This is a genomic window from Bradyrhizobium sp. 1200_D9_N1_1, assembly GCF_052075915.1.
Taxonomy (GTDB): Bacteria; Pseudomonadota; Alphaproteobacteria; order Rhizobiales; family Xanthobacteraceae; genus Bradyrhizobium; species Bradyrhizobium diazoefficiens.
Genome location: NZ_CP197226.1, coordinates 4,014,590 through 4,462,128, shown reverse-complemented (window position 1 = coordinate 4,462,128; position 447,539 = coordinate 4,014,590). Strand labels below are relative to the sequence as shown.

Sequence of the window (447,539 nt, the reverse complement as noted above, 5' to 3'; positions counted from 1 at the left end):
CACCTCGGACGCCTCGATCGGCTTGCCGCTCTGAAGCATCTCCTTGATCAGCCGCGCCTTGGATTCCGCATCTGCCCTCATCGAGCGCGCGTTGTTGAGCTGGGTATTGACCTCGCCCATCTGCTGGTTCGACAGCGTCGTGTTGTTGGTGCCGACGAACAGCGACGACTTGGAGCGGAAGTCCTCGACCTTGGCTTCGGCGTCGGAAACCTTCTTGCGCAGATTCTCGATCTCGCCCGCGAGCCATTGGCTGGCATTGCGCGCCTGGTCCTGGCGCGCATTCTGCTGAAGCACGAGATAGCCGTCGGCGATCGAATTGGCGACGCGCACGGCGAGATCCGGGTCAGCCGACTGGAATTCGATCACGATCACGCGCGACTTGTCGACGGCATAGGCCTGGAGGCGATCGTAATAGGCGTCGAGCACCCGCTCTTCCGGCGTCATCGAGAACGGATCGCGGCCGATGCCGACCAGCGCCGCAAGCGACTTCAGCGGCGAAATGCCTTGCAGCACCGGATCGAATTCGGGCCGCTCCGCAAGCTTGTTCTTCTTGATGATCTCGCGCGCGAGATCGCGCGACAGCACGAGCTGTACCTGGCTGGTGACAGCCTCGGGGTCGAGCGCCTGCCGCTCCTCGGTGCTGCGGTCGCTGCTCGGACGCAGGAATACGTTCTCGCGACCATCGATCAGGATGCGCGACTCGGACTTGTAGCGCGGCGTCACGAGATTGACGGCGGCGACGGACGCGACCAGCGCCAGCACCGTCGGCACGATGATCCAGCCGCGCTTGCGGGCGAGCGCGCCACCGAGCGCGTGCAGATCGATGTCGCCGGATTCACCGGACGCCTGCCTGGTGACAGCAGGCGCAGGCCTTGCTTCGACCTTGGGCGTGGCTTCGGGCTTGGCTTCGGGCTTGGCTTCGGCTTTGGACTTCGAAACAGCCCGCTCGACCACCGCCTTGTCCTTGCCGGCACGCCAGAACGCTAAACGCATCGAACACTCCCGCAGGGCAACGCCACCAAGCTACCTCAACCGGGGCGATTACACTCCATTAAGGTTGCCGCTGGGTTAATCGCGTTAATCCCGCGATGGGCACACGCGCGCCCGTCACCGTTTGTTAACCACGAGGCCTCTTAATCCGTCTCGATATTTCGGAAATTGTTCGGCATTCGCCGTCGAGCGCTGGTTCAGATCATGCCCCCCTCTCCCGACCGGCCGCTTCGCATCCTGCACGCCGTGCGCGCCCCCGTGGGCGGCATCTTCCGCCACATCCTCGACGTCGCCAACGGCCAGGTCGATCGCGGCCACCATGTCGGGATTCTCGCCGACCGCCTCACCGGCGGCGAGCGCGCCGACAAGGCGCTGGCCGAGCTCGCGCCGCGACTGAAGCTCGGCGTGCACCGCATGGCGATCCGCCGCGAGCCGTCGCCAGACGATTTCCTGGTGTGGCTTCGGATGCGGCGCCTGATCGCGGAGCTCAAGCCCGATGTCATGCACGGCCACGGCGCCAAGGCCGGCGCGTTCATTCGCATGCGGCGGCGCTCCGATGACACCATCCGCATCTACACGCCCCATGGCGGCTCGCTGCACTATCCGCTTAACACGTTGAAGGGCGAGTTCTATGCGCGGCTCGAACGCTCGCTGATGGACTCGACGGACCTGTTCCTGTTCGAGAGCGCGTTTGCCCGCGACACCTATCAGCGCATCGTCGGCACACCCAAGGGCGTGGTGCATTGCGTCTTCAATGGCGTGACGCCGGAGGAATTCGAGCCTGTTGTCACCACCGAGGATGCCACCGACCTCTGCTATGTCGGCGAGTTCAGGCACATCAAGGGCGCGGATCTGCTGGTCGATGCCGTGGCGCGCCTGCACGAAGGCGGCAAGAAGGTCACCCTCACGCTCGGCGGCGACGGCGAGGAGACGGCAGCGCTGAAGGCGCAGGTCGAGAGGCTCGGCCTCTCCGGCGCGATCCGCTTCATCGGCCACGTCAAAGCACGCTACGGCTTCTCCAAAGGGCGGCTGCTGGTCGTTCCCTCGCGCGGCGATTCCATGCCCTATGTGGTGATCGAGGCGGGCGCGGCCGGCATTCCCATGATCGCCGCGCGCGTCGGCGGCATTCCGGAAATCTTCGGCACGGAGAGCCCGGCCCTGTTCGCGGCAAGCAACGCCGAGGCGATGGCGGAAGCGATTGCGGCCGCACTCGACGATCCGCAGGCGACAGCGCAGCGCGCATCCTCCTTACGCGAGCGCATCTCCGCGCATTTTTCCCAGCAGGCGATGGTTGACGGCGTGATCGCGGGTTATCGCGACGCATTTGCCAATCATTAACCACCCTTAAGGTCGCTTTAGAGATTCTTCCGATTTGTCCGATAATCGAGGTGCCGGGGGATGCTCGCCCGGGGTGCAAGGCTGCGCCACGGGTTTTTGGAATGGACGTGGACGCCCGTGGAACCGCTCAACGCACGCTCGATGCTCGATGCCGCGACCAGTGCCGCGGCCAAGCCGGCTGACCAGCCCTTTGTGGAGCGCCGCCGCCGGCTCTCGCCCGCTGCACTCGACGTCGTCAACCAGAAGGTCGCCCGCGCCTATTCGCCGATCGTGATCACCGGCATCGTACGCCTTGCGGACTTCGCGCTGCTGAGCCTCGTCGGCATCGCGGTCTATGTCGGCTACGTCATGCCGCTTTCCGGCTTCAGCTGGGTATATCCGGCGGAGATCCTCGCCGTCGCGGTCGCCGCCGTGGTCTGCTTCCAGGCCGCCGACATCTATCAGGTGCAGCTGTTCCGCGGTCAACTCCGGCAGATGACGCGGATGATCTCGTCCTGGTCATTCGTTTTCCTGCTCTTCATCGGCATCTCCTTCTTCGCCAAGTTCGGCAGCGAAATATCGCGGCTGTGGCTTGCCGCCTTCTACTTCATCGGGCTCGCAGCGCTCATCGCCGAGCGCCTGGTGCTGCGCTCGCTGGTGCGCGCCTGGGGGCGCGAGGGCCGGCTCGACCGCCGGACCATCATCGTCGGCTCCGACAGTAACGGCGAGCAACTGGTGGAGGCACTGAAGGCGCAGGACGATTCCGACATCCACGTGCTCGGCGTGTTCGACGACCGCAACGACAGCCGGGCGCTGGACACCTGCGCCGGCGCGCGCAAGCTCGGCAAGGTCGACGATATCGTCGAGTTCGCCCGCCGCACCCGCGTCGATCTCGTGCTGTTCGCGCTGCCGATCTCGGCGGAAACGCGCATCCTGGAGATGCTGAAGAAGCTCTGGGTGCTGCCGGTCGACATCCGCCTGTCCGCCCACACCAACAAGCTGCGCTTCCGTCCCCGCTCCTATTCCTATCTCGGCGAAGTGCCGACGCTCGACGTGTTCGAGGCGCCGATCACCGACTGGGACCTCGTGATGAAATGGCTGTTCGACCGTGTCGTCGGCGGCCTCGCGCTGCTCGCAGCCCTGCCGGTGATGGGACTGGTGGCGCTGGCGGTGAAGCTCGACAGCCCCGGCCCGGTGCTGTTCCGCCAGAAGCGCTTCGGCTTCAACAACGAGCGCATCGACGTCTACAAGTTCCGCTCGATGTACCATCACCAGGCGGATCCGACGGCCTCGAAGGTCGTGACCAAGAACGATCCACGCGTAACCCGCGTCGGCCGCTTCATCCGCAAGACCAGCCTCGACGAGCTGCCGCAGCTCTTCAACGTGGTCTTCTCCGGCAACCTCTCCCTGGTCGGCCCGCGCCCGCATGCGGTGCAGGGCAAGCTCCAGAGCCGCCTGTTCGACGAGGCCGTCGACGGCTATTTCGCCCGCCACCGCGTCAAGCCCGGCATTTCCGGCTGGGCCCAGATCAACGGCTGGCGCGGCGAGATCGACAATGAAGAGAAGATCCAGAAGCGCGTCGAGTTCGACCTCTACTACATCGAGAACTGGTCGGTGCTGTTCGACCTCGTCATTCTCCTGAAAACGCCGATCTCGCTGCTGACCAAGAACGAGAACGCGTATTGAGTTGTTTGCGTCAAGAACGCGCTGTCATCGCCCGGCTTGACCGGGCGATCCAGTAAACGCCGACGGCGAACGTCGCCACTGACGGCGCGGAGTACTGGATGCCCCGCCCCCGTGCGCAAGCGCGCACTAGGCGGGGCATGACGGCGGAAGTTGTGTGTACGAGTAGCGTGAGCGTGTGATGGCGTATGCGGCGACAGCCGGGGAGATGAATGCAGCGGTTCGCGCTGCGCCCGGCGTGCTGGCCCTCCAGCGCGCGCTGGTGTGGCTGGTCGGCGCCTCCGGCGCCATCGTCTTCATCGAACCCAGCCCCTACGAGATCGTGACGCTGCTCGCCACCGTCACCTTCTTCGCCACCGGCCTGCGCCTGCGACTCGCGCTGATGCCGCTGCTGCTGATGCTGGTCCTGCTCAATGTCGGCTACACCATCAGCGCGATCCCGCTGTTCGATCAGCCCGAGGTGGTGAGCTGGATCGCAACCTCCTGGTACATGGCGGTGACCGTGGTGTTCTTCGCCACGATCACGTCCGAGGACACCGCGGCCCGGCTCGATATGCTCCGCCGCGGCCTCGTGGTCGGCGCGATGATTGCCTCGCTGTCGGCGGTCGCCGGCTACTTCCACCTGATTCCCGGCGGAGACGACCTCCTCACGCTCTACGGGCGCGCGCGCGGCACGTTCAAGGACCCGAACGTGCTCGGCGCCTTCCTGATCCTGCCGGCGCTGTTCGCGCTCCAGAGCGTGGTCTCGGACAAGCTGGCTAAGGCCTTCCGCAACGTCATCGCCTTCGGCATCATGTCGCTGGCGATCCTGCTCGCCTTCTCCCGCGCCGCCTGGGGCGGACTGGTGCTGACCTCAGCCTTCATGCTGGCGCTGATGGTGCTGACCAGCCGCACCAACGCGCAGCGCTCGCGCATCGTCGTCATGGCGATCGTCGCCGCGGTGCTGGGCGTTGCGCTGATCGCGGTGCTGCTGTCGTTCGATTCCACCGCCGAGATGTTCAAGCAGCGCGCCAGCTTCGACCAGAGCTATGACGAGGGCCGCTTCGGCCGGTTCGGCCGGCACATCCTGGGTGCGGAGATGGCGCTCGATCTGCCATTCGGGATCGGCCCCCTGCAATTCCACCGTTTCTTCCCCGAGGACACCCACAACTCCTATCTCAACGCCTTCATGTCGGGCGGCTGGCTGTCCGGCGTGTGCTATCCCGCGCTGGTCTTCACCACGGTGATCACGGGCTTCCGGCACATCTTCGTCCGCGTGCCCTGGCAGCGCGCCTATCTCGCCGTGTTTTCAGCCTTCGTCGGCACCGTCGGCGAAAGCTTCGTGATCGACACCGACCACTGGCGGCACTTCTGGATGATGCTGGGCGCGATGTGGGGCATGATCGCGGCTGCCCAAGTCTATAAGACTAGGGCTGGCGACGAAGCTTCTTCAGCTTGAGATCGGGACGCTTCTCCGGCGGCGTGTCGAGAAGGCTCTTCAGCGCTTCAGTGGCGGCAAGCACGCCCTTGTAGCCCTCCGTCGCGAAGCGCAGCAAAAGACGCAGCTCCTCGTCGGAATAGGCGCCGAAGACCTTCTCCATCGCCTGCTGCATCGGCACGTAGAACTGGCCGATCTTCATCGCCGCCTCCGGCACGACCGCGATGAAGACCTTGCGGCGGTCTTTCTCGTCCCGTTCGCGGCGCACGAGGCCAGCCTTCTCGAGCCGGTCGATCACGCCGGTGATGGCGCCCGTCGTGAGGCCTGTCACCTCGGCGAGCCGGCCCGCGGTGACGCGTCCCTCGAGATAGAGGATGTCCATGCATTCGAGGTCGGAATTGGCAATTCCGGCAACGTTCGCAACGGTCTGGCCATAAAGCACGCCCTGCGCGGACGACCGGCGCATCGCTTCCTCGAGCTCCTGCAACAGCGCCGCGCGCGCCTTCGTCCTTGACAAGGCCGACCTCATATCTTAGTCGATATATATCTTAGTCACTAAGAGATTTAGCGACCGTAATTTCTCCTAGCACCACGGAAACGTCGGGAGCAAGCCATGTCCAACCGTCCCCGCAAGGCCCTGATCATCGGCGCCGGCATCGCCGGGCCCGTCGCCGCCATCCTGCTCCGCCGCGCCGGCATCGAGTCCGCGATCTACGAGGCCTGGCCCTATTCGAAGGGCATCGGCGGCGGCCTTCAGATCGCGCCGAACGGCATGCATGTGATGGACGAGATCGGGCTTTCGAACGAGCTGATCAGCCGCGGATCGGTCGCGGAGGCCTTCGACTTCTATTCGCAGGAAGGCCGAAAGCTCGGCTCGATCAACCGCGACATGCAGCGCCGCTTCGGCCAGCCCGCGGTGAACGTCTGCCGCGCCACGCTGAACGAAATGCTGATCGACAAGGCCTGGTGCGCCTGCGTCTCGCTCTATTTCGAGAAGCGCCTGATCAAGATCGAGGACCGCGGCGACCAGCCGATCATCGCCTACTTTGCCGACGGCACCACCGCCGAAGGCGACTTCCTGATCGGCGCAGACGGCGTGCATTCAATCACGCGACGCCAGGTGGTGCCGGACGGACCCCGGCCCTTCGACACCGGCCTGATCGGCTTCGGCGGCTTCGTGCCGCACGCCGTGCTCGACGGCAGGCCGATCGGCCGGCACGTCGAGACCACGTTCGGCCAGAGCGGCTTCTTCGGCTACGGCTATTGCAGCCCGGATCCGAACGACGGCGTGATGTGGTGGAGCACGCAGCCCGCGCACGGCATGGACGCGGCGATGTTCCGCGCGCTCGATGCGGCGACACTGAAGCAGCATCTGCGCGGCTTCCATCGCGGCTGGCACGATCCGATCCCCGACATCATCGAGGCGGCCGAGAACATCGTGGTCACCGACACGCTCGATGTCGCGACCTTGCCGACCTGGTCGCGCAAGCGCTCGCTGCTGATCGGCGACGCCGCGCATGCGACCAGCCCCCATGCCGGCCAGGGCGCCTCGCTCGCGCTGGAGGACGCGATGCGGCTCGCGCGCCTGATGCAGGACGGACAGGAGCTCGGCACCACCTTCCAGGCCTTCGAAGCCGAGCGCCGCCCGCGCACGGAAAAGACCGTCGCCATGGCCCGCCGCAACGGCAACAGCAAGCGCGAGTTCAGCGCCACCGGCGCGTGGATGCGCAATCAGATGCTGAAATGGCTGTTGCCGCTGGGCTCGAAGAGCATGGAGTTCATGTACGCGTATGATGCGCGGGCGGTGTAGCGCCGAACACGGTGTCATCGCCCGCGAAGGCGGGCGATCCAGTATTCCAGAGACAGCGATAAGATACGGAGAAGCCGCGGCGTACTGGATGCCCCGCCTTCGCGGGGCATGACAGCGTCTGTGATGCGGCCCTATCCCTCCACCTCGAACGTCAGCCCAGCGTGGTCCTGCAGCCGCTTGATCAGCCTGTGCTGCATCGCCGCGCCCGGGGTCCAGAAGCCGGCAGCGACGTCCGGCGTGTCGCGCAGCATGCAGATCGCACATTCCGAGATCATCTTGGACGTCGAGCCGTAGCCGGGATCGCGGTCGCCGGTGACGCCGGCGCGGACCATGCGGCCGTCAGGCGCGATCGCGACATAGAGCAGATTGAACAGACCGTTCTCCCGCTCTTCCTTCGACGGCCCCTCACCCGGTTTCGGCGCCTTCGGACCGGTCTTTTCGGCGTTGACGGCCATCACGCGCTTCGCATTGGCCTCGCCCTTCTCGCCGGGACCGGTCAACACCATCTCGTCGTAGACGAACTCCTGGCCGTAAGGGAATCCCATCAGCATGTTGGAGCGATGGACGTTGCGCGTGTTGATCAGCGCCATCATGAACGGCGCGGCCCAGGATTGCAGATCCTCCTCGAACGCCGCCTTGTTGCCTTTCGGCTGCTTTGGTCCGGCAAACCCGGGCGTCAGCGCGAAGTGGTCGTTGAGAATGGCGACAAGGCTGAGATCTTTTGCGACAGCATCGAAGGTCGCTTTCGCACTCGCCGCGGTGCCACCCGACAGCGTCCCGCGCATGTCGCGCACGCGGCCCTTCACGCGCGCAGCCGCTGCGCCGAACACGCGCTTGGCTTCCTCCTGGACGAAGAACGTACCGAGCTCGAACGGCACGGAATCATAGCCGCAGGAGAACACGATGCGCGCGCCGCTCGCCTTGGCCGCCGCCTCGTACTTGTCGATCATCTGCCGCATCCAGACGGGCTCGCCGCAGAGGTCGAAGTAATCCGTGCCGCCAGCGACGCAGGCCGCGAGCAGCTCTTCGCCATAGATTTGATACGGACCGACCGTCGTGATCACCGACTTGGTCTGCGCGACCATTGCCTTCAGCGAGGCGGCATCGGACGCATCTGCCACGATCAGCGGCGTATCCGCGGGCGCGCCGATCGCCTCGCGCACCGATTTCAGCTTGTCGAGGCTGCGGCCCGCCATCGCCCATTTCAGCGCCTTGTCGTCTTTGTAGTGCGCCGCCAGATATTCGGCGACGAGCTGGCCGGTGAAACCGGTCGCACCGTAGACGACGATGTCGAATTTCGCAGAGCTCATGACTGGCCTTTACTTTTTCGCGTAACTCACGCCCATGCCGGCACGGACGTCGCTTTGAATGCCATAGGGCGGAATCGGATAGCGAAGGCCGTTCTTCGCCAGCGCCTTCATGCCCAGGATCGCCTTGGCGAGATGCGAGGGCTTCAGGGCCATCAGCATCTCCTCGTCCGGCACGCCGCCATAGCGCCGTTCGGCATAGCATGGCAAGGACAGGCTGGGCTCCCCGGTCTTGAGCGCCCGCCCCCACGAATCCGCGCAAGCGGTCTCCCCGACCACGCCCCATTCGAACTTCTTGTAGCCGGTATATTGCAGCCCGTTGATCAGGATGATCATCTGCCCGGGCGTCGCATAGACGAGGCAGATGTCGGGCGGATCGAGCCGGCCGCTGGCGAGCGGGCTGACCGCGAGCGCCTGATAGTGCCCGAACGGCACCACGTCCAGCGCCTCCTGGCGCTTGCGCGCGTCCTCCGCCGTGCCGTGCCAGACCCCGACGTAATTTTCGCCGGCGAGCCATTTGTCGTCCTGGGGGCTAAGGCCAATCACCGCGCGGCACTGGCTACCTACGAGATCGTCGGCGGTGATGCCGACGGTCCACCCCAGACGCGCGGCCATGCTGACGACCTGGTCGGTGGTGTGGATCGCGTTCGGCCGCCGGATTTTCGGGATCGCTTCCATGTCCGCGGCGCGTGCGAACAGCTTCATGCCGATCACCGTGGTCTTCAGCCGCAACAGGCTGTTGAGATCGGCGACGAGGCCGGCAAAATCGATGTTTTCAGCGCTCTGCTGCTGCATGGCGTCCTCCGGGCCGGCGATCGTGCGCCGGTGCTGTGTTCTTGTTTTGCGCCTCTCGTTCTAGTCCTTGCCCGGCCCCGGAAGCAACTCGCCGGTCCGGCCCATGACACGGTAAGTCAACAGGCCGATCCATTCGCGCATGGCGACGTCGGTCCTGCCGAGCCCCTCCTTGCCGATATGGGTGAACGCGAAGAGATCGTCACGCCCGCCCATTCGCCAGTCCACCGGATAGGCCTCGACGTCAAATCCGGCCTTGTGAAAGATCCCCATCGCGCGCGGCATGTGGAAAGCCGACGTCACCAGGAGCCAGCGCTCGCCCGGCTTCGGCGACACCAATTGCTTGGTGAAGACCGCATTCTCCCAGGTGTTGCGCGAGTCCCGCTCGACGATCAGGCGCTCCTTCGGGATCCCGAGGCTTTCCAGGATCGGCGCGGAGTAGTCGGCCTCCTTCGCATCGGTGGAGACGAGGTTCGCCGAGCCGCCGGTGAAGACGATGCGCGCATTCGGAAAGCGGCGCGCGAGCTCGGCCGGTGCCAGCATGCGATCGGCTGCGGACGCGACCACCGGCGTGCGATGCGCGGCCGACAGATCGGTGTCGACGGAGCCGCCGAGCACGATGATTCCGTCGGGCGCGCCCCGCGACGGGTCCCACTTCGGAAAGCGCGACTCCAGCGGATAAAGCAGGAGGTTGCCCAGCGGCGAGAACGCGGCGAGCGCCAGCAGGACCAGCGTGGTCACCGCAAGCTTGCGGCCGAGCGCCGCAAAGCGCGTCAGCATCAGCACCAGCGACAGGATTCCGAGCTCGACCAGAAGATTGATCGGCAGCAGCGCCGTGCCGAGGGTCTTGGAAAGAACGAAATACAGGGGGAGCCTCGCTGGAATGATCGGGTCATGCGCGGGCTTGACCGGCCCGTCCATCTTAAATCTTCTTGAAAGAGGATCGATCGCCCGGTCAAGCCCGGGCACAGCAGTTCAAACCGAACGGACGGCCGCAAATGACCCATCATCACCTGCATTCAAGCCCCGAAACCTGCCATTGGGGCTTCTTCGAAGCCGCGCTCGAGCCCGTCCTCACGGTCAAGAGCGGCGACGAGGTGACGGTCGACACCATCAGCGGCAGCCCGGACGTGCTGCCCGACCGCGACAAATTTCACATTCCGCCGGAGATGCACGAGGTCCACGCGAAGAGTGAGCGCATGCTGCCCGGCCACATCCTCACCGGACCGATCGCGGTCGAGGGGGCCGAACCCGGCGACGTGCTCGCGGTCGAGATCCTCGACGTCCAGCTCCGGCAGGACTGGGGCTGGAATCTGATCAGGCCGCTGTCCGGCACCCTGCCCGACGATTTCCACGAGACGCGCATCCTCAACATCCCGCTGGATCGGACGCGAATGGTCGGCCGCATGCCCTGGGGCCTCGACCTGCCGCTGAAGCCGTTCTTCGGCGTGATGGGCGTTTCGCCGCCGCCGGCCTGGGGCCGTATCTCCTCGCTGGTCCCGCGCGCCATGGGCGGCAATCTCGACAACAAGGAGCTCGGCGCCGGTGCGACACTGTACCTGCCGGTGTTCGTCCCGGGGGCGCTGTTCTCCTGCGGCGACGGCCATGGCGTGCAGGGCGACGGCGAGGTATGCGTCACCGCGATCGAGACCGCGCTCCAGGGCCGCTTCCGCCTGACGCTGCGCAAGGACCTCAGGCTCGACTATCCCCGTGCCGAGACGCCGACGCACTACATGACCATGGCGATGGACCCCGATCTCGACCAGTGCGTGGTGCGCGCGCTGCGCGACATGATCGCGCTGCTCGGCGAGACGCGTAACCTGTCGCGCGAGGACGCCTACACGCTGTGCAGCCTGGCGGCCGATCTACGGGTGACCCAGACCGTCAACGGCTCCAAGGGCATCCATTGCATGATCGAAAAGGCGATCGTGCACGGCTGAGCCGCCGGCGCCTTCCCTGACCCGTTGACGCCACGCCGCCGCCCGGTCTGCCGCGCGGCGCGCCGCGCCGTGCCCAATTTCTCAAGCGATTCCAATGAGCTGAAACGCCGATTCAGTCCGGATTTGACTTCCGGCCCCGAACCTAAATAGAGTCTTAATCGTTACTTTTATGTACCCGAGTAAGAGGCTAGCGTTCGGGCCATGGCCACCGAAAAAGCCGAGACTGACCGCATTCCCGTAACCTTGGCGCTCTCGACCATCACCTATCTGGAAAAACTGGTGAGACAGGGCACCCACGGCACCAGCGTTCCCGGCGTCGCACGGACATTGATCGAGGAAGGCATCCGTCTCGCCATCAAGGACGGGCTTTTGTCGATTCGCGACAATGGCAGGACGTGAGCGCGCGCCGGGCGTGAGGCGGACGGATCTCGAGAGGCGGATGGCCGACATCTGCAACCTGGGACCGTTACAAATGCCTGTTCTCTCACCAACCTGGACTGACGAACGAATTGAACTTCTGAAGCAACATTTCGAGGCCGGCCTCTCCTGCCGCGAGATCGCCGCCGACATCGGCGTCAGCCGCAACGCGGTGATCGGCAAGCTGTCCCGGCTCAATCTGACGCGCAGCCGCGCGGTCGAAGACCGCAGGCTCGAGCGGAGCCTTGCGCCGCCGCGTACGAGGAGAGCCGTGCCGCGGCTGCAATACGAGATGCTCGCCACCATCTACGGCGAGACCGACGCGCCCGTGGTCGCCGGTCCAATCGACGACGCCAATCGCTGCTCGCTGCTGGAGCTGTCCGAGAACCGCTGCCGCTGGCCGATCTCGACGCCGGGTGAAGACGATTTCTGCTTCTGCGGCAATACTGCGCCCGACGGCCAGTCGTATTGCGCCGGCCACAGCCGCCTCGCCTACCGGCCGAACTCGCGCGCCCGCATGATGCGCGGCTGAGGCCGCACGTCCCAAAAACGAAAAACCTCCGGCGGGGCATCACCGGAGGTTTCTGGAGGCTTAGCGTGAAGCTAAGAGCCGCAACTTTCGTATTTGGCTGAAAGCTATATAGCTTAGTAACTCAGGTAAGTAAATAAGTTTGAGGCGATCGAATCGCATGGCTCGTCTTCGTCGCCTGCACAGGCTGCCGGATTTTCCGAAGGCCCAGCAGAAAGCCCCGGCGGTGTCCCGCCGGGGCTGCGTCAGATCCGAAAGCCCTGAAGCTTACCAGTTGCGCTGGGCGCGCAGCAGCAGGCTGTAGGTGTCCTGATCCTTCAGCTCATAGGTTGCCGCAGGCTTGGCAACGCCCGTGAGCGCCGGGGTCGTGATCACGCCCGAGTACTTCTGGTCGAGATGGCTGTAGGTGAAGTCAGCCGAGAAGGTCAGGTTCTTCACCGGCGTCCAGCGGGTGATGACGCCGACCTGGCCGATGTTGAAGTCCGGATTGCAGGTGCCGGTCAGGGTGGCGAACGCGGCGCTGCCGCAGATCAGGCCCTTGGCCGTGCCGCTGTAGTTGACCGCAGCCCACGCGCCGTAGAGCGCCGTGTTCCAGTACGGGCTCCAGTTGTGGGTGTAGGCACCACGGAAGCCGTAGGTCTTGGTCAGCTCGAGGCCGCCGCCCGGACCGAACACCGCGTCAGACACGCCGGCAAAGCCGATGCTCTGATACGCCGCGTTGGAGCTGCCGAACATCGAGTAGCTGGTCGCGGCCAGCTCCTGGAAGTTGTAGCGGCTCGCACCGTCGGTATAGACGCCCGAGAGGTTGATCACGTCGCCGGCGCCGGTCGGGATGTTCTTGATCTGGAGAGCGAGCTGAACGGCCCAGCCCCACTTGTCTTCCGGATGGCCGGTGACTTCGCTCGCGCCGTAGTAGCCGACATGGTTGTCGTGCGCGGCGACCGACGCCTGGAACAGGCCCCAAGCCTGATCGACGCGGACCATGCCCACGAGGTCGGGAGCCCGGGTGCCGCCGAGATCGTTCGAGCCGTAGGCTCCGCCGAGGACGCCGGTCGTGGACATGCCGGCGGTGTTCCAGATGTTGGTCTGGAAGACCTGGGTCTGGTCCTGCGCCGAGAACGCGGCTGTCACACCCTGGCCGAAATCGGCCGTGTAGGTGAACTGGGTAACACCGTTGGTGGTGCCGCTACCGCCGACCAATTGGTCGAAGTTGTTGCCGGGATAGTTGATCCAGGGCGCGTCGAACTGCGACACCGCCTTACCCATCGTGAAGCCGGCGAACTGGATGAACGCGTAGTAGACGCCGAGGGCGCCGCCCGAGAGGTTGCCGTCGGTGCCGTTGACGTTGCCGCCGCCCGAGCCCGTGAGACCGGTCCCCGCGGCATTGAGGCCGATCGTGCCGCTGTACTGGGTCGCGCCCGTGCCCGAACCGGTGCCGCCATAGTTGCCGGTCGTCCAGGTGAAGACCGCATCGAAATAGGTGCGGACGACGCCGTATTCCGTTGCGGTGCGCGTGTCGATGTTGAGATCTTCACGAGCGCGCATCGAGTAGTAGTTGGTCAGCCGGTTGTTGGCCGCGAACACGCCGTTGTACTGGGCACTGTAGTTGCCGCCGGCATTGAGCGCCACTTCGGCACGCAGATAGCCGCCGAGCTTGATGCAGGTGTCGCTGCCCGGGATGTAGTAGAAGCCCGCGCCATAGAGCGTGCAGATCTTGACGTACTCGACCGCCTTGGCCTTGACCGGAAGATCGGCCGCCTGGGCTCCACCGACGGCGATCAGACCCGCCGCAGTGCCGAGCAAAAGGCTCTTCACCACTTTCATATAAAACCTCCAAGTTGCTCATTTTACGGAGACCGGACCGTGAGGCCCCCCAGATCCCCGTCTTTTCAAATCCGCTCGGCCGCTTTGCGCTTTCGGACACACCCGCATTCGACGCGAGGGACGTGAGCGAACCACCTGCAACGGGACGATCGAGTACCCCCCACCGTCGCGCACCACTATGCCTGCGCCATTACACTAATTAAAATAGTTTATTTGGTAAGCTTTGTAGTTTCACTAAACCTGTGCCCCGGGCGCCACACCCGGGCGGACCAAATATGCTGACCTGCTCATCTTTGTAATTTTAGTGACAAAATTACCCTGCTCTGCACTTGCGTCAGAGCAGGCTTGCGTGGACTATGGCCTTCCACGAACACTGGCCTGAAGAATCAGTTCACGGGAGTGACGCTGTGTCCGCGACGAGGAAAGAAGGAGCGCGCCTGCGCCCCATCGGCAACCTGGATCTCATCAGGCGCTTCACCTGGGAGATATCGTCGATCAACATGTATCTAGAGGAGCTGCGTCAGTTCTGGGCGAGGACGCTCGGCATCAGCGGCCCGCAATGGCTGATCCTGATGGCGATCTCCGACCTCGACAAGGACGACGGCGTACCGGTCAACGTGGTCTCCAAGTTGCTCCACGTCGATCCCTCGTTCGTCACCACCCAGTCCAAGCTGCTCGAGAAGAAGGGCCTGCTCCGCCGGCGGCCCTCGCCGATCGACGCCCGGGTCGTGCGGCTGTCACTGGTCGACAAGACCCAGAAGCACATCGCGAGCCTCAACGAGCAGTACAAGACGATTCGCGAGTTCGTCTTCCAGGAGTTCGACGAGAACGAGCTGACGGAATTCACCACCAAGCTCGCGACGCTCAAGAACCGGCTCGAAAAGGCCTGCGTCAGGATATCGCTCGACTTCTGAGACGCGAGGCCGCGCTCAGCTCCGCCGACCGGCGGCGCCGAGCCGCGATTCCAGCCAGTCGAAGATGTATTCGTTGGCGAGACTCGGATTGTCCGCATGGGCCTGCGCCGCGCCGGTCTCCGCCGCGGTGAACACCTTCAACACGATATCGGAGCTGCCGAGCCGGGATTTCTGGACGATCTGACGCGCCCGGTCGGCCTTGAGCCAGCCATCCTCGCCGAGCGTGATCAGCACCGGACAGTCGGCACTGGAGGCCATCAGCGGCGCATGCGGCACCGGGACGATGCTGAGGTCGCTCATCGCGAAGCGGCTGGCGAAGAACGATCGTTCGTGCAGATCCCACAGGCCGCCATCGCAGACGGCGGCGGCGAGCCGCGGCTCCTGCAACACCGCGCGCGCCACGAATGAGGATCCCCACCCGTCCGCCACGATGGCGACGCGATCGAAATCGACGTCGCCGCGCGTTTCCAGATAATCCATGACGCTCGCGATCGAGCTCTCGAGATCGCGGCGCTGCAGGAGTGTATCGGTATAATCGTCGCGCTGGTCGCCGAGCAGGTCCAGCGCGAGCATCGACAGTCCGCGCTCGCGCGCATGCGGTGCGAGCTTGAACAGGAATTCCTCCTTGCGGTGTCCCGGCTCGCCGATGCAGATCACGGTCGGCGCCCGTCCGCCCGCCGACGCCGCAGGCAGGAAGTAGCCCTGCAACGCATGATCGTCGACCCAGGGAATTGTCACGACCTCGCCGGCCGGTGCGCGCGCCGTGAGGTAGCGGCGGGCGCATTCCTGCATCGCCAGCACCGCAACCCAGCGCCGCTCGTCGGCCTGATCGAGCGGCATTGCCGCTGCACCGTAGTAGTTCAACGCCCGCAGCCAGTTGCGCTGCGCGGTCGCCATGTGGCCCTCCGCGAACGCGGCCCCGGCGCGGTGCCGGTTGGCCTGCGCAAGCCGCTTCCACTCGCGGTGCCAGGATTGCTCGTCGCCCCGCTTGAGCTGCCGCGCGATCATCAGGCATTCCGCGATCGTGGCGCCGCCCTCCTGGGCTGCGGTCAGGAGCCGCGTGAATTCAGCGGAGATGTCCTCTCTCTCCGGGCAAAGGGACCAGTCGTCGGAGAGGCATGCGGGTATCATCGGAGCTACGCTCTATCATCGCGTTACCCCTGATTCACTAAACTATTTTGGTTCGCCAACCAAGCCGCCGTGCGCGCCATTACAGGTGTTTGAGATCACCATCGCTTGAACGATTATTGAACGATGCGCCGCGCCGCATGCGTGACATTCCAATTCGTCATGAGGCCGCGAATATTGGCAAGAGCTGGCACGTCAAATGACCTGCGCACCTCTTGCCATGATGATCATCATACCCATATCCGCGCCTCGCTGGTCACAACAGCGAAGTAGACTCAGCCGAGCCGCCAGCCGACCTCCTGCGTAAAGCTCTCGTAGAAGGCGCGGTCATAGGCCTGCTCGGGCGTCGCGCGCACGCGCTCGTCGAGGCGTTTGGCGTCCTCGCCCACGAGGATGCGCCAGCGCTCCGCCTTGACCCCGTCGAGGATGATCTTCGCGGCCCGCGCAGCCGTCGTCGGAGCATCCTCCAGGAAGCTGCGGGCCCGCTCGGCGAACGCCGCCTGGATGTCCTCGTCCGACATCTTGTCGGCATCCGGCACGCCGGCCGCGACCATGCGCTTGCGGGTCAGCGCGACCTCGTCGGCGTTGAGCCGCTCCGACCCGTCCGCGCTCTGCACCTTGCGCGAATTGGAGACGATCGAGGTGCCGATATGGCCGGGCATCACCACCGAGCATTTGACGTGCGGGGCATGCAGGCGGAGGTCGTTGATCAGCGCTTCGGTAAATCCCTTCACCGCAAACTTGGCCGAGCTGTAGGCGGTGTGCGCCTGTCCCATGCCGATCGAGGCCCAGAAGCCGTTGACGCTCGCGGTGTTGACGATGTGGGCCTCGTCCGCCGCCACCAGCATCGGCAGGAAGGTGCGCACGCCGAGATAGACCCCGCCCCAGCAGATGTTGAAGGTGCGCTCCCACTGCTCGCGCGTGTTGGTGAACAGGCTGCCGCCGCCACCGATGCCGGCATTGTTGAACAGCAGATGAATCTTGTCGGTCTTCTGCTGCTCGGCGAGCTCGTCGCGAAAGCGCTTCAGGTGATCCTCGATCGCGACATCGGCAACATGCGTCGTGACGCGCAGGCCCTGCGGCAGCTTCTCGACCTCGCAGAGCCGCTTGGTCTCGGCCATTGCGGCCTCCGAGACGTCGCACATTGCGACATTGCAGCCTTCGGCCACGAGCTGTCGCGCGAGCTCGCGTCCCATTCCCGTGCCGCCGCCGGTGATGACCGCGATCTTTCCTGCAAAATCCTTCATGGGACTTTCGGCCCCTCCCTTGTCGGTATGTTTCTTCAGAGCATGATCCGGACCCGGAGGGCCGCGTTAGCGCAAAGTGTGAAGCGGTTTTCCGAAGAGATCATGCTCAAACAATAACCTAAAGCGCGATGACGATTCATCCCAATCTCATCGCGCTTTAGCGCCGCTCATCGCAGCGCGCGCAAAATGTAGCAGCGCCGCATCCGCAGGTAAAAGCGGATCGGCGCTGCCACCTTCGCCATCGTTATTTCGGCGGACGGACTATTCGGCCGCTTCGACGCACGGCCCGTTCAACGCACCGAGCGCCTCCTCGTTCGGCTCGAACAAATAGTGCACCGGCGTGACCTGGAGCGCGGCGACATTCATGTCGCGAACCAGCTTGCCGCGGCGGATCGCATCGCGCGTGGAGTCCACGAGGATGCCGGCGATCACGGGAATGCGCCCCTTCCCGCCTCGACCGTCGCGGCCATCAGGTCGCGATATTCCTCGTGATCGAGCGTGCGCCCCTCGCCGGTCGAACCGCCGGCGGCGACGCCGTGTGCGCCGGCGCCGATCATCCAGTCGACCTGGGGCGCCACGAGCCCAAAGTCGATCTCGCCGTCTTTCCGGAACGGCGTCGTCATCGGCGGGATCACGCCGGTCGGACGTACCTTCATGTTCTGCCCTCGCGTTTCCATAACCCTTGTGGCGGTCCCGCTCTTTTGACGAGTATCCGCCCGCTTCGAAGCCTATTGGCTGTGCAAGCCCTGTGAAGGGCCGCCCGCGCGGCGCAGCCCCGCAGAATCCAACATTCCTGTGATCACCCCCTCCGGTTCCCGTATTTGTCCGGCTTCGGGTTAGGGGCATTTTTTTTACAATCCGAATCATCAAATGGGGGTGGACGCTGGGTCGAGTCGGCCAGGTCAGCGTGTTGTTTGTGTCACAGGCTCTGGCACTCCGCTTGCATCCTCTTCGTGGTCAGAAACTACCGATGAGGTGACAGGAATGTTCGTGACCGTCGTTGCCGTGCTCTGCCGGCTTGGTGCATCTGCCTCGGGCGCTTGCGTCGAGGAAATCGTGACCGACAGCAACATGACGCCCGAAATGTCGATGATGCAGTGTGCAATCGGCGCACAGGCACCCTTGGCGAAGTGGATGGGCGAGCATCCGATCTATCACGCCAACTGGCGCCTCGAGCGCTACAAATGCGTGCCGGGTCACTACGAGATCAAGGGCCACGCCTAAGGCCCCGCAAAACTACTGATATCAAGACGACTGAGGAAACGCCCCGGGGGCCACCTTTCTCCTCTGCGCGGGCACCGCTGGCGCCAGACCCATCGCGGCGGCGCGCTTTGTGACTATCGTCACGCTCTTCCCTCAAGCAATCGCACGCAAGATGATCGCGCGCGCCTTTCGCCCCTCCGGCGTCGGCATCAGCGCATAATTGTGCGGCTGGTTGCGGAGCAGATGCAGCTCGACCGGCACACCAACCGCCCTCGCCCGCTCCGCAAGATCGACGCTGTCGGGGTAGAGCAGATCGCGAGTCCCTGCGAAGATCGTCATTGGCGGCAGCGAACGGAACGCGCCGTTGAGCGGGCTGACGAAGGGATGGCCGACATCGAGCTCGCCGGCATAGAGGCGCCCCGCCTCGAGTATCCCCGGAATGTCCTGCATCGGATCGCGCGCCGCGATCTCGACCTGCTCCGGACGGCTGACCGACGCATCCGCGGCGGGCGAGATCAGCACCATCAGGTTCGGCTGCCGATGTCCGCGATCACGCAGCCACTGGCAGGCGGCGAGCGCCAGGCCCGCGCCGGCCGAATTGCCGACCACCGTGACCTTTGCAGGCCCGGCATCTTCCAGCAGCATCCGCAACAGCTCGGCCGTCGCCGGCACGACGTCCTTCGCGGTGACGCGCGGCGCGAGCGGATAGATCGGCACGACGCAAACGACGCGCGCCTCGCGCGTCATCTGACCAATGAGCCGCCAATGCGCCGGCACGATCTCGTTGATGAAGCCACCGCCATGCAGGAACATGACGTAGTTGCAGCCCTCATGGCCGGAAGACGGCGCGGTGTAATAGACCGGCCATCCGCCCATCCTGGTCAGCGTCACCTCGACACCGCGGCCGAGCCCCGTCGGCTCATGCGAGGCCGGCTGCAAGGCGCGCTTGTGCACATGCGCCTGCACCGCCTCGGCGGATGCGAGCTGCTTCTTGAACGGAAGCAGCCTGAGCAGCACGTTGAAGCAACGGCTCTGCAAGCTCGGCGCGGGATCACGCTGCGGCGGCGCATCTAGCGCGCGGCCGCCAGGGCAAATCTGCAACGCCGACACGATCTTCGCAACGCTCATTGGCCACCTCCCCTCCGGGCTCTCCCGACGCGGCGGCAAAGACGCTTGCCGACCCGTCGCCACTTGCGGATATAATGCGAGCATTCACTCGCTTTTCCTACTCGCATTCGGACCGCTGGCCCATGGCGCGCAAACCACCGACAAAACCCCGGAAAAACGCCTCCCAGAAGAGGTCCCGCGCCACCGTCGACGCACTGGTCGAGGCAACCGCTCGCATTCTGGTCCGCGAAGGTTTTGAGAAGGCGAGCACCAACCGGATCGCCGAAGTCGCCGGCGTCAGCGTCGGCTCGCTCTACCAATATTTTCCGGGCAAGGAGGCCCTCGTCGCCGCCGTGATCGACCGCCACAACGAGGAGATCATGGGCATCGTCCGCTCAGCGCTGACCGAGGTCGCCGACATGCCGATCGAGAAGGCGGTGCGAAAACTCGTGAGCGTCGCGATCGAGGCCCACCGCATCGATCCGAAACTCCATCGGGTGCTCGCCGAGCAGATCCCGCGCACCGGCCAGCTCAAGGACGTCGAGGCCTTCAACCGCGAGGTCCACACCCTCGTCCGCGCCTATCTCGAAAGCCGCCGCAACGAGATGCGCAAGATCGACCCGGCCCTTGCCACCTTCATCTGCGTCAGCGCCATCGAGGCCGTCGCGCACAACACGGTGCTGAACCACGCCGAGATGCTGTCGGAGAAGACGGTGCGGACGCTGGTGGACGAGACGACGAGGATGGTGGTGGGGTATTTGAGGTAGGTGGAACGACGTCTGGAGAGTGGACGCCTACAAGAACGTTGGAAAGCTAGGACTGAGCATAGGAGAGAACTCCGCTCCAACCTTTCGCTCCGCGAAGCTTGGGGAATTAAAAAAGGACGCGAAGACCGCCCTGTACCACTCTACCGCATCAGCCGGCGGCAATGCGTCATCAGCCACTACCGGTTGCGCGCCTCAGTCGTCCCAGACGCGCTTGCCGCAGCCGCATTCGAACATGCGAGTAATGGCTCCGCTCTCAGAGTCCACCACCGCTCGGACAAGCTTCATTTTCTTGCCGCAGATGCGGCACGTTCTGGTTGAGTTGTCCTCGACAACGCAAATCTTCTCAGCACGGAATATTTCCATGAGTCGCGCCCCCCGTCTGAGGTGACCTGGTGGAGATTGCAAACTGACTGAAGCAGGGAAAGTAGAAGAACTGCGTAACGAGCCCCTGCGGGCAGTTTGCGACTGTCCAGGAAGCGAATCAAGACGCGCCGGCTATTCTGACGACCCCTTTTGGGTACCTCATCAGGATGGCCCGAGTGCCGGAACGGAGCGATCCGTTAATCCTCATCAGAGCTGGGTCTGATGTAATCCCTATGCAAAACGGTTGGTCGTTGGGCACCATCGAACAGAACGGTGATGCCGGTTGTACGTTGGCCTAGGGCGACAACGACGCCAACCTTGTCAGCCAGGTCTGGGCAACGAATTTTTCCGATTTCGCTGAGCTTAAAACGCGCGCCGACTTCAATCCTATTTGTTCTCAAATCCATGGTTGCGCCTCGCAAAGAGACCGATCGAAATGAAACAGAGTGGTGGCAAAGTTCCTCAAAAATACCGGTGACTATGGCGACTCATTGTTTCAAGAGTATTTCGTAATTCGAGAATTAGACAGCGTCGCAGACAGGTGCTTGGAGCAACAACTGGTAACCCCGTAAGGCCGCCTCGGTTGGCGGGAAGATTGAAAGCAACCTCGGCAAGCTCCCCGCCCCTGTCTGGTGGTCTAGGCCGTCGAGCGGGGAGCTGCCGCGCCAGCCCCGCACCAAAACAAGCTAAAAACGTGCCAGACGCAGAGCGCGCGTTTGCCGCTAGGAAGGTGGGCGTTGGCGCATTGGGCGCATTGCGATTGCTGTTCCGGGTCAGATCTGACGCGATGGGCCAAGAAGAGAGGTGCGATCTAACCGCTCGTCGCAGCGCGATAGAAGGCTTCTACCTTCCTCAGGTCTTTTGAGTGAGTGCCCTCTCGATCCGTTCTTGTTTTCGAATCAACGCCGGCCGGTCGCACCGACCGAATAGCTTCCTTGACATTGTCCGGTCCGAGGCCACCAGCAAGTATGACCGGGGTGCGAACACTCTCCACTATCGTTCGACTGATGCTCCAGTCGTGCGTCACCCCTTGCGCGCCGATTTGCACATCACCTGTCCGATGACTGTCGAGCAGGATCCAATCGACAACCCCATCATAAGCTTGCGCCACGCCTACTGCCTCAGGTCCCGTGACAGGTACGCTGCGCATGAATTTGGTCTTCGGCAGGGACTTTCGCAGCGCCACGACAAGATCAGGCGTAAGCAATTCGCTGGATGCGCCAAGATGAACAATGGGCGGATCAAGCTCTCTCGCCATCCGTTCGATAAGAGCGACATCCGCCGAAAGGAACAGCGCGGAAACTACGGACGGCGCCCGCACCATCTTCATAACCGCTAACGCCTTCTGAACCGGAAGCTCCCGGGGGAAGGCTCCATCGCCGACGAGCACGCCGACATGATCCACGCCGATTACCGATATCGCCTCGGCTTCCGCAGGTGTCGCGACTTCGTAAATTTGCGTCAGCATTGTCTTACACGCTGCCACCACTCAGTTGAGTAGACAGGATGGGCTGGTCCTGGGTCAACGGCCGTTTTGGGTCAATCGCGTCGGTCGGGCGCTCGGCTAACCGCTTCCGATCGCGATCGTCCTTGCTGGCGACGCGCTCCCTGGCGCGAAAAGAATAGGCCGGGCGGCGGGCGTGGTGTCAGCGAGTGCCGGCGGGATCCCTGCAAGCAACGATGTCGCGGGGAGATTTTCGACCCGCGACCTCCGGCGGAGAGAATACTGCGAGGTACCCTCCGTCCCCTTCGAGCTTATATGTGGCGACCTCGCGATAGCCGACGGCGGTCAATTCGCAGCGCAGGAGCTCAATTGGCGTGCCATGCTTCGACGTCGGAAGCTCAAGGTCGACAATTCCGACCCGTGCACCCTGCTTCAAGGCGGGCGCGAGATTGTAGAGGAAGGCATAGGGTTGGGCTATCTCGTGATACATGTGCACGAGGATTGCGGCATCCAGCGAGGAAGCGGGCAGACGCGGGTCGTGTGGTTCGCCGAGCGCGAATTGCACGTTCGTCAACTTCAGGAGTTTTGTTCGCCTGGCGAGTTCTATGAGGTAATCCCGCGTGACGTCCTGTGCAACGACAGAGCCGGCGGGTGCGACGAGGTACGAGAGTCTAACCGTGTGGTAGCCACTGCCCGCACCAATGTCGCCGACTGTCATGCCAGGTTTCAGTTCAAGAACACGTGCGATCTGGCCGGCCTCATTGAGAGCGTCGCGGTGCTCTTCGGAGGCGCGGCGTGGGCTGACAATCCGTGCGACAGGGCGCTGCGGTGAGGGAAACTCGTTTGCAGCGACTCCGGGGGGAGCCAGATAACCTATGTCAGCGGCATATGCGCGAGTTGCAGCAAACGCCACAAGTAGCGTCGCTGCCGCTGTCGCGATGTTCCACACCCTACAGCACCTGGCTCACCAACCAGAGCGCGATCGAGCAGCAGAGCGCAATTCCAAGGTACGGCAATGCAATTGTCATCGGTTCCTCACTGACGAATTCCGATGCTGAAACGCTAGCGAGATTCGCATATTCGCAGCCGCGTGACTATCCCGTTCGCATGCACCGCGCGTTCGAGTTCTGCCTGGCCACCGCCGCCAAGGCGGTGCCTGATGGCCCCGACTGAAATCAAAGATGACGCCTACCGCTTGCGCGTCGAGCGCAACGGCAAGACCGCCCGGCTATTCACCCGCAACGGCCACGACCGGACCACGCGCTTCTTCTGGATCGTCCAAGCCGCGTTGAAGAACCGCGAGCAGCAATTCGTCATCGACGGCGGGGCTGTGGTGCACGGCGTCGACGGCGTGTCCGACTTCAACGCGCAGCATTCGCGCTGGCACGACAACGAGGTGCAGCTCTACGCATTCGACGTTCTCGCGCTCGGCGGCGAAGATTTGCGCCAGCTGCCGCCGAGTCTGCGCAAGGCAATGTGGTCTCACATATTCCACGGGCCCGGATACTCTTGGCACTCTCGACATCATACGCACGCTAACGTGCGTTTAGTTCCACTCAACCATCTGTAAACGTTGAGAATTTCGGCCAACCTTTGGCAACGAGTGTGGCACGCGGGCTACAGCAATTATCAACCATCGACTTACTCTTTGTCAGGCAGGTGGGCGAACGCGCCAATTCATTGAACTCGTTACTCTGGGGAGATACTCGCATGAAGAAGGTTCTTGCGGCTGCGGCCGGAACATTGGCTCTCGCTCTGGCGGCTCCCGCCAGTGCGGCGGATCTGGCCGCCCGGCCGTACACCAAGGCCCCGGCGCCGATGGTCGCCGCCATCTACGACTGGAGCGGCTTCTACATTGGTATCAACGGTGGCGGCGGCTCCGCGCACAGCTGCTGGGACTTTGTCACGCCAGTTACCGGCACCCTCGTCGGTGAAGGCTGTCACAACGCGACTGGCGGCACGATCGGTGGTCAGGTCGGCTATCGCTGGCAGTCAGCAAGTTGGGTGTTCGGTCTTGAAGGCCAGGGCAACTGGGCCGACTTCTCCGGCGACAACATCAGCCTCCTGTTCCCGGGTAGCGCTCTGGTCACGGGCGACCGCAATCGGTCACGGATCGATTCCTTCGGTCTCATCACGGGTCAGGTGGGCTACGCCTGGAACAGCGTTCTGCTCTACGTGAAGGGTGGCGCGGCTGTGGTCGGCGATAAGTTTGACATCTACGCTGCTCCCGGCACTCCCGGTGCTGGCACATTGCTAGCCTCAGGTCGCGACACGCGCTGGGGGGCCACAGTTGGCGCCGGCCTTGAGTTTGGCTTTGCGCCGAACTGGTCGGTCGGTGTTGAGTACGATCACATCTTCCTCGGCCATCAGACGAGAGACCTCACGGTCCCTGGGACCGGGTTGTTATTTCAGACTAATCGCATCAGCCAAGATGTCGATATGGGTCTCGTGCGCCTGAACTATCGGTTCGGCGGCCCTCTCGTCGCGAGGTACTGATTAGCATTATGCAAACGAACAAGGCCGGCTCTTTGAGCCGGCCTTGTGCGTTGGGAGGCTCGAGTGACGAAGACCTACCGACCAGTCACACCTTCGCAGCTCGCCGATGAGCTGAACCAAGCATTCGCCTCGGCCGAACCTCACACAATCTCCAGGGCGATCGGACAGGCCCTCAAAGATTTCAACATTTCAGAAATCTCGAAAAAGGCCGAGCTGCAGCGTACGAGCATTTATCGTGCTTTCGGCAACGAACAGCTTCCGAATTTTTCTACCGTCCTGGGGGTACTCACGGCTATGGGCTTGCAGCTGAAGGTAGCCCCCAAACGCGGCGGGCATGCGAGCTTCTGATCCGCCAGATACGCCTCTGAGCTTTTTTTGTGCCTATACGTGGCGATGCAGTCCCCAAAACGCGATCAGCAGGAGAGCTGCGGCCCCAATTCCCAGCAATAGGAGAATGGCTTCCAGCATGACGAATCAAGCTCCGCCCGCCCCTTTGGAAGGATACACCTTGCCGGGTTTAGTCACCAAGGCCCGCCAGCGTGAACCGGCGGGCCTCCTGTTGAATTCGGCGACCTCCGAGATCATCGGGAACATGATGCGCAGCGCGCGGTCATTGCGCGACGATGGAGAGGCCGGCGTTCCTGGGGCAGCGCCTTGTCGCCGCCGAGGATCAGAACGACAAGCTTTGCCGCAGCGGGTACGGCTTGCAGTTATCGTCCCGGCAGAGCCGTGAGCTCTCGGGGCGGCTTGATGCGCCAGAACGGATATGCCGCCAGTTCTTTCGAATGCTGCGCGAACATATCGACCCGTCTGCTTGTAAATTCCGTAATGACGCCGAAAAATTCAGTTGGTGACCTGATCGTCGCAAGTCTAAGGCCGAATTCAAAAGCAAATTGCGCGTTGGCCCCGGCTATCTCAAGAAGCTTCGCTTGATACGCCTGTATGTTTGCCGTCGCTAAAGCAAAGCCTTTCGTTGGATCGCTATCCGTCATTCTCTGACTGAGGTCACCTGGTAAGGTATCCACCCGAGGCTCAATGATAGAAACCTCGTGTTTAGGATCATCATGAAGCTCAGGAGGCGGTTCGACCGAGACTGCCGCAGCAGAGTGAAGTAAATTCTCTTTCGGGCTTCTAACAATGGCCTGCTTGTTCCGTTGGGCCCGCGCGGCCATTTTCGGATTGCGGGCGCGCTTTGGCGCTGTCGCCGGTTTGCGTTTGCTCATCTGACGCTCCACGAAAATGGGGGTGCGACCAAAACGGTCATTTCTGAAAGGACAACAGGCTTTGTGACGTAGCGTTCCAAACCCGTGCATCGTTGGAGTCCCGCATCAATCGCACGTTCTACGAGGTCGACGATGATTTTGGGTAGCAACTCCAACCAACAAACGTCTAACTGGCGATCTTCCTGACCCATGCTCAACGGCGTCAGTCTGAGAACAAGCCAGACTATCCACCGAGCGAATGCTCGAGGAAGAAGCGCAGCATTTCCCTCGTCGCATCCGGTCCTTGCGGATCAGTGTAGGACCCGGCGGGGCTGCCGCCTGACCACGCGTGTCCGGCGCCGTCGATGTTCCAGTGTTCGGATATCGCCCGACCGGCCCCGTCAATCAGGACGGTGCGAGTATAGGCATGGCCGTGGGGTACGCGTCCGCGAAGTACCTTCGTCGTCGGTCTCGTTGCCCCGGCGGACTGCTCGATAATCTGATCGCCATTCTTTGGATGCACCGTAGTGTCACGATCGCCATGGAAAACGATGGTCGGCACAGAAGTTATGCCGTCCGCAATTGCCCTGGAGCCGCCTCCCTGCCGCATGGCCACGAACGCGGAGGGGAGATCGCTCGCGGCTCCACACGCGAGGCCTGAATGAATACCGACGGCCGCGTACAGGTCGCTATACGTTGCGCCCATGATGGCGGCGGCGGCCCCGCCGGCCGACAGACCCGCGACGTATACGCGCTTCGGATCGATCACATGGTCGCGCATGATCTGGCGGGTAATGCCGGCGATCATCGAGGGCTCGCCCCCGCCGCGGCGCTGGTCGCCCGTGCGAAACCAGTTCCAGCACTTCGCCTGGTTGGCTCCGCTCGGCTGCTCAGGATAGACCACGAAGCAATTCTGCTCTTCCGCCAGGAAATTCATCCGGGTACCGGCCGCGAAATCGTCCGGCGACTGGGTGCAGCCGTGAAGCATGACGATCAGGGGAAGCCGTTGTCCCTGACAGCGGCTTGGGATGAACAGCTTGTAGGTCCGGCTTCCCGCGGCGTTACTGAAGGTACCGGCGATAAACCGTGTGCCCTCGGGCACGATGTCCGATGGGGACAGAGGGGCGCGCTTGATCGGACTGCGCAGGCCGAGTCCGGAAAAATCCCGCATGCCGTCGAGCGGTAAGGAGTGTCTGCGTCCCTGAGCAGAGCGGGCCGGCGCAATCTGCGGAGCTTTCCGCTCCTCGACGACGTCGGCCGTGGCGTCGATGGTAAGCGGATCGAGCCGCGGGAGCCGAGCCTGAGAGGCGCTGCGAGACTCCGGTCTTAGAGCGCGACCGCCCTGGAGCATGCGCTGCAGCAGCGCGGTGGCCTTGACCAGTTGGCCGGCACGCGTGAGGCGGGTTGCTTCGCGGACTATGTCTTGATTCAGCATCGTTCACCTCGTTCTGTCGGCGAGTGCGGCCTTGACCGCGGGAGTGGCGTGAAGGGCCCCCAGCACCGAGACCGACGCGATTGTGGCGCGAGCCAACTCGGGAGTGACGTCCTGGGCGATGGTGGCTAAGCCCAAAACATTGATCTGCAGCATCTCGCCGGCGCGCCGCGCCGCTTCGAGATCCTCGCGAGTGTAGTTGCGCAGCCCGAGGTCCAACTTCTTCCGGGCCGTGGACTGTCTGACGACCTCTACGTGTCGCTCGAGCTGGTTCCGGATTGCTGTCCGGATGAAATCGGTCCGGTTCGAATAAAATCCTTCCTGCACCATAAGATCGACGTGACCGAGGTCGACATAGCCAAGGTTGATCGTGATCTTCTCAGTGTCGGGGGCCTTGGGTCGCAGCTCGTGCACATTAGCGGGCATAGCGAAACATCCATCTACCATCCCCTTGGATGGCTTATGGATGTTATCTAGATGCTCCCGGGCGCCTTTCAAGGGATGGAGCCATCCAATGACCTGCATGAGCCGCTCGCGCAGGCGGGCCGTCTCACGTCGAGGGCGGTCGCCGCATCGCGGAGGGCCAGACAAATTCCTGGCGAAACGCGCCTCTCCGATCATCGCAAGCCCAATGGCCAGCTCGTTCAAAGGCTTCAAACGGAAACAGGCTCGTCGTGCTCCCACGCCGGGGGCAAACCAAAATCGAGAGCACCGTCCGGTACCTGGGAATTGAAGTCGACGATGCACTCGCAATTGCAGAGCAGGTCGACGTCTAAACTAACTGGGCAGAGCGGACATGCTCTGCCCCTCATTTGCAGCCGGCTTCGGGCCAACTGCGGCCATTCCTAACGAGGCTGCAATGTCTGCGTGGACGCGGCAGGTGACGTAAACAAGGAGACAAAAGAACAAGCGTACAACGACGCGAACGTGGTCGCGATTATGCGGATCGCGGACCTGAAGGCTTAAGGCTTCGTTTCATCAGCAGGAAAGATCCATTGTAGGAGCAGATGGCACACGGGACGACGCGCCATCCGCGGGCAGCCGATCACCTGGTTCCGTGGATGAACGTTTGCATCTCCTCTAACGTAAGCTTGCCATCTTTATTGCTGTCCATTGCCTTGAAAATTCGTTCGTGAGCTGCCTGAAACTCCTGCAGTGAGATGGTCCCATCGCCGTCGGCGTCCATCAGAGCGAACATCATACGCATCATAAAAGGTGGTCCCATCGCGCCTCCACCCATCATGCTGCGCCCCATCATATGTCCCATCATGCCGCCGCCCGGCATGCTTCCGTGTCCCGTCGTACCCACGCCTTCCTGGCCCATGGGATGCGATTGCGATTGCATTTGTTGCTGATCTGGTTGCGGTGTCATTTGGCTCTGTGCAAAGGCACCGAACGTGCCATACGATAGAATGAGAGCGGATATCGTGAGTTGTAGAACGCGCGTATACATTTCGAACCTCCTCCGAAAAGCTGCGGTCACCCCAAAGAGCCAAATCGAAGGCGCTTCGCGCCGTCAATTGCTACTCGGCCGGACTGTGTCGCTTACACTCTCACGCCCATGTGACTAGATAACGTGACGGCGATCCCACGCGGTGCAACCAGAAGAAAGCCGCTCTCGACCACTGCCGAGTATTTTATCTTTATCTCAATAGGAATGCGGCACGACCGTTTGTGGCCCGCCGCTATAAAAATGCTGACGCTTGGGCTTTGGTGCGACTGCGGAAGGTGCCATTGCGAATGCGCTGCTCGCGGTTGTCATACGTGTGGCATGAGGAATGTTTGTTTTTGGGCCGCCCTGATAGGTGTGCCGATCCACGGTTTGCGCAATGCTGGACACCATCAGGAGTGGCATGACGAGCGCTACTGCGAGAACGTATTTGATTGTCATGATCTTCTCCCAGCTTAGCTGACAGCAGAGGAAGCGGACCACTAAAGCCGTAAAGCGCCATGATGCAGATCAATAGGTCAGCGGCGCTGTTTGAGATGCGCCAATCGGTCCTATGTCGTTCCAAGTGCGCAAGAGAAGACCGCATCGACAGATCATCCTGCTTGATCGCGTGCCAATCTCATTTGTGTTACAGCCGCCGCGCGATAGCTTCCGCAGAATTTGGTTGAAAGTCCGCTCGTCGTTCGACGTTCTCGCGCTCGGCGGCGAAGATCTGCGCCGGGGAGAAGACAACTCCGCTCCCGAAGTCGCGCGCCCAGCCCCCTGCGACGCAACGCATGAAGCAGCTGTCGTAGATACTCCTCCATCCGACGGGCTGCCACGATGACATCATGCCCTTGTTTTGCCCGACGGGTCAAACCGATTCGGAAAAACATGATTCGCCAACAGCTTCGCTACTGTGCATGGGGTTGTTTTCGGCATTTTAGTTTGCCGCCCCCCGACGCGGCCACCCGCCATCGATCGCACATGCGTCACCGGCGGGAGCCGGCTCCACGCCGCCCCTCAATCCACCCGACAGATGAGTTGGAAAAAATGGTCGGAGCGAGAGGATTTGAACCTCCGACCCCTAGTCTCCCAGACATGCGAGCTTGGAGGTAATTTTCTTTGACTTATCATTTACTTATGCCCGCTTTCTGCTGCGGCTCCGGTGCTTTTTCAGGTGGTGCAGCGCTCCTGGCGCGAGCGGCCATTCGCTCCCGAAGTAGCTCCTGCGCGCAGGCCTCGACGGTGTCGGCGACATCAGCGTCGAGCACCGCCGCGTAGGTGTTGGCTGTGGTTTCGTAGTCGGCATGGTCGAGCGCCGTCTGGAGCGCCTTCATGCCATGGGCGGTCGGGTTCCGTTTGATGAAACCAATGGCGAAGTCATGCCTAATGTCGTGCCACCGGAAGCGATCCTCGCCGGCCACCGGGATGCCAGCCTCTTTGCGAATGTTAGTCCAAATCCGCCGTAGGCCGTCTCTGGTGAACGGATAGCGCTGGCCTTTGATGATCCTCTCCTCGCCGTCCTTGCGTCTGACTGTGGTTGTGCGCTGCGCCACGTAGGTGAACACGAACTTCGAGTGGTGCCCCTCCAGCGACTTCAGGATCGCCCGGATGGCCGGCGTGATTCTGATCGTGACCAGCGCGCCGCCCTTTCCGTAACGCAGGATAATGTCGCGGTCCCATTTTACGTGAGACCATTGTAGTGTCAGGCACTCAGCCTTGCGTTTACCGGTCATACGGCTGAACAGGATTAACGGCTCGGCGTCGATCCGGCTCCCGACCGCCTCATTAAGGCCCGTGCGTTCCTTGTCCGACAGCGCCCGCGGGCGGGGCTTTTGCTCGACGAGCCAGAACTGCTCGTTCTTGAAGTTCGGCGGCGTCTCCAGCTTGACGCCGGAGTTTTTAAGGTATGTGAACAACTTCTTCAGTTGCTCCGTGGTGTCGTTGACGGTGAACGGCGAGATCAGCTTGGTGTTCGGACCGGGCTCGCGATGGATCCACTTGCCGTCCTTGTTACGACGCCATTCGCCGACGTGGTGATTACGGCGCCAATTGACCAGCTTGAATACGTCAGCGTCGCTGATCGTATCCATCGAGCGGTTTGCCCCGAAGAAGAAAATCAGGAGGGAAATCTTGATCGCCGTGATCGAAGCCCCTTCCCCGGCATGGTGGTTACCCACATCGCGCATGTAACGCCCGGCGACGTGGTCGAGCGCGAGAGACTCTTCCGACGCCTTCGCCTTACTTAGCTGGTCACGGAGCTCCTTCTCTATCTCGACCGCTCGGCGCCGTGCTTCGATCTTCGATGCTGCTCCTGTTGATCGAGAAAACTTACGACCTGAGATCCAGATATCGCACTGGTAAAATGGGCTTTTCGGGTCTTTGTAGACGGTGGACATTGCACTTTTGCCCCTGCCTGCAGGCGGCGTGTGTTGAAGGCTCGGATTTCATCGGGATCGAACCGCAGCCTTGGACGCACCGAGCCTAGGCCAACATTGATAGCACCCAGCAGACCGGCGGCCACCAGCTTGAGCACATGCCTAGAAGTGACCTTAAGGTGGGCAGCAGTTTCGGCAGTGGTCCAGAGATGCAACATCAGGCCCCTTGGCCCGCGTCGTCTGGCGCTGATCGCTGCTCGGCAACCATGGCAGCGCGTATGATCATGACAATCGTCGAGTTCATCGTAGCCATGTTGCGCTCGGCCTGCGTCTGGACGAACGCGCGGACCTCGATGGGCAGCCGTACCGGCATTTGAACGATTTCTGGCCTTGGCATAGGCTCACAGGAGGTCCGTTGCGATACCTCTCTGATATACGCAAATCAGATCCAATTAAAAGATATAAGTATCTGATATCACTTGTCTTTTTGCACCAAATTGGTGCAGTCAGCTGTGGTTGCAAATCGACAATTATCGCAACGAAATCAGCGTCTTGCATGAGCAGCGGACCTGCAACAGCATGCCAGCCTTGGCAAGGGGGGGCACCTCACGTACAAAACACACACAATATCAAATAGATAAGCCCACCTTCGTGACGAGAAAAAATTTACTCGCCCCTAGATTGCATCGGATCAAAATAGAAAGTTGAGCGCATAAGGCCATCGGGCAGCGGGCCCCACCCGTGGACTGACTACCCAATTTCTTGAGCATCGTAGAATCAGGATTGAGGTCCAAGATCGCTGGCAAGAGGAGCCTTAGTCCAGTGTTCCTCAGCCAACCATCTCAGTGAATGCAAAGGCTGTTGTCTGCAGAGGGCCTACAACTCACACAATAGCCCCGTAACGCATTGGTTCGAATTTGAGCCCGTTAGGGTTTGTCCGCGAGAGCACCGCGGAACGCGGATTCGCTTTCTCTGCCCGTGGAGAGCGGGGCGTTTTTATTGAGAGCCGTTTGGCGTTGCCCTCGGCCGGAGTGTTGCTCGCCCGCAGGCCCGCTCGGCGCCGCCGCAGGTACACTTGCGCGGTATTATAGCGCAAACGCCACAAGCCTAACGGCCTGTCCGTTCGCACCTAATGCCGTTCATTCTTGAAAGGAATGAATGATGCGTGGGGTCCGATATTTTGCTCTATGTGGCGTCGTTGCCATAGCGGTGGAGACGGGCGTATTCGACCAATATTTGATGACCGCTCACAATGCTGACTGCCCCCATTTTAGTGAAGAGGACGTCAATGTTGACGCCATTATACCGATGGCAGAAGCGAGAGTGTCTGATCTCACCGAAACCATCGTCGTAGATGATGATGCCCCAGATGTAGATGAAGAGTCGGTTGTACTTTCCAAATTCGCTCCGGTCGAATTTGATTGTCTTGCCGCCTTGCGTCATCGCGATCCCGGGCGACAGAGAAATGTCACCCTCAGCGGCACTTTCATCGATGGGGAAATCATTGAATCGGTCGCTCTCATTCAAGGCATGGGTGATAACCCATCTGACTTTTTTTGCTGGCAGATTGCCGACGTTGCGAATGGTTATGTTGGGGTGGCACGAATATGCGCCGCCGGACGCAACTATCCCGGCGGGTTCAGCAGTGAGATAGGCGCGTTGCAGAATGCGAGTATCGCGAGCTTGGGTATTAGTGCCCTTCGCGGTCACAACCCAGAGTCCAATTGTGGAGACAGCGAGAACGCCCGTAAAAACGACAAGCCAAAGAGTGAAATAGGCCGTGGGGTCCTCTTGGGCCTTTTCCCAAAACCTGTTCTTGCTTTCCTTCTCGGAGGTATGATCGTCGGGCTGATGATTGTTGGGGGAGTTTTGCTGTTGGGGTGAGTACAAAAAGCCCCAGACAACGCTACCGCCCAGCGCGAAACCCATCACGGCCGCGAATAGCGACCAGATTAGCCATTGGTGACGCACTCAACCTCCAGCTCCTTAGATTTCCTCCAATGCTACCCCTTCGAGTTCTAGGGCTGCAACACACGCAAGAAAGAATGTTGCGGGGAAAGTCCCTCGCGCCAACTTATTGGTGATTGAGGCCTCTGTTTCCTTTAGCCCATGCTTCCTGAGCCGCTTGGCTAGCTCGGCATAGGTAACTTCGCCGTCCCTCAGCTTGTGCTTCAAGAATGCTGCCTTCCCATGGGGAGGCCCCGACGCGCCCATGGTGTCGTTACTCGAATGTGGGTGAACCATGCGCGCACGAATACAGAGATTTCAGGCGATTTACGCCCTAGCCAAGCAGGCGGGCCAACCGCCGCAAATTTGCTTCTGGGATGCTTTCCGAAGCCTATTTCGGCCGCTCTAGGTCGTCCCGCGCAGCCAGTTGCCACCTCGCTGGATTGGCCTCGCCAGATCGCTCGATGCCTCTCCCCTCGTTGTTCTTGAGGCTGTGCTGAATGCCCAGCGCGATGCTCTGCACATCGTCGCCGGTGGCGTCCTGAACGCCATGGGCGGCAAGAACCGCCTTCGCCAGTTCCGTGGTGGTCATCGGCTCCGTGGCCGCCCTAAGCACGTCCACGGCCCTTTTATATAGAGTGCCCCTTTTGAACCACTTGTTCGGCTTCCGCCGCTTCACGGCGATACCAGCCAGGTTGTAGTTCGGGTCCAGCATTTTGATGACGGCTTCCACTTGCCGCATCTGCTCACTCATCTCATCGCACTTCTGCCGGTTCTCAAGGATGGCCCCGCCTAGCTCGGCATGAAGCCGTTCAAGGGTGAAGATGGCCGGGCGCGTGTACGGGTTCTGCGTCGGTCTACGTCGCGCCATGCTGATCTCCTTTGCGGTGGAGATGGGCGCGACCGTTCAAAGTTCTTGTGGCGTTTGCGCCATAATACCGCACTTGCGCGACACCTAGCCGCAGCATAGCAAGCTGCGCGTCGAAGCGTCTGGTGGCATTGGCGGCGATGAAGTCCTGCAGCAAGGACGGGTGACCTTGGCGTCGGTGTCAGTTGCGCGCTGCGCCAGCCCGTCTACGACCTCGGACGTGGCGTCCCGCGAACGGGCCTGTTGGGAAGGGGGAAGAATAGGCGAGTGGATCAGTGCAGCCCCAAGATCACCGCGAGCGCTGCGACTCCGGCAACGACGATGCTGCCGAGCCTGATCGTCAGGCTACTCTTGAGGTTTTCGAGGGCGCGGCTGATATCGGCCTTGGTCACCAGTTCGTGCATGACTAAGTCCCTTCTGCGTAGGGGTTGGCGACCTTAAGTGGAACACCCGCGTCCTGCAAATGCTTCGAGAATGTACGTTATCCGGATGTACTCCCCGCCTCGCGAGCTACGCCACTGGGGTTTCTCGGCACGATTGCCGCCGCCATGGGGCGGAGGAGGATATCCGAAGCTAAGCTCGTCATGACGGAAGATCACTTCCGGGAATGTCATGGGACTGCGCTCAAGGCGCCACGACAGCCAGACCGCGCCCCGGCGCTCAGAAGGCGCGCCGGAGCTGGTCCCCCAGAAGAGCCGCAGGCAAGGCTGCGGACTCTGCAACCACTTCTTGGGGAAAAAAGCGCGATTGTCCCCAACCGATTATCGAAGTTTGAGCTCTCCTTTAGTTTTGCCCCAAATGAGCTACGACCGCCAAAAGGCGCCGCATCCGACAACATCCTTGCCCAACGCGATCCATTGAGCCGACGCAATCCCGATTTACCAATCGGTTCCGCTTCGGCCCATGCCCAAAGATGACCAGGCACGACAGCGGTGGGTTTCGAATTAGGTGCGACTCTTCTTTTGAGGGAGCAGCAACTGGTCAGGGGTGGTCTTTAACGCACGCGCCAAGCGAGCCAGGACCACAACCGTGCAGTTGCGGGTGCCCCGCTCTACTTGGCTGATATAGGTCCGGTCGAGGCCCGCCTCCATAGCTAGATCCTCTTGCGACCACCCCAAGCCCTTGCGGGCCTTACGCACAGCCACTGCCACTACGTCCACGATGCCCGTTTCATCTTCCATTCCGGAAGCAGGCCGACGTGTCGATTATCGGTCTACGGACTATGAGTCTCATTTTTCGCTTGGAATATGTTGACTATCGTCTACAATTGCAGCGACTGATTCAGAGAAATGCAGAAATCCTTAACACCGATTGTATCGTGACCGAGTCGCCAAAGAACGAGATCATCGAGGCCACTTGCCGCATCTACTCCCCCACACACCCAGTCGCGTCCGAAGCGCGCCTGCGCGCTGGGAGGAACAGTATTCGTACGCGCGACAGTCGCCTCAACACCGCTCCACCTTCAAATTCGATCAGGTATTATCGTCGGCGCGCCGGCATGACCCTTGAGGACGTCGCTAAGAACGTGGGCGTCTCGCGCGAAACGATCCGCAAGCTTGAGGAGCGCGATACCTGGCTCGATACCGATCGCACCGCGCAGATCGCGCGCGCCCTCAATGTTCCTAAGGAAGTTCTCGGTTTTAGTTACGCGGCGGATGCCTACGGCTGGGCCGCGAAGCCCTTGCTCGTCGTAGGATCGATCACACCCAACGATGAGATTTCGTTCGGGCAAACCGGCCGCCGCGTTGCCGGCGGCCCCCACCTGCCACCCGGCTCGGTCGCGCTCAACATCAGGCACGGAAAAATGCGCGGATGGCTACTCGTTTATCGCGAAGACAGGTTGGAGCCCATGAGCAGTGACGTTCTGATCCGCCAAGGCTCGAACGAGAATTTCATCTCTCATCTGACCGACGGAACCACTTGGTGGAGGCACATCACGCCTGCGGCCAAGCATAACCTTTTTCACCTCAACTCGCGGCATGTAGATCCACTCAATGACGTTGAAATTGAATGGGTCGCCCAAATCGTAGGTATTGAAGCAGAGCCGTTCGAACTGCCGACTCCGGAGCAGCTCGACGTCGACCTGCGCCTGGCCACCGTTCCCCGCGGCTAGGTGTACCTGCAAATCACTATGGCTGGAGGTCGAGGTCATGCTTACGAAAGGCTCTCGACGCACCAAATCAATCCCGAGCAGACAATGGGCCGAAACCGCAAGAGTGCTCTCGATCCCGACCGTTACCTGAGAGCTGGCCCCGCAAATTCGGACAGTAGCTTGAGTGGATTTTCTGCCTGACAGCGGCGAGGATTCTTGCTGCGAATCAGGAGCGAAGATGACGAAGAAGAGCCGCCGGACGCATTCTCCGGCATTCAAGGCGAAGGTTGCTTTGGCTGCGGTCAAAGGAGACAAGACACTGGCGGAGCTGGCGCAACTGTTTGATGTTCATCCGAACCAGATCACGATCTGGAAAAACCAGCTCCTGGAAGGCGCCGCCGGCGTGTTTGGGCATGACAAGACATCGGCCGAGACGCCGGTCGATTTGAAGGCGTTACATGCCAAGATCGGCGAGCTGGCGTTGGAAAACGATTTTTTGTCCGGCGCGCTCACCAAGGCGGGCCTGCTGAGCGCAAAGCGATGATCGACCGCGGTCATGATCTTTCTATCGTGCGCCAGGCGAAGGTCCTGAAGCTGGCTCGCAGCACGGTCTACTATGAACCTCGGCCAGTTTCGGCCGAGGACCTTGCCTTGATGCGTCGGCTCGATGAGCTGCATCTCGATTATCCCTTCGCGGGAGCGCGTATGCTGCGATCGTTGCTGCGGCGGGAGGGGGTATACGCCGGTCGCCGCCACATCGCGACGCTGATGAAGCGCATGGGGATCGAGGCGGTCTATCGTCGCCCGAACACGAGCAAGCCGGCTCCGGGTCACAAGATCTACCCGTACCTGTTGCGCGGATTGAAGATCGAGCGGCCCGACCATGCGTGGGCAATGGACATCACCTACATTCCGATGCGGCGTGGCTTCGTCTATCTCGCGGCGGTCGTCGATGTGTTCAGCCGACGGGTCCTGGCCCATCGCGTCTCGATCACAATGGAGGCGGCCTTCTGCGTCCAAGCGGTCCAGGAGGCGTTGGCGAAGCACGGCAGGCCCGAGATTTTCAACACGGATCAGGGCAGCCAGTTCACCAGCCTCGAGTTCACCGATGTGCTGCTGGACGCGAAGATCGCCATCAGCATGGACGGCAAGGGCGCCTGGCGCGACAACGTGTTTGTCGAGCGGCTCTGGCGCACGGTCAAATACGAAGAAGTTTATCTCCGCGCCTACGACAGCGTGTCCGAGGCGCGAGCGTCAATTGCCAAGTATCTGGCCTTCTACAATCAGGGACGCCCTCACTCGAGCCTTGACGGGCGCACGCCCGACGAGGCTTACTTCGGCACGCAAGCTATGGTGATGGCCGCATGACCGTCGCCGACGATTTTGTCGTCGCTCTGGTCGGGCTACGCCCTCCCGACGCAACGACAAAATCGTAAAGCCCCGCGTTCAGCATAACCCGGCAGGAATCCACTTAAATCCAGCGGGGCGCTGTCCAAACAACCGGGGCCAGCTCTCCTGCTCTGCCTGAAAGGCAACTATTTTTATCGTCGCCGGATACCAACAGAGGTTCAGAAGGTCGACGAACGAGGGCACACGATCAAACTTTCCCTCAAAACTAACAACGGTGCACTGGCTCGAGTCCTTCGCGACATGTACGAGACGGCCGACAACGAGCTGTGGGGATTCATGATAGCCGGGGGTGACGCCCAGTTCGCTCGCGAGCGATATCAATCGGCCGTGCGACGAGCCAAGGCCATTGGCGTTCTCTGCCAACCGATCATGAAAGGCCTTGCAAATAGGCGGTCACCGCTATCAGCCCGCCGACGTCCGGAGAGAAAAACCTAACCATTTGGGCGCAGAAGACCAACACCAAAGGAAATAGAGGCATATTGCGTGACGAGCCGAGAACGAGAAGGCGAACCGTTCGTGCCCAGATTGATTAGCCAAAATGCGGACCGCGACATCGATATCGCTCGGACTAAACAACAGGTAGCGCGACAACTTGCCAATGTAGCCGCAGCATTCCTGCGCACTATGGCGGGAAGCCCGTCAGCCGCACCGATAATGCAGAGTGTTCTAGACCTGGTCGATGCTCAAAGGCGGCTCGCATCTCTTACCGGTTGCTTCCTCGACCATGAGGAAGAAAAACAAGCACTCCGCCTTATGGAAGCCCAGCGTCCTTCCAGGGATTGCGATAGCCCACCATTCTGGACGATCTTCTTATACGAGCCCCAAAAACCTAGTATTACCTTAGTGCATCGACCTTTACGTTCGGACGTACCGCGCCAACTGCTTCATCAAGCTGATTGCTCTGCGCTCGTATCCGGCGGTCGCGACGGCTGTCTCAGTAAATTCTGGGGCATATAAGCTGCGATAAATTTCGAAGATCTGAACAGGATCCGTTATGTGATGACCATCGGTCGTCGAGTCCCCATAATTCGCCCAGTTTATGTTGCGCGGCCTCTGTACCCCACTGAATTTCGGAAGGAGGTAATTTACAGTAAGCGTTACACCATCCTCCGTCTTAAACGACCCTGAACTAATATTGCTCGCAGGCTCCATGACGTCGTGTACGAAGTCCAATCGCACCACCTTCTCATCTCGAAGGTACTTACGAGGCACTCGTAACAAACCCTCACGCATTCCCGCAGCCAATTCCACGTACGCCCTCGGTTCACCGGCGGTGTAGGCAATCAGGGCCGGTCGTCGCATCTTGACGAGCGAACCATAAGCATCTTCGATTTCGCAGACGATTGTGACGGTGTCCGAATAATCCTCTTTGGCGGCATTGAGGAGCCTCTCGATTTCGACCAACATGCCTTCAGGATCGACGCGAGTAACCGCAGGGCGTCCACGCAGCTTCGCAGCGCGAACTAATTCCTTCGCATTGTTAATGGCTCTTTGCCATCCCTTCGTTTGCCTCGAAAAATCCGAGAAAACGTTCAATTGCTCGGTGACGGGATAGATAACAACCGGAGAGAGATTAAGTCCAACATCGTGTTGGATAGCAAAGTCAATGTTATCTGCGAGCTCTGACATGTTCGACTTGCAGACAATCATTCCCACTGAATAGATCCGGCTGGGAGCGTCATAAGTATCAAGCAGTCGTTTGAAATTGCTCCAAACCCTGTCGAACTTCGCACCTGCCCGAATCTGTTCGAAGGTCGCCGGGTTGAAGCTGTCGATCGAAACAGACGCGTTTATCCGGGGAAATTTGGCGAGCTTCAGAGCTTCCTCAGGCGTGATCATGGTGCCATTCGATGTGAAGCCAAATGCGAGGTTGGGGTTGTCAGCAGTCTCGAAGCCGTCAATGAAGGAGCGGAACTTCTTGATCAGATAGGGCTCTCCACCATGCCAAATGAACTGCGTCAAATACGGCACCTTGGCTAACACGGAGGGAACCGTTTCAGGCCGGTGTTGCACCTTGGTGACTCGAACGACGTTTTGACTACAGCTCGGGCAATCAATATTGCAGTCCGCCGTAGAAATCAGCGAGATCATACTGGGTTCGGCAAAGATTTCGGCATTGCCAGCTTCATACTCGCTATAGGCAGCCTTCAAATTGCGCCCTGACGTCGATTCAGCGACCAGCCCGCTGATCGCAACGCGCGACTGATCATGAACGAGTTCATAGGTCCGCCCGGACGCAATGGGATCAGCGTTGTCGGAGGATGAGAAGTAGAGCCACCCCTTCCAAACCGAGTATCGGCCTCTACCGATCTTGCGAATGTCCTCGTGCAGCGCATTCCCACCAGAAAGCGGCTTGCCGTCCTCCAAAAGCTTGACCGCGTCGTCGGCACCCCCGATTTTCGCGAGGAAGGCTTCCGGAATTTTGGTAAGGTAGCAAAAGCCGGATTCGTGGGCATACTCGACAGGCCAGCTGAAACCTGGAAACGTCCCAGTTGATCGGTAGGCGAGGCAATTGCCGCATGGGTGCCCCTCTAGCTGCCCCGAGGCAACCTTCTTTCGCAAATCGTTATACGCTTCCCCATGCCAAATCTCATCCAGTGAGTTGGCATTGGAGTTGCCAAGCGGTTTCCCGAAATTCCCGTAGCCAGACCAATAGCAACACGGCACGACCTCGCCAGTGAGATCGATGATCATTTGTTGCCATGGGTAAGCACAGCGCGTCATCAGAATCCTCTAGGCTATGGACTGAAGCGCTCGACTGAGCGGCCGGTCTACCTGCCAGCGTCTACTTTTGCTTGAACCCTCTTTACGTTCTCCCGTCAAGGATGAACGCAACCGGAACAACAACGAGGCCCCCTGGCAATGCAATCAAGCGGTTGGCTCCTCGTAAAGAGCCAAAGTTTCTTCAACCATTCGTTCAAGGCCGAATCGCGCCCTAACGAAATCAGGGCCTACGGTGGCTTGACCTCGACTAATCCTTCCGGCCAGCACGCTCACGATAGCGTCGGCTAACGCAGCTGCCATCCCGTGCTTCCCAACCTTATCCTCCCTCACAAGTAGACCCATCTCCCCATCGATCATCGTCTCTGGAACGCCACCAGCGTCTGTCGCGACGACCGGTACACCAAGACTGCCTGCCTCGAGCAGAACATTTGGAGTTCCCTCGATCGAGGAGGTCAGCAGTAGGACGTCGAGCGCCGCGATCGCGACTCGCGCTTCACTCGTGTTTCCAGGCATAAGGAGGCGGTCCTTAAACCCCGCGCGTGTGGAGGCCTTCAGAATTTGGTTCCGCATAGTGCCCTCGCCAAATACTACGAACCGCGTGTTGGGAATTTTTCGGTGTACATTAACTGCGGCCTCCAGCCAAAGCAGAGGCCGCTTTTCCTCCTGGAGGCGAAACATCCCTCCCACGAGGAACTCCCCCGGAAGCAGCCCAATTTTTTTCCGGAATGCCGCGATTTCCTCGGCTGACGGGACGACGAAAGCTTGGGTCGAGATTCCATTCCGTACAACACGGATTGCACTGGTCTGGATGGAGAGCCATTCTGCGTAGCTCCGGGCTCCCGCCGCGCTGTTGTTGGTTAGCAGTACGGATCCGTGCTCTACAAGAACTCGATAGGCTGCTCTCATGTAGGGCCGCGCGTGGCTAAAGTGCTCCGGATGAAGATTTCGGCCGCTTGCGATGATCCGCGGTGTGCCGACGGCGAGCGCCGCGAACGCCGCGCCGATACCGGGCGCATCCTGGAACCCATGCACGACGTCCGGGCGGGCTGCATGCAGTTCAGCAGCAAGACGAATGATGTCGCCCCTGACATCAAGGGGCGCCCACTTCAAACTTTCTCGGAATGCGTCAAAATGGCTTTGTCCGCTTACTTCGATCAGACGGCGCGCTGCATTCGCCAGAGGCATTGCATTTCGGACCACCAGCCGCTCTAGGCCAGCCACCTCATCGAGAAAGAACCGCAATTCGCGCCGCTCTTCACTCCGCAGTGTCAAGACCAACACCGCCCGGTTCCGGGCGGCTAGTTCACGCGCGAGGTTGACAATCTGACGCTCAGCCCCACCCGCTAACAGGGACTCACCAACAATAGCGATCGAAAGCGGCGTCGCGTATCGACTGTTCGTGCACGACGGCGCGGACAGCAAAGTCGGGAGTGCAACCGGCGCATCCAACATACGCGCCTCGATACGGCGTACCAGCCAACGACCAGCATGACCGGCCAAGTGGTGCAGGCGCGCAGGCAACACCCGTCGAAGATGCGGCCGCACGATTTGCAAATGACCTGCTAATTGCCTGACACGCAACGGACGACTCCTGGGCGGCTCAACCTGGCAGTCCTATCACCTGCGCGGCGGTGCCGTACAGGCACTCAGGACGAAAGGGAGCTTCCAGAAAGGCACCGGACATGGACAGCATGGTCAGGTCGCGGTCCATCCGAAGCCACTGATCAGTCTCCCGACCAACTTTAGGCACCGCTATCAAGTTAGCCGAGCTTCGACTTTTTGACCATTTGGCCCCCCAGCGGACCGGTCTAGCCTTGTACTGGATGGTCAAGCGAGATATCGGCTGTGGAGAGCGAGACCGGCTCTATTCCCTCATGGATTGCAATGTTATCTCGCTTTTCTGGGGTTGAAGGATGATGACGGAGAGAACTTCATGATCGCGGCGCGCATCTTCAGTCCCATCGGGACCCTGCTGGCGCTGCGCGACGGCCTATTAACCATTCGCCACAACGGAGGACTTGTCCTCCACATGACGATTCGTGAACTCCATGACCGGTACGCGGGACAGATCCTCGGAATTGCTTGGACTATCGGCACGCCATTGCTGGCCATGGCGACCTACGTCTTTGCCTTTACCTTCATCTTTCAACAAAGGCTTGGAGTAGACGATTCGGGAAATGGCTATACCGCCTATGTGCTCGGAGGCTTGGTGCCTTGGTTGGCCATGACCGATGTGCTCTCCCGAGCGCCGGGTGCCGTATCGGGAAACGCGAGCCTCGTTAAGCAAATCGTTTTCCCATCAGAGGTGCTCCCGCTGCGGGTGGCACTCGCAAGTATTCCCCAGCTCCTAGTCGGCCTCGCAGTCGTTCTTGTGATCTCTGCACTTGCGGGGCGGTTGCACCCTCATGCCATCGTTTTGCTTCCAGCCGCCCTTGTCATCTATGTGCTCACAATGGCTGGGCTCGCCTATATCCTCGCGGCGATCGGAGTATTCGTCAAGGACGTCCGCGAGATCGTGACGTTCGCAACCTCGATTGGACTTTTCCTCCATCCGGTCCTCTATTCGCCGGCCTCGACTCCGAAATGGCTCTTGCCGATTTTCTATGCCAGTCCGGCAAGCCATCTCGTTTGGTGCTTTCGCGACGTGTTGATCGAGGACCGCATCACGCATCCCTGGTCATGGCTTGTTGCCAGCGTCTTTTCGGTCTTCGTTTTTGCAACGGGTTGGCGCTTCTTCCGCATGCTTCAGCCCAGCTTCGGAAATGCAATCTGACCATGGATAAGACCGCAATCGGGACGCCCGCAGCCGTTCGCGTTTCGGGACTCGGCAAGACTTACCGCGTGTGGCGCCGTCCATCGGACATGCTGCTAGAGGCACTGGCCTTTAGGCGCCGTCACACGGAATTTCAGGCTCTCAGTGATATTTCCTTCGAGCTGCCGCCAGGCTCGGTTACTGGCATCATGGGTCGCAATGGCGCGGGCAAGAGCACGCTGCTGCGGATCGTGGCAGGTACGCTCGATGCCACGGCAGGGACCGTAGATGTTAGGGGACGAATCGCAGCGATCCTAGAGCTCGGGACAGGCTTCTCACCGGAATACACCGCAAGGGAGAATATCTACCTGGGTGGAATGTGCCTCGGCCTGAAGCACCGCGACATCGAGAAGCGGTTCGATGAAATCGTGGCCTTCGCGGAAGTCGGCGATTTCATCGACCAGCCGTTTCGGACATTCTCCAGCGGAATGCAGGCTCGCCTCACCTTCGCCGTAGCGACCTGCGTCGATCCAAGCATTCTTATCATCGACGAGGCACTCGCCGTCGGCGACGCGCGCTTTCAGGTAAAATCGTTCGACCGTGTGCGCGACTTCAAGCGTCGCGGCAAGGCTATCCTGCTGGTCAGCCATGACACAAACCAGATCGCCTCGATCTGCGATAGGGCCATCCTGCTGGAGAAAGGGCGTATTATCGCCGACGGTCCACCGCAGAAGGTATGCAACATCTACCACGAGATGCTGTTTGCCCCGAAGCAGACGGTCTCGCTGCCTGAGGGTCCCGCGGCATCGATCGATGAACGCCGCGAACACGAGAGGCACGGAACCGGAGACGACGCTTCCCGTGCGTCCCTGCCCCCGCCTGCGGAAACGGTGGAGACAGTCCTTCTCGAAGCTGGGTCCGACGGTTGGTTCACTCCGCCGGCAGGTGAGGCCGGTCCTGCCGAACACCGTTATGGCGACCACTTGGCACAGATCGAGGCCATTGCGATAACGGACCTTGATGGACGACCGATCAGTCGCGTCAAGAGCCTCGGAACATATCACCTCGCTTGCCGGATCAAGGCCAACGCCGACGTAGGTCCCCTCGTATTTGGATGGCTCGTCCGGGACAAGCGCGGTCTCGACCTGTTCGGCTGGGACATGCAGACCGGCAATTGCGAGCCGATTCCACCGATGAGGGCCGGCGAAATGCTGAAGGTCGTTATCCGCTTTCAAGCCAATCTGGGAGCCGGCAGCTTTTTTGTCACTGCAGCAGTCGCCGATACCAACCAGCACAAACATGACGTTCGTTTCGAGGCACTTGAAATGCTAGTTGAAGGCTCCTCCGACATCTACGCGACCTCCGTCGCCAATCTCGGGCCGAGACTCGTTGAAGCGTCTCTCCAGGCCCAAATCGCCGATGAAAAATCGCGTTGAGTTAATTGATCGCAGATCGCGGCGTCTCCGTCACACACCCGGAACAGTTCGCACCTGATGACCTCTGTTCAGAACCGGAAGTAGATGAAGGTCTGCGGCTGGTCGCTGTTGATGATCGCGATCGCGATGATCAACAGCGAATAGACAAGAGCCCTCGCATGCAGCGGCGCCGAGAGGAAAACCTCGCGCAGCGGAACGGCCTGGGCAACGAACTGCCAGATCCAGGCCGCCGCCATGCCTACGAAAACCAGCGCCTCGCCAAAGGTCAGAACGCCCGCAGGACCGAAAAACATGGTAACGACGAGCTGCTCCGCGGCCGCAACGCTATCGGCCCGGAAGGGTATCCAGGTCATCACGATGAGCTGGAATACGAAGAAATTCATTAGGATCCGCCGACTCAACGACGTCTTCGTTTTAAGCGGAATACCCCCAGTCACGGCGCGCTCGACCGATAGCAGCACTCCGTGCAACCCGCCCCAGACTGTCATTCGGCCTGCAATATTGACCCCCTGAGCCGGGGGATCGGCGTCCAAAATTGACCCCCTACAGATTGGTCTGTTGCGCTGCCTGCTTTGGAACGAAGCAGGTGGTGGGGGATGCTGATCGTGGAGACGATTGCCCGGATCCGGCGCGAGCATTTCATCAAGGGCAAGACGATCAAGGAGATTGCCCGTGACCTGAAGGTGTCGCGGAACACGGTCCGGAAGGTGCTGAGGTCGGGGGAGACCTCCTTCGAGTACGAGCGGCAAGTGCAGCCGCGGCCAAAGCTGGGACGATGGGCAGTAGAGCTTGAGGGGCTGCTGGCGGCGAACGCGGCTAAATCGGCTCGTGAACAGCTGACGTTGATCCGGATCTTCGAAGAGCTGCGCGGCCGCGGCTATGGCGGCGGTTACGATGCGGTGCGGCGCTACGCCAGACGGTGGAGCGAGGAACGCGGGCAATCGACCGCGGCCGCTTATGTCCCGCTGAGCTTTGCCCCAGGCGAAGCCTACCAGTTCGACTGGAGCCACGAGGTGGTCTTGCTGAGCGGCACCACGGTGATGGTGAAGGCCGCCCATGTCCGGCTCTGTCACAGCCGCATGCTGTTCGTGCGGGCCTATCCGCGCGAGACCCAGGAGATGGTGTTCGACGCCCACGACCGGGCGTTCGCGCTGTTCAAGGGCACCTGCAGCCGCGGCATCTACGACAACATGAAGACCGCGGTCGAGACCATCTTCGTCGGCAAGGACCGTCGCTACAATCGCCGCTTCCTGCAGATGTGCAGCCACTATCTGGTCGACCCGGTGGCTTGTACGCCGGCCTCGGGCTGGGAGAAGGGGCAGGTCGAGAACCAGGTTGGGCTGGTCCGGGAACGCTTCTTCACGCCGCGGCTGCGGTTCAAGACGTTGGACGAGTTAAGCTCGTCGTTTCGCAAGACGGCTTCGGCAATGTCGAGATGTCGGGCCTTCTCGGAGGCGTGGCGCGTCGAGATCGAACGCCGTATGCAGAGCAAGGATCGAGACCTGATGCCGCCGAAGTGCTTGCTGTGCCCGATCGCGTATCCCGACACGGGTGTGGACGCGACAGAGGGAAAAATGACGGGCGATCACGTCATAATAGGGCTCGCGAGCCTTTCCTATTCGTTTCTACGCCAAGCGCTGCGAGACCGCTCCACGAGTACGACGTGCCTTCGGCGTCAGGCCGCGCGCGAAGCGCGCCAAACGGGGCGAGCGCGCGATCCGCCCTCTCCCGCGCCGCTACCGTCCGGGAAAGATGACCAGCCCCTGGCCGGTCGGAAGATGGATAATTTCCTCGTCCTTGTCAGCGAAGAACTGGTCCATGGCGGTACGTGCTCCCGGGCAGCTCGCGAATCCGTAGTCGTCGCACAGAATGATGCCGCCGGGGAGCATCCGTTGGTAAAAGAACGAGAGGCTCTCGCGCGTCGGCTGAAAGAGATCGACGTCGATGTGAACGAAGGCGAACCGGTCTGCCGCGACGTCGAGGAAGCGCTCGGGTATCCAGCCGGGATGCATGACGACGCGATCCGACCACTCGGCCAGGTTTGCACGAACCTCTTCGAGGCCCGACGCCATGTCGCCGGCCCGCCAATAAGAGCCGTCGACCGAAGAGGGGGCGGACAATCCGGAGAAAGAATCGAAAAGGTGCAGCTTGAGGTGCGGCGCTCCATGCAAGTGGAGCGCTTTTGCCGTGAGGTATGCCGTCGCGCCGCGATAGACACCGCATTCGGCAAACGCGCCTCCGAGCGATATGGCATGTCGCGCAAGCTGTGCCACGGTCCACCGGCGATCATAGGCCCGATAGTTTCCTTCGCTGAACCGTTCATAAATTGCGGCGAACTCCGGGTCCTCGAAATATGTGCGGCCGAACTCGCTGATTCTCGTGCTGGGCACCAGCAGATTGAACAGCCGCTCCGCCAGCTCGAAACGTTGATAATCGGTCTGGAGCGACGAAACGGCGTTGGACGCCTCGCGCAGCATGCGAGCTGCACCCTCGCCTTCGGGCTCGACCAAGAGTTCGTAGCGACGGCCGTTTTCGCTCGCCGAAGTGCCGTCTGACGACGAAAGATATAGCTGACGCCCCCAGTGCGAGAAGCGTCCCCCTCCGAGCGTCTCGATCTCGGAATGCAGGGCGTGTGCCGGTCCGAGCTCGAGTCCATCTTCAAACAGCCTCGCGGTCGACACGTTCGGCGTCATGACGCTGTCGCCCGCCGGAACGCCGTCAGGCAATTCCACAACCTGCCTGAATCCCACGGTCCGTTGAGGCGACGGAAGTCGCCAGAGGCGCGCGCGGCTGGTCATGCGATCGATCGAACCTCCGTCGGGGTCGCGTTAAAGCGCCGCAATCTCAATTCAGCGCAAGTCGTGCCGCCGTCGCCTGCGCGCCGTCCATCCACCGGCGCTTCCAGGCCTGGAACATGAGCACGCACCAAAGACGATATTGCCAATTGATCTGACCGGACAAATGCTGCTGCCAAGTTTCGCGGATAGGGACGGGATTCAGGATGCCGTCGGCCTCCATTCTCTTCGGATCAAGCAGATCCTCCGCCCATTCCCGCAACGGACCCCGCAGCCATTGGTCGATTGGCATCATGAAGCCGGTCTTGGGCCGGTCTATGAGGTTTCTCGGAACACGATCGTAGAGCACCTGGCGCAACAGCCATTTCGCCTCGCCGCCGCGCACAAGCATATGCTCCGGCAGACCCAGCGTGAACTCGACGACCCCCTGATCGAGGAGCGGCACGCGGGCCTCGAGGGCAACAGCCATGCTGGCCCGGTCTACCTTCACGAGGATGTCGTCGGGCAGATAGGTCAGCGTGTCGAGCATCTGGAAACGACGTATCGGCTTGGGGAGGTCGTCGCGGAGAGCACCGAACCAGATCGGATCGTCCTCGTGCAGCACGTCTCGTACAATCATCCCTGGATCCGGCCATTGTCCGACGATCCCCTGGAAGATGCGCTCCTCTGCACCTCGTGCCAGAAGATCGGCCAACCTCTTGGCTCTGCCGGCGAGCGGCGACTGTCCGTATCGTTTCGGCGTGAGTGGCTCGAGCGCTCGCCATACGGCGTTGGGCATATTTCGCAACGCGGCCATCGCTGCCGGCCGCAACGCGTGCGGTACCACCTTGGTCGCACCGAGGACTTCGTTCGCGATCCGGTAACGCGTGTATCCGGCCAGCAGCTCGTCGCCACCGTCTCCGGATAGAGCGACGGTGACGTGGCGCCGGGTCAGCTTGCACAAGAGGTAAGTCGGCACTTGCGACGCGTCCCCGAAGGGTTCGTCATAATAGTCCGGAATGAGCGGAATCGTTTCCACTGCATCGGATGGCGACACGATCAGTTGGTGATGGTCCGTCCCCAGATGACGCGCGATGGCCGCAGCGTGCTGCGATTCATCGTATTCGGCTTCCTGGAATCCAATCGAGAAGGTCCTCACGGGCCTGCTCGAGGCCTTCTGCATCGAGGCGACGATCGTGGAGCTGTCGATGCCGCCCGACAGGAAGGCTCCGAGCGGAACGTCCGACACCATGCGCCTGGCAACCGCTTCGTCGATCAACTCCTGAAGCCTGGTCTTGGCCTCATGATCCCCAAGCGACACCGGGGCGCGCTGCGCGGCAGCGGCCAGCTCGCGGATGTTCCAGTAGAGGCTTCTATCCGTAATTCGACCCTCGACAAAGTCGATGCGCTCGGCCGGCCTCAGGCACTCGACACCGGAATAGATCGAGCGTGGGGCAGGCACGTAGCCGAAGCGCATGAAGGCGGCAAGGCTCGTTCGATCGACCTCGGGTGACCACCCCGGCAGCGCGAAGAACGATTTCGGTTGCGAGCCAAAGAACAAGGCGCCATTCGATCTTCCAAAGTAGAGCGGTTTCTTGCCCATGCGGTCACGAATCAACGTGAGGCGCCGATGCACGCGGTCATAGTAGGCGATGGCAAACATGCCGTTCAGCCTCGGCAGCGTGGCGTCGATTCCCCACGCCTCGAACGCCTCCAGCATGACCTCAGTATCCGAGTGTCCCCGGAAGCGATGTCCTTTTGCTTCCAGCTCCCTGGCAATCTCGGCTGCGTTGTAAATCTCGCCGTTATACGCAATGACGGAGCGGCCGGAACTCGACACCATAGGTTGATGCCCGGCTTCACTCAGGTCGATGATCGCGAGCCGCCGGAAAGACAGGACGAGACCTGCGTCAGGCTCGTCGAGCACGCCCCAGTCATCCGGCCCGCGATGCTCTATCGCAAGTCCCATGGCACGAGCGATGCGCTTGCGCACGACCGGCGCAAAGCGACGATCCAGATCGATAAACCCAGCTAGTCCACACACGTCTGCGCTCTCTGCCGTTGTTGCCAGGGCACGGCTGTGCCCTCCGAATGGTTCGAAGACATCCCGGTCTAGTGGCCCGTTGCGGCTGGCTTCCCGGCGACGCGCGATTCCCGGCTCTTGATCTCGAATAGATGGCATGCGCTGCCGAGCACGCGCGAAAGCCTTTCGCGGCGTTCCAGGGTCCAGCGCGTGTTGAAGGTCATGTTTCCGGTATAGAACAGCCCCATGGGCTCATCCCTGATGATCTCAAACCCGTTGGCGTAGAAGTTCCGGCGCCACCAGCTCGGGTGGAAGATCCAGGTTTCGGAGATGATGTTGCCGCGCTCGCCGTGTCGGCGCTGGCCGAAGGGAGCCGCAAGGTGCCGGCCAGCCGGATGCCACGCGCCCGCCAGGCGTTTGATTTCCGCAAGAGAGAGAGGCCAGCGCGGCTTGAGCTGATCGCCGATGGTGCCAGCGTACTGGACCGCCGTCGGGAACGCGGAGAGTGTCGTCCAGAACCGCCAGGCATGCGTAGGCAGAACGTGCAGGGCATATCCGGTCGGCTTAAGGACGCGCTTGATCTCACTGTGCATCTGGACGAGATCAGGCACATGTTCGAGCACGTTGGACGAAAACACGACATCGAAGCTCGCATCCGGGAATGGAATGCGCCGGCCGTCGAAATCGACGATCGGAAACATCCGATCCTGTGCGTAGTTCGAGCTTGGAATCTCGATGGCCTCGACCTGAAACCCGCGACGCTTGAGCTCCACCGCCTGCTGCCCGGTGCCCGCTCCGACTTCAAGAACCCGAGCGCCAGCCGGCCGCAGATGCCCGGCGATCTTCTCAATCTCGGCGGACCGAAGAACGTTAAGGTGATCAACTGAGAACATAATTATCGTGACCCGAACTAGCCCTTGTTGATACTATAAACGTCGAGCGTTTCAGCGAGCATTCGCTCCATTCCGAACCGCTCGAGGACAAACCTCGGGCCAGCGTCGCGGACCCGGCAGCACCAAGCCCGATCCGCCAGCGCCCGCACCGCTTTGGCTGCAAGATCATCAGGGTCGGCGGAACTGGCTACAAACCCAGTGACGCCCTCGTCGATCGTCTCGCGCGTGCCTCCCGCATCGGCGGCAACCACTGGCACGCCGACAAGGCTGGCTTCAAGCACTACGTTCGGCGTGCCCTCGAACTCGGACGTCAGCAGGAACAAGTCCATGACTGCAAGCCCGAGCGCTGCATTCGCGACAGTGCCAGGCAAGTGCAGCCTGTCAGCGAAGCCCTTCTCCCGAGCGTAAGCAAAGACTTCGTCCTTCATGGGACCAGTGCCAAACACCACAAATTGGTAATCGGGCCGCTGGGCCGCGATGCGGCCGGCCGTCTCGATCCATAGAAGCGGCCTCTTCTCGGGATAGAAGCGAAAAATCGATCCGATGACAGGGCGACCTTCCGCCAGGCCGACGCTCGACTTAAACTCGCGCACCGTCTCTTCTGGCGGTAAACATATCTCCGTCGCGTCAATGCCGTTCCGAATGATCCGGTATCGATGGACCGGCAGGCCGAGCCACTGGGCATAATCGCGAGCGCCCGCCTCGCTGTTGTTGAGCATGACGATCTCTGCACACCGGGCAAGCTCCCGGTAGCCATCAGCCATGTATGGACGATGGTAGGCAAAGCGCTTCGCCGCCATATTGCGACTGGACACGATTATTCGCGGCACGCCGACCATACGAGCCGCGAACCCCGCGGAAATCGAAAGCGCATCCTGCCAAACGTGCACAACCGATGGCTTGAGTTGGGCAAAGTCACCAGCGAACATGAGGATCTCCTCCTGCACGTCGACGGGAAGCCATGCGATCGTTTCTCGGATCCGGCGCTCAAGCCCGGGGCACATCCGTGTAAGATGGCTACGCGACTGCTTCAGATCGATGACATTCCGGATCTCACCCGGGAAATCCGCAAGTGACGACTTGTAGAAATCATAGTCGGAGCTGTAGCCGAGGCGTACGCATAGCAAATGGGGGGCGCGGCCCTGCCGCTCGGCCAGACCACGCAGCGTATTTACGACCTGTCGTTCGACGCCGCCCCACGCGAGCGCATTGTTGCAGAGGACAATTGGACCGTTCTTGAATGCCGATTGAAGGAATGCGGGCTGAAAGCTCGATAGCAAGCAATGCCGGCTGTCGAACAAGGGCTTGTCGCTGCGCGCAAGAGCGCTTTCCATCGCTAGAGCGTGCCTTGACAAGCGAGCTTTCATCGAGCGAGGCAAAATGGTCCGCGCTGTTGGCAGGACAGCGCTCGCAGTCGAAAAGACTGCCACCCGGGCAAAGCGTCCCAACCTCGAACCTTTCGAGGGAAGTGCTGCGATCGCCACATAGCGTCGGCCGTTGTGGCGCGGGTCCTGGCCGTCCGAGCTTGAGAACAGCAAGTCACGCCCCCAATGCGAGAACCGGCCCTCACCCAGCGTAGCGATCTCCTCGTGCAATGCGTGGGCGGGGCCAAGCGATACGCCGTCTTCGAATAGCTCCAGCGTCGAGCGGGACGGTTGATGCTCGTCATCTCCCGCGGCAAAGGTCCGCGGCAGCGCGATCCGGCAACGCTGGCCTTCCACGATCTGGATCGCATCGGGCCGCAGTTCCCAGACCAGCATCGAGGCGTCCCCCGCCCCTAAACGCTCGTCCAAATTCGCCGTCCGCACCGGCACGGCTTCTGCGATCGCCACATAGCGTCGGCCGTTGTGGCGCGGGTCCTGGCCGTCCGAGCTTGAGAACAGCAAGTCACGCCCCCAATGCGAGAACCGGCCCTCACCCAGCGTAGCGATCTCCTCGTGCAATGCGTGGGCGGGGCCAAGCGATACGCCGTCTTCGAATAGCTCCAGCGTCGAGCGGGACGGTTGATGCTCGTCATCTCCCGCGGCAAAGGTCCGCGGCAGCGCGATCCGGCAACGCTGGCCTTCCACGATCTGGATCGCATCGGGCCGCAGTTCCCAGACCAGCATCGAGGCGTCCCCCGCCCCTAAACGCTCGTCCAAATTCGCCGTCCGCACCGGCACGGCTTCTGCGATCGCCACATAGCGTCGGCCGTTGTGGCGCGGGTCCTGGCCGTCCGAGCTCGAGAACAGCAAGTCACGCCCCCAATGCGAGAACCGGCCTTCACCCAGCGTAGCGATCTCCTCGTGCAATGCGTGGGCGGGGCCAAGCGATACGCCGTCTTCGAATAGCTCCAGCGTCGAGCGGGACGGTTGATGCTCGTCATCTCCCGCGGCAAAGGTCCGCGGCAGCGCGATCCGGCAACGCTGGCCTTCCACGATCTGGATCGCATCGGGCCGCAGTTCCCAGACCAGCATCGAGGCGTCCCCCGCCCCTAAACGCTCGTCCAAATTCGCCGTCCGCACCGGCACGGCTGCTGCGATCGCCACATAGCGTCGGCCGTTGTGGCGCGGGTCCTGGCCGTCCGAGCTTGAGAACAGCAAGTCACGCCCCCAATGCGAGAACCGGCCTTCACCCAGCGTAGCGATCTCCTCGTGCAATGCGTGGGCGGGGCCAAGCGATACGCCGTCTTCGAATAGCTCCAGCGTCGAGCGGGACGGTTGATGCTCGTCATCTCCCGCGGCAAAGGTCCGCGGCAGCGCGATCCGGCAACGCTGGCCTTCCACGATCTGGATCGCATCGGGCCGCAGTTCCCAGACCAGCATCGAGGCGTCCCCCGCCCCTAAACGCTCGTCCAAATTCGCCGTCCGCACCGGCACGGCTGCTGCGATCGCCACATAGCGTCGGCCGTTGTGGCGCGGGTCCTGGCCGTCCGAGCTTGAGAACAGCAAGTCACGCCCCCAATGCGAGAACCGGCCCTCACCCAGCGTAGCGATCTCCTTGTGCAATGCGTGGGCGGGGCCAAGCGATACGCCGTCTTCGAATAGCTCCAGCGTCGAGCGGGACGGTTGATGCTCGTCATCTCCCGCGGCAAAGGTCCGCGGCAGCGCGATCCGGCAACGCTGGCCTTCCACGATCTGGATCGCATCGGGCCGCAGTTCCCAGACCAGCATCGAGGCGTCCCCCGCCCCTAAACGCTCGTCCAAATTCGCCGTCCGCACCGGCACGGCTTCTGCGATCGCCACATAGCGTCGGCCGTTGTGGCGCGGGTCCTGGCCGTCCGAGCTCGAGAACAGCAAGTCACGCCCCCAATGCGAGAACCGGCCCTCACCCAGTCGGGCCACGTCGACATGAGCAGAATGTGCTGGCCCCAGTTCTCTGCCATCCTCGAACAGTCTCAGCATTGATCTATCGGAGCACTCCTGGTCATCTCCCAGCGCAAAACGGGGAGATAACTGTAGATGGAAGGAGTTCATTTCAACGTGCCTCGCATCATCCGCGGCGAGTTCAAGCGTCTCGTAAAAGCGCTTTCCGGACACGCGCATCGCGGAAGTAAATGATCGGGCAGCCTGAGGCGGTGTCGCGATCCGACGTTCAAAATCCGACAGAACACGCGGCGAAACAATCGCGTCGCCAGCCCTGTGAGCAACCGCAATTAGATTGCGTGCATTGGACCCCGCATAATGTCGCGAGGAACCGAGTATCTCCTCCAGCTCAGGAGAGCGCCCGTGCTCCGCTCCGGCAAGATCCACCTCATAAAGGACATCCACCTCAAATCCATGCTTTCGTAGGAACGAATCAAGTTCCGACGAGGAGAAGCGGCGCATATGTTGCCATCGATGAAAGAGCAGATCCCCGAAAGGAGAGTAGACTATCGCTCGATCAAGATCCTCCGAATTGGGGACCGAGAAAATAACGCGCCCTCCTGGTTTTAGGGCTGCGGCAAGAGAGGCAAAAAACCTTGGCAGGCTTTCCTCAAGCACATGCTCGATCACCTCACAGGCAACTATCGCATCAAAGCTACTATTGTGGTTTTGATCCAACCGATCGATATGGCCGAGATAGGCAGGGAAATGAGCGAGCCTAGCCTTGAGTTGTCGAGCGCGCTCCTGCGCGGGCTCGAGTGTCGCAACTGCATAATTTGATTCAGCCAGGATTTCGGCCATGTGGCCTGCCCCAGCCCCTATATCGAGGTGACGTCCGCCCGGTACGAGCCACGGCTCAATCCCGCGCAGGAGCACCCGCCCCAACACCTTACCAAAGCTCAAATCGTCAAGGGCTGTACCGGCAATCCGCGACCAGAAGTTCGCGACGCTCGTATCACTCCACTTCCAACTCTCCATTGCCGGTTCGGGTACGGCCGCCAAATTGCGACGCCTTTCGAGCCACTCATTTACCCTTCTGAGGGCGACAGCATCCCGATGAGGAATCAACGCGAGCTGCGCGATTGCGAAAAGGGTTGTCCCAGCGCCGATATGGGCATAAGCGGCCTTGGCAAACTCGGGATCAACTTTAGTATGATGCACGAGCGCGCATTCTTCGAGCTCCACCTCAAGAGTCGCAACCGTCTTAAGACCTGCCCAGGCAAGGAAATCACAGAGCGATACCCGATCGAAGGATCGAACTCGTTGGCCACAATGAAAGATTATGCCCGTCTTCGGACACGCGACTTCGTTCTGCTCGAGCCGCTCATCATTCTGCACTGCCACCACAACGTGACCACCGGGGACTACGGCTAGGCGCAGCATCTCCAGGAACGGCTCAACTTCTTCCTCAAGAAGACATTCGGCGAGTCCAACGGACACAACGACATCAAAAAGAGGCTCGGCGACGCTTGGAATCGACCCTAACCACTTATCAGGCAACTTGGCTCCGGCAGCCGATCTGACCCAACCGCCAATGTCAGCTCGCGCTACGGAATATCCAACTTTCAACAACGCTTCCGCGAGCGCAGAATCGCGGTCGCCAACCAGGAGCACGCGCGCGCTCACCGGGAATCGACGGACCAGCAGGTCAGCGATCAACTTAGCCGCGCGAGATGGCCAGCGAGACGCCTCCAAGTCACGAGCGTAACAAGCCGTCCAGAAGGTCTCGACACTTTCAGCGGTCCAAACCGATTTGTCCGCCCCCTTTGAAATCAAACGATCCATAGTTGCAATTTACCCCAGGACCGGTTATTCCATTCTACACGCAGGGGCAAGAGCAACTCCAATCTTCAACTAGGAACTGTCAGAGTTCTGATCGCTAAGTCTTGGGGGGCTTAGTGCGCATTGTGCACGTCATTACTGGCCTTGGATTCGGTGGTGCTGAGGCGAGCCTTTGTTCACTGATCGAAGAGAGCCACAATAAGAATAACAAGCTTAAGCATATTGTCGTATCAGTCTTGTCCGGCGGACCGCTTCGACCGAGGTTAGAACAAGTTGGAGCGCAAGTTATCGAACTTTCCGGTGAGAGAGGGGCGGCCGGCCTTCTTGCACTACGCCGACTTGCGTCCGCCATCGCTCAGGCCAAACCTGATGTTGTTCATGCTTGGATGTATCACGCAAACGTCGCCACCGCGGTCTTGCGGCGCCTCAATTATTTCAAATGCCCGCTAGTTTGGTCAATTCGACAATCTATCGACGATCCAACTCTTGATCGTCGATTGACGCGAGCGATCATTAGTTTCGGCGCGTGGATTTCAAGCTCCTCCGATCTGATCGTCTATAATTCATTTGATTCTGCGCTCACCCACATGGCGCGAGGCTACTCCCCTGACCAATACGCGGTAATTCATAACGGGGTAAACTGCGATCGCTTTAGGCCTCGATCAGACGCTGGAGCCACACTTCGCGCGCAACTCGCTCTAGCGCCGGACGCCTTCCTTGTTGGCCGCATCGCCCGCTATGCGCGAATGAAGGACTTTGAAACTCTCATCGTCGCCTTCGGGAAAGTCAGGAGGTCGATCCCGCAGGCATGCCTTCTATTAGTCGGAGACGAAATCGAAGGAAACATTGAGCTTCAGTCGCTTTGCCGAAACAGCGGGGCTTCAGATCACATTCATTTCATGGGCCCTCGGCTCGATATCGAGATGGTCTATCCAGCGCTGGACGTAATGGTGTCATCGTCTCGCTCCAACGAAGGCTTCCCCAACGTTGTCGGCGAGGCTTTAGCAAGCGGTACCCTTGTTGCAGCTAGTACATCAGGCGACGGCGCGCTGATACAGGGTGCTCATGAAGTCGTTCCGCCCCAAGACAGCACGGCGCTGAGTGAGGCCATCATAAAGCTAGGACGTCTCGACGCGCGTGAAAAGTCGTTGTGCGCGCGCAATGGACGCAAGTTCATTATGGAGAACTTCTCACTTGAACAATGCTACGAAAGTTATCGCGAACTCTACTACCGATTGGCTGTGAAGCGCCCTATCGATGATGACCGTAACCCTGACTTCAATCGTACGTAGAAATGAGTGGAATTTGCGCCGTGACTCCGAGAGTACAACTTGAGAAGCCGGCCTCAAGCCGGACAAGACGAATAGCATTTCTCGCCAACGACACGTCCTTCTTCTTCCGGCACTTTATCCCAGCTATAGAGGCCGCTGCGGCCGACCAAGCCAGAATATTTGCGCTGCTCCCAACGACGCCTGACAATCGGGTGCGTAGCCGCTACAAGGGATCAATGGACGTTCTTGAGACGCCCCAGATGCAAAGGAAAAACCCTTCCTGGGCCTTCGCGAGAAAGGTCTTGGCGATTGTTGCGATCTTGCGCCACGTTAAACCCGATATCGTCGTGGGCTACTCGATCCGTTCGATCATCGCACTTACCATTGCATTCCCACTGCTAAGCGCGAAACGGTACGTCTTCGTTGTAACTGGGCTCGGAACAACGGATATCGCGAGGGATCAAAAGTCTCGACTGTTCCGAGCCATCTTCTACCTGCTCATGAGGTGCGCCAACCGCTCTTCTAAAGTTTGGTTCATTTTCGAGAATCAATCAGACGCCACCCGAATCGGCATTCTTCCTACAGCGAGACTTCGCCATCTCAACCTGATGGGAGCCGGGGTTGATCCAGATGAGTTTCGTCCGGAATCAAAGCCACAAACTCCACCACTGCGGCTTGCGACCGTCGGGCGCTTGGTTTGGTCGAAAGGAACAGACCTTGCCGCCGATGCCGTCTCGTCCCTAGTCGAGGAAGGCTATGAGATATCGTTGGATATTTATGGCAGCCCCGATCCAGCGAACCCGCTCCCCGTCAAGGAATCCACTATTGACGAATGGATCAACAACCATCCTGGCGTGCGCTATCGCGGATATGTGGACGATGTACCCCGGATCTGGCGCGAGCACCACGTCGGGATCTTTCCCACCCGTGGGGGGGAAGGACTTCCTCGCGCGCTGCTTGAGGCAGCGGCGAGCGGCGTGCCGACAGTTGTCACGTGTGTTCCCGGTTGCGAAGATTTCGTGCGCGATGGGATAGAGGGCTTTATCGTCCAGCCCGACTCGGTTGAAGAACTCAAGGCAGCTATCAAGAAGTTCGTTCACGACCCTCTATTGATCACGAAGTTGGGGCAGGCAAGCCGGGACCGTGTGTTGCAAACCGCGACAAACGAGATTGTTAAGCGACAATACACATCAATTTTCAGCTTAGAACATAGTGATAACTAAGTTGCCTAGCGACGGCGTAAGACTAGATGACCAGCAAGCCCTTTTCGCAATCAGGCCCTTCCGAAGGACCACGATGGCTGGACCGATTGCAGTCCGACCGGGCCTCCAGAATATTCTCAGCGCTTGCCGATTTCTTCGCCGCGTTGATCGCGGCGTCTCTTCCATGGTCGACGACTACAACTGCAATCTTGGTCGGCCTGTGGTTGCTCGTTGTTACGCCGACAATCAGCTGGCCTGACTACTTCCGCTGCCTGACTAAGCCAGCTTTTGCATTACCGTTTGCGTTCCTTCTCCTCAGTCTGCTTGGTGTCTTCTGGGCCGACGCAGAATGGGCAGACCGGCTACACGCCATTAAGCCAATTGCAAAACTAATTATCATTCCACCACTTCTCTATCATTTCTCACGATCGGAACGGGCCTCTTGGGTAGCTGTGGCCTTCCTAATTTCTTGCGCGCTCCTTGCGGCGCTCTCTTGGGCAACGTTGTTTGACCCAAGTTGGAAGCTTGCTGCCACAGCGTCAGAAGGCGTCCCAGTCAAAAACTACATTGACCAAAGCCAAGAATTTACCTTGTGCGCATTTGCGCTCGCGCTTCCTGCGCTGAACTTCTGGCGCGCTCACCGTTTGGCTGCCGCCGCCGCTTGCATTGCGTTGATTTTGTTCTTCGTCACGAACATGATTTACGTTGCCACCGCCCGCACTGCACTTATCTGCACGCCCGTTTTGTTGGGCCTATTTGCATGGCGCTATCTGAGCCGGAACGCCTCCCTGCTTCTGCTTGCAGCCGCACTTGTAATGGGCGCGATCGCATGGACAACGTCGCCCTATCTGCGCCAGCGGATCATCAACGTCTCCGTCGAATACAAAAACGAACAACAAGATTTGAATCAAGCTTCTACCGCCCGCCGCTTGACCTACTGGCGAAAATCCATCGCGTCCTTCATTGAATCGCCTTTGTTCGGCCATGGCACGGGCTCGATCAAGCGTCAGTTCGAACATGCGGCATCTGAACAAAGCAGCCTGGATGCTGAAGTCGTCAGCAATCCGCACAATCAGACGCTTTACGTCGCCATTCAGTGGGGAGTCCTAGGGATTGTCCTGCTCTACAGTATGTGGCTTACACATATGAAGCTTTTTATGAGAAGAGATACTGCTGCTTGGATTGGTCTTGTCGTCGTCGTGCAGAACATGACAAGTTCACTCTTCAACTCTCACTTGACGGACTTCCACGAAGGTTGGATCTACGTGCTCGGGGTTGGCGCCGTTGGCGGGCTCGCATTGCGTGGAATCACCGACGCTTCATGTGCAAATCGCGGCGGCACGGGAAAGTGCCATGGGCCGTCGGCTTTACCAAGACCATCTTAAACCTCCCCTATGGCTCTTCATGGGCGTGCTCGCTGTCGGCATGGTCATGAGAATCTTGAAGTTTGCGCCGCATTTCGAGAGGATCTTCGAATGGTTCTTGCGTTGTCTAGCTTGCGAACTGGATAGCTGTGGATTCGCCTTCGAACGATTGGCCAACAAGGAGCCACGCCTCACCCGATGATCCTTTCGTCGCCGCACGACCACACGCGCAAGGGAGAGCGGAGCCGGTGATCCGGGTCTTGCGCGTCGTCGGTATTTTGGCGCAAACGCCTCAAGAACTTTGAAAGGAGATTACATGGCGCGATATAAACCCGTACACCCGACCGGCCATCTTCCCCCTTGAGCGCTTCATGCCGAGCTAGGTGGGGCCATCCTTGAAAGCCGGCACAAGTACTATGAGCTGAGCGAGCAGATGCGGCAGGTGAGTCGAGCAACTACCCTTGCCAAGGATGCAAACGAACACATCGCCTCTGTCAGTTACCAAGAATCGTGTTCAGTTCGACAAATTTGAATTGAGCGATCACGGACAGTGACGCCCGATTGAAGCATGCCATCCGCAGGTCCGCTTGGTAAGATCCTAGCCTCCTTCTCGGCGCCATGATTATGTTTTCTCGAAACGGCATTCGTCCACGACTCCCGCCTATAGATTTGGATTGATCACGCACTACTGAGCAGGTGTCGCGACGCGGTCCCTTACGAACGGTTCAGACATGCTCATACTCACTGTCGAAAGGAAATGGTGACGACTGTGGAAGACCTTGTTGGCTATTTGCGAGCATCCCTAGACGCGTTCCGGGAATGGCCGCCCGACTCGTCTTTCCTTCGCGGATACAAGTATGCGCATCAACTTTGGTTAAAGATGATCGAACAAGCCCGTTGCGCAAATGTACTGATCGAGGGGCACCTTGCTGAAGTCAGTAAGAAGTACGATCCGGATTTCTGTAGCGGCTTCGAGAGCGTGATCTAGGACGTGCACGAGAATCTTCAGCCAAACTGACCTCGGCCTCTGCGCCGATCAACCGCCTGAAAAAGGATGCACCCAAGCTGGCCGGGGCCGCGCGACACACACCTCGTGGGTTTTGCAGAGAACCCTTCCCGGTGGGGTAGCTATGCGCAGCCGACCGAATCGGATGTCATTGCCGACGATGCGCTTCTCGGTTATTCGGCCAACTTGTCCTCCCCTTAGGTTTTGACTCTTTACGCCACTGCCGGAACTATAGCCGATATGCCGCTTGGCTGCCGCACAGGTGAAACCGAGGCACAGCTATCAAAGAGGGCTGCCGGCGCTTGTTTCGTGGGGCTGGCCAAGGGCGGCGTACCCGCGATTGAGCTTGTTCAGATCGCCAGCGACGAGCCCGAGGCACGCGCAGCGATCGTCGCAGGAAGGGTTTTGCCAAGACCCTCGATGGTGACGTCGAGGATCAACCCCCATCCCGGTTCCCGCCTACTGGCGACTATCGCCAGGCCGTCGCGGGCGCGCCGGCCGCCTGGAAGGCTCTGATCGTGGGCCCGGTGTCGGAGGCACGTTGAGCAGCTCGCTCCTGGACGGCCGGTGCCGCGGCGGAAATCTCAATTTTATGTGGGGTCTTGCCTAGAGGTCGCGGGCACAAGCAGGGGGACGCAGTTTGGGGGACATTCGCCAAGGGACATCGAGGGGACATTGGGACAAAAGGGACAAAGGGCACACCACGGCCCGCCAAGGTCGGATTTCGATTTAAAAAAATTTGCGGCCTCGCATGACAGGCTCGCCATTTCATCAACCGAGCCAGTTGGCTCATCGCGTGCGGCTGCCCTTCATCCGCACCCCGTTGGTGCGGGACATCATCAAGATCGAGGCGGGTCGTTCAAAGCAGAATTGCGGTCAGCGTGACAATGGCGAGGACAATCCCGTCCTTCCGAAGGAGGTCACCGATAGCCGATGCCCGCGCCATGGCCCGGTGACCTGTGACGCCGGTGCCAGCAGGTGCATATGCTGCCGCACGTAACCGTGTGACGGTTCACGTTCGCGCCGTGTCATCGGCGCGCGGCGTGCGCGCCTGATCAGCGAGGCGAATGCCCCGGCAAGTTCTTTGAGCCCATCTGGCGGCGTGTTGCTTATTAGCGATCTCTTTTCATGCCGGCGGCGGGCTCGATGCGTGCCAAGGCGGCGTAGCTCCAGCGTAGTCGCCTCCGGAACGATGATGTCGCTTTCGCCGAGGTCGATCACATGCTGGGCGCCGTCGCGCTTGAGCTCTCGGCGATCGACGATCGGAGTCGAGCACATACCAGTGGGGACAGCTGCGCTATGTAAAACAGGTGTGTCCGCCCTATAGGTGCACCCAAATTGAACCAAGTTTAGGGACAGTCGACCGGGGACATCGCAGGGACATTCGGGACAAGACGGCCGCGGGAAATGTCTCCGAGCGAGCGTTTGACGCCCGCCATGACGACCAGATCGGCGCGCGTCGAGCCCGCCGAACGAAGTCGGCAAAAGCCTCAGCAAACTTCTTGAGGCCATCTGGAGGCACTTTGTTCGCGGCAGGATCCCCTTCACCCCGGCGGTAGGCTCGATGCCCACCTAGGCGGCGGCACCAAGCCGACGCCATCCAGGACGATGACATCGCCCTCCCCAATGTCTTCGACTAGGTACTCGGCGCCATCGCGCTTGATGCGCTCGGCGGTCTGATAGATTCCACCCATCGATGCCCCCTTGTCGCAAGTCCGTCGCTCATCTATCCGAAGAAGGTGGAACGACGCACTTGCGACACTCGCGAGAGCTTGCTCTGCGGCCGCCTTCTTACGCCTCCGCTCCCACGTACGCCGGCAGATGCCGTCGGCCAGCCAGGGCTGCGTTTGAGAGAGGCTATTGGCCTCATACTGGGCTCGAGGAACGGCGCCGTTTGACCGACGCTTCTCCCGCTTCTCCAGGCGCTGCTTTTGCTGCTTGCGCAGCTTTGCGAGCTCCTTTCGTCCGGCCCGGTCAACATCATAGCTGCCGATCGTCGTCGCTTTCTGACGGAGACGTTCCTCGTAGGAGAAGCGAAAGGTCTCACCGACGATGTCGTCCGGTATCAGCTTGGCAGGTCTTGCTAAGGCCTCCTCGACCAAAGCGTAGATTTCCTGTTCGCCTGCGCTGGGTGCGAACCGATCGCACCACAAACTGAAGACATCGACGATGTGAGCGAGCGTAGATTTGCCGCGTTCGGCTGCGATCACGCGAAAACAGTTCGCGACCGGCCAAAGGTACAGATCGGCATCATCCGTTGCTGGCACGCAGCCGTGGCGCTCGGAGATTGCGCGCTCCAGCTCGCGAAGACGTTTGCGCGCGCGGCTAAATTGTCTGTGATTCTTGCGCGGATTCGCGCGTCGTTGTATGTTTACTTTGCTTTTCACTGGCTTGACCACGATGAATGGCGTGGAGATGCGGGGGTGGTGCCTCGCTCTCGGAATTTCAGAAGCCCCGTCGGTTGCTCCCGGCGGGGTTTTCGTTTGTCAGGGTGGTCTTGGTGCGCGCGAGCGCGCAGGCCCCTTGGGGGTAGGTTGCTTGTGGGCGGAGCGGGTCGTGAGCGTCGCGGGAGAACGGTCACCGAACAGGACAGTGACGCTCCGGTGGAGTCTCCGGTGGTCTATGTGACGATTTCCGGGGTTTTGCCGCTTTTCGTTCGCTAAATCGTCCTCCCGGACCAGCGCGGGGCAACACAAAAACGATAGCAAGATCAACGGGGTAAAATGGTCGGAGCGAGAGGATTTGAACCTCCGACCCCTAGTCTCCCAGACGAAGGTGATACCGTAACAGAGCATAACGATACTGAACGTCCTACCCGCATCAAACGGCTGTTTTTCATTGATTTTTGACGTTTTAGAGCGCATGTTATCAACGCAGGGTAACAGCCGCTAACGGCATCGAGACGTTACCCCACAGCACCTTGGGGTAACGGCATGGCTAAGACTAGGGCGCTATCCAGCCTCGCAATCGAGCAGCTTAAGCCGCGCGCGGTGCGCTACGAGAAATCCGACGGCGGCGCCGCCGGCCTGTTTCTGGTGGTGCACCCCTCTGGCATCAAATCCTGGGTCTTTCGCTTCCGCTCGCCGGTCGAGCGCGACGATGTCGGCCAGCGCGCGCCCAAGAAGCTCACCCTCGGGCCGCTGGCGCTCACACCCTCCCCGGCTCAACCGCAAGTCGGTCACCCCCTGACGCCCGGCCAAGCCCGTATGTTGGCCACGGCCGCCGCGGAGGACGTCCGGCGCGGGATCGACCCGACGCATGTGCGCCGCCAGGAAAAGGCGGAGGCCAAGCGGGAGGCGGTCCGCGACGACACGATCGACGCTGCCATGATCGAGTTCCTGAAGCGGTATAAAGGCCGCAAGCGCCAAGGGCTCCGGGAATCGACTCGCCTGCTCACGGCCCACTATTTCGGCCTGAAGCCAGATCCCGAGAATCCGGGCGAATGGGAAAAGACCGGGAACGGCGTGCTCGGCAAATGGTCAGGCCGCACGCTCGCCTCTATCGCCAAGCACGACGCGATCACGCTGCTCGACGCTCTTGTCGACTCCGGCCGCGGCGTGACAGCCAACCGCACACTGACCAATCTCAAGACGTTCTTCGATTGGTGCGTCGATCGCGACATGCGCGAGTCCTCGCCAGTCGCCTCCCTTGACGCTTTTGCCCATGAAACCGAGCGCGAGCGCAAGCTGACGGCCGCCGAACTGGTTGCTGCCTGGAAAGTCGCCGACCGGGAGGGCTACCCTTTCGGACGCCTCGTCCAATCCTTGATCCTGCTCGGGCAACGACGCGACGAGCTGCGCGAGCTGCCGCGGTCAGAACTGGACCTTCGCGGCGCTCCGATCGTGCTCGACGATGGCGGTCGATGGTGTGAGCCGTTATGGACAATCCCGAAAGAGCGAACGAAAAACGGGCGCGAACACCTCGTCCCGCTGAGCCCGCAGGCCGCCGATCTGCTGAAATCCCTTCCCACCATCAAAGGAAAGGGCCTTCTCTTTACGACGACCGGCGAAACGCCGATCAGCGGGTTATCGAAGGCCAAGAAGCGCTTTGACGAAGCGATGCTTGCGGAACTGCGCAAGACCGATCCGGACGCCACCATAGAGCCTTGGACACTGCACGATCTCCGCCGGACGTTCTATTCCGGCCTACAGGCGCTTGGGTTCTCAATCGAGATCGCAGAGGCCTGCGTCAACCATTCGTCAGGCAGCATCCGCGGTGTGGCCAGGGTCTACGCGAGACACAAGTACCTGCGCGAAAAGACGCAGGCGTTCACCGCTTGGGCGCGATATGTGGACGATCTGGTGAACAACCGACCGGCGAGCAACGTGATCGCTTTTCAGAGGGAGCCGGCATGAGCAAGCGACGCGCAGGACGCCCCCCGCAAAACATCATCGTGCCGCACCCTCTAAAGGGCGACGAGTGGTTACAGGTCGGGAAGTACGACAAGCACTGGCCGGCAGCGAACAGGTATTGGATCCTCGTGCGCGAAGGCGCGTCTCGCGCTGCCGCACTGGAGAAGGCTGCAGCCGAATTCGAAGTTAAAGAGAATAGCTTAGCCGAGTGGTTGCGACGGGCGCGCAAGCGCGGACCAATTGGTCACTACGAAGGCGGCCCTGACGATAATTAACTGCTGCTAAATCGAGAAATAGCTGTCGGCGCATTCCATCACGGATCGTGCGATTTTGTGACCAACAAATGAGGTCACGATGTCCGCTGACGATCCCAACGCCCTGATCCCCACGTCGCAGCTCCGCGCCCGTTACGGCAACGTGAGCCATATGTGGGTTGAGCGTCGTCTGAAAGACGATCCCGACTTCCCTCGCCCGCTCTATATCGCAAAGCGTCGCTTTTGGCGTCTCGGTGAACTCGCCGCTTGGGAGCGCAGCATCGTCGCGCGTCGTCAGCCCATCGCCGCTTGATGTTGACAATCAACATAAACGCAAATCCGCAACATAGGTCATCACCCAAATGAACGAACCTTATTTTTCCATACTCAAAGATCAGGCCGCAGGCATCCCGAACGTCACTGTGCGCACCGCGTTCGACCGCCTCATCGAACTGCATCGGGACCTCATGGCGACCACCGCCAAAGTCCGCGGCAACACGGATCTCAGCGCGCAGGGCAGAACCAAGAAAGCCCGCGATGAGGCAAAAACGATCTCTTGGAAAGTGATCCGCGCCAAGGCGTTCGCGTCGCGGCTCAATGAGCGGATCGACGAGAAGCGCGCCAAGCTCGAACTGCCCGCGATCGACAAGACCGACGCAGCCGGCGCGGTGCTCCGCAGCCAGGTTCGTGACCGCCTGCCGAAGTCCGCGAAGGAACTCAAGGCGTTGGTTCCGACTATGTCGCTGCTCTATTTGCAGACGCTTCTCGAAGCGCCTGAACTCGTCGGCGCGGATCGCGAGATCGCCGAAGCGGCGCGCACCCGGGCAATCAACATTGTCCACCCCGGCAAGCTCGACGAGTTGGAGCGCGAACGCGCCGCCGTGCAGCTCCTGACCAACGCAACGGCCGCGGCTGCCGACGCTATGCGCGATCTCGCCGAGCTGCCGAATGTGCACGCGCTCAACGACTTCCTGAACCAGAGCGTTCCAGATCAACGCCACATCCAAGCTGACGTCGAGCGGGAAACCGAACTCGCCGCGGCGTAACCAGTCAACCTGACAAAGAGGACATTCCAAATGATCAAGAAACTCGACGCGGACTCCGCGGCAAAGCAGGTGACCGAAGCATTGCAGCCGGTTAGCGATTTCCGCGTTGTCCAGCCCACCGATCCCCGCCAAGCACCGCCGGTTAAGCAGCCTCTGCCGGGGCCGCTTGAGCAAGCGCTCGGCATCAACCAGCCTTGGAAAAAGCCGGGCAATCCGTGAAGGCCGAAACATGCAGTATTTTGAAAGCAGCTTAACTCGCCGCCGGCAGGACGTTCCGCAGACCGTCAATGCCGGTGACTCAGTTTCCATCGAACTGCTCCAAGGAGAGCGTGTCGTAGTCTATTCGAGGTCAAGCAACGACACCGGCGAACTCGCTGTTGATTCGATGGGTCAAAGCTTCGCCGCACAGCAGATCCCCGTCCCCGCGAACGGCCAAGCGTCCTTAGGACCCGTCCCCGACAAAGGCCGGGTCGTCGTGAGAGTCACCGCCAAGACTGGCTATATGCAGGTGTCGGTATCATGACAAAAATCGGCGAAGTAAAGAACTGGAACGACGACCGCGGGTTCGGATTCCTGCGCGTCGACGGGCACGACATTTTTTGCCACGCTTCGGCGCTTCCGCGCGGCACGACCAGGCTCGAAGTTGGCACGCATGTGGGATTTGACATCGGAATCAACGAGCGAACCGGCAAGCCTATGGCTACCAAGGTCAGGCTGGTTTGATGACCGACGCACTCAAAGAGATCATTCGCGACTTCGAAACCGAGCTGCTACGCGGTGTCCGCAGCGTGACGGCTGAACGAGCAACCGAGCTGCACCTTCCTCTGGACAAGATCGAAGTCCATTAAGGGCGCGCGCCGCAATTTCATAACGGTCATGGGGCGCGTTTATTTCGCCTTAGGCAGATCGCCGGCGGTCCGCACCAGGCGGTCCGCCTTTACCAGCACGCGATCATCAGCCGGCTGCGGTCGCAGTGAAAAGCTGATCGCGACAAAAGCGACGCAGAGCACTATGCCCGCCGCCATAGCGCGCATGTAGGCCGGCCTATCGGCATTGTAAAACGAGGGCGGGCCGCTCCTCATCGCCTGCCGCGCGAATTCAGCCGGGGAGCGCTTTTGCAGCTGTTCAGCTTCGAGATGCTCGATGGAAAGTACACGGTAGTGAGCCGCCATCTCACGATAGTGTTGTCGTGAGGAACGATCGATCGCCCTCTCAGCGCGCTTTTCAAACGCGCGGGCGCGGTCGGCAAGTTCTGTTGCCTTTGACATCGGGCACCTCATTATAAGGCGATCCGCTGGACACCAATCGATTGGTCGGCCGACGCGTCTATTCGGTTCAACGCAATTGGCGACCCGCCGGTTCGCGCTGGCGGGCCTATGTGTTAGCGTCTTGGAGTGCCGCGCCGATCGTGCGGAACGTCGCGGCACCGGCCGCAGGAGCTGTCATAGGCGGCGCCTGCGGCCTTTGTTCTCGTCGGAATGCTCTCGTGCGGACTTGATGTCCGTCTTTGGGCGGCGACCCCTTGATCCAGAACTTCAGCCGGCTACCGCGGTAGGGTTGATCGCTGTGCGCGTGATCAAAAACTGAACGATCAGGAAAGTCTGGCCGCCGATTCCGGGGCTATCAGTAACCTCAACGCGCCAGTTAAGGTCCTGCCAAAACGGTCCATCTGGTTCCTCGTTGAGAATTTGGCGGATCAATTCGATCGCCGCTTTTTGCGCTGCGTCGATATCTGGAAGGTCTAGCCCGACGTCATCGAACACGGAAATGCCGCCGTGAGCGTGGAAGAAGAAGCGGGTCATCCGCACGACTCCCCTGCAATGGACCGCAGCGAGAGCGCCCGATCTCACTCCGCCAATGTGGATGCCCAGATCAATAGGCCGACGGTGGAACCCGGACGGCGGCTCTTTTGAGGGAGATGAATACCCTTAATGGGTAGGATTCTGGTCAGAACCCGAGCCGGCGGACTTCGCCTGGTCGAAGCGCATCTGATTTCACGCGCAGGCGGTGCTGCAAGAGCCTCGTGTTGTGCCCGTCGCCGACGACCCGCGCGACCGCTTCGGCCGCCTTCTCAGGCTCGACCGCTGCAACCCAGTATGACCTTTCCCCGGCGGGCGAGATGACCACGATTATGGGTAAGCGGACCATCATCAAAAAATTCCGCACTATGCTCGTCGGCGGTTGTGCCGCTAGTCCCTAAAAGATACGCCGCCGGAGCTCCGAAATACGCCGTCTCGGCGGCGCCCTGTTTCAATCTGGGCCTGTGAAATCCCCAGCAGCTAAGCATCAGCAAGGGCAGTGCCAGAGACGCTTGCAAAGGTGTATCTTTCAGCAACGGCGGAGCTTGATTCGTCATGCTGGAAGCCATTCTCCTTTTACTGGGAATTGGGGCGGCGGCTCTTGTGCTGATCGCCTTTTGGGGACTGCATCGCCACGTATAACGGGCTACGCCCCTTAAATGCCTGGCGGGGTCAGGGCGAGCTGGGGCTAGCGAGTGCCCTTGGGGAAGGGCACCGGGAAAACTTGGCAATACACAACCAACGTTCCTATCCCCAGGGAAAGGTTTTTCGAACCCGCCGGATCACACTGGCGGGCCTTTGTGCTAGCACCCCGGCGCGCCGCGTCGATCGTGCGTAACGTCGCGGTGCCGGCCGCGGGAGCTGTCTAGAGACGGCGCCTGCGGCCGATATTCCGGGAGCCGCGCTCAGTCAGCCGCCGTTCATCATCCCGGCTGCAAGCTTTTCCCATGGAGACGCGCGAGGAGATTTTGACCCGGCTCGCAGCAGGGTTGGATGGCCTGGGGATGGAGCAAGGGTTAAGAGTCGGAGAGCGATACGTCGAACGCGCATTCGGCGGGACAGGTGCTATCGCCATTGCGGAGGCCGAAGCTTTCGCTCGCGCCCATGGCTGCGCATTCCAGTACAATCGGATCACGCGAGAGGGGATGTTCTCTCGATCCTATCCGCCCGGCGGTCGCGCGTAACCTCTGCGATGGCGATGAAGGGTCACTGCTGGCGGGCCTAGCACTCCCGGCGCTCTAGTCCGCAATTGGATCGGCAGCCGGGAGCATCGGGGCTGGAATGCAAGCCCGTGCCATGTTCGCGCTCTAACTGCAATCTCGAGCTTGGCGAGCCGGTATTTTCACGGAATCCATTTTCGGAACGGGGTGCTTTATTGAAAGAACACCGGCGATTTAAGTACCGATTTCTACTTTGTCCGGGATGGCCGCAGTGGGGCTGGAACCACGCTGCGGCTTTTCCCATTGGACCGCGTCACAAATCACGCGGTTCAGGCTGGCGGGTTAGTCCACTGGAGCGATCGTGCGGCCGCAGGCGCTGCTCTGCGGCCGGCGCCTTTTCGCGGAAAGATGGCCTGCTTTATTCTTGAGCAACCATGAGGTGTATTTACGGGCGGAACACGCCACTATATATTACCGAAATTTCCCGGTCTTGGCACGATTTGCATAGACGCCAATTCCAACCGGACGCATGCTTACCCGTCTAGATTGTGGAGGGTGCATCGTGATCGAGCGACTTATTCAGACGGGCATTGTCGCGGTAGGCGCCATCAACACCGGCCTAATCGTCTGGCTGATCCTGACGTTGTAAGGCCGCCAACTGAGGCGGCCTCTTATTGATCCCTCTTCAGCTTACGCCCGCCCCAATGCGGCTCTTTTCCCTTGGGGTTGAACCCCGGGACGTAGTGTCGGTTCAGCGCCCGCATGATGCCGATCCGGGCGAAAATCGTCGGGCCGCCACGCTCGAGCACCAGGAGCAAAGCCTCCATCGCTGCCAGCCATTCCGGCGCATCGTGCTCCTTCTTCGGTAGCCCGGCGATGTACTCGCCAGCATCGCGGAGCGTGGCCAAAGTGCGATCGCCTATCCTGATCGGATCCTCGAAAGGCCGCCGCCAGCCTGTCTTCATCCGGTGTGCTTCACACTGTCCGCGATTGCGCGTTCAACTTCTGACGCGAGAACCGTCAGGTGATCGGCCAGCCTCGTGAAAAGCTCTCGTTTCTTCGGGTCAGTCGCCAGATCGCGGATGAGAGCGCACTCGGCCGCCTCTGTGCGGAGCTTTTCCAACTGAGCCTGCATGTCTTTCATTGCAGCTACTCCGTTCCCAGACGGGAACCGTATAGCCAAGGTGCGGAAGCGAACAGAGCTGATTGCCGAATTTTCCTAGGATGAGTGGGCCGGACCTGCGCAAGGTCCGAGCACCTCCAGCGGCCCCGGCCCATGCCCCCCAAAAGCCTCCGCGGCCGGGGCCGTCTTTAAACGTCGGCGCAGTGGGGCCCGCCGGTTCACCCGCGCTGGCCTAACTCATCCGATGCTGTGGTTCTTGGCGTGCAGCCTGGTCGGGTCCCCGGTGATCTGCTCGACATAGTCGCCGATCGCGTCGATCAGTCGACGCGTGTAGCCAGCCGTCCGTTCCCTGATCAGGTAGCTGCGAAGCCGATCCAATTCGACCAACTCAGCCTCGACCGCTTTAACCCGCGCTTCCGCGTCGCGCTGGCGCCGCCTTTCCTCGTGCCAGGCGTTCGCGGCCGCTCGGTTCTCTGCTTGGGTCATGGATCAGAGAATAAGCAAATCCGGTCGTATGACCATTCGCTGGATATTGTCGGCGAGCGGACGCCCCGACACAGCCGATTGGTCAAGATCACTAGTAAAAGCAGCAGCCTTCGTTGACGGTCAACATGCAGTGTTGACAAATTCCATTAATCCGAAATATCTGTTGCCGCCGCCTCTCGTTTGTGGTTCCATGCTTGCGGGGAATCACACAGGGGCTTGCATCACCATGATTCAGACGATCCGCGCGAGCTATCCTGGCGCCGTTGCGCTGCGCACTATTGCCGACTTGGATATTTACGAGACCGCCGTCGAGAAATTCGCTGGCGGCGGAAGCCGTGTCGAACTCATGATTGCGCTTGTGGGGCTTGGCGTTCCGGCCAACCAGATCCGCGCGATCGCGGCCTATCCTGGTAAATGGCTGCCGGCGATCTGTTGTGAATGATCATAGCGCCAACACGCGCAAGGAGGATCATGTGACGTATACCATCGGATGCCGATACACCGACTACGACAAAAAGGCCTTCATCATCGAGAAGGAAACCGCCGCCGAGGCTCTCGCTACGGCCGAAAACCTCGAAAGGAGCGATGTCCGGATCGAGTACGTCGACACTCCCGAGCACGGACGCCTCGATATGTGGGGCTTTCGAAAGCTGTACAAAACTGCGACGACCTGAGACGTTAAGCGACGATTAAGGGAATCGAGCGCATCATTGAACTGTCGACGAACCTGCCAAAGGCTTGATTGCCTGCGGCGGGATTTTTTGCGTTCAACACGGAGTAATTCCCATGCTGACAGTCGAGGAGTTCTGCCGGCGGTATCGTATCCACCGGGCCACGTTTTACCGGCGGTGCGCGGAAGGCAAAGGGCCGCGCGTCGTGAAGATCGGGAAATGCACCCGCATCAGTGAGGCTGCCGCGGCCGACTGGCTGGCGGCACACGAGTCAACCGTGACCGGTGCGTTATGACCGAGCTAAACCAAGCCTGTGAGCATGCCTATACCCTGCTCCGAGAGCACATCGAACGCTATCGTCAGGAAATCGTTGTCGAGCCGATGGCGTGGCGGACGCGCTGCAAGGAGCTGGTCGAAAATCTCGACTGGCTTGAGTTCTGCCGGAGCCATCCGCTCCCTTGGTCACCCAAGCAGCTTCCGCCGCCGACCGGTTGGCCGACATAACGAAACGGCCCCGGATCAAGATTGATCGCAGGGCCGCGGAACGTCTCGGTAAATTGCTTGGCGGCCTTTACCTAGCACGTTTCGCGTTTTTTGCAATCAGATTTTGGTTTCGGAGCTCCAAAGCAAGGAGTCCCCGACGATGTTAACGAACGAGATTGAAATTGTTCTATCGCCCGCTGGTGAAGCCGCGCTCACGCGGATGATGGCGGCCAAGCGCGAAAACGGATCGCCATCGGCACGGCACTTTGCCAAGCGCAAGCGCGCACATCGGCCGACACCCACCGAACGGCCGCACCGCCCCGATTGGTGGGACGCACCGTCCAAGCCAATCAAATTCACCAAATCGTTGAAGCACGTCCGGGCAGAGATCGATGCCGCCGTGGTCACACAGCGCGCGCTCGCCGACACCGCGAAGGCGCAGTGGCTGGCGTTCAACGGACAGGCGACACAAGAGCAGGTCGACGCCTGGAATTCCAAATATGGAAAAATCTACATCCCCAACTTCGCGGAGTTGCAGCCTGTGACGATCGTCCCTTTCCCGAAACAGCCCGCACCCACCAACTTGATTCAGTCGTCGGGCCAATTCGTCCGCGATTTTGTGCCGCCTGATTATGTCGTCGACCGGATCTTTCAGCGGCGGTTTTGCTACTCGATGACCGCCAAGACAGGGGGCGGCAAGACCGCAGCGGCCATGCGTCTCGCCGCACACGTAGCGACGGGACGTTCGATCGGGAACATCGAAGTGGAAAGGGGCACGGTGATTTACGCGGCCGGCGAGAACCCGACGGACGTGCAGGCGCGGTGGCTCGGCGTGACCCAAGAGATGGGAATCGACCCGGAGACCGTGGACGTGCATTTCATCAACGGTGTGGTGAAGATTTCGGAGAACGTCGCGAACATCGAAGCCGAGGTGGCAGCGAAGAAACTGCAACCCACCCTGGTCATCGTCGACACGGTCGCCGCGTATTTCGAGGGCGACGACGATAACGATAACGTTCAGATGGGCAACTATGCGCGATTGCTGCGCTCCATGACGAACCTGCCCGGCGGGCCGTGCGTGCTCGCTCTGGCGCATCCGACCAAGCGCGCGGCCGATGACGACCTGATCCCAAAGGGCGGCGGGGCGTTTCTAAATGAGGTTGACGGCAACGTGGCGCTGCGGCGGAACGGCCAAGTGATCGCCTTCGAAGCCCTCGGCAAGTTCCGCGGCCCTTCGTTCGAGCCGGTCCATTTCGAGTTGGTGACCGTGCAGCACCCTAAGCTACGGGACACCAAGGGGCGTGCCATTCCGACCGTCGTTGCGCGACCGGTCTCGGATATCGGCATCGTGGAGCGTGAGCGGGCGAACGAGCGGGACGAGGATGCGTTACTGAAGGCCATCGATCAGCATCCGCGCAAAAGCCGCCGCGATGTCGGCAAGCTGCTCGGGATGAGCGACAGCCGCGTGTACCGGCTCGCGCAAAAGCTGGAGCAACAAAAGCTAATTCGCACAGAGCGCAGCGGTTGGACGTTGACCGGGGCCGGCGAGCGGGAGCTTAACGCCATGGATTCGCGTGGTTCAGCCCTGAACCAGCCACCGCTTCCGCCAGCACGATTTCCAGGTGCAAATTGAGCGAACCAAGGGGCGAACCAAAACCGAACCAAGAGAGGCAAAAACCTCTTGGATATCAAGCTGGTTCACCTGAACCACTCCATGAACCACGGACGATACGATGGGGGGCATTTATGCCCCATCATCGTCTGGTTCGGTTCACCCATATCCCTATAGGTGAACCAGTGAACCAACGAACGCTAGTCAACGTGGAAGTGAACTGGAAAATGATCAGTCCATTCCGTTTAGTGGACTTTTATCTCCGCTTGCGTGAGGTCGCGATTGGGAGTGGAGACGGATATTGATCTAACGGCGTCACGCAAGATGCCGAATCCGGATATGGAACCGTGTAAGCTATTTGAGTGATAGTCGGAGAACCGGCGTGAGGACCGTACGCCACTTCGCTGTCATGAGGTCGAACAGTGATACTCTCTAAGTTACCCTTTAGACCATAATAGAAGACTTGAACTGATTTAAAGTGGTGATGGTTGCGAAGCAGATAAGGACCGCCGCCAGTGTTAACGATCTCGATCGCGCTGGCAGCGTCGGTAATATTGATCGGAGGGTTACAAACGGACCCTTCCCAATGAACAGAGAATCTTTGGGTATAGCCGTTCTCGACCTTGCACCCGAGTTGGACGGTCGCGTCTGGGCCCACCGAGACGTTCTTGAAGTCTCTACTGGCGTAGCCGGGAGCGCGCTGTTCTACGCAATACTTAACGTTCGTCGCAGATGCAGTACTATTTTTTATACCCAGCATGGGATTTCCGTTACTGCACGAGCCTACGACTCTTATTTCTTGAGTCGCTATCGAATTGCCACATACCTGCGCATTGGCACACTCAAAACAGATCATAGAAAACAAAAGCACACCCACAATCTTCCCGAGCATAATTCAGCCTCTCCCTGCCGACTGTGGCCAGCATGCTGTAATTTGCGGATGCAATCTAGTGCCATAAATGTACCCGGCCGCTTTCGAGCCCGTTCTTAAATCCGCGCGCTCTTTCTCACCGTTTCGCGCTACTTCACCCGCTCAAGTTGACGCGCTTTAGTTCTACTGACTAGTGCTCCGTTACGCAGTGTTACGCTAATTGCAGCACTTTAGGTGATTCACGGATTCTTTGGTATGCTGGGGTAAACATCAGGGTATCGAAACGCGAATCCGCGTGGCCAAATCGCAGGTGAGTTGAGTAATGGGCAAGACCGGCCCGAAGTGTAGCGTCTGCAATTCCAAGCACCGCCACCAGATCGAAATTGGACTTGCGCACGGCATCGCGCACAATGCCCTCGCCCGCCGCTTCAACTTGAGCGCTGATGCGGTCGGCCGGCACGCTGCCAACCATGTCAGCCCGGCAATGCGTGCGGCGATCCTGACCGCACAGAAGCCCACCGAGCTCGATCTAGACGCGTTGCAGGCAAGTGAGCAGGAAGGCTTGCTGTCCCAGCTCGTGCACCAGCGCGCCCGCTTGCAACAGCATGTGTCCACGGCGATCGACTTCGGCGACATCAAAGCGGCCATCAGCGCCGAAGGGGCGATCACCGCCAACCTGGCCCTCGTCGGCAAGCTCTTGGGCATGATCGTGCAGCGCCATGACGTGCGCTCAACATCGCTCCTGATCAGCGCCGATTACCTGGCTATGCGCCAGGCGATCGTCACCGCCCTGCGTCCCTTCCCTGAGGCTGCCCGCGCCGTCGGTGCGGCCCTCCACCGTATGGAGAAGGACGCGGCCGCTGCGATCACGGAGCGCGCCGGCAAGCCGCACTTGCTCATCGAGGCTACCCCGAACACTCTGCCGCCCTGCCCGGTGCCGGCCCCATGCTGATGGCCGCTGACATGGCCCGCGCGCTGGATCCGGCCCTGCTCGCCCGCGATGCGGATATCGAGCTTGACGACTGGCAGGCCGACTTCGTGCGCTCTACCGCCTCGCAGATCGCTATGCTGATCCCTCGGCAGCACGGCAAGACCGAATCCGCGGTCATGAAGGCTCTTTCGGTCGCCACCACCGAGCCAGAAAGCCTGATCCTGATTGTCTCGCCAGCGCAGCGCCTGTCCGACGAGTTCGTGCGCCGCGCCCGCCTGGCGTATGGCCGCATCCCGAACGCGCCGGCCTTGGTCGGTGACGCCGCGCGGCGCATCGAGCTTGAGAACAAGGCTCGCATTCTCGCCCTACCCGGCGACAACGATGGCGACACGCTCCGCGGCCTGGCCAACGTCCGCATGGCGATCATCGACGAGACCTCCCGGTGCTCCGACGCGCTGATCACGGCCGTTCGCCCGATGCTGGCCACCAACGCCAACGGCCAATTGATCTATCTCTCGACCCCCGCCGGCAAGCGCGGCGTCTTCTATGAGACGTGGCGGTCGGGCGATCCCGACTGGCACCGCATCCACGTCAAGCTGGGGTCGTGCCCCCGCATCACGCCAGAATTCCTCGCACGCGAGCGCAAGAACTTGGGCGAGACCAAATTCCGCGAGGAGTACCTTTGCCAATTCCTCGACACCGAAGACGCCGCGTTCTCGACATCGATCATTGACGCAATGTTCACCAATGAGGTTCGGCCGCTATGGATGTGATCACGACCGCTGATGGCTGGCGTAGCATCTACGCCCGTCCGGTCGACCGCTGGTTCGTCGGCGTCGACCTTGGTCAGAGCACTGACCCTACCGCAATCAGCGTCATGAACCATCGAGTGTTACCGCTCGACGGATGGGACATGATCGAAAAGACGCAGACGCGCCGACAGAAAAAGGTTGTGCATTTCGACGTGCGCCATCTGGAGCGCCTGCCGCTCGGCATGTCGTACCCGCAACAGATTCAGCGCGTGGTCAACCTGTTGGCTCGCCCGCCGTTGAACGCGCTGCGGCCCAAGCTGGTAATCGACGAAACCGGTGTCGGTCGACCCGTCGGCGATATGTTCGATGCTGCCGGCCTTTGGCCAAGTCGGATCACAATCACGGCCGGTCTTGAGGCGACACAGCATGGCGGCAAGTCCTGGCACGTGCCCAAGGGCTTGCTGATCTCGAACCTTGAAGCGCATTCGCACAGTGGAGAACTGCGCATCGCGGCGGCCGCCAACGATGCCGCGGCGCTCAAGGAAGAACTGAAGGACTTCAAACGGAAGATTTCTGAGGCTGGCCGCACGACCTACGCGGCGCGCGTCGGCGCTCATGACGACTTGGTGTTGTCAGTCGCCATAACGCTATGGATGGCGACGCAGGGACCGGAGATGAGCGTCAACGAGTTGTTGGTCTAGCGTTTACCCCATGTGGCTGGTCCGGATCGCTGATTCCGCTGTGCCAGATCATGGCGAATTTCTCGCGTTTTTCCGCAGGCAGCATCCGTGCATTTCCAAACTTCACGCTGCCCATGCATGTCCACGTGATCGAGACGCCACGACCGTGCGCCGCAAAATGGGCAGACATCTCCCGGTCGCTTACCGTTCAGTTGAGATTCCAGCTCGGCGACCTTGGCTTCGAGTGCTTTCGTTCGATCCGGTATCGTTCCAAGCTCCTTCCAAAGAGGAACGTCGTTAAGCCACTTTCGAACGTCATCTAAAACACCCATCGCAAAGTCCTCTCAACTCGTCAGGTCTTCAAATATCTTTTTCCAGCTCTCGACTGCGCTCCCATCGAACCTTGTGGGACTAGCCAAAGCTCTTTTTTTAACCTCCCGCGAAAGCGATACCTTCCAGCCGTCGTTGAGGCCAACAGATTGAGATTTAGCCCAAGCTTGTATCTGGGGTACGATTGGTGCGCCCGGTTTAGCTACGTCGGCGAACGGTACGTCGGCCTTGCGTTCCCATCTGTCCACAACTTCGACCATAAAAGGGAATGGAATCAAATCTTCGATCTCCGATTCCGCAAACGAGACGTATTTTTCAGTCTGAAGGATCCGCCCCTTCTCGGCTTGATACAGCCCGTTTTTTAGATCTTGCGCCATCTTCTTGCCTGCCGAGTCACTGTCTAACAAGACAAGCGGCAGCTTTTCATCAGTACTTGCCAGGATGCTAGCGATGGCCTTCGCGTTGCCGGCGCCGTGACAGGGCGGAAAGACAATTTCGCGCTTCGGCGCAATCGATCCATTTGCGACCAGAATTGTCTTCATCATTGTGAGGTAATGCTGATCAGACGGCCCTTCCACGATGACGGGCTGACAACCATACAGAATGCTCTCCGCGACGTTCATATTCAGCGAAGAGTAGATCGCATAGGTAGCTCCTAAACTTCGTGGATCCTCGCTCCCTCGACGGAGGTCTGATGAGGCCTTTGTAGACCCGTCGTCCGCGACGAAAACCTTCCGGACGCGGTCTAGCATGTCCGCCTCAACCAGGAATGGGGAATGCGTGGTGTAGATTAATTGATTTGTGCCTGCCAAGTTATCGAAGAATGCTGACAGGTCTCGTTGTGCAAGGGGATGCAATGAAAGGCCCGGTTCGTCCAGAAGCAGAATAGCGTTCCGGTGATCGGCAGCGCTTTCTACTAAGAAAATCAGGTAAAAACTTAAAAACCACTGCAGCCCGCTGCTGCGGTCTTCAAGCTCGATGCGCTCGGGGCGTTTGGAATCGCTAACCCAAATACGGAAGTGATCTCCGTCAGCCTGGAAATCAAACGTGTAATCGCCCTGCTTCCACCAGGCGCGGAATTCTCGGGTCAACTCGGTGCCCGCAGAATTCAGAAGAATGGTGCGCTCTCTTTTCTTTGTTGCGATCTCAGCGATCTCGTCTTCGGACGGCTTCCGATTTGCCTCTTTGAAATCCCGCCCGAGTTCAAGAATCTCTTCCGGCTGTAGTCTTACGAACTTGAAGAGGACGCGAAGTGTCCGCGCCTTGGCCGCCTCTTTCACTCCCAGGTCAGTTCGCTTGAGATTTTCCACGACGTGAGGCAGGTAGATTTCGGAGTCTAAATTTCCGTAATTTGAATAGTAGACGAACCTAGGAACATTTTTCCAGACGAGGTCGTGCACGCCTTCGACTAGATGCGGAGACGGCTTCTGCAGATCATCTTGGATGTGCTGCAGATCCTCAATGAGCCGCTTCATTCTCGGGACGATCGTACTTGTTGGTGCGACCGACTCAGGAACGGAGGCTGTCAGTGATGAAACCAGACTGCCAATATCTTTGCCTGATTGCTTTTCCTTGGATTCAATCGCTTGTTCAGCCTCTTGAATTGCACTCAACAAGGTGGAGTGCAGGCTTGTTTCCTTCTGTCGAGGCGTTGCAACTGACAAATCTTGCCTTGCGGCCGCTATCAGCGAAGACACTCCGCTGGTATCGATCTCTCGAACCGGATCATGCTTGGGAAATCTCACGTCCGTTGTGTTCGCAAAACTTCGCCCAACTTGGACAACGTCGAGCTTCTCCGGGGAAACGCCAGTCATCTCGGCAAGCCTTGTGACGAGATTCGGCGGAAGCTCGAATTCAGCGACAATAAAGCGGTAGTATTCAGGGTCATCACGAACCGCGCCGAAGTACCCCTTAGGATAATCCGAAGTTGGAACGATTTCTCCTTCTCGGGCGGGATTTAACTTCCAAAGGGGAAGCAACAAGTTGGTTTTACCCGACTCGTTCACCCCTATGAGAGCCGTGACCCGCTCTACATCAATCCATCCGCTGTCCCTGACGGATCGATAATCCGAGACCTTAAATCGAATGAGCTTCACGGCAATTCTCCACCATCAGGCAAAAAGCTGGAATCATTGGCTTATGGTGCCATGGTGAGCTTTTAGTCGGGCAATTTGCAGCGAGGCTCTCCCGCTATCCACAGTTGCAATGCGGTGGACGGCGCGGGACGATCGCGTTACCCTATCCGTTACCCTTGGGAAAATCCGGATGCCCTGGAATCCGGCTAAGTGTTGGTCGGAGCGAGAGGATTTGAACCTCCGACCCCTAGTCTCCCAGACTAGTGCGCTAACCGGGCTGCGCCACGCTCCGAACGTCGTTCCATTAGCTAGGATCGCCGCTTTGCGCAAGGCGAGGTCGCAGCATTTTGGTATCGCGATCTGATTGGCTCCGAGCCCAGAGCCCCCCGGAACTGCCCGCAAAGCTGGCCGATGCCGCCCTAGCCGTCCTTCAGCGCCTGATCCAGCATCTCCCGGCAGGCGACGAGGTCGGCGAGTGCCCGTCCTAGCCGCTCCCGGTCCAGCGCGCTGGGACCGGCGGGCGCGGCGGGGGTGCCGCCCTTGCGGAAGGTGGTGAGGATTTCCTCGTCGTCGACCTCCGTGAAGCGGAAGTCGATGCCGTCCTCTTCGTCGCTCTGGTAGTCGTCATCGTCGGCGTCGGCGACGCCCTTGATCGGTGCCTCGTCGTCCGGCTCCATCAGGCTTGCGCCGATGGCGTCCTCGATGGCTCCGAACGAGACCGCGGCCGCGCCGTCGGCGAGGCCCTGTACCGATTTGACGCCGTGCTCCTTCAGGATCCGCTGCACCCCGCGGATGGTGTAGCCCTCCCCGTAGAGGAGCCGGCGGATGCCCTTGAGCAGGTCGACGTCGTCGGGGCGGTAGTAGCGGCGGCCGCCGCTGCGCTTCATCGGCTTGATCTGGGAGAACCGGGTCTCCCAGAACCGCAGCACGTGCTGCGGAATGTCGAGTTCCTGCGCTACTTCGCTGATGGTTCGGAACGCATCCGGCGCCTTGTCCAAATGCCAAATCCTTATCCGAAAGGCGATTATGCCTCGGGTTGAACCTTGCTGCCGTCGCCGTTGGTACGGTGCTGGGCGTTGATCCGCTGCTTCAGGATCGCCGACGGCTTGAACACCATGACCCGGCGCGGCGAGATCGGCACCTCGGTGCCGGTCTTCGGGTTGCGGCCGATGCGCTGACCCTTCTTGCGGACCATGAAGGAACCGAACGACGACAGCTTCACCGTCTCGCCCTTCTCAAGGCAGTCGGTGATCTCCTTCAGCACGAGTTCCACGAAGGCGGACGATTCCGTGCGCGACAGGCCGACCTTCTGGTAGACGGCTTCGCACAGATCAACACGCGTTACGGTTTTACTTGTATCGGTCATCGCCCTGCCCCACATCACGGCGAACAATTGTTGTCTGAAATTATGAGGTTACGATACGCCGGTCAACAGCGCTCATCAATGCAGAAGCATCGATAATCGCCGCTGATTCCGGCAAAATTTTATCGACTGTGGCTCTACCAGCGCACCAGCGCCGAGCCCCAGGTGAAGCCGCCGCCCATGGCCTCGAGCAGAATCAGGTCGCCGCGCTTGATGCGGCCGTCCTTGCGCGCCACCGCCAGCGCCAGCGGGATCGAGGCCGCCGACGTGTTGCCGTGACGGTCCACCGTCAGCACCACCTTCTCCGGCGCGATGTGCAGCTTGTGCGCGGAGGCGTCGATGATTCGCTTGTTGGCCTGGTGCGGCACGAACCAGTCGATGCTGTCGGCATTGAGCCCGGTCGCCTCGAAGGCATCGACGATCACGTCGGTGATCATGCCGACCGCGTGCTTGAAAACCTCGCGGCCCTCCATGCGCAGATGGCCGACGGTCTGGGTCGAGGACGGGCCGCCGTCGACGAACAGCTTTGCCTTGTGGCGGCCGTCGGAGCGCAGATGCGTGGTGACGACACCGCGGTCGGTCGCGGCACTGCCCGGCTGCTCCTGGGCCTCCAGCACGACCGCGCCGGCGCCGTCGCCGAACAGCACGCAGGTGCCGCGGTCGTTCCAGTCGAGGATGCGCGAGAAGGTCTCGGCGCCGATCACCAGCGCGCGCTTGAAGGCGCCGGTGCGCAGGAAATTGTCGGCAGTGGCGAGCGCGAACACGAAGCCCGAGCACACCGCCTGCAGATCGAAGGCCGCGCCGTGGTTGATGCCGAGCCCGTGCTGCACGGCGACCGCCGTCGCGGGGAAGGTGTTGTCAGGCGTCGAGGTCGCCAGCACGATCAGGTCGATCGACTGCGCGTCCACGCCGGCATCGGTGAGCGCGGCCTGCGCGGCCTTGATCGCCAAGTGCGAGGTGAACTCGCCCTCGGCCGCAATGTGCCGCTCGCGAATGCCGGTACGCTGGACGATCCACTCGTCGGACGTGTCGATACGCGCCGCCAATTGGGCGTTGGTCACCACCTGCTCCGGCAGGTAAGAGCCGCAGCCCAGCACGACCGAACGAATTTTGGTCACGAAACAGCCTCCTGCGCGGCCTGCACGGAATTGAGTGCACCACCCTCGCGGTTGAGCATCTGATTGATCTTGTTCAGGAGATCGTAGTGAGCCATCTCATAGCCAACATCGATCGCATAGGCAAAGCCTTCGGCGCTGGTTCCGCCGTGGCTTTTAACCACCAGTCCGTTGAGCCCCAGGAACACGCCGCCATTGGACTTGTTGGGGTCCATCTTGTCCCGCAGGGCCTGGAAGGCGCTGCGCGCAAAGAGATAGCCGAGCTTGGACAGCCAGCTCCGCTGCATCTCGTTGCGGAGTAATTCCGCCATCTGCCGTGCGGTTCCCTCGGCAGCCTTGAGCGCGATGTTGCCGCTGAAACCTTCGGCGACGATGACGTCGGCCAGCCCCTTGCCGATGCCGTCGCCCTCGACGAAGCCGATATAGTCGAGTTCCGGCAGGTTCCTCGCCCGCAGGATTTCACTGGCTTCGCGGATCTCCTCGTGCCCCTTGATCTCCTCGGCCCCGATGTTGAGCAGGCCGACCGTGGGGCGCGGCTTGTTGAACAGGACGCTTGCCATCGCCGCGCCCATGACGGCCAGCGACACCAGATGGTGCGCGTCGCCGCCGATGGTGGCGCCGAGGTCGAGCACGACGGACTCGCCGCGCTTGGTCGGCCATATCCCCGTGATCGCCGGGCGGTCGATGCCCGGCAGCGTGCGCAGGTGGAAGCGCGACATTGCCATCAGCGCGCCGGTATTGCCGGCGGAGACCGCGACATCCGCCTCGCCCTTCTTCACCGCATCGATGGCAAGCCACATCGAGGAGGTCCTGCGGCCACGGCGCAGCGCCTGGCTCGGCTTGTCCGAGCCACTGACGGCGACGTCGGTATGGACGATCCTGGAAGCAGCCTTGAGCGCGGGGTGCTTCTCGAGCTCGGGCTCGATCCTGGCGCGGTCGCCAACCAGCAGGAATTCGGTCGCGCTATGCCTCTGAAGCGAGATGGCGGCGCCTGGAATGACCACGGCGGGGCCGACATCGCCTCCCATGGCGTCAAGCGCGATGCGAACCTTGCTTAGCATAAAAGTCCTGGAAACCTGGTCTGGTGCGGTCTTCAACGAGCGGGGGCCGCGAAATGGGTTCGCCACGGACGTGGCGGCGGCCAAGCGCCACGCCGCGCCCGGACCGGGGCGCGACAATAGCGTTTTGTTATCCCGAAACAACCTCTTGCCCCCAGCCTTTTGCATTCGGGGCGATCCGGCGGCAAACCAGAAGATTCGCAAGAAATATATGGAAATCAGATAGATAAATCAGGTTTTCAAACCACTCCCGCAAAGGCCTCGCGCTGCCTGGCAAGCGGTCTTACGGGGAATCGGCAGCTATTGGCCTTTCTTCTTGTCCTGAAGCGCCTTCAGCGCTGCGAAAGGATGGTCCGACGGGTCGAGGGCGACGACCTCCGCCTCGAACACGACCCCCGGCTTGCGCGGATAGGGGTCGATCGCCAGGAACAGGGCATCGGTGGCGAGCCGGCCGAGGTCGATGATGCCATTGATGATGGTCTCCGGCGGGTCGATGACCTCCGGTGGCTCCTCGTCGTCCTGGCCCTCCTCGATCAGGTCGGACAGGCGGCGTGCCTCGGCCTCGGGGGCAAACGTCAGGTCCACCTCCTCCTCGATCTCGTTCTCGATCGGATCGAGCGAGACCACGCAGGTCTGGCCGACCCGGGCGCGGACGTGGCCCGTGACCTGGACCCGGCCGCCGCTTTTCGGCACGACGTCGAAGCTGGCGTTAGCGGACAGGATCTCCCGCACGCCCGCGACCTCGGCCATGACCTGCCGTTCGGCGGCCGACGCCTCGATCTCGCGGTGCAGGCCGGTGTCGGGAATCTGCGCAACGATGACGGGGGACCGCCAGGGATCGGGTCCAGTATTCGGTCGGCTCATGGCGTGACATCCTCGGGAAGCGCCGGGGGAAAGTTGAAGGCCGCGCGCAGCAGCGCGGCCTCGCCGGTCCGGCCGAGATCGGCGTCCGTGGCCCGCGCGTAGGCCGCGAGCCGCTCCGCCTGGTCCATGCCGGACCCATTCAAGATATTCTTGCAGATCGCCGCCGCCAGCGCCTCACCGCCGCCTTCGACCGCCTGATCGTAGGCCTGCACCCGGCCGTAAAAGGCCTCGCCGAAGGCCCGCATCCGCTTTGGCACGGTCTGGTCGCCCACCCCCATCTCGCGCAGATTGTCGTCCATGTCCTCGCAGAAGCGGTCGAACAGCGCCTGCGACAGCTCCGTGGCGCCCTGGACCGTGCGCAGGCGCCGCAGCAGCAGCCAGAAATGGAGCAGCAACAGGTCGAAACGCCCGTTAACCGTATCGGGCACGCCCAAGTCGCGGTAAAATATGGGTTCTCGCGCCTGCGTCACGATCATGCCATAGATGGCTTCAATGGTGCCCGGCGGGGCTAGCCGGGGTTTCCTGAAGTGATTGAACGGCCAAAGCATTGTGGTTTCCGCAAGCGGGCGCGCGCGTGTTGCATTCAGAGCCTCAGCCCGGTACTTCAGCGCCTCGCGCGACGCAAGGGGACGGAATCAGTTCCGCTATGACGATAACGAACCAGACGAGCCCGCGCGCAGACACGCGGCGCGGCCTTCATGCACGCTGGCGCGGCCTGCGCATGGCTGCCGCTGCGGCCTTGGTCGGCGTGGCGCTCGCGGGCTGCACCGGCGAGCAGTTCCAGAAGGGCTACATCCTGCCGCCCGGCGCGCTGGAGCAGATTCCGATCGGCGCGAGCCAGGACCAGGTGCTGATCGTGATGGGCACGCCCTCCACGGTCGCGACCCTCGACGGCGAGGTCTTCTACTACATCTCGCAGCGCTCGGAGCGGATGGTCGCCTTCATGAACCAGAGGGTGGTCGATCAACGCGTGATCGCGATCTATTTCGACAAGAATCGGCGCGTGCGCCGGCTGGCGAATTACGGCCTCCAGGACGGCAAGATCTTCGACTTCATCAGCCGCACCACGCCGACATCGGGCCAGGAGATGAGCTACCTCACGCCGCTGTTCAAGCTGCTCAGCTTTAACTGAGCCTTCAGCCTGCGGCGTCGTGCCGCCCTCCGCGCGGCACTTACCGGCGCGTGCGACTTGCCGTCGCGCGCCGGGTTCCATACGCTCCCTGCAAAACAAGAAGCTGGGAGTGGATTCGTGCCGAAAACCTTGTTGTCCCGCCGCCGCGTGCTCACCGGCGCTGCCGGCCTGTCGGCTGCAGCGATCCTGCCGCGGTCGAGCCTGGCGGACTGGAAACCCACCGAAAACGTCCGCCTCGTCGTGCCGGCTGCGGCCGGCGGTTCGACTGATGTCATGGGCCGGCTCCTGGCCGCCCATCTGCAAACCGCCTGGGGCCAGTCGGCCGTCGTGGAAAACCGCTCCGGCGGCGGCGGCACGATCGGCACCGCCGAGGTGGTTCGCGCCAAGCCGGACGGCCACACCATCCTGATTGGCAACCCCGGGCCGAACGCGATCGCCTACAGCATCTTCAAGAACCTCACCTACAAGCCGGACCAGCTCCAGCCGGTCTCCAACATGATCCGGATCCCGAACATCGTGTCGGCGCATCCGAAGACCGGCATCAAGTCGGTCGCCGAGCTGATCGCCTATCTCAAGGCCAATCCGGACAAGCTCAGCTATGCCTCCTCCGGCGTCGGCCAGAGCCCTCACCTCACCGGCGCCTGGTTCTTGCAGCTCACCGGGCTGAAGATGACGCACATCCCGTTCCGCGGCGCCGGGCCCGCGCTCCAGGCCGCGCTCGCCGGCGACATCCAGATCCTGTTCGACAACCTCTATCCGAGCCTGCCGCAGGTCCAGAACGGCACGCTCACCGGCCTCTGCGTGACGACCGCCGAGCGCAGCGACCTCGCGCCGAACCTGCCGACCATGCGCGAGAGCGCACCGGAGCTGGCCAATTTCGACGTCTCGTCGTGGTTCTCGGTGTTCCTGCCGAAAGGCGTCCCCGCCGGGGTGCTCGAAGCGCTCAATCTCCAGGTGAAGGCGATGCTGGAGCGCGACGACATCAAGAAGAACATCGCCGCCATGGGCGCCCGCGCCGACTACGGCACGCCGCAGCAGTTCGCCGACTTCGTGGACGCCGAGACGAAGAAGTTCGCCGGCATCATCCAGAAGGAAGGTTTGCAGATGGATGTGCAGTAGGCGGGCTCGCTTGCGGCGCAGGAGATTTGAACCAGTTGAAGGCGATGAGGACGGCCGCCGCCAGCGCGACCGCCAGCATTGTACGCGCACCGGATTGCCGGCCACCGGCTTGCACCCTGCCGCAAGTCGGACAGACCGTGTCGGCCATCAGCATGTCGCAGCCGCACCGGATACACTTGGTCGTCTCGACCTTCATGGCGACGGTCCCCCGTAAAGCGGACAACAAAAAACCCGCGGTTTGCACCGCGGGTTTGTCGTTTGTAGCGCGCGACAGGTTCAGTGCGCCAGGATCGCCAGCAGCAGCAAAGCCACGATGTTCGTGATCTTGATCATCGGGTTCACCGCGGGTCCCGCCGTGTCCTTGTAGGGATCGCCGACGGTGTCGCCGGTCACCGCTGACTTGTGGGCATCACTGCCCTTGCCGCCGTAGTGACCGTCCTCGATGTACTTCTTGGCGTTGTCCCAGGCGCCGCCGCCGGAGGTCATGGAGATCGCGACGAACAGGCCCGTCACGATCACGCCGAGCAGCATCGCGCCGACCGCCGAGAACGCCGCCGACTTGCCGGTCGCACCGCCTCCGGCGATCGCGTAGATCAGGAAGTAGACGACGATCGGCGACAACACCGGCAGCAGCGAGGGGATGATCATCTCCTTGATCGCCGCCTTGGTCAGCAGGTCGACCGCCTTGCCGTAGTCCGGCTTGTCGGTGCCCTGCATGATACCCGGCTTCTCGCGGAACTGACGCCGCACCTCCTCGACGATCGCGCTCGCCGCACGGCCCACGGCCGTCATGCCCATCGCGCCGAACAGATACGGCAGCAGACCACCGAACAGGAGGCCCACCACCACATAGGGATTGTTCAGCGAGAAGTCGGGATTGACGCCGGCGAAGTAGGTGTGATGCGCGGAATCCGCAACGAAGAACTTGAGGTCCTGGTTGTAGGCCGCGAACAGCACGAGCGCGCCGAGACCGGCCGAACCGATCGCGTAACCCTTGGTGACCGCCTTGGTGGTGTTGCCGACGGCGTCGAGCGCATCGGTCGACTTGCGCACCTCCTTCGGCAGGCCCGCCATCTCGGCGATGCCGCCGGCGTTGTCCGTCACCGGACCGAAGGCGTCGAGCGCGACGATCATGCCGGCCAGCGCCAGCATGGTGGCCGTCGCGATCGCGATGCCGAACAGGCCGGCAAGGCTGTAAGTGACGAGGATGCCGGCGATGATGACGATCGCAGGCAGCGCGGTCGCCTCCATCGAGATCGCAAGGCCCTGGATCACGTTGGTGCCGTGGCCGGTCACCGACGCAGCCGCAATCGACTTCACCGGACGATAGTCGGTGCCGGTGTAGTATTCGGTGATCCAGATGATCAGCGCGGTGACGATCAGGCCGACGACGCCGCATTCGAACAGCGACATGCCGGTATAATCGACGCCGTCGAGCTTGCCGAAGCCGATCAGCGTGTAGATCACCACGGCAATGCCGATCAGCGACAGCACGCCGGTTGCGATCAGGCCCTTGTAGAGCGCGCCCATGATCGACTGGCTCGGCCCGAGCTTGACGAAGAAGGTGCCGATGATCGAGGTGATGATGCAGATGCCGCCAATGGCGAGCGGCAGCGTCATCATGCTCATGAGGATCGGCGTCTTGGCGAAGAAGATCGCCGCGAGCACCATGGTGGCGACCGCGGTCACCGCATAGGTCTCGAACAGGTCGGCGGCCATGCCGGCGCAGTCGCCCACGTTGTCGCCGACGTTGTCGGCAATGGTCGCCGGGTTGCGCGGATCGTCCTCGGGAATGCCGGCCTCGACCTTGCCGACGAGGTCGCCGCCGACGTCCGCACCCTTGGTGAAGATGCCGCCGCCGAGACGGGCGAAGATCGAGATCAGCGAGGCGCCGAAGCCGAGCGCCACCATGGCGTCGACGACGACGCGGCTGTCAGGCGCGAGCTTCAGCGAATAGACCAGGAAGCCGAAATAGAGGGTCACGCCGAGCAGCGCGAGACCCGCCACCAGCATGCCGGTGATCGCGCCCGCCTTGAAGGCGAGCTCGAGGCCGCCGGCGAGCGACGTGGTCGCCGCCTGGGCGGTGCGCACATTGGCGCGAACCGAGACGTTCATGCCGATGAAGCCGGCCGCCCCCGACAGGATGGCGCCGATGGCAAAACCGATCGCGACATAGAACCCGAGGAAATAGACAAGCAGCACGAAGATGACGATGCCGACGATACCGATCGTGGTGTACTGGCGCCGCAGATAGGCCTGTGCGCCTTCGCGCACCGCAGCTGCGATCTCCTGCATGCGCGGCGACCCCGCATCCGCGCTCAACACCGAAGACGTCGCCCAAATCGCGTAGACGACGGAAAGCACTCCGCAGAGCACTATCAACCATAATGCTGTCATGTGATTTTTTGCCTCAGATCCTTGATGTGTCCCCGGCGCCTTTTATTGTCCGTCGTGCGGTGCGGCGCCTTGATTTCGAACAAGGCCGCCCCCTTTCCCGAAGGGGCGGCCTCAGTCGGTCGCGAGCTTGCCAAAATCAACTTGATGGTGCAACGCCGGAAGCGGCCGAAAAAGCCGATCTCGGCAAGTATTTAGGCCAAGTCCTGAGCAAGTCCTGAGCTCCAAGTCCTCAGCCCATCGCCCGAACGCCGCGATTTGGAGCAATTCCTAGAAGTGGCTGTAGGACAGCCGCTTCAAAGCCAATTCCTGGCCCTGGCCGTCCAGGAAGCGCGGCCGCGCGCTCCCTGCGACGATCATGCCGATCGCCGTGACCGCAACGCCAGCGGCCCGCCCCGCGGCAATCAGCGCATCGCTTTGCGCCGGCGGCACCGTGCACAGCACCTCGTAATCGTCGCCCCCGGCAAGCAGCGTCTCGACGCAAACGGCGTTGCGCACGATCAGGCCCGCCGCGGCGGCCGAGAGCGGCACGTTCGCCACGTCCACAGAGGCCGAGACGCCCGACGCCGCGCAGAGTTTTGTCAGGTCGCCGGCGAGCCCGTCGGAGACGTCCATCGCAGCCGACGCATGATCCCTCACCGCGCGCGCCAGCACGTTGCGTGGCTGCGGGATGCGATAGCGCGAGACCAGAGCTTCCCTTGCGGCAGGATCGGACGCCAGCGCCGCAGCCGCAGCGCCGCCCGTGAGCACGTCAAGTCCGAGCGCGGCATCGCCGATCGTGCCTGTCACCAGGATACGGTCGCCTGGCCGCGCCCCGGTGCGGCCGACCATCCGACCCCGCGGCACACGGCCGAAGGCGGTGATCGAGATCATTTGCGGCCCCGGCGTCGACACCGTGTCGCCGCCGAGCAGCGGGCACGCGAAGGTTTTCGCATCCTCGCCCAGCGCATCCGCGAACGGCCCGAGCCAGGCGTCCTCCTTGCTCCGCAGCGCCAGCGTCAGCACGAAGCCGGCCGGCACGGCGCCCTTGGCGGCGAGATCGGACAGGTTCACCCGCAGCGCCTTGCGCGCGATGGTGTCGGGTGGGTCGGTGGCAAGATAGTGCACACCCTCGATCACGGCATCGGTGGTGACGACGATGTCGTCGCCGGACGAGGACAGGACCGCGGCATCGTCGACCAGCCCGAACGCACCGGGATCGGTCGCCAGCGGCTTGAAATAGCGCGCGATGAGGGAGTCTTCGGCGGAGTTTTCCGGTGCGTTGGTCATCGGCGCTAGCCCCAAACTCCACTGTCATCGCCCGGCTTGACCGGGCGATCCAGTACGCCGAGACGCCCGATTTCAATAACCGCTGCCGCGGCGTACTGGATCACCCGCCCCAGTGCGCAACTGCGCACAAGGCGGGGGATGACAGCGGAATATGTGTTTACCCTCGCCCGAACTCGTCACCGCGAAACTGACGGCCGATCTGGTCGAGCACCGCATTCACCATGCCGGTCTCCTCGCGATCGACGAAGGCATTGGCAACGTCGACATATTCGGAGACCACGACGCGGCCCGGCACGTCCTTGCGATGCTGGAGCTCATAGGCCCCGGCCCGCAGCACCGCGCGCAGGATCGCCTCGATCCGCTTCAATGGCCAGCCCTTCGACAGCGCCTCGTCGATCAGGGGGTCGAGCTTCTTCTGGTCGCGCACGACGCCGGAGACGACGTCGCGGAAGAACGCGGCTTCGGCCGGCAGGTAGGTGTCGCCCTCGACCTCGTTGCCGAGCCAGTGGCTCTCGAACTCGGCGAAGATGTCGTTGATGCCGGCGCCGGCGATATCCATCTGGTACAGCGCCTGGACGGCCGCGAGCCGCGCCGCACCGCGCCGGTTCGCCTTCTTCTCCGTAAGCCCCGCCGGCTTCTTGTTGTTGTCGGCCATGGCTCAGGCCCGCGCCAGGCGGCGCTTGATGCGCAGCATCGCAAGCGCAGCGCGCGCGGCATCGCCGCCCTTGTTGAGCTCGCTGGCGCGCGCCCGCGCCCAGGCCTGCGCCTCGGTGTTGACGGTGAGAATGCCGTTGCCGAGCGGGAGCTTTCGCGAAACCGCAAGGTCCATCAGCGCTCGGGAGGATTCCTGCGAGACGATCTCGAAATGGATGGTGTCGCCGCGGATCACGCAGCCGAGCGCGATCACCGCATCGTAGGGCTTGCCGTTGGCCGCCGCGGCATCGACCGCAATGGCCACCGCCGCCGGGATCTCCAGCGCGCCGGGAACCGTGATGACGTCATGCGTCAGGCCGGCGGCCTTCAGCTCGGCCACTGCGCCGTCCAGTAGCGCATCCTGGAGATCGTCATAGAACCGCGCCTCGACAATCAGCGCACGCGCGCCGGAAATGTCGGTCTGGTCCTTCAAGGGTGCGCGCCGCGCGTCTGCCATCGTTCAATCCGTTTCACAGGGGTCGGCGCTATGTAGTCGCCGAACGCATGTAAGCCAAGTTTTAAACTGTCATTCCGGGGCGCGGAGCGAACCCGGAATCTCGAGATTCCGGGTTCGGTCCTACGGACCGCCCCGGAATGACCGGCTGCGCCGGTCACTTCATTTCCGTCAGCCGCGCCGCGTAGCGGGCCATCAGGTCGACCTCGATATTGACCTCGGCCCCCGCCTTCCAGCCGCCGATCGTCGTGACGGTCAGCGTGTGCGGGATAATCAGCACCGAAAAGGTCACGTCCGCAACCGTATTGACCGTCAGCGAGACGCCGTCGAGCGTAATCGAGCCCTTGGTGGCGATGAACCGCGCCAGCTCGCGCGTCGTGGAGAGCACGAACCGCGCCATGTCGGGCAGGTCCTCGCGGCTGACGATGGTCGCGATCCCGTCGGCGTGACCGGCGACGATATGGCCGCCGAGCTCATCGCCGATCTTGAGCGCGCGTTCGAGATTGAGCCTGGTGCCCACCCTCCAGTGCTTCGCCGTCGTGAGCGCCAGCGTCTCGGCGGCCGCATCGACGTCGAACCAGGCCTTGCCGCCCGCGACACCTGAAGCGACGACCGTCAGGCAGACGCCGTTGCAGGCGATCGAGGCGCCATCGGCAATGGTGGTCTGATCGTAGCTGCAGGCGATGCGCAGCCGGTGCAACTGGCCCTGCGCCGTTGGCGTGAAGCTGACGATCTCGCCGAGATCGGTGACAATGCCGGTGAACATGTTAGGCGCGCTCGTAGATGGTGAGAGTATCCTTGTCGAATGTCTCGCTAGCATGAACCTTGTAGGCCTGCGACTGCGTGATTTTCGACAGGGGCAATGCATCGAGCGCATCGACGCCGCTGCTGCCGACCTCTTCCGCGCCGCGGAACAGCCAGATCTCGTCGACGAGATCGGCCGCCACGAACGAAGCCGCAACGCGGCTGCCGCCCTCGACCATCAGCCGCGAAATGCCCTTCTCGGCCAGCACATGCAGCACTGCCGGCAGATCGAGCCCGGAGGCGTTTCCCGGCGGTACGCGGATGATCTGCGCGCCGGCTGCTCCAAGCCGCGTGGCGGCCGCAGCCTCGGCAAGTTCAGAGCCCACCACCCACAGCGGCGTCTCGCGCGCGGAGCGCACGAGCTGGCTCGCCGCGGACATGCGCAGGCTCTGGTCGAGGACAACGCGCACCGGCGAACGCGCAGCCATGCCGGGCAGGCGGCAGGTGAGAAGCGGATCATCCGCCAGCACCGTGCCGATGCCGACCAGGATGGCATCGCTCTGCGCGCGGAGCAGATGGACGCGATTGCGCACAGCTTCGCCCGTGATCGCGACCGGCTTGCCGCCGGCGGCGCCGATCTTGCCGTCGGGCGAGACTGCGAGCTTCAGGATCACATGTGGGCGCCTGTCGCGGATGCGGCGGAAATGCCCGGCGTGGTCGAACGCAGCCTCCGCCGCGCAGAGACCCACGTCCACCGTGATGCCGGCCGCACGCAGACGGGCATGGCCCTGGCCTGCGACTTCAGGATTGGGATCCTCGATCGCCGCCACCACGCGCTTGATGCCGGCCGCAATCACCGCATCGGCACAAGGCGGCGATTTGCCGAAATGCGAGCACGGCTCCAGCGTGACGTAGAGCGTGGCCCCGCGCGCCGCCTCACCGGCACGCCGCAAGGCCTCGGGCTCGCCATGCGGACGTCCGCCGGGCTGCGTCCAGCCGCGGCCGACGATGACGCCGTCTTTCACGATGACGGCGCCGACGGCCGGATTGGGCCAGGTCCGCCCCTGCCCGCGCCGGCCGAGCGCCAGCGCAAGCTGCATGAAGCGGCGATCGGCGTCCTTGGATTCGCGGATCTTCTGCGCGAACTGATCCTCCAGGATGCGGAAGATCATTTGCGGATCGCGGCGAGCCGCGCTTCCTCCTCACCGGAGAGCTCGCCGAGCACGTCGGCGAAATCCTTGGCCTCACGGAAATTGCGGTAGACCGAGGCGAAGCGCACATAGGCGACGTCGTCGAGCGTGCGCAGATGCTCCATCACGGTCTCGCCGATCACCTCGGAGGAGATCTCGGCTTCGCCCCCGGTCTCGAGCTCGCGCACGATGGTGGAGACCATCTTCTCCACCCGCTCCGGCTCGACCTGCCGCTTGCGAAGTGAGATCTGCACCGAGCGCATCAGCTTGTCGCGGTCGAACGGCACACGGCGGCCGTTGCGCTTGATCACCGTGAGCTCGCGCAGCTGCACGCGCTCGAAGGTGGTGAAGCGGAAATTGCAGGCGACGCACACGCGCCGCCTGCGGATCACGGACGAGTCCTCGGTCGGACGCGAGTCCTTTACCTGCGTATCGAGACTGTTGCAGTTCGGGCAGCGCATCCGCTTGGCCTAGCCTTACTGATAGATCGGGAACCGGTCGGTGAGCGCCTTGACCCGTTCCTTGATCGCGGCTTCCACCAGCGGCGCCTTGCCGTCGTCGGACTGCGCGATCGCGTTGAGAACCTCGGCGATCATGCCGCCGACCTGCTGGAATTCAGCGACGCCGAAACCGCGGGTCGTAGCCGCCGGGGTGCCGAGACGCAGACCCGAGGTCACGAAGGGCTTTTCGGGGTCGAAGGGAATGCCGTTCTTGTTGCAGGTGATGGCTGCGCGGACCAGCGCCTTCTCCGAGACGTTGCCCTTCAGGCCCTTCGGCCTGAGGTCGACCAGCATCAGATGGTTGTCGGTACCGCCGGACACAATATCGAACCCGTGGCTCTTCATCGCCTCGGCCAGCGCTTTGGCGTTCTCGACGACGTTCTTCGCATAGACCTTGAAGTCCGGACGCAGCGCCTCGCCGAAGGCGACCGCCTTCGCCGCGATCACATGCATCAGGGGGCCGCCCTGCAGGCCCGGGAAGATCGCCGAGTTGAGCTTCTTGGCGAGTGTCTCGTCGTTAGAGAGGATCAGGCCGCCGCGCGGACCGCGCAGCGACTTGTGCGTCGTCGTTGTGGTGACGTGCGCATACGGCACCGGCGAGGCATGCACGCCGCCGGCGACGAGGCCGGCGAAGTGGGCCATGTCGACCAGGAGGTAAGCGCCGACACTGTCCGCGATCTCGCGGAAACGCTTGAAGTCCCAGGCGCGCGAATAGGCCGAGCCGCCGGCGACGATCAGCTTCGGCTTGATCTCCTCGGCCTGCTTCTGGACCGCGTCCATGTCGATGATCTGGTCCTCGCGGCGCACGGTATAGTGCGCGGCCTTGAACCACTTGCCGCTCATGTTGACGGGCGAGCCATGGGTGAGATGGCCGCCGGCCGCGAGGTCGAGGCCCATGAAGGTGTCGCCGGGCTGGAGCAGCGCCAGGAACACCGCCTGGTTCATCTGGCTGCCGGAGTTCGGCTGGACGTTGGCGAAGCCAGCGCCAAACAGCTTCTTGGCGCGGTCGATCGCGAGGTTCTCGGCGACGTCGACCCACTCACAACCGCCATAGTAACGCGCGCCCGGATAACCTTCCGCATATTTGTTGGTCATCACCGAACCCTGCGCTTCCAGCACGGCACGGCTGACGATGTTCTCGGAGGCGATCAGCTCGACCTCATGGCGCTGCCGGCCGAGCTCGCCCTTGATGGCGGCTGCGATTTCCGGGTCGGCCTGGTCGAGCGAGGCGGTGAAAAACGAATCGGGCGCGGAGGCGGTTTTGGCTGAGGTCATCTTGCGAATATCTCCACCGCCGCAGCCTTTTGGCGGGCTACGGGCGGGTCTGGTGTGGCGATCGGAAGCGGCGAGCGCGATCTACCACATCGCCCGCCCCCGGCCAAGTAGTTGCGGGTCGGGCCTGATATTTATGCAAGATATGGTGGGGATTGAAGGATCCGGACGCTGGAGCGGTTCGCTGGAACCGCCCCGTTCCGATGATGCCTGAAGGGGCCGTTTTGGACCTTAAGGTCCTGCCGGCCGATGAGAGCCGCCCCTCCCCCCTAGAGCCCAGTATACCCGGCCTTCACGGGGTCCACGCTGCCGTCGAGCTGGCGCAGATAGGTCAGGCCGCAGACCGTCAACCTGTGCGGGTCCTTCTCACCCGCTTCAATCAGCGTGTTGAGGTAGTTCGTCACCTTGGCGCGTGCCTCCTCGCTGGCCGCCGCCGTGCGATTGGCGAGCAGGTCATAAGTCTGCATGATGCGGTCGATGGCAGCGTCCATGGCACCCTCTGGTTCTCTGGAATGTCGGGAGTTTTGATCAGGCAACCGCGCGGGCCTCGGACTGCGTCTCGAACCTGGCGATCGCCTTGTTGGCGAGCCTGATCTTGTTGAATTCGCCGTGCTGGAGCAGCTTGATGATGATCTCGAGCAGGTGTTCGTTGGTGACGAGCGTGTCGGGAATCGCACCGGATCGGCGGAGGTAATTCGCGGCGATGGCATAGGCATCACTCACGAGTTGGACGTTCATGACCTGCAGCCCGCGCCCGACCAGCATCGCATCCTCCGAATCCAGAGAACTAACGGCGATACCGGGCTCCGGTTCCACCCGATCGGCGAATTTTCTCGCAACTGCAAAATGACAAAACGCACCGGTCCGGGAGAAACCGGGCCGGTGCGCTTGGGGAAGTCAGGCACGTTCGGGAGGCTTGCCGGTCTTGTTGCGGGTCGGCTTGGCCATGATCCCTTGGAAACTCAGAGCCGATACAGGATCTGGTCGGTCCAGAACCGCTCGAGACGGTGCAGCGACTTGTTGAGGGTCGAGAATTCCTCGCCCGAGATGCCGCCGACCTGCTCGACCGTCTTGACGTGCTTCTGGTAGAGCGAGTCGACGATACGGCGGACTTCCTGGCCCTGCGGCGTCAGGCGGATGCGCACCGAGCGGCGATCGACGCGCGAGCGCTGGTGATCGAGGAAGCCGAGCTCGACGAGCTTCTTCAGATTGTAGGAGACGTTGGAGCCGAGATAGTAGCCGCGCGTGCGCAGCTCGCCCGCGGTCAGCTCCTTGTCGCCGATGTTGTAGAGCAGGAGCGCCTGCACCGAGTTGATGTCGGCGCGACCGCGGCGATCGAACTCGTCCTTGATGACGTCGAGGAGCCGGCGATGCAGCCGCTCCACCAGAGTCAAAGCTTCCAGATAGAGCGACTGCACCGAACCCTGCTGGCCGGAGACGCGCTCTGCGGTATCTGCCGCAGTTGCGACGGCTTTCATCATGACACTTCCCCTGTTGTCGTTTTTATCGACACTTATTCGACGAAACTTGTGTCCCGTCTGATAGGTGCAACTTAAGGGGCTCGTTTGAAGATCGGCTTAAATAAGAGAATAAAGAGATCATGAATTTAAGACAGTGAATTGCGGATTAAGCCTGTGCCACAAGGGCTTTTCGCAACCCTCTGTTGACCCTCGCAAGGTCCTGTTCACCCTCCGTCCGCCCCGGTTGTCGCATTCCAGAACAGCCCCGCCCCGTTTCGAAACGCGCGCGTAAGAGCTGTGGCGGACCAGGCTAGGTTAGCGAAAACTTACTTCGAATTTTAGGCAACCAGCGGTCAACCAAGCGCCGAACTCTGCTCTCGTGTCCCGGAGCTGAACAGATCGTTGGATGGGTAGAGCGAAGCGAAACCCATCGATGCGGGCGCACGTCGGTGATGGCTTTCGCTGCGCTCTACCCATCCTACAAGAGTCCTGCATCCGCCCTACGGCGGCCGTTCGCGCGCGGCCATCCAGGCGAGCGCCAGATAAGCGGCGAGCATGAAGACCTCGACGCCGACCACGACCAGGCTGCCGCCGTAGATTCCCGGGAACATCAGCTCGATCACCGCCATCGACACCACGGTCGTCAGCCACACCACCGCGCCCCAGGGCGTTGCGAGCCACAGCCCGACGGCGGCGACGAGCTCGATCACGGCGAAGTAGACGGTCGCGGCCTGCCAGGCCATCGACTGGTTCTCGAACGCCTCGTCCTCGCCGCCGACGAAGCCGGTCACCTGCGCCCAATGATAGAGGCCCTTGAGGATCGAGAGCACCGCCATCACCCGCAGGAACAGCACGAGCCGGCGCGTCCAGACATTGTCGTCGGACTCCGAGCGCTCCGACGAGATCGCCGCCACCGACATTGCATTGTCTCTGGCATTGTCTCTGGCGGCGTCCCTGGCGTTGGCGCTGTCGCGGGCCGCATCGCGGGTGGAGATCTCGGACATGGCTCCCTTCTGGCTGTTTCGCCCCGCAAAATCAATCGGCTGCCATCCCTTGCGGCAGGTCAAGCCGCGGTGACGGGAACCATGCGAGCTGGTATAAGAATAATTCCAGCCGGAGGAAGAGTGATGGCGATCAAATACGGGCGTCCGATCGAATTGCGCGAGGTTTCGCGCCGGGATGGCGCGGCAGCCTCCCCTGCCCTCGATCTGGCCATCCGTCCGCGCCGCAACCGCAAGGCCGAGTGGGCCCGGCGGATGGTGCGCGAGAACGTGCTCACCACCGACGATCTGATCTGGCCGCTGTTCCTGATCGACGGCAACAACAAGCGCGAGCAGATCGCCTCGATGCCGGGCGTCGAGCGCCTCAGCGTCGACCAGGCCGTGCGCGAGGCCGAGCGCGCGATGAAGCTCACGATCCCCTGCATCGCGCTGTTTCCCTACACCGACCCGTCCCTGCGCGACGAGGAAGGCTCGGAGGCCTGCAACCCGAACAATCTGGTCTGCCAGGCGGTACGCGCGATCAAGAAGGAATTTCCGGAGATCGGCGTCCTCTGCGACGTCGCGCTCGATCCCTTCACCAGCCACGGCCATGACGGCCTGATCGCGGACGGCGCGATCCTGAACGACGAGACGGTCGCCGTGCTGGTGCGCCAGGCCCTGGTGCAGGCCGAAGCCGGCTGCGACATCATCGCGCCCTCCGACATGATGGACGGCCGCGTCGCCGCGATCCGCGAGGGACTGGACCAGGCAGGGCTCATCGACGTGCAGATCATGGCCTATGCGGCCAAATACGCCTCCGCCTTCTACGGCCCGTTCCGGGACGCCATCGGCTCGGCCAAGACGCTGACCGGCGACAAGCGCACCTACCAGATGGACAGCGCCAACACCGACGAGGCGCTGCGCGAGGTCGAGCTCGACATCTCCGAGGGCGCCGACATGGTGATGGTGAAGCCGGGCATGCCCTATCTCGACGTGGTCCGCCGCGTGAAGGACACCTTTGCGATGCCGACCTTCGCCTACCAGGTGTCCGGTGAATACGCGATGATCGCGGCGGCCGCGGGCAACGGCTGGCTCGACGGCGACCGCGCGATGATGGAGAGCCTGCTCGCCTTCAAGCGCGCCGGCGCGGATGGCGTGCTGAGCTACTTTGCCCCGAAGGCGGCGGAGAAGCTGCGGACGCAGGGGTAAGGTCATTGTCGTCCTGGCGATGGCCGGGACCCATACCGCGTGATCCATCGATGGCGGGCGGTATTCGTACCAGCGAAGGAATCAAACTTCTGGTCTTCGCCAAACTCTTCCTGGGGTAATGGGTCCTGGCTTTCGCCAGGACGACGCTTGGGTTCGCGGTTGCAGCTCGTCCCTCCCGCCCCCTCGCCCCCGAATCGCCGGAATATTTCGGCTTGTTAATCCCGACGCCCTTGGCACGCGGACGGCCTGTTCCCATGTCCTGCCACGGAAGTTTCCCATCTGGAGGATGGACCATGTCGTATTCGGACTCGGGCAATTCAGGACCCCAGGCAGGCGCCTGGCGCAATGACGGCGGGGTGCAACCGCACGCTTACGATCCATATCTGCACCCGGAACTGTTCCGCGGCGTCGCGACGCGGCGGGTGTTCGCCTTCCTGATCGACATGGTCGTGATCGCGGTGCCGGTCATCCTCGGCTACCTCTTCATCGCCTTGTTCGGCGTGGTCACGCTCGGTATCGGCTGGGCGCTGTTCTGGCTGGCCTGGCCGGCGTCCGTGATCTGGGCCATCGTCTATTACGGCGCCTGCATCGGCGGTCCGTCGTCGGCGACGATCGGCATGCGGGTGATGGACCTGGAGTTGCGCACCTGGTACGGCGCTCCTGGCTATTTCGTGCTCGGCGCCACCCATGCCGTATTGTTCTGGGTGACAGTTTCGTTCCTGTCGCCGTTCGTGGTCCTGGTCGGCCTGTTCAACGGCCGCCGGCGCCTTTTGCATGACTTCGTGCTCGGAACGGTCGTGATCAACAACTCGGTCCGCGCACCCCTGCCCCAGGGCGCCAGAACCTACTGATCAAGAACCTATCAACCAGGACCGGCTAAGCTGAGTGATCTGACCTGCCGAGCAGACCAATTGACCGAGGGCTTCCGTAGCGCGATGCTGACACCCGTTTTGGAGGCCCACGACGTCCCTTGACCCAGCACTCGCGCGACACCCCCCAATTTTACCTTACGGCGCCTTCTCCCTGCCCGTATCTGCCGGGCCGGCATGAGCGCAAGGTGTTCACGCACCTCGTGGGTGACCGCGCGGGCGACCTCAACGACCTCCTGACCCATGGCGGCTTCCGCCGCAGCCAGTCGATCGCCTATCGGCCCGCCTGCGACCAGTGCCGCGCCTGCGTGTCGGTCCGGGTCATCGCCAACGAGTTCCGCCCGTCCCGCAACTTCCGCAAGGTGATAGCGCGTAACGCCGACATCATCGGCGAGCAGCGCAGTGCGGTCCCGACTTCCGAGCAATATTCGGTATTCCGTGCCTATCTCGACGCTCGCCACCGCCACGGCGGCATGGCCGACATGACCGTGCTCGACTACGCCATGATGGTCGAGGACAGCCATGTCGAGACCCGCATCATCGAGTACCGCAAGCGCGGCCCCGACAGCGGTATCACCGGCCGCGGCGAGGAGCTGATCGCGGTTGCGCTCACCGACGTGCTCAGCGACGGCCTGTCGATGGTCTATTCCTTCTTCGAGCCGAGCCAGGTCAGCCGCTCGATGGGCACCTTCATGATCCTCGACCACATCGCCCGCGCCCGTCGGCAAGGGTTGCCCTATGTCTATCTCGGCTACTGGATCGAGGGCTCGAAGAAGATGGACTACAAGGCCCGCTTCCTGCCGCAGCAGCGCCTCGCTCCGTCGGGCTGGCTGCGCATCGACGCGCAAGGGGATGCGGCGTCAGAGCCGCAGGACTAAGCCCTCCGCCGTCTTCCCTCTCAGGAGGCCGCTTCAACCTGACGCGACGGGGCAGGCTTTGCACCGGCGCGACCTCCGGCGATGAACTGAAGCGCCGCGATCCCCGGCAAGAAGTAGTAACCGCCTCCGAGCGCCTGCGTGAACGAGGCCAGCGTCACTTCGCTGCCGCTCGGCAATCCCGGAATGGTGAACGTCTTCGGGACAGGCGACGAACCCACGACAGGATCGTCCTGGCCTTCAAGAGTCCCGAACCGGGGGTTTTGCACCCAGCGCTGGTGGATGAACTCGAACTGGCGCTCGATATCGGCATTGCACGCGATAAAGAACAAGCCATCGCACGACGTGCCGCTTTCGGTCGTCTCACGATAGGGCCGTCCACGGCGGAGCAACCTGTGCAGCTTGGATGATTTGATGCTCGATGGCACATCGATGCCAAGGGAATCGCGCGGATTGGACCGGCGGACATGAGCTCCCTGGGGGCAAACGAAGCCGTTTGCGTCCTGGACTCGATAGCGGAAGGCGTCCGCCGCCGAATCCGACCCCAGAGGTCCCTGCCATCCGAGCGGCATGCCGTCCATCCGACGCCCCATCATTTTTTCGCAGATCGCCCGGCCATTCGCTGCCTTGAACCGCTCGAACGCATCGACATCCTGCGCGATCTGCCGCACGGCCAGGTAGCTTCCGTTCAGCGTGAAGCGGGCACTGGACTGCGGCCACTCCTTCACGTTGGGACAGTAGGTGAGTTCGTCATATTCGTTGCGATAGCCAAGAATGAATTCTCCGGGCTCGACGACACGATCCTCATAGAGGTCGCCGGCATCGCGCTTGGCCTGCTTCAGCGCGGCCCCCCCCTCTTCCCTGAGGCCGCGGATCACGGGTTGAGCGAGGCCGTCGCGGAACCCGAACGGCTCGCGCAGTTTGCCATCTTCCTCTTTCTTGAACGAGCAAGGATTGTTTTCAACGGTCCTGACGATGAATGCATCCGGATCGGGATCCTCCATTCGCGATTTTTCGTCGAGCACCCACCATTGCGCAACGAGGATGTGAACGGTTTGGCGGCCGTCGGGGTCTTCAACATCCGACCAGCGCCATTGATCACGCCCAGCGTCCCTCAACAGCTCTTTGCGCAATGCGCTTCCCATGCCACTGCTGAAAGCAGTCGGAAACGGATGCGTTTCCGCCTCGGTACAGCCAAGCTTCTTCAGCCCTGAAAAACTGAAGGCGACCGCCACGGCCTCGCTGATCGACTCTTCCGGTTTCTTCCTGCCCGTCCCGACACGCTTGGCGCTGACGACCAAACCGCTGTCGACGAGTTTCGCGAGCCAGGCCCGGGCCTGATCCACGCGGCCTTCGCGGATCGTGAGCAACCAGAAGCGGCTGCTCTTGAGCCAGCCGAAGCCGCTCTTCAGCATGCCCTGGATGTCGTCGCTTTGCTCGGAGAGAAGCGGTGCGTGCTTCATGTCTCGATCGCCCTCATGATCAGGTCGTCGTTCTTCTCGTTGCGCTCGCCGAACAGGGCGTCGCGCAGTCCGGTCGCAAGATTGATCTGCTCGATCGTCCTGTTGCACGCGTCGAAATGGTAGATGTGCGGGAGCATGCTGTCGCGCGCGTAGGACTTGAATTTCAGCTCGCACTTCACACCACGGAAGATGACAAAGCGCGTCGGCGGGAAGCTGCGCGGCGCGGCAATGCCAGGCTGACCGTCCACCGCCGGCGCGCGTGGACTGAGCTCCGTCCACCGCCAGGCCAGCGTGGTTCCGGTAGAAGCACCGTTGATGAAATCGTCGAGATAGCCGCCGAAATTGCCGTCATAGTTCGAGCAGAACAGAAAGCGGCGACCGTTGTCGATGATGTGCCAGTGACCGAAATGGATGCCCGGCGCATTTCCGAGCCACCCTTGCGTGAAAAACACCCGTCCGGCGAATGTCACGATACGCAGGGCCGTCCGGATGCACCACGCGCTCCACCCGTTCGGACGACGCACATCCGTAAGGCTGAACATGTGCTGGGTCTTACGGACCAGCTCCGCCTCGCATCTCTCGACCGACGGATGGATCTGCTGGGCACGCGGAACGTCGTCTTCGAGCGGATGGAAGAACTGCTCGCTCAGCTTCGTGAAGCGGCGATTGAGCCAATAGAACAGCGCACCGATGCAAAGCACCACGGCGATCACAGCGACGGCGATCCCGATGATCTCCAATCCGGTCAGCTTTGGTATCTTTGGTTCGACGATACGCGCCATATAGTCCGGAGCGAGCGCATAGGCCAGCGGCGCGAAAGTGTAGGCTATGGCGCACGCGGCTATGGCCAGCAGCAGCGGCACGCCGATGACCCAGCCACCGACATAGGTCGACAGCGATGAGAACGTCTCAGTCGGCCGGTCGAGCTCTTGCTGAACGCTGTTCAACCAGCGCCTCCATGACACGAATTGCGCAGGCAGCGGGACCAGGAACAGCCACACGAGAAATGCAATCACCGCGAACGCCAGAAAACCGTGTCCACTTATCGCCAGCAGACATTTGCTCGTCTTGCTGACAGCGTCCTCCACGGCCTGCACGATGGGACCCGGTTCGCCGAAGAACCAATTGTAGGCGCGCGGAAGTGCCGAGACGAGCCAGAGCGCGACAAACCACAGGACGATCGCCGCTACCGGATAGGCGAGCTTCGCGCCGATGCCGGCCCCCTTCCCGCGCCAGTAGGAACGCGGTGCAGGCGTGGCCGCCCACTCGAAGCGTGGGTCTGCGTATGCCCATCGCGCCAGTGCCAGCGCGAACGCGGTGCGATCATTGCCGTATTTGGATTTCAGCGTCCGCGCCTCGGCTCGCGTGCGCTCGAGCAGGTCCTGCTCCATCTTGATCTGCCGGACCGACCGGTCGCGGGCGCCGACGAAGGCGCCATCGGCGATGCTGTGCCACTGCATCAGCTTGTCCAGCAATTGCTGCTCGTGCTGCGCCGTGGGGACCGCAACGCCGGGAGCGACCATGGCACCGAACAGCGACCACATCGCGCCGCCGGGATGGTGGATGAGGCGATACAGCAGGTCGTACGGGCGCAGGCCCTCCTCGACCGCAAGCTCGAGCATCAGCGAGGGCCTTTGCTCCGCGGCATCGGCCACCGCCGGCAGGAGCCCGATCGAAGCGAAGTGAACCACCGCGACATCGCGCAAGAGGCTGTCCAGCGCATCCTGGAGTGATTGCGGGAGACCGCCTCCGCCGGGCCAGCCGGGCGCAACGATGCAGATCATCTGCTGCCGGACAATCTCGAGCATGGCTGTCTTCTCCGCGTGCTCAGGTGATACGCATGCGCATGCACAACATCAGCGGTCCGTCATACGCAATGGCCTTGCCTTCACCGCGCGCCAGTTGCAGCCGGGGCAAGGTGAGCAAGCCGATCAGCGCGCTTGTCAGGATATCCACCGCGTAGTCCCGGGCGGGACATTGGCGGTAGCCATAGCCGAACATGAGATACCGCAAGGCATCTTCGCTGCCCCAATCGCGGTTCGGGCAGAAGCGACCGCTTTGGGGCACCGCGCTGGGATCGAACAGGGCAGCGATCGACAACAGCGAGACCTTGCCGCCGCCCGGACATCCAGCGTTGCTTCGCGCGCCCGTCTCCATTTCCGTATCCCGCGGCACGTCGCGCGCCAGCAGCGGAAAAATCGGCCGGAAGCGCATGAGCTCGAGTACATGGTTGCGCACGGCCTTGCGAAAATCGGGGTCGGTCCAGACGCGGGACTCGCCGAGAGCCCTGGCCCGCGATCGCAGCTGTTCATAGACCTTCTGTCGTCCCAGCAGCTCTTGCATGACAAGGGCTCCCGACTGGACGGTGACCGGATGCGAGATCCAGGCAAGGCCTACCGCGTTTCGTTCAATGTCCTCGGAGGAGCTTTTGACGCCCCACGCAGCGCCGATGGGGCCGGTGACGCGATCGATGCGCGCCTGTAGCGCATCCCCACACGATTCCGCCCGCCGCCGGAGGTCGAGTGTCGCCAGGTTGCCGGCCAGCAGCTGCCCCGCGACGTATCGGATCTCAAGCATGTACTGTCGTTGCAAGCCTTCATCGACATCGCCTTGCGCAGCGTTGGTCGCCGACCCCGCAACCACGGCGCCTATCGCATCTCCAAACAGGGGTCTCATGGCGTGGAATACGACCCACATCAGGTAATCATCGATCAGATCGAATTCGGCCGCTCCGGGCTTGCTCAGGTCCTTGATCCGGCGCTGTGCCTCGGCATCGGAATCGGCTGGAACGTCCAGAGCCGCCAACCGCGCATGGACGAGATCCCGATCGGCCGAATAGGTCGGGCCGGGATCCATCCCGATGAGATAGTCTCCGGAGACCATGTTGGCCGCATGCGCCGTGTTGGAAAAGCTGCGCGTGCGCGTCAGCACGTCCTTGACGGCACTGGCGCGTGCCACCATGCCGAACAAGCCCCCCACCGAGGGCCAGCGCCGCAGCAGTGCGCCGAGCGCACGCAAGACGGTGATGTGGCGGTTGAGCCAGCAAAAGACACCATAGGAGAGACTGCGTGCTCCCGGCTGCAAGGCGTCGGGTTCATAAGTGGAGAGTTTCATGCTGCATGCCCATCCTTCCGCCAATCCGCGAGGGCCGCTGCGGCCCGCCTTTGATAGTGGGGCATGCCCAGGCGTTCCGCCGCCAGGGCGACTCGCTTGAAATGCGCTTCGGCCCCGGCCTGATCGCCGGCGTGCCGCAACGTTTCAGCGAGCTCGTACAGAGCTTCGGTCTGGTGCCCGTATTCTTCAGCGGCCTGCTCGACCGCCTTGCGTCCGACCGCGATCGCATCGTCCAGCCGTCGGAGCTTGCGATAGGCGACACCGAGGCTCACACGCATGAACGTCCGGCCGTAGGGGCCGGCCGCCTCGTAGATGCGATCGGCGAACCCTCTCTCCAGCATGGGCACCGCTTCGGCAGCCTTGCCGTTGCGTGCAAGCGCGCTGCCGAGAACGCCCATGCAAACGGAAAGCATGGTCGGCACGTTGTGCGTCAGGCACTGCTGCAGGTCCACGCGCATCATGCGTTCCGCCCGGTCGAGCTCGTCGTTCTCGATCCACATCTGCGATTGGACGGTATCGACCAGCAGACGGGAGTATGGGTGGTCGATGTTCGACAAGATCTCGTAGGCCTTGGCGCAGAAGGCGCTACCGGCTTCGCTGTCCCCGAGGCGCCAGAGCGTGCTGGCGTGAAACGCATACAGGTTGATGATGGGAATGGCGGCCCATCCGGGCTGAACGTAGTGCGCCGACAGTTCCGGGCCGTATTCGGACAGCAGGACGTTGCCTTCGACGGCCGCTTCCGCGTATCGCCCGAGGGCATGCAGATGCATCAGGCGCGTCTGATGCGCCGCCATCGTCATGTGGCGACGCTGTGCAAGGCGGGCCGCTTCCAGGCCCTGCGAGGCGTAGCGCAAGCCTTGCTCGAAACGACCGCGCATCCACAGAAACACCGCTGTCTCGGTCGAAACCGCCGCCCGTGCGCGCTGATCGTTCAGTTGCACGGCAATGGCTTCAGCCCTTTCCATGTTGCTGAAGATGTCGTCGATCTGCCCAAGGGCCATCATTGCCCCGATGGCTTCCAGACGAAGCGCAAGCTCCAGGGCTTGCGCAGTCGGGGCGCCGTCGACACGCCGTGCAGCCTGGATCCCCTTCTCGAACAATTGGAGGGCCTCCTGATTGGCCGAATGCGAGATGGCTCGTGCCATCGACTTGATGGCGAACTTCGCCGCCTGCTCCCATTCCTCGCCTTTGAAGGAATGATGCGCCAACACCGGCGCGGCATCGGCATCCGCGGCTCCCGGCTGCGCGTGGAGCGCCAGGAAGGCCTGTCGATGCAGCGCCTTGAGCCTGCTGCGCGTAAGCACCCCGAGCACGACGTCGCGCACCAGCGCGTGGCGGAACGCGAACGCCTGCGGCTCGAGCGACAGGCTCGTCTGCTCCGGACACGACAGGAGGCCGGACGCGACGCAAAGGGCGAGCAATTCTTCGGCGCGCGCGATGTCCACCGCCTGCATCGTGGCGATCAGGTCGCGCGTGATGGGATCGCCAAGAACGGCCGCAGCCTCGAGCGCAGACTTGGCGGCCTCGGGCAGCCTGTCGGTCCGCGCGCCGATGACCGCGGCGATCGAGCCCGGCACGCGCAGCTCTCCGAGAGGCCTCTGGAGGCGGTACGCTCCCGGCGTTCCCTCGAGCGATCCGTCATCGATGAGGGTGATGACCAGTTGCTCGAGGAAGAAGGGATTACCGTCGGCGCGGGCGACCAGCTCGTTCATGACGCCGAGCACGGATGGATCGTCCCCCAGCAGGGCACGCGCGAGCCTGAGCATCTGGCCGTCGTGCAGAGGCTCGATCATGCGCTCTACGAACCACGGCGCCTGCCGCCACTGGTGCTCGAAATCGGGCCGATAGCTGACGCAGACCAGAACCGGCAACTCCTGAAGCTTCGGAAGCAAGGCCTCGAACAACCTCCGGCTCTCGCGATCGGCCAGGAAAACGTCCTCGAGCACCAGCACGAACGGGCCAGACCGCGCGCGCCTGCGCACCAGCCACAGCAGTGCTTCGCCAATGCGGCGCCGTCGTTGTACCGGGTTCAGCGCCAGCCAGGCCTGATCGGGCGCCGCCAGCCCCAACAGGTCGCTGGCCGCCGCGAGATGTTCGGCGCCCTCGGCTGGCCATCCCTCGATCAAGGCCTGCCTGGCGGACTGCCGTACGTCCGTCACGTTCATTTGCACCAGCCCAACCAGGCTCGCGATCAGGTCCGCGGCGGCGCTGTAGGCGCGCGTGCTCGCATAGCCTCTCGCCTGCGAAACGCAGACGTCCATGCCCTCGCTTGCGAGGGCGGCCGTCCAGTCGGCAACCAAGCGGGACTTTCCGATCCCGGCATCGCCGCACAGCCCGATCGTTCGCATTCCACCCTTTCGAACGACCTCAAGGTCCCCTGCCAGGATCCGTAAGGAATCTTCGCGTCCGACCAGAGGCGCCCAGCGTTGCTTGCGCGTCAGCGGCGCCGCTGCCGAACTTTCGGTCTCGACCACGACCTCGTGGAGTTCGATCGGCTCGTCCAATCCCCGTATTTGCCGGGTCCCTACCGACCGCGTCTCGATCTGCTGGGCGACAAGCCGCTGCGTCGCGGCACTGACCAGAATGCCGCCGGGCGGTGCCATCTTTTCGAGCCGGGACGCAAGGTGAATCGTCTTGCCATCTGCTCCGTAGTGCGACCAATCGTATTGTCCGACAACCCCGACCAGCACCTCTCCCGAATTGATGCCGATGCGCAGCGTCGGACTTGCAACGCCTTGCACGTCATGGCCGGGAACGGTTGCTCTCTGCATCTTGAGGGCGGCAAGGCACGCACGTAAGGCGTGATCCTCCTGCGCCAGGGGCGCACCGAACAAGGCGACGAGCCCATCGCCGAGCAACTGGCTGACCGTGCCGCCATAGGTCTCGACCGCCTCGGCCAGTTGGTTCAGCGCCTTGCCGAGGTAGTTACGGGCTTCTTCGGGGTCGGAATGCTGCAGCAATGCGGTCGAGTCGCAGACATCGGCGAAAAGCACGCTGACGTGCTTATTCTCGGTCAGCATCTTTGATCGTAACGGCGGATGATCACGCAGCTGGACGACCTGTGCGCCCCGATCCTGGGTACCGGGCTCCACCACGCGACGCTTGAGATCCGCGCCGCATTGCGAGCAGAACCGATCTTCGCGGGCAACACGCGTTGAACACGTGGGACACCTGGTCACGGCAGCCCCCATTCATCAATGAATTTACCGAAACAACCGATGCTTCCTGGCCTGATCATCGTCCCCTCCCGGACGTGAACCCGCGCAGCGAAAAAACAAGCCGTCAATCAAAGCAATGAATCTAACCAACCATTCGCGTGCCGACCGGGCTCGCGCAGAACCGATAGATGTATCCGGAGAAAATGCGGTCGGCGCACTTTATCCGGCGCGGGCCGCCGATCATCCCGCGGGGAGTAAAATCAATCCTGAAACAAACAACATGACACTACGCCCTACAACACTCGTCCTAGTAGCAATTGGTGGGCAGTATACGCGCCCCGCATAAATTGAAAAGTGAGGCAGTTCACAAAATCGAGGTTCAGGCGTGTGCCCATCCGCCCTTTCGTGCTCTTGGGAAAATCAGGCCGCTAGCCCAAAATGCCACCGGGCGCGGCTGTTGTGGCCAGGCGGAGCAAGCGGCCGCCTCGGCTCACCCCAACAGCGTATCCGCCAGCAGCTTCAGATTCAAAACCACGATGACGCCCGCGACGATCCACGCGATCGCAGCGACGTACGGGGAAATCGCGAACTTGCCCATCTTGCGGCGATCGGAGACGAAGCGGACCAGCGGGATGACGGCGAAGGGCAGCTGCATCGACAGCACGACCTGACTGAACACCAAGAGATCGGCCGTGCCGCGCTCGCCGTAGATCGCCGTGACGATGATCACCGGAATGATCGCGATGCCGCGCGTGAGCAGGCGGCGCGCCCAGCTTGGCAGGCGCAGATCGAGAAAACCCTCCATCACGATCTGGCCTGCAAGCGTCGCGGTCACCGTCGAGTTGAGGCCCGAGGCCAGCAGCGCGATGGCAAACAGCGTCGAGGCGATACCGAGGCCGAGCAGCGGTGACAAGAGCTCGAAAGCCTGGCCGATCTCGGCGACGTCGGAATGGCCGCTCTTGTGGAAGGTTGCCGCGGCGACCACGAGGATCGCGGCGTTGATGAACAGCGCCAGCATCAGGGCGATGGTCGAGTCCGTCGTCGCCCATTTGATCGCCTCGCGCCGGCCTGTCTCGTTGCGCTCATAGGCGCGCGTCTGCACGATCGAGGAGTGCAGATAGAGATTATGCGGCATCACGGTGGCACCGATGATACCGATCGCGATGTAGAGCATCTCCGGATTGGTGAAGATCTCGCTCTTCGGCATGAAGCCATGCAGGACCTCCGCGACCGGCGGCGCCGCGGCCACGATCTGGACCGCGAAGCAAACCGCGATCACCGCGAGCAGCGCGATGACGAAGGCTTCCAGGAAACGGAAGCCGCGGTTCATCAATAGCAGCAGCAGGAAGGCATCGAGCGCGGCGATCAGCGCGCCGCCGATCAGGGGGATGCCGAACAGGAGCTTGAGCGCGATCGCCGTGCCGATGACCTCGGCGAGATCGCAGGCGATGATCGCCGCCTCGCAGGCGAGCCAGAGCAGGAAGTTCACCGCCGGCGAATAGGTCGCGCGGCAGGCCTGCGCGAGGTCGCGGTCCGTGACGATGCCGAGCCGCGCCGCCAGCGACTGGAGCAGGATCGCCATCAGGTTGGAGAGCAGGATGACCGAGAGCAGCGTGTAGCCGAACTTCGATCCGCCGGCGAGGTCGGTCGCCCAGTTGCCGGGATCCATGTAGCCGACCGAGACGAGATAGCCCGGACCGACGAAGGCGAGCAGCCGCCGCCACCACACCCCCGCCGTGGGGAGGGCGACGGAGGCATTCACCTCGGCCAGGCTTTTTGTGGTCGGCACGTCGGTGCGCCAGCCGGCGGCGTCGGTGGTTAAATCGGGCGATCGGGCATCCATGTGGTCAGAATACCGAAGTCGAAGCTTATTGCAACTCATTTGCAACTGCATCTGGCCGCATCGGTTCCCGGCACGGACCTGTTTTGCCCCGGGCCTGTCGGGAAGCGGGTGGGTTTGGCCGGTCTCGGGGGCGGATACTGGCGCCAATCCGACTCTGCAGGAAATGAGCCATGTCAAATCCGCCTCGCCTCCCCGACACCTTCAACCGCCTCGCCTGGTCCAATCTCGCGGCGCAATCGGCCGAGCAGATCGCGCTGGCCGCAGCCCCCATCGTCGCCGTGCTGACGCTCGGGGTCGCTGAAGGCCAGACCGGCCTATTGCAGACGGCGCTGACACTTCCGTTCGTGCTCTTCGCCATCCCGGCCGGCCTGCTCGCCGACCGCATCTCCCGCCGCGCTCTGATGGCGGGCGCCGAGGCGCTGCGGGCCGCAGCCCTCGCGGCGATCGTGCTGCTGCTTGCGCTCGGCGCCCTCAATCTGCCGCTGCTGGCCCTGCTCGGCTTCGCTGCCGTGTGCGGCACCGTCGTCTACAGCGTGGCCGCACCGGCCCTGGTGCCCTCGCTGGTGAGTTCGGACCTGTTGCCAGCCGCCAATGCCCGGATCGAGCTCGCGCGCACCATCGCCTTTGCCAGCGGGCCTGCGCTTGGTGGCGCGCTGGTCGGCTGGTGGGGCGCGAGCCTGGCTTTCGGCTTTGCCGCGGCGCTCTCGGCCATTGCCGTGGTGCTGCTCTCCGGCATCTACGAGCCCGCCCGCACGCCGGCGCCGCGGCGCCATCCGTTCCAGGACATCCGCGAAGGCGCAGCCTTCGTGTTTCACCATCCGCTGCTACGGCCGGTCTTCATCACCCAGTTCATCTTCAACACCGGCTGGTTCTTGCAGATCGCCGTGTTCGTGCCTTATGCCGTGCGCCATCTCGGGCTGACCGCCGCCGGCGTCGGCACGGTGCTGACGATGTACGGCGTCGGCATGGTGATCGGCGCGCTGCTCGCGACGCGCGTGATGCAGCGCGTCGCCTTCGGCACGGTTGTCGGCCTCGGCCCGGTCACCGGCTTCGCCGCCTCCTTGGTGATGGCGCTGACGGTGCTGGTCCCCTCGCCCTGGCTTGCGGCCTTGAGTTTCTTCCTGCTCGGCGTCGGGCCGATCCTGTGGGTGATCTCGACCACCACTCTGCGCCAGTCCGTGACGCCGCCGCGCCTGCTCGGCCGCGTCTCCGCCATCAACATCATGAGCTACGGCGCCCGCCCGCTCGGCTCGGCGTTGGGGGCAATCGTCGGCGGGCTCTGGAGCGCGGAGGCGTGCCTTTATCTCGCGGCGGCGGTGTTCGGCATGCAGGCGCTCGTGATCCTGCTGTCACCGGCCGCGTCACTCGACCGGCAGCCGGACATGGTGGGGGACGAAGTGGCGGTGAGGTGTTAGCTGCGTCGCGATTGCGGAAAGTGGCGCAGCATCCTCCTCGTCGTCCTGGCTTTCGCCAGGACGACGTAGGCGAGGGAGTGATGCCTAACTCGCCAGATACCGCTCATAGCTCCCCGTCACCGGCTCGCTGGCGTCAACCTCCGGATCGAGCGTGTAGAGGTCCTGCGCGCGGCCGATGCCGCGCAGCGCGTAGCGGCCGGTGGAGACGAGATAGCGGCGGCCGGCGGCATCGAGCCCCTTGTAGAACTCCGCCGACGCCAACAGCTCGCGATCGACCGAGCGGCTCATCGAGGCGATGCGGCTGACCTCGTTCACCGTCGGACCCACCACCGTGAAATCGAGCCGATCCTCGCTGCCGATATTGCCGTAGAAGACCTCTCCGACATGCAGCCCGATATAAGCCGACGTGGTGGGACGGCCGTCCGCCTCCCGCCGCTTGTTCAGCGCTGCGACGTTCTGGCGGAACAGATGCTCGGCGCGGAGCGCAGCACGTCGCGCATGCGCCATGTCCTCGCCGGTGAACATCGCGAGCACACCGTCACCGATCAGCTTCAGCACGTCGCCGCCGGCATCGTGGATCGCATCGATCACGGCCTGCGCATAGTCGTTGAGAAACGGGATGATCTCGTCGGGACCGATGCTCTCGCTGATCCCGGTCGAGCCGCGCAAATCCGAGTACCACAGCACTGCCTTGATGCGCTCGGTGACGCCGCGCGAGATGCGGCCGCCCAGCACCTGCTCGGAGGCGCCGCGGCCGAGATAGACGCGCCCGAGCGTGCGCGCGATATCGACCTGCTGCGCCGACTTGATCGCGAGCCCCAGCACCGGCACGAGATCGCGCAGGGACTCCAACTCGGCTTCGCTGAAGCCGCTGTCGCGGCGCGTGGTCCAGCAGGAATAGAGGCAATCCATCAGGCCGAGCGCGCCGTTCTCGCCGAAGCGGTGCACGAAAGCGAGATAATGCTTATGGCCCTTCTCGGCGAGTTCGCCGATCTGCGAGAAATCCAGCGACGGCGCGTCGGCGAGATCGATCACCATCTCGTCGTGGCCGTGCTCGAGCATGTGGAAGAACACCGAGCGGCGCCAGTGCTGGGCCGCATCGCCTTCGGCGGTCGAACCGTATTCGAACGCGTCGCTCTCGTTGCTCGCCCGGTCGCTCCAGCGGAAACCGCGGCCCTCATAGATCGGATGCAGCGTGTCGATGACGACGAGGGCGCGCGAGAGTTCCAGGCCCTCGGCGCGGCAGCGCTCGCAGAACCCGCGGAGCAGTTCGTTTTCGGGCAGGCCCGTGAGCCCCTGGCCGGTCAGCCAGTTCATCAGCGCGAGGCGCGAGGTCAATTGCATGCGCCATTATGCCGTGCATTCGTGACGAGCGAAAGGCGCAAGCCTCGCGCGAGCCATGCGCAAGGCTCCCGTCCCTTGCAGGTCGAATATGCCGCGATCACGGTTGACGCACTCGCTGCGCCGGCGGCAAATGCCGGCGATGATGACTTTGTCGGCCAGAATCGGAAGCACGCGCGGATGAGCCAGCGCCAGCTCCCGATCATCCTGGCGCTCGGCACCACGCAGACCCTGGCCTGGGCTTCCAGCTACTATCTGCCGGCCCTGCTCGCCGATCCCATGGCGCATGACCTTGGCGTCTCCTCCAACTGGATCTTTGGCGCGTTCTCGGCCTCGCTGGTGATCTCCGCGATGCTCGGCCCGCGGATCGGGCGGCAGATCGATCTCGTCGGCGGACGGCAGGTGCTGTCCGCCTCGAACCTGACCATGGCCGCCGGCCTCGTGCTCCTTGGGTTGTCGCAATCCGTTCTGGTGATGGCGGTCGCCTGGCTCGTACTCGGCATCGGCATGGCGATGGGGCTCTATGACGCCGCCTTCGCCGCGCTCGGCCGCATCTACGGCACCGAGGCGCGCAGGCCCATCACCGGCATCACGCTGATGGCGGGCTTCGCCTCCACCGTCGGCTGGCCGCTCACCGCCTGGGGCCTCGCCCATATCGGCTGGCGCGAGACCTGCTTTGCCTGGGCCGCCGCCAACATCCTGATCGGCCTGCCCCTCAACTTCTTCATGCTGCCGGCGATCAAGGGCGCCAAGCAGGCGGCGGCGACGGCCGCGAAGCCGCATGTGCCGCTCGACCGCACCATGATCCTGCTCGCCTTCGTCTTCGCCGCGGCCTGGACCGTCACCGGCGCGATGGCGGTGCATTTCCCGCGCATCGTGGAGGCAACCGGCGCGACCCATGTCGAGGCGATCGCGGCCGGCGCACTGATCGGTCCGGCGCAAGTGCTCGCGCGCATCCTCGAAGCGAGCGTTCTGAGCCGCTTTCATCCGCTGTGGTCGACGCGGCTGGCCTGCGTGACCCATCCGATTGGAGCTGCCGTCGTCGCCATCTTCGGCGGCGCCGCGGCGAGCGCGTTTGCGTTGCTGCACGGCTCGGGCAACGGCATCCTGACGATCGCCCGCGGCACGCTGCCGCTGTCGATCTTCGGGCCGAAGGATTTCGGCTACCGCCTCGGCATCATCGGCGCGCCGGCGCGGATGGCACAGGCGGTGGCGCCACTGGCGTTCGGCCTCCTCATCGACGTCATGGGCGCCAAGGTGCTGATGGTCTCCTCCGCGCTGAGCCTCTCGGCGCTGGCGGCGCTGTTCCTGATCCGCGCCGAGCGCCGGCCCGATTGACCGCACCGCCGCTTTCGCGCACAAGCGGGCCATGACCGAAGACAACAGCCCGCCCCGCACATTCAAGGGCCTCCTGCGCTGGGCGACCACGCCGCCGCAGGCCTGGGTCGTCTATCTCCTTGCCGTCATGCTGGTGTGGCTGCTGTCGTTCTATGCCGGCACGCTGAAGCCGAAGAAGACGCCGGAGGCGAGCCCTCCCGCAGCGACCGCGCCGCGCAGCTAGGCGGGCTTCGCCTCGCTGGTCGCAATCCAGATTCCGGCGAAGACGGCGAGCAGCCCGACCAGGAGATTTGCCGTGATCGGCTCGCCGATCAGCAGCGCTGCCAGCAAGGTCGCGGCGATCGGATTGACCGTCATGGTATTGGCGACCCGGGTCGGCGTCGCCCGCGCCATGACCCAGAGGATGAAGGCGAACGCACCGCCGCCGGCACCGAGATAGATGCCGGCGATCCACTGCGCCGTCGTGAAGTGATCGAGCGCCGCAAAGCTGCCTTTCACGAGCCCCGCCAGCACCAGCACGACGGCGCCCGCGCCCATGCCGACCGTGAGAAAGCCGAGCGCGCTCGATCGCTGCATCAGCGGGCGCGACAACACGTTGTAGTGTGGCAGCAAGCGGGTAGGAGAAGCTAGTCGTAGAACTCCGGAGCCATCTTCTGGCTGTCGCGCTGGGCCTTGTCGTGATTGATCCAGAGCTGCGCCTTCTCCCTGGAGAGCGTATCGGCGATCTTCTGCATCGAGGCCGCGCTCTGGTCCTTGTTGACGTTCATGCTGGGCACGCGGCGGTTATCCCAATTATCCCTGAAGTGCACGGCATCGCCGGACAGGATCACCGCACCGGTCTTCGGCAACTTCACCAGCAGCGACTGGTGTCCCGGCGTATGGCCGGGCGTCGACAGGATGGTCACGCTGCCATCGCCGAACACGTCCTTGTCACCCGCGAGCTGCTCGACGGGATGCGAAGGCTTGAAGCGCGGCTCGTTGTTGGCGCCGGGCCAGTCATATTCGGCCTTCTGCACGTAGAGCACGGCCTGCGGGAACAGCTCGACATTGCCGGAGTGGTCGGGATGGGTGTGGGAAACGGCCATCGCCTTGACGTCGTCGGGCTTGACGCCGAGCTGTTCGAGCTGGGCGGCAAGCGTCTTCGGCCGCCGCCAGGTCACGGCCTTGGGATCGGCGGGCACCAGCCCATTGGGCATGGCGGCGACGGAATCGGCGATGCCGGTGTCCCACAGGAACCAGCCCTTGGCATGCTTGACGAGATAGCAGCTGTCGACGAAGTCCATCGACTTGCCCTCGTTCAAACCGGGCGTCCAGCGCGAGATGTCGCCGGCGGTTCCCTCACCGCAATTGAGGACGTAGAGCCTTTCGACGCCGGGCTTTTCCGATTGGGCCATCGCTGCATGACTGAACAAGGCGAGAGCGGCGGCGGCAAAAGCAAGCTTGATCCTGGACGTCATCCTTGGTCCTCCTTGGCAAGCGTTTGGGAAGCTACAACCGAGGATCAACCCCGGCCGCGCCGCAGAATTCCGCTCCCGCCGATCACGTCAGTGCGGGCAGGTCTCGACCTCGACCGTGACGTGGCTGAGGCCCTTCAGCCCGGCGAGCCGCTTCTTGTAGACGGCCGGCTGCTTCGGCTTGTCCGACACCACGGACACCAGCACGGCACAATGGCCGGGGCCGACCTGCCAGAGATGCAGGTCGGTGACGCGATCCTCGCCGACCTCCATGCGTGCCCGGATCACCCGCTCCAGCTTCTCGTCGGCGCGCACGTCGAGCAGCACCGCGCCAGAGCTCTTGATCAGGCCGAACGCCCAGCTCGCGATCACGACGCTGCCGATCAGGCCGACGGCCGGATCGGCCCAGACCCATCCCGAATACATCGCCACCGCGAGCGCGCCGATCGCGAGTAACGAGGTCGCGGCATCCGCCATGACGTGGACATAGGCGGCGCGGAGATTGTTGTCGTGATGACGATGGTGGTGATGGTCATGATCGTCGTGTTCATCATGCGCATGGCCGTGGTCATGGCCGTGATGGTGATGATCGTGGCTGCCGCGCAGCAGCCACGCGCTGGCGAGGTTAACGCAAAGGCCGAGCGCAGCGACCGCGATCGCCTCGCCATAGACGATCGGCACCGGCGTGAAGAGCCGCAGCACGCTCTCATAGGCGATCTCGACCGCGATCAGGCCGAGGATGATCGCGCTGGAGAAGGCGGCGAGATCGCCGAACTTGCCGGTGCCGAAGGTGAAATGCGCATTGCCCAGGTGCCGGCGCGCGAAGCGGTAGGCGAACGCGGCAATGCCGAGCGCGGCTGCGTGCGTGCCCATGTGCCAGCCGTCGGCGAGCAGCGCCATCGAGCCGAACAGCGAGCCGGCGACGATCTCGCCGACCATCATGACCAGCGTCAGGACCACCACGAGCCAGGTGCGCCGCTCGTTCTCGTCGTGCTTCTCGCCCAGGAAAGCGTGGTCATGGGTCCATTGCTCGATGGAATGGGAATGCATCGGCTCAACTCTCCGGAAAACAGAATCCGCAAGGGGCCAATATAGGCCCCGGCAGCACATCTTTCTAACGCTCATTAGCGGCAAAACCGGCGGTTGACAGCTTGGCGCGGTTTCGTTGTAATGCGGCTCATGGGGATTTGAGCGATCTCCCCACGAGGCGACATGCCCAAGTATCGCGTCCCGTTTGGTTTATGCGAGGACGCATCATGTCTACATTCACGACCATATCATCCGATAAATTGGCGCGCCTGATCGGCACGGCCAACGCTCCTGTCCTGATCGACGTGCGGACCGAGGAGGACTTTGCCGCCGACCGGCGGCTGATCCCCGGCTCCATCAGGCTCAGCCACGAGAACGTTCCCGACTGGGGCGCCGCCTTCGCGGGCCGCTCCGTCATCGTCTCCTGCCTGCGCGGCGCCAAGCTTGCGCAGGGCACCGCGGCCTGGCTCCGCCAGCTTGGCGTTCAGGCCGAGACGCTCGACGGCGGTTTCGAGGGCTGGAAGGAGGCCAAGCTGCCGCTCCTCGACACCCGCAAGCTGCCGCCCCGCGACGCCAAGGGACGCACCGTCTGGGTGACCCGGGCGCGGCCGAAGGTCGACCGTATCGCCTGCCCCTGGCTGATCCGCCGCTTCGTCGATCCCAACGCGGTGTTCCTGTATGTGGCGCCGTCCGAAGTGGTCGCGGTCGGCGAGCGGTTCAATGCAGCCCCGTTCGACATCGAGAACGTGTTCTGGAGCCACCGCGGCGAGCTCTGCACCTTCGACGTCATGATCGAGGAGTTCGGGATCGCCACCCCGGCCCTGCTCCGGCTCGCAACGCTGGTGCGCGGCGCCGACACCGCGCGGCCTGATCTGGCGCCGGAGGCCCCCGGACTGCTCGCGGCGTCGCTCGGGCTGTCGCGGATGTATGACGACGACCTCGAACAGCTCGAGGCCGGCTTGCTGCTCTACGACGCCTTTTACCGCTGGTGCCGCGACGCCACGGCTGAGACCCACAACTGGCCGACCAACAAAGTGAAGGCGTAATGGATACCCGTAACGTTCAATCAGGAGCTGATGCCGGTCACGGCATCAGCTTCAATGAAGCTTTCCGCGTCTGGCTGCGCGTCGCCTGCCTGAGCTTTGGCGGGCCCGCGGGCCAGATCGCGGTGATGCACCGCATCCTGGTCGAAGAAAAGAAGTGGATCTCCGAAGGCCGCTTCCTGCATGCGCTGAACTACTGCATGCTGCTGCCGGGGCCGGAGGCGCAGCAGCTTGCGACCTATGTCGGCTGGCTGATGCATCGCACCGCCGGCGGGCTGATGGCGGGCGGGCTCTTCATCCTGCCCGGCATCATCGCCATCATGGCCCTCAGCTACATCTACGCGGCTTTCGGGAATGTCAGCTTCGTCGAGGCGCTGTTCTTCGGCCTGAAGGCCGCCGTGCTCGCCGTCGTCGTCGAGGCCGTGGTGCGCGTCGGCAAGCGCGCGCTGAAGAACCGCATCATGATCGCGCTCGCGGCTATCGCCTTCGTCGCGATCTTCTTCTTCGCAGTCCCCTTCCCGATCATCATCATCGCCGCCGGCCTGATCGGATATATCGGCGCCAGACAGGGCCGTCCGGAATTTGCTCCGGCCGGTCACGGTCATGGCGGCAGCAGCGCCGTGATCGACAGCATGCTCGGCGACGCCGTGCCCGATCACATCAAACCCGACACCGGCCGCGCGATCCGCGTGGGCGCGCTGTGGCTTGCGCTGTGGCTGGTGCCGGTAGTTGCCCTGCTCGCCGCGCTCGGCCAGGCCAACGTGTTCAGCCAGATCGCCCTGTTCTTCTCGAAGATGGCGCTCGTCACCTTCGGCGGCGCCTACGCGGTGCTGGCCTATGTCGCCCAGCAGGCGGTCGAGCATTATCACTGGCTGAAGCCGCACGAGATGCTCGACGGCCTCGGCATGGCCGAGACCACGCCGGGTCCGCTGATCATGGTGCTCCAGTTCGTGGGCTTCATGGCGGCCTATCGCGATCCAAGCGGCCTGTCGCCGATGCTGGCGGCAACGCTTGGCGGCCTGCTCGCGACCTGGGTCACGTTCACGCCCTGCTTCCTCTGGATCTTCGTCGGCGCCCCCTATATCGAGCGCCTGCGCGGCAACACCGGCCTTGCCGGCGCGCTCGGCGCGATCACTGCCGCCGTCGTCGGCGTGATCCTCAACCTCTCGATCTGGTTCGCGCTGCACACGCTGTTCCGCGAGACCGTACCGGTGCACGCCTTCCCGCTGAACTTCGACATGCCGGTGCTGACCAGCGTCGACATTCCAGCGCTCGTGCTGTCGGTCGCAGCCGCAACCGCGATCTTCCGCTTCAAGCTCGGCATGCTCACAGTGCTGGCGGGGAGCTGCGCCGCAGGCGTGGCGCTGCGGCTGGTGGGGGTGATCTAGGGCGTGTACGAGCAGCCTGGAAACGTCAAGGCATGAGCGACGCCGTGTAGGCGACCAGCGCGATCATGTCGTCGATGCCGAGGTTTTCAACAGCCGGTTTCATGACGTCGCTATTGGCGCCCTTCCGCGCGCCCGACTTGAAGTCGTAAAGCTGACGGAACATGTACGTGGGCGAACGGGCCGCAATCCCTGGCGCCACGGCAGTCCCTTTGAGGTCGGCACCATGACAGGCGGCGCACTGGACGCGGAGGTCGCTGCTCGCCGCCAACGCCCGCCCTTTCTTAATGCTGCCAACCGGGACATAGGCGATGAAACGAGCGCGCGAGTCCCGGCTGAGAAAGTGTTCCACGTTTTCCGGAATCTCGATGATGCGCTGGCCGATGGGCTCTTTCTCGCCGCCGTCCATCGGCGCCAGGAACAAGTCCCTGACATGTGTCTTCGGGACGGTGTCGGTCTCTACGACCGCAATGTTCGATCTCGGCTTGATTGACGCAAAATAGTTCGCAGCCTCCTTGAGTTCCTGATCGGTGATGGCCTTGGACGTCTTGATCATCAGGTCGGTGGCGACGCGGGGCACCGAATTCATGCGCAGGCCCGTCTTGAACTCCACCGTTTGCTGGATGATGTATTCCGCGGAGAAGCCAGACAGGCTGGCATTCTCAGGGCCGCCCGGTCCGTCTGCCCTGTGGCAGACGCCGCACGCGAACACGTCAGGCGTTCTCCCCTTTGCGACGATCTCAGGCATCGCCGGATGGTCTTCCGGGTGCCAGTCGGGAGCGGCGAACAGATCGCGCAGTTGCGTGAGCGTAAAACCGGCGGCGCTGTCGGGGACTCGCCGGATCGTACCGTCGTCGGGGGCGCGTTGGAAATTCGGCGGGTTTACCGGATAGGCCCATGCTGGCGGGCCGTCTTGGCCTTGTGCAGGCGCACCCGCTGAAGCAAGCGACGTCAGCGAAAGGGCGAAAAGCGCTGAAGAAATCCTCATGGCTAAGACCTCCATGCGCATCGGCGGACCTCGACCTTCGAAGCCGACAGCGTGAAGATCGGCCGCTCGCGAAGCAGTGCCGCAGAAATCTGCGGGCAGGCGTTCCTCCATTAGGCCCTCCCGGAAGCATTCAAGGACCGGGATAAGCTGGCGTCAATTAGGGATTTGGGTGCCTGGTCCGGTCTGGATCAACAGCAGACTTCGACACGGGGCGCCTCGAAGGGTCGCTAAGGGCCAGAAGGCGACATGTTCGCCGTCAATTGAAGGAGGCTTCGAACCGAGGCGGCCTTACTCCATGGAAAAAGCGCCGCCCGCTTAATCTGTGTCGCGGGCAGCGGCTTCCCAGCCCCGGGTGGGTTTGCAAAACCCCAGTGTGGCACGAATTGCATATCCGCATCGTCGCGTCTGAGCAAAATTGCTCACTCCCCGCGAGCCCTACCACTTCGGTTTTTTCTTATGCCAATTGGCAAGCTTGGCCTCTTCTTCCACCAGCAGGTTGCGAAGCGTCGGCTTGGCGCTCGGCCGCAGCCTTTTACGAGCCGACATGCAGCTTCATCGCGTCGACGGAAGCGACGGGCCAACAGGCGACATCCGAGAAGTCGGCCAACTCCGCCGATCTTATTTTGAATAGCGTTTCTCTTTGAGAGCTTGCTTGATCGCCCATTCGGCGGCAAAAACTGCCCCTGCACGATCACATGAAGTGCCAGTTTTCGGCGGGCGGCCTTCTCGCTCAAACGACCATTTCCAGCCAAAAGGATTGGCGGCTTGAACTATCGTGTATTCTATTTTTTGATATTGCATCGGTCGGCCAAATCATGTCGTTTTCGGCGGGTGCAATTCGCTTTTGGTCCATGCTTGAACTTCTGGGATCTGCATTGGGTCGATGTCATCGCACTTAATACACCGAAACTTGCGACCGCCTGTTTTGACGATCACGAAGTGCATCGGCTTGCCGCATTTCGGGCAGATCGGGCGCGGAGAGTTTTTGGGCATAGGGGCTCACGCTGAGTCGAGGGCGCGAGTCTTCTGCTCACAGTCATCGGTAGCCGGGCAGGCCGACGATAAAGCCACGCTACCTAACTATTGTGACGGCCGCATCAAGAAAGAATGGGACTACGTATTGTTACATAGGTTCTGGGGCAATCGGATCTGACGCGACTGTGCAACTCAAGCTTAAGCGTCCCTTTCATGTCTCAGTTGGGTCAAAAGCTGCCGTAGAGCACTGTATCGCGAAGGCTCCGCTAAGGGCCAGGAGCGGAATAACGCGCGGAAAAACAGCGGTGGCCTTACTCATCTGAATGAGATTGCAAACGGTCCTATTGCAAAAATCCAAAGACCGTATGCCATTTCATCGCCCTCTGGCCGAAAGCTCGTCACCTACGCCCCCGCCGACGATTGCCTGTCGGGCAATACAGCCGCGCCGCGTGATCTCACGACGTGTCAAGCTCCGGCCCCGAAAATATTCCACTTTACCGAAATTCGGATTTGTCGTACATGCGAAACACCCTGGCCTGAGACAAGGGGCGGATCGCGATCGTCACGAACCGCAGGCCGGGCAGCGATGGACGCGACGGCGTCGGGCGCGATCGGCATTGCAGGGCGGGACACCGTGAGCAATGGCTCTTGCGCATACGACCTGGCGCTGACAGCGTCTTCGCATGGCTTCGGGAGCGAGCACACGCCACCTCTCGGATTCCCAGCGAAGACGTGCGCGGACGGAGAAGTCGTGTGGTCCTGACGCCCGGGGTCTGTGCGTCAAGTCTTGCGGTGATGTTGCGGTCCGACCGGACGCGCGCATCAGCCATCCGTGAGGCGACGGGGGCAATAGTGCATCGCTCCCCGGGGAGAGCACGAAGGACACCGTTAAAACCATTCGCGCAGGGAAGGCCGGGCGATCCGGCGAGACCTGTAGTCCACCCCGTGTGCATTTTTTGTGGCGCACGGACTTGCGGGTGCCAGCCGGCGCCCGGCCTTCCCTGCGCCCTTGTCTCTGCGAGGACGCGCGAGAAGCAAAACTCGGGTGATATCCGCCGCGAGAATGCGAACGCTCGCCCGCTGTTTGAAACGTGTATTGGCACGACGGCAAGTCTAGCCCCACTCTCACTGTCATCGCCCGCGAAGGCGGGCGATCCAGTACTGCGCGGCGGACATTGTGCGAACCCACTGGTGCCTCGGAGTACTGGATGCCCCGCCTTCGCGGGGCATGACACCTGTATTGTGACAACTACCGCATCATCATCCGCGCGATCGCTTCCCCGATCACCACCGTCGTGAAGTGGGTGTTGGCCCGGCAGTCCGACGGCATGATCGATGCATCGGCGACGCGCAAGCCCGCGATGCCCTTCACCGTGCCATCAGGGTTGACGACGCCATCGGCGTCGTTGACGCCGCTCATGCGGCAGCTGCCGGCGGCGTGCTGGATGTCGCCGGTCTCACGGCGCAGCAGGGCGTCGAGTTCGTGATCCGGCAAGGCCGCGGCTTGCGGCAAGGTCAGATCCGTGTCGGTCAACCGGATCCAGTCGGCGATGCCGGAAAGCGCCGGCTGGGACGTAATCACCGCGAGCCGCTTCACCGCATCCATCATGCGCAGCATGTCCCGGGGATCGGCCAGCATGTTCTCCTCGACAACGGGATCGATACTGGGGTCGGTCGAGGCGAGCTTGAGCGTTCCGCGAGAATAGGCGTTGAACAGCCCGGCGCCGATCGCCCCGGGCACGCCGATGCCGCGATGGTTGAACGCAATCAGGATCATGTCGCGCTTGCCGCCATTGGCGAGGCCCGAGGAATAGGTCACGCAGCAATTGGTGTGGCGAGTGTCCGGATCGGTCGGCCGCAGGTTTTCGCGGAGCTGGATCGTGGCGCGAAACAGCGGGTGGTCGAAGAAGTGGCGGCCGACCGGCAGATCGCGCGCGACGGCGATCCCCATCGCCTTCAGTTCCTCGGCCGGGCCGATGCCCGAGCGCAGCAGGATCGCCGGACTGTGGATCGCGCCGGCGCACAGCACGATCTGGCGCGCACCGATGTCGCTCGTGCCCTGCCCCTCGATGAGGACGCGGACGCCGGTCGCGCGGCCGTCGCTGATCAGCACACGATCGACCAGCGCATGACCGCGGATCTCCAGATTGGCTCGGCCGCGCGCGGGCTCGAGATACCCCTCATTGGTCGTGATGCGGCGGCTGTCGCGGCTGTTGATGGGATAACAGGCGACACCCTCGCCGTCAGGGCCGTTGACGTCGGCGCACCAGGGATAGCCGCTGGCCAGCGCCGCATCGCGCAAGCCGCGATCGATCGGGCCCCATTTCTCAGGTGGCGCGCGATAGACCGGCAGCGGGCCGCCGCGTCCATGTCCCTCGGTGTGGCCGAATTCCATGTCGTCCTCGATCACCGAGAACAGCGGCATCACCTCTTTCGCCGACCAGCCGGTGCAACCATTGGCCGCCCATTCGTCGAAGGCGTCAGCAACGCCGCGGATCGCGATCTGGCCGTTCATCATCGACGAGCCGCCCAGCCCCTTGCCGCGCCAATAGAAGCGCGGCTCCTGCCCCGCCACGCGGCGCGTCAGCAGATCAGGCCACTGCCATTTTTCCTGGTACTCGCGCTTGTGGATGATCGGGATCGGATTGGGCGTCTTCACTTCCCACGGCGCTTCATCAGCGCGCCAGTCGAGACCCGCTTCGAGCAGCAGCACGCGCCTTGCGGGATCCTCGGAGAGCCGCGCCGCAACAGCGGCGCCGGCGGAGCCGCCGCCGACAACAATGACATCGTACATCGCGCTATTTCTCAACGTTCCAGAACACCGGGATGGCGGACGGTATCAGATTGCGCAGCGTCGCGCGATAAAGCGCCGGCTGGGCGAACTGGCCCCAGGGAATCCCGGGCGCCTGATCGTACATCACCGTCTGAATCTCGGCCGCGATTGTCTTGCGATCCTCCTCGGCAGGCGCCTTGGCGAAGGCTTCCATGAGTGGCGTGATGCGCGCATCGCATTGCCAGCCGGTGAAGTCGGCACAGTTGAACGCCACCATGACGTTGGTCAGCGGCGAGCCGAGATCGAAGCCGCCGGCGTGAACGCCATAGACGCTCCAGCCCTCCTTCTTGGCACGGCGCGCCAGCACGCTCGCCCAGTCCATCACCTGGAGATCGACGTTGAAGCCGGCCTGCTTCAGCCGCTCGGCCAGCACCTGCGCCGAGACGCGCGGGGCTTCGAGGTCGTTCGCCTCCATGACGATCACGGGCTCGCCGGCATATTTCGTCGCCTTCAGCGCGGCGCGCGCCGCTTCGATCGACGGCTTTGCGGCGGCTTCCGTGCCGGCCTTGCTGTCATAGGTGGTGCCGCAGGTGAAGAAGGTCGCGCAGGGCGTGGCGTATTTGGCATCGAGGCCGAGCGCATCCAGCACTTCGCGCTGGTCGACCAGCTTCCACAGCACGCGCCGGATCGCCGGATCGTCGAACGGTTTCGACGCCGCGTTGAGGCGGTAGGCGCCGGCGAACATGTTGCCGCCGGTGAAATTGAGCAGTTTCACGCGGGAGTTCTTCTCCAGCGTCGGCAGCAGATCGAACGGCGCGTACTGCATGAAATCGACTTCGCCGGCCTGGAGCGCGGAAGCCGCGGTCGCTCCGTCCGGAATGACGCGGATCTCGAGCGAGTCGACATTGACGCGCTTGCCGCCGGCGAGGAAGTCGGCGGGCTCGGGGCGCGGCACATAGTCGGCGAACTTCTTCAGGATCATGCGGTCGCCGGTGCGGTGATCGGCCTTGCTGTAGACGAACGGGCCGGAGCCGACGATCTCGGTGATGCGCTGGTCGCCGGGCGTCTTGGCAATGCGCTCGGGCATCATGAAGGCGACCGGGCTGACGGGGTTGCCGAGCGCGTCGATGACGAGGCCGGACGGCTCCTTCAGCGTCAGCACGAACGTCTTGGCGTCCGTCGGCTCAAGCGAGGCCGTGATCGCGAAGATGCGGCGGCCGAGCGCACTGCGGGTACCCCAGCGGCGCAGCGATGCGACGCAGTCGGCCGCCGTGACCGGCTGGCCGTCATGCCACTTCAAGCCGTCGCGCAGCGTGAAGCTGTAGGTCAAGCCATCGGGCGAGACCTTCCAGTCCTGCACCATCTGCGGTTTGATCTCGCCTTTGGAATCCTTCGCAAACAGCGTGTCGAACACCATGTAGCCGAACGTGCGCGAAATATAGGCCGTGGAGAAATGCGGATCGAGCGTGACGATCTCCGCCTCAAGCACCGCGACGAGATTGCCCGCTGCATGCGCGGGCCCGGCAACCAGCGCGAGGGCGAACAGCGCCGGAATGAATGACTTTGGCTTGAACATTGTTGCTTATTTGCCTTTTGACTTGTCGTTTGCAGTCGCCAGGAAAAAGCAATGTTCGTGCCCGATCAACGGAGGCACGTATGCGCTCACGGCTATCTGCCAAGCGTTTGCGGGCTACACCGTCGGTGTCATCGCCCGCGAAGGCGGGCGATCCAGTATTCCAGAGACGATTGTGGTTCGGCCGAGAGGCTGCGGCGTACTGGATGCCCCGCCTTCGCGGGGCATGACACGGCGTTGTAGCAGGCAGTCGCAGCCCCTACTCGATCCCCCGGCCGAACTTGTTCGATTTCGGGAAACCCTTCGGCGGCAGGCGGCCGGCGTCGGCGCGGGTGCCCTGCCACTCCGCGAGCTCCTTCATGGTCGCGGAGAATTCGCGGCCCGCGGAGTCCTTCCAGGTCAGGCCGGCCTTGGCGTCGAACACGACGACGTCGGAGAGACCGCCGTCCTTGTACTTCTGCAAGCGGACGCCGCGGCCGCGGGCCATCTCCGGGATCTGGTCGAGCGGGAACACCAGCATCTTGCGGTTCTCGCCGATGACCGCGACGGTGTCGCCGACCACCTCGGTGACCGTGCGTGCCTCGTTCGGCATGTCGACGTTGAGGACCTGCTTGCCCTTCTTGGTAGTGCCGACGCAATCGTCCTCGTTGACGACAAAGCCCTGACCCTCGTGGCTCGCGACCAGGAATTTGCGTCCACCCTTGTTGACGAACAGCGCGACGGGCGCCGCCTCCTGCTCGAGGTCGATGAACAGGCGGATCGGCTCGCCGTGACCGCGGCCGCCCGGAAGTTTCGCGACATCGAGCGAGTAGAACTTGCCGTTGGTGGCGAACAGCAGCAGCTTCGAGGTCGTCTCCGCGAAGAACGCGAAGCCGAGCCTGTCGTCCTGCTTGAAGGCAAGGCCCGAGAGATCCTCGACATGCCCCTTCATGGTGCGGATCCAGCCCTTGTCGGACACGACGACCGTCACCGGCTCGCGCTCGACGAAGGCCTCCTCGATCGCGGCGAGATCGTGCTCGGGCGCATCGGCAAAGGTGGTGCGGCGCTTGCCGAGCGGCGTCTTCGGCCCGAACATGTCGCGGACCTTGCCGACCTGCTCGCCGACCTTCTTCCACTGCTCGGCTTCCGAGGCGAGCACCGCATTGATGCCCTTGAGCTCGTTGCGGAGGTTCTTATCCTCGGTGCGGATCTCCATTTCCTCGAGCTTGCGCAACGAGCGGAGCCGCATGTTGAGGATGGCCTCAGCCTGCACCTCGGTGAGCTTGAACGCCTTCATCAGCGCCGGCTTCGGCTCATCCTCGGTGCGGATGATCTTGATCACCTTGTCGATGTTCAGATAGGCGATCAGGAAGCCGCCGAGAACTTCCAGTCGATGCTCGATCTGCGCCTTGCGGTAGTTGCTGCGCCGGATCAGGACGTCGCGCAGATGGTCGAGCCATTCGCGCAGGCACTCCGCGAGCCCCACGACCTTGGGGATGCGGCCCTTGATCAGCACGTTGAGGTTCAGCGGAATCTTGTTTTCCAGCTCGGTCAGCCGGAACAGCGATTCCATCATCAGCGCCGGATCGACGTTCTTCGACTTCGGCTCGATCACGATGCGGACGTCTTCGGCCGACTCGTCCCTGACATCGCCGACCAGCGGCAGCTTCTTCTGATCCTGAAGCTCGGCGATCTTCTCGATCAGGCGCGACTTCTGCACCAGAAAGGGGATCTCGGTGACGACGACGACCCAGGTGCCGCGTGCGCCCTCTTCCTGCTCCCACCTGGCGCGGACGCGGAACGAGCCGCGGCCGGTCGTGTAGGCCTCCGCGATCGCCTGCTTGGAATCGACGCAGATGCCGCCGGTCGGAAAGTCCGGGCCCTTCACCCACTTCAGCAGCGCCTTGGATTTCGCGTCGGGCTTCTCGATCAGATGCAGCGCCGCGTCGCAGAGCTCGGCGGCATTGTGCGGCGGGATCGAGGTCGCCATGCCGACCGCGATGCCCTGCGCGCCGTTGGCGAGCAGGTTCGGGAAGCCGCCGGGCAGGACGATCGGCTCCTTCGACTGGCCGTCGTAATTGGGACGGAATTCAACGCCGTCCTCGTCGATGCCCTCGAGCAGAAGCCGCGCGACATCGGTCATGCGCGCTTCGGTGTAGCGGTAGGCGGCGGGGTTATCGCCGTCGATATTGCCGAAATTGCCTTGGCCGTCGACCAGCGGGTAGCGCGAGGAGAAATCCTGCGCGAGCCGCACCATGGCGTCGTAGATCGCCTGGTCGCCATGCGGATGGAACGAGCCCATCACGTCGCCGACGATCTTGGCGGATTTCTTGAAGGCCGTGCCGGGGTCGAGCCTGAGCAGGCGCATGCCGTAGAGGATGCGCCGGTGCACCGGCTTCAGGCCATCGCGTGCGTCCGGCAGCGCGCGGTGCATGATGGTGGAGAGCGCATAGGCGAGATAGCGCTCTTCCAGCGCCTCACGCAGCGGCACCTCATGGATTTCGGCCGGTTCCGGCGGAATCAATCGTTTTCCCATGCCGCCCGGTTAAACCGTGGAAGCGAATCGGGCAAGGATGGATTGGTTCCCTGTGGGCGGCTTACTGCCCCGCCCAGCCGGCGGTCACGGTCTGGGTGGCCTGGCGATTTTGGGCCTGTGTGGTGGTCGGCGCGTTGGTCAGGCAGCGCCGGGCAGTCTCGATCTCTGCTTCCGTCGCGCCCTTGGACCGGGCCCATGCCTCTGCGGCTGCTGCCGAATATTTGGCTACATAGAACCTGACGACCGTGCAGGAGGCACGGCGAACCAGTCCTGTTTGCTCGCCTGCGAGGGCGTCCGGCGCCAGCGCAATCAGCGCTGCCGACACAATAAGTCCCTTAATCAGCATCAGGTTTATCCCCGGGTTGGAACCCCACGGGCCAATCCAGGAAACCCGATTTGGTTCCGGGACATGCCATCTGATCAGACAATACAGAGGCGCGCTGACGTCATGGCGCCGGGATCGCCGCCCTCGCCTGCTGCCGCGTCAAGGCATTGATGAAGCCGGCCCGCGCGTCGGAATGGACCTGCCCGCGCGGCTCCAGCACGTGGCGCAGCAGGAACAATCCGGTCAGCCGAAAACCGTCCTGAAGATCCTGGTCGGTGAGCTCGGTCGCGGTTTCGCCGTGGCGCAGGAACGGCGGCAGGCGCAGCAGCCGGTCGCGCCATGGCTCGCCCGCGCCGCGCGACACCGCGCCGCCGGATTTCGGCGAAACGTAGATAAGGTCCGTGGTCTCCCCGGTCACCGCGCAGTTGTCCAGCGCGAGCCCGAAGCCGAGCTCGGCGAGCATCGCCAGCTCGAAATGGATCACGTGTACGGCCGCGCTGCCGATGTCGTCGAAATCGTCGAGCGAATGTTCGAGCAGCCCGAATATCTCCTCGTGCGGATCGCGCTCGGGAAGGAGCCGCGCGATCGAGGCGAGATGGGTGACGCCGTAGACGCCGTGGGACGAGGCCAGCAGCGTGGCCGCACGCAGCTTCAGGCCCTCGACCGCGTAGGTGCCGAGATGCTCGTCGAGCCGCGCCCGCCACACCGCGCTAACGCTGTTGCCCGGTTGCAGCAAGGGCCGCATCCGCGAGCCGGCACCGCCGCGCACGAGACCGAGATGGCGGCCGTGCGCGCGCGTCAGCAGTTCGACGATGGCGCTGCTCTCGCCATGCCGCCGCACCCCCAGCACGATGCCTTCGTCGGTCCATTCCATTGAAGGGACTCTAGCATTTTGAGCGACCGTCGGGTGGCCAAAGCGAAGCGCGCCCACCAATTTTGATCCACCGCGATCGTGGTGGGCACGGCGCGCAAGGGCGCACCTTTACCCACCCTACGGCACCGCGCAAAACCTCACGCGTTGAACCAGCCCTGCGCGTCGCCGCTGAAGGAGAAATACAGGCCCATCGTGGTCAGCACGCAGGAGACGATCTCGATGGCGCTGTCGAGCTCCATGCCCTTCTCGCCGATGATCTGGCCGAGCGAGATCACCGACAGCACCAGGGCTGCGGCCAGCACCCAGCGCGGCCAGTTCTTGCGCCAATGCGCAGCCAGCCAGACGAAATAGACCAGCAGCAGGATCATGCCGCCGGCGAGCAGGGTCGCCGTCATGATCATCTGCTCGGTCATCTCGGCATTGGGCGTGCGGTCCTGCACCGCAACCGACAGCGCATCCAGCATCAACGACGCATAGAGCAGCGCTTCGAAGCGCCGGACGTTCGTGGGCACGCTCATCGGATACCGATCTGTTCTTGCTTATTCTTTGGGAAATTCCAGGCCCATCTCGCGATAGCGATCGGGATCGTCGCCCCAGTTCTCGCGCACCTTGACGAACAGGAACAGGTGCACCGGCACGCCGAGGATCTCGCTAATCTCCTTGCGCGAGTCCGCGCCGATCGACTTGATGGTGGCGCCGCCCTTGCCGAGCACGATCTTGCGCTGGCTTTCGCGCTCGACGAAGATCGTCTGCTCGATGCGCACCGACTTGTCCTTGCGCTCCTCCCACTTGTCGGTCTCGACCGTGGACTGGTAGGGCAATTCCTGGTGCAGCTTGCGATAGATCTTTTCGCGCGTGATCTCGGCCGCCAAGTGCCGCATCGGCGCGTCCGACATCTGGTCCTCGGGATAGAGGAACGGCCCCGGCGGCACCATCTCGGCAAGCGTCGAGCGGAGGTCGTCGACGCCGTCGCCGGAGATTGCCGCGATCATGAAGGTCTTGGCGAACGGCATGCGCTCGTTGGCCGCCTGCGCCAGCGCCAGCAGCTTCTCGCGCTGGACCAGGTCGACCTTGTTGATCACCAGGATCTTGTCGTGATTGACGCTTGCCGCCTTGGCGAGGATCGCCTCGGCCTCCTCGTCGATGCCGGTCTTGGCGTCGAGCAGCACGCAGACGAGATCAGCGTCGTGCGCCCCGCTCCAGGCGGTCGAGACCATGGCGCGGTCGAGCCTGCGCTTCGGCGAGAAGATGCCGGGCGTGTCGACCAGGATGATCTGCGCGTTGTTCTCGATGACGATGCCGCGGATCAGCGCGCGCGTGGTCTGCACCTTGCGCGAGACGATCGTGACCTTGGCGCCGACCAGCGCGTTGACCAGCGTGGACTTGCCGACATTCGGTGCGCCGATCAGCGCAACGAAGCCGCAGCGCGTCGCGGCGGGCGCCTCGCCGCTTGCTTCAACCGTCATTGCCGCCGCCAACACCTTCACGTTCGATCATCACCGAGGCCGCCACCTTCTCTGCCGCGCGCTTGCTGCCGCCGATACCTTCCGCCGGCGCCAGTCCCGGCAGGTCCACCGCGACGCGGAACTGCGGATCGTGATGCGGGCCGGTGCGCTCGACCTCGCGGTAAACAGGCGTCGGCAGGCCCTTCCCCTGCGCCCATTCCTGGAGCACGGTCTTGGGATCGCGCAACGGACGCCGCGGCTTGTGCATGCGCTCGGTCCAGTTGCGCTTGACGAATTCGGCCGCCGCCGCATGGCCGCCGTCGAGGAAGATGGCGCCGATCACGGCTTCGCAGATGTCGCCGAGCACGCTCTTGCGCAGGCGGGCGTCGGCGCTGGGGCCGACCGAACCGAGCTTGATGTCGTCGAGCAGCCCGAGCGACTTGGCGACGTCGGCACAGCTCTCCTTGCGCACGAGTTCGGCAAGGCGCTTGGACAGCTCGCCTTCGTCGGCGTTCGGGAAGGCGTGGTAGAGCATGTCGGACACGACGAGCCCGAGCACGTGGTCGCCGAGGAATTCCAGCCGCTGATAGCTGTCGCCGCGCTTGCGCCCGGATTTCAGCGCCGAGACATGCGTGATCCCCTGCATCAGCAGGTTCGGGTCGGCGAAGCTGTGGCCGATGCGCGCCTCAAGCGCCGCGTTCGCATCCGTGCCCTTGGCCTTGCTGCTCCGCGCCCGCTTCTTCTTGGCAGGCGTCTTGGTCACAGCTTCGCCGTCAGGAGCGGCTTGCGCTTCGGTCGGCTGGGTCGTGATGTCCTTGGCTTCGTCTTTCATCGGACGATTTTGAAGAAGCGATTCCAGCGCACCGCCCACGGCCAGCGCCAGAACATCCAGGCATGCTCGCCTTCGGCGATGGAGAAGAAGATCATCTGGGCTCGGCCGATCAAATTCTCCTGCGGCACGTAGCCGACCTGGCCGAGGAAGCGGCTGTCGGTGGAATTGTCGCGATTGTCGCCCATCATGAAGAAATGGCCGGCCGGCACGGTGTAGACGTTGGTGGTGTCCATGTAGCCGTTGTCGGCGCAGTCCAGCGTCTCATAGGACACGCCGTTCGGCAGCGTTTCCTTCCAGCGCTTCACCCGGGAGATGCCGCCGCCTTCGGAGCCGCACGGATCCTCGCCGACATATTCGCTCATGCGCTGCCGCTCGACCGGGGTGTCGTTGATGTAGAGCAGCCCGTCCTTCATCTGGACGCGGTCGCCGGGAAGCCCGATCACGCGCTTGATGTAGTCGGTGGAATCGTCCTTCGGCAAGCGAAACACGACGATGTCGCCGCGGTTCGGGTCCGAGCCCCAGAGCCGCCCCGAGAACAGCGGCGGCGAGAACGGGATCGAGTAGTGGCTATAGCCGTAGGAATATTTCGAGACGAACAGATAGTCGCCGACCAGCAGCGTCGCCTTCATCGAGCCGGACGGGATGTTGAAGGGCTGGAACAGAAAGGTGCGGATCACGAGCGCGATCAGGAGAGCGTGGATCACGACCCGGATCGTTTCGCCGACGCCGCTTTCAGTTTTCGTTCCCGAAGTCACGCTCATTGCTCTCTCAATTCCGGCCGGCGGTCACAGAGCGCCCTCCTCCCGCGAACAGCCCATCGCTTCGCGGCCCAAGGAGATTGTCCTGATTCTGATAATGAGGGCCAATTCCGGCGTAAAGCCGAATTCGCCCAGCCTGATTTGCGTCCGCGGACTTTTAGACGGTTGTCGGAGGCCACGCAATCAAGGATCGCATCAAAACTGCATAAGATATTGATTCTTAACAAGAATTATAAAATGACCTGGGAACGGTCAGGACTTGGCCAGCGGAACGGCCGAAATGATGACGAAGGCCTGTGCGAGCGGCCAGTCATCGGTAATCGACACGTCGATCCGCGCCTCGAAGCCATCCGGCGTCAGGGCCTGGAGCCGGGCCAGAGCGCCGCCGGTCAGCTGCATGGTCGGCCGTCCACCCGGCAGGTTGACCACCCCCATGTCGCGCCACCAGACGCCGCGCCTGATCCCGGTGCCGAGCGCCTTCGAGCAGGCCTCCTTGGCGGCAAAGCGCTTGGCGTAGGTCGCCACCACCATCTTCTCGTTCTTGGCGCGCCGCTCCGCCTTGGCCCGCTCGGCCGCGGTGAAGATGCGGTCGAGAAAGCGTTCGCCATGGCGCTCGATCACCTTGCCGACGCGGGTGATGTCGATCAGGTCGGAGCCGATGCCGATGATCATGCCCGGCTCCGGCCGCGGTCCATCGCAGCGCGCATGCTGCGCACCGTCTCGGCGAGACCGACGAACAGCGCCTCGCCGATCATGTAGTAGCCGATATTGAGCTCCATGATGTCGGGCAGAGCTGCGATCGTCTCCGCCGTCGCATAGTCGAGCCCGTGGCCGGCGTGAACCTCCAGCCCCGCGTCCTTCGCCAGCTTCGCACCCGCCACGATCCGCTTCCACTCTGCGTCGGCCTTCTCGGTGTGGCCGTCGACGACGGCATCGCACCAGGCGCCGGTGTGGATCTCGATCACGGGCGCGCGCAGCCGCGCCGCCATCTCGATCTGCGCGGGGTCCGCGGCGATGAACAGCGAGACGCGGATTCCGGCATCGTTCAGCCGGGCGATGTAGGGCGCGAGCGCATTGTGCTGGCCGACGACATCCAGTCCGCCCTCGGTCGTCACCTCCTGCCGGCGCTCCGGCACGAGGCACACCGCGTGCGGCCTGGTGGCGAGCGAGATGCGCATCATGTCGTCGGTCGCCGCCATCTCGAAATTGAGCGGCTTGGAGATCTCGGCCTTCAGCCGCGCCATGTCCTCGTCGCGGATATGGCGGCGATCCTCGCGCAGATGCGCGGTGATGCCGTCGGCGCCGGCCTCGATCGCCAGCAGGGCGGCGCGCACCGGATCGGGATTGCGGCCGCCGCGCGCGTTACGCAGGGTCGCGACATGGTCGACATTGACGCCGAGGCGGAGCGGAGAAGCGGGCATTGCAAGGCTCACAAATTCGAAGGACAGGCGAATACGAAAGACGCCTATCCATTAACACGTTCGACGCGGGCGACGACCGCCTTCGCGCGCAACTGGGCCAGGATCGCGCTCAGGTGCTTCAGGTCGTAGACTTCGAGATCGATCGTCGTCTCCGTGAAGTCCGGAGAGCGGCGCTGCATGCTGATGTTGTCGATGTTGCCGTCGTGCTCGGCGATCACGGTCGCGATCTGCGCGAGCGCGCCGGGCTCGTTGACGTTCTCGACCCTGATGCGGGCCGGGAAGCGCTGCGGCGCGGTGTCCTCGATGTCCCAGCGCACGTCGAGCCAGCGCTCGGGCTCCTCCTCGAAATCCTTCAGCGCCGGCGCCTGGATCGGGTAGATGGTGATGCCCTCGCCCGGCGTGACGATGCCGACGATGCGGTCGCCGGGTACCGCGCCGCCGTTCGGCGCGAACTTCACCGGCAGGTCGGAATTGATGCCGCGGATCGGGATCGCGACCGGGGTTCGCGGCGGCTCGGAGACCACCTTCTCCTTGAGCTTGGCGGCGAGCCCCTTCTTGATGCCGTAGCGGGCGACGCGCTCCTCCTTGTAGTCGGGATACATCGCTCGCGCGACGTGGGAGGCCTTGATCTCGCCGCGCCCCACAGCCGCCATGACGTCCTCGATCGAGGTGCGCGCAAGCCGCGGCAGCGCACCCTTGAGCTTGTCGTCGGCGTATTCGATCTTGGCGCGCTCGAACAGGCGCTCGACGATGCGCCGGCCGAGACCGACATATTGGTCGCGCACGGCGGTGCGCGTGGCGCGGCGGATCGCGGCGCGCGCCTTGCCGGTGACCGCGAGCGTCTCCCAGGCGGACGGCGGCGCCGATTGCGCCTCCGAGGTCAGCACCTCGACCTCGTCGCCGTTCTGGAGCTCCGAGGACAGCGGCGAAAACTTGCCGTTGATCTTGCAGCCCACCGCGCTGTTGCCGACGTCGGTATGCACCGCATAGGCAAAGTCGATGACGTTGGCGTGGCGCGGCAGCGCGATCAGCTTGCCCTTCGGGGTGAAGCAGAACACCTGGTCGTGGAACAGCTCGAGCTTGGTGTGCTCGAGGAATTCCTCGGGGTTGGCACTCTCCGAGAGGATTCCGACGGTGTGCCGCAGCCAGGCGAACGCGTTGGATTCGCGCTTGAGGAATTCGGTCGGCGAGCCCGCGCCTTCCTTGTAGAACACGTGCGCGGCGATACCGCGCTCGGCGATCTGGTCCATCGCCTCGGTACGGATCTGGAGCTCGGCGCGCTGGTTGCCCGGACCGATCACGGTGGTGTGGATCGAGCGGTAGTCGTTCTGCTTCGGCGTCGAGATGTAGTCCTTGAAACGCCCCGGCACGACCGGCCAGGTGGTGTGGACGATGCCGAGCGCGCGGTAGCAGGCCTCGATGTCGTTCACGACGACGCGGAAGCCGAAGATGTCGGACAATTGCTCGAAGCCGACCGATTTGCGCTCCATCTTGGTCCAGATCGAGAACGGCTTCTTGCGGCGGCCATAAACCCGCGCGCCAAGGCCGCGGTGGCGCAGATTGTTGGAGAGCTGGGCCTCGATCTCGCCGATCAGATTGCGGTTGCGCTCGGCGAGCGCGTCGAGCCGCTGCATCACCACCGAATAGGCCTCGGGGTCGAGCGTGCGGAAGGACAGGTCCTCAAGCTCCTCGCGCATTTCCTGCATGCCCATGCGGCCCGCGAGCGGCGCGTAGATGTCGAGGGTCTCCTCGGCAATGCGCCTGCGCGATTCCGGCGGCACGAATTCCAGCGTGCGCATGTTGTGCAGGCGGTCGGCGAGCTTCACCAGGAGAACGCGAACATCGTCGGCAATCGCCAGCAACAATTTGCGCAGGTTCTCGGCCTGCTTGGCCTCGCGCGACACCAGCTCCAGCCGCTTCAGCTTGGTCAGGCCCTCGACCAGCGCGCCGATCTCGGGTCCGAAGATCTGGTCGATCTCGGCCCGCGTCGCTTCGGTGTCCTCGATCGTGTCGTGCAGCAGCGCGGCCACGATGGTGGCGTCGTCGAGCTTCAGGTCGGTGAGAATCGCCGCCACTTCGAGCGGATGCGAGAAATACGGATCGCCCGAGGCCCGCGTCTGCGAGCCGTGCGCCTTCATGGCGTAGACATAGGCGCGGTTCAGCAGATCTTCGTTGGTGTTGGGATTGTAGGACCTGACGCGCTCGACGAGGTCATATTGACGCATCATGCGCGCACGCGGCTTGGCCGGGCGCGCCACCGGCGCAGTCGGGGCCACGGCAACCGATTCGGTTGCGGCCTGCATCTGCGTTGATCTGCGGCGTCGATACACCATGCCGTCCTGCCTTCAAACGGACCTCAAGGCGGCCCGTTGTATACATCTTAGCTCCGATCCGACGCGCGTCCGATCAATTCGGTGACAGGTGCGCGGCGCGAACCGGCAACACTATGGTAACCACGAAAACGCCAACAAAAGCAAAGGCCCGAACGCAGGTTCGGGCCTCTGATAAGATCACAAGAATTCGGCGATTGCGACGGGACGATCTACTCGTCTTCCTCGGGCTGCTCTTCCGGCGGCGCGAGGCCTTCGAGGCCCTTCAGGAGCTCCTCTTCGGTCATGCGCTCAACGGCAACTTCGGTATCGTCCGCATCGACGCTGGCGCCGGCGGAACCGATCAGCGGCACCGTATCCGGCTCGGGCTCGTCGACCTCGACGAACTTCTGGAGCGAGTGCACCAGCTCCTCGCGGAGGTCCTCCGGCGAGATGGTCGTGTCGGCAATTTCACGCAAAGACACAACAGGGTTCTTGTCGTTATCGCGGTCAACCGTTAGTTGTGAACCCGACGAAATCATGCGGGCACGGTGGGCGGCCAGCAGGACCAGGTCAAACCGGTTATCGACCTTGTCGATGCAATCTTCTACGGTGACGCGAGCCATGGACTGTCGCTCCGTTGTGGGTGGGACGAAATATGTGGATGATTGGGGCTAGTTATAGGGGCCAAGACAATTTCGCAAGGCCAATTTGTGATTTGGCCTCGCCAAATGGCTCTGCTACCCCCACATTGGGGCTGGGATGGGCGATTTCCAGGGCTGCCACCGAGGGCGGCCCCGGGTGTTTGAGAGTTCGCCATAACTATACCTTGATTGCCCCGACTTCTCCGGATTTGCGGTTTCGACGGGTTTCGGCGGCACTCTAGAACTGCGCGGCGTGCTGCCGCGCCAACAATAAACGATCAATCACGAGCACTTCGCGAGCAAACTGAATGTCACCTTCTCCTACCAACAAGATCGCGCTCTTCATCGACGGGGCCAATCTCTACGCGACGGCGAAAACACTGGGCTTCGACATCGACTACAAGCGCCTGCTGAAGGAGTTTCAGAGCCGCGGGACGCTGTTGCGGGCTTTCTACTACACCGCCATCATCGAGGATCAGGAGTACTCCTCGATCCGCCCGCTGATCGACTGGCTGGACTACAACGGCTACACCGTCGTCACCAAGGCGACCAAGGAGTTCATCGACGCCTCCGGCCGCCGCAAGGTCAAGGGCAACATGGACATCGAGCTCGCCGTGGACGCGATGGAGCTCGCCGAGCACATCGACCAGATGGTGCTGTTCTCCGGTGACGGCGACTTCCGCTCCCTGGTCGAGGCCGTCCAGCGCCGCGGCGTGCGGGTCACGGTGGTCTCGACCATCGCCAGCCAGCCGCCGATGATCGCCGACGAGCTGCGCCGCCAGGCCGACGTCTTCACCGACCTCGTCGAGCTGCAATCCAAGCTCGGCCGCGACCCGTCCGAACGCCCCGCGCCGCGCGATCGTGGCGAGCGCGAGGCCCGCCACCACGCCCCGCAATTCCTCCAGCGCGCGACCACGATGGCCCCGAGGGGCGATGACGACTTTGAGGAGTGAGGCGGCCCGGTCAGGCCGCCAGCCCCCCACCCTCGTCCCCGACCGTGACTGTCCGCTCTGTCCGCGCCTGGTCGCCTTTCGCGAGGCGAATCGCGCGCGCGAGCCGTCGTGGCATAACGCCCCGGTCGCCCCCTTCGGGGACGTCAAGGCGCGTCTCCTGATCGTCGGCCTCGCGCCGGGCATGCAGGGCGCCAACCGCACCGGCCGTCCCTTCACCGGCGACTATGCCGGCGACCTGCTCTACGCCACGCTGCTCGAATACGGCTTTGCCAAGGGCGCCTATCAGGCGCGGCCCGATGACGGGCTGAAGCTGGTCGACTGCCGCATCGCCAATGCGGTGCATTGCGTTCCGCCGCAGAACAAGCCGCTGCCCGCCGAGATCAACACCTGCCGCCAGTTTCTCGCGGCGAATCTGGCGACGATGCCGAACCTGCGCGCGATCGTCGCGCTCGGGCGGATTGCGCACGACACCGTGCTCAAGCCGCTGAATCTGAAGGGCTCGCAAGCCCCTTTCGGCCACGGCGCGGTGCACCAGGCCGGCGCGTTCAGGCTCTACGACAGCTATCACTGCTCGCGTTACAACACGAACACCGGCGTGCTGACGCCGGACATGTTCCGGTCCGTGTTCTCGAAGGTGAAGGCCGACCTCGACTAGCCCTTGGACTAGTCTTTGACGGGATTGGCCTTCAGCCAGTCCAGGACATCGCCGGCGTTCCGGTCGGGCGGAAACACCGGATAGAACACCTTCGTGATCTTGGCGTCGTCGATGATCAGCGCGAGGCGCTTGATCAGCATCAGACCTGCGACCTCCATGGTCGGCAGTTTGAGGGCGCGCGCTAGCGCCAGCTTCTCGTCCGACAGCACCGGAAACGGCAGATGCAGGCGCGAGGCCATCTCGGTCTGGTATTCGTTGCTCTGGGTCGAGAGGCCGAACACGTGGGCGGCGCCGGCGGCCTTCAGCTCGGCAAACAGATCGCGAAACGCGCAGGTCTGCGGCGTGCAGCCGCGCGCGCCCGGGATCATGTCCCAATCGTCGACCAGCGAGATCTTGCCAGGCTCGCCGGTGCGGGGATAGGCGAACACCACGGTTCGGCCGGGGAGCGCCGACAGCATCACTGATGTGTCGTCGGTCGCGAGCAGGCCGATCGCGGGCAGCGTCATGCCCGGCAGATGCGCGGCGCCGCCATCATCGGCCGGCGCCGGAATCTGGCTCCAGTCGACCTCGAGCAGGTTCTTCTGATTCATCCCGCTATCCCCTCGCCCGCAGCAGGCGCCCCTTCTCCCGGCTCCAGTCGCGCTTCTTCTCGGTCTCGCGCTTGTCGTGCAGCTTCTTGCCCTTTGCAACCGCCAGCTGCAGCTTGGCGCGGCCGCGCTCGTTGAAGTAGAGCTTGAGCGGGATCAGCGTCATGCCCTCGCGGTCCACCGCGCCGATCAGCTTGTTGATCTGCCGGCGATGGAGCAGCAGCTTTCGCGGCCGTTTGGGCTCGTGGTTGAAGCGGTTGCCCTGGAGGTATTCGGGAATGGTGGCGTTGATCAGCCAGATCTCGCCGTTCTTCGAATCGGCGTAGGATTCCGCGATCGTGCTCTTGCCGTTGCGGATCGACTTGACCTCGGTGCCGGTCAGCGCAATGCCCGCCTCGATCGTATCCTCGATCGCATAGTTGAAGCGGGCCTTGCGATTTTCCGCCATGACCTTGATCGGTCGTTCGTTCTTATCGGCCATGGCAGACAAACCTGAGTGAGATACGCGCGAACGCTAACAGTTTGGACGAAGCGTACGCGTCAAGACTTCTTGAGGAGATCGCGGATCTCGGTCAGCAGCTCGACCTCGGCCGACGGCTTCGGCGGAGCGGCCGGTGCCGCCTCTTCCTTGCGCTTCAGGGTGTTGATGGCGCGGATCACCAGGAACAGCACGAAGGCAATGATGATGAAGTTGATCGTCAGCGTGAGGAAGCTGCCCCAAGCCAAGACCGCGCCTTGCTTTTTAGCATCCGCTAAGTTGGTGGCGGTGACCGCCTTCGACAAGGGGGTGAAGTAGTTCGAGAAGTCGAGGCCGCCGGTGACTGCGCCGATCAACGGCATGATCACGTCGCCGACCAGCGAAGTGACGATGGCGCCGAAGGCCGCGCCGATGATGACGCCGACCGCGAGATCGACGACGTTGCCCTTCATGGCGAATTCGCGGAACTCCTTGAGCATCCGCCTGCCCTTTTCATCGACCCCGCTCATGAAAGGCTCCCCGGAAAGGTTACCGCGTCAGTTGATCAGGCCAGCGTGAACCATGGCGCTGCGCACGGCAACGCGCGTCGGCTCGGTCACCGGCACCATCGGCAGCCGCAGCGTCTCGTCAAGCTTGCCGAGCAGCGACATCGCGTACTTGATCGGCGCCGGATTGCTCTCGATGAAGAGGTTGTTGTGCAGCGGCATCAGCTTGTCGTGCAGCTTCAGCGCGGTGGCGTGATCGCCCTTCTGCCAGGCGGTGTGGAACTCCGAGCACAGGCGCGGTGCGACGTTCGAGGTCACCGAGATGCAGCCGTGGCCGCCATGGGCCATGTAGCCGAGGATGGTCGCATCCTCGCCCGAGAGCTGGTTGAAGTCCTCGCCCATCGCGGCACGCTGCTGCGACACGCGGACCATGCTGGCGGTGGCGTCCTTGACGCCGGCGATGTTCTTCAGCTCCCACAGCCGCTTCATGGTGTCGACCGACATGTCGATCACCGAGCGCGGCGGGATGTTGTAAATGATGATTGGAATCCCGATCGCATCGTTGATCGCCTTGAAGTGCTGGTACATCCCTTCCTGGGTCGGCTTGTTGTAGTAAGGCGTCACCACCAGCACGGCGTCCGCGCCCGCCTTCTCGGCGTGCTGGGCCAGCTCGATCGCCTCCTTGGTCGAGTTGGAGCCGGCACCGGCAACCACGGGCACGCGGCCCTTGGCCTCCTCGATGCACCACTCGACGACCTTCTTGTGCTCGTCATGGCTGAGCGTCGGGCTCTCGCCTGTCGTGCCGACCGGGACCAGTCCGTTGGTGCCCTCGGAAATCTGCCAGTTGACCAGGGAGCGGAACGCTGCCTCGTCGAGCGAGCCGTTCTTGAACGGCGTGACCAAGGCGGTGAACGACCCCCGGAATTTCGTCTTGGCTGCCATGGACTTCCTCCGTACGCGGCGAGTTTTGAGAGCAAGCCCCATTCATATCGGGTCTATCCCGCCGGTAAAAGGGCCGCTCCCGTGCGACGCACCGTTTAGGCCGCGATTTTGCCGCGGTGATGGTGCAAACCCGCCCGAGGTAAGCGGCTGTTGGTATTTTGTCCGCATATTCAATCAAATTCAGCTAGATCTTGAGCCACTTGACTGATTCGGGGCGACGAAACGCCGTGACCTCATTTCCTCGTGCCACATGGCGATCCACCGGTCTGGTCGTGTGCCTGATGGCAGGGCTGTCTGTCGGCTGCGCCGCCTGGGCCAAGTCCAATGAGACACCTGCGGAAGGGGCCAAGGACACTGCGAAGCCAGCCGCCAAGGACGCCGCGAAGGGATCCGGCAAAGGATCGGCCAAGGAAACAGCTAAGGAAACCACCAAGGGAACCGGCAAGGACACAGCGAAGGGCGCAAGCAAGGGGGCGGCTGGCGCCCCGGCCAAGGATGCCGCGAAGAAACCAGCCCAGAATGCCGGCAAGGACGCTGGCAAGGAACCCGCCAAGGACCCCGCCAAGAACAAGCCCAAGCCTGCGGCAGCGGCGCCGGCGCCAAAATCGCAGCCGACCGCCACCGGCTCTCCCCCCAAAGCGGCACCCGCGCCGGCCGCAACGGCCACCGTCAGACCCGCTGCCCCTCCGGCCGCCAAACCGATCGCAGCTCCTGTGCTGGCGCCCGCGACCCGCCAGCACGCGGCACCTCGCAGGCCGGTGACGCCGGCCGCGATCGCTGCGACCTCGTCGACGTCGCAAGCCGACAAGGACACGCTGGAGAGCGTCATCGAACTCGTGCGCAAGCGCAAGGCGGGCGACGCCACCAACGCCGCCGCCACGATCTCGGATCCCGTCGCGCGAAAGCTCGCGGAATGGATCATCCTGCGCAGCGAGGACAATGGCGCGACCGTCGAGCGCTATCGCGCCTTCCTCTCCGCCAATCCGAGCTGGCCGTCGCAGACCTTCCTGCGCCGCCGCCTCGAGGCTGCGATGTGGGACGACAGGCGCGACGATTCAGTTGCGTGGTCGTGGTTCGAGAACGAATCCCCGGTGTCCGCGAAGGGCCGCTTCACGCTCGCCAAGGCGATGCTGGCGCGCGGCGACCGCGCCAATGCCGAGCGGCTGGTGCGCGAGGCCTGGCGCAGCGATCCGATGTCGGAGGACACCGAGAACAACGCGCTCGACCAGTTCGGCGCCCTGCTGACGCCGGGCGATCAGAAGGCGCGGATGGACACCCTGCTCTACGGCAGCGAAAACGAGGCCGCGCTGCGCGCCGCAAAACGCCTCGGCGCCGGCTATGTCGCGCTGGCCAAGGCCCGCATCGCCTCGGTCAAGAAGGCGCCGAACACGCGTGCCCTGCTCGAGGCCGTGCCGCGCGAGCTGCACAATGACCCCGGTTTCCTCTTCAGCAAGATCCAGCTGCTGCGCCGCGAGGAGAAGTTTGCCGAGGCCGCCCAGCTCATGCTGTCGGCGCCGAAGGATCCGAACCGGCTCTACAATCTCGACGAATGGTGGATCGAGCGGCGCCTGCTCGCGCGCAAGATGATCGACACCGAGGAGTTCCGCAGCGCCTATCTGATCGCGCGCGACGCGGCGCTGCCCTCGCGCGACATCTACAAGACCGAGCAGGAGTTCACGGCAGGCTGGATCGCGCTGCGCTTTCTCAACGATCCGGCGACCGCCACCCAGCATTTTGCCCGCATCGGCGTCGGCAGCGTCAATCCGACCACGCTGGCGCGCGCCGGCTATTGGCAGGGCCGCGCGGCGGAAGCGGCGGGCCGCCAGCAGGAGGCGCGCAACGCCTATGCGCGGGCTGCCGAACAATCCACGAGCTATTACGGCCAGCTCGCACGCGCAAAACTCGGCCTGCCGCAGATCGAGCTCAACAGCCAGCCGCGCGGGCGCGGCGCTGAACGGCTGGAGATCGTGCGCGCGGCGCAACTGCTCTACGAGCTCGACGAGCGCGAGATGGCCGTGCCCATGCTCGCCGACATGGGCGAGAACGGCGATCCCGAGGCGCTGACCGGCCTCGGCGAGCTGACCCAGCGCTACAGCGATGCGCGCGGCATGCTGCTGGTCGGCAAGGCCGCGCTCAACCGCGGCCTTCCGTTCGATTTTTACGCCTATCCCGTCAACGGCATTCCGCAATTCACGCCGATCGGCCCCGAGGTCGAGCGCAGCATCGTCTACGCCATCGCCCGGCAGGAGAGCGCGTTCAATCCCTCGGTGGTCTCGCCGGCGCAGGCCTACGGGCTGATGCAGGTGACGCCGGATGCCGCACGCTATGTCTGCAAGCGGCATGGCGCGACCTACGATCTGGGGCGGCTGAAGAACGATTCGGCCTACAACGCCACGCTCGGCTCGGCCGAGCTCGGTGGGCTGCTCGAGGATTATCGCGGCTCCTACATCATGACGTTTGCCGCCTACAATGCCGGCCGCGGCAGCGTGAAGAAGTGGGTCGACCGCTACGGCGATCCGCGCGATCCCAAGGTCGATGCGGTCGACTGGGTCGAGCTCATTCCGTTCTCCGAGACGCGCAATTACGTGCAGCGGATCATGGAGAACCTTCAGGTCTACCGCGCCCGCTTCGGCGGCGGCACGCGGTTGCAGATCGAGGCCGACCTGCGCCGCGGCGCCGGCAGCGTGGAATAGAGACGGCCCTCCTCTCGATTCGCTGGCGGGAGCATCGGTGGCGAGCGCCGGACATGCGTCGTCGTCCGGCTTGAGCCTTCGAGGACTATTCTCAAGGTCTGACCCGATCGTCAGGCGAGCCATCCCAATCCCGGAGGGCGCCGCGAGCTGCCGATGCCGCGCGTCAGACCGGCAGCTCGCGCCACTCCCGGGCTTGGGGTGCCCGTCGCCGCATATCCTACTTGCCAGCGTGCGACTGCATGGCCTTCTCTATCTGCTCCTTGACGGCTTCCAGGTTGAAGCTTGCACCCTTCTGCATCGGTGGGAACTCGATCGCCGTCTGGGCAAGCTTGGCGACCTCCTGCTGCACGAACTGGAACCGCCAGAACTCGTAAGCAAACCAGTTATAGAATGCCAGCGACCCCTGCGCGCCGTTAGGCAAGTTCGTACGCTCGAAGGGATCAAGGCGGATATTGGTGAGGATCGGCCAATCAACCTTGACCGTGCCGCCCAACCAGCCGCTCGGCTGATCGGTGAAGCGGTATTTGAAGTCGTCGATGCGCACCGCGCTCAGTGTGCCCTCCGTGAAATAGAAGATCGAGTGGCGAGCGGACGGGCCTTTTCCGGTAATCAGGTCCATCTGGTTGTACCCGTCGAGGTAGACCTTGTAGGTCTTGTCGCCGAGCTGCTTTCCTTTCTGCAACTCGCCGGCGATATTCGGATTGCCCGCTGCGGCGACGAAGGTCGGGAACCAGTCGAGTCCGGACATGATGCCGTTCTCGACCTTTCCCGCCGGCACCTTGCCCGGCCAACGGATCATGCAGGGCACGCGAAATCCACCTTCCATGGCCGTTCCCTTGCCGCCTGCAAATGGCGTCTGTCCGCCATCAGGCCAGGTGAAGTTCTCCGCGCCATTGTCGGTTGTGAACGCGACGATCGTGTTGTCGTCGAAGCCCTCGTCCTTGAGCTTCTTCATGACGGCGCCGACGATATCGTCGAGCTGGGCAAACCCGCCCTCGGAGACCGACCAGCCGTTTTCGGAGTTGCGCATGTTCTCGTATTTTTCCGAGAGGTGGGTGACGACGTGCATGCGCGTCGGGTTGAGCCAGACGAAGAACGGCTTGTTGTCCCGCTTGGCCTTGTCGATGAAGTCGAACGTGATCTTCAGGATTTCGTCATCCACCGTCTCCATCCGCTTTGGATAAAGCGGTCCGGAGTCCTCGATCTTTTGCTTGCCGATCTTGCCCCAGCGCGTCTGCACCGTCGGATCGTCGACGTTGGTCGCCCAGGAATGAACCATGTTGCGCGGACCGACGGTGGCCAGCAGCGATTGCGGGTAATTGCGGTGGGCCGGGTCCTCCATGGCGTCGAGGTGATAGAGGTAGCCAAAGAACTCGTCGAAGCCATGCATGGTCGGCAGGAATTCGTTGAGGTCGCCGAGGTGGTTCTTGCCGAACTGTCCCGTGGTGTACCCCATGGATTTCAGCGCGGTCGCAATGGTCGGCGCTTGCGCCGGCATGCCGATCGGGGAGCCTGCCTGGCCGACCGTGGTAAGCCCGGTACGGATCGGCAGCTCTCCGGTGATGAAGTTGGCGCGGCCCGCCGTGCAGCTGGCCTCGGCATAGTAGTCGGTGAAGCGCATGCCTTCCGCGGCGAGCTTGTCGAGGTTCGGTGTCCGGCTTGCCATGATGCCCTGGTGGTAGGCACCGATATTGAACCAGCCGATGTCGTCACCCATGATGAAGACGATGTTTGGCCGCTGGCCAGCCGCTGCTGGCGCCGGCGCCGGCTGCTGCGCTTGCGCAGGGCTCGTCAATCCGACGGCCGAGAGCGCCGAAGCGGCGACGAGAGAACTACCACTCAACAAGAGATCGCGGCGTTTCAATCCTCCGCCGATTGGTCCCGTGCTCATCTCAGGCTTTTCCGGAATCCGATCGTTACTCATGACGTGATCCTCTTCCTGGCGATGCACCTGAAGCCGACATGGCTTGCTGAGGTGTCGATCGGCTCGGCATGACGCGCGGCCGGACGATAGCGGCGGCAGTAGCTGGGAGCGCAAAGATGCGAGCCGCCTTTAAGCACCTTGCGTGGAATCCTGAGGTTCGGCTGACAAGAATCGTAGCTCGCGCCCTCGGGCCCGCCGCTAGGATTTTGCGGGATGCAGCAGACTTTCAGGGCGTCGGCTTCGTGCTTCTGCGAATACCAATCGGCCGTCCATTCCCAGACATTACCGATCATATCGTGCAGGCCGTAACCGTTGGCCGGGAATGCGGTGACGGGCGAAGTGCGTTCGAAGCCATCAGCCGCAAGATTCTGGTGCGGGAAATTGCCCTGCCAGGTGTTTGCCATATGCCTTCCGCGGGGGAATAGCTCGTCACCCCAGGCGAATTCCGCGCCGTCCAGTCCGCCGCGTGCGGCGAATTCCCATTCGGCCTCGGTCGGCAATTCCTTGCCGGCCCATTTGGCATAGGCTTCGACGTCGCGGTAGGCGACGTGGACGACCGGGTGGTCGTCGAGCCCGCTGATGTTGCTGCGCGGACCATAGGGACGGCGCCAGTTGGCGCCGAACTTGAACGTCCACCATTGCCCCCAGTTGTGCAAGTCTACAGCTCGCTTAGGCGGCGTGAAGACCAGTGACCCGGCCTTGAGCATGTGCGGCAGAGCGCCCGGATAGTCCTTCGCATCAGGTGTAATTTCGGCGAAAGTGACGTAGCCGGTCGCGTTCACGAATTTGCGGAATTGGCGGTTGGTGACCGGCGTGCGATCCATCCAGAATCCGTCAACGGTAACGAGATGGGCCGGCGCTTCCTCCGGATAATGCCGATCCGAACCCATGCGAAACGTGCCCCCCGGCACATAAAACATCCCCTCACCTGCTGGATCTTCGAACGATTGTCCGGAGCCAGACAACGATTTCGTATCAGCCAGATACATGACGACCCCCGGGGGCCATCGCATCAGCGGCCTGGTGGCACTCCTCCGGGTTGATCCAGATCAAAGGCCCGTTTCAGGGCCATAAGCAGACAGCGCAGGGAGTCGCTGCCGAGAGCATCGGTGGCAAGCGCCGGACATGCGCCGTCGTCCGGCTTGAGCAGCGGCCGCGACCTGAGGCGTGCACGCGACCGGTCACGGAAGCGACGCGCCGGCTCGGCCGACATTGCTGGGGCGCAAAGCCATGCACCAAAAGAAAAGCCCCGGCGGTTTCCCGCCGGGGCTCTCTGTCAGGTCGTTAGACCGAGATCACCAGTTGCGCTGAGCGCGGAGGAGCAGAACGAGCGAGTTCTGGTCCTTGACCTCGTAGGTCGCAGCCGGCTTGGCGGGAACAGCGGCCAGCCCCGCCGCAATTGTACCTGCGTACTTCTGGTCGACGTTGGTCCAGGCCAAGTCGGCCGAGAACGTCAGGTTCTTGACCGGCGTCCAGCGGGTGATGATACCCACCTGGCCGATATTGAAGTCGGGGTTACAACCCGTAAGACCAGGTTGCCCGACGGTGAGCAGGCCACCAGCGCCGCAGAGGAAGGTCTTGGCCCCCGAGCCGAACTGCGCCTGAGCGTAGGCACCGTAGATCGCGGTGTTCCAGTAGGGATCCCAGTTGTGCGTGTAAGCACCGCGGAAGCCCCAGGTCTTGATCGTCTCCTGCTGGCCACCCGTGACGAACACGGTGTCCGGAGCGGTGACAGCGGCGACGCTGCCGTAGGCGCCGGCGAGGCCCGAGCTGCCGTACATCACATACGTGCTGCCCGCGAGGTTCTGGAAGTTGTAGCGGGTCGCACCGTCGGTGTAGACGGCCGACACGTTGATCACGTCACCCGCACCGGTCGGGATGTTCTTGATCGACAGAGCGAGCTGAACCGCCCAGCCCCACTTGTCGTCGGGGTGACCAGTGACTTCGGACGGGCCGTAGTAACCGACGTGGTTGTCATGCGCAGCGACCGACGCCTGGAACAGACCCCAAGCCTGGTCGACACGAACCATACCGACGAGGTTCGGCGACCTGCTGCCGCCGATGGCATTGGCGCCGACAGCACCGCCGAAAATGCCAGCCGCAGTTGCGCCAGTCAGGTTGACGTTACCAGCCTGATAGTACGAGGTGGCGTCTTCAGCCGAGAACGCCGCCGTGATGCCCTGACCGAAGTCAGCGGTGTAGCTGAACTGGTTGACACCGGTGACCGTGCCCGAACCGCCGACGAGACCGTCGAAGTTGTTGCCCGGATAGTTGGTCCAGGGCGCGTCGAACTGCGACACCGCCTTACCCATGGTGAAGCCGGCGAACTGGATGAAGGCGTAGTACACACCGAGCGAACCGGCCGAGGTGTTACCGTCCGTGCCGTTCACCGAACCGCCGCCGGAGCCGAAGAGAGCCGGAGCAGCTGCACCGACGGGAGTGTTGATGGCGAGCGCACCGCTGTAGGCGGTGCCACCGGTGGCGCTGCCGGTGCCGACATAGTTGCCGGTCGTCCAGGAGAAGACGCCATCGAAGAAGGTGCGGACCACGCCGTACTCGGTCGCGGTGCGCGTGTCGATGTTGAGGTCTTCACGAGCGCGCATCGTGTAGTAGTTCGTCAGACGGTTGCGTGCACCGTTGGCGCCCTGGGTCGAGACGTTCTGGTTCAGGGTGAAGTCCGAGTTGGTGCCCAGCGCGACTTCAGCGCGCAGGTAACCACCCAGCTTGATGCAGGTGTCAGTGCCCGGGATGTAGTAGAATCCGGCACCGTACAGGGAGCAGATCTTCACGTATTCGACCGCTTTGGCCTTTACGGGGAGATCGGCTGCCTGTGCTCCGCCAACGGCGATCAGACCCGCCGCTGAACCGAGCAAAAGGCTCTTAACCAACTTCATGTTAAACCTCCAAGTTTGCTCTATAGGGAAGGTTCCGGATCCGCTGGGTGAAGACACCCTAAGGTTGGTTCCCTTGTCCCTTAACTCACCGCTTAGTCGCTTCGCGCCTTCGGACACACCCGCTGACCGCGAGGGACTTAAGCGAACCACCTAAAACGGGACGACCTCGGGATGCCCCCCTCCGTCGCTCAGTCACAATTACCGAACGTCCTTGCACACACAACAACAGAACGCTCCGGAACGGGCCTATGAAGCGCGTTTTCCGACGGGTGTTGCACAAATAACACGCAGATGTGATCGGATCGCCCCTGTAACATATTGTTTACATTGATGTTTTTTAAACGGTTCCATTTGCCTTCAAAGTTCCCCACATGAGGCACCGCTACAGGGAGTTCGTCTCCAACGAGGTTTCGGCGCCCTCGAATCGCGGAATCAGAAGAAGACTCAACGGGAAGACACAGCCTCCCCTCCGCGAGCGCATTCGGAAGGCGTCGGCACCAAGAGGGCATGGCATTTTCTTCGATAGAGATGAGTTGCGCCCCAAGTCGCATCACTAAGCGTTTTCGATGACTTGCGATTTTCGGGCTCGGGCGGGAGGGTACTCAGCCTCCTTGACGATGCAAAACCGGTGCGACGAGCCCGGCAGCGATCGCGCCCGTCATCAAAGCTCCGCCTAAATCGTTCCGCATCGGGGCAATGCGAGCCTGTCCAGTGGCACCACGCCTGATCCGGGTTGGGAAGAAGGTGATTGCCCTAGTGCTTCGACACCGACGGTTCCGGCCTGAAAAGCACCGTGTAATCGGCGATCAAGCGGAATTCTTGCTGCGTCGGGCGCACGTTCCCCTGTTGCCAAACGTTTGAGTATTGGGTCTTCAGTCGCAGGCCTTTCAGCGGCCCCTCGGTCGGCCGATACTGCAGCCATACATCCAGTTCTCGACGGTCGGGAATCGCGACATTGGTCACCGGATTCAGGGCTCCCCAACCCTGGCTGTACCAGGCACCGGTGCTCAGTCCGGGGAGCCCAAAGGCCGCGAAGTCGTAAGCGGCGCTGCCGCCGATCGCCTTCTCGCCGGCGTTGTCAAAGGACACTTGCTGCATGTCCGTATAGTTCGGTTTGGTCCCGAAAGGCGAATAGATCTTGGATTGGTTCCCTGTCGCAGACCCCGCGATGAAGAGCGTCCAGCCGGCATACGCCATCTGTGCCTTCGCAGAAGCCTGGTAGGTCTCGAAGGGACTGCCCGCCAGCAGGTTGTCGCCTACGCTCGTCTGCGCGATGACATTGCCGCCCAAGATGAAGTTGGGCATCCCCTTTGGCTGCCTGAAGTCATACTCCGCCTGACCGAAGCCGGAATTGATGAAGTTCTGGACGTTGTAATCCATAGCCGTCAACACGAGGCCAGGAATCGGGCGGAGCCTGAACATCCCAAATGGCGTGCCCTCCGTGCCGGTTCCGGCCAGCGCATTCGACATCGGAATGAAATCGTTTGAATCGCGCGGCTTGATATTCCAGATGTAACCGAGGGCGTAGTCGTAGAAGCGATCCTTGTCTGGCAACGATACAAGCGTCGCGGCCTCGAACGTGTTCGGTACCATCCGATTGTCTTGAGGATTGATCAATGGCGTATCGACCAACTGCCGTCCGCCACGGATTTCCTGGTCGCCGAGTTGGATGCGTCCATAGATCTGACCCAAAGTATTGATGTTGTTCTGGCCCGGCGCCAACAGCTTCGTACCGTCTTGATCGAGAGGACCAAAAAGCCTCTCCGATCCGTAGAAGGCGGCGTGAATGCCGAACAGGTCGCCAATCAGGCCGGTTCGGACCGCAAGCCAGCCGCCTGCGGCATAAGCTTGCGACTTGGTTCCGTCGAAATTGTCGCGGTTCATGTAATAGGTTCGCGCGACGTATTGTACGAGTGAATCGCGGAAGAACGCCGGCAACTCCTGAGCTCGGCGGTCCCAGTAGATTTCCTTCATGAACGGCTGAGCGGGAAACTTGTCCAATGTCCACGAGGACAGACGCTCGCGGTCGGCGATTTCATCTCGCGACGCAGGCAGCAGAAGCTCCTGGGCTGTTGCCGGCTGCGCAAGGCAGAACCAAATCGCGACGAGGCCGGCTGAAGCAACGAGGCGATTGCAGATCGCCCGAAACACGCGGTGCATACTTCCTTCTCCTGTCCCCGGGAGCGGATTCAACACACGCTGAGCGCGTACGACACCAGCACTTTGATTTGGATCAACACTCGGATTAATCTCTGCGCATCAACAAAACGGCGCCGGCTGTGGTAGCGCAATACTCCCGCGCCAAGCGGACCGACACGCACAGCAAACCGTCGCGCGGCATCGTCTGTCGAGCACAGCAATGGCGCTGGATCAGATATCGAACACACTTCGGTGCGAGCCCTGAGATCGCATCGCACCTCTCTTGTCGGCGCGACCCAAAGACATCTTCGCAGCTATCTCGTCTTGAGAAATGACCTTTGGTGCAATGTCCCCGACAACCTTGCGCAACGTGCCCTCGCCACTTCTATGCTCAAGCTCTGCAGTAAGACGCGAGCAACAAGGGGATTGCCACCGGCAAACGATCAGCCGGTTCGCATGAACCTGGCGCGATCTACATTGCACACCTGGTAAATTTAACGCTCATGTCGGAAATGTCGGGAAAGGAGCGGCTGATATTGTTGTCGTCAATAACTTTCAGGACGAATTTCATGTCCTGATTCATGATCGAGGTTGCGCATGCAGCCGAAATCTCGACGCTGCCTGCGTTTTCCTTTTTGGACTTGATCGTGCAGTTGGCCGACTTTCCTCGTATGCTGTTGCCCTCGATGATGAAGCCCGAGCCGTACAACTCCGACATCTCGGTGAAGGCGACGTGACTGCCTCGCTTGCTGAATACCTGACTGCACATGTCGGCTTCGCTCGCCCATGCTCCGGTGAGTTCTATGGCCGATGCCGGGCTGGAGGCCATCACGATCGCGACAGTAAGGACCTGAATGTTGCGAATATTGATCATGAAAAGAGCTCCATCGTGGAAGCGACCTCATTCGGCCGCGACATTGTCCGTTGAAATCTCGTTGGCTGGCAAAGCTTCGGGCTTCTTCTTTGCGCCCGGCCGCAATCGCTCTCGGATGGCCTGGAACATGACGTAAAGCGGAGGGATCGCGAAGATGCCCACGAACGAGGCCAGAATCATACCGCCGAAAACCGGGGTGCCTACGCCGCGTCGTGCAAGCTCCGAGGCGCCTGATGCGACCACGAGCGGATAGAGACCGAGGATGAAGGCAAACGACGTCATCATCACCGGGCGGAAGCGCAAGCGTGCTCCTTCCGCGGCTGCCTCGAGCAGCGGTATGCCATGCTCGCGCTTCTCCTTCGCGAACTCGACGATCAAAATGCCGTTCTTGGCGGCCAGTCCGATCAGCACGACCATCCCGATCTGCCCGTAGAGATCGAGTGTCAGGCCGCTGAGCAGGATTGCGCTGAACGAACCCAAAACCGCTATCGTAACCGACAACAAGACCGGGACCGGGATGGTCCAGCTTTCATAGAGTGCGACCAGGAAGAGATAGGCGAACAACACAGCGAAGCCGAGGATGATGCCGGTCTTTCCTTCGGCGCGCTTTTCCTGGAACGCTGTGTCCGTCCACTCGCCGGCGTAACCTTGTGGCAGTGTCCTGGCAGCAACGTCCTCAAACACCTTCAACGCTTGGCCGGACGACACGCCAGACGCCGGCGTGCCCTGAATTGTCACTGCGCGAAGATTGTTGTAGCGAATGATTGCAGGCGGCCCAAGCGCAACGCGCGTTTCGACGAGGCTGCGCAGCGGGATCATCTGTCCTTCCGCATTACGGACATTGATGCGGTAAATGTCCGTGATGGTCGAACGGTCGGCGGCGTCTGCCTGAACCTGGACCTGCCAAGTGCGGCCGTAAAGGTTCATGTTGTTGATGAAATAGCCGCCAAGCGACGCCTGCAAGGCCTGAAACACGTCCTTGAGCTGCACGCCGAGAATCTGGACCTTGTCGCGATCGATCTCCAGAAAGATCGAAGGATTGTCAGCGGAGAATGTGCTGAACACTCCCCTCAAGCGCGGCTCCGCGTTGGCCGCCACGACGAGGCCGCGAAGAGCCTGCGCGAGGGCTGCCGGATCGCCACCTCGCAGGTCTTCGAGGACATAGGTGAAGCCGCCTCCGGTGCCGAGGCCTACGATCGGCGGCGGGGCCAACGGCACGACGACGCCTCCTTCGATGGCACGAAGCTTCCCTCGCAACCGCGCGATGGTCTCGCGCGCGCCAAGCTCGCCTTTCTTGCGCTCCTCGAAAGGCTTGAAGGTGACCACCATGAAACCGGCGTTCGCTTGCGAGTAGCTGTCGATGAAATTCAGGCCGATGATGCTGGTATAGTCTTCAACGGCCGGATCCTGTTTGATGATGTCTTCGGCCCGACGCAGAACTTCTGAGGTGCGCCCGACCGAGGCGCCGCCGGGCAACTGGGCAATGATAAAAATGGCGCCCTGATCATCTTCGGGGACAAATCCCGTCGGAGTTTGCCTGGCAATGCCAAAGGTAGCGGCGCCGGCGACGGCGACCATGGCAATTCCGACTATCGAAAAATGGACGAGACGCGCGACGATGGCTCCGTATCCGTCCCGGACGCGGTCGATCGTTCGCATCGTCCATCCGATGAGCCCGCGTCTGGGACCATGATGAGGTCGCAGAAATACGGCGCAAAGCGCTGGCGACAGCGTGAGCGCATTGATCGCGGACAGCAGCATGGATACCGCAACCGTCACCGCGAACTGGCGAAACAGCTCGCCGGAAATCCCCGGTATGAACGCGATGGGAACAAACACCGATAGAAGGACGAGAGTGATCGCAATGATCGGCGCCGTAATCTCCCGCATCGCCTGCTTGGTCGCATCCGCGGGCGACAGTTCAGGCCGCTCCTCCATGACGCGTTCGACGTTTTCGACGACGACGATCGCATCGTCGACCACAATTCCGATGGCAAGCACGATGGCGAGCAGCGAGACGGTGTTTGCCGAGTATCCCACGGCGTTCAGCGCAATGAACGCGCCGATGAGGCTGACCGGAACCGCCAATGTCGGAATCAGCGTCGCTCGAACGCTGCCCAGAAACAGGAACACCACGATGACGACGAGAATGAACGCCTCGACCAGGGTCTTTTTGACCTCGTGCAGGGTATCGGTGACGAAGATCGTTGGATCGTAGGTCACCTTCCACGACAGGTCTTCGGGAAAGCGCTTCTCGAGCTCTGCAAGCTTCTTTCGAACTGCCGCGACCGTGTCGATCGCGTTGCCGCCCGGCGTTTGATAAACGACAATTGCCGCCGCGTTCTGTCCGTTGAACCTGGTATCGCGGTCGAGGTTGGCGGCGCCGAGTTCGACCTGGGCCACGTCGCGAAGCCTCAGGACCGATCCATCCGGATTGGTGCGGACGACGATATTCTCGAAGTCGGAGACGGAAGCGAGGCGGCCCTTCGTTTGAAGGTTCAGCTGCAATTGCTGATCATTGAAGATCGGACGCGCCCCGATCCGGCCTACGGCTGCCTGCACGTTTTGCGACTGGACGGCGTTGATGATATCGGCGGTCGTCAGGTCGAGGCCGGTCAGTCGATCGGTCTTGACCCATGCACGCATGGCGTAGTCCTGGGGCGCAAAAAGATAGGCATCCCCGACGCCGTTCGTGCTCTTGATCTGATCGAGAAGGTTGATGGTGGCATAATTCGATAGAAACAGCGGATCGTGCGTATGCTTGGGCGAGTACAGGGTCACGACCGCGAGAATGGCCGTCGATTTCTTCTTGACGCTGATACCCTGCTTCTGGACCTCCGACGGCAGCGACGACAGCGCGGTCTGCACGCGATTGTTGATGTTGACGGTATTGATGTCAGGATTGCTGCCGAGCTCGAAGGAGGCGGTCAGCGTGTAGCTTCCGTCGTCGCCGCTGGTGCTTTTCATGTAGATCATTTTGTCGACGCCAACCACCTGCGCCTCGATCGGCTGCGCGACGGTGGCGTCTACAATGGCGCCGCTGGCCCCGGGATATTGGGTGGTCACCGAGACCTGAGGCGGCACGATGTCCGGATATTGTGCCACCGGCATGGCGACAAACGAGATTGCGCCGGCGATGGTCGTCACGATTGCAATGACGATTGCAAGCCGCGGGCGGTCGACGAAAATCGCAGACAGCATGGCTCAGCTCCGGCTGGTGGAGGCTGGCTGAGCGTGTACGGGACTGCCGCCGCGAATCCCCTGAATTCCCTCCACGATGACCTGCTCGCCGCCCGTCAGGCCCTCCTCCACGATCACACCCGTGCCGCTGGTCCCGCCGAGTTTGACACGTCGGACCGCTGCTTTCCCGTCCTCCACGATCAAGACATAGATGCCCTCCTGATCCGAAATCAGCGCCGCTTGCGGGATGAGGAGCCTTTCCTGGGCGGAGCCGCTTTCCAGCCCAACTCTGACGAGCTGACCATCCACGAGCACGCCGTCGGGATTGGGAAATGATGCGCGTGCAAGAATCGTATCCGTGCCGCGGTCGACGATCACATTGACGAAATTGATCTTACCCGGCTGGCTGTAGGCAGTGCCGTCGGAGAAGAACACATAGGCCTTGATGCCGACGACATCGACGTCGCGGCCTTCCTTTTGCGCTGCAAGAAATTCCCTGACGCTGACCGGGAAGGAAACATAGATCGGATCTTGGCTTACGATGGTCGTCAAGATGCCGGTCTGTGGGCTTACCACGTTGCCTTTGGTGATATTCGTCTTGCCGATCTTGCCGGCGATCGGCGACGTAATTTCCGTATAATCCAGATTGATTTGCGCAGTTTTCAGATTGGCCTCGTCCACGAGCAGCGCACCTGCGGCCGCCTGGTCCGCAGCCAGCGCCTGGTCACGGGCCACCTGCGTGCCCGCCTGCTTTGCCAGCAATTCCTCGGCACGCTGCAGCTGCACCTCGCTCAGGGTCTTCGCTGCCTTGTCTTTATTCAGCACGCCTTGGGCCTGATCTACTGCGGCCTCGAACAGCCCTTTTTCGATTGAGTAAAGCGGCGCTCCTGCCTTGACCAGAGCGCCTTCCTGGAACGAGACCTTTTCAAGATATCCCGTGATCCGCGCCCGCACTTCCACTCGCTCGATCGCTTCGATGCGACCGACCAGATCGATCGTTCGTTTTACCGGCTTGCGCTCGGCGACGATTACGCCGACGGAGGCGGCGGCTGGCTGTTGAGCTTGCTGGGCACTGGCGGGCAGCAATTCGAATGATGGTGCAAATACCGCCAACAGGCAGAAAGCGGTCCGAAGCGTCGGCAGCTTCATCGGCGCCCAGGGCTGGGTGGCCGGGATTGCTCCGGTGGCGAGACGACGATTATCGCTACACATGTCCAGCTCCCGTCTAAACGGAACCGAAGTCTTGGGGGTCCTTGCGATGGAGAGGTTGATCTAGCGCAAGAGGACGGGCGCGCGTGGGCCGGCAGGCGCATCATGCTGGAGATTGATGGGCTGGGGCGGACCGCGTGCTGGCCCGGGCCGAACAGCTGCACGCAGAAAATCACGTATTTACATAGGCTTATCGAAGGCTGCGAACGCACGTCATTTATGTTCTGGCGGAAACGGCGAGACCCCAGTCGGGCTGCCGGCACGCATAAAGAATAAATTCACAAGTTATTTCAGTCACTTGAGCCAGAATGGCTCCAATCATCCGAGAATGGACTTCCCTGCTACAGGGCACCAGACGATTCGGATGCCGTGTCGGTTCGCCCCCCGAGCCCCCAAGCTGCTTCGTTTCGAAGATCGCTGGGAATATTCGAGCGCAAACACGCGCTTACAAATTGACCGGCCCAAGTAATTAGAGGCATAAGGCTCGCACCGGAGAGGTGGCCGAGTGGCTGAAGGCAACGCTTTGCTAAAGCGTCATACGGTCTCAAGCTGTATCGAGGGTTCGAATCCCTCCCTCTCCGCCACCCAGCAGCAGAATCAAGGCCTGCCGTTCTCTCACCTGAAAGCGATCGCCGCGCCGGAGAGAGCTTGGTGCAGGGATCCGCGCGGCTGAGCTCAGCCCGATTCTCGCTCTCCCTATATTATGTGTGTCCGCACCTAGCGGCCGGACCGCCAGATTCGCCAATGCGAGGGCGAAATCAGCACCGGCTCGTCGGCCCAGACGTTGAACCAGACGCCGGACCTGCGCCGGCATGGAAAGGTCCAGGGCACGATGCCCGTCTTGTGCGGCCGTCCGAGTTCCAGATCGCAATCGTCGGGCGCGATCTGAATCGGCAGCCATTGTCCATTCGTGTCGGCAGCGCTCATGCCGCGCGGGTCTAGGCGGCGTCACGACGAAGGAACTTGATTCAGCGCAACCAGGCACGCCCGTGGAAACACGGGGCCGGCTGCGATCCTCAGCTCGAAGCGTTTTCAAGCGAAGCGGATACCGGTTCGCGTCGGGAAAACATCTCAGAACAAGACACCAGAGCCCTGTTCCGATGCCATCGGAACAGAAATGGCTCTAGTAGGTGGAAACCCACGCCCTCGCGTCGCGCTGTGCGGCCGAGATCTCGGCGTCCGACATCTGTCCGGCAACTTCCTGGCGCAGCGCCACGGCGTCCTTGCGGCCCTTCAGGGCGGCGAGGTTGAACCATTTGTGCGCGGCGACGAGATCGACGAGGCCGGCGCGGCCGCTCGCCCAATAGATCCCGCGCTCGAACAGCACGTCCGACAGCGCGCTCGCGTCGATCGGCGTTGCGGTCTCCAGATCGAAAGTACCCTGAAACATAACGCATCCCCTGTTTTCTTATGCCGCCTCGTTCCCCCGAGCGCGGCTCCCGTCCAACTCTGATTTGCGTGATCCCTTCTGGGATCATGCGCTGCTCAACTCTTCCCCAAGTCTTCTTGCCCAGGCCGTTTGCCGGCTTGTTGGAAGCGATGATGGCGGGCAAATTTGAATGGCAGTTTAAGTATCGCGATGAAGCAGACGTAAACGCGCCTTGGCCGCGGCCGCGCACGGAATGCCAAAAGTCCCCATTTGACGGGCACTTCTGCGATTCGTCAGATTCGGTTTACCCTGCGATTTTCGGACAACGATAACCATCGCGCGCGGTGGCGGGGCGCTGTGGCGTACACTCCGCCACTTCCAGTCGTCACCCATGACCCGGCTACGCCAAGGCACTGCCGGGGCTTGCGGTCCTGGAACGCCGAAGCTTCAGCGAAGGCGGCAGGCGGGCGCCCCATCCATCGAGAAGCCGCGACGCACCGGGTCGCCGCCGGGCGATGGCACTGCAAATAGGGAAAACGGCGCCCGGACGTCGCGCAACGACAAAGCCGTAGCCCTCGCCTGCCCCGAGGCAGCGCTCAGCGGCAGCGCGGTCACGCCACGACCAGATCAGCAATGTATGGAAAGGGAATGCCGGCAATACCCCGGCCTCAGAGAACGAGGGCGTCGGCGAACACGTCAGGACCAGATTTCACGTTGACCCGAAGGCCGCTTGTGAAATTGCAGAACCGGAGAACCGGCACCGCACCGAACGAAGAAAACTCGTTTCTTCTGCCGGACCGCGAAAAGAGCGATCCGACCGTTGACCTGATGTCTCGCCGACACCCTCTATCGTCGACCAGAACCTCTGGGAGGCGCTGATGACGTGCCGGCTCTCTGGGAGCCGGCAACTTCAGAAGTCGAAGTTACTTCTTCTTCTTCGCGACCTTGCGGGTCTTCTTCGCAGTCTTCTTCACTGCGCTCTTCGCCTTCTTCGCCTTCTTCGCTTTCTTGGCCATGTTGCCCTCCGATGTGTGAGATGGCTTTAATCGCTGCATGCAGTCGGGGATCGAATGCACACTCATCCCGAATACACCAACACGACGAAAAAAACAGCTTCTCGCTTAAAGAAGTGTTGACGCAGCAAGGCGCGTGCGCTTGGCGAGCGCGATGCAAGCACACTGCATGACGTGTTCGTCCGATCGCGGAGAGTGGGCGCATCATCGATGTTTGCGAGAGTAATGATTGCAAGAAAACACTATGCAGAAAGTATTTTCCTGCACTCACGCATTGCGCGTGATCGACGCGATGACGCGCGTCGCGACGCGCAGGATGGCCCCGCGAAGGCGTTTCGCGGACTCTGAGTCGCAGTTTTTGGCAACGAAAATATTTTCATGCTTAACGGCGCGAGCGCTCGTCGGAGCCCGTGCAAGCCGCCGTTTTGCGCGAATCGCGTGACGGCGATTCGGTCGCCGCATCGCAGTCGTCGGGATGAAGATTGCCGCCGAGGACGCGCGCGAGCGTCGCATCGCGAACCCATAGCGAGGTGACGAAACATGTCCGTCACCTCGTCCGAACGCGTGAGGCTAGATGCCGAGCTTGGACTTGAGCAGCTCGTTGACGCTTTGCGGGTTGGCCTTGCCGCCTGACGCCTTCATCACCTGGCCGACGAACCAGCCGAGCGACTGCGGCTTGTCCTTGACCTGCGCGGCCTTGTCGGGATTGGCCGCGATGATGTCGTCGACCACCTTCTCGATCGCCGAGAGGTCGGTGACCTGCTTCATGCCGCGGCTTTCGACCAGTGCGCGGGGATCGCCGCCCTCCTGCCAGACGATCTCGAACAGATCCTTGGCGATCTTGCCGGAGATCGTGCCCTCGCCGATCAGATCGATGATCGCAGCCAGCTGCTCGGCGGTGACGGGAGAGCCCGTAATATCCCGGCCTTCCTTGTTGAGACGGCCGAACAGCTCGTTGATTACCCAGTTCGCCGCCATCTTGCCGTCGCGCGCGCGGTCGCCGAGCTTGTCGAGCACGGTCTCGTAGAACACCGCGCTCTCGCGCTCGGCGACCAGCACGCTCGCGTCGTAAGCTGACAGGCCGAAATCGGCGACGAAGCGCGTCTTCTTCTGGTCCGGCAGCTCGGGCAGCTTCGCCTTCAGCTCGTCGACGAACTCCTGGCTGAACTCCAGCGGCAGCAGGTCGGGATCGGGGAAGTAGCGGTAGTCGTGCGCCTCTTCCTTCGACCGCATCGACCGCGTCTCGCCCTTGTCGGGGTCGAACCGGCGCGTCTCTTGCTCGATCTGCCCACCGTCCTCGAGGATCTCGATCTGGCGCCGCGCTTCATACTCGATCGCCTGGCCGATGAAGTTGATCGAGTTCATGTTCTTGATTTCGCAGCGGGTGCCGAGCGGCCCGCCGGGCTTGCGCACGGAGACGTTGACGTCGGCGCGCAGATTTCCCTTCTCCATGTCGCCGTCACAGGTGCCGAGGTAGCGCATGATCGAGCGCAGCTTGGTGACATAGGCCTTGGCCTGCTCGGCGTCGCGGATGTCCGGTTTTGAGACAATCTCCATCAGCGCCACGCCACAGCGGTTGAAGTCGATGAGGGACAGCGACGGCGACTGGTCGTGCAGCATTTTGCCGGGATCCTGCTCGATATGCAGGCGCTCGATGCCGACGGTGACACTGCGGCCGCCGTCGAGCTCGACCAGCACCTCGCCTTCGCCCACCACCGGCGACTTGTACTGGCTGATCTGGTAGCCCTGCGGCAGGTCCGGATAGAAATAGTTTTTGCGATCGAACACCGAACGCAGATTGATCTTTGCGTTGAGACCAAGCCCGGTCCGGACAGCCTGCCTGACGCATTCCTCGTTGATGACGGGCAGCATGCCCGGCATCGCAACATCGACCAGCGACACGTGGCTGTTCGGCTCGCCGCCGAACGCGGTGGACGCGCCCGAGAACAGCTTTGAGTTCGACGTCACCTGGGCGTGGATCTCCATGCCGATGACCATCTCCCAATCGCCGGTGGCGCCTTTGAGAAGCTTGTGCGTGGCCGTGCTCATGTCTTGCTCCCGAGCAGCGTGACAGCGATCCGCTGCCACTCCGCTTCCAATGAATCCTTTGCCGCGACCTGTCCGGCCTGGCGATACCAGTAGCCGGCATTGCCGAGATCGCCTTCGACGCGGTGCAGATAGGCGTGCACCCAGGCCGCCTCGCGGCTGCTCTCGTCCTGAACGATCTTGTGCGCCCGGTCCCAGTCGCCCTTGGCGGCCCACCAGAGACCTGTGAGCGGCGCGTTCAGGTCCGGCGCCGGCGCCGCGCCGTCGAGGCTCGCGATGAACGCTGCGACATTCACCACCACCTCGCGGGCGTGAAGCGGCCGGCGGCCTGCTCGATCACTTCGCCGAGCGAGAACAGCGTCTCCTCGTCGAAGGGACGGCCGATCAGTTGCAGGCCGAGCGGCAGGCCCTGTGCGTCCTTGCCGGCGGGCACGGCGATGCCGGGCAGCCCCGCCATGTTCACCGTCACCGTGAAGATGTCGTTGAGATACATCTCGACCGGGTCGGCGCCGCCCTTCTCGCCGATGCCGAAGGCCGCCGACGGCGTCGCAGGCGTCAGGATCGCGTTGACGCCCTTGGCGAAGCAATCCTCGAAATCCTTCTTGATCAGCGTGCGGACCTTCTGGGCGCGCAGATAATAGGCATCGTAATAGCCGGCCGAGAGCACATAGGTGCCGATCATGACGCGGCGGCGCACCTCCGCGCCAAAACCTTCGGCGCGGGTGTTCTCGTACAGCTCGATGATGTTCTTGCCCTGCTCGCGCAGGCCGTAGCGCACGCCGTCATAGCGCGCGAGGTTGGAGGACGCCTCCGCCGGCGCCACGATGTAATAGGCCGGCAGCGCGTACTTCGTGTGCGGCAGCGACACCTCGACGAGCTCGGCGCCGGCGGCCTTGAGCCACGCCGCGCCCTCGCTCCACAGCTTCTCGATCTCGGCCGGCATGCCGTCGAGACGGTACTCCTTGGGGATGCCGATCCTGATGCCCTTCACGGACTTGCCGATCGCGGCCTCATAGTCCGGCACGGGAATATCGACGGACGTCGTGTCCTTCGGATCGTGGCCGGCCATCGAGCGCAGCAGCATCGCGCTGTCGCGCACGCTGCGCGCGATCGGACCTGCCTGGTCGAGCGAGGAGGCAAAGGCGACGATGCCCCAGCGCGAGCAGCGGCCATAGGTCGGCTTGATGCCGACGGTCGCGGTGAACGCCGCCGGCTGGCGGATCGAGCCGCCGGTGTCGGTCGCGGTCGCGCCCATGCACAGCAGCGCCGCCACGGCCGAGGCCGAGCCGCCGGACGAGCCGCCCGGCACCAGCGTGGTGTTGGAGCCTTCACGCCGCCAGGGATTGCCGACGGGACCGAAGCACGAGGTCTCGTTCGCCGAGCCCATCGCGAACTCGTCATTGTTGAGCTTGCCGAGCATCACCGCGCCGTCGCGCCAGAGCTGCGAGGTCACGGTGGACTCGTAGGTTGGCACGAAATTGCCGAGGATCTTCGAGCAGGCCGTGGTGCGCACGCCCTTGGTCGCGAACAGGTCCTTGATGCCGAGCGGGATGCCGGCGAGCGGGCCGGCATCGCCCTTGGCGATCTTGCCATCCGCCTCGCGCGCCATATCGCGCGCGCGGTCCGGCGTCTCCATCACGAAGGCATTGAGCACGCGCGCGGCTTCGATCGCGGACAGATGCGCGTCGGTCAGCTCGAGTGACGTGAAAGTCTTGGCCGCGAGACCCTTACGGGCCTCGGCGAGCGTCAGCGATGTCAAATCGGTCATTTATTGATCGGGCTGCAGAAGAATGGAGACAGGGTCTTGTCGTTGGCCGGGTCGTCTTTCTTGGCGGCCGCTTTCGCAGCCGCCTCGATCTCGTCGAGCACGGCATTGACGGCGACATTGGGGTCGGCAGCCTTGCCCTGCCGCTCCATCTTGTCGAGATAGTTCATATAGGCCTGGTAGGCCTTCTCATCGTCGCAAAGCAGGCACATCGGACCACGTCCTAAAAATTACTCGACGACCTTCGGCACCAGGAAGAAGTGGCCTTCGGTCGCGGGCGCGTTGGCAACGATATCGTCCGCGATCTCGCCGTCATTGACCACGTCCTGCCGCTTCTTCATCTGCATCGGGGTGACCGAGGTCATGGCCTCCACGCCCTCGACATTGACCTCCGAGAGCTGCTCGACGAAGGCGAGCATGGCGTTGAGCTCGCCCTGCAGATGCGGAACCTCGCCCTCGGAAACCGCGATGCGCGCCAGATGCGCGATGCGGCGGACGGTAGCGGCGTCGACGGACATTATATAAGGCCTCTCACGGCAAAACCTATGTGCCGTATAGCAGAGGCCGGTTTTGCGCCGCAACCGGGGCTTCCCGCCTATCCAGCGAGCGCCTTCATGCGGGCCAGGGCCGATTTGGCCAGATCCCGGGTCAATTCGGCGGCAGGGAGCTCACGGCCGAGGGCGATGGCCTGGCCGGCCCAGAGATTGGTGAAATCCACCCTGCCCTGCTTTTCGGCGGCGGCCTTGAGCGGCCCCAGCGCGGTCGCCGCATGGGGAAACGGCGGTGCATCCGGCGAGATCGGCCCGGCCTCGCGCATCAGGCGGTTCTGCACCCCGCGCGCCGGCCGGCCGGTCATGACATTGGTGATGACGGTGGAATCGTCCCGCCCCTCGGCCAGCGCAGCGCGGCCCGCCGCACTCACCTTGGATTCCGGGCAACGCAGATAGGCGCTGCCGATCTGCACGCCGGAGGCGCCGAGCGCGAAGGCGGCGGCGATGCCGCGCCCGTCGGCGATGCCACCAGCCGCGATGACCGGCACCTTCACGGCATCGGCGACCTGCGGCACCAGCGCGAAGGTGCCGGGCTGCTCGGCGATCTTGTCGGTCAGGAACATGCCGCGATGGCCGCCGGCCTCGGCGCCTTGCGCGATCACGGCGTCGGCGCCGTGCCGCTCGAGCCAGACGGCTTCCTTCACCGTCGTGGCGGACGAGATGACGAGAGAGCCGGCCGCCTTGACGCGCTTGAGCAGCTCCTGCTCCGGCAGGCCGAAATGGAAGCTGACGACGTCCGGCTTCAGCTCCTCGACGACTTCGCAAAAGGCCGCATCGAACGGAGCCCGGTTCGCGGCGCTAATGGGCGCCGCCGGATCGAGGCCATGCTCCCGGTAGTAACCGGCGAGCCGCTGCTTCCAGCGCGCTTCGGCCTCCGGCGTGAGATCGACCGGCGTGTGACAGAAGAAGTTCATGTTGACCGGCGCCTTCACGCGCTGGCGGATGAGACCAACCTGTTCGCGCGCCTTCTCCGCCGATAGCATCGCGCAGGGCAGCGACCCCAGCGCCCCGCCTTGCGCGGCGGCGATCACCAGCTCCGCATCCATCACGCCGGCCATCGGCGCCAGCACGATCGGGAATTCGGTCTTGAAGAGGTCGATCAGTCGACGGTCAGGCCACATGGTGTGTCTCTCTCAGTTCAGGCGACGGACGCGACGGAGTTACGCCGTCCGGCAAGCGACTGCTCCGCCTCGGTCGCAATCCGCTCGACGATCTCGGCCGCCGGCGGAATATCATGGATCAGTCCGACCGCCTCGCCCGCGATCACGGCGGCGACATCGAAATTGTCGGCCGCTTTCGCCACCGCATAGTCCGCCGCGACTGCGGCGACATTCTGCATCATCTCGACCTCGCGGCCGATCCAGCGCCTGGCGTGGTCGTTGAGCAGACACCTTCCCGTGAAGGGCGCCGGCCAGACATTGTTGCGCGACAGGTCGAAGATGATGCCGCGCACGGTCGAGCCGCTGCTCGCCGCGCAAATGCGCCGCTTGGCCTCCTCGGCGCCGTCGGCTTCCTGGCTCGCATAGAAGCGCGTGCCGAGCAGCACGCCGCTCGCGCCCAGCATCATCATGGCGGCGAGACCGCGCCCATCTGCGATGCCGCCGGCCGCGACGACGGGCACGCGGCCCGCGGCGAGATCGACCACGGCGGGCACGAGATCGACGGTCGTCCGTGACGCGCCGTGACCGCCCGCCTCCGTGCCCTGCGCGATCAGGATATCGGCGCCGGCATCGAGCGCCTGCCGCGCCATCGCCTCGTCCTGCACCTGGCAGATCAGGCGCGCGCCCGCGGATCTGATCTTCGGTACGAACGGCGCAGGATCGCCGAAGGACAGCATGATCGCCGACGGCTTTGCGGCGACCGCGATGTCGAGCAGCTCGGGCCGCTTGGCGAGGCTCCAGGTGATGAAGCCGATCCCGAACGGCGCACGCAGACCGGAGAGCTTCGCGGTCTCCCGCTCCAGCCACGCCCGCTCGCCATAGCCGCCGCCCAGAATGCCGAAGCCTCCCGCGCGGCTAACAGCCGCCACCAGACGGCTGCCCGCGACGACATCCATCGGCGCCAGCAGGATGGGATGCCTGATCTCCAGCAAGCTCGTCAGCGGCGTCGCAATGGGCATGGCTTCTCCCCGATCTGGACAGTGAGACTAAGCGCGACTAGCATTCTCGAAAAATGAATTGTTGCGAACGCTGCCATCACAAAAGCGAAACGACGCCATGGAACTCAGCGATATCCAGACCTTCGCCGCCGTCGCGCGTACCGGCGGTATCACTCGCGCCGCCGAGGAGCTCAACACGGTGCAATCAAACGTCACCCAGCGCGTGAAGGCGCTGGAGGCGGAGATCGGCACGCCGCTGTTCGAGCGCCACAGCCGCGGCATGACGCTGACCGGCGCCGGCAAACGCCTCCTGCCCTACGCGCAACGGATGGCCGCGCTATCGCGCGAGGCCGTGCTCGCCGCACGCGACGATGGCGAGCCGAAAGGGCCGCTGGCGATCGGTTCGATGGAAACGACAGCCGCCGTGCGTCTGCCGCCGCTGCTGGCCGATTTCCACCGCCGCTTCCCGGCCGTGCGCCTCTCCTTGCGCACGGCAACAACGGCCGACCTCGTTGCTGGCGTGCTCGAAGGCACGCTCGACGGCGCCTTCGTCGCAGGTCCCATCGCGCATGCCGACCTCACGGCGACGAGCGCCTTCCGCGAAGAGCTGGTGCTGGTCAGCGCGCGGCGCTGGAGCTCGCTAGCCGAGCTGCGTGCCGGCACGCCGGAATCCGGTCCAACGGCGCTGGTGTTCCGCACCGGCTGCACCTATCGCCAGCGGCTCGAGCAGATCTTCGTCGAGTTCGGCTGGCCGTCGGCCGCACGGTTTGAGCTCGGCACGCTCGACGGCATGATCGGCTGCGTCGCCGCCGACATGGGCGTGACGCTGCTCCCGCGCGCCGTGGTCGAGCGCAGCGCGATGAACGGCAGCGTGTCGATCCACCCGCTGAGCGCCTCGCACGCGCGCGTCGAGACACTCTTCATCCAGCGCAGTGCCGGACATCAGTACAGCGCGCTGCAAGGCTTTGCCGCCTGCCTGAAGAAGGACGACGACGTCATCGCGGCCTGAGATACCAGCGCCGGAGCGCCACCACGGCCCAGATCGCCTCGACCAGCCCGAACGGCCAGGCGCCCTGCAGGAAGCCGTAGGCCGAGCCGAGCGCGCAGGACATCGCGAACAGCAGCACGAACCAGTGGCTGCGGTCCTCCATCGCATAGCAGACCAGCATCGCGGTGACGGCAAACAGGCCGAATAGTGTCAGCGCATCCATGTTCCGGGTTCACTCCACGGCGTGACGCGTGATATGCGCTGATGCCATGCCGGCTCTTATCCTGCCCCTGGTCGATGCTGCAACCCACTGGCCCGAACGCGGCGGGCTGGTTGGCCTTGATCTGGGCACCAAGACGATCGGCGTCGCCGTGTCGAACCCGGACCGGCGGTTGGCGACCGGCGTCGAGACCATTCAGCGCAAGGCGTTCAAGCAGGACGCCGCCCGGCTGCTCGCGATCGCCGCTGAGCGCAAGGTCGTCGGCTTCGTGCTTGGCCTGCCCATCAACATGGACGGCAGCGAGGGCCCGCGCGCGCAATCGACCCGCGCCTTCGCCCGCAACCTCGCCAATCTCACCACGCTCCCCATCGGCCTCTGGGACGAGCGCCTCTCGACCGCAGCGGTCGAACGCGAGCTGATCGGCATGGATGTCAGCCGCGCCAAACGCGCCGAGGTGATCGACGAGCACGCCGCGATCTTCATCCTGCAAGGGGCGCTCGACCGCCTCGCGAACTTGCGCACCGGAAACGGCTGACCCCCATGGCCGTCGTGATCGCGGCGCTGCTGCCGGTCTTCATCCTCATCGTGCTCGGCGTCGTGCTGAAGCGCAGCCTGATGCGGCTGGACACGCAATGGCACGGGCTGGAGCGGCTGACCTATTTCGTGCTGTTTCCGATGCTGCTGATCCAGACGCTGGTGAAGGCCGACCTTTCCAAGGTGCCGGTCGCCGGCGTCGGCGGCGCGCTCTTGCTGTCGGCGCTGGCGATGTCGCTGCTGTGCCTCGCGCTGCGCCCGGCCCTGTCGCGGCTCGAGATTGACGGGCCGGCCTTCACCTCGATCTTCCAGGGCGCGACGCGCTGGCAGACCTATGTGGCGCTCTCCGTCTCCGCCAACATGTTCGGCGATGTCGGGCTGGCGCTGGCTTCGGTCGCGATGGTCGCGATCATCCCGCTGGTCAACGTGTTCAGCGTCGCCGTGCTCGCGCACTATGCATCGCCGGAGAAACAGTCCGCCCGCGCGATCGTCATGACGGTGATCCGAAATCCCCTGATCTGGGCCTGCGCAATCGGGCTCTTCATCAACGTCGTCCACCTGCCGCTGCCGAAGATCTGGCATGAGGTTGCGGACGCGCTGAGCCGGTCATCCCTGGCGATCGGCCTGCTCGTGACCGGTGCGGGCCTGCATCTCGAAGGCCTCCTGCGTCCCAGCCTGAGCGCGACGATCGGCGTCGCCTTCAAGCTGGTCCTGATGCCCGTGCTCGCGCTGGGGCTTGCGGCCTGGTTCGGGCTATCGGGCAACAGTCTGGCAATCGTCGCGATCTGCGCGGCGGTGCCGACCTCACCCAGCGCCTATGTGCTGGCCCGGCAGATGGGTGGCGATGCGCCGCTGCTGGCGCAGATCATCACGCTGCAGACCATCCTGGCGGCCATCACGATGCCGGTTGCGATCGCGCTGGTGGCCTGAAACTCGTCGTTGTGGGCGCCTCCCTCTCCCCATCATTGCGAGGAGCTCGCGACAAGATTGCGAAGCAATTTTGCGCTGATGCGACGAAGCAATCCAGAATCCCTCCGCGGAAAGATTCCGGATTGCTTCGCTTGCGCTCGCAATGACGGAATGTGGGGCAACCGCCGTCAGCCCCCCAGCCACATCGTCAGCACCACCGCCGTCATGTTGTTCAGCGCGTGCAGCACGATCGTGAGCCAAAGCGAATTGGCGCGATAGCGCATGTAGCCGAACCACAGGCCGATGGTGAAGACCTCGGCGAGGAAGTACAGGTCGTATTGCAGATGCACGACCGTCCACACCAGCGACGACAGGATGATCGCGCCGGGCACGCGCAGGAAGCTCGCCGACCAGCCGCGAAAGAGGAAGCCGCGCGCCAGCACCTCTTCCGACATCGGCGCCGCCACGCTGAAGGCGATCAGCAGCAACAGGGCCGCGCCCTTGTCACGGCCCGATTTCAACAGATCGGTCATGAAGCCCGGCGTCGCCTCGCGGCCGAGGCTCCGCGACACCGTCTCCCAGGCCAGCACCAGCAGGATGAGACCGACCGCGCCGAACAGGAGCTGCATCCAGGACGGCCAGCGCAGCGCGAGATAGTCGACGAAGGAGGCCTTCTTGATACGGATGGCGAGCCACACCGCGAGGAGTGTCGCCGGCAGGCCCATGATGACCGACAGCGCGAGCGCCGCCGGCTCGCGGCCGACCGACTGGATCGAGGCCATGTCGATCGGAAGGCCGCGCAGCGCGGCCAGCAGCAGGATCGCCCCGACCTGGCCGACGAACATCGCGACGAAGATGAGAAGGCCCCACAGCGCCGTACCGAGGAACCTCCAGACGCGCGGCGCGTGATCCGCGGGCGTCATGGTCAGTGGCGGATGCTCGGGATTGAGGGAATCCATCAGGAGGCTTTCGTTGAGATTGCCGTCATTCCGGGGCGCCCGAAGGGCGAACCCGGAATCTCGAGATTCTCAGGTGCGCAAGGGCGCACCGTAGTTCGATGCTTCGCATCGCCCCGGAATGACGGCAAAAAAGAAGCAAAAAGCTCACGGCAGCGCCCTCTCCAGCAGCGCGCGCACGTCGCCGCTCTCCAGCTCGACCGCGCCGTACATGCTGGCGTGGGTTGTGGCGAGGCGCGTGGCCGCGAACAGTTCAGCATGACGCGGCGACACGCCGTTCAGCGCGGCGGCCGCGGCAAGCAGCGCCAGCTTCTCGACCGCGAGCCGCGCGACGCGCTCGCCGTCGGCGCGGCGGAAGGTCTTGCCGATGAACGCGACCGCCTCGCCTGCGCCCGGCAAACCCTTGGTCTCGGCGGCAAGCGATTGCAGCACCGCCATCGCCGCCTCCGGCTCGCGCGACAGTGCGCGCAGCACGTCGAGGCACATCACGTTGCCCGAGCCTTCCCAGATCGCGTTGACCGGCGACTCCCGATAGTGGCGTGCCAGGATGCCGTCCTCGACATAGCCGTTGCCGCCGAGGCACTCCATCGCCTCGTAGAGGAAGCTAGGCGCGCTCTTGCAGGTCCAGTATTTGATCGCGGGCGTCAGCAGCCGCATATAGGCGGCCTCCGCCGCATCGTGCGGGGTGCGGTCGAAGGCGCGGCAGAGCCGCATCACCAGGGCGACGCTCGCCTCCACATGCAGCGCCATGTCCGACAGCACCGCCTGCATCAAGGGCTGATCGGCGAGATGCTTCTGGAACACGCTGCGGTGACGCGCATGATGCAGCGCATGCGCGAGCCCCGAGCGCATCAGGCCGGTGGAGGCGATCGCGCAATCCTGCCGCGTCAGCTGCACCATCTGGATGATGGTGCGGATGCCCTTGCCCGCCTCGCCGACCGCTTGCGCATATGCGCCGGCGAACTCGACCTCGGACGACGCATTGGAGCGGTTGCCGAGCTTGTCCTTCAAGCGCTGGAACTGGATCGCGTTGACGGACCCGTCGGGCGCAAAGCGCGGCATGAAGAAGCAGGTCAGCCCCTCGTCGGCCTGCGCCAGCACCAGGAACGCGTCGCACATCGGCGCCGACATGAACCATTTGTGGCCGGTGATGCGATAGGCGTCGCCGTCACGCACCGCGCGCGTCATGTTGGCGCGCACATCGGTGCCACCCTGCTTCTCGGTCATGCCGATGCCGAGCGTCATGCCGCGCTTGCCCCACCACGGCGCAAACGTCGGGTCGTAGCTCTTCGTCGCCAGCACCGGCATCACGCGCGCCAGCAGATCCGGCTGCGTCGCCAGCGCGGCGACGGAGGCGCGCGTCATCGTGATTGGACAGAGATGGCCGGTCTCGACCTGCGAGGCGATGTAGAATTTTGCGGCGCGGATGACCTCGGCGGCATCGCCCGCCGGCTTCCCGTCCGCCGTCCAGGTCGAATTGTGCACGCCGGCATGCGCGCTGTGCGCCATCAGCTCGTGATAGGCGGGATGAAACTCGACCTGGTCGCGGCGATTGCCCTTGGCGTCGAAGGTGCGCAGCTTGGGCGTGTTCTCATTCGCCACGCGCCCGCGATCGGCCATCGCGGCAGAGCCCCAGTGCTTGCCGAATTCGGACAGCTCCCGCTCCGCCTTAGCGCCGCCATTGGCCTTGACCGCCTCGACCAGCGGCCGGTCCACGGCGAACAGATCGACATCCCAAAACAGCGGCGACTGGTTGAAGACCTCGTGGGTTGCGAAGCTGGGCTGAGTCATCTTGTTTCCCCGGCGCGGAATCAGTTCCGCCGCGGCTGGATCGGGAAATCATAGGCCGCCCCGCCTGCCCCCGGCAGCGAAAAATGCCACCACTCCTTCGAATAGTTCACAAAGCCTTGCTTGGCCATCGCAGCCATCAGCCGCTTGCGCCAGGCGCGCTGGTCCGGCGTAATCGACGGTGCTGCGGTATGGCCCTTCGTATCCGTGCAGTCGTAGCCGGTGCCCATGTCCACGCTGCCCTCCGGCGGCCGCGCCTCGACCGACGCCGTGCAGTCGGCATAGGTTTTCGACGGGTCGTATTTGCCGGAATTGTCGGCCTTGAGATCGACCAAGGTGAGATCGAGCGCCGCCCCCGTCGAATGCTGCGAGCGGCTCGCGATGTAGCCGAGGCGAAACAGCTCGGTCTTGGCAATCCTGGGATTGTAGCGCCGCTCGGCGGCGGTCTCGCGGCCGTTCTGCGACCACGCGACCATATCGAGCGAGGCCCGCGCCGGCCGGTAGCAGTCGAACATCTTGAGCGACAGGTTCTGTGCGGCGAGGTCCTGCTGGACCGCCTTCAACCGCAGCCCCACCTCCCGCTTCACCACGCACTCGCCGGCGCCGTAGCCGGCGAGCGGACGGCCGACGAAATTGTTCGATGTGGCGTAGCGGATGTCCTGGATGATGCCGGGATCGATGTCGCGCAAATAGACGAAGCCGCCGGGGAGCGATTGGGCGTGGGCGGACGAGATTGAAGCGATCGCTAAAAGTGCGATCAAAATTGATTTGGCTGAGCGCATCCAAACTTCCCTGTCATTCCGGGGCGATGCGACAGGACCGCGAAGCGCGGCCTGGAGCATCGAACCCGGAATCTCGAGATTCCGGGTCTGGCGCTTGCGCGCCATCCCGGAATGACGGTGTACCAGACTCCTCAGGGGATAACTCCCCGCCCCGGCATTGGCCCTTGCCCCCCCAGCCATCCCCGCCTATAGCTCTCGTTTTAATGACATCGAAATCGACCTTCGTCCTCGGCCACCGGCATTTGCTGGGCATCGAGGGCCTTTCCGCGGCCGACATCACCGGCCTCCTCGACCTGTCCGAAGAATATGTCGAGCTCAACCGCCAGGTTGACAAGAAGCGCACCGTCCTGCGTGGACGGACGCAGGTGAACCTCTTCTTCGAGGCCTCCACCCGGACCCAATCCTCGTTCGAGCTCGCCGGCAAACGGCTTGGCGCCGACGTCATGAACATGTCGGTGTCTTCCTCGTCCATCAAGAAGGGCGAGACGCTGGTCGACACCGCGATGACGCTCAATGCCATGCACCCGGACATCCTGGTGGTCCGGCATCACGCGTCAGGCGCGGTGGAACTGCTGGCCCGCAAGGTTGACGGTTCCGTGATCAATGCCGGCGACGGCGCGCACGAGCATCCGACGCAGGCGCTGCTCGACGCCCTGACCATCCGCCGCAACAAGGGCCGGATCGAGGGCCTCGTCGTCGCGATCTGCGGCGACGTGCTGCATTCGCGTGTGGCCCGTTCCAACATCATCCTGCTCAACACCATGGGTGCCCGCGTCCGCGTCGTCGGCCCCTCCACGCTGCTGCCGCCCGGCATCGAGCGGATGGGCGTCGAGGTTGCGCGCGACATGCGCGAGGGGCTCAACGGCGCCGACATCGTCATGATGCTGCGGCTCCAGCGCGAGCGCATGAACGGCTCCTTCGTGCCGTCGACCTCCGAATATTTCAACTATTTCGGGCTGGACCAGAAAAAGCTTGGCTATGCCAAGCCAGACGCTCTCGTCATGCATCCCGGCCCGATGAACCGCGGCGTCGAGATCGACACCGCGGTCGCCGACGGCGCGCAATCGCTGATCCGCGAACAGGTCGAGATGGGCGTGGCGGTGCGCATGGCCGTGCTCGAAGCGCTCGCCCGCAACTTGCCGAACGCGTGATGCTCATGCTGACTGACCGCCGTCCCATCCTGCTCGCCAACGCCCGCGTCGTCGATCCCTCCAGGGATTTCGACGGCCCCGGCGATGTCCTGATTGCCGACGGCATCATCCGCGAGACCCGCCGCGGCATCGGCGCTGCCGGCGTCCCCGAGGGCACCGACGTCGTCAACTGCGCCGGCAAAATCGTGGCCCCGGGCCTGATCGACATGAAAGCTTTCGTCGGCGAACCCGGCTTCAGCCATCGCGAGACCTTCGCGTCCGCGAGCCAGGCGGCCGCGACCGGCGGCATCACCACCATCATCTGCCAGCCCGATACGGAGCCCGTCATCGACAATTCGGCGACGGTGGACTTCGTGATGCGCCGCGCCCGCGACACCGCGATCGTCAACATCCAGCCGATGGCGGCGCTGACCAAGGGGATGCGCGGCGAGGAGATGACCGAGTTCGGCCTGTTGAAGGCCGCGGGCGCCATCGCCTTCAGCGACGGCGACAGGAGCGTCACCAACGCCCAAGTGATGCGCCGGGCCCTGACTTACGCGCGCGATTTCGACGCGCTGATCGTGCATCACACCGAAGATCCCGATCTCGTCGGCGAAGGCGTGATGAACGAGGGCGAGTTCGCCTCGCGGCTCGGCCTGATGGGCATTCCGAACGCAGCGGAAGCCGTGATGCTGGAACGCGACATGCGCCTCGTCGCGCTGACCGGTGGCCGCTATCACGCCGCCTCGCTGTCCTGCATCGACTCGCTCGACATCCTCAAGCGCGCCCGCGACGCCGGGCTCGCCGTCAGCGCCTCGGTCTCGATCAACCATCTTGCGCTGAACGAGAACGATATCGGGCCCTACCGGTCGTTCCTGAAGCTGTCGCCGCCGCTGCGCACCGAGGACGACCGCCGCGCGCTGGTCGCAGCCGTCGCCTCCGGCCTCATCGACGTCATCATGTCCGACCACAATCCGCAGGACGTCGAGGTCAAGCGCCTGCCGTTCGCGGAAGCAGCTCCCGGCGCCGTGGGGCTCGAGACCATGCTGCCCGCCGGCCTGCGGCTGATGCACAATGGCGAGCTGGACCTGAAGACGCTGATCCAGGCGATGTCGACCCGGCCGGCCGAGATTCTGGGCCTGCCCGGTGGAACCCTGCGCGCAGGCAGCCCGGCGGATGTGATCGTGATCGACCCCGACGTCCCCTGGGTGGTCGATCCCGCCGAGCTCAAATCGCCCTGCAAGAACACCCCGTTCGACGAAGCCCGCTTTACAGGCCGCGTGGTGCGCACCATTGTCGGTGGACGGACGGTCTTCGAGCATGTCTAGGGTGACGGTTTTGGGTGTCGCCCTGCACCGCGACAGCGGATCGGGACAGGATCATGCGTGGCGTCGCAGTTCAGCATGGCGATGCGGTCAAGGGATTTGCAGCCATGGGTCTTGAAGCATTTTTGCCGGTGGCGCTCGTCATCGGCTACCTCCTCGGCTCGATTCCGTTCGGGCTGGTCCTGACCAGGCTCGCCGGCACGCAAGATATCCGCTCGATCGGCTCCGGCAGCATCGGCGCCACCAACGTGCTGCGCACCGGACGCAAGAGCCTTGCTGCGGGCACCCTCTTGCTCGATGCGCTGAAGGGCACCGTGGCGGTCGTGATCGCCGGCTACATCGCCGGCCCCAATGCTGCGATGGCGGCAGGCCTCGGCGCCTTCCTCGGCCATCTCTTCCCGGTCTGGCTCAAATTCAAGGGCGGCAAGGGTGTTGCGGTCTATATCGGCATCCTGCTCGGCCTGTTCTGGCCGGCCGCGGTGGTGTTCTGCCTGCTCTGGTTGGCGACCGCCTTCACCACGCGCTATTCCTCGCTCTCGGCGCTGGTGGCCTCCTTCATCACGCCGATGTTCCTGTGGTGGTTCGGCCACCTCGCTTTGTCTGCGCTGTTCGCCGTGCTGACGCTGCTGCTGTTCTACGCGCATCGCGAGAACATCAAGCGGCTGCAATCGGGCAAGGAAAGCCGGATCGGCGAGAAGGCCTAGAGCGTTTTCGAGCGAAGTGGATACCGGTTCGCGTCAAGAAAGCGCGTCAAAACAAAATCCAACGCCGGGAAAAAGTACGGATACCGCCGCGCTCCTTCCGCATTATACGCCAAATCCTGTTCGCAACTCGAAAGCCAATCGTGGCCAGAGTGGCGAACGAGTTCCATGCCTGTCATCCTGACAGCGCAAAAGGCGTTACGCGGTTGCTCAGAATGAGCGAGAAGATTGTCGGCGCGCATATCGACGGTGGTTCGCAGGGTGCGGCGCGCACTGCGGCGAGCCGACTGCTGTCCATGACGGACATCTGGTCCGATGCGCCCTCGCCGCCTCCTGTCCCCGAGCCGGCTCCCGTTGCACCGCCACCTGCGCCCGCCCCCGTGGCACAAATTGCCGCGCCCATCGAGGCCGTGACCGCGGCTGCACCTGTCGTGCGCGATCAGGTCCGCCCCGATCAATGGCCACCGCGAAGACTCTCGCTGGCGCTTCAGGGCGGCGGCACCTTTGCCGCCTTCACCTGGGGCGTGCTGGAGCGGCTCCTGGAAGAGCCCGATATCGAGATCGACACCATCAGCGGCGCCAGCGCCGGCGCCGTCAATGCGCTGCTGCTCGCTTGCGGCCTCGCTGAGGGCGGCCGTGAGGCTGCGCGCGCGCGGCTGAACCGGTTCTGGGTCCGCCTGATGCACGAGGCCTCGTTCCGCTCGCTGATGCTGGTCGGCGGCTTTTCGCCGGCGGGAAGCTCGGTCGCGTTCGGGCCGACGCTGCGCTCCGGCCAGTTCGATCCGTTCGATCTCGATCCGCTGCGGCAAGCGCTGTCGCGCGACATCAATTTCGCGGCGCTGCGCGCGGCGAAGTCGCCAAAGCTCCTGATCGCGGCGACGCGGATCCGCGACGGGCAGCAGCAGATCTTTCGCAACGACGCCATCACGACCGACGTCGCGCTGGCCTCCACCTGCCCGCCTTTGGTCCACTGCGCCGTCGAGATCGAGGGCGAAGCCTATTGGGACGGCGGCTTCGGCGGCAATCCGCCATTGCTGAAGCTGGCGCAGGAGACGGCGGCGACCGATATGCTGCTGGTCCAGCTCACCCCGTCCCGCGACAGCTACGTGCCGATCACGCTCGCCGCCATCGACCGCCGGCTCGACCAGATCACCGCAAACGCCGCGCTCAATGCCGAGGTTGCGGCGATCGCATGGGCGCAATCGCACGCCGCATGTTCGCTGCGGCTGTCCAGGATCGCGGCGGAAGACTCCGTTGAAGGCCTGGCGCAGCGTAGCTCGGCCGATCTCGGCCGCGGCTTCATCCGCCTGTTGCACCGGAGCGGCCGCGAGGCGGCCGAGCGATGGCTCGGGCAAGGTGCGATGATCAGTGCAGCTCCGCCTGCATCCGACCAGCGCACCGCTTCCGCAGAACCCGCGCTAGCCTGATTTCGCCAGCGCATCCTCCAGGAACCACGCCGTCGCAAGCGCATGTGCGTCGTTGCCGAAGCGCGCGATCACCTGCACGCCGATCGGCAGGCCACCGACCTTCAGCACCGGCACGTTGACGCAAGGATTGCCCATCAGCGTCCAGAGCCGGTTGTAGCGAGGGTCGCCGGTGCTCGCGAGAGCCTTGGCCGGCGCGGTGCCCGGCGCCGAATAGGTCAAGAGCACGTCGACGCCCTCGAACACTTCGCCAAGCTCGCGGCGGCCACGGCGGCCGATCCGGCGCGCCTCGTCATATTCCTTCGGCGTGAGCCCGACCGTCGCATCGAGACTGGCGCGCAGCATCGGCGCGATCTCGTCGTGATGCTCGGAAAACTCCCAGGCGAGCGCGCGATGCGCCTCGAAATCCTGGATGATGGGATGGATGCGCCAGGCCTCATGCACCGCCTCGGGCAGATCGATGGCCTGAACACTGGCCCCGGCCCGCTCGGCCGCCTTGATCGCGGCTTGCAGGCCCTGCTCGGCCGCCGGCTCGACAGCGCCGGCGAACTCCTGCCTGACCACGCCGATGCGCGGTGCCTTGGCCGGGACGATGCCGGAGAATTCGCTGCGGCCGGTCATCGCCAGCAGTCCGCGCGCGAGATCCTCCGCGCGCGCGCCGAACAGGCCGACCGTGTCGAGCGCCCACGAATAGCACTTCACGCCGACCGTCGGCAGCATGCGGAACGACGGCTTGATCGCGGCCGTCCCGCAATAGGCGGCGGGCCGGATCACCGAGCCGCCGGTCTGGGTGCCCAGCGCCAGCGGGATCATGCCGGCGCCGACCGCCGCCGCCGAGCCCGAGGACGAGCCGCCCGGGGAATGGCCGGTATTGTGCGGATTGAGCGTCGCCGTCGGATCGCGCGAGGCGAACGCCGTGGTGGTGGTCTTGCCGATGATGGTGGCCCCCGCCCGCTTCAGCATCATCACGACAGGCGCGTCGCTGCGCGGCTGCCAGCCGCGATAGATCTCCGAGCCCATCTCGGTCGGCATATTGGCCGTGTCGATGATGTCCTTGATGCCGACGGCGATACCGCGCAGCGGGCCGGAGGCTTGCGCTCTTGCCGACTTGTCGTGGCGGACGAAGGCATGGACCTCCTTCTCCCGCGCCTCGATCGCCGCGTGCGACTGGGCGATGGCTGCGTTAGGCGACAGCTCGCCCGTTTCGATGCGGCGCTGGAGGTCGGCGAGTGAGATCATGGCAATACCCTTCTTATTGGGATCGCTTTTAGCATTGCGCCGAGGTCGCGCAAGCGCACACCCCTGTTGCCCACGCCCTCAGGTTGTTCCATGTTACGCCTGCAAGGAGACGCCGTGGACGCCATCAACCCCAGCGTGGAGCTGACCGAGACCGAGCGGATCGACCGCCTGCGGCTGATCCGCTCCGACAATGTCGGGCCGCGCACCTTCCGCTCGCTGGTCGATCATTTCGGCAGCGCGCGTGCTGCGCTGGAGCGGTTGCCGGATCTGGCACGCCGCGGCGGCGCGGCGCGGTCGGGGCGCATCTGTAGCGCGGACGAGGCCAAGGCCGAGCTCGCCGCCAGCCGCAAATTCGGCATCGCCTGGCTCGCGCCCGGCGAGGACGGCTATCCGGCGCGGCTCTCGACGCTCGACGACGCCCCGCCGCTGCTCGCGGTACGCGGCGACACGACAACCTTGATGCGGCCGATGATCGCGATCGTCGGCTCGCGCAATGCCTCCGGCGCTGGGCTGAAATTTGCTGGTCAGCTCGCGCGTGAGCTTGGCGAAGCCGGCTTCATCATCATCTCAGGGCTCGCCCGCGGCGTCGACCAGGCCGCGCATCGCACCAGCGTCGAGAGCGGCACGATCGCCGTTCTCGCCGGCGGCCATGACTGCATCTATCCGCCCGAGCACGGCGATTTGCTCACGTCGATCCTCGATCACGCGGGCGCGGCGATCTCCGAGATGCCGCTCGGCCACGAGCCGCGCGCCCGCGACTTCCCCCGCCGCAACCGGCTGATCTCGGGCGCCTCGCTCGGCGTGGTCGTGGTGGAGGCCGCCCACCGCTCGGGCTCGCTGATCACCGCGCGCATGGCGGCCGAACAGGGCCGCGAGGTGTTCGCGGTGCCGGGCTCGCCGCTCGATCCGCGCGCCGCCGGCACCAATGATCTGATCAAGCAGGGCGCAACGCTCGTCACCGAAGCTGCCGACGTCATCAACGCTGTCGCACCGATCATGGAGCGGCCGCTGGTGATTCCTGCGCGCGAGCCCGACAGCGGGCCGTTCGAGAGCGATCCGCAGACGCACGACCGCGATCAGATCACCGGCCTGCTCGGCCCCGTGCCGATCGGCCTCGACGACCTCGTGCGGATGTCCGGTGCCTCGCCGGCGATCGTGCGCACCGTGCTGCTGGAGCTCGAGCTCGCCGGCCGGCTCGAACGCCACGGCGGCGGATTGGTGTCGCTGCTTTAGTTCTCGCCGCGCTTGTCGAACCGCGTACGTGCGGCCTCGATCTGCGCCAGATGCTCCATCGCCCACTTGCCGAGCGCCTCCACGGGCCGCGACAGGCCGCGGCCGAGATCGGTCAGCTCATAGTCCACGCGCGGCGGAATGGTCGGGAAGATCGTGCGCGTGACGAGGCCGTCGCGCTCCAGCCCGCGCAACGTCAAGGTCAGCATCCGCTGCGAGATGCCGTTGATCATGCGCTTCAGCTCGTTGAAGCGCTTCGGTCCGTCGCCGAGCATCATGATGACGAACACGCTCCATTTGTCGCCGACGCGGGACAGCACGGAGGCGACCCCGCGGCAGTCCGCATGGTTGGGATCGGGCCTTTGATCCGGCCTTGGCGAAGCAGGCAGATCGATGTGCGCAGGTTTCAAAGATGTGTCCATGGCTCAAAAAAGTGCGTTCTTGCGGGGATTTCGATGGTCACTCATGTAGTGCGGGTTACAAATCTATACCATGGGTGACCTCAATGAAACTCCTCCATATCGACTCCAGCGTGCTCGGCCCCCACTCCGTCAGCCGGCAGGTTTCCGCCGCCATCGTCGACCGTCTCCGCCAGGCGACGCCCTCACTCGAGGTCGTCTATCGCGATCTGACCCAGACCCCGCTCGCCCACCTCTCCGGCTCGCATCTGGCGGCCGCGCAAGGCGCGCCTGCGCCGGCGGAACTCGGACCCGACCTTGCCGCGAGCGCGGCCGTGCTGAACGAGTTCCTCGCTGCCGACGTGGTCGTGATCGGCGCGCCCATGTACAATTTCACCATCCCGAGCCAGCTCAAGGCCTGGATCGACCGCATCCTGGTGGCGGGGAAGACATTTCAATACGGCGCCAATGGACCTCAGGGCCTTGCCGGCGCAAAGCGCGTGATCGTGGCGATCTCGCGCGGCGGCTATTACGGCGCGGACATGCCGACTGCCGCTGGCGAGCATCTCGAAACCTATCTGCGCTGGGTGTTCGGCTTCATCGGCATCACCGATCCCGAGTTCATCTCCGCCGACGGCATCCAGGTCGGGCCGGATCATCGTGAGAAAGCGCTGGCCGGCGCACTTCAGGCGGCCACCAGCCTTCAGGCGGCGTGAGGCTCACGCCGACCGCAACAGCCGCTGCCGGATTCCGGCGGCGGCTGACAGATCGCACCGGCTAAAACCAGGCGCCCTGCATGCCCAGGATGACGGCCACGAGCGAAACGAACAGGCCGATGCCGGAGAAAACAGCCACCCCGATGAGCTCCGATTTGTCGGAGCGTCTGGCGGGAATGGCGGAGCGTTCGGTGAAAATGCGCGGTGTTGAAATCGACGAAAAAATACGAGCTGCCTTTGGCATGACGGGCTCCCTGAAAATGAGTCTTATGACCCCCTGCCCGTAAAAGGGTCTTGGCAGCTTGCGGCAAGGTTCAACCTGATCACGCAAGGTTCAGAAAATACATCCCGCGGGACGAGGGAACCGGCCGGCGCAACCGATGTGGCCGCGCCGACCGATTCAATTTGCACTTGATTTGATCAGCCACGATAGATCGGTGCGCCGCTCGGAGCGGCGACCGCGCCGCCATCGACGAAGATCTCCTGGCCTTGAATATGCGCGGAATCATCGGAGGCGAGGAACAGCACCGTCTTCGAGATGTGATCGGGTTCACCAATGCGGCCGAGCGGCGTCGACAGCGCGATGCGCTTCTCGAACGCCTTCTCGGCTTCAGGCGTTGCGATCGCAGCGCCCCAGATCGGCGTGCGGATCGCGCCCGGCGCGACGACGTTGACGCGGATGCCGCGCGGCGACAGCTCCGAGGCCATGATCCGCGCCATCGCCCGCACGCCGGCCTTCGCCGCGCCGTAAGCCGAATAGCCGGGAATGCCGAGCACCGAGATCACCGAGCCGTTGAGGATGATCGAGGCATTGTCGTTCAGATGGGGCAGCGCCGACTGAACCGTGAAGAACACGCCGGTGAGGTTCGTGCTGATCACCTTCTCAAAGACCTCCAGCGTCGCCGCACCGAGCGGCGTGCTGCCGGGAATACCGGCATTGGCGAACACGATGTCGAACTTGCCGAACTTCTCGGCGCCCTGCCTGATTGCAGCTTCGGTGGCCGCGATGTCGGTGGCATCGGCGACGACGGCAAGCGCGTTCGGGCCGAGCTCTTTCGCGGCAGCCGCCAGCGTTTCCTTGTTGCGCCCGGTGATCACCACCTTGGCACCCTCGGCCACGAACAGCTTTGCAGTCGCAAGGCCGATGCCGCCGTTGCCGCCCGTAATCAATGCCGTCTTGTTCTTCAGTCTCACGTTCGCCTCCAGTGGTTTCATAATGAAACTACGTTGCCATCTAGGGCATTTGGTTTTATGATGCAACCACACAAGCGCGTGATCGCCTCCGGAATCGGGCGAACGCGAAAGGACCAGGACGATGGTGAAACGAACCAGCTTCGAGGGCGATACCTGCCCGATCGCACGCTCGCTGGAGGCGATCGGCGACTGGTGGTCGCTCTTGATTATCCGCGAGGCGCTGTTCGGCCTGCGCCGCTTCGGCGAGTTTCAGAGCAAGCTCGGCATGGCGAAGAACATTCTGGCCGCGCGGCTGCGCGCGCTGGTCGATCACGACATTCTGGAGACCGCCCCCGCCTCCGACGGCAGCGCCTATTCTGAATATTTGCTGACGCTGAAGGGCCGCGGCACCTTCCCGATCCTGGTCGCGCTGCGGCAATGGAGCGAGGAATTCGACGACCACCCCGAGCAGATCGCGACCATCCTGGTCGATCGCGAGAAAGGCCGCCCGGTGCGCAAGCTGGAGCTGCGCGCGGAGGACGGGCGCCTGCTCAGCCAGGCGGACACGACAGTGAAGCCGCGACCGGCGCTGCGGCGGCGCGCAACAGGATGACATCGCGTACGATCTCTCCTCATGGTCGTCCCGGCGAAGGCCGGGACCCATAACCACAGGGAGCGGTTAGGCGAAGACTCGTGGTTCGGAATTGGCCCCCCGCTCAGATCGATAGACCTCGCGGTATGGGTCCCGGCCTTCGCCGGGACGACATGAGAACCTCACGACAGCTTGCGCTTGGTGCGCAGCCGCAGATGCTCGTCGGCCTCCAGCTGCGTCATGCCTAAGAGATAATGCAGCACGTCGAGCCTGTGGCGCTCGGCGAGCTTGCGCAACACCGCCACCTGCTCGGCGATGAAGGCAACCGCCTCATCGGCCCCGCCTTCCCCCGGTTCCTCGTGGCGCGAGCCTTCCCGCGCGCCTGATGCGGCGCGCGCCCGTTTCTTTCCTGGCCTAGTCACCAGACCCCACCCCGAATCCATGCCCCACGGGAACATTACGCCCACATCGACCGCAACTCCAAGGTGGTATTTTGCAACTTTCTCGATATGAAACTTTTCCCATCGCGGCGGCTTTCTACACCCCTCGATTTGACAGCGACGGCCTCACCACCCATGTTCGGTTCGAAACGGCCGACCCGAATCTCGTCGAATTCGGCCTAGAATTTCCCCATAAGTTACTGGAACTACATGAATATCGTCATTGTGGAGTCGCCGGCGAAAGCCAAGACGATCAACAAGTATTTGGGCTCGTCCTATGAGGTTCTGGCCTCGTTCGGCCATGTCCGCGACCTCCCGGCGAAGAACGGTTCCGTCGATCCGGACGCCAATTTCAAGATGATCTGGGAGGTCGACCCCAAGGCGGCCGGCCGGCTCAACGATATCGCCAAGTCTCTGAAGAACGCCGACCGCCTGATTCTCGCCACCGACCCTGATCGCGAGGGCGAGGCCATCTCCTGGCACGTGCTGGAGGTGTTGAAGGAAAAGCGCGCTCTCAAGGATCAGAAGATCGAGCGCGTGGTGTTCAACGCCATCACCAAGCAGGCCGTCACCGACGCGATGAAGCATCCGCGCCAGATCGACGGCGCGCTGGTCGACGCCTATATGGCGCGCCGCGCGCTGGACTATCTGGTCGGCTTCACCCTCTCCCCCGTGCTGTGGCGCAAGCTGCCGGGCGCCCGCTCGGCCGGCCGCGTGCAGTCGGTGGCGCTGCGCCTCGTCTGCGACCGCGAGCTCGAGATCGAGAAGTTCGTCGCCCGCGAATACTGGTCGCTGGTCGCGACCCTGCTCACCCCGCGCGGCGATGCGTTCGAGGCGCGTCTCGTCGGCGCCGACGGCAAGAAGATCCAGCGCCTCGACATCGGCACCGGCGCGGAAGCCGAAAACTTCAAGAAGGCGCTGGAAGCCGCCGCCTACGCGGTCACCGCGGTCGATGCAAAACCCGCCCGACGCAATCCGCAGGCCCCCTTCACCACCTCCACGCTGCAGCAGGAAGCCAGCCGCAAATACGGCTTTGCGCCCGCGCACACGATGCGCATCGCCCAGCGCCTCTATGAAGGCATCGACATCGGCGGCGAGACCACCGGACTCATTACTTATATGCGTACCGACGGCGTGCAGATCGATCCGTCCGCGATCACCCAGGCGCGCAAGGTGATCGGCGAGGATTACGGCAACGCCTACGTGCCGGAGGCCCCGCGCCAGTACCAGGCCAAGGCCAAGAACGCCCAGGAAGCGCACGAAGCGATCCGCCCGACCGACATGTCCCGCCGCCCGGACAGCATGAGCCGCAAGCTCGATTCCGATCAGGCGCGGCTCTACGAGCTGATCTGGAAGCGCACCATCGCGAGCCAGATGGAAGCGGCCGAGCTCGAGCGCACCACCGTCGACATCACGGCGAAGGCCGGCGGCCGTACGCTGGAGCTGCGCGCCACCGGCCAGGTCGTCAAGTTCGACGGCTTCCTCGCGCTCTACCAGGAAGGCCGCGACGACGAGGAAGACGAGGATTCCCGCCGCCTGCCCGCGATGAGCGCCGGCGACGGCCTGAAGCGGCAGTCGCTCGCCGTCACCCAGCACTTCACCGAGCCGCCGCCGCGCTTCTCCGAGGCCTCGCTGGTCAAGCGCATGGAGGAGCTCGGCATCGGCCGGCCCTCGACCTATGCCTCGATCCTCCAGGTCCTGAAGGACCGCGGCTACGTCAAGCTGGAGAAGAAGCGCCTGCACGGCGAGGACAAGGGCCGCGTCGTGGTCGCGTTCCTCGAAAGCTTCTTCAGCCGCTACGTCGAATACGACTTCACCGCCAACCTGGAAGAGCAGCTCGATCGCATCTCCAACAACGAGATCTCCTGGCAGCAGGTGCTGAAGGATTTCTGGAACGGCTTCATCGGCGCCGTCGACGAGATCAAGGATTTGCGCGTGGCGCAGGTGCTGGACGTGCTCGACGACATGCTCGGACAACACATCTATCCGCCCCGCGCCGACGGCGGCGACATCAGGCAGTGCCCGAGCTGCGGCAACGGCCGGCTCAATCTCAAGGCCGGCAAGTTCGGCGCCTTCGTCGGCTGCTCGAACTATCCGGAGTGCCGCTACACCCGTCAGCTCGCCGCCGACAGCGAGGCGACGGCCGACCGTTCGCTCGGCCAGGATCCCGACACCGGTCGCGACGTCTGGGTCAAGGCTGGCCGCTTCGGCCCGTACATCCAGCTCGGCGAGCAGAAGGATTATGAGGAAGGCGAGAAGCCGAAGCGCGCGGGCATCCCGAAGGGCACCTCGCCCGGCGACGTCGAGCTCGAGCTTGCGCTGAAGCTGTTGTCGCTGCCGCGCGAGATCGGCAAGCATCCGGAGACCGGTCAGCCGATCACCGCCGGCCTCGGCCGCTTCGGGCCGTTCGTGAAGCACGAGAAGACCTATGCCAGCCTCGAGGCCGGCGACGAGGTCTTCGACATCGGCCTCAACCGCGCCGTGACGCTGATCGCGGAAAAGGTCGCCAAGGGCCCGAGCCGCCGCTTCGGCGCCGACCCCGGCAAGGCGATCGGCGATCATCCGACGCTCGGCACCGTCACCGTGAAGAGCGGCCGTTACGGCGCCTATGTCACCGCCGGCGGCGTCAACGCGACGATCCCGGCCGAGTTCGAAAAGGACACCGTCACGCTGCCGCAGGCGATCGCACTGATTGACGAGCGCGCGGCCAAGGGTGGCGGCAAGACCAAGGCGAAGAAGGCGGCGAAGCCGGCCAAGGCCAAGAAGGCTGCGGCGAAGGCCGCCGGCGGCGATGACGCCGCGCCCAAACCCAAGAAACCGGCCGCGAAGAAAGCCGCAACCAAATCCGAATCCACCAGCAAGGCGCGCGCCGCCGTGTCGTCGACTGCAAAGACGTCGCCGACCAAGGCCGCCGCCACCAAGAATCCTGCAAACACTCCGGCCAAGAAGAGTGCCGGCAAGAATTAGAGGTTAAGTGAAACGCAAGAATGACCGTGGCTTTCCCGACAGGCAAGCCATCGTCGCCTTCATCAAGGCAAATCAGGGAAACGTCGGCACCCGCGAAATTGCGCGCGAGTTCGGCCTGAAGAACGCCGATCGCGTCGAGCTCAAGCGCATGCTGCGCGAGCTCGCCGACGACGGGACCATCAAGAAGAAGCGCCACAAGGTCTCGGAACCGGACACCCTGCCGTCGACGCTGGTCGCCGACATCACCGGCCGCGACTCCGATGGCGAGCTGATCGCCTCCCCCACCGAATGGGACGAGGTCGAAAGCGGCGAACCGCCAAAAATCCTCATCGTCATGCCGCGCCGGCCGAAGCCCGGCACCGCCGCCGGCGTCGGCGACCGCGCCCTGCTGCGCGTCGAGCGCATCGACGAGACCGAAGGCCCGGCCTATCGCGGCCACATCATCAAGGTCTTCGACAAGGCCAAGAGCCGCATCCTCGGCGTGTTCCGCAGTCTGCCCGAAGGCGGCGGACGGCTCGTTCCCGTCGACAAGAAATCTGCCGACCGCGAGCTGAACATTGCCGCGGCCGACACGCAGGGCGCCCAGGACGGCGACCTCGTCAGCGTCGACATCGTCCGCTCACGCGCCTTTGGCCTCGCCTCAGGCCGCGTGAAGGAGAAGCTCGGCTCGGTCAAGTCGGAGAAGGCGATCAGCCTGATCGCGATCTACGCGCACGACATTCCCCTGCAATTCCGCCCCGCGGCAGAGCGTGAAGCCGAAGCGGCGGAGCCGGCGAACCTGAAGGGGCGCGAGGACTGGCGCGACGTCCCGCTCGTCACCATCGATCCGCCCGATGCGAAAGATCATGACGACGCGGTCCATGCGCAGGCCGACGACGATCCCAACAACAAGGGCGGCTTCATCGTCAACGTCGCCATTGCCGACGTGAGCTTCTACGTGCGGCCGGGCACCGCGCTCGACCGCGATGCGCTCGACCGCGGCAACTCGGTCTATTTCCCCGACCGCGTCGTGCCGATGCTGCCGGAGCGCATCTCCAACAATCTCTGCTCGCTGGTGCCGGGCGAGCCGCGCGGCGCGCTGGCGGTGCGCATGGTGATCGGCCCGGACGGCCGCAAGCGCTCGCATACGTTCCACCGCATCCTGATGCGCTCGGCGGCGAAGCTGAACTACGCACAGGCGCAGGCCGCGATCGACGGCCGGCCTGACGACACCACCGGCCCCCTGCTCGATCCGATCCTGAGGCCGCTCTACACCGCCTATGCCTGCGTCAAGCGCGCAAGAGACGAGCGCGATCCGCTCAATCTCGATCTGCCCGAGCGCAAGATCCTCTTGAAGAGCGATGGCACGGTCGATCGCGTCATCGTTCCCGAGCGTCTCGATGCGCACAAGCTGATCGAGGAGTTCATGATCCTCGCCAACGTCGCTGCCGCGGAAATGCTCGAGAAGAAGTCGCTGCCGCTGATCTACCGCGTGCACGACGAGCCGACGCTGGAGAAGGTCCACGCGCTCGCGGAGTTTCTGGAGACGCTCGACGTTCCCTTCGCCAAATCAGGCGCGCTGCGCCCGGCCCTGTTCAACCGCGTGCTGGCCCAGCTCGAGGGCCACGACCACTTCCCGCTGGTGAGCGAAGTCGTGCTCCGCGCCCAGGCGCAGGCCGAATATTCCGCTGAGAATTACGGTCATTTCGGCCTGAACCTGCGCCGCTACGCGCATTTCACCTCGCCGATCCGCCGCTATGCCGACCTCGTCGTGCACCGCGCGCTGGTCCGCGCGCTCGGCCTTGGCGAAGGTGCGCTGCCCGACACCGAGACACCGGAAACGCTCGGCGAGGTCGCAGCCCACATCTCGGTGACCGAGCGGCGCGCGATGAAGGCGGAGCGCGAGACCGTGGACCGGCTGATCGCGCACCATCTCGCCGACCGCATCGGCTCCAGCTTCCAGGGCCGCGTTTCCGGCGTCACGCGCGCCGGCCTGTTCGTCAAGCTGAGCGAGACCGGCGCCGACGGCCTGATCCCGATCCGATCCCTTGGCACGGAATATTTCAACTATGACGAGAGCCGCCATGCCCTCGTCGGCACGCGCAGCGGCGCCATGCATCAGCTGGGTGACGTGGTCGACGTCCGTCTGATAGAAGCAGCTCCGATCGCGGGCGCGCTGCGCTTCGAGCTGCTGTCGTCAAGCGGCGAGACCGCGCCGCAGGGCCGCAGGGCATCCGGTCGGCAACGCCGCCCCTCGTTCAAGGCGCATCCCGGACGCAGTCCGGCGAAGAAGCACAAGCCGGCGAAGCCGAAGAAGCCCGGCAAGGGCAAGAAGAACAAGGGCAAAGGCCAGAAGGGCAAGGCATGGTGACGATGAGCACGGCCCCGAAAATCTGGACGCGCGAGACCGGCCTCGTCGAGAAGCGCGATGTCTGGACGGCAATGAAGCGCGGCTTTCGCGGCCGCTGCCCGCGTTGCGGCGAAGGAAAACTGTTCCGCGCCTTCCTGAAGACCGCTGATCATTGCTCGGCGTGCGGCCTCGACTTCACGCCGCATCGCGCCGACGATTTGCCCGCCTATCTCGTCATCGTCATCGTCGGCCACATCGTGGTGCCCGGCATCCTCTGGATCGAGACCAACTACACGACGCCGGTCTGGCTCAGCTTCGCGGCCTACCTGCCCTTCACGTTCTTCGCCTCGCTCGCGCTGCTCCAGCCGGTCAAGGGCGCCGTGGTCGGATTGCAATGGGCTCTGCGCATGCACGGCTTTGACGACAACCCTCCGGATGGTATTCCGCCGGTGTAAGCAATAAGCAAGAAGCGGTTTGGGTGAGGACATGACGGACACGTTGCAGGCAGCCGAGAAGGCAAAGATCCACGAGGGCAAGGAAGCCGACCATCATCCCTATTTCCGCCCGAAGGATGCGGCGACACTGATCCTGGTCGATCGCAGCGGCGCCGTTCCGAAAGTCCTGGTCGGCAAGCGCCACGACAAGGTGGTGTTCATGCCCGGCAAGTTCGTCTTCCCCGGCGGCCGCGTCGACAAGGCCGACTACCGTGTGCCGTGTGCGGCCCCCATCACCTCCGAGCTGGAAGCCAACCTCGCCAAGGGCAGCCCGAAGACGCCGGCCTCACGCGCAAAATCGCTGGCGATCGCCGCGATCCGCGAGGCCTGCGAGGAGACCGGCCTCTGCCTCGGGCGCAAGGCCGAGGGGAAAGCGCCCAAGCTCGACAGCGCCTGGAAGCCGTTTGCGGATGCGGGCCTGCTGCCCGACCCCTCAGGCCTGTTCCTGATCGCGCGCGCCATCACCCCGCCCGGTCGCGTCAAGCGGTTCGACACGCGCTTCTTCACCGCGGATGCCTCCGCGATCACCCATCGCGTCGAGGGCGTGATCCATGCGGATGCGGAGCTGGTCGAGCTGGTCTGGGTCGAACTCGGCTCGAAGCCGCTCGCCGATCTGCATCCGATGACGCGCAACGTGCTCAACGAGCTCGACACGCGCCTTGCCACCGGCCCGCTCCGCCACGACGCGCCGGTGCCGTTCTTCCATTTCTACGGCGGCAAGATGCAGAAGGATATTTTGAGCTGACTGCTCACCTCTCCCGTAGGGAGAAATGAACCGGGCTAAGCCGATCGAGTATTCTTATCATGCGTCGTCGCTATCCGGCTCGGTGCCGACATAGTCGCGCGCCGGCAGCTTGAGGACGCGGCCGATCTCGCCCGCGAGCTTGTCCGCCTCCTCGCGCCTGGTGAAGCTCATCAGGTTGATCGGCTCGGTGCCCTTGTTGCCGCAGAGATTGACGTCATAGGTCGTCAGATCCGCATCGTAGTCGTCGGTGATGCTGATGAAATGATAGTCGGCGAGATTGCGATGCCTGCGAATGTTCAGCGGGCCGAACTGGCTGGTGATGACGATCTGGCGCAGCGTCTCGTTGAGCACGACGAAATAGCGGAAGGTGAGCAGGATCAGGCCGGGGATGCCGACGAGCAGCCCGAGGCCGGTGAACACCAGCACCGGCACGAGATCATCGGCGAGCCGGCCGAAGCCGGAGAAATCCTGGCGCAGGCCGAGCGCGACATTCCACAGCAGATAACCGCTGGCCGCCAGTAGCGGCAACGACAGCAGCCGGCCAACCCAGGGCATCGCCCGGTCGATACGGACCATGCCGCCATCCACTGTCATCGCGCCTGCCATTGATGGTCTCCTCACGAGGTCATGGCTTTGGTCGGAGCGAGCAGCGGATTGGTTCGATGGGCGGCCCACTCCCTCACCGCCATTCCGGGGCTGGCCGCTGACGCGGCGCCCCGGAATGACGGGATTGTGCTGAGTGGATCGCGAAATACGAAAAATTCTTCCCGCCTCCCCCAATGGCGGAGTTGCCACTCATGCCTATGTCTTTCCCCAACGACACCCAGAACGGATACGGGGCGATGGCACAACGGCAACTCAAGCTTGGCGCGTTCATGCGCCCGATCAGCATCCACACCGGCGCCTGGCGCTATCCGGGGGCCTGGCCGGACGCCAATTTCAATTTCGGCCACATCAAGACGCTGATCAGGAAGCTCGAGGCCGGCAAGTTCGACGCCTTCTTCATGGCCGATCACCTCGCCGTGCTGAACATGCCGATCAACGCGCTCAAGCGCAGCCACACCGTGACGTCGTTCGAGCCGTTCACGCTGCTGTCGGCGCTCTCGGCCGTCACCGAGCGGATCGGCCTGATCGCGACCGGCTCGACCACCTTTGACGAGCCCTATCACGTCGCGCGCCGCTTCGCCTCGCTCGACCATCTCAGCGGCGGCCGCGCGGGCTGGAACATCGTCACCACCTCGAACCCGGACGCCGCGCTGAATTTCGGGCTCGAAGATCACATGGAGCACGCCGAGCGCTACAAGCGCGCCCGCGAGTTCTACGACGTCGTCACCGGCCTGTGGGATTCCTTCGCCGACGATGCCTTCGTGCGCGATGTCGAGAGCGGGCTGTTCTTCGAGCCCTCGAAGATGCACACGCTCGACCACAACGGCAAATACCTGAAGGTGCGCGGCCCCCTCAACATCGCCCGCCCGGTGCAGGGCTGGCCGGTGATCGTGCAGGCCGGTGCCTCCGAAGACGGCAGGCAGCTTGCGGCCGAGACGGCGGAGGCCGTGTTCACCGGCGGCGGCAGCCTCGCCGACGGGCAAAAGCTCTACGCCGATATCAAGGGCCGCATGGCGAAGGTCGGCCGCGACCCTGAACATCTCAAGATCCTGCCCGGCGCCTTCGTCGTGGTCGGCGACAGCGTCGATGAAGCCAAGGAGAAGCGCGCGCTGCTCGACAGCCGCGTGCATTACGACAGCGCCATCGCCTCGCTCTCCGTCATCCTCGGCACCGATGCGTCGGGCTTCGACCCGGACGGGCCTCTGCCGGAGATCCCCGAGACCAACGCCAGCAAGAGCGGCAGGCAGCGCATGGTGGACCTCGCCGCCCGCGAAAAGCTCACCGTCCGCCAGCTCGCCCAGCGCGTCGGCGGCTATGGCGGGCTGGCCTTTGTCGGAACGCCTAAGACCATCGCCGACCAGATGGAGGAATGGCTGGTCGGGCGCGGCTCCGACGGCTTCAACATCATGTTCCCGTTCCTGCCCGCCGGCCTCGACGATTTCGTCGACAAGGTGGTCCCGGAGCTCCAGCGGCGCGGGATTTTCCGCAAAGAGTATGAAGGGGCCACTTTGAGGGAGAATCTGGGCCTGCCGCGGCCGAAAAACCGTTTCTTCGAGGCGTAATGGGCCCGATTTGGGTGGTTTTCAGGGTGTAAAACCTTGACATCAGGCGGTTTCTGGCTAGGTTGCCGGCCAACGCGGGCCGTTTGGCCGGCTCCAGATTCCCTTCATTTCTGAGGTTCTGAACATGGCCAAAGCGGTCACCATCAAGGTCAAGCTCGTGTCCTCGGCCGACACCGGCTTCTACTACGTCGCCAAGAAGAATTCGCGCACCATGACCGACAAGCTGGTCAAGAAGAAGTACGACCCGGTCGCGCGCAAGCACGTCGAATTCCGCGAAGCCAAGATCAAGTAAGAAGATCAAGTAAGATCGCGGGATACGCTACGGACTTTTGACGGGGCCTCATGGCCCCGTTTTTATTTTGTCTGTCGTGTCCCGGGCGCGCGGCAACGCGCGGGCGCTGTGGCGCTGGGTCCGGAGCGCGAGACTGAAGCTGACGCGCTACTCCTTCTCCACGCCGTCATTGCGAGGAGCTCGCGACAAAATTGCGGAGCAATCCAGTCGTTCTGCAGAGGCACCCTGGATTGCCTCGCGGAGCCTGTCATCGCGCCGCGCTTTGCGCGGCCGGTGGCTCGCAATGACGGCGCGAGCATTCCGCGTTCTGCATGGCTGCCATCTCGGCCGCGGGCCACCGGCAGACATCCGCTCAACCCTCGGTTGCCCGATCCGGAATGTATGTTACCGTGCACTTACCGGAACGGCATTTCCGTCCCGGATTTGGGAAGGACATGGTCATGAGATTGTCATCAAGCCTTGTCGTGCCTTCAACTGTCGCTGTCTTGTCAACCGTCCTGGTGTGCGGTCCCGCCGCGTCGCAGATCCCGACCGGCTCCGCCGCCACACTTCCCCCCGTCACGGTCGATGCACCGAAGCAATTGACGAAGCCACCGGCGCCGCAGCGGGCGGCAAACACCGGGGCATCATCGCGCCGGACTGCGTCAACCGTTCAAACGTCATCGTCAACCGCACGGACGCCTTCGTATGCACCGGGTTCAGTGATGGGGAGGCCAGCCTGGAGAAAGTCGCCAGCAGCTGCAACGGGGGCTGTGCATCAAGTTTCCCACACGGCAAGGAGCCCTGGATTGGCTGTAGCGAGTCGGGCGGCAACATAGATTATGGACCTTTCTCGCCAACGTGCCGAGACACCATCACCCATACGTCCTACGAGAATTGCGTCGAGACGAAGGTGTTCCTGGGCGAGAATCGAAACAGAGCCCACTGGTTCTGCAGCAGCCTGGCCGCCGGCAACAGGTTTAAGGTCGCAGAACTCAAGCGGTCGGGGCGTCCGCGCTAGTCCCGTCCGCTTGAACTCAGCCCCGGATGTCGGCCCGCGCTTGCCGCGGGTCGCCACGTTGAAGCCGTCCGATTCCAACGTTGGCGCCAGCAGTCGGCGCCAACGGCCGTCTCCATCACGAGTTCGTCCTGCCGACCAGGGACGCCAACAGGCGGCCGGCAGCTGCCAGATCTGCCGTCTCCAGGCCTTCCGTGAATTGCTCGAACACGGGCCTTAACAGCCCGCAGGCATCGTCAGGTTGCCCTCGACCCGCCAACAGCGCAGCCAGATCGATTGCGGTGCGTAACTCCCAGGCGGGCGCGCCTTGGCGACGGCTCAATTCGAGCGACTGCTTGAACCAGCGTTCCGCATCGTCAACCCGGGTCGGCATAGCCAGGACGGCGCATCCCCTGACACGCAACGCTTCTGGCATGAAGAAGAGATCTCCATTCTCCTCGGCCCGGCTGATCGTGTCGTCGACCAATCTTATGGCTTCGCCGACCTGTTCGATTGCGAGGAGCCCTTGCGCCAGGAGAATGTTGAACTCCGTGTTGCGCACCTCGTAGTGCATCGCGTGGCAGTGCTTCAGGCAACCGCGAAGTGTGTCGACGCCGCCCCTTGCATCGCCACGACGGATCGCGAGGATGCCTTTGTACCCGTAGCCAACATGAAGATAGGGGCCCAGGGAATGGGACCGGGCATGCGCCACCAGGCGGTCAGCATGTGCTTCGGCGCTTGCGAGATCGCCGTTCCAGACGAATACGTCCGGAGCCCAGGCAAGAGCGACAGCAAGCGATGCGGGATTGGTGCTGGATTCCGCGTCTTTGATTGTCTCGCGCGCGCGGACCGCGGCCTTGGTGGGATGCCCCTGCACCCATAGGCCCCGCGCAAGGCCGAGGCCAACCAGGATACGGTCATCGAACCCAAGATAGGCCCGCTGGGCGTGCGACCAATGCTGGAGCGCAGCCTCGAGCTCCGACCGGGCGCTGCCGTGCTCACCGATGAAGTGGAGCGCCCTGCCCACGGCCGATTGGGCCAGGGCCATCGCGTGAGGGTCCTCGGCGGCCCCGGCAACCGTCCGCGCGCGCCTTGCATGATCCAGCGCAGTCTTGAATTCGCCGTCGCGCGTGCAGAACATCGACAGCGTGCCGAGAATTCCAACTTGGCTGAGCACGTTGCCGCCTGCCTCCGCAATCGCGAGGCTTCGGTCCAACGCCGCACGCGCTGCGTCGCTCGGCCCGTTCATGTGCATTGACGCAACCCCGAGGTTTGCCTGGAGCTGCATCTCCTCCGGTTCGCCGCGGGTCCTGCCTTCCAGCGCGACGATTGCGTGCTGCGACCAGCGATAGCATTCGGACAACAGCGACATCGCCAAAAGGACAGGCGCTGCGGCTGCCGCCAGCTTGATCCCGATTTCGGGATCGCCGCCCTCGCCAAAACACCATTCCAACGCCGCCCGGACATTGTTGAGGTCGGCAAGGTGCGCCTCCCTTTCAGCGCCGCTCGACAACGCTGCCCATTCCCTTCCCGCCTGCTCCGACCAGCGCCGAAAGTAGTTTGCGTGGCGCACGGCCAGATCGGCAACCTCCGGATCGGTGATTTCCGTCCCGAGAATGTAAGTGCGCGTCGTATCAAGCAGCCGATAGCGCATCATGGCTCCGATCGGGCGGGTCGTAACCATCGACTTGGCAATGAGGCTGTCGATCGCGCCAAGGACGGCGGTCTGGTCGACGTTGACGCTTGTGACCACCGCGAGCATTGCGTCCAGCGTGAAATGTCCGACGAACACGGCCAGCCGGCGAAGTACCAGCCGCTCGACGCTGGAAAGCAACCGGTAGCTCCAGTCCAGCGTTGCCTGCAAAGTCTTATGACGCGGCGGCGCGGTGCGCGAACCCAGCCACAACAAGGTCAAGCGCTGGTCGAGCAGAGCCGCCGTATCGCGCAATCCATAGGCCTCGACGCGCCTTGCTGCCAGCTCTATGGCCAATGCCACGCCGTCCAGCTTCCGGCAGATACCGACCACGATTGGCGCGTCTGCATCGTCGAGATCCAACCGGGCGCCGCTCGCCGCTGCGCGTTCGACGAACAGCTGCGTAGCTGGGAACGATCGCGCAATTGCCGCCGTTGGCATCGCGTCGTCTGGCGGGCATGCCAACGGCTCCAGTCGATAGATCTGCTCCCCATCAACCTGTAGCGCTTCTCTGCTGGTCGCGAGTATGTGGACTTGCGGGGTCTCTCTGAAGACGCACGACGCGAAGGTCGCTACCGACTCGATCAGATGTTCGCAGGTGTCGAGGATCAACAGGACCCGCTTGTCCCGAAGATAGGCGATCAGGTTCGGCGTAGCGTCGTCCGATCGCACCGATAGTCCCAGCATGGATGCGACGGTACTCGTCACCAGCCGTGAATCGCTCAACATGCTCAGATCGACAAACAGCACCGCGCCCCCGAATGCCTCAATCAGGTGGTGCCCGAGCGCGGTCGCGAGCGTGGTCTTGCCGACGCCTCCGAGGCCGACCACCGTGACGAAGCGCGCCACTTCCAGTTGGGCGGCGACCCTTTGCAGATCATCTTCCCGGTCGATCAATCCTGCGGGACGGACAGGCAGGTTGGCGTTTCGAAAGCTCTCAGCGGCAGCTGATGCCGCCTCGGGCTCCCCGAGCGACCGTGAGACTGGCGCTACGAAGCAGTAGCCTCGACCGGCCACGGTCGTTATGTATCGCGCGCCGTCTTTTCCGTCGCCGAGCATCTTGCGCAGGCTGGCCATTTGACCGCGCAGGCTGCCCTCTTCGACCGTGACGTTGGGCCAGACCAGCGACAGAAGGTCTTTCTTGCTGATGACTTCATTCGGCGTGGAGACAAGAGCGGTCAAAATTTCGTAGGCGCGTGCGCCCAAGTCGACGGGAACTCCGTCTTTGGTGAGCAACCGTTCGCTTGCAGTCAGGCGAAACGGCCCGAACGACAGGACTTCCTTGCCGTGCGTCGTCATTGGAACCGTCGCATTGTGCCCATGCTCCGGACCACATTTTAGGCCAAGGTCCCGCGTCAGGCCAACGGTCGGGAAATTGCCGTGCAGTCCTCACACTACCAAGGGGAAGGACTGACGCCCCCTAACAACATTTCACAACGCATGACGGGCCATTCGCGACGGTTGGGCTTAGCTTGTTCGCCATCGGATAGGACGGCGCACGACAATGTCGAGCACAAGCCCATGAACAAAACCATCTTGCACGATCCCTTGGCGGCTCTGTTCTCGCCGGCGGCGCACCCGAGGGACGTTCCGGTTCCCGAGCTCCGCCCGGCCGATGTGGAGATGGCGCGGGTCCTCAAGACCGCGCCAATTCGTATGGCCTCCGATCCGTTGGGCGGCGCCATCGCCCATTGGAAACATGGCGCCCTGCATGACGTCGTTGAACCCATGGCCAATCATGTCGTCATGACTTACCCGTGCGGCGTGCAGCGACTTGAGCGGCGCGCCGGCAAGTCGGTCGCGATCGGAACGGCCCGTTCCGGCGTGGTGACGATCATTCCGGCGGGCTCAAGCGCCCGATGGGACATTGCCGGGGACATCAATGTCGTTCAGCTCTACCTCCCCCACACGACGCTCGATCGTGTTGCCCGGGAAGCCCGCGCGGCTGCACCTGGCGACCTCATGGAGCGAACGGGGCATCCCGATCCCATCACATCCCGCCTGCTGCTGAGTGCAGCGGATGCACTGGACGGCAATGCGGCCCTGGATGCCTTGTTCAGACATCAACTGACAGATCTCCTGGCCACCCGCATCTTGGCCGCGCACGTCGGTTCGCCTACCGCGATCCAGGCACTGATCGGCGGGCTGTCGCCAACAGCCCTCCGCCGCGCGATCGATCGCCTGCGCTCGGAGAGCGATTCCGATGTCTCTCTCGCGATGCTTGCTTCGGATGCCGGCCTGTCACGCTTCCATTTCTGTCGTGCCTTCAAGGAAAGCACAGGGCTCTCGCCGCATGCCTGGCTCCGCCAGTACCGACTCGAGCAAGCCATGAACATGCTGCGCGATACTGACGATTCGGTCGTCTCGATCGCAGCGGCGCTCGGGTACGCCTCCCAAACCGCCTTTGCCGCGGCGTTCAGAAAACTCGCCGGCGTGACACCGAGCGACTGGCGGCGACGTCTCCGTTAAGCAGCAATCGCCCTGCAGGCGCTGCAATCGGCTGCGCAGCTACAGCTCATTTCCGTGAGATCCTCAGAGGCGCCGAACCGACAGCCCCTCGGCTTGCGCCGTTGTGTCGGCTTCGGGTTGCGAGCGGCGACATCCGCATCCCCCCAAACCGTCGCTCACGAGTCCCCGCCCCGGCTACGCCGTCCGCAGCACCGGCGGCTGCGACGGCCGGATCAGCGCGAACGCCACCTGCACGATGCCGCCGGCAAGACCGAGCGCGACGCCGATGCGCCAGGCCATGGTGTAGGAGCCGAGCGCGTCGTAGAGCACCCCTCCGCCGTAGGCGCCGAGGAAGCTGCCGATCTGGTGGCTCATGAAGGCGAGGCCCTGGATCATCGCCTGCCAGCGCAGGCCGAACATCTCGGCGACCGCGCCTGCCACCAGCGGCCCTACTCCCATCCACAGGAAGCCCATGATGGCGCCGAACAGCAGCGTCGAGAACGACGTCGCCGGCAGCATGAAGTACCAGGCGAGCGCCAGCGAGCGCAGGATGTAGATGCCCCCTAACAGCGCGAGCTTATTCCAGCGCTGGCCGGCCCAGCCGAAGAACAGCGAGCCCAGCACGTTGAAGCCGCCGATCATGCCGAGCGTCTGCGCGCTCAGCATCGGATCGAGGCCGCAGATCGCGAGGTAGGACGGCAGGTGCGTCGTGAGAAACACGAGCTGCATGCCGCAGACGAGATAGGCGCAGGTCATCACCGCGAAGGAGGCGTTGCCGAACGCGGCCGTCGCCACCGATGCGGCCGTGGCGTCGCCGATGTCGTCGGCGGCCGGCTTCGGCAGCGGGACCTTGTCGACACGCCCCGCATACCAGGCCGCAGGGATCATCAGCACCGACATGATGACGAAGCCGGCGAGCCCGATGCGCCAGCCAAAGCCTTCGTTGAGCAACTGCCCGATCGGCGCGGACAGCAGCGCGCCGAGCGAGCCCGCGCCGGAGACGATGCCGAGCACGGTGGACCGGACGGTCTCGGGCACAGCGCGCGCGGCCACCGACATCGCGATCGCCGCCGCGGTGCAGGCGAGCGAGGTGCCGATCAGCACGCCGGCGCCGATCATGATGCTGACGAGCCCGCCCGCGGTCGCCATCAGAATGAGGCCTGCGATGTACATCAGCGAGCCGACGATCATGATCGGGCGGAAGCCGTAGCGCACCGTCATCGCGCCGGCGAGCGGCTGGAGAAAGCCCCAGGCGAGGTTCTGCACGGCGAGCGCCAGCGTGAAATCCGAGATCGAAATGTGGATGCCGTGAGTCAGCGGCTGCATGAAGATGCCGAGGCTCTGCCGCAACCCCATGCTTAGCGTCAGCATGATCGAGGCGCCGATCAGGATGGGCAATGTCGGCCGCAGGACCTGCAACAGGGGCATGTTTCTTCTCCCTCGTGGGCGCGGCGCGAGCGCCGACGTCTGCAATATCAGTTGATTTTAGTTACACAGACCTGTGTACTTAGGCTATGAAAAGGTGCACGCTGTCAAGCGAACAGGACGCGCGCTGCTGCATGGCTCCCCCGACGACCCCACAGACGATGAAGGAGCGGATCCTCGAGACCGCCGACAAGCTGTTCTATCTGCAAGGCATTCGCGCCATCGGCGTCGACACCATCGCGGCCGAGATCGGCATCTCCAAGCGCACGCTGTACAACCACTTCCCCTCCAAGGACGCGCTGATCGCGGCTTACCTCGAGCGCCGTTTCGTAGCTCCGCGCCCCTCCGACAAGCCGCCGGCCGAGCAGATCCTCGCCACCTTCGATTCGCTGGAGCGCCGTTTTGCGGCGAAGGATTTTCGCGGCTGCCCGTTCGTGAATGCGGTGGCCGAGCTCGGCCCAAAGGACCGCGCGGTGAGGAAGATCGCGGTCGCCTTCAAGGAAAGCCGCCGCGTCTGGTTTCGCGAGCGGCTCAACGAGCTCGGTGTTGCCGATGCGGACGCGCTGGCAACTCAGCTCGTGTTGCTCGTCGACGGCTCCATCGCCCAGGACCTCGTGCGCGACGACCCCGCGATGGCGCGTGCCGCGAAGGAAGCGGCGAAGGTGCTGCTGCGGAATGCCGGGGTGGATGTGGGGGATGGTGCGAAGCCGACAAAGGGACGCAAGCCCGCGCCACAATAAACACTGTCGTCCCGGCGAAGGCCGGGACCCATAACCACAGGCAAATGTTTGGCGAAGACTCGGAGTTACCTGCTCGCACCACAACCCCTCCCTGGGGTTATGGGTCCCGGCCTCCGCCGGGACGACACTGAGTATGTGGCCGCAGTATTTGTCCCACTACCCGACGATACCAATATGCCCCTGTTTTGCCCGACGGGTCAAATGGCGCCGCTGCAGGCGCAAGCCTGTTTGCTACCCGCATAAGCCCTTGATCCGGCTAGCGCCGGCTACTGTGCATAGGGTTGTTTTCGCGACTTTTGTGCGAGCCGCCCTCACGCCGCCTGCGAGACCACGCGATTGCGGCCGTCGTGCTTGGCGCGATACAGCGCGGTATCGGCGCGCTTGAGGACGTCGGCGACCGCCTCACCCTTCTGCTCCAGCGTTGTGAGGCCGATCGAGATCGTGACCTCGATGCGCTTGGTGCCCTTGTGGATCGCGAACGGCTCGCCCGCGATCGAGCGGCGCAGGCGCTCGGCGACCATGCCGGCAACGTGGAGATCGGTCTCCGGCATCACGATGACGAACTCCTCGCCGCCATAGCGGCAGGCGAGATCAATGCCGCGGATCGACTTGCGCACGCGCACCGCGAATTCGCGCAGCACGTCGTCGCCGGCATCGTGGCCGTAATTGTCGTTGATCGACTTGAAATAGTCGATGTCCAGGATCATCAGCGCGAGCGGCTTGCCGCGGGTTGCGGCCTGCTCGGCGAGCGTCGCCAGATGGCTCTCCATGTAGCGGCGATTGTGCAGGCCGGTGAGCGCGTCGGTGATCGCCATCTCGATCGAATTCTGCACGTTGTCGCGCAGATGATCGGTGTAGCGGCGGCGGCGGATCTGGGTGCGGGCGCGCGCCAGCAGCTCGGTCTTGTCGATCGGTCGCAGCAGGTAGTCGTTGACGCCGATCTCGAGGCCGCGGAGCAGCCGCGTCGAATTCTCGGGGTCCGCGATCGCCAGGATCGGCACGTGGCGCGTGCGCTCCAGCGAGCGCGCCTGGCTGCACAGCCTGAGGCCATCGAAATTGTTGAGGTCGAGCGAGACGATCAGCAGGTCGTAATTGCCCTCGGCGGCGTGGAACAGCGCTTCGGTCGGGTTCGGCTCGACATCGACGGTGTGCTCGGCGGCGAGCAGGCTCGCCAGCCGCTCATAGGAGGACTGGCGGTCGTCGACCAGCAGGATGCGGCCGCCCTTGCCGGTGTCGGCGACCGCAGTGCGCTCCGGCGCCTGCATGCCGATCTCGAGCGAGGTGATGGCGCGCATGCGCAGCTCGTCGGTCATCATCTTCAGCCGCGTCAGCGAGCGCACGCGTGCGATCAGCACGACGTCGGAGACGGGTTTGGTCAGGAAATCGTCGGCGCCCGCTTCCAGCCCGCGGTTGCGGTCGGACGGGCTGTCGAGCGCCGTCACCATCACGACGGGGATGTGGTGCGTCGCCGGATCGGTCTTCAGACGGCGGCAGACCTCGAAGCCGTCCATGTCGGGCATCATCACGTCGAGCAGGATGATGTCGCATTCGGCGCGGCGGGAGATCGCCAGCGCCTCGGTGCCGTTCGAGGCGGTCATCACGTCGAAATATTCGGCGGAAAGCCGGGCCTCGAGGAGTTTGACGTTGGCAGGAACGTCATCGACAACCAGGATACGCGCGGACACTTTGAACTCACTTCCTATCCGATAAAACGCCGGACCGTCTCAATGAACTTGCCGACCGAAATCGGCTTGGACAAATAGGCTTCGCAGCCGCCCTCGCGGATGCGCTCTTCGTCGCCCTTCATCGCGAAGGCCGTGACCGCGACGACGGGAATGGAGCGCAACTCCGGATCGTCCTTGATCCAGCGCGTCACCTCCAGGCCCGAGACCTGCGGCAATTGGATATCCATCAGCACGAGGTCGGGCCGCATTTTCCGAACGAGATCCAGCGCCTCGTAGCCGTTGCTGGTGCCCGTGGTCTGGTAACCGTGCGCCTCCAACAGGTCGCGGAAGAGCTTCATGTTGAGCTCGTTGTCTTCCACGATCAGGACGGTCTTAGCCATCCCGTCCTCCTGATTGGCACGAAGCCCGATACATGTGACGCCTCAGGCGCCGCTCCCCGGCGCTTCGAAAACTGGATTCAAACTAGCCTCAGATTCGCTCTAGTTTCGTTAAACCCGAGGGGCCACTTTCTGCGATGTGGTTTCCAGTTGCTTGTCGGGCGTCGCAAGACTCAGGCGCGAGACTCGGGCATATTCCAAAGTAGACACTGAAAGTTAACGGAAAGGCAAACTGGGCCCTTGAAAAAGCCTGTTCACAACCCCCGCGAAGTCGCTGAAATCGTTGCGATTCAGGCATTGTCCTTTGTCGCGGGCGAGCCCGAGCGGCTGGGCCTGTTCCTGGCCGAGACAGGTGTCGGCCCGGAGACCCTTCGGAACGCCGCCTCGGACCCCAATTTCCTCCTCAGCGTACTCGATTTCGTGCTGCGCGATGACGCGACCGTGAAGGCCTTTGCCACGGCCTCGGAGCTGCATCCGACCAACGTTGCCGCGGCGCGGCAGGTGCTGGGCGACGCGCTCGGCGACCGGACCTGGGAGCGCGACGTGCCGTGACCGTCTCCGACCCGGCCGGGCCCCGCTGCTTCTGCCGGGATTGCCTGGTCGATCTGGATATGGGCGTGCGGCGCTGCTCGGCTTGCGGTTCCCCTCGCCTCGTCCGCCACCGCGCGCTCTCGAGCCTGACCATCGCCCATATCGACTGCGACGCCTTCTATGCGACAGTCGAGAAGCGCGACAATCCTGACATCGCCGACAAGCCCGTCATCATCGGCGGGGGCAAGCGCGGCGTCGTGTCGGCCGCCTGCTACATCGCACGCACCTATGGCGTGCGCTCGGCGATGCCGATGTTCAAGGCGCTCGATGCCTGCCCGCACGCGATCGTGATCCGTCCCGACATGGCGAAATACGTCCGCGTCGGCCGCGAGGTACGCCAGGCCATGCAGGCGCTGACGCCGCTGGTCGAGCCGCTCTCGATCGACGAGGCCTTCCTCGATCTCTCCGGCACCGAGCGGGTCCACGGCATGATCCCGGCCAAGGTGCTGGCGCGGTTTGCGCGCAACATCGAGCGCGACATCGGCATCAGCGTCTCGGTCGGCCTCTCCTGCAACAAGTTCCTGGCCAAGATCGCCTCCGACCTCGACAAGCCGCGCGGCTTTGCCGCACTCGATCAGGAGGAAGCGCGTTTGATGCTGGCTTCGAGGCCGGTCGGCTTCATCTTCGGCGTCGGTCCTGCGACGCAGGAACGCCTGGTGCAGCGCGGCTTCCGCATCATCGCCGATCTTCAGAAGGCCGACGAGATCGAGATGATGCGGCAATTTCCGAGCGACGGCCGCCGGCTGTGGCGGCTTGCCCGCGGCATCGACGACCGCCGCGTCGAGCCCGATCGGGGCGCCAAGACGATTTCCAGCGAAACCACCTTCGAGACCGACATCCGCGATTTCGCGACGCTGGAGAAGATTCTCTGGCGGCTCTGCGAGAAGACGTCGTCGCGGCTGAAGAGCAGCGAGCTTGCCGGCTCGACCGTCACGCTGAAGCTGAAGACCGCCGACTTCCGCCAGCGCACGCGCTCGCAGTCGATCGCAGCGCCAACGCAGCTCGCCGCAAAGATCTTTTCGATCTGCCGCGAGATGCTGGCCAAGGAGATCGACGGTACCGCCTTCCGCCTGATGGGCGCCGGCGTCAGCGCACTGCGCGAAGGCTCGCCCGCCGACGACACCGACATGCTCGACCGCCGCGCCGCCCACGCCGAGCGCGCGGTGGACAGTCTGCGCAAGAAGTTCGGCAACTCCGCCGTCATTCGTGGCATCGCGTATGATGGTCCCGAAACAGGACAGCAGGAGTGATCGAGTCCTGCTCAATTCAGTCGCGTTCGAAGATCCGCGCACCCGGATAGACGCGCCGGGCATACTGAACGACCAACTGCCGATCCTGAGTCTCCAGGAACGGAGTTCGGATCTGACAAGACCCGACGACGAGGTGCCACAGGCCGTTGAGCTTTCGAATGATGACGTTCATTTGAGCTTCCTCGCAGTGACCCGAGTGGACTCAAATTGTAAGAATCTCCCGCCGTCGCTCAATTGTACCAGCGTAAGGTCAGCGTATGAGAAGGATTGCAAGAGATATACAAAGGTATGTTGACCGTGACTCCAACGGCTTCCGGCGCCGATAGCTTCGCAAGGGCTCAAACGATCCCGCCCGCCCAGGAGCTGGCACCGTGACAGGCGAACGCGACCTCAGCGTGCTGTTGAAAAACATGAAGCCGGAGATGCAGCCCGGCGCCTTCGTGTTTTGCACGATCCCGCCCAACGAGCCCATTCCCGCAGCGGTCAACCCACTGCTGACGTTCCGCGAGCAGGAAGGAACGACGCTGGTGATCCCACGCGAAGAAGCCGAGGCATCAGGCTTACGCTACGCGTTTGCATCGCGCCCGATCACCCTGACGGTTCACTCCGCACTCGATGCGGTGGGCTTTCTGGCGGCTATCACGGCGCGACTGGCCGAAGCCGGCATCAGCGTGAATGCCGTTTCGGCCTTCCACCACGACCATCTCTTTGTGGCTGTCGACCAGGCCGATGAGGCGATGGCCGTTCTGCGGGAGATGTCCAAAGCGAAGCACTCGTAGCCCGGGTGGAGCGAAGCGCAATCCGGGCTACGGGATTCACGAACACAGCGGAAGTAGGTTGTCCCGCGTCAAAGGCGCGAGTTTGACAGCTCCGGGCGTGGACGGATCGAGCCAGAGAATCTCCTCGATCTCGGCTCCCGGAGCGACCGGATGCGCAATGACGATGCGGAATACTTCCGCATCGACCTGCCGGCCCGGCTCATTCGCGGCAGGCGCAGTGTATCGCCCGACATAGGTCATCTCGCTCGGATCGATATCGATCCCGAGCTCCTCCGACAATTCGCGCCTCAGCGCGTCCTGCGGATGCTCGCCGATCTCGATCTTTCCTCCGGGCTGCATGAAGCTTTCGGTAGCCTTCTTCCTGACCAGCAGGACGCGCCCATCGCTCCTGCTCATCAAGGCAGCAGCGATCCGAATGGAATTCTGCAAAGTCATTCCGTCCGCACCTCAATCCGCGACCGCCACCGCCTCGATCTCGATCAGCCATTCCGGCGCGGCGAGCGCGGAGACACCGACGAGGGTGGAGGCCGGCGGCTCCATGCCTTCGAAGAAGGCGGAGCGGGCCTTGCCGATGATCGGGCGCAGTTCCGGCTTGTAGTTCACCACGAAGGTCGTGATCTTGACGATGTTGGCGTAGCTCGCGCCGGCAGCTTTCAGCGCCAGGCCGAGATTCTGCATCACCTGCGTCGTCTGCGCGGCGATATCGCCCTCGCCGACGATCCGCCCCTCCTCGTCGGTCGAGACCTGGCCCGAGATGTAGATCGTCCGCGCGCCCGTGGCGGTGACGACGTGGGAATAGGCCGGATTGTGGTGCAGGCCGCTGGGGCGGAGATGGTCGAGCTTGGGCATGGAGCTGGCTCCCGGAGGTTTGTGGTTGGGAGAGAGCGTAGCGGGAGAGGGAGCTGAGGGCCAGCCCGTCATTGCGAGGAGCTCTTGCGACGAAGCAATCCAGAATCGTTCCTCTAAGAGATTCTGGATTGCTTCGCTGCGCTCGCAATGACGACACGGAGTGAGAGCCGACAAACAACTCTCGCCGTCCTTCCGGGGCGGTCCGCAGGACCGAACCCGGAATCTCGAGATTCTCAGGTGCGCAATTGCGCACCATAGTTCTCGCTTCGCGAGCCCCGGAATGACGATCGACGTTCAATTACAGGGCTTGCTGTCCTTGACGTCGAACTTGCCCATCGCGCCCGAGATGACGAAATCATTGTAATCGAGCACGAGCTGGCGCGAGACGCCGTTCTCATAGAGCTCGAATGCCATTGCATAGATCGGCGTCTGCTCGCCTTCCTTCTGCTGGGCGTCGCGGTCGAAATAGCTGACGGTGACGGGCCAGCGCTTGAGCGATTTCATGTGCTCGTCCGTGGTGGACGGATCGGTCGAGGAGGCACGGTCGGCGGGGATCGGCTGGCCGATCACGGTCAGCGTGTTGTAGACCTTCTGGCCGTCGTCGGAGCCGTCATAGACGGACAGCTCGAGCAGCGACTTGCCGTCCTTGGCGGCGGCGATGATGCGCTGGATCTGCTCGGTCGGGAACACGATCTTGCCGTCGAGCGTAAAGCTCTTCGGCGCCGGCAGCTTGAGCTTGACGTTGATGTGGTCGCCGTCGCGCTCGGCCGAGCCGTCGACCCGGCCGGCGTCGGCCTCGTTCATCCGCGTCTCGATCTTGAAACGGTAGCTTTTTCCCGCGGCGTCCTCCCAGGAGTTGGAGCGGAGGTCGCTGAGCGTGATCTTGCCCTCGCCGCTGTCGAGCTCGGAGACCTGGCGGAATTCGGAGGTGTAGCCCTCGCAGGAGCTTCCGGTGAAATTGTAGAGGATGCGGCCGCGCGCGCTGTTGACCGAATTGGAGCGCGACTTGACGAGGCTGAGGTCATAGAGCGCCTGATGCGCGAGGAACGGACCGTTGGCGGCCAGCGCCCCGCCGCCGGGGCCACAAGCGGCCGCCGCGAGCGCCATCACACCGAGCGAAGTCCGGAAAAGGTGCATCATGTCTGTTCCTTGAAGATGCGTCCTTGGGAAGCGCAGATTCGACATTTTAATGACCGTTCCATTGCGTCGCAACTGAGGCCGTTTCACGTAAAGTTGCGGCCCTCGCCCTGAACCTCCTGCCCTGCCTCAACAAAACGCAGCCCGCCGGGGTTGCTTGCATGTGGCGGCACGATGGGCGAAACAGGGCGCGCCCGGGCCGCCGATGGGACGCGCCCGGGGTGGATGATTTTTGGACAACGAGGTCGAAGATGGCGGGCACGGTCGAGCAGAAACTGGCGGAACAGGGCATCAAGCTGCACGAGGCGCCCACCCCCGTGGCCAACTACGTGCCGTTCGTGCGCACCGGCAATCTGCTGTTCGTCTCCGGCCAAGTCTGCTTCGATCCCGCGGGCAAGCTGATCGCCAAGGGGAAGCTGGGTGCCGGCGTCTCGATCGAAGAAGGTGCCGCGGCCGCGCGCGGCTGCGCCGTCAACCTGCTGGCCCAGGTCAAGGCGGCCCTCGGCGACCTCGACAAGGTCGTGCGCGTGGTACGCCTCGGCGGCTTCATCAACTCGGCGCCGGACTTCCTGGACGGGCCGAAGGTGCTCAACGGAGCCTCCGACCTGATGGTTGCCACCTTCGGTGACAAGGGCCGCCATGCCCGCACCACCGTCGGCGTCGCCTCACTCCCCGCGGATGCGGCTGTGGAGGTCGAGGGTGTGTTCGAGGTCACCTGACCCGAATGCGCGCCCCTGATTGGCTGACAGCCCGGCCGGTCGCCCATCGCGGCCTGCACGACATTTCCCGCGGAATCGTCGAGAACATGCCGGGCGCGGTCCAGGCTGCGATCGCAGGCAATTTCTCGATCGAGGTCGACATCCAGCTCTCGGCCGACGGCGAGGCCATGGTCCATCACGACCATGCGCTCGGCCGCCTCACCGAGGCCACCGGCGAGGTGATCGAGAGGACCGCGGCGGAGCTGAGGGCGATCAGGTTCAAGGACACGGACGAGCGGATGATGTCGCTGTCCGACCTCTGCGCCATGGTTGGCGGCCGGGTGCCGCTGGTGATTGAGGTGAAGAGCCATTTTGACGGCGACCGCAAGCTGGTGAAGCGGATGGCCGAGGTGCTGGCGTCCTATCAGGGCCCCGCGGTCGGCATGTCCTTCGATCCCGACCAGGTGCTGGCGCTGCGCGAGCTGCTGCCCTCCCGCCCGCGCGGCATCGTCGCGCAGCGGAGCTATGAAGACGAGTACTGGGCCAAGCTGACCGAGGCGCAGCGCGACAGCATGCTGTACCTGCGCCACGGCTTCCAGACCCAGCCGCATTTCGTCGCCTTCAAGGTCGACCACCTCCCGGCACCCGCCCCCTGGATCGCCCGCAATGTGTTCGGCTGCGCCCTGCTCGGCTGGACCGTCCGCACGCCCGAGCAGCGGACGCGGGTCGGGCAGTATGCGGACCAGATGATCTTTGAGGGGTTCGTGCCGTAGCCCTAGGGTCGTCCTGGCGAAAGCCAGGACCCATTACCCCAGGGAGGAGTCGTGGCCCGAAGCTGCAACTCCGAGTCATCGCCAAACCAAATTCCGTGGGTATGGGTCCTGGCTATCGCCAGGACGACTCGGGATAGATCTTTGCACAATCGCTGATACCGCGTTTGCATCTACACCTCAGTTCCCGCCCTCTTGAAGTCGCTGCTGCAATGCACGATCTTGGGCACGATGGCATCAACCGAAATCACGCTCGAGGCCGTACCGTCCATTGGCGAAGTGTCGCCCGAAGATTGGGACGCCTGCGCAAATCCCGGCAAGGCTCTTATCGAAAAGGCTTGCAACGGGCATGGCAAGGGATCCTCATCCGGGCTTCCAGGCGATTCGGCCGGTCTCTTAAAGCCTGCCTATAACCCGTTCGTCTCGCACGCGTTTCTCTCCGCCGTCGAGAAATCGGGTTCGGCCACGATCCGCACCGGATGGGGACCCCGGCATCTGATCGCCAAGATCGACGGCCGCGTTGCCGGCGTCGTGCCCTGCTATCTGAAATCGCATTCGCAGGGCGAATACGTCTTCGACCGCGGCTGGGCTGACGCCTACGAGCGGGCCGGCGGGCGCTACTATCCCAAACTCCAGGTCTCGGTTCCCTTCACCCCGGCGACCGGGCCGCGGCTGCTGGTCCGCGACGGTGTCGACCGCGAGCGCATCATGGAGGCATTGGCGAGCGGGCTGGTGGCGCTGTGCGGGGTCAGCAAGGCTTCCTCGGTGCACGTCACCTTCGCGCGGGAGGCGGAGTGGAAGCTGCTCGCCGGGCACGGCTTCCTCCAGCGCACCGACCAGCAGTTCCACTGGCACAACGAGGGTTTTGCGAGCTTCGACGACTTCCTCGCCACCCTGAACTCGCGCCACCGCAAATCGATCAAGCGCGAACGCCGCGACGCGCTCGCGTCCGGCATCACGATCCACTGGCTCACCGGAAAAGACATCACCGAGGAGGCCTGGGACGCCTTCTTCGAATTCTACATGGAGACCGGCTCGCGCAAATGGGGCCGTCCGTATCTGACGCGCGAGTTCTTCTCGCTGATCGGCGAGACCATGAGCGAGGACGTGCTGCTGGTGATGGCGCGCCGCAATGGCCGCTGGATCGCGGGCGCGATCAACTTCATCGGCTCGGACACGCTGTTCGGCCGCAACTGGGGCGCGGTCGAGCATCATCCGTTCCTGCATTTCGAGGTCTGCTACTATCAGGCGATCGATTTCGCGATCACCCGCGGCCTCACACACGTCGAGGCCGGCGCGCAAGGCGAGCACAAGATCGCGCGCGGCTACCTGCCGAAGACGACCCATTCCGCCCACTTCATTGCCGATCCGGGCCTGCGCCGCGCCATCGACGATTACCTCAAGCGCGAGCGCGCCTATGTCGCCGAGGCCGGACGGGAGTTGGCCGAGCTCGGCCCGTTCCGGAAAGGCGCCGACGAGGCGCCTTGACGGTTCGATGCGGCTGGTGACAGTAAGCGCAAAATTCCGAGGAGCCGCCGAGGAGCTGCCATGACCGCCTACGACACCAACAACATCTTCGCAAAGATCCTGCGCGGCGAGTTTCCCTGCCACAAGGTCTATGAGGACGAGCATGTCTTCGCCTTCCTCGACATCATGCCGCGGGTGCCGGGCCATACGCTGGTGATCCCGAAGGCCCCTGCCCGCAACATCCTCGACATCAAGCCCGACGACTACGCCCATGTCGCTCGCGGCGCGCACAGGATCTCCGCCGCGGCGATGAAGGCGTTCAAGGCCGACGGCATCACCGTGCAACAGTTCAACGAGCCAGCCGGCGGACAGGTGGTGTTTCACCTGCACATGCACGTCTTGCCGCGCCACGACGGGGTGGCGATGCTGCCGCCCGCGAGCCGTAAGGAAGACGTCAAGGTGCTGGAAGAGAACGCGACCAAGCTGATCGCGGCGCTGAAGGCGGGCTGACTTTCTCCACATCGTCATTCCGGGGCGCGCCTCTTGGCGCGAGCCCGGAATCCATTTCACGACGATCTCTGCGGCCCGATGGATTCCGGGCTCGACGCTTCGCATCGCCCCGGAATGACGACTACTCCGTCTGGAAATCCCCGGCTTGCGGCGCGGCCAGCGGCGTGAACTCGCAGCGGTCAGGCTTGATGTCGATCAGCGGCGTGTTGTCGAGACAATCGAGCCCGCGCACCAGAATGGCATTGCCCTCGATGCCGACCAGCTTGACGATCGAGGTGCCGATCGGGTTGGGCCTGACCGGCGAGCGCAGCGAGAACGTGCCGCGGGTCTTCTCGTTGTTCTTCGGGCTTTGCAGGATGATGTCGCGGCGCGACTTGTCGAGCCAGTAGAGCACTTCGAGATTGCTGTAGAAGTCGACGCCCTTGATGGCCGGCACGAACGGCTCGAAGATCTCGAGGCGGCAGATCGGGCCGTCGTGCCGCCCCTGCCGCGGCGTCTCCAGCCGCGACGTCCAGGGCGTGCGGATGCGGCCGATGAAGACGAGGCCGGCATCCTCTGCGGGCGGCAGCTCGATGGCGACCTCGCCCTCGCGGAGCTCGTTTTCGCGAACCATATTTCCAGTTCCTTGCTGTTCGCGAAGGTTTTAGCCCAACCACCACGTGCCGGCCAGCATGAAGACTTCGCCCGTGACAACGCCCGCGAAGATCGAACGGCGGGTCAGCAGGAAGACAACGAGGCCGGCGCCGACCGCGCCGTAGCGCAGGACATCGGGCACGCTTGCCAATGCGCCCGGCGGCTCGACCACAATCTGGGCGATAACGCCGGCCAGGATCGCGGTGGCGACCGCCCTCACCCAGACCAGCAGTTCGGAACCCTCGTCGATGCCGCCGCCGAACCACAGGCCCAGCATGCGCCAGATCTGGTTGGGCACGACGCCGGCGACGAACAGGACTGCGAGCGCATGCCAGTCGCCGACGAGCTGTGCGAAACTCATGCGCGCACCTCCCGCCACCAATGCACGCCGTAGGCGATCGATCCGGCCACCACGCCGCTGACGAGGATGTCGAGGCCGGAGTTCATCTTCGCCGCCAGCGGGTAGAGCAGAATCCCGAGCGCCAGCGCGACCACGTCGGCGACCTCGCGGCTGTTGCGCGCGGTCGAGAACAGGAAGGACAGCGGCGTCAGCAGCAGGATCGCGGCGCCAAGCGTCTGCGTCAGGTTGGCGGCGAGGAAATAGCCGACCGTGTTGGCGGTGAGGCACACCGAGACCAGGCCACAGCCGAGCCCGTGGACAAAGGCGATGCGCCGCTCGCGCGGCACCTGCGGCAGGAAGCGGTGGCATTCGACCCAGAGCGTCACGGCGGTGAGATGCGCGGCGAAGACCAGCTCGCGCCGTTTCGTCTTCGGCGTGCGCATCAGCGGTAGCACCGAGACCACCATCGGAAACAGGCGGATCGCGCTGACCGTCACCGCGATCGCCGATTGGATGACGGTCGCGCCCGAGCCGAGCGTCGTGATCAGAATGATCTGCGCGGGGCCTGCCCAGACGAACAGCGTCGAGCAGAGCGCCCAGAGCAGGCTGAAATGAGTGTCGTGGGCGAGCGCGCCGATGCCGAGATAGGTCACGAACAGCACGATGGTGAGGATCGTCTGCGTGATCGAGCGCAGCCCCCACGCAAAGGCGCGCCAGGGACTTTGCCATTGAGGTGAATCGAGCGGAGGAAGCGCCACGGGACGGCCGGCTGGGGTTGCGGAATCGTGCCTGCATAACGGGCAATGCGGCGGTCCGCGTCAAGGAACCGCGCGGCGGAGCTGGCATGCGCACGGCCAACACCCGCCGCCGTCATTCCGGGGCGCGACGAAGTCGCGAGCTATGATGCGCAATTGCGCATCTGAGAATCCATCAGGCCGCGGAGATTGTTGAACAATGGATTCCGGGTTCGCGCCAAGGGGCGCGCCCCGGAATGACGAGTGGGGTCCTACCCGCTCACACCGCGGTTCTTCAGCACGAAGCAGGCGCCGCCAGCCTTGCGGATGCGGTTGCAGAGATCATCCGCCTCGCTGCGCGTATCCGCGCCGATGCGCACCTGGTAGAACGCGCGCGTACCGCGGCTGCGCATCACCGAACTCAGCAGGCTCGGATCGCGCTCGCCGATCACCGCGCTCAGCCGCGTGACGGCACGGGAATACATCGCCAATGCCCTGTTGCGGTCGAAGCCGGCGGCGAGCTGCACGCCCCAGATCTTCGCGGCGGCCAGCTCTACATGCTGCTCGAGCTCGGCGACGAACGGATTCGGCGCGCGCTTCAACAGGGCCATGAGATCGCGGCAGCTCGTCGGCGGCGCGCTCGGCGGGCCCTTGCCGGTACCGCCGGCCTTCGCCCAGGCATCCACCGTCGCACCGGTGATGGCATAGACGTAATTGCGGGTCTGCTCCGGCATCGGGCCGGTACCGGCCAGCCATTCCTGGACGCGGCGCGGGCCGGCATTGTAGGCGGCGGCCGCCAGGCCGAGATTGCCGAACTGATTGCGCAACTCGTTCAAGAATTCGGCCGACTTCGGCAAGGCCTGAACCGGATTGAACGGGTCAAGCAGCCCACGCTCGCTCGCGGTGCCCGGCATGAACTGCGCGATCCCCTGCGCATGCTCGCCGCTACGGGTCATCGGACCCACCGCATCGGCCTGGAAGCGGCTCTCCTGCCAGATCACGCGGGCGAAGAATTCCAGCGGCAGGTTGGCGTCCCGCGCGGCCGCCTCGACGATCAGGCAGATGGACTCCCGCGTGTCGCTCTCGCGCGCATCCGCTGGCTTCTGCGGCGGCGTCGCCGGCTCCTCGACGCTCGGCACCGCGACGTCGGTCCCCGCGGGCGAGTTGTCCCCTGCCGCGACCTCTGTCGCAGAGGTCAGCAGCACGGCAACGGCGAGTGATGCAATTCTCGCCAACGCTGCCCAAGCATCGCTGTGGCGCACGCCGGCGCGGCATGCGAGAAGCTGATCCGCCATCTTGTGGCATCGTGCCATGGTTCGACGAGTTGCCAGTATATGCTGCCTGCCCTGCTTCTCCCAATGCGTTCCCCCGCCAAACGGATCCGCGCGATCCTTGCCCTCGCCGCCCTGGTCCTGTCCGCCGCGCCGGCCATAGCGCAGGTCAACTGGCGGATGACCACGGAATATCCGCAAAACAACATTTCCGGGATTGGCCTCACCACTTTCGCCGACCGCGTCGCGGTGCGCACTAACGGTTTCGTGACCGTGGCCAACGCCTTCGACAACGAGCTCAAGATCAATTCGGGCGAGATGCCGCGCGCGGCGCTGGACGGCCGGATCGCCGGCGGCGATGCCTTTGCGGGCGCACTGTCCGGCCTCGACCCGGTGCTCGCCCTTTCTACCCTGCCCTTCCTGGTGCAATCGGTCGACGTCGCTCGCGCCACCAATGCGCGGGCACGCCCACTCTACGAAAAGGCGTTCGCCGCCCGCGGTCTCAAGCTGCTCTATCTGACGATCTGGCCGGCGACGGGCCTCTGGTCGGATCATGCGCTCGCAGGCGCCGACGATCTGCCAAAGCTGAACCTGCGGGCCTATGACGCCAGTTCCAGCGCGGTGATGCGCGCGGCCGGGGCCAATGCGCAGTTCCTGCCGATGGACAAAGCGCTCGCCGGATTGAAGGAGCACGAGCTGAACGCGTTCCTCACCTCCGGCGACGGCGGCGCGGGACGCAAGCTCTGGGACTTCCTGCCGCATTTCACGGCCATCAACTATGCGATGCCGATCTCGATCGCCTTCGTCCGCAGCGAGGCGTTCGCGGAGCTGTCCGAGCCGATGCAGCGCGAGGTGATGGCGGCTGCGGCCGAGACCGAGCAGAGCCAGTTCGCGCTGCTGGCCCATCGCACGACCGAGAATTATGCGCGCATGCGCGACAACGGCGTCAACATCGCCGAGCCCGCACCGCCGTCCCTCGTCACCGCACTCCGCAACGCCGCGACGGACGCGATCGCCACCTGGGAGACCCAGGCCGGCGCGGATGCGGCGGCGATCGTCGAATGGGCGAGACAGCAATAAGGGGTCGCAGCCATCGGCATGCGACCGCTCCCCTGCGACGAGATGTCGGCTGATTTCCCGTTGCGCTGCCTCAGTTCTTGACGGGCACCAGGCTTTCGCCGCTGATGGCGCGGTCGAGGGCGTCGATCAGCGCCTGAATCTCGACGAACTTGTTGCGCGCCCGCTCGGCCGTGTCGCGCACAAAGGGAGCGGCCAGCACTTTCGCATGTGCGTCTCTGTCCTCGATCATGCGATCGCGGGCCTTCTTCAGGGTTTCAAGTCGCTCGCTCATGTAGGCTCCTCTGAAAAATATCTTCTCGATCGCAACCAGGGACTTTAGTCGAAGCCGGCCGGAAGCTCGCCTTTCCGGAAAAACACCGTCGGCTCATCGTCATAGTCACCCATTTCGGCATCGCCGCTGGACGAGAACGCAACGACGCCGAGCTTGCTCAAGGCCAGTCTCTCCGCCGTTCGCAGCGCGCCGCTCTCCGATTTGCAGACGATCGGAGAGTCGGCCTTGAGATTCCCGCCCTTGCCGGCATTGAACGCCTGCACGACGTAGGTTGTTTGGCGAACCATGACGGCTCCTCTGACCCTGTTGGCAAACGGAAGTGACGTCAACGACTGCGAACGCTCAGCGTCGCATCGCATCCATGAGCGCGGAAATCCTGATCGTTGCGAAACTGGAGAAGGTGTCCGACACGGCATATGGCAGGATGATCTGGTCATTGTGCCTCATCGCGCCGCAGGTATAGACGACGTTGGGGACATACCCTTCGCGCTCGGACGGTTCAGGCCGCAACAGCGGCTCGCTCGAACGCGCCAGCACCCTGGATGGATCGTGCTTGTCGAGCAGCGCCGCTCCGATCGAGTATTTCCGGATAGGGCCGACACCATGCGTCAGCAGCAGCCAGCCTTCGTCGAGTTCGATCGGCGACCCACAATTGCCGATCTGGACGAACTCCCAGGGAAACTGCGGTTTCAGAAGGGCCCGGCCGCCTTCCCATGTGGAGAGGTCGTCCGAATAGACCAGATACAGGTTCTCATTGTCCTGTCGCGCGATCATGGCATAGCTGCCGCCGATCTTGCGCGGGAACAGCGCCATGCCCTTGTTGTGGGCCGCAGCGCCCCGCAAAGGCGTCAGTCGAAACGACATGAAATCGCTGGTCTCGATCAATTCGGACCGGATCGCCCGCCCGCTGTAGGCCGTGTAGGTCGCGTAATAGGTCTTCCGATCGCCGTCGCTGAATTGGACAAAGCGCGCATCCTCGATGCCGTTCGATTGGGATTCGGTCACGGGAAAGATGACACGCTCGCTGAGATCTTCCTCGGGCCTGAACGTCAGCTCGACCCGGTCGCCGTCCGGGCCGGATGCGCGATGGCTGATCCGCGGGACCGAGGCAAGGCGAGCCGTCGGATCGACGGTCAGGCTCCCGTCAGCCGCGATCGTTCCGGTTCGAAACGTCAGCGACGACACATGCCCTTCGCCGATCGCCCGGAGACTGAGGATGAAGCGTTTGCCGCCCTCCGGGCTACCGGATTGATCGGGGTGCGGTACGATGCTCGGATTGAACAAGGCTGAGGCCTCGAACGAATACTCGCTGAGAAAATAGGCGCCGATCAGCTGGCGCTGGGCTTTCGAGAAGATACCATGCGTTGCGAAAGCATCCTCCATATCGTCGGCGCGGGCCTCGAACCTCTCCAGGAGGTTCCGATGTCGGCCCTCGAAATTATCGAGGACGTCCGCGAGCTGGGCCGCAACGGCTTCCGAATTAAGTGCGAGAACCCGCTCGACGATATGATTTGCGCGCATCTTGTCGGTCGGATTGAGATCGCGCGGTTCGGTCGCCGGCTTGAACGGCCGCACGATGACCCGCGCTGGATCGGGGCGCAGATGAAGTCCCTGCCGGTTCAGGAAGGAAGGTTGTGACACGGTATCCTCGGCTCGCTGGATAAGAGGGTGAAGTTCAGGCGCCAACGGCGCGCAACGCGATCGGCCTTGTCAGGCTCGCGTTGACGCGCGCAAGCTGACGCATCTCGGCAAGGCCGAGGAGATAGCAAACGACCGACTCGCCCCCGCGGTTTTCGTTGGCGCGATCGGGGTGCAAGCCATCGCGGCAACTGCCGGTGAGCGGATCGACCAGCGCCACCGAGAGATCATTGCTGCCGAGAAACCAGGCGAAGGCTCGCGTTGCCATGGCCTTCCATTCGGCATCGCCATCCGCACGCCACGCCGTGAGGCAGGCCGCAATCGTCGCCGTTGCTTCCACCGGCTGCTGGTCGAAGGCACGGGGATGCTGCCGCTGCTCGCCGAAGCCAGAGGTGCCGACCGGCCGGAATTGACCTGCCGCGGTCGTCTGTTGCGTCATGAGCCAGCGCAACGACCGCAATCCCGCATCGATATATTGAGGCGTTTGCGTCGCCATGCCCGCGAGCATCAGGGCCTGCGGCAATCGCGCGTTGTCATAGGCCAGCCCCTCCTCGAACCACACCCAGTCCGGCGTCTCCACCGACGCCAGACAGGACATCAACCTGTCGGCAAGGGAATGCCGGACTTCCCTGGCATGGAGATCGTCCGGCGCCACGGAGCAGTAGGCGTCCAAACCCAGCAGCATGAAGGCCCACGCGCGGGGCGAACGAAAGCTCTCCGCGATCGACAATGCCTGCGCGAACAAGGCCGCAGCCCACCGGCGCCGCGCCGGGCTCGCGTCCGTGCGCGCCGCCTCACCCAAGGCCCAGAGGGTTCGCCCGTGACTGTCCTCGGAGCCCCTGTCTTCAAGCCAGGTGCGATTGAAGCCCATGAAGTTGCGAAACTGCCCGGTGTCGGGGTTCCACGCGTGCTGCACAAAGGCGGCAAAGCGGGCCGTCAGGACCTCCGACAGCGGTTGCTCGCCCGGATTGTTGAGGGCGCAGGCCAGCAGCAACGCCCTGGCGTTGTCGTCGACGCAATAGCCGTGTGCGCGATCGGGCACCGAGTGCACCGCATGCTGGAGCAGGCCGACATCGTCGCACATCGACAGGAAGTGGCCGATCTGCATATCCGGCGGCGCGGGGCCACGCAGTCCCGGCAAGCCCATGTCGGAGCGCGCAAACACCCTGGGCCGGTGACCGTGCCGTGCCGTCTCGAAGACCGACATGTAACGCTCGGCCGTGCATTCCCACGTCATCATTCGGCTCGCGGCATAGGCGCGCCGAGACATCGCCTGCCGTCGCACGTCGTCGGTGAGCAAGTTTGCGATTTCGCCGCCGATCGCGGCGGCATCGCCGAACGGCACCAGGACTCCGCATCCCTCAGTGAGCAACTCGCGGGCGTGCCAGTAAGGCGTCGAGACCACCGGCTTCCCCAGTCCAAAGCTGTAGGCCAGGGTTCCCGACGTCATCTGGGCCTCGTTGAGATAGGGCGTGACATAGACGTCGCACATCGAAATGAATTCGAGCAACGTGGCCAGATCGACGAACCGATCGAGGAACACCACGTGATCCTGGATGCCAAGTTCACGCACCCGCTCCATCAGGCCCTCGCGATAGGCCTCGCCCTGGTCTCGAACCAGATTCGGGTGCGTTGCGCCGAGCACGACGTAGACTGCGTCCGTGCAGCGCTTCATGATCGACGGCATGGCGTCGATCATGACCTCGATGCCCTTGTTGGGCGATAGCAGGCCGAAGGTCAGAATGACCGACTTTCCCGCAAATCCGAGCCTGGCTTTCGCTGCGTCGGACCCGACGAATGCGACATCGGGAATGCCGTGCGCAATTACCTCGATCTTGTCGTCCGGCACCAGGTAGACGTCACGCAACAGCTCCCGGCCCTTGTTGGCCATCACCACGACCTTCGACGACGCGTCGACGATACGCTCCACGACGGCGCGTTGCTTGGCCGTCGGACGCGCCAGCACGGTATGGAACGTCGTCACGACCGGCATGGTGAGGCGCGACAACAGCACCAGGATATGGGCGCCGGCCTCACCGCCGAAAATCCCGAATTCGTGCTGGAGGCACACGATGTCGAACCGGCCGGCATTGAGGAAATCAGCGGCGCGCATGTAGTCGTCGATATGGCCGTCCTTGATCTGAAAAGCGACCGCCGGAGGATAGTCGTAGGCCTGACCGGGATCGGTCATCGCCACGATGCTGGTCTCCAGATCCGCACGCGACATCGAGATCGCCTTGTGCAAGTCGGTCGTGAAGGTTGCAATTCCGCATCGGCGAGGCAGCGAGTTGCCGATGACGGCGATACGGTGGAGCGGCGTCATGTCGGTACCTCGATGATTTCACTTGATGTCGGCGCCTGGGCGGCGGCGGAATTTTTCGTCAGTCCCGTACAATCCTGCAGCAAGGATGCGATGGGATCCGGTCCCGGATAGGCGAGCAGGATGCTCATCCCGCTCGGGCCAATGTCGATGCCGGCGCTGTCGGCCTCAATGAAGATGGCCTCTCCGACGGTCACGTTCGCCCGTCCGATGCGCCCCTTCCCGTCGATGACGAGGAGCCAGGCTTCCAGATCGGTATCGAGCTCCCAATGCGAATTGGCTTGAAGATCGATCCGCTCGAGAACGAAAGGCGAGCTCGCGACGAGAACCGTACGACCGTCGGTGAGACGCCGCGGAGGCAATTGCGTTGGCGACGGCCGGGCATCGGAGGCGGCCACGGCACTGTCCTCATGCAGCTCGCGCTGCCGGCCAAAATCGAACAGACGGAACGTCGTATCGCTCTGCTGCTGAATCTCGGCGAGCACGATATTGGCGCCGATGGCGTGGATCGTGCCGCCGGGAACGAAGATGACGTCGCCTGGCGCGGCAGGACGCCATTGCACTTGGCCCGCAATCGAGCCGTCCCTGATTGCCGCGCGCAATGCCTGCGGCGTGAGTTTCCGCTTCAACCCCAGCGCAACCCGCGCGCCCGGCGGCGCCGACAGGATGTACCACGCCTCGGTCTTCCCGTTCGGCAAGCCGATGGCGTGTGCGAATTCGTCATTCGGGTGAACCTGGATCGACAAGGGCTGGCTGGTGAACAGCAGCTTGAGCAGGAGCGCCGGGCTGGGCGCACGCTTGTCGATACGCCCAAGCCGCAACTCACCGACCGGATCAGCCGAAGCGTCGATGCTGCTCCAGGGACGCAGATCGACGCGGCCCCAGGGTTTGCGGGCGATCTCGACGGCGGCATGCTCGATGGTCATCCTGACCGGCTCAAGCCAGCCGATGGAATGCCGGCGGCAACGGCTCGCGCACGAGCTCGCTCAGATCAAGGGCCTCACCACTTTCCTCAATGTCCGAGACCAGAACCTCGACAAACGGGTGTTGGCGGTTGAGCGTGACTCCAAGCTGGTACTTTGCACTGACGATGCGCTCGATCGACGCAAGATTCAGTTTGCCGAGCGCATTGTACTGACCACGGAACAGGCTTTGTTTGCCGACACGATGCGCGACCGAGGCGACCCAGATATCCATCACCTTGCGGCCAATGAACGCCTCGACCGGCTCAGCGCCATCCCGCGCGCTCAGTCGCAGCCCGTCCATGGTATGTGGCCCGTCATCGACGCCAAATTGTGTAAGTGACATGACAGATCCTCCCGTTAATGGCGCTTGTTCACGCCGTCAGCCCGCTGCCACGCCCGCGCTGCCTGGTTACAAGCCTCAACAACCGCGACAGATATTCTTCAGCTTCGCCGCGGTTCGAGCCTCTTCCGCAACGAATGGATCCTTGTATGGGGCCCGAGATATGTCGATTTCCACGGCAATGGACTTCTTCACCTTCGGAGGAAACGCGGCGTCGTAACAGGCGAGCCGTCCGCTCGTGCTTTCGATCTCGCGGCAGTCAGATTCACCGGCGATAGCGCCTTGCGCGAATGCGCCGAGCGTCAATACGACAAGGAGCGTTTTCATCCAGATACCTTTCCGGGGCGGCGTTCACACGAGGCATTCTCTTGCGATGGACCCGGGCGCGCCATGTGACGAACCGCAGGCGTCACCTCATGCCTCGAACTGGTCGAACTCATCGGAGAGCAGAATCCGGCCTTGCGGTGTGCATATCCGCACGTCGAGATAGCCTTCCTGCAACAGCTCCCTCGCCTTCTTCAAAGCGGCAGCCGTTGTGGTGCGACCCAAGCTGACGTAGCCGCTTTGATCGCGCGCGCTCACCAGATATTGCAGTGGCGTCCTATCCACGCAGAAAAGCCGCCGCAGCCACCAGAAGCAGTAGAAACATCGGGACGATCACTGGCGGCACGATCCAGTCGGCCAGACGAAATCGAGGCATGCACGCTCTTCCTCGTTCGGCGGGAGCGCTCGTGACCCTCAGTCACCGATGGAAGCCGTGGGAAGGGCGGTGATGACGCGACTCTACGCTTACGTCCCGCCAATAGCGAGCTTTATAACGGGGCGCGACTTCAGCGAACGCGATTTCGACGGACCAACCATTTCGAATTGTCTGAAATGCCGCGACAACAAGACGGCTGGCGGCGCCGGATCCGAGATTGCTCCTGATTCCTCGCCAAATCTGTCCGCGAGCGCCGCCTTCCTGAACCTCTCCGCAGCCTGTGCCGACCGACGCATACCGGGGGATTGCATTGTCCGGAACAAGCTCAGCGCCGCCAGGCATTATTCAGCTTGGTCGCGCTGCATTCTGATCGTCGAATGCGCACGACGGCATGATGCAGGGTCTTGACTTGAGGCCTGATCCAATTAGCAACGGGCGGCAGTCTCCACGCCGGTTCCGCATTGATGATGACAATCTATTTCGATCTCGACGGCACCCTGACTAACCCGAAGCCTGGGATCACCCGCTCGATCCAATATGCGCTTGAGCGCTTGAACCTTGCGGTGCCGAGCGAGGACAAGCTGACCTGGTGCATCGGGCCTCCGCTGCATGCCAGCCTGAAAAAGCTGACGGGCACCGACGAGCTCGCCGACCGGGCGCTGCTGCTCTATCGTGAGCGCTTTGCCGATATCGGCCTGTTCGAAAACGAGGCCTATGCCGGCATCACGGACACCTTGGCGACGCTGGCCGCGACAACACCGCGCATGTTCGTCGCCACCAGCAAGCCCGCGGTCTACGCCACGCGCATCGTCGATCATTTCGGCCTGAAGCCCTATTTCGAACGCGTGTTCGGCTCCGAGCTCGACGGCACACGCGTCGACAAGCGCGACCTGCTCCGCTACGCCCTCGACGAAGCCAGGGTCGATCCCACCAGTGCGATCATGATCGGCGACCGCAGCCATGACGTGGTCGGCGCCCGGACCAACGGCATGACCGCGATCGGCGTGCTCTATGGCTATGGCAGCGAGGCCGAGCTGCGGGACGCCGGCGCGCATCACATCTGTGCCGCGCATCCGGACTTGCTCGGCCATTGCCTGGCGTAGGACGCCCATCCCGGTCCGCCATCACCGCAAGCCTTCGTCCTGAGCGAAGGCAGCGCTCGGCAATTCCAGATTGTCTTGGTTGGCAGCCTGCATCAGGCTGGCACGCATGAGGACTCACGCCACGACAAGCGGATCCGAGCTGTTGCTGGGCATGATCGCGATCCGGCTCGCGGCGCTGGTCGTGGTGGGCTGGAGCCTTGCGTTCCTGCCGCGGCAGGCGCGCACCGTTGAGCTCGCCTGCACGCCCTCTGTCGCAGCAGCAATCAAGACGCAGGCTTCAGTGGAAACCGTCGGCCCGCGCGTCGTCGATGCCGCGTTCGACGACATGCTTCGGCACGACTAGAGCGTTCCCGAGCAAGGCCGGTATGTGACTGCGCGATAGGACAAGGCGCTCGCTTGCGCTAACTTCGGCGCCAAGGCCGCATCGATCAACCAGCGGCCAGCCGAGGAGCATATCGATGGAATACCGACGCTTGGGCCGGTCAGGCCTCATGGTGCCCGCTCTGAGTCTTGGAACCGGCACCTTCGGCGGCGTCGGCCGCCTCGCTGCGTGGGGCACCACGGACGCGAGCGAAGCCCGCCGCCTTCTCGATATCTGTCTCGAGGCCGGCGTGTCGATGTTCGACACCGCCGACGTCTATTCGCTCGGCGAGTCCGAGCGTGTTCTCGGCGAAGCCATCAAGGGCCGCCGCGACAAGGTTTTGGTCTCGACCAAGGCGACGTTCCGCTTCGGCGACGGGCCCAACGATATCGGCTCGTCACGGCAGCATCTGCTCGCGGCCATCGACGGCTCGCTCGCCCGGCTCGGCACCGACTACATCGACCTGTTCCAGCTCCATGGCTTCGACGCCTTCACCCCGCCTGAAGAGGTGCTCGCCACCCTCGACGTGCTCGTGCGCGCCGGCAAGATCCGCTATGTCGGCGTTTCGAACTTTTCAGGCTGGCACCTGATGAAGTCGCTCTCCGTCGCCGACAAGCACGGCTTCCCGCGCTACGTCGCCAATCAGACCTACTATTCATTGATCGGCCGCGACTATGAGTGGGAGCTGATGCCGCTCGGCCTCGACCAGGGGATCGGCGCCGTGGTCTGGTCGCCGCTCGGATGGGGACGCCTCACTGGAAAGATCCGCCGGGGGCAGCCGAAGCCCGAGGTCAGCCGCCTGCCCAAGACTGCCGATTTCGGCCCGCCCGTGCCGGACGAGCACGTCTATCGTGTGGTCGACGCGATCGACGAGGTCGCCAGGGAGACGGGAAAGAGCGTCTCGCAGATTGCGCTGAACTGGCTGCTCCAGCGTCCGACGGTCTCGACGCTGATCATCGGCGCGCGCAACGAGACGCAGCTGCGCGAAAATCTCGGCGCGGTCGGCTGGTCGTTGACCAAGGACCAGATCGCAAAGCTCGATGCCGCGAGCAAGGTGACGCTGCCCTATCCCTACTGGCACCAGCGCACGACCTTCACCGACCGCAATCCGCCGGCGGTGTAGCGCGCCCGGGCTTGAGCTGCATCAAGCCCGCTCGCGTCGGCCGTGGCATCGTACGGTCCTCGCGAGGCTTCCGATGCGCCGATTTGCCATGAAGGCCCTGTTTACGGCCCTCACTTTCAGAAAGGGTGAGAGAGAGAGGATCGATTGGGATCGCCGCATTCTGATCTTCTCGACAGTGGTAACGATCGTTTTGATCGCACTCTACGTCTGGGGCAAGGCAAACTCGCGCTGAGAATGACGGGGAATGCTCGATGAAGAGGTTCGTGCCGGCCCTGCTGGCCGTTGCCGTGCTATGGAGCACCGGCAGTCAAGCCATGGACTTCGAGCAGCGGCACGCTGAAGCACTGTTGCAGCGGATGTGCTCGCGGTGTCACGCGGTCGGGAAGACCGGCACGAGCCCGAACAAGGTGGCGCCGCCGTTTCGCCGCCTCGGCGAGAACAAGCTCTACGATCCCGATTTCATGCAGCGCCTTCAGGACGGCTACAGCAGCATTCACCGCTTCATGCCGACGTTTCGATTCGGCCGCGACGACGCCGAGGCCGTGGTAAACTACCTCAGAGCGATTCAGGAGCCGCAGAAGCCGAAATAGCCATCGGCTTTGGCTGGAACCATCCCGGGTCGGCTCAAGTTGCGAACGAGCAACTGCGCCTCAACCGAACACGATTACCATGTCGTCCGCCCCAACAGTGCATGCCGACGGCCTGCCGCAGCCCCAGCGCAACCAGGCGATCCTGACCATTGCGCTCGGCATCATCATGGCGGTGGTCGACAGCGCCATCGCCAACGTCGCGCTGCCGACGATCGCGACCGACCTCGACGCGAGCCCGGCCTTCTCGATCTGGATCGTCAACGGCTACCAGCTCGCGATCACCATCTCGCTGCTGCCTCTGGCTTCGCTCGGCGAGATCGTCGGTTATCGCCGCGTCTATCTGGTCGGGCTCGTGCTGTTCACGCTCGCATCCGCCTTCTGCGCGCTGGCGCATACGCTGCCGCTGCTGACGGTCGCACGCATCGTCCAGGGCTTTGGCGCGGCCGGCATCATGAGCGTCAACGCGGCGCTGGTGCGCTTCACCTATCCGCGCAGTCTGCTCGGCCGCGGCATCGGGCTCAATGCGCTTGTCGTCGCTTGCTCGGCCGCGGTCGGCCCGACGCTCGCGGCCGGAATCCTCGCGGTCGGAAGCTGGCCCTGGCTGTTCGCCATCAACGTCCCGCTCGGCGCGGTGACGCTGGTGCTCGGCCTGCGCAGCCTGCCGCACACCAAGCCCGCGAGCCATTCCTTCGACTGGCAGAGCGCTGGTCTCTCCGCGATCACCTTTGGCGTCGGCATTGCCGCGATCGACAGTGTCGGCCATGGCGAGGCCGCGCTCACCTGCCTCGTCCAGTTCGCCATCGCTCTCGTCGCCGGTGCGCTGCTGATCTACCGCGAGACACACATGGCCTCGCCGCTGCTGCCGGTCGACCTCTTGCGCATCCCGGTGTTCGCACTGTCGATCGCGACCTCGATCGCATCGTTCTGCGGGCAGATGCTGGCCTTCGTCGCGATCCCGTTCTATCTCCAGAGCCGCTTCGGCTATTCCGCCGTGCATATGGGCCTCTTGATCACGCCGTGGCCGATCGCCATCGCCTTCGCGGCCCCCCTCGCCGGCCGCCTGGTCGAGCATTATCCGGCGGGCCTGCTCGGCGGCATCGGGCTCACGCTGTTCGCCTGCGGGCTCGGCGCGCTCGCCCTCCTGCCCGCCGCGCCAACGCCGCTCGACGTGATCTGGCGGATGGCGCTGGCCGGCGCCGGCTTCGGCCTGTTCCAGACCCCCAACAACCGCACCATGATCGCAGCCGCCCCGCGCGAGCGCGCCGGCGGCGCCAGCGGCATGCTGGGCACGGCGCGGCTGCTCGGCCAGACCACGGGCGCGGCGCTGGTGGCGCTGTTCCTCGGCCTCTATCCACTTGACGGAACCCGAGTCGCGCTCCTCGCTGGCGTCGGATTTGCGCTCTGCGGCGCGGTCCTGAGCATGCTGCGGCTCTCGCCCGCAGGCGCGCGCGGCGCCGAGCATGTCCGCGTGCAGGACGACCAGCGCCTGCGCGGCGAATAGGACCGGCCCACGCCCAGGTCCGCGCTCCTTCTCCACACAACCGGTGCGTGGCTTAACTATCTGGACCAATGACGTATTGCCCTCCCGCTCCGGTTGCGGTTCACTGCGGCCGGGACAAGGGGCATTTCATGCGATCATTTGGAATTGTGGCGCTCAGCGTCATGCTGGGCGGCTGCGCGTCCGTCACGCGCGGCACGACCGAGAATATCAGCATTTCATCGACACCTTCAGGCGTTGAAGCCGTCGTCAGCGGAATGGAGGTTCCGACCACCTGTACGACGCCCTGCTCCGTGGTCGTCAAGCGGAACGCCGACATCTCCATCACCTTCCAGAAGGACGGCTACGAGCCGCAGATCGTGCCGCTCAGCCGCGACATACAGACCGGCGGCGCCGCCGGCTTTGCCGGCAATCTCTTGCTGGGCGGTGTCGTCGGCATGGGGGTCGATGCCGCGACGGGCGCGGCAACCGATCACAAGCCGAATCCGGTCATCGTCACGATGCAGCCGTCCGCTCCCGCCCGCGCACGGCCACCCGCGCCGAAGAAACCGCGGCCGCCTGCGGCACCTGCGCCTGACACCGGCACTTAAAGCCCCGCACTGCGGCACAAACAAAAAGGCCGGCTGAACAGCCGGCCTTTTCGATTTCATCACGCGCCGATCAAGCCTTGACCAGCGGCCCCTTGGAGGTCGGCCCCTTCGAGCCGCCGGGGCCGCCCGGCTTGGGCTTGCCCGGCGGGCGCTTGCGGGCGCCGGGCAGCTTTTCCTGCTTCGGCGTGACCGGGCCTTCGACGAACTCGAAGCCGATCTTCTCCTTGGTCTCGTCGGCCTCGTCCTTGACCAGGACGACGCGGACGTGGCCACCGCTCTTGAGCTTGCCGAACAGCACCTCGTCGGCCAGCGGCTTCTTGATGTGCTCCTGGATCACGCGGGCCATCGGCCGCGCGCCCATCTGCTCGTCATAGCCGTGCTGAACCAGCCAGGCCTTGGCGGGCTCGGACAGCTCGATGGTGACGTCGCGGTCGCCGAGCTGAGCCTCGAGCTGGAGCACGAACTTCTCGACCACCGTGCCGATCACCTCGACGCTAAGATGGCTGAACGAGACGATGGCATCGAGGCGGTTGCGGAATTCCGGCGCGAACTGCCGGTTGATCGCCTCGTGGTCGTCGCCTTCCCGCTTCGAGCGGGTGAAGCCAAACGCCTGCTTGGCCAGATCCGAAGCACCCGCATTCGTGGTCATGATCAGGATCACGTTGCGGAAATTGACCTGCTTGCCGTTGTGGTCGGTGAGCCGGCCGTGATCCATGATCTGGAGCAGCACGTTGTAGAGGTCGGGATGTGCCTTCTCGATCTCGTCGAGCAGCACCACGCAATGCGGATGCTGGTCGACGCCGTCGGTGAGCAGGCCGCCCTGGTCGAAGCCGACATAGCCCGGAGGCGCGCCGATCAGGCGCGACACGGTATGCCGCTCCATGTATTCGGACATGTCGAAGCGCAGCAGCTCGACGCCGAGCGACGCCGCGAGCTGCTTTGCGACCTCGGTCTTGCCGACGCCGGTGGGCCCGGAGAACAGGTAGCAGCCGATTGGCTTCTCCGGCTCGCGCAGGCCGGCACGCGCCAGCTTGATCGAAGCGGCGAGCGACTCGATCGCCTTGTCCTGGCCGAACACGGTGCGCTTCAGCGTCTGCTCGAGATGCTTGAGCACCTCGGCATCGTCCTTCGACACGCTCTTGGGCGGGATCCGCGCCATCGAGGCGATCGTGGTTTCGATCTCCTTGATGCCGATGGTCTTCTTGCGCTTGTTCTCGGCGACCAGCATCTGCGCCGCACCGGATTCGTCGATCACGTCGATCGCCTTGTCGGGCAGCTTGCGGTCGTGGATGTAGCGCGAGGAGAGCTGGACCGCAGCCTCGATCGCCTCATTGGTGTACTTCAGCCGGTGGTAGTCCTCGAAATACGGCTTGAGGCCCTTGAGGATCGCGATCGCGTCCTCCACCGTCGGCTCGTTGATGTCGATCTTCTGGAAGCGCCGCACCAGCGCGCGGTCCTTCTCGAAGTGCTGGCGGTATTCCTTGTAGGTGGTCGAGCCCATGCAACGGATCGTGCCCGAGGCAAGCGCCGGCTTGAGCAGGTTCGAGGCATCCATCGCCCCGCCCGACGTCGCGCCCGCACCGATCACGGTGTGGATCTCGTCGATGAACAGGATGGCGTTGGGATGCGCCTCGAGCTCCTTCAGCACCTGCTTCAGGCGCTCCTCGAAGTCGCCGCGATAGCGCGTGCCCGCAAGCAGCGTACCCATGTCCAGCGAGAACACGGTGGCAGCCGCCAGCACCTCGGGCACCTCGCTGTCGACGATGCGCTTGGCGAGGCCCTCCGCGATCGCGGTCTTGCCGACGCCGGCTTCGCCCACGAACAGCGGGTTGTTCTTCTGCCGGCGGCACAGCACCTGGATCGCGCGGTTGATCTCGGAATTGCGTCCGATCACCGGATCGATCTTGCCGTCGCGCGCCTTCTTGTTGAGGTTGACGCAATAGGTCTCGAGCGCTTCGCCCTTCTTCTTGGCGTCGTCGCTGCCCTTGGTCTCGGTCTCCTCGTCGACGCCGCGCACGGGGCGGGCCTCGGAGACGCCCGGCCGCTTGGCGATGCCGTGGCTGATGTAGTTGACGGCGTCGTAGCGCGTCATGTCCTGCTCTTGCAGGAAGTACGCGGCGTGGCTCTCGCGCTCGGCGAAGATCGCGATCAGCACGTTGGCACCGGTCACCTCTTCGCGACCGGAGGATTGCACGTGGATCACCGCGCGCTGGATCACGCGCTGGAAACCGGCGGTCGGCTTGGCATCGTCGGCGCCATCCGTCACCAGGTTCTCGAATTCGGTCTCAAGATAGTTGACGAGGCTCGTGCGGAGCTTGTCGAGATCGACGCTACAGGCGCGCATGACGGCGGCTGCATCGGAGTCGTCGATCAGGGAGAGCAAGAGATGCTCGAGCGTCGCGTATTGGTGATGACGCTCGTTTGCGATCGCCAGCGCACGATGCAGGGATTGTTCAAGGCTTTGAGAAAAAGTCGGCATTCGCGTCCTCTATGGCCCCCACCATCATGATCGTCCTCGCCCGGTCAGGCAACAACAACCTTTGTCACATATAGTTATACAAGACCGCGGCGAAAGACCGGTTCCGCGACTCGGCAGCTAGCCGCCTGCGGTATTTTTCGATGCAAAACCCGTTCCGATTTTGGCGGGATCGGCGCCGGTGCAGAATTCCGTAGTTTTGCCGGCTGCGATGGAGATCGCGCGCAGGCATCACGCGGCGATCACACTGCGACATACACAAGAGCCGGCTACGAACGCGCCGTGGGGTGACTTATTTCTTTTCCATCACGCATTGCAGCGGATGCTGGTGCTTGCGGGCGAAGTCCATCACCTGCGTCACCTTGGTTTCGGCGATCTCGTAGGTGAACACGCCACACTCGCCGATACCGTGATGATGGACGTGCAGCATGATCTTGGTCGCCGCCTCGACGTCCTTCTGGAAGAACTTCTCCAGCACGTGGACCACGAACTCCATCGGCGTGTAGTCGTCGTTCAGGATCAGAACGCGATACAGGTTCGGCCGCTTGGTCTTCGGCTTGACCTTGGTGATGACGGAGGTGTTCGGACCCGTCGGGCTGCCGGAACGGTTCTCGTCGTTGCTCATCCGGGGAGCGCGGGCGGCGGCGGCCGCAGACAGGTCAAGGCTGGAAGTCAATTGCGACATGGCTCAGGCGTTCAAATTCCCCACGGAAGCGTATGACGGCCCGCCGCGCGGCCCCGCCTTTCGGAGCTTCGCACTGGCGCACCGCGTTATTGGATCGCCGCTTCCAACCGGTCCGGTCCAAACCAGATCGATTGCAGGAATATGGGCTTGCCCCCGCCTCGCCGCAAGCGCGCAAAAGTCCGGCTATGGCGGGCCCGATTCCCGATCCGGGCGATCCTGACCAAGGTTAATCAATCCGGACCGGTTTGACAAAAATTTCCGCCGCGCCGGTCCAGAACAGGTTGACCAGGAACCTAGCCGTTAACGCGACCACGACGGTTTCGCGCGGGATCGTCTCCGGTCTTCTACGGTACCTGCTGTTCAATCGCTTGGCGCGAAATCGGGCAAAATCGCAAATTTCTAGGACGGCCGTGCTTCGTCCGCCCTGCCCTGTGTCAGCCGCATCGCTCGACGCGTCCGGCACCATCATCACCTCGCAGATCAGCAGCAAGGCGCGGACCCAATTCAACGCGCTGTTCATTCGTGCTGTGCGCATCGAGCGGGTGAGCATCCGATCCACACCATGCAGGCGAACACCGGCAGCGCCCTGCCCCCAAGCGTGCTGCAATATCGCGCGAGCAGCACCGGCAAATTCTGCTTGGTCACGCCGGCGACCCGACCGCGCGCTGGGACGGATCCGTCGCGACAACAAAAAAGCCCGGCTGGTTCAGCCGGGCTTCTTGCTTCCAGGATGTCCGGGAAAAGTTAGTTGGCGGCCGGGGTGAACTTCGACACGATGGTCTCGACCGGCTTGAACGCCTGCTTGGCGAGGTCGCTGTAGAGGCCGGCAATCTTCTGCGATTCCGCGACGAAGGTCTCGTAGGCGGAACGGGCGAAGTCGGTCTGCGCTTCCATCGCCTTGTCCAGCGACTTCACGCCGGAAAGCTTCTCGACGAAGGACTTGGTGTCTTCGAAAGATTTCTTGGTGTAGTCGCCGTAGGCGCTGGCGATTGCCTGGAGGCCGTGCTGCACCGAGGTCGCGGAGGCGACGCACTGCTCGAACTGCTCTTTCCCGTAGCTCTGAAAGTCTTCAACCTTGAACATTTCGGAATCCTTTTTCCCTGGCTCGCGTCGGGAAGCCCCGGCTCCCTGACTCTGCCCACAATTAGTGCAACGCACAAAAAAGTCAAGAATCTTGTGCGTCGCACAAAAACTAGATCCAAACCGAAGAGATTCCCGGGGTTTCCCGCAAGGGTTCCTTAAGCTTTTGGAAACCGCGGACCCCTACCTTGATTCCCTGGACGTGTTCAGCTTCCGCAAGCGGTCAAAAGCCGTTTGAGAACATCACCTTAGCCAGAATAGCGGCTCAGGTCCAACGTCCCCCGCGGCGAACACCAGCGGAGGGGCAGCCTGGGCAGGTAATGATCCCGGGTCCATTGGGCACAATTTCGCCTCACGGGCCGGTGATCAAGTCAGAAACGGGGACGGGGTTTCATGCTTCGTAAAAACTTGTCTTCCTCGCGCTTGGCGCGGGTCGGGGTTTTCGGGCTTCTTACGGTCACCACCGCGGTCATCTTCACCACCGATGCCGCCGAGGCGCGGCGTCACCGCCGCCACTACGCGCACCACCGGGTGCAGCGCGACGTGTCCGAGAGCTCCAGCCCGAAATTCGCGTCGATCATCGTCGACGGCAATTCCGGCTCCGTGCTCCAGGCAACGAGCCCCGACGGGATTCGCCATCCGGCGTCGCTGACCAAGATCATGACGCTCTATCTGCTGTTCGAGCGTCTCGAGTCCGGCAAGATGAAGCTCGACACCGAGATGCCGGTGTCGCAGCACGCCGCCGATCAGGATCCGACCAAGCTGAACCTGCGTGCCGGTCAGACCATCCGTGTCGAGGACGCGATCAAGGGTCTCGTCACCCGCTCCGCCAACGACGCAGCCGTGGTGATCGCGGAAGCGATCGCCGGCGACGAGGACGACTTCGCCCAGATGATGACGCGCAAGGCGCGTTCGCTCGGCATGTCCAAGACGGTCTACCGGAACGCCAACGGCCTTCCCAACGACGAGCAGGTCACGACCGCGCGCGATCAGGCCACGCTCGGCCGCGCCATCCAGGAGCGCTTCCCGCGCTACTACCGCTATTTCGCGACCTCGACGTTCAACTGGCGCGGCCAGTCGATCCGGAACCATAACCACCTGCTCGGCAGCGTCGAGGGCGTGGACGGCATCAAGACCGGCTACACCCGCGCCTCCGGCTTCAACCTCGTGACCTCGATGCGCCGCGGCAACCGCCACCTGATCGGCGTGGTGCTGGGCGGCCGCAGCGGCGGTTCGCGCGACGCCATCATGCGCAACCTGCTCGCGGAGAACCTCGACAAGGGCGCGACCAGCCACACCGTCGCCGCGGTTACCGAGCGTAGCGGCGCTGACGCCGCTGCCGAGGTCGCCGATGCGTCGGATACCCCGGCCCGCACCGCTCCGCAGGTCCAGGCCGCGGCCGCCCCTGCTCCCGAAGCAGCCCCGTCGCGTCTCGCCTCGCGCCTGTCCACGCTTGCGGCCGCCACCGCCGCAATGCCGCCCGCTCAGCCCAAGCCTGAAGCTCGGCCGACTGAATCCAAGATCGAGCCCGCGCCGCTCACCAATGGCGTGATCTCCAGCCAGCCGCTCTCGATCATCCCGGGCTCGTCCGAACCGATGAAGCCGGTCCGGGTCAAGACGGTGCAGGTCAAGGCCGGCACCGTGAAGGTCGCCTCCGCCGCCCCGTCGCAGGTCGCGCCGCAGATTACCAACACGGTTGCCTCCCGCTCCGACGTCGCGGAAACCTCCGGCGCCGTCGTCGCCCGGGCCGATCTGATCAACAAGCCCGAGATCCAGAGCCAACCGGAAGCGCCGAAGGCGGAAGTCGCCCGCACCGAGCTGCCACGCCAGCCGGCCGGCTTCGGCACCGGCAACGGCGTCCTCGGCGTGCTGCCGGCTGCGACCGCCGCCGCGCCCGCCCCGGTCGCTCCGAAGCTCGCCTCCGCCGACCCGGCGCCGCAGCCGATCCAGATGAGCGCCACCACCAAGCCGGTCGTCACGCACAGCGGCTGGATCGTCCAGGTCGGCGCGCTCGAGAGCGAGAACGAAGCCCAGCAGCGCATCGACGCAGCGCGCAGCTCGGCCCGCGGCCTGCTCAGCAAGGCCGATCCGTTCACCGAGCCTGTCGTCGCCAAGGACAATCGCAAGCTCTACCGCGCCCGCTTCGCCGGGCTCGAGCGGGATCAGGCCGAAGCCGTCTGCCGCGCCCTGAAGCGCGCCGACATCTCCTGCATCACCGTCCGCAACTGATCTCCCGCACCGTTCCGAAAAATGCCCGCGCCTTGCGCGGGCATTTTTGTTTTCGGCATGCGGCCAGCCAAAGTCGGTTCCGCGACAACCTCTCGTCAACGTTTTACGGTTAAATTTTTACTCAAGAGATCGGCCACGCCGAAATGGCGGGCATCGGGGCGACGACAGACAGAGCCAACGGAGATCACGCGGTACGGGCGTTTGTAGCGTAGTGCCGGAGTTAGCCGTTATGCGTGCGAAGCAGAGTATCCTTGGCCTCGTTTACCCGGGCAGCGAGATACGTCGAGCCCCCCTGGTCGGGATGGAGTTTCTTCATCAGGGACTTGTGGGCCCGGCTGATGTCGTCGCGCCCCGCTCCCGGCTGCAAGCCAAGGATCTGATAGGCCTCCTCCGTCGTCATTTTGCCGCTCGCCGCCGTGCGGCGCTGCCCCCCTGCCGCATCGCCCTGCGCGTTCTGACGCCAGGCGGGAAACCTGCGGTCCAGATAGCTTTCAAGTAAGGCCACGCTCTCGGCGTCGAACGCCGGGACCATCGCCAGCAGGCCGGCGAGATCGAACTCGTCGAGATCGCGCCCGGCGTGAGGCCCGGCAACGATCTGGCCTCCGAGTCGGCCGGAATCGTGATCGAGCCGCATGTCGAGGAATTGCGAGCGCACGCGCGAGGCCTGCCCGGGCGCAGGCGCCGCACCGCCACCGAACAGCCCGCCGATATTGCCGAAGCCGGCGTTCGTCAACGGCGTCCAGCCGAGCAGCCCGGCGCCGAAAATCCCGAGCGGGATCGCGACGGCCAGCTCGCCCCGCAAGCCCGTGAAGGCTGCGACCGCCAGCGCGACCACGCCGCCGCCGAACTTGATGGTGCGCGCCAGCACCGCCGGGTTGGCGGCGCGGAACATCTGAAGCAGCAGATACAGCGTGATAACGGCGACAGCGCCAGCGATCAGGGTCATGGGCGGAATATAGGCGCCCTGTTGTCAAAAAGCATGGCGTCCTTTCGCCCGTCGGCAATTGGCAGATGACATGGAACGCTGGCTTGCCCGATAGTCCGGCGCGACGATTGAGGGAGACAATGCGTAGCGGATTCAAGCCGCCGATCGTGCCGGCCGCCTTCTTCGGCATCGTGCTTGGCCTTGCCGGCCTCGGCAATGCCTGGCGCGCCGCGCATCAGGTCTGGCATTTGCCGGCGATCGTCGGCGAGATCCTGCTCGCGCTCGCCTCCATCGTCTGGGCGCTGCTGCTCGTTCTCTTCATCCTGCGCTGGATCCTCGCGCGCGCCGAGTCGCTCAGTGAAGCCCATCATCCGGTACAATGCTGCTTTATTGGTCTCGCCGGCGTCTCCACCATGCTGATCGCGATCGCGGCGGAGCCCTACTCGCACCTTGCCGCCGAGATCCTGTTCGGCCTTGGCGCGGCGTTCACGCTCGGCTTCGCGCTGTGGCGGACGGGGTTGTTGTGGCGCGGCAATCGCGATCACACCGCGACGACACCGGTCCTGTATCTGCCGACCGTTGCCGGCGGCTTCGTCACCGCGGCGGTTTCTTCGGTGCTCGGCTACCCAGATTGGGGACAGCTTGCCTTCGGCATCGCGCTGTTTTCCTGGCTCGCAATTGAATCCGTGCTGCTACATCGGCTCTACACGGTCGCGACACTTCCAGTCGCACTGCGGCCGACGCTCGGCATCCAGCTGGCGCCGCCCGCGGTCGGTGCCGTCGCCTATCTCGCGATCAATGGCGGCGTGCCCGACATGGTCGCGCATGTCCTCGTCGGCTACGGACTGATGATGGCGCTGCTGCTGCTTCGCCTGCTGCCGTGGATCATGGAGCAGCCGTTCTCGGTGTCGTACTGGGGCTTCACCTTCGGCGCCACCGCGCTTGCGATCGCACCGATCCGCATGGCCGGCCACGGCGACACCGGTGCGATCGCGCTGCTCGCGCCATGGCTGTTCGGAGCCGCCAACATCGTGGTCGGATTGATCGCGCTGGGCACGCTGCGCCTGATCCTGCAGGGACGCCTGCTGCCGCCGGTCGCAGCGCCGCTGCCAACGCAAGCCGCGCCAGCGTAACCTGCTACTTCATCTGGCCGATCAACTGGGCCGCACCGCTCGCGCTCTTGGCCAATTTCAGCAGCGCCTCGCGCCCGCCGGCGGCATAGGCCGCGGCCGCCCGCAACAGCTCGCGCAGCTGTGCCGCCGCGCCGGGATCAAAACGGCACCAGGCGCCGCCGGTCAGGCGCGCGATCTCGCGAAACGCCTGCTCGGCCACCGGGTCATGGCCTTCCTGGAACACGAAGACGGGCACCTTGAGCATACCGAGTTCGCCGGCCTTGGCGCAGAGCTCGTCAACCTTCTCCTCCATCGCATCGCCGACGAAGACCACGGCCCGCACGCCCGATGCGACCGCCTCGCGCCGCGCCTCGCTCAGCACCTTGCCGATCTGGGTGTCGCCGCCGCGGCAATCGATCTTGCTCATCAGCGTTGCGAGCCTGGCGCTGTCGGAGATCCACCCCGTGGCACGGCACTCGTTGAAGCCGCGATAGTAGACCAGCCGGATGTCGAGACTGCCGAGCGCCGCGGTCTCGCGAAACATGTCGGCCTGGAGCGCGCAGGCCATGTCCCAGGTCGGCTGCCGGCTCATCGTCGCATCCAGCGCGAAGATCAGCCGGCCTTTCGCGCCGGGAGCATGCGGTGACAGCGCACGCGCCTTGGCGACAAAGGCGGCGATATCGTCCGAGGTCGACGTCCCGGCCTGCGGCACCGCGCCGCCTGCTTGCGGCGAGACGGCATCGCGGCCGCGCGGTTTGATGGGTTCGCCCGACATCCCTTGGCCCTGCGTGAACGGCTAATGTGGTTAGCGCGTGCAGCCCGGTCAATGTGCAAAGCCTCCGCGGGCGAGCGCCAGCGGAGGCTTTGAAAGTCGTTTCTGACTATGACGAAACCTCAGCTCTTGGCAGGCGCCATCAGAGCGACCGGACCGGGCTCGAGAATCTTGGGTGGAGACGATTGCGTATCGACCGGCCCTACCTCGCTGTCAGTCGCGCTCAGGAATTTGTCGAGCATGCCTTGGATCGAGTTCTTGGCCACATCCGGACCGGTGTCGCGCATGTCGTTGTGCTGGAATTCGGTCTTCACGACCTGGATGCCGGCCTTCTCGCATTCCTCGTCGCTCGGGATCACGCCCGCATCGGTCTTGAACTGCGGATCGGTGGAGCGGAACGACAGGATCTTGAACTTGCCGGCGGTCACGAATGGCACGCGCAGATTGTCCAGCGTGACGACCTTCTTGACCTCATCCGGATACTGCTTGGCGAAGTACATCGTGATGTCGCCGCCCATGGAGTGGCCGACCATCGTCACCTTCTCGTAGTCGGCGTTGGGCTGAACCTTCTTCATCTCCTGCATCGCCAGGTGGATATTGGCCACGCCGCGCAGGATCTGCGGCAACCGGCCGACATAGAGCTCGCCGGGCTTGGTCACCATCGGAGGATCGGTCGGCAAATCATGCTGCGGGCTCACGACGAGGTAGCCGCGCGCAGCGAAAATGTTGGCAAGGAAGCCGTACTCGGTGTTCTTGACGGTGTTGCCATGGTTGATCACGGCGACAGGCATCGTGATCATGCCGGCATTGGCCTGCATTTCCTTGTCGCGACGGATCGCGATATCGACGGGCACGGGACGGTTGTCGCGCGAAGCGTCGTAGAAGGTGATGGTCTCGTGCCTGATGGCCCACTTGCTCGCCGTGAAATAGGCGATGCCGCAGAGGGCACTGACCGAAACCAGAACGGCAATTCCACGCTTCATTTTCGTCCTCAGCCTCAGGCTCTTGCGGCCTGAATCCCTGTTGAAAATCGTGTTCTTCCGGGGCTCTTCGGCCCCTGGTCGCCTATTCGCTAATATATGTCACAGCCGCGTGACAGGAAGGCCAAATATTGTGAACTGGCAGCCCTTTCATTGTGCGCCGCACACGTTTCTTGGGCATCCTCCTCTCATACGGCTACGTCAGGGTGCAGATCACCATCCGATGCAACCGGTCTCGATTGGGTTCAATTTCGCAGTAAACGTAGAGTGAAAACGGCCGAGGGCGGGCTCAGTTCCTGGGGGGGACCGGCTTATCAGGCCGCTGACAGTAGCGATATACCGCTAAATCAGGCGCCGAGGATGTCGTGGACCTCGAGCGGCTTGTCGACCTGGCTGAACCACTCGGCGCGGTTGGCCGCGCGGCGGCGGCCGCGCTCGTCGAGCGGCAGCTTGAGCTGGCGGAGCAGGCTCGTCACCTCTTCCCGCGCGGTGAGATGGCCGAGATTGGGCCGCATGCCGAGCGTCGCCTCGTCGATCTCGTCGAGCGCAGTGAGGCCGCGCGGGAAGAATTCGCGGTAGACGACGCGCTCGGCGAAACCGTCGATGTAGCGGAAGCCGAGCCGCAGCGACAAATCCTTCAAGCCGTCGGCGACAAGCTGCTTGTTGCGGGAGCCGAGCATGGACAGGCGGTTGCGCACCACGATCCAGTCGGTGCTCGAGCCGTCGAGCTGGCGACGCTTGCGCCTGACATCCCGCACCATCTCGGCATAGTGGCTCTCGCCGGTGACCGCATAGTTGGCGGGGTCGACGGTGCCGAGCACGTCGAAATCGAGGAAGCTGTCGTTGATCGGCGTGACCAGCGTGTCGGCCATCGAATGGGCGAGCCGCATCAGGTAGCTGTCGGTGCCGGGCGTATCGATGACGATGAAATCGAAACTGCTCTCGACCGCAGAGACCGCCTCCATGAACTGCTGGAACTCGGAGTTCTCGTTCTCGGCAATCTGCATGGTCTCGCCGAGCTTGATGCAGCGATGCACCGGCAGCTCGAGATCGAGCTTGGTGCGACGGGCCCAGGCGGCGCGGTTGTTGATGTAGTGGGTGAAGCTTTGCTGGCGGCAGTCGAGGTCGATGGTGGCAACGCGCTGACCGGCCTTCAGGAGCGCGACCGCGATGTGCAAGGCAGTGGTCGATTTGCCGGAGCCGCCCTTCTCGTTGCCCAGCACAACGACGTGCGCCGAGCCGGATTGGCCTTGGCTAGCCTGCACAAGCATGGTGATCCTCAACACCCCTAAGCAATATCTTCAAGTTGGCCGCGTCTGCGGTCAAGTGAAATGCGTGACAGGATAGCGAAATCACAGTGCGTTAGTCTTCATCATGATTTGCGTCGCCGCCCCGCGTCTGTGATTCAGCCCACAATGTCGCGACGTCGTGCGCGGCATTGCGCGGGATGCTGTGCCGCATCCGGATGCATGGCGTCCACGATCGCTGCTTGTTAAGGTTAGCCGGCTGCACGCCGCGCCCCACCCATCCCCAAGCCCCCTGAGTCCTGATGTCACGAAGCCCTCTGATCGCCCGCACGGTCCCTGCGCTCCGACGCGCCGCCGACAATCTTCGCAAGCGAAAGGCCACGATCGCGCTGGTCCCGACCATGGGGGCGCTCCATGACGGGCATGTGTCGCTGGTGCGCCTCGCCAAGCGGCGCGCCAGCCGCGTCGTAGTCTCGATCTTCGTCAACCCGACTCAATTCGCCCCGACCGAGGATTTCGGCGCCTATCCCCGAACCTGGAAGGCCGACATCGCCAAGCTCGCGGCCGAGGACGTCGACATCGTCTGGCACCCGGGCGTCGAGGCCATGTATCCGGAGGGCTTTGCTACCCGAATCGTGCCGGAGGGTCCGGCCCTGGCCGGCCTCGAGGATCGCTTCCGGCCCCACTTTTTCGGTGGCGTCGCCACCGTCGTCGGCAAGCTGTTCACGCAATGCCGGCCGGACTTTGCGATCTTCGGCGAGAAAGACTTTCAGCAATTGCGGGTGGTGACGCAGATGGCGCGGGACCTCGATCTCGGCGTCAAGGTGATCGGCTCCCGCACCGTGCGCGAGCGCGACGGGCTCGCGATGTCATCGCGCAACGTCTATCTCTCACCGCAGGAGCGGCAGACCGCGACCACGCTCTACCGCGCCATGAAGGACAGCGCCGGCCGCATCCGCGCCGGCGAGGCCATCGCGCCGGCGATGGCGCGCGGCGCCGCGACCATCAAGGCGGCCGGCTTCGTGCTCGACTATTTCGAGGCCCGCCACGCCGAGACGCTGGCACAGGTCACCTCGCGCAAGGACGGCCCCTTGCGGATCCTGGTCGCAGCCAAGCTCGGCACGACCCGGCTGATCGACAATATCGAGGTCTAGAGCAATCCGAGATCGCGCAGCTCGCGCCGCATCGGCTCCGGCATCGCCGCGATCGTGCCGGCGGCGGACTTGCCGAGATCGGGCGGTACGGAATCGTCCGCGAGATAGCGCCAGCCCTGGAACGGGCGCATCGGCCGCGGCGAGACCGGGATCACCTTCGGCTGCATCACGATCCGGCAGCGCCCGATGCCGTCCTTGTCGCGGAACGGCTCGATGCCGATGATCTTTTCGCGCGCGGCGATCTCGCCCTTGATGACCCAATAGAGCGACCCGCCCGAGAGGATCTCGGCGTCGCGCTTGGGCACCATTCGGGTGATGTGGATGTGATGTTGCGGCAGACCCTTCTTCTTGGCGGTCTGCATCCGTTCGGCCACCCACTCCTTCAATTCCTTGACGGAGTCGCAGCCGACGGCGAGCTTGATCAGATGGAGTGGCATGCCCCAGCATTAGCGGGCCGGCCGCAGGTTTTCAAAGCCGAACTATTCGTTATCCGCAGCCGCGGGAGCCGCAGCAGCCGGCGGCGGTGCCAGCGGAACCGGTGCAGCTGCCGGTGCGCGCGCAGCCTTCGGCGCCGGCGGCTTCTTCGCGGCCGGTGCCGCAGGCGCTGCGGCCTGCGCCGAGGTCGTGGCCGGCGCGCGCGGAGCCGGCGCTGCGTTCGCGGCCGGCGCGGCCTGGCGCGCCGTCGCTGTAGGCGGTTCCGGATTCATGATGCTCACCGGCGGCGTCGACGAGGCGCTTGGGAATTCAGCGTTGGTCGGCTTGCCCGTCGGCATCGACGGCGGCAGCGCGGCGAGCGCACCTGCGGCCGGTGCTGCCGCCGCGGGCGCGTTCCAGGTGGGCGCATAGCGTGCGACCAGCATGTCGTAGAGATGGGACTCCATGTTGGCGGCGACCTGCTGCTGATCGGTCAGCGAGCGGAAGGCGGCGCAATCGAACCGGGTGCAGCCGTCGCGGGCGATCAGCACCTGCGCGACGAGGCCGTAGCGATCGCGCTCCAGCGCCTTGCGCAGCACCTTCATGTCCAGCGTCAGGCTCTTGTCGACGGTCGCGGCGTCGCCGAGCGCGGTCAGCCGGTCGATCCTGGCGGCGGTGTAGGAGACGGCCGCGGCCGCCGCATCCGGCGAACCGAACAGCGCCTTCTCGCAGCCAATGGCCACGGCATCGCCGGCAAGATCGTCAAGGCAGGACAGTGCCGGCAGGCTCGCGGTAACAACGCCCTGCGCGCGCGCCTCGGCCGGAGCGGCCTGCCCGTCCGGTCCATAGAGGTGCGCCGTGGCAGCCACCGCGATGGCAATGGCAAGCAGCGTGATGACGGTCAGCGCACCGTTGGCAACCGATCTCTCGGCGCGCAGCAGCGTGATCATGAGGATCAATCCGAAGAAGCCCGCAGCCGCCAGCGTCATCCACATCGGGACGGCCGGCGAGCGCCAGATTTGGTCGAGCGACGAGGCCCATGCCCAGTTCATGCGCGACGTCCCCTCACGCGAGCAAAGAGCGAATGGTCAAAGCGAGCACCGTGAGCCGGCAACTGCCCCCGACCCACCTTGTGAAGGTGAAGCGGGCCTTTTGACGGCGAGCGCAGGAAATTCGTCCGCGACATCAACGGGCGGCGGTGCCTCAGGAGAGCGCGAGCTGGCTTTCCTTGGCGACCCGTTCGAAGGCTTCAGTCGAGCTCTTGATCCGGTACTGGCAGTCGTCACCTTCCGTCGGCAACAGGCGGATGATCTCATACGAGCCGCTGGCAGCCGGGCGCGCGACGTTGCTGGCCGTGAACAATACGCGCGTTCCAACGGGGAATTTGTGCTTCAACACCCTCTCCATTACTCAAACAACGCCTGCCTCGCCCATGGTCCCACTGCGATGGCCGGCCGGAAACCCAGCCGTTATATAGCACGCATGCGGCGTTTTTGGCCAGCCTCATGCGAGCATGGCAAACACACCAATCTTGAAGTCTTTTCAGGACGATAACGGGAACAGCGGGCCACGCTAATACCGCTGGAACCGGGCCTCAGGCGGTATGGGGCAGATGACCCTGCGGGCTGGCCTGGTCCACCGCCTTGGGCAGCTCCTGGGCCAGGATCTGGCCCAGCTGGTCAAGCGGGATGTTGTAGCGCGCAGCCAGCTGGCGGACGGTGTCGTTGCCGAGCACCGCGCGGAGCTGGTCGGCCGAGATCGGCAGGTTCTGGCCGTTGCCGAGCCAGGATTTGACCTGGTCACCGAACCCGGCCTGCTGAAGCTTGGCCACGATCGCGCTGAGGCCGCCCTGATTGTTGCTGCCGAGCACCTCGCTCAAGACGGCCGGCAGCACGGCGGCGCCGAGCTGGCCGAGCGCGCTGCGGAGCGCGGGGTTGTTTTCCAGCGAGTCCAGGATTCCCATGGCGTGCCCTCTTCCAAGCCGCAACTCGGTACGATTGAGCGCCGCCGGCTGGTGTATCGTCAAGCGGCGCCCGATCACATTCGCGGGTTACGCGTCCTCGAACTTCGCGATGACAAGCGTCTCGGCAAGCCCCTCGCGGGTCCATTCCTGGAATGCCGGCAGCGCCATCATCGTCTCCATGTAGGCCTTGGTATCCGGTGCCACCTCGATCGCGTAGGTGCGGAAGCGGTGCACGACCGGCGCGTACATCGCGTCCGCCGCGCCAAAGCGGCCGAACAGGAACGGTCCCCTGGCACCATGACGCGCCCGGCACTCGCGCCAGATCTCCTCGATGCGCGCAACGTTGGCCTTCGCATCGGCCGACAGCGCCACGGGGCGGATCGGCCGGTGCAGGTTCATGCCGCATTCGCTGCGCAAGGCGACAAAGCCGGAATGCATCTCGGCGCACACCGAACGGGCATGGGCGCGGGCCGCGGCATCATCGGGCCACAGCTTCACTTCCGGGTAGCGCTCGGCGATGTATTCGATGATGCTAAGCGAATCCCACACCGTGGTCTCGCCGTCGACCAGCACGGGCACCTTGCCGGCGCGGCTGAAGGACAGGATCTGCTCCTTGTCCGCGGGGTTATCCGTGTAGAGCGGGATCAGGGTCTCCACGAACGGGATGTCGTTGGCGCGCAGCGCGAGCCAGGGCCGCATCGACCATGACGAGTAGTTCTTGTTGCCGATGGCAAGTTTTAGTGCAGCCATGTCCACTGGTCCTTCCCAAGTCCTCTGGATGCGGCTGCTTTTAGCGCCATCGCCTGCCGTCAATCAATCGTTGCTGCGCCCGGCCTTGCGTGGCAATCGTTGCGATGCTCGCGAGGAGAGAGACATGAGCAGGCATTGGGTCGACATCACCGCCGTCGGCTTCTTCATCGTCGAATGGCTGGTCTATGCCCTGACCCTGGAACACTCGGCCTATGGCCGCGACAGCCTGTCGGCGCGCATGAACCGCTATCGCGAGGTCTGGGTGCGCCGGCTGCTCGACCGCGAGACGCGCATGGTCGACATGCAGATCATGGCCTCGCTCCAGAACGGCACCGCCTTCTTCGCCTCCACCAGCCTCATCGCACTCGGCGGCGCGCTGGCGCTGCTGCATGCGACCAACGACGCCATCACGATCCTGAGCAAGCTGCCGACCGACCTCAGCACCTCGCCCGCAATGTGGGAGCTGAAATGCGTCGGTCTCGTGCTGATCTGCGTCTACGCCTTCTTCAAGTTCGCCTGGGCCTATCGCCTGTTCAACTATGTCGCCATCCTGTTCGGCGGCATGCCGCCGGCATCCCAGCGCGACACGCCTGCGGCCGAAGCCCATGTCATCCGCACCACGCGCCTGTTCGAATCCGCCGGCCGTCATTTCAACCGCGGCCAGCGCGCCTTCTTCTTCGCGCTCGGCTATCTCGGCTGGTTCGTCAGCCCCTGGGTGCTGTTCGTGACCACGGCGGCCGTGGTGATCGTGACATGGCGCCGGCAATTCGCCTCGAGCGCATGGTCGGCGATGGCGCCGGAGATGGTGGATGGCGAGACGATGAGGAAGCGCGGTCATTGACCCCAACTCTCTCCACGTCGTCATTGCGAGCGCAGCGAAGCAATCCAGAGTCTTTCCGCGGAGGGATTCTGGATTGCTTCGCTGCGCTCGCAATGACGGAGCAAGGGGCGGCATCGCCATTCTCCAATCCGCATCTCAATTTGCAGACACGCCTTCACATCCTCGCGGCGTAATTCGCCCGAGCTTTGCTTCGTCGCTCTGCTCTCTTGAGCCAAGAGGGCGCAGGGAAGGCCGGGTGCTGATCTAGCACCCGCGGTCCGCTGCGCGAAAAGCACACGCAGGAAGAACCGCACAGCAGCATACAGGTGTAGCCAATCACTCGGCCTTCCCTGCGCAGTGGTTGGACGGCTTATGCCGTGCTCTCCCGGGAGCCGAGTTCCTGCTGGCCTCCCTCACTCTCGCGAAAGTCGCCGGCACCACGCCGGTTGACGTGAATGCCGCATCCGCAAGAGCTTGACCGTAGCAACGACGGCCAGGACCACACGGTTTTGCCGTACGCACGGCCCGCCATTTCGCCGCAGTTTTTCCAGCCCTGTCGACGGAGCCGAAAACTTACAGGCGAGACGAACCTGGCAGCGCCGCTCATCCGGCACGAAGTCTTGGGCTCACGGAGAGCAATCCGCCCTGCCCACGCCTCTCGCGCCCGACGCTGCCGCGTCCACCGCAAGCCCGGCTCGCGACACATGACGACCACACGATCGCCCCTCAAGGATGAGCCGGGATGGGCGACAAATACGATAAATCCGAATTTCGGTAAAGTGGAATATTTTCGGGAAAGAGGCTTGACTGCATTCGCGGTGTCTTGCCCGTCGGGTAATGGCTTGTTCTGGATGCCATTGAGAAACACAACGACGAGATCGTCGCCAGTGAACAGTCAGTGCGCGCTTCCATAGCGCCGCCGGCACTTCACCCAAGGTTGCAGGCAGCAGTTCGATGCGCTATAGGCGCGGCATTGAGAATACTCAAAGCATAATTCCGGGGGCGAAATGAACAAGCTGATGATCGCGGTTGCCGTAACCATTCTCGGAGCATCAACGGCCAAGGCGGCTCCACTTTACGAATGCGGCGGCGACCCGGCCTGCCAGGCCAAGCGCGACAGCATGTCTCGCGCCACATATGAGCGAAACATCAACCAGTGCCTCGCCTCGGCGGGCGCGACGCGCGAGCAGTGGCGAGCTCACGCAGTGCCGAAGCCCGCCGCCGACAAGGTCCGCGCCTGTCTCGCCGCGCGCGGATAGCCGCGAGGCAACTTATCCCCCGCCGAAATCCTGCGGCGTGAACGGCAGGTCCAACACCTTCCATTCCTCGTATTTGTCGGCCGGCAGCATCTTGTACGGCTGACAGGCCTGGAGCGCGCTCGTCGCCGACTTCACGATGGCCACGCCCTTCGCGGATGGCGGGGCTTCGATCAGGATCGGCGGGCGCGCCAGCGTGCCGTCGGTGGCGAACACCGCGCGCAGCTTGATGCGCACCGGGTCGGTCGGCGCGACACCGGCCGGCAGTTTTGCGCAGCTCCTGAGGCGCCGACGAAGCTCGGCAATGACCTCGGGCGGCAGCTTGGCTCCGATGGAATCCTTGGCATCGCCGCCGTCATCCCTCGGCGCGTCTTTCGGCTCGACCGGCAGTTCCGGCGGCAGGCCCAGCATCACGCCGTATTTGACGGTGACGTCGGGCTCGGGGGCCTGATAGGCCGGAGGCGCGGCCTGCGGCTGCGGCACCGCTTGCGAGGGCTGCGGCGCGGGCTGAGGTTGCGACTGCGGCAGCGGCTGTTGCGGCGGCAACTGCGACGGCTGTGGTTGCGGTTGCTGGGGCTGCTGCGGCTGCGCGGTGGCCTCACGTTGCTTCGGCGTCTGTGAGGGTTGCGGCTGCGGCTGTTTCTGCTGCGTCGGCTGCTCCGGTTCGGGCGACGCTTTCTGCTGCGATGATTGCGAGGCAGCCTGCTGCTTGGCGTCCGGCTTCGCCGCTGCATCCGCCTTGTCGGTGACGTCCAGCTTCGGCAGTCTCAGCTCGGGGGTCGGGGTCGGCTCCGGCGCTTTCTCCTTTGCGGCCTCCTCCGCCTTCGTCTCCTGCTCCTTGACCTGCTCCGGCGTGACGATGTCGACCGCAACAGCTTCGGGCGGCGCGGCATGGAACGGATGGACCTCGCTGATCACGATGATCAGCGCCACCAGCGTCAGATGCGCGATCGCCGACGCCGCAATGTCCGTCCGTATGATCTTCCGCAGTTCCATCGCCCGGTCTTGGGTTGCCGCCCTGCTCCTAAAGCGCGATGAGGTTAGGATCAACCGTCATCCCGCTTTAGGCTCTTGTTCGAGCATGATCTTATCGGAAAACCGCTTCGCACTTTTCCGGATCATGCTGGGCATACGGCAGCCCGCCCTCAATCCCATTTTGGCGCGAAGCCAAAGTCGGTCAGGCGGCCCTTGGGATTGGCCAGCGCGGCGATCCGGGCCATCTCGTCGTCGGAGAGCTCGAAATCGAAGATCTCGATGTTCTCCGACAGACGCTCGATGCGCGAGGTGCGCGGGATCGCTGCGACGTTCTGCTGCACGAGCCAGCGCAGGCAGACCTGCGCCGGCGTCTTGCGATGCGCCCGCCCGATCCCGGCGAGCGTCTGGTCGGTCTTGATACGCCCCCTGGCGATCGGGCTGTAGGCGACCAGCGCGAGCCCATGCTGGTCGCAGGCCGCCCTCACCTTGGCCTGGTCCAGATAAGGGTGAAATTCGACCTGGTTGCAGACGAGCGGCTCCGGCGACAGCGCGACCGCCTGCTCGATCAGCGCCACCGTGAAATTGGAGACGCCGATGTGACGCGTCAGGCCCATTTGCCTGGCATGCGACAGCGCGCCCAGCGTCTCCGCCAGCGGCACGTGCGAATTGGGCCAGTGCAGCAGCAACAGATCGACGGAGGGAAGCCGCAGCCGCGCAAGGCTCTCCTTCACCGACCGTTCGAGGTCGTTGGGCGCGAAATGGTTGGTCCAGACCTTGGTGGTGAGGAAGACGTCGTCGCGGCGCACGCCGGAGGCGCGCACGCCATCGCCGACCTCGCGCTCATTGTCGTAGACCTGTGCGGTGTCGATGTGGCGGTAGCCGAGCCGCAGCGCCTGCTCGACCACGCGCGCGCATGGCCGCCCGCTCAACTCCCAGGTCCCGAGCCCGATCGCCGGGATCCTTGCGCCATTGGCCTCGACGAACAGCATGAGGAATCCTCTCTGTTGCGGTCGCCCCAAATACCATCAGGCATCATTATGGACCGGGTCCGGGAGGCTGCCAACGGAGGCCGCTGCAACCGGGCCGGTTATTCAGCGCAATGCTAATGGGAGGTTCGCGTCATGCTTTGGCAAGCGCCTGGAACACGGTGTCGGGCGCATGCGCGATCACGGCAAGCAGCGCGCGGGCCGGTCCCCGCGGGGCGCGCTTGCCCTGCTCCCAGTTGCGGATGGTCTCGACGGGAACGCCGAGCTTGGCGGCGAACTCCATCTGGGTCAGGCAGGCGCGGCGGCGCAGGTCGCGCACCGCGAGCGAGCCGGTGTCGGCCGGCGCGGCATTGGCCGTGGGCTGGACCGGAAATTCCTGCCCGTCCCGCAACTCGACGATCCGTCCGTCCGCCTTCAGCCGCAACCGCATGTTCATTCCCCAGGCCCGGGCGATGATGCGTCAGGTCGCTTAAGTTCGGATTAAAGATGATGGCGGGCCGTCACTCCGGGGCGTGCGGAGCGCGAGCCCGGAATGACGGAGCGAAGACGAGAGCTACCTCAACCCGAACCACAAGGTCGCAATCCCGAGGAAGGAGAAGAACCCGACCACATCGGTCACCGTCGTCACGAACGTCCCTGACGCCACCGCCGGATCGGCCCGGACACGTTCGAGCGCCATCGGGATCAGGATGCCGCCGAGCGCGCCGGCGACGAGGTTGCAGATGATCGCAAGCCCGATGACGATGCCGAGGCCGGGGATCTTGAACCAGGCCACCGCGGCAATGCCCGTGATCACGGCGAAGGCCAGGCCGTTGACGAGGCCTACCAGGCCTTCGCGCATCACCACGCGCCAGGCATTGGAGGAGCCGAGCTCGCGGGTCGCGAGCGCCCTCACCGCGACCGTCATGGTCTGGGTCGCGGCGTTGCCGCCCTGGCTCGCCACGATCGGTGCGAGCACCGCAAGCGCCACCATCTTTTCCAGCTGGCCCTCGAACAGGCCGAGCACGGAGGACGCCAGGAAGGCGGTGGCGAGATTGACCAGCAGCCAATTGAACCGCGCCCGGGCAATGGTGAACACGGTGTCCGACAGCTCTTCGTCGCTGGTGACGCCGCCGAGCGCCTTGAGGTCTTCGTCCGCCTCTTCCTCGATGACGTCGACGACGTCGTCCACGGTGATGACGCCGACCAGGCGATCCTGGGTGTCGAGCACGGGAGCTGCGACGAGATTGTACTTGCCGAACATGCGCGCCACCTCCTCCTGGTCCTCCAGGACGGAGACGCGACGGCGATTCTCGTCGGTCAGCTCGGCAAGCGCCACCGGGCGGCGGGCGCGGAGCAGCACGTCGAGCGAGATCGCGCCCTGCCAGTGCTGGTCCTTGTCGACGACATAGATCTCGTAGAAGCGGTCGGGCAGATCCGGCGTCTCGCGCATGTAGTCGATCGCCTGCCCCACGGTGAAATCCTGGGGCACGGCGATGAACTCGGTCTGCATCCGGCGGCCGGCGGAATTTTCCGGATACAGCAGGCTGCGCTCGAGCGCGACGCGCTCCCGCATGGGCAGCTTCTCGAGGATCTCCTCCTGCTCGGCCTCGTCGAGGGTCTCCAGCAGCTCGACCGCATCGTCGGATTCGAGCTCGCGGACGCCTTCCGCGACCGTCTCCGGCGGCAGCTCATCGAGGATCTCCTCGCGGACGCTCTCGTCGACTTCGTTCAGCGCCGAAAAGTCGAAGTCGCGGCCCGTGAGCTCGACCAGGCGGACGCGGTCGTCGGGCTCCAATGCGCCGATGAGATCGCCGAGATCGGCCTCGTGCAGCTCGGCAACGCAGGCGCGCAGCGCAGCGCTGTCGCCGGCCTCGATCGCACGGGCAATTTCCTCGACGAATTCATGACGAATTTCGCCGTCTTCATTGCGCATCGGCACGTGGTCGAGTACCGAGGCCGCAGCGGATGGAGCACCGTCCATATGTTCATCCATGGTGCGCCTCGCCGTTTGACAGGTTGGTGGTCTGAGCTGATGGTTCAGGCAATACCCACAAGGCAACTCCGAGCGCAATGGCAAAGATGCTTCGGCTGAAATGGACATCGATGTCGGCGGGCGCGGTGCTCGCGGCCCTCGCCGGCATCGCCTCGACTGAAGCCGCCGAGTGCCCGCGCAAGGATGCGCTCGGCACCTCGCGCATTCTGAGCGTCGACGCCAGGACCACGCCGCGCGTGGGCTTGAAGAGCTTTCCGCAGACGCTGCCGCTCGCCGATCACGAGGTCGTGCTGACCTTCGACGACGGCCCCTATCCGCCGACGACATCGAAGGTGCTGGCGGCGCTGGCGCAGGAATGCGCGCGCGCGACCTTCTTCCTGATCGGCCTGCACGCCTCCGAACACCCTGACGTGGTCAAGCGCATCGCGCGCGAGGGCCACACCATCGGCCATCACACCTGGTCGCACCCATTCATGGCGCGGATCCCGCTCGACAAGGCCAAGGCCGAGATCGACCGCGGCATCGCCGCCGACGAGATGGCGCTGCACGGGACCTCGACCACGACGCCCTCGACGCCGTTCTTCCGCTTCCCCTATTTCGAGGCGACGCAAGCCGAGCTCGACCTGCTCCAGTCGCGCGGCATCGTCGTGTTCGGCGCCGACCTCTGGGCCAGCGACTGGAACGAGATGACGCCGGAGCAGGAACTGAAGCTGATCGCCGAGCGGCTCGCCGCGGCCGGCAAGGGTATCATCCTCTTCCACGATCCCAAGGCGCGCACGGCCGCGATCATGCCGGCCTTCCTGCGGTATCTGAGGGAGAACGGCTACCGGGTGGTTCACGTCGTCCCGGCGGGCGCAGCGCAGAAGAATGCCGATACGCGCTGATGCCGGAATGTCACGCCGTCGCAAAATGGGGTGATTTAGGGCCTATTAACACTCTGTTCATGCTACGCCGTGCAAGTATTGAAGCGGACTCGTCGTGGGGAAGGTTCTTGTGCCTGAACCGTTTCCTGATGTCTCCGACCTACTATGGCGACAATCGCGTATGAGGGCAGACGGGATTCATGATCGGAAGTAGCGTTGTTGTTCGGACGCGATCGTGGATCGTCCTTTGTTTGGGCTTGCTGACCGTTGGCGCACCGGCGGCCCTTGCAGCCGACTGTCCCGGCCACCCGGACGCGCTCGGGACCTCCCGCACCCTCGTGGTCGATCCGCACGAGCATCCGCGCATCGGCACGATGCAGTACCGCGAAACGCTGCCGCTGAAGGACCACGAGGTCGTCCTGACCTTCGACGACGGTCCGCTGCCGAAATATTCCAACCAGGTGCTCCAGATCCTCGCCGACGAGTGCATCAAGGCGACCTTCTTCATCATCGGCGGCCAGGCCAAGGCGAACCCGGAAGGGGTGCGCAAGCTTGTCGCGGCGGGCCACACCGTCGGCACGCACAGCATGAACCATCCGCTGACGTTCGACCGGATGGGAATCGAAAAATTCGAGCCCGAGATCAACGGCGGCATCGAGTGGACTTCGGCCGCGATGACCGATCCGTCCAAGCTCGCGCCGTTCTTCCGCATTCCCGGCCTGATGCGCGCCGAGGGCGTCGAGAACTATCTGATCTCGCGCGGCATCCAGGTCTGGAGCGCCGATTTCCCCGCCGACGACTGGCGGCACGTGTCGTCCGACCGCGTCTACCAGCTCGCGATCCAGCGGCTGGAGGCCAAGGGCAAGGGCATCCTGCTGCTGCACGACATCCAGGCCCGCACGGTGGCGGCGCTGCCCAAGATCATCCGCGATCTCAAGGCGCGCGGTTATCGCATCGTGCATGTGGTGCCCGCAACCGCGGACCGCCCGGCGACGCCGACCACGCCGGTGGAATGGCTGCTGCATCCGCCGACCGAGACCGTGCCGATCGCGCGCTGGCCGGCCGTGCCGAACTTCGTATTCACGCAGACCCAGACGCTTCCGGCGCCCTCGCTTGCCGATCTCAATGGGCAGACCGGGCATCAGCCGCTGCTGCCGCGCCGGACCATGGCGCAGGCGAACGTCGCCGCCACCCTGCCCGTGCCCGACCGCGATCTCTTCGCGATTCCCGAGGGCTCGATCGAGGTCTTGCTGTCCACGACGCTGTCGCGGCGGGCCGCGACACGGCTGGCGATGGCGGCCGAGACGCCCCGTGCGGCCACGAGCAAGGCTGCCAAGTCGCAGGCGCGCCGCACCGCCCAAGCGGCACACGGCGCACCGAAGCATGCCGCGCAGGCCAAGGGCACGGCCCCCAGGAGCGCTGCCCCCAAGAACGCTGCTCCCAAGAGCACTGCGCAGAACGCCGCGCCGCGTCCGACCCGCGTGGCCAGCCTGAAGAAGCGCGCGCAGTAAGCTCTACTGCCGCATGATGTTGGCGACGCAGAGCAGCACGATCAGCGCCAGGAAGAACAGGTCCATATAGGACTTGAGCTCGCCGTCGCGGCGCAGCCGCGCAACGTCGGTCACGATCTGCTTGCGCGTCGAGGTTCCGCCAGCGCCATCGTTGATCGGGGCCTGAAGGCGCTTGGTCTCGGCTTCGAGCTTCTCGATCTTCTGGAAGAAGTAGAACGCACGCAGCGTCGAGGCCGCGCGCATGCCGGTGTAGACCAGCACCAGGATCGCGACGATCGCCCGGTTTTGATATTTCTCCAGGAAGTTGAGGCTGAAATAGACCATCGCCATGAACGCGAAATTGGTCACGAAGCGGTAGACGAAGCTTAGAAAGACCATGCTGGCTCCAGCCCAGAGAGATGCGCGCAACCGGATCGTGCTGCGCGTTCAGCGATTATGGGACACAGGCCGGAACAGCCGGCCCGAATGCCGCGCGGGCCCGTCTACGCCAACTTCGTTTCAACAAAGATACCATCGCCCTCAACTCGCCGCCTTTTAGCCACGCGCGGCCATAATGCAAGCCGGGCCACGACGGCCGGCCTGTTCCGCACACGGATGTCCGCAACGCTCAATGGCGATCTGGCGGGAGTCGCGATAGACTGCGGCTCGCCGCCATATGTGGGGTCTGCCGATGCCGAAGAAGGGAATCACGGGCCACGACGACTGGGTTCTGACCGAAGCTCTCGCGACGGCGCTGGTCGCGCTGGAGCAGCTTGAGCCAAAGCACCAGCCGAACGCGCATATGGACGACATCCGCAAGATGCTTGCGAACGGCAAGGAGCCGGCGGCGGTGAGCCTGCACCTCGCCCAGGCCAAATGCCGCCTGTTTCCCGATCTCGACCCGCTGGAGATCTACCGCGAATACGGCATCGGCGAGGAATATGGCTGAGAGTGGCGGATCATCACCCTACTCCCGCCCGCATCGTGTCCGACATCGGACGAGCTGCACAGCGCGTCCTCGACGATGACGACCCTGAAGCCGAGATCGACAGCGCTCAGGACCGTGGACAGGGCGCAGACGTCCGTCTCCGCCCGGATGTCGGCAACTTCCGACGCGCTGTCCTCGTCGTCCTCCACCTTCAAACGCATGGCCGCGCGACGGCACGCGGCGAGCACATCGGCTGTCATGCGCGTCCGACAGCCGTCGTTCCGCGGTCATCCGCGGTGGGCGAAGCCCCGCGCCATCAGCGCGCTCCATCACGCCGGCGAATCGCGGGATCGATTGACGGTGTCAGCGATCGGACCGGTCACGCGACGGCCCGACCGACGCAAGCGGCGCGCGGAAGAGGACCGGCGTGATGCCAGTCCCGGGTCTACATCAGAAAAACTTCAGGGATTTCAAAGCCAAGTTCGGCCTTGTGGTGCGCTCGGAGGGACTCGAACCCCCACGATTTTACTCACTGCCACCTCAAGGCAGCGCGTCTACCAGTTCCGCCACGAGCGCTTTGGGGATGCCGGCCTGAGGCTTGAGGGCCGGCCGGATCAACGGCGCCGATCTAACAAATCCATCAGAGGGGTACAAGCCTGCAAAAGCCCAGAATTCCACAAGCTTGGCAGGAAAGTTCCGGCCCCTCCCCGCAGGATCGGCATTTACCGCATGCCCGGGCCGCTACGGCGTGCCCAGGCCGCTACCGCGTGCCCGGCGTGCGTGGCAGCATCTGCTTGACCTCGACCGCGATCCGGTTGCGGTCGACCAGCACGACGCCGGAGGCGACCGGCAGGTTGTTGGCCAAAACCTTGACCTCGTCGGCCTCGGTTGCGTCCAGCTCGATGATGGCGCCGCGGGAAAGACGTAATACCTGATGGATCGGCATGGTGGTCGTCCCGAGGACGACCATGAGATCCACGGTGACTTTATCGAGAGTGGGCACTGTCGGGACCGCCGCAACTTGAGACTGGCATTTGCGCCTGCAATCATCACCACGTTATGGTTAGCCAATGGTTAATTCGCCTCAAAACCCCCGCCAAGATCAGCGTCAAGACCTCGATCTGACGTCGTTTTCCGCCACAGGCGGCGAGCCCGTCGAGTGGCGGATTTCGGACGCGCCGGTGCCCTATCCGGAGGCTGTAGCCGCCATGGAGGCGCGGGTTGCCGCGATCGCGGCCGGCGAGGCCCCCGAGCTGGTCTGGCTGCTCGAACACCCCCCGCTCTACACCTCCGGCACCTCGGGCAAGGATTCGGACCTGCTCGATCCCCGATTCCCGACCTTCGCCACCGGGCGCGGCGGGCAGCTCACCTATCACGGGCCCGGCCAGCGGGTGGCCTACATCATGCTCGACCTCAAGCGCCGCCGGCCTGATGTCCGGGCCTATGTCGCGAGCCTGGAGGAGCTGATCCTGAAGACGCTCGCCGCCTACAACGTCCGCGGCGAACGGCGCGAGGACCGGGTCGGCGTCTGGGTGAAACGGCCTGACAAGGGATCGGAGCACGAGGACAAGATCGCCGCGATCGGCGTCCGGCTGAAGCGCTGGGTCTCGTTCCACGGCATCGCCATCAATGTCGAGCCGGAGCTGTCGCATTTCGCAGGGATCGTGCCCTGCGGCGTCGCCGATCCCCGCTACGGCGTCACCTCGCTGGTCGATCTCGGCCAGCTCGTGACGATGGCCGATGTCGATGTTGCGCTTCGGCAGGCGTTCGAAGAGCTGTTCGGACCGACCCGCGCGCTGGTGCCGGAAGCGGCCGCCTGACATTTTCCTGTTCGAGCCTGACCGCGCGAGTTCTCCGCTCGTAATGGAATCGGCTATGCTTGTTTCAGGTGCCGCCCACGCCTCCCCCCTCCGCCGGGAAAGCAGACCTCATGCCGGGCGAGTTGATTATCGGCCGACTGTTCGAGCGCCAGGCATAAGGAGGGGTTGCGATCCATGCTCGCAATGGGAGGTTTTGACGATGAGACTCTCTGCACCCATCTATCATCTGAAGCGCGAGGCGAAGCGCCTGTCCCGCGAGGAAGGCATTCCGCTCCACCACGCGCTTGACCGCATCGCCACAACGGAAGGGTTTTCCGCCTGGAGCATGCTTGCGGCAAAAGCCGCCGCGATGACGCCGGCCAATCGGCTGTTCCCGCAATTCCGGCCGGGTGACCTGGTGCTGGTCGGGGCGCGCCCCGGTCAGGGCAAGACGCTGATGAGCCTCGAACTTGCCGTGGAGGCGATGAAGTCGGGCCATCGCGCCGCGTTCTTCTCGCTCGAATACACCGGGAAGGATGTGCTGGATCGCCTTCGCGCGATCGGCGTCGATCCCGCGCAATTCGCTGACATGTTCGAGGTCGATTGCTCGGACGCGATCAGCGCCGATTACGTTGTCAAGCAGATGGCCGCAGCACCCCGCGGCACGGTCGTGGTGATCGACTATCTGCAACTGCTCGACCAGAGGCGAGAAAACCCTGATCTGACCGTTCAGGTGCGCGCGCTGAAATCGTTCGCGCGCGACAAGGGGCTGATCGTCGTCTTCATCTCGCAGATCGACCGGTCCTATGATCCCTCAGTCAAGCCGTGCCCCGACCTCGACGATGTCCGCCTGCCGAACCCGCTGGACCTGAAGCTGTTCGACAAGACGTGCTTCCTGAACAATTCCGAGGTTCAGTTCCGCGCGGCGAGCTGATGGCTTCAGGCCGCGGGTGAGATGGTTCACCCGCGGCCTGCAACATCATGCCGCCTTCAGCGCAACCTCGAGCTTGCCGGCGATGTAGCGGCGCTCCTGGGTCAGGCCGCCAAAGCCGTAGGCGTCGCCCTTGACCTCGTCGACATGCAGGTAGGTCTCGGGGTGCAGCGGGCCCAGGATCTCGGCCATGCGCTTGAACATCGCGGCGAGATAGGCGGCCTTCTCGTCCTTGGTGTTGGTGCCTTCGCTGACGTGGATGTCGATCCAGTAGCTGGCAAGCTTCTGCTCGGCGAGCGACCTGCCGCCGGCGAACCAGTCGCCGGCATCGACGGACTTCACGATGATGGCGGTCACCTTGGGATCCTTGTGCAGGATCTTTGCGGTGAGTTCGGACACGGCGCTGGCGATGTCGGCCTTCAGCGACGGCGACTGGCGGGACGTGGTGTAGGACACGGTGATCAAGGGCATGGTCGTTCTCCTCAAGATGCCGCACTGGCGTTGCGCGGTGGTGATGAGAAGCTAGACCTCCCCGCGTCATTTTGGTATCTTATCTATATTGATACCAGTGATAACTAATCATAATGACAGCCACCCTCGACATCGCCACCATCAAGGCCTTCCTGCTGGTCGCCGACCTCCAGAGCTTTACCCGCGCCGCGGAAGCGCTCGGCACCACCCAGGCCGCCGTCAGCCTCAAGCTGCAGCGGCTGGAGACGTTGCTCGGCAAACGCCTCGTCGAGCGCTCGCCGCGCGCGGTCCGGCTCACCGCCGACGGCGCCGCGTTCCTCGATCTCGCCCGTACGCTGATGGAAGCGCATGACCGCGCGCTGTCCGGCGATACATCGACTGCACAATCCCTCTCGCTCGGCATCTCCGACCATGCTGCGGGCCCCGAACTGGTGCCACTGCTCGAACGGCTGCACGCGATGTCCGCGAACCTCACGCTCGCCGTCACCATCGGCTTCTCGCGCGAGATGCAGGACGCCTATGACGCGGGCGAGCTGGATGCGGTGATCGTCCGCCAGGAAGGCAGCCGCCGCGGCGGCGAAAAACTCGCCGAGGACGAGTTTTGCTGGTTCGCTGCACGACGCTTCACCCTGCCGAAGGGTGAGCCGCTGCCGCTCGCGACGCTCGCCCCGCCTTGCGGCGTTCGCGCCATTGCGGTCCGCGCGCTCGACAGGGCCGGCCTCGCCTGGCGCGAACGTTTTGTCGGAGGCGGCGTCACCGCAGTGGTCGCTGCCGCGCTTGCCGGACTTGCCATCGCGCCGCTGGCGCGGCGGATCGCGCCTCCCGGGCTGATCGACATCGGGCCCACGCACAAGCTGCCGAAACTCGGCAGCTCGAAGGTGATGCTGCATTCGAAGGTCAGCGATCCCGCGAAGCTGGCGGCGCTGCGGGCGGTGGCGGCGACGTTCAAGAGCGTCGCCGCCTGACATCCCATCGCCTCACAAGATGGCCTCGAACGCGCTGCGCAGCGTCTCGTGCCGGAACACAAAACCGCGGCTCAGCGCCTTGTTCGGCAGCACGCGCTGACCGCCGAGCAGGAGCTCGTCGGCAAAGCCGCCGCCGATCCGGCGCAGCAGGCCGCCGGGGATGCGGAACACCGCGGGCCGATGCAGGCGGCGGCCGAGCTCCTCGGTGAACTTTGCGTTGGTGACCGGGATCGGCGCGGTGGCGTTGACGGGCCCAGTGAGATCGGGCGTCGCGATCACATAGGCGATCAGCCGGATCAGATCGTCGCGCTCGATCCAGGACATCCACTGCCGCCCGGTGCCGAGCGGCCCGCCAAGGCCGAACTCGAACGGCGTCAGCATGCGCGTGATGAAGCCTCCTTCCGTGCCGAGCACGAGGCCGATGCGCAGATAGACCACGCGCACGCCAAGCTCCTCCGCCGGCCGCGCCGCCTGCTCCCACGCCGCGCACAGTTCGTGGCTGAAGCAGGCATGCGACTTCGCCGACTCCGTCAGCACCTGGTCGGCCCACAGGCCGTACCAGCCGATCGCGGAGCCGCTGACGAGCACGTCGGGCTTGTGGTCGAGCCGCGCGATCAGCTTGACGACCTCGCCGGTCATGTCGATGCGAGACTTCAGTATCTCTGCGCGTTTCGCCTCGGTCCAAAGGCCGTTGCCGATCGGCTCGCCGGCGAGATTGACGATGGCGTCGATACGCATGTCCGAGGCGAGCTGATCGAGGCTGGTGATCAGCGTCACCGGCGGCGGCAGCAGCTCGGCCTTCGCCGGGTTGCGAATGAGCGCGATGACGTGATGCCCTGCCGCGCTGAGGCTCGCCGCGAGGCGGCTGCCGATGAAGCCGGTGGCACCTGTGATCAGCACGGTCTTGCGCCCGGGGAGCTTTTCGACGAGCCCGTACGCCGGCACGCTCGTCATGCGGCCGAGCCGGCGCACCGCCGCAAAATCCCTGATCCCGCAGAGCGCTGCGCCGACCGCACAGGCGGTCGCTGCGATGCTGAGCAGACCTTGATACACGACGGTCACGCCGAACGGCCGCATCGCCCAGTCGATCAGGACCGGCAGCAGCAGGACGAGAATGGCGCCGTAGTTGATCGCAAGCAGCGTGTGATTGATGCGCTCGCTCGGCGGCAATTTCCGGCTCAGATCCTCCTCGACGAAATCCATCAGCGTGATGACGACCTCGGCGACCAGCACCGCGACGATCGAGAGCGCCAGCAGGCCATGAACCTCGAGCCAGCCGAGCACGAGGAACAACAGCGCGTAGAGCATGTTGCGGACGCCGTGCAGCTTCAGCTCGAAGCGCTGCGACGGACGCCAGGCCAGGCGCTCGGTGAATTCGTGGTGATAGAAGGTGTCGAACACGCCCATCGCGATCTGGACGGCGATGAGGATCCACAACAGCGGCGTCATGATACGGCCTCCCTGAAGGTGGCGGACTGGTGGATCAGCGCACCGTAACGCGGGTGACTGAGATCGAGGGTGAAGCGGAAGGCGCCCTCGCCGAGATCGCGATGCGTCACCGTGAGGTCGCCCGGCGTCAGCCATCGCGGCAACGGAATCCACAGGCTTCCGAGCTGGAGCCCGTAAGCGGCGCTGCGGAAGGTCAGCACCTGGTCCTCGACCGCGATGCGCAGCGCCATCGAGAGGCCGAAGCCGACATATTCCTCGAGCCCGGTCGGACCGGCGAAGCGCTTTGCGGAATGGATCACCTGCGGAAAGCCGCGCTTGCGCGCGCAGATGCGCGTCCAGGTCTGGCCGCCGCTGGCGCCGTCCTCGGTGACGGTGACGATCATCGGCACGCCGGTGTCGCGGCCGGTCGGCAATGGCCCGCCGATCAGGCGTACGAGCTGCGCGAGCCACCAGCCGATGTCGCTGAAAGCGACCTCGTCGACGACGCCGACATAAACGACGCTGTCGCCGTCAGCGACGCGCTTGGAAAAGCGCCGCCAGGTCGCGAGCGGCAGGCGGCCCCAATCCTCGTCCGACAGCAACGCACGGAAGCGGCGGTCGTCGAGCAATTTGGCGTGAGTGGGAAGAGATGCGCTGGAACCTGATAATCGAGCCGACGTCATCGCACCCTCCCCGACGCTATTTGACCTTGCCCAGCGGCAGCAGGTTGACGACCTTCTCGCCAAGCCGCATCAGGGCGACCAGCCGCGGCCGCGGCACCTTCAGCATCTGCATGAACCAGTGGTCGGCGAGCTCGGTGAAGGCGAGCATCTCCTTCAGCCGTTTGCTCGCGACCGGATTGATGGTCGGATCGTCGGCGGCATCGGACACGCAGGCCCGGAGCGCTACGATCGCTGGATCGAGCTCCCGCTCCTTGCGCCGCGCCGCGATCCGGGCCGCAACCTCCCAGATGTCGGTCTCGGCTTCGAAATGATCGCGGCGGTCGCCGAGGATCGGCACCCGCCGGATCAGGCTCCAGGCCAGCAGCTCCTTGATCGAGTTGGAGACGTTGGAGCGCGCCATGCCGAGCGTGTCGGCGATGTCCTCGGCGGTCATCGGCGCTTCCGCCAGATAGAGCAGTCCGTGGATCTGGCTGACCGAGCGGTTGACGCCCCATTCGTCGCCCATGTCGCCCCAATGCAGGATGAAGCGCTCGACGGCGGCAGGGAGTTTCTTCTTTCCGGTCGTTTCTGTCATAACAGAAATATCTGACGGATGAGATTGACTGTCAAGTGCTCCCCGACGGCCCGTCCCCCTGCATACCGTCCGCTGCATTTGCCTAAAAACTTCCCAGAGGCCAGGAACCAAACGACTTATTCAGCGTTTGCACGGGTCGAGGCAGGGTGTCCGAAATGGTTAGAAAGTCCAATCAGCAGAGAGACTTGTTCGAGAGCGAACGCAGTTTCCGGCTGTTGGTCGAAGGGGTTGCCGACTACGCCCTGTACATGCTCGATCCCAAGGGGATCATCACGAGCTGGAATATCGGTGGCGAGCGCATCAAGGGCTATTCGCCCCAGGAGATCGTCGGCCAGCATTTTTCGCGTTTCTACACCGAGACCGACCGGGCCAACGGCAAGCCCGCCCGCGCCCTCGGCATCGCCCGCGACAAGGGCCGCTACGAGGAGGAAGGCTGGCGCGTCCGCAAGGACGGTACCTTCTTCTGGGCGAGCGTCGTGATCGACCCGATCTACGAGGACGGCGAGCTCATCGGCTTCGCGAAGATCACGCGCGACATCACCGAGCGACGCAACACGGAGCTCAAGCTCGAGGCGATGCAGAAGCAGCTTGCCGAATCCCAGAAGTTCGACGCGCTCGGCCAGCTCACCGGCGGCGTCGCCCACGATTTCAACAATCTCCTGATGATCATCAGCGGCAGCCTTCACACCCTGAAGCGGGGCGCCGACGACGGTGCCAAGCTCCAGCGCGCGATCTCGGCGATCGAGACTGCGACCCGGCGCGGCGCCGCGCTGACCAACCAGCTCCTCACCTTCGCGCGGCGACAGAGCGTCAACCCGCAGGCGATCGATCTTGCCGAGCGCATCGGGGCGATCCGCGAGGTGCTCGAGGCCGGCGTCGGCAGCGCCGTGCGCCTCGCCTTCGACATCGCCCGCGAGGTCTGGCCGATCAGAACCGACGTCTCGGAGTTCGAGACCGCGCTGCTCAATCTCGTCATCAATGCCCGCGATGCGATGCCCGACGGCGGCACGGTGACGATCCGCGCCCGCAACGTCGTGCTGGACGAAGCTCCGCTCGCCGGCGAGTTCGTGGCGATCGACGTCGCCGACACCGGGCTCGGCATTCCCGCCGACGTCGTCGACAAGATTTTCGAGCCGTTCTTCACCACCAAGCCGATCGGCAAGGGCACCGGTCTCGGCCTGTCCCAGGTGCACGGCTTTGCGCACCAGGCCGACGGCACGGTGAAGGTCGCAAGCGAGCTCGGCAAGGGCACGACTTTCAGCATCCTGCTGCCGCGCGGACGGGATGTGCCGGCGCGGGAAACGGCGGAAGCGGTGCCGTTCCGCGGCGCCGGCACGGTGCTGCTGGTCGAGGACAATCCGGATGTCGCCATCGTCAGCATCGGTCTGCTGGAGCAGCTCGGCTACCGCGTTCGCCGCGTCCCCGACGCGGAATCCGCGCTGCGCGAGCTCGAGCAAAACGGCGTCGATTTCGTCTTTTCGGACATCGTGATGCCCGGCAAGATGGACGGCCTCACCCTCGCCCATCATCTGCGCCTGATCCGCCCCGGCCTGCCGATCCTGCTCGCCACCGGCTACAGCGAGGCCGCCGCCGACGTGCGCGGCGATTTCCCGATCCTGCGCAAGCCCTACGAGATCCACGAGCTGAGCGAAGCAATCGCGAAGCTGCCGAGGTGATCTTCACCTCTCCCCGCTTGCGGGGAGAGGTCGAATTCGATCGCAGATCGAATTCGGGTGAGGGGGTACAGGTCACTCGACGACCACTCGTGTTGAGAGAGGCTCCTCACCCCAACCCTCTCCCCGTAAGAACGGGGTGAGGGAGCACACCATCTGTGTGGAACGAGGTGTAGCTCTCAAACCGTCGGCAACACCGAGAACTTCTCCCCTGCCCTGCGCAGGTTCAGCTCATCCGCACCGGCCGTCTCGCTGGTGACACTGTCGACGCGCGAGGATGGCGGACCATGGCGGCATAGCGCGACCATGTCGGCGACGTGGTTCGGCGCGCCCGCGAACAACGCTTCGACGCTGCCGTCGCGGCGGTTGCGGACCCAGCCTTCGAGGCCGCTCGCGGTGGCCTGGTATTCGACCCAGGCACGATAGCCGACGCCCTGCACGCGGCCGCGGATCATGACCTGGAGGATCGCCCGGCTCATTTCTTGAATCCGAGCACATCGGCGCCGCGCGCCTTCGTCTCGGCCTCGCGCATGACACGGCTGGTCAATTCCGCGGACGCCAATCCCTTGAGCGCTTTGGGCGGCGCGCCTTCGCGCAGCGCCTTCAGCGTATCGTGGACGGCCTGCGTCGCGGCCGCGATCGGCGCATGGCCCTGGAGCGCGATGCGCACGCGCTGGCCGGCGAGATAATCGGGCGCATTCAATTCTTCCGGCGCGCCGCCGAGCACGATCGGCAGATGCGTCGCGGCTGCGACTGCTTCAAGCTCGGCACGCGACTTGATGCCGGTGAAGAACAGCGCATCCACGCCGGTCGCCTCGTACGCCTGCGCGCGGCGGATCGTATCGTCGAGCGAGGTGATCGCGGCAGCTCCAGTGCGGCCCATGATGACGAGCGTGGGATCGCTGCGGCCGCTGAGCGCCGCCTTCATCTTGCCGACGCCCTCCTCCAGCGAGATCAATTGCGTCTTCGCTTCACCGAAGGCGGCCGGCAGCAGCGTGTCCTCGATGGTGAGACCGGCCGCACCCGCCGTCTCCAGCTCCTGCACGGTGCGGCGCACGTTGAGCGCATTGCCATAGCCGTGATCGGCATCGACCAGCACCGGCAGCGCGGACGCGCGCGACATCCGCCGCATCTGCTCGGCGAGCTCGGTGAGCGTGATCAGCGTGATATCGGGGTCGCCGAGCACGGCGAGCGAGGCCACCGAACCGCCGAACATGCCGAGCGGAAAGCCGAGATCCTCGGCGATGCGGATCGAGATGGCGTCGTAGACCGAGCCGGGATGGATGCAGCCCGGACCCGACAGGATCGATCGCAGTTTTTCGCGGCGGGAACGAAAGGCCATGGTCGCCTCACTCTCAATTCCTCATCCTGAGGAGCGCGCTCTTGCGCGCGTCTCGAAGGATGAAGGCCCGGCTGGTGGCCTCGCCCTTCGAGACGCCGCGCAAGCGCGGCTCCTCAGGGTGAGGGTCGACTGTTGTGCTCCGGAGTGCTTACGCAAACTCCAAAATCAGTGCGTCCACCGCGAGCGTCGCACCGGCGCTGGCGTGGATCTTCTTCACGGTGCCGTCCTGCTCGGCGCGGAGCACGTTCTGCATCTTCATGGCTTCGACCACCGCGAGCGTCTCGCCGGCCTTGACCTCCTGCCCTTCCGTCACCGCGATCGAGACGATGAGCCCGGGCATCGGGCAGAGCAGCTTCTTGCCGGTGTCGGAGGCCGTATTCACAGGCATCAGCCGCGCCGAGGCGGCCTCCGCCTCGGTCCAGACATAGACCGGCACCTCGACGCCCTGATGCGCGAGGCGGATGCCGTTGGCGATCGGCCGGGCCTGCACCGCGACGAAATGGCCGTCGATGGTGCCCTGCCAGACCGGATCGCCCGGCTTCCACGGCGACTGCAATAGATGCACGTGGCCGGCCTTGCCCTCGGCATCGACGAAGCGCACCGCGATCGCCTCGCCCTCGCGACCGACCTCGAGCGAAATCTCCTGGCGGTCGAGCCAGACCGCGCGGCGGCGCTCACGCTGCACGACGCGGCCACCAAGCTGACCGGAAATCTGACGCTTGCGTTCACCCAGCACGTGGTCGATGGCGGCGCCGACCGCGGCGATCCGCCGGGCGACCTCGCCTTCGGGCACGCGCACCGCAAAGCCCTTGGGGAATTCCTCGGCGATGAAGCCGGTCGAGAGCCGGCCCTCGCGCCAGCGCGGATGATGCATCAGCGCCGACAGGAACGGGATGTTGTGACGGATGCCGTCGACATAGAACGAGTCCAGCGCGGTCGCCTGTGCCTCGATCGCGGCCGCGCGCGACGGCGCGTGGGTGACGAGCTTGGCGATCATCGGATCGTAATGGATCGAGATCTCGCCGCCTTCCTGCACGCCGGTGTCGTTGCGGATGGTGATGCCGTCCTGGCTCGCTTCCGCCGGCGGACGATATTTCACCAGGCGCCCGATCGAGGGCAGGAAGTTGCGGAACGGGTCTTCGGCGTAGAGGCGGGATTCCACGGCCCACCCGGTCAGCGTGACGTCCTTCTGCGCAAGGCCGAGCTTCTCGCCTGCGGCGACGCGGATCATCTGCTCGACGAGGTCGATGCCGGTGACGAGCTCGGTGACGGGATGCTCGACCTGGAGGCGCGTGTTCATCTCCAGGAAGTAGAAGCTCTTGTCCTGGCCTGCGACGAACTCGACGGTGCCGGCGGAATCATAGTTCACGGCCTTGGCCAGCGCGACCGCCTGCTCGCCCATCTTGCGGCGGGTGGCCTCGTCGAGCAGCGGCGACGGCGCTTCCTCGATGACCTTCTGGTTGCGGCGCTGGATCGAGCATTCGCGCTCGCCGAGATAGATGACGTTGCCGTGCTTGTCGCCCAGCACCTGGATCTCGATGTGGCGGGGATCGACGATGAACTTCTCGACGAAGACGCGGTCGTCGCCGAACGAGGCCTTGGCCTCGGCCTTGGCGAGGTTGAAGCCTTCGGCGACCTCGCTCTTCGAATTCGCGATGCGCATGCCCTTGCCGCCGCCGCCGGCGGAGGCCTTGATCATCACGGGGTAGCCGATCTCGTCGGCGATGCGGACCGCGTGCTTGTCGTCCTCGATGACGCCGAGATGGCCCGGCACGGTCGAGACCTTGGCCTTGGCGGCCGCCTTCTTGGATTCGATCTTGTCGCCCATCGCGGCGATCGCGCCCGGGTTCGGGCCGATGAAAACGAGGCCGGCCGCCTCCAGTGCGCGTGGGAACGCCTCGCGCTCGGACAGGAAGCCGTAGCCGGGATGCACGGCCTGTGCGCCCGTCTTGCGGCAGGCCTCCACGATCTTCTCGATCACCAGATAGCTCTCGGCCGCAGCCGGCGGGCCGATCAGCACGGCCTCGTCGGCCATCTCGACATGGAGGGCATCGCGGTCGGCCTCGGAATAGACCGCGACCGTTTCAATTCCCATCCGGCGGGCAGTCTTGATGACCCGGCAGGCGATTTCGCCGCGATTGGCGATCAGGATGCGTTTGAACATGCTTTTCTTGAGTCTCGACCTTGGGCGGGACCCTTCCCCGACCGTTGGGGCCTCTGGGATGGGCCGTGTGACCCCCGTGGTACATTAAAATAGGCCGGAGGCAACGGTCTAAATCCGGCCCCTCTGGTGTACCAGCGCAAGACCGAAACGGGCTTGGGCAACGGGCTTGGCGCGCCCCGGGATGGGCCTACGGCTTTCCGGCCCTGGCCGCGTCCCGCAACAGGGCGTGAATGAAGTCGAGTTTGGCGACCACCGCCTGCGACAGGATGAACGGATAGAGGTCGCGCATGCCCATGGCGCGGTTGACGCTGTTCATGGCGAAGGTGAAGGGCAGCCATGCGTCGACCAGCGTCTGGACGCCACGTGCCTCGTAGGGGTTGAACCGGAGCCGCGTCGACAACTCTCCGTCACGATCGACCCGCGGCCGCACCTCCATACCGAACTCGGAGGCCATCTCCAGGGTGTCGACGATGTGGAGGTAGTGCGCCCAGGTTTCGGCGAAATCCTCCCAGGGGTGTGTCGTGGCGTAGGCCGAGACATAGCTCTGCTGCCAGTCCGGCGGCGCGCCTTCGGCATAATGGCGCTGCAAGGCCTGGCCGTAATCGGCCGAATCGTCGCCGAAGACGGCGCGGCATGCGTCGAGCTTGCCACCCTCGCGGACCAGCACGTCCCAGAAATAGTGTCCGACCTCGTGACGGAAATGCCCGAGCAGCGTCCGGTAGGGCTCGCCCATCTCCAGCCTGCGCCGCTCGCGCTCGATGCCGTCGGTTTCAGTGAGCGCGATCGTGATCAGGCCGTTGTCATGGCCGGTCATGATCCTCTGTCCGCTGTTCGGATCGTCGGCGAGGAAGTTGAAGATCAGGCCGCGCTCGGGATTGTCCTGCCGGTTCTGGAGCGGCAGCTTCCAGCGGATCAGGGAATAGAACAGCCGGTGTTTCGCCACCTCCAGCTCGCGCCAGCCGGCGAGCTGAGCCGGATCGGAGAGATCGGGCACCATGCCGTTGTGACGGCAGGCGCGACAATATCCGTTGGTATCGCCCGGATCCGTCAGCCAGTTGCAGGCATCGTACTCGGCATTGCGGCACAGCATCCGTCCCCTGCCCTTATCGGCCAGCGTCGTCCAGGACACCGCCTGAGCCTCGCCGTCCGGCTCGAGCGCCGACATCGTCTCCTTCTCCGGGAGGAAGGCGACGCGGTGACCGCAGCGTCCGCAGGCGCGGTTCTCGAAATAGAGGACGTTGCCGCAGGACTGGCAGACAAAGAGCTTCAAGATTTAGCCTCTTCGAAAACGGAGTTTTATGAATGAGCGTTATGGCGCCTCGCAAAGACGCGTCCGCAGACGCATCGTTCCAATCTTCGGAACAAATAGCCAGCCCCGCCGTTAGCCGACCGGACTTTTCCGCGTTCAGGCTGGCCGCGGGCCTTTCCGACAATCTATCCCCTTTGAGCAATGGCTATCACGCTTTGTCTGTGTGAATATTGGTCCGGCACGTGCGCACACGCATCACAACGGCCGACGCCTTGAACGATCCTTTGCCAGAGACAATCGCCGCCGAAAGGCTGCGCCAGCACCTCGAAGATGTCGCGCGCGAGCGCGACAATGCCTATCGCGCGCTCCAGGAGCGCGAGGCCGAGCTCGCGCGCATCCAGCGCATCGGCAAGGTCGGCGGCCTCGAGGTCGACTTCCGCGAGGGCTTCAAGAACCGCCGCTCGCCGGAATATCTGATGATCCACGGCCTGCCCCCCGAGGCCGCCGACGAATCGCACGAGGACTGGGTCAACCGCATCCATCCCGATGATCGCGACGCCGCGGTGAAACACTTCTTCGATGTGCTGGCTGAGACCAGCGAGGATTATACCGCCGAATACCGCATCATCCGTCCGAGCGACGGCGAGACCCGCTGGATCCGCGTCGTCGCCAAGATCGAGCGTGACAGCAACGGGCGCGCCATCCGTCTCGTCGGCGCCCATATCGACATCACCGACCAGATGCTCGCTCGTGAGACGCTGCGCGAAAGCGAGGAGCGGTTTCGGCTGATCGCCGACAGCGCGCCGGTGCCGATCTGGGTCACAAAACTCGACCGCAAGCGCTCCTTCGCCAACCAGGCCTATGTCGACTTCGTCGGCCTGCCCTACGAGGAGGCCATCGATTTCGACTGGCGCAAGGTGCTGCATCCGGACGACCTGCCGCATGTGCTCCAGCAATCCGTCCAGGGTGAAGCGTCGCTAAAACCCTTCGTGCTGGAAGCGCGCTACAAGAACGCCAGCGGCGAATGGCGCTGGCTGCGCTCCGAATCCCAGCCGCGCTGGGATCCGACCGGCAAGCATATCGGCTTCATCGGCGTCGCCCACGATATCACCGCCGCCAAACAGGCCGAGATCGAGCTGCGGCGGCTCAACGAGACGCTGGAAGAGCGCATCGTCGAGCGTACCGCCGAGCTCGAATCCAACGAGGCCCGCCTGCGCGCGATCCTGGAGACCAGCAACCAGTATCAGGGGCTGGTCAACCTCGAGGGCGAATTGCTCTACGCCAACAAGACCGCGCTCGCCGGCATCCGCACCGAGGCGCGGGACGTCATCGGCCAGCCGTTCTGGGACACGCCGTGGTTCACGGAGACCCCGGGCATGAGCAACGTCGCGCGCGAGGCCTTCGAGACCGTGCTGAGGGGCGAAGCGGTGCGGATGGAGATGCGGCTGCGCCTGCCGATCGGCGAGCGCGATTTCGAGTTCGGCATGCGCCCCGTGCTCGACCGCCACGGCAACATCACGGGCGCGGTGCCGGAACTGGTCGACATCACCGAGCGCCGCCGCGGCGAGGAAGCGCTGCGGCAGTCGCAGAAGATGGAGGCGATCGGCCAGCTCACCGGCGGCGTCGCCCACGACTTCAACAACCTCCTGACCATCATCCGCTCGGCGACCGACTTCCTGCGCCGGCGCGAACTGCCGGAGGAGCGGCGCCGCCGCTATGTCGACGCCATCTCCGACACCGTCGAGCGCGCCTCGAAGCTGACCGCGCAGCTTCTGGCCTTCGCGCGACGGCAGCCGCTGAAGCCGCAGATCTTCAATGTCGGCAGCCAGGTCGAGGGCGTGGCGCAACTGGTCCGCCCGCTGGTCGGCGGCCGCATCGAGATCAGCGTCGAGGTTCATGACACGGATTGCTTCACCGTCGCCGACGTCGCGCAGTTCGAGGCCGCTTTGATCAACCTCGCCATCAACGCCCGCGACGCCATGGACGACGAAGGCCGCCTCACCATCGCGGTGCGCAAGGTGCAGGGCATCCCGAGCCTGCGCGCGCAATCGGCGCGTGGCGGCGACTATGTCGCGATCTCGGTCGCGGATACCGGCAGCGGCATCGCGCCGGAAAACATCGACGCCATCTTCGAGCCGTTCTTCACGACCAAGGAGGTCGGCAAGGGCACCGGCCTCGGCCTCAGCCAGGCGTTCGGCTTCGCCAAGCAGTCCGAAGGCGACATCGCGGTGATGAGCACGCCTGGCAAAGGCGCGACCTTCACGATCTACCTTCCGCAGGCGCAGAGCCCGGCCGCCGACGACGAAGCCGCAGCGCGGACCAGCGAGGCCGCGACCACCGGGCGCGGCTACCGCGTGCTCGTGGTCGAGGACAATGACGACGTCGGCCAGTTCTCGACCGAACTGCTGGAGGATCTCGGCTATGTTGTCCGGCGCGTTGCCAACGCCAGTGCGGCGCTCGCGATCCTCGGCGAGAACGAATTCGCCGTCGACCTCGTCTTCTCCGACGTCATCATGCCCGGCATGAACGGCGTCGAGCTCGCCGGCATCATCCGCGAGCGCTATCCGGGCCTGCCCGTCGTGCTCACCAGCGGCTACAGCAACGTGCTCGCCGAAAACGCTCATCGCGGCTTCGAACTGATCCAGAAACCATATTCGGTGGAATCGCTGTCGCGCATCCTGCGCAAGGCGATCACCGAAAAGCTGTCGGTGGCGCGGTGAATGTTATAGTTGCACAAAGCTCCCACAGACTCCGTCGTTGCGAGCGCAGCGAAGCAATCCAGGCTGCCTCCGCGGAAAGACGCTGGATTGCTTCGCTGCGCTCGTAATGACGGCGCTGGCGCCCCGTCCCAAAGCAACGGAACTTGACGACATGAAACCCGCCCTCCTCTCCGCCTGGCAGACCTGGGCGCTGCTGTCCGCTTGCTTCGCCGCACTGACCGCGATCTTCGCCAAGGTCGGCGTCGAGAACATCAATCCGGATCTGGCGACCTTCATCCGCACCATCGTGGTGCTGCTCGCCTTTTCGGTACTGCTGTTCTTCACCGGGCAATTCGCCGTGCCCTCGGCGATCTCGTCCAGGACCTGGCTGTTCCTGGTGCTGTCGGGGCTCGCGACCGGCGCATCCTGGCTGTGCTATTTTCGCGCGCTGAAGCTTGGCCCCGCCACGCTGGTGGCGCCGATCGACAAGCTCAGCGTCGTTCTGGTTGCTCTCTTCGCGTTCGCCTTCCTCGGCGAGCGTCCGACAGCGCAGGGCTGGACCGGCATCGCCATGATCGGCGCCGGCGCGGTGCTGCTCGCGGTGAAGTTTTGACGCGGAACAAAGCTGCCGTGACATCCGTTGCTGCCGGGGCGCTTCTCGCCTCGATCGAGAGACTGATGTCGAGCCGAGATCCCGAACAGGCAAGGCAGGCCGGGCACGCGCTGGATGCGGCCAACTTCTTTCTCGCCGACGTCCGCGACGGGCTTGGGCCCTATCTTGCCGTCTATCTCCTCACCGAGCAGCACTGGGACGAGGCGCGCATCGGCCTCGTGATGTCGATTGCCACAGTCGCGGGTATCGTGGCGCAGACACCGGCCGGCGCGCTGGTCGATGCGACCCGGGCGAAGCGGCTGGTGATGGTTGTCGCCGCGATCATGGTGACGCTTGCATCGCTGTCGCTGCCGTTGTTCCCCGGCTTCGTGCCGGTCGCAATCTCGCAAGGCATCGCGCAGGCCGCCGCCGTGGTCTTTCCACCGGCGATCGCCGCCGTCTCGCTCGGCATCTTCGGCCACGCCGCTTTCACCCGGCGGATCGGCCGCAACGAAACTTTCAACCATGCCGGCAACGCGGTCGCGGCGGGTCTTGCCGGCCTCTCCGCCTATTGGTTTGGCCCGACCGTGGTGTTCTACCTTCTCAGCGCCATGGCAATCGCAAGCCTTGTCAGCATCCTTGCGATCCCCGAACGGGCCATCGACCACGACCTCGCCCGCGGGCTGCACGACGCCGATACACGGAGCGAACAGCCGTCAGGCCTCGCGGTGCTCCTCACCTGTCGCCCTTTGCTCGTCTTCGCGATCTGTGTCCTGCTCTTCCATCTCTCCAACGCGGCAATGCTGCCGCTGGTCGGCCAGAAGCTCGCGCTCCAGGACAAGAACATGGGCACCAGCCTGATGTCGGCCTGCATCGTCGCAGCCCAAGTGGTGATGGTGCTGTTCGCGATGCTGGTCGGCGCCAGGGCCGACCGCTGGGGCCACAAGCGCTTCTTCCTCGCTGCGCTGCTGATACTGCCCATTCGAGGAGAGCTCTACACGCTCTCCGACAATCCGTTCTGGCTGGTGGGCGTGCAGCTTCTCGACGGTGTCGGCGCCGGTATCTTCGGGGCGATCTTCCCCGTCATTGTCGCCGACCTCATGCGCAACACCGGACGTTTCAACGTCGCGCAGGGCGCGGTCATCACCGCCCAGAGCATCGGCGCGGCGCTGTCGACGACGCTTGCGGGCCTCGTCGTGGTCGGTGCGGGCTACAGCGCGGCGTTCATCACGCTCGGCGCGGTCGCTGCGATCGGCGCGATCGTCTGCCTTGTCGCCTTGCCCGAGACGCGGCATGGAACCTTGCCGCCGCTGGGGAAGACAGCGCCGCCGACATCAGCTATCGCTGCCGAATGAGCCGACCAAACCTCAAGGACTGAACGTGCCGTCTGACGCCATCTGGGCCTGGAGCATCATCGTCGCCGCGACCGCCGGCGTCATCATCCGTCCCTTCCGCCTCCCCGAAGCGATCTGGGCCGTGATCGGCGCTGGCGCCCTCGTGCTGCTCGGCTTGCTGCCGTGGCAGGATGCGCTTCTCGGCATTGGGAAGGGCGTCGATGTCTATCTCTTCCTGATTGGCATGATGCTGATCGCCGAACTGGCGCGGCTCGAGGGCCTGTTCGACTATCTCGCCGCGCTCGCGGTGGAATATGCAGACGGATCGCCGCAGCGGCTGTTTTTGCTGATCTATCTCGTCGGCACCCTTGTCACCGTGCTGCTCTCCAACGATGCCACCGCGATCGTGCTGACACCCGCCGTCTATGCCGCGACGCGCGCGGCCGGCGCCAAGCCGCTGCCCTATCTGTTCGTCTGCGCCTTCATCGCGAATGCCGCAAGCTTCGTGCTACCGATCTCCAACCCGGCCAACCTCGTCGTGTTCGGCGCGCGCATGCCGCATTTGACCGAATGGCTGCGCCTGTTCGCCCTGCCCTCGGCAGCCTCGATCCTGCTCACCTATGTCGTTCTGCGCCTGACCCAGCACCGCGCGCTGAAGGAAGAGACCATCGCGCGCAGCGTGCCGCATCCGAAGCTCAGCCGCGGCGGCAAGCTCACAGCCGTGGGCATCATCGCGATCGGAATCGTGCTGGTCACGGCCTCCGCGCTCGACAGGCAACTCGGCTTGCCGACCTTCATCTGCGGCGTGGCGACGTCCGCGATCGTGCTGCTGATCAGCCAGCAGTCACCTTTGCCTGTGCTGCGCGGCGTGCCCTGGAGCGTGCTGCCGCTGGTCGGCGGGCTCTTCGTCCTGGTGGAAGCGCTGGTGAAGACCGGCGTGATCGGGCAGCTCAGCGCGCTGCTGCACCAAGCGGTCGCGCAATCGATCCCGAAAGCTGCCTGGAGCGTCGGCATCGCGACCGCATTCGCCACCAATGTCGCCAACAATCTTCCGGTCGGCCTCGTCGCCGGCTCGGTCGCCGCCAGCGATCATTTGCCCGCGCCCGTCGTCAGCGCCATCCTGATCGGCGTCGACCTCGGCCCCAATCTGTCGGTAACAGGGTCGCTCGCCACCATCCTCTGGCTGGTCGCGCTGCGGCGGGAGAAGATCGAGGTTGGCGCCTGGCCGTTCCTCAAGCTGGGTCTGCTGGTGACGCCGCCCGCTTTGGTCGCCGCGCTGGCTGCCGCGATCAGGTAGTCGCGGCCGAACCCGCCGACCAATCAAGTGCAATTGTTTGCGGTGCATCAATGCCGGCGGGGCTACCGCGGCTAGAGTTCACTTGTCGCGCGATACATGCCGCGGCAAGGAAGGTTCATCATGCAGATTCAATCAAAGGCGCTGCCGCAGCGCTTTTCCCTGCGTCGCGAAATCCGGAGCTTCATCGCGCCCGCTGAAGGCCGCGGGGAGACATCCCATCCCCTGCTCGTCTTCTCCGTCGTGGCGCTGCTGGCCCTGTTCGCCATCGTGGAAATCGACCTGCACGCCGCCCAGCTTCAGGCCATCGGCCTGCTCAGCCATGGGACCGGGATCGATCCCGTCTTCCTGAGCCCGTAGCTGGAAAAGCCCGATCGCGGCCATAACGGCCGCGACCGGGCAGCGCATCCTCAGTCGTTCTCGTAGCCGTACACTTCCGGCAGGATGAAGATGGCGGCGAGCAATCCGATCAGCGGGAAGATCGCGACCATCAGCGTTGCATTCGCCTGCCCGATCGCAGCGAATACCGTCGGGAACAGGAAGATCGCCAGGAACGACGGCAGCTTCACGAACATGTAGGCGAAGCCGCTGGCGGTGCCGCGGTACTTCGGCTTGGCGACCATGGTCGGGATCGTCATGCAGTTCGACGCATCCCAATAATGGCCCCACAGCATCGCGGCGGCCGCGAACGGCAGCAGGATCTTGTTGTCGGTGTAAAGCGCGAAGGCCGCGACCAGCAACGAGGCCATCACGATCGAGAAGCCGGCGATCGCGATGCCGCGGTGGCCGATCTTCGGCGTCAACAGCGGCCCGACCCACCCGGACAGAGCGGCGAAGGAGAACAGCGCCATCGTCACCAGATTGATGCCGAGCACGCTCGACACACCGACCATCACGAACAGCACGGGCAGGTAGAACGCAAAGGTCGAGAACTCGCTCGCCTGGGTGAAACAAGCGATCCAGCCGTAGACCGTGGCGCGCCAGCGGATCGGATCCTTCTTGAGGTCGGCGAGGAACGCACGCGTGCTGGTCTTCGGAACCACCACATCCTGGTCCGGCAGCATGTCGAGATTGTCGTTGAACATCTCGCGCGCGACCTGCTTGGCCTCGCGGTAGCGTCCCTTCTGCACCAGCCACACCGCCGTCTCCGGCACGTCATGACGCATGATCAGGATGATCAGCGCCGGCACCGCGCCAAGGCCGAGCGTCACGCGCCACAGCATCTCGTGCTGCATGTCGATCAGCAGGAAGATCACGATGACGCCGATGGTGAGCACTTCACCGACTGCGAACATGAACTGCCAGCGGTTGCCCATGACCTCGCGCTCACCCTTGGCCATGGATTCCATGATGTAGGTGTAGCCGGTCGAGATATCGGAGCCGAGCGGAATGCCGAGCAGGAAGCGGATCACGACGAGCCAACCGACGGTCGGCACGAAAGCCTGCGCCAGCGCCAGCACGATGAACAGCACCATCGTCACCAGGAACATGACGCGGCGGCCGATCTTGTCGGAGAGCCAGCCGCCGAGCAGCGCGCCGATCAACGCGCCGCCCTGCGTACCGGCGGCGGCAAGACCCAGCATCAGCGGATCGGGATTGTACTGCTCCTTGATGAAGATCAGCACGAAGGCGATCGAATAGAGATCCCAGGCCTCGACGAGGATCGAGGCCATCATCAGCCAGCCGACCTTGTTACCCTTGGGACTGTAGTTCGTGATCAGGTAGCGGACCGCGGCTTCGCTCGCGGTCGGTTGTGGCATCGCCATCGTCGACATTCTTCTTCCTTTCTCCAGAACTCTTTACGCGCCGAGCAGCGGCTCGATGCTGCAATCGAGCAGGCGCGGGTCGATCCCCGTCTCCATGCCCGTGAACATCTCGCCCATGTAGTCGATCAGTGCATCGCTCGCCTTCACGGCGTCATCGACGCGGCGATTGGCGACGGCAGTGAGAATGGCGAGATGATGGTCGATCGTGCCGGAAAGATCGGCCTGGCCCGGCATGAAGCGGTGGTGGATGTAGCCGATGCGGCGGTACAGCGTGTGCAGCGGCCGCAGCGTATGCACCAGGAACGGCTCGCCGGCCGCCTCCAGCACCAGCCCATCGATGCGGCGGTCGATGTGGTTGAATTCGTCGAGGGTCAGGGTGGCGCGGCGCTCGCGCAGCAGGCGCTCGATGTGCAGCGCCTGATTACGGTGCGACAGGCTGGCGCGATCGGCCGCGAGCCGGACGACAAAGCGCTCCATGTCACGGCGCAAGGCCAGCAGCATCCGCTCGCGCGCAAGATCGATCGGCGCGATGTGCAGGCCGTGGCGCGGACGGATGATGATGAGCGTGTCGGCGGACAGACGATTGACGGCGTGATGCACCGGTGTGCGACCGAAGCCGGTGATGTGCTGCAATTCCAGCATCGTCATGAATTGTCCGGGCTTGAGCTCACAGTGGACGAGGAGCTCTTCGATCCTCTGGTACGCCAGCTCGAAGAAGTTGAGCCGGTTGCGCCGGGAGGGCTTGCCCTCGCCGTCGTCCTCGTTTCTCACCACCTCGAGCGCGCGCTTGCGCCGTGCCATGTCGTCCTCCTGTCAGCCGCGCTCTCATTGCTGGGTGGCGCCCTATTTGTGGCACCCTTAAAACATGTTGTGATATATTACAAGCAGGCGTAAGACTTCGGCGCGACCTGCGGCATGCTGCAGTGCGAAATGAGACTTCAGGCGCGAGGCGCCTGTGATGGGAGGATTGTTGCCGTGAAGATCACGTCGATCGAGACGCTGCGCACCGAGGAATTTTCCAACGTCATCTGGGTGCGCGTCCACACCGACACGGGCATGATCGGTCTCGGCGAAACCTTCTATGGCGCGGGCGCGGTCGAAGCGCAGATCCACGATACGTTCGCCGGCCGACTGCTCGGCCGCAATCCCCTGCACATCGAAGCGATCCACCGCGACATGCTGAACCTGCCGATGGCGCAATCCTCGACCGGTGTCGAGTATCGCGCCGCTTCAGCGATCGACATCGCGCTGTGGGATCTGTTCGGCAAGGTCTGCAATCAGCCGGTACACCAGATGCTCGGCGGCCTCTGCCGCGACAAGCAGCGCATCTACAACACCTGCGCCGGCACGCAATATGTCCGCTCCACCAATATCAGCCCGGTCGCGAACTGGAATCTCGGTGCCTCCAAGGGTCCCTATGAGGACCTCGACGGCTTCATGCACCACGCCGACGCGCTCGCCGAAAGCCTTCTGGAGAGCGGCATCTCCGCAATGAAGATCTGGCCGTTCGATCCGGCGGCCCAGGAGAACAAGGGGCTCTACATCACCGCTGCGCAGATGAAACGGGCGATCGAGCCGTTCGAGAAGATCCGCAAGGCCGTCGGCGACAAGATGGAGATCATGGTCGAGCTCCATTCGCTGTGGAACCTGCCGACCGCCAAGCAGATCGCGCGCGCGCTCGAGCCCTACAAGCCGACCTGGTACGAAGACCCGATCCGCATGAACTCGCCGCAGGCGCTCGCCGAATATGCGCGCTCGACCGACGTCTGGGTCTGCGCCAGCGAGACGCTGGGCTCGCGCTTCCCCTACAAGGACATGCTCGACCGCGACGCCATGCATGTGGTGATGGCGGATCTGTGCTGGACCGGCGGCCTCACCGAGGGCCGCAAGATCGCCGCGATGGCCGAAACCTATCACCGGCCTTTTGCTCCTCATGATTGCATCGGCCCGATCGGCTTCATCGCCGCCATCCACATGTCGTTCAGCCAGCCCAACACGCTGATCCAGGAATCGGTGCGCGCCTTCTACAAGGGCTGGTACAATGAGCTCGTCACCACGATGCCTGTTATCAAGGACGGCTATGTCTTCCCGATGGAAGGCCCCGGCCTTGGCGTGGACCTGCTGCCGGCGGTATTCGACCGCAGCGATCTCACCGTGCGCCGCTCCAACGTCTGAGGATTTCTTGAGATGAGCACCGCCCTTTTCGACCTTTCCGGCCGCACCGCACTCGTGACCGGCTCCTCCCGCGGGCTGGGCCGCGCCATCGCCGAGGGCATGGCCAAGGCCGGCGCCAAGATCATTATCAACGGCGTCGATCCCAAGCGCGTCGAGCAGGCCGTCGCCGAATTTCGTACCGCCGGCCACCAGGCGGAAGGTGCTGCGTTCAACGTCACCGACGAACCGGCGATCGTCGCGGCGTTCAATGACTTCGACAAGAAGGGCATTGAGGTCGACATTCTCGTCAACAATGCCGGCATCCAGCACCGCAAGCCGCTGGTCGAGTTCACCACCGACGAATGGCGCAAGGTGATCGAGACTGACCTGACCAGCGCCTTCGTGATCGGCCGCGAGGCCGGCAAGCGCATGATCCCGCGCAAGCGCGGCAAGATCATCAATATCGGCTCGCTCGGCAGCGAGCTCGCACGTCCCACCATCGCGCCCTACACGGCCGCGAAGGGCGGCATCAAGAACCTGACCCGCTCGATGGCGGTGGAATGGGCCCAGCACGGCATCCAGGCCAATGCGATCGGCCCCGGCTACATGCTGACCGACATGAACGAGGCGCTGGTCAACAACACCGATTTCAACAACTGGCTGATGGGCCGCATCCCCTCCAAGCGCTGGGGCAGACCGGACGAGCTGGTCGGCGCGGCGATCTTCCTGGCGTCGGACGCCTCCACTTACGTCAACGGCCAGATCATCTATGTCGACGGCGGCATGATCGCCGCGATGTGATCGCGAAACGCTAAGGGAAAGAGACCATGCGCGCCGTCGTCATTCACGCCCCGAAAGACCTGCGGATCGACAGCTATCCCGATCCGGCACCCGGCCCGGGCGAGGTCCGCGTCAAGATCGCCAATGGCGGCATCTGCGGCTCCGACCTGCACTACTACCATCACGGCGGCTTCGGCGTCGTGCGCATCCAGCAGCCCATGGCGCTGGGCCATGAGATCGCCGGCGTGGTCGCGGCCGTCGGTGACGGCGTCACCAGCGTGAAGCCCGGCACGCGCGTCGCCGTCAATCCGAGCAAGCCGTGCGGCCAGTGCCTGCATTGCCAGGAGGGCATGCGCAACCAGTGCCTCGACATGCGCTTCCTCGGCAGCGCGATGCGCTTTCCCCATGTGCAGGGCGGCTTTCGCGAGTTCCTCACGATCGACGCGACGCAGGCCGTGCCGATCGCGGATAAGCTGTCGCTGGCCGAGGCCGCGGTCGCCGAGCCGCTCGCGGTTTGCCTGCATGCCGGCAAGCAGGCCGGCCCCCTGCTCGGCAAGCGCGTGCTGATCACCGGCTGCGGCCCGATCGGTGCACTGATGATCCTGGTCTCGCGTTTCGGCGGGGCGTCCGAGATCGTGGTGACCGATGTCGCCGACGCGCCGCTGGCAGTGGCCAGAAAGCTCGGCGCCACTCACGCCATCAACGTCGCGACCCATGCCACCGCGCTCGATCCCTGGCGCGCCGGCAAGGGCGTGTTCGATACGCTGTTCGAGGCTTCCGGCAACCAGGCTGCGCTCCGCACGGCGCTCGACGTGCTCAGGCCCGGCGCCACGCTGGTGCAGCTCGGCCTCGGCGGCGAGATGACGCTGCCGATCAACTCCATCGTCGCCAAGGAATTGCAGCTCCGCGGCACCTTCCGCTTCGATCCCGAGTTCGAGCTCGCGGTGCGCCTGATGGGCGAAGGCCTGATCGACGTCAAGCCGCTGATCACGGCCACCATGCCGTTCGAGAACGCGGTCGCCGCCTTCGAGCTTGCCAGCGACCGTTCGCAGTCGATGAAGGTGCAGCTGTCGTTCTAGGGCTTTGCCTGGCTCTCGATCAGCCGGTCGCTGACCAGCCGTACGGCGCCGCGCTTCCAAGAATAGTCCGCGCCCATGCGCAGGCCGCTGTCACCGCGCGCCAGCACCGCCCCGGTCCTGGCATCGCGGAGCTGGAAGCCGAGCGTGTATTCGGTGCGGCTGACCCGCCGCACCACGCCGATCAGCGACTGGTCCGCGCCGAGCTTTTGCGCAATCGCGGCCTCGCAGCCGCCACAGTCGCGCAAGGCACGCGCCTTCACCGCCTCGCCGCTGATATCGACGATACGGTAGCGGCCGGACTGGCCCAGGGCCTCACGCACGCTGCCGGTGACCTCGGCCAGGTATGACGCATCCGAAGCGGCCGAGGCGCCCGCCGAAGCTGCGGTCGTGTCCTCGAGCTCGAAATCGAACACCGCCAGCGCGACCGGCGCCGGCGTGCTGAGCGCGGCCATCACCTCGCGGGAGACAAAAATCTCGGCGCGCTCCCAGGATTCATCATTGTCGCCGCGGAAGGTGTAGAGCTTGTCCATCACGAGCCTCTTCGCGCCGACGTCGATCACGGCGACCTTGGCCCATTGCACCAGCGTGCTCGTCTTCTGGATGCCGCCGATAACCTTGAACGCCGCACCGTCCTGGGCCGATGGTGCCAGCCGGTAGCGACCATCCGCGCCGATATCCCGCCTGAGCGCCGCCATGAACGCCGACAGCCGCCGCTCATGGGCGGCGGTCTGGTTGGCCGGCTCGGCCGACGTATCGGTATAGCTGAAATCGTCCATGGCAACGCCGATGGCCGCCCCGGCACCGGCTGGCGAATAGGCCGCCGGGAGGACGACAAGGAGAAAAGCAGAGCAGATCAACCGGGACAGGTGCATGAGCGGGCCTCGTGTGACGGAGCGGCGCGAAAATCTGGATGGCCGCCTCTCGCCATGCAACCGTGCCCGTCCCGGCGAACGCCGGGAAATTTTCACGACGTTGCACTGCGGTAGAGCACAGCGCTTTCCGCCGCTTGCGTTCTGCCGTTTAATGCGCAGGCGACAAACCCGTTCGCGCCAGGTGCCTGCCGATGTGGAACCGCCCGAGATTCGATCTCAAGGTCCGTCTGACGTTGCGCGTGGCCGCAATATCGGCCGCCTGCTTCGCCGTGATCTCCGCCTATTTCCTTGTCACGGCCGACCGCGAGGCGCATGCGCGCATCGACGGTATCGCCGCCATCGTGGCGAAGTCGCTGGAGCTGCAACAGGGCAAGGTCCAGTGGGTGGCGAACCCGCGCTCGGACTTCCCCAACCTCGACCCCGTATCGGCCTATGTGATGACGCCCGGCCTGTGCCTGGCATTCCGTGGCACGAGCGGCGAGATACTCCAGCGGTTCTGCAGTGGCGCGCCTACTCCGGCAAACCCGCCGCCGCAGGTCTTCGCGGCCTTCTATCGCAGCCTGTTCGACCCCGGCCGTGAGGCAGCGCGGCCAGTGATCGTGCGCGGAGCGAAGCTCGGCGAGACCGTGGTCTCGGTCGATCCGGCCGTGCAGACGGCGGAGGCCTGGCACGAGGCCGGCCGCCTGATGATCGCGCTTGCGATCGCACTGCCGCTGCTCTGCGCGCTGGTCTATGCGGCACTGGCGCGGGCGCTGCGCCCCACCCGCATGATCCGCACCGGCCTCGAGCGGATCGCCGCCAATGACCTCACCGCGCGGCTGCCGCCGTTCGACCTCGCCGAGCTCTCCGCCATCCGCGACGTCTTCAACCATCTCGCCGAAAGCCTCGACACCGCGCTTGCCGAGCGCAGCGAGCTGACGCGAAAGCTGATCGCGCTCCAGGACGAGGAGCGCCGCCATCTCGCGCGCGAGCTGCACGACGAGTTCGGCCAGTCACTGGCCGCCATCCGCGCGCTCGCCGCATCCGCCCGCCAGACCGCCGTGCAGGACTGCCCTTCCCTGCTGTCCGAGTGCGACGGCATCGCGCGGACCGCAACCGGCATGATGGAGATGCTGCGCGGCACGCTGTTCAGGCTGCGTCCGCCCGATGTCGAAGAGCTCGGGCTGGTCGCCAGCCTCGAAGGCCTGGTCGCCGGCTGGAACGGACGCAGCCGCGGCGAAACGCGGTTTGCGATCCGCTTCGACGGCGCCTTCGAGACCCTGCCGGCCGCGATCAGCGCCAGCCTCTATCGCATCGTGCAGGAGGCTCTCACCAACGCCGCCAAGCATGCCGGCGCAACCAAGGTGAGCCTGGAATTGACGATGCGTGCCGACGAGATCGCGCTTGCGATCGACGACGACGGACGGTCGAGCGATCCCGCCGCGAAATCCGGAATGGGCCTGCTCGGCATGCGCGAGCGCGTCGCGGCTCTGCGTGGCAAATTGAGCTTCGAGGCCGGACCGCATGGCGGCACCGCGCTGCGCGTCACCATCCCTGTTGCGGCCGATCGGCCGGTGCTGGAGCGGGCGGCATGAGCGCGGGCGATGCGACCATTCTGCTGGTCGACGACCATTCCGTCGTCCGCGAAGGCTATCGCTCGGTGCTGCAGAAGCAGCCGGGCCTGCGCGTCGTCGCCGAAGCCGCCGACGGCGCGGAGGCCTACCGTCTCTTCAAATCCGAGGCGCCCGACCTCGTCATCATGGATCTGAGCATGCCCGGCATCGGCGGCATCGAGGCTGTCAGGCGGATCAGGCAGTGGGACAAGGGCGCGAGAATCCTCGTCTTCACCATGCACCAGAATGCGGGCTTTGCCGTGCAGGCGATCCGCGCCGGCGCGAGGGGCTATGTCACCAAGACCAGTCCGCCCGAAACGCTGGTGCGCGCGGTGATGGACGTGCTCGCCGGCAGGATCGCCATCAGCCCCGACATCGACCACGAACTCGCACTGAGCCGCATCAGCGGCGAGAGCTCGGCTGCCGACGTCCTCACGCCGCGCGAGTTCGAGGTGCTGCGGCTGCTGCTGGCCGAGGAGTCGACGGAGGAGATCGCCGAGACGCTCCACGTCAGCCCGAAGACGGTGGCAAACCTGCATTCGCTGATCAAGGACAAGCTCGGCGTCGACTCCGACATCGAGCTGGTCCGCCTGGCGCTGCGTCAGGGACTGTTGACGCAGGTCGATCTCGGCAAGGCTTGATCGCCGCTTGCGATATCCCGCTTGGCGGCGGATCATTCGCGCGCGACCACCGCGTCCAGCCATGCGCAGTTCAGCGGCGGCACACGCGGGTCGGCGACGCGCACGCCGCGGGCCGCGGCGTCCAGCCTCATGTCGCGCAGGCGCTTGCGCTGCTCCTCCGGCATGTTGAGCCGCTCGTGGCCCCATAGCGACGGGCCGTCAAAGGTCTCGTGCGGCTGCCAGGTCTCGGGATCGATGACGCGGCCGCCCCAGCCATATTCGATGAAGAAGCCCGAGGGCGTATTCACGTAGAACGAGGTCATGTGGTCGTTGGTGTGCCGCCCCAGCGTATAGGCAATACGGCCGTCATCCAGCTGCGCGAGGTCGTAGCCCTGCCCGACATCGTCGAGGCTGCCGAGCTCGACCATGAAATGATGCAGCGCCTTCCGTCCGGAGCCTACCATCGCAAAGCTGTGGTGGCGGCCGTTGACGTGGAAGAAATAGAGCCCATAGGGCTTGAGCCCGAAATCGGAGACCTGGAAGCCGAGCACGTCGCGGTAGAACGGCAACAGCGGCTCGACGTCCTCGACGTTCAGCACCACGTGCCCCATGCCGAGCGCGCCGGTACGAAAACCCGAGATCGGCCGCCCGGGCTGGAAGGGCTCGCTCGCAAGCTCCGGCTTGCAGAAGGCCTCAAGCCGGTTGCCGGCGGGATCGGCGAACGTGATCAGCTCGGCCACATGGCGTTCGTCGGCGAGCGCGCGCGAGCCGCGCGTCACCTTCACGCTGTGGCTTTCCAGCCGCCCGGCTAACTGATCGAGCTCAGCGGTTGAGGGAACTTCCCATCCCATCACCGCCAACCCGGCATCGCTGCTGCCGTCGACGATCAGCCGCTGCTTGCGATCGTCCATGCGGAAGGCGCGCATCTTGCCGCCGCGATCGACCTGCTGCATGCCGAGCAGCCGGGTTGCCATTTGGCCCCACTGATCGAGCTGGGATGAATTGATCCGGACATAGCCGAGCGCGGTGATTTCCATCGACGTCCTCCCGAGGGCATCGCACCCGCCGCACTGCGGCGAACTTGATACCGGCCGCGCACGCTCCTACGGTGGCGTCCGCAATCGCTTCTCGTTTGCGATGACGATAGTCGCGGAGCGAAACGGCACAAGGGAGGAAATGCGAAGTGTCCAAGGAGCGGACGCGGACCGGAGCGCCGCGGCAGTCGGAGGGCGTCCGCGCCTTCAAGCGTGGGCTGGACGTGCTGCACGAGGTCAACCGGTCCGGCGGCATCCGCGCGGGCGACGTCGCCCGCGCACTCGACCTGCCTCGCCCGACCGTCTATCGCCTGCTCGAGACGTTGGAGGAACTTGGCTATGTCGCCCGCAGCGCCAGCGACGACCGCTTTCGCGTGACCCGGCGCGCGCTCAGTCTCGGCGACGGCTACGATCCCGGCGTGGTGATCTGCCAGGCGGCGGCGCCTTATCTCGCCGAGCTCAGCAAGAACCTCGTCTGGCCGGTCGATCTCTCGACTTACGAGAACGCCGCGATGGTGGTGCAGGAAACCACGCACTCCCGCAGCCCGCTCTCGATCGACCGCGGCATGATCGGCAAGCGCCTGCCGATGTTGCGGACGTCCGCGGGCCGCGCCTATCTCGCCGCCTGTCCTGCGCGCGAGCGCAACCTGATCGTCAATCATCTGCGCCGCATCGACGAGGCCGACGACCGCCCCTTCCTCGACGAAGGCCGCCTCGACCGCATGATCGCCGAGACGCAAGCCCGCGGCTACGCCATCCGCAGCGAGGGCGAGTACAATCCCAAGACGGCCTCGATCGCGGTCCCCATCGTGCGCAACGGCGCCGTGTTCGGCTGCATCTCCATCATCTGGATCCGCTCGGCCCTCGGAATTGAAGAAGCGGTGGCGCAATTTGCGGGACAGCTTCAGGAAACGGCATCGGCCATCCCGGTCGAGGTCTAGCGGGGTCCGTCCGCTGGGCGGACACTTGGCGCGACGGCATTGATGCTGCGGCGCGGCTTGGGGAAGAGATAGCCCCATGCAACATAAGTCCATCCCCGAAGAGTTTGATGTCGTGATCGTCGGCAGCGGCCCGGTTGGCGCCACGTTGGCCAATCTGCTCGGACTGTGCGGCATGCGGACGCTGGTACTGGAGCGCGAGGCGCGGACCTATCACCTGCCGCGCGCGGTGCATTTCGACGACGAATGCATGCGCGTGTTCCAGACCATCGGCCTCGCCGACGCGATCCTGCCGCATGTCATCCTCAGCCCCGGGATGCTCTTTCTCGACGCCGGCGGCCGGATGCTGCTGGACTGGTCGCGCCCGCAGACGCTCACGCCGATGGGATGGAATCTCAGCTATCGCTTCCACCAGCCCGATCTGGAGGACGTGCTGATCCATGGCCTTGCGCGCTGGCCGCATGTCACCCTGCGCAACCGCTGCGACGTGTTCGCGCTGGATCAGGACGAGACTGGCGTGCGCGTCCGCTACGAGGATCTTGCCAACGGGACGCTTGGTGAAGTCCGTGCCGGCTATGTGGTCGGCTGCGACGGTGCCCGCTCTCTGGTGCGCCGCTTCATCGGCTCCGGCATGGACGATCTCGGCTTTCACGAGCGCTGGCTGGTGATCGACGTGCTGCTCAAGCGCGACCGCGATGACCTCGGCGACTACAGCATCCAGCACTGCGACCCCCGGCGGCCGGCGACCTATGTCCGCGGCACCGGCACCCGGCGGCGCTGGGAGATCACGGTGTTGCCGGACGAGGATTCGCAAGATGTGGCGCAGCCGGCCAAGGTCTGGGAACTGCTGTCGCGCTGGATCACGCCCGACGACGCCGAGATCGAGCGCGCCGCTGTCTATACTTTTCATTCCGTGATCGCGCAGCAATGGCGGGGCGGACGGCTGCTGCTCGCGGGCGATTCCGCACACCAGACCCCACCCTTCCTCGGACAGGGCATGTGCGCCGGCATCCGCGATGCCGCCAACCTTGCCTGGAAACTCGGCGCGATCATCCGCGACGGCGCCGCGCCTGATCTGCTGGAGACCTATCAGAGCGAGCGCCAGCCGCATGTGCGGGAGTTCATCGAGCTCGCCATTCGCCTTGGCGGCATCATCAACACCAAAGCGATCGAGGCCGGCCTTGCCGCCGGCGAAGCGCGCGACAACGCGCCCGTGAAACTCGAGGTGAAAAAGCCCCTGCTCGGCCCCGGGCTCGCGCTCGGCGGCCTGCCGCTGGCCGGGCATCTCGCACCGCAGTTCGAGTTGAACGACGGTCGCCGCAGCGATGACCGGACCGGCTACAGCCATGTGCTGCTTGTCGAGAGCGCGGCCGCGCTGCCATCGCATCTTGCCCCGTCGCCGGCCAGGATCGCAATCCTGACCGGCGACGAAGCCCAGGGCGTCGGGCACTGGCTGCGTGAGCACGGCATCATCGCCGCGCTGGTCCGTCCCGACCGCTATGTGGGTGGCACGGCCCGCAACGATTCCGAGTTCGAACGACTCGTCGCCGCCGTTACTCCCCCAACCCGCGTGCCGTCCGCGGCCTGACCGAACCCGCTTTCCAAGGACACTCTCATGAAGCTGCTCTCTTTCATCGTCGACAGCCGCGCCTCTTTCGGGGCCGTCAAGGACAACGGCGTCGTCGATCTCGGCGCGCGCATGGCAGGCTGCACGACACTGCGGCAGCTGCTTGAAGCCGGTCGCGTCGCCGAGGCGGCAAAGCTCGTCGCGTCCGCCGCGCCCGATCATGCCCTCGACAAGGTCAGCTTCGCGCCCGTCATCCCCGATCCCGGCAAGATCATCTGCGTCGGGCTGAACTATCGCGACCATGTCGCTGAAACCGGACGTATCGTCACCGAGAAGCCCGCACTCTTCGTTCGCTTCCCCTGCAGCCAGGTCGGCCATCTCCAGCCGATCGTGAAGCCGAAGGTCAGCGACGATTTCGACTATGAGGGCGAGCTTGCGCTCGTCATCGGCAAGCAAGGCCGGCACATCCCCGCAAACCGCGCGCTCGACCACATCGCCGGCTATTCCTGCTACAACGAAGGCAGCGTCCGCGACTGGCAGCGCCACACCAGCCAGTTCCTCTCCGGCAAGACCTTTGCCGAAAGCGGCAGCTTCGGCCCATGGCTGGTGACGGCGGACGAAATTCCCGATCCGTCAAAGCTGACCTTGCAGACCCGGCTCAACGGCACGGTGGTGCAGGACACCACCACCGATCTCCTGATCACCGCCATCCCCGGGCTGATCGCCTACATCTCGACGATCTGCCCGCTGGTCCCCGGCGACGTCATCGTCACGGGCACGCCCGGCGGCGTCGGCGCAAAGCGCACGCCGCCGTTGTGGATGCGCCCCGGCGACACCGTCGAGGTCGAGATCTCCGGCATCGGAACCTTGCGCAACAAGGTCATCGCCGAACCGGAGTGACCGCCAACGTCGCTCAATCAAAACGACAACAAAATCAGGAAACGCCATGGCCACTCACCGCACGACCTCCGCCGCTATCCTGCTGATCACGCTGGCGCTCGCAGGCACCGCCGCACGCGCCGAGATCAAAGGCGACGCCATCCGGATCGGCGTCCTCACCGACATGAACGGGATTTTCGCCACCGCCATGGGTCCGGGCTCGGTCGAGGCGGCGCGAATGGCGGCGGAGGAGTTCGGCGGCAAGATCAAAGGCAAGCCCATCGAGATTTTGCAGGCCGATCACCAGAACAAGCCGGACCTTGCAGGCTCACTCGCGCGAAAATGGTTCAGCGACGGCGTGCAGGCGATCGCGGACGGTGGCAGCTCGGGCGCGGCGCTCGCGGTGCAGGAGCTGGTGCGCGGCAACGGCAGGATCTTCCTCGTCTCCGGCGCCGGCGCCAACCAGCTCACGGATGAGGCCTGCGCGCCGACCAGCGTGCAATGGACCCAGGACGCCTACTCCACCGCGACTGCCGTGGTCTCCGGCATCATGCAGACCAGCAAGGAGCCTTGGTTCTTCATCACCGGCGACTACGCCTTCGGCCATTCGATCGAGGCGACCGCGCGCGCCCGCATCACCGAGCTTGGCGGCAAGGTTGCTGGCAGCGTTAAAGCCCAGCTCGGCACGCCCGACTACAGCTCGTTCCTGCTCCAGGCGCAGTCCTCGGGCGCAAAGGTCCTGGCGATCAACGTCGCCGGCGACAACGCCACCGCGATCAAGCAGGCCGAAGAATTCGGGCTCGCCGCGCAGGGCATGAAGATCGTGCCGATGTCGTTCCAGAATGTCGACATCGAAGCGGTCGGCCTGAAGGCCACGCGCGGCGACCTTATCGTGACCTCGTTCTTCGAGGATATCTCGCCGGCGGCGCGGAAATTTTCCGATGCGTTCTATGCGCGCCGCAAGGCGATGCCCTCACAGATCCAGGCCGGGGTCTATTCCGCCGTACGCCACTATCTGCAGGCCATCAAGGACACCGATACGGACGACAGCGCGATCGTGATGACCAAGATGAAGGCGACGCCAGTGTCGGATGCCTACACCACCAACGGCCGCATCCGCGAGGACCAGCGCATGGTGCACGATCTCTATCTGGTCCAGGTCAAGACGCCGGAAGAGTCGAAAGGCCCGTGGGATTTCGTCAAGCTGGTCGCGACGATCCCGCCCGACCAGGCCTTCCGCCCGCTCGACCGCAGCAAGTGCAGCCTGGTCGGCAAGTAAAGCGTTTTCAAGCGAAGTGGATACCGGTTCGCGTTAAGAAAACGCGTCAAAATAGGAATCAACCCTCAAGCGAGATAGCGCGTCAGATAGCCTTCCATCGCGTAGAGCGCGCAGAGCGCCAGGCTCGACCACACCGCGGCGCTGAAATACAGGAACATCCAGGTCAGCTCGCCCTTCCAGTGCGCGATGTCGTGGGTCACCACCCAGCGCGTCGAGACGTCATGCAGGCCTTCGAGGAAGCCCAGGAACCTGCCGCCCTCGGCATGCCCTGCCCGCCAGCGGCTGAGATACATCGGCACGTCGACGGTGACGAGGAAGGCGAGGAAGCAGGCGATGCCGACGATGCCGGCGATCAGAGCCCAGCGCACCACGCCCTGGAATTCCGGCATCAGGCGGCACAGCGCGATGCCGGCGAGGAAGAAGGTCACCGCCCACAGCGAATTCTCGATCGCGTTGTAGAGATAGTTGGTGGTCACGACCGCGTACCACGAGAAACACTCCGCGATGATGATCACGGGCACGATCACCCACGCGATGTTCACGGCCGTCTCGGCACCCGTCATGGTGCCGAGCTGATGCAGGATCACCGCCCATTGCGCGGCGAAGCAGACTTCGGCCACCGTCGCGACCGAGCGGCCGACAAAGACGCTCGAGAGCCAGGTGTCGAACAGGCAGATGCGCTGCACGTCGGCGCGCGGCAGGAACGAGCGGAAGGCGCAGCCGAACACATACCCCGCGCAGAGCAGGAACATCAGCCCGATGTCGGAGCCGCCGCCGACGCTGCCCGCAACCGTCGGGTAGAACTCGCGATACAGCATGAACCAGACGAGGATGTTGGCGCTGCTGACGAGCGTGAGCGACCCCCACCACCACGCGAGGGGATTTGACCGCGCCTGCCACTGCAACATGAATCGCTCCGCTGTAATCGATGTGACATCTATTCGTAATAATCCTGTCACAGGACGCCATGGAATCACGACAAAAATCTGTGTGCAGCTCGGCTCGCGCGCGTCTTTTTTGCCCGCGGTAACGACGGAGGGTGTATCCACATATCGGACGGAAGAGGCAAAATTGTCGAATCTATTGGACAAGCCAGCGGAGCGGGTCCATTAAATCTCCCATGGCTCGAACCGCGTCCAAACCGCCTCCCGCCTCCTCATCCGCGGCCGCAGTGCTGGCTTCGAGCGCGGATGACGCCGCGTTCGCGACGACGCTGGCAAAGGGCCTCGTGGTGCTCGAGGCGTTCAAGGCCGGAACGACGCAGCTCGGCAACATGGAGCTGTCGACGCTGACGGGGCTTCCGCGGCCGACGGTGGCACGGCTGACGCATACGCTCGCCGAGCTCGGCTACCTCCGCTACGACGCCGAACGTGCGAAATACCGCGTCGGGGCACGCGCCCTGCGGATGGCGCATCCGCTGCTTGCCGACATGCAGTTCCGCCAGGTCGCGCGCCCGATGATGATGGAGCTGGCGCAGAGCGTGCGCGGCACGGTCTCGATCGGCCTGCTGGATGGCACGTCGATGATCTATGTCGAGACCGCGCGCTCCGGCGATGTCGGCCCGCACGTCCCCGACATCGGCATGCCCATTCCCGTGGTGATGACGGCAATGGGTCGCGCCGCGGCCGCGACCTTGCCGCCGGCCGATGCAGCGCTGCTCGAACAGCAGATCGCAAGCGAGGATGCCGAGCTGTGGTCGGCCTTTCGCGACAGATATCGCGCCGGCCTTGCACAATGCGCCAGCCGCGGCTTCTGCACCTGCTGGGGCGAGTACATGGCCTCGATCCACGCCGTCGCCGCGCCGCTGTTTCATGCAGATGAGACGAGGCGGTCGTTCTCCATCAATTGCGGCATTCCGGCGTTCCGGCTCCAGCCCGGCCAATTGGAGGCCGAGATCGGCCCGCGCATCGCCGCCCTCGCCGACAGTATCCGCGCCATCGTCGGCGCGGCAGGGCCGGCGGCCGAGACACAAAAGCAAAACAAGAAGAGGGCCAGGAAATGAACAAGACAACTGGCGCTCCACCACCGGGAGGCCAACATGACCGTCACACGCCGAACATTGCTGGGCACCCTCGCCCTTGCCCTGTCCGGGCTTCCAGTCTCCGCGCGCGCTGAGGACGTTTGGCCGTCGCACATGGTGCGGCTGATCTCGCCCTACGGGCCCGGCGGCTCCAACGACATCTCGCTGCGTCTGCTCGCCGAAGAGTTCGGCCGCAGCCTGCACCAGCAATTCATCGTCGAGAACAAGCCGGGCGCCGGCACGCGCATTGCGAACGATCTCGTCGCGCATGCGCCGGGCGACGGCTACACCATTCTCTATGTCGCGGCCCCCTATGCAACCGCCGAGGCGCTGTTCGGCAAGCTGACCTATGATCGCAAGGATCTTCGGCCGGTCGCGATGGCGGTGATCGCGCCGCTGTTCCTGATCATCAGCGCGGACGCGCCGTTCAAGACGCTGCCGGACCTGATCGCCTACGGCAAATCGAAGCCGGACGGACTGACCTTCGCCTCACCCGGCGCCGGCTCGCAGCCGCATCTTGCCGGCGAGCTCCTGTTCAGGGATGCCGGCGTCAAGGGTCTCAACATCCCGTTCCGCGGTGACGCGGCGTCCTACACCGAGCTGCTCGCCGGCCGCGTCGATGCCACGCTGACCGCACTCCCGACGGCGCTGCCCTACATCCAGAGCGGCAAGTTCGCCGTGCTCGGCGTCGCCTCCAGCGAGCGCAGCCCGCTCTATCCGCAGGCGCCGACGCTGCGCGAGCAAGGCTTTCCCAACGTGATCGCCGCCGGCTGGTTCGGCTTCATGGCGCCCGCCGCAACGCCGCAGCCGATCGTCGACAAGCTGCAGACCGAAGTCTCGCGCGTGCTCGCCGACCCCGCCGTGAAGGACAAGCTCACCGCCCAGGGCCTGGAAGTGCGCACCGGCACCGCCGCCGAATTCGGCCAGTTCATCGACAGCGAGACCCAGAGGTGGACCGGATTGATCCGCGAGGCCGGGCTGAAGGGGGAGTGACAGCCGAGGTGGACGAGTGAGGGGCGCCATCGACCTCCTCTCGTCATGGCCAGGCTTGTCCCGGCCATCCACGCCTGACCGCGCGGCACGAAGAACGTGGATGCCCGGGCCTTCGCCTCGCCGGAGCGGCTTCGGCCGCGCAGGCGGGACAAGCCCGGGCATGACGACTGACGGTGCAGCTACCTCTTCAACGCGCCCACATAAGCCGCGAGCTTGTCCAGCGTCTGGTAGCCGTATTCGACGGCGCCGAAACTGATCATGCCATCGCGCTGCTCCGTGCTCGAGGCCAGTTGCCGCATCATCAGCACGGTCTTGCCGTTGCTCTGCTCGGCGAAGGTGATGGTGAAGCGAAACATGCCGGGATCGTCGTCCTGGTCGACGCCATGGTCCATCTCCATCAAGGACGGCCGCTCAATGCGCCGAAAGCGCATGCGGTTCGGATAGACGGTGCCGTCGGGGCCGATCATGTTGAAGCGCCAGACGCCGCCAACCCGCACGTCGATCTCGAAGGTCTCGATCTTGAAACCCTTGGGTCCGAACCATTGCGGCAGATGTTTTGGGTCGGACCACGCCTCGAACACCAGATCGCGCGGCGCGTCGATCACGCGCGACATCACGATCTCGCGGTCGAGCGACCATTGCGACAAAGCGGGATTGGCAGAATTCGTCATCACTCAGAACCTTTCCGTTTGGTTGTTCGGGACGGCCGCTTGGCGGCCGCCCTCTCCTTCTCTTTCTTGAGCTTCATCACGTAAGCCTCGAACCGGTCGAGGCGCGCCTCCCAGATCGCGCGCTGCTGCTGGAACCAGTCCTCCGCGCCGACGAGCGCGTCCGGGCTGAGGCGGCAGGTGCGCACGCGGCCGGATTTCTCCGACAGGACGAGCCCGCTCGTCTCCAGCACATGGACGTGCTTCATGAAGCTCGGCAGCGCCATGTCGAAGGGATCCGCGAGCTCGCCGACGGATGCCTCGCCCATGCAGAGCCGCATCACGATCGCCCGCCGTGTCGGGTCGGCGAGCGCGGAAAAAATCTGGTCCAGTCGAGATAATTGGTTAGCCATGAAGCTAACTATAGACCCGTCGCGAACCCGCGTCAATATTTGTTAGCCGACAAGCTAAGTAAAATCCGCCGTCGAGGCGGCCGTGCGCTGGATAGGCGGCTAGAAGGTTCGCTACGGAACTTCCAACGCGCGATTGTGAATTGAGGCGGGACGCGGTTTGCAGGTACGACTGGCGCCGGGGGCGTCGGCAATCTGTTCATCAAGCGCGTGTCCTCTCTTGTCACCTTACGATCTCTTTCGATCAGCCGGCGCGGCTTCGCCAAGGCGGCCCTGCTTCCGCTCGCAATCGGCCTCATCAGGCCGCGCGAGGCGGCTGCGGATTCCGACATGATCGCGCAGATGCGCGACATCGTCGCCAATGAGCTGGCGCCGACCGCGACGCCGGACCAACCGGGCGGCCTCGCCGCCGCGCTCTATGCCGGCCGTCATGTCGAGTTCTTCAACTACGGCTTTGCCGACGACACCACACGACGGCCGGTCACGTCGGACACGTTGTTCAACCTCGGCTCGCTGCGCAAGCCGTTCGAGGCGACGCTGGTCGCGCTCGGCACGCTCCGGGGCGAGCTGCGGCTCGACGACCGCCTGCCGAAATACCTGCCCGAGCTCACCAGCGACTCTATCCGCCGCGTCACCGTCGGCGAACTCGTCACACACACGTCGGGACTGCTGCTGCCGACCGACCACCCGCCCTGGCCGAACGAGGAGTTCTCGCGCGCACAGTTCATCGAGATGCTCAACGCCTGGAGACCGCAGTCTGGCGAGGCGCCCGGCAAGCAGCGCATCTACAGCCATGCCGGCTATGTGCTGCTCCAGCTCGTGCTCGAACGCTGTTACGGCACGCCGATCGCAACCCAGCTCGAACAGCGCATCTTCAGGCCGCTCGGTATGACCGCGACCTCGGTGCCCGAACGCGGCGAGGACAACCGTGCCGTCATGGATGCAGCGTGGATGCAGCGGGTCGTCCAGGGCTATTCGGATCAGGGCATGGCCATCGGCCCGCCCGGCAACCAGCAGAGCTATTTCGATTTCCCCGGCACTGGCCAGATATTCTCTTCGCCGCGGGATCTTTCAACCTTCGTTGCGGCCTGCGTCGATGGCCACTCGGTCGACCCGCATTTGCGCGAGGCGCTGAGGATGACGCAGCACGAGATCTTCCGCGTCGACGAGAAATTCGGGCAAGGCATGGCGTGGGAGACGGTGCGTCTTCCCGAGGCCACCGTCGTCGACAAGCCGGGCGGCCTCAACAACGCCTCCGGCTATCTCGGCCTCGTGCCGGCGCGGCGGATCGGCATCGTGCTGCTGGCCAATCGCGGCGAATATCCGCACGAGATCGCGCGCTACAGGATCCTGCCCGCGCTGGCGAAGCTCGTGGCCTCGCACTGAAGCCGGCCCTCGAAACAGAAAGCCCCGGCTGAGCCGGGGCTTTCCAAGCCAGATTCGGAACGGGATGAAGCTCAGTATCTGGCGACGACAGGTCCGCCGAACTTGTAGTTCACGCCGACGCGCACGATGTTCGACTTGAGGTCGACCGAGTGGGTGTAGACGTTGCTCGGGAATGCGATGGCCGGCACGAATGCAGCTAGGTTGTTGCTGGTCGCGCTGGCGCGCCCGAGATCGACATAGAGATATTCGGCCTTGAGCGACCAGCCGCCGCCGAACGCATATTCGGTGCCCACGCCCGCGGTCCAGCCGAGACGCGTGTCGCGGATCGCGCTCGACTCGGTTGCTCCCGCAAACGTGTCGGTGAAGTTGAAATTGCCCTTGACCTCCGCGATCGCGGCGCCGCCCGTGGCGTAGAGCAGCCAGGTCGGAGCGGCCAGGAAGCCGATACGGCCGCGGATGGTCGCGAGCCAGTCGGCCGAGACCGACGACGACACCGTAAAGCCGGTCGGCGCGCAGCACGGATAAAGCGCCGAACCGGTCGCACTGCCCTTGAAGCCGAAATAGTTGATGTCGCCTTCGAGGCCGAGCACGGCATGGTTGACCTGCCAGTTGTAGCCGGCGGTGAAGCCGCCGGTCACGCTGGAGCTGTTGATGCCCTGGGCGCCGACCGTGTTGATGGCGGGAACGCTGCTGGCGGCGAAATAGCCCGTCGGAGAAAACACGGTCGAGGTGCTGGGATCGGAGCTGCCCCACTGCCCGCCGACATTGCCGCCGACGTAAAATCCGGTCCAGTTGTAAGCCGGCGCCATCATCGGCGCCTTGGTGTAATGCGCCGCGAGGTCGGCCGCCTGCACCGATGCGGTGCCCAAAACAACCGAAGCGACCGCCAGCAAAAACTTCTTCATTCTAGTCTCCTTGCCCACGCGATCAGCTCGCGTTTCGAATGCGCGCGGGCGGAAGGCATCCGGCGCAGATCGGGCATAGGCCGCCGGCCCCATGCCGTCTTGGGCTGCGGCGAAGTTCATAGGGACTGTGACGTAGTGTGCGCCCCACGTCGTGCGAACGGACGAGGAGTGTGACCCAAGAGCCACGCCTCGCCCTTCATCCGTGGCGCGCTACGCGCGCCGGTGTCGCATCACGACAAGGCGGCGCGAGCGCGATTCGAATCTTCCGGCGTCAGACCGAACGCGTCAGCCCACCGTCCACACGGATGTTCTGGCCGGTGATGTAGGCCGCGCCGTCGGACGCCAGGAACGCGATCGTCGCCGCGATCTCCTCGACCTTGCCGTAGCGCTTCATCGGCACGCTGTCGCGGCGCGCATCTAGCTGCGGCAGGCTGTCGATCCAGCCCGGCAGAACGTTGTTCATGCGGATGTTGTCGGCGGCATGGGTGTCGGTGAAGATTTTGGTGAAGGCGGCAAGGCCCGCGCGGAACACCGCCGAGGTCGGAAACATCGCGCTCGGCTCGAATGCCCAGGCGGTCGAGATATTGATGATGGCGCCAGCCTTCTGTGCCTGCATCACCGGCGTCACCAACCGGGTCGGCCGGATCACGTTGAGCAGATATGTATCGAGGCCGGTGTGCCACTGCTCGTCGGTAATCTCCGTGATCGGCGCGCGCGGTCCGTGGCCCGCACTGTTGACGAGCACGTCGATACGCCCCCACTTCGCCATCGCGCCGTCGACGAGACGCTTCAGATCGTCATTCGACTTGTTGGAGCCGGTGATGCCCAAGCCGCCGAGCTCGGCCGCCAGCGCCTCGCCCTTGCCGGAGGACGACAGGATCGCGACGCGGAAGCCGTCGGCCGCAAGCCGCCGCGCAGCCCCTGCCCCCATGCCGCTGCCGCCGGCGGTGACGAGTGCGACTTTCTCTGCTGCCATGACTGATCATCCCTGTCTTGAGGCGAGCCGCGGGCCCGGCCTATCATGAGGCCTTCTACCGCCAGACTTGCCGGCAGGTCCAGTCGAAGGCATCCGTCATGAGCGATTTGCAGATCCGCAATTTGCGGCCCGAGGAGATCTCGATCGCCGTCGACTGGGCCGCGGCAGAGGGCTGGAATCCGGGCCTCTCCGACGCCGCCTGCTTCGCCATCCCCGACGCGCAAGCTTTCTTCGTCGGCGAGATCGACGGCGAGCCGGTCGCGACCGTCTCCTGCGTCAACTACGACGACCGCTTCGCCTTTCTCGGCTTCTACATCGTGCGTGAAAGTTTTCGCGGTTCCGGCCACGGCCTGCGCATCTGGAACGCGGCGATCGCGCATGCGCGCCCTCGCGTGATCGGCCTCGACGGCGTCGTCGCGCAGCAGGACAACTACAGAAAGTCCGGTTTCCAGCTTGCCTACGCCAATATCCGCTATGGCGGCATCGTCGCCGCGCCGCCGGGGCCGCCCACTGACCTCGTCGCACTCGACACGATCCCGTTCGCGCTCGTCGAAGCCGACGACGCCACGGTGTTCCCAGCGCCGCGCAGCGCCTTCCTGCGCGCCTGGATCAACACATCAGGACATGTCGGCCGCGCGCTGCTGCGTGATGGCAAGCTTGCCGCATGGGGCGTGATCCGCCGGTGCCGGAGCGGCCACAAGATCGGCCCGCTCGTCGCCGATGATCGCGCCGCCGCGGAGAAGGTCGTGCAGGCGTTGCTGGCGAGTGCGGGCGGCGGCGAAGTCTTCCTCGATGTCCCCGCCGTCAATCGCGAGGCCATCGCGCTCGCGGAACAGCTCGGCCTCAAGCCGGTGTTCGAGACGGCGCGGATGTACACGGGGCCGATCGCGCCGCTGCGGATCGACCGCGTCTTCGGCGTGACCAGCTTTGAGCTGGGCTAGTAGCAGCGCATGATGTTGACGGTGTGCTCGCCGCCGCCGCGGCCGGGCACCGTCACCTGCTCCGTCGGGCAGCTCGGCACGTAGGGCCGGTCGGACGGCACCACGTTCGGCGGGAAGCGATGCGTCCAGTCCCAGGGAACGTCATAGGTATAGGTGTAGCGCACGTCGTTGGAGAGCGGCTGCCCGGCGTCGGCGAAGGGCTGGCCGTAGCCTGCGCCATCGTAGAAGAACCCGCCGCCGCCCGGCCAATAGACCCACGGCGTGTTGCGGCCGCGGAACCGGGCACCCGGCGCGATCGGCGGACGCATTGCCGCAGTCGGCGGCGCCGCAGCCAGCCCATGCGCAGCAACGCCGCCGGGCCTTGAAAAACTGTCGCTTGAAGAAAGGAGCAGCGCGGCTGCGCTGAGCGAGGCGAGCAGCGCCCCATATGATCTGGACATCATGATACGCACCAACTCGTTTGGCTTCGGCGGCTCCCCACCACACGCTAGGCCGGGCTGTCGCCCAGCCGCAAACGTATAATTAATTGTTGGTTAAGACACGGGATTAACGGGGAACAAGGTGCGGCAGAACGCCCGGAAGTCCCGGCCTGTTTCAGCGACGTCGTTCCAGCCAACGCGGGTGGCCCGTCGTCCTTTCAGGGACGATGGGCCTCTCTGCGTCAGCAGGACGTGTCAGTGGTCTTGCTGGTGCTTGCGCAGCCAATCGAGCATGTCCTGCGCATTTCCGGTGCCCTGCGTCACGATCGCGGTGTTTCCGCCGCTGCGCCGGTACACCGTGGTGCGCCCGGGCTCTTTCTCGATCCTGACCTCGGCCTGCGCGGGATCGCCGCTTTGCGTGATCGCCGCCGTCCCGTTTTCGTCCTGAACCACCGTGGTGTGACCGTCGCCGGCCCCGGCCGGCGCCATCGCAACCACGCTCATGAATCCTATTCCGGATGCGAGCAGGAGCAACCTCATGTCATCCCTCCATCATCGGCCGAACTGGAAGATCGCCAGCCAGTTGAAACGTCCGAACTGCCTCACCGCTCCCGAGTTCATGTCACCGATCTGAAGCAGGAGCGCATTGGTGGAATTGCCGATCTGGGTGATGTCGGCGGTGTTGCTGAGGCCGGACTGACCGACCGCCGAGTTGGTGGTGCCGCCCATCTGGATCACGTTGGCATAGTTGCGCGTGCCGTTCTGGATGATGGTCGCATCCACCGTTCCCGATCCGCCGATCTGGATCACCCGCGCGATATTGACGCGGCTGTTCTCCTCGATCGTGACAGGCTGAACGTCGTTGCCGAATTGCACGATCGTCTCGATGCTCACGTTCGGGTTCGTCACGCTGCGCTGGATGGATCCGGCCGACGCCTGCGTCGCCGCGCCGATGGCGGCAAGCAACGCCGCCACGGCCAGAACCCGCTTCGAGACCTCTCTGCCGCTCCGCATCGCGCTTCCCCGCTGGTTCCCGACGCCGATGAGTTCGCGCGTCTTTACGGACCGGTCTGGACGATCGTCGACGTATTGACCGTGCTGAACTGCGCCACCGTGCCCGTGTTCATGGCGCCGAGCTGCGACACGAGACTGGTCGCCGACTGGCCGGTCTGGCCGACGAAGGCGAAATTGTTCATCCCGGCCTGCCCGATCGACGCCGAATTCGTCCCGCCGAATTGGAGGACGCCCGTGGCATTGTTGGTGCCGTTCTGGACAACGGTCGCGCTGGTGCTGCCGCCGACCATGAACACGCCCGCCATGTTGAGCTGACTGTTCTGGTTCAGCACGACCGGCGGTCCGCCGACCGACACGATGGTCTTGATGTCGGCGGTCTGGGCGCCGGCTGATCCGGCGCCGGCGCAGCACAAGGCGAACATCGCGGCGCAGCTGCTTGCCAAGAGGCGTTTCGAGAGACGTTTCATGACGTGCCTCACCACTTCAGAATTGCTCACGGGGTCTGCTGGAGAATCGTCGAGCCGTTCAGGATGCCGAGCTGCCCGACGCCGGCCGTATTGTTCGCGCCGATCTGGCCGATCAGGCTCGAATTGGAGCCGCCGATCTGACCGGTCAGCGCCGTGTTGGAGGCCGTCGCCGTGGTGCCGCCCTGCCCGGTCACCGCGGTGTTGACGGTGAGGAGCGAGCCCGTCTGCAAGGTGGTCGCCGTATTGGTCGCACCGAACTGCAACGTCGTGGCGTTGTTGCTGGTCGAGCCCGTCTGCGAGATGAAGGAGCTGTTGGTCGTGCCGAACTGCAGCACGCTGGCCGAGTTGCCGGCCTGGGCATCGACGGTGGTCAGTGCACTGAGCGCGATGGCCGTCGCAACGAGATAGGTGATCCGCATGTCATGTTCCTCCGCGAGAATTGGCCGGACGCGCCGTGACGCATCCGGCCGACGAGATGGTTCAGTGCGCCGTCTGCGAGACGGTGCTCGTGTTGATGCCGAAGCTGAGCTGGCCGACGCTGGCGGAGTTGTTCTGGAGCGCGGGCGGCCCGAACGAATTCTGGGTGATCGCGCTGCCGTTGTTGCCGAAGGCCACCTGGCCGGTGGTCGCCGAGTTCTGCACGCCGGCCTGGTTCACAGTGCTGACGTTGTTGAGCGACGGCGAGCTGGTGCCCTGCATGGTGGACGCACCGTTCAGGATGCCGATCTGGGTCGTCGACGAACTGTCATTGGTGAGGCCGTTCTGCGTGACGCTCGAACCGTTCACCAAGCCGACCTGCACCGTGGTCGAAGTATTGGCGGCCTGGGCCGCGGAAGACAGAGCGAGCACGGCAACGGAAGCAAAAAACAATTTGCGCATGGAGTATCCCTTTCTGGCCAAGTTGTCTGACTGGTTTCGGATGCTGGTCCTGAATGCGACCGACATCGTGGGATGACTCTGAACCGATCGCAGCGATCGCGACAGACTGCAGTTCATGCTAATCGGTACGGACTAGACGAAGCGCTGAATGTCGCCACGCGCAGCCTCAGATTTGCGGCTGTCCTGCACCGGCGCGCGTCGTCTCCGCTTCGCGTCCCATGCTGTCGATCAGCCGCGCCACCTCGATCGGCGAACGCAACTCGAGCTTTCGCATCATCCGGGCGCGATGGACCTTCACCGTCACTTCGCTCACGCCAAGCCTCGCCGCGATCTGCTTGGCGACAAGCCCCTCGGCCATCAGCAGCATGATCTCGCGCTCCCTCGCCGTCAGCGTCTCGATGCGCAGCCGGGCCTCGCGCACGGCGTATTCGCGTTCCATCCGCCTGCGGTCGCGCTCGATGCCATGCCTGATCGCATCGAGGATCTCCTGCTCGCGAAAGGGTTTTGGTAGAAACTCGACCGCGCCGCGCTTCATCGCCTCGACCGAGACACGGACGTCTGAGTGGCCGCTGATGAAGACGATCGGAATCGGCACGCCCGTCTCGGCGAGCCGGCGCTGCAGCTCGAGACCGGTCGGCGAGGTCCCGGGAAAGCGAACGTCGAGCACGAGGCACGAAGGCCCGCCGGAAAGTCTCTCCGCGAGAAATTCGTCGGTCGACGCAAACAATCTCACCTGGTGTCCGGTCTCCTCGCAGAGACTTCCAATCGCAGTTCGAATCTGAACCTCGTCGTCAACGACGTAAACGGTGGCTTGACCTGAGCTCATGGCAGACGGACTCCCCGGCTTGGGGCTCGATGAGCAAGCAGCGAGCCATCCATTCTTCTTGCAAGCGAGAACAAGGTGCTTGGTTGAATTCGCGGGGATCGAACGAATGGCGTCGGTCCACCGGTTCGACGTCTTAGGGCCAACACTCCGTGAAGACGAGTGAAGGCGTTCACATATCGGGCTTCGTGATTGCAGAGATTCGATCTCGCCACCGGCGGCATCACGGCGAGGCGCGTTATCGCGAATGAAGCAATCCGACGTCGTCGCCGCGGTATCGCCGACTGCGTCATGGCGTCGCCACCCATACGCCGACTTGAACGCCGGCGACTGGCCGCATCGGCCAGATCATACGGGACGTTCAGTCAGCCTATCGAGTTCGATACCGCGCGCAACCTTTGGCATACGCCGGGTATACATTTCACGCAAATCACGAAAAGTCGCACCCCCGCACTTTACTTCTGGATCGCTCAGCGCACCCGACCGTCGCCCCGGCAACGACGACATACTGACGATCGATATTGCTTCTGACAATTTACAACCATAGCGCGATCTCGCTCCGCGCCGCCAACGAAGCCATTTCAAGCAGGCGAGTTTTTGATATGCGATTTGTGCCAATTATTGCCGTGCTTGGAACTGCATGCGGCCTTGCCGCGGTCTTCGCCGCGGAGCCGGCCGTCATCGCCGGCGCCGCCGGGAGCGCGGCAGACACGGCGGCTCACGCCTACGACTCGACGAAACGGCTGCTCGTGCCCGGCGGGCGCGAAGCTTCGGCCTTCGGGTCGGATGCGCCGATGTTCCGCTATGCCGCGATCCAGCGCGGCAGCATCGAGCAGACCGTCACCGTCACCGGCGCGCTGCAGCCGGTCAAGACGATCGAGGTCGGTTCCCAGCTGTCCGGGCAGCTCGCCCGGGTCTATGTCGACTTCAACGACACCGTCGCCAAGGACCAGCCGCTCGCCCTGATCGATCCGCGCAGCTTCGCGGCCAAGGTCGACGAAGCCAGGGCTTCCCTGGCGGTCGCCAATTCCCTGGTCGACATCGCGCGCGCCAAGCTCGATCGCGCCAGGATCGATCTGCAGAACGCCAGGGGCAGCCGGGACGTGCTCGCCGCCAAGCTCGAGAGCGCGCAAGCCGTCAAGGCCTCGGCGCAGAGGACCCTGCAGCGCAAGCTGGCGCTGCAGTCGCAGAACGTGGTGGCGACGACGACGGTCGACGACGCGCAGACCGAGTTCACGGCACGGCTGGCCCAGGAGCGCGAGGCCGAGGTCCTGATGTCGCTCAATTCCTACTCCGTGGACGGCGCGCAGGCCGACGTCCGCCGGATCGAGGCCGAGCTGCAACAGGCCCGAATGGCGGTGCCGGAGAAGGCGGCCGTTCTCGCCGCGGCCCAGGCCGATCTCGACCGCACCGTGATCCGCTCGCCGATCGACGGCGTCGTCGTCGGCAGGTTCGTCAACGAGGGCCAGACGCTCGCGGTCGGCCTGGAGTCGCGCACCACCTTCGTGGTCGCCCACCGGCTGGAAGACATGGAGATTCACGCCCAGGTCGACGAGGCCGATATCGGCCGCATCGCCTCCGGCCAGCGCGCCCATTTCACGGTGGATGCCTACCCCGACCGCCGCTTCGAGGCCGTGGTGCGGCAGGTGCGCAAGGCGCCGCAGAACCAGCAGCACGTCGTCACCTACACCGTCGTGCTGTCGACCTCCAACCTCGACGGCGCGCTGCTGCCCGGCATGACTGCCCTGGTGAAGATCGTGATCGAGCGGCAGGACGACGTGCTGAAGGTGCCGCTCGCCGCGCTGCGTTTCCAGCCGTCCGGCACACGTCCGGACCCGACCACCGCGCACAGCGGCGTGTGGGTGCGCACTGCCGGCGGCTCGCTCCGGCGTATTGCGGTGACGGTCGGCGCCTCCGGCACCGAACAGGTCGCACTCAAGAGCGGCGACCTCGTCGAAGGCAGCCAGGTCGCCGTCGGCCAGGCCATCCGGCCGGCAGGCATGGAGTTTCTCGGAATCAGGTTCGGATCATGACCGCCCCCCTGCCCCTCATCAGTCTCCGGTCCGTATCCAGGACCTATCGCACCGACGGGGTCGCAGTGGCCGCGGTGCGCAACGTCAGCTTCGACATCGCACAGGGCGAGATCGTCGCCGTGATGGGACCGTCGGGCTCCGGCAAGTCGACGCTGATGAACATGATCGGGCTGCTCGACCTGCCGAGCGAAGGCGAGGTCCATCTCGAGGGAGCCAATGTCGCCGGGCTCTCGGAAGATCGCCGGTCGTCCCTGCGCGCCCGCAGCATCGGCTTCGTGTTCCAGTCCTACAATCTGCTCGCACGCCATAATGCGATCGAGAACGTCGCACTGCCGCTGGTCTATTGCGGCATCGGTCGCAAGGACCGCCTGGCGCGAGCCGAAGCGAGCCTTCAGGCCGTCGGCATGCTGCACCGGGCTCATCACTTTCCGCGGCAGCTCTCGGGCGGCGAGCAGCAGCGCGTCGCGATCGCGCGTGCACTGATCGCCTCCCCGCTGATCGTGCTCGCCGACGAGCCGACCGGCGCGCTCGACAGCCGCACCGGCGCCGAAATCCTGGCGCTGTTCGCCGCGCTCAACCGGACCGGCCAGACCATCGTGATGATCACGCACGACCCCGGCATCGCGACGCGGTGCCGGCGCACGATCCGCCTGCACGACGGCGAGCTCGTCAGCGACGAGACGGTGGCCCCGCTGCTGCCGAAACGGAGCGCTGTGTCATGACGATGCTCCAGGGCTTTCAGATCGCCCTGCACGCCTTGCGGCTCAATCCATTGCGCAGCTTCCTCACCATGCTCGGCATCGTGATCGGCGTCGCCTCGATCGTGACGGTGTTTGCGATCGGGTCCGGCGCGCAGCTTCGCCTCCAGGAGCAGATCCGCTCGATCGGCGCCAACGTGCTGATGATCACGCCGGGCGCGGTCTATCAGGGTGGCGTGCGGCTCAAGGACGGCAGCAAGCTGACGATGACCGAGAGCGACGTGCAGGCCATCATCGAGCAGATTCCGGAGATCCAGGCCGCGGCCGGCTCGATCGCCGGAACGGCGCAGGTCATCCACGAGAGCAAGAACTGGAATACGACCATCAACGGCACGACGACCGGTCACTTCATGGTGCGCGACTGGCAGCTCGCGGCCGGGCGCTATTTCTCCGGCACCGAAGAGACCGGCGCAGGCAAGGTCGTGATCCTCGGCAGCACCGTCGCGCGCGAGCTGTTCGCGCCCGGCGACGATCCGATCGGCGCCCAGATCCGGATCATGAAGGTGCCGCTCGAAGTGATCGGCGTGCTCGATCGCAAGGGCCCGGCGCAGGACGACGTCGCTTTCGTCCCCCTCACCACGGCCAAGCTGCGCTTCCTTGGCAGCGCGAGCAACATCAACCGGGATTCGGTCGCCTACATCATCGCCAAGGTGGCCGCGGACGGCCAGATGGCGGGCGCGCGATCGGAGATCGAAAACCTGCTGCGGCAGCGCCACCGTATCCCCGCCGGCCAGGAGGACGACTTCAAGGTCCAGGATCCGGCCGCCGCCATGGAAGCGCAGCAGGGCGCGATCCGCACCGTGGCGCTCCTGCTCGTCGCCATCGCCTCGGTCTCGCTGCTCGTCGGCGGCATCAGCATCATGAATGTCATGATCGTGTCGGTTACCGAGCGCACGCGGGAGATCGGAATCCGCCGCGCGCTTGGCGGCCGGATGCGGGACATCAGACTCCAGTTCCTCTGCGAGGCACTCGTCCTCTGCCTGCTCGGCGGCGCCATCGGGGTTGCCGGCGGCATCACACTCTCGATGACCGTCGCCCGTATGGCCGGATGGATCACCTCGATCGACGGCGAGGCGATCGGCCTTGCCCTCGTCTTCTCGATCGCGACCGGCCTGATCTTCGGTTTCTACCCCGCCCACAAGGCATCCAGGCTGAGCCCGATCGAGGCGCTCAAGACGGAGTGAGAAGATGCCGGGGGGCTGCCACGTCAACCAGAAGACCAGGGAGGAGCCAGTCATGAGCCCGGATCCGAAGGATTCGATTACACCGACGCCGCGCGAACGTGAGCTGATGATGTTGATCGCGCGAGGCATGCAGAACAAGAACATCGCCTACGAGCTCAAGATCTCGGAGAACACGGTGCGGGCGCATATCGGCAACATCATGCGCAAGTACCGTCTCCAGAACCGGACCCAGATCGCGATCATCTATGCGCTCAAGACGGCCCCGCTCTCGCTGCGGCGCGATCGGACCAGGAGCGGAGCCGCCCCGGCGTCCGTCAAGCCGGCACAGGCCCTCGCGCAGACTCCGCGGGTGACGACCGCGCCGGAATAAGTGTCCCGGCCACAACCCCTTGTGCACCCCGTCGGGCAAGACATCCAAGACCGGGGTCAAGCGACCGGCATCGAAATAATTCTATTTATTAGAATTCTGATTTTTGTTAGATATTATTCACTCCGGCCCAAGGAAGAGGGGCGTATCGCGATCGTCACGACACGCGGGCCGGGCAGCGGTGGACGCAGGCTTCACTGGCGCGAAGGCTTCGCAGGGCGGAGAGCCGTGAGCGAAAAGCGTCGCGCGCACGACCGGTGCAGCTTGCGTACGGCAAAATCGTGTGGTCCTGACGCCCGGGGTCTGTGCGTCAAGTCTTGCGGTGATGTTGCGGCCCGACCGGGCACGCGCATCAGCCATCCGCAGGGCGACGGGGGCAATAGTGCATCGCTCCCCGGGGAGCTCACGACATAAGCCGTTCCAACCATCCGCGCAGGGAAGGCCGGGATGCTCCGGTTGCCCTGTTTCCCGCTGTGCATTGTAGCGCAACCTGCCCTTGGCATAGCGGTCAATGGGAGCCAGCCGGCTCCCGGCCTTCCCTGCGCCCTCTTTCATTGATGAGGGTGAAGTGACAAAGCAGAACTCGGGCGAAACAAGCCGCGAGAATGCGGAGGGGTGTCTGCGGGGTTGTAGGATGGGTAGAGCGAAGCGAAACCCATCACCTTTCGTCTACGGGGAAGCATGATGGGTTTCGCAAGTGCTCTACCCATCCTACGAGCTGCGTCGCGTCCGGGACACGAGGGGGTTGCCGTCCCCCTCCCCATCCCTCTTGCACTAGTAACAGGCCTTGTAACAAAACTGTCATCCAGCAAAACTAAACGAAGGCCGGGGCCGCGGTCGCGGCCTTGCCGCCTCACCGTTAGGAGAGATTTGATGCGCCGTTCACTGGTGTTGCTGTCCGCCGGACTGACAGTGCTGTCCACCGGACTTTCCGCTGGACTTGCCTCCGCCCAAAACAACACCCCCCGCAACCTCATCCTGTTCATCCCGGACGGGCTGCGCGCGCTGAAGGTCACCCCTGAAACGGCGCCCGCGATGGCCGAGGTCCGCGACAAGGGTGTCAACTTCAAGAATCCGCATTCCCTCTTCCCGACCTTCACCATGGCCAACGGCTCGGCGATGTCGACCGGCCACTATCTCGGCGACACCGGCGTGTTCTCCAACACGATCTGGACCAACTACACCTCCGTCCCCGCCGGTGACACCGTGGTCCCCTTCATCGAGAACGACGCCGTGCTCGGCGACATCGACGAGCATTTCAAGGGCGACTATCTCAACGAAGAGACCATTCTGAAAATGGCCCGCGACAAGGGGCTGAGCACGGCGGCGATCGGCAAGGTCGGGCCGACCTACCAGTTCGACCACACCGACAAGCCCGAGAAGCCCGGCCTGCATTCGGTCGTGTTCGACGACTCAACCGGCGGCAAGAACGGCGTGGCGCTGTCGGACGAGGTGAAGGCGGCGCTGACCAAGGCCGGCCTGCCCCTTGCGACGCCCCCGCGCGGCGACAACAGCAAGGCCGGCGATGCCAAGACGCCCGGCACCACCGTCGCCAATGTCGCGCAGCAGGCCTATTTCGCCGACGTCGCCGCCAAGGTGGTGCTGCCGATGTTCAAGGCGCGCAACAAGCCGTTCGTCCTGGTGTTCTGGTCGCGCGACCCTGACGGCAGCCAGCACAACACCGGCGACAGCCTCAACCAGATCATGCCCGGCATCAACGGGCCGACCTCGATGGCCGGCATCAGGAACGCCGACAACAACCTCGCCCAGCTCCGCAAGGCGCTCGACGAGCTCGGGCTCGCCGCCTCGACCAACATCATCATCTCGGCCGACCACGGCTTCTCGACGATCTCCAAGGAGAGCAAGACCAGCCCGTCGGCCAAGGTCAGCTATGACGACACGCCGAAGGACTTCCTGCCGATGGGCTTTTTGGCGCTCGACCTTGCAAAAGCGCTCGATCTGCCGCTGTTCGACCCCAACGACAAGAATGCGAAGGTCGAGGGCAACAAGCATCCCAAGGCCGGCAACGGCGTGCTCGGCAAGGATCCGGAGAAGCCCGACCTCGTCGTCGCCACCAATGGCGGCTCGGACCTGGTCTACCTGCCGAGCAAGGACAAGAAGCTCGCGGCGAAAACGATCAAGGCCCTGCTCGAGCAGGATTACGTCTCCGGCCTGTTCGTCGAGGACTCGCTCGGCCGCTTCCCCGGCACGCTGCCGCTGTCGAGCCTCAACCTGCGCGGCAAGTCGGCGACGCCGACGCCCTCGATCGTCGTCAACTTCCGCTCCTATGCCAGCGATTGCGGCGAGGCGCCGACCAACTGCTCGGTGCAGGTCGCCGACACCGTGCTGCGCCAGGGCCAGGGCATGCATGGCAGCTTCAGCCGCGGCGACACCATGAACTTCATGGCCGCGATCGGACCGGATTTCAAAGCCGGCTATGTCAGCCTGATCCCGGTCAGCAATGCCGACGTCGGCATGACGGCCGCCCAGCTGATGGGCCTGCGCGGCGCACACAACGGCGGCCTGATCGGCCGCGTGATGTCGGAGGCCCTGCCCAACGGCATCGTGCCGAAGGCATTCAAGGGCGTCGAGAAGTCGAAGATGTCCGAGAACGGCCTTCAGACCGTGCTCAACCTCCAGCGCGTCGGCAGCCAGCGCTATTTCGACGCCGCCGGCTTCCCGGGCCGCACGCTCGGACTCGAGCCGGACGCCGGCAAACAAAAAACGGCGGGGAAATAACCCCGCCGCTTGTTCGCGTCTTCAAGAGACGCAAATTTACATGCCGATGTCGAACACCTTCGGCAATTGGCCCGCCAGAGGCAGCGCGGTGGCGCCCAGGAAGGTCGCCACCATCGCCATCAGGCGACGATTGTTCTGGCGCTTGCCGCGCATCTGGCCGGCGATCCACTCCAGCATCTCGCTGTTGACCTTGGAGGCATAGGACGGCGCCCAGCTCTCGATCTCGGTGTCGGCCGACAGCGCGACGCTGCGCGGCGGCACCTTCAGGCCCGAGGCGCTTGCGGCGTAGTGAGCCACGGCCTTGGCAAGCAGGTCGTCGAACCGGCCGCCGTCGGTGCGCTCGGTCGCGGCCTCGTTGATCTCGAACAGCGCCTCGGCTTCGGCGCGGCTGACCGGCTGGTCGTTGACGGCGGTGGCGGTCAGGATGCGCGTGCACCAGGCGGTGTCATCGGCATCGAGCGAGCGGGAGAAGTGCACCCGGCCCTTGGTGGTCGGGCCTTCGCCCGTGATCACGCCGTCGCGCACGATGGAGAGAGCATGAGCCGCGGTATCGCGGCAGGACGGTTCGAGGGACGGCGACTCAACAGACTTAGGCGCAGCGGCAGACATAGTTCACTTCCAGATTTCTTCTGACCGACCAGCATTTTCATGCGGGCGTAAAGGGGTGGTTAATGATTCGATACGGGGATCGCGACTTTTCTCAATGGTTGCCGATTAGTCGCTATGAGGACCATTTCGGTTCCGGAGAGCGTCGGGCGGGCGTGATGCGGGTCATAAAAGGCTTTATCGGGGCAATCGAGACCGTGAGGCCCGGTGGAGATGTTTCGCCGCAGGTGCCGCTGTAACAGAAAAGTGCTAGGAGATCGGCTCTTCAGAGAAGGAATTCACATTTTACTTCAAGCGGTTCAGTCAACGTTCACTTAGCCTCGCCAAGCCCCTATACTGACGGCGACGGCCAGAGACAAATTCTCAAGCAAATTCAATGTGATGAGGTAGAACCATGACACTTCCGATCGGCACCACCGCCCCCGACTTCGAAGCTGAGACGACCGAAGGGAAGATCAAGTTCCACGATTGGATCGGCAACAGCTGGGCACTGCTGTTCTCGCACCCCAAGGACTTCACGCCGGTTTGTACGACCGAGCTCGGCGCACTGGCCAAGCTGAAGCCGGAATTCGACAAGCGCGGCGTCAAGCTGATGGGCCTCTCGGTCGATCCGGTCGATCGCCACGCGAAGTGGTCTGAGGACATCAAGGAGACGCAAGGGGCGGCTCCGAACTATCCGATGATCGGCGACACCGACTTCAACGTCTCCAAGCTCTACGAGATGCTGCCGGCCTCGACCTCGGGCGATCCCCTCACCCGCACGCCGGCCGACAACCAGACGGTCCGCAACGTCTTCATCATCGGGCCGGACAAGAAGATCAAGCTGGTGCTGGTCTATCCGATGACGACGGGGCGGAACTTCCAGGAGATCCTGCGCGTCGTCGACTCGCTCCAGCTCACCGCCAAGCATCGCGTCGCGACCCCGGCCGACTGGACGCAGGGCGAGGACGTGATCATCGCAGGCTCGGTCTCCAACGACGAGGCCAAGACGATCTACCCGCAGGGCTGGAAAGAGCCGAAGCCCTACATCCGGATCGTGCCGCAGCCTAAGTGACTTTTGGCGGTCGCGAATAGCGACCGCTAAAAGTCATCCCGGGATGGTCCGAAGGACCAGACCCGGGATCTCGAGATTCCGGGCTCGGTGCTGACGCACCGCCCCGGAATGACCGCGTTGGAGCCCTACGCCGCGTGAACGCGCTCGAGGAAGCCGTCGACCTCGGCCTTCAGATGCAGGCTCTCGCCCGACAGCGCCTGCGCGGAGGCAAACATCCGGCTCGACGTCTCGCCGGTCTCGCTTGCGCCCTTGGCGGCGTGACGGACGTTGACGGCGACCTCGGCCGTACCTGAGACCGCGGCGCGAACGCTGGCCACGATGTTGTGGGTCGCGCTCTTCTGCTGCTCGACCGCAGCCGAGATCGAGCCGGCGATGCCGCTGATGCGCTCGATGGTCTGGCTGATCGCCCTGATGGCGGCGACCGATTCCTCGGTCGCAAGCTGCATGCTGGCGATCTGGTTCGAGATCTCGTCGGTCGCCTTGGCGGTCTGGCCGGCGAGCGTCTTGACCTCCTGAGCCACGACCGCAAAGCCGCGGCCGGCATCGCCGGCACGCGCGGCCTCGATGGTGGCGTTCAGCGCCAGGAGGTTGGTCTGCTCGGCGATCGAGGTGATCAGCTTGACGACGTCGCCGATGCGCGTGCCCGCCTCGGAGAGCTGCGCGATGCGCTGGTCGGTGACCTCGGCCTGCCTCACCGCCTCGGCGGAGATCTCGTTCGATTCCTGCACTCTCCGGGTGATCTCGGAGATCGACTGGCTCAGCTCGTCGGAGGCTGACGCCGCCGAACGCACGTGCTCGGAGGCGTCCTCGGACGCCCCGGCCGACTGTGCGGACAGATCGGCGGTCGAGCGTGCGGTGTCGGTCAATTGCCGCGCCACCCGCTCGAACTCGCCTGACGACGTCAGCACCTTGTCGAGGATGCCGCCGACGCTGCCGCGGAACTGCTCGACGAAGTTGCGCAGGTCGGCCTTGCGCTGCTCGACTGCGGCAGCCGAAGCCGCCGCCTGCTCGCTGCGCATGCGGGCGCGCTCCAGCGAATTGCTCTTGAACACCGCGACGGTGCGGGCGATCTCGCCGATCTCGTCGGCGCGATCCTCGCAATCGATCTCGACATCGCTCTGGCCGTTCGCCAGCGCCGTGAGCGAGCGCGTGACCGAGGTCAACGGCCGGGTGACACGGCGGACGATCAGCAGGGTGAGGATTAGAACCAGCAGCGCGGCGAGCCCGGCGGCGGCGGCCATGCTCGAGATCGCCTGGGTCAGCATTGTCTCGAACTGGGCCATCGGGATGCCGACGTAGAGAATGCCGGCGACCTTGCCGGTCGCGTCCGCGACCGGGAAATAGGCGGTCATGAAGGACTTGCCGAACAGCACGGCCGGGCCCTTGTAGGCCTCGCCACGGCGCAAGCCGGCCTGCGCCGGATGATCGGCGGCAAGCTGGGTGCCGACGGCGCGGTCGCCATTCTCCTTCTTCACATTGGTCGAGCGGCGGACGAACTGCCCGCTCGCCTCGTCGAACACGAACAGGGTTGCGTTGCCCCCGACATAGGACACCGCGCGGTCGACGATGGCGTGATCCCTAAATTCGGGCATCTTGGGGATCTCGGCGCGCGCGACCGCGCCATCCCGCACAGTGATCTTGGCGTCGGGCACGATCTCGGCAAAGGCCAGCGCCAGCGTGCGCAGATTGACCTCGATGTCGCGCAGCGCGCGGTCATTGAAGGCGTTGGTCAGCGACCAATAGCCGGCGCCAACCACGAGCGCCGTGTTTACGGCGATCAGCAGCACGGCGCACAGGACGGCCTTGGTGCCAAGTTTGAACTGCGGCAGGAACTTCGCCGTCGAAAGGCTGGACATGAATGGAATGACCCCCGTAATTCCTGCATAATCGTGCAAGGGGCTTACGGCCGCATTAACGGCGGTTCACGCCGCCCCATGCTTTACAAATTGTAAACGAGGACGCCCTGACCACACCAAGCGCGCCGCCTATCGTCGTCTGGTTCCGCGATGACCTCCGCCTGTCCGATCACCCCGCCCTCCATGCCGCCGCCAAGACCGGTGCGCCGGTGGTTTGCCTCTACGTACTCGACGACACAGCCGGCCGGGCACCCGGCGGCGCGGCGCGCTGGTGGCTGGCACAGTCGCTGCGGGCGCTCGGCGCCGAGATCGCAGCGCGGGGCGGATCGCTGATCCTGCGCAAGGGGCCCGCAGCCAAGGTGATCCCCGAAGTGGCGCGCGAAAGCGGCGCCCGCGCCGTCTACTGGAACGGGATCGCGCAAGCGCCGCATCAGGCAGTTGAGAGGCAGCTCGAAGCGACACTGGCAAAGCTCGGCGTGGAGTCGCAAAGCTTCCCCGGAGACTTGATCGCCCCACCTTCGGCGATCCGCAACAAAGAAGGCCGGGGCCTGCGCGTGTTCACGCCGTTCTGGCGGCGCGTGCTGTCGCTCGGCGATCCGCCAAAACCCCTGCCCGCGCCGAAGCAGCTGCGCCCGGGTCCGAAGATCGCGCGCGACAGGCTGGAGAGTTGGACGCTCGCGCCGACCAAGCCCGATTGGGCGGGCGGCCTGCGCGAGAGCTGGATGCCGGGCGAAGCCTCGGCCCGCGCGCGCCTGCGCGACTTCCTCAAGACGATCGCGCGCGGCTATGCCGGCGACCGCGACCGCCCGGACCGGGTGGGCACGTCAGGCCTGTCGCCGCATTTGCGGTTCGGCGAGCTCAGCCCGCGGCAGGTCTGGCACGCCGCGCGCTTCGCCGCGGCCGAGGATGCGGCGCTCGGGCCCGGCATCGAGAAGTTCCTGAGCGAGCTCGGCTGGCGCGAATTCTGCCGCCACCTCCTCCACGACCACCCCGACCTCGCCACCGAAAACCTGCAAACGAACTTCGACGGCTTCCCCTGGAAGCGCGACACCAAGGCGCTCGCCGCCTGGCAGCGGGGCCGCACCGGCTACCCGATCGTCGATGCCGGCCTGCGCGAGCTCTGGCACACTGGCGTGATGCACAACCGGGTACGGATGGTGGCGGCGTCCTTCCTGGTCAAGCACCTCCTGATCGACTGGCGCGATGGCGAGGCCTGGTTCTGGGACACGCTGGTCGATGCGGATGCCGGCAGTAATCCCGCCAACTGGCAGTGGGTCGCGGGCTGCGGCGCCGATGCTGCGCCCTATTTCCGCGTGTTCAATCCGCAGCTGCAGGGCGAGAAGTTCGATCCCGATGGAACCTATGTCCGGCGCTGGGTGCCGGAGCTGCAAGGACTGCCGGCGAAGCTGATCCACCAGCCCTGGCAGGCGACGCCGATCGAGCTGGCGAGCGCCGGCGTCACGCTCGGCAAGACCTATCCGCAGCCGATCGTCGATCACGCCCGGGGACGCGAGCGCGCGCTCTCCGCCTACGCAAAGATCCGCAAAGGTTGAGGGTTGCTTTGACACAATTTTGAAACCCGCTATCGTCATCGCTCCATACAAACCGTGGGGGACGATATGGACGACGATAAGCCGATCACCGAACAGGCAATGGAGACGATCACCACCGCCGTGGATGCGACCAAGGACGCCGCAGTCACGGCCGTCAAGAAGGTCAGGAAAGCCGCCAAGAAGGTCGCGAAAAAAGTAGCGCCGAAGAAGGCCAAGAAGGCTTCCAAGAAGATGGCCAAGAAGACTTCGAAGAAGGCCGCAAAGAAGTCGTCGAAAAAGGCGGCCAAGAAGACCGCGAAGAAGGCCGTGAAGAAATCCGCGAAGAAGGCCGCCAAGAAGAAAAAGAAGGCCAAGAAGTCCAAGCGCTGATCGCGCTCCCGAGAGCAGACACGAACAAGCCTTCGGGTGCGGACGCGCCCCCGGAGGCTTCTCCCCGCAATAGCCTATCCTCGCCGCTTGGCTGCGCGCCGCCCCGGATGATGGACCCCTCGCGGGTCGCGAAATTCGCTGCGATGGCCGCGCCGGTCCTCCTTGGCAAAGCGCCGCCGTTTCTCGGGCGAGCCGAACTGCTTGATCACCCGCCTGCCGTTGACCTTCTTGATGACGTAGCCGCCCTCGGTCATCGAGAACGGCTCCTTCAGCGTTCCCTTGTGGTCGAACTTGGTGCCGCGCGGATGCTCAAACGGCTCGAACCAGGACGGATAGACGAAGTTCGACATCTCGAAGCCGCCGACGCGGAAGGAGTCCTCCTCGACGGCGTCGCAGACCTCATAGGCGTATTGCGTGTTCCTATTCTTGTCGGCCCAGAGATTGGCCATGGGGTCGAGCACCATCTCGAACAGCTCGTGCGAGGCCGCGACGCTGACGGGCTCCTCGCCCAGCGCCTTGACGAAGATCTTCGAAATCGGCTGGCCGCGATGCGTCAGCTCATGGCGCCCGAGCAGCCCCTCATGCGAGGCGTCGTCGAAATAGACGAGCTGCCAATCGGTGGGCTTCGGCCTTTTCGTGACATAAAGGTCGACCGGATAGCCCCACACCGGCAGGAAATGCTTGTCGTAACATTTCTGGAGCGCCGCGGTGAGCTGGCTCATCATGCGGCCGCTGATCGTTTCCTCCGCGTAGTTGATGCAGGCAATCCGGACCGGCTTCAGGGACCGGCCGAGCAGCGCACGTCTCGCCTTCTTCATGGAGGTCACCGCGTGAAAGGGAAGCTGAAATGCGGCCAGCCTAACACGGCGCGCCGCGCACGTCAGGGATGTATGCCGTCGCCTCGCCCCGTCAGCCTAGACGCGCCGGTTGACCACGAACACCGCGGCCGCGCACATCGCCATGCCGGCAATCGCCATCGCATCGAGCTTCTCGTCGAACAGTGCGTAAGCCATCAGCGCGGTCACGGCGGGAACGAGATAGAACAGGCTCGCGACCGACGTCGCCGCGGCGTGGCGGATCAGCCAGTACAACAGCCCGATCGATCCGATCGAGAGCGCTACAGTGAGCCAGGCGAGCGCGAGCACGAACTCCCGCGTCCAGTGCACCACGCGATCCTCGAACAGGAAGGCGCCGATCGCGAAGAAGACGGTGACGGCCACATATTGCACGAAATTGCCGGCGCGCCAGTCGATGTGGTTGCAGTAACGGCGCTGATAGAGCGTGCCGAGTGTGATGCTGATCAGCGAGACCACCGAGGCAAGCCAGCCGAGCCCGGCTTCGCCGGTCATGGGACGGTTGTGCAGGATCAGCACCACGCCGCCGAGGCCGAGCACGAGCCCCGCCCATTGCAACGGCGTCACCTTCTCGCCCAGCCAGCGGTTGGCGATGGTCGAGGTCAGGATCGGCTGCAGGCCCGGAATCAGTGCGGAGAGCCCGGCCGGAATCGAATGCGCGATCGCGATCGCGGTGCCGCCGAGATAGAAGCCATGGACGAGGATGCCGGCAACCGCGCTGTGCGCGATGCCAATACGGTCGGGCCATTTCGGCCGCGCAATGCCTGCGATGATCGCCATCAGGCCGACCACGATCGCCATGCGGATGGCGAGATAGGTCAAGGGATCGGCGTTGCTGATGACGTATTTGGTGCCGATGAATCCGGTGCTCCAGAGCAGGACGAACAGGATCGGCGCGGCGCGTGCGGTCAGGGCTTCTTGATTATGGTTCATTGCCGCCCTCATTGCCCCATGGGGGCCGATGCGGCAATGCGAATTTCTCGCCTAGCGATGCTGCGCTGCGACGAGCGGCAGCGGCTCGGATCAGCCGCTCACCATTCTTCCGGACAGGGGTCGATGATCTTCCAGAGCTCGACGCCGTTCTTGATCTTCTTCATGTCGGTGGTGAGCCCGCCATTGCGGCGGATCCAGTCCTTCACCGTGTCAGGATAGTAGGACATCAGGTCGGACGTCCCCTCCGAACTGGTGACCTTGATGCCGAAGGTGAAGGCCTTGTCATAATAGGCCTGATGGAAGCCGAGGCTGGCGCGCGGCGTTACGCAGATCTTGTTCATCGGCACGATGCCGAGCACGAGCGTGCAGGCCGAATTGCAGATGCCGTCGATGATGACGCGCTCGCCCTTCTCGCGGACACGCTTGTACTTGGCCTTGTACTCCTCGACATAGCCGCCATGGTCGCGGGTAATGTGCAGCTCGGCCCGCGCCGGCGTGGCGGCGGCGAGGCAGAGCAACAGCAGGCTCAAAAGCGTGATGCGCATGGCGGCGGACGACGAAAGCCTTCAGGAATGGGACCGGCCTCGAAGGACCCCCAAAGGGCCGGCAACAGGATTCTAAACTGAATTCTCTTTGGTCATACTTGTGTGGGGAATTCGTTAAGCATCCCGAAAAGGCCAAAAATGGGCAGGGTCCGGCCGCACTTCCGGCAATTCTGTCACACCCACCCGGGAATCGGCGGGACTGGCCCCGTTTTCCGGCCGCCGGACAGGTGTCCTGGCGGCTTGAAATGGCTATAACCGGACGACCTATTCGCGCGGGTTCCGGAGAATCGAGATGAGCAAGTTGAAGCTTGTAGCCGCGGTTGCTGCCCTGTCGGCCGCAATCCTAGCCCCTGGTCTCGCGGAGGCGCGGGGACATCACCGGTACCACCGCTCCTACGTCAACCCGCTGCCCTACCCGATCAGCTATCTGCACAATTACGGCCCCGGCATCACCCCCGGCACCTTCGCCTATTACGACGGCCCTTCGACGAACCGCTGCTACCAGAGCGCGGCCGCCTATGTCGGCCAGGACCGCCGCCGGCACCCCTGCTTCTGAGGGGCGCCGGCGCGTCCGCTGCGGGCGTCCCTATCTGGCGGCGCCCGACAGCAGCAATTGCTTCTCGATCTCGTAGACCGGCAGCTTGACGAGGTCCTTGCCCACCTCGCCCTGAAGCGCCTTGCGCACGACGTCCGAATAATCGGCGCGGATCATGCCGAGCGCACGCGGCGAGGCCACCATGGTCAGGGCCGACGTTTCGCCCGAGCTGACCGCGGCGTCGAGCCGGCTGGCTAGGCCGCGCAGAAAGGCGCGCTCGGCCTCATCGTGCCAATCGGTCTGCTCGACCGAGCTGCGCGCACCGCCGGCTGCGCCATGCAATCGGCCCGGCGCATCGCTCCCTTGTGCGCTCGTCGGGGGATTGGGCTGCTCGTGCACCTCCCTGGTGTGCAGGTTCGGAAACATCTCGTCGCCGAGGTTTTCCAGAATGAGCGCCTTGCGCCCGTCGCACACGACCAACCAGTCACCCTTGTCGATTCTCATCTTGTCCATTGCACAGCTCCAAACAAACAGTGGGCCCCGGACCGATGCGGACGACCGACCGAACGCTCTTCGTATTCCACGAAGGGCGGCCCACGGCGACAAGACTAGGGAGGAAGCCTCGAAGATGAATTGCGCAGGATCAAGGTTAGTGGCGACGTCCCGCGATGCGGCCGCGAGGCAAGCACGGCATGGCCAGAGGCGCGGAGCTGCAGTAATCTGGCACAGCCGGATCAGGCCCGCGGCGGAGCGACTGAAGATTTGTTCATCAGCATTACATTTCGGTTCCGCCACAATTTGATCAGAACAACTTCGATATCCTGCATCGCGTAAGCGGAGGAAGACATTATGAATCTGAAGATTGGCCTCGTCGCCGCGTCCCTGTTCGGTGCCCTCGCGGCATCGCCGGCGGCGTCCGCCATGCCCATCGCGCCTGCACCTGCTGTCCCGCAGGTCTCCGACGTCGAGCAGGTCCGCATGGTCTGCGATGCTTGGGGGCGCTGTTTCTGGCGTCCGAACTATTATGGATATTACGGCCCGCGGCCGTACTACGGCCCCCGATATTATGGACCGCCGCGCTACTACGGCGGCTACGGCCCGCGCTATTATGGTTACGGCTATCGCCGCTGGTAACATTCGAAGGGGCCCTCGGGGCCCCTTCGCTTTTGCAAGATCGCGGATGGTCCACGCGCGCCTGTTCGGCCGGTCTGGAGCAATTCCAAAACTGATCTAGATCAAAGAGAAAAATTCGCCGCGCCGACATTCTGCGACGATGGCCGACCTGATTGTTTTTCGATGCCCCCAGACGGGCATGAATGTGCAGACGCATCTGGAGAAGCAGCAGATACCGGAGGGACGGAGCTTCGAGTCCTTCGTCTGCCCCGCCTGCACGCGCATCCATTTCATCGACCTCGCCTCCGGCCAACCGATGAACCGGGAACGTTGACGGTGACAATGATCTGACGGACGCCTTGGCATGATGTCCGCAATACTACGGCCCGGAATCCGGTTTACTGAAGCGCGATGTTTCGCCATTGATGGCGATGTACCGACGTTCATTTTATTGTCACATTGCAGCAGCCGGCCAGACGCATGTTCGACGCCTTCGCCCCGTCCTCCGCGCTTCAACTGATCGACTTTGCCGATGTCGATGCCTTTCGGCCGATCGAGTCGATGGAGGACGCTCGAAGCATTCCGCTCGACGTCCCGAACTTCGCGGCCGCTCGCGCCGTCGTCTCTCTGCCGGCGTGCCGCATCATCGTGATGAGATCGTTCGCGCGCATCCTCGACACCGCCTATCGCATGCCGGGCGGGATGGTGATCCTGTCGATGACCGACGACCTTCTGGTCAATTCCAAGGGAATGGATCTCGACGCGCGCTTCTTCGTTGCGCTCCGCGGCAACGACGAATGCCATTTCGTCGAACCCCGCACGAACTATCATGCGATGATCATCTTCTCTCCAGGCCTGAAAGACCGGGGCTGGTTCGATCATGCCGACGATTTGCGGGCCTATGTCGCGAACCGGCCGGCCCTGCTGCACACACGGCAACTCCTGCTCGACATCCTGCGAACCGCGTCGGTGCAGCCGCTCCTGTTCGAGACCACCGAGGCCGCCGCCCATCTCCAGGAAGGCCTGCTGCTCGCGCTCGACGATTTGTTTCGGATCGACGCGCGACCGGAGCGGAGCACCTCGGTCCAGGGCGGGCGGTCGGCCAAGCTCGTGCAGTGGATCGACGAATACGTCGCGGCCTATCCGACCGCTCCGATCTATACGGCCGACCTCGCCGGCGAGTTCGGCGTCTCGATTCGGACGCTCGGCGGCGCAGTCAGCAAGGTGCGCGGCATGAGCCTGCACCAGTACATCCGCCTGAAGAGACTGTGGGCGACACGCGCCCGACTGCTGAAAGGCGGCGGCGCCACCGTCGCCACCTGCGCACGTGCCCAGGGTTTCCATCACATGGGCGAGTTTGCCGCGGCCTACCGTGCGACCTTCCACGAGGCGCCCTCGGACACGCTGGCGCGGGGGCGGCAGATCGGACTTCCGGCAAGCTGACAACGCACGCCGTGCGACGCTGACCGGCATTGGCGCCAGTTCGGAACATATCCGGAACATCAAGACTGGCGCGCTCGGAAGGATTCGAACCTCCGACCCTCGGAATCGAAATCCGATGCTCTATCCAGCTGAGCTACGAGCGCCCTGGCCCGAATATCGGGCCGCAACCGAGAAGCGCCGGACCGTTGCTGGCGAGCCAGCGTACCGGGCGGCGTTCGGACGCGTTCGAATTAGCAGAGAGGCTGGCCAATAAAAAGCCCTTCCCGTCTCGTTTCGAGACGGGTCAGAGGCGCTCTCACCAGGTCGTGTTGAAGAGGCCGAAATGCGGCTGCTGGGCCACCATCATCGGCCGGCCGTATTGTGGCCCACCAAACTGTGGCCCACCATAATACTGCGGCGCCGGATGCGCCCTTGCGATCTTGCGCTTGGGCTGAGCCCGGGCCGGCGAAGCCGCCGGTATCTCCGCCTGGGCCTGGGCCGTCTTCCTGGCTGCAGCGGCATCGGCCTTCGAGCCCGGCGTAAACTGGGCGAAGGTCTCGCGGACCCGCGCCTTGGCCGACATCTCGGCGAGCGCCGCCGAGGCGGCATCCTGCACCGGCGGCTGAGGCGCAACGACAGCTGCGGCTGCGGTCTTCATCGCGGGCGGGGCAATCGTCGGCTGGGTGGTGTCGAGCACGACGCGCTCAGGCAGGTGCCGATCGGACCGGATCCGGATCAACGGCTGGTCATTGCTTGCGGTCGCGACGACTGGCGTCACGGGCGAGGCCGGCACAACGAAGTTCACCGCAAACAGCAGTGCGAGCAACGCTCCGCCGACAAACATGAAATACCGAAAGATGGGCATTGGCCGCGCTCCGCCCCCCGCAATCCCCGCGTGGGCACTCCGCCTTAACAGGCGATACTATAATTGGTTCCTGGCCCAGCCCTTTGGTTCAAATGGCAACCCCAGGTTTTTCTGCCAAGGCCCGGTAAGGGTAACTTTTCCGCTACCCGAAAATGCCGCCCTTTACGCGCGACGGGCTGCAACCAGCGAACACTTCGCCTGATCGGCATTGACGTTGACGTAGCCGACAGGGATGCGCGCAAAGGTCTTGCGGCTCTTCATGCTGACCGTGTCGGCCAGAACGCGGCTGCGGTCGGTGAGATGACTGCCGTCGCGCCGTGCGAACGCGCAAACGATCGCCAAATCCTTTACGGCATAGTCATTGTCATTTCGCAGCGTGAACGTCACCAGCGCCTTCGAGCCAAGGCCGCCGCGGCGCCAGGTCTGGGAGGAAATCCTGAGACGGTCGAGTTCTGCCGCAGCCTGGGCTTCGGACCCCGGCGTGACCGCAACTGCCGCATCGCCCGAAGGCGCCATCTCGACGGATGCCAACTCCGGCTTCACCGGTTCAGCGCTGTTGCCTTTGGAGAGCGGCAGCAGCATCCAGACGCCGCAGCCCACGATGATGGCGGCCAGCAGCCACAGAATGCTTCGGCCAAATGATACGCTCGCGACCGTCACGACCCGCGCCGTGCGCTCACCAATGGCGGCGAAGCGTCCCAACCCGACCCGCTCAAGCCCTGCGCTCATGGCTGCATCACCGATGGTGGCCGCAACAGGTTCGACGGCGGACGCGGCCACTGCTTACCTTAATCCCGGAGACGAACTAAGGTTCCCGCGCTTCAAGCGAGTCGGCAAGGACGGTGGCGATCACCCTCCGGGGCCGCTAACATGCGCCGCAATATCGAAAGACCCTGTTGGGAGAACATGAAATGCCAATCGCCGTCACCTGGGATCACGTCCATCTGCGCAGCCCCGATCCCGAGACCACGGCGGCTTGGCTGCGCGACATCCTCGGTGGCGAGATCGTGCGCGCGCCCGGACGGATCGACGTGAACCTCGGCGGCGCCAGGATCTTCATCGCCCCGCTCGAGGGCGACAACGCCGTCAGCCCGCCGCCGCCGCATCCGCACCAGGGCCTCGATCATTTCGGACTCACGGTGAAGGACATCGACGCCGTCGCGGCCGAGATCAAGGCCAAGGGCGTCACGTTCACGCGTGAGCCGACGACGATCCGGCCCGGCGTGCGCATCTGCTTCATCCGTGGCCCCGAAGGAATTTCCGTCGAGCTGCTCGAGCGCGACAAGAAATACACCTGACGCGGCGCACGCCACATCGGCCATCAGCGAGACCAGGCGGCGTGCCGCCTGGCGCAGCTAAGTCATGCTGCCGGGCATGAAGCAGCGGATGGTGACGCCCATATAGCCGTAGATCGGCCACACCATGGTACGCCCGACCCGGTTCGGCTCCGAGATCACGGCCTCCTCAGGCACGTCGACCCAGACGAGTTCCTGCTTCTGGCCCTCGAGCGCGTAGCCATAGCGCGGGACGCGGACACGATAGTGCCCGTCCTTGCTGTCCCAGTCGGTGTCCGAGAGCGCCGAGCCGTCGGCATCGGAGCAGCACGGCCCCTTGCCGCTTCGCAGGCCGTCGAACCAGGCCTTCAAATCCGCATTGGTGTTGACGAACTGGCCGCGGTCACGGGCATGCCCGAAGGGGGCTGCTAGCGCGATCAAGGCCGAGGCGCATGCCAGCTTCGTCACGCTTCGCCAGCGTACCGCGCTGCCTATCCGCCGTCGTTCGCTTTTGCAATTCGTGGGACGCGCACTGTACAGACGCGGCTGATCGCCGCCGGAATCGATCCAGTTGCTCACGTTTGTCTTGCTCCAGCACCCCGCGGCCAGTGCAACAATGGTTATGCATTTCGCGGGCCAACTTGATTCGCAACGACGGGCCTCGCCTCATGATGAGACCGTCATAACCGCGTCATAGACAAGCCGGGACAATTACGGTCCGCGCCACGGAATAGCTTGCCGGCCGGCAAACTGCCGCGTTGCGCGAGGGGATACGCTTTGGCATAAAAGCTCTACCGGTTACGCCATTGGGCGATGGTGGCCGGCCTGCGGGACGTTATGAAGAACGGCCTCTATTCGATCCACGTGAACCTGCTCGATGGTCGAGCCGGCAAGGGCAGCGGCGTGATTCTTTTCCGCGACGGCAAGATCCTTGGCGGCGATGCCTACCTCTATTACACCGGCAGCTACGTGGTGAAGGATGACCACTCCTTCAAAGGCGAGGTGCTGGTGCAGCGGCACACCTCACCGCGGGGCGACGACAATCCGCTGTTCGGCGGACCGGCGCCGGTCGGCATCGGCGTCAGTGGGACCTACACGGACACGCGCGCGGAGATGACGGGAACGGCGCTCGTCGGCAAGGCCAGCCTGATTTTCGGCGCTACTCTGCACAAGCTCGCCGAAGTCGACTAGCTATTCCGCAGCCTGCTCGAGCGGCGCCGTGCGCGGCAGGATAATCTGGATGCGCGTGCCCCCGCCCGGCTCGGAATCGAGATCGAGCCGGCCGCCGAGCCGGTTGGTGACGATGCTGTAGACGATGTGCAGCCCGAGTCCGGTGCCGCCCTGGTCGCGCCGCGTCGTGAAGAACGGATCGAAGGCGCGGCGGCGGACGTCGAGCGACATGCCGCAGCCGTTGTCGGAGAAGATGATCTCGACATTGTCCTTGCCGGACTCGCGCACCTGGATGTCGATGATCCCCGGACGCCCGTCGGGAAAGGCGTGCGCCACCGAATTGAGAAACAGGTTGGTCAGCACCTGCCCGTACGGGCCGGGATAGCTGTTCATGGTCAGGTTGGGCTGGCAATCGACGTTGAGCGTCAGATTGTGTTTGCGCAGGCCCGGCCGCAGGCTCATCACCACCTGCTCGGTGAGGTCGCCGAGGTCGAAGCTGCGCTGGTCCGAATAGTTGCGGTCGGCCGCGACCTGCTTGAACGACTGGATCAGCTCGGCGGCGCGGTTGAGATTGGAGACCAGCTGCGAGGATGCGTCGCGGCTGGTGTTGAGGAACTCGTTGAGCGTCGAGCGGCGGAGCTCGCCGCGCTCGACCTCGGACGTGAACATCGCGGTCTTGCGCTCCAGCGCGGAGGCGACCGTCAGGCTGATGCCGACGGGATTGTTGACCTCGTGAGCGACGCCGGCGACCAGCCGTCCGAGCGCGGCGAGCTTCTCCGCCTCGATCAGCGAGGCCTGGGTCTCGCGCAGATTGCGCAGCGCGGTCTCCGCCGATTCCTTGGCTTTGCGCATCTCCTGCTCGCCGCGCTTGCGCTCGCCGATGTCGAGCGCCACCGTGACGATCCGCTCGATCTCGCCCTCGGCATCGAGCAGCGGCAGCTTGTTGACAAGCCATTGGCGCATGTTGCCGGAGGCGTCCTTGTACTCCTCCTCGTAGAAGCCGAGCCCCTTACGGAGCCTCAGCACGCGCTTGTCGTTCTCGTCAGTCTTGGCCGCGCCGTAGCGCGACATCAGGTCCGCGGTGGTGCGGCCGAGCGCATCGCCAGGCTCGATGCCGAAGATGCCGGCCATGTAGCGGTTCATCAGCACATAGCGCAGGTCGCGGTCCTTGACGTTGATGACCGCGGGCACGGTATCGATGACCTGCTGGAGCAGGCGCCGGCCCTCGGCGATGGCGTCTTCCGCCCGCTTCTGGTCGGTGATGTCGCGCAGCGTGCCCTCGTAGCGGATGATCTTGCCCTGCTCGTCCCGCACGCCGGTCGCACTGTCGGAAAGCCAGAGGATGTCGCCGCTGCGCTGGCGCACCTGGTACTCGAACTCGCGCACCATGCCGTCGCGATGCATCAGCCGCTGATACTCGACGCGCGCCTCGGGGTGGACGTAGATTGTATGGGCGATGTCGTTGATGCTGTCGATGAGGTGCTGCGGGCTATCATAGCCCATCATCCGCGCCAGCGCCGGATTGGCGTTGAGGAGGTCGCCGGCCGGCGTCGTCACATAGATGCCGTCGACCGAGCCCTCGAACAGTTTCCGGTAGCTCTCTTCGGCGAGGCGCTGCTCGGTGAGCGCGCGCACCGCCGCCTCGCGCGCGGTGTCGGCTTCTTCCAGCGCGCGGCGGAACACTTCGGCGGCGCGTGCGATGTCGCCGATCTCGTTGTCGACGTCGGCGGACGGGATCGAAGTGTCTTTCTGGCCGGCCGCGAGCGCGCGAATCGATCGTGCGATCTGGGCCAGCGGACGCACCGTCCGCCGCACCACGAAGCCGGCCGCGAGGATGCCGATCAGCACGCCGATGCTGCCGAGCACGATGCTCTGCCACCGCGCCTCCGTGAGCGTGCGGGCGAAATCGCGCGACAGCACATGGCCGCGCCTTGCGCTGACCTCGCGCAGCAATTCGGTGACGCGGCCGATCAGCCGGCCCTCGGTGCCCAGCACCTCGCGGTCGATGTCGGCGATCTGCCGCTCCCGGACGGCGACCGCCATGATCGCCTCGGCGTAATCATTCACGGCCGTCCGGAGCTTGGCGTCGGCGATGTCCATCGTCCGCATGTTCTGCGCGGCCTGCTCGGCCGCGGAGGGATTACGCGCGAGCAGCCCGAGCGCGATCCGGCTCTGCGCCTCGGATAGGCGCGAGGCGAGCTCGCGGTCCGCGGTGCCGGAGACCGCCGCGTCGAACTGGTCGCGCAGCGGCGGCAGGCCGGCAAGCAGCTGGGCGCGGCGGTCGATCAGGGTGGAGATCCGCTCGAGGCCGTTGCGATAGGTCGCAAGGCGCTCGGTGACCCCGTCGATCATGTCCTGCTGCTCGGGCGCGAGCTCGATACGGGTCTTCTTCAGGATGTCGCTGAGCGTCGAGGCCGCCTCGCCCACCTGCTTGAACTGGATGCCGGCGCCGGGGTCGGTGACGAAGTCGCGCGCAGCAAGGCGCAATTCGTTCATGCGGCGGTCGATGTCCTCGGCAAGGTCGCCGACGCTCTGGAGCCGCTGCAATTCGGCGAAGGTCGTGTCGATGTGCCGGATCGCGATCACGCTCGCGGTCGAGGTGACGATGATCACCGCCAGCACCAGGATGAAGCTTCCGAACGTAAGCTGGCCGATGGACAGCGAGAAGATTCGCTTTTTCTCGGGGGGCGGCGTCAAGTCGGCGGACATTGGTGCGTTGAGGGACCGGGCTGTTGGAAGCCCAATATACGACGTATTGCACGCCCGGGGGAACCTGCCTCCCGCCTCGGAATATCCTTAATATCGTGGTTCTCGGCCCGTCCTCCTCGCCGGCTTTATGACGTTTTGACGCTCGCCTGCCGCCAGGCCGGGATCGTCATGGCGGCAACGCCGAGGACGACGCAGGCCAGCCCGATCCAGGCGGTCCGGCTCAGGGTTTCGCCGAGGAAGGCGACACTGATGGCGACCCCGATCGGCACGCGCAGATAAGCCTGCGCGGTGGTCCCGACCGAGCCCAGGGTCTGGATCAGGCGGAAATAGATCGCGAACGCCGCCGCGGTCGAGAACACCGCGAGCGCGAGCAGCGCCAGCACGGAACTCAGCGACGGCGATAGCGTCCAGGGCTGCTCGACAACCAGCGAGGCCGGGATCAGGACGGCCGCGCCCGCCAGCAGCGAGCCGGCGGCGGGCGCCATCGGGTCGAGGCCCCTGAAGCTGCGGCCGAAGATCGCGGCGCAGGCGTAACAGATGGTGGCGGCGACGATCGCCGCCTCCGCGATGAGGCCGCTGCCGATGTCGTGGACGGTATCGACGCCGACGATCAGCAGGATGCCGGCCATGCCGGCGACCACGCCGAACAGCTTTCGCGGTGTCGTCGCCTCGTGGCGGGTCACGACCGCCGTAAGCAGGAAGGTGAAGATCGGCCCGGCCGAGTTGAGGATGGTGGCGAGCGCGGCATCGACATGGCGTTCGCCCCAAGCGATCAGCGTCCAGGGGATGACGCTATTGAGCACGGCCTGGAACGCGAAGCGCTGCCAGGTCGCGGCATCCGTCGGCATTTTGATGCCGCGCGCCCGCATGACGATGAGCAGCAGCAGGCCGGCGATCGCGGTGCGCGCCGCGATCAGCGTGATCGGCGGAATGGTGGCGACGCCGAGCTTGATGAAGGTGTAGGAGCCGCCCCACAGCGTTGCGAGCGCGACGAGCAGCGCCAGCTCGACGGCGATGTTGGTGTCCTGCCGGTTGTCCATTGTGCGCTCCGTCCATTCCGCGATGGACGGAACCTAGCGCGCCCGCAAGCGCCAATACTTCGCTGCGTGTCGAAGTGTATCAGCCGACCGCGCCGACCTCGAACACCTCGCCGTCATAGCCGGCCTCGCGGGGGATGCGGAGCTGGCGGCCGGTCTCGGTCTTGGTCATGACCGGCATCACCGTGACGATGGACATGCCGCGGGCGTGCTCCAGCGCGGCATCCACGCTGCCCTGCTTGGCAAGCCGGATCAGGTTGCGCGTGGTCGGGAACGGCAGCTTGAAGCGGCCGCTCTCCCCGCCCTCCACCGCCTCGCGCGGCGACACCCAGATCGAGTCAGTCGACTCGCGGCCGTCATGCGCGCCGAGTTGGTCCGGGGGCGCTGCGGCCAGGAAGAACCAGGTGTCGAACCGCTTCGGCATGCCCTCGGGCGTGATCCAATGGGCGTAGGGCACGAGCGTGTCGAGCGCGAGCTGGAGGCCGTTGTCGGCAAGGATGCTGAGGAAGCTGATCTTGTGCTCGTTGAGCGCGACGCGATGCTTGTCGGCGAGTTCGCCGGCACGCCTGGCATCGATCGGCGTGCCCGAGTCCCTCGACCGCGCCAGCAGGATGCCGCTCTCTTCAAAGGTTTCGCGGATCGCGGCAATACGAAAACCGCGGTCCGCTTCACTCAGGCCCTCGCCGCCCGAATACAAGTCGGCGCGGGCGACAATCTCGTTGTCGCCGGCATCGACGCTGCCGCCCGGAAACACCAGCGCGCCCGAGTTGAACTCGATCTGATGATGGCGGACCATCATGAAGACCTCGATTTCCCTTGCTGCGCCATCGCGCAGCAGAAGGATCGTCGACGCCGGGCGTGATGCTGATGTCTCGGCCATTTACCTAACCTGCGGCGCTGGATTGCGGGCCAAGATTGGCGCGCTTGTCGACGCGGGCAACGCGCGACAGCAGATACTCGACCTCGGCCTTCGCCGTCGCCGTGATGGTGGCGCCCGGCTTGCGCTGCGCGCTGGAGGCGATGATACCGCGCTTCTGCAGCACGTATTTGCGCACAGCAAGGCCGGCCCCCGGCTGCTGCTCGTAACGGATCAGCGGCAGATGCGCGTCGAACAGATCATGCGCCGCATCGCGCTTGCCGGCCTTGGAGAGGTTCACGACGTCGATCAGAAGCTCGGGGAAGGCATAGCCGGTCATGGCGCCGTCGGCGCCGCGCTCCATCTCGAAATCCAGGAACGTGCCGCCATTGCCGCAGAGGATCGAGAGCGGGCGAAGCGAGCCGTCTTTCTGGAAGTTGCGCAGCGTCGTGATCTTCTCGAGGCCCGGCCAGTCCTCGTGCTTGAGCATCACGCAGTTCGGATTGTCCATGACGATCTTGCGGATCACCGCCGGCGTGAACACCACCTGCAAGGTCAGGGGATAGTCCTGGAGCACCCAGGGCACGTCGGGGCCGATGGCTTCCGCCGCCTGCTTGAAATAGCCGACGATCTGGTCGTCGGTGCGAAGCGAGGGCGGCGGCGCGATCATCACGCCGGCCGCGCCCGCGTCCATCGAGGCCTTCGCCAGCGAACGCATGGTGGCAAAGCCCGGCGCGGAGACGCCGACGATCACCTGCATCTTCTTGGCGCGTTTGACGAAGCGAACCGCGACCTGCTCGGCCTCGGCGGCATCGAGCTTCGGCGCCTCACCGAGGATGCCCAGCACCGTGACGCCATCGCAGCCGACCTCCTCGTAGAAATCCGTCAGGCGGTCGATCGAGCGCTCGTCGATCCGGCCGTCGTCGTGGAACGGCGTCGGCGCGATTGCGAAGGTGCCCTTGGCGTCGGCGGTCAGTTTCATCAGTCTCTCTCTTTCTCTGTCATTCCGGGGCGCGCGCAGCGCGAACCCGGAATCTCGAGGTTCCGGGTTCGGCTCTTCGAGCCGCCCCGGAACGACAACAACGGCTAAAACCGCCGCGCCCCCATCTTGATCTGCTCCTCGGAGAAGAAGATCTCCTTGGCATGATCGACGATGTCCTGAGCATTCCAGCCCGAGTGCGGCGGTTTCCAGCCTTCCATTTCCATCATCCGCATTTCGCGCACGCCGCGGGGCCCGGACACGCCCAGCACCTTGCCGGTCTGGTCGCCCGACAAGTCGCTGACCATGTATAGCACGGCCGGCGCGATGCCGTCCGGCCCCAGCGCCGCCGAGGGGTTCTCCTTATAGCGGGGCAGGTCTGCGGTCATGCGGGTCAGGGCGCCCGGGGCCAGCGTCCAGATCCGGATGTTGTACTTGCGGCCCTCGATCGCCAGCACGTTGGACAGGCCCCAGATGCCGCCCTTGGCCGCGCCGTAATTGGTCTGCCCGAAATTGCCGATCAGCCCTGATGTCGAGGAGGTGTTGACGATGACGCCGCCGCCGTTTTCCCGCATCCAGCGAAACACCGGCATGGTGCAACAAAAGGTACCCTTCAGGTGCACCTTGATGACCTTGTCCCAGTCGGCCTCGGACGCCTTGGCGAAGGTCTGGTCGCGCAAGATGCCGGCATTGTTGACGAGGATGTCGGCGCGGCCGAAATGCTTGATGGCGTCGTCGAACACCGACTGGCCGCCCTCCATGGTGGAGATGTCGGCGCCGTTGGCGACCGCCTTGCCGCCTTCCGCCTTGATCGCGTCCACCACAAGCTGCGCCATCGACTTGTCGGCGCCGGAGCCGTCGCGGGGGCCACCGAGGTCGTTGACGACGACGGATGCCCCTTCCCGCGCGAACAGTTTCGCGTAGGCCTCACCGAGCCCGCCGCCCGCACCGGTGATCAGCGCGACCTTGCCGTCGAGTAGTCCCATGGTGGCTTCTCCCTGTTTTATTATCGTCATTCCGGGGCAGCGCGCAGCGCTAAACCCGGAATCCGGAGGTTGTAGCTCGAGATTCCGGGTTCGCGCTTCGCGCGCCCCGGAATGACGGAGGCAGCTAACCCAGCACCGTCTTGCCGTTCTTGATCACGGTGACGCCGCGTGACTTCACCTTGGCTTCGAACGAGATCGTGTTGCCGTCCTTCCAGAGGTCCATGGTCACGGTCTCGCCGGGATAGACCGGGGATGAGAACCGCGCGACGTGCTGGCGGAAGGCGGAGGCGTCGTAATCGGCATAAGTCTGGAGCACGCCGCGGCAGGTGATGCCGTAGGTGCACATGCCGTGCAGGATCGGGCGCGGGAAGCCGGCCTTCTTCGCAAACTCAGGATCTGAATGCAGCGGGTTGCGGTCGCCGCAGAGCCGATAGACCAGCGCCTGGTCGGGACGCGTGACGATGTCGATCGTCTTGTCGGGCGCGCGCGCCGGGATCTTGTGCGGATCGGGCTGGGTCAGGTTCGGCCCGCCAAAGCCGCCGTCGCCGCGAGCGAAGCGCGAGGCGACCAGCGTCGCCAGCTTCTCGCCCTTCTCGTTCTTCAGCACGGTCTGGTGGCTGATGACGACGCCCTTGTCCTTGCCCTTGTCGTAGACCTCGAGCACGGAGGAATCGGCGGTGATGTTCGCGGCCACCGGCAGCGGCTGGTGAAAGGTGATGTCGCGCTCGCCATCGACCACCATCACGCGGTTGAGGTTCATCTCGCCCGGCCCCGAGCCCCACGCCGCGACGGAAGCAAAGGTCGGCACCACCTTCAGCGGCCGCGGCGTGAACGTGCCCTCGTTGACGAAGGCGAGTTCGTTCTCGTCCATCGGATCGGCACCGAGCCCGATGCCGTAGGCGTAGAGCATCACCTCGCGGTCGGTGTAGGCGTATTTCTGGCCGAGGTTTTTCAGGCCTTTGAGTTCTTCATATCTGGCGGACATTTTTCGGTTTCCTCCCGGCATTCTTAGCGAGCAGCGGCGCTCGTTAATGTGCCCTCTCCCCTTGTGGGAGAGGCCACGAGAACCGTGCGGTAAACTCGTTTGGGTGAGGGGTTAGCTCCGCATCGAAAGTCTTTCCGCGGAGCGATACCCCTCATCCGGCGCTTCGCGCCACCTTCCCCCACAAGGGGGGAAGGAAGAATTCGTAGGATGGGTAGAGCGCCTCAGGCCGGCGTGAAGAACGGCAGCGGTGCGCCGTCGGTCGGCTTGAACACCACTCTCACCTTCTGGCCGATCTTCAGCTTCTCGAGATCGCAATCGACGAAATTGGTCTGCACCGAGGGGCCTTCCTTCAGCGTGACGTAGCCGATGGCGTAAGGGCCGGTCGGCGACTTCCGCATCAAGCTCCAGGTGTAGATCGTGCCCTCGCCCGAAGCCTCCTCCCACACCGTCTTGTCGGAGTAGCAGAACGGGCAGATCGAGCGCGGGAAGTAGTGCGCTTCGCCGCACGCGGTGCAGCGCTTGATCATGAACTTGCCCTGCTTGGCTGCGTCCCAGAACGCGGCGGTCTCGGGGTTCGTCACCGGGGCCGGATACTTCTTCGCTTCACTCATTACACGCGCTCCAGAATGGCCGTCGAGGCGGCGTGGCGAACGCCCAGAAGGCCGCCGGTGCCGTGGGCGATGGCGAGGTCGCAATTCTTGACCTGCACCTTCGGATGCGCTTCGCCGCGCAGCTGCCTGACGGCCTCGATGATCTTGGTCATGCCGCCGCGGTTGACGGGATGGTTGCTGCAGAGGCCGCCGCCGTCGGTGTTGAACGGCAGCTTGCCGACGCCCGAGATCAGATTGCCGTCGGCGACAAACTTGCCGCCCTCGCCCTTCTTGCAGAAGCCGAGGTCCTCGAGCTGCATCAAGACGGTGATGGTGAAGCTGTCGTAGATCGAGGCGTATTTGATGTCCTTCGGCGTGATGCCGGCTTCCTCGAACGCACGCGGGCCGGACCAGATGCCCGCGGAGTATGTGAGATCGAGATCCTTGCCGCCGCGCGGTCCCTTCATCGCCTCGCCATGGCCGATCAGCTTGACCAGCGGCTTCTTCAGGCTCCTGGCGATCTCGGGCGTGGTCACGATCAGCGCGCCGCCGCCGTCGGAGACGACGCAGCAATCCATGCGATGCAAGGGATCGGAGATCATCGGCGAGTTCAAGACGTCCTCGACCGTGACGACGTCTTTGAGCATTGCATGCGGATTGTATTGCGCGTGGTGCGAGGCCGCGACCTTGATCCAGGCGAGCTGCTCGCTGGTGGTGCCATAGTCGTGCATGTGGCGCATGGCACACATGCCATAGGCATTATGCGTAGTCGCGCCGTAAGCGGACTCGAAATCGGCTTCCGCGCCGGCCGCGCGCGGCGGCATCACGCCGGTGCGCGGCTTGCCGGCCAGCGTGATCAGCGCGATCGAGCACTTGCCCGCCGCGATCGCTTCCGCGGCATGACCGAGATGGATGATGTAGGAACAGCCGCCGGTCTCGGTGGAATCGACGTGGCGGAGCTTTTTGGTGTTGAGGCCGAGATAGTCGACCATCGGCCAGGCGCCGCCGGGCGCGTCGCCCGCGCAGAAATAGCCGTCGACATCGTCCTTGCTGAGCCCGGCATCCTCGATCGCGCCCTTGGCGACCTCGGCGTGGAGCTGGGCGGTGGATTTGTCCGGCGCATGCCGGGTCGGGTGTTCGTAGATCCCGGCAATGTAGGCCTTGCCCTTGATGGTCAAAACAGAGGTCTCCGCTCGCGTTTCTTATTGCCCCGTTTTTCTGAACCGCACTGGCCCTGTTGGCAAGCGCGGAAATATTCCGTCGGGCGAGAGGGCAGCAGGTGGGCGCAAGTGGGCGATATTGCCCCGCCGTCGATCACAGCCCCGTCAATGGTGGATCTCTAGAACAATGATCGGCATCGGCGCCGTGCCGCTCCAAGCGGTCGCGACGTAGCAGTAACTGTCAGGATAGTCGTCGAGACTGAAGCAATCAGCGTCCCGGGCTATCAGCCGCCCCTTCACCTCGGTCTTCCAGAACGAAAAGCGGTCGGCGGCCGATATCCATCGCAACGGCTTTCCAACGTCCGCGACCACGAAACTCGCACCGTCCCGCAGAAGCAGCTCGATCTCAGCCGCGCCCACTCTTTGGTCAGGCCGGACATCCAACAGACCTTCGCTGTTCCAAAGCTCGGTAAGCGGCAGGCACGTCACGATGCGCCAAGCAAAATCCATATTCGACCACAGGTCCATTTCAGCGCGGACAGCCTCACGTCGCCGCTCCAGCCAGGCAGAATCCTAAAGGTGTTTTGCCCGACGGCACAAGCGATTTTCGTTTTAACGAAAGAACCCGTTGTACGAAAACAACCCCATGCACAGTAGAACGGCGATTGATATCAAACAGGAAATCGCGAGGGGGATCTGCCTAACCCACCCGACGTCCCTCTCCTGCGATCAAGCCGCGCTCGGACGCGCGCGATAGCGGAACGCGGTCACCGCGGCCAGGATCAGGCCGAAGACGAGAAAGACCGCGCCGCCCTTCACGCCAAAACTGTTCTGGTATTGGGCTTCGGCCGCGTCGTCGACGATCAGAGGCCGCGCATCCGGGCTGCCTGAGAGATAGCGGATCCTGGTCTGCCTGACCGTCTGGACGCCGTTCCGCGTGATCTGCCGCCAGAAGGCCGGGCTGATGTGGGTCGGCCCGTAGCTTTGCTGTTGTCCGCTCTTGTCGGTCCACGCCAGGGTAACGAGATAGCTCGGCGCGTCGCCGGCTTTTTTCACTTCACCGTAGGCACGCGTAATATCGGCGGTGGCCTCATCGCCGTGGTCGAGGATCTCCTTCAACGTGCTTTGCTCGAAATAGGAGGTCACCAGCATGTAGCCGCCGAATGGAAGCATCACAGCGGCCAAGATCCCGAGGATGAAAGGAAAGGGCCGCCGCGATCCGGCGGCGATTGCGGTACTCCCCGCCCCGCTTCGACGCGCCGACCATGCCTGCCATCCGATCACGAGCACCAGGATCACGGCGCAGATACCTGCTCCCGCCGCCATAAATCTGGACGTGGACCGGATATGGCTCAGATGATCGTCGATATCCTCGACGATCACCGGAAGCGATGAATCATCGTCAACGGCCTGAATGGGGACCGTCAGGAGCTTGAGCTGATTGCCAACCGTGATGCGCGCCGCATAGGCGGCGCTGACCGCGATGCCCTTGCGCTCGCGCTGAACGCCGTCCTTTCCGATCCATTGCAATCCGATCGACAGATTTTCGTCGACATAGCGGGGCCAGAACCCGTCGAACACGAACGGAAATCGCGTCGAGACGACTTCAGCGGACGTGATCTTGCCCGTGGTGCCGTAGCCATCACGCATGACACGTTCGATATCATGCTGATTCCAGTACATCCCCAAGGCCGCCAATACGCCAACGGCGACCAATACAATCAAGACACCGCGCAATGACATCGATCGTCGCTCCGCATAGCGCACGACCGCATCACCCGCCGCGCGCCACTATCGCAAGTTGCTGATATCGCGCGGTCACAACCCTTGTCAAACGTAGGTCTTGTAGGGTGGGCAAAGCGAAGTGTGCCCACCTCTTCTGACTCAATCCTGGTGAGGTGGTGGGCACGGCGCTTCGCGCCTTTGCCCACCCTACGGGACTTGCCCTACTCCGCCGCGATCTGCCGTGGCGCGGGCGGCGGGCTCGCCAAGTCCGCGGCGAGCTGGGCGTAGCGGGCCTTGGCGTCAGCGACGGCCTTCTCCTTCACCGGGCCGTAGCCGCGGATGCGGTCGGGCAGCGAGAGCAACTCGACCGCGGTGTCGATCGTGAGCGGCGACAACAGGCCGAGCACGGTGGCGACGTCCTTCTCGTAGCCGGCGATCAGGTCGCGCTCGAGCTTGCGGTCGGCGCTGCGGCCGAAGATGTCGAGCGGCGTGCCGCGCAGGAACTTGAACTTCGCCAGCACGCGGAAGACCTTCAGCATCCACGGGCCGAAGGCGCGCTTCTTCGGGCGGCCCAGGGCATCGACGCTGCGGCTAAGGATCGGCGGCGCGAGATTGAAGCTGAACTTGAAATCGCCCTCGAACTGGTCGCGGAGCTGCTGCTCGAAGGCGCCGTCGGTGAAGAGGCGCGCGACTTCGTATTCGTCCTTGTAGGCCAGCAGCTTGGCGTAGTTCACCGCGACCGCGCGCGGCAGCGCGTCGTCATAACCGCCCTGCCTCGCGGCATCGCGAACCCTATCGACCAGCTTGCGATAGCGTTTTGCCAGGCGGCCATTCTGATAGGCGGTCAGATGCTTGGCGCGATGCTCGACGATCTCGTCGAGCGTCATCGCATCCAGCGTCTTGGGTGCGACGACCTCGCCCGCTCCCTTCAGCATGCCCGCAAGACGCTCGGGATCGGCGACCGCGAGGCGGCCGAGGCGGAAGGCTTCCTTGTTCATCTTGATCGCGACGCCGTTGACCTCGATGGCCTGCTCGATCGACTCCGCCGCCAGCGGGAAGAGCCCCTTCTGATAGGCGTAGCCCATCATCATCATGTTGGTGGCGATGCTGTCACCGAGCAGCTGCTCGGCGGGCTTGGTGAAGTCGAAGAAGACGGAGTCCTTGTGCAGCGCCGTCTCCAGCAATCCGTTCAGCTTGCGGGTCTGGAAGTTGAAATCGCGGTTGAGGACGAAGTCGGCGGTGGGAATGACGTGGCTGTTGATGATGCCGCGGGTTCGGCTGCTGTCGCACAGCGAGATGGTGTCCTTGGCGACCGCGACCACCTCGTCGGCGGCGAGGACGAGATCGGCCGTGCCGGTGACGATGCGCGAGCACGTGACCTCGGCCGGATGGTCGGACAGGCGGACATGGCTCAGCACCGCCCCGCCCTTCTGCGCGAGGCCCGACATGTCGAGGATCATCGAGGCCTTGCCCTCGATGTGGGCGGCCATGCCGAGCAGCGCGCCGATGGTGAGCACGCCGGTGCCGCCGACACCGCCGACGGCGATGTTGTAGGGCTTGTCGAGCGTCGGGCGCGAGGCCGGCTCGGGCAGCGCGCCGATCTCTTCAAGCTCGGCCGGCGCACGGTGGCGCGGCGCGCCGCCGTCGACGGTGACGAAGGACGGGCAGAAGCCCTTCACGCAGGAATAGTCCTTGTTGCAGGACGACTGGTTGATGGCGCGCTTGCGGCCGAACTCGGTCTCCAGCGGCTCGACCGAGATGCAGTTCGACTGCACCGAGCAGTCGCCGCAGCCTTCGCAGACGGCCGGGTTGATCATGACGCGCCGCGCCGGATCCTCCATCAGGCCGCGCTTGCGGCGGCGGCGCTTTTCGGCGGCGCAGGTCTGCACGAACACGATCGCCGAGGTGCCCTTGTACTCGCGGCACATCTTCATGACGTTGTCGAGTTCGTCGCGGTGATACTTCTTCACGCCGGGCGCGATGGTGTCGGCGGGATAGGTGTCGGGCGCCTCCGAGACCAGATAGATCTCGCGGATGCCCTCGGCATGGAGCTGGAAGGTGATCTGCTGCGGCGAGAGATCGCCGTCATGGCGCTGGCCGCCGGTCATGGCCACCGCGTCGTTGTAGAGGATCTTGTAGGTGATGTTGGTCTTGGAGGCGACCGCCTGACGGATGGCGAGCAGACCGGAGTGGAAATAGGTGCCGTCGCCGAGGTTGGCGAAGATGTGGTTCTCGTTGGTGAAGGGCGCGATGCCGACCCACGGCACGCCCTCGCCGCCCATATGCGTGAACGTCTCGGTCGAACGGTCCATCCACAGCGCCATGAAGTGACAGCCGATGCCGGCAAGCGCGCGGCTGCCTTCGGGGACCTTGGTCGAGGTGTTGTGGGGACAGCCGGAGCAGAAATACGGGGTGCGGGAGACAGGCGCGGTCGCCTGCATCTGGGTGGCCTGGCGGCCGTTGAACCAGTCGGCCTTGACGCGGAGCATCTCCGCGATCTCTGGGTTGAGATTAAGTCGGAGAAGGCGCTCGGTGATCGAGGTCGCAAGCGAGGCGACGCTGAGCTCGGCGGCAAAGGTCAGGAAGCGCTTGTCGTGCTCGTCCATCTTGCCGACGATGCGCGGGCGGACGTCGTCGCGCCAGTTGAACAGCTCCTGCTTGACCTGGTTCTCGACGATCTCGCGCCGCTCTTCGATGATGAAAATCTCTTCGAGCCCGACCGCGAACTGGCGCACGCCTTCCGGCTCCAGCGGCCAGGGCATGCCGATCTTGTAGAGACGGAGACCGATCTTGGCGGCGACCTCCTCGGTGACCCCGAGCTCGCGCAGCGCCTGCCGCACGTCCTCATAGCTCTTGCCTGAGGCCATGATGCCGAAGCGCGCGTTCGGCGAATCCATGGTGACGCGGTTGACCCTGTTGGCGCGCGCGAAGGCGATCGCGGCAAAGCCCTTGTAGTCCTGGAGGCGGCGGTCCTGCTCGAAGCGGTCGTCGGGCCAGCGCAGATTGAGGCCGCCGGGCGGCAGCTCGAAATCGGGCGGGATGATGAAGGGCTTCATCTCGTCGGTGAGGTCGATCTCGGCGGTGGTCTCCACCGTCTCCGTGATCACCTTCATGCCGACCCAGCAGCCCGAGTAGCGCGACATCGCGATCCCGAGCAGGCCCATCTCGATCATCTCGTGGATGCTGGACGGGTAGAGATACGGCATCAGCGCCGACATGAAGGCGTGGTCGGACTGATGCGGGACGGTCGAGGATTTTGCGCCGTGGTCGTCGCCGGCCAGACACAGCACACCGCCGTTCTTGGCCGAGCCCGCGGCATTGCCGTGGCGGAACACGTCGCCGCAGCGATCGACGCCGGGGCCCTTGCCGTACCAGATGCCGACCACACCGTCATACTTGGCGCCGGGCGAGAGATTGAGCTGCTGCGAGCCCCAGACGGCGGTCGCGGCCAGGTCCTCGTTCACGCCGGGCTGGAACTTGATGTTGTACTGCTCGAGATGCTTTCGCGCCGCAAAGAGCTGCTGGTCATAGCCGCCGAGCGGCGAGCCGCGATAGCCGGAGATGAAGCCCGCGGTATTGAGGCCATTGGCGCGGTCGCGCCGGATCTGGGCCATGGGCAGGCGAACCAGGGCCTGGATGCCCGTGGTGAAGACGTGTCCGGTGTCCTGGGTGTATTTTTGATCGAGACTGATCGGACCCTGGTTGATTCCCATGCTGTCCTCTTTCCACGCCCTGTTCAGGTCTTTGTCACTCAACGTCGCTTAAGCCGTTGCCTGCCCGTTGTTTTTAGCTAGGGCGCGCCGACCATCTCCGCCACTCTATGTCGGATATTTAACGCTCCGCACCACAAATCTGGACCAAAGCGAGCGCCAGGTAAAAATCGCAATTTCGTGGCTGCAAAGGCATCAGGCATTTTCAATTTGTGTCACCATACCCCCGCCGTCGCGAAATGAATTGATGCCCCCGTCACGCAGGCGACGTCGATTGGTCGCAGGAAAGGCTCTCGATGCGGACGATTCTGGCTGGCCTGGCTGTGGGTTTGGCGTTGTGCAGTGCGGTTGCAGGCGCGGCCCTGGCCGCCGAGCCGTCGCCGGAGCTGATCGCCTATGGCAAGACGCTGGTCGAGGCCGGCGACTGCGCGGGCTGCCACACCGCCGATCCGGCCAAGCCGTTCGCGGGCGGAAAGCGCATCGACACGCCCTTCGGCGCGATCTATGCGCCGAACCTGACGCCCGACCGAGACACCGGCATCGGCGCCTGGGCGGATGCCGATTTCACCCGCGCCCTCCGCTATGGCGTCGCGCCCGACGGCTCGAACTACTATCCGGCCTTCCCCTATCCCTACTTCACGAAGATGACGAAGGACGACACGCTGGCGATCCGGGCCTATCTCGGCACGCTCGCGCCCGTCGTGAGCCGCAACAAGCCGCCGGAGCTGCGCTGGCCGTTCGGTTACCGCGGCCTGATGCGGATCTGGAATGCCATGTATTTCAAGCCGGGCCTGTTCGAGCCGGACCAGAGCCAGAGCGCGGCGTGGAATCGCGGCGGCTATCTCGTCACCGGGCTCGGCCATTGCGGCGCCTGCCATACGCCGAAGAACTATTTTGGCGCGGACAAGCAGGCGCAGGCATTCGCCGGCAACGAGATCGGCGGCTGGTACGCCCCAAGGCTCGATGGCGCGCCGCGCACCGGGCTGAAGTCGTGGAGCGTGGAGGACATCGCCGAATATCTGCAGAGCGGCCGCAATGCCAAGAGCCATGCCGACGGGCTGATGGCGGAGGTGGTGGTCAACTCGACCTCGAAGATGAGTGACGCCGATGCGCGCGCGATCGCGGTCTACCTGAAGGGCCTGCCGCCGGCGCGGCGCGAGACGATCGTGACGCCGCCTGACGATGCCGAGATGAAGGCCGGCCAGGCGGTCTATGCCAAGCTCTGCATCGCCTGCCACGAAGCCGACGGCACGGGAGCGCCGCGCATCTATCCGCCGCTGCCCGCCAACGCGCTGCTGCAATCGGTCAATCCGTCCTCGACGTTGCGCATCATCCTCGACGGCGCCCACACCGTGACCACGCCGCGCGCGCCCAACACCGGCGAGATGCCGGCCTATGCCAAGCAATTGTCCGACGGGGAGATCGCGGCGGTGACGAACTACATCCGCAATTCCTGGGGCAATTCGGGCCCGCTGGTGACGCCGGCGCAGGTGGCGAAGGCGCGGAAGCAACCGTAGCCAGCTCTCTCTCCCGTCATTGCGAGCGCAGCGAAGCAATCCAGAGTCCCTCCGCGGAAAGATCCTGGATTGCTTCGCGAGGTGGATAGAGCTACCGCTCATCCCCCGTGAACACGAATTTCGGCATCTCCCATTTGTAGCGCACCGCGAGCAGGCGGAAGCTGATGCCGAGGATGAAGGTCAGGATCGTCCAGAGCTCGGCGTTGAGATTGAGGCCGAAGGCCGTCGCGTAGAACAGCCCCGTCACCACGGAGACGCTGGCGTAGAGCTCGGAGCGAAACAAGAGCGGCACGTCGTTGCAGAGCACGTCGCGCAACACGCCGCCGGCGCAGCCCGTCACCATGCCCGAGACGATGACGATCGGCAGCGAGACATCCATCTGCCAGGCGATGTCGCAGCCGGTCATGGTGAAGACGACGAGGCCGATGGCATCGAGCACGATGAAGGCGAGCTGAAGCCGGTGCACGAGGCGCGCGAACAGGATGGTCAGCAGCGCGGCAGCGCCAGGGAGCACGAGATAGATCGGGTTCGCGACCCAGGCGAGCGGATAGTGGCCGAGAAACAGGTCGCGCAGCGTGCCGCCGCCGAGCGCGGTAATGCTGCCGAGCATGCAGACGCCGACATAGTCCATGCTGCGCCGCCCCGCAGCAAGCGCCGCGGTCATGCCCTGCGCCGTCAAGGCAACAAACGCCAGAAGATGCAGCACGCTATCGCTCGGCGGCAGGCTCCACATCGCTTTGTTCCCTTATTCCCCCCGTGGAACTTACGTCCGCGGTTCCAGGATGAACAAGGGGTCCATCCGGAATGAGCAGGTTCCCGATTCCCGACGCGGGGGCAACATGCGACGAAAGCATCAGAGGGGGCGGAACAGAATCTCGCATCTATGGGTTGTCCAGCCGCCATAATCGAGGAGACCCAATCGATGGCTGACGACCGTTTTCCCAACGATCCGTATCGCCCGAATCTCGCCGATGATGAGTATCTCCGTGCGGCGCGACGGGATGCCGACCTTCAGGTCGACCCCGAGCTGGGCGAAGGCCCCGCCTCCAGCGGCAAGGTCGCACTGTTTGCCGTGGCTGTCGCCCTGGTGCTGGGTGCCGTGTTCTACGGCTTGAACAACACGACCACGGGCAACCAGGCGAGCAACGAGCCGGCGAAGCAGACGGCCCAGCAGGCTCCGCCGGCCAATCCAGCGGCGCCTCCCGGCATGCGCGACGTGACGCCGCGCAACAACACCGCGCCGGGCGTGACCACGGGTGCTGCGCCGAGCAAGCCGGCCGCGCCGGATCCGGCCGCACCGTCTGACGGCGGCAAGTCGCAGTAACTTCGCGAATGTCATCGCGTAATGCACAACTGTCGTCGCCCGGCTCGACCGGGCGATCCAGTACTCCGAGACGGTCGTGGTTGAATAGATAAACTGCGGCGTACTGGATGCCCCGCCCCCGTGCGCAATTGCGCACTAGGCGGGGCATGACACCGAGAGGATGAAAGAGCGGCGGGATCTCACATCCCGCCGCCTCTCGTTTGGCTCTAGCTGAACATCTTGTTGAGCTCGCCGCCGGGATAGCCGCTGCCGAGCTCGGTGAAGGTCCCCTTCTCGGCCATCTCCTTTGCCGCGCGCATGAAGCCGCCCCACGCGGCGCGGGCGAGCGAGCCGCCGACGCTGATCCGGCGCACGCCGAGATCTTCGGCCTCCTGCAAGGACAAGCCGGAACCGCCGATCAAGAGGTTGAACGGCTTTGGTGCGACAGCCTTGACCACCGCGGCAATGTCCTCGCGGCTCTTCAGGCCCGGCGCGTAGAGGCAGTCGGCGCCGGCGTCGGCGTAGGCGGTCAGCCGGTCGATGACGAGCTTGAGATCGGTCACGCCCCATAGATAGGCCTCGCAGCGGCCGACCAGCAGCGTGCCGCTGTCGCCGATCGCCTTGCGCGAGGCCATGATGCGCTCGACCGCGAGCGCGCGATCGTAGAGCGGCCTGTCCTTGTCGCCGGTGGAATCCTCGATCGACAGGCCGGCGACGCCGGTACGCACACAGCGCTCGACATTGTCAGCGACCTTGTCCGGCTCGACCGCAAAGCCGCCTTCGAAATCCGCATTCACGGGAATGTCGACCGCCGAGCTCAATGCTGCCAGATGCTGACAGACGTCCTCGACGGTGACGTGGTTGTCGGCCTTGCCGATGGTCCACGCAAAGCCTGCGCTCGATGACGCAATCGCCTTGAAACCGAGATGCTGCAACGCCTTGGCGCTGCCGACATCGACCGGATTGGGCAGAATGAAGCAGCCGCTCTCGTGCATCTTCCTGAAGGTCGCGCGCTTGTCCGCGGTCGTCACGTGCATGTTTCTCTCCCTTGTTGGCCGCGCAGACATAGGCACGCATTCAGGGCAGCGCTAGTGCGCGCCCGAACGCGCTAGTGCGCATCGTGCGCGGCGCGACTGTCCTTCGGCGCCTCGTCGCGATCGTTCATGCCGTAGTCCCTGATGACGCTGGCGATGCGCAGATGATAGTCGGCAAAGATCTGCGCCCTGCCCTTGGCCTGGGTGCGCCGGTGCTCCATCGTGTTACGCCAGGCCTGCACGGCTGCCTCATCCCGCCAGAACGACACCGACAGGATCTTGCCTTTCTCGGTCAGGCTCTCGAAGCGCTCGACCGAGATGAAGCCGTCGATGGTTTGCAGGATCGGCTTCAGATCGGCTGCAAGGTCGAAATAGGTCTGGCGATGCTCGGGCTTGGGCCAGACCTCGAAGATCACGGCGATCATCGGCGTCTCCTGCTGACGGTGTCGTGGCCTACAATACCACCTTGCGCAGGAAGGTGCGCTCTTCCGCGAGGATGAACTTGTGTTCCTCGGCGAAATGAAAGTTCGCCATGCCTTCCGCATCCTGGCGCAGCCGGGCGCGGTAGGCCTCGTAGGCGGCCAGGCTCTCGAAGGTGATCAGTGCGAAGGCGATGTTGTTGGTACCCTCGTGCGGCATGAAATAGCCGATCAGGTCGCCGCCGCATTTCGGAATGATAGTGAGCCAGCGCTTCGAGTATTCCTCGAACTGCGCGCGCTTGAACGGATCGAGCTGGTAGCGGATGAAGACGGTGACGGACATGTAAGACTCCTGTGTTTCCACCTCGTCATTGCGAGCGCAGCGAAGCAATCCAGGAATCTCTCCGCGGAGACAGCCTGGATTGCTTCGTCGCCAGTGCAAAATTGCTTCGCAATTTTGTCACGGGCTCCTCGCAATGACGACTTGGTGAGAGCCTACGCGCTTGTCCGACCGCAATGCTTCGGCTACCATCGAAGCATGAAATCAGGACCCGACATCGCCATGGTCGCTTCGCTGGTCGGCGACCCCGCCCGCGCCAACATGCTCACGGCGCTGATGAACGGACGCGCGCTGACCGCGAGCGAGCTCGCGCAGGAGGCCGGCATCACGCCGCAGACGGCGAGCTCGCACCTTTCGAAGCTCGAGGCCGGCGGGCTGGTCGAGCCGGAGAAGCAGGGCCGGCACCGCTACTACCGCCTCACCGACGACGACGTTGCCGGCGTGCTCGAAGGGCTTGCGGGCCTCGCCGCGCGCACCGGCCACATGCGCGTGCGCACGGGACCGAAGGATCCGGCGCTGCGGCGCGCGCGCATCTGCTACGATCATCTCGCCGGCGATCTCGGCGTGCAGATGCTCGACACCATGCGCGAGCGAAACCTGGTCAGGCAGAAGAAACAGGACATCGAGCTGACCGCCGAGGGCGAACGCTTTCTCGCCAAACATTTGCAGATCTCGCCCGGCATGCTCGCCCATCCGCGCCGGCCGGTGTGCAAGGCCTGCCTGGACTGGAGCGAGCGGCGCCACCATCTCGCCGGCACGCTCGGCGCCACCATGATGCAGCGCTTCACCGAGCTGAAATGGGCCGCGCGCGACGCCACGCCGGGCAGCCGCGTGGTGAATTTCACCCGCACCGGCGAGAAACAGTTTGCCGCGCTGTTCGGGAATGGGAAGGACTGATCACGCCGGAAGCGTGACGGCACACAATCGCGTGTTAGCTCTCACTCTCGTCATGGCCGGGCTTGACCCGGCTGTTCACAGGTTTACTGGCACCGTCATTCCGGGATGGTCCGAAGGACCAGACCCGGAATCTCGAGATTCCGGGTTCGCGTCTTCGACGCGCCCCGGAATGACGTTCTGCAAAAGCCAGAGAGCCCAATGATCCGCTTCCTCCCGGCCGCGCTTGCCGCCGCCCTCCTCGCCGCCCCTCTTGCCGCATACGCCGCCGACACCACACCACGCGAGCCTTACGGCATCGCGCTCGAAGGCTTCGCCTATCCCTATCCCGTGCACCTGCTGCCTGTTGTCAACGACGGCGAGCAGCTCAGCATGGCCTACATGGACGTGGCGCCTCAGCAACCGAACGGCCGCACCGTGGTGCTGCTGCACGGGCGCAATTTCCCGTCGAGCTACTGGGCGCCCGTCATCACGATGCTCAGTGAGGCCGGATTCCGCGTCGTGGTGCCGGACCAGATCGGCTTCGGCAAATCCTCCAAGCCGCAAGGCGAGCTGCATTTCGACACGCTGGCGCGCAACACCATCGCGCTGCTCGATCACCTCAAGATCGACAAGGCCGAGGTTGTCGCGCATTCGCTCGGCGGCATGCTGGGCGTGCGCATCGCCCGCGCTTATCCCGACAGGGTCGCCCACCTCGTGCTGACCGCGCCCATCGGGCTGGAGGACTACCGCCTCTACGTGCCGCCGACGCCGACCGAGAAGATGATCGAGAGCGAAGACAAGCTGACGGCCGAGGGCTATCGCAAGCAGCTCCAGACCAATTACGCGATCAAGCTGCCGCCGGATGCAATCACGCCGTTCATCGACGCCCGCTTCAACATCAAGGGCAGCCCCGACTATCCGCGCTGGCTGCGCGCCTTCGTGAGCTCCGGGCAGATGATCTATCGCGAGCCGGTCGCGCACGAGGTCGCGCTGATCACCGAGCCGACGCTGTTCATCATGGGCGCCGACGACCACAACGCACCGGGCCGGCCAAACGCACCGGAAGCGCTGCGCGCGAAGATGGGGCAGAACGCCGAGCTCGCGAAGGCGTTTGCTGCGAAGATGCCGAATGCGCGGGCCGAGGTGATCCCCGACACCGGCCATCTCGTCTTCCTGGAAGCGCCGGAGAAGTACCGGGAGCTGGTGCTCGGCTTTCTCGGCCGGTAGAGCGTTTTCGAGCGAAATGGATACCGGTTCGCGTAGCGTCAAAACAAAGAACCTGGAGGCCCGTTTCGATTCCATCGGAACGGGCCGCTGGCGCCATTGCTGTCGCCTGAAGCCGTATGCGGACAACGTTCATGCCGCATTCAGGTCATGATTGGCAGGTTTGGATCGCGACGTGTCGGCACGTTTCTCCCCAGATTTAACGTGTCGAATCGTGTCTTTTGATTCATTGTGCGCCGCAAGCGCGCTGCCCAAACATTCTGTCCCGAGGACGAGAAGGAAGTTCAAATGAAATATCTCTTCGCCGCCGTCATGCTCGCCAGCGCGGTCGTCGGTTTCAGCGAAGCGGCCAGCGCCGCCGGCGGTTGCGGCCCCGGCTGGTATCGCGGCCCCTATGGCGGCTGCCGTCCGATGGCCGGGCGCCCGCCGGTTGTCGTCGTGGCGCCCCGCCCCGCGCCGGTCGTAGTCGTGCGTCCGCGCGTGTGCCCCTATGGCTTCCGCTGGTACGCCGGCCGTTGCCGGCCGTTCTGATCTCGTCCTTTCGCATCGCGAATGGCCGCGCGGCGACAGCCTGCGCGGCCATTTTCTTTTCAGCGCTCTGCAGGACATCGGCTTGCAGGAGCGCCGAATCAAAACGGGGATCGCGAACCGCGATCCCCGTCCAGGCCTCGACGGCCGGGCGCTTACCAGTGGCGGCGATGCCAGCGCCGGCGACGCCAGCCCCAGTGGCGATGGCGCCAGCCCCAGTGATGGCCACGACCGTGCCAGTGCACCTGCTCGGGCTTGAGCTGCGCAGCTTCGTCACTGGTGGTGACGGCGGGATGAGCATCCGGATTGCCTTGCGGCATGCGGGGATCACCGAGCGGCTGCGGCGCCAGCGGCGCGGCCTGTGCGGCAGCGGTGAACGCGGCGGCTCCCGCCGCGGCACCGAATGCAAGTTTCAAAAAATTGCGGCGTTCCATGACATCTTCCTCTCAGGCACGCGTTGATGATGCCGAGCAAGTGTCGGGCCTGCGATATGAACTGCGGCTGAATCGTCCGTTCAGATTCGTTGCAAAGGCGACAGGAACTACTTCGCAAACTCCTGCGCCAGCACCAGCGTCTCGCGCGCCCGTTTCACGTCGGGCGAGTCGCGGTTGAAATCGGCGACGAGCTTTTTCAGCGCGTCACCTCTAAGCATCGCCGCGAGCTTGGCCTCGTCGTCGAACTGATACATGGCCTGATGCAGGGAGGGATCGTCCAGGCTCCAGAACCGCCAGGCCTTGCTGATGCCGAACGCCTTTACCGCGTCGGGCAGGTGCGCGGTCTCGTACCATCTGTCGAAGGCGGCACGCTTGCTGGCGTCGGTGACGGTGGCGCGGACGACGAAGAAGGCGGATGGCATCGACGTTTCCTCCTGTTGTTTTGGGGCAAGACTAACCGTCAAGTCGCCGGCGACAAAAACAGTTGACACCGATGTCGGAACGCACGTCCCTCGCCCGTCCTATGCCTTGAGCAGCACAGGGAGACACCGCATGGCCGACCTCACCCTCACCACTTTCGACTGGGTTCCCGAGATGCCCAGGGGTTTCGTGCGCGACCTCCGTGTGCGCTGGGCTCTCGAAGAGGCCGCGTTGCCGTACCGCGTCGCGAGCGTGCCGTTCGGCCCGCGGGACGCCGCGCATTTCGCGCACCAGCCCTTCGGCCAGGTGCCGTGGCTGACCGACGGCGACCTCTCGATCTTCGAGAGCGGCGCGATCCTGCTGCATCTGGGTGAGCTCAGCCCGGTATTGATGCCCACCGATCCGCGCGGCCGTAACGAGGCGACGACGTGGGTGTTCGCGGCGCTCAATTCGGTGGAGATGCCCGCCCTGCCCTGGACGATGTTCAAGTTCACCGGCAGTGACGATGGCTCACCTGCCGTGAAGTTCGTCGACGACTTCCTCAAGCTCCGCCTCAAGCACATGGAGCCGGTGCTCGCCGGCCGCAAATGGCTGGCGGGCTCCTTCTCCGTCGCCGACATCCTGATGTCGGACGTGCTGCGCGTCGTCGATCGCTTCGATGGGTTGGCGGCACATCCGGCTTGCCGCGACTACGTCGCGCGCGCCACGGGCCGCCCGGCCTTCGCCAAGGCCCGCGCCGACCAGATGGCGCATTTTGCTGCGGCGGATGAGGCACGCTAACGCAGACGGATTAGCGAAGCGCAATCCGCCAATGTCCGCCTCAACAAAATTGGTGGGTTACGCCCAGCGAACTGCGCTTCGCGCAGTCGCAAGGCTCACCCACCCTACGCGCTCAACCTGTTCCACCCTGGCTTCTAGTTCTGCGAACGCGTAAACGGGACAAACCGCACGAGGGCGACGGCGCGCGTCGTCGTCTTGCCAGGAGCGATTTTTTCGACGACCGTGAGCTGCTGGGTGCCGTAACCGGGGCCCACCGGCATGACGAGTCGGCCACCTACTTTAAGCTGCTCGATCAGCGGCGGCGGTGGCTCCCCGAGCGCGGCAGTCACGACGACTGCGTCAAAGGGACCACATTCGGGCCAGCCATCGTAGCCATCGCCAAGCCTGACGCTCACGTTGTCATACGCGAGGTCCCTTAGTGTTTTCGCGGCGGTCTCGGCCAATTGCGGGATGATCTCGATGCTGCAGACCTTTCGCGCGAGCTGCGCGAGGATGGCGGCCTGGTAGCCCGAACCGGTACCGACTTCGAGCACAACGTGATCGGGCGCGACCTCGGCCAACTGGGTCATCAAGGCCACAATGTACGGCTGCGATATGGTCTGGCCGAGGCCGATTGGTATCGGTCTATCGGCGTATGCGATAGAGCAAGATTGCTCAGGGATGAACAGGTGGCGTTTCGTTTGCGCCATGGCCTCAAGGACCTTCTCCGACAGGCCTTGCTGTCCCAAAACACCGGCAGCGGACCGGGCGTAGGCCCGGATGGCCTCGACCATGGCGGCGCGTTCGCGGACGCATTGTGCGTCCTGTGCGGTCGCTTCCCACGCGACGACACCCATGGCGACCACGAGCAGTGGCAAGACCTTCATGATCGTGCGCTCTCCAAGAGGGACACAATTCACGTCGACCGTTTGAGCGCTTACCCTGCGCGTAAGATCCGACCTCGCCCCGCATGCGAGGCGAGGTTTGCTTAAGCTCAGGTGCCCTCGAACTTGAACGACACGTTGAGTTTAGCGCGATAGGCCTCTACTTTTCCTTTGGCGTCCAGCTGAATATCGAGCTTGACGACCTCTGCGACACGAAGGTCACGAAGAGATTTTGCAGCCTGCTCGACCGCGTTGGCGGCGGCCTTTTCCCAGGAATCGTTGCTGGTGCCGATCAGTTCTATGACCTTGTAGACGCTCTCAGGCATATCGTCCTCCCGTTCGGTATGAAGCAGGAAGCAGGTGCTCCCTGCCACAGTCGAGCCTAGCACGATATCGGCGCTGAAAGGACGCCACGATCGCAGGGCGCACCAAGGTCCATCGAGACTAGGCTTTGGCTCGGTCCTCGCAGTCCTCCCAAGATCCAGCGCGCCCGCGACGGCCATTGCCCCGACGACGGCAATCAGAATGCCTGGCAGCCGCTTGTTGCTCTCGAGCAGAAGGATCACCGTCAGCGTGCCGAGCCCGAGCCCAAGGGCTACCCAGCTTGTCTTTCCTTCGGTGATTGCACCGGCGATCGCCCACAGGCTCCGCAGAGGTCCTTCGCTTTCGATCGTAAAGCCGAACAGCTTTGGCAGTTGACTGATCAATACGGTCAATGCAATTCCGTTCATGTAACCGTGGCGTATGGGCTTGGAGAGAAGTTCGGTTACAAAGCCCAGGCGTAGAATGCCTGCCAGAATACATGCCGTGCCGGAAACGATTGCCATCATGCCGGCCAAGGTTATGGCGCGCATGGGATCGCCACCCGACAATGGACCGACAACACCCACGATACAATGGCTGCCAGAGCCGAGTCTGGTCCCAGGACGAGGATGCGGCTTGGACCGAACAGCGCGTAAGCGAGGAGCGCTGTGATCGTTGCGTATGGACCCTGGATACCGGGCAAGCCCGACGCCTCCGCATAGGCAATGCCAACCGGGACCAGCATTGTCGCCAATACGAATCCAGCGAAGATATCGTGCGAATGCCACTTCCCTTGATATCGACGAAGGGTGCCAAGACCTGGTAACCAGCGGGTCCAATGATCCATTGCCCCCTCCCAACCCGGTCGGACTCGGCTCATTGAGCCCGCGCCGCAACAACGTCGCGGTAGCCCGTTAGCCCGTATTCCTGACCGCTTCAGCTAGCATGGCGTAAAGCTGGTGCTTGCTGAATTCCTTGGGCTGCTTGTTTGTTGTCTTCCGCGACACCTTCTTGGCTGCCGGTTGGGCACAGGCAACCAACAACGCCGGCTCTCGCTTCCGGACCGACCTTATCTTGGGTTTTGCTGTTGGCGGCTTGTGGCCACGCGTCAGGCCCAAGCGAGTTAGCCTGCCGCAGACAGCGTTACGGCTACACCCGAGACGGCGCGCGATCTGCGCGGCACTCTGTCCTTGGACCCAGAGTTTTTTGAGCAGCGCTACGTCTTTCGCATCCCAACTCATGGGAGATATTGTACGCCAACTGCCATCCACTTTTCTAGTCTTCGTCCGGCTCGCGTACGACCGCCGGTTCGTCGTCGTCCCCCTCCTCTTCTCCCTCCTCGTCCTCGTCCTCGTCCTCTTCATCGTCATCAGGATCCCGGGGCGGCATCTTGCTGCCCTTGATCACAAAGCGACTCCAATCCATCAAGCCGGTGGGAAATTCTTCGGGGATGTTTTGCTTCATGGTGTTGCTCCTCGGGTCTGGAGCTTGAGAGCGCCGGCGATTAATGTGCCGGGCATCTTGCGGTTGTGGGTTCGACGGTCTTGTCGATGCAGGCCCGCCGCTTCGGCTGCATCCAGCCACTACAGCTTGTAGCCGATCTTTCGCAGCAGGTCTTTCCGCCACGCAATGTCCTCGTCGGTTTCGACACCCAGCGGTGAGGCGCCATCCACCACCCCGAGCACGCCGCAGCCCTGCTCCGTTTGCGCGACGATCACTTGTGTGGGGTTGGCCGTCGCGCAGTAGATGCGGCAGACCTCCGGCGCCGCACGCACCGCAGCCAGCACGTTGACTGGAAAGAATCCGTCGCCCAGGAAGATCAGGAATGTATGGCCGGCGCCGATGGCCATTGCGTTGTCGCGTGCAAGCGCGATCGCGGCTTCGTCGTTCCCCGACCAGCGCACCAGCCGCTTGCCGGAGGCCTCGCAGAAGGCCAGCCCGAAGCGGATGCCCGGAACTGCGCCCACCAGCGCCTCATGGAGGTCTTCCACAGTCTTGATGAAATGCGACTGGCCGAAGATGAAGTTGGTTGCGTCCGGCTTGACGATCGGCACCACGGTGAGTTCCATGGCTGCACTCCTTCAAGGTCCCAACGCTGTTCATGGTAGGCCACCAGAAGGCAATTGCAAGCGGCCAGAGACAGCCGATTTCGCGCCGGAAGCCACTGGCAGCGAAGCAAGGGACGGGCGAAGCTGGGGCAGTGAACAAAGGTGCCGAACGGCCGGCGCGTCACACCAGCTTCATCGGCGCATCGGCAACCACGCGCAGGTCGATCCTGCCGATCAGCCGAGATCGAAGCGCCTCCGCATCACCGATCGCGCTCTCCGTCTGCCGCAACGTGCTGACATTCGAGCCAAGTGACACGATCCCGCCCAGCACCAGAGCGATTGATCCGAGCGCGGCGGTCTGACCTGTCCCAAACAGGCCGAGGATCGCGACCAACAGCAGCGCGCCCCCGCCGCCGATGGCGATCTTGGACGCGAGAATGTACTTCCGGCACCGCTCGGCAATCTCGGCGAGCCGCTCGATCCGATCTTCGATCTGTGAAATTTCGTCGGTCGGATCGTGTTCGGTCATCGGATCTTGATCGAGGATGCCAAATCAGTAGCGTAGCCAGTAGCCCGCATGAGCGAAGCGACATGCGGGACTCTTGAGTGGAAAACCGGATGTCGCTTCGCTCATCAGGCTACGAGATCTCACAACGGCAAATTGTCGTGCTTCTTCGCCGGCATTTCCACCTTCTTGTCCTTCAGCATCGCCAGCGCCCGCGCGATGCGCCTGCGGGTCGAGTGCGGCATGATGACGTCGTCGATGTAGCCGCGCTCCGCCGCAATGAACGGTGACAGGAAGCGGTCTTCGTATTCCTTCGTTCGCGCCGCGATCTTGTCGGGGTCGCCGATATCGCCGCGGAAGATGATCTCGACCGCGCCCTTGGCGCCCATCACGGCGATCTGGGCGGTCGGCCAGGCGTAGTTCATGTCGGCGCCGATTTCCTTGGACGCCATGACGTCGAAGGCGCCGCCATAGGCCTTGCGGGTGATGATGGTCACCAGCGGCACAGTGCACTGCGAATAGGCGAACAGCAGCTTTGCGCCGTGCTTGATCAGGCCGCCATATTCCTGCGCGGTGCCGGGCAAAAAGCCCGGGACGTCCACGAAGGTGACGATGGGAATATTGAAGGCGTCGCAGAAGCGGACGAAGCGTGCCGCCTTGCGCGAAGCGTCGCTGTCGAGCACGCCCGCCAGCACCATTGGCTGGTTGGCGACGAAGCCGACGGTGCGGCCGGCGATGCGGCCGAAGCCGGTGACGATGTTCTTGGCGAAGGCATCGGCGATCTCGAAGAAGTCGCCCTCGTCCACGACCTTCAGGATCAGTTCCTTCATGTCGTAGGGCTTGTTCGGATTGTCGGGGATCAGCGTGTCCAGCGACATGTCCACGCGGCCGATGTCGTCGAAGCTCGGCCATTCCGGCACGCCGTCGGTGTTGTTGGACGGCAGGAAGTCGATCAGGCGCCGCATCTGCAGAAGCGTCTCGACGTCGTTCTCGAAGGCGCCGTCGGCGATCGACGAGCGCGTGGCGTGCACCGAGGCGCCGCCGAGCTCCTCGGCGGTGACGACCTCGTTGGTGACGGTCTTCACGACGTCGGGGCCGGTGACGAACATGTAGCTGGTGTTCTTCACCATGAAGATGAAGTCGGTCATGGCCGGCGAATAGACGTCGCCGCCGGCGCAGGGACCCATGATGACGGAGATCTGCGGGATCACGCCGGAGGCCAGCACATTGCGGCGGAACACGTAGGAATAGCCGGCAAGCGCGGCGACGCCCTCCTGGATACGGGCACCGCCCGCGTCGTAGAGGCCGATGATGGGCGCCCGCGCCTTCATCGCCATGTCCTGGAGTTTTGTAATTTTCAGCGCATGGGTTTCAGAGAGCGACCCGCCGAACACCGTAAAATCCTTGGCAAAGACAAACGTCTTGCGGCCATTGACGGTGCCCCAGCCGGTGACGACGCCGTCGCCGGGCACCTTGGTCTTCTCCATGCCGAACTCGGTGGAGCGGTGCTCGACGAACATGTCGAACTCCTCGAACGATCCCTTGTCGAGCAGGAGCTCGATGCGCTCGCGCGCGGTCAGCTTGCCGCGGGCGTGCTGCGCCTCGATGCGCTTCTCCCCGCCGCCGAGCTTTGCGCCGGCACGACGATCTTCAAGGGCGTCCAGGATATGTTTCATTTGCTCCCGCCAGTTCTTAGCCTAAATGCGATTGCCGGGGGTTCTAACACGGCATTTTGCGGGCCGGGAAGCGGCTTTCGGGCCCGCAGGGCTGCCTTGCCGCAGCGGGAAAGCGCAAGGAATTACAGAGTTTTGCCTGGGAGGCGACGATGGACCAAGGAACGGCCGAGACCGGCACTGTGACGGGCGGTGTCAACATCCTGCTGCGGCTGGAGGGCCTGACGCTGTTTGCAGGCATGGTGGTGCTCTACTGGGCCTGGGACGGCTCCTGGCTCGTCTTTGCCCTGCTCTTTTTCGTCCCCGATCTGAGCTTCCTGGCATACCTCTCGGGCGCCAGGTTCGGCGCGCTGGTCTACAACGCCGCCCACAGCTACATGGCGCCGGTGGCGCTGCTGACGCTGGGCTTCGGCCTCGCCTCGCCGCTCACCTTATCCATCGCCTTGATCTGGCTGGCCCATATCGGCATAGACCGGGCGCTGGGCTATGGCCTGAAATATTCAGCCGGGTTCGGCTTTACCCATCTTGGGCGGATTGGCCGGCAGAAGGACGCCTGATCCCGCGCGCGACTTGGCGGCGGGAGGGTCGATTTTGTCCGTGCTGGTCGGTTGACCCGGCGCGGCGATTCAGGCTTGCTCCAGGCTTACGATCAGGCGCCGAATGTTGCGTGAGCCCAGTCGGTACGGCGGCGGTCCTCACGTCTGACTGCAAGCATCACCTCATGTCCGCGACGGTCGTCCCCCTGCCGCCGAACTCGTCGTCCGAAACCGTCGACTTCCTGCGGCGCATGGCCAGCATGGTGTCAGGGCGGAACGGCGAGATGCTGCTGCGTGCCGCAAGCCTGATCGAGTCCCTGACGCAGCGGGCGATGTCAGCCGAGCGGCTCTATCATCAGCAGCATGAAGAGAACAGACGCCATGTCGAGCTGCACGAGGCCGCCGAGCTTGCCTCCGACGCCATGGTCAGCCAGATCGAGGCGCTGCGGGCGCAGTTGACCGAGGTGACGGCGGCTGCGGCGGCCGAGCGTGCGGCGTTCGATGCCGAGCGCGGCAAGCTGCTCGGCCTGATGCAGGACGCGGAAAGCCACATCGGGAAGCTCAGCACCGAGCTGGAGACGCTGCGCGCCTCCGTCGACAGCTTCAACGAGACCGCGGTCTCCGTGCCGATCGAGGTGCTGCGGCTGGCGCGGACGCAGTTCGACTATCTCTCCAGCGGCTTTGCCAGAAGCGGCGACGTGATCTCGCAGGCCATGGGCGAGATCGGCGGCTTTGCCATCGACCAGGCGCTGACGACCAAGAAGACGGCCGACAAGGCCTAAGGCCGCCGCGCGCCAAATTGACAGCGCGCGGGCCTGTTGTTCTACTACAAAAAAAATCAGGGAGAATCCGATGCCGAGGGCATTCCGCGCCGCTGCCGCGCTCATCGCGCTTTGCGTCTCAGCCGCGTTCGCCAACGCGCAATCCCTTCCCAAGGAAGTCGCCACCCGCGCCGAGATCTACCCGATCCCCTCGCTCACCCTCTCCGACCAGCAATTTTTGAGCGGCGATGCGGCCGCCGGCAAGGTCGTGACGGTCGCGGGCGAATTCCGCGTCGCGCAGGGCAGTGGAAAACTCCCCGTCGTGGTGCTGATGCACGGCTCCAGCGGCGTCGGCGCTACCACGGAAGCCTGGGTCCACGCCTTCAACGCCATGGGCATCTCGACCTTTGTGATCGACGGCTTTACCGGCCGCGGACTGACGGTGGTCGGACCGAACCAGGCCCTGCTCGGCCGGCTCAACCTGATCGTCGACATCTACCGCTCGCTCGAGATTCTGGCGAAGCATCCCCGCGTCGACCCCGACCGCATCGTGCTGATGGGCTTTTCGCGCGGCGGACAGGCAACGCTCTATGCGAGCCTCAACCGCTTCAACAAGCTCTGGAACAAGTCCGGCATCCAGTTCGCCGCCTACATCCCGTTCTATCCGGATTGCTCGACAAGCTACGTCGGCGATACCGAGGTCGCGGCGCGCCCGATCCGCATCTTCCACGGCACGCCTGATGACTACAACCCCGTGAAGAGCTGCAAGGCCTTCGTCGAGCGGCTCAAGGCCGCCGGGCGCGACGTGGTGCTGACCGAATACCCCGATAGCGCGCACGGCTTCGACAGCGGCCTGCTCGGCGCCACCACCGTGGCTGTCTCCGCCAACGCGCAGACCGTGCGCAATTGCCAGATCAAGGAAGGCGACGGCGGCGTGCTGATGAACGCCAGCACGCAAGCGCCCTTCACCTACAAGGATTCCTGCGTCGAGCTCAATCCGCATGTCGGCGGCAATCCCGCAACCGCCGTGGAGTCGCGCAAGGCTGTGGAGGAATTTTTGCAGGCGCTGTTCAGGCTGGGCTGAGAGGGTCTGGTCCGCACGCGATACCGTAGGGTGGGCAAAGCGAAGCGTGCCCACCAACTACAGGTGACCGTATCGAGAGATGGTGGGCACGGCGCTACGCGCCTTTGCCCACCCTACGGCATCGCTGCGCTCGCAATGCAGATCAGCGCGGTTGCGCTCAGACGGCGCCGATCTCGGCAAGGCAGGCTTGCGTCACCGGCATGCGCTCGCCGACGAGGCGCGGCTCGGTGCAATCCATGTTGAGCGCAAACACGGTGTGCGCCTCGCCCTTCTCGGCCCAGCCGACCATCCAGCCCAGCGACGGCTCGCCGCGCTCGGCGCCCAAAAGGCCGGACTTGGCGCGAATGACGCTGTCGCCGACCTTGGTCACCGGCAGGATGTCGGCGACGAGATCCTGGCTGCGTTTGGAAATCGGCAGCGCGCGGCGCCGCAGCCGGTCGACGAAATCGACCTGCTCGACCGGATCGATGCGCAAATTTCCGGTGAGCCAGAACTGGTCGATGCCGCCGCCAACGTCGCGATTGCCGTAGTCGAGCAGGTCGACGTATTTCTGCATGCGCTCCTGCCCGATGCGGCGCGCGATCTCCTGATAGACCGGCACCGCACTGACCGCGATGGCACTGCGCAGCGTGTGATCCTTGTTCCACGCTTCGATCGGCCGCTTCACGCCGTCCCAGGGGAACACGTCCTTGTCAGGATCGGCAACCACGCCGGTCTCCAGCGCTATCAGCGAGTTCGGAATCTTGAAGGTCGAGGCCGGCAGCTTCCCCTCGCCCGAGCGCTCCTTGTCGCTGGCGACGATCAGATAGTCCTCGACCTTGTAGCCGACGAAGGTGCCTGATGTGCCGAGATCGGTGAAGCGTTTTGCCAGGCTGTCGCGGATCTCATTGCGCGGCGGCGCGACATGGGCGAGCGCGCGCTGCGGCATGGTGGCGGCAGCAGTGAGAAGACCGAGAGTGGAACGGCGGGTAAGCAAGGGCGATGTCCGTTGAACTGAGAAATGCCACGCGACCATGCAGCCGCTATCGTGGTGAAACGATGACAGCGCGTCAGCGCCCCCGGCCCGACAGCCGCAGCACGAACACCAGCACTTCGGCGACGGCCTTGTAGAGATCCGGGGGGATCTCCTCGCCGAGCTCGACCTTGGACAACGCGCCGGCCAGGATCTCGTTCTCCTCGATGGGGATGTCGTTGGCCTTGGCAATCTCGACGATTTTTTCGCCGATCGTGCCTTTGCCCTTGGCGACGACGACAGGCGCGCCAGAGCCCTTCTCGTAGTGCAGCGCAATCGCGAGCTTGGACGGATCACTCATGTTGCGCGGTCCAGGAAGTGGCCGGCGCGGGCCGGCGCCGGCTGCGGCGGCGTGCCGTCGCGCACCACGATGTCGCCGGGCTTGAGCTCGGCCCTGGTCATCGCCTGGCTGAGCTCACCGATCCCGGCGCGGAGCTGTTGCGCGGTCGCCGGCCGCTCCGCCCACATCCGCACGAAGGTCTTGTCGCCGTTCAGCGTGATCAGCGCATGCACCGGGCCGGCCGGCTCGACATTGAGCGTGAAGCGCGCGCGCCAGGCGCGCTTGGTTGGATCGGTGGATTCGTTACCGCCGTCGCGCGAGATCTCGAACTGCGCCATGGCGGTGCCCTGCGGCGTCGCAAAGGGAATCTCGAAGTTCCACTGCGGCACGGCCGGATCGACGCGATGGCCGGAGGCATCGGTGCGATCGGGGAGCGAGGCGACCTGGAGCAAGGTCTGCCGCGCGATCGCGGCATCGGTGTCGTCGAGCAGACGGTGCACGGTCGCGGCCAGCGGCGTATCCGGCGCGAGCGACGGCGAGGCGATGGACTGCGGCGACGGCAGCGCGCCGCGGAACGGCGGTGGCGTCCCGCGCGCGGCGGCCTCGAAGATGTGGCCATCGGGCACCGCCTTGTTCGAGCCCGGCACGTTGCCGATCATGCGCGGCAGGTTTTGCGTGACCTCCTGCAGGAGGCTCGCAGCAAGGCCTGCGGACATGGTTCGCGGGCCCGCCGTCTGCGGCGTCTCGCCCGCCATGTCGGCCAGCACGGCGGCTGCGAGCGCAGCGCCGCGCGGCAGTTGCGTCGGCTGGGCGATCTCCGTATCGGGCGACGGGGATGCCGCTTGCGCGGCCGCGCCCGCCGCCTGAAGTGCGGATGCTGCGGTCTGCGGTGTGGTCGTGACGCTTGTCGGCGGCGCGGCGGCTTGCGCCGGTGCCTGCGGCACGCCGGTCTCGCGCGCGCCTGAGGTCGCGGCCAGCGTCTGGCGCAGCACCAGCAGCGCCGCCTTCAGGTCCGGCACGGCGCCTGGCGATGGCGTCGCGCCCGCGGCCAATGAGGCCTCGAGAAACAGGCCGGACTTCTGGAAGGCGGATTCGATATCGGGGCCGTCGAGCTGTGCATTGAGCGGCGTCTGCTGCGCGAGCACGTCCAGCACCGCCTGCTTCAATCCCGCCGGCAGATCGCTGCCGGTGACGACGGAGGCGAGATTGGCGAACAGCGGCGCCTGGCTGCCCTGCTTGCTCGCGGCCTCGGCCGAAGCCATTGTGACAGCAACCTGCTCCGATGGCGTCAAGGTGTTGCGGGCGGCGCTTGCGGACGGCGCGAGCGGCGGGCTCTCTACCAGCGAAGCCGCGGCCGGCGTCAGCGTGACCTGGTCGGCCGCCGCCTCGCCTGCGCCGTTGACGACGGCGAGCCGGATCGTGCCGTCGTTCTGCGACACCGCGAGCTGAAGATTTTGTCCGGGCGACAGCGCGACTTCCGACATCACGTCGAGGGAGAGGTTTGCGATCGCGATCCGCACCAGATTGTCGGCGAGCACGCTGACCACTCTGGCGTCGACGACGCTGCCGGCCTGAAGCACGAGATCGGGCGTCGCCGCATCAGCAACAGAGCTGGCGGCACTGACGGGAACGATCGAGCTTATCGGCGTCGGCATCTTGGGGGGCCCGGGGAACGCTGGTCCCACCCTAAGGCCACCGTCGTAAACCTCTCGTTAAGGACCTTTGACCGCAGGTGCCTTCACCGCGTCGAGAACCGCCACGGCAGCCTCGAAATCCCGCGCGCGGGCGGCCCGGCGTGCCGCAGCTTCCTCGTCCACGCCCCATTGGTCGGTGTTCCAGTCCTCGTCGACATGGGCGGCGGCCCAGACCTGGTCGGCCCCGCGCACGCCATGGGCCAGGGCCAGCGCCAGCAGGGCCGAGCCGGTCAGGGTCGTCACCACGTGGAGCGCCGCGACCGACCAGGCATCCCCGGGCAGTGCCGCGCGGGCGGCCCGAATGGCCTCGTCCGGCTGCTTCACATGCATGATGCCCTCGGACAGGATGAAATGCGCGCCCAGCGTCTCCGCGGCCCAGAACAGCACGGGGTCCCAATGCGTGGCCTCGCGGGCCACGAGCGCCTCGGGGTGACCAGCGCGATAGAACAGCAGGTCGGACTCGAAATATTTCGCAAGGTCGTCGCTGACGAGCTCGACGCGGTCGACCACGCCCTCGACCACGCTGTTGGCGATCCGCGTCAGCGGCATGGTCACGGGATCGATCGTCTCGCCCTGGGCCGCCCATTCGGCGGCGACCGCGTCGGCCAGCGCGCGCGAGGGGATCACGACCTGGCGGCCGGACGGCGTGCGGATCGGCCTGCCGTCGAGTGTGATGGCGAAGCCGCCTTCGGCCTCGGCGACGCCGGCCTCCTTGTAGAAGCGCTTGCGCTGCGGCGTGCGCGCGGACTGGCGGGCCGATTCCCGCGGATCGCGCGGAGACTGGCCCGCAGCTTCATCGAACAATTCACGCATCTTGGGTTTTCGGTCTCCGCGGCTGGATGCTAGGCTTTTAAGCTAAGACCTGTGGCCGATAAAGCGAGCGGCGGGCATGAGGGAACTTACGGGCATTGTCGCCCTATATGCGGGACTTGGACTGGCCGCGGCGGAGGCAGGCTTTCGTAGCCCGGAATCGCTGGTTCGCAATGTCTACGCCCATTACGGCCAGGGCGCGCCGGAACTGTCAAAAGGCCTGCCGCGGGATGGCGCCACCGCCCGGCAGTTCTTCGATTTCCCGCTGCGCAAGGCCTGGAGCACGCCGAGGGCCGAGCCCTATGATTTCCTGGTGCAGAGCCCGAGCTGGAAGCTTGGCCCGGTCGCGATCGCGGTGGCCCGCAGGCAATACGACAAGACCTATGTCGCGGCGAATTTCGACAATCACGGCCGCCGGGTGACGCTGAACTTCATCCTCGTCAACGGACCCGAGGGCTGGCTGATCACCGATGTCGAGAGCTCGCACGACAGCTTGCGGATGTTTCTGGAGCAGTTTCGGAATTGAGGGGGTAAGCCGCTCGCCAAACACCTGATGTCGTCCTGGCGAAGGCCAGGACCCATACCGCGTGATCTATCGATCGCGAGAGGTCGGAATACCGAACGAGGAGTCTTCGCCAAAACCCTCCTTGGGGTAATGGGTCCTGGCTTTCGCCAGGACGACGTCGCGGAAACTCCCTCGCCTACGGATTCACTATTCCTCAGGCGCGTTCTCGATCGGATCAAACCGGCTTGCATCGAGCCCGAGCAGATTCCACGACTGCTGCATGTGCGGCGGCAGCGGGGCGGTGGCGTCGATCACGCCGCCGCGCGGATGCGGAATGACGATGCGGCGCGCCAGCAGATGCAGCCGGTTTTGCAGGCCGCCTGGCAGTTGCCAGTTCTCGATGTTGAAATATTTGGGATCGCCGACGATGGGATGGCCGATATGCTCCATATGTGCGCGGAGCTGGTGGGTGCGGCCCGTCACCGGCTTCAGCGACACCCAGGTCAGCTTGTTGCCGGCGGTCTCGACCACGGCGTAATAGGTCACCGCGTGGCTGGCGCCCTCATCGCCGTGCTGGGCGATACGCATGATGGTGTCGTCCTCGCTCTCCTCTTTGGCGAGAAAGGTCGAGATGCGGCCCTGCTTCGGCTTCGGCAGCCCCGGCACCAGCGCCCAATAGACCTTTCGCGCCGACCGCGAGCGGAACGCGCCGGTCAGGTGCGAAGCAGCGAAACGGGTCTTCGCGATCAGGAGGCAGCCCGACGTGTCCTTGTCGATCCGGTGCACAAGCCGCGGCTTCTGCCCCTTGGAGTCGCGCATCACCTCCAGCATCTGGTCGATGTGCCGCGTCGTGCCGGAGCCGCCCTGCACCGCAAGCCCAAACGGCTTGTTCAGCACGAGGACGTCGTCGTCCTCGTAGATCGTCATCTCCTTCAGCGCCTTGAGCGTCTTCTGCGCAGCCTCCGAGAGCTCGCCGACGGCCTTCGGCGCGTCGAGCTTCAGCGGCGGGATGCGGACGCTCTGCCCCTCCTCCAGCCGGTCCTTGCTGTCGACGCGCTTGCCGTCCACGCGCAGCTCACCTTTGCGGACGACGCGCTGGATGTGAGAAAACGACAGGCCGGGAAAGCGCGCCTCGAGGAAGCGATCGACCCGCATGTTGTTCTCGTCGGCCGTCACCTTGACGGTCTGCACCTTGGTCGGCAGCAGCGCCTCGACCGGCTTCTCCGGCGCAGGCCTTTCCTGTGCAGCAGCCTTGGGCGCGCGGCGCTCGGGACGCTCCGCCGCAAAGCGCGGCGACTTCGTCCCCGGCTTGCCACCCGGCCGTGGTCCCGCTTTCTTTGCGGTGCGCGCCTTGAACGGACGCGAATCGTCGCGCTCGTCACGCGAACGGGGCTTTGGGTTCATTCTCTTGATGCGGCGGCTCATGGTTGCCTGCGTACCCCAAAAGCCGGCTCCCGTCACGGCGAAATGGCCGTTTCTAGCGCGAGCCGCCCCGCTCCTTCCGCAGCTTGGCCCAGTAATCCAGCCGCTTCCGGATCTCCCGCTCAAACCCGCGCTCGGGCGGATCGTAGAAGGTCTGGCGGCCCAGGGCTTCCGGGAAATAATCCTGGCCGGAGAAGGCGTCGGGGGCGTCGTGGTCGTATTCGTAGGCTGCGCCGTAGCCTTCCGATTTCATCAGCTTGGTCGGGGAATTGAGGATGTGCTTTGGCGGCAGCAGCGAGCCGGCCTGCTTTGCGGTCTGCATGGCGGCACCGAAGGCGGTGTAGACCGCGTTCGATTTCGGCGCAGTGGCGAGATAGACCACCGCTTGCGCGATAGCGAGCTCGCCTTCGGGATGGCCGAGGAAGTCGAAGGCGTCCTTGGCGGCATTGGCGATGACGAGCGCCTGCGGATCGGCAAGGCCGATGTCCTCGACCGCCATGCGCACGACGCGGCGGGCCAGGAATAGCGGGTCCTCGCCGGCATCGAGCATGCGCGCGAGATAATACAGCGCAGCGTCGGGATCGGAGCCGCGCACCGACTTATGCAGCGCCGAGATCAGGTTGTAATGGCCATCGGCCGACTTGTCATAGATCGGGGCGCGGCGCTGCAGGATGTCCTGCAACTGCGCGGCATTGAAAATCTCGTCAGCCCGTGCAGAGCGCCAAACCTCTTCGGCAAGCGTCAGCGAGGCCCTTCCATCGCCGTCGGCCATGCGCACCAGCACCGCGCGTGCTTCCGCATCGAGCGGCAGCTTCTTGCCCTCCACCTCTTCGGCATGCGCAAACAGCTTCTCGATCGCGGCAGCATCGAGCGAGCGAAACACCAGCACGCGCGCGCGCGACAGAAGCGCCGCGTTGAGCTCGAAGGACGGATTCTCGGTGGTGGCGCCGACCATCACCACCGTGCCGTCTTCCATCACGGGCAGAAACGAATCCTGCTGGGCGCGGTTGAAGCGGTGCACCTCGTCGACGAACAGCAGCGTGCCCTTGCCCATCTCGCGGCGGGCACGCGCTGCGTCGAATGCCTTCTTCAGGTCGGCGACGCCGGAGAACACGGCGGAGATCTGCTCGAAATGCAGGTCGGTCGCGTCCGCCAGCAGCCGCGCCACCGTGGTCTTGCCGGTGCCGGGCGGGCCCCAGAACACCAGCGAGCCGAGCGTGCGCGTCTCCAGCATGCGCGTCAGCGCGCCGTCGGGGCCGAGGATGTGATCCTGGCCGACGACCTCCGACAACGCGCGCGGGCGCAGCCGGTCCGGCAGCGGATGCGGAGCCTCGTGATCGAGCCCCGCCGCGGCAAAGAGAGTTGGCGTCTCCTGTGGTCGCTTCGGACTCATCCGCCCAGCGTGACGTTGATCTGTTGCCCGCCGCGCACCAGCGTGATGCGCCAGATCCGCGGGCGCTCACCCGCAGCCTTTTCGAGATCGCCGGTCTTGCTGATCTTCTGATTGTTGACAGCCAGGATGATGTCGCCCTTCTGGAAGCCGACATTCGCGGCCGCGCTGTCGCCGCCGAGATCGGCGATCACGACGCCTTCGGTGTCGGCGTCCAGATGCAGCTCGTCGGCAACCGCCGGCGTGATGGTCGAGACCTTCGCGCCCTGGAACGGCGAACGCGCAGTGATGACGAGCTCGTTGCGGCCGGCGTCGGGTGCGGTCTCCAGCGCGATCGCGAGCTTGAGCGGCTTGCCGCCGCGCTGCACGTCGATCTGCGCGGAACCGCCGAGTGGACGCGTCGCGAAGCGGTAGTCGAAGGCATTGGGATCATCCACGGTCTGGCCGTCGATCCCGGTGATGAGATCGGAGGATTTCAGGCCGGCCTTCGCTGCGGGACCGTTCGAGACCACGCTCGCGACCAGCGCGCCGGTCGGCGAACGCAAGCCGAGGCTTTCGGCGATCTCGGGCGTCACCGCCTGCAACTTCGCGCCGAGCCAGGGACGCTTCACCGCCTTGCCGCCGCCCTTGGCGGAAGCGACGACCACGCGCACCATGTTGGCGGGGATCGCAAAGCCGATGCCCTGCGAGCCGCCGGAGCGCGAATAGATCGCGGTGTTGATGCCGGCAAGCTTGCCGCTCATGTCAACCAGTGCACCGCCGGAATTGCCGGGATTGATCGCCGCATCGGTTTGGATGAAGAACTGGTAGTCGGTGATGCCGACCTGCGTGCGCGCCAGCGCCGAGATGATGCCGTGGGTCACGGTCTGGCCGACGCCGAAGGGGTTGCCGATCGCGAGCACGACGTCGCCGACCAGCAGCTCGTCGGAATTGGTGAAGTCGAGCGTTGGAAATTTCTCCTTGGTGTCCTTCAGGCGCAACACGGCGAGATCGGTGCGGGGATCCTTCAGCAGGATCTCGGCCTCGAACTCGCGCTTGTCCGACAGCGACACCTTGACCTGGTCCGCGCCCTCGATGACGTGGACATTGGTGACGACGAGGCCCGACGCATCGACGATGACGCCGGAGCCGAGCGAGCGCTGCATCTGCTCGGGCTGCTGGCCGGGCACGCCGAAGAAGCGGCGGAAGATGGGATCATCCAGCAGCGGATTGCGGTTCTGCACCACCTTGGCGGCATAGACGTTGACGACCGCCGGCTGCACCCGCTGCACGATCGGCGCATAGGACAGCCGCAGCTCGGCCGGCGACGACGGGGCCCGACGGTCCTGCGCCGCTGCCGGATTGAAGTGGGTCGAAAAGCCTATGCACAATGCCGTGACGACGGCGGTCCAGGTCGATCGAAACATTCCTACCTCTTGGAAAAGACGCCGGAATATAGGCGCGTTCGCCCCCCAATAGAAGGGCGCGGGATGGCAATATTCACCCCCCTTCCGGCGCCCGCCGCATACCGGCCCGGTGTGCGAAATGGCAATTTGCCCGGCGCTACGGATTGGCATGATACGCGTCATCTTGCATGGTGATGCAAGGCGGATTCGGTTGCGGCGAATTTGCATCAGTGGGAACCACGCAACCGGACGCAGCGTCGCGGGGCAGTCATCGATCCTTCCTAGGCTCTCCGTTCGCGACTTGGGGAAGTTCGTCAAACGATGGAGGCGTAACGTGAGCAGGACAAGAATTGCAGCCACGGCGATTGGTCTCGCCGGCGTGCTGGCGGCATCGCAAGCCCAGGCCCAATCGGCCAGCAACAGCGAACAGGAGATCGCACTCCTGAAGCAGCAGCTGAAGATGCTCGAGCAGAAGCTCGACAAGCTCCAGAGCCAGACCGCAGCGAACACCGCAGCGACGGCGAAAGCCAAAGCCGAGGCGAAGGCCGAAGCCAAGGCCGAAGCGCGCTCGGAGGCGAAAGCGGTCGTCGCCAATGCCAATGCGGCGATCCCGCTCAAGGGCCCGGCGCCGGCTTCCGGCGTCGTCGTGACGATGCCGAACAACCGGCCGACCATCTGCACGGCCGACGGAGCGAACTGCGTCGCGATCACGAGCCGCGTGCACTGGGATGTCGGCGGCTACGATTATCGTCCCAATACGGCAGGCACCGTGCCGCAGAAACTCGACAGCGGCGAGAACGTCCGTCGCGCACGCATCGGCGTCGTCGGCAAGTTCCTCGAAGACTGGAATTTTGCCCTGATCTACGACTTCGGCGGTTCGGCTGACGGCTTCGGCGGCACGGGGGCCGCCGGCGCTACTCCTGTCGGCTTCCTGCCCGGCGGTGGCACATCCGGCATCGAGAACGCGTATGTGAGCTACACCGGGCTGAAGCCTTTTGGCGGCAAGATGGCGATCGAGGCCGGCATCATGGACCTTGCCTGGACCCTCGATGAGTCCTCGAGCTCCAACGACATTCCCTTCATGGAGCGCGCCTCGGTCGGCGTGATCGCGCAAAATATCGCCGCCGGCGATTTCCGTTCTGCCGTCGGCGCCCGCTGGTACAACGACGTGTTCTGGGCCGGCGCGTACGTGACGGGTCCGACCACGGGTGCGATTCACTCAGCGTCGAGCGTCTCACCTCCGGGCACCAGCGAGCAGTACGGCGCGACGGCCCGCGTTGCGGGCCAGCTCGTCAGCGGCAAGGATTATTCGCTGCATCTCGGCGGCGACGCACAGTGGCTGATTCAGCCGCCGCGCAATCTGGTCGCCAACACGCAGACGCTCACGCTCAGCGACCGGCCTGAGCTGCGAATTGACCCTACGACACTGATCTCGACCGGTGCGATTGCCAATGTCGCGGGCGCGCAGGTTTATGGTGTCGAAGCCGCCGCGACCTATGGATCGCTGTTCCTCCAGGGCGAATACTACTGGTTCAACATCGATCGCAACGCGAACACCAGCGTGCCGTTAATCGGAGCGCCAAGCCTGAAATTCCAGGGCGGCTACGCGGAAGCGGCCTACGTCTTGACCGGGGAATCGCGCAAGTACAATCCAGCGAACGCCTCCTATGGCGGCGTGAAGCCCGATCATCCGTTCTCGCTCGATGGCGGTGGCTGGGGCGCCTGGGAGATCGCCGGCCGCTATTCCACTATGGATCTGAATAATCAGCTCGCGACTGCCGCCGGCATCGCCGGCGGACGCCAGACGGTCTACACGCTCGCGCTCAACTGGTACGTCAACGGCAATGTCCGCTTCATGCTGGACTACCTGCATGGCACGGTGTCGAAGCAAGCCTCGCCGGTCTCGACCGCCGACGTCGGCTCGAAGTTCGACGCGGTCGCGATGCGCACGCAGTTTGCGTTCTGACGCAATCTTGTCCGGGAGCGGCGCAGTCCGCTCCCGGACATTCACGCTGCTCGCTTCGGCTTCTTGACCGGTTCCGCCGCCTCGGGCGCCGGCGCGCAGGACAGCCGTTGCTGATGGCTCTCGCCCCACGCCTTCAGGATGTCGATCACCGGCCTGAGGCTCTCGCCGAGTTCGGAGAGGCAATACTCCACCCGCGGCGGCACTTCCGCATAAACCTTGCGGATGACGAGCTTGTCTTCCTCCAGCGCGCGAAGCTGTTTTGTCAGCATGCGCTGGGTGATGCCGGGCATCCGGCGGCGCAGTTCGCCGAAGCGCTGGGTGCCGTCCTGGAGGTGGTAGAGGATCACGCCCTTCCACTTGCCGTCGATCAGGTCCAGCGTCGCCTCGACCGAGCAGCCGGGACGCCGGGTAAAATCTCGCCGCTTCATGCGTGTTTTCCCAATAGTATCCAAACAGGGACTATATCCCCGAATTTACAGTACTTGCCAAACCGGGGCCAGCGGGACAGTTAGCAGGCCGGGCGCACGTCACAAGCTGCGCGCTATCTGATGGAGACAAGCCATGAAGGCCGTTGGCTACAAGAAATCGCTTCCGATCGAGGATCAGGACGCGCTGTTCGATTTCGAGACCGCAAAGCCCGAGCCCAAGGGGCGCGACATACGCGTCGCCGTGAAGGCGATCTCGGCCAATCCGGTCGACTACAAGGTGCGCAAGCGCGCCGCTCCGCCCGAGGGCGAGACGAAGATCTTGGGTTATGACGCAGCCGGCGTGGTCGACGCCGTCGGGCCCGAGGTCACGCTGTTCAAGCCGGGCGACGAGGTGTTTTACGCGGGCTCGATCCTGCTCCAGGGCACCAATGCGCAATTCCACCTGGTCGACGAACGCATCGTCGGCAACAAGCCGAAGAGCCTGTCGTTCGCGCAGGCCGCCGCCCTCCCCCTCACCTCCATCACCGCGTGGGAATTGCTGTTCGACCGCCTCGGCGCGGTGCCGGGCAAGAGCGTCGATCCGCGCACGCTGCTGATCACGGGCGGCGCCGGCGGCGTCGGCTCGATCCTGATCCAGCTCGCCCGCCGCCTCACGGGCCTCACGGTGCTCGCGACGGCGACGCGGCCGGAATCGCAAAAGTGGTGTCTCGATCTCGGCGCACATGCGGTGATCGACCACGGCAAGCCGATGAAGGAGCAGATCGAGAAGCTCAAGCTGCCGCCGGTGGCGCTGGTGGCGAGCCTCACCTTCACCGATCAGCACTACAAGAGCATCGCCGAGTTCATGGCGCCGCAAGGCCGGTTCGGCCTGATCGACGATCCGCCCGAGTTCACCATGAGCACGTTCAAGGGCAAGGCGATCTCGGTGCACTGGGAATCGATGTTCACGCGCTCCTCGTTCCAGACGCCTGACATGATCGCGCAGCATCATCTGCTCAATGACGTCGCCGACCTCATCGACAAGGGCGTGTTGCGCACCACGCTCGACCAGACCTTCGGCACGATCAACGCGACCAACCTCAAGCGCGCGCACGCGCTGCTCGAGAGCGGCAAGTCGCGCGGCAAGATCGTGCTGGAGGGGTGGTAGGCGAGCACAGCGCCGCTGCGTAGGGTGGGCAAAGGCGCGCTTGCGCCGTGCCCACCATCACGCAACGGGCGCAGAACGGTGGTGGGCACGCTTCGCTTTGCCCACCCTACGGCAGTTGCGCTTCTGGAGCGATGCCCTCGACGAACATCAACCGCCGCTCCAGCGCCGTCTGTCGCGGCTTCAACGCCTCGGCATATTCCACTGAGGCGTACCATTCGCGCGCGCGGGCCATCGTAGGAAACTCCACGATGATGATGGTCTTGGGCGGCGGGCCGCCCTCCACCACGTCGGCGGCACCGCCGCGCGCGAGGTAGCGGCCGCCATATTGCGCGATAGTCTGCGCCGCAAGCGCGCGATAGGCTTCCATCATCGCCTGATCGCGCACCTCGACCTCGGAGATCACATAAGCCGGCACGTGCGCAGCCTCAGGCAATCGTGTTGACGATACCACCCTCGGCCCGCAGCGCCGCGCCATTGGTCGCGGACGCTTCCTTCGACGCAACATAGACCACCATATTGGCGATCTCGTCGACGCTGGCGAAGCGCTGGATCAGCGAACTCGGGCGATGCTGCTTGACGAAATTGGCGGCGGCCTCATCCACCGACTGACCGTTTTGCTTCGCGAGATCCTTCACGAAGGTCTCGACACCCTCCGACATGGTCGGGCCCGGCAGCACGGAATTGACGGTGACGCCGGTGCCGCGGGTGAGCTGCGCCAGCCCGCGCGCGACCGAGAGCTGGGCGGTCTTGCTCATGCCGTAGTGAATCATCTCGACGGGAATGTTGAGGCCGGATTCCGAGGAGATGAAGACGATGCGGCCCCAGTTGCGCTTGAGCATGCCCTTCAGGTATGCGCGCGACAGCCGCACGCCGCTCATAACGTTGACCTCGAAGAAGCGGCTCCAGTCCTCGTCCGGAATATCGAAAAAGTCCTTCGGCTCGAAGATCCCGGCATTGTTGATGAGGATGTCGACCTCGGGCAGCGCGGACGCAAGCGCCTTGCAGCCCGCCGCCGTCGAGACGTCGGCGGCGATGCCGCGCACCTTGCCTCCCGCCGCTTCCAGCTTGCGCACGGCGGCCTCGACCTTGTCCTGGCCGCGCCCGTTGATCACGACGCTCGCACCGGAGGCGGCGAGACCTCTGGCAATGGCGTGGCCGATGCCAGCGGTCGAGCCGGTCACCAGTGCAGTTTTTCCGGAAAGGTCGATATTCATGTAGTATCTCCATCAGATCGATGATGGGAATATCGGACGCGGCGGATCGGGCCGCAATCGGCGCTCACCAATCAGTGAGACGCCGAGCACTTTTCCTGCGACAACGTAGACACCCCGCCTGAACCGCGGCTGGAACGATTATTGCTAAGCAGCACGGCGTCTCATGTGAACACGGAAGAACTATGCGATGAAGCGGACGGCTCTCACGATTTTTCTCGGACTGGTCGGCTTGATGGGCGGCAATTCGCTCGCGCCGGCTCAAACGGTCTATCCGGAGAAATCGTTGCAATTGATCGTCCCCTTCCCGCCGGGCGGCGCCTCCGACGTGGTCGCGCGCATCATCGGCGGCGAGCTGGAGACGCGGCTCGGCAAGCCCGTGATCATCATGAACCGTCCCGGGGGCGGCACCACGATCGCGGCCAAGGAAGTCGCACGTTCGGCGCCTGACGGCTACACCCTGTTCTTCAGCTCGAACTCGAGCTTCACGCTGCCGGCAGCCGTGAAGGAAAGCGTGCCTTACGACGCGGCCAAGGATTTCGAGCCGCTCGGCCAAGTCGGCAAGATCACGCTGGCGCTCGTCACTTACAAGGACAATCCCGTCAAGGACGTCGCTTCGCTCGTCGCCGAGGCGAAGGCCAATCCCGACAAGCTGTCGCTCGCATCCTTCGGCGTCGCGACCGTCTCGCATTTCGCCGGCGAGCTGTTCAAGTCGAGTGCCGGGGTCAAGATGGTCCACCTGCCCTACAAGGGCAGCGCACCGGCGATGAACGACCTCATCGGCAAGCACATCCAGTACCACGTCGACACCGTGATCGCCGTGAAGCCGCAGATCGAGGCGGGCACCGTCAAGGTGCTCGCGGTGTTCTCCGGCAAGCGCACGCCCTACCTGCCCGACGTGCCGACGCTTGCCGAGCTCGGCTACGCCGGCATCGACTTCGCGTCCTGGGGCGCGGTCGTCGCGCCCAAGGGGCTGCCGCCGGCCGTTCACGACAAGCTGACGGCGGCGCTGGAGGAGATCGTCAACAGCCCTTCCGTCATCGAGCGCTTCACCACGGTCGGCTTCGAACCGGGCTTCATGCGCTACAGCGATTGGGCAGGAGCCATCGGCAAGGAGACCGCCGAGATGAAGGAGATCGCGCAAAGGGCGGGGATCAAGGAAGAATAGTCGCGCTGATCTTCGCGAGCCCCAAAAACAAAAGCGGCGCCCGAGGGCGCCGCTTTCAATTTCGTACCTGCTGAAACGGCTTACGCCGCCTCGGCTTCCTTCTCCTGCACCGGACCGGAGTCCTGGCCCTTGGCATCGACGTCGCGATCGACGAACTCGATCACGGCCATCGCGGCGTTGTCGCCGTAGCGGAAGCCGGCCTTGATGATGCGGGTGTAGCCGCCCTGGCGGTCCTTGTAGCGGGTCGCGAGCACGTCGAAGAGCTTCTTGACCTGATCCTTGTCGCGCATCTCGGAGATCGCCTGGCGGCGCATGGCCAGCCCGCCCTTCTTGCCGAGGGTGACGAGCTTCTCGACGATCGGACGGAGCTCCTTGGCCTTCGGCAGCGTGGTGACGATCTGCTCGTGCTTGATCAGCGCGGCCGCCATGTTGGCGAACATCGCCCTGCGGTGTTCGGCCGTGCGGTTGAGCTTCCGATGAACCTTGCCGTGACGCATGTAACTATTCCTTACGTTAAAACTGCCGCGACGGTTCGTCGGACATGTTGCTCAGGTGGGCTGCCTGCGTTCGCCCAGTAAAAATCGTGGCCGGAAATCTCCGGCCACGACGGTGGATTGGATCAGTAGTGATCCTCGAAGCGCTTGGCGAGCTCGTCGATGTTCTCCGGCGGCCAGCCCGGCACTTCCATGCCGAGATGCAGACCCATCTGAGCCAGCACTTCCTTGATCTCGTTCAGCGACTTGCGGCCGAAGTTCGGGGTGCGGAGCATTTCCGCCTCGCTCTTCTGCACGAGGTCGCCGATGTAGACGATGTTGTCGTTCTTCAAGCAGTTGGCCGAACGCACCGACAGCTCGAGCTCGTCCACCTTCTTGAGGAAGGCCGGGTTGAAGGCGAGGTCCGGGATGATCTCCTGGGCGACTTCCTTGCGCGGCTCTTCGAAGTTGACGAACACGTTGAGCTGATCCTGGAGGATGCGGGCGGCGTAAGCCACCGAGTCATCCGGCGAGATCGCGCCGTTGGTCTCGATCGTCATGGTCAGCTTGTCGTAGTCGAGGATCTGGCCCTCGCGGGTGTTCTCGACCTTGTAGGAGACCTTGCGGACCGGCGAGTACAGGCTGTCGACCGGGATCAGGCCGATCGGCGCATCCTCGGGACGGTTGCGCTCGGCGGGCACGTAGCCCTTGCCGGTCGCGACGGTGAACTCCATGCGAATCTCCGCGCCCTCGTCGAGGGTGCAGATCTGGAGGTCCGGATTGAGCACGACGACGTCGCCGACGGTCTGGATGTCGCCGGCGGTGACGACGCCCGGGCCCTGCTTCTTCACGACCATGCGCTTGGGGCCTTCGCCCTGCATCTTGATCGAGATGTCCTTGATGTTGAGCACGATGTCGGTGACGTCCTCACGGACGCCAGCGATCGAGGAGAACTCGTGCAGCACGCCGTCGATGTGCACCGACTGCACCGCCGCGCCCTGGAGCGAGGAGAGCAGGATGCGGCGCAGCGCGTTGCCGAGGGTCTGGCCGAAGCCGCGCTCGAGCGGCTCGGCGACGATGGTCGCAAAACGGGCCGGATCGCTGCCGGGCGTGACCTGGAGCTTGTTCGGCCGAATCAGTTCTTGCCAATTTTTCTGGATCGTCACTGTTTCACCCATACAGGCCAGTCGAACTGCCGTTGCAGACACTGGCGTTGGAGAAAGGCCACAGGTCGCACCTGCGGCTTCTTGCAAAGTCATTGCGGGCGCCGATGCGCCCGCAACCTCGTATCAAACGCGCCGACGCTTGCGGGGACGGCAACCGTTGTGCGGGATCGTGGTCACGTCGCGGATCGAGGTGACGGTGAAGCCGGCGGCCTGGAGCGCGCGCAGCGCCGATTCGCGGCCCGAACCGGGACCGGCGACTTCGACTTCCAGCGTGCGCATGCCGTGCTCCTGCGCCTTCTTCGACACGTCCTCGGCGGCAACCTGCGCCGCGTACGGGGTCGACTTGCGCGAGCCCTTGAAGCCCATCGTGCCGGCGGAGGACCAGGCAATCGTGTTGCCCTGCGCGTCGGTGATGGTGATGGTCGTGTTGTTGAACGACGAGTTCACGTGCGCAACGCCGGAGGCGATGTTCTTGCGTTCACGACGGCGAACGCGGGTGGCTTCCTTGCCCATTGAGTACCTTTCCTGGAGATCTCAAACGCCGCCGTAGTGCCAGCGGCTACACCTGTGGAACGAAAGGCGCGTGGCGAACGGGTTATCCCCGGTTCGCCACACGCCGCGATTGGATGCGAAAACTTACTTCTTCTTGCCGGCGATGGCCTTGGCCGGGCCCTTGCGCGTCCGCGCATTGGTGTGGGTACGCTGACCGCGCACCGGCAGACCGCGACGATGACGCAGGCCGCGATAGCAGCCGAGGTCCATCAGACGCTTGATGTTGATGCCGACCTCACGACGCAGGTCACCCTCGACGAGATAGTCGCGGTCGATGACTTCGCGGATCTGAAGCACTTCGGCGTCGCTGAGCTGACTGACGCGACGATCCACCGGGATCTTCACCTTCTCCAGAATCTCACCGGCGATCTTCTGACCGATGCCATGGATGTACTGGAGCGCGATCAGCACGCGCTTGTTGGTGGGAATGTTCACGCCGGCAATACGGGCCACGGCCTTCTCTCCTGTTGCCGGTCCTCGTCAGGACCAGGCTTTAAGTGCTTGTGTTCTCGGGCAGGTGTTCACAAACGCGAACACGACGCCCACCCCCGGTCTTCCTGGGGCCCGGCATCGTCTGAAACTATCCGACTTGGATGCGGGGCTTATTAAGGGATTCCGGGGGCTTTCGTCAACCGCCGCTAGCGCTTGGCTCGCTTTTTCGTGACCTTTTTTGCGGCCTTTTTGGCACCCTTTTTGACAGCCTTCCCGGCGGTCTTTTTGGCAGCCTTCTTTACCGTCTTCTTCGCGGTCTTCTTGACCGCCTTCTTGGCGCCCTTCGCGGCCTTCTTGGCCGCCTTTTTAGCGGATTTGGCGGGTTTTTTGGCCGTTTTCGCCGACTTCTTGGCTGTTTTGGCCTTGGCCGCCCCCTTCTTGGCCGGCGCTGCCTTGGCCGCGCTCTTGGAAGTTCCCTTGGCAGTTCCCTTGCCATGCGTCTTGGGCTCGACTGCCCCGAGCGCCAGGAGCTGGCGGTGAACCGCACGGGTGACCTCGTCGATGGCCATCATGCCATCGATGGTCGAGAGCTTCCGCCGCTCGGAATAGTAGTGAATCAGCGGCTCCGTCTGGCTGCGGTAGCTGGCAAGCCGCTTGGTCAGGACCTCGGGGGTGTCGTCGAGGCGAACCTCCTCACCGCGCTCCCGCATCTGGGCGACTCGGGTCTCGACGCGACTCAGCAGCGCGCTTTCGTTGACGCGGAGCTCGATCACTGCATCGAGCTTGAGGTGCTTCTGCCTCAGCAGCTCATCGAGCGCCTCGGCCTGCGGCACGGTGCGCGGGAAACCGTCGAGGATGAAACCGTTCTTGGCGTCCGGCTGGTCGATCCGGTCGGAGATGATTCCGACCACGACGTCGTCGGGTACGAGGCCGCCGCTGGCCATGATCTCCTTGGCCTTCAGACCGACCGGCGTTCCCGCCGCCACGGCCGCACGCAGCATCTCGCCGGTCGAGAGCTGGACGATACCATAGCGCTCCACCAGCAGCTGCGCCTGGGTCCCTTTGCCCGACCCCGGCGGTCCCAGAAGTATAATTCTCATCGGCGTACGCCCCCCCGGATTGGTGAGCGATACGTCGCGCACCTGTGTTTGAAGATCAAGAACAGTGCAAACCATAATCGGCGCCGCACCGCTACCCATATCATAGGGGAGCGAATACCCGGTCGCCAAGAAGGCCTTTGAAATCAGGGATTGCATCGCGCTGAGAGCAGCTCCGCCGATGCGATCGAACGGCTGGCTGGTCGTCTCTGCGGGCGCCGCGCGTTGCTCTCGCGCGGGCGAATCGGCGGCGCAGTCGCGCCGCCTTCAGAGGACGCCGCGCTTAGCGGCGGCGACCGCGCAGCTTCGACTTCCGGATCAGGCCCTCGTACTGATGGGCCAGCAGATAGCCCTGCACCTGCGCCACCGTGTCCATGGTCACGCTGACCACGATCAGCAGCGAGGTACCGCCGAAGTAGAACGGCACCGAGGCGTAGGAGATCAGGATCTCGGGGATCAAGCAGACGATCGCCAGATAGATCGCGCCGAGCACGGTGATGCGCGACAGCACGTAGTCGATGTATTCCGCGGTGCGCTCGCCGGGGCGAATGCCCGGAATGAAGCCGCCGTGCTTCTTCAGATTGTCCGCGGTCTCGGTCGGGTTAAACACGATCGCGGTGTAGAAGAACGCGAAGAACACGATCAGCGCGAGATACATGATCAGGAACAGCGGACGGCCGTGGCCGAGCTGGGTGGTGATCCACTGGAACCATTCCGGCCCGCTGCCCGCATTGAAGTTCGCAACCGTGGTCGGCAGCAACAAGAGCGAAGACGCGAAGATCGGCGGAATCACGCCCGAGGTGTTGAGCTTGAGCGGCAGATGCGAGGACTGACCCTCGAACATCTTGTTGCCGACCTGGCGCTTCGGATACTGGATCAGCAGGCGGCGCTGCGCGCGCTCCATGAACACGATGAAGGCGATCACGGCGACCGCCATGATGATGACGACCAGGATCAGGCCGGTCGACATCGCACCCTGACGGCCGAGCTCGAGCATGTTGGCGAGCGCCGCGGGCAGCTCGGCGACGATGCCGGAGAGAATAATCAGCGAGATGCCGTTGCCGATGCCGCGCGAGGTGATCTGCTCGCCCAGCCACATCAGGAACATGGTGCCGCCGGTCAGCGTGATCGCCGTGGACAGGCGGAAGAACATGCCGGGGTCGCTGACGACGTTGCCGGCACCCTCAAGGCCCACCGCGATGCCGTAGGACTGGAACGCCGCCAGGATGACGGTCAGATAGCGGGTGTACTGGTTCAGCGTCTTGCGGCCGGCCTCGCCTTCCTTCTTCAGCGCCTCGAGCTGCGGCGAGACGGTGGTCAGGAGCTGGATGATGATCGAGGCCGAGATGTACGGCATGATGTTCAGCGCAAAGATCGCCATGCGGTGGATGCCGCCGCCGGCGAACATGTTGAACATGCCGAGGATGCCGCCCGCCTGGGAGCGGAACACCTGCTCCCAAATGTTGGGATCGATGCCCGGCAACGGGATGTAGGTCCCCAGCCGATAAACGAGCAATGCGCCCAGGGTGAACCAGATGCGCTTCTTCAGTTCGTCAGCCTTGGCAAACGCACCGAAATTGAGGTTGGCTGCCAGTTGTTCCGCTGCTGAGGCCATCTTGGACTTTCTCCCGCCGCCTGTTGCGCCGTCATGCCCGCGGCCGGGCTACTTTAGCGGACGCCGGACATTATCTGGGGCTCGGCATCGATAAGTCCACGTCCCGCATGCGTAAAGGCCCGCGAGCCGCGGGCCAATGACGCAGTTGTTACGCCGCCTCGCCTTCTTCCTTGGCAGGGGCGAGGATCTTCACCGAGCCGCCCGCCTTCTCGACCGCGGCAATCGCGGTCTTGGTGGCGCCGTGCACCTCTATGTTGAGCTTGGACTTGAGCTCGCCACGGCCGAGCAGCCGCAGGCCGCCCTTGGCGCGGCGCAGCACGCCGCCCTTCACCAGGGCCTCGACGTTCACGACGCTGCCGGCGTCGATCTTCTTGGCATCGACCGCTTCCTGGAGCCGGTCGAGATTGATCTCGGCGAACTCGACGCGGAAGATGTTGTTGAAGCCGCGCTTGGGCAGACGGCGATGCATCGGCATCTGGCCGCCTTCGAAACCCTTGATGCGCACGCCCGAACGCGCGGTCTGGCCCTTGCCGCCGCGGCCCGACTGCTTGCCCTTGCCCGAACCGATGCCGCGGCCGACGCGCATACGCTTTTTGCGCGAGCCGGCGTTGTCGGCGATATCGCTGAGCTTCATCGCCCTTCTCCTTGTGTCTTGCGCATGATCTTCACCGAAAACCGGCACCCGCTTTTCGGGATCATGCGCCTTTGCTTACTTCTCGTCGACGATGCGGACGAGATGGTGAACCTTCTCGATCATGCCGCGCACGGCCGGAGTGTCCGGCAGTTCGCTGGTGCGGCCGATCTTGTTGAGCTTGAGCCCGATCAGCGTCGAACGCTGCGAGTGATGGCGGCGGATCGCGCTGCCGGTCTGCTCGAGCTTGATCGTCTTTGCGGCCTTGGCCATTTGATCTACTCCGAAAAGCTTCCGTTAGTCGGCAGCCGCCTCGGCATCGCCGCCGATACGGCGCGACTGGAGGGTGGACACCTTGATATTGCGGCGGGCTGCGACCGAACGCGGCGAATCCTGGTGCTTCAGCGCGTCGAAGGTCGCGCGCACCATGTTGTACGGGTTCGAAGAGCCGATCGACTTCGCCACCACGTCCTGGACGCCAAGCGTCTCGAACACGGCGCGCATCGGGCCGCCGGCGATGATGCCGGTACCGGCCGGAGCGGCACGCAGGTAGACACGGCCCGCGCCATGACGGCCGGCGATGTCGTGATGCAGCGTGCGGCCCTCGCGCAGCGACACGCGGGTCAGGTTGCGCTTGGCGGACTCGGTTGCCTTGCGGATCGCCTCAGGCACTTCGCGCGCCTTGCCGTGACCGAAGCCGGCGCGGCCCTTCTGGTCGCCGATCACGACCAGCGCTGCGAAACCGAAGCGCTTGCCGCCCTTGACGACCTTGGCCACGCGGTTGATGTGGACGAGCTTGTCGACGAACTCGCTGTCGCGCTCCTCGCGCTCCTTGCGTTCGCGTCCGCCGCCGCGTTGATCGCGTCCACCACGTTGTTCGCGTTCTGCCATTTTTCCAATCCTTCAGAGGCTTACGCCTCAATCCTCAAATTCTGTTAGAAGCTCAGCCCGCTCTCACGCGCCGCATCGGCAAGAGCCTTGACGCGCCCGTGATAGAGATAGCTGCCGCGATCGAACACGACTTCCTTGACGCCCTTCTCGGCGGCGCGCTCGGCCAGCAGCTTGCCGACCGCCTTCGCCGCATCGATGTCGGCGCCGGTCTTGCCGCCGTCGCGCATCGACTTCTCGAGCGAGGAGGCGGAGGCCAGCGTCTCGCCCTTCAGATCGTCGATGACCTGGGCGTAGATGTGCTTGGACGAGCGGAACACCGACAGACGCGGACGGCCACCACCGGAGCGGCGCAGCTTCAGCCGCACACTCCGCTTGCGCCGGGCATTCGTAACCTTGGCTTTCGACATGACCGGCTCCGTTACTTCTTCTTGCCTTCCTTGCGGAAGATGAATTCGCCAACATACTTCACGCCCTTGCCCTTGTAGGGCTCCGGCGGGCGGTATGAGCGGATTTCGGCCGCGACCTGGCCGACGCGTTGAATGTCGCTGCCCGTCACCGTGATTTCGGTCGGCTTCGGCACCGTGATCGTGATCCCTTCGGGGATCGTGTAGATCACGTCGTGGCTGTAGCCGAGCGCGAGCTGCAGGTTCTTGCCCTGCATCGCGGCGCGGTAGCCGACGCCGGTGATCTCGAGCTTCTTCTCGAAGCCCTTGGTGACGCCTTCGACCAGATTCGCGACCTGGGCGCGAGCGGTACCGTACAGGGCCCGCGCGCGGTTGGTCTCGACCCGCGGGTTCACCTTGATCTGGCCGCTCTCGAGCTTCACCTCGACGTCGTCATGGACGACGAACTGAAGCTGGCCCTTGGGCCCCTTCATCTTGACGGTCTGCCCGTCGACGGTCGCGGTAACACCCGACGGAACCGGCACAGGCCTTTTGCCAACACGTGACATGGATCAAAAATCCTTCTCAGAACACCGTGAAGAGGACTTCACCGCCCACATTCGCGTCGCGCGCGCTGTGGTCGGCCATGATCCCCTTCGGCGTCGACAACACCGAAATGCCGAGCCCGTTGTTGACCCGCGGCAGGTTCTTCACCGAGGCGTAAACACGACGCCCGGGCTTGGAAACACGTTCGATCTCGCGGATGACGGGCTCGCCGTCGAAATACTTCAGCTCGATCTCGATCTCGCTGCGGCCCGAGGAGTGCTCGACCGTGGCATAGCCGCGGATGTAGCCCTCGCTCTTGAGCACCTCGAGCACGTTCTCGCGCATCCGCGAGCCCGGCGTGGAGACCTTGGTCTTGGAGCGCATCTGCGCGTTGCGGATGCGGGTGATCAGATCGCTGATTGGATCGTGCGTAGACATCTAAACGACCCTCCTTACCAGCTCGACTTCACGAGGCCCGGGACCATGCCCTTGGAGCCAAGTTCGCGCAGCGCGATACGGGACAGCTTGTTCTTGCGGTAGTTCGAGCGCGGACGCCCCGACAGCTCGCAACGAAGACGCACGCGGGTCGCCGACGAATTGCGCGGCATCTCGGCGAGCTTCAGGGTCGCGGCGAACCGCTCCTCCATCGGCAACGTCTTGTCGGCGATGATCGCCTTCAACCGCTCGCGCTTCGGGGCGGCGTTCTTCACCATCCGCTTGCGCCGGTTGTTCTTCTCGATTGAACTCTTCTTTGCCATGCTTGGCTCCTGGGTATCCGCGTTTGAGAGGCTTTAGGTCAGCGTCTCACTGCCGGAACGGGAAATTGAAAGCGGTCAACAAGGCCCTCGCCTCTTCGTCGGTCTTGGCCGTGGTGCAGACGGTGATGTCCATACCGCGGGCTTCCGTGACCTTGTCGAAGTCGATCTCGGGGAAAATGATGTGCTCCTTGATGCCGAGCGAGTAGTTGCCGCGGCCGTCGAAGCTCTTCGGGTTCAGGCCGCGGAAGTCGCGGACGCGCGGCAGCGCGACCGTGACCAGGCGGTCGATGAACTCGTACATGCGAGCCTTGCGCAGCGTGACCTTACAGCCGATCGGCTGGTTCTCACGCAGCTTGAAGGTCGCGATCGCGATGCGCGAATAGGTCACGATTGCCTTCTGGCCGGCGATCTGGGTCAGCTCGGCAGCGGCGGTCTCGGCCTTCTTGCGATCGTTGACGGAATCGCCAACGCCCATGTTCAGCACGACCTTGTCCAGGCGCGGAACCTGCATGACGTTCTCGTAACCGAACTTCTCGGTCATCGCCGTGCGGATCTTCGCATCGTATTCCGCGCGCAGGCGCGGCGTGTAAGCAGCCTCAGCCATCGATCTCAGCTCCCGAGCTCTTGGCGATGCGGACCTTCTTGCCGTCCGCCAGAATCTTGAATCCGACGCGGGTCGGCTTTCCGTCCTTGCCGACATACGCGATGTTGGACAGTTGGATCGGCGCCTCTTTCGAGATGATGCCGCCCTCCTGGGCCTGCGTCTGCTTCTGGTGACGCTTGACCATGTTGATGCCGCGCACGAGCGCCGTACCGGCGTCGGGGCGAACCTCGAACACTTCGCCGGTGCGACCCTTGTCGCGACCGGTCAGCACGACGACCTTGTCGCCCTTGCGGATCTTCGCAGCCATCACAGCACCTCCGGCGCGAGGGAAATGATCTTCATGTGATTCTTGGCGCGCAGCTCGCGCGGCACGGGCCCGAAGATACGGGTGCCGACCGGCTCGGACTGGTTGTTGATCAGCACGGCGGCGTTGCGGTCGAAGCGGATGACCGAACCGTCGGCGCGGCGGATGTCCTTGCGGACGCGCACCACGACGGCCTTCATCACGTCGCCCTTCTTCACCTTGCCACGCGGAATCGCTTCCTTGATCGAGACGACGATGATGTCGCCGATCGTGGCGTAGCGGCGCTTGGAGCCCCCGAGCACCTTGATACACATGACACGGCGTGCGCCAGAATTGTCGGCCACGTCGAGGTTGGTCTGCATCTGAATCATTGATGCACCTCGTCCTCTTCTCTCTTGCGCCAGCCCAGCCGGCGCTCAACATTTCCCTGAAGACAGTCGGCTAAAGCCAACAGATCAGGCGCTTTTCTTGTGTTCGCCCCGGATCACGACCCAGCGCTTCAACTTCGAAATCGGCTTCGATTCCTCGATCCAAACCATGTCGCCCGGCTTGAACTCGTTGTTCTCGTCGTGCGCGTGGTAGTTCTTCGAACGGCGGATCGTCTTCTTGTAGATCGGGTGCGTGAAGCGGCGATCGACGCGCACAACGACCGTCTTGGCTGTCTTGTCGCTGACGACCACGCCCTGCAAAGTACGTTTCGGCATCTTCGTAAGCCTCTTACTTCTTCTTCGCGCGCGTCTGCGCGGCGACGGTCTTGATCCGGGCGATGTCGCGGCGAGCCTCGCGCAGGCGCGAGGTGTTCTCGAGCTGCCCGGTGGCGCGCTGGAAGCGCAGGTTGAAGCGCTCCTTCTTCAGGTTCAGGATGGCGTCATCCTGCTGGTCGGGGCTCATCGCGCGGATGTCTTCGATCTTCATCTGGGCCATGGCCATTACTCCGCAATGCGCTCGACGAAGCGCGTCTTGATCGGCAGCTTGGCGGCCGCCAGGGTCAGCGCCTCACGCGCCGTCTGGGTGTTGACGCCGTCGATCTCGAACAGCACCCGGCCCGGCTTGACGCGCGCCACCCACAGTTCCGGCGAACCCTTGCCGGAACCCATGCGGACTTCGGCCGGCTTCTTCGACACCGGAAGGTCGGGGAACACGCGGATCCAGACGCGGCCGGCGCGCTTCATGTGACGGGTCAGCGCGCGGCGAGCGGCTTCGATCTGGCGCGCGGTGACGCGCTCAGGCTCGGTCGCCTTCAGGCCGTACTGGCCGAACGCCAACGTCGCGCCCGAAGACGCAACGCCGTGGATGCGGCCCTTATGCGCCTTCCGGAACTTCGTTTTCTTAGGTTGCATCATGGCTTTAAGCCCTCAAATTCCTGTGCTGGCTCAGACCGCAGCGTTGTCGCGGCGCTGACGGCCACCACGATCACCACCGCCGCCGGTCTCGCCTTCGGCCATTCTCTTGTCCTGGGCCATCGGATCGTGCTCGAGGATCTCGCCCTTGAAGATCCAGACCTTGACGCCGCAGGTGCCGAAGGTCGTGAACGCGGTCGCAACGCCGTAGTCGATGTCGGCGCGCAGCGTGTGCAGCGGCACGCGACCTTCGCGGTACCACTCCATGCGCGCGATTTCCGCACCGCCCAGACGTCCCGAGCAGTTGATGCGGATGCCTTCCGCGCCGAGACGCATCGCCGACTGCACGGCGCGCTTCATGGCACGGCGGAACGCCACGCGGCGCTCCAGCTGCTGCGCGATCGACTCGGCCACCAGCGTCGCATCGAGCTCCGGCTTGCGGATCTCGACGATGTTGATGACGACATCGGACGAGGTGATGTCCGCGACCCGCTTGCGCAGCTTGTCGATGTCGGCGCCCTTCTTGCCGATCACCACGCCCGGACGGGCCGAGTGGATGGTGACGCGGCACTTCTTGTGCGGACGCTCGATCACGATGCGGGCGACGGCCGCCTGCTTGAGCTCCTTGTGCAGGATCTCACGGATCTTGACGTCCTCGTGCAGCAGCTTGCCGTATTCCTGCTTGCCGGCGAACCAGCGGGAATCCCAGGTCCGGTTGATGCCGAGACGCAGACCGATCGGATTGATCTTTTGACCCATCGTTTTCTCCTGCGACCCTTAAGCCGCTGCTGCTTCGGCTTCGACCTGACGAACAATGATCGTCAGCTGCGAAAATGGTTTGTAGACACGGCCCGAGCGGCCACGGCCGCGGGCGGCAAAGCGCTTCATCACGAGGCCGTTGCCGACGAAAGCCTGCGCCACGACGAGATCGTCAACATCGAGGTCGTGGTTGTTCTCGGCATTGGCGATAGCCGATTCCAGGCACTTCTTCACGTCAACCGCGATCCGCTTGCGCGAAAACTGCAGGTCGGCGAGCGCAGCAGCCGCCTTCCGGCCGCGAATGAGCTGGGCGACCAGGTTGAGCTTCTGCGGGCTCACCCGCAGCATCCGGGCGACCGCCTTGGCCTCGTTCTCGGCGAGGCTCCGTTCGCGCTTAGGTTTGCTCATCGTTTAATCCTCAAGCCTTCTTGGCTTTCTTGTCACCGGAGTGGCCATGGAAGGTCCGGGTCGGCGAGAACTCGCCGAACTTGTGACCGACCATTTCCTCGTTGACGGCCACCGGCACGTGCTTCTGACCGTTGTAGACGCCGAAGGTCAGACCGACGAACTGCGGCAGGATCGTCGAACGACGGCTCCAGATCTTGATGACGTCGTGACGGCCGGACGCGCGCGCGGCATCTGCCTTCTTGAGCAGAGAACCCTCGACGAACGGGCCTTTCCAGACTGAACGAACCATGTCCGGCGTTCCTTACTTCTTCCGCTTGTGGCGGCTTAGGAGAATGAATTTGTTGGTCGACTTGTTGGAGCGGGTCTTCTTGCCCTTGGTCGGCTTGCCCCACGGAGTAACCGGGTGGCGACCGCCCGAGGTACGACCTTCACCACCGCCGTGCGGATGGTCGATCGGGTTCATCGAAACACCGCGGTTGTGCGGCTTGCGACCCAGCCAACGGTTGCGGCCGGCCTTGCCGATCGAGGTGTTCATGTGATCAGGGTTCGACACCGCGCCGATCGTGCCGCGGCAACGGCCGTGCACCAGGCGCTGCTCACCCGAGTTCAGGCGGATGATGACGTAGTCCTGGTCGCGACCGACGAGCTGGGCGTAGGTGCCCGCGGAACGGGCGAGCTGGCCGCCCTTCCCGATCTTGACCTCGATGTTGTGGATGATCGTGCCGACCGGCATGTTGCCGAGCGGCATGACGTTGCCCGGCTTCACGTCGACATAGTTGCCGGCCACCACGGAATCGCCGACCGCAAGGCGCTGCGGCGCCAGGATATAGGCCTGGGTGCCGTCTTCGTACTTGACCAGTGCGATGAACGCAGTGCGGTTCGGATCGTATTCCAGCCGCTCGACGGTCGCGGGCGCATCGACCTTGTCGCGCTTGAAGTCGACGATGCGCAGGGTCTGCTTGTGACCGCCGCCGCGGAAGCGCACGGTGATGCGACCGGTATTGTTGCGACCGCCGGAGGAATGCTTGCCTTCGGTGAGCGCCTTGACCGGCTTGCCCTTGTACAGGGCCGAACGATCGACCATGACCAGCTGGCGCTGGCCCGGCGTCGTGGGATTGAATGTCTTCAGTGCCATCGTCGTACGACCTTACAGACCGGTGGTGACGTCGATCCGGTGACCCTCTTCGAGGGTCACGATCGCGCGCTTGGTGTTCGACTGCGAGCCGAGGTTGCCGCGGAAGACCTTGGTCTTGCCCTTGCGGACCAGCGTGTTGACGCTCTTGACCTTGACGTCGAACAGCTTCTCGATCGCTTCCTTGATCTGCGGCTTGGTCGCCTTCGCGGCCACCTTGAACAGGACCTTGTTGTGCTCGGACGCCAGCGTCGCCTTTTCGGTGACGACCGGAGCAACGATCACGTCGTAGTGGCGAGGCTCAATGTTCTTCGTCATTTGAAGCGCGCCTCCAGCGCATCGATGGCGGCCTTGGTCAGAACGAGCTTCTGACGGCGCAGGATGTCATAGACGTTGATGCCCTGGATCGGCAGCACGTCCATGTTCGGGATGTTGCGAGCCGCGGCGGCAAAGCCGTTGTTGAGCTCGGCGCCGTCGATGATCAGCGCGTTGGTCAAGCCCAGACCCGAGAAGTGACCGAGCAGCGCCTTGGTCTTGGCGGCTTCCAGCGCGGCCTTGTCGATCACCAGCAGATCACCGTCCTTGGCCTTGGCCGACAGCGCATGCTTGAGAGCCAGCGCGCGGACCTTCTTCGGCAGGTCGGTGGCGTGCGAACGCACCACCGGACCGAAGGCGCGGCCACCGCCCCGGAACTGCGGCACGCGGGCCGAGCCGTGACGAGCACCGCCGGTGCCCTTCTGCTTGTACATCTTCTTGCCGGTGCGCCAGATCTCGGCGCGGCCCTTGGCCTTGTGGGTGCCGGCCTGACGCTTGTTGAGCTGCCACTGCACGCAACGCGCAATGATGTCCTGGCGCGGCTCGAGGCCGAAAATGGCGTCGGAAAGCTGGACCGAGCCGGCTTCCTTACCTTCGAGGGTGGTGACCTTCAATTCCATCTCACGCACCCTCCTGCTGGGCCGCAGCCTCGGCTTCGCCACCCGCAACCTTGAACTTGCCGGGCTTCGGAGCTTCCTTCGGCAGCGGCTTCTTGACGGCGTCGCGCACGCGGATCCAGCCGCCCTTGGAGCCGGGAACGGCGCCTTCGACGAGGATCAGGCCGCGCTCGACATCCAGCTGAACGACTCGAAGGTTGAGCGTGGTGATGCGGTCGACACCCATGTGGCCGGGCATCTTCTTGTTCTTCCAGGTCTTGCCGGGATCCTGACGACCACCGGTCGAACCGATCGAACGGTGCGAGATCGACACACCGTGCGTGGCGCGCAGACCGCCGAAGTTCCAACGCTTCATGCCGCCGGCGAAGCCCTTACCGACCGAGGTGCCGGTGACGTCGACGAACTGGCCGACGACGAAATGATCGGCCTGGATCTCGGCGCCGACCGGGATCATGGCATCCGCGGTGACGCGGAATTCCTCGACCCGGCGCTTCGGCTCGACCTTGGCGACCGCGAACTGGCCGCGCTCCGCCTTGGGCATGTAAACGGTCTTGCGGCTGCCAGAACCGAGCTGGAGCGCGACGTAACCGTTCTTCTCTTCGGTACGGTGGCCTACGACCTGGCAATTGCCGAGCTTCAGCACGGTCACGGGGATATGTTCGCCGGCCTCCGTGAAGACCCGCGTCATCCCGACCTTTTGTGCGATCACTCCGGAGCGCATCGGCTTGCTTCCTGTTCTTTCTGTCCGCTTACGCGAACGGGATCCAAAAATCTTAGAGCTTGATCTCGACGTCGACACCGGCGGCCAGATCGAGCTTCATCAAAGCATCGACGGTCTGCGGGGTCGGATCGACGATGTCGAGCAGGCGCTTGTGAGTGCGCATCTCGAACTGTTCGCGGCTCTTCTTGTCGACGTGGGGCGAACGGTTGACGGTGAACTTCTCGATGCGGGTGGGCAGCGGAATGGGTCCGCGGACCTGCGCGCCGGTGCGCTTCGCCGTGTTCACGATCTCGCGGGTCGACGTATCGAGGATACGATGGTCGAACGCCTTGAGACGGATACGAATGTTTTGGCCGTTCATTGCCGTGGTCTCTCTTCAGTGGGTGGCGAATAGCGAATAGCGAATGTCACCATTCGCTACTCGCCGATCCCTATTCTCGTATTACTCGATGATCGAGGCGACGACGCCGGCGCCGACGGTACGACCGCCCTCGCGGATCGCGAAGCGGAGCTTCTCTTCCATCGCGATCGGCACAATCAGGTGCACTTCCATCGCGATGTTGTCGCCCGGCATCACCATCTCGGTACCTTCCGGCAGATGCACGACACCGGTCACGTCGGTGGTGCGGAAGTAGAACTGCGGACGGTAGTTGGTGAAGAACGGGGTGTGGCGACCGCCCTCTTCCTTGGTGAGGATGTAGGCCTCAGCCTTGAACTTGGTGTGCGGCTTGACCGAACCCGGCTTCGCCAGCACCTGGCCGCGCTCGACGTCCTCGCGCTTGGTGCCGCGGAGCAGAGCGCCGATGTTGTCGCCGGCCTGGCCCTGATCGAGCAGCTTGCGGAACATTTCGACGCCGGTGACGGTGGTCTTCTGGGTCGCACGCAGACCGACGATCTCGATTTCCTCGCCGACCTTGACGATGCCGCGCTCGACACGGCCGGTCACCACGGTGCCGCGGCCCGAGATCGAGAACACGTCTTCAACCGGCATCAGGAACGGCTGGTCGATCGGACGCTCCGGCTGCGGGATGTACTCGTCGACGTTGCGCATCAGCTCGAGGATGGCGTCGTGGCCGAGCTTCTTGTCCGAATCTTCGAGAGCGGCGAGCGCCGAGCCCTTGATGATCGGGATCTTGTCGCCCGGGAATTCGTACTTCGAGAGCAGTTCGCGGACTTCGAGCTCGACGAGCTCGAGCAGCTCGGGATCGTCGACCATGTCGCACTTGTTGAGGAACACGACGAGCGCGGGCACGCCGACCTGGCGGGCGAGCAGGATGTGCTCGCGGGTCTGCGGCATCGGGCCGTCAGCGGCCGACACGACCAGGATCGCACCGTCCATCTGGGCGGCGCCGGTGATCATGTTCTTCACGTAGTCGGCGTGGCCGGGGCAGTCGACGTGGGCGTAGTGGCGGTTCTTGGTCTCGTACTCGACGTGCGCGGTCGAGATCGTGATGCCGCGCGCCTTCTCTTCCGGCGCCTTGTCGATCTGGTCGTACGCGGTGAACGTCGCACCGCCGGTCTCGGCGAGGATCTTGGTGATCGCCGCGGTCAGCGACGTCTTGCCATGGTCGACGTGACCGATGGTGCCGATGTTGCAGTGCGGCTTGTTACGTTCAAACTTTGCTTTGGCCATTTGACTCTCCGTTCAATCGTCAGCTTGAGACCGACGACAATCAGGCAAACTTCTTTTGGACTTCTGCCGACACGTTGGCCGGCGCTTCTGCGTAGTGATCGAACTGCATGGTGAAGGTTGCGCGACCCTGGCTCATCGAGCGCAGGTTATTCACGTAACCGAACATGTTCATGAGCGGCACCATCGCGTTGATGACGTTGGCGTTGCCGCGCATGTCTTGACCCTGGATCTGACCGCGCCGGGAATTCAGGTCGCCGATGACCGAGCCGGTATAGTCTTCCGGGGTCACCACTTCGACCTTCATGATCGGCTCGAGCAGCACGGACTTGCCCTTCTGCAAGGCTTCGCGGAATGCCGCGCGCGATGCGATTTCGAAGGCGAGCGCCGACGAGTCGACGTCGTGGTACTTGCCGTCAACGAGCTGAACCTTGACGTCGACCACGGGGAAGCCCGCAACGACACCCGAGCTCATCACGCTGTTGAGGCCCTTTTCGACGCCGGGGATGTATTCCTTCGGAACCGCACCGCCAACGATCTTGGACTCGAACTCATAGCCCTTGCCGGGCTCGTTCGGCTCGACCACGATCGACACTTCCGCGAACTGACCGGTACCGCCGGTCTGCTTCTTGTGGGTGTACTTGACCTCGGCCTTCTTGGTGACGCGCTCACGGAAAGCAACCTGCGGCGCGCCGATGTTGGCGTCGACCTTGTAGGTGCGCTTGAGGATGTCGACCTTGATGTCGAGATGGAGTTCGCCCATGCCCTTGAGGATGGTCTGGCCGGACTCCTGGTCGGTCGACACGCGGAAGGACGGATCCTCCGCCGCGAGCTTGGCCAGCGCCACGCCCAGCTTTTCCTGGTCGGCCTTGGACTTCGGCTCGATCGCGATCTCGATGACCGGCTCGGGGAATTCCATCTTCTCCAGGATCACCTGCTTGTCGGGATCGCACAGCGTGTCACCGGTGCGCGCTTCCTTCAGGCCGGCCAGGGCGACGATGTCGCCGGCATAGGCTTCCTTGATGTCTTCGCGGTTGTTCGCATGCATCAGCAGCATGCGCCCGATGCGCTCCTTCTTCTCGCGGGTCGAGTTCACGACGCCGGTGCCGCTCTGCAGAATGCCGGAGTAGATGCGGCAGAAGGTGATGGTGCCGACGAACGGGTCGTCCATGATCTTGAACGCGAGCAGCGCGAGCGGCTCCTTGTCGTCGGCCTTGCGCACGACCTCGTTGCCGCGGTCGTCGGTGCCCTTGATCGCGGGCACGTCGATCGGCGACGGCAGGTAGTCGACGACGGCGTCGAGCAGCGGCTGCACGCCCTTGTTCTTGAAGGCCGAGCCGCACAGCACGGGATAGAACGCGCCGGTCAGCACCGCCTTGCGGATCAGGCGCTTCAGGGTCGCTTCGTCCGGCTCGTTGCCGTCGAGGAAGGCGGCCAATGCGTCGTCGTCGAGCTCGACGGCGGCTTCCACCATCTTCTCGCGGTATTCCTTGGCCTGCTCGACGAGGTCTTCCGGGATGTCGACGTAGTCGAACTTGGCGCCGAGCGATTCATCGTTCCAGACGATGCCCTTCATCTTCACGAGGTCGACGAGACCCTTGAAGTTGTTCTCGGCACCGATCGGAAGCTGGATCGCGATCGGCTTGGCGCCGAGGCGGTCAACGATGTCGGCCAGACACTTGAAGAAGTCGGCGCCGGTCTTGTCCATCTTGTTGGCGAAGACGATGCGCGGAACCTTGTACTTGTCGCCCTGGCGCCAGACGGTCTCGGTCTGGGGCTCGACGCCCTGGTTCGAGTCCAGCACGCAAACGGCGCCGTCGAGCACGCGCAGCGAACGCTCGACTTCGATGGTGAAGTCGACGTGGCCGGGAGTGTCGATGATGTTCAGGCGCTTGCCGGCCCAGAAGGCGGTGGTCGCAGCCGAGGTGATCGTGATGCCACGCTCCTGCTCCTGCTCCATCCAGTCCATCGTCGCGGCACCTTCGTGCACTTCGCCGATCTTATGGCTCTTGCCGGTGTAATAGAGGATGCGCTCGGTCGTCGTGGTCTTGCCGGCGTCGATATGCGCCATGATACCGAAATTACGGTAGTCCTCGATGGCATGTTGGCGGGGCATAGGTCGTTCCTTGCGAGTCCGAGTGTGTCGCCGTTACCAGCGATAGTGCGAGAAGGCGCGGTTGGCTTCCGCCATCCGGTGCACGTCTTCACGCTTCTTGACGGCGTTCCCCCGGTTATTCGATGCGTCCAAGAGCTCCGCCGAGAGCCGCTCGGTCATCGTCTTCTCGTTGCGCTCGCGCGCGGCCGAGATCAGCCAGCGAATGCCCAGGGCCTGCCGGCGGGTCGAACGAACCTCGACCGGAACCTGGTAGGTCGCGCCGCCGACGCGGCGGGAGCGAACCTCGATCGTCGGCATGACGTTCTCGAGCGCCTGCTCGAACACGCCGAGCGGGTTCTGCTTGGTCTTGGTTTCGATGATACCGAGTGCACCGTAGACGATGCCTTCGGCGACCGACTTCTTGCCGGCGTACATCACCGAGTTCATGAACTTCGTGATCACGATGTTCCCGAACTTCGGATCCGGGAGAACTTCGCGCTTTTCCGCTGAGTGGCGACGAGACATGGACGTGGTTCCCGCTTACTTCGGACGCTTGGCGCCGTACTTCGAACGACGCTGCTTACGGTTCTTGACGCCCTGGGTATCCAGAACGCCGCGGAGGATGTGGTAGCGCACGCCGGGCAAGTCCTTGACGCGGCCGCCGCGGATCATGACCACCGAGTGCTCCTGGAGGTTATGGCCCTCGCCGGGGATGTAGCCGATCACCTCGAAGCCGTTGGTCAGGCGCACCTTGGCAACCTTACGAAGCGCCGAGTTCGGCTTCTTCGGGGTCGTGGTGTAGACGCGGGTGCAAACACCACGCTTCTGAGGCGACTGCTGCAGCGCCGGCACCTTCTTGCGCGACTTCTGCACTTCCCGCGGTTGAGCGATCAGCTGGTTGATCGTCGGCATCCTGGCCTTACCCTTTGTTCTGCCGCGGCCCCTTCCGGGCCCGCTGTCTTGCCGCGGCCCGTTGCCGGAACCGCAAATTCGTTTCGAGCCACCCGCTCGATGGGCCCGCCTTCCGCGGAACAATCCGCACAAAGCGAAATTGCGCCAACCGCTCCATCACCGAGCGGAAAGCGTTACGACGCCACAGAGGACCGCAGTTTCCGGGTCAATCAGCGTAAAGCTGTGGCCCGCGCACCGAGGTCATGCATCCGAATTCGATCTCAAGAGAACAAGCTCAAGAGAACTAGAATCGCACTGGCATTGCCTAGCTATGATCGACAGCGTTTGAGCGGCATTCGTCGAGGTTGGTGCCCGTCTTCAACGACCCCTTGTGGATCTAATCCTTGGGGATCAACGGGTGGCCCGTTCCGACGTTGGCGATGCTCACCGCCTGTCGTTAAGTGAGGCGCTTTCTATAAGTGGGAATCGATCAAGTCAAGGCGAAACGACAGTCACAAAGCGCTTCTCGCGCCTATGGAATTCGCCCGTTTGCCGCCCTCACCGCGCTTCCACGATGTGGGAACGACGAGCCCATTCCGCTAGCCCTAGATCCATTTGTGCCCGGGTGAAATATACTTTTATAACCCGCGCTAAGGCTTTTTTTCCTGTTGATGCGTCAAACTGCCGCCTTCGGCGGGGATTGGCGCCATGCGGTACACCGACATTGCCATTATCGGCGGGGGATTGTCCGGCTCAACCGCCGCCGCAATGCTCGGCCGCGCCGGCATTTCGACGGTGCTGATCGATCCGCATGAGAGCTATCCGGCGGACTTTCGAGTCGAAAAACTCAGCGGTCACGTGCAAGTCGAGCGATTCCTGAAGACCGGAATCGCAGAATCAGTGCTGCGCCGCGCGACCTTCGCCGGTGAGAACTGGATCGCCCGATTCGGCCGCCTGCTCGACAAGGCGCCGAGCCGGCAGTTCAACATCCTCTACGATTCGCTGGTCAACGCCGTCCGCGACGAAATCCCCGCCACCGTCGAGCGCGTCTGCGTCAAGGCCCTGGCGGTCGAGACCAGTCCGGAGCGGCAGAGGATCACGCTCGCCAACGGCGAGACGATCTCGGCCCGCCTGGTCGTGCTCGCCAACGGCCTGAACGTCGGCCTGCGCCACCAGCTCGGCATCGCCCGCAAGGTCGTCAGCGCCTGCCATTCGATCTCGATCGGGTTCGACGTGATGCCGGCAGGTCGGAATTCGTTCGACTTCCCGGCGCTGACCTATTTCTCGGAGCGGCCGAGCGACCGCACCCCCTACATCTCGCTGTTTCCGGTCGGCACGCGGATGCGCGCCAATCTGTTCGTCTACCGAAGCTTCGACGATCCCTGGCTGCGCGAGCTGCGCCGTGCACCCGCTGAGACGCTGGACGCCACCCTGCCCCGGCTCAAGCGCATCACCGGCGCGTTCGACATCCCCGGTGAGCTGAAGGTCCGCCCGGTCGATCTCTACGTGAACGACCCTCGCGGTCAGCCCGGAATCGTGCTGGTCGGGGATGCCTTCGCGACCTCGTGCCCCGTCGCCGGCACCGGCTGCGACAAGGTCTTCACCGACGTCGAGCGGCTCTGCAACGTCTACATCCCGCAGTGGCTTTCCTCCGACGGGATGAATGCGGCCAAGATCGCCGGCTTCTACGCCGATCCGGTCAAGCAAGCTTGCGATCAATGGTCGGCGGCGAAGGCGTTCGACTTCCGCTCAGTCTCGATCGCGACGAGCCCTTACTGGACGGCGCAGCGCTGGGCGCGCTTCATCGCCTGGTCGGCTCAAGGGCTGCTGCGGCCGCTTGGAGGAGCGTTCCATCTGGAGCCGAACTTCCTCGGTCACTCCTCCTCGTCGTCCTCGTCCTCATCACCCTCGAGGTCGTCTTCATCCTCGTCATCGTCGCTGTCGTCGTCGGCCTGAGCCACAGCGCCATGCGGCTGGTGGATCTGGTCGTTCCACAGCTTGCGATAGGTACCGTTCCTGGCGAGCAGCTCGGCATGCGACCCGCGCTCGATCGCCCTGCCCCCTGAAATCACGATGATCTCGTCCATCTCGACCACCGAGGTCAGGCGGTGGGTCGACCAGATCATGGTGCGGCCCTTGGCGACCTTGAGCAGCGTGCGGTTGATCGCGGCCTCCGTGGTCTGGTCGAGCGCCGAGGTGGCTTCGTCCAGCAGCAGCACGGACGGGTTGCGGATGATCGCGCGCGCGATCGCGATGCGCTGGCGCTGGCCGCCCGACAGAGTATCGCCGCGCTCGCCGACCGGCGTGTCGTAGCGTTGCGGCAGGCTCATGATGTAGCGATGGATCTCGGCCTTCTTGGCCGCCTCCTCCACCTCCGCGTCGGTCGCGCCCTCCTTGCCGAGCCGGATGTTCTCGCGGATCGACATGTTGAACAGCATGTTCTCCTGGAACACTACCGCCATGCTCCGGCGTAGCGAATCCAGCGTCACCTTGCGGACGTCGACGCCGTCGATGGTGACGCGCCCCTCGTCGGGCACGTAGAGCCGCAGGATCAGGTTGAGCAGCGTGCTCTTGCCGGAGCCCGAGGGGCCGACGATGGCGATGCTCTTGCCGACATTGAGCTTGAGGCTGAGATTGTCCAGCACCGGCGTCTGGCTGCCTTCGTACTGGAAGGTGACGCGGTCGAAGGTGATGTCGTGGGTAATGCGCGGCAGATCGGGCGCGCCGGCACGATCGGCCCCGCGCGTCGGCTCGTCGAGCAGCTCCTGGATGTGCCGGATCGCGGCGGCCGAGGAGATCGACACCGGGATGAAATGCATCACATGGGCGATGTTGTAGGAGACCTCCCAGAACGCGCTCTCGAAGGTGACGAAGGTGCCGATGGTGATCTGGCCCTTGGTCGCCAGATACGCACCGATTGCCAGCACAACGAGATGCAGGAGCAGCACCGAGATGGTGACCGTCCGCTCCACCATGGTCGACAGGAACGCGGCTGAGGCGATCCTGTTGCGGGTTTCGTCGTTGCGGAAGGTAAAGAAGCCGAACATCCGGCGTTGCAGGCTGAACGCCTTGATCACGGCCTGCGCCGCCACGTTCTCCTGCACCATGCCGAGCAGCGCGGATTCATTGAGCTTCTGCTCGTAATTGGCCTGCACCGCCTTCGGCGTGAGCATGCGCGGCCCGATCAGCGTGATCGGAAAGACCAAGAGCGCGACCACCGCGAGCTGCCAGTTCAGGAACACCATCAGGATGATGCCGGCGAACAACTCCAGGAACGGCAGCGCCGCGCTGTTGGCGAAGGTCTTGACCGAGCCCTCGAAGGCCGCGAGGTCGACGGAAAAGCGCGACAGGATCTCGCCGCGCTTGGTGCGGCCGAAATAGGCCGCCGGCAGGTCCTGGACGTGCTCGAACAGGTGCTTGCGGACGTCGGAGATGATGCAGGCCGCGAGCCGCGCATCCCAGCGCTCATACCAGACCGCCACGATCGAGGTGAAGATGCCGGCGGCCGCGAGCACGCCGAGGATCTTGTACAGCGCCTGGAAATCCTCCTCGCCGAGCGCGTCGTCGATCAGGAACTTCAGGCTGAGCGGCATGATGACGTTGAACAGCGTCTCGACGACGACGCCGAACGCCACGAACGACAGCATCCGCTTGTAGTTGGCCAGATAGGGCTTGACGAAACCCAGGATGGTGGCGAGCGCGCCGGCGGCCTCGCGCGCGGTAAAGACGACGAGGTCCTCGTCCTCGTCGTCGTCATCGAGCTCCAGCTCGTCATCCTCCTCGCCTTCGTCGTCCTCGTCGTCTTCGAGGTCCGGCTTGGCGGTGGGGGCAAGCTTGTCGAGCTCGGCCGCCTCTTCCACGGGGGGCTTCTGTTTGTCGGGAGAAGGAGGCTTGGACGCCATGAAACCAACGGATGCTGACGGCCGGCATGACCGCAGAGAAAGCAGGAAATAGCGGCAACCGCTATTGCACTGATTCTATGCGATCAGAATGAATTCGGCAAAGCAATTGGCGAATCCGGTCCGATCCTTGCGGCTAGTCGTCGTCCTCGTTTTCGACCTTGTCGAAGAAGGAATAGCGCAGACTGTCGGCGTCGGCGTACCACTGGCCCGGCCCCTTGTTAGCGGCGAGCGTCGCCTCCCAGAGCGCATCGGTGCAGTCCTTGCGGTGCATCGACAGATCGAAGCCATTGCCGAAGAACAGTTCGGACCATTCCCACCAGGTACCGAGCTTCTTGACCCCGCGCAGGAGGTCGTAGCGGTCGATCACGGCCGAGGCCATGTCCGAGGTGATCGAGCCGAACACGAGGCCGGTCTTGACGACGCGGTTGAGCTCGCGGATCGCGCGGACCACCTGCTTCGGGGAAACGTGGCAAAGACTGGTCTCGAACACGAAGTCGAAGGCGCCGTCCTTGAACGGCATGTCGGTGATCGAGCCGAGCTTGTTGTATTTCTTCAGCGCCTTGGGCGTTTTGGCGTGGATGGCGCGGTTGTTCTCGATGCCGAAGGCATCGATGCCGCGCTCGCGCAGCGCGCCGACCAGCTCGCCACTGGCCGAGCCCGCGATCAGCAGCTTCGCGCCCTTGGCCTTGCCCCAGACGATACCGATCAGCTTGGTGAGGTAATCGGGATCGGTGAAATGGCGCCATGCCTCGCTATAGGGGCCGAGGCCGCGATAGTTCTCGAAATAGTCGCGATCGATCCTGTCGGAGAGCGGCTTGTCGTCCTGCGCGCGCTCGCGGCGCAGGCGCATCATCTCGGTGAGGATAATGTCGGTCGCCGCGTCCGAGGAGTCGAGCAAGCCGTTCAGCGTCGAGTCGAACAGATAGTCGCCGACCACGACGATGCCGGGATGCTCCTTCGGCTCGGGCCGGTGGTTGGTCATGACGTCGCGCACCGGCAGGCCGCCGGGAATCGCGTTCACCGACGACAGCCAGCGGTGGATCTTGCCTTCCATGAAATGCGCGCGCGCATCGCCGAGCGAGGCCGGCAGCGATTTCAGCGCGGCGTCGATCAACTCCTGGTCCGACAGGTTGGCGAAGGCCAGCGCGTCGGAGCCGGGAATGAGCCAGTTCAACACGCCGTGCTTGCCGACGTCGTGGCGCGCGCCCTCATTGTAGACGCAGCAACCGCCGAAGGCCTCCGACATGAACCAGGCGCCGGCAATCTTGTCGCCCCAGAACGGCGTGTCGAACAGGATCGAGACGCGCAGATAATGCGCCGGACGGTCGAAATACGAGACGTGCTTGACCATCGACTTGCGGAGCTGCTCGCCTTCCCAGCCCATGGTCGCGAGCCAGGAATGCGGCAGGCAGACCAGCACGAGATCGAAATCGCGCGTCTCCGGCCCCTTGCCGTTCATCATCTTGAGCTGGTAGCGGCCGGTCGGCGCCTTGCCGACGGCGAGCACGCGGTGATTGAGCTGGATGTCGGCATTGACCTCCGACTGCAGGCACTCGATCAACTGCTCGTTGCCGTTCTGGATCGAATAGAGGCCGATATAGCCGTCGACATCCATCAGGTAGTTCTTGAGCGCGTTGAGGCCATTGGTGTTGTGGCTCTCGGTCGCGATGTCGGAGCGCGCCATCACCTTGAAGAAGCGCTTTGCGGTCTCGTCCTCGACCTCCTCGTCGAGCACCTGCTCGGCGGTCTTGTAGGCCCAGGGATTCTCGTTGTCGTGCGCGCCGACGCCCTCGTAATATTCGATCGGCGACATCGCCTCGGTGCAGCGCTTGCGGAACGCCTCGATCGCGGCCGCGGTCTTGGCGCCATATTTGCGGCGCATGCCCGGCACGTCGTTCAGCAGCTCGCCGCCGAACTGCACCTGCTCGGCATCCATCGGAATGGTCTGAAGCCCGAAATGCTGGATCAGCTCGCGCAGCGGATCCGGACCGGTCATCGAGTAGTCGTAGATCTCGGCAACGCCGGCCTCGTACATCGCCGGCGCCGAATCGAATTTGCGGGTGACGATCTTGCCGCCGAGCCGATCGGACGCCTCGTAGATGGTGACGCGGCAGAGGTCGCCGAGCTTACGCTTCAGATACCAGGCGCTCATCAGCCCGCCGGGGCCGCCGCCTACGATTGCGAGATCAAGCATGTGAGTTCCGTGGTCTCCGGCCCTGCCCCCGTCACGGGACCACCGGTCTAAACTCCCCTAGCAGAAGCGCTTTTACGCCTGAAGGAAAGATGAACAAAGGTTGATCCTGCACCGCAACAGGGAAACAAAGCAGCAAAAAGGCCGGCTTGCGCCGGCCTTTTCATTGTCCTCGGTATTCCTACGGATGAACGATCATTCCGCAGGCGGCAGCGCAGGAAGCTCCGCTTCCGGCGCCGGCGACACGACGGCCGCCTGCTTCTCGCGCTCGTCCAGGATCAGCTTGTCGCGCTTCATCGCGACTTCGCGGATCTTGGCCATGGAGGCGCCGGTGCCCGCCGGGATCAACCGGCCGACGATGACGTTCTCCTTGAGGCCTTCGAGCGGATCGACCTTGCCGTTGACCGCCGCTTCCGTGAGGACGCGGGTGGTCTCCTGGAACGAGGCCGCCGAGAAGAAGGAGCGGGTCTGGAGGCTCGCCTTGGTGATGCCGAGCAAAACCGGCGTACCCGTGGCGATCTTCTTGCCCTCTTCCTTGGCCTTCTCGTTGAGCGCGTCGAACTCGATCTTGTCGACCTGCTCGCCGGAGATCATGTCCGTGTCGCCCTGGTCGGTGACTTCCACCTTCTGGAGCATCTGACGGACAATCACCTCGATGTGCTTGTCGTTGATGAGCACGCCCTGGAGCCGGTAGACCTCCTGGATCTCGTTGACCAGATAGGCCGCGAGTTCCTCGATGCCCTTGACCGCCAGGATGTCGTGCGGCGCCGGGTTGCCTTCCACGATGAAGTCGCCCTTTTCGACGACGTCGCCGTCCTGAAGGTGGATGTGCTTGCCCTTCGGGATCAGGTACTCGCGCGGTTCGTCGGTCTTGTCCATCGGCTCGATCGAGATGCGACGCTTGTTCTTGTAGTCGCGCCCGAACCGGATGGTGCCCGCGATTTCGGCGATGATCGCCGCATCCTTCGGACGACGTGCCTCGAACAGTTCCGCCACCCGCGGCAGACCGCCGGTGATGTCACGCGTCTTGGCGCTTTCGGTCGAGACACGGGCGAGGATGTCGCCCGGCGCAACCTTGGCCCCGATATCGACCGAGAGAATGGCGTCGACCGACAGCATGTAGCGGGCATCGCCGCCACGGGCGAGCTTGAGCACCTTGCCGTCCTTGCCCTTGACCACGATGGCCGGACGCAGGTCCGAGCCGCCGCGGGTCGAGCGCCAGTCGATGACCACGCGCTTGGCAATGCCGGTGGCTTCGTCGAGCGTTTCCGAGATCGACTGCCCCTCGACCAGATCCTCGAAGCCGATGGTACCTTCGACTTCGGTGAGCAGCGGACGGGTGTAGGGATCCCACTCGACGATGCGCTGGCCACGCTTGACCATGTCACCCTCGTCGACGTGCAGGCGCGAGCCGTACTGGATACGGTGCGTCGCGCGCTCGGTGCCGTCGGCATCGACGATCGCCACCACCATGTTGCGCACCATCGCGATCAGGTGGCCTTCGCTGTTGCGGGCGATGGCCTTGTTCCGGATCACGATCTTGCCGTCGAAGTTGGATTCGACGAACGACTGCTCGTTGAGCTGCGCCGCACCACCGATGTGGAAGGTGCGCATGGTGAGCTGGGTGCCCGGCTCGCCGATCGACTGCGCCGCGATGACGCCGACCGCTTCGCCGTGGTTGACCGGCGTGCCGCGGGCGAGGTCGCGGCCGTAGCACTTGCCGCAGATGCCGTTGACGAGTTCGCAGGTCAGTGCCGAGCGGATCTTCACCTCCTGGACGCCACCCTGGTGGATGGCATCGAGGTGGCTCTCTTCCATCAGCGTACCGCGCTTGATGATCACCTTGCCCGAGCTGTCACGCACGTCTTCGCAGGCCGTGCGTCCGAGGATGCGCGAGCCGAGCGAAGCGACCACGGTGCCGGCATCGACGATGGCGCGCATCTTGATGCCGAGCTTGGTGCCGCAGTCGTCCTGCGTGATGATGCAGTCCTGCGCAACGTCGACGAGACGACGGGTCAGGTAGCCCGAGTTCGCGGTCTTCAACGCGGTGTCCGCGAGGCCCTTGCGGGCGCCGTGGGTCGAGTTGAAGTACTCGAGCACCGAGAGGCCTTCCTTGAAGTTCGAGATGATCGGCGTCTCGATGATCTCACCCGACGGCTTGGCCATCAGGCCGCGCATGCCGGCGAGCTGGCGCATCTGGGCCGGCGAACCGCGGGCGCCGGAGTGAGCCATCATGTAGATCGAGTTGATGTCGGCATCGGCTCCGCTCGCCGTCTTCTTGGTGGCGGAGATCTCCTTCATCATCGCCTTGGCGATTTCTTCCGTGGCCTTCGACCAGGCGTCGACGACCTTGTTGTACTTCTCGCCATGGGTGATCAGGCCGTCGTTGTACTGCTGCTCGAAGTCCTTCGCCAGCGTACGGGTGGTGTCGACGATCTTCCACTTGCCGTGCGGCACGACCATGTCGTCCTTGCCGAACGAGATGCCGGCCTTGAACGCGTTGTAGAAGCCGAGCGCCATGATGCGGTCGCAGAAGATCACCGTCTCCTTTTGGCCGCAGTGACGATAGACCTGGTCGATCACACCCGAGATCTCGCGCTTGGTCATCAGCTTGTTGATGATCTCGTACGAAATCCGCGGGTTCTTCGGCAGCAGGTTGCCGAGCATGACGCGGCCCGCGGTGGTCTCGATCCAGCGCGTCGAGACCTTGCCGGTCTCGTCCATGCCCTGCCACCGGTACTTGATCTTGGTGTGGAGGTGGATGACCTTCGCGTGCAGCGCGTGCTCGAGCTCGGCCATGTCGCCGAAGATCTTGCCCTCGCCGGGCAGGCCTTCGCGCATGATCGAGACGTAGTAGAGACCGAGCACGATGTCCTGCGACGGCACGATGATCGGCTGGCCGTTCGCGGGATGCAGGATGTTGTTGGTCGACATCATCAGGACGCGCGCTTCCAGCTGCGCTTCAAGCGACAGCGGAACGTGCACGGCCATCTGGTCGCCGTCGAAGTCGGCGTTGAACGCGGCGCAGACCAGCGGATGCAGCTGGATCGCCTTGCCCTCGATCAGCACGGGCTCGAACGCCTGAATGCCGAGACGATGCAGCGTCGGCGCGCGGTTGAGCAGCACCGGATGCTCGCGGATCACCTCGTCCAGGATGTCCCAGACCTCGGGCCGCTCCTTCTCGACCAGCTTCTTGGCCTGCTTCACGGTGGTGGACAGGCCCTTGGCGTCAAGCCGCGAATAGATGAACGGCTTGAACAGCTCGAGCGCCATCTTCTTCGGCAGGCCGCACTGATGCAGGCGCAGCTCGGGACCGACCACGATCACCGAACGGCCCGAATAGTCGACGCGCTTGCCGAGCAGGTTCTGGCGGAAGCGGCCCTGCTTGCCCTTGAGCATGTCGGCGAGCGACTTCAGCGGGCGCTTGTTGGCGCCCGTGATGACGCGGCCGCGGCGGCCGTTGTCGAACAGAGCATCGACCGCTTCCTGAAGCATGCGCTTCTCGTTGCGGATGATGATGTCGGGCGCGCGCAGCTCCATCAGCCGCTTCAAGCGGTTGTTGCGGTTGATGACGCGGCGGTAGAGGTCGTTGAGGTCCGAGGTCGCGAAGCGGCCGCCGTCCAGCGGCACCAGCGGACGCAGGTCCGGCGGGATCACCGGAACCACGGTCATGATCATCCATTCCGGCTTGTTGCCGGAGTGGCGGAACGCTTCGACGATCTTCAGGCGCTTGGCGAGCTTCTTGTGCTTGATGTCGGAGTCGGTCTCCTGCATCTCGACGCGCAAGGAGGCCTCGAGCTTCTCGAGGTCCATGCCCTTGAGCAGCTCGCGGATCGCTTCGGCGCCGATCATGGCGGTGAAGGAATCCTGGCCGTACTCGTCCTGCGCCTTCAGATACTCGTCTTCCGACAGCAGCTGACGGTCCTTCAGCGCGGTGAGGCCCGGCTCCAGCACGACGTAGTATTCGAAGTAGAGGATCCGCTCGAGATCCTTCAGCGTCATGTCGAGCAGGAGGCCGATGCGCGAGGGCAGCGACTTCAGGAACCAGATGTGGGCGACCGGGGCTGCGAGCTCGATATGGCCCATGCGCTCGCGCCGCACGCGCGACAGCGTGACCTCGACCGAGCACTTCTCGCAGATGATGCCCTTGTACTTCATGCGCTTGTACTTGCCGCACAAGCACTCGTAGTCCTTGATCGGCCCGAAGATGCGGGCGCAGAACAGGCCGTCGCGCTCGGGCTTGAAGGTACGGTAGTTGATGGTCTCCGGCTTCTTGATCTCGCCGTAGGACCAGGACAGAATCTTCTCTGGAGACGCGATCGAGATCCGGATCTGGTCGAAGACCTGAGCCGGAGTCGTCGGATTGAAGAGATTCATAATTTCTTGGTTCATCGTCTTCTCCTCGCGTGCCGGTCGCCTCCGGCCGCAAATTCGAAAATCACTCAAGCGGGGCGCCCTGCCCTCAAGGCATTGGGAAGGGGCACCGATGCCCGGCCGCTAAAGGCCGGGCATGAAAGGTCGAATTACTCGGCCGCTTCCGACGTCGGCGCCGGTCCCATCTTGGAGTTGTGCAGGTCGACGTTGAGGCCGAGCGAGCGCATTTCCTTGACCAGCACGTTGAACGATTCCGGAATACCGGCCTCGAACGTGTCGTCGCCGCGCACGATCGCCTCGTACACCTTGGTGCGGCCGGCGACGTCGTCCGACTTCACCGTCAGCATCTCCTGGAGCGTGTACGCCGCGCCGTAAGCCTCGAGCGCCCACACCTCCATTTCGCCGAAGCGCTGGCCGCCGAACTGCGCCTTGCCGCCCAGCGGTTGCTGGGTAACGAGCGAGTACGGACCGATCGAACGCGCATGGATCTTGTCGTCGACCAGATGGTGCAGCTTGAGCATGTAGATGTAGCCCACCGTCACCTTGCGATCGAACGGATCGCCGGTGCGGCCGTCATAGACGGTCGACTGACCCGAAGCGTCGAGACCGGCAAGCTTCAGCATCTCCTCGATGTCGGCTTCCTTGGCGCCGTCGAACACCGGCGTCGCGATCGGCACGCCGCGGCTCAGATTGTGGCCGAGCTCGATCAGTTCGTTGTCGTTGAGCGACTTGATCGTCTCGTCCTCGCCGTAGACCTTCTTCAAGGTTTCCTTCAGCGGCTTGATGTCCTGCTTCGACAGGTAGGCATCGACCGTCTGGCCGATACGCTTGCCGAGGCCGGCGCAGGCCCAGCCGAGATGGGTCTCGAGGATCTGTCCGACGTTCATGCGCGAGGGCACGCCGAGCGGATTGAGCACGATGTCGGCATGCGTGCCGTCTTCGAGGAACGGCATGTCCTCGATCGGCACGATCTTCGACACCACGCCCTTGTTGCCGTGGCGGCCGGCCATCTTGTCGCCGGGCTGGATCTTGCGCTTCACCGCGACGAAGACCTTGACCATCTTCATCACGCCGGGCGGCAATTCGTCACCGCGCTGAAGCTTCTCGACCTTGTCGAGGAAGCGCTGCTCGAGCCCCTTCTTCGACTCGTCGTACTGCTTCCGCATGGCCTCGATCTCGGCCATCAGCTTGTCGTTCGGCGACGCGAACAGCCACCACTGCGACTTCGGGTACTCCTCGAGCACCGCACGGGTGATCTTGGTGTCCTTCTTGAAGCCCTTCGGACCCGCAATGCCCTGCCGCCCCTCAAGGAGCTCGGCAAGACGGTTGTAGACGTTGCGGTCCAGGATCGCCTGCTCGTCGTCGCGGTCCTTGGCCAGACGCTCGATCTCTTCCCGCTCGATCGCCAGCGCACGCTCGTCCTTGTCGACGCCGTGACGGTTGAACACGCGCACTTCCACGATCGTGCCCTGCACGCCCGGAGGAACGCGCAGCGAGGTGTCGCGAACGTCGGAGGCCTTCTCGCCGAAGATGGCGCGCAGGAGCTTTTCTTCCGGCGTCATCGGGCTTTCGCCCTTCGGCGTGATCTTGCCGACCAGGATGTCGCCGGCGCGCACTTCGGCGCCGATGTAGACGATACCGGCTTCGTCGAGGTTCTTGAGCGCTTCTTCCGAGACGTTCGGAATGTCGCGGGTGATTTCCTCAGGCCCGAGCTTGGTGTCGCGGGCCATCACCTCGAACTCCTCGATGTGGATCGAGGTGAAGACGTCTTCCTTCACGATCCGCTCGGAGAGCAGGATCGAGTCTTCGAAGTTGTAGCCGTTCCACGGCATGAACGCGACCAGCACGTTCCGGCCGAGCGCGAGCTCGCCGAGATCGGTCGACGGACCGTCCGCGATGATGTCGCCCTTCTTGACGATGTCGCCGACCTTCACCAGCGGACGCTGGTTGATGCAGGTCGACTGGTTGGAGCGCTGGTACTTCATCAGCCGGTAGATATCGACGCCCGACTTGGTCGGATCGAGATCTTCGGTGGCGCGGATCACGACGCGGGTGGCGTCGATCTGGTCGATCACGCCCGAGCGGCGCGCCGCGATCGCGGCGCCCGAGTCACGGGCAACGACGCCTTCCATGCCGGTGCCGACGAACGGCGCCTCGGCGCGAACCAGCGGCACCGCCTGGCGCTGCATGTTCGAGCCCATCAGCGCGCGGTTGGCGTCGTCGTTCTCGAGGAACGGGATCAACGCCGCGGCGACCGAAACGAGCTGCTTCGGCGACACGTCCATGTAGTCGACCTTGTCCGGCGTCACCGGCAAGACTTCGCCGGCGTGACGGCAGACCACGAGGTCTTCGGTGAAGCGGCCCTTCGGGTCGAGCGGCACGTTGGCCTGCGCGACCGTGTAGCGGCCCTCCTCCATCGCCGAGAGGTACACGACCTCGTCGGTGACGCGGCCGTCCTTGACCTTGCGGTACGGCGTCTCGACGAAGCCGTACTTGTTCACGCGCGCGAAGGTCGCGAGCGAGTTGATCAGGCCGATGTTCGGACCTTCCGGCGTCTCGATCGGGCAGATGCGGCCGTAATGCGTCGGATGCACGTCGCGCACCTCGAAGCCGGCGCGCTCGCGGGTCAGACCGCCCGGTCCAAGCGCCGACAGGCGGCGCTTGTGGGTGATCTCCGACAGCGGGTTGGTCTGGTCCATGAACTGCGAAAGCTGCGAGGAGCCGAAGAACTCGCGCACCGCGGCAGCCGCGGGCTTCGCGTTGATCAGGTCCTGCGGCATGACCGTGTCGATGTCGACCGAGGACATGCGCTCCTTGATCGCGCGCTCCATACGCAGCAGGCCGATGCGGTACTGGTTCTCCATGAGCTCGCCGACCGAACGCACACGGCGGTTGCCGAGATGGTCGATGTCGTCGATCTCGCCCTTGCCGTCGCGAAGGTCCACCAGCGTCTTGATGACGGAGAGGATGTCTTCCTTGCGCAGCGTGCGCTGGGTGTCCGGCGCATCGAGGTCGAGGCGCATGTTCATCTTGACGCGGCCGACTGCGGAGAGGTCATAGCGCTCGGCGTCGAAGAACAGCGACTGGAACATGGCCTGCGCCGAATCCAGCGTCGGCGGCTCGCCCGGACGCATCACGCGGTAGATGTCGAACAGCGCGTCCTCGCGCGTCATGTTCTTGTCGGCCGAGAGCGTGTTGCGGATGTAGGCGCCGACATTGACGTGGTCGATGTCGAGCAGCGGCAGTTCCTTGTAGCCCTGCTCGTTGAGGGCCTTCATGTTCTTGTCGGTGATCTCCTCGCCGGCCTCGGCGTGGATCTCGCCGGTCTTCGGATTGACGAGATCCTCGGCGAGGTAGTTGCCGACGAGCTCCTCATCCGACAGGCGCAGCGCCTTCAGCCCCTTCTCCTGGAGCTGGCGGGCGGCACGGACGGTGAGCTTCTTGCCGGCCTCGAGCACGACCTTGCCGGTGTCGGCGTCGATCAGGTCGTTGATGGTCGAGTAGCCGCGGAAACGGTTGGCGTCGAACGGAACGCGCCAGCCTTCCTTGGTCCGCTTGTAGAGGATCTTCTTGTAGAACGTGGACAGGATCGCCTCGCCGTCAAGGCCGAGCGCGAACATCAGCGACGTCACCGGAATCTTGCGGCGACGGTCGATACGCGCATAGACGATGTCCTTGGCGTCGAACTCGATGTCGAGCCAGGAGCCGCGATACGGGATCACGCGGGCGGCGAACAGCAGCTTGCCCGACGAATGGGTCTTGCCCTTGTCGTGGTCGAAGAACACGCCGGGCGAACGGTGCATCTGCGAGACGATGACGCGCTCGGTGCCGTTGACGATGAAGGTGCCGTTCATCGTCATGAGCGGGATGTCGCCCATGTAGACGTCCTGCTCCTTGATGTCCTTGACCGACTTAGCGCCGGTTTCCTCGTCGATATCGAATACGATGAGGCGCAGCGTCACCTTGAGGGGCGCCGCGAAGGTCATGCCGCGCTGGCGGCACTCGTCGACGTCATACTTCGGCTGCTCGAACTCGTAGCGGACGAATTCCAGCATCGAGGTGCCCGAGAAGTCGGAGATCGGAAACACCGAGCGGAACACCGCCTGCAGACCCTCGTCGAGACGCCCGCCTTGGGGTTCGTCGACCATCAGGAACTGATCATAGGACGCCTTTTGAACCTCGATGAGGTTCGGCATCTCGGCGACTTCCTTGATGTGTCCGAAGAACTTGCGAACGCGTTTGCGACCGGTGAATGTCTGCTGCGCCATCGTGGCCTCTCATTTCGTCGCCCGCTCTGGGCGCGCCGTCCAGGACGCAGCTGCCGCCGCTCCCCGGGTTGAATTTTTCGAACCCGTTTTGGGGACCAAAAATCCAGTTTCAGGCCGTCATGTCCTGAATCCGTTCTTCAGACCTTCAAAACGCAAAACGACGCGCGGGGCGCATAGGCACGCCCGCCCGTCACAACGATTGTCTTCACGGACTGCAAAAGCCCGAAATAGCCTGCTCTCCCAACGGCTTACAGGGAAATCCCGCATCCCTGCCCACCGCGCTTTCGTGCTGCCGACCCGATATGGGGCGACAATAGTGCAGATTCGAGGGGTAAACCCTCAAATCCCCACACTTTTTCGTGTTCGGCCCGCGTCGGGACGTTCCGTCGCACGCCTTTTGCATCCGGCCCACCCTCGCGATGGTGGACCAAGATCCCGGGCTTAGCTGATGCTCGCCCGGGATCTCGCGCCAGTAAGCGTTGCTTACTTGAGCTCGACCTTCGCGCCAGCCTTCTCGAGCTGGACCTTGATCTTCTCGGCTTCGTCCTTGTTCACGCCTTCCTTGACAGGCTTCGGCGCGCCCTCGACGAGGTCCTTTGCTTCCTTCAGGCCGAGGCCGGTGATGGCGCGAACTTCCTTGATGACCTCGATCTTCTTCTCGCCGGCGCTGGCGAGGACGACCGTGAACTCGGTCTTCTCTTCCGCCGGAGCGGCGGCAGCGCCACCACCAGCCGGGCCGGCCACGGCGACAGCCGCGGCAGCCGAAACGCCCCACTTCTCTTCGAGGAGCTTCGCGAGTTCGGCAGCTTCGAGCACGGTGAGGCTCGAGAGGTCGTCAACGATCTTCTGCAAGTCAGCCATTGTTCAGTTTCCTTACGTGTAAGTCTGGTTCGGGTTTGAGTTTTGCGAAGGGCGTCAGGCCGCTTCGCCCTTTGAGGCATGAGCCTGGATGACACGCGCGAGCTTGCCCGCGGGCGCGTTGGCGAGCTGAGCGAGCTTGGTCGCCGGGGCCACAATCAGGCCGACGATCTTGCCGCGCAGTTCGTCAAGCGACGGCAGCGAGGCAAGCGCCTTCACGCCGTCGACATTCAGGACGGTCTTCCCCATCGAGCCGCCGACGATGACGAACTTTTCGTTCGCCTTGGCGAATTCGATGGCGACCTTTGGCGCCGCTACCGGATCGTTCGAAGTGGCGATCACGGTCGGTCCCTTCAGCATGGGGCCGATGGCAACGACGTCAGTGCCTTCAAGAGCAATTTTGGCGAGACGGTTCTTCGAGACCTTCACCGAGGCACCCGCCTGCTTCATCTGCTGGCGCAGCTTCTGCATCTGGGCGACGGTGAGGCCGGAATATTGAGCAACGACCGCGACGCTCGTGGTCTTGAAGACCCCATTGAGCTGTTCGACCGCTTCTTTTTTTGCCGCTCGTTCCACAGCAAGCTCTTTCCGGTTGGCGGTCATCGCGAAAGCGGGACCGCCGGGTTGCACCCATCGTCCCGCCCAAACCTGAACCTCAGGGGGCAAACCCTTCGGACACGCCGGGCAAGACGACAATTCAAAGCCTGCCCTCCGGGAGCCCGCTAGAGCCCACGGCGTGTCGAGGTCCGAACCAGACCCGTTCCGCAAGCCAGCCCTTAAAGCTGGATGCGAAGTGAAATCCGGTCTTCACCCGTCTATGCAGGCCACGCGATTAAGCCGTTGAGAAATCGAAATTTCCCGCGGGCGCCTGCAGTCTTGGACAGGACAAGGTCAGCCGGCGAACCGCCCGACCCCTGCCCGCATTCCACCAACCGACGGGTTTTCCTTCCTTTTCCGGCAAATCCTTGCGGACGTCCTGAAAAGGAATGATCTCCTGTCTTGTCGGGTTTTCGGAATGCGTGCACGAACGCGCCAGCCGAGGCCGGCACGTCCGGAGGCGGTTCTTTAACCGCTCCGGGCCTGCTTGCCAAGAGCAAAATTCACACCAGTTCCAATCCGTTGCCGCGGGCGCTTGACCCGGGCTGACAAGGGCCGATTCAGGCCTATTTGACCGCGTAAGGCAGCGGCTTGCCCGCGAAGAACGCGCCAAAGTTCGCCAGCACGCAATTCTGCATGGCGACGTGCGATTCCAGGGTGTGGCCGCCGATATGCGGGGCGAGCACCACGTTGGGCAGCGCGGTCAGTGCATCGGGCGCGTGCGGCTCCTTCTCGAAGACGTCGAGGCCGGCGCCGGCGATGGTCTTGTCGGTCAGCGCCGCAACCAGGGCCTTCTCGTCGATGACGGAGCCACGGGAGATATTGACGACATAGCCGTCGGCGCCCAGGCGCTTCAGGATATCGGCATTGACGACGTGCTGGGTCTCGGCCCCCGCCCGGACCGCGATCATCAGCACGCTGCACCAGTCGGCGAGCGCCTCCAGCGTCGGGAAATATTGATAGACCAGATCGTATTTGCTGCGGCTGAAATAGCCGACCTCGCTCTCGAAGGCGGCGCAGCGCGCGGCGATCTTGCGGCCGATCTCGCCCATGCCGTAGACGCCGATACGGCGGCCAGGCATGCCGGCCTGCGGACGCATCATCGGCGAGGGCTTTGACGCGGCCCAATCGCCATTGCGGACATACTGGTCGGCGACCAGGATCCGCCGCGTCGTCGCCAGCATCAGGGTCATCGCGATATCGGCAACCGAGGCCGCATTCGCCCCCGGGCTGTGGCCGACCGCGATGTCGCGCGCGGCGGCCGCTTTCAGGTCGACGCCATCATAGCCGGTGCCGTAACAGACGATGGCGCCGAGATTCGGAAACAGGTCCATCGCCTCGGCCCCGAGCGGGGTGCCGCCCGCAGTCAGCATCGCGCGAATGCCGCCGAGCTCGTCCGCCGAAAACACCTCCCGCACGGGCTTGCCGCCGGTGTCGAGCAGCTCGAACCGCTCGGCGAAGCGCGCCATCATCGTCTTGGGGAAGCGCGAGTAGATGAGGACCTTGTCAGCCATTGTTCTTGTTTCCAGTGAACGCCGCCACAAACGAAGAGGGGCGGAATCGGTTGCCCAATTCCGCCCCTCGCCTCGTGCAATTTCCAAACCTCTAGCCGAGGCAAACCTTAGCCGAGAATGGTGCCCGGCTCGACCTTCACGCCGGGGCCCATCGTCGAGGACACCGCAACGCGCTGGATGTAGGTCCCCTTGGAACCGGCCGGCTTCGCCTTGGAGACAGCGTCAGCCAGGGCCTTGATGTTCTCGACCAGCTTCTCCTCGGAGAACGAGGCCTTGCCGACGCCGGCCTGCAGGATGCCGGCCTTCTCGACGCGGAACTCGACCGAGCCGCCCTTGGCACCCTTCACCGCACCGGTGACGTCCATGGTCACGGTACCGATCTTCGGGTTCGGCATCAGGCCGCGCGGGCCCAGCACCTTACCGAGACGGCCGACCAGCGGCATCATGTCGGGGGTGGCGATACAGCGGTCGAAATCGATCGAGCCGTTCTGCACCTTCTCGACCAGGTCTTCGGCGCCGACGACGTCGGCACCTGCCGCCTTGGCCTCATCGGCCTTGGCGCCACGGGCGAACACGCCGACGCGCAGCGTACGGCCGGTGCCGTTCGGCAGGGTTACGACGCCACGGACCATCTGGTCGGCGTGACGGGGATCGACGCCGAGATTGATCGCGACCTCGATGGTCTCGTCGAACTTCGCCTTCGCGCGTTCCTTGACCATCTTGATGGCTTCCGCGAGCGGGTAAAGCTTTTCGCGGTCAACACCTTCGCGGGCTTTGTTCAAACGCTTTCCGATTGCCATGACCGCTTACCCCGCCACTTCCAGACCCATCGAACGGGCAGAGCCCTCGACCATCTTCATGGCCGATTCGATGGTGTCGCAATTCAGGTCCTTCATCTTCTTCTCGGCGATCTCGCGCACCTGCGCCTTGGTCACCTTGCCGGCCTTGTCGCGGCCCGGCGCCTTCGAGCCGGACTGGATCTTGGCGGCCTGCTTGAGGAAGTAGGACATCGGCGGCGTCTTCATCTCGAAGGTGAAGGAACGGTCCGCATAGATGGTGATGATCACCGGGATCGGGGTGTTCTTCTCTTCCTTCTGGGTCTGGGCGTTGAACGCCTTGCAGAACTCCATGATGTTGAGACCGCGCTGACCAAGCGCGGGACCGATCGGGGGCGAAGGATTCGCCGCACCGGCCGGGACCTGAAGCTTCAGGTATCCGGTCACTTTCTTTGCCATGTATCACTCCTGTTGTGCCGGCATGTCGCCGGCGGTTTCAGGTTCGTGGTCTGGGTCGGATGCGGCTGGCAACCGCCCTCTCCCTCCCACGGCCTCTCTTTGCGCGAAGCCTTCGGCTTCACGCGCGACCCGATCAGACCTTCTCGACCTGACCGAATTCCAGCTCGACCGGCGTAGCGCGGCCGAAGATCGACACCGCGACCTTCACGCGCGAGCGCGCCTCGTCGATTTCCTCGACCACACCCGAGAACGAGGCGAACGGGCCGTCGGCCACGCGCACGTTCTCGCCGATCTCGAACGACACCGACGCCTTCGGCCGTTCCACGCCTTCCTGCACCTGGTGCAGGATGCGCATGGCCTCGGCTTCCGAGATCGGCATCGGCTTGTTTTCCGCGCCGAGGAAGCCGGTCACCTTCGGCGTGTTCTTGATCAGATGAAACGCCTCGTCGGTCAGCTTCATCTTCACCAGCACGTAGCCCGGGAAGAACTTGCGCTCGGCGTCGATCTTGCGGCCGCGACGCACTTCCGTGACCTTCTCGGTCGGAACCAGCACCAGCTCGAACAGCTCCTCGAGCCCGCGCTGCTTGGCCTGCTCGCGGATCGATTCGGCGACCTTCTTCTCGAAGTTCGAATAGGCGTGGACGATGTACCAGCGCTTGTCGGACAATTGAGCGGTTGCTGTAGCCATCAGTGAATGCCCAAGAGGAAGGTAATGAGGTAACGGATGATCTGGTCGGCGGCGAAGAAGAAGATCGAGGCCACGGCGACCATGACGAACACCATGATGGTGGTGATCGTGGTCTCGCGACGGGTCGGCCAGGTGACCTTGGCGGTCTCCGAGCGCACTTCCTGCAAGAACTTGAACGGGCTGACTGCCATCGTTTGATGTCCAACGTCCGTCGACAGACGCGAATGAATTTCAGGGATCCGAACAGCCGCCGTTGGCCCAGCCCTCTGTCTCGAAGGATGAGCCGGAAACCGGGCTCGATTGTTCGGGGGATTTCAAAGCCGCGCCGGAGATCCGCGTCTAACGGGCCGGCTGCAGGTGGCGGGTATCTACTGCGAACGGGGCCAAACGTCAAGGTCACGGCTCACCCGTCCAGCGTCCCTCGTCCCCGGACGGCCTACGGCAGAGCCCATGCGAATCAACGGTTTACCGGGCCGGGTCGAGCGTCCTCCTGACGCTCGGACCGACCTCACCACCGCCTCACGCTGACGGCGCCCGCAGGAGGCGCGTCAATCGGCCCGGTCGACCATGGAAATGCCCGGCAACGGCACCACAAACTTTCCGCCGTCAGCGAAATAACCGGCATGCTTGGCCCGGATCGGGTCGACGTAGCGCCAGGCGAACACGACGACGAACGCCGGCTTGCGCTCGTAAAGGGCGGCGGGCGGCAGGATCGGGATGTCGTAGCCGGGGCCGGCCATCACGTTCCCCTTCTTGGGATCGTCATCCACCAGGAAGTCGATCTTGCCCTCCAGGCCGAACTGCGGAAGCAACGTCGTGGTGCCGACGGAGACGCCATAGCCGGCGACAGATTGACCGCGCGCATGGGCGGCATCGGCCATCGCGACCAACTCGTCGCGAATCGCCGCGATCCGCTTCACATAGGGCGCATAATAGGCCGGCTGATCGACGCCGAGCCGGTCTTCCTCGGCGATGAACCGCGCGACCTCCGCCGACGGCTTCTTCGCGCCGCCGGCGCGCTGCACCGTCACGCGGATCGAGCCACCCTTGGTCCAGATGTGCTGGACGTCGATCACTTCCATCCCGAGCCGCGCGAAGAAGCGCGTCAGCGGCTTGATGTTAAAATACGACAGATGCTCGTGATAGACGGTGTCGAGCAGGTTCTTCTCGGTGACGTCGACGCCGTATTGCGTTTCGAAGACGAACAACCCGTCCGGCGCAAGCACGTCACGGACCCCGATCACCAGCGGATCGAGATTATCGACATTCGCGATCATGTTGTTGGCGATCACGACGCTTGCCGCACCGTGGCTTTTCAGGATGCGGTGCCCGACAGCGTCGGTGAAGAAATCGCCGATGGTCTCGATGCCCGCCTCAGTCGCGCGCCGCGCGATGTCGACGGCGGGATCGACGCCCAGCACCCGCATGCCACGCTCCTTGAAGAAGCCGAGCAGCGATCCGTCGTTGCTGCCGAGTTCGACCACCAGCGAGCCCGGCGCGATTCCGAAGCGGCTGACGACGTCGCTGGCATAGCCTTCGAAATGCTGCCGCAGGCCGAGCGAGAGCGAGGTCGTGTAGACGTAGTTGCGGTACTGGACCTCCGGATTGCCGACATGGAGAATCTGGAGATGGCCGCAGTCCCTGCACAGATGCAGCGCCATCGGCACCGCGGCCCTGAAGACGGGATCGTCAACGCTGGCGTCCGGCACCTGGAAGTTCGGCGTGCCAATGGGCATGCCGGCCATCGGGACGACCAGCTCTTGCTTGTCCGAGTGACAGAGGCGGCAGGTATGACGGACGTAGAACAGGTTTTTCATCGTGGAACCGGAAAACGGAGAGATGCGCGCAGGTGGGGCAATCCCACCCTGTGAAGATCAGATGGACAGAACTGGTTCAAGCGGGTCAAGGGTGGCTCGATACCTCCTCGGCCTTCGCCAGCCCGTAGTTCGGTGATTCTTCCGCAGCCTTCGCCGCCTTGTCCGCGGAATACGAGCCGCGCTCCGGACTTGCCAGCCAGATCACGCCGCCTGCAAGACCGATGACCACGCTGACGGCACCCAGCAGGAGCGAAACCGACAGCGCCTCCTCGGAAGGAACGCCCGCAAGGCCAAGGCAGGCGACCATGGCCCCCTCGCGAATGCCCCAGCCGCTGATCGAGATCGGAACGGCCGTCAACAGCACCACCGGCGGAATCAGGATGCCGGCGTCCAGCACCGAGAGCTGCGCTCCGACGCCGCGCGCCAGGACGTAGCAGGCCGCTGCCGTCACGAGATGGATGAGGAGCGCCGATCCGAGCAGCAAACCGCGGCACTCGGATCGCACGAGAAGAAATCTGACGAGCGTTCCGAACCGGACGAAGCTTGCGATCGCGGGAAGCGCGATGAGACGCTTCGGCAGGCGATCGAGCGTCAACAGGACCACGGTGCCGGCGACACCTGCCAGCGTCAGCCCGCCGATCGCCAGGATCGCGGCCTCGTTGGACACGCGCGACATCAGGAGCGGCAATCCCGCCGCCATCAGCACGATCAGCCCGATCAACGCCGTGAAACGGTCTGCGGCAACCCCCTTGACCGCCTCCGGCCACTGCACGCCACGCTGGCGCAGCAGCCACATCCGAACCGCGTCACCGCCGACCGACGACGGCAGCACCTGATTGAACCAGAGGCTGATCATGAGGATTCGCCAGCCCGCGAACCAGTCCAGCGACACGCCGAGCGCACGCATGATCAGCTCCCACCGGCCGTTGAGCACGAAGGTCTGAAAGAAGATCAGCGCCAGCGCGAGAGCGAACAGGAAGGGGTCGACGGAGACGAGATGAGTCCGCAACCGGCCCAGATCGAGGCCGCGCGCGATATAGGCCAGCACCGCGATCGACAGCAACAGCTTCACCGAAAACAAAGCTGTCTGTTTAAAGCGCGACTGCATCCGATACCCGCCTCAGGACGCCGGGTATTCCGCGCGACCGATGACGAGGTCGATCGCGGCCATCATCCAGAACTGGTGCGTGGTCTCGACAATGTTGTAGCTGCGGCTGTCCACCCAGAAATTGACGTCGCCGAGATTACGCAGGGGATTGTCCGCATTCATGCCCGACATCGTGATCACATCGAGCTTCATCGAACGCGCCTGCGCGACCGCATTGAGAATGTTCTTCGAGCGCCCCGACGAACTGATCGCAACGAGGCAGTCGCCGGCGCGGGCGCTCAGCCGCACGGCGTGCGCGATCCAGTCCTCAAAACCGTAGTCGTTGGCGAGGCACGACATCATGCTTGCATCGCTGAAGCACAGCGCAGGCACCGACGCGTTCTTTGCGAGGTCGATCGCCAGATGCGAGGCGATGCCGGCCGAGCCGCCATTACCGATGAAGATGACTCGACCGCCCTGCTCGCGCGTGCGCAACCAGGCCGTGCGAGTGGCAGAGATGCCGGCAAAAACACCGTCGTCAATCGCCGTCGCGCGATGAAGGCGTCCGACGTAATCGTCGAGGAAAGCCTTGTGATCGGGATCGAGAGATTCGGCGGGCATGGCGTGACGGCTCGACTGCAACATGACGCCCTGATACCGGCTATTACTAGCGATTGCAAAGGTATAATACTTGCAAAAGTTGCGACCGACTGTTAGTCGGCTTCAGGGTTTCACTCAACATTGGCGACGCCCGCAGGGCATTCGCGCTACGGATGTTCCTATGAAATGCATCGTCACTGGCGGCGCCGGTTTCATCGGCAGTCACCTCGTTGATCGCCTCCTCGATGACGGCCACGAGGTGATCGCGCTCGACAATTTCGTCATCGGACGTTCCGAAAATCTGTCGTCGCGCGCCGATTCGAGCCGGCTGAAGATCGTCCGTGCCGACGTCACTGACCGCGAGTCGATCAGCCCGTATTTCTCCGGTATCGATTGGGTGTTTCACCTCGCGGCACTCGCCGACATCGTTCCCTCGATCGAATCGCCGATCCCGTATCACCGCGCCAATGTCGACGGCACGGTCAACGTTCTCGAGGCTGCGCGGGAGGCAGGCGTCAGCCGCTTCGTGTATGCGGCGTCGTCGTCCTGCTACGGCATCCCCGACATCTATCCGACGCCGGAGAGCGCCGAGATCCGGCCGATGTACCCCTACGCGCTCACCAAGAATCTCGGCGAGCAGTGCGTCATGCACTGGTGCCAGGTCTACAAGCTTCCGGCGGTGGCGCTCCGTCTGTTCAACGTGTTCGGGCCACGCCATCGCACCACGGGGACCTATGGTGCCGTGTTCGGCGTGTTCATGGCGCAGAAGCTCGCCGGCAAGCCTTTCACGGTGGTCGGCGACGGCGAGCAGACCCGCGATTTCACCTTCGTCAGCGATGTCGCCGACGCCTTCGTCACGGCAGCGCGTTCCGACGTCTCGCACGAGATCTTCAACGTCGGCTCGGACAACACCTACAGCGTCAACCGACTGGTCGAGTTGCTCGGCGGCGACAAGGTCCACATTCCCAAGCGCCCCGGCGAGCCCGATTGCACCTACGCCGACATCACCAAGATCAAGCGGGTCCTGAAGTGGACGCCGAAGGTGAAATTCGAGGACGGCGTCGCGACGATGCTGAAGTCGATGGACCAGTACAAGGACGCTCCCCTGTGGACGGTGGACAAGATTGCCGACGCCACCAAGGACTGGTTCAAATATCTCGGTGACGACAGCGATTCGGCGCCCGGTACCCCGCAGAAGGCAAGCTATTGAACAGGTTCGCCGGGTATCATTACCGCGAATCGATCAATTTCGGACCAGCCGGCTGAGGCCGGCCGGCGCTTTTGGGTAACTCACATGGGCAATTCTGCGACAGACAAGGCGGCCGTCCATCCGGCGCCGCACGAGAAGATCAAGACGATCGAGGAACTGGGAGCGGTCGCGCGCGCCGCGCAGGCCGAGGGCCGCACCGTTGCGCTCTGCCACGGCGTGTTCGATCTCGTGCATCTCGGCCACGTCCGGCACATCCTGGCGGCGCGCAACGAGGCCGACATCGTCATCGTGACCGTTACGGCCGACCGTTTTGTCAACAAGGGCCCCGGGCGGCCGATCTTCCCGGAGAACATGCGCGCCGAGATGCTGGCCGCGCTCGGCACGGTCGACTGGGTCGGCATCAACCAGACATCGAGCGCCGAGCCGATCCTCGATACCGTGCGCCCCGACATCTACGTGAAGGGTTCTGACTACGAAAACCCCGAGGATGACGTCACCGGCAAGATCGCCACCGAGCGAGAGGCCGTCGAACGTCATGGCGGTCGCATCGTCTTCACGCGCGACGTGACCTTCAGCTCGTCGTCGCTGATGAACCGCTACTTCGACATCTACGATCCCCCTCTGCGCGACTACCTCCAGAAGGTGCGCGAAGGCGGTGGCGCCGAACGACTGCTGAAGCTGATCGACAAGATCCAGGACATGCACGTCGTGCTGGTCGGCGACACCATCATCGACGAATACCAGTACGTCACGGCGCTCGGAAAGGCCTCGAAGGAAAACATCGTCGCCACCCTGCTCAAGAACGGCGAGCAATTTGCCGGCGGCGTCATCGCCGCGGCCAATCACGTGGCGAGCTTCTGCAAGTCGGTGGAGATCGTCACGACGCTGGGTGGCAACGACTACCCTGAAGAGTTCATCCGCGCCCATGTCCGCCCGAATGTCACGCTCACGCCGATCCGCGTTCAGGGCCGTCCGACGACCCGCAAATTGCGATACGTCGAGCTGGGCTATCTGCACAAGCTCTTCGAAGTCTACACCATGGACGACACGCCGCTCGACGAGACCGAGCGGAAGGAGATCGACCGCATCACCGCCGAGCGCGTTCGCGGCGGGGATGTGGTGATCGTCACCGACTTCGGTCACGGCATGATCGCACCCAGCACGATCGACACGCTGATCGCGAACTCCAGGTTCCTGGCGATCAACGCCCAGAGCAACAGCGGAAACCACGGCTACAATCTGATCACGAAGTATCCGCGCGCCGACTACATCTGCATCGACGCGCCGGAAGCGCGCCTGGCGGCCACCGACAAGTTCAACGACATCGCATCGGTGATCGAGAACGGCCTGCACCGCAAGATCGACTGCAACAACATGATCATCACGCACGGCTCCTTCGGCTGCTACCCCTTCTCGTCGAAGACGGGTGTCGCGCGTGTCCCCGCTTTCACCAAGACCGTCGTCGACACCGTCGGCGCGGGCGATGCCTTCCTGACGATCACGGCGCCGCTGGTTGCCGCCGGCGGCAATATCGAGGACGTCGCCTTCATCGGCAATGCCGCAGGCGCGATCAAGGTCGGCATCGTCGGTCACCGCAACTCGGTCGAAAAGGCCCCCCTGGTCAAGTTTGTCACCGCGTTGCTGAAATAGCGCAAAGAATTCTGGAGAACGACAGTGATTGATCAGAAATGGAACGTGATGGTCACCGGTGGCGCCGGCTATGTCGGCAGCGTGCTGGTTCCCCACTTGCTGGCCGCGGGCCACAAGGTCACCGTGCTCGACCTGTTCATGTATGGCGAATCCGTCTTCGACGCGGTTCGCAACAATCCGAATCTCCGGCTGATCAAGGGCGACATCCGCGATGAGGCCGCGATCAACGAGGCCCTGCGCGGCAACAACGCGGTGATCCACCTCGCCTGCATCTCCAACGACCCCTCGTTCGAGCTGGATCCGGCGCTCGGCAAGTCCATCAACTACGACTGCTTCCGGCCGATGGTGCGCGCCGCGAAGAAGGCCGGCATCAAGCGCTTCATCTACGCCTCCTCCTCGAGCGTCTACGGCATCAAGGACGAGGCCGAGGTGACCGAGGAGCTGTCCTGCGAGCCGCTCACGGACTACTCGAAGTTCAAGGCGATGTGCGAGACCGACCTTGCCGACGAGGCGGCGTCCGGGTTCGTCGCCTGCACCGTTCGTCCCGCCACCGTCTGCGGTTACGCACCGCGGCAGCGGCTCGACGTCGTCGTCAACATCCTGACCAATCTCGCGGTCAACACCGGCCGCATCCGCGTGTTCGGCGGAACGCAGCGCCGGCCCAACCTGCACATCGAGGACATGTCCGCGGCCTATCTGTTCCTGCTTCAGCAGGACGACGCGAAGATCGACGGAAAGACCTACAATATCGGCTACGAAAACCACTCGCTCATGAAGATCGCCGACATCGTGAAATCGGTGGTGGGCAACAACGTCGACATCGCGGTCGAGCCGACCGACGACCTGCGCTCCTACCATGTGTCCTCGGAGAAGATCCGCCGCGAACTCGGATTTGCGCCGACGCACACGATCGAACAAGCCGTGTCCGGACTGGTGGACGCCTTCAAGGCCGGCCGCCTGCCGAACTCGCTCAACGACCCCCGGTACTTCAACATCAAGATGATGCAGAATATCAGCCTGAAGTGAGCGGCGTGCGGATCGGCATCGATTTCGACAACACGATCATCTGCTACGACAAGGTCTTTGCCGCCGTCGCGCGTCAGCGCGGGCTGGTGCCCGAGGGCTGGGAGGGGCCGAAGACCGATGTGCGGGATCATCTGCGATCCCGCACTGGCGGCGAGCTCGCTTGGCAAGGGCTGCAAGGCTTCGTCTACGGCAATGGCATTGGCGGCGCCGAAATCTATCCGGGCGTGCGGGAATTCCTGGCGGCGTGCAGACAGGCTGGCGCGAAGGTGTACATCGTCAGCCACAAGACCCGATTCGGTCATCAGGATCCCGACCATACCGACCTGCGTGAAGCCGCGCGCGGCTGGCTGCGTGGTGCCGGCCTGATCGACGCTGCGGATGCGGCAGTGGCTGCCGGCGACGTTTATTTCGAGGACACGATGGCCGCCAAGGTCGAGCGACTCGTGAGCCTGGAGCTCGACATCTTCATCGACGATCTCGTTGAGGTCTTCGAGCAACCGCATTTTCCGAAGGGCACGCGATCGATCCTGTTCACGCGTTCGCAGCCTCCCCACCCCGAACACTGCAAGCCGATCGCGACATGGACCGGCATCCGCCACGAGGTGTTTGCGGAATGAGCGAGCCCGAGATCAGCGCGCCGGATGCAATGGCGATCGGCAGCCGCCTGGCCGGAGCGCGGGTCGCGGCCGCCCAACCGGCGCGGGCCGGCGGTAACAACAGGGTGTTTCGGCTGGAGATGGCGGAGGGACCGCCCCTCGCCCTCAAGCATTATCCGTCCGACGGGCGGGACCGCCTGGGACAGGAATATGACGCGCTGTCGTTTCTGTCGCGCCACGGCATCATGTCGACACCGCGCCCGATCGCGAAGGATTCGGGTGCGTTCTGCGCGCTGTATCAATGGTTCGACGGCGAAGCGGCGGTGCTGCGCCCTCAGGACGGCGATGCCGATCAACTGGCTGATTTCCTGATCGCGTTGCAGAAACTGCGCAACGCCGACGGCGCGCAAACTTTGCGGAACGCTTCGGCCAGCATCTTCTCGCCCGAGGAAGCCGTCGCCCAGTACGGGCAGCGCCTGGACGGACTGAGGCGCGCCTCGGATGATCATCCGGACCTGCGCGCGTTCATGGACGACAGCCTGGTTCCCAGCACTGCCATCGCGATTCGGCGGCTCCGCCAGCGCTATGCGGAACTCGGCCGGGATCCCGCAGCGGACCTTGCGCCCGCGCATCGCGCGTTGAGCCCGTCGGATTTCGGACTACACAATGCGCTGCGCGCCGCGGACGGCCGGCTGCGCTTCATCGACTTCGAATATTTCGGCTGGGACGATCCGGTCAAGCTGGTGTCGGACACCGCGATTCACCCCGGTAGCAATCTGCCTGAAGCCAAAGCAAATCGATTGACCGAACGCCTCGCGCAAGCCTTCGCGGCTAGGGATGACGCGTTTGCGATCCGCCTTGACGTACTGTATCCTCTGTTTGGAGCGATTTGGTGCCTGATTGTCCTGAATGCCTATTTGCCGGAAAGCCGCTCCCGGCGCGCCTTGGCTGCGCAAGGTGGCGACCTGACGGTCCGCCTCGCCGGTCAGCTCGACAAAGCCCGCCAGCTCCATCAAACGATTTGCCAACGTGATCCAGATCTCACCCCACGCTGAAGCCGCCCTCACCTGCACGCTCGACGAGCGCAGCCTTTACCTGCGCCGCCTGGTCCTCGGTTCTGTCCGTTCGGCGGGACGCGGACATGTCGGTCCGGCCCTGTCGCTGATCGAGATGGTCCGCGTGCTCTACGACGATGTGCTGCGGATCGATCCGAAGAACCCGCGCGATCCAAATCGCGACCGCGCGATTCTCAGCAAGGGACACGGTTGTCTGGCGCTCTACGCGCTCCTGGCCGATCGCGGCTTCTTCCCCCTGTCGGAGCTGGACGGCTTTTGCGGCCCGGACAGTATTCTGGGCGGACATCCCGAATACGGAATGGTGCCTGGGGTCGAGGCCTCGACTGGCGCGCTTGGACATGGTCTGTCGATCGGTGTCGGCCTTGCGCTCGCCGCACGCATGCGCGAACGCACTTACCGCACCTTCGTCCTGCTCGGCGACGGCGAGATCAACGAGGGATCGGTGTGGGAGGCGGCGATGGGCGCGGCCAAGCACGGGCTCGACAACCTCGTCGCGCTGATCGACTACAACAAGCTCCAGAGCTACGGGCCCACCGACTACGTGCTGCCGCTGGAGCCGCTTGCGGACAAGTGGCGCAGCTTCGGCTTTGCCGTGCAGGAGCTCAACGGCCACGACGTCGGCGCCCTGCGCACCGTCCTGAAGCAAGTCCCGCCCGTTGCGGGGAAACCCACCGCGATCATCTGCCATACCGTCAAGGGCAAGGGTCTGCCGGCCGCAGAATCCAACGCCGACTGGCATCACAAGAACAAGCTGACCGACAGCGAGCTCGACGCGATACGCGTTGCTGTCGGCGATTTTTGATCGGCACCCCATGCGCAACACCGCCATGAACATGGTCCACAAGCTCGCTGCGCGCGACGAGCGTGTGCTTTACATCGGCTCCGATCCCGGCGCGGGCACCTTGCGCGCGATGAGCAAGGAGTTTCCGAAGCGCCATCTGATCGAAGGCATCTCGGAAGCGCACATCATCGGCATGTCGGCTGGCCTCGCGATGGAAGGCTTCGTGCCCTACGTCAACACCATCGCGACATTCCTCACTCGCCGCTGCTACGAGCAGGTCGCCGTCGACCTCTGCCTGCACAATCTGCCGGTGCGGCTGATCGCCAATGGCGGCGGGCTCGTCTATGCGCCGCTCGGCCCCACCCACCAGGCGATCGAGGACATCGCCATCATGCGGGCGCTGCCCAACATGACGGTGGTCTGCCCGTGCGATGCCGACGAGGCGGCGCGGATGATGGAGCAGACCCTCGACTGGAAGGGACCGATCTACATCCGCCTGGGCAAGGGCGGCGATGCCATCGTCTCGAAGGCCGAGCACGGCTTTGAGATCGGCAAGGCCATCCTGATGCGGCCGCCGGGTGACGTCCTCATGGTGACCACCGGAATCATGCTTCAGCGGGCGCTGGCTGCAGCCGACCTGCTGGCGGCACAAGGCGTCCGCGCGGGCATCCTGCACATGCATACCGTCAAGCCGCTCGACACCGGGGCGCTGCTGCAAGCGATCCGCGGCATCAAGCTTGTGGCAACTCTCGAGGAGCATGTCCCGTCCGGCGGCCTCGGCAGCGCGGTCGCGGAGACGCTGATCGACAAGCTCGGGGCAGGCCTGCCGGCGATGCTGCGGCTGTCGCTGCCGGACAGCTTCATGCACAATTACGGCTCGCAGGACTCGCTGCTGAAGAAGCACGGGCTTTCCGCCGGCGCCATTGCCGCCTCGATCGAGCGCGCGCTTGCCGCCTCGCACACCGCCTCCCCTCAACTCCATTCCACCTGACGGGCCACATGTACGACGTTCGATATTCCTATCTGCTCGAGCAATTCTCCGATCCTGCCCCCATCCTGGCCGAGATCGGCCGGCTGGTCGCGACCGGGGACTTCACCCTTGGCAAGCCCGTTGCCGAATTCGAGAAGCGCTTTGCCGAGCTGATCGGCGTGCGCCACGCCATCGGCGTCGGATCGGGCACCGACGCGCTCAAACTGCCGCTCAAGGCGCTCGGCATTGGCCATGGCGATGAAGTCATCACCGCCGCCAATACGTTCATCGCGACCGTCGGCGCCATCGCGGAGACCGGGGCGAAGCCCGTGCTGGTCGACTGCGACGATTCGTTCTGCATGAACGTCGACTATGTCGAAGCCGCGATCACAGCGAAGACCAAGGCGATCATGCCGGTTCAGTTGACCGGCGAGGTCACCGACATGGGCAAGCTGATGGCGATCGCGCAGCGCCACAACATCCCCGTCGTCGAGGACGCCTGCCAGGGCATCCTGTCTGAGTTCGCGGGAAAGCGCTCCGGCACCCACGGCATCGCGGCCGGCTTTTCCCTGCACCCGCTCAAGAACCTGAACGTCTGGGGCGATGCCGGCGTCGTCGTCACCAATGACGACGGCATGAACGAGAAGCTCCGGCTCATCCGCAACCACGGCATGAAGAACCGCGACGAGATCGCGATCCTCGGCTGCAACTCGCGGCTCGATTCCTTGCAGGCCGTCGTCGGCAACTGGCTGATCGGCCAGACCAGCGAGATCACGCGGCGCCGGATCGAGAACGCGGCCTATTACGACGCAGGCCTCGCCGGCCTGCCCGGCCTGCGCGTGCCGCCGCGCCGGCCCAACGTGAAGCACGTCTATCACCTCTACATGGTGTTCGCCGAACGCCGCGACGAGCTTTACAAGTACTGCCTGGACAACGGCATCGAAGCCAAGATCCACTATCCGATCCCGCTGTATCAGCAGGAAGGCCTCAAGCATCTCGGTTACGCCCCGGGAACGTTCCCGGTTACCGACCGTCATGCCAAGGAAGTCATCAGCTTCCCGGTGGACCAGCACCTGACACGCGCGCAGCAGGACCGCGTCATCGAGACTGTTCGGAAGTTCTGCCATGGACGCTGACACCGGCCGCCGGCGCATCGGTTACGTCAACCTTCCGGCGCAATTCGAGGAAGAGCGCGCCGAGATCATGCAGGCGGTCGAGGGCGTGTTCCAGCGCGGCGATTTCATCGGCGGTGCGGCGGTCGGAAAGCTCGAAGAGGAATTGTCCGCCTATCTCGGCTCGCCGCATGTCGTGACGCTGAATTCCGGCACCGATGCGCTGATCCTCGCGATGAGGGCGCTCGACATCGGTCCCGGCGACGAGGTCATCACCCCGCCGAATTCGTTCGTGGCATCGACCGCCGCGATCATCGCAGTCGGCGCCTCGCCGGTCTTTGCGGACGTGCTGCCGGACCAGAACATCGATCCGGCCGCGGTCGAGGCCGCCGTCACGCCGCGGACCAAGGCGATCATGCCGGTGCACCTGACCGGGCGCATGGCCGACATGAACCCGCTGATGGCGATCGCAAGCAAACACGCCCTCGCCGTGATCGAGGATAGCGCGCAGGCCGTCGGCTCGACCTATGACGGGCGAATGAGCGGCACCATCGGAACCTTCGGCTGCTTCTCCGCGCATCCGCTGAAGAACCTCAATGCCGCGGGCGATGCCGGCTTCCTCGTCACCGCCGACGCCGAGCTTGCCGCGCGAATTCGCCGACTGCGTAATCACGGTCTGATCAACCGCAGCGACGTCCAGGAATGGGGCATCGTATCGCGGCTCGACACGCTGCAGGCCGAGCTGCTTCGCATTCGCCTGCGCAACCTGCCCTCGGTGATCGAGCGCCGGCGGCGCAACGCCGCGCAATACCGCGCCGAGCTCGCGGGCCTGCCGCTGTTCATTCCGCCCTGCCGCAACATCGAGTTCAACACCTTCCACACCTTCGTCGTGCAGACCGACCGTCGCAACGATTTCCAGAAATATCTTGCCGACAACGGCATCGAGACCGCGATCCATTATCCGGTCCCGATCCACCTGCAGCCGGCGGCAGCGCATCTGGGTCATGGTCGCGGCGCATTTCCGGTGACCGAGCAGCAGGCCGACCAGATCCTCACCCTTCCCATCAACCAGTTCCTCTCGGCCGCCGATATCAGCTATATCTGCGCGACCGCCCGGGAGTACTTCGCATGACGGATACGGACTTCCTCGAGGCCGATGAGCAGGCGCTGGCGCAGCGCTTCATCGACGATGGTTTTGTCACCACGCCGGCCGACGACCGCGCCGGGCTCGACCGCATCCAGCGGCGCGCCGCCGAACTCGCGGCGGACTATCTCAAGCTGCCGCACGGCAACGATCCCTATGCGATGCTCGACACCATCCACACGCGCGTGAACGTGGATGATCTCAACGGATTGCGGCTGCACGTCTTCAACGGCCTCAACGCCGAGCCCTGGTTCCGGCCGACCTATTTCCGTCTAGCGCGCTCGACGATCGAGACCATCGTCGGCAACGAGCTCTGCATGCAGCGCCGCGTCAATCTCAGCATCCAGCTTCCCGGCGACAGCTCATCGCTGCTCGCCACCCATTCCGACGTCTGGTCGGGGGACTCGCCGTTCGAGGTCGTGGTGTGGGTGCCGCTGGTCGACGTCCGCCGCACCAAGTCGATGTACCTGCTGCCGCCGTCCCTGAACGGCGAGATGCAGAACCGGATGGCCAGCCTGCGCAGCGCCGAGGAGCTGTACAAGACGATCAAGCCGCACGCGACCTTCATCGAGATCCCCTACGGCCACGTGATGCTGTTCAACCAGACCCTGATGCACGGCAATCGCATCAACGAGGAGCCCGGCACACGCTGGAGCATGAACTGCCGCTTCAAGAGCATCATGTCCCCCTACGCAGACAAGCGCTTCGGCGAATTCTTCGAACCGATCCTGCTGCGCCCGGCGACACGGGTCGGCATGCAATACAAGCTGCCCGGAGGCTTCCATGGCTGAGCGAGCCGGCCATCGCGGCTATATCGGCGCCCGCCCGCTGAACGGCAGCCGTACCCCGCAGCACGTCCAGAACATCGTGATCCGCGACTATGCCCGGCGGAAGAACCTGCACTATCTGCTCAGCGCCGCCGAGCACACCATGCCCGGCAGCTACATGGTGCTCGAGGATATCTTGGATGAGCTGCCGCGGCTGCGTGGCCTGATCCTTTACAGCATCTTCATGCTGCCGCCCGACGAGGCACGGCGGCGGGCGATCTACGACCGCGTGCTGCGCGAGGGCTGCGATCTGCACGCGGCCGTGGAGGAGATCACGCTCTCGTCGCAGAAAGACATCCAGGCCGTCGAGGACATCCTGCTCGTCAATAAATTCGCGACCATCCTGTGACGATGCCGCGGACCGGTTGACGATCATGACCGAGATCAACCTGCTCCAGCCGATGCACGCATCGACCAAGCGGGACTACGTTCAGCGCGTGCTCGAGCATGACAAGGCCGAATCCGCCGCCGTGGCGCGGCAATGGGGGCGCGACTATTGGGACGGCGACCGCCGTTACGGCTATGGCGGCTATCGCTACGACGGACGGTGGCGTCCGCTCGCCCAGACCCTGATCGACCGCTACGGCATCAAGCCGGGCATGAGCGTGCTCGATGTCGGTTGCGGCAAGGGCTATCTGCTCTACGAGTTCACCCAACTCGTCCCCGACCTCACGATCGCCGGCATCGATGTCTCCGAGTATGGCATCGCCAACGCCAAGGAGGACGTGCGGCCGCAGTTGAGGGTCGGCAGCGCCGTCGAGCTGCCCTACCCCGATCACTGCTTCGATCTCGTAGTGTCGCTCGGCGTGCTGCACAACCTTCCACTCGAGGACGTCTTCCGCGCGGTGTCGGAGATCGAGCGTGTCGGACGCGGCGCCTCGAAATATCTGATGGTGGAATCGTTCCGCAACGAGCGCGAGAAGGCAAATCTCCTCTACTGGCAACTCACCTGCCTGAGCTTCCATGGCCCGGACACATGGGCCTGGATCTACGATAAATGCGGCTATCGGGGCGACCATGGGTTCATCTTCTTCGAATGAGACGGCGCGTCCGCGCCCACCGACTTCGCTGCGCGCGCAAAATCCGGAAGTCTACTATTCGGACGACGCCATCGTCACGGCGGACGACGCCACGATCGCGGAGCTGAAGCGTATTGCCGCCGGCAACCCGCGCCTGCGCAGCCGGCTGTGCACGCATCCCGATCCCTCGTCCGGCCTGCATGAGATGCTGATCGTGCATCATCGCGAGGCCTATGTGCGGCCCCACAAGCATATTGGCAAACCTGAATCGTTTCACGTGATCGAGGGCACCGCGCAGGTCGTGATCTTCGAGGATGACGGCCGCATTCGCGACGTGCTCGAGATGGCGCCCTACGGCCAGGGCAAGCGCTGCTACTACCGGATGCCCGAACAGGTCTTCCACTCGATTCTGATCACCTCGGAGTGGCTGGTGTTTCACGAAACCACCGCCGGTCCCTTCGACCCCTCCCGCACGGCTTTTCCCGACTGGGCACCGGATGGCAGCGATGCCGCCGCGGTTCAGGACTATGTCGCGAAGACTGGCGTGCTCGCCGCGGAGCATCTGGCGGGACGTTAGATTTCGACTGATACCGCTACTCGACTATACCGCCTTGAACGTTCGAGGAAGACCTACCCGATGAAGCTGCCTACGTTACGCGCGACTTCAGAAAGATCGCATTGGGGACCGCCGACACGGCGGAAGCCACGCCGTACCCGCTTCCCTTCAATGGACTGCCGCGCGTCTTGCGGGACCTACCGACGACTGCTACCTGCATTGGTTGAGGACGCAACGGCCAGAGGGCTGCGCCGTGCACCCCGGGTTGGATGTATCCGGGACCATCTCATTGCGGGCCGCGCCGGTTTCATTGAACATCGCTTCGTCAGACCTGCCAAATGCGAGAACAACCAGTGACCGACCATTGCCGCCTCTGCCATTCGACCAACCTTCGACCGGTCATCGACCTCGGGCAGATGCCGATTGCGCATCGGCTCCGGCACAGCCGGAACGAGCAGGAGGAACGGTATCCGTTCGAGGTGCTCGCCTGCGGCGATTGCGGTCTGCCGCAGATCGTCAAGCCGATCGATCCCGACATCCTGTATCGCCAGTTCAACTACAATTTCAGCAGCTGGAAGCCTGAGCCGCACCAGGTCGACGAGCTCGATACCATCGCGAAATTCTCGAATCATCAATCCGTGTTCGAGATCGGCTGCAACGACGGCCTGTTCATGGACAAGCTTCGCGAGCGCGGCGCGAAGGTTTTGGTCGGCGTGGAGCCCAACCCGGTGTCGGGCAAGATCGCCCGCGAGCGCGGCATCAAGGTCTATGCCGACATGATCAGCCCTGCGATGTGTCACGACGCCGTGGCGCAGGCCGGCAAATTCGATCTCGTCGTCTCGCGCCAGGTGCTGGAGCACATTGTCGATTTCGAGAACTTTTTCGATTGCGTGAAGATCGCGCTCAGCGACGACGGGCTGCTGTTCATCGACGTGCCGGATTTCGCGCCGGGCTCGACGGCCGGCGACCTCTCAGTCCTCTGGGAGGAGCACGTCAGCTATTTCACCGAGCCGACCCTGGTCGCGCTGCTGGCGCGCCACGGCTTCGAGGCGGTGTCCGTGAAGAAATACAATTTCAGCGGCGGCACCCTCGCGATCGCGGCCCGCCGTGCGACGCGCGACGTGACGCCACCGCCCGCCCCCGCCGGCGTCGGCGAGAAATTCGGCCAGCGCGCGAGGGAGTATGGCGCCCGCCTGCGACCGATTCTCGCCAAGGCCCGCGCCAGCGGCGCCGAGATCGCCATCTACGGCGCGGGCTGCCGCGCCTGCACCTTCACCAATGCCCACGAACTTGCGGATCTCGTCGATCTCTCGGTCGACGATCAGAAGGAGCGTCAGGGACTGTTCCTGCCCGGCACCGGGATTCCGATCCGATCGCCCGAGGATCTCGCTGGCAAGTCCGAACCGCTCGTCTGCCTTCTTGCCGTGAACCAGGAGAACGAAGCCAAGGTCAGCAGCCGGCTGCGCGAAAACGTGAAGCGTCCGCTGCACATCGTCTCCATCTTCGCGCCCTCCGATATCTGGAGCGAGCTCGATCGCCTCGAGGCGGCCGCAGGGTCGCAGCATGGCTGACGACAAGCTCTTCAACTACTACGAACGCCAGGACATCCTGCCAACGTTCGGCAATTTCAAATCCTCTGCCGAACTCGCCGCCTACGCCGGCCAGCGTCGCGAGCTTTTTTCGGACAAGCTGGTGCTGCCTGCGCGGCTGTTCCGCGATGCGGAGGTTCTCGAATTCGGTCCTGATTCCGGTGAGAACGCCCTGGTGTTTGCCGGCTGGGGCGCGAACATGACGCTCGCCGAACCGAACCGGCATGCGCACCCGAAGATTGAGGCTTACTTCGCGCATTTCGGCCAGGCGGAACGTCTTCGCGAACTCGCATTATCCGACGTCGAGGGGTTTCGCAGCGACCGCCGTTTCGACGTCATCGACGCCGAAGGGTTCATCTACACGGTGCAGCCGAGCGAAAAATGGCTCGGCATCTTCCATCGGTTGCTCAATCCGGACGGTCACGCCGTCGTTTCCTATTACGAACGTTATGGCGGCTTCTTCGAGCTTGCACTCAAGGCGATCCATGCCGCCGGCAAGGTCTTGACGGGCCGCTCCGCGCTGGAGACGGCGAAGCTGCTGTTCGAGCCGAAGTGGAACAGCATTCCGCACACCCGCAGCTTCGAATCCTGGCTGATGGACGTGCTCGAGAATCCGTTCGTCCGGCACCGCTACTTCCTCGATGCGGAGGCCCTCTGTACGGCGGCGCATAAGCAGGGGTTCGACATCCATTCGGCATGGCCCGCCTATCGCGACAGCCTGGACGTCTACTGGCACAAGAAGGTCCTGTCGGCGGACGAGAAGCTGCGTCGCGCCACACGCCATCTCGACCGCAGCCGTCTGAGCTTCCTCGGGGGACGAAAGCTTTATCTGGTCGGCAAGGCCGACGCGGTGAGCGCGATCTCGGCTTCGATCGAAGCTCTGGTGCTCGATGTGGACAGGATGATCGACGAGCCCTTCGGCGACAGCCTGCCCCGCGTGATCACCAGCCTCGCCTCGTTACGCGAGATGATCCTGACGACGGACATTCTCGCCGACGATGCTTCCGACATCGAAGCCATCACCGCAACGCTCGACAGTTTCCATCGCATCTTCAGCGCGATCGGACGGCGCGATGCGTCCGCGATCGCCGCCCACACCCAGTTCGACCAGACGTTCATCAACACCTGGGGGCAGCCGGCGCATTTCCTCGTCGTCCGGAAGCGCATCGAGGGATCGTAGCAAGTGAGGCCAGGCATTGGCATCATCGGAACGGGCATGGTCGGCCAGATGTGCCACCTCGCCAATTTCGTCGCCAATCCCGCCTGCCGCGTCGTTGCGATTGCAGATCTCCGACCTGACCTGGCAACCGCCGCGGCGCAGAAATTCGGCATCTCGCGGGTCTACGGCACGCACCGGGAACTGCTCGCAGACAGCGGGGTATCCGCCGTCGTCGTCGTGACCAAGCGCCGCGCCACCGGCCCGATCGTGCTGGATGCGTTGAACAGCGGCCGGCACGTGCTGTCGGAGAAGCCGATGGCCTACACGACGGTTCAGGCCGCGTCGCTGGTCGAGGCTGCGCGGCGGCAGCGCCTCGTCTACAGCATCGGCTACATGAAGCGTCACGACGCCGGCGTAGCGCGCGCATTGGCCGAGCTGGCCCGTTTGCGCACAGACGGTTCGCTCGGATGCGTTGTCGGAGCAAGGGGCTGGTGCTTCGGCGGCGACACCGGCCGATCACACGACAATTTCGTCATGACCGGCGAAACCCGGCCGGACGGGCTCGAGCTCTGGCAGGATGGCCCCGATTGGATGCCGAGCGCGATGCGGCCCGGCTACGATAATTTTCTGAACGTGTTCAGCCATATCATCAATCTGGCGCGCTACCTGCTCGGATCGTCGCCGGCAGTCGCCGAAAGCACCGTCGAGATCGCGGGCGCGGCGCGCATAGCCCTCGACTTCGACGGCGTCGCGTGCGCGCTGGATCTGGTGAATGGATCCGAAGGTGCGTGGCGCGAGGGATTGACGATCGATTTCGAGCGGGGCGCATTGACCATCGAACTGCCCCCGCCCTTTGCCGAGCAGGAGGCGGAGGTCATTCTCGACCAAGGCGGACAACGCACGCGGCTGGTGCGCGAAGGGAGTTGGGCGTTTCGGCGTCAGGCCGACGCTTTCGTCGCCGATATTGTCGAACAAGGAACGCCCCTGGCGTCCGGCCAAGATTCGGTGGCCGACATCGCGCTCGCCGAGGCGATCTGGAAGCGGCAGGTCAGCGGCTAGGCATCGCATCCGCTTTCGGGCGATCGAGCGGCGTTATCCGCGCGATCGGCCCTGGCTTGATGGTGACCTCGGCAAGTTGACGCAGAAACTGCGATACGTCTCAGGCCAGAGTCAAATCGTCGATTCCTAGCGGTGCGGAATGGCGTCAAACTACTGCCTGTCGTGGGTGTGAAGAAGTGAGCCGCCGGTTGACGCTGGCGGGCCGGTTTTGCGCCGACGGGAATTAACTGATTTTCAACAATTCGTTGTGCGGCAGGGGCAGATTAACTAGAGTGGCGGCTGTTCAACATTCGTAGCGTCACGAGTCATGATTACGTACAAGCAGTACCATATCCAGCGATTTGAGCAGGGCCATAAGCGTTGGATTGCCCGTATCACGCGGACAGACGGCCAGAACATCCGCACCATCCTTCCGGCGTCTGAGCATTCCTATCTCGATACGAAGCCGGCCACGTCCGCCGAGGAGGCCGAGAAGCTCGCCAGGGAGGGGATCGACTTCGGCGGTGTTGTCTAGCGGGTCGCGAGAGTTTCATTCAGTCGCTCTATTGTGGGTTTCACCGGCGGGGATGCATCGCCGACGACGTCCCTTCGCTGCCGGCGTAGACGTGATGTCGGACAGGACGAGGCATGCCGCCATCGAAACGCGGCGCAGGCCAGAGTCAAGTTGTCAATCCCTTGGGCCCCGGAATGCGCGCGAGCTACTGCGCGTCGTGGGTGTGGACAAACCCGCCGGCGTGAACCGGCGGGCTTTACGTTTGGATAGTTGGGTGACGTTCCTGGGGGCCGACCTCGATGGCTTCGTCCGTTACCGTGTTGTAGACCCCCGCTCCGCTCAGGCCGAAGGACGTGCTTGCGCTCGATACCGCAACGCCCGCCTCGCCTCCGTCGATTCGAGGCGGCATGCCTCGTAGGGCGTATCGAGCATCTGGAGATCGGGCCGAAGCAACGCACTGCCTTGACGAAGGATGGCTTCCGGGAGTCTGATCGGCCGCACGGGGCGGCAACAGAACGACATCGACGAGCTCGCGCGCATGGAGCGGCGGTGCCGGGAATTGGCCGCCGGCGCCGCCTCCCTGGAGGAGCGCGATGCCCTGCTCGAACTGGCGGGAAGCTATCGAGCCGCTACCCAGGCGCCACCTACTTCGAAATTGCCGGTAGCGCGAGATCGCCAATTTTCTGCTAAGTCATTGAGATTGCTTGGCAGGAGTGGCAGGGCTCGAACCTGCGACCCCCGGTTTTGGAGACCGGTGCTCTACCAATTGAGCTACACTCCTACGGACCCTGCGTCGCCTTAGGATCACGGCCGCTTTCAAGCACAGGGGACGGCCGGATTGCAAGGGAGAAGCGCGCCCGCTTCGCTTGTTTGTGCCGCACCTTCTGGGCCACATTTCGCTCCCGACAATAATGTGCCCCCGGGAGTGACCATGACCGCGACAGCCGCCCTTAGCCCCGCAACCGCGCCGAAAACACCGCCTTTGCCCGAGGCCAAGCCCGAGACACTGGGCCTGTCGCGGCCGCGCCTCCAGGCGATGTCGGACGCCTTCAAGCGCGAGATCGACAAGGGCACCGTCCCCGGAATCACCGTGCTGGTGGCCCGCCGCGGCCAGGTCGGCTGGTTCGAGGCGCTGGGCCGCCAGAGCCCGGCCGTATCAACGCCGATGGCGCTTGATTCGATCTTCCGGATCTTCTCGATGACCAAGCCGATCGTCTCCGTCGCCGTCATGGCGCTGGTCGAGGACGGCCACCTCCTGCTCGGCGATCCCGTCGCCAAGTTCATTCCGGAATTTGCCGACCAGAAGGTCGGGATCGTCAGCGGTGGCAAGCTGGACCTGGTTCCGCCGAAGCGGCCGATGACGGTGCAGGACCTGCTCCGCCACACCTCTGGCCTCACCTACGAGCACCAGGGCGACGGGCCCGTGCACAAGATCTACCAGGACTCGCGGGTGCGCAGCCGCAAGATCACCAATGCCGAGCACGCCGCACTGGTGGCGAGCTTCCCGCTGGTCTGCCAACCCGGCGACGAGTTCAACTACAGCCGCTCCACCGACATCCTCGGCCGCATCATCGAGGTCGTCAGCGGCAAGTCGCTCGGCACCTTCCTCGCCGAACGCGTGCTTGCGCCGCTCCAGATGGCCGAGACCGGATTCTCGACATCCGAGGCCAATGCGGGCCGGCTCGCCGAACCGTTCGCGGCCGATCCCTGGACCGGCGACAAGGTCGCGCTGTTCAACATGCTGGAGCAGCCGGTGATGGAATCCGGCGGCGGCGGCCTCGTCTCCACCACGATGGACTACGCCCGTTTCGCGCTGATGTTGCGCAACGGCGGCACGCTCGACGGCAACAGGATCATCGGCCGCAAGACGCTGGAGCTGATGGCCTCCGACCACCTCGGGCCCGAGGTGAAGACCAACGGCACCCTGCTCTCGCCCGGCCACGGCTTCGGCCTCGGCTTCGCCGTGCGCCGCGAGGCCGGAATCGCGCCCTTCCCCGGCAGCGTCGACCAGTATTTCTGGAGCGGCATTGCGGGAACGTTCTTCTGGATCGACCCGAAGGAGGATCTGCTCGCGGTGTTCATGAGCCAGGGCCCGGGCCAGCGCGACTACACGCGCACGCTGGTGCGGGATCTGGTTTACGCGGCGGTGGATTGACCTCAGATGCTGCTTGAATTGAACGATCGAGCGGCAAGCTCGGTGTAACCTCTCCCGCTTGCGGGAGAGGGAGCGCAGCATGTGCCGCGGCCACACCTCGGCCTGATCTCACAATTCAACTGATTGTCGCGCCGCCGTCGATCACCATGGTCTGGCCGGTCATGAAGTCGCCGGCCTTCGAGCCCAGGAACACCGCCGCGCCGGCGATCTCGTCGGGGATGCCGATGCGGAGCAGCGGCGAGCGCGAGGTCGAGGCCTTCAGGTTCTCCGGATTGTCCCACAGCGCCTTGGCGAAATCGGTCTTGATAAGGCCGGGCGCGATGCAGTTCACGCGGATGTTGTGCTTGCCGTATTCGCAGGCGAGGTTGCGCGCGAGCTGCATGTCGGCGGCCTTCGAGATCGCGTAGGCGCCGAGGATGGTCGAGCCTTTGAGGCCGCCGATCGAGGACACGATGATGATCGAGCCGTCCTTGCGCTCGATCATCTGCGGCACCACCATCGAGATCAGCCAGTTGTTGGCGACGATGTTGTTGTCGAGGATCTTGCGGAACTGATCGTCGGAGATGCCGGCGAGCGGACCGTAATACGGGTTCGACGCCGCGTTGCAGACCAGCACGTCGATCTTGCCGAACGCTCGATTGCTCTCGTCGATCAGGTTTTGCAGATTTTCCTTCGAGGAGATGTTGGCCGCGATCGCGACCGCGGTGCCCTTGTCGAACCTGTCGTTGATGCCCTTGGCTACCTGGTCGCAGACGTCGGCCTTGCGTGAGGAAATCACGACTTTGGCGCCGTGCTCGGCCATGCGTTCGGCGATCGCAAGCCCGATGCCGCGCGTCGAGCCTGTGATGACGGCGACTTTCCCCTTCATGTCGAACAAGGTCATGTTTCTCTCCCAGATTGATTTACGTATTCAGTGTCGTTCCGAGGCGATGCGAAGCATCGACCTATGGTGCGCGGTTGCGCACCTGAGAATCTCGAGATTCCGGGTCCGGTCCTGCGGACCGTCCCGGAATGACAGCTTGCTCAGGCGAGCTTCTTGACTTCCGGCCCCGCCAGCTGATGCATCGCCGCGTGCGCATCATCTGCGATCCACGGCTGCTGATTGACCATCGGCAGCCGCCAGACCGTGCGCTCGGGACTCGCAAAATAGTCGAGCCGCGTCACCGAGCAATTGTCGATGTCGAACGACAGCCCCCGCTCCGGTTGGCCGTCGAGCGCGAGCCCCAGCGCGGCCTTAATGGTGCCGCCATGCGCGACCGCGATGATGTCCTGCCCCGCCGCCTCCGTGTTGATCCGCTCGATGGTGCGGCGCGTGCGGTTGTAGAGATCCATGAAGCTTTCGCCGCCGGGCGCGGGCTCGTTGATGTCGGCGAACCAGCTCGTGCCGACCGGACGGCTGGCGATGAACTGGGCGCGGTTCATGCCCTGCCAACGGCCGAGATTCTGCTCGGCGAGGTCCGCTTCCCACGTCATGGACGCAGGCCTTGGAAAGCCGGCCGCCCAGATCGCTTCGGCCGTTTGATGCGTCCGCATCAGATTGCTCGAATACCAGACCGCCTTGCGTGGCAGCACCTTGGCGACAGCATTGAACACGTAGGTATCGCTGGTGTCGCAGGCGATGTCGCTCTGACCGTAGATATTGCCGCCGTCATTGCGCACCGGCGCGTGACGGACCCACCACCACCGTGTCGTGACCACATTCGGCTTGTCTGCGCCTGCCATCGAAACCCTTCCATCCCGTGTGATGTCGCTGTACGTCAGGTGTGAACGTGTCTCAAGACACTTTACCGTTTGAAATCTTGTTTGAAATTCCGTCGCGCGGCAAGCGTCGCGCACACGTCAAAGGGAGAAACGCATGGGCCGTCTGCAAGACAAATCCGTCATCATCACCGGCGCCGGCAGCGGCATCGGTCGCGCCGCAGCGCTGCTGTTCACCAGGGAAGGCGCCAGGCTGATTGCGGTCGATCGCACCGAGGCGGTGAAGGAGACCGTCGAGGAGGTGAAGAAGGCCGGCGGTGTCGCGGAAGCGATGGTCGCGGATGCGGGTTCCGAGAAGGACGTGATCGCCGTCATCGACAGGGCGGTGAAGACGCACGGCCGGCTCGACGTGATCTGGGCCAATGCCGGCGTCTCCGGCGGGCTCATCCCGCTCGGCGAGCAAACCGTGGAACACTGGCAGGAGGTGCTGCGCGTCAACCTGATCGGTCCGTTCCTCGCGGTGAAGCACGCGATGCCGCACATGGTGAAGCAGCAGTCCGGCGCAATCGTGCTGACGGCGTCGGTCGCCGGCCTCAAGGCCGGCGCCAGCGGTCATCCCTATGCCGCGAGCAAGGCCGGCGTGATCAGCCTGGTGCAGACCACGGCCTATTCGCTCTCCGGCACCGGCGTGCGCATCAACGCGGTCTGCCCCGGCCTGATCGAAACCGGCATGACGAAACCGATCTTCGACCGCGCCAAGGAGCGCGGCACCGCCGACAAGATCGGCCAGCTCAACCCGCTGAAGCGCCCCGGCCAGCCGCACGAGCTCGCGGCGATGGGATTGTTCCTGGCCAGCGACGAAGCCTCGTATGTCAACGGCCAGGCGTTCCCGGTGGACGGCGGTCTGACGGCGTCGATGCCGTATGCGGGCAAGCCGGTTTAGCAAAGTCGTTCTCTACGTTGATGATGGCCGGGCGAGCCGGCCATTTTCGGACCGGCGTTTTGCGCGAGACCGCGGCAACACCCTCGCTGTCGTCCTGGCGCAAGCCAGGACCCATAGCCGCCGAACTTGGTTGCTGCGAACGCTGGTGGCCACATCGCGCTTCGGCAACGCTGACCGGGGTGCGGAGGGATTCTGGATTGCTTCGCTGCGCTCGCAATGACGGAGTGTGGGAGACGGCGTCGCTCTTTCAACTCGCATTCCCATCGCAGACACACCTTCACCCTCTCGCGGCCTGTTTCGCCCGAGCTTTGCTTCGTCGCGTCACGCCCAATGAAAGAGGGCGCAGGGAAGACCGGGAGCCGGCTGGCTCCCATTGACCGCCATGCGAGGTGCAGATTGCGCTACGATGCACAGCGGGGAAACAGGGCAACCGAGACATCCCGGCCTTCCCTGCGCAGTGGTTGGAACAGCTTATGTCGTGCTCTCCCCGGGGAGCGATGCACTATTGCCCCCGTCGCCCTGCGGATGGCTGACGCGCGCGGTCCGGTCGGGCCGCACACATCACCGCAGGACTTGGCGCACAGACCCCGGGCGCCAGGACGACACGATTTGGCCGTACGCCGATCACACCGGTCGTGCGCGCGATGGTTTCGCTCACGGCTCTCCGCCCTGCGATGCCTTTCGCGCCGATGTGACCCACGTCCACCGCCGCCCGGCCCGCGTTCGTGACGATCGCGATACGCCCCTCTTCCCTGGGCCGGAGTGAGGCGACACATACGCCGTTTCCGAATTTCGGTAAAGTGGAATATTTTAGACGATGGGCGTTGACCGCCATCTTGCGTGTCTTGCCCGAGAGGCAACGCAAGGTCTTGTGGCCCGGATGGCGCCGGCGGCCCGCCTTATTCCGGTGGGATCGTCCCGGCCTGCTCGCGCAGCGATTTCGGCGTGACGTTATAGGCGGCGCGAAACGCGCGGTAGAAGCTCGAGACGTCGAGAAAGCCGCAGCGGAACGCAATGTCCGCGACCGACAGATCGGCGTAGACGGGATCGAGCAGATGAACGCGGGCCCGCCGCAGCCGCGCCGCCATCACCACCTGCGAGAAGCTCTCGCCGGCCTTCGCCAGCATGTGCTGCACGGTGCGCGAGGGCATGCCGAGCCGCCGAGCCACCCGCTCGAGGCTGACCTCGGGATCGAACGCCTGCTTGCTGATCGTCTGCCGAACCAAGGCGAGCCGCGCGCGGTAGACGGCCTCCTCACCGTCCACTCCCTGCACGCCGTCCCTGGCGCCGAGCCAGCGGCCAGTGAGCTTGATCAGGTGCTGCGTCGCCTCCGCGGCGCCGCCTTCGTCCAGCCCCGCCCCGTTCGCGATCAACAGCCGCGCATAGCCGGTCAGGAGCTGATAGTCGGCACCGGTGCAATCGAGCGGGCGGCAGGCCAGGTCGACCGGGGACAAGCCCCACTCCCTGAAGATCGCGTTCGGCAATTTCAGGCTGATGCAATGGCCGTTGTTCGGGGCAATGGCCTGTGTGCTCGCGTCCAGTACGAGCAGCCCCGCCTGTCCCGGCTGGACATCGATCTCGCGCCCGAGCTGGCGGCCGATATGAGTTGTCGCGCCGATGTTGAAGCTCAGATAGACATGGTCCTCGTCGTCGCGGTTGATGTGCTTTTTGGTCCGCGCGCCGATAAAGGAGGAGCTGAACATCTCCCCCAGCGCGACCGTCTCGTTCATGAGGAATTTGTGCGTCCCGATGATGCGGGCATCCCCCTCGGAAAACCCCATGTCCATGCCGGTGACGATCTGCTCGAAACACACGGCCCACACGCGAGCGCGAATGGCGGGATCGGTAATGCCGTCAAGCACAGTCGTATCGAAAATCAGGCTCTGAAAGACCGACATCCCCCCGCCCCACAGTTGCAAACGAAAAAATAACACGGAAGAAGAACGGCGCATCTTCCGGCAATAATTTGCAATAGACGCAATGTGGTTGCGTGCCAAGCGGTAGAGGCGGACCGGTCGGGGCGATAATTTCGTCAGCCACAAATCATTGCAGTCGCAGGCCTCGGCCCGATGCAGCACGACATTCGCATCGCGATAGCGTGCCGCAACGAGGACGACGCCCCTGCTGCGGGCATGGGCGAGAGCGACATGATGTTGAATTGGGCGGGGCTGACAGCGTATCGATCAACCGAGGATCGCAGGTGGCGCGCATCCAATGCCCGAGGCCGATCCTGCCCGGTCCGCATTGTGCGCCTGGTCGCGGTCTTTGCTTTGTCAGCGCTTTGTCTGCTGTCCGGAAAACGGCCGGCGACAGCGCAGTTCGTCTGCGCCACGTCCGGCGGTGCGACGATGGGCGCCTCCGCGGGCGGTCTCGCCAGCACCAACTTCGCCTGTGGACCGAACGCCAACGCCTTTGGCCTCGTTAGCGCCAATTTCGCCGCCGGCGTCAACTCCGACGCCAGCGGAGACGCCAGCTCGAACTTCGCCGCGGGCGTGAATGCAAGCGCGACCGGCGACAACAGCAACAACGTCGCAATCGGCAACGGCGCCAGCGCCGCCGGCGATTCCGGCACGAGCGTGGCGACCGGCTTCGGCGCCAACGCCGCCGGGATCGGCGGAAAGAACGTCGCCACGGGCGACCATGCCAATGCCAGCGGCAACAATGGGACCAACATCGCAATCGGCGTGAACGCCGCTGCCAATGGCAACAACTTGAGCAATACGGCCGTGGGTTCCAATTCAATCGCCACCGGTACGAATTCGTCGGCGTTCGGCGCCAATGCCCACGCGTTCGGCAGTCAGAGCAGCGCATTTGGCCTCGGCAACACCGCCAACGGCGGCAACAGTGCCGCGCTCGGCACCAACAACACCGCCACCGGCAACAACAGCGCCGCCGTAGGCTCGACCAACGCCGTCAACGGCGACGGCAGTGGGGCCCTCGGCTCCGGCAACGCCATCAACGGCACCAACTACGCGGCCGTCGGCTCCAACAACGTCGTCGCCGGCAACAACGGCGCGGTTGTCGGCTCCGGCAACGGCGTCACCGGCGACAACACCGCGGCCTTCGGCTCCAGTATCGGCATCGCCGGCGGCAACAACGCGGCTGTCGGCTCCTTCAGCACCGTCACCGGCAGCAACAGCGCGGCTGTTGGCTCCTTCAACAACGTCAGCGGCAATAACAGCGGCGCCTTTGGCACCGGACAGAACGTCCGCGGTAACGGCACGTTCGCCATCGGCGATCCCAACATCGTCAACGGCAACAACAGTTTGGTGTTCGGCGACAACAACACGGTGAACGGGTCCAATGTGGCGGGTCGCGGCGACAACATCCAGCTGGTCGGCTCGAACAACACCATTGCGGCAACGTCCAGCGCCGCCGGCTCCTCCGTGTTCGGCAGCGGCAACACCGTCAACGCCACCAATGCCGTGGTGATGGGCAACAACAGCACCGTCTCCGGCGCGTCCTCTGTCGCGATCGGCAATGGCACGGGCGCTACCGGCATCAACACGATCGCGATGGGCACCGGCGCCGGCGCGAATTTCGACAACTCGGTCGCGATCGGCAGCGGCGCGACCACGACGCGGAGCAACCAGGTCGCAGTCGGCACCGCCAGCAGCACCTACACGATGAGCGGCATCACCTCGGCTGCGAGCAAGGCGGCGCAGTCGGGACCGACACAGCTCGTCACATCGGACGCGGCCGGCAATCTGGCGACCACCTCGCTGGCTGGCCTCGGACTTGCCTCCGCCGGCGACATCAACGGAATCAACTCCCAACTGGCCGCCCTCAACGGCCGCGTCGACAACCTGACACGGGAGTCGCGCGGCGGCGTGGCGTTGGCGCTCGCGGCGTCCAGCCTGCAATTCGATCCTCGCCCCGGCAAGATCTCGGTCTCCGGCGGCTTCGGCAATTTCCAGGGACAATCCGGCCTCGCGGTCGGCCTCGGCTATTCCTATTCGGACGCCATGCGCTTCAACGCGGCATTCACGGCCGCACAGCAAGGCGCCATCGGCGTCAGGGCCGGCGCGTCGTGGACGCTGAACTGAGGATGATGTTACCGACCGATCTTGCGGGCCGCGACAACTTCGCGTGTCCGGATGTTGCCGGACGGTGACAGATTCCGTTTGATCGAACCGCTAGTGTCGTTGGGCTCGGTTGGTCTGAGGAATAGCGATGCATGTTTTTATTGGCTCGGGTGTGGGAGCCCGACCTGGATCGATGGGATTCGGCGCGCGTGTCGGGGTCAGGCCCGGATGGTGAGGCTGGGTTGGGCCGTGCGCTCGCGGAAATATCTCGGCCTCGCTTTGGGCGTGGTGATCGCCTTGTCGCCGATCGTGATGAACCCGATCAGCGCCGAGGACGACAAGGCCGCCGCCAAACAGCCACAGCTTCCCGTCAGCGCCGAGCAGGCGCTGTACCTGATCCGCTCGACGCTGCTGACGCTGAACGATGCCAACCGCTCCGGCAACTATTCGGTGCTGCGCGATCTCGCCGCGCCCGACTTCCAGGCCAGGAACAGCGCCGCCGACCTCGCGCTGGGATTCACCGACCTGCGGCGGCGGAATTTCGACCTGTTCTCGGTGGCGCTTGCCGCGCCGCAGCTCTCGACGCCGCCTTATCTCGATCCCAACAAGATGCTGCGGCTGACAGGGTTCTTTCCGACCCGCCCGCTCCAGATCAATTTCGACCTCACCTTCCAGAACGTTGCCAACCAGTGGCGGCCCTACGGCATTTCGGTTGCGACACCGCAGGCGCCGCCGGAAACCGCCGCGGCGCCGGCGCCCGCGCCGGCCAAGAAGAACGCGACCCAGAAGAACTGAGCGCATTCGGACGGCCGAGCGGGCTCGCCCCCTGCCCGGCGGGTTTGCACGTCGTGCCGTTCCGTTGGTATGGTTCGTGCAGGCGGCAGAGCCGACCACGATCCCTCCCATCACATGATCCCGAGAATGCTGGACACAAGACCCGACCGGATTCGCAAGCTCCTCGCCGACCTCGTCGGCTTCGACACCATCAGCGACCGCACCAACCTGCCCCTGATCGCCCATATCGAAAGCTATCTCGCGGCGCTCGGCGTCGGCTTTGAGCGCATCGTCGACGAGACCGGACAGAAAGCCTCGCTGTGGGTCACGATCGGGCCGGAGGACCGCCCGGGCCTCGTGCTGTCGGGCCATACCGACGTCGTTCCGGTCGTGGGCCAGGACTGGAGCCACGATCCGTTCAAGCTGGTCGAGCGCGACGGCAGGCTCTACGGCCGCGGCACCACCGACATGAAGGGTTTTGTCGCGGTGTGCCTCGCCATGGTGCCTGACATGGTGGAGGCCAGGCTCAAGACGCCGATTCACCTGGCGATCTCCTATGACGAGGAGATCGGCTGTGTCGGCGTGCGGCCGATGCTCGGCGAGGTCGCCAGGAAGAAGGTCAGGCCGCTCGGCGCTTTCATCGGCGAACCGACGCAGATGCAGGTCATCATCGGCCACAAGGGCAAGCACGGCGTGCGCGCCACCTTCCGCGGTCTTGCCCGCCACTCCTCGATCGCGCCCGACGGCGTCAATGCGATCGAATATGCCGCCGAACTGATCGTCGAGATCCGCCGCCGCGCCGTGCTGCTCGCTGGCAAGAAATCGACCGACAGCCTCTACGACGTGCCGCACTCGACGCTGCTCACCAGCATCGTGCATGGCGGCGCCGCGCTGAACATCGTGCCCGATACCTGCACGGTGGATTTCGAATGCCGCGGCATCGGCATCACCGAGTCGCGCGAGGTGACGGATGCGATCGTCGCCTGGGCCAAGGCCGAGATCGAGCCGGCGATGAAGGCGCGGCATCCGGAATGCGGCATCGATTTCGAGGAGATCCTCGACTATCCCGCGCTCGACACCGCCGCCGATGCGACAATCGTCACGCTGGCCAAGAGCCTCGCGGGGCGCAACGACCACGCCAAGGTCGCCTTCGGCACCGAGGCGAGCCTGTTTGCCAGCATGGCCGGTATCCCCTCGGTCGTGATCGGCCCCGGCGCGATCGCACAGGCGCACACGCCGGATGAGTTCGTGGAGATGTCGGAGCTGTTGAAATGCGCGGGGTTCGTCGAGAAGCTGATCGCGCATTGCGCGAAGGGGTAAGGCTTCTCTTCGTCATTGCGAGCGAAGCGAAGCAATCCAGAGTCGTTCCGCCGGGGCAGTCGCCGTAGGGTGGGCAAAGCGAAGCGTGCCCACCATTGTTACCACGTCGCCGAGAGGTGGTGGGCCCAGCGCTACGCGCTTTTGCTCACCCTACGAAACTACACACGATGGTCCGCCCATGGTTACTGCCAAACTGAGATTTCTGCACAGTCCTGACGCGGATCCGCTTGAGGCGTTCTCGCCGAGCGGGCCTTTTGGAATCCTGGTAATGGCTATCGTCGGTCCCGCCGATGGACCAGGACAAGAGTCCTTTGACTTTATGCTCTGCACGCCCGACTGGTTCAGTTCGAACATGGAGGATGACCTCACGATCGGACGGCACCATGTCTTCGTGAAGCAATACGACTATCCTCGGCTCCAAGCGTTCGTCGAAGCCTATTGTGCTGAATGCTCGGGAACCTCCTGGAAGGAAGTGGCAGAAAAACTGAGCCGCCTCGGAAAATGGGAGTTCGAAGACTACATTTCCTAGTCACCGAGAGCGGGTAAAGCGACTTACTCACCCAGCTGTCATGCCCCGGCTTGACCGGAGCATCGGGTACGCCGCGGCCTCTCGGTTCAACCACGACCGCCTCTGGAATACTGGATTGCCCACCTTCGCGGGCAATGACGTTAGAGAGTGTGGGGACGGCGTATAGCCCGCATGAGCGAAGCGACATGCGGGACCACTGTCCCGGATATCGCTGCGCTCATCCGGGCTACGGGAGCGCACCGCGCCTCAGCGCTCCTGCAACGCCAGCCGCACGCCGACGGCGCAGTAGATGGTCCCAACCACCTTGCCCTGCCACTTCACGACGGCCGGATGGCGGCGCAGGAAATTGCCGAGACGACCGGCACCCACGGCGAACACGACGGTGCTCAACAGGCCGAGCAGCACGAAGACGATGCCGAGGACCGCAAGCTGAAGCGCGGTCGCGCCGTGTTCCGGCCGGACGAATTGCGGCAGGAACGCCAGGAAGAACAGCGCGGTCTTGGGATTGAGCACCTCGGTCAGCACGGCCTCGCGGAATGCGCGACCTGCGCTGATCGTGGGCGCTCCGCCATTCAGCTCGATCGGTGCCTTGTCGAGCATGGCGCGAATGCCGAGATAGATCAGGAACGCGGCCCCAGCATATTTGACGATGCTGAACAGGAGCGCCGAAGTGGCGATGATCGCCGACAGGCCGACGATCGCCATGCTGGTGTGAATCACGTCACCCGCCGCAATCCCCGCGCCCGTCGCGATACCCACCTTCGTTCCGGAGCTTGCGGCCCGCGCCATGGTGAGGAGCGTGGCCGGACCGGGAATGAAGACGAAGCCGAGCACGATGAGGATGTAGGCGATGAGGGTGGTGTGGTCGATCATGTCGCGAGCTTACGTCACCGCAACCTCGCTGTCATGCCCTGGCTTGACCGCGGCATCCAGTACGCCGCGGCGGCTCGGTTCAGGCACTGCCGGCTCTGGAATACCGGATTGCCCGCCCCAGTGCGCAATTGCGCACAAGGCGGGCAATGACGCGGAGCGTGTAGAGGAATGTGAAAAAAAGCGCGGCCATCGACCGCGCCTTCATAGTTCCTCAAACCGCCCCCGCCTTCTGCGCGTATTCCCATGACGCCTGCGACAGCGGCACGGTGCGCTTGGCGGATTCAAGCGCCTTGGCGTTGGCGGCGGTGCCGTCGCGGATGCGCCCCGCAATACCTTGCGTGATGCCGGCGAGACGGAACAGGTTGTAGGAGAAGTACCAGTTGAGATCGGGCACGCTCATCCCGGTCGCGTTGCAGTAGATCTGCGCGGCCTCCTCCAGGCTCGGTATGTTCAGCGCCTTGAGATCGACGCCCTGCAGGCCCGGCATGATCCACTGCATGAGCAGATAGGTGAAGTCGGCCATGGGATCGCCGAGCGTCGACAGCTCCCAATCCAGCACGGCCTGCACACGCGGTTCCGTCGCGTGGAAAATCATGTTGTCGAGGCGATAGTCGCCGTGGACGATCGAGACGCGCGCCTGTTCCGGCACGGTCTTCGGCAGCCATTCGGCGACCTTCTCGAACTCCGGAATGTGCTGGGTCTCGGACGCGCGATACTGCTTGGTCCAGCGATCGATCTGCCGCGCGAAATAATTGCCGGGCTTGCCGAACTCGCCGAGGCCGATCGCGACGGGATCAAACATGTGGAGCTTGGCCAGCGTCTCAATCTTGCTGGTGAAGATTTTTCGGCGGTCCTCCGGCGTCTGGCTCGGCAGCGCCGGATCCCAGAACACCCGGCCGTCCTCCATCGACATGATGTAGAAGGCGGCACCGATGACGCCGTCGTCCTGGCACAGCGCATAGGCATGCGCGACCGGAAAGCCCTGTTTTCCAAGCGCCGCGATCACGCGGTACTCGCGGTCGACCGCATGCGCCGACGGCAGGAGTTTGCCGAACGGCTTTCGGCGCATCACGTAGGAGCGCTTCGGCGTGTTCAGCCGGTAGGTCGGGTTGGACTGGCCGCCCTTGAACTGGAGGACGACCAGCGGGCCCTCATAGCCCTCGACGTTGTCGCGCAACCAAGCTTCCAGTCGCATCTCGTCGAAACGATGACGCTCCTCGACCGGCTTGGTGCCCGAGAACTCTTCGTCTTTCCTGACGCCGTCGGCCACGATGACGCTCCCTCAATTCTTTTGTCCGTCATTCCGGGGCGCCTCGAAGAGGCGAACCCGGAATCTCGAGATTCCGGGTCGGGTCCTTCGGACCATCCCGGAATGACGGCGTGGAGAGCGACTTGTGCCCTCCCCCATTTTAGTGCGTGGAAGAGTTTGCATACTTCCGAACTTCAAGTCTGGCAATGGCGCGGTTGTGCACCTCGTCCGGACCGTCAGCGAGACGGAGCGTGCGGATGTGGGCGTAGTCCTTGGCAAGGCCGGCCTCGTCGGAGACACCGGCGCCGCCAAAGGCCTGGATCGCCTGATCGATGATCTTCAGCGCCATGTTGGGGCCTGCGACCTTGATCATGGCGATCTCGAGCTGCGCCGCCTTGTTGCCGACCTTATCCATCATGTCGGCGGCCTTGAGGCACAGCAGACGGTTCATCTCGATGTCGGTGCGCGCCTCGCCGATGCGCTGCTCCCACACCGAATGCTCGATGATCTTCTTGCCGAACGCGGTGCGCGAGGAGAGCCGCTTCACCATCTTCTCCAGCGCCTCCTCGGCCTTGCCGATGGTGCGCATGCAGTGATGGATGCGGCCGGGGCCAAGGCGGCCCTGCGCGATCTCGAAGCCGCGGCCTTCGCCGAGCAGGATGTTCTCCTTCGGCACCCGCACATTGTCGAGCAGCACCTGGGCGTGGCCGTGCGGCGCGTCGTCGAAGCCGAAGACGGGGAGCATCTTCTCGACCTTGATGCCTGGCGTGTCGAGCGGAACCAGGATCTGCGACTGCTGCTGGTGCTTGGCGGCCTTCGGATCGGTCTTGCCCATCAGGATCGCGATCTTGCAGCGGGGATCGCCGACGCCGGACGACCACCATTTGCGGCCGTTGATGACGTAGTGATCGCCGTCCTTCTCGATGCGGGTCTCGATGTTGGTGGCATCGGACGAGGCCACAGCCGGTTCCGTCATCAGGAACGCCGAGCGGATCTCGCCGTCCATCAGCGGCCGCAGCCATTTCCGCTTCTGCTCCTTGGTGGCATAGCGGATGAACACTTCCATGTTGCCGGTGTCGGGCGCGGAACAGTTGAACACTTCCGAGGCCCAGGTGACGCGGCCCATCTCTTCCGAAAGCAGCGCGTATTCGAGATTGGTCAATCCCGCGCCGCGGAATTCATCGTCCTCATGCTCGGACGGAGGCATGAACATGTTCCAGAGGCCTTCGGCCTTCGCCTTCTTCTTGAGGTCCTCCAGGATCGGGATCACCTTCCAGCGCTCGCCGTTGCGATCCTGCTCGTCATAGACCGGCACCGCGGGACGTACGTGCTTGGCCATGAAGGACCGCACGCGGTCGAGCCATTCCTTCTGCTTGGGGGACAGGTCGAAATCCATGGGACGCTCCTCGTTTTCTCTCGTTCGAACCGGTTTTGCGCCGGACTGTCCTCCCGCTGCATGCGGCCCGCAAGCGCGAATGCGCGGATTGCGAAGCGCACAGGAACCAGATCGCAGTTGCGAACGAGTCCCGATTGCGGATTGACTTTTCCCGGCCTTCAAACGATAGTTTCATACAACTGTTTGAATTGCAACTCCCTCGGCCCTTCGCGCCCACTCGTCATTCCGGGGCGACGCGAAGCGTCGAACCCGGAATCCAGAAGTTGCGGCGCGAGATTCCGGGTTCGCGACGATGTCGCGCCCCGGAATGACGGGATAAAGAGTCATGGCCAGCGATCATACGAGGTCTGCCATTCTCGCCGCCGCCGAACGGCTTTATGCCGATCGCGGCTTCGGCGACGTGACGCTGCGCGACATCGTCGCGGAGGCCAATGTCAACCTCGCGGCGGTGAACTATCACTTCGGATCGAAGGACGAATTGATCGCGGAACTGTTCGTCTCCCGCTCGATCGCCACCAACCGCGAGCGCCTGCGCGAATTGAAGGCGGCGGAAGAAGAAGGCGGCGGCCGCGCGCCGATCGAGGTGATCCTGCGCGCCCTCGTCGGCCCGACCTTGCGCGGCTGCCTCGGCCCTGAGAACCAGCGCTCGACGGCGGCGCGCTTCATGATCCGCGCCTCGATCGAATCCGTGCCGCCAATCCGCCGCATCAAGAACCGCGAGATCGACCATCTGCGCAAATTCGCCGGCGCGATGCGAAGATCCCTGCCCGATCGCAGCGACGTCGACATCTACTGGGGCCTCAACTTCGCGCTCGCCATGGCCCACCACACCATCCGCGAGAGCGAGCGGCTGACGAAACTGTCGGAAGGCAAATGCGACCTCGACGACGTCGAGGACGTGGTTGCGCGCGTGGTCAGCGTGGCGACTATGGCGCTGACGGCGAGAAAGGCGGAAACGAAGGCCCCGGCACGCGCGCTCGCGAGAGACGCGCGCTAGCCTTCACATCATCGCGATGCAGTCGATCTCGACGTCGAAGGGGGCGAACCATTCCGGCGTGCAGACGAAGATCCGCGCCGGCGGATCGACCGGGAAATAGCGCGCATAGACCGCGTTGAACGCGGCGAAGTGCTTCGTCGAGGTGCAGTAAACGTTGCACTTCATGACGTTGTCGAGGGAGGCGCCGGCCGTCTCCAGGCACAGCTTCATCTGCTCCATGATGAGCTCGCTCTGCCGCTCGATCGGCGCGGAGGCGATCTCGCCGGTTTCAGGATCGAATGGCGGCAGCCCGGCGACGAAGATCATGTTGCCGGCGCGCGTCACCGGCGAGGTCGGCGCTTTCCAGCGGTCGAGAAACGACGAGATCGGTTCGACGCGGAGCGCTTCGCGTTTCATGGCGGCCACCTTCGGTTCGAGCGAGACTGGCGCCTTGCTACATTATATTGCAGCCGGCATGTTTCGCTTCTGATCGAAGTGTGGTCGTAGCGGGGTCAGGCCCGCTGCGGCATCTCCTCGGCCTCTTCCTTGGCCAGCAGCAGCAGCATCTCGATACCCATCTCACCTTCCTGCGGCGAGCGGATGAACTTTATTTCGTCGGCGCTTTGCCGCAGCGCGGCAATGATAGCGACGGCCTGATTGGCGGTTGCCGCCTCGGTCGCCAGAACGGCCTTCTGGTTCTTGGACTGAAACCCGATCGTATAGGACATGCACTTCCCCTCCCGGAACTCGCAGGGAGATCGAATCAGAGTCGCGCGCGGAGCGGAAGCCTGTGTAAGTACGGACCGGGTTTATCTGGGGATTGCGCGCAAGCCTCACGCAAGGCCAGCAAGCGTCACGCTGCGGTCACTTTTGGTTCGACGGCGCTCAGCCGAGCCCAAGCATCGCACGCGCCTCCGCCGCAGTTGCGACGCTCGCACCCAGGCTCTTCAGGATGCCTGCGGCATGCGCAACCAGCTCGGCGTTGGACTTCGCCAGCACGCCCTTGGACAGATAGAGATTGTCCTCCATGCCGACGCGGACGTGGCCGCCCAGCAGATACGCCTGCGCCACCATCGGGAATTCGGCGCGACCGATGCCGAAGCCTGACCAGACCGCGCCCGGCGGCAGCAGGCTGCGGGCGTAAAACATCGTCTCCGGCGTCGCCGAGAAGCCGTATTTGACCCCGAGCACGAGCGAGAACAGGCCCGGCCCCTTCAGCGTGCCGTCGGCGAACATATCGCGCGCCAGGTGGCAGTCGCCGGAATCGAACAGCTCGATCTCCGGCAGCACGCCGGCCGCCTTCATGCGCTCGGCCATGATACGGACGTTGCGCGGCGTGTTGATCACGACCTCGCCGCCGGAGTTCATGGTGTTGAGGTCGAGCGTGCAGATGTCGGGCTTGAGCAGCTCGACATGCTCGACGCGCTTTTCGGGAGGAAGCAGCGTGGTGCCTGCAGCGGCGATGCGGGGATCCTCGATTGAAGGCACAAAGCGTCCGCCCGGGCCGGTCGTGAGATTGATGACGAGGTTCTTGTTGCGGGCGCGGATTTTTTCCACCACCTCGCGATAGAGGTCGATCGCCATCGACGGCCGACCGGTCGCGGGATCGCGCACGTGGATATGGGCGATGGCGGCACCGGCGTCAGCTGCCTCCAGTGCAGATGTCGCGATCTGCTCGGGCGTGATCGGCAGATACGGCGACTGCTCGGGCTTGGTCAGGTTGCCGGTGATGGCGCAGGTGATGATGGTTTTGCCGGTCATGAAATCAGATAATGCCCTGCTGCTTCAGCGCTTCGATCTTCCCGGCATCATAGCCGAGCTTGCCGCCGAGCACCTCCTTTGTGTGCTCGCCGAGCAGCGGCGGGGCGCGGTAGTTCTTGATCGGGGTCTCCGAGAAGGTCAGCGCGTTGCGGATCAACGACAGCTCCGGCTCGAACTTGTGCTCGGTCTTCACCCGCATGCCGCGCGACTGGACGTGCGGATCGGAAAATACCTGCTCGAAATTGTTGATCGGACCTGACGGCACGCCGGCCTCCTCCAGCCTGTCGAGCCAGTAGGCCACCGGCTGCTTCAGGAACAGGCCGGCGAAGATCGCCATGATCTCCTTGCCGTGCACGACGCGGTCGTTGTTCTTGATGAAGCGCTTATCGTTGGCGAGCTCGGGCTCGCCGAGCACCGCACAGGTGCGCTGAAACTGACCGTCATTGCCGACCACCAGCATCAGCTCGCCGTCGGTGCAGCGGAACACGCCGGCCGGCATGCCACCATTGCCCCAGGTGCCGCGGCGCGGCGGCGTCTTGCCGTTGACGAGGTAGATCTGGAGCCAATGGCTGAGCGAGGCAATCACGGTGTCGAGCAGGCAGACGTCGAGATGCTGTCCGACACCGCCATTGGCGTCGCGATGGTAGAGCGCCGAGAGAATGCCGATCGAGGAATTCATGCCGGTCATGTAATCGACGATCGACGGGCCGACCTTCATCGGGCCCTCGCCCGGCTCGCCGTCGATATGGCCGGTGACGCTCATCAGGCCGCCCATTGCCTGCAGGATGGCGTCATAGCCGGCGCGCGGCGCGTACGGGCCGGTCTGGCCGAAGCCGGTCACCGAGCAATAGATGATTCCGGGGTTGATCGCCTTGATGGTCTCGTAGTCGAGGCCGTAGCGCTTGAGATCGCCGACCTTGTAGTTCTCCATGAAGACGTCGACGTCCTTGGCAAGCTCGCGAATGATCGCCTGGCCCTCGGGCTTGGCGATGTTGACCGTGACCGACTTCTTGTTGCGGTTGGCGCACAAGTAGAACGAGTTGTTGTTGTTCGCCTTGCCCTCGGGGTCGGTCAGATAAGGCGGGCCGAAGGCACGCGCGTCGTCGCCGGTGCCCGGCCGCTCGATCTTGATGACCTCCGCACCGAGATCGCCCAGCATCTGGGCCGACAGGGGCCCGGCGAGCACGCGGGTAAGGTCAAGGATCTTGATGCCTGAGAGCGGCAAGGCCGACATGTCGGTTTCCTCCGGGGAACTGGTGTTGGCGCGGCGGCCCGAGTGCTGAGGTTCGGCCGTGACTGCGCTCCCTGCGGATACACCATTTTCGGGCCTTGAGCACTGCACTCCGGGCATACGGCCATCCCTGCGCCGGCGGCCGGACCGGCCATCGAGAGCGAATTCCGCGCCGTGAATATTGCCTCAGGTTACGGCAGCCGCAGCCACCTGCGGCCGGCGGCGGCCGAGCAGGACCAGGATCAGCACGGTCGCGCAGGAAAACACCAGCGTCAGGCCCAGCGCGCCGCGGCTGCCGAACTGGGTGAGCAGAGCTGCAAGGAGCGGCGGCGAGATCGCGGAAGCGAGATTGAGCGGCAGCGCGATCATCGACATCGCCTTGGCGAACTCGGCCTGGTCGTAGAAGACGAGCGGAATCGTCGCTCGCGCCACCGCCATGGCACCGCTGCCCGCGCCATAGAGCAGGATGAAGGCTGCGACCGCCCAGGTCGCCCCCTCGCTCAGCATCAGCAGCAGCATGGCGACGGGGAGCGCCGTGCCGGCGACAAGCCCGGTCGTGATTCCGTCCCATCGTCCCCCGCCGAGGAAGTCCAGCCCGCGGGCGCTGACCTGGATCACGCCGAGCATCGAACCGAAGGCGATGGCCTGGGCCGGCGCCAGCCCTTCCGCCCGCAGCAGCTCGATGAGCACGGCGCCGAGACCAAAATTCACGAAGGCGTTCAGCGTGATCGCGATGACAACGAGATTGAAGGTGCTTCGCGGAATCGCGGGCGCATCGGAAGGTCTTGCAGCCGAGCCGCCGTCGTCCTTCATGATATTCCGGCGCGGCGCACCAAAGGCATAGAGCGGAAGCGAGACCAGGATCAGCATGGCGGCGTAGACGAGGCAGGTGCCCCGCCAGCCGAAATGGCCGCTGAGAAACGAGGTGGTCGGCCAGAAGATGCTGCTGGAGAGGCCCGTCACCAGCATCAGCGCGCCGATGGCATTCTTGGCCTGGCGCCCGGCGACCTCGTTGAGCATGATATATGCACCGGTCGACAGCGTGGCGCTGCCGCCCATGCCGAGAATAACCCAGGCCACGAAATAGAGCAGCGGCTCGCGCGCAAAATACAGAACGACATAGCCCGGCACGGCAACGACGGTGCCCACCATCATCACCTTGCGTGCACCGTGCCGCGCAAACGCCTTGGCGAGCCAGGGCGCGCACAGCCCCATGGTGACATAAAGCGTGGAGGTGCCCGCAAACACCATCGGCAGACTCATGCCGAGATCGGCCGCAAGGTCGCGGCCGACGATCGGCGGAAGGCCGATCGTTCCCCATCCGATGAGCTGGGTGATTGCAAGCACCAGCAGGACCCCGATGAGCCTGCCGTCAGATTTCAAGAACCGCATTCCAAACGTCGCCTGCCCGGCAGGCGCAGATCGCGCCTGTGGCACCCGTCTTACCCGGAGACTCAGCGCACGGGAACGCCGGCCGCCGAATGGCAGAAGGCAGCCGGGAGCATGTCAGGCGGAGGCAGAAGCCCCTACCCCGGGAGCCCGAGCAGGGATCGCGCCTCGGCAGCGGTCGCGACGCGCCGGCCGTGGCGCGTGACAGCCTCGCAGGCGATGGTCACGAGCTCCGCGTTGCTGGCGGCGAGGCGTGTCTTGTCGACCCTGATATTGTCCTCGAGCCCGGTGCGAACCGCGTCGGCGCCGCGCGCGAGCGCCCAGCCCATGACCTCGGCTTGGTGGCGCCCGATCCCGGCCGCGGTCCACGTCGCTTTCGGGATCAGCCGCCTGAGCTCTCCCAGGAGGATATCGAGGACATGCTCATCCGCCGGCATCGCGTTCTTGACGCCCATGACGAACTGCACGTGCGGACGAGGGTCGATCAGCCCCGCCTCGATCAGGCGGCGGGCGCCATGCAGATGCGACAAATCGAAGATCTCGATCTCCGGCCGGATGCCACCTTCCTTCATGCTGGTGGCGAGGGTCTCGACCAGGGCAGCGCTGTTCTCGTAGACAATCGTCGGAAAGTTCACCGATCCCGTGGACAGCGAGGCCATGTCCGGCCTCAGATAGAGCGACGATCCCCGCGCCGAGGGATCGCGGCCCCGCCCGCCGGTCGAGAACTGAACGATCATCCCTGGGCAGTGCTTCCTGATGCCTTCCTGCACCAGGGCAAAACGCTCCGGGTCGGAGGACGGCGTCTCGTCATCGTTGCGAACATGGATATGGGCAAGCGTGGCGCCGGCCTCGAAGGCTTGTTGCGTCGACTCGATCTGCTCGGACGGCGAGATCGGCACCGCGGGATTGTCCTTCTTGCGCGGAACGGAGCCGGTGATAGCGACGGCAACGACAACGGGGTTCATCCTGCAACCTCATGATGATCGCGCTCACGCGCACATATTCTGGATCGGCAGCCACACAGTGCTGCGAAACCCTGCCGCTGCGACAATCATCGATCGCAGCGGCAATCGCCTCATACCATAACCGTACCCGTCAGGTCGGAACTGCGGCAGCCCCGCTCGCCGCTCCCGCACGCTGCCGCTCATAGTCTGCGCGCGCCATCGGAACGGCTTCGGGATTACCGAGATCCTCAATGTTGATCCGGTAGGTCTCCCGGGCCGTGACGGCCGCCAGCGCGGCGATGATCGTGATGCCGAAGGCGATCGCCCCCACCGTCAACGGAATGTTGGCCGAGCCGGGAGGCGCCACGGTCGCAAACAAAGCGGGAAGCAACGCGGTGATGGTCGTGCCGATGTTCTGCGAGATCGCCATTGCCGACACACGGGTGCGCGTCGGAAAGAGCTCCGGGTAGAAACTCGGGAAGATCGCGTTGTAGCCCTGGTAGACGACGCCCCACATCAGGAGGGACAGCAGGATCGCCAGCGGCACATTCCGGATGCTGATGGCATAGAGATAGCCGAAGGCGAGCAAGCCGGAGAGCAGCGCGCCCACGATGATCGGAGGCTTGCGGCCGACCTTGTCGGAGAGATGGCCGACGAAGGGAATGACGAACACGGCCAGCATGTTTCCGAGCACTGGGATCCAGAGATAGACGTCCTTGGCAAAGCCGATGCCATAGGCGGGCTGGACCGCGTAGGCCGCACCGAAGATGGTCGCAACGACGGGGATGACGTTCATCAGAGCCATGCAGATGACCCTGAGCATGTCGCGCCAGCTCAGCTTGATGGCCTGGACAATGGGCGCCCGCGGCGTTTCTCCCAGCTCGCCCTCGCGGGCAAAGGCGGGGGTTTCGTCGACTTCGCGGCGAATGATGTAGCCTGCGACGATGACGAAGAAGCTGAGCAGGAAGGGAATCCGCCAGCCCCAGCTATTGAAGGCGTCGGTCGGCATATAGGCCGCCAGCGGCAGGAAGACCGCGGCCGCGAGAATTTGTCCGGCCTGCACGCCCTGAAGGGCGAAGCTTGCATAGAAGCCGCGCCGGCCGAACGGCGCATGCTCCAGGATCATCGAGCTTGCGCCGGAGATCTCACCGGCCACGGCAAATCCCTGCACGAGGCGAAGGATGACGAGCAGGATCGGCGCCAGGATGCCGACTTGCTGATAGGTCGGCAGGATACCCACCGCCATCGTCGAGATGCCCATCAGGAACATGCAGACGATGAGAACAGTCTTGCGGCCATGGGTGTCGCCCCAATGTCCGAGGACGAAGGCGCCGATCGGCCGGGCCACGTATCCAACACCATAGGTCGCCAGCGATGCGACGATGGCGACGGTGGGATTGTCCGACGGAAAGAAGATCTGCGGGAAGATCAGCGACGCAGCGGTCGCGTAGATGAAGAAGTCATAATATTCGAGAGCCGACCCGATCCAGCCGCTGGCAGCAGCCTTCCTCGACTGACTCATGTGGTGCATCGCGCGAGTCGTGACCATTTCAAAATTCCTCCCTGGTTTTCTGGCGTCCCGTTGGCGGGCTTCGTTGAAAATTGGGCAGCAATCTCCGGGCGTTCTGCGAAGCTTCGCGAGCGCTGGTCACTGCCGATGGGTGTCTGATTGATCGCGACAATAGGCTTTCGCTGGGCTAACACAATTACCCAGTTATGCGATAAACCTAACATGATGTTATTTGCGTCGGAGCGCGAACGTCGGGCAGCGGGCTCGCGGACCGCGGCTCGGCATGCCGCCGCGGGAGAGCATCGTCACCGGCTCGCTTGCGATCGCCAGCAGCTTTGGTCAGCCCTCCCCGCCAACTCGCCCCCCGCTGAACAATTGCGCATCCGCTCGCTGATGTCGGAAAACGGCGCCATCTTCAGCGGCGGCGTCGAAGCCGACCGCCTCTATTCCAATGCGGGTGCCGAGGTCACGATCGGAATTGCCGCGCGGCGCGGGCGATTGATCGTTTGATGCGGCGCGCAAGAGGCCCACCACACTGACGATGCTAGCTCCCGAGGTCAGCCTCGCCGTCTTCGCGGCCGGGCGCACTGACATGGACCTCGTGCCCCTGCCGGAGTGCCAGCGAGGCGGCGGCCACGGCCGCTTCGAACGCCGATTCCTTGGTCGCATATTTGCCGTTGACGTTGCCGTCGTGCAGCACACCCCATTGGTCCCGGACCGGCACGATGGCGTATTGAGCAAGGCCCATTGTCCAAATCCTGTCGCTGCCCGGGTTGCGGCCGCGCGCGAGTTAGCCGTCACCCCCTCCGACCAGCCAACTCGTGCTTGCGGTGAAGGTTCCCATGGGGATTTGTTCTGATCTCCCCCTGCATCGAACAACGCGGGCGAGCAGTCGCTGGATTATTGCGCAGCTAGCTGCGCGGCTTGATACGCCGCATAGGCGCGCTTCAGGCCGTCCTCGAGCGAGGTAGTCGCGCGCCAGCCGAGTCCTGCAAGGCGGCTGACGTCGAGCAGCTTGCGCGGCGTACCGTCGGGCCGCGAGGTGTCGAAAGAGATCTCGCCGCTGTAACCAACGACCTCGGCAACGACGCGCGCGAATTCGGCGATGGTGATGTCCTCGCCGGTGCCGATGTTGATCAGCCCGGCACCGGAATACGTCTTCATCAGGTGCACGCAGGCATCCGCCATGTCGTCGACATAGAGGAACTCGCGCCGCGGCGTGCCGGTGCCCCACACGACGACGCCCTTGGCGCCCGAAACCTTCGCCTCGTGGAAGCGGCGGATCAGCGCGGCGACGACGTGGCTCATCTCAGGGTGATAATTGTCGCCGGGGCCGTAGAGGTTGGTCGGCATCACGCTGATGAAGTCGCATCCATATTGGCTGCGGTAGGCCTCCGCCATCTTGATGCCGGCGATTTTTGCAATTGCATAGGGCTCGTTGGTCGGCTCCAGCGGGCCGGTCAGCACGGACTCCTCGCGCAAGGGCTGCGGGGCCAATTTGGGATAGATGCAGGAGGAGCCGAGGAACATCAGCTTCTCGGCGCCGTTCCGATGCGCGGCGTGGATCACGTTGGCCGCGATCGCGATGTTGTCGTAGATGAACTCGGCGCGCAGCGTGTTGTTGGCGACGATGCCGCCGACTTTCGCCGCCGCGAGGAACACGACCTGCGGCCGCACCTTTGCGAACCAGTCGAACACGGCGGCCTGGTTGCAGAGATCGACCTCGCGACGGTCCGCGGTGACGAGCTTGACATCCTCTCCTGCGAGCCGGCGCACCAGCGCGCTGCCGACCATGCCGCGATGGCCGGCGACGTAGACGCTTCTGCCCTTCAGCTCAAACGGAGCGTTTGTCATGGGCAGCGTCCCGTTTCGCCTGTGCCAGATCGCTCGCCATCATCTCCTCGACAAGCTGGGCAAAGCTCCGCTTCGGCTTCCAGCCGAGCACCTCGCGCGCCTTGCTGGCATCACCGATGAGGAGATCGACCTCGGTCGGGCGGAAATAGGTCGGATCGATCTTCACCACCGTCTTGCCGCTCTTGGCATCGACACCGGTCTCCTCGACGCCTGCGCCACGCCAGGCGATGCGCCGGCCGACCTGCGCGAACGACAATTCGACCATCTCCCGCACCGAGCGCGTCTCACCGGTGGCGAGAACGAAGTCGTCGGGCTTGTCGGCCTGGAGGATCATGTGCATGCCCTCGACGTAGTCCTTGGCATGCCCCCAGTCGCGCTTGGCCTCGAGATTGCCGAGATAGAGCGTGTCCTCCAATCCCACCTCGATGCGGGCGACGCCGCGCGTGATCTTGCGCGTGACAAAAGTCTCGCCGCGGATCGGGCTCTCGTGGTTGAACAGGATTCCGTTGGACGCGAACATGCCGTAGGCCTCACGGTAGTTCACCGTGATCCAATAGCCGTAGAGCTTGGCGACGCCGTAAGGAGAGCGCGGATAGAACGGCGTCGTCTCCTTCTGCGGGATCTCCTGCACGAGACCGTAGAGCTCGGAGGTCGAGGCCTGGTAGAACCGTGTCTCCTTCTCCATGCCGAGGATGCGGATCGCTTCCAGCAGCCGCAGCACGCCGATCGCGTCGGCATTGGCTGTGTATTCCGGGCTCTCGAAGCTCACGGCGACGTGGCTCTGGGCGGCGAGATTGTAGATCTCAGTCGGCCGGATCTGCTGCACCAGGCGGATCAGATTGGTCGAGTCGGTCATGTCGCCGTAATGCATCAGGAACGGCACGTTGCCGACATGGGGATCCTGATAAAGGTGATCGACCCGCGCGGTGTTGAACGAAGACGAGCGCCGCTTGATGCCGTGCACGACATAGCCGAGCGACAGCAGATATTCGGCGAGGTAGGCGCCGTCCTGGCCGGTCACGCCGGTGATGAGAGCGATCCGTTCGGTCATAGCTATCCCGATCTCCTGGTACCCATTGGCGGGGCGGTCCGCGCGTCCATGGCCGTCGATGTGACGCCCTTCTTTGACAGAACGGCCGCCCCGGTCAACACGTACGGGACGCAATGGAGATTGAAGCGGGTGAAGCGCTCCGACTCAGAATCTCTTTCCCGTTTTTATACGTAATTCCAAGAAGTTACATCATCCCCAAGTTTCGTGTTGGACGTTCCAGCCGCGGCTCACACGTGTGCTGCGCAAGACGGCCGGCACCCATGACGCGGCGAGTCGGGGGCGCTCGCCGGCGCAGGTTCTGCTCAAACCGGCCATTGTCGATCGCTCGCGGCCTCTGTCCGGATAGCGCCGCACGCATGCCAAGGATGTCGAGCGCTTCACCCACCCAACACGCCGCTTTGAAGTTTCTTCATTCTGCGGCGATGCAGCCGGCGTCAATCGACGTCAGGGAAACCGCATTTCATGCTCGGCACGGATCCTCGAATGAACGGATTTCAGGACCTATTCGTCGTCCGAAGGCTTCACGCCGGCCCCCTCGCCTCGACGGAGCTTTCTGACGAATGCCGCGATCGCATCATAAGCTTGCAGCAACGGCGGGCTCAGAGAAAAGAAGGCGCCGAGCGCGACTGCAATAATCGCGTGACGAAGCGAAAAACCCTCGTCCTCTTCCAGCCGGCTTTTCGGATCGATCAATGCAGGCGACAGGCCGCTCTGTCCTCGCTCGCCATTCGACCTCCGCGACTTCCGCGGGGGGATCATGATCACGGCGAAGAGAACATTGATGAGCAGCCAAATGCCAAGAATAATGAGCAGAGTTCGCATCGAAAATCCGAAAAATATCAATCGAAAAAAAATCAGTCACGTCATTTCTGCGAATATTCGTTCACGCTTTCCGTCACAATCACTAGGTGCCTTGCCGGACGCAAGCAAAATGCGCGCCCTCCTCGCCTAAAGGACCGTGCAGTGTTACCAGCGCCGACGCTCTGCATCGGCGACACCTGCATGCAACGATGGCTGTGATGACAGGCGCCGAAGCCCGCCCGCGTGTCGGCCGCGACCTGTCCTCGCGCTGTGGCAGCGGACTCCTTCGGACGATCGGTTGAGCGTGAAGCCCGGTTTCTGTTCGCCAATACAGAATGGTCCGCTGGCGGAACAGTACGGGCATCGTGGATCGACAACAGGCTGAGAGGTAAAGCGGCACAGCGGAATCTTGCGCTTCGTCACACCCAGGTTTGGCGCCGCCCTCCACTCCGAAGATAGAGGTATTATTACACCTCCGCTCTGCCTCCGACGTGGCAGAAATGCGACAACCCGGTACAATTGCTCAATTTTCCCGCATTGCGCCTAGCTTGTCGGTTCAGTCCTTGCGAGACTTGAGGCAATTTCATGGGGGACCCCGCGACCGAATTTCGGAAACGGGCGGAGGTAAAATTGCTCAAGTACATTTTCGTTTTCACAGCATTGGCTCTGGTTCCATGCGGCGGCGCATTAGCCGAACCGTTCTCGATCAATGACGCGTTGAAACAGGCCGTACGTACCAACCCTGGAGTTGGTGAAGCCTCGGCCAACCGCCGCGCTACCGAGAGCGAGCTTCGCCAGACCCAGAGCACGCTGCTTCCGCAGGTTCGCGTGGAAGCGCGCTGGGGTCCCGAAAAATTCGACCAGAGCGCTGCCGTATCAACCGGCACCGCCCTGCCCGTCCCGATCGTCGGAAATGGCTCGTGGCGAAACGGATCGCAGGAATCCGTCGTCGTCCGGCAGATCTTGTTCGACGGCTTCGCCTCGATTCACGACATCTGGCGGCAGACGGCGCGCGTCAACGCAGCGGCTTTCCGCGTTCGCGAGCGGACCGAGTTGATCGCCCTGGACGCAGCGGAAGCCTATGTCGACGTCGTGCGCTATTTGCGGCTGGTCACGCTCAGCGAGCAGAACGTCGTCACCCACGAGAAGATCTTCAGCAACGTCAACACGCGCTTTTCCGGCGGACGCGCCGGTGAAGGCGATCTCGAGCAGGCCCGCGAACGGGTTGAAAATGCGCGTGCGACGCTCGCCGAATTCCGCCGGAGCCTGGAAGAGTCCCGCGCCAGATTCCGCAAGGTCGTCGGACTTGAACCCATCAATCTTCGCTTCCCGGGACCACTGGGCGGCTTGCCCACGACCCGCGACGAGGCCCTTGCCACCACGGTACGGTTCAACCCCACCATTCAGGCCGCGCAGGCCGACGCCGATGCGGCAAAGCATGCGTTTCGCGTGACGGACGGCGCTTTTGTTCCGACCTTCTCGCTCGAGGGCCGGGCGACGCACAACGACAACACCTACCCCTATCTTGGGGTTACTCACGACGACTACAGCGGCAAGGTTGTCATGTCCTGGGATGTCTTCCGCGGCGGTCAGGATGTCTGGCGGCGGTCGGAGATGTCCGAACGCTACGTCGAAAGTACCGCGCGGCATGCACGCCTTCAGCGCGATGCAATCGAATCCATCGACAAGGCCTGGGCAGCGCGGACGGTCACCGTGACACGAATCGCCGCGCTGACGCGGCAACTCGAGGCTGATCGCAAGACGATTGCGGCCTTCCAAAAGGAATATGAGCTTGGCCAGCGTTCGCTGATCGACCTCTTGAATGCCCAGAACCAGTATTTCAACGCATTGGTTTCGTTGACCTCGGCTCGTGGCGTCGTGGTATTCGCCGACTATCAACTTTTGGCGGCCATGGGCACGCTGCTTGAATATTTGAAATCTCCGCCGCCTGTTGACGCAGCGCCGGTGGATCTTGGGGTTTTCGGAACGCCCGACTACAAGGCGCCGACGCTCCGCGTGAAGCTGCCCCAGACCGGTTCCGAACCGCTGAACGTCCCGGTGCCTGCACCGGAACGAGTTCCCGCCCGTCTGGGCTACGCCAGCGAAGCGCCCGAACCTGATGCGTTCAAGGATAGATGGCCGACACGATCCAATCTGCCGACCATGGTGGGAGCATCCGAATGGATCACGCAGCAGCGAAGCACCGACGATCCGGTCATACTCAACACCTCTCCCGCTACCGCGTACGCGGCCGATAGAAAGCCGCACTGGCTAGCGACGGCATTCGAGCCGGTTCAGAGATAGGTCCAACTCCGCGAGCGCGTCCGTGATCGGCGAAAGGCGGTTCGAAGATTAACCTTTAGTTGCGCTTTTGCCGATTAACCAAATGATTTCGTGCGTTTTCCGCTATGCTGGAATGACGGTTCGCTTTTCGCTCCGCATCATTTCATTTTGGACATTCGCATTTGTTGTTTCGAGCATCCGAGTCAACGCACATGCATGGCCACTCCGTCGCGGAGCAAGCCGTTGCGTCTGAACCGAAGCAAGCGACGGGTCGCCTCGAAAGCGACGACCCACTTGCATCATCGCTCATTTTCCTGGCGTCGTACCACGGCCGTGCCGTTAGTCGCGAGGCATTGCTAGGCGGCCTGCCGATCCTCGACGGCCGGTTGTCAGTTCCCCTCTATGACCGTGCGGCTCAGCGCGCGGGCCTCCAGACCGAAGCCGTCAAGCGCGACATTGCCGATATTCCCGCGCTGGTGCTGCCGGCCGTCCTTATCATGAAGAATGGCACGACGCTGATCCTGCTGGAGTTCGACAAATCCGGAAGCAGTGTCAAAGTCCTCAATCCGTCCCTCAAGGCCGGCATCCCTGAGCTTCACGCGATCCAGACCATCTCGGCCGGCTACACCGGATACGCTTTCTTCGTCAGGGCTACGGTTGAGAGCAACGCACGCGCCGTCGCTGCCGGCGATCT

At 63.9% G+C, this 447,539-nt stretch carries 445 protein-coding genes, 5 tRNA genes and 5 pseudogenes (2 of these 455 running past the window's edge); 171 read left to right on the top strand and 284 right to left on the bottom strand.

The window, feature by feature from the left end:
* Nucleotides 1-993, bottom strand: the 5' end (the start) of a protein-coding gene (locus AB5K84_RS21505) for a GumC family protein (protein ID WP_011087735.1). 1,290 nt of this gene lie to the left of the window's left edge; only the first 993 of its 2,283 coding nucleotides appear in the window; the start codon lies at nt 991-993; the stop codon falls past the left edge of the window.
* A 201-nt stretch (nt 994-1,194) separates the two neighbouring features.
* Between AB5K84_RS21505 and AB5K84_RS21500 the strand changes: the two genes are divergently transcribed.
* The 3 genes from AB5K84_RS21500 to AB5K84_RS21490 all read left to right on the top strand — a co-directional run bounded on the left by AB5K84_RS21500 (nt 1,195) and on the right by AB5K84_RS21490 (nt 5,428).
* Nucleotides 1,195-2,328, top strand: coding sequence for a glycosyltransferase family 4 protein (locus tag AB5K84_RS21500; RefSeq protein ID WP_011087736.1), 1,134 nt, complete (start codon nt 1,195-1,197; stop codon nt 2,326-2,328).
* Between the two features lie 117 nt (nt 2,329-2,445).
* Nucleotides 2,446-3,993 (top strand): undecaprenyl-phosphate glucose phosphotransferase, encoded by a 1,548-nt coding sequence (locus AB5K84_RS21495; protein ID WP_028171667.1) that lies wholly within the window; start codon nt 2,446-2,448, stop codon nt 3,991-3,993.
* Nucleotides 3,994-4,171: 178 nt separating this feature from the next.
* Complete coding sequence (locus AB5K84_RS21490) at nt 4,172-5,428, top strand: O-antigen ligase family protein (RefSeq protein WP_038966321.1); 1,257 nt, start codon at nt 4,172-4,174, stop codon at nt 5,426-5,428.
* On the opposite strand, the gene AB5K84_RS21485 is transcribed toward AB5K84_RS21490, so the two are convergent.
* Nucleotides 5,397-5,873 (bottom strand): MarR family winged helix-turn-helix transcriptional regulator, encoded by a 477-nt coding sequence (locus AB5K84_RS21485; protein WP_049832408.1) that lies wholly within the window; start codon nt 5,871-5,873, stop codon nt 5,397-5,399. The two genes, AB5K84_RS21490 and AB5K84_RS21485, sit on opposite strands and share 32 nt — an antisense overlap.
* Before the next feature lie 147 nt (nt 5,874-6,020).
* Between AB5K84_RS21485 and AB5K84_RS21480 the strand changes: the two genes are divergently transcribed.
* A complete protein-coding gene (locus tag AB5K84_RS21480) occupies nt 6,021-7,217 on the top strand; it encodes an FAD-dependent monooxygenase (RefSeq protein ID WP_011087740.1) in 1,197 nt (398 codons plus the stop codon).
* 131 nt (nt 7,218-7,348) lie between these two features.
* Here the strand turns inward: AB5K84_RS21480 and AB5K84_RS21475 are convergent, their stop codons facing one another.
* Genes AB5K84_RS21475 through AB5K84_RS21465 form a run of 3 tightly spaced genes read right to left on the bottom strand, consistent with a single transcriptional unit; the run spans nt 7,349 to nt 10,183 of the window.
* Nucleotides 7,349-8,527, bottom strand: coding sequence for a saccharopine dehydrogenase family protein (locus AB5K84_RS21475; RefSeq protein ID WP_011087741.1), 1,179 nt, complete (start codon nt 8,525-8,527; stop codon nt 7,349-7,351).
* A 9-nt stretch (nt 8,528-8,536) separates the two neighbouring features.
* Nucleotides 8,537-9,319, bottom strand: coding sequence for a DUF169 domain-containing protein (locus AB5K84_RS21470; RefSeq protein ID WP_011087742.1), 783 nt, complete (start codon nt 9,317-9,319; stop codon nt 8,537-8,539).
* Nucleotides 9,320-9,379: 60 nt separating this feature from the next.
* Nucleotides 9,380-10,183 (bottom strand): YdcF family protein, encoded by an 804-nt coding sequence (locus AB5K84_RS21465; RefSeq protein ID WP_197535747.1) that lies wholly within the window; start codon nt 10,181-10,183, stop codon nt 9,380-9,382.
* A gap of 131 nt (nt 10,184-10,314) precedes the next feature.
* On the opposite strand from AB5K84_RS21465, the gene AB5K84_RS21460 reads away from it, so the two are divergent.
* The 3 genes from AB5K84_RS21460 to AB5K84_RS21450 all read left to right on the top strand — a co-directional run bounded on the left by AB5K84_RS21460 (nt 10,315) and on the right by AB5K84_RS21450 (nt 12,205).
* Nucleotides 10,315-11,256: an acetamidase/formamidase family protein gene (locus AB5K84_RS21460; RefSeq protein ID WP_011087744.1), complete on the top strand. Its 942-nt coding sequence runs from the start codon at nt 10,315-10,317 to the stop codon at nt 11,254-11,256.
* A 201-nt stretch (nt 11,257-11,457) separates the two neighbouring features.
* Nucleotides 11,458-11,655, top strand: a complete 198-nt coding sequence (locus AB5K84_RS21455) for a hypothetical protein (RefSeq protein WP_007603456.1) — start codon at nt 11,458-11,460, stop codon at nt 11,653-11,655.
* A gap of 73 nt (nt 11,656-11,728) precedes the next feature.
* Nucleotides 11,729-12,205, top strand: coding sequence for a GcrA family cell cycle regulator (locus tag AB5K84_RS21450; protein WP_028171659.1), 477 nt, complete (start codon nt 11,729-11,731; stop codon nt 12,203-12,205).
* A gap of 264 nt (nt 12,206-12,469) precedes the next feature.
* Here the strand turns inward: AB5K84_RS21450 and AB5K84_RS21445 are convergent, their stop codons facing one another.
* Nucleotides 12,470-14,026 (bottom strand): porin, encoded by a 1,557-nt coding sequence (locus AB5K84_RS21445; RefSeq protein ID WP_011087746.1) that lies wholly within the window; start codon nt 14,024-14,026, stop codon nt 12,470-12,472.
* A 407-nt stretch (nt 14,027-14,433) separates the two neighbouring features.
* Between AB5K84_RS21445 and AB5K84_RS21440 the strand changes: the two genes are divergently transcribed.
* Entirely contained in the window at nt 14,434-14,940 is a 507-nt protein-coding gene (locus AB5K84_RS21440; protein WP_038966322.1) for a MarR family winged helix-turn-helix transcriptional regulator, read from the top strand.
* A 15-nt stretch (nt 14,941-14,955) separates the two neighbouring features.
* Here the strand turns inward: AB5K84_RS21440 and AB5K84_RS21435 are convergent, their stop codons facing one another.
* From AB5K84_RS21435 to AB5K84_RS21425, 3 genes and pseudogenes are all read right to left on the bottom strand, one after another.
* Nucleotides 14,956-16,071 carry an alpha/beta hydrolase family protein gene (locus tag AB5K84_RS21435; protein WP_011087748.1) on the bottom strand — a complete coding sequence of 372 codons (1,116 nt, stop codon included), beginning with the start codon at nt 16,069-16,071 and terminating at the stop codon, nt 14,956-14,958.
* 272 nt (nt 16,072-16,343) lie between these two features.
* Complete coding sequence (locus tag AB5K84_RS21430; protein ID WP_011087749.1) at nt 16,344-17,315, bottom strand: SDR family NAD(P)-dependent oxidoreductase; 972 nt, start codon at nt 17,313-17,315, stop codon at nt 16,344-16,346.
* 294 nt (nt 17,316-17,609) lie between these two features.
* Nucleotides 17,610-17,971: pseudogene (locus tag AB5K84_RS21425) on the bottom strand (dihydrodipicolinate synthase family protein); the annotation flags it as partial.
* 328 nt (nt 17,972-18,299) lie between these two features.
* On the opposite strand from AB5K84_RS21425, the gene AB5K84_RS21420 reads away from it, so the two are divergent.
* On the top strand, nt 18,300-18,539 hold the full coding sequence (locus tag AB5K84_RS21420; protein ID WP_027547402.1) for a hypothetical protein: 240 nt from the start codon (nt 18,300-18,302) through the stop codon (nt 18,537-18,539).
* Nucleotides 18,540-18,671: 132 nt separating this feature from the next.
* On the opposite strand, the gene AB5K84_RS21415 is transcribed toward AB5K84_RS21420, so the two are convergent.
* Nucleotides 18,672-19,646: an alpha/beta fold hydrolase gene (locus AB5K84_RS21415; RefSeq protein WP_063921474.1), complete on the bottom strand. Its 975-nt coding sequence runs from the start codon at nt 19,644-19,646 to the stop codon at nt 18,672-18,674.
* A 122-nt stretch (nt 19,647-19,768) separates the two neighbouring features.
* Here AB5K84_RS21415 and AB5K84_RS21410 point away from each other — a divergent pair, with 122 nt between their 5' ends.
* Nucleotides 19,769-20,392, top strand: a complete 624-nt coding sequence (locus AB5K84_RS21410; protein ID WP_038966328.1) for a TetR/AcrR family transcriptional regulator — start codon at nt 19,769-19,771, stop codon at nt 20,390-20,392.
* A 1,174-nt stretch (nt 20,393-21,566) separates the two neighbouring features.
* Here the strand turns inward: AB5K84_RS21410 and AB5K84_RS21405 are convergent.
* Complete coding sequence (locus AB5K84_RS21405; RefSeq protein WP_028171652.1) at nt 21,567-22,223, bottom strand: phosphoribosylanthranilate isomerase; 657 nt, start codon at nt 22,221-22,223, stop codon at nt 21,567-21,569.
* A 178-nt stretch (nt 22,224-22,401) separates the two neighbouring features.
* Nucleotides 22,402-23,148, bottom strand: a complete 747-nt coding sequence (locus AB5K84_RS21400) for a class I SAM-dependent methyltransferase (protein WP_011087755.1) — start codon at nt 23,146-23,148, stop codon at nt 22,402-22,404.
* Here AB5K84_RS21400 and AB5K84_RS21395 point away from each other — a divergent pair.
* The 4 genes from AB5K84_RS21395 (at nt 23,088) to AB5K84_RS21380 (ending at nt 25,043) form a co-directional block, all read left to right on the top strand.
* Nucleotides 23,088-23,372, top strand: coding sequence for a hypothetical protein (locus AB5K84_RS21395; RefSeq protein WP_236842070.1), 285 nt, complete (start codon nt 23,088-23,090; stop codon nt 23,370-23,372). The two genes, AB5K84_RS21400 and AB5K84_RS21395, sit on opposite strands and share 61 nt — an antisense overlap.
* Complete coding sequence (locus AB5K84_RS21390) at nt 23,359-23,769, top strand: ATP-dependent DNA ligase (protein WP_236842071.1); 411 nt, start codon at nt 23,359-23,361, stop codon at nt 23,767-23,769. The genes AB5K84_RS21395 and AB5K84_RS21390 overlap by 14 nt, the downstream gene beginning before the upstream one ends.
* A 140-nt stretch (nt 23,770-23,909) precedes the next feature.
* Nucleotides 23,910-24,695 (top strand): outer membrane protein, encoded by a 786-nt coding sequence (locus AB5K84_RS21385; RefSeq protein WP_063921475.1) that lies wholly within the window; start codon nt 23,910-23,912, stop codon nt 24,693-24,695.
* 63 nt (nt 24,696-24,758) lie between these two features.
* Entirely contained in the window at nt 24,759-25,043 is a 285-nt protein-coding gene (locus tag AB5K84_RS21380) for an addiction module antidote protein (protein WP_038966330.1), read from the top strand.
* A gap of 362 nt (nt 25,044-25,405) precedes the next feature.
* Here AB5K84_RS21380 and AB5K84_RS21375 read toward each other — a convergent pair whose 3' ends face one another.
* From AB5K84_RS21375 to AB5K84_RS21365, 3 genes are all read right to left on the bottom strand, one after another.
* Nucleotides 25,406-25,918, bottom strand: a complete 513-nt coding sequence (locus tag AB5K84_RS21375; protein ID WP_162494112.1) for a phasin family protein — start codon at nt 25,916-25,918, stop codon at nt 25,406-25,408.
* Between the two features lie 223 nt (nt 25,919-26,141).
* Nucleotides 26,142-27,332 carry an extracellular catalytic domain type 1 short-chain-length polyhydroxyalkanoate depolymerase gene (locus tag AB5K84_RS21370; protein ID WP_011087760.1) on the bottom strand — a complete coding sequence of 397 codons (1,191 nt, stop codon included), beginning with the start codon at nt 27,330-27,332 and terminating at the stop codon, nt 26,142-26,144.
* Nucleotides 27,333-27,335: 3 nt separating this feature from the next.
* Nucleotides 27,336-27,755 carry a CopG family transcriptional regulator gene (locus tag AB5K84_RS21365; protein ID WP_028171645.1) on the bottom strand — a complete coding sequence of 140 codons (420 nt, stop codon included), beginning with the start codon at nt 27,753-27,755 and terminating at the stop codon, nt 27,336-27,338.
* Between the two features lie 263 nt (nt 27,756-28,018).
* Here AB5K84_RS21365 and AB5K84_RS21360 point away from each other — a divergent pair.
* Nucleotides 28,019-28,105 (top strand): annotated as a pseudogene (locus tag AB5K84_RS21360) (tyrosine-type recombinase/integrase); the annotation flags it as partial.
* A gap of 269 nt (nt 28,106-28,374) precedes the next feature.
* Here the strand turns inward: AB5K84_RS21360 and AB5K84_RS21355 are convergent.
* The 9 genes from AB5K84_RS21355 to AB5K84_RS21315 all read right to left on the bottom strand — a co-directional run bounded on the left by AB5K84_RS21355 (nt 28,375) and on the right by AB5K84_RS21315 (nt 35,135).
* The gene (locus tag AB5K84_RS21355; RefSeq protein ID WP_038966332.1) at nt 28,375-28,782 is read right to left on the bottom strand and encodes an EF-hand domain-containing protein; all 408 of its coding nucleotides are present in this window, start codon (nt 28,780-28,782) and stop codon (nt 28,375-28,377) included.
* 195 nt (nt 28,783-28,977) lie between these two features.
* Entirely contained in the window at nt 28,978-29,220 is a 243-nt protein-coding gene (locus AB5K84_RS21350) for a hypothetical protein (protein WP_161534739.1), read from the bottom strand.
* 671 nt (nt 29,221-29,891) lie between these two features.
* Entirely contained in the window at nt 29,892-31,160 is a 1,269-nt protein-coding gene (locus tag AB5K84_RS21345; protein ID WP_441232639.1) for a tyrosine-type recombinase/integrase, read from the bottom strand.
* A 196-nt stretch (nt 31,161-31,356) separates the two neighbouring features.
* Nucleotides 31,357-31,512, bottom strand: coding sequence for an Arc family DNA-binding protein (locus AB5K84_RS21340; protein ID WP_441232638.1), 156 nt, complete (start codon nt 31,510-31,512; stop codon nt 31,357-31,359).
* Between the two features lie 812 nt (nt 31,513-32,324).
* The gene (locus AB5K84_RS21335) at nt 32,325-33,068 is read right to left on the bottom strand and encodes a hypothetical protein (RefSeq protein ID WP_441232637.1); all 744 of its coding nucleotides are present in this window, start codon (nt 33,066-33,068) and stop codon (nt 32,325-32,327) included.
* Between the two features lie 57 nt (nt 33,069-33,125).
* Nucleotides 33,126-33,353: a DUF6471 domain-containing protein gene (locus AB5K84_RS21330; protein WP_441232636.1), complete on the bottom strand. Its 228-nt coding sequence runs from the start codon at nt 33,351-33,353 to the stop codon at nt 33,126-33,128.
* A 124-nt stretch (nt 33,354-33,477) separates the two neighbouring features.
* A complete protein-coding gene (locus AB5K84_RS21325) occupies nt 33,478-33,957 on the bottom strand; it encodes a hypothetical protein (RefSeq protein WP_441232635.1) in 480 nt (159 codons plus the stop codon).
* Nucleotides 33,958-34,226: 269 nt separating this feature from the next.
* Nucleotides 34,227-34,358: a hypothetical protein gene (locus tag AB5K84_RS21320; protein WP_441232634.1), complete on the bottom strand. Its 132-nt coding sequence runs from the start codon at nt 34,356-34,358 to the stop codon at nt 34,227-34,229.
* 540 nt (nt 34,359-34,898) lie between these two features.
* Nucleotides 34,899-35,135, bottom strand: a complete 237-nt coding sequence (locus AB5K84_RS21315; RefSeq protein ID WP_441232633.1) for a helix-turn-helix domain-containing protein — start codon at nt 35,133-35,135, stop codon at nt 34,899-34,901.
* A gap of 17 nt (nt 35,136-35,152) precedes the next feature.
* On the opposite strand from AB5K84_RS21315, the gene AB5K84_RS21310 reads away from it, so the two are divergent.
* The 3 genes from AB5K84_RS21310 to AB5K84_RS21300 all read left to right on the top strand — a co-directional run bounded on the left by AB5K84_RS21310 (nt 35,153) and on the right by AB5K84_RS21300 (nt 37,891).
* Nucleotides 35,153-36,067, top strand: coding sequence for a helix-turn-helix transcriptional regulator (locus AB5K84_RS21310; protein ID WP_441232632.1), 915 nt, complete (start codon nt 35,153-35,155; stop codon nt 36,065-36,067).
* A gap of 217 nt (nt 36,068-36,284) precedes the next feature.
* Nucleotides 36,285-37,414, top strand: a protein-coding gene (locus AB5K84_RS21305) for an IS3-like element ISRj2 family transposase (protein ID WP_085967575.1) whose coding sequence is annotated in 2 segments (ribosomal slippage) — nt 36,285-36,537 and nt 36,537-37,414 — 1,131 coding nt in all. Because the reading frame shifts where the segments join, the coding sequence is not laid out codon by codon here.
* 120 nt (nt 37,415-37,534) lie between these two features.
* The gene (locus AB5K84_RS21300) at nt 37,535-37,891 is read left to right on the top strand and encodes a DUF6538 domain-containing protein (RefSeq protein WP_441232798.1); all 357 of its coding nucleotides are present in this window, start codon (nt 37,535-37,537) and stop codon (nt 37,889-37,891) included.
* Nucleotides 37,892-38,311: 420 nt separating this feature from the next.
* Here the strand turns inward: AB5K84_RS21300 and AB5K84_RS21295 are convergent, their stop codons facing one another.
* Together AB5K84_RS21295 and AB5K84_RS21290 are read right to left on the bottom strand one after the other, a co-directional pair.
* Nucleotides 38,312-40,180: an SPASM domain-containing protein gene (locus AB5K84_RS21295; protein WP_441232631.1), complete on the bottom strand. Its 1,869-nt coding sequence runs from the start codon at nt 40,178-40,180 to the stop codon at nt 38,312-38,314.
* A 144-nt stretch (nt 40,181-40,324) separates the two neighbouring features.
* The gene (locus tag AB5K84_RS21290) at nt 40,325-41,761 is read right to left on the bottom strand and encodes a glycosyltransferase (RefSeq protein ID WP_441232630.1); all 1,437 of its coding nucleotides are present in this window, start codon (nt 41,759-41,761) and stop codon (nt 40,325-40,327) included.
* 352 nt (nt 41,762-42,113) lie between these two features.
* On the opposite strand from AB5K84_RS21290, the gene AB5K84_RS21285 reads away from it, so the two are divergent.
* Both AB5K84_RS21285 and AB5K84_RS21280 read left to right on the top strand, forming a co-directional pair.
* On the top strand, nt 42,114-42,953 hold the full coding sequence (locus AB5K84_RS21285) for an ABC transporter permease (RefSeq protein ID WP_441232629.1): 840 nt from the start codon (nt 42,114-42,116) through the stop codon (nt 42,951-42,953).
* A gap of 2 nt (nt 42,954-42,955) precedes the next feature.
* Entirely contained in the window at nt 42,956-44,368 is a 1,413-nt protein-coding gene (locus AB5K84_RS21280) for an ABC transporter ATP-binding protein (protein ID WP_441232628.1), read from the top strand.
* Between the two features lie 68 nt (nt 44,369-44,436).
* On the opposite strand, the gene AB5K84_RS21275 is transcribed toward AB5K84_RS21280, so the two are convergent.
* Complete coding sequence (locus AB5K84_RS21275) at nt 44,437-44,901, bottom strand: hypothetical protein (protein ID WP_441232627.1); 465 nt, start codon at nt 44,899-44,901, stop codon at nt 44,437-44,439.
* A gap of 63 nt (nt 44,902-44,964) precedes the next feature.
* Here AB5K84_RS21275 and istA point away from each other — a divergent pair.
* Nucleotides 44,965-45,822 (top strand): annotated as a pseudogene (gene istA, locus AB5K84_RS21270) (IS21 family transposase); the annotation flags it as partial.
* Nucleotides 45,823-46,104: 282 nt separating this feature from the next.
* Here istA and AB5K84_RS21265 read toward each other — a convergent pair.
* The 4 genes from AB5K84_RS21265 to AB5K84_RS21250 all read right to left on the bottom strand — a co-directional run bounded on the left by AB5K84_RS21265 (nt 46,105) and on the right by AB5K84_RS21250 (nt 55,061).
* Entirely contained in the window at nt 46,105-46,845 is a 741-nt protein-coding gene (locus AB5K84_RS21265; protein ID WP_441232797.1) for a TylF/MycF/NovP-related O-methyltransferase, read from the bottom strand.
* A 367-nt stretch (nt 46,846-47,212) separates the two neighbouring features.
* Nucleotides 47,213-49,186 (bottom strand): asparagine synthase (glutamine-hydrolyzing), encoded by a 1,974-nt coding sequence (asnB, locus tag AB5K84_RS21260; RefSeq protein ID WP_441232626.1) that lies wholly within the window; start codon nt 49,184-49,186, stop codon nt 47,213-47,215.
* Between the two features lie 68 nt (nt 49,187-49,254).
* On the bottom strand, nt 49,255-50,058 hold the full coding sequence (locus tag AB5K84_RS21255; protein ID WP_441232625.1) for a methyltransferase domain-containing protein: 804 nt from the start codon (nt 50,056-50,058) through the stop codon (nt 49,255-49,257).
* A gap of 17 nt (nt 50,059-50,075) precedes the next feature.
* A complete protein-coding gene (locus AB5K84_RS21250; protein WP_441232624.1) occupies nt 50,076-55,061 on the bottom strand; it encodes a glycosyltransferase in 4,986 nt (1,661 codons plus the stop codon).
* 239 nt (nt 55,062-55,300) lie between these two features.
* Here AB5K84_RS21250 and AB5K84_RS21245 point away from each other — a divergent pair, with 239 nt between their 5' ends.
* The 3 genes from AB5K84_RS21245 to AB5K84_RS21235 all read left to right on the top strand — a co-directional run bounded on the left by AB5K84_RS21245 (nt 55,301) and on the right by AB5K84_RS21235 (nt 59,042).
* A complete protein-coding gene (locus tag AB5K84_RS21245; RefSeq protein ID WP_441232623.1) occupies nt 55,301-56,476 on the top strand; it encodes a glycosyltransferase in 1,176 nt (391 codons plus the stop codon).
* 215 nt (nt 56,477-56,691) lie between these two features.
* Entirely contained in the window at nt 56,692-57,678 is a 987-nt protein-coding gene (locus AB5K84_RS21240; RefSeq protein ID WP_441232622.1) for a glycosyltransferase, read from the top strand.
* A 26-nt stretch (nt 57,679-57,704) separates the two neighbouring features.
* Entirely contained in the window at nt 57,705-59,042 is a 1,338-nt protein-coding gene (locus tag AB5K84_RS21235) for an O-antigen ligase family protein (protein ID WP_441232621.1), read from the top strand.
* 2,529 nt (nt 59,043-61,571) lie between these two features.
* Here AB5K84_RS21235 and AB5K84_RS21230 read toward each other — a convergent pair.
* Nucleotides 61,572-62,414, bottom strand: a complete 843-nt coding sequence (locus tag AB5K84_RS21230; RefSeq protein WP_441232620.1) for a hypothetical protein — start codon at nt 62,412-62,414, stop codon at nt 61,572-61,574.
* 546 nt (nt 62,415-62,960) lie between these two features.
* Here AB5K84_RS21230 and AB5K84_RS21225 point away from each other — a divergent pair.
* From AB5K84_RS21225 to AB5K84_RS21190, 8 genes are all read left to right on the top strand, one after another.
* Complete coding sequence (locus AB5K84_RS21225; protein WP_441232619.1) at nt 62,961-64,382, top strand: tyrosine-type recombinase/integrase; 1,422 nt, start codon at nt 62,961-62,963, stop codon at nt 64,380-64,382.
* Nucleotides 64,379-64,654 carry a hypothetical protein gene (locus AB5K84_RS21220; RefSeq protein ID WP_441232618.1) on the top strand — a complete coding sequence of 92 codons (276 nt, stop codon included), beginning with the start codon at nt 64,379-64,381 and terminating at the stop codon, nt 64,652-64,654. Before AB5K84_RS21225 ends, AB5K84_RS21220 begins: the two co-directional genes overlap by 4 nt.
* Before the next feature lie 79 nt (nt 64,655-64,733).
* Nucleotides 64,734-64,946, top strand: coding sequence for a helix-turn-helix transcriptional regulator (locus AB5K84_RS21215; RefSeq protein ID WP_441232617.1), 213 nt, complete (start codon nt 64,734-64,736; stop codon nt 64,944-64,946).
* A gap of 49 nt (nt 64,947-64,995) precedes the next feature.
* Nucleotides 64,996-65,679, top strand: coding sequence for a hypothetical protein (locus tag AB5K84_RS21210; RefSeq protein ID WP_441232616.1), 684 nt, complete (start codon nt 64,996-64,998; stop codon nt 65,677-65,679).
* 30 nt (nt 65,680-65,709) lie between these two features.
* Nucleotides 65,710-65,898, top strand: a complete 189-nt coding sequence (locus AB5K84_RS21205; RefSeq protein ID WP_441232615.1) for a hypothetical protein — start codon at nt 65,710-65,712, stop codon at nt 65,896-65,898.
* Between the two features lie 10 nt (nt 65,899-65,908).
* Nucleotides 65,909-66,202, top strand: a complete 294-nt coding sequence (locus AB5K84_RS21200) for a hypothetical protein (RefSeq protein ID WP_441232614.1) — start codon at nt 65,909-65,911, stop codon at nt 66,200-66,202.
* Nucleotides 66,199-66,402 (top strand): cold-shock protein, encoded by a 204-nt coding sequence (locus tag AB5K84_RS21195; RefSeq protein WP_441232613.1) that lies wholly within the window; start codon nt 66,199-66,201, stop codon nt 66,400-66,402. Before AB5K84_RS21200 ends, AB5K84_RS21195 begins: the two co-directional genes overlap by 4 nt.
* Entirely contained in the window at nt 66,402-66,527 is a 126-nt protein-coding gene (locus AB5K84_RS21190) for a hypothetical protein (protein WP_441232612.1), read from the top strand. Before AB5K84_RS21195 ends, AB5K84_RS21190 begins: the two co-directional genes overlap by 1 nt.
* A 39-nt stretch (nt 66,528-66,566) precedes the next feature.
* On the opposite strand, the gene AB5K84_RS21185 is transcribed toward AB5K84_RS21190, so the two are convergent.
* From AB5K84_RS21185 to AB5K84_RS21165, 5 genes are all read right to left on the bottom strand, one after another.
* The gene (locus AB5K84_RS21185; RefSeq protein WP_441232611.1) at nt 66,567-66,947 is read right to left on the bottom strand and encodes a hypothetical protein; all 381 of its coding nucleotides are present in this window, start codon (nt 66,945-66,947) and stop codon (nt 66,567-66,569) included.
* A gap of 267 nt (nt 66,948-67,214) precedes the next feature.
* Entirely contained in the window at nt 67,215-67,481 is a 267-nt protein-coding gene (locus tag AB5K84_RS21180) for a DUF6894 family protein (RefSeq protein ID WP_441232610.1), read from the bottom strand.
* A 1,828-nt stretch (nt 67,482-69,309) separates the two neighbouring features.
* Nucleotides 69,310-69,603: a hypothetical protein gene (locus tag AB5K84_RS21175; protein WP_441232609.1), complete on the bottom strand. Its 294-nt coding sequence runs from the start codon at nt 69,601-69,603 to the stop codon at nt 69,310-69,312.
* Nucleotides 69,600-69,782: a hypothetical protein gene (locus AB5K84_RS21170; protein ID WP_441232608.1), complete on the bottom strand. Its 183-nt coding sequence runs from the start codon at nt 69,780-69,782 to the stop codon at nt 69,600-69,602. The genes AB5K84_RS21175 and AB5K84_RS21170 overlap by 4 nt, the downstream gene beginning before the upstream one ends.
* Nucleotides 69,783-69,998: 216 nt before the next feature.
* Nucleotides 69,999-70,247 (bottom strand): hypothetical protein, encoded by a 249-nt coding sequence (locus AB5K84_RS21165; RefSeq protein ID WP_441232607.1) that lies wholly within the window; start codon nt 70,245-70,247, stop codon nt 69,999-70,001.
* A 28-nt stretch (nt 70,248-70,275) separates the two neighbouring features.
* Between AB5K84_RS21165 and AB5K84_RS21160 the strand changes: the two genes are divergently transcribed.
* The 7 genes from AB5K84_RS21160 to AB5K84_RS21130 all read left to right on the top strand — a co-directional run bounded on the left by AB5K84_RS21160 (nt 70,276) and on the right by AB5K84_RS21130 (nt 76,268).
* Complete coding sequence (locus AB5K84_RS21160) at nt 70,276-70,689, top strand: hypothetical protein (RefSeq protein ID WP_441232606.1); 414 nt, start codon at nt 70,276-70,278, stop codon at nt 70,687-70,689.
* 31 nt (nt 70,690-70,720) lie between these two features.
* Complete coding sequence (locus AB5K84_RS21155) at nt 70,721-70,921, top strand: hypothetical protein (RefSeq protein ID WP_441232605.1); 201 nt, start codon at nt 70,721-70,723, stop codon at nt 70,919-70,921.
* A 112-nt stretch (nt 70,922-71,033) separates the two neighbouring features.
* Complete coding sequence (locus AB5K84_RS21150) at nt 71,034-71,213, top strand: helix-turn-helix transcriptional regulator (RefSeq protein WP_441232604.1); 180 nt, start codon at nt 71,034-71,036, stop codon at nt 71,211-71,213.
* A gap of 348 nt (nt 71,214-71,561) precedes the next feature.
* Complete coding sequence (locus tag AB5K84_RS21145) at nt 71,562-73,034, top strand: AAA family ATPase (protein WP_441232603.1); 1,473 nt, start codon at nt 71,562-71,564, stop codon at nt 73,032-73,034.
* 1,172 nt (nt 73,035-74,206) lie between these two features.
* A complete protein-coding gene (locus AB5K84_RS21140; RefSeq protein WP_441232602.1) occupies nt 74,207-74,836 on the top strand; it encodes a hypothetical protein in 630 nt (209 codons plus the stop codon).
* Nucleotides 74,830-75,588 (top strand): terminase large subunit domain-containing protein, encoded by a 759-nt coding sequence (locus AB5K84_RS21135; protein ID WP_441232601.1) that lies wholly within the window; start codon nt 74,830-74,832, stop codon nt 75,586-75,588. The genes AB5K84_RS21140 and AB5K84_RS21135 overlap by 7 nt, the downstream gene beginning before the upstream one ends.
* A complete protein-coding gene (locus AB5K84_RS21130; RefSeq protein WP_441232600.1) occupies nt 75,579-76,268 on the top strand; it encodes a hypothetical protein in 690 nt (229 codons plus the stop codon). Before AB5K84_RS21135 ends, AB5K84_RS21130 begins: the two co-directional genes overlap by 10 nt.
* A 323-nt stretch (nt 76,269-76,591) precedes the next feature.
* On the opposite strand, the gene AB5K84_RS21125 is transcribed toward AB5K84_RS21130, so the two are convergent.
* The 8 genes from AB5K84_RS21125 to AB5K84_RS21090 form a co-directional block, all read right to left on the bottom strand.
* Nucleotides 76,592-78,673, bottom strand: coding sequence for an AAA family ATPase (locus tag AB5K84_RS21125; RefSeq protein WP_441232599.1), 2,082 nt, complete (start codon nt 78,671-78,673; stop codon nt 76,592-76,594).
* 193 nt (nt 78,674-78,866) lie between these two features.
* Nucleotides 78,867-78,944 (bottom strand) — tRNA-Pro (locus AB5K84_RS21120).
* A gap of 127 nt (nt 78,945-79,071) precedes the next feature.
* Nucleotides 79,072-79,650, bottom strand: coding sequence for a MerR family transcriptional regulator (locus AB5K84_RS21115; RefSeq protein WP_011087779.1), 579 nt, complete (start codon nt 79,648-79,650; stop codon nt 79,072-79,074).
* 26 nt (nt 79,651-79,676) lie between these two features.
* The gene (locus AB5K84_RS21110; protein ID WP_028171641.1) at nt 79,677-80,018 is read right to left on the bottom strand and encodes an integration host factor subunit alpha; all 342 of its coding nucleotides are present in this window, start codon (nt 80,016-80,018) and stop codon (nt 79,677-79,679) included.
* 134 nt (nt 80,019-80,152) lie between these two features.
* Nucleotides 80,153-81,133, bottom strand: a complete 981-nt coding sequence (locus AB5K84_RS21105; RefSeq protein ID WP_011087781.1) for a beta-ketoacyl-ACP synthase III — start codon at nt 81,131-81,133, stop codon at nt 80,153-80,155.
* Complete coding sequence (gene plsX, locus AB5K84_RS21100) at nt 81,130-82,191, bottom strand: phosphate acyltransferase PlsX (RefSeq protein WP_011087782.1); 1,062 nt, start codon at nt 82,189-82,191, stop codon at nt 81,130-81,132. The genes AB5K84_RS21105 and plsX overlap by 4 nt, the downstream gene beginning before the upstream one ends.
* Nucleotides 82,192-82,488: 297 nt before the next feature.
* Entirely contained in the window at nt 82,489-83,052 is a 564-nt protein-coding gene (locus AB5K84_RS21095) for a YceD family protein (protein ID WP_011087783.1), read from the bottom strand.
* Complete coding sequence (locus AB5K84_RS21090) at nt 83,049-83,600, bottom strand: ubiquinol-cytochrome C chaperone family protein (RefSeq protein ID WP_011087784.1); 552 nt, start codon at nt 83,598-83,600, stop codon at nt 83,049-83,051. The genes AB5K84_RS21095 and AB5K84_RS21090 overlap by 4 nt, the downstream gene beginning before the upstream one ends.
* Nucleotides 83,601-83,698: 98 nt before the next feature.
* Here AB5K84_RS21090 and AB5K84_RS21085 point away from each other — a divergent pair, with 98 nt between their 5' ends.
* Together AB5K84_RS21085 and AB5K84_RS21080 are read left to right on the top strand one after the other, a co-directional pair.
* Nucleotides 83,699-84,184: an outer membrane protein assembly factor BamE gene (locus AB5K84_RS21085; RefSeq protein ID WP_028171637.1), complete on the top strand. Its 486-nt coding sequence runs from the start codon at nt 83,699-83,701 to the stop codon at nt 84,182-84,184.
* A 117-nt stretch (nt 84,185-84,301) separates the two neighbouring features.
* Nucleotides 84,302-85,303, top strand: coding sequence for a Bug family tripartite tricarboxylate transporter substrate binding protein (locus AB5K84_RS21080; RefSeq protein ID WP_011087786.1), 1,002 nt, complete (start codon nt 84,302-84,304; stop codon nt 85,301-85,303).
* A gap of 276 nt (nt 85,304-85,579) precedes the next feature.
* Here the strand turns inward: AB5K84_RS21080 and AB5K84_RS21075 are convergent, their stop codons facing one another.
* From AB5K84_RS21075 to AB5K84_RS21020, 12 genes are all read right to left on the bottom strand, one after another.
* Complete coding sequence (locus AB5K84_RS21075; protein WP_011087787.1) at nt 85,580-87,700, bottom strand: sodium-translocating pyrophosphatase; 2,121 nt, start codon at nt 87,698-87,700, stop codon at nt 85,580-85,582.
* Between the two features lie 267 nt (nt 87,701-87,967).
* A complete protein-coding gene (gene thiL, locus AB5K84_RS21070; RefSeq protein ID WP_011087788.1) occupies nt 87,968-88,966 on the bottom strand; it encodes a thiamine-phosphate kinase in 999 nt (332 codons plus the stop codon).
* Nucleotides 88,967-89,123: 157 nt separating this feature from the next.
* Complete coding sequence (gene nusB, locus AB5K84_RS21065; RefSeq protein ID WP_011087789.1) at nt 89,124-89,621, bottom strand: transcription antitermination factor NusB; 498 nt, start codon at nt 89,619-89,621, stop codon at nt 89,124-89,126.
* 3 nt (nt 89,622-89,624) lie between these two features.
* Nucleotides 89,625-90,116 (bottom strand): 6,7-dimethyl-8-ribityllumazine synthase, encoded by a 492-nt coding sequence (ribH, locus tag AB5K84_RS21060; RefSeq protein WP_011087790.1) that lies wholly within the window; start codon nt 90,114-90,116, stop codon nt 89,625-89,627.
* 154 nt (nt 90,117-90,270) lie between these two features.
* Entirely contained in the window at nt 90,271-90,879 is a 609-nt protein-coding gene (locus tag AB5K84_RS21055) for a riboflavin synthase (protein WP_011087791.1), read from the bottom strand.
* Between the two features lies 1 nt (nt 90,880).
* Nucleotides 90,881-92,029 (bottom strand): bifunctional diaminohydroxyphosphoribosylaminopyrimidine deaminase/5-amino-6-(5-phosphoribosylamino)uracil reductase RibD, encoded by a 1,149-nt coding sequence (gene ribD, locus AB5K84_RS21050; protein WP_011087792.1) that lies wholly within the window; start codon nt 92,027-92,029, stop codon nt 90,881-90,883.
* Nucleotides 92,026-92,508 carry a transcriptional regulator NrdR gene (nrdR, locus tag AB5K84_RS21045; RefSeq protein ID WP_011087793.1) on the bottom strand — a complete coding sequence of 161 codons (483 nt, stop codon included), beginning with the start codon at nt 92,506-92,508 and terminating at the stop codon, nt 92,026-92,028. The genes ribD and nrdR overlap by 4 nt, the downstream gene beginning before the upstream one ends.
* A gap of 15 nt (nt 92,509-92,523) precedes the next feature.
* A complete protein-coding gene (glyA, locus tag AB5K84_RS21040; protein ID WP_011087794.1) occupies nt 92,524-93,822 on the bottom strand; it encodes a serine hydroxymethyltransferase in 1,299 nt (432 codons plus the stop codon).
* A 266-nt stretch (nt 93,823-94,088) separates the two neighbouring features.
* Entirely contained in the window at nt 94,089-94,310 is a 222-nt protein-coding gene (locus tag AB5K84_RS21035; RefSeq protein ID WP_011087795.1) for a hypothetical protein, read from the bottom strand.
* A gap of 37 nt (nt 94,311-94,347) precedes the next feature.
* Complete coding sequence (locus tag AB5K84_RS21030) at nt 94,348-94,584, bottom strand: hypothetical protein (protein ID WP_028171631.1); 237 nt, start codon at nt 94,582-94,584, stop codon at nt 94,348-94,350.
* Between the two features lie 197 nt (nt 94,585-94,781).
* Nucleotides 94,782-95,300, bottom strand: a complete 519-nt coding sequence (ldtR, locus tag AB5K84_RS21025; RefSeq protein WP_011087797.1) for a transcriptional regulator LdtR — start codon at nt 95,298-95,300, stop codon at nt 94,782-94,784.
* A gap of 479 nt (nt 95,301-95,779) precedes the next feature.
* Nucleotides 95,780-96,283: a DUF6163 family protein gene (locus AB5K84_RS21020; protein ID WP_038966341.1), complete on the bottom strand. Its 504-nt coding sequence runs from the start codon at nt 96,281-96,283 to the stop codon at nt 95,780-95,782.
* 123 nt (nt 96,284-96,406) lie between these two features.
* Between AB5K84_RS21020 and hemB the strand changes: the two genes are divergently transcribed.
* The 3 genes from hemB (at nt 96,407) to AB5K84_RS21005 (ending at nt 99,215) form a co-directional block, all read left to right on the top strand.
* Nucleotides 96,407-97,468: a porphobilinogen synthase gene (gene hemB, locus AB5K84_RS21015; protein ID WP_038966342.1), complete on the top strand. Its 1,062-nt coding sequence runs from the start codon at nt 96,407-96,409 to the stop codon at nt 97,466-97,468.
* Between the two features lie 293 nt (nt 97,469-97,761).
* Complete coding sequence (locus AB5K84_RS21010) at nt 97,762-98,319, top strand: RDD family protein (protein ID WP_028171628.1); 558 nt, start codon at nt 97,762-97,764, stop codon at nt 98,317-98,319.
* Between the two features lie 119 nt (nt 98,320-98,438).
* The gene (locus AB5K84_RS21005; RefSeq protein ID WP_011087800.1) at nt 98,439-99,215 is read left to right on the top strand and encodes an arginyltransferase; all 777 of its coding nucleotides are present in this window, start codon (nt 98,439-98,441) and stop codon (nt 99,213-99,215) included.
* 20 nt (nt 99,216-99,235) lie between these two features.
* Here the strand turns inward: AB5K84_RS21005 and AB5K84_RS21000 are convergent, their stop codons facing one another.
* The 5 genes from AB5K84_RS21000 to AB5K84_RS20980 all read right to left on the bottom strand — a co-directional run bounded on the left by AB5K84_RS21000 (nt 99,236) and on the right by AB5K84_RS20980 (nt 108,790).
* Nucleotides 99,236-100,675 carry a Dyp-type peroxidase gene (locus AB5K84_RS21000; RefSeq protein WP_162494115.1) on the bottom strand — a complete coding sequence of 480 codons (1,440 nt, stop codon included), beginning with the start codon at nt 100,673-100,675 and terminating at the stop codon, nt 99,236-99,238.
* On the bottom strand, nt 100,672-102,483 hold the full coding sequence (locus AB5K84_RS20995) for a hypothetical protein (RefSeq protein ID WP_011087802.1): 1,812 nt from the start codon (nt 102,481-102,483) through the stop codon (nt 100,672-100,674). The genes AB5K84_RS21000 and AB5K84_RS20995 overlap by 4 nt, the downstream gene beginning before the upstream one ends.
* A 19-nt stretch (nt 102,484-102,502) precedes the next feature.
* Nucleotides 102,503-103,789 carry a hypothetical protein gene (locus AB5K84_RS20990; RefSeq protein WP_011087803.1) on the bottom strand — a complete coding sequence of 429 codons (1,287 nt, stop codon included), beginning with the start codon at nt 103,787-103,789 and terminating at the stop codon, nt 102,503-102,505.
* Nucleotides 103,786-106,809 (bottom strand): ATP-binding protein, encoded by a 3,024-nt coding sequence (locus tag AB5K84_RS20985; RefSeq protein ID WP_236842072.1) that lies wholly within the window; start codon nt 106,807-106,809, stop codon nt 103,786-103,788. Before AB5K84_RS20985 ends, AB5K84_RS20990 begins: the two co-directional genes overlap by 4 nt.
* 628 nt (nt 106,810-107,437) lie before the next feature.
* A complete protein-coding gene (locus tag AB5K84_RS20980) occupies nt 107,438-108,790 on the bottom strand; it encodes an Nramp family divalent metal transporter (protein ID WP_011087805.1) in 1,353 nt (450 codons plus the stop codon).
* A 170-nt stretch (nt 108,791-108,960) separates the two neighbouring features.
* On the opposite strand from AB5K84_RS20980, the gene AB5K84_RS20975 reads away from it, so the two are divergent.
* A complete protein-coding gene (locus AB5K84_RS20975; protein WP_011087806.1) occupies nt 108,961-110,205 on the top strand; it encodes an MFS transporter in 1,245 nt (414 codons plus the stop codon).
* A gap of 84 nt (nt 110,206-110,289) precedes the next feature.
* Here the strand turns inward: AB5K84_RS20975 and AB5K84_RS20970 are convergent, their stop codons facing one another.
* A complete protein-coding gene (locus AB5K84_RS20970) occupies nt 110,290-111,549 on the bottom strand; it encodes an adenylate/guanylate cyclase domain-containing protein (protein ID WP_011087807.1) in 1,260 nt (419 codons plus the stop codon).
* A gap of 177 nt (nt 111,550-111,726) precedes the next feature.
* Here AB5K84_RS20970 and AB5K84_RS20965 point away from each other — a divergent pair, with 177 nt between their 5' ends.
* Both AB5K84_RS20965 and AB5K84_RS20960 read left to right on the top strand, forming a co-directional pair.
* The gene (locus AB5K84_RS20965; RefSeq protein WP_011087808.1) at nt 111,727-112,884 is read left to right on the top strand and encodes an MFS transporter; all 1,158 of its coding nucleotides are present in this window, start codon (nt 111,727-111,729) and stop codon (nt 112,882-112,884) included.
* A gap of 31 nt (nt 112,885-112,915) precedes the next feature.
* On the top strand, nt 112,916-113,107 hold the full coding sequence (locus AB5K84_RS20960; RefSeq protein WP_038966343.1) for a hypothetical protein: 192 nt from the start codon (nt 112,916-112,918) through the stop codon (nt 113,105-113,107).
* Here the strand turns inward: AB5K84_RS20960 and AB5K84_RS20955 are convergent.
* From AB5K84_RS20955 to dmeF, 3 genes are all read right to left on the bottom strand, one after another.
* Complete coding sequence (locus tag AB5K84_RS20955) at nt 113,104-113,478, bottom strand: EamA family transporter (RefSeq protein ID WP_011087809.1); 375 nt, start codon at nt 113,476-113,478, stop codon at nt 113,104-113,106. The genes AB5K84_RS20960 and AB5K84_RS20955 overlap by 4 nt on opposite strands.
* A 32-nt stretch (nt 113,479-113,510) precedes the next feature.
* Nucleotides 113,511-114,341: an N-acyl homoserine lactonase family protein gene (locus tag AB5K84_RS20950; RefSeq protein ID WP_011087810.1), complete on the bottom strand. Its 831-nt coding sequence runs from the start codon at nt 114,339-114,341 to the stop codon at nt 113,511-113,513.
* A gap of 87 nt (nt 114,342-114,428) precedes the next feature.
* Nucleotides 114,429-115,388, bottom strand: coding sequence for a CDF family Co(II)/Ni(II) efflux transporter DmeF (dmeF, locus tag AB5K84_RS20945; RefSeq protein WP_028171620.1), 960 nt, complete (start codon nt 115,386-115,388; stop codon nt 114,429-114,431).
* 206 nt (nt 115,389-115,594) lie between these two features.
* Here dmeF and AB5K84_RS20940 point away from each other — a divergent pair, with 206 nt between their 5' ends.
* Both AB5K84_RS20940 and chrA read left to right on the top strand, forming a co-directional pair.
* The gene (locus AB5K84_RS20940; protein WP_028171619.1) at nt 115,595-116,413 is read left to right on the top strand and encodes a chromate resistance protein ChrB domain-containing protein; all 819 of its coding nucleotides are present in this window, start codon (nt 115,595-115,597) and stop codon (nt 116,411-116,413) included.
* Entirely contained in the window at nt 116,413-117,798 is a 1,386-nt protein-coding gene (gene chrA / locus AB5K84_RS20935) for a chromate efflux transporter (RefSeq protein WP_011087813.1), read from the top strand. Before AB5K84_RS20940 ends, chrA begins: the two co-directional genes overlap by 1 nt.
* A gap of 25 nt (nt 117,799-117,823) precedes the next feature.
* Here the strand turns inward: chrA and AB5K84_RS20930 are convergent, their stop codons facing one another.
* The 15 genes from AB5K84_RS20930 to rpoZ form a co-directional block, all read right to left on the bottom strand.
* Complete coding sequence (locus AB5K84_RS20930; RefSeq protein WP_011087814.1) at nt 117,824-118,894, bottom strand: c-type cytochrome; 1,071 nt, start codon at nt 118,892-118,894, stop codon at nt 117,824-117,826.
* 507 nt (nt 118,895-119,401) lie between these two features.
* A complete protein-coding gene (locus tag AB5K84_RS20925; RefSeq protein WP_162494116.1) occupies nt 119,402-119,584 on the bottom strand; it encodes a hypothetical protein in 183 nt (60 codons plus the stop codon).
* Between the two features lie 1,423 nt (nt 119,585-121,007).
* The gene (locus AB5K84_RS20920) at nt 121,008-122,552 is read right to left on the bottom strand and encodes a GMC family oxidoreductase (RefSeq protein ID WP_011087816.1); all 1,545 of its coding nucleotides are present in this window, start codon (nt 122,550-122,552) and stop codon (nt 121,008-121,010) included.
* A gap of 4 nt (nt 122,553-122,556) precedes the next feature.
* Entirely contained in the window at nt 122,557-124,107 is a 1,551-nt protein-coding gene (locus AB5K84_RS20915; RefSeq protein ID WP_011087817.1) for an ABC transporter substrate-binding protein, read from the bottom strand.
* A 256-nt stretch (nt 124,108-124,363) separates the two neighbouring features.
* Nucleotides 124,364-126,619, bottom strand: a complete 2,256-nt coding sequence (gene parC / locus AB5K84_RS20910) for a DNA topoisomerase IV subunit A (protein WP_011087818.1) — start codon at nt 126,617-126,619, stop codon at nt 124,364-124,366.
* Between the two features lie 61 nt (nt 126,620-126,680).
* Complete coding sequence (locus AB5K84_RS20905; RefSeq protein WP_028171610.1) at nt 126,681-126,965, bottom strand: hypothetical protein; 285 nt, start codon at nt 126,963-126,965, stop codon at nt 126,681-126,683.
* A 100-nt stretch (nt 126,966-127,065) separates the two neighbouring features.
* Nucleotides 127,066-127,818: a DNA repair protein RecO gene (gene recO, locus AB5K84_RS20900; protein ID WP_011087819.1), complete on the bottom strand. Its 753-nt coding sequence runs from the start codon at nt 127,816-127,818 to the stop codon at nt 127,066-127,068.
* 137 nt (nt 127,819-127,955) lie between these two features.
* Entirely contained in the window at nt 127,956-128,336 is a 381-nt protein-coding gene (locus AB5K84_RS20895) for a hypothetical protein (protein ID WP_011087820.1), read from the bottom strand.
* 21 nt (nt 128,337-128,357) lie between these two features.
* The gene (era, locus tag AB5K84_RS20890) at nt 128,358-129,284 is read right to left on the bottom strand and encodes a GTPase Era (RefSeq protein ID WP_011087821.1); all 927 of its coding nucleotides are present in this window, start codon (nt 129,282-129,284) and stop codon (nt 128,358-128,360) included.
* Complete coding sequence (rnc, locus tag AB5K84_RS20885; RefSeq protein ID WP_011087822.1) at nt 129,274-130,095, bottom strand: ribonuclease III; 822 nt, start codon at nt 130,093-130,095, stop codon at nt 129,274-129,276. Before rnc ends, era begins: the two co-directional genes overlap by 11 nt.
* Nucleotides 130,092-130,856 carry a signal peptidase I gene (lepB, locus tag AB5K84_RS20880; protein WP_011087823.1) on the bottom strand — a complete coding sequence of 255 codons (765 nt, stop codon included), beginning with the start codon at nt 130,854-130,856 and terminating at the stop codon, nt 130,092-130,094. Before lepB ends, rnc begins: the two co-directional genes overlap by 4 nt.
* A 249-nt stretch (nt 130,857-131,105) precedes the next feature.
* Complete coding sequence (acpS, locus tag AB5K84_RS20875; RefSeq protein WP_011087824.1) at nt 131,106-131,525, bottom strand: holo-ACP synthase; 420 nt, start codon at nt 131,523-131,525, stop codon at nt 131,106-131,108.
* Nucleotides 131,522-132,274 carry a pyridoxine 5'-phosphate synthase gene (locus AB5K84_RS20870; RefSeq protein WP_011087825.1) on the bottom strand — a complete coding sequence of 251 codons (753 nt, stop codon included), beginning with the start codon at nt 132,272-132,274 and terminating at the stop codon, nt 131,522-131,524. The genes acpS and AB5K84_RS20870 overlap by 4 nt, the downstream gene beginning before the upstream one ends.
* A 44-nt stretch (nt 132,275-132,318) precedes the next feature.
* Nucleotides 132,319-134,607, bottom strand: a complete 2,289-nt coding sequence (locus AB5K84_RS20865) for a RelA/SpoT family protein (protein ID WP_011087826.1) — start codon at nt 134,605-134,607, stop codon at nt 132,319-132,321.
* A 209-nt stretch (nt 134,608-134,816) separates the two neighbouring features.
* The gene (gene rpoZ / locus AB5K84_RS20860; RefSeq protein ID WP_008133017.1) at nt 134,817-135,209 is read right to left on the bottom strand and encodes a DNA-directed RNA polymerase subunit omega; all 393 of its coding nucleotides are present in this window, start codon (nt 135,207-135,209) and stop codon (nt 134,817-134,819) included.
* A gap of 326 nt (nt 135,210-135,535) precedes the next feature.
* Between rpoZ and AB5K84_RS20855 the strand changes: the two genes are divergently transcribed.
* Both AB5K84_RS20855 and AB5K84_RS20850 read left to right on the top strand, forming a co-directional pair.
* Entirely contained in the window at nt 135,536-136,180 is a 645-nt protein-coding gene (locus tag AB5K84_RS20855; protein ID WP_011087827.1) for a LabA-like NYN domain-containing protein, read from the top strand.
* Nucleotides 136,161-136,835 (top strand): uracil-DNA glycosylase, encoded by a 675-nt coding sequence (locus AB5K84_RS20850; RefSeq protein ID WP_011087828.1) that lies wholly within the window; start codon nt 136,161-136,163, stop codon nt 136,833-136,835. Before AB5K84_RS20855 ends, AB5K84_RS20850 begins: the two co-directional genes overlap by 20 nt.
* An 8-nt stretch (nt 136,836-136,843) precedes the next feature.
* Here AB5K84_RS20850 and AB5K84_RS20845 read toward each other — a convergent pair whose 3' ends face one another.
* The 4 genes from AB5K84_RS20845 to dapA are packed head-to-tail and all read right to left on the bottom strand — an operon-like array spanning nt 136,844 to nt 139,327.
* Nucleotides 136,844-137,425 carry a peroxiredoxin gene (locus AB5K84_RS20845; RefSeq protein WP_011087829.1) on the bottom strand — a complete coding sequence of 194 codons (582 nt, stop codon included), beginning with the start codon at nt 137,423-137,425 and terminating at the stop codon, nt 136,844-136,846.
* A gap of 4 nt (nt 137,426-137,429) precedes the next feature.
* Entirely contained in the window at nt 137,430-137,903 is a 474-nt protein-coding gene (smpB, locus tag AB5K84_RS20840) for an SsrA-binding protein SmpB (protein WP_011087830.1), read from the bottom strand.
* A 59-nt stretch (nt 137,904-137,962) separates the two neighbouring features.
* Nucleotides 137,963-138,379: a large conductance mechanosensitive channel protein MscL gene (gene mscL / locus AB5K84_RS20835; RefSeq protein WP_027547170.1), complete on the bottom strand. Its 417-nt coding sequence runs from the start codon at nt 138,377-138,379 to the stop codon at nt 137,963-137,965.
* A 57-nt stretch (nt 138,380-138,436) separates the two neighbouring features.
* Nucleotides 138,437-139,327, bottom strand: a complete 891-nt coding sequence (dapA, locus tag AB5K84_RS20830) for a 4-hydroxy-tetrahydrodipicolinate synthase (RefSeq protein WP_028171604.1) — start codon at nt 139,325-139,327, stop codon at nt 138,437-138,439.
* A gap of 281 nt (nt 139,328-139,608) precedes the next feature.
* On the opposite strand from dapA, the gene AB5K84_RS20825 reads away from it, so the two are divergent.
* Nucleotides 139,609-142,020, top strand: coding sequence for a lytic transglycosylase domain-containing protein (locus AB5K84_RS20825; RefSeq protein WP_038966353.1), 2,412 nt, complete (start codon nt 139,609-139,611; stop codon nt 142,018-142,020).
* A 217-nt stretch (nt 142,021-142,237) separates the two neighbouring features.
* Here AB5K84_RS20825 and AB5K84_RS20820 read toward each other — a convergent pair whose 3' ends face one another.
* From AB5K84_RS20820 to AB5K84_RS20790, 7 genes are all read right to left on the bottom strand, one after another.
* A complete protein-coding gene (locus tag AB5K84_RS20820) occupies nt 142,238-143,911 on the bottom strand; it encodes an arylsulfatase (RefSeq protein WP_236842272.1) in 1,674 nt (557 codons plus the stop codon).
* Nucleotides 143,912-143,940: 29 nt separating this feature from the next.
* Nucleotides 143,941-144,933, bottom strand: a complete 993-nt coding sequence (locus AB5K84_RS20815; protein WP_038966354.1) for a formylglycine-generating enzyme family protein — start codon at nt 144,931-144,933, stop codon at nt 143,941-143,943.
* 306 nt (nt 144,934-145,239) lie between these two features.
* Complete coding sequence (locus AB5K84_RS20810; protein ID WP_038966355.1) at nt 145,240-146,838, bottom strand: porin; 1,599 nt, start codon at nt 146,836-146,838, stop codon at nt 145,240-145,242.
* Nucleotides 146,839-147,591: 753 nt separating this feature from the next.
* The gene (locus tag AB5K84_RS20805) at nt 147,592-148,998 is read right to left on the bottom strand and encodes an OprD family outer membrane porin (RefSeq protein ID WP_038966356.1); all 1,407 of its coding nucleotides are present in this window, start codon (nt 148,996-148,998) and stop codon (nt 147,592-147,594) included.
* 451 nt (nt 148,999-149,449) lie between these two features.
* Nucleotides 149,450-149,851 (bottom strand): hypothetical protein, encoded by a 402-nt coding sequence (locus AB5K84_RS20800; protein ID WP_011087839.1) that lies wholly within the window; start codon nt 149,849-149,851, stop codon nt 149,450-149,452.
* A 27-nt stretch (nt 149,852-149,878) separates the two neighbouring features.
* Nucleotides 149,879-153,052 (bottom strand): efflux RND transporter permease subunit, encoded by a 3,174-nt coding sequence (locus AB5K84_RS20795; RefSeq protein ID WP_011087840.1) that lies wholly within the window; start codon nt 153,050-153,052, stop codon nt 149,879-149,881.
* Nucleotides 153,053-153,055: 3 nt separating this feature from the next.
* Nucleotides 153,056-154,243: an efflux RND transporter periplasmic adaptor subunit gene (locus AB5K84_RS20790; RefSeq protein WP_011087841.1), complete on the bottom strand. Its 1,188-nt coding sequence runs from the start codon at nt 154,241-154,243 to the stop codon at nt 153,056-153,058.
* Nucleotides 154,244-154,731: 488 nt separating this feature from the next.
* On the opposite strand from AB5K84_RS20790, the gene AB5K84_RS20785 reads away from it, so the two are divergent.
* Nucleotides 154,732-154,824, top strand: a tRNA-Ser gene (locus AB5K84_RS20785).
* 133 nt (nt 154,825-154,957) lie between these two features.
* Here AB5K84_RS20785 and AB5K84_RS20780 read toward each other — a convergent pair.
* The 9 genes from AB5K84_RS20780 to AB5K84_RS20740 form a co-directional block, all read right to left on the bottom strand.
* On the bottom strand, nt 154,958-155,167 hold the full coding sequence (locus AB5K84_RS20780) for a hypothetical protein (RefSeq protein ID WP_011087842.1): 210 nt from the start codon (nt 155,165-155,167) through the stop codon (nt 154,958-154,960).
* 196 nt (nt 155,168-155,363) lie between these two features.
* A complete protein-coding gene (locus tag AB5K84_RS20775; protein WP_011087843.1) occupies nt 155,364-155,630 on the bottom strand; it encodes a hypothetical protein in 267 nt (88 codons plus the stop codon).
* Nucleotides 155,631-157,192: 1,562 nt separating this feature from the next.
* Nucleotides 157,193-158,671 carry an Asp-tRNA(Asn)/Glu-tRNA(Gln) amidotransferase subunit GatB gene (gene gatB, locus AB5K84_RS20770; protein ID WP_011087847.1) on the bottom strand — a complete coding sequence of 493 codons (1,479 nt, stop codon included), beginning with the start codon at nt 158,669-158,671 and terminating at the stop codon, nt 157,193-157,195.
* Nucleotides 158,668-158,970: a hypothetical protein gene (locus tag AB5K84_RS20765; protein ID WP_011087848.1), complete on the bottom strand. Its 303-nt coding sequence runs from the start codon at nt 158,968-158,970 to the stop codon at nt 158,668-158,670. The genes gatB and AB5K84_RS20765 overlap by 4 nt, the downstream gene beginning before the upstream one ends.
* Nucleotides 158,961-160,436 (bottom strand): Asp-tRNA(Asn)/Glu-tRNA(Gln) amidotransferase subunit GatA, encoded by a 1,476-nt coding sequence (gene gatA, locus AB5K84_RS20760; protein ID WP_028171596.1) that lies wholly within the window; start codon nt 160,434-160,436, stop codon nt 158,961-158,963. Before gatA ends, AB5K84_RS20765 begins: the two co-directional genes overlap by 10 nt.
* Nucleotides 160,433-160,645, bottom strand: a complete 213-nt coding sequence (locus tag AB5K84_RS20755; RefSeq protein ID WP_027547180.1) for a hypothetical protein — start codon at nt 160,643-160,645, stop codon at nt 160,433-160,435. The genes gatA and AB5K84_RS20755 overlap by 4 nt, the downstream gene beginning before the upstream one ends.
* Before the next feature lie 18 nt (nt 160,646-160,663).
* A complete protein-coding gene (gatC, locus tag AB5K84_RS20750) occupies nt 160,664-160,951 on the bottom strand; it encodes an Asp-tRNA(Asn)/Glu-tRNA(Gln) amidotransferase subunit GatC (protein WP_011087850.1) in 288 nt (95 codons plus the stop codon).
* A 77-nt stretch (nt 160,952-161,028) separates the two neighbouring features.
* Nucleotides 161,029-162,105 carry an NAD(P)H-dependent flavin oxidoreductase gene (locus AB5K84_RS20745; protein ID WP_011087851.1) on the bottom strand — a complete coding sequence of 359 codons (1,077 nt, stop codon included), beginning with the start codon at nt 162,103-162,105 and terminating at the stop codon, nt 161,029-161,031.
* A 17-nt stretch (nt 162,106-162,122) separates the two neighbouring features.
* Entirely contained in the window at nt 162,123-163,103 is a 981-nt protein-coding gene (locus AB5K84_RS20740; RefSeq protein WP_011087852.1) for an NAD(P)H-dependent flavin oxidoreductase, read from the bottom strand.
* Between the two features lie 97 nt (nt 163,104-163,200).
* Between AB5K84_RS20740 and AB5K84_RS20735 the strand changes: the two genes are divergently transcribed.
* A complete protein-coding gene (locus AB5K84_RS20735) occupies nt 163,201-164,091 on the top strand; it encodes a LysR family transcriptional regulator (protein ID WP_011087853.1) in 891 nt (296 codons plus the stop codon).
* Here AB5K84_RS20735 and AB5K84_RS20730 read toward each other — a convergent pair.
* Entirely contained in the window at nt 164,078-164,293 is a 216-nt protein-coding gene (locus AB5K84_RS20730) for a hypothetical protein (protein WP_028171592.1), read from the bottom strand. The two genes, AB5K84_RS20735 and AB5K84_RS20730, sit on opposite strands and share 14 nt — an antisense overlap.
* A gap of 46 nt (nt 164,294-164,339) precedes the next feature.
* On the opposite strand from AB5K84_RS20730, the gene ruvX reads away from it, so the two are divergent.
* Nucleotides 164,340-164,825 (top strand): Holliday junction resolvase RuvX, encoded by a 486-nt coding sequence (ruvX, locus tag AB5K84_RS20725; RefSeq protein ID WP_028171591.1) that lies wholly within the window; start codon nt 164,340-164,342, stop codon nt 164,823-164,825.
* A 5-nt stretch (nt 164,826-164,830) separates the two neighbouring features.
* Nucleotides 164,831-165,754, top strand: coding sequence for an AEC family transporter (locus AB5K84_RS20720; RefSeq protein WP_011087855.1), 924 nt, complete (start codon nt 164,831-164,833; stop codon nt 165,752-165,754).
* Between the two features lie 167 nt (nt 165,755-165,921).
* Here AB5K84_RS20720 and AB5K84_RS20715 read toward each other — a convergent pair whose 3' ends face one another.
* From AB5K84_RS20715 to AB5K84_RS20705, 3 genes are all read right to left on the bottom strand, one after another.
* Nucleotides 165,922-166,692, bottom strand: a complete 771-nt coding sequence (locus AB5K84_RS20715; RefSeq protein WP_011087856.1) for a CPBP family intramembrane glutamic endopeptidase — start codon at nt 166,690-166,692, stop codon at nt 165,922-165,924.
* Nucleotides 166,693-166,836: 144 nt separating this feature from the next.
* Entirely contained in the window at nt 166,837-168,480 is a 1,644-nt protein-coding gene (locus tag AB5K84_RS20710) for an acyl-CoA dehydrogenase family protein (protein WP_011087857.1), read from the bottom strand.
* A 20-nt stretch (nt 168,481-168,500) separates the two neighbouring features.
* Entirely contained in the window at nt 168,501-169,259 is a 759-nt protein-coding gene (locus AB5K84_RS20705) for a M15 family metallopeptidase (RefSeq protein ID WP_038966371.1), read from the bottom strand.
* Between the two features lie 203 nt (nt 169,260-169,462).
* Between AB5K84_RS20705 and AB5K84_RS20700 the strand changes: the two genes are divergently transcribed.
* The 4 genes from AB5K84_RS20700 (at nt 169,463) to AB5K84_RS20685 (ending at nt 173,842) form a co-directional block, all read left to right on the top strand.
* Nucleotides 169,463-170,410: an aspartate carbamoyltransferase catalytic subunit gene (locus AB5K84_RS20700; protein WP_011087859.1), complete on the top strand. Its 948-nt coding sequence runs from the start codon at nt 169,463-169,465 to the stop codon at nt 170,408-170,410.
* Between the two features lie 5 nt (nt 170,411-170,415).
* Entirely contained in the window at nt 170,416-171,717 is a 1,302-nt protein-coding gene (locus tag AB5K84_RS20695; RefSeq protein ID WP_028171586.1) for a dihydroorotase, read from the top strand.
* A gap of 104 nt (nt 171,718-171,821) precedes the next feature.
* Nucleotides 171,822-172,418, top strand: coding sequence for a glycerol-3-phosphate 1-O-acyltransferase PlsY (plsY, locus tag AB5K84_RS20690; protein ID WP_011087861.1), 597 nt, complete (start codon nt 171,822-171,824; stop codon nt 172,416-172,418).
* 212 nt (nt 172,419-172,630) lie between these two features.
* On the top strand, nt 172,631-173,842 hold the full coding sequence (locus AB5K84_RS20685) for a patatin-like phospholipase family protein (RefSeq protein ID WP_038966362.1): 1,212 nt from the start codon (nt 172,631-172,633) through the stop codon (nt 173,840-173,842).
* Here the strand turns inward: AB5K84_RS20685 and AB5K84_RS20680 are convergent.
* A complete protein-coding gene (locus AB5K84_RS20680; RefSeq protein WP_011087863.1) occupies nt 173,834-175,078 on the bottom strand; it encodes an amidase in 1,245 nt (414 codons plus the stop codon). The two genes, AB5K84_RS20685 and AB5K84_RS20680, sit on opposite strands and share 9 nt — an antisense overlap.
* Nucleotides 175,079-175,168: 90 nt before the next feature.
* Between AB5K84_RS20680 and dprA the strand changes: the two genes are divergently transcribed.
* Nucleotides 175,169-176,311 (top strand): DNA-processing protein DprA, encoded by a 1,143-nt coding sequence (gene dprA / locus AB5K84_RS20675; protein ID WP_011087864.1) that lies wholly within the window; start codon nt 175,169-175,171, stop codon nt 176,309-176,311.
* Here the strand turns inward: dprA and AB5K84_RS20670 are convergent.
* The gene (locus tag AB5K84_RS20670) at nt 176,308-176,730 is read right to left on the bottom strand and encodes a winged helix-turn-helix transcriptional regulator (RefSeq protein WP_011087865.1); all 423 of its coding nucleotides are present in this window, start codon (nt 176,728-176,730) and stop codon (nt 176,308-176,310) included. The genes dprA and AB5K84_RS20670 overlap by 4 nt on opposite strands.
* A gap of 83 nt (nt 176,731-176,813) precedes the next feature.
* Between AB5K84_RS20670 and AB5K84_RS20665 the strand changes: the two genes are divergently transcribed.
* Nucleotides 176,814-177,422, top strand: coding sequence for an FMN-dependent NADH-azoreductase (locus AB5K84_RS20665; RefSeq protein ID WP_011087866.1), 609 nt, complete (start codon nt 176,814-176,816; stop codon nt 177,420-177,422).
* Between the two features lie 61 nt (nt 177,423-177,483).
* Here AB5K84_RS20665 and AB5K84_RS20660 read toward each other — a convergent pair whose 3' ends face one another.
* The gene (locus AB5K84_RS20660) at nt 177,484-177,666 is read right to left on the bottom strand and encodes a hypothetical protein (protein ID WP_011087867.1); all 183 of its coding nucleotides are present in this window, start codon (nt 177,664-177,666) and stop codon (nt 177,484-177,486) included.
* 176 nt (nt 177,667-177,842) lie between these two features.
* Nucleotides 177,843-178,616: an SDR family oxidoreductase gene (locus tag AB5K84_RS20655; RefSeq protein WP_038966372.1), complete on the bottom strand. Its 774-nt coding sequence runs from the start codon at nt 178,614-178,616 to the stop codon at nt 177,843-177,845.
* Nucleotides 178,617-178,737: 121 nt separating this feature from the next.
* On the opposite strand from AB5K84_RS20655, the gene AB5K84_RS20650 reads away from it, so the two are divergent.
* Nucleotides 178,738-179,208: a winged helix-turn-helix transcriptional regulator gene (locus AB5K84_RS20650; protein ID WP_011087869.1), complete on the top strand. Its 471-nt coding sequence runs from the start codon at nt 178,738-178,740 to the stop codon at nt 179,206-179,208.
* Between the two features lie 161 nt (nt 179,209-179,369).
* On the opposite strand, the gene AB5K84_RS20645 is transcribed toward AB5K84_RS20650, so the two are convergent.
* Entirely contained in the window at nt 179,370-179,609 is a 240-nt protein-coding gene (locus tag AB5K84_RS20645; RefSeq protein ID WP_028171576.1) for a hypothetical protein, read from the bottom strand.
* 228 nt (nt 179,610-179,837) lie between these two features.
* On the opposite strand from AB5K84_RS20645, the gene topA reads away from it, so the two are divergent.
* Genes topA through AB5K84_RS20625 form a run of 4 tightly spaced genes read left to right on the top strand, consistent with a single transcriptional unit; the run spans nt 179,838 to nt 186,162 of the window.
* Nucleotides 179,838-182,594, top strand: a complete 2,757-nt coding sequence (gene topA / locus AB5K84_RS20640; RefSeq protein WP_038966363.1) for a type I DNA topoisomerase — start codon at nt 179,838-179,840, stop codon at nt 182,592-182,594.
* 7 nt (nt 182,595-182,601) lie between these two features.
* Entirely contained in the window at nt 182,602-184,944 is a 2,343-nt protein-coding gene (rnr, locus tag AB5K84_RS20635) for a ribonuclease R (protein WP_011087872.1), read from the top strand.
* Complete coding sequence (locus AB5K84_RS20630) at nt 184,938-185,378, top strand: DUF983 domain-containing protein (protein ID WP_011087873.1); 441 nt, start codon at nt 184,938-184,940, stop codon at nt 185,376-185,378. Before rnr ends, AB5K84_RS20630 begins: the two co-directional genes overlap by 7 nt.
* A 31-nt stretch (nt 185,379-185,409) precedes the next feature.
* Nucleotides 185,410-186,162, top strand: coding sequence for an NUDIX hydrolase (locus AB5K84_RS20625; protein ID WP_011087874.1), 753 nt, complete (start codon nt 185,410-185,412; stop codon nt 186,160-186,162).
* 57 nt (nt 186,163-186,219) lie between these two features.
* Here the strand turns inward: AB5K84_RS20625 and AB5K84_RS20620 are convergent, their stop codons facing one another.
* Entirely contained in the window at nt 186,220-186,768 is a 549-nt protein-coding gene (locus tag AB5K84_RS20620) for a hypothetical protein (RefSeq protein ID WP_038966364.1), read from the bottom strand.
* Between the two features lie 236 nt (nt 186,769-187,004).
* On the opposite strand from AB5K84_RS20620, the gene AB5K84_RS20615 reads away from it, so the two are divergent.
* The gene (locus tag AB5K84_RS20615) at nt 187,005-188,330 is read left to right on the top strand and encodes an LLM class flavin-dependent oxidoreductase (RefSeq protein ID WP_011087876.1); all 1,326 of its coding nucleotides are present in this window, start codon (nt 187,005-187,007) and stop codon (nt 188,328-188,330) included.
* 124 nt (nt 188,331-188,454) lie between these two features.
* The gene (gene rpmG, locus AB5K84_RS20610) at nt 188,455-188,622 is read left to right on the top strand and encodes a 50S ribosomal protein L33 (protein ID WP_007603295.1); all 168 of its coding nucleotides are present in this window, start codon (nt 188,455-188,457) and stop codon (nt 188,620-188,622) included.
* Between the two features lie 1,115 nt (nt 188,623-189,737).
* Here rpmG and AB5K84_RS20605 read toward each other — a convergent pair.
* A complete protein-coding gene (locus tag AB5K84_RS20605) occupies nt 189,738-192,590 on the bottom strand; it encodes an ATP-binding protein (RefSeq protein WP_011087878.1) in 2,853 nt (950 codons plus the stop codon).
* Between the two features lie 222 nt (nt 192,591-192,812).
* On the opposite strand from AB5K84_RS20605, the gene AB5K84_RS20600 reads away from it, so the two are divergent.
* Nucleotides 192,813-193,760: a helix-turn-helix transcriptional regulator gene (locus AB5K84_RS20600; RefSeq protein ID WP_028171568.1), complete on the top strand. Its 948-nt coding sequence runs from the start codon at nt 192,813-192,815 to the stop codon at nt 193,758-193,760.
* A 174-nt stretch (nt 193,761-193,934) separates the two neighbouring features.
* Here the strand turns inward: AB5K84_RS20600 and AB5K84_RS20595 are convergent, their stop codons facing one another.
* The gene (locus AB5K84_RS20595) at nt 193,935-195,167 is read right to left on the bottom strand and encodes an MFS transporter (RefSeq protein WP_441232598.1); all 1,233 of its coding nucleotides are present in this window, start codon (nt 195,165-195,167) and stop codon (nt 193,935-193,937) included.
* Nucleotides 195,168-195,298: 131 nt separating this feature from the next.
* On the opposite strand from AB5K84_RS20595, the gene AB5K84_RS20590 reads away from it, so the two are divergent.
* The gene (locus tag AB5K84_RS20590; protein ID WP_171463775.1) at nt 195,299-195,904 is read left to right on the top strand and encodes a TetR/AcrR family transcriptional regulator; all 606 of its coding nucleotides are present in this window, start codon (nt 195,299-195,301) and stop codon (nt 195,902-195,904) included.
* A 311-nt stretch (nt 195,905-196,215) separates the two neighbouring features.
* Here AB5K84_RS20590 and AB5K84_RS20585 read toward each other — a convergent pair whose 3' ends face one another.
* A complete protein-coding gene (locus AB5K84_RS20585; protein ID WP_028171565.1) occupies nt 196,216-197,589 on the bottom strand; it encodes a PleD family two-component system response regulator in 1,374 nt (457 codons plus the stop codon).
* Nucleotides 197,590-197,603: 14 nt separating this feature from the next.
* Nucleotides 197,604-197,969 (bottom strand): response regulator, encoded by a 366-nt coding sequence (locus tag AB5K84_RS20580; RefSeq protein WP_007603272.1) that lies wholly within the window; start codon nt 197,967-197,969, stop codon nt 197,604-197,606.
* A 237-nt stretch (nt 197,970-198,206) separates the two neighbouring features.
* Here AB5K84_RS20580 and AB5K84_RS20575 point away from each other — a divergent pair, with 237 nt between their 5' ends.
* Nucleotides 198,207-198,518, top strand: coding sequence for a DUF3572 domain-containing protein (locus tag AB5K84_RS20575; protein ID WP_011087883.1), 312 nt, complete (start codon nt 198,207-198,209; stop codon nt 198,516-198,518).
* Nucleotides 198,515-199,807 (top strand): DNA polymerase IV, encoded by a 1,293-nt coding sequence (locus tag AB5K84_RS20570; RefSeq protein WP_011087884.1) that lies wholly within the window; start codon nt 198,515-198,517, stop codon nt 199,805-199,807. Before AB5K84_RS20575 ends, AB5K84_RS20570 begins: the two co-directional genes overlap by 4 nt.
* Before the next feature lie 16 nt (nt 199,808-199,823).
* Here AB5K84_RS20570 and AB5K84_RS20565 read toward each other — a convergent pair whose 3' ends face one another.
* Complete coding sequence (locus AB5K84_RS20565) at nt 199,824-199,979, bottom strand: hypothetical protein (RefSeq protein ID WP_165448163.1); 156 nt, start codon at nt 199,977-199,979, stop codon at nt 199,824-199,826.
* A 199-nt stretch (nt 199,980-200,178) separates the two neighbouring features.
* Here AB5K84_RS20565 and AB5K84_RS20560 point away from each other — a divergent pair, with 199 nt between their 5' ends.
* A complete protein-coding gene (locus AB5K84_RS20560) occupies nt 200,179-200,586 on the top strand; it encodes an ACT domain-containing protein (protein WP_110116288.1) in 408 nt (135 codons plus the stop codon).
* A gap of 36 nt (nt 200,587-200,622) precedes the next feature.
* Here AB5K84_RS20560 and AB5K84_RS20555 read toward each other — a convergent pair whose 3' ends face one another.
* The 3 genes from AB5K84_RS20555 to AB5K84_RS20545 all read right to left on the bottom strand — a co-directional run bounded on the left by AB5K84_RS20555 (nt 200,623) and on the right by AB5K84_RS20545 (nt 202,575).
* On the bottom strand, nt 200,623-201,021 hold the full coding sequence (locus tag AB5K84_RS20555) for an NUDIX hydrolase (RefSeq protein ID WP_110116289.1): 399 nt from the start codon (nt 201,019-201,021) through the stop codon (nt 200,623-200,625).
* Nucleotides 201,022-201,033: 12 nt separating this feature from the next.
* Nucleotides 201,034-201,435: a RidA family protein gene (locus AB5K84_RS20550; protein ID WP_028171561.1), complete on the bottom strand. Its 402-nt coding sequence runs from the start codon at nt 201,433-201,435 to the stop codon at nt 201,034-201,036.
* Nucleotides 201,436-201,729: 294 nt separating this feature from the next.
* Nucleotides 201,730-202,575, bottom strand: a complete 846-nt coding sequence (locus tag AB5K84_RS20545) for a cell envelope integrity EipB family protein (protein ID WP_028171560.1) — start codon at nt 202,573-202,575, stop codon at nt 201,730-201,732.
* A gap of 248 nt (nt 202,576-202,823) precedes the next feature.
* Between AB5K84_RS20545 and AB5K84_RS20540 the strand changes: the two genes are divergently transcribed.
* From AB5K84_RS20540 to AB5K84_RS20525, 4 genes are all read left to right on the top strand, one after another.
* Nucleotides 202,824-203,291, top strand: a complete 468-nt coding sequence (locus tag AB5K84_RS20540; RefSeq protein ID WP_110116290.1) for a RidA family protein — start codon at nt 202,824-202,826, stop codon at nt 203,289-203,291.
* A gap of 5 nt (nt 203,292-203,296) precedes the next feature.
* Nucleotides 203,297-204,043, top strand: a complete 747-nt coding sequence (locus AB5K84_RS20535) for a glycerophosphodiester phosphodiesterase (protein ID WP_441232597.1) — start codon at nt 203,297-203,299, stop codon at nt 204,041-204,043.
* A 228-nt stretch (nt 204,044-204,271) separates the two neighbouring features.
* Nucleotides 204,272-205,528, top strand: a complete 1,257-nt coding sequence (locus tag AB5K84_RS20530) for a GNAT family N-acetyltransferase (RefSeq protein WP_011087892.1) — start codon at nt 204,272-204,274, stop codon at nt 205,526-205,528.
* Nucleotides 205,529-205,588: 60 nt separating this feature from the next.
* On the top strand, nt 205,589-206,017 hold the full coding sequence (locus AB5K84_RS20525; RefSeq protein WP_011087893.1) for an HIT family protein: 429 nt from the start codon (nt 205,589-205,591) through the stop codon (nt 206,015-206,017).
* Nucleotides 206,018-206,138: 121 nt separating this feature from the next.
* Here the strand turns inward: AB5K84_RS20525 and tsaA are convergent, their stop codons facing one another.
* The 4 genes from tsaA to AB5K84_RS20505 all read right to left on the bottom strand — a co-directional run bounded on the left by tsaA (nt 206,139) and on the right by AB5K84_RS20505 (nt 209,019).
* Entirely contained in the window at nt 206,139-206,630 is a 492-nt protein-coding gene (gene tsaA / locus AB5K84_RS20520) for a tRNA (N6-threonylcarbamoyladenosine(37)-N6)-methyltransferase TrmO (protein WP_011087894.1), read from the bottom strand.
* Between the two features lie 30 nt (nt 206,631-206,660).
* A complete protein-coding gene (locus AB5K84_RS20515) occupies nt 206,661-207,011 on the bottom strand; it encodes an AzlD domain-containing protein (protein WP_110116292.1) in 351 nt (116 codons plus the stop codon).
* On the bottom strand, nt 207,008-207,748 hold the full coding sequence (locus tag AB5K84_RS20510; RefSeq protein ID WP_060912523.1) for an AzlC family ABC transporter permease: 741 nt from the start codon (nt 207,746-207,748) through the stop codon (nt 207,008-207,010). Before AB5K84_RS20510 ends, AB5K84_RS20515 begins: the two co-directional genes overlap by 4 nt.
* A 248-nt stretch (nt 207,749-207,996) precedes the next feature.
* Complete coding sequence (locus AB5K84_RS20505) at nt 207,997-209,019, bottom strand: lytic transglycosylase domain-containing protein (RefSeq protein ID WP_246790624.1); 1,023 nt, start codon at nt 209,017-209,019, stop codon at nt 207,997-207,999.
* A 39-nt stretch (nt 209,020-209,058) separates the two neighbouring features.
* Between AB5K84_RS20505 and AB5K84_RS20500 the strand changes: the two genes are divergently transcribed.
* Entirely contained in the window at nt 209,059-210,075 is a 1,017-nt protein-coding gene (locus AB5K84_RS20500; RefSeq protein WP_162603571.1) for a TRAP transporter substrate-binding protein, read from the top strand.
* A gap of 70 nt (nt 210,076-210,145) precedes the next feature.
* Here AB5K84_RS20500 and AB5K84_RS20495 read toward each other — a convergent pair whose 3' ends face one another.
* The 8 genes from AB5K84_RS20495 to AB5K84_RS20460 form a co-directional block, all read right to left on the bottom strand.
* Nucleotides 210,146-210,346: a hypothetical protein gene (locus tag AB5K84_RS20495; protein WP_011087899.1), complete on the bottom strand. Its 201-nt coding sequence runs from the start codon at nt 210,344-210,346 to the stop codon at nt 210,146-210,148.
* A 44-nt stretch (nt 210,347-210,390) separates the two neighbouring features.
* A complete protein-coding gene (locus tag AB5K84_RS20490; RefSeq protein ID WP_027548121.1) occupies nt 210,391-210,633 on the bottom strand; it encodes a hypothetical protein in 243 nt (80 codons plus the stop codon).
* Between the two features lie 55 nt (nt 210,634-210,688).
* A complete protein-coding gene (locus AB5K84_RS20485) occupies nt 210,689-211,987 on the bottom strand; it encodes a glycoside hydrolase family 130 protein (RefSeq protein ID WP_110116294.1) in 1,299 nt (432 codons plus the stop codon).
* 34 nt (nt 211,988-212,021) lie between these two features.
* Nucleotides 212,022-214,307: a glycosyltransferase family 4 protein gene (locus AB5K84_RS20480; RefSeq protein WP_110116295.1), complete on the bottom strand. Its 2,286-nt coding sequence runs from the start codon at nt 214,305-214,307 to the stop codon at nt 212,022-212,024.
* The gene (locus AB5K84_RS20475; RefSeq protein WP_110116296.1) at nt 214,304-215,230 is read right to left on the bottom strand and encodes a class I mannose-6-phosphate isomerase; all 927 of its coding nucleotides are present in this window, start codon (nt 215,228-215,230) and stop codon (nt 214,304-214,306) included. Before AB5K84_RS20475 ends, AB5K84_RS20480 begins: the two co-directional genes overlap by 4 nt.
* A 10-nt stretch (nt 215,231-215,240) precedes the next feature.
* On the bottom strand, nt 215,241-215,612 hold the full coding sequence (locus tag AB5K84_RS20470; RefSeq protein ID WP_011087904.1) for a hypothetical protein: 372 nt from the start codon (nt 215,610-215,612) through the stop codon (nt 215,241-215,243).
* A gap of 75 nt (nt 215,613-215,687) precedes the next feature.
* Nucleotides 215,688-215,936 carry a hypothetical protein gene (locus AB5K84_RS20465; protein WP_028171546.1) on the bottom strand — a complete coding sequence of 83 codons (249 nt, stop codon included), beginning with the start codon at nt 215,934-215,936 and terminating at the stop codon, nt 215,688-215,690.
* An 87-nt stretch (nt 215,937-216,023) separates the two neighbouring features.
* Nucleotides 216,024-216,218 carry a hypothetical protein gene (locus AB5K84_RS20460; RefSeq protein ID WP_135177275.1) on the bottom strand — a complete coding sequence of 65 codons (195 nt, stop codon included), beginning with the start codon at nt 216,216-216,218 and terminating at the stop codon, nt 216,024-216,026.
* Nucleotides 216,219-216,381: 163 nt separating this feature from the next.
* Here AB5K84_RS20460 and AB5K84_RS20455 point away from each other — a divergent pair, with 163 nt between their 5' ends.
* From AB5K84_RS20455 to AB5K84_RS20425, 7 genes are all read left to right on the top strand, one after another.
* A complete protein-coding gene (locus tag AB5K84_RS20455) occupies nt 216,382-216,717 on the top strand; it encodes a hypothetical protein (RefSeq protein ID WP_162603572.1) in 336 nt (111 codons plus the stop codon).
* 56 nt (nt 216,718-216,773) lie between these two features.
* The gene (locus AB5K84_RS20450; protein ID WP_028171544.1) at nt 216,774-217,412 is read left to right on the top strand and encodes an HAD family hydrolase; all 639 of its coding nucleotides are present in this window, start codon (nt 216,774-216,776) and stop codon (nt 217,410-217,412) included.
* 106 nt (nt 217,413-217,518) lie between these two features.
* Nucleotides 217,519-217,755: a hypothetical protein gene (locus AB5K84_RS20445; RefSeq protein WP_110116297.1), complete on the top strand. Its 237-nt coding sequence runs from the start codon at nt 217,519-217,521 to the stop codon at nt 217,753-217,755.
* Nucleotides 217,756-217,870: 115 nt separating this feature from the next.
* Nucleotides 217,871-218,896 (top strand): aldo/keto reductase, encoded by a 1,026-nt coding sequence (locus AB5K84_RS20440; RefSeq protein ID WP_162603573.1) that lies wholly within the window; start codon nt 217,871-217,873, stop codon nt 218,894-218,896.
* Between the two features lie 251 nt (nt 218,897-219,147).
* Entirely contained in the window at nt 219,148-219,486 is a 339-nt protein-coding gene (locus AB5K84_RS20435; RefSeq protein WP_110116299.1) for a c-type cytochrome, read from the top strand.
* A 79-nt stretch (nt 219,487-219,565) separates the two neighbouring features.
* Nucleotides 219,566-220,987, top strand: a complete 1,422-nt coding sequence (locus tag AB5K84_RS20430; protein WP_110116300.1) for an MFS transporter — start codon at nt 219,566-219,568, stop codon at nt 220,985-220,987.
* Between the two features lie 128 nt (nt 220,988-221,115).
* Nucleotides 221,116-221,574 (top strand): PEGA domain-containing protein, encoded by a 459-nt coding sequence (locus tag AB5K84_RS20425; protein WP_162603574.1) that lies wholly within the window; start codon nt 221,116-221,118, stop codon nt 221,572-221,574.
* 70 nt (nt 221,575-221,644) lie between these two features.
* Here the strand turns inward: AB5K84_RS20425 and clpA are convergent, their stop codons facing one another.
* From clpA to AB5K84_RS20405, 4 genes are all read right to left on the bottom strand, one after another.
* Nucleotides 221,645-224,053: an ATP-dependent Clp protease ATP-binding subunit ClpA gene (gene clpA, locus AB5K84_RS20420; RefSeq protein ID WP_011087911.1), complete on the bottom strand. Its 2,409-nt coding sequence runs from the start codon at nt 224,051-224,053 to the stop codon at nt 221,645-221,647.
* 289 nt (nt 224,054-224,342) lie between these two features.
* The gene (gene clpS / locus AB5K84_RS20415; RefSeq protein WP_027548135.1) at nt 224,343-224,675 is read right to left on the bottom strand and encodes an ATP-dependent Clp protease adapter ClpS; all 333 of its coding nucleotides are present in this window, start codon (nt 224,673-224,675) and stop codon (nt 224,343-224,345) included.
* A gap of 286 nt (nt 224,676-224,961) precedes the next feature.
* Nucleotides 224,962-225,285 (bottom strand): hypothetical protein, encoded by a 324-nt coding sequence (locus AB5K84_RS20410; RefSeq protein ID WP_162603575.1) that lies wholly within the window; start codon nt 225,283-225,285, stop codon nt 224,962-224,964.
* Nucleotides 225,286-225,479: 194 nt separating this feature from the next.
* Nucleotides 225,480-225,818 (bottom strand): phasin family protein, encoded by a 339-nt coding sequence (locus AB5K84_RS20405; RefSeq protein ID WP_011087913.1) that lies wholly within the window; start codon nt 225,816-225,818, stop codon nt 225,480-225,482.
* Between the two features lie 390 nt (nt 225,819-226,208).
* Here AB5K84_RS20405 and AB5K84_RS20400 point away from each other — a divergent pair, with 390 nt between their 5' ends.
* Nucleotides 226,209-228,044 carry a D-alanyl-D-alanine carboxypeptidase gene (locus tag AB5K84_RS20400; RefSeq protein WP_110116303.1) on the top strand — a complete coding sequence of 612 codons (1,836 nt, stop codon included), beginning with the start codon at nt 226,209-226,211 and terminating at the stop codon, nt 228,042-228,044.
* A gap of 220 nt (nt 228,045-228,264) precedes the next feature.
* On the opposite strand, the gene AB5K84_RS20395 is transcribed toward AB5K84_RS20400, so the two are convergent.
* Entirely contained in the window at nt 228,265-228,990 is a 726-nt protein-coding gene (locus AB5K84_RS20395; protein WP_011087915.1) for a DnaJ domain-containing protein, read from the bottom strand.
* A gap of 119 nt (nt 228,991-229,109) precedes the next feature.
* Here AB5K84_RS20395 and tehA point away from each other — a divergent pair, with 119 nt between their 5' ends.
* Complete coding sequence (tehA, locus tag AB5K84_RS20390) at nt 229,110-230,102, top strand: dicarboxylate transporter/tellurite-resistance protein TehA (protein WP_171463776.1); 993 nt, start codon at nt 229,110-229,112, stop codon at nt 230,100-230,102.
* A 4-nt stretch (nt 230,103-230,106) separates the two neighbouring features.
* On the opposite strand, the gene AB5K84_RS20385 is transcribed toward tehA, so the two are convergent.
* From AB5K84_RS20385 to AB5K84_RS20375, 3 genes are all read right to left on the bottom strand, one after another.
* Nucleotides 230,107-230,856 carry a hypothetical protein gene (locus AB5K84_RS20385; RefSeq protein WP_011087917.1) on the bottom strand — a complete coding sequence of 250 codons (750 nt, stop codon included), beginning with the start codon at nt 230,854-230,856 and terminating at the stop codon, nt 230,107-230,109.
* Nucleotides 230,857-230,975: 119 nt separating this feature from the next.
* Complete coding sequence (locus AB5K84_RS20380) at nt 230,976-231,836, bottom strand: alpha/beta fold hydrolase (RefSeq protein ID WP_011087918.1); 861 nt, start codon at nt 231,834-231,836, stop codon at nt 230,976-230,978.
* A gap of 344 nt (nt 231,837-232,180) precedes the next feature.
* Nucleotides 232,181-233,104, bottom strand: coding sequence for a division plane positioning ATPase MipZ (locus AB5K84_RS20375; protein ID WP_060912532.1), 924 nt, complete (start codon nt 233,102-233,104; stop codon nt 232,181-232,183).
* 278 nt (nt 233,105-233,382) lie between these two features.
* Here AB5K84_RS20375 and panC point away from each other — a divergent pair, with 278 nt between their 5' ends.
* Nucleotides 233,383-234,234 carry a pantoate--beta-alanine ligase gene (panC, locus tag AB5K84_RS20370; RefSeq protein ID WP_060912533.1) on the top strand — a complete coding sequence of 284 codons (852 nt, stop codon included), beginning with the start codon at nt 233,383-233,385 and terminating at the stop codon, nt 234,232-234,234.
* Here panC and AB5K84_RS20365 read toward each other — a convergent pair.
* The 5 genes from AB5K84_RS20365 to AB5K84_RS20345 form a co-directional block, all read right to left on the bottom strand.
* Nucleotides 234,231-234,671, bottom strand: coding sequence for a DUF1489 family protein (locus AB5K84_RS20365; RefSeq protein ID WP_011087921.1), 441 nt, complete (start codon nt 234,669-234,671; stop codon nt 234,231-234,233). The genes panC and AB5K84_RS20365 overlap by 4 nt on opposite strands.
* 42 nt (nt 234,672-234,713) lie before the next feature.
* Complete coding sequence (locus AB5K84_RS20360; RefSeq protein ID WP_110116306.1) at nt 234,714-235,700, bottom strand: hypothetical protein; 987 nt, start codon at nt 235,698-235,700, stop codon at nt 234,714-234,716.
* Between the two features lie 151 nt (nt 235,701-235,851).
* Nucleotides 235,852-236,055, bottom strand: coding sequence for a hypothetical protein (locus AB5K84_RS20355; RefSeq protein ID WP_011087923.1), 204 nt, complete (start codon nt 236,053-236,055; stop codon nt 235,852-235,854).
* A 187-nt stretch (nt 236,056-236,242) separates the two neighbouring features.
* Nucleotides 236,243-236,611, bottom strand: a complete 369-nt coding sequence (locus AB5K84_RS20350) for a YidB family protein (protein WP_162603576.1) — start codon at nt 236,609-236,611, stop codon at nt 236,243-236,245.
* A gap of 87 nt (nt 236,612-236,698) precedes the next feature.
* Nucleotides 236,699-237,361 carry a glutathione S-transferase family protein gene (locus tag AB5K84_RS20345; protein WP_038966379.1) on the bottom strand — a complete coding sequence of 221 codons (663 nt, stop codon included), beginning with the start codon at nt 237,359-237,361 and terminating at the stop codon, nt 236,699-236,701.
* A 124-nt stretch (nt 237,362-237,485) separates the two neighbouring features.
* On the opposite strand from AB5K84_RS20345, the gene AB5K84_RS20340 reads away from it, so the two are divergent.
* Complete coding sequence (locus tag AB5K84_RS20340) at nt 237,486-238,202, top strand: DUF599 domain-containing protein (protein WP_011087926.1); 717 nt, start codon at nt 237,486-237,488, stop codon at nt 238,200-238,202.
* A gap of 986 nt (nt 238,203-239,188) precedes the next feature.
* Entirely contained in the window at nt 239,189-239,440 is a 252-nt protein-coding gene (locus AB5K84_RS20335; RefSeq protein WP_028171482.1) for a hypothetical protein, read from the top strand.
* Between the two features lie 12 nt (nt 239,441-239,452).
* On the opposite strand, the gene AB5K84_RS20330 is transcribed toward AB5K84_RS20335, so the two are convergent.
* The 4 genes from AB5K84_RS20330 to mgtE form a co-directional block, all read right to left on the bottom strand.
* The gene (locus tag AB5K84_RS20330; protein ID WP_171463777.1) at nt 239,453-240,433 is read right to left on the bottom strand and encodes a hypothetical protein; all 981 of its coding nucleotides are present in this window, start codon (nt 240,431-240,433) and stop codon (nt 239,453-239,455) included.
* A 149-nt stretch (nt 240,434-240,582) separates the two neighbouring features.
* On the bottom strand, nt 240,583-241,401 hold the full coding sequence (locus AB5K84_RS20325) for an aldo/keto reductase (protein ID WP_011088005.1): 819 nt from the start codon (nt 241,399-241,401) through the stop codon (nt 240,583-240,585).
* 130 nt (nt 241,402-241,531) lie between these two features.
* Nucleotides 241,532-241,834 (bottom strand): helix-turn-helix domain-containing protein, encoded by a 303-nt coding sequence (locus tag AB5K84_RS20320; RefSeq protein WP_011088006.1) that lies wholly within the window; start codon nt 241,832-241,834, stop codon nt 241,532-241,534.
* 117 nt (nt 241,835-241,951) lie between these two features.
* Entirely contained in the window at nt 241,952-243,373 is a 1,422-nt protein-coding gene (mgtE, locus tag AB5K84_RS20315; protein WP_028171479.1) for a magnesium transporter, read from the bottom strand.
* A 77-nt stretch (nt 243,374-243,450) separates the two neighbouring features.
* On the opposite strand from mgtE, the gene AB5K84_RS20310 reads away from it, so the two are divergent.
* Both AB5K84_RS20310 and AB5K84_RS20305 read left to right on the top strand, forming a co-directional pair.
* The gene (locus AB5K84_RS20310; RefSeq protein WP_110116308.1) at nt 243,451-244,257 is read left to right on the top strand and encodes a polysaccharide deacetylase family protein; all 807 of its coding nucleotides are present in this window, start codon (nt 243,451-243,453) and stop codon (nt 244,255-244,257) included.
* Nucleotides 244,258-244,436: 179 nt separating this feature from the next.
* The gene (locus AB5K84_RS20305; RefSeq protein ID WP_060912537.1) at nt 244,437-245,747 is read left to right on the top strand and encodes a polysaccharide deacetylase family protein; all 1,311 of its coding nucleotides are present in this window, start codon (nt 244,437-244,439) and stop codon (nt 245,745-245,747) included.
* Between the two features lie 3 nt (nt 245,748-245,750).
* Here AB5K84_RS20305 and AB5K84_RS20300 read toward each other — a convergent pair whose 3' ends face one another.
* Complete coding sequence (locus tag AB5K84_RS20300) at nt 245,751-246,125, bottom strand: hypothetical protein (RefSeq protein WP_011088010.1); 375 nt, start codon at nt 246,123-246,125, stop codon at nt 245,751-245,753.
* A 292-nt stretch (nt 246,126-246,417) separates the two neighbouring features.
* Between AB5K84_RS20300 and AB5K84_RS20295 the strand changes: the two genes are divergently transcribed.
* Entirely contained in the window at nt 246,418-246,675 is a 258-nt protein-coding gene (locus tag AB5K84_RS20295; RefSeq protein WP_063194972.1) for a hypothetical protein, read from the top strand.
* On the opposite strand, the pseudogene AB5K84_RS20290 reads toward AB5K84_RS20295, so the two are convergent.
* The 3 genes and pseudogenes from AB5K84_RS20290 to AB5K84_RS20280 all read right to left on the bottom strand — a co-directional run.
* Nucleotides 246,639-246,818: pseudogene (locus tag AB5K84_RS20290) on the bottom strand (isochorismatase family protein); the annotation flags it as partial. The gene AB5K84_RS20295 and the pseudogene AB5K84_RS20290 sit on opposite strands and share 37 nt — an antisense overlap.
* A 327-nt stretch (nt 246,819-247,145) precedes the next feature.
* Nucleotides 247,146-247,230 (bottom strand) — tRNA-Leu (locus tag AB5K84_RS20285).
* 184 nt (nt 247,231-247,414) lie between these two features.
* On the bottom strand, nt 247,415-247,657 hold the full coding sequence (locus AB5K84_RS20280) for a FliM/FliN family flagellar motor switch protein (RefSeq protein WP_011088012.1): 243 nt from the start codon (nt 247,655-247,657) through the stop codon (nt 247,415-247,417).
* Nucleotides 247,658-247,724: 67 nt separating this feature from the next.
* On the opposite strand from AB5K84_RS20280, the gene lipB reads away from it, so the two are divergent.
* Together lipB and AB5K84_RS20270 are read left to right on the top strand one after the other, a co-directional pair.
* Nucleotides 247,725-248,474 (top strand): lipoyl(octanoyl) transferase LipB, encoded by a 750-nt coding sequence (gene lipB, locus AB5K84_RS20275; protein WP_171463778.1) that lies wholly within the window; start codon nt 247,725-247,727, stop codon nt 248,472-248,474.
* A gap of 199 nt (nt 248,475-248,673) precedes the next feature.
* On the top strand, nt 248,674-249,387 hold the full coding sequence (locus tag AB5K84_RS20270) for a DNA helicase (RefSeq protein ID WP_110116309.1): 714 nt from the start codon (nt 248,674-248,676) through the stop codon (nt 249,385-249,387).
* 45 nt (nt 249,388-249,432) lie between these two features.
* Here the strand turns inward: AB5K84_RS20270 and AB5K84_RS20265 are convergent, their stop codons facing one another.
* Nucleotides 249,433-249,855 (bottom strand): tautomerase family protein, encoded by a 423-nt coding sequence (locus AB5K84_RS20265; protein ID WP_011088015.1) that lies wholly within the window; start codon nt 249,853-249,855, stop codon nt 249,433-249,435.
* Between the two features lie 113 nt (nt 249,856-249,968).
* Between AB5K84_RS20265 and AB5K84_RS20260 the strand changes: the two genes are divergently transcribed.
* A complete protein-coding gene (locus tag AB5K84_RS20260) occupies nt 249,969-250,820 on the top strand; it encodes a LysR family transcriptional regulator (RefSeq protein ID WP_110116310.1) in 852 nt (283 codons plus the stop codon).
* Between the two features lie 12 nt (nt 250,821-250,832).
* Here the strand turns inward: AB5K84_RS20260 and AB5K84_RS20255 are convergent, their stop codons facing one another.
* Genes AB5K84_RS20255 through AB5K84_RS20245 form a run of 3 tightly spaced genes read right to left on the bottom strand, consistent with a single transcriptional unit; the run spans nt 250,833 to nt 253,505 of the window.
* Nucleotides 250,833-252,269, bottom strand: coding sequence for a TIGR01777 family oxidoreductase (locus AB5K84_RS20255; protein WP_060912539.1), 1,437 nt, complete (start codon nt 252,267-252,269; stop codon nt 250,833-250,835).
* On the bottom strand, nt 252,266-252,931 hold the full coding sequence (locus AB5K84_RS20250) for a DUF4166 domain-containing protein (RefSeq protein ID WP_011088018.1): 666 nt from the start codon (nt 252,929-252,931) through the stop codon (nt 252,266-252,268). The genes AB5K84_RS20255 and AB5K84_RS20250 overlap by 4 nt, the downstream gene beginning before the upstream one ends.
* A 16-nt stretch (nt 252,932-252,947) precedes the next feature.
* Nucleotides 252,948-253,505, bottom strand: a complete 558-nt coding sequence (locus AB5K84_RS20245) for a GbsR/MarR family transcriptional regulator (RefSeq protein ID WP_028171470.1) — start codon at nt 253,503-253,505, stop codon at nt 252,948-252,950.
* 155 nt (nt 253,506-253,660) lie between these two features.
* Between AB5K84_RS20245 and AB5K84_RS20240 the strand changes: the two genes are divergently transcribed.
* Nucleotides 253,661-255,181: a PAS domain-containing sensor histidine kinase gene (locus AB5K84_RS20240; RefSeq protein ID WP_028171469.1), complete on the top strand. Its 1,521-nt coding sequence runs from the start codon at nt 253,661-253,663 to the stop codon at nt 255,179-255,181.
* Between the two features lie 176 nt (nt 255,182-255,357).
* Here the strand turns inward: AB5K84_RS20240 and AB5K84_RS20235 are convergent, their stop codons facing one another.
* The 4 genes from AB5K84_RS20235 to AB5K84_RS20220 all read right to left on the bottom strand — a co-directional run bounded on the left by AB5K84_RS20235 (nt 255,358) and on the right by AB5K84_RS20220 (nt 259,954).
* A complete protein-coding gene (locus AB5K84_RS20235; RefSeq protein ID WP_011088021.1) occupies nt 255,358-255,657 on the bottom strand; it encodes an acylphosphatase in 300 nt (99 codons plus the stop codon).
* Complete coding sequence (locus AB5K84_RS20230; RefSeq protein ID WP_011088022.1) at nt 255,654-256,520, bottom strand: isocitrate lyase/PEP mutase family protein; 867 nt, start codon at nt 256,518-256,520, stop codon at nt 255,654-255,656. The genes AB5K84_RS20235 and AB5K84_RS20230 overlap by 4 nt, the downstream gene beginning before the upstream one ends.
* A 148-nt stretch (nt 256,521-256,668) precedes the next feature.
* A complete protein-coding gene (locus AB5K84_RS20225; RefSeq protein ID WP_060912540.1) occupies nt 256,669-258,684 on the bottom strand; it encodes an acetyl-CoA carboxylase biotin carboxylase subunit in 2,016 nt (671 codons plus the stop codon).
* Between the two features lie 187 nt (nt 258,685-258,871).
* Nucleotides 258,872-259,954 (bottom strand): zinc-binding metallopeptidase family protein, encoded by a 1,083-nt coding sequence (locus AB5K84_RS20220; protein ID WP_110116311.1) that lies wholly within the window; start codon nt 259,952-259,954, stop codon nt 258,872-258,874.
* 221 nt (nt 259,955-260,175) lie between these two features.
* Here AB5K84_RS20220 and AB5K84_RS20215 point away from each other — a divergent pair, with 221 nt between their 5' ends.
* The 5 genes from AB5K84_RS20215 (at nt 260,176) to AB5K84_RS20195 (ending at nt 266,212) form a co-directional block, all read left to right on the top strand.
* On the top strand, nt 260,176-262,653 hold the full coding sequence (locus AB5K84_RS20215) for a hybrid sensor histidine kinase/response regulator (protein WP_110117319.1): 2,478 nt from the start codon (nt 260,176-260,178) through the stop codon (nt 262,651-262,653).
* A gap of 151 nt (nt 262,654-262,804) precedes the next feature.
* Nucleotides 262,805-263,245, top strand: a complete 441-nt coding sequence (locus AB5K84_RS20210; protein WP_011088026.1) for an EamA family transporter — start codon at nt 262,805-262,807, stop codon at nt 263,243-263,245.
* Between the two features lie 65 nt (nt 263,246-263,310).
* A complete protein-coding gene (locus AB5K84_RS20205; protein ID WP_110117320.1) occupies nt 263,311-264,579 on the top strand; it encodes an MFS transporter in 1,269 nt (422 codons plus the stop codon).
* Nucleotides 264,580-264,604: 25 nt separating this feature from the next.
* On the top strand, nt 264,605-265,855 hold the full coding sequence (locus AB5K84_RS20200) for an arsenic transporter (RefSeq protein WP_162603577.1): 1,251 nt from the start codon (nt 264,605-264,607) through the stop codon (nt 265,853-265,855).
* A 120-nt stretch (nt 265,856-265,975) separates the two neighbouring features.
* Nucleotides 265,976-266,212 (top strand): hypothetical protein, encoded by a 237-nt coding sequence (locus AB5K84_RS20195; protein WP_162603578.1) that lies wholly within the window; start codon nt 265,976-265,978, stop codon nt 266,210-266,212.
* Nucleotides 266,213-266,262: 50 nt separating this feature from the next.
* On the opposite strand, the gene AB5K84_RS20190 is transcribed toward AB5K84_RS20195, so the two are convergent.
* Nucleotides 266,263-267,627 (bottom strand): MFS transporter, encoded by a 1,365-nt coding sequence (locus AB5K84_RS20190; protein WP_011088030.1) that lies wholly within the window; start codon nt 267,625-267,627, stop codon nt 266,263-266,265.
* Between the two features lie 24 nt (nt 267,628-267,651).
* A complete protein-coding gene (locus AB5K84_RS20185; RefSeq protein WP_110116315.1) occupies nt 267,652-268,419 on the bottom strand; it encodes a GntR family transcriptional regulator in 768 nt (255 codons plus the stop codon).
* Nucleotides 268,420-268,593: 174 nt separating this feature from the next.
* Here AB5K84_RS20185 and AB5K84_RS20180 point away from each other — a divergent pair, with 174 nt between their 5' ends.
* From AB5K84_RS20180 to AB5K84_RS20170, 3 genes are read left to right on the top strand one after another with little or no spacing between them, the layout of a single operon-like run.
* On the top strand, nt 268,594-269,793 hold the full coding sequence (locus tag AB5K84_RS20180; RefSeq protein WP_038967093.1) for a mandelate racemase/muconate lactonizing enzyme family protein: 1,200 nt from the start codon (nt 268,594-268,596) through the stop codon (nt 269,791-269,793).
* 12 nt (nt 269,794-269,805) lie between these two features.
* A complete protein-coding gene (locus tag AB5K84_RS20175; RefSeq protein ID WP_028171461.1) occupies nt 269,806-270,573 on the top strand; it encodes an SDR family oxidoreductase in 768 nt (255 codons plus the stop codon).
* Between the two features lie 26 nt (nt 270,574-270,599).
* Nucleotides 270,600-271,631, top strand: coding sequence for an L-idonate 5-dehydrogenase (locus AB5K84_RS20170; RefSeq protein ID WP_110116316.1), 1,032 nt, complete (start codon nt 270,600-270,602; stop codon nt 271,629-271,631).
* Here the strand turns inward: AB5K84_RS20170 and AB5K84_RS20165 are convergent.
* On the bottom strand, nt 271,628-272,503 hold the full coding sequence (locus AB5K84_RS20165) for a DUF3280 domain-containing protein (RefSeq protein ID WP_162603579.1): 876 nt from the start codon (nt 272,501-272,503) through the stop codon (nt 271,628-271,630). The two genes, AB5K84_RS20170 and AB5K84_RS20165, sit on opposite strands and share 4 nt — an antisense overlap.
* Nucleotides 272,504-272,694: 191 nt before the next feature.
* Here AB5K84_RS20165 and AB5K84_RS20160 point away from each other — a divergent pair, with 191 nt between their 5' ends.
* A complete protein-coding gene (locus AB5K84_RS20160) occupies nt 272,695-274,077 on the top strand; it encodes a sensor histidine kinase (RefSeq protein WP_110116318.1) in 1,383 nt (460 codons plus the stop codon).
* Nucleotides 274,074-274,736 (top strand): response regulator, encoded by a 663-nt coding sequence (locus tag AB5K84_RS20155; protein ID WP_028171458.1) that lies wholly within the window; start codon nt 274,074-274,076, stop codon nt 274,734-274,736. The genes AB5K84_RS20160 and AB5K84_RS20155 overlap by 4 nt, the downstream gene beginning before the upstream one ends.
* A 32-nt stretch (nt 274,737-274,768) precedes the next feature.
* Here AB5K84_RS20155 and AB5K84_RS20150 read toward each other — a convergent pair whose 3' ends face one another.
* Complete coding sequence (locus AB5K84_RS20150; RefSeq protein ID WP_162603580.1) at nt 274,769-275,752, bottom strand: VOC family protein; 984 nt, start codon at nt 275,750-275,752, stop codon at nt 274,769-274,771.
* A gap of 146 nt (nt 275,753-275,898) precedes the next feature.
* On the opposite strand from AB5K84_RS20150, the gene AB5K84_RS20145 reads away from it, so the two are divergent.
* The 4 genes from AB5K84_RS20145 to AB5K84_RS20130 all read left to right on the top strand — a co-directional run bounded on the left by AB5K84_RS20145 (nt 275,899) and on the right by AB5K84_RS20130 (nt 280,412).
* Nucleotides 275,899-276,690 carry a DNA-binding transcriptional regulator gene (locus tag AB5K84_RS20145; RefSeq protein ID WP_028171456.1) on the top strand — a complete coding sequence of 264 codons (792 nt, stop codon included), beginning with the start codon at nt 275,899-275,901 and terminating at the stop codon, nt 276,688-276,690.
* Nucleotides 276,691-276,766: 76 nt separating this feature from the next.
* Nucleotides 276,767-278,275 carry a bifunctional 3-(3-hydroxy-phenyl)propionate/3-hydroxycinnamic acid hydroxylase MhpA gene (gene mhpA / locus AB5K84_RS20140; RefSeq protein WP_110116319.1) on the top strand — a complete coding sequence of 503 codons (1,509 nt, stop codon included), beginning with the start codon at nt 276,767-276,769 and terminating at the stop codon, nt 278,273-278,275.
* Nucleotides 278,276-278,302: 27 nt separating this feature from the next.
* Nucleotides 278,303-279,154, top strand: a complete 852-nt coding sequence (locus tag AB5K84_RS20135; RefSeq protein WP_110116320.1) for a fumarylacetoacetate hydrolase family protein — start codon at nt 278,303-278,305, stop codon at nt 279,152-279,154.
* 46 nt (nt 279,155-279,200) lie between these two features.
* Complete coding sequence (locus tag AB5K84_RS20130; protein ID WP_110116321.1) at nt 279,201-280,412, top strand: ABC transporter substrate-binding protein; 1,212 nt, start codon at nt 279,201-279,203, stop codon at nt 280,410-280,412.
* Nucleotides 280,413-280,477: 65 nt separating this feature from the next.
* On the opposite strand, the gene AB5K84_RS20125 is transcribed toward AB5K84_RS20130, so the two are convergent.
* Nucleotides 280,478-281,320 (bottom strand): hypothetical protein, encoded by an 843-nt coding sequence (locus tag AB5K84_RS20125; RefSeq protein WP_028171453.1) that lies wholly within the window; start codon nt 281,318-281,320, stop codon nt 280,478-280,480.
* 212 nt (nt 281,321-281,532) lie between these two features.
* Here AB5K84_RS20125 and AB5K84_RS20120 point away from each other — a divergent pair, with 212 nt between their 5' ends.
* A complete protein-coding gene (locus AB5K84_RS20120; protein WP_110116322.1) occupies nt 281,533-282,414 on the top strand; it encodes an IclR family transcriptional regulator in 882 nt (293 codons plus the stop codon).
* 36 nt (nt 282,415-282,450) lie between these two features.
* A complete protein-coding gene (locus AB5K84_RS20115; protein ID WP_028171451.1) occupies nt 282,451-283,425 on the top strand; it encodes a Bug family tripartite tricarboxylate transporter substrate binding protein in 975 nt (324 codons plus the stop codon).
* Between the two features lie 179 nt (nt 283,426-283,604).
* Here the strand turns inward: AB5K84_RS20115 and AB5K84_RS20110 are convergent, their stop codons facing one another.
* Both AB5K84_RS20110 and AB5K84_RS20105 read right to left on the bottom strand, forming a co-directional pair.
* Nucleotides 283,605-284,096 carry an SRPBCC family protein gene (locus tag AB5K84_RS20110; protein WP_028171450.1) on the bottom strand — a complete coding sequence of 164 codons (492 nt, stop codon included), beginning with the start codon at nt 284,094-284,096 and terminating at the stop codon, nt 283,605-283,607.
* Complete coding sequence (locus tag AB5K84_RS20105; RefSeq protein ID WP_028171449.1) at nt 284,096-284,485, bottom strand: ArsR/SmtB family transcription factor; 390 nt, start codon at nt 284,483-284,485, stop codon at nt 284,096-284,098. The genes AB5K84_RS20110 and AB5K84_RS20105 overlap by 1 nt, the downstream gene beginning before the upstream one ends.
* Nucleotides 284,486-284,692: 207 nt before the next feature.
* Here AB5K84_RS20105 and AB5K84_RS20100 point away from each other — a divergent pair, with 207 nt between their 5' ends.
* Nucleotides 284,693-285,868, top strand: coding sequence for a serine hydrolase (locus AB5K84_RS20100; protein ID WP_074076859.1), 1,176 nt, complete (start codon nt 284,693-284,695; stop codon nt 285,866-285,868).
* A gap of 71 nt (nt 285,869-285,939) precedes the next feature.
* Here AB5K84_RS20100 and AB5K84_RS20095 read toward each other — a convergent pair whose 3' ends face one another.
* The gene (locus tag AB5K84_RS20095; RefSeq protein ID WP_110116323.1) at nt 285,940-286,773 is read right to left on the bottom strand and encodes an outer membrane protein; all 834 of its coding nucleotides are present in this window, start codon (nt 286,771-286,773) and stop codon (nt 285,940-285,942) included.
* Between the two features lie 271 nt (nt 286,774-287,044).
* A complete protein-coding gene (locus tag AB5K84_RS20090; RefSeq protein ID WP_110116324.1) occupies nt 287,045-287,749 on the bottom strand; it encodes an SDR family oxidoreductase in 705 nt (234 codons plus the stop codon).
* A 98-nt stretch (nt 287,750-287,847) separates the two neighbouring features.
* On the opposite strand from AB5K84_RS20090, the gene AB5K84_RS20085 reads away from it, so the two are divergent.
* Nucleotides 287,848-288,690 (top strand): GNAT family N-acetyltransferase, encoded by an 843-nt coding sequence (locus tag AB5K84_RS20085; RefSeq protein ID WP_110116325.1) that lies wholly within the window; start codon nt 287,848-287,850, stop codon nt 288,688-288,690.
* On the opposite strand, the gene AB5K84_RS20080 is transcribed toward AB5K84_RS20085, so the two are convergent.
* From AB5K84_RS20080 to AB5K84_RS20050, 7 genes are all read right to left on the bottom strand, one after another.
* Nucleotides 288,687-289,133, bottom strand: a complete 447-nt coding sequence (locus AB5K84_RS20080; RefSeq protein ID WP_028171445.1) for a hypothetical protein — start codon at nt 289,131-289,133, stop codon at nt 288,687-288,689. The two genes, AB5K84_RS20085 and AB5K84_RS20080, sit on opposite strands and share 4 nt — an antisense overlap.
* A gap of 231 nt (nt 289,134-289,364) precedes the next feature.
* The gene (locus AB5K84_RS20075) at nt 289,365-289,649 is read right to left on the bottom strand and encodes a hypothetical protein (RefSeq protein WP_038967087.1); all 285 of its coding nucleotides are present in this window, start codon (nt 289,647-289,649) and stop codon (nt 289,365-289,367) included.
* A gap of 12 nt (nt 289,650-289,661) precedes the next feature.
* Nucleotides 289,662-290,123 carry a curlin gene (locus tag AB5K84_RS20070; RefSeq protein ID WP_110116326.1) on the bottom strand — a complete coding sequence of 154 codons (462 nt, stop codon included), beginning with the start codon at nt 290,121-290,123 and terminating at the stop codon, nt 289,662-289,664.
* A 44-nt stretch (nt 290,124-290,167) separates the two neighbouring features.
* Nucleotides 290,168-290,590 (bottom strand): curlin, encoded by a 423-nt coding sequence (locus AB5K84_RS20065; protein ID WP_162603581.1) that lies wholly within the window; start codon nt 290,588-290,590, stop codon nt 290,168-290,170.
* Nucleotides 290,591-290,616: 26 nt separating this feature from the next.
* Nucleotides 290,617-291,009, bottom strand: a complete 393-nt coding sequence (locus AB5K84_RS20060; protein WP_110116328.1) for a curlin — start codon at nt 291,007-291,009, stop codon at nt 290,617-290,619.
* Between the two features lie 61 nt (nt 291,010-291,070).
* Nucleotides 291,071-291,469 carry a hypothetical protein gene (locus tag AB5K84_RS20055; RefSeq protein ID WP_038967086.1) on the bottom strand — a complete coding sequence of 133 codons (399 nt, stop codon included), beginning with the start codon at nt 291,467-291,469 and terminating at the stop codon, nt 291,071-291,073.
* Between the two features lie 166 nt (nt 291,470-291,635).
* Complete coding sequence (locus AB5K84_RS20050) at nt 291,636-292,295, bottom strand: response regulator transcription factor (RefSeq protein WP_110116330.1); 660 nt, start codon at nt 292,293-292,295, stop codon at nt 291,636-291,638.
* Nucleotides 292,296-292,894: 599 nt separating this feature from the next.
* On the opposite strand from AB5K84_RS20050, the gene AB5K84_RS20045 reads away from it, so the two are divergent.
* From AB5K84_RS20045 to AB5K84_RS20025, 5 genes are all read left to right on the top strand, one after another.
* Nucleotides 292,895-294,325, top strand: a complete 1,431-nt coding sequence (locus AB5K84_RS20045; protein WP_110116331.1) for an efflux RND transporter periplasmic adaptor subunit — start codon at nt 292,895-292,897, stop codon at nt 294,323-294,325.
* Nucleotides 294,322-295,047 carry an ABC transporter ATP-binding protein gene (locus tag AB5K84_RS20040; RefSeq protein WP_110116332.1) on the top strand — a complete coding sequence of 242 codons (726 nt, stop codon included), beginning with the start codon at nt 294,322-294,324 and terminating at the stop codon, nt 295,045-295,047. The genes AB5K84_RS20045 and AB5K84_RS20040 overlap by 4 nt, the downstream gene beginning before the upstream one ends.
* A complete protein-coding gene (locus AB5K84_RS20035) occupies nt 295,044-296,267 on the top strand; it encodes an ABC transporter permease (RefSeq protein WP_110116333.1) in 1,224 nt (407 codons plus the stop codon). Before AB5K84_RS20040 ends, AB5K84_RS20035 begins: the two co-directional genes overlap by 4 nt.
* A gap of 52 nt (nt 296,268-296,319) precedes the next feature.
* Nucleotides 296,320-296,637: a response regulator transcription factor gene (locus tag AB5K84_RS20030; RefSeq protein ID WP_110116334.1), complete on the top strand. Its 318-nt coding sequence runs from the start codon at nt 296,320-296,322 to the stop codon at nt 296,635-296,637.
* A gap of 870 nt (nt 296,638-297,507) precedes the next feature.
* On the top strand, nt 297,508-299,373 hold the full coding sequence (locus AB5K84_RS20025; RefSeq protein ID WP_110116336.1) for an alkaline phosphatase family protein: 1,866 nt from the start codon (nt 297,508-297,510) through the stop codon (nt 299,371-299,373).
* Nucleotides 299,374-299,409: 36 nt separating this feature from the next.
* On the opposite strand, the gene AB5K84_RS20020 is transcribed toward AB5K84_RS20025, so the two are convergent.
* Nucleotides 299,410-299,982 carry a hypothetical protein gene (locus tag AB5K84_RS20020; protein WP_110116337.1) on the bottom strand — a complete coding sequence of 191 codons (573 nt, stop codon included), beginning with the start codon at nt 299,980-299,982 and terminating at the stop codon, nt 299,410-299,412.
* Between the two features lie 391 nt (nt 299,983-300,373).
* Here AB5K84_RS20020 and AB5K84_RS20015 point away from each other — a divergent pair, with 391 nt between their 5' ends.
* Nucleotides 300,374-301,033, top strand: a complete 660-nt coding sequence (locus AB5K84_RS20015; RefSeq protein ID WP_011088064.1) for a peroxiredoxin — start codon at nt 300,374-300,376, stop codon at nt 301,031-301,033.
* A 125-nt stretch (nt 301,034-301,158) separates the two neighbouring features.
* On the opposite strand, the gene AB5K84_RS20010 is transcribed toward AB5K84_RS20015, so the two are convergent.
* Nucleotides 301,159-302,889, bottom strand: a complete 1,731-nt coding sequence (locus tag AB5K84_RS20010; protein ID WP_110116338.1) for a methyl-accepting chemotaxis protein — start codon at nt 302,887-302,889, stop codon at nt 301,159-301,161.
* 107 nt (nt 302,890-302,996) lie between these two features.
* Between AB5K84_RS20010 and AB5K84_RS20005 the strand changes: the two genes are divergently transcribed.
* On the top strand, nt 302,997-304,442 hold the full coding sequence (locus AB5K84_RS20005; protein ID WP_162603818.1) for a cryptochrome/photolyase family protein: 1,446 nt from the start codon (nt 302,997-302,999) through the stop codon (nt 304,440-304,442).
* A gap of 66 nt (nt 304,443-304,508) precedes the next feature.
* On the top strand, nt 304,509-304,811 hold the full coding sequence (locus AB5K84_RS20000) for a histone (protein WP_110116340.1): 303 nt from the start codon (nt 304,509-304,511) through the stop codon (nt 304,809-304,811).
* Nucleotides 304,812-304,885: 74 nt separating this feature from the next.
* Here AB5K84_RS20000 and AB5K84_RS19995 read toward each other — a convergent pair whose 3' ends face one another.
* The 3 genes from AB5K84_RS19995 to AB5K84_RS19985 form a co-directional block, all read right to left on the bottom strand.
* Nucleotides 304,886-305,629 (bottom strand): hypothetical protein, encoded by a 744-nt coding sequence (locus AB5K84_RS19995; protein ID WP_162603582.1) that lies wholly within the window; start codon nt 305,627-305,629, stop codon nt 304,886-304,888.
* A 96-nt stretch (nt 305,630-305,725) separates the two neighbouring features.
* Nucleotides 305,726-306,598, bottom strand: coding sequence for a DMT family transporter (locus AB5K84_RS19990; protein WP_110116342.1), 873 nt, complete (start codon nt 306,596-306,598; stop codon nt 305,726-305,728).
* Between the two features lie 98 nt (nt 306,599-306,696).
* Nucleotides 306,697-307,143: a hypothetical protein gene (locus tag AB5K84_RS19985; RefSeq protein WP_011088070.1), complete on the bottom strand. Its 447-nt coding sequence runs from the start codon at nt 307,141-307,143 to the stop codon at nt 306,697-306,699.
* Between the two features lie 292 nt (nt 307,144-307,435).
* Here AB5K84_RS19985 and AB5K84_RS19980 point away from each other — a divergent pair, with 292 nt between their 5' ends.
* Nucleotides 307,436-307,699 (top strand): hypothetical protein, encoded by a 264-nt coding sequence (locus AB5K84_RS19980; protein WP_028171432.1) that lies wholly within the window; start codon nt 307,436-307,438, stop codon nt 307,697-307,699.
* Nucleotides 307,700-307,729: 30 nt separating this feature from the next.
* On the opposite strand, the gene AB5K84_RS19975 is transcribed toward AB5K84_RS19980, so the two are convergent.
* Complete coding sequence (locus tag AB5K84_RS19975) at nt 307,730-308,191, bottom strand: host attachment protein (protein ID WP_028171431.1); 462 nt, start codon at nt 308,189-308,191, stop codon at nt 307,730-307,732.
* A 336-nt stretch (nt 308,192-308,527) separates the two neighbouring features.
* Between AB5K84_RS19975 and AB5K84_RS19970 the strand changes: the two genes are divergently transcribed.
* The 3 genes from AB5K84_RS19970 (at nt 308,528) to AB5K84_RS19960 (ending at nt 310,234) form a co-directional block, all read left to right on the top strand.
* Complete coding sequence (locus tag AB5K84_RS19970; RefSeq protein ID WP_028171430.1) at nt 308,528-308,812, top strand: hypothetical protein; 285 nt, start codon at nt 308,528-308,530, stop codon at nt 308,810-308,812.
* A gap of 139 nt (nt 308,813-308,951) precedes the next feature.
* On the top strand, nt 308,952-309,125 hold the full coding sequence (locus AB5K84_RS19965) for a zinc ribbon domain-containing protein (protein ID WP_011088072.1): 174 nt from the start codon (nt 308,952-308,954) through the stop codon (nt 309,123-309,125).
* Nucleotides 309,126-309,271: 146 nt separating this feature from the next.
* Entirely contained in the window at nt 309,272-310,234 is a 963-nt protein-coding gene (locus AB5K84_RS19960) for an AraC family transcriptional regulator (RefSeq protein ID WP_060912565.1), read from the top strand.
* 66 nt (nt 310,235-310,300) lie between these two features.
* On the opposite strand, the gene AB5K84_RS19955 is transcribed toward AB5K84_RS19960, so the two are convergent.
* The 3 genes from AB5K84_RS19955 to AB5K84_RS19945 form a co-directional block, all read right to left on the bottom strand.
* Nucleotides 310,301-310,377: transfer RNA gene (locus AB5K84_RS19955), tRNA-Arg, on the bottom strand.
* Nucleotides 310,378-310,529: 152 nt separating this feature from the next.
* Nucleotides 310,530-311,078, bottom strand: a complete 549-nt coding sequence (locus tag AB5K84_RS19950) for a hypothetical protein (protein WP_110116343.1) — start codon at nt 311,076-311,078, stop codon at nt 310,530-310,532.
* A 162-nt stretch (nt 311,079-311,240) separates the two neighbouring features.
* Nucleotides 311,241-311,807, bottom strand: coding sequence for a hypothetical protein (locus AB5K84_RS19945; protein WP_038967079.1), 567 nt, complete (start codon nt 311,805-311,807; stop codon nt 311,241-311,243).
* A gap of 182 nt (nt 311,808-311,989) precedes the next feature.
* Here AB5K84_RS19945 and AB5K84_RS19940 point away from each other — a divergent pair, with 182 nt between their 5' ends.
* On the top strand, nt 311,990-312,376 hold the full coding sequence (locus tag AB5K84_RS19940; protein ID WP_110116345.1) for a VOC family protein: 387 nt from the start codon (nt 311,990-311,992) through the stop codon (nt 312,374-312,376).
* Nucleotides 312,377-312,433: 57 nt separating this feature from the next.
* On the opposite strand, the gene AB5K84_RS19935 is transcribed toward AB5K84_RS19940, so the two are convergent.
* The gene (locus AB5K84_RS19935) at nt 312,434-312,931 is read right to left on the bottom strand and encodes a hypothetical protein (protein WP_011088082.1); all 498 of its coding nucleotides are present in this window, start codon (nt 312,929-312,931) and stop codon (nt 312,434-312,436) included.
* A gap of 258 nt (nt 312,932-313,189) precedes the next feature.
* Between AB5K84_RS19935 and AB5K84_RS19930 the strand changes: the two genes are divergently transcribed.
* Complete coding sequence (locus AB5K84_RS19930) at nt 313,190-313,543, top strand: GrlR family regulatory protein (protein WP_028171426.1); 354 nt, start codon at nt 313,190-313,192, stop codon at nt 313,541-313,543.
* Here the strand turns inward: AB5K84_RS19930 and AB5K84_RS19925 are convergent, their stop codons facing one another.
* From AB5K84_RS19925 to AB5K84_RS19875, 11 genes are all read right to left on the bottom strand, one after another.
* Nucleotides 313,544-316,231 carry a PAS domain S-box protein gene (locus tag AB5K84_RS19925; RefSeq protein WP_011088084.1) on the bottom strand — a complete coding sequence of 896 codons (2,688 nt, stop codon included), beginning with the start codon at nt 316,229-316,231 and terminating at the stop codon, nt 313,544-313,546.
* 125 nt (nt 316,232-316,356) lie between these two features.
* Nucleotides 316,357-317,271, bottom strand: coding sequence for a DMT family transporter (locus AB5K84_RS19920; RefSeq protein ID WP_110116347.1), 915 nt, complete (start codon nt 317,269-317,271; stop codon nt 316,357-316,359).
* Nucleotides 317,272-317,350: 79 nt separating this feature from the next.
* A complete protein-coding gene (locus AB5K84_RS19915) occupies nt 317,351-318,148 on the bottom strand; it encodes an NUDIX hydrolase (RefSeq protein ID WP_011088086.1) in 798 nt (265 codons plus the stop codon).
* 4 nt (nt 318,149-318,152) lie between these two features.
* Nucleotides 318,153-319,106, bottom strand: a complete 954-nt coding sequence (locus AB5K84_RS19910; RefSeq protein WP_011088087.1) for a dihydrodipicolinate synthase family protein — start codon at nt 319,104-319,106, stop codon at nt 318,153-318,155.
* A 104-nt stretch (nt 319,107-319,210) separates the two neighbouring features.
* Nucleotides 319,211-320,089 carry an SDR family oxidoreductase gene (locus tag AB5K84_RS19905; RefSeq protein WP_038967075.1) on the bottom strand — a complete coding sequence of 293 codons (879 nt, stop codon included), beginning with the start codon at nt 320,087-320,089 and terminating at the stop codon, nt 319,211-319,213.
* A 124-nt stretch (nt 320,090-320,213) separates the two neighbouring features.
* Complete coding sequence (locus AB5K84_RS19900; protein ID WP_110116349.1) at nt 320,214-321,074, bottom strand: MaoC family dehydratase; 861 nt, start codon at nt 321,072-321,074, stop codon at nt 320,214-320,216.
* Between the two features lie 221 nt (nt 321,075-321,295).
* Entirely contained in the window at nt 321,296-321,685 is a 390-nt protein-coding gene (locus tag AB5K84_RS19895) for a Zn-ribbon domain-containing OB-fold protein (RefSeq protein WP_011088090.1), read from the bottom strand.
* Complete coding sequence (locus AB5K84_RS19890) at nt 321,685-322,842, bottom strand: thiolase domain-containing protein (RefSeq protein WP_060912572.1); 1,158 nt, start codon at nt 322,840-322,842, stop codon at nt 321,685-321,687. The genes AB5K84_RS19895 and AB5K84_RS19890 overlap by 1 nt, the downstream gene beginning before the upstream one ends.
* A gap of 147 nt (nt 322,843-322,989) precedes the next feature.
* Nucleotides 322,990-323,352: a hypothetical protein gene (locus tag AB5K84_RS19885; protein ID WP_011088092.1), complete on the bottom strand. Its 363-nt coding sequence runs from the start codon at nt 323,350-323,352 to the stop codon at nt 322,990-322,992.
* Nucleotides 323,353-323,553: 201 nt separating this feature from the next.
* A complete protein-coding gene (locus AB5K84_RS19880; RefSeq protein ID WP_246790625.1) occupies nt 323,554-324,567 on the bottom strand; it encodes a hypothetical protein in 1,014 nt (337 codons plus the stop codon).
* Between the two features lie 203 nt (nt 324,568-324,770).
* Nucleotides 324,771-328,262, bottom strand: a complete 3,492-nt coding sequence (locus AB5K84_RS19875; protein ID WP_110116351.1) for an indolepyruvate ferredoxin oxidoreductase family protein — start codon at nt 328,260-328,262, stop codon at nt 324,771-324,773.
* Nucleotides 328,263-328,555: 293 nt separating this feature from the next.
* Between AB5K84_RS19875 and AB5K84_RS19870 the strand changes: the two genes are divergently transcribed.
* A complete protein-coding gene (locus AB5K84_RS19870; protein ID WP_110116352.1) occupies nt 328,556-329,776 on the top strand; it encodes a cytochrome c in 1,221 nt (406 codons plus the stop codon).
* Between the two features lie 91 nt (nt 329,777-329,867).
* Here the strand turns inward: AB5K84_RS19870 and AB5K84_RS19865 are convergent, their stop codons facing one another.
* Complete coding sequence (locus AB5K84_RS19865; protein WP_161534581.1) at nt 329,868-330,509, bottom strand: trimeric intracellular cation channel family protein; 642 nt, start codon at nt 330,507-330,509, stop codon at nt 329,868-329,870.
* 189 nt (nt 330,510-330,698) lie between these two features.
* Between AB5K84_RS19865 and AB5K84_RS19860 the strand changes: the two genes are divergently transcribed.
* Nucleotides 330,699-331,100, top strand: coding sequence for a hypothetical protein (locus AB5K84_RS19860; protein ID WP_162603583.1), 402 nt, complete (start codon nt 330,699-330,701; stop codon nt 331,098-331,100).
* 206 nt (nt 331,101-331,306) lie between these two features.
* Here the strand turns inward: AB5K84_RS19860 and AB5K84_RS19855 are convergent, their stop codons facing one another.
* The 3 genes from AB5K84_RS19855 to AB5K84_RS19845 all read right to left on the bottom strand — a co-directional run bounded on the left by AB5K84_RS19855 (nt 331,307) and on the right by AB5K84_RS19845 (nt 332,875).
* Nucleotides 331,307-332,116: an isocitrate lyase/PEP mutase family protein gene (locus AB5K84_RS19855; protein ID WP_011088098.1), complete on the bottom strand. Its 810-nt coding sequence runs from the start codon at nt 332,114-332,116 to the stop codon at nt 331,307-331,309.
* A 71-nt stretch (nt 332,117-332,187) separates the two neighbouring features.
* On the bottom strand, nt 332,188-332,538 hold the full coding sequence (locus AB5K84_RS19850; RefSeq protein ID WP_110116354.1) for an antibiotic biosynthesis monooxygenase family protein: 351 nt from the start codon (nt 332,536-332,538) through the stop codon (nt 332,188-332,190).
* A gap of 28 nt (nt 332,539-332,566) precedes the next feature.
* A complete protein-coding gene (locus tag AB5K84_RS19845) occupies nt 332,567-332,875 on the bottom strand; it encodes an NIPSNAP family protein (RefSeq protein WP_018647290.1) in 309 nt (102 codons plus the stop codon).
* Nucleotides 332,876-333,070: 195 nt separating this feature from the next.
* Between AB5K84_RS19845 and AB5K84_RS19840 the strand changes: the two genes are divergently transcribed.
* The 3 genes from AB5K84_RS19840 (at nt 333,071) to AB5K84_RS19830 (ending at nt 335,503) form a co-directional block, all read left to right on the top strand.
* Entirely contained in the window at nt 333,071-333,769 is a 699-nt protein-coding gene (locus AB5K84_RS19840) for an ArsR family transcriptional regulator (RefSeq protein WP_161534578.1), read from the top strand.
* 198 nt (nt 333,770-333,967) lie between these two features.
* On the top strand, nt 333,968-334,975 hold the full coding sequence (locus AB5K84_RS19835; RefSeq protein WP_162603584.1) for an alpha/beta fold hydrolase: 1,008 nt from the start codon (nt 333,968-333,970) through the stop codon (nt 334,973-334,975).
* Nucleotides 334,976-335,260: 285 nt separating this feature from the next.
* The gene (locus AB5K84_RS19830; protein WP_008143062.1) at nt 335,261-335,503 is read left to right on the top strand and encodes a GCG_CRPN prefix-to-repeats domain-containing protein; all 243 of its coding nucleotides are present in this window, start codon (nt 335,261-335,263) and stop codon (nt 335,501-335,503) included.
* Between the two features lie 152 nt (nt 335,504-335,655).
* Here AB5K84_RS19830 and AB5K84_RS19825 read toward each other — a convergent pair whose 3' ends face one another.
* Both AB5K84_RS19825 and AB5K84_RS19820 read right to left on the bottom strand, forming a co-directional pair.
* Complete coding sequence (locus tag AB5K84_RS19825) at nt 335,656-335,934, bottom strand: twin-arginine translocation signal domain-containing protein (protein ID WP_110116358.1); 279 nt, start codon at nt 335,932-335,934, stop codon at nt 335,656-335,658.
* 107 nt (nt 335,935-336,041) lie between these two features.
* Nucleotides 336,042-336,356, bottom strand: coding sequence for a hypothetical protein (locus AB5K84_RS19820; protein ID WP_162603585.1), 315 nt, complete (start codon nt 336,354-336,356; stop codon nt 336,042-336,044).
* Nucleotides 336,357-336,486: 130 nt separating this feature from the next.
* Here AB5K84_RS19820 and AB5K84_RS19815 point away from each other — a divergent pair, with 130 nt between their 5' ends.
* The gene (locus AB5K84_RS19815) at nt 336,487-337,134 is read left to right on the top strand and encodes a glutathione S-transferase family protein (RefSeq protein ID WP_110116359.1); all 648 of its coding nucleotides are present in this window, start codon (nt 336,487-336,489) and stop codon (nt 337,132-337,134) included.
* A 134-nt stretch (nt 337,135-337,268) separates the two neighbouring features.
* On the opposite strand, the gene AB5K84_RS19810 is transcribed toward AB5K84_RS19815, so the two are convergent.
* The 8 genes and pseudogenes from AB5K84_RS19810 to AB5K84_RS19775 form a co-directional block, all read right to left on the bottom strand.
* Nucleotides 337,269-338,000, bottom strand: a complete 732-nt coding sequence (locus AB5K84_RS19810; RefSeq protein ID WP_049832389.1) for a protein-L-isoaspartate(D-aspartate) O-methyltransferase — start codon at nt 337,998-338,000, stop codon at nt 337,269-337,271.
* Between the two features lie 107 nt (nt 338,001-338,107).
* Nucleotides 338,108-338,323, bottom strand: a complete 216-nt coding sequence (locus tag AB5K84_RS19805; RefSeq protein WP_135178112.1) for a dodecin family protein — start codon at nt 338,321-338,323, stop codon at nt 338,108-338,110.
* Nucleotides 338,324-338,470: 147 nt separating this feature from the next.
* A pseudogene (locus AB5K84_RS19800) lies at nt 338,471-339,147 on the bottom strand (SulP family inorganic anion transporter); the annotation flags it as partial.
* Between the two features lie 67 nt (nt 339,148-339,214).
* A complete protein-coding gene (locus tag AB5K84_RS19795) occupies nt 339,215-339,541 on the bottom strand; it encodes a GcrA family cell cycle regulator (protein ID WP_038967071.1) in 327 nt (108 codons plus the stop codon).
* A gap of 34 nt (nt 339,542-339,575) precedes the next feature.
* Nucleotides 339,576-339,764 carry a hypothetical protein gene (locus tag AB5K84_RS19790; RefSeq protein ID WP_092192722.1) on the bottom strand — a complete coding sequence of 63 codons (189 nt, stop codon included), beginning with the start codon at nt 339,762-339,764 and terminating at the stop codon, nt 339,576-339,578.
* A 119-nt stretch (nt 339,765-339,883) separates the two neighbouring features.
* A complete protein-coding gene (locus tag AB5K84_RS19785; RefSeq protein ID WP_011088110.1) occupies nt 339,884-340,369 on the bottom strand; it encodes an adenosine-specific kinase in 486 nt (161 codons plus the stop codon).
* A gap of 160 nt (nt 340,370-340,529) precedes the next feature.
* Nucleotides 340,530-340,877 carry a hypothetical protein gene (locus AB5K84_RS19780; protein ID WP_011088111.1) on the bottom strand — a complete coding sequence of 116 codons (348 nt, stop codon included), beginning with the start codon at nt 340,875-340,877 and terminating at the stop codon, nt 340,530-340,532.
* Nucleotides 340,878-340,996: 119 nt separating this feature from the next.
* Complete coding sequence (locus tag AB5K84_RS19775; RefSeq protein WP_110116361.1) at nt 340,997-342,529, bottom strand: acyl-CoA carboxylase subunit beta; 1,533 nt, start codon at nt 342,527-342,529, stop codon at nt 340,997-340,999.
* Nucleotides 342,530-342,678: 149 nt separating this feature from the next.
* Here AB5K84_RS19775 and AB5K84_RS19770 point away from each other — a divergent pair, with 149 nt between their 5' ends.
* The 3 genes from AB5K84_RS19770 to AB5K84_RS19760 all read left to right on the top strand — a co-directional run bounded on the left by AB5K84_RS19770 (nt 342,679) and on the right by AB5K84_RS19760 (nt 344,907).
* On the top strand, nt 342,679-343,083 hold the full coding sequence (locus tag AB5K84_RS19770; protein ID WP_011088113.1) for a DUF4260 domain-containing protein: 405 nt from the start codon (nt 342,679-342,681) through the stop codon (nt 343,081-343,083).
* A gap of 164 nt (nt 343,084-343,247) precedes the next feature.
* Nucleotides 343,248-343,844, top strand: a complete 597-nt coding sequence (locus AB5K84_RS19765) for a hypothetical protein (RefSeq protein ID WP_162603586.1) — start codon at nt 343,248-343,250, stop codon at nt 343,842-343,844.
* Nucleotides 343,845-343,914: 70 nt separating this feature from the next.
* Nucleotides 343,915-344,907, top strand: a complete 993-nt coding sequence (locus tag AB5K84_RS19760; protein WP_110116363.1) for a dienelactone hydrolase family protein — start codon at nt 343,915-343,917, stop codon at nt 344,905-344,907.
* Nucleotides 344,908-345,064: 157 nt separating this feature from the next.
* Here the strand turns inward: AB5K84_RS19760 and AB5K84_RS19755 are convergent, their stop codons facing one another.
* From AB5K84_RS19755 to AB5K84_RS19740, 4 genes are all read right to left on the bottom strand, one after another.
* Nucleotides 345,065-345,883 (bottom strand): penicillin-binding transpeptidase domain-containing protein, encoded by an 819-nt coding sequence (locus tag AB5K84_RS19755; RefSeq protein ID WP_082755195.1) that lies wholly within the window; start codon nt 345,881-345,883, stop codon nt 345,065-345,067.
* Nucleotides 345,884-345,956: 73 nt separating this feature from the next.
* The gene (locus AB5K84_RS19750) at nt 345,957-346,220 is read right to left on the bottom strand and encodes an EscU/YscU/HrcU family type III secretion system export apparatus switch protein (protein WP_011088117.1); all 264 of its coding nucleotides are present in this window, start codon (nt 346,218-346,220) and stop codon (nt 345,957-345,959) included.
* Complete coding sequence (gene fliK / locus AB5K84_RS19745; protein ID WP_162603587.1) at nt 346,217-347,854, bottom strand: flagellar hook-length control protein FliK; 1,638 nt, start codon at nt 347,852-347,854, stop codon at nt 346,217-346,219. Before fliK ends, AB5K84_RS19750 begins: the two co-directional genes overlap by 4 nt.
* 57 nt (nt 347,855-347,911) lie before the next feature.
* Nucleotides 347,912-348,706 carry an ATP12 family chaperone protein gene (locus AB5K84_RS19740; protein WP_110116364.1) on the bottom strand — a complete coding sequence of 265 codons (795 nt, stop codon included), beginning with the start codon at nt 348,704-348,706 and terminating at the stop codon, nt 347,912-347,914.
* Nucleotides 348,707-348,782: 76 nt separating this feature from the next.
* Between AB5K84_RS19740 and AB5K84_RS19735 the strand changes: the two genes are divergently transcribed.
* On the top strand, nt 348,783-349,229 hold the full coding sequence (locus AB5K84_RS19735; protein WP_028171400.1) for a hypothetical protein: 447 nt from the start codon (nt 348,783-348,785) through the stop codon (nt 349,227-349,229).
* A gap of 186 nt (nt 349,230-349,415) precedes the next feature.
* Here AB5K84_RS19735 and AB5K84_RS19730 read toward each other — a convergent pair whose 3' ends face one another.
* Genes AB5K84_RS19730 through AB5K84_RS19720 form a run of 3 tightly spaced genes read right to left on the bottom strand, consistent with a single transcriptional unit; the run spans nt 349,416 to nt 353,426 of the window.
* Nucleotides 349,416-350,633, bottom strand: coding sequence for an RluA family pseudouridine synthase (locus AB5K84_RS19730; protein WP_304547174.1), 1,218 nt, complete (start codon nt 350,631-350,633; stop codon nt 349,416-349,418).
* 52 nt (nt 350,634-350,685) lie between these two features.
* Nucleotides 350,686-352,023, bottom strand: a complete 1,338-nt coding sequence (locus tag AB5K84_RS19725) for a replication-associated recombination protein A (protein WP_011088123.1) — start codon at nt 352,021-352,023, stop codon at nt 350,686-350,688.
* A complete protein-coding gene (locus tag AB5K84_RS19720) occupies nt 352,020-353,426 on the bottom strand; it encodes a DegQ family serine endoprotease (RefSeq protein WP_038967063.1) in 1,407 nt (468 codons plus the stop codon). Before AB5K84_RS19720 ends, AB5K84_RS19725 begins: the two co-directional genes overlap by 4 nt.
* Before the next feature lie 313 nt (nt 353,427-353,739).
* Here AB5K84_RS19720 and AB5K84_RS19715 point away from each other — a divergent pair, with 313 nt between their 5' ends.
* The gene (locus AB5K84_RS19715) at nt 353,740-355,371 is read left to right on the top strand and encodes an OprO/OprP family phosphate-selective porin (RefSeq protein WP_038967062.1); all 1,632 of its coding nucleotides are present in this window, start codon (nt 353,740-353,742) and stop codon (nt 355,369-355,371) included.
* 41 nt (nt 355,372-355,412) lie between these two features.
* Here AB5K84_RS19715 and AB5K84_RS19710 read toward each other — a convergent pair whose 3' ends face one another.
* On the bottom strand, nt 355,413-355,799 hold the full coding sequence (locus AB5K84_RS19710; protein WP_011088126.1) for a winged helix-turn-helix transcriptional regulator: 387 nt from the start codon (nt 355,797-355,799) through the stop codon (nt 355,413-355,415).
* A 133-nt stretch (nt 355,800-355,932) separates the two neighbouring features.
* On the opposite strand from AB5K84_RS19710, the gene AB5K84_RS19705 reads away from it, so the two are divergent.
* Nucleotides 355,933-356,946 (top strand): zinc-binding alcohol dehydrogenase family protein, encoded by a 1,014-nt coding sequence (locus AB5K84_RS19705; protein WP_110116366.1) that lies wholly within the window; start codon nt 355,933-355,935, stop codon nt 356,944-356,946.
* A 106-nt stretch (nt 356,947-357,052) separates the two neighbouring features.
* Here the strand turns inward: AB5K84_RS19705 and AB5K84_RS19700 are convergent, their stop codons facing one another.
* Nucleotides 357,053-357,361 (bottom strand): DUF1330 domain-containing protein, encoded by a 309-nt coding sequence (locus tag AB5K84_RS19700; protein ID WP_162603588.1) that lies wholly within the window; start codon nt 357,359-357,361, stop codon nt 357,053-357,055.
* 10 nt (nt 357,362-357,371) lie between these two features.
* Nucleotides 357,372-358,160 carry an SDR family NAD(P)-dependent oxidoreductase gene (locus AB5K84_RS19695; RefSeq protein ID WP_110116368.1) on the bottom strand — a complete coding sequence of 263 codons (789 nt, stop codon included), beginning with the start codon at nt 358,158-358,160 and terminating at the stop codon, nt 357,372-357,374.
* A gap of 187 nt (nt 358,161-358,347) precedes the next feature.
* Between AB5K84_RS19695 and AB5K84_RS19690 the strand changes: the two genes are divergently transcribed.
* Nucleotides 358,348-359,325, top strand: coding sequence for a Bug family tripartite tricarboxylate transporter substrate binding protein (locus AB5K84_RS19690; protein WP_110116369.1), 978 nt, complete (start codon nt 358,348-358,350; stop codon nt 359,323-359,325).
* A gap of 80 nt (nt 359,326-359,405) precedes the next feature.
* Here AB5K84_RS19690 and rplQ read toward each other — a convergent pair whose 3' ends face one another.
* The 31 genes from rplQ to rpsL all read right to left on the bottom strand — a co-directional run bounded on the left by rplQ (nt 359,406) and on the right by rpsL (nt 378,706).
* Complete coding sequence (rplQ, locus tag AB5K84_RS19685; RefSeq protein ID WP_011088131.1) at nt 359,406-359,822, bottom strand: 50S ribosomal protein L17; 417 nt, start codon at nt 359,820-359,822, stop codon at nt 359,406-359,408.
* A gap of 122 nt (nt 359,823-359,944) precedes the next feature.
* Nucleotides 359,945-360,976, bottom strand: coding sequence for a DNA-directed RNA polymerase subunit alpha (locus tag AB5K84_RS19680; RefSeq protein WP_011088132.1), 1,032 nt, complete (start codon nt 360,974-360,976; stop codon nt 359,945-359,947).
* A 111-nt stretch (nt 360,977-361,087) separates the two neighbouring features.
* Nucleotides 361,088-361,477: a 30S ribosomal protein S11 gene (rpsK, locus tag AB5K84_RS19675; protein ID WP_007603045.1), complete on the bottom strand. Its 390-nt coding sequence runs from the start codon at nt 361,475-361,477 to the stop codon at nt 361,088-361,090.
* 123 nt (nt 361,478-361,600) lie between these two features.
* Nucleotides 361,601-361,969 (bottom strand): 30S ribosomal protein S13, encoded by a 369-nt coding sequence (rpsM, locus tag AB5K84_RS19670; protein WP_011088133.1) that lies wholly within the window; start codon nt 361,967-361,969, stop codon nt 361,601-361,603.
* A 185-nt stretch (nt 361,970-362,154) separates the two neighbouring features.
* Nucleotides 362,155-363,048 carry an adenylate kinase gene (locus tag AB5K84_RS19665; RefSeq protein ID WP_110116370.1) on the bottom strand — a complete coding sequence of 298 codons (894 nt, stop codon included), beginning with the start codon at nt 363,046-363,048 and terminating at the stop codon, nt 362,155-362,157.
* 280 nt (nt 363,049-363,328) lie between these two features.
* Nucleotides 363,329-364,660, bottom strand: a complete 1,332-nt coding sequence (gene secY, locus AB5K84_RS19660; RefSeq protein WP_011088135.1) for a preprotein translocase subunit SecY — start codon at nt 364,658-364,660, stop codon at nt 363,329-363,331.
* Nucleotides 364,661-364,808: 148 nt separating this feature from the next.
* The gene (gene rplO, locus AB5K84_RS19655; protein ID WP_011088136.1) at nt 364,809-365,294 is read right to left on the bottom strand and encodes a 50S ribosomal protein L15; all 486 of its coding nucleotides are present in this window, start codon (nt 365,292-365,294) and stop codon (nt 364,809-364,811) included.
* 75 nt (nt 365,295-365,369) lie between these two features.
* The gene (gene rpmD / locus AB5K84_RS19650; protein WP_011088137.1) at nt 365,370-365,564 is read right to left on the bottom strand and encodes a 50S ribosomal protein L30; all 195 of its coding nucleotides are present in this window, start codon (nt 365,562-365,564) and stop codon (nt 365,370-365,372) included.
* A 24-nt stretch (nt 365,565-365,588) separates the two neighbouring features.
* Nucleotides 365,589-366,182: a 30S ribosomal protein S5 gene (gene rpsE / locus AB5K84_RS19645; protein ID WP_008136332.1), complete on the bottom strand. Its 594-nt coding sequence runs from the start codon at nt 366,180-366,182 to the stop codon at nt 365,589-365,591.
* 44 nt (nt 366,183-366,226) lie between these two features.
* A complete protein-coding gene (rplR, locus tag AB5K84_RS19640; protein WP_007603036.1) occupies nt 366,227-366,589 on the bottom strand; it encodes a 50S ribosomal protein L18 in 363 nt (120 codons plus the stop codon).
* 11 nt (nt 366,590-366,600) lie between these two features.
* Nucleotides 366,601-367,134, bottom strand: coding sequence for a 50S ribosomal protein L6 (gene rplF, locus AB5K84_RS19635; RefSeq protein ID WP_110116371.1), 534 nt, complete (start codon nt 367,132-367,134; stop codon nt 366,601-366,603).
* A 16-nt stretch (nt 367,135-367,150) separates the two neighbouring features.
* Nucleotides 367,151-367,549, bottom strand: coding sequence for a 30S ribosomal protein S8 (gene rpsH / locus AB5K84_RS19630; protein WP_011088139.1), 399 nt, complete (start codon nt 367,547-367,549; stop codon nt 367,151-367,153).
* A gap of 14 nt (nt 367,550-367,563) precedes the next feature.
* Nucleotides 367,564-367,869, bottom strand: a complete 306-nt coding sequence (rpsN, locus tag AB5K84_RS19625; protein WP_011088140.1) for a 30S ribosomal protein S14 — start codon at nt 367,867-367,869, stop codon at nt 367,564-367,566.
* 46 nt (nt 367,870-367,915) lie between these two features.
* Nucleotides 367,916-368,473 (bottom strand): 50S ribosomal protein L5, encoded by a 558-nt coding sequence (gene rplE, locus AB5K84_RS19620; RefSeq protein WP_011088141.1) that lies wholly within the window; start codon nt 368,471-368,473, stop codon nt 367,916-367,918.
* Nucleotides 368,466-368,780 carry a 50S ribosomal protein L24 gene (gene rplX, locus AB5K84_RS19615; protein WP_011088142.1) on the bottom strand — a complete coding sequence of 105 codons (315 nt, stop codon included), beginning with the start codon at nt 368,778-368,780 and terminating at the stop codon, nt 368,466-368,468. The genes rplE and rplX overlap by 8 nt, the downstream gene beginning before the upstream one ends.
* Entirely contained in the window at nt 368,780-369,148 is a 369-nt protein-coding gene (rplN, locus tag AB5K84_RS19610) for a 50S ribosomal protein L14 (protein WP_007603030.1), read from the bottom strand. Before rplN ends, rplX begins: the two co-directional genes overlap by 1 nt.
* 84 nt (nt 369,149-369,232) lie before the next feature.
* On the bottom strand, nt 369,233-369,481 hold the full coding sequence (gene rpsQ / locus AB5K84_RS19605; RefSeq protein WP_011088143.1) for a 30S ribosomal protein S17: 249 nt from the start codon (nt 369,479-369,481) through the stop codon (nt 369,233-369,235).
* Nucleotides 369,482-369,494: 13 nt separating this feature from the next.
* On the bottom strand, nt 369,495-369,701 hold the full coding sequence (gene rpmC / locus AB5K84_RS19600) for a 50S ribosomal protein L29 (RefSeq protein ID WP_011088144.1): 207 nt from the start codon (nt 369,699-369,701) through the stop codon (nt 369,495-369,497).
* 5 nt (nt 369,702-369,706) lie between these two features.
* Complete coding sequence (rplP, locus tag AB5K84_RS19595; RefSeq protein ID WP_008549252.1) at nt 369,707-370,120, bottom strand: 50S ribosomal protein L16; 414 nt, start codon at nt 370,118-370,120, stop codon at nt 369,707-369,709.
* Between the two features lie 30 nt (nt 370,121-370,150).
* Nucleotides 370,151-370,876, bottom strand: a complete 726-nt coding sequence (rpsC, locus tag AB5K84_RS19590) for a 30S ribosomal protein S3 (protein ID WP_011088146.1) — start codon at nt 370,874-370,876, stop codon at nt 370,151-370,153.
* Between the two features lie 18 nt (nt 370,877-370,894).
* Nucleotides 370,895-371,284, bottom strand: a complete 390-nt coding sequence (rplV, locus tag AB5K84_RS19585; RefSeq protein ID WP_011088147.1) for a 50S ribosomal protein L22 — start codon at nt 371,282-371,284, stop codon at nt 370,895-370,897.
* Between the two features lie 10 nt (nt 371,285-371,294).
* Complete coding sequence (gene rpsS, locus AB5K84_RS19580) at nt 371,295-371,573, bottom strand: 30S ribosomal protein S19 (RefSeq protein WP_008136357.1); 279 nt, start codon at nt 371,571-371,573, stop codon at nt 371,295-371,297.
* Between the two features lie 12 nt (nt 371,574-371,585).
* Entirely contained in the window at nt 371,586-372,419 is an 834-nt protein-coding gene (rplB, locus tag AB5K84_RS19575) for a 50S ribosomal protein L2 (protein ID WP_011088148.1), read from the bottom strand.
* A 12-nt stretch (nt 372,420-372,431) separates the two neighbouring features.
* The gene (locus AB5K84_RS19570) at nt 372,432-372,734 is read right to left on the bottom strand and encodes a 50S ribosomal protein L23 (RefSeq protein ID WP_011088149.1); all 303 of its coding nucleotides are present in this window, start codon (nt 372,732-372,734) and stop codon (nt 372,432-372,434) included.
* Nucleotides 372,731-373,351 (bottom strand): 50S ribosomal protein L4, encoded by a 621-nt coding sequence (rplD, locus tag AB5K84_RS19565; RefSeq protein WP_011088150.1) that lies wholly within the window; start codon nt 373,349-373,351, stop codon nt 372,731-372,733. Before rplD ends, AB5K84_RS19570 begins: the two co-directional genes overlap by 4 nt.
* 1 nt (nt 373,352) lies before the next feature.
* Nucleotides 373,353-374,069: a 50S ribosomal protein L3 gene (gene rplC, locus AB5K84_RS19560; protein ID WP_011088151.1), complete on the bottom strand. Its 717-nt coding sequence runs from the start codon at nt 374,067-374,069 to the stop codon at nt 373,353-373,355.
* Nucleotides 374,070-374,121: 52 nt separating this feature from the next.
* Nucleotides 374,122-374,430 carry a 30S ribosomal protein S10 gene (gene rpsJ / locus AB5K84_RS19555; protein ID WP_002712302.1) on the bottom strand — a complete coding sequence of 103 codons (309 nt, stop codon included), beginning with the start codon at nt 374,428-374,430 and terminating at the stop codon, nt 374,122-374,124.
* 81 nt (nt 374,431-374,511) lie between these two features.
* Nucleotides 374,512-375,702: an elongation factor Tu gene (gene tuf, locus AB5K84_RS19550; protein WP_011088152.1), complete on the bottom strand. Its 1,191-nt coding sequence runs from the start codon at nt 375,700-375,702 to the stop codon at nt 374,512-374,514.
* A 40-nt stretch (nt 375,703-375,742) separates the two neighbouring features.
* On the bottom strand, nt 375,743-377,815 hold the full coding sequence (gene fusA / locus AB5K84_RS19545; protein ID WP_110116372.1) for an elongation factor G: 2,073 nt from the start codon (nt 377,813-377,815) through the stop codon (nt 375,743-375,745).
* 33 nt (nt 377,816-377,848) lie between these two features.
* Entirely contained in the window at nt 377,849-378,319 is a 471-nt protein-coding gene (gene rpsG, locus AB5K84_RS19540) for a 30S ribosomal protein S7 (RefSeq protein ID WP_011088154.1), read from the bottom strand.
* 15 nt (nt 378,320-378,334) lie between these two features.
* On the bottom strand, nt 378,335-378,706 hold the full coding sequence (gene rpsL / locus AB5K84_RS19535) for a 30S ribosomal protein S12 (RefSeq protein WP_007603006.1): 372 nt from the start codon (nt 378,704-378,706) through the stop codon (nt 378,335-378,337).
* A 687-nt stretch (nt 378,707-379,393) separates the two neighbouring features.
* Between rpsL and AB5K84_RS19530 the strand changes: the two genes are divergently transcribed.
* Nucleotides 379,394-380,641, top strand: coding sequence for an FAD-dependent oxidoreductase (locus tag AB5K84_RS19530; RefSeq protein WP_110116373.1), 1,248 nt, complete (start codon nt 379,394-379,396; stop codon nt 380,639-380,641).
* Here the strand turns inward: AB5K84_RS19530 and AB5K84_RS19525 are convergent.
* From AB5K84_RS19525 to AB5K84_RS19460, 14 genes are all read right to left on the bottom strand, one after another.
* Nucleotides 380,560-382,587, bottom strand: coding sequence for an ABC transporter ATP-binding protein (locus AB5K84_RS19525; protein ID WP_110116374.1), 2,028 nt, complete (start codon nt 382,585-382,587; stop codon nt 380,560-380,562). The genes AB5K84_RS19530 and AB5K84_RS19525 overlap by 82 nt on opposite strands.
* Nucleotides 382,588-382,720: 133 nt before the next feature.
* Complete coding sequence (locus AB5K84_RS19520) at nt 382,721-384,781, bottom strand: FAD-dependent oxidoreductase (protein ID WP_110116375.1); 2,061 nt, start codon at nt 384,779-384,781, stop codon at nt 382,721-382,723.
* 192 nt (nt 384,782-384,973) lie between these two features.
* Nucleotides 384,974-389,170, bottom strand: a complete 4,197-nt coding sequence (gene rpoC, locus AB5K84_RS19515) for a DNA-directed RNA polymerase subunit beta' (RefSeq protein ID WP_028171390.1) — start codon at nt 389,168-389,170, stop codon at nt 384,974-384,976.
* A gap of 131 nt (nt 389,171-389,301) precedes the next feature.
* Nucleotides 389,302-393,420, bottom strand: a complete 4,119-nt coding sequence (gene rpoB, locus AB5K84_RS19510) for a DNA-directed RNA polymerase subunit beta (RefSeq protein WP_011088159.1) — start codon at nt 393,418-393,420, stop codon at nt 389,302-389,304.
* Nucleotides 393,421-393,903: 483 nt separating this feature from the next.
* Nucleotides 393,904-394,281 (bottom strand): 50S ribosomal protein L7/L12, encoded by a 378-nt coding sequence (gene rplL, locus AB5K84_RS19505; protein ID WP_011088160.1) that lies wholly within the window; start codon nt 394,279-394,281, stop codon nt 393,904-393,906.
* 54 nt (nt 394,282-394,335) lie between these two features.
* Complete coding sequence (gene rplJ, locus AB5K84_RS19500) at nt 394,336-394,854, bottom strand: 50S ribosomal protein L10 (RefSeq protein ID WP_011088161.1); 519 nt, start codon at nt 394,852-394,854, stop codon at nt 394,336-394,338.
* 587 nt (nt 394,855-395,441) lie between these two features.
* Nucleotides 395,442-396,389 carry a 2-hydroxyacid dehydrogenase gene (locus tag AB5K84_RS19495; protein ID WP_110116376.1) on the bottom strand — a complete coding sequence of 316 codons (948 nt, stop codon included), beginning with the start codon at nt 396,387-396,389 and terminating at the stop codon, nt 395,442-395,444.
* Between the two features lie 107 nt (nt 396,390-396,496).
* On the bottom strand, nt 396,497-397,189 hold the full coding sequence (gene rplA, locus AB5K84_RS19490; protein ID WP_011088163.1) for a 50S ribosomal protein L1: 693 nt from the start codon (nt 397,187-397,189) through the stop codon (nt 396,497-396,499).
* Nucleotides 397,190-397,195: 6 nt separating this feature from the next.
* Nucleotides 397,196-397,624, bottom strand: a complete 429-nt coding sequence (rplK, locus tag AB5K84_RS19485) for a 50S ribosomal protein L11 (RefSeq protein ID WP_011088164.1) — start codon at nt 397,622-397,624, stop codon at nt 397,196-397,198.
* 133 nt (nt 397,625-397,757) lie between these two features.
* Nucleotides 397,758-398,312 carry a transcription termination/antitermination protein NusG gene (gene nusG, locus AB5K84_RS19480; RefSeq protein WP_007602985.1) on the bottom strand — a complete coding sequence of 185 codons (555 nt, stop codon included), beginning with the start codon at nt 398,310-398,312 and terminating at the stop codon, nt 397,758-397,760.
* Nucleotides 398,312-398,503: a preprotein translocase subunit SecE gene (gene secE / locus AB5K84_RS19475; protein ID WP_007611620.1), complete on the bottom strand. Its 192-nt coding sequence runs from the start codon at nt 398,501-398,503 to the stop codon at nt 398,312-398,314. Before secE ends, nusG begins: the two co-directional genes overlap by 1 nt.
* A gap of 357 nt (nt 398,504-398,860) precedes the next feature.
* Nucleotides 398,861-400,129, bottom strand: a complete 1,269-nt coding sequence (locus AB5K84_RS19470; RefSeq protein WP_110116377.1) for a class I SAM-dependent methyltransferase — start codon at nt 400,127-400,129, stop codon at nt 398,861-398,863.
* Nucleotides 400,130-400,214: 85 nt separating this feature from the next.
* Entirely contained in the window at nt 400,215-401,201 is a 987-nt protein-coding gene (locus AB5K84_RS19465; RefSeq protein WP_441232796.1) for a lysylphosphatidylglycerol synthase transmembrane domain-containing protein, read from the bottom strand.
* Nucleotides 401,202-401,249: 48 nt separating this feature from the next.
* On the bottom strand, nt 401,250-401,837 hold the full coding sequence (locus AB5K84_RS19460) for an SIS domain-containing protein (protein WP_231166508.1): 588 nt from the start codon (nt 401,835-401,837) through the stop codon (nt 401,250-401,252).
* Between the two features lie 160 nt (nt 401,838-401,997).
* Here AB5K84_RS19460 and AB5K84_RS19455 point away from each other — a divergent pair, with 160 nt between their 5' ends.
* From AB5K84_RS19455 to AB5K84_RS19375, 17 genes are all read left to right on the top strand, one after another.
* Nucleotides 401,998-403,026 carry an SDR family oxidoreductase gene (locus AB5K84_RS19455; RefSeq protein WP_011088169.1) on the top strand — a complete coding sequence of 343 codons (1,029 nt, stop codon included), beginning with the start codon at nt 401,998-402,000 and terminating at the stop codon, nt 403,024-403,026.
* A gap of 84 nt (nt 403,027-403,110) precedes the next feature.
* A complete protein-coding gene (locus AB5K84_RS19450) occupies nt 403,111-404,676 on the top strand; it encodes a PfkB family carbohydrate kinase (protein ID WP_171463779.1) in 1,566 nt (521 codons plus the stop codon).
* 24 nt (nt 404,677-404,700) lie between these two features.
* Entirely contained in the window at nt 404,701-405,702 is a 1,002-nt protein-coding gene (locus AB5K84_RS19445; protein ID WP_028171385.1) for an NAD-dependent epimerase/dehydratase family protein, read from the top strand.
* Nucleotides 405,703-405,707: 5 nt separating this feature from the next.
* The gene (locus tag AB5K84_RS19440; protein ID WP_246790626.1) at nt 405,708-406,319 is read left to right on the top strand and encodes a hypothetical protein; all 612 of its coding nucleotides are present in this window, start codon (nt 405,708-405,710) and stop codon (nt 406,317-406,319) included.
* Complete coding sequence (locus AB5K84_RS19435; protein ID WP_038967057.1) at nt 406,316-407,353, top strand: phosphotransferase; 1,038 nt, start codon at nt 406,316-406,318, stop codon at nt 407,351-407,353. The genes AB5K84_RS19440 and AB5K84_RS19435 overlap by 4 nt, the downstream gene beginning before the upstream one ends.
* Complete coding sequence (locus AB5K84_RS19430) at nt 407,328-408,176, top strand: transketolase (protein WP_039184759.1); 849 nt, start codon at nt 407,328-407,330, stop codon at nt 408,174-408,176. The genes AB5K84_RS19435 and AB5K84_RS19430 overlap by 26 nt, the downstream gene beginning before the upstream one ends.
* 10 nt (nt 408,177-408,186) lie before the next feature.
* Entirely contained in the window at nt 408,187-409,146 is a 960-nt protein-coding gene (locus tag AB5K84_RS19425) for a transketolase family protein (RefSeq protein WP_110116380.1), read from the top strand.
* A gap of 8 nt (nt 409,147-409,154) precedes the next feature.
* On the top strand, nt 409,155-410,261 hold the full coding sequence (locus tag AB5K84_RS19420) for a DegT/DnrJ/EryC1/StrS family aminotransferase (RefSeq protein WP_011088176.1): 1,107 nt from the start codon (nt 409,155-409,157) through the stop codon (nt 410,259-410,261).
* Nucleotides 410,251-411,369, top strand: coding sequence for a DegT/DnrJ/EryC1/StrS family aminotransferase (locus AB5K84_RS19415; RefSeq protein WP_011088177.1), 1,119 nt, complete (start codon nt 410,251-410,253; stop codon nt 411,367-411,369). The genes AB5K84_RS19420 and AB5K84_RS19415 overlap by 11 nt, the downstream gene beginning before the upstream one ends.
* Nucleotides 411,366-412,172 (top strand): sporadic carbohydrate cluster 2OG-Fe(II) oxygenase, encoded by an 807-nt coding sequence (locus AB5K84_RS19410; protein ID WP_110116382.1) that lies wholly within the window; start codon nt 411,366-411,368, stop codon nt 412,170-412,172. Before AB5K84_RS19415 ends, AB5K84_RS19410 begins: the two co-directional genes overlap by 4 nt.
* Nucleotides 412,165-412,557 carry an LIC12192 family sporadic carbohydrate cluster protein gene (locus AB5K84_RS19405; protein WP_110116383.1) on the top strand — a complete coding sequence of 131 codons (393 nt, stop codon included), beginning with the start codon at nt 412,165-412,167 and terminating at the stop codon, nt 412,555-412,557. Before AB5K84_RS19410 ends, AB5K84_RS19405 begins: the two co-directional genes overlap by 8 nt.
* A gap of 25 nt (nt 412,558-412,582) precedes the next feature.
* Nucleotides 412,583-413,248 (top strand): class I SAM-dependent methyltransferase, encoded by a 666-nt coding sequence (locus AB5K84_RS19400; protein WP_110117323.1) that lies wholly within the window; start codon nt 412,583-412,585, stop codon nt 413,246-413,248.
* Nucleotides 413,226-413,804 carry a WbuC family cupin fold metalloprotein gene (locus tag AB5K84_RS19395; RefSeq protein WP_110116384.1) on the top strand — a complete coding sequence of 193 codons (579 nt, stop codon included), beginning with the start codon at nt 413,226-413,228 and terminating at the stop codon, nt 413,802-413,804. The genes AB5K84_RS19400 and AB5K84_RS19395 overlap by 23 nt, the downstream gene beginning before the upstream one ends.
* Nucleotides 413,805-414,136: 332 nt before the next feature.
* Nucleotides 414,137-415,354: a class I SAM-dependent methyltransferase gene (locus AB5K84_RS19390; RefSeq protein WP_162603589.1), complete on the top strand. Its 1,218-nt coding sequence runs from the start codon at nt 414,137-414,139 to the stop codon at nt 415,352-415,354.
* Nucleotides 415,347-416,552 (top strand): class I SAM-dependent methyltransferase, encoded by a 1,206-nt coding sequence (locus tag AB5K84_RS19385; RefSeq protein WP_110116386.1) that lies wholly within the window; start codon nt 415,347-415,349, stop codon nt 416,550-416,552. The genes AB5K84_RS19390 and AB5K84_RS19385 overlap by 8 nt, the downstream gene beginning before the upstream one ends.
* A gap of 3 nt (nt 416,553-416,555) precedes the next feature.
* Entirely contained in the window at nt 416,556-417,590 is a 1,035-nt protein-coding gene (locus tag AB5K84_RS19380; RefSeq protein ID WP_110116387.1) for a Gfo/Idh/MocA family protein, read from the top strand.
* Between the two features lie 307 nt (nt 417,591-417,897).
* The gene (locus AB5K84_RS19375) at nt 417,898-418,104 is read left to right on the top strand and encodes a hypothetical protein (RefSeq protein ID WP_110116388.1); all 207 of its coding nucleotides are present in this window, start codon (nt 417,898-417,900) and stop codon (nt 418,102-418,104) included.
* A 684-nt stretch (nt 418,105-418,788) separates the two neighbouring features.
* Here AB5K84_RS19375 and AB5K84_RS19370 read toward each other — a convergent pair.
* Nucleotides 418,789-418,864 (bottom strand) — tRNA-Trp (locus AB5K84_RS19370).
* A gap of 150 nt (nt 418,865-419,014) precedes the next feature.
* On the opposite strand from AB5K84_RS19370, the gene AB5K84_RS19365 reads away from it, so the two are divergent.
* Nucleotides 419,015-420,238, top strand: a complete 1,224-nt coding sequence (locus AB5K84_RS19365) for a serine hydrolase domain-containing protein (protein WP_162603590.1) — start codon at nt 419,015-419,017, stop codon at nt 420,236-420,238.
* Between the two features lie 115 nt (nt 420,239-420,353).
* Here AB5K84_RS19365 and AB5K84_RS19360 read toward each other — a convergent pair whose 3' ends face one another.
* Nucleotides 420,354-421,121, bottom strand: a complete 768-nt coding sequence (locus tag AB5K84_RS19360) for an SDR family NAD(P)-dependent oxidoreductase (RefSeq protein ID WP_011088190.1) — start codon at nt 421,119-421,121, stop codon at nt 420,354-420,356.
* Between the two features lie 140 nt (nt 421,122-421,261).
* Nucleotides 421,262-421,960, bottom strand: coding sequence for a histidine phosphatase family protein (locus AB5K84_RS19355; protein ID WP_162603591.1), 699 nt, complete (start codon nt 421,958-421,960; stop codon nt 421,262-421,264).
* 133 nt (nt 421,961-422,093) lie between these two features.
* On the opposite strand from AB5K84_RS19355, the gene AB5K84_RS19350 reads away from it, so the two are divergent.
* Nucleotides 422,094-422,879: an SDR family NAD(P)-dependent oxidoreductase gene (locus tag AB5K84_RS19350; RefSeq protein ID WP_271555318.1), complete on the top strand. Its 786-nt coding sequence runs from the start codon at nt 422,094-422,096 to the stop codon at nt 422,877-422,879.
* A gap of 899 nt (nt 422,880-423,778) precedes the next feature.
* Here the strand turns inward: AB5K84_RS19350 and AB5K84_RS19345 are convergent.
* Entirely contained in the window at nt 423,779-424,957 is a 1,179-nt protein-coding gene (locus tag AB5K84_RS19345; protein ID WP_441232596.1) for a helix-turn-helix transcriptional regulator, read from the bottom strand.
* A gap of 192 nt (nt 424,958-425,149) precedes the next feature.
* On the opposite strand from AB5K84_RS19345, the gene AB5K84_RS19340 reads away from it, so the two are divergent.
* The 4 genes from AB5K84_RS19340 to AB5K84_RS19325 all read left to right on the top strand — a co-directional run bounded on the left by AB5K84_RS19340 (nt 425,150) and on the right by AB5K84_RS19325 (nt 429,527).
* Nucleotides 425,150-426,925 carry a YadA family autotransporter adhesin gene (locus AB5K84_RS19340; protein ID WP_441232595.1) on the top strand — a complete coding sequence of 592 codons (1,776 nt, stop codon included), beginning with the start codon at nt 425,150-425,152 and terminating at the stop codon, nt 426,923-426,925.
* A gap of 207 nt (nt 426,926-427,132) precedes the next feature.
* Nucleotides 427,133-427,699 carry a hypothetical protein gene (locus AB5K84_RS19335; protein WP_244651777.1) on the top strand — a complete coding sequence of 189 codons (567 nt, stop codon included), beginning with the start codon at nt 427,133-427,135 and terminating at the stop codon, nt 427,697-427,699.
* A gap of 126 nt (nt 427,700-427,825) precedes the next feature.
* Nucleotides 427,826-428,998 (top strand): acetylornithine deacetylase, encoded by a 1,173-nt coding sequence (argE, locus tag AB5K84_RS19330; protein ID WP_162603594.1) that lies wholly within the window; start codon nt 427,826-427,828, stop codon nt 428,996-428,998.
* A 178-nt stretch (nt 428,999-429,176) separates the two neighbouring features.
* Nucleotides 429,177-429,527 (top strand): immunity 8 family protein, encoded by a 351-nt coding sequence (locus tag AB5K84_RS19325; RefSeq protein ID WP_038967957.1) that lies wholly within the window; start codon nt 429,177-429,179, stop codon nt 429,525-429,527.
* A gap of 246 nt (nt 429,528-429,773) precedes the next feature.
* Here AB5K84_RS19325 and AB5K84_RS19320 read toward each other — a convergent pair whose 3' ends face one another.
* The 3 genes from AB5K84_RS19320 to AB5K84_RS19310 form a co-directional block, all read right to left on the bottom strand.
* Nucleotides 429,774-430,400, bottom strand: coding sequence for a LysE family translocator (locus AB5K84_RS19320; RefSeq protein WP_110116396.1), 627 nt, complete (start codon nt 430,398-430,400; stop codon nt 429,774-429,776).
* Nucleotides 430,401-430,611: 211 nt separating this feature from the next.
* Nucleotides 430,612-431,670 (bottom strand): phosphotransferase family protein, encoded by a 1,059-nt coding sequence (locus tag AB5K84_RS19315; protein WP_110116397.1) that lies wholly within the window; start codon nt 431,668-431,670, stop codon nt 430,612-430,614.
* Between the two features lie 139 nt (nt 431,671-431,809).
* Nucleotides 431,810-433,045, bottom strand: a complete 1,236-nt coding sequence (locus tag AB5K84_RS19310; RefSeq protein WP_011088203.1) for an acyl-CoA dehydrogenase family protein — start codon at nt 433,043-433,045, stop codon at nt 431,810-431,812.
* Between the two features lie 325 nt (nt 433,046-433,370).
* On the opposite strand from AB5K84_RS19310, the gene AB5K84_RS19305 reads away from it, so the two are divergent.
* Nucleotides 433,371-434,042 carry a TetR/AcrR family transcriptional regulator gene (locus tag AB5K84_RS19305; protein WP_110116398.1) on the top strand — a complete coding sequence of 224 codons (672 nt, stop codon included), beginning with the start codon at nt 433,371-433,373 and terminating at the stop codon, nt 434,040-434,042.
* A gap of 3 nt (nt 434,043-434,045) precedes the next feature.
* Here the strand turns inward: AB5K84_RS19305 and AB5K84_RS19300 are convergent, their stop codons facing one another.
* From AB5K84_RS19300 to AB5K84_RS19270, 7 genes are all read right to left on the bottom strand, one after another.
* Nucleotides 434,046-434,438, bottom strand: coding sequence for a RidA family protein (locus AB5K84_RS19300; RefSeq protein WP_162603595.1), 393 nt, complete (start codon nt 434,436-434,438; stop codon nt 434,046-434,048).
* A gap of 95 nt (nt 434,439-434,533) precedes the next feature.
* Nucleotides 434,534-434,749, bottom strand: coding sequence for a hypothetical protein (locus tag AB5K84_RS19295; protein ID WP_028171360.1), 216 nt, complete (start codon nt 434,747-434,749; stop codon nt 434,534-434,536).
* A 157-nt stretch (nt 434,750-434,906) separates the two neighbouring features.
* Nucleotides 434,907-435,782, bottom strand: a complete 876-nt coding sequence (locus AB5K84_RS19290) for a 3-keto-5-aminohexanoate cleavage protein (RefSeq protein WP_110116400.1) — start codon at nt 435,780-435,782, stop codon at nt 434,907-434,909.
* A gap of 4 nt (nt 435,783-435,786) precedes the next feature.
* Nucleotides 435,787-437,016 (bottom strand): CaiB/BaiF CoA transferase family protein, encoded by a 1,230-nt coding sequence (locus AB5K84_RS19285; protein ID WP_060907991.1) that lies wholly within the window; start codon nt 437,014-437,016, stop codon nt 435,787-435,789.
* A gap of 183 nt (nt 437,017-437,199) precedes the next feature.
* On the bottom strand, nt 437,200-438,405 hold the full coding sequence (locus AB5K84_RS19280; RefSeq protein ID WP_162603596.1) for an MFS transporter: 1,206 nt from the start codon (nt 438,403-438,405) through the stop codon (nt 437,200-437,202).
* Nucleotides 438,406-438,539: 134 nt separating this feature from the next.
* Nucleotides 438,540-439,367, bottom strand: a complete 828-nt coding sequence (locus AB5K84_RS19275) for a 3-keto-5-aminohexanoate cleavage protein (protein WP_110116402.1) — start codon at nt 439,365-439,367, stop codon at nt 438,540-438,542.
* Between the two features lie 130 nt (nt 439,368-439,497).
* Nucleotides 439,498-440,895, bottom strand: a complete 1,398-nt coding sequence (locus AB5K84_RS19270; protein WP_011088210.1) for an MFS transporter — start codon at nt 440,893-440,895, stop codon at nt 439,498-439,500.
* Nucleotides 440,896-441,015: 120 nt separating this feature from the next.
* On the opposite strand from AB5K84_RS19270, the gene AB5K84_RS19265 reads away from it, so the two are divergent.
* The gene (locus AB5K84_RS19265; RefSeq protein ID WP_179883825.1) at nt 441,016-441,366 is read left to right on the top strand and encodes a hypothetical protein; all 351 of its coding nucleotides are present in this window, start codon (nt 441,016-441,018) and stop codon (nt 441,364-441,366) included.
* A gap of 34 nt (nt 441,367-441,400) precedes the next feature.
* Here the strand turns inward: AB5K84_RS19265 and AB5K84_RS19260 are convergent, their stop codons facing one another.
* From AB5K84_RS19260 to AB5K84_RS19245, 4 genes are all read right to left on the bottom strand, one after another.
* On the bottom strand, nt 441,401-441,604 hold the full coding sequence (locus AB5K84_RS19260; RefSeq protein WP_028171354.1) for a hypothetical protein: 204 nt from the start codon (nt 441,602-441,604) through the stop codon (nt 441,401-441,403).
* A gap of 152 nt (nt 441,605-441,756) precedes the next feature.
* Nucleotides 441,757-442,710 carry a GDP-L-fucose synthase gene (fcl, locus tag AB5K84_RS19255; RefSeq protein ID WP_028171353.1) on the bottom strand — a complete coding sequence of 318 codons (954 nt, stop codon included), beginning with the start codon at nt 442,708-442,710 and terminating at the stop codon, nt 441,757-441,759.
* Nucleotides 442,691-443,761 (bottom strand): GDP-mannose 4,6-dehydratase, encoded by a 1,071-nt coding sequence (gmd, locus tag AB5K84_RS19250; RefSeq protein ID WP_011088213.1) that lies wholly within the window; start codon nt 443,759-443,761, stop codon nt 442,691-442,693. The genes fcl and gmd overlap by 20 nt, the downstream gene beginning before the upstream one ends.
* A 501-nt stretch (nt 443,762-444,262) precedes the next feature.
* Nucleotides 444,263-444,583 carry a hypothetical protein gene (locus AB5K84_RS19245; protein ID WP_049832405.1) on the bottom strand — a complete coding sequence of 107 codons (321 nt, stop codon included), beginning with the start codon at nt 444,581-444,583 and terminating at the stop codon, nt 444,263-444,265.
* Nucleotides 444,584-445,147: 564 nt separating this feature from the next.
* Between AB5K84_RS19245 and AB5K84_RS19240 the strand changes: the two genes are divergently transcribed.
* Both AB5K84_RS19240 and AB5K84_RS19235 read left to right on the top strand, forming a co-directional pair.
* A complete protein-coding gene (locus AB5K84_RS19240; RefSeq protein WP_110116403.1) occupies nt 445,148-446,866 on the top strand; it encodes a TolC family outer membrane protein in 1,719 nt (572 codons plus the stop codon).
* A gap of 191 nt (nt 446,867-447,057) precedes the next feature.
* Nucleotides 447,058-447,539, top strand: the 5' portion of a protein-coding gene (locus AB5K84_RS19235) for a type I secretion system permease/ATPase (RefSeq protein ID WP_110116404.1). 1,774 nt of this gene lie beyond the right edge of the window; the window shows 482 of its 2,256 coding nt (coding positions 1-482); it begins with the start codon at nt 447,058-447,060; its stop codon lies beyond the right edge, outside the window.

Coding starts and splice junctions, on each gene's coding strand:
- AB5K84_RS21500 (WP_011087736.1), top strand. CDS start 1,195: ATGCCCCCCTCTCCCGACCGGCCGCTTCGCATCCTGCACGCCGTGCGC.
- AB5K84_RS21490 (WP_038966321.1), top strand. CDS start 4,172: ATGGCGTATGCGGCGACAGCCGGGGAGATGAATGCAGCGGTTCGCGCT.
- AB5K84_RS21485 (WP_049832408.1), bottom strand. CDS start 5,873: ATGCGCCGGTCGTCCGCGCAGGGCGTGCTTTATGGCCAGACCGTTGCG.
- AB5K84_RS21480 (WP_011087740.1), top strand. CDS start 6,021: ATGTCCAACCGTCCCCGCAAGGCCCTGATCATCGGCGCCGGCATCGCC.
- AB5K84_RS21475 (WP_011087741.1), bottom strand. CDS start 8,527: ATGAGCTCTGCGAAATTCGACATCGTCGTCTACGGTGCGACCGGTTTC.
- AB5K84_RS21470 (WP_011087742.1), bottom strand. CDS start 9,319: ATGCAGCAGCAGAGCGCTGAAAACATCGATTTTGCCGGCCTCGTCGCC.
- AB5K84_RS21460 (WP_011087744.1), top strand. CDS start 10,315: ATGACCCATCATCACCTGCATTCAAGCCCCGAAACCTGCCATTGGGGC.
- AB5K84_RS21455 (WP_007603456.1), top strand. CDS start 11,458: ATGGCCACCGAAAAAGCCGAGACTGACCGCATTCCCGTAACCTTGGCG.
- AB5K84_RS21450 (WP_028171659.1), top strand. CDS start 11,729: ATGCCTGTTCTCTCACCAACCTGGACTGACGAACGAATTGAACTTCTG.
- AB5K84_RS21445 (WP_011087746.1), bottom strand. CDS start 14,026: ATGAAAGTGGTGAAGAGCCTTTTGCTCGGCACTGCGGCGGGTCTGATC.
- AB5K84_RS21435 (WP_011087748.1), bottom strand. CDS start 16,071: ATGATACCCGCATGCCTCTCCGACGACTGGTCCCTTTGCCCGGAGAGA.
- AB5K84_RS21430 (WP_011087749.1), bottom strand. CDS start 17,315: ATGAAGGATTTTGCAGGAAAGATCGCGGTCATCACCGGCGGCGGCACG.
- AB5K84_RS21420 (WP_027547402.1), top strand. CDS start 18,300: ATGTTCGTGACCGTCGTTGCCGTGCTCTGCCGGCTTGGTGCATCTGCC.
- AB5K84_RS21415 (WP_063921474.1), bottom strand. CDS start 19,646: ATGAGCGTTGCGAAGATCGTGTCGGCGTTGCAGATTTGCCCTGGCGGC.
- AB5K84_RS21410 (WP_038966328.1), top strand. CDS start 19,769: ATGGCGCGCAAACCACCGACAAAACCCCGGAAAAACGCCTCCCAGAAG.
- AB5K84_RS21405 (WP_028171652.1), bottom strand. CDS start 22,223: ATGCTGACGCAAATTTACGAAGTCGCGACACCTGCGGAAGCCGAGGCG.
- AB5K84_RS21395 (WP_236842070.1), top strand. CDS start 23,088: ATGCGCGAGTTGCAGCAAACGCCACAAGTAGCGTCGCTGCCGCTGTCG.
- AB5K84_RS21390 (WP_236842071.1), top strand. CDS start 23,359: ATGGCCCCGACTGAAATCAAAGATGACGCCTACCGCTTGCGCGTCGAG.
- AB5K84_RS21385 (WP_063921475.1), top strand. CDS start 23,910: ATGAAGAAGGTTCTTGCGGCTGCGGCCGGAACATTGGCTCTCGCTCTG.
- AB5K84_RS21375 (WP_162494112.1), bottom strand. CDS start 25,918: ATGAGCAAACGCAAACCGGCGACAGCGCCAAAGCGCGCCCGCAATCCG.
- AB5K84_RS21370 (WP_011087760.1), bottom strand. CDS start 27,332: ATGCTGAATCAAGACATAGTCCGCGAAGCAACCCGCCTCACGCGTGCC.
- AB5K84_RS21365 (WP_028171645.1), bottom strand. CDS start 27,755: ATGCCCGCTAATGTGCACGAGCTGCGACCCAAGGCCCCCGACACTGAG.
- AB5K84_RS21355 (WP_038966332.1), bottom strand. CDS start 28,782: ATGTATACGCGCGTTCTACAACTCACGATATCCGCTCTCATTCTATCG.
- AB5K84_RS21350 (WP_161534739.1), bottom strand. CDS start 29,220: ATGACAATCAAATACGTTCTCGCAGTAGCGCTCGTCATGCCACTCCTG.
- AB5K84_RS21345 (WP_441232639.1), bottom strand. CDS start 31,160: ATGTCCACCGTCTACAAAGACCCGAAAAGCCCATTTTACCAGTGCGAT.
- AB5K84_RS21340 (WP_441232638.1), bottom strand. CDS start 31,512: ATGCCGGTACGGCTGCCCATCGAGGTCCGCGCGTTCGTCCAGACGCAG.
- AB5K84_RS21335 (WP_441232637.1), bottom strand. CDS start 33,068: ATGGGTTTCGCGCTGGGCGGTAGCGTTGTCTGGGGCTTTTTGTACTCA.
- AB5K84_RS21330 (WP_441232636.1), bottom strand. CDS start 33,353: ATGGGCGCGTCGGGGCCTCCCCATGGGAAGGCAGCATTCTTGAAGCAC.
- AB5K84_RS21325 (WP_441232635.1), bottom strand. CDS start 33,957: ATGGCGCGACGTAGACCGACGCAGAACCCGTACACGCGCCCGGCCATC.
- AB5K84_RS21320 (WP_441232634.1), bottom strand. CDS start 34,358: ATGCACGAACTGGTGACCAAGGCCGATATCAGCCGCGCCCTCGAAAAC.
- AB5K84_RS21315 (WP_441232633.1), bottom strand. CDS start 35,135: ATGGAAGATGAAACGGGCATCGTGGACGTAGTGGCAGTGGCTGTGCGT.
- AB5K84_RS21295 (WP_441232631.1), bottom strand. CDS start 40,180: ATGACGCGCTGTGCTTACCCATGGCAACAAATGATCATCGATCTCACT.
- AB5K84_RS21285 (WP_441232629.1), top strand. CDS start 42,114: ATGATCGCGGCGCGCATCTTCAGTCCCATCGGGACCCTGCTGGCGCTG.
- AB5K84_RS21280 (WP_441232628.1), top strand. CDS start 42,956: ATGGATAAGACCGCAATCGGGACGCCCGCAGCCGTTCGCGTTTCGGGA.
- AB5K84_RS21265 (WP_441232797.1), bottom strand. CDS start 46,845: ATGCTGCGCGAGGCGTCCAACGCCGTTTCGTCGCTCCAGACCGATTAT.
- AB5K84_RS21255 (WP_441232625.1), bottom strand. CDS start 50,058: ATGTTCTCAGTTGATCACCTTAACGTTCTTCGGTCCGCCGAGATTGAG.
- AB5K84_RS21240 (WP_441232622.1), top strand. CDS start 56,692: ATGGACGTTCTTGAGACGCCCCAGATGCAAAGGAAAAACCCTTCCTGG.
- AB5K84_RS21235 (WP_441232621.1), top strand. CDS start 57,705: ATGACCAGCAAGCCCTTTTCGCAATCAGGCCCTTCCGAAGGACCACGA.
- AB5K84_RS21225 (WP_441232619.1), top strand. CDS start 62,961: ATGGCTAAGACTAGGGCGCTATCCAGCCTCGCAATCGAGCAGCTTAAG.
- AB5K84_RS21220 (WP_441232618.1), top strand. CDS start 64,379: ATGAGCAAGCGACGCGCAGGACGCCCCCCGCAAAACATCATCGTGCCG.
- AB5K84_RS21215 (WP_441232617.1), top strand. CDS start 64,734: ATGTCCGCTGACGATCCCAACGCCCTGATCCCCACGTCGCAGCTCCGC.
- AB5K84_RS21210 (WP_441232616.1), top strand. CDS start 64,996: ATGAACGAACCTTATTTTTCCATACTCAAAGATCAGGCCGCAGGCATC.
- AB5K84_RS21205 (WP_441232615.1), top strand. CDS start 65,710: ATGATCAAGAAACTCGACGCGGACTCCGCGGCAAAGCAGGTGACCGAA.
- AB5K84_RS21200 (WP_441232614.1), top strand. CDS start 65,909: ATGCAGTATTTTGAAAGCAGCTTAACTCGCCGCCGGCAGGACGTTCCG.
- AB5K84_RS21195 (WP_441232613.1), top strand. CDS start 66,199: ATGACAAAAATCGGCGAAGTAAAGAACTGGAACGACGACCGCGGGTTC.
- AB5K84_RS21190 (WP_441232612.1), top strand. CDS start 66,402: ATGACCGACGCACTCAAAGAGATCATTCGCGACTTCGAAACCGAGCTG.
- AB5K84_RS21185 (WP_441232611.1), bottom strand. CDS start 66,947: ATGTCAAAGGCAACAGAACTTGCCGACCGCGCCCGCGCGTTTGAAAAG.
- AB5K84_RS21180 (WP_441232610.1), bottom strand. CDS start 67,481: ATGACCCGCTTCTTCTTCCACGCTCACGGCGGCATTTCCGTGTTCGAT.
- AB5K84_RS21175 (WP_441232609.1), bottom strand. CDS start 69,603: ATGAAGACAGGCTGGCGGCGGCCTTTCGAGGATCCGATCAGGATAGGC.
- AB5K84_RS21170 (WP_441232608.1), bottom strand. CDS start 69,782: ATGAAAGACATGCAGGCTCAGTTGGAAAAGCTCCGCACAGAGGCGGCC.
- AB5K84_RS21165 (WP_441232607.1), bottom strand. CDS start 70,247: ATGACCCAAGCAGAGAACCGAGCGGCCGCGAACGCCTGGCACGAGGAA.
- AB5K84_RS21160 (WP_441232606.1), top strand. CDS start 70,276: ATGACCATTCGCTGGATATTGTCGGCGAGCGGACGCCCCGACACAGCC.
- AB5K84_RS21150 (WP_441232604.1), top strand. CDS start 71,034: ATGCTGACAGTCGAGGAGTTCTGCCGGCGGTATCGTATCCACCGGGCC.
- AB5K84_RS21145 (WP_441232603.1), top strand. CDS start 71,562: ATGTTAACGAACGAGATTGAAATTGTTCTATCGCCCGCTGGTGAAGCC.
- AB5K84_RS21140 (WP_441232602.1), top strand. CDS start 74,207: ATGGGCAAGACCGGCCCGAAGTGTAGCGTCTGCAATTCCAAGCACCGC.
- AB5K84_RS21135 (WP_441232601.1), top strand. CDS start 74,830: ATGCTGATGGCCGCTGACATGGCCCGCGCGCTGGATCCGGCCCTGCTC.
- AB5K84_RS21130 (WP_441232600.1), top strand. CDS start 75,579: ATGGATGTGATCACGACCGCTGATGGCTGGCGTAGCATCTACGCCCGT.
- AB5K84_RS21110 (WP_028171641.1), bottom strand. CDS start 80,018: ATGACCGATACAAGTAAAACCGTAACGCGTGTTGATCTGTGCGAAGCC.
- plsX (WP_011087782.1), bottom strand. CDS start 82,191: ATGCTAAGCAAGGTTCGCATCGCGCTTGACGCCATGGGAGGCGATGTC.
- AB5K84_RS21095 (WP_011087783.1), bottom strand. CDS start 83,052: ATGAGCCGACCGAATACTGGACCCGATCCCTGGCGGTCCCCCGTCATC.
- AB5K84_RS21090 (WP_011087784.1), bottom strand. CDS start 83,600: ATGCTTTGGCCGTTCAATCACTTCAGGAAACCCCGGCTAGCCCCGCCG.
- AB5K84_RS21085 (WP_028171637.1), top strand. CDS start 83,699: ATGACGATAACGAACCAGACGAGCCCGCGCGCAGACACGCGGCGCGGC.
- AB5K84_RS21075 (WP_011087787.1), bottom strand. CDS start 87,700: ATGACAGCATTATGGTTGATAGTGCTCTGCGGAGTGCTTTCCGTCGTC.
- thiL (WP_011087788.1), bottom strand. CDS start 88,966: ATGACCAACGCACCGGAAAACTCCGCCGAAGACTCCCTCATCGCGCGC.
- nusB (WP_011087789.1), bottom strand. CDS start 89,621: ATGGCCGACAACAACAAGAAGCCGGCGGGGCTTACGGAGAAGAAGGCG.
- ribH (WP_011087790.1), bottom strand. CDS start 90,116: ATGGCAGACGCGCGGCGCGCACCCTTGAAGGACCAGACCGACATTTCC.
- AB5K84_RS21055 (WP_011087791.1), bottom strand. CDS start 90,879: ATGTTCACCGGCATTGTCACCGATCTCGGCGAGATCGTCAGCTTCACG.
- ribD (WP_011087792.1), bottom strand. CDS start 92,029: ATGATCTTCCGCATCCTGGAGGATCAGTTCGCGCAGAAGATCCGCGAA.
- nrdR (WP_011087793.1), bottom strand. CDS start 92,508: ATGCGCTGCCCGAACTGCAACAGTCTCGATACGCAGGTAAAGGACTCG.
- glyA (WP_011087794.1), bottom strand. CDS start 93,822: ATGACCTCAGCCAAAACCGCCTCCGCGCCCGATTCGTTTTTCACCGCC.
- AB5K84_RS21035 (WP_011087795.1), bottom strand. CDS start 94,310: ATGGACGCTGCCATCGACCGCATCATGCAGACTTATGACCTGCTCGCC.
- AB5K84_RS21030 (WP_028171631.1), bottom strand. CDS start 94,584: ATGCTGGTCGGGCGCGGGCTGCAGGTCATGAACGTCCAACTCGTGAGT.
- ldtR (WP_011087797.1), bottom strand. CDS start 95,300: ATGATGAAAGCCGTCGCAACTGCGGCAGATACCGCAGAGCGCGTCTCC.
- AB5K84_RS21020 (WP_038966341.1), bottom strand. CDS start 96,283: ATGTCCGAGATCTCCACCCGCGATGCGGCCCGCGACAGCGCCAACGCC.
- hemB (WP_038966342.1), top strand. CDS start 96,407: ATGGCGATCAAATACGGGCGTCCGATCGAATTGCGCGAGGTTTCGCGC.
- AB5K84_RS21010 (WP_028171628.1), top strand. CDS start 97,762: ATGTCGTATTCGGACTCGGGCAATTCAGGACCCCAGGCAGGCGCCTGG.
- AB5K84_RS21000 (WP_162494115.1), bottom strand. CDS start 100,675: ATGAAGCACGCACCGCTTCTCTCCGAGCAAAGCGACGACATCCAGGGC.
- AB5K84_RS20995 (WP_011087802.1), bottom strand. CDS start 102,483: ATGCTCGAGATTGTCCGGCAGCAGATGATCTGCATCGTTGCGCCCGGC.
- AB5K84_RS20990 (WP_011087803.1), bottom strand. CDS start 103,789: ATGAAACTCTCCACTTATGAACCCGACGCCTTGCAGCCGGGAGCACGC.
- AB5K84_RS20985 (WP_236842072.1), bottom strand. CDS start 106,809: ATGCTGACCGAGAATAAGCACGTCAGCGTGCTTTTCGCCGATGTCTGC.
- AB5K84_RS20980 (WP_011087805.1), bottom strand. CDS start 108,790: ATGGATGCCCGATCGCCCGATTTAACCACCGACGCCGCCGGCTGGCGC.
- AB5K84_RS20975 (WP_011087806.1), top strand. CDS start 108,961: ATGTCAAATCCGCCTCGCCTCCCCGACACCTTCAACCGCCTCGCCTGG.
- AB5K84_RS20970 (WP_011087807.1), bottom strand. CDS start 111,549: ATGCAATTGACCTCGCGCCTCGCGCTGATGAACTGGCTGACCGGCCAG.
- AB5K84_RS20965 (WP_011087808.1), top strand. CDS start 111,727: ATGAGCCAGCGCCAGCTCCCGATCATCCTGGCGCTCGGCACCACGCAG.
- AB5K84_RS20960 (WP_038966343.1), top strand. CDS start 112,916: ATGACCGAAGACAACAGCCCGCCCCGCACATTCAAGGGCCTCCTGCGC.
- AB5K84_RS20950 (WP_011087810.1), bottom strand. CDS start 114,341: ATGACGTCCAGGATCAAGCTTGCTTTTGCCGCCGCCGCTCTCGCCTTG.
- dmeF (WP_028171620.1), bottom strand. CDS start 115,388: ATGCATTCCCATTCCATCGAGCAATGGACCCATGACCACGCTTTCCTG.
- AB5K84_RS20940 (WP_028171619.1), top strand. CDS start 115,595: ATGTCTACATTCACGACCATATCATCCGATAAATTGGCGCGCCTGATC.
- chrA (WP_011087813.1), top strand. CDS start 116,413: ATGGATACCCGTAACGTTCAATCAGGAGCTGATGCCGGTCACGGCATC.
- AB5K84_RS20930 (WP_011087814.1), bottom strand. CDS start 118,894: ATGGAGGAACGCCTGCCCGCAGATTTCTGCGGCACTGCTTCGCGAGCG.
- AB5K84_RS20925 (WP_162494116.1), bottom strand. CDS start 119,584: ATGCAATATCAAAAAATAGAATACACGATAGTTCAAGCCGCCAATCCT.
- AB5K84_RS20920 (WP_011087816.1), bottom strand. CDS start 122,552: ATGTACGATGTCATTGTTGTCGGCGGCGGCTCCGCCGGCGCCGCTGTT.
- AB5K84_RS20915 (WP_011087817.1), bottom strand. CDS start 124,107: ATGTTCAAGCCAAAGTCATTCATTCCGGCGCTGTTCGCCCTCGCGCTG.
- parC (WP_011087818.1), bottom strand. CDS start 126,619: ATGGGAAAACGATTGATTCCGCCGGAACCGGCCGAAATCCATGAGGTG.
- AB5K84_RS20905 (WP_028171610.1), bottom strand. CDS start 126,965: ATGCTGATTAAGGGACTTATTGTGTCGGCAGCGCTGATTGCGCTGGCG.
- recO (WP_011087819.1), bottom strand. CDS start 127,818: ATGGAATGGACCGACGAAGGCATCGTGCTGGGGGTGCGGCGGCATGGC.
- AB5K84_RS20895 (WP_011087820.1), bottom strand. CDS start 128,336: ATGAGCGTGCCCACGAACGTCCGGCGCTTCGAAGCGCTGCTCTATGCG.
- era (WP_011087821.1), bottom strand. CDS start 129,284: ATGACGGTTGAAGCAAGCGGCGAGGCGCCCGCCGCGACGCGCTGCGGC.
- rnc (WP_011087822.1), bottom strand. CDS start 130,095: ATGAAAGACGAAGCCAAGGACATCACGACCCAGCCGACCGAAGCGCAA.
- lepB (WP_011087823.1), bottom strand. CDS start 130,856: ATGAGCGTGACTTCGGGAACGAAAACTGAAAGCGGCGTCGGCGAAACG.
- acpS (WP_011087824.1), bottom strand. CDS start 131,525: ATGATCATCGGCATCGGCTCCGACCTGATCGACATCACCCGCGTCGGC.
- AB5K84_RS20870 (WP_011087825.1), bottom strand. CDS start 132,274: ATGCCCGCTTCTCCGCTCCGCCTCGGCGTCAATGTCGACCATGTCGCG.
- AB5K84_RS20865 (WP_011087826.1), bottom strand. CDS start 134,607: ATGGTGTATCGACGCCGCAGATCAACGCAGATGCAGGCCGCAACCGAA.
- rpoZ (WP_008133017.1), bottom strand. CDS start 135,209: ATGGCTCGCGTCACCGTAGAAGATTGCATCGACAAGGTCGATAACCGG.
- AB5K84_RS20855 (WP_011087827.1), top strand. CDS start 135,536: ATGTCACCTTCTCCTACCAACAAGATCGCGCTCTTCATCGACGGGGCC.
- AB5K84_RS20850 (WP_011087828.1), top strand. CDS start 136,161: ATGACGACTTTGAGGAGTGAGGCGGCCCGGTCAGGCCGCCAGCCCCCC.
- AB5K84_RS20845 (WP_011087829.1), bottom strand. CDS start 137,425: ATGAATCAGAAGAACCTGCTCGAGGTCGACTGGAGCCAGATTCCGGCG.
- smpB (WP_011087830.1), bottom strand. CDS start 137,903: ATGGCCGATAAGAACGAACGACCGATCAAGGTCATGGCGGAAAATCGC.
- mscL (WP_027547170.1), bottom strand. CDS start 138,379: ATGCTCAAGGAGTTCCGCGAATTCGCCATGAAGGGCAACGTCGTCGAT.
- dapA (WP_028171604.1), bottom strand. CDS start 139,327: ATGGCAGCCAAGACGAAATTCCGGGGGTCGTTCACCGCCTTGGTCACG.
- AB5K84_RS20825 (WP_038966353.1), top strand. CDS start 139,609: ATGGCAGGGCTGTCTGTCGGCTGCGCCGCCTGGGCCAAGTCCAATGAG.
- AB5K84_RS20820 (WP_236842272.1), bottom strand. CDS start 143,911: ATGAGCACGGGACCAATCGGCGGAGGATTGAAACGCCGCGATCTCTTG.
- AB5K84_RS20815 (WP_038966354.1), bottom strand. CDS start 144,933: ATGTATCTGGCTGATACGAAATCGTTGTCTGGCTCCGGACAATCGTTC.
- AB5K84_RS20810 (WP_038966355.1), bottom strand. CDS start 146,838: ATGAAGTTGGTTAAGAGCCTTTTGCTCGGTTCAGCGGCGGGTCTGATC.
- AB5K84_RS20805 (WP_038966356.1), bottom strand. CDS start 148,998: ATGCACCGCGTGTTTCGGGCGATCTGCAATCGCCTCGTTGCTTCAGCC.
- AB5K84_RS20800 (WP_011087839.1), bottom strand. CDS start 149,851: ATGATCAATATTCGCAACATTCAGGTCCTTACTGTCGCGATCGTGATG.
- AB5K84_RS20795 (WP_011087840.1), bottom strand. CDS start 153,052: ATGCTGTCTGCGATTTTCGTCGACCGCCCGCGGCTTGCAATCGTCATT.
- AB5K84_RS20790 (WP_011087841.1), bottom strand. CDS start 154,243: ATGTGTAGCGATAATCGTCGTCTCGCCACCGGAGCAATCCCGGCCACC.
- AB5K84_RS20780 (WP_011087842.1), bottom strand. CDS start 155,167: ATGAGCGCTGCCGACACGAATGGACAATGGCTGCCGATTCAGATCGCG.
- AB5K84_RS20775 (WP_011087843.1), bottom strand. CDS start 155,630: ATGTTTCAGGGTACTTTCGATCTGGAGACCGCAACGCCGATCGACGCG.
- gatB (WP_011087847.1), bottom strand. CDS start 158,671: ATGAGCACGGCCACGCACAAGCTTCTCAAAGGCGCCACCGGCGATTGG.
- gatA (WP_028171596.1), bottom strand. CDS start 160,436: ATGACCGATTTGACATCGCTGACGCTCGCCGAGGCCCGTAAGGGTCTC.
- AB5K84_RS20755 (WP_027547180.1), bottom strand. CDS start 160,645: ATGTGCCTGCTTTGCGACGATGAGAAGGCCTACCAGGCCTATATGAAC.
- gatC (WP_011087850.1), bottom strand. CDS start 160,951: ATGTCCGTCGACGCCGCTACCGTCCGCCGCATCGCGCATCTGGCGCGC.
- AB5K84_RS20745 (WP_011087851.1), bottom strand. CDS start 162,105: ATGTGGCCTGACCGTCGACTGATCGACCTCTTCAAGACCGAATTCCCG.
- AB5K84_RS20740 (WP_011087852.1), bottom strand. CDS start 163,103: ATGCCCATTGCGACGCCGCTGACGAGCTTGCTGGAGATCAGGCATCCC.
- AB5K84_RS20735 (WP_011087853.1), top strand. CDS start 163,201: ATGGAACTCAGCGATATCCAGACCTTCGCCGCCGTCGCGCGTACCGGC.
- AB5K84_RS20730 (WP_028171592.1), bottom strand. CDS start 164,293: ATGGATGCGCTGACACTATTCGGCCTGTTTGCCGTCACCGCGATGCTG.
- ruvX (WP_028171591.1), top strand. CDS start 164,340: ATGCCGGCTCTTATCCTGCCCCTGGTCGATGCTGCAACCCACTGGCCC.
- AB5K84_RS20720 (WP_011087855.1), top strand. CDS start 164,831: ATGGCCGTCGTGATCGCGGCGCTGCTGCCGGTCTTCATCCTCATCGTG.
- AB5K84_RS20715 (WP_011087856.1), bottom strand. CDS start 166,692: ATGGATTCCCTCAATCCCGAGCATCCGCCACTGACCATGACGCCCGCG.
- AB5K84_RS20710 (WP_011087857.1), bottom strand. CDS start 168,480: ATGACTCAGCCCAGCTTCGCAACCCACGAGGTCTTCAACCAGTCGCCG.
- AB5K84_RS20705 (WP_038966371.1), bottom strand. CDS start 169,259: ATGCGCTCAGCCAAATCAATTTTGATCGCACTTTTAGCGATCGCTTCA.
- AB5K84_RS20700 (WP_011087859.1), top strand. CDS start 169,463: ATGACATCGAAATCGACCTTCGTCCTCGGCCACCGGCATTTGCTGGGC.
- AB5K84_RS20695 (WP_028171586.1), top strand. CDS start 170,416: ATGCTGACTGACCGCCGTCCCATCCTGCTCGCCAACGCCCGCGTCGTC.
- plsY (WP_011087861.1), top strand. CDS start 171,822: ATGGGTCTTGAAGCATTTTTGCCGGTGGCGCTCGTCATCGGCTACCTC.
- AB5K84_RS20685 (WP_038966362.1), top strand. CDS start 172,631: ATGAGCGAGAAGATTGTCGGCGCGCATATCGACGGTGGTTCGCAGGGT.
- AB5K84_RS20680 (WP_011087863.1), bottom strand. CDS start 175,078: ATGATCTCACTCGCCGACCTCCAGCGCCGCATCGAAACGGGCGAGCTG.
- dprA (WP_011087864.1), top strand. CDS start 175,169: ATGTTACGCCTGCAAGGAGACGCCGTGGACGCCATCAACCCCAGCGTG.
- AB5K84_RS20670 (WP_011087865.1), bottom strand. CDS start 176,730: ATGGACACATCTTTGAAACCTGCGCACATCGATCTGCCTGCTTCGCCA.
- AB5K84_RS20665 (WP_011087866.1), top strand. CDS start 176,814: ATGAAACTCCTCCATATCGACTCCAGCGTGCTCGGCCCCCACTCCGTC.
- AB5K84_RS20660 (WP_011087867.1), bottom strand. CDS start 177,666: ATGCCAAAGGCAGCTCGTATTTTTTCGTCGATTTCAACACCGCGCATT.
- AB5K84_RS20650 (WP_011087869.1), top strand. CDS start 178,738: ATGGTGAAACGAACCAGCTTCGAGGGCGATACCTGCCCGATCGCACGC.
- topA (WP_038966363.1), top strand. CDS start 179,838: ATGAATATCGTCATTGTGGAGTCGCCGGCGAAAGCCAAGACGATCAAC.
- AB5K84_RS20630 (WP_011087873.1), top strand. CDS start 184,938: ATGGTGACGATGAGCACGGCCCCGAAAATCTGGACGCGCGAGACCGGC.
- AB5K84_RS20625 (WP_011087874.1), top strand. CDS start 185,410: ATGACGGACACGTTGCAGGCAGCCGAGAAGGCAAAGATCCACGAGGGC.
- AB5K84_RS20620 (WP_038966364.1), bottom strand. CDS start 186,768: ATGGCAGGCGCGATGACAGTGGATGGCGGCATGGTCCGTATCGACCGG.
- AB5K84_RS20615 (WP_011087876.1), top strand. CDS start 187,005: ATGGCACAACGGCAACTCAAGCTTGGCGCGTTCATGCGCCCGATCAGC.
- rpmG (WP_007603295.1), top strand. CDS start 188,455: ATGGCCAAAGCGGTCACCATCAAGGTCAAGCTCGTGTCCTCGGCCGAC.
- AB5K84_RS20605 (WP_011087878.1), bottom strand. CDS start 192,590: ATGACGACGCACGGCAAGGAAGTCCTGTCGTTCGGGCCGTTTCGCCTG.
- AB5K84_RS20600 (WP_028171568.1), top strand. CDS start 192,813: ATGAACAAAACCATCTTGCACGATCCCTTGGCGGCTCTGTTCTCGCCG.
- AB5K84_RS20595 (WP_441232598.1), bottom strand. CDS start 195,167: ATGCCCCTGTTGCAGGTCCTGCGGCCGACATTGCCCATCCTGATCGGC.
- AB5K84_RS20590 (WP_171463775.1), top strand. CDS start 195,299: ATGGCTCCCCCGACGACCCCACAGACGATGAAGGAGCGGATCCTCGAG.
- AB5K84_RS20580 (WP_007603272.1), bottom strand. CDS start 197,969: ATGGCTAAGACCGTCCTGATCGTGGAAGACAACGAGCTCAACATGAAG.
- AB5K84_RS20565 (WP_165448163.1), bottom strand. CDS start 199,979: ATGAACGTCATCATTCGAAAGCTCAACGGCCTGTGGCACCTCGTCGTC.
- AB5K84_RS20555 (WP_110116289.1), bottom strand. CDS start 201,021: ATGACTTTGCAGAATTCCATTCGGATCGCTGCTGCCTTGATGAGCAGG.
- AB5K84_RS20550 (WP_028171561.1), bottom strand. CDS start 201,435: ATGCCCAAGCTCGACCATCTCCGCCCCAGCGGCCTGCACCACAATCCG.
- AB5K84_RS20545 (WP_028171560.1), bottom strand. CDS start 202,575: ATGATGCACCTTTTCCGGACTTCGCTCGGTGTGATGGCGCTCGCGGCG.
- AB5K84_RS20540 (WP_110116290.1), top strand. CDS start 202,824: ATGGCGGGCACGGTCGAGCAGAAACTGGCGGAACAGGGCATCAAGCTG.
- AB5K84_RS20535 (WP_441232597.1), top strand. CDS start 203,297: ATGCGCGCCCCTGATTGGCTGACAGCCCGGCCGGTCGCCCATCGCGGC.
- AB5K84_RS20530 (WP_011087892.1), top strand. CDS start 204,272: ATGGCATCAACCGAAATCACGCTCGAGGCCGTACCGTCCATTGGCGAA.
- AB5K84_RS20525 (WP_011087893.1), top strand. CDS start 205,589: ATGACCGCCTACGACACCAACAACATCTTCGCAAAGATCCTGCGCGGC.
- tsaA (WP_011087894.1), bottom strand. CDS start 206,630: ATGGTTCGCGAAAACGAGCTCCGCGAGGGCGAGGTCGCCATCGAGCTG.
- AB5K84_RS20515 (WP_110116292.1), bottom strand. CDS start 207,011: ATGAGTTTCGCACAGCTCGTCGGCGACTGGCATGCGCTCGCAGTCCTG.
- AB5K84_RS20505 (WP_246790624.1), bottom strand. CDS start 209,019: ATGGCGGATCAGCTTCTCGCATGCCGCGCCGGCGTGCGCCACAGCGAT.
- AB5K84_RS20500 (WP_162603571.1), top strand. CDS start 209,059: ATGCTGCCTGCCCTGCTTCTCCCAATGCGTTCCCCCGCCAAACGGATC.
- AB5K84_RS20495 (WP_011087899.1), bottom strand. CDS start 210,346: ATGAGCGAGCGACTTGAAACCCTGAAGAAGGCCCGCGATCGCATGATC.
- AB5K84_RS20490 (WP_027548121.1), bottom strand. CDS start 210,633: ATGGTTCGCCAAACAACCTACGTCGTGCAGGCGTTCAATGCCGGCAAG.
- AB5K84_RS20480 (WP_110116295.1), bottom strand. CDS start 214,307: ATGACGCCGCTCCACCGTATCGCCGTCATCGGCAACTCGCTGCCTCGC.
- AB5K84_RS20475 (WP_110116296.1), bottom strand. CDS start 215,230: ATGACCATCGAGCATGCCGCCGTCGAGATCGCCCGCAAACCCTGGGGC.
- AB5K84_RS20470 (WP_011087904.1), bottom strand. CDS start 215,612: ATGTCACTTACACAATTTGGCGTCGATGACGGGCCACATACCATGGAC.
- AB5K84_RS20465 (WP_028171546.1), bottom strand. CDS start 215,936: ATGAAAACGCTCCTTGTCGTATTGACGCTCGGCGCATTCGCGCAAGGC.
- AB5K84_RS20455 (WP_162603572.1), top strand. CDS start 216,382: ATGACGCGACTCTACGCTTACGTCCCGCCAATAGCGAGCTTTATAACG.
- AB5K84_RS20450 (WP_028171544.1), top strand. CDS start 216,774: ATGATGACAATCTATTTCGATCTCGACGGCACCCTGACTAACCCGAAG.
- AB5K84_RS20445 (WP_110116297.1), top strand. CDS start 217,519: ATGAGGACTCACGCCACGACAAGCGGATCCGAGCTGTTGCTGGGCATG.
- AB5K84_RS20440 (WP_162603573.1), top strand. CDS start 217,871: ATGGAATACCGACGCTTGGGCCGGTCAGGCCTCATGGTGCCCGCTCTG.
- AB5K84_RS20435 (WP_110116299.1), top strand. CDS start 219,148: ATGAAGAGGTTCGTGCCGGCCCTGCTGGCCGTTGCCGTGCTATGGAGC.
- AB5K84_RS20430 (WP_110116300.1), top strand. CDS start 219,566: ATGTCGTCCGCCCCAACAGTGCATGCCGACGGCCTGCCGCAGCCCCAG.
- AB5K84_RS20425 (WP_162603574.1), top strand. CDS start 221,116: ATGCGATCATTTGGAATTGTGGCGCTCAGCGTCATGCTGGGCGGCTGC.
- clpA (WP_011087911.1), bottom strand. CDS start 224,053: ATGCCGACTTTTTCTCAAAGCCTTGAACAATCCCTGCATCGTGCGCTG.
- clpS (WP_027548135.1), bottom strand. CDS start 224,675: ATGAGCAACGACGAGAACCGTTCCGGCAGCCCGACGGGTCCGAACACC.
- AB5K84_RS20410 (WP_162603575.1), bottom strand. CDS start 225,285: ATGCTCACCCGCTCGATGCGCACAGCACGAATGAACAGCGCGTTGAAT.
- AB5K84_RS20405 (WP_011087913.1), bottom strand. CDS start 225,818: ATGTTCAAGGTTGAAGACTTTCAGAGCTACGGGAAAGAGCAGTTCGAG.
- AB5K84_RS20400 (WP_110116303.1), top strand. CDS start 226,209: ATGCTTCGTAAAAACTTGTCTTCCTCGCGCTTGGCGCGGGTCGGGGTT.
- AB5K84_RS20395 (WP_011087915.1), bottom strand. CDS start 228,990: ATGACCCTGATCGCTGGCGCTGTCGCCGTTATCACGCTGTATCTGCTG.
- tehA (WP_171463776.1), top strand. CDS start 229,110: ATGCGTAGCGGATTCAAGCCGCCGATCGTGCCGGCCGCCTTCTTCGGC.
- AB5K84_RS20385 (WP_011087917.1), bottom strand. CDS start 230,856: ATGTCGGGCGAACCCATCAAACCGCGCGGCCGCGATGCCGTCTCGCCG.
- AB5K84_RS20380 (WP_011087918.1), bottom strand. CDS start 231,836: ATGAAGCGTGGAATTGCCGTTCTGGTTTCGGTCAGTGCCCTCTGCGGC.
- AB5K84_RS20375 (WP_060912532.1), bottom strand. CDS start 233,104: ATGCTTGTGCAGGCTAGCCAAGGCCAATCCGGCTCGGCGCACGTCGTT.
- panC (WP_060912533.1), top strand. CDS start 233,383: ATGTCACGAAGCCCTCTGATCGCCCGCACGGTCCCTGCGCTCCGACGC.
- AB5K84_RS20365 (WP_011087921.1), bottom strand. CDS start 234,671: ATGCCACTCCATCTGATCAAGCTCGCCGTCGGCTGCGACTCCGTCAAG.
- AB5K84_RS20360 (WP_110116306.1), bottom strand. CDS start 235,700: ATGAACTGGGCATGGGCCTCGTCGCTCGACCAAATCTGGCGCTCGCCG.
- AB5K84_RS20355 (WP_011087923.1), bottom strand. CDS start 236,055: ATGGAGAGGGTGTTGAAGCACAAATTCCCCGTTGGAACGCGCGTATTG.
- AB5K84_RS20350 (WP_162603576.1), bottom strand. CDS start 236,611: ATGGGAATCCTGGACTCGCTGGAAAACAACCCCGCGCTCCGCAGCGCG.
- AB5K84_RS20345 (WP_038966379.1), bottom strand. CDS start 237,361: ATGGCTGCACTAAAACTTGCCATCGGCAACAAGAACTACTCGTCATGG.
- AB5K84_RS20340 (WP_011087926.1), top strand. CDS start 237,486: ATGAGCAGGCATTGGGTCGACATCACCGCCGTCGGCTTCTTCATCGTC.
- AB5K84_RS20335 (WP_028171482.1), top strand. CDS start 239,189: ATGAACAAGCTGATGATCGCGGTTGCCGTAACCATTCTCGGAGCATCA.
- AB5K84_RS20330 (WP_171463777.1), bottom strand. CDS start 240,433: ATGGAACTGCGGAAGATCATACGGACGGACATTGCGGCGTCGGCGATC.
- AB5K84_RS20325 (WP_011088005.1), bottom strand. CDS start 241,401: ATGCTGTTCGTCGAGGCCAATGGCGCAAGGATCCCGGCGATCGGGCTC.
- AB5K84_RS20320 (WP_011088006.1), bottom strand. CDS start 241,834: ATGAACATGCGGTTGCGGCTGAAGGCGGACGGACGGATCGTCGAGTTG.
- mgtE (WP_028171479.1), bottom strand. CDS start 243,373: ATGGATGAACATATGGACGGTGCTCCATCCGCTGCGGCCTCGGTACTC.
- AB5K84_RS20310 (WP_110116308.1), top strand. CDS start 243,451: ATGGCAAAGATGCTTCGGCTGAAATGGACATCGATGTCGGCGGGCGCG.
- AB5K84_RS20305 (WP_060912537.1), top strand. CDS start 244,437: ATGATCGGAAGTAGCGTTGTTGTTCGGACGCGATCGTGGATCGTCCTT.
- AB5K84_RS20300 (WP_011088010.1), bottom strand. CDS start 246,125: ATGGTCTTTCTAAGCTTCGTCTACCGCTTCGTGACCAATTTCGCGTTC.
- AB5K84_RS20295 (WP_063194972.1), top strand. CDS start 246,418: ATGCCGAAGAAGGGAATCACGGGCCACGACGACTGGGTTCTGACCGAA.
- lipB (WP_171463778.1), top strand. CDS start 247,725: ATGGTTAATTCGCCTCAAAACCCCCGCCAAGATCAGCGTCAAGACCTC.
- AB5K84_RS20270 (WP_110116309.1), top strand. CDS start 248,674: ATGAGACTCTCTGCACCCATCTATCATCTGAAGCGCGAGGCGAAGCGC.
- AB5K84_RS20265 (WP_011088015.1), bottom strand. CDS start 249,855: ATGCCCTTGATCACCGTGTCCTACACCACGTCCCGCCAGTCGCCGTCG.
- AB5K84_RS20260 (WP_110116310.1), top strand. CDS start 249,969: ATGACAGCCACCCTCGACATCGCCACCATCAAGGCCTTCCTGCTGGTC.
- AB5K84_RS20255 (WP_060912539.1), bottom strand. CDS start 252,269: ATGACGCCGCTGTTGTGGATCCTCATCGCCGTCCAGATCGCGATGGGC.
- AB5K84_RS20250 (WP_011088018.1), bottom strand. CDS start 252,931: ATGACGTCGGCTCGATTATCAGGTTCCAGCGCATCTCTTCCCACTCAC.
- AB5K84_RS20245 (WP_028171470.1), bottom strand. CDS start 253,505: ATGACAGAAACGACCGGAAAGAAGAAACTCCCTGCCGCCGTCGAGCGC.
- AB5K84_RS20240 (WP_028171469.1), top strand. CDS start 253,661: ATGGTTAGAAAGTCCAATCAGCAGAGAGACTTGTTCGAGAGCGAACGC.
- AB5K84_RS20235 (WP_011088021.1), bottom strand. CDS start 255,657: ATGAGCCGGGCGATCCTCCAGGTCATGATCCGCGGCCGCGTGCAGGGC.
- AB5K84_RS20230 (WP_011088022.1), bottom strand. CDS start 256,520: ATGGCCTTTCGTTCCCGCCGCGAAAAACTGCGATCGATCCTGTCGGGT.
- AB5K84_RS20225 (WP_060912540.1), bottom strand. CDS start 258,684: ATGTTCAAACGCATCCTGATCGCCAATCGCGGCGAAATCGCCTGCCGG.
- AB5K84_RS20210 (WP_011088026.1), top strand. CDS start 262,805: ATGAAACCCGCCCTCCTCTCCGCCTGGCAGACCTGGGCGCTGCTGTCC.
- AB5K84_RS20205 (WP_110117320.1), top strand. CDS start 263,311: ATGTCGAGCCGAGATCCCGAACAGGCAAGGCAGGCCGGGCACGCGCTG.
- AB5K84_RS20195 (WP_162603578.1), top strand. CDS start 265,976: ATGCAGATTCAATCAAAGGCGCTGCCGCAGCGCTTTTCCCTGCGTCGC.
- AB5K84_RS20190 (WP_011088030.1), bottom strand. CDS start 267,627: ATGTCGACGATGGCGATGCCACAACCGACCGCGAGCGAAGCCGCGGTC.
- AB5K84_RS20185 (WP_110116315.1), bottom strand. CDS start 268,419: ATGGCACGGCGCAAGCGCGCGCTCGAGGTGGTGAGAAACGAGGACGAC.
- AB5K84_RS20175 (WP_028171461.1), top strand. CDS start 269,806: ATGAGCACCGCCCTTTTCGACCTTTCCGGCCGCACCGCACTCGTGACC.
- AB5K84_RS20170 (WP_110116316.1), top strand. CDS start 270,600: ATGCGCGCCGTCGTCATTCACGCCCCGAAAGACCTGCGGATCGACAGC.
- AB5K84_RS20165 (WP_162603579.1), bottom strand. CDS start 272,503: ATGCACCTGTCCCGGTTGATCTGCTCTGCTTTTCTCCTTGTCGTCCTC.
- AB5K84_RS20160 (WP_110116318.1), top strand. CDS start 272,695: ATGTGGAACCGCCCGAGATTCGATCTCAAGGTCCGTCTGACGTTGCGC.
- AB5K84_RS20155 (WP_028171458.1), top strand. CDS start 274,074: ATGAGCGCGGGCGATGCGACCATTCTGCTGGTCGACGACCATTCCGTC.
- AB5K84_RS20150 (WP_162603580.1), bottom strand. CDS start 275,752: ATGGAAATCACCGCGCTCGGCTATGTCCGGATCAATTCATCCCAGCTC.
- mhpA (WP_110116319.1), top strand. CDS start 276,767: ATGCAACATAAGTCCATCCCCGAAGAGTTTGATGTCGTGATCGTCGGC.
- AB5K84_RS20135 (WP_110116320.1), top strand. CDS start 278,303: ATGAAGCTGCTCTCTTTCATCGTCGACAGCCGCGCCTCTTTCGGGGCC.
- AB5K84_RS20130 (WP_110116321.1), top strand. CDS start 279,201: ATGGCCACTCACCGCACGACCTCCGCCGCTATCCTGCTGATCACGCTG.
- AB5K84_RS20125 (WP_028171453.1), bottom strand. CDS start 281,320: ATGTTGCAGTGGCAGGCGCGGTCAAATCCCCTCGCGTGGTGGTGGGGG.
- AB5K84_RS20120 (WP_110116322.1), top strand. CDS start 281,533: ATGGCTCGAACCGCGTCCAAACCGCCTCCCGCCTCCTCATCCGCGGCC.
- AB5K84_RS20115 (WP_028171451.1), top strand. CDS start 282,451: ATGACCGTCACACGCCGAACATTGCTGGGCACCCTCGCCCTTGCCCTG.
- AB5K84_RS20110 (WP_028171450.1), bottom strand. CDS start 284,096: ATGACGAATTCTGCCAATCCCGCTTTGTCGCAATGGTCGCTCGACCGC.
- AB5K84_RS20105 (WP_028171449.1), bottom strand. CDS start 284,485: ATGGCTAACCAATTATCTCGACTGGACCAGATTTTTTCCGCGCTCGCC.
- AB5K84_RS20095 (WP_110116323.1), bottom strand. CDS start 286,773: ATGAAGAAGTTTTTGCTGGCGGTCGCTTCGGTTGTTTTGGGCACCGCA.
- AB5K84_RS20090 (WP_110116324.1), bottom strand. CDS start 287,749: ATGGCAGCAGAGAAAGTCGCACTCGTCACCGCCGGCGGCAGCGGCATG.
- AB5K84_RS20085 (WP_110116325.1), top strand. CDS start 287,848: ATGAGCGATTTGCAGATCCGCAATTTGCGGCCCGAGGAGATCTCGATC.
- AB5K84_RS20080 (WP_028171445.1), bottom strand. CDS start 289,133: ATGATGTCCAGATCATATGGGGCGCTGCTCGCCTCGCTCAGCGCAGCC.
- AB5K84_RS20075 (WP_038967087.1), bottom strand. CDS start 289,649: ATGAGGTTGCTCCTGCTCGCATCCGGAATAGGATTCATGAGCGTGGTT.
- AB5K84_RS20070 (WP_110116326.1), bottom strand. CDS start 290,123: ATGCGGAGCGGCAGAGAGGTCTCGAAGCGGGTTCTGGCCGTGGCGGCG.
- AB5K84_RS20065 (WP_162603581.1), bottom strand. CDS start 290,590: ATGAAACGTCTCTCGAAACGCCTCTTGGCAAGCAGCTGCGCCGCGATG.
- AB5K84_RS20060 (WP_110116328.1), bottom strand. CDS start 291,009: ATGCGGATCACCTATCTCGTTGCGACGGCCATCGCGCTCAGTGCACTG.
- AB5K84_RS20055 (WP_038967086.1), bottom strand. CDS start 291,469: ATGCGCAAATTGTTTTTTGCTTCCGTTGCCGTGCTCGCTCTGTCTTCC.
- AB5K84_RS20050 (WP_110116330.1), bottom strand. CDS start 292,295: ATGAGCTCAGGTCAAGCCACCGTTTACGTCGTTGACGACGAGGTTCAG.
- AB5K84_RS20045 (WP_110116331.1), top strand. CDS start 292,895: ATGCGATTTGTGCCAATTATTGCCGTGCTTGGAACTGCATGCGGCCTT.
- AB5K84_RS20040 (WP_110116332.1), top strand. CDS start 294,322: ATGACCGCCCCCCTGCCCCTCATCAGTCTCCGGTCCGTATCCAGGACC.
- AB5K84_RS20035 (WP_110116333.1), top strand. CDS start 295,044: ATGACGATGCTCCAGGGCTTTCAGATCGCCCTGCACGCCTTGCGGCTC.
- AB5K84_RS20030 (WP_110116334.1), top strand. CDS start 296,320: ATGAGCCCGGATCCGAAGGATTCGATTACACCGACGCCGCGCGAACGT.
- AB5K84_RS20025 (WP_110116336.1), top strand. CDS start 297,508: ATGCGCCGTTCACTGGTGTTGCTGTCCGCCGGACTGACAGTGCTGTCC.
- AB5K84_RS20020 (WP_110116337.1), bottom strand. CDS start 299,982: ATGTCTGCCGCTGCGCCTAAGTCTGTTGAGTCGCCGTCCCTCGAACCG.
- AB5K84_RS20015 (WP_011088064.1), top strand. CDS start 300,374: ATGACACTTCCGATCGGCACCACCGCCCCCGACTTCGAAGCTGAGACG.
- AB5K84_RS20010 (WP_110116338.1), bottom strand. CDS start 302,889: ATGTCCAGCCTTTCGACGGCGAAGTTCCTGCCGCAGTTCAAACTTGGC.
- AB5K84_RS20000 (WP_110116340.1), top strand. CDS start 304,509: ATGGACGACGATAAGCCGATCACCGAACAGGCAATGGAGACGATCACC.
- AB5K84_RS19995 (WP_162603582.1), bottom strand. CDS start 305,629: ATGAAGAAGGCGAGACGTGCGCTGCTCGGCCGGTCCCTGAAGCCGGTC.
- AB5K84_RS19990 (WP_110116342.1), bottom strand. CDS start 306,598: ATGAACCATAATCAAGAAGCCCTGACCGCACGCGCCGCGCCGATCCTG.
- AB5K84_RS19985 (WP_011088070.1), bottom strand. CDS start 307,143: ATGCGCATCACGCTTTTGAGCCTGCTGTTGCTCTGCCTCGCCGCCGCC.
- AB5K84_RS19980 (WP_028171432.1), top strand. CDS start 307,436: ATGAGCAAGTTGAAGCTTGTAGCCGCGGTTGCTGCCCTGTCGGCCGCA.
- AB5K84_RS19975 (WP_028171431.1), bottom strand. CDS start 308,191: ATGGACAAGATGAGAATCGACAAGGGTGACTGGTTGGTCGTGTGCGAC.
- AB5K84_RS19970 (WP_028171430.1), top strand. CDS start 308,528: ATGAATCTGAAGATTGGCCTCGTCGCCGCGTCCCTGTTCGGTGCCCTC.
- AB5K84_RS19965 (WP_011088072.1), top strand. CDS start 308,952: ATGGCCGACCTGATTGTTTTTCGATGCCCCCAGACGGGCATGAATGTG.
- AB5K84_RS19960 (WP_060912565.1), top strand. CDS start 309,272: ATGTTCGACGCCTTCGCCCCGTCCTCCGCGCTTCAACTGATCGACTTT.
- AB5K84_RS19950 (WP_110116343.1), bottom strand. CDS start 311,078: ATGCCCATCTTTCGGTATTTCATGTTTGTCGGCGGAGCGTTGCTCGCA.
- AB5K84_RS19945 (WP_038967079.1), bottom strand. CDS start 311,807: ATGAGCGCAGGGCTTGAGCGGGTCGGGTTGGGACGCTTCGCCGCCATT.
- AB5K84_RS19940 (WP_110116345.1), top strand. CDS start 311,990: ATGCCAATCGCCGTCACCTGGGATCACGTCCATCTGCGCAGCCCCGAT.
- AB5K84_RS19930 (WP_028171426.1), top strand. CDS start 313,190: ATGAAGAACGGCCTCTATTCGATCCACGTGAACCTGCTCGATGGTCGA.
- AB5K84_RS19925 (WP_011088084.1), bottom strand. CDS start 316,231: ATGTCCGCCGACTTGACGCCGCCCCCCGAGAAAAAGCGAATCTTCTCG.
- AB5K84_RS19920 (WP_110116347.1), bottom strand. CDS start 317,271: ATGGACAACCGGCAGGACACCAACATCGCCGTCGAGCTGGCGCTGCTC.
- AB5K84_RS19915 (WP_011088086.1), bottom strand. CDS start 318,148: ATGGCCGAGACATCAGCATCACGCCCGGCGTCGACGATCCTTCTGCTG.
- AB5K84_RS19910 (WP_011088087.1), bottom strand. CDS start 319,106: ATGAAACTGACCGCCGACGCCAAGGGCACCTTCGCAATCGCGCCGACG.
- AB5K84_RS19905 (WP_038967075.1), bottom strand. CDS start 320,089: ATGGGACTACTCGACGGCAAGGTCGCGCTGATCACCGGTGCGGGCGGC.
- AB5K84_RS19900 (WP_110116349.1), bottom strand. CDS start 321,074: ATGTCCGCCAGATATGAAGAACTCAAAGGCCTGAAAAACCTCGGCCAG.
- AB5K84_RS19895 (WP_011088090.1), bottom strand. CDS start 321,685: ATGAGTGAAGCGAAGAAGTATCCGGCCCCGGTGACGAACCCCGAGACC.
- AB5K84_RS19885 (WP_011088092.1), bottom strand. CDS start 323,352: ATGGACCTGTGGTCGAATATGGATTTTGCTTGGCGCATCGTGACGTGC.
- AB5K84_RS19880 (WP_246790625.1), bottom strand. CDS start 324,567: ATGTCATTGCGCGGTGTCTTGATTGTATTGGTCGCCGTTGGCGTATTG.
- AB5K84_RS19875 (WP_110116351.1), bottom strand. CDS start 328,262: ATGGGAATCAACCAGGGTCCGATCAGTCTCGATCAAAAATACACCCAG.
- AB5K84_RS19870 (WP_110116352.1), top strand. CDS start 328,556: ATGCGGACGATTCTGGCTGGCCTGGCTGTGGGTTTGGCGTTGTGCAGT.
- AB5K84_RS19865 (WP_161534581.1), bottom strand. CDS start 330,509: ATGTGGAGCCTGCCGCCGAGCGATAGCGTGCTGCATCTTCTGGCGTTT.
- AB5K84_RS19860 (WP_162603583.1), top strand. CDS start 330,699: ATGGCTGACGACCGTTTTCCCAACGATCCGTATCGCCCGAATCTCGCC.
- AB5K84_RS19855 (WP_011088098.1), bottom strand. CDS start 332,116: ATGCACGTGACGACCGCGGACAAGCGCGCGACCTTCAGGAAGATGCAC.
- AB5K84_RS19850 (WP_110116354.1), bottom strand. CDS start 332,538: ATGATCGCCGTGATCTTCGAGGTCTGGCCCAAGCCCGAGCATCGCCAG.
- AB5K84_RS19845 (WP_018647290.1), bottom strand. CDS start 332,875: ATGTCCGTCACCGTCTTCATCCGCTACCAGCTCGATCCGTTCAAGCGC.
- AB5K84_RS19840 (WP_161534578.1), top strand. CDS start 333,071: ATGAAATCAGGACCCGACATCGCCATGGTCGCTTCGCTGGTCGGCGAC.
- AB5K84_RS19835 (WP_162603584.1), top strand. CDS start 333,968: ATGATCCGCTTCCTCCCGGCCGCGCTTGCCGCCGCCCTCCTCGCCGCC.
- AB5K84_RS19830 (WP_008143062.1), top strand. CDS start 335,261: ATGAAATATCTCTTCGCCGCCGTCATGCTCGCCAGCGCGGTCGTCGGT.
- AB5K84_RS19825 (WP_110116358.1), bottom strand. CDS start 335,934: ATGGAACGCCGCAATTTTTTGAAACTTGCATTCGGTGCCGCGGCGGGA.
- AB5K84_RS19820 (WP_162603585.1), bottom strand. CDS start 336,356: ATGCCATCCGCCTTCTTCGTCGTCCGCGCCACCGTCACCGACGCCAGC.
- AB5K84_RS19815 (WP_110116359.1), top strand. CDS start 336,487: ATGGCCGACCTCACCCTCACCACTTTCGACTGGGTTCCCGAGATGCCC.
- AB5K84_RS19810 (WP_049832389.1), bottom strand. CDS start 338,000: ATGAAGGTCTTGCCACTGCTCGTGGTCGCCATGGGTGTCGTCGCGTGG.
- AB5K84_RS19805 (WP_135178112.1), bottom strand. CDS start 338,323: ATGCCTGAGAGCGTCTACAAGGTCATAGAACTGATCGGCACCAGCAAC.
- AB5K84_RS19795 (WP_038967071.1), bottom strand. CDS start 339,541: ATGAGTTGGGATGCGAAAGACGTAGCGCTGCTCAAAAAACTCTGGGTC.
- AB5K84_RS19790 (WP_092192722.1), bottom strand. CDS start 339,764: ATGAAGCAAAACATCCCCGAAGAATTTCCCACCGGCTTGATGGATTGG.
- AB5K84_RS19785 (WP_011088110.1), bottom strand. CDS start 340,369: ATGGAACTCACCGTGGTGCCGATCGTCAAGCCGGACGCAACCAACTTC.
- AB5K84_RS19780 (WP_011088111.1), bottom strand. CDS start 340,877: ATGACCGAACACGATCCGACCGACGAAATTTCACAGATCGAAGATCGG.
- AB5K84_RS19775 (WP_110116361.1), bottom strand. CDS start 342,529: ATGAAACATATCCTGGACGCCCTTGAAGATCGTCGTGCCGGCGCAAAG.
- AB5K84_RS19770 (WP_011088113.1), top strand. CDS start 342,679: ATGGACCAAGGAACGGCCGAGACCGGCACTGTGACGGGCGGTGTCAAC.
- AB5K84_RS19765 (WP_162603586.1), top strand. CDS start 343,248: ATGTCCGCGACGGTCGTCCCCCTGCCGCCGAACTCGTCGTCCGAAACC.
- AB5K84_RS19760 (WP_110116363.1), top strand. CDS start 343,915: ATGCCGAGGGCATTCCGCGCCGCTGCCGCGCTCATCGCGCTTTGCGTC.
- AB5K84_RS19750 (WP_011088117.1), bottom strand. CDS start 346,220: ATGAGTGATCCGTCCAAGCTCGCGATTGCGCTGCACTACGAGAAGGGC.
- fliK (WP_162603587.1), bottom strand. CDS start 347,854: ATGCCGACGCCGATAAGCTCGATCGTTCCCGTCAGTGCCGCCAGCTCT.
- AB5K84_RS19740 (WP_110116364.1), bottom strand. CDS start 348,706: ATGCGTGAATTGTTCGATGAAGCTGCGGGCCAGTCTCCGCGCGATCCG.
- AB5K84_RS19735 (WP_028171400.1), top strand. CDS start 348,783: ATGAGGGAACTTACGGGCATTGTCGCCCTATATGCGGGACTTGGACTG.
- AB5K84_RS19730 (WP_304547174.1), bottom strand. CDS start 350,633: ATGAGCCGCCGCATCAAGAGAATGAACCCAAAGCCCCGTTCGCGTGAC.
- AB5K84_RS19725 (WP_011088123.1), bottom strand. CDS start 352,023: ATGAGTCCGAAGCGACCACAGGAGACGCCAACTCTCTTTGCCGCGGCG.
- AB5K84_RS19720 (WP_038967063.1), bottom strand. CDS start 353,426: ATGTTTCGATCGACCTGGACCGCCGTCGTCACGGCATTGTGCATAGGC.
- AB5K84_RS19710 (WP_011088126.1), bottom strand. CDS start 355,799: ATGAAGCGGCGAGATTTTACCCGGCGTCCCGGCTGCTCGGTCGAGGCG.
- AB5K84_RS19705 (WP_110116366.1), top strand. CDS start 355,933: ATGAAGGCCGTTGGCTACAAGAAATCGCTTCCGATCGAGGATCAGGAC.
- AB5K84_RS19695 (WP_110116368.1), bottom strand. CDS start 358,160: ATGAATATCGACCTTTCCGGAAAAACTGCACTGGTGACCGGCTCGACC.
- AB5K84_RS19690 (WP_110116369.1), top strand. CDS start 358,348: ATGAAGCGGACGGCTCTCACGATTTTTCTCGGACTGGTCGGCTTGATG.
- rplQ (WP_011088131.1), bottom strand. CDS start 359,822: ATGCGTCACGGCAAGGTTCATCGGAAGCTCAACCGCACGGCCGAACAC.
- AB5K84_RS19680 (WP_011088132.1), bottom strand. CDS start 360,976: ATGGGTGAAACAGTGACGATCCAGAAAAATTGGCAAGAACTGATTCGG.
- rpsK (WP_007603045.1), bottom strand. CDS start 361,477: ATGGGCAAGGAAGCCACCCGCGTTCGCCGTCGTGAACGCAAGAACATC.
- AB5K84_RS19665 (WP_110116370.1), bottom strand. CDS start 363,048: ATGAGAATTATACTTCTGGGACCGCCGGGGTCGGGCAAAGGGACCCAG.
- secY (WP_011088135.1), bottom strand. CDS start 364,660: ATGGCCTCAGCAGCGGAACAACTGGCAGCCAACCTCAATTTCGGTGCG.
- rplO (WP_011088136.1), bottom strand. CDS start 365,294: ATGAAGCTCAGCGATATCGCCGACAACGCCGGCTCGCGCAAAAAGCGT.
- rpmD (WP_011088137.1), bottom strand. CDS start 365,564: ATGGCCAAGGCCGCAAAGACGATCAAGCTCGAGCAGACCGGCAGCGCG.
- rpsE (WP_008136332.1), bottom strand. CDS start 366,182: ATGGCAGAACGCGAACAACGTGGTGGACGCGATCAACGCGGCGGCGGA.
- rplR (WP_007603036.1), bottom strand. CDS start 366,589: ATGTCGAAAGCCAAGGTTACGAATGCCCGGCGCAAGCGGAGTGTGCGG.
- rplF (WP_110116371.1), bottom strand. CDS start 367,134: ATGTCACGTGTTGGCAAAAGGCCTGTGCCGGTTCCGTCGGGTGTTACC.
- rpsH (WP_011088139.1), bottom strand. CDS start 367,549: ATGTCTACGCACGATCCAATCAGCGATCTGATCACCCGCATCCGCAAC.
- rpsN (WP_011088140.1), bottom strand. CDS start 367,869: ATGGCAAAGAAGAGTTCAATCGAGAAGAACAACCGGCGCAAGCGGATG.
- rplE (WP_011088141.1), bottom strand. CDS start 368,473: ATGGCTGAGGCTGCTTACACGCCGCGCCTGCGCGCGGAATACGATGCG.
- rplX (WP_011088142.1), bottom strand. CDS start 368,780: ATGGCTGCGAAGATCCGCAAGGGCGACAAGGTCGTCGTGCTGACCGGT.
- rplN (WP_007603030.1), bottom strand. CDS start 369,148: ATGATTCAGATGCAGACCAACCTCGACGTGGCCGACAATTCTGGCGCA.
- rpsQ (WP_011088143.1), bottom strand. CDS start 369,481: ATGCCGAAACGTACTTTGCAGGGCGTGGTCGTCAGCGACAAGACAGCC.
- rpmC (WP_011088144.1), bottom strand. CDS start 369,701: ATGGCCCAGATGAAGATCGAAGACATCCGCGCGATGAGCCCCGACCAG.
- rplP (WP_008549252.1), bottom strand. CDS start 370,120: ATGATGCAACCTAAGAAAACGAAGTTCCGGAAGGCGCATAAGGGCCGC.
- rpsC (WP_011088146.1), bottom strand. CDS start 370,876: ATGGGTCAAAAGATCAATCCGATCGGTCTGCGTCTCGGCATCAACCGG.
- rplV (WP_011088147.1), bottom strand. CDS start 371,284: ATGAGCAAACCTAAGCGCGAACGGAGCCTCGCCGAGAACGAGGCCAAG.
- rpsS (WP_008136357.1), bottom strand. CDS start 371,573: ATGGTTCGTTCAGTCTGGAAAGGCCCGTTCGTCGAGGGTTCTCTGCTC.
- rplB (WP_011088148.1), bottom strand. CDS start 372,419: ATGGCACTGAAGACATTCAATCCCACGACGCCGGGCCAGCGCCAGCTG.
- AB5K84_RS19570 (WP_011088149.1), bottom strand. CDS start 372,734: ATGACGAAGAACATTGAGCCTCGCCACTACGACGTGATCGTTGCTCCG.
- rplD (WP_011088150.1), bottom strand. CDS start 373,351: ATGGAATTGAAGGTCACCACCCTCGAAGGTAAGGAAGCCGGCTCGGTC.
- rplC (WP_011088151.1), bottom strand. CDS start 374,069: ATGCGCTCCGGAGTGATCGCACAAAAGGTCGGGATGACGCGGGTCTTC.
- rpsJ (WP_002712302.1), bottom strand. CDS start 374,430: ATGAACGGCCAAAACATTCGTATCCGTCTCAAGGCGTTCGACCATCGT.
- tuf (WP_011088152.1), bottom strand. CDS start 375,702: ATGGCCAAAGCAAAGTTTGAACGTAACAAGCCGCACTGCAACATCGGC.
- fusA (WP_110116372.1), bottom strand. CDS start 377,815: ATGCCCCGCCAACATGCCATCGAGGACTACCGTAATTTCGGTATCATG.
- rpsG (WP_011088154.1), bottom strand. CDS start 378,319: ATGTCTCGTCGCCACTCAGCGGAAAAGCGCGAAGTTCTCCCGGATCCG.
- rpsL (WP_007603006.1), bottom strand. CDS start 378,706: ATGCCGACGATCAACCAGCTGATCGCTCAACCGCGGGAAGTGCAGAAG.
- AB5K84_RS19530 (WP_110116373.1), top strand. CDS start 379,394: ATGCGGTACACCGACATTGCCATTATCGGCGGGGGATTGTCCGGCTCA.
- AB5K84_RS19525 (WP_110116374.1), bottom strand. CDS start 382,587: ATGGCGTCCAAGCCTCCTTCTCCCGACAAACAGAAGCCCCCCGTGGAA.
- AB5K84_RS19520 (WP_110116375.1), bottom strand. CDS start 384,781: ATGCTTGATCTCGCAATCGTAGGCGGCGGCCCCGGCGGGCTGATGAGC.
- rpoC (WP_028171390.1), bottom strand. CDS start 389,170: ATGAACCAAGAAATTATGAATCTCTTCAATCCGACGACTCCGGCTCAG.
- rpoB (WP_011088159.1), bottom strand. CDS start 393,420: ATGGCGCAGCAGACATTCACCGGTCGCAAACGCGTTCGCAAGTTCTTC.
- rplL (WP_011088160.1), bottom strand. CDS start 394,281: ATGGCTGACTTGCAGAAGATCGTTGACGACCTCTCGAGCCTCACCGTG.
- AB5K84_RS19495 (WP_110116376.1), bottom strand. CDS start 396,389: ATGGCTGACAAGGTCCTCATCTACTCGCGCTTCCCCAAGACGATGATG.
- rplA (WP_011088163.1), bottom strand. CDS start 397,189: ATGGCAATCGGAAAGCGTTTGAACAAAGCCCGCGAAGGTGTTGACCGC.
- rplK (WP_011088164.1), bottom strand. CDS start 397,624: ATGGCAAAGAAAGTGACCGGATACCTGAAGCTTCAGGTCCCGGCCGGT.
- nusG (WP_007602985.1), bottom strand. CDS start 398,312: ATGGCTACAGCAACCGCTCAATTGTCCGACAAGCGCTGGTACATCGTC.
- secE (WP_007611620.1), bottom strand. CDS start 398,503: ATGGCAGTCAGCCCGTTCAAGTTCTTGCAGGAAGTGCGCTCGGAGACC.
- AB5K84_RS19470 (WP_110116377.1), bottom strand. CDS start 400,129: ATGAAAAACCTGTTCTACGTCCGTCATACCTGCCGCCTCTGTCACTCG.
- AB5K84_RS19460 (WP_231166508.1), bottom strand. CDS start 401,837: ATGCCCGCCGAATCTCTCGATCCCGATCACAAGGCTTTCCTCGACGAT.
- AB5K84_RS19455 (WP_011088169.1), top strand. CDS start 401,998: ATGAAATGCATCGTCACTGGCGGCGCCGGTTTCATCGGCAGTCACCTC.
- AB5K84_RS19450 (WP_171463779.1), top strand. CDS start 403,111: ATGGGCAATTCTGCGACAGACAAGGCGGCCGTCCATCCGGCGCCGCAC.
- AB5K84_RS19435 (WP_038967057.1), top strand. CDS start 406,316: ATGAGCGAGCCCGAGATCAGCGCGCCGGATGCAATGGCGATCGGCAGC.
- AB5K84_RS19425 (WP_110116380.1), top strand. CDS start 408,187: ATGCGCAACACCGCCATGAACATGGTCCACAAGCTCGCTGCGCGCGAC.
- AB5K84_RS19420 (WP_011088176.1), top strand. CDS start 409,155: ATGTACGACGTTCGATATTCCTATCTGCTCGAGCAATTCTCCGATCCT.
- AB5K84_RS19415 (WP_011088177.1), top strand. CDS start 410,251: ATGGACGCTGACACCGGCCGCCGGCGCATCGGTTACGTCAACCTTCCG.
- AB5K84_RS19410 (WP_110116382.1), top strand. CDS start 411,366: ATGACGGATACGGACTTCCTCGAGGCCGATGAGCAGGCGCTGGCGCAG.
- AB5K84_RS19405 (WP_110116383.1), top strand. CDS start 412,165: ATGGCTGAGCGAGCCGGCCATCGCGGCTATATCGGCGCCCGCCCGCTG.
- AB5K84_RS19400 (WP_110117323.1), top strand. CDS start 412,583: ATGACCGAGATCAACCTGCTCCAGCCGATGCACGCATCGACCAAGCGG.
- AB5K84_RS19395 (WP_110116384.1), top strand. CDS start 413,226: ATGGGTTCATCTTCTTCGAATGAGACGGCGCGTCCGCGCCCACCGACT.
- AB5K84_RS19385 (WP_110116386.1), top strand. CDS start 415,347: ATGGCTGACGACAAGCTCTTCAACTACTACGAACGCCAGGACATCCTG.
- AB5K84_RS19375 (WP_110116388.1), top strand. CDS start 417,898: ATGATTACGTACAAGCAGTACCATATCCAGCGATTTGAGCAGGGCCAT.
- AB5K84_RS19365 (WP_162603590.1), top strand. CDS start 419,015: ATGACCGCGACAGCCGCCCTTAGCCCCGCAACCGCGCCGAAAACACCG.
- AB5K84_RS19360 (WP_011088190.1), bottom strand. CDS start 421,121: ATGACCTTGTTCGACATGAAGGGGAAAGTCGCCGTCATCACAGGCTCG.
- AB5K84_RS19355 (WP_162603591.1), bottom strand. CDS start 421,960: ATGGCAGGCGCAGACAAGCCGAATGTGGTCACGACACGGTGGTGGTGG.
- AB5K84_RS19350 (WP_271555318.1), top strand. CDS start 422,094: ATGGGCCGTCTGCAAGACAAATCCGTCATCATCACCGGCGCCGGCAGC.
- AB5K84_RS19335 (WP_244651777.1), top strand. CDS start 427,133: ATGGTGAGGCTGGGTTGGGCCGTGCGCTCGCGGAAATATCTCGGCCTC.
- argE (WP_162603594.1), top strand. CDS start 427,826: ATGCTGGACACAAGACCCGACCGGATTCGCAAGCTCCTCGCCGACCTC.
- AB5K84_RS19325 (WP_038967957.1), top strand. CDS start 429,177: ATGGTTACTGCCAAACTGAGATTTCTGCACAGTCCTGACGCGGATCCG.
- AB5K84_RS19320 (WP_110116396.1), bottom strand. CDS start 430,400: ATGATCGACCACACCACCCTCATCGCCTACATCCTCATCGTGCTCGGC.
- AB5K84_RS19310 (WP_011088203.1), bottom strand. CDS start 433,045: ATGGATTTCGACCTGTCCCCCAAGCAGAAGGAATGGCTCGACCGCGTG.
- AB5K84_RS19305 (WP_110116398.1), top strand. CDS start 433,371: ATGGCCAGCGATCATACGAGGTCTGCCATTCTCGCCGCCGCCGAACGG.
- AB5K84_RS19300 (WP_162603595.1), bottom strand. CDS start 434,438: ATGAAACGCGAAGCGCTCCGCGTCGAACCGATCTCGTCGTTTCTCGAC.
- AB5K84_RS19295 (WP_028171360.1), bottom strand. CDS start 434,749: ATGTCCTATACGATCGGGTTTCAGTCCAAGAACCAGAAGGCCGTTCTG.
- AB5K84_RS19290 (WP_110116400.1), bottom strand. CDS start 435,782: ATGACCGGCAAAACCATCATCACCTGCGCCATCACCGGCAACCTGACC.
- AB5K84_RS19285 (WP_060907991.1), bottom strand. CDS start 437,016: ATGTCGGCCTTGCCGCTCTCAGGCATCAAGATCCTTGACCTTACCCGC.
- AB5K84_RS19280 (WP_162603596.1), bottom strand. CDS start 438,405: ATGCGGTTCTTGAAATCTGACGGCAGGCTCATCGGGGTCCTGCTGGTG.
- AB5K84_RS19275 (WP_110116402.1), bottom strand. CDS start 439,367: ATGAACCCCGTTGTCGTTGCCGTCGCTATCACCGGCTCCGTTCCGCGC.
- AB5K84_RS19270 (WP_011088210.1), bottom strand. CDS start 440,895: ATGGTCACGACTCGCGCGATGCACCACATGAGTCAGTCGAGGAAGGCT.
- AB5K84_RS19260 (WP_028171354.1), bottom strand. CDS start 441,604: ATGGGCCTTGCTCAATACGCCATCGTGCCGGTCCGGGACCAATGGGGT.
- fcl (WP_028171353.1), bottom strand. CDS start 442,710: ATGACAAACGCTCCGTTTGAGCTGAAGGGCAGAAGCGTCTACGTCGCC.
- gmd (WP_011088213.1), bottom strand. CDS start 443,761: ATGACCGAACGGATCGCTCTCATCACCGGCGTGACCGGCCAGGACGGC.
- AB5K84_RS19245 (WP_049832405.1), bottom strand. CDS start 444,583: ATGCGAACTCTGCTCATTATTCTTGGCATTTGGCTGCTCATCAATGTT.
- AB5K84_RS19240 (WP_110116403.1), top strand. CDS start 445,148: ATGGGGGACCCCGCGACCGAATTTCGGAAACGGGCGGAGGTAAAATTG.